We start from the raw sequence: 461373 nt of genomic DNA, 5'->3' as shown, positions 1-461373 counted from the left end.
ATCATTGAATTCACCCTCCAGCTCAGTGCGCATAAAAAACTGGCCAGTCGGGTTGTCTACGAACTCATTGTTATGAATGATGTTGAGTTTGTGTTGGTAACAGATGCTGGTAATTTTTGAAATCAATCCTGGGGCGTCTGTGCAATGAGTGAGTAGTGTTTTCTTTTCCATGGATACGATACTTCCGTGCGCGGTTCTTATTATAAGCTTGGGCTGTATAAGGGTTATTTAGAGTAGCCTTAACAATTAAACTAATATTGCTAAGGTTTCAACACATAATCACAGGTAATCGTTTGCCTGCTTGGTTGTGAGGCAGTCATCCATTGTTAGATGGGTATGATAGCGTATGTTATCGGGTCAAGTTATCGAGTCATGGTTGACAATTGGCATCGCGACTTGTGGCTAAACCTGACATAATTGCCGCTCTATTTTTCATGGTTTGAGTTTGATGATCGAAAAAGTATTCTCTGCGCAGGGGGCATTGGGTAACGCCATTCCGGGCTTTCAGCCTCGCCAAGCGCAAGTTGATATGGCAACCGCCGTCGCTGACGCTATTAAAAACCAAGGCCAAGTTGTGGTAGAAGCTGGGACGGGTACAGGCAAAACGTTTGCGTATCTGGTGCCGGCTTTACTCAGTGGAAAAAAAGTCATCATCAGTACAGGCTCGAAAAACCTTCAAGAGCAGCTTTATCATCGTGATCTTCCTCTGATGACTGACGCTTTAGGTTTTCATGGAAAAGTCTCGCTATTAAAGGGACGGTCCAATTATCTGTGTCTGGACCGTCTCAGTCGTCAGATGGTTGAGAGTCATAATAACAGTGCAGACCCTACGTTACTCAGCCAGTTAGTCAAAGTTCGCGCTTGGACTTCCGAAACCAAAACTGGCGATTTGGGTGAATGTGATGCGATAGCCGAAGACAGCCCGATCATCCCAACCATAACCTCAACCAATGATAATTGCTTAGGAAAAGAGTGTCCGAGTTACACCGATTGCTATGTACTCAAAGCTCGTAAAAAGGCGATGGACGCGGAAGTGGTGGTGGTCAACCACCATCTGTTTTTAGCAGATTTGGCGATCAAGGAAACCGGGTTTGGTGAGCTAATTCCCGAAGCAGATGTGTTCATTTTTGATGAAGCTCATCAGTTACCTGATATTGCGAGTCAATACTTCGGACAATCGGTTTCAAGTCGGCAAATTCAAGAATTGGCCAAAGACATCGAGATCAGCTACCGCACCGAAGCCAAGGACATGCGTCAGCTGCAAAAGATTGCTGAGAAGTTGGTACAGTCGGCCATGGATTTACGCATTATTCTTGGTGATACCGGTTTTCGAGGCAATTGGCGTGATGCGATAGCTTCCCCAACGATTGCTCGGGAGATGGAGCGGCTAACTGAAGCCTTGGATTTTGCCATTGATGTGCTCAAATTAGCGCTAGGTCGTAGCCAACTACTTGATGCGGCTTTTGAACGGGCCAATTTGATTAAGTCGCGGATTGATAGAGTTTGCGATGTCTCCATCACTGGGTATTCGTATTGGTTTGATACGACACCGCGTCACTTTAGCTTACACATTACGCCGCTATCGGTATCGGATAAATTCCACGAGCAAATGGAGATCAAGCAAGGCGCTTGGATATTTACCTCAGCAACCTTAGCGGTCAATGATGACTTTGGGCATTTCACTTCGCGTTTGGGCATTAAACCTGCGAGTCAAATGTCTCTGCCAAGCCCATTTGATTATCAAAACCAAGCTCGGTTGTGTGTCCCACGTTACCTACCTGAACCGAATAGTCAGGGGCTTGCAGACAAATTAGTGCGTATGTTGGCGCCAATTATTGAGCAAAACCAAGGGCGCTGCTTCTTTTTGTGTACGTCACACAGTATGATGCGCGACCTTGGGGAGCGTTTTCGAGAGCAGCTAACTATTCCAGTGTTAATGCAAGGTGAAACCAGCAAACAAAAGACCTTGTCTGAATTTATGGAATTGGGTAATGCGCTGCTGGTGGCAACGGGGGCATTTTGGGAAGGCATCGATGTTAGAGGTGACGCGCTGAGCTGTGTTATTATCGATAAACTGCCCTTTACCGCACCGGATGACCCGCTGCTTAAAGCTCGTATTGAAGATTGTCGTCTGCGTGGCGGTGATCCGTTTGCCCAAGTACAGCTTCCGGATGCAGTCATCACATTAAAGCAAGGCGTAGGACGCCTAATTCGAGACAAAAAGGATTCTGGCGCATTGATTATTTGCGATAACCGATTGGTCACTCGTGAATATGGAGGCATTTTTCTCGCGAGTTTGCCGCCGATTCCGCGTACTCGAGACTTAGAGAATATTAAACAGTTCTTACATACAATTTCACAACCATCAACACAAGAATATTGAGAGTGGCATGAGCGTAAAAATCCTAGCCTTAGATACATCAACAGAGAACTGTTCAGTTGCGCTGTTGATTGATGATCGTATTTATAGTCGTAGTGAGGTTGCTCCTCGAGATCATACAAAAAAAGTATTACCTATGGTCGATGAAGTGCTTAAAGAAGCCGATATCCAACTTAATGATCTTGACGCTTTGGCTTTTGGTCGCGGTCCTGGCAGTTTTACCGGTGTCCGCATTGGTATCGGTATTGCACAAGGTTTAGCGTTTGGTGCCGACTTACCCATGATTGGCGTTTCAACGCTTAAAGCGATGGCGCAAGCCTGCTACCGCGTTTCTGGAGCGACGGATGTCGTGAGCGCGATTGATGCGCGAATGGGTGAGGTATATTGGGGCCGATTTGCTCGTCAAGCGGATGGTCATTGGCAAGAGGTTGACAGCGAAGCCGTGGTTGCCCCGCAAACATTAGTTGACGCAAGCAGTAGTGATGACAAAAACTGGGTCAGCGCGGGTACAGGTTGGCAGACCTACGCCAACGAATTGGCTGCACTCCCGTATACTGTTACCGCAGGTGAGATTGAGTTTCCCGATGCGCAAGATATTGTGCAATTGGCTAAACTTGAATGGGAACAAGGTCATACTGTTTCTGTCGAAGAGTCCAGCCCGGTTTATCTTCGTGATAATGTGACATGGAAAAAATTGCCTGGCCGTGAGTAATTTCCAGCTGAGGTGAGCAATGGGCGTTAATGCGATACTTGGAGTGATATGGTTTCTTTAAATGGATTACCACCGGCGGCGATACCGGGTTCAAATAAAGCCCAGAAATCCACGAATAAGCGTAAATCGCCTGCAAAGACGCCTATTGGTGAGCCGAGTAAAGTTGCGAACGCCGTTGCGAACACGATTCGTCATGTGCAAGAGAGCGACATCCACCGAGCTCAAGTCGAATATGATCTGCCAGAAGGCAGTGGTCGCAGAGCGATGGAAAAGTACATGGATGTGATGAATCAAGCACGCCGGGAGGAACTTACTCAACTTCTCGGCGTCGATATCTATATCTAGATAAAATTTCGAGAGGCGATATGTCGATTCGTGGTATTAGTCGTTATCTGTTGATGATGAGCTCTCTGTTGATGATTTCAGCTTGCGCATCGTTACCCCAAGAGCTTGAAACTCAAAACCCTGCGGTTGTCACTGATTTCCAAACCTGGCAAGCCAACCCGAATGATCAACAAGAAGTTCGTCTTGGTGGCGTCATTGCAAACATTTCTAACCTTAGTGATAAGACACGCCTTGAAATCGTCAATATGCCAATAGGAAACGCGGGTAAGCCTATGCTCAGCCATGAACCCAAAGGGCGTTTTGTGGCTTACGTTCAAGGGTTTCTCGATCCGGTTACCTACAGCGAAGGGCGTTTAATTACGGTACTGGGTGATTCTGCGGGAACCGAGAAGGGGAGTGTCGATAAATACCAGCATCAGTTTCCTGTCGTGAATGCGCGCGCTTATCATTTATGGCGGGTTGAGGAACGCGTCATTATTAATGACATCGACCCTTTCTATCCCTGCTATGGCTTTAATTGCCGTGTTTGGCGTCATCCCATTTCCGGGAACAGTGGTCGAGTGATACAAGAAGTCAAATAAATGCTCGTCGAAAAGCAATACTCTATCGCTTCTGGTCAACTGGCGACGATAGAGTTTGGTGATTGTCAGTCAGCTGAAGTCTCGGTGGTTTTTTTGCACGGCTGGTTGGACAACGCGGCAAGCTTTTTCTCTGTAATGGAGGCGTTGTCAGCGCAGAGTGCCTCAATTTATGGGTGTGCCGTGGATTTTCCCGGGCATGGTCTATCTAGCCCCAAAACACCCCATTCCTATTACCCTTTTCACGATTATATCGACGATATTTTCCAACTTCTGTCCAAAATATCGCCAAATAAGCTGATTTTAGTCGGTCATTCTCTTGGTGCTTTAGTAGCAAGTTGCTATAGTGCCGCCTTTCCTGACCAAGTTGCGGGTTTGGTGCAAATTGAAGGCGCAGGACCACTGTCTGAATCTGCGGAGCATGGTGTGACGCGATTACGGCAAGGTGTGATGAGTCGTCAACGGCTACGACGGAAACCAGTACGCTATTTTTCATCGTTAGAGCACATGATTGAACGTCGTGCGCAAATTAATGATCTGCCCAAGCCGCTTATTGAACCGATTGTCGCTCGAGGCGCTTTGCAGGAAGAATCAGGTTGGCGTTGGCGCCACGATATTGCATTGCAAGCGGACTCTTTGTATCGCATGTCCGATGCGCAGGCGGCCGAAATTAATTCGGCCATCTCCTGCCCAAATTTAATTATTCTCGGCGATCAAGGCTATCCGCATCTGAGAAAAAAAGCTCAGGCGAAGGAATGTTTTGGTGAAGTGATGACGGTCAAAGGTGGTCATCATTGCCATTTACAGCAGCCATTTAGAGTTTCTAGTCTAATCTTTGGCTTGGTTAACAAAATTTAAACAAGTGTTTGAGTGTTTCGTGCTCATGCACTCGGGCTATGGTGTAATTAGCCTGTTAATAATAAGCGCGCAAAGCGCAATATGGCGAACCCTTTGCCTATGACGAGGAGTATTACTGTGGAGAAACCTTGGTTATCACGTTATCCAAGTGACGTACCTGAAATGATCGATCCCGATCAGTACCCATCTTTAGTCGAGATGTTTGAACAGTCGGTACATAAGTTTGCTGACCAGCCGGCGTTCATCAATATGGGCACGGTAATGACTTATCGTAAGCTAGAAGAGCGCAGCCGCGCTTTTGCCGCCTATCTGCAGAATGAACTTAAACTTAAAAAGGGTGATCGTGTTGCCCTGATGATGCCGAATTTACTTCAATACCCTGTGGCGCTATTTGGGGTATTGCGTGCAGGCTTGATTGCCGTCAATGTTAACCCGCTTTACACACCGCGTGAGCTCGAGCACCAACTTAATGACGCCAGTGCAACCGCGATCGTCATTGTTTCAAATTTTGCCAATACACTTGAGCAAATTGTCGAAAATACGCAAGTTAAACATGTTGTATTAACGAGTCTTGGGCAAATGCTGCCGCGGGCGAAAGGCACGGTGATCGACTTTGTCGTCAAATATATTAAAGGCATGGTTCCTAAATATGATTTGCCTGGGGCTATTTCAATGCGAAAAGCGATTCGCAAAGGGCGTAGGCTACAATATGTGAAGCCCTTTATGTCGGGTGAAGACATTGCCTTTTTGCAATACACCGGGGGCACGACTGGCGTAGCGAAAGGCGCTATTCTCACTCACCGCAATATGATTGCTAACGTGCTTCAAGCGAAAGGTGCGTACGGACCAGTGCTCTCTGAGGGGCGTGAAATGGTGGTTACTGCACTGCCGCTGTATCATGTGTTTGCATTGACCGTAAACTGCTTGCTGTTTATTGAAATGGGCGCTCGCAACTTATTGATTACCAACCCTCGTGATATTCCTGGGTTTGTCAAAGAGCTACAAAATAACGACTTCACCGCAATCACTGGGGTGAACACATTGTTCAATGCTCTCGTCCATAATGAAGATTTCCATGAGTTAGATTTCAGTAATCTCAAACTGTCAGTCGGTGGGGGGATGGCTGTGCAACGTGGTGTCGCTGAACAATGGAAAAAGGTGACGGGCATTCATCTATTGGAAGGCTATGGTCTAACCGAGTGTGCGCCTTTAGTGACTGGCAACCCGTATGATTTAACCGATTATACTGGAGCGATTGGCTTGCCTGTGCCTTCTACCGAGGTTCGTATTGTCGATGACGAAGGTAAAGTGTTAGCGAATAGCGAAATCGGGGAGCTTCAAGTTCGAGGGCCACAAGTGATGCAGGGGTATTGGCAGCGTCCCGAAGCGACGCGTGAAGTTATCGATCATGATGGCTGGCTGTCAACCGGCGACATCGTTAAGTTTGATGATCAAGGTCTATTGCATATCGTTGACCGCAAGAAAGACATGATTTTAGTCTCAGGGTTTAATGTTTATCCTAATGAAATCGAAGACGTTGTAGCGCTACATGGTAAAGTTCTGGAAGTGGCTGCCATTGGCCAGCCGCACGATGTTTCAGGTGAAGTGGTCAAAATTTACGTGGTGAAACGCGACCCAAGTTTGACGAAAGATGAGATCATTACTCACTGTCGTCAACACTTAACGGGTTACAAAGTACCTAAACTTATCGAATTTAAAGAAGAACTGCCCAAAACTAACGTGGGTAAAATCTTGCGCCGTGTGTTGCGTGAAGAAAACGATGAGAAACTTAAACAGGCAAGTTGAAGCACGAGAAAGCCTGATTGAATAGTGTTAAGATGCCGACATAACTCGTCGGCATCTTTGTTTTTGCTGACTCAGAAACAGAGAGAGATAAGTGAACTATCAAATTATTACTCAAGAGTCCGACCTGCAACGCGTATGCCACGCGGCGCGTGGTAAAAATGCCATCGCTCTGGATACCGAGTTTGTACGCACACGTACTTTTTATCCGCAACTCGGCCTGATTCAGCTCTATGATGGCGAAAATGTGTCGTTGATCGATCCTTTAGAGATTGCCGACATGTCACCCTTTGTTGAACTACTTGAAGACACGAATGTGATCAAAGTACTGCATGCATGCGGTGAAGATTTGGAAGTGTTTAAACACAGTTTCAGCGCAGTTCCTAAGCCCATGCTCGACACGCAAATTATGGCGGCATTTCTTGGTCAAGGGTTATCAACGGGGTTTGCCAGTTTAGTGAACAGTTATCTTGATATTGAATTAGATAAAAGTGAGTCACGAACGGATTGGCTTGCTCGTCCACTGAGTGTAAAACAGCTTGAGTACGCAGCAGCGGATGTTTATTACTTGCTACCCATCTTTGGGTTTTTGTTCAAACAGGTGAGTGAGGCGGGTTGGTTAGAGGCGTCAATGCAAGAAAGCCAGCGCATGATTGATAAACGCGATGTTCAGCCTGAGCCAGAAAAAGCGTATCTTGATATTAAAGGAGCATGGCAGTTAAAACCGAAACAACTTGCTGTGCTTAAGCCATTAGCGGAATGGCGTTATCGAGAAGCGGTGCGTCGTGATTTGGCGTTGAACTTTGTATTTCGTGAGAATGAGCTACTGACCATTGCTCGCCATGGATTACAAACAAAGCAGGCCATGGAGCAAGAGGGGTTAGATGGACGAGCCATTAACCGCCATAGCGCGAAACTCATCAGTCTGGTTAAGCAGGCGAAACAAACACCTGAATCAGACTACCCAGAGAAGATAGAGCGTTTAATGGACCTGCCAGGCTATAAGCAGATGATGGCTAAGCTCAAAGAGCAAGTGGTTGCAGTTTCGAAAGAGACAGGATTAGCCACAGAGTTTTTGGCGTCGAAAAAGCAATTGAATCAATTTATTCAGTGGAGCTGGAAGCTTGACCAAAACACTCAACAGATGCCGGACGTGATGCAAGGCTGGCGGGCATCATTGCTTGGCCCTAAACTGATGAGTTGCATTGCTTAGTTATTGAAACCAATAAAAAAGGCTTCCCAGTGGAAGCCTTTTTTTTGCACTAAACGTTATTTAGCCAGCAAGAATATCGGTTGCCACTTTGTAGCTTGGATCTTCTTTTACGTTAATTTCAACTAAGCTACCTGCTTTATCGAGTAACGCACGGCAATCTTGGCTTAGGTGACGAAGATGAAGTGTTTTACCCAGTGCGGTATAACGCTCAGCCAAGGTTTCAATCGCTTCGATGGCCGAGTGATCAGCAACACGTGAGTTTGCGAAATCCACGATCACATCTTGTGGATCGTTTTGAGCATCAAACAGCTCCAAGAAGTTAGCGGCAGAGCCAAAGAAAATTGGGCCGTTAATCTTGTAGACCTTGCTACCTTCTTCATCCAAATTGCTGCTCGCATAAATATGTTTTGCATGTTCCCAAGCAAACATCAGGGCGGAGACAATCACGCCGACGGCGACCGCAATCGCGAGATCCGTCATGACGGTAACTACGGTTACTAACACAATGACGAAAAAGTCTTGCTTTGGTACGCGGCGTGCCAGTTTAAATGTGGCCCATTCAAAGGTACCAATAACCACCATGAACATTACGCCAACGAGTGCCGCGAGTGGAATCATTTCAATCAGCGCTGAAGCAAATAAGATGAATACCAGCAGCATCACGGCTGCCACAACACCTGATAAGCGTCCACGACCACCAGAGTTCACGTTGATCATAGACTGGCCAATCATCGCACAGCCACCCATGGCACCAAACATTGAACAGGTGACGTTTGCTAAACCTTGGCCAACACATTCACGGTTCGATTGACCACGAGTGTTCGTCATTTCATCCAACACCGTCAACGTTAACAGAGACTCAATCAAACCGATCGCAGCGAGAATCACAGCATAAGGCAGCACGATTTGTAGTGTTTCCCAGCTAAAAGGAACGTCAGGCATAGCAAATGTCGGCAAGGTACCCGCAAGGGTTGCGTTCATATCACCCGACATTGTACGCAGGAAATCGACCACCGTACGCGTTTCCAGATTAAGACCTTGAACTAATAGGGTGACGAAGACAATAGCAACCAAGGAGGATGGCACCGCAGTGGTTAGCTTGGGTAAAAAGTGAATAATCGCCATGGTCAGCGCAACTAAGCCAAGCATTAGCATCATTTGATCTTGTGGTAGCCATGCCAATGTGCCATCTAAAGTTGGAACTTTAAACTGACCGAGTTGGGCTAGGAAAATCACAATGGCTAAGCCATTTACAAAGCCTATCATCACAGGGTGTGGCACCATGCGAATAAATTTACCGAGCTTGAATAGACCGGCGGTGATTTGCAGTAAACCGGCGAGCAAAATCGTTGCAAACAGGTATTGGATCCCATGTTCTGCGACCAAGCTAACCATCACAACGGCCATTGCGCCAGTTGCACCAGAAATCATGCCTGGGCGTCCACCAAAAATAGCGGTCACCAAACCAACGATAAATGCTGCGTAAAGCCCCACCATAGGGTCGACGCCAGCAACAAAAGCAAAAGCAACGGCCTCAGGAACCAGCGCAAGCGCGACAGTCAGACCTGAAAGCACGTCGTTTTTGACTGAATGTTTAGAAAATTGAGGGAATTCAAACATAGGTGTTTAGTATCAGCCTTATAAGTAAAAAGGGTCTGAATAGGAGTTTGGACCATTACCGAAAAATGTTGTACCCACTTGTGCTATTTAGTGCAAAAACGCGATAACAACAAAAGGATAAAAGGGGACGGTAATTTAAAAACTCACTCTCAGAGCGAGAGGCGGATGCTACAGAAAAGTGTGATTTAGTTCAATATTGAACTAAATTTCATCAGCTTTTTGTGAGCAAAGTGTTACTAGAGAATAAAAAAACAGCCCCGAAGGAGCTGCTTTTAATCCGAGACTGTTTAGTCACTGGTTTTGGCCATCACCGCGCCAGCCTGGCTAGTTGCGAACTGACTGCCTGCGCCACGAGAGGCATAGCGCTGTGAACGGAACTCGGCGGCAACAATTGTAATCTCTTTGAGTTCATTGTTGCCTGGTGCTTTGGCCATTGGTGCAGCAGCGTGCCCCTTGAAGGCTGGTTTGCTTACTACCGCAGGCTCTGGCTGATTGCTCGCGACCACGTCCTCTTGCTTCGATTCTGTTGTCTCGACCACGTCCGCTTGAGTTTCAATCGCTTGTACGATTGGCGCTGGTTCACCATCTGCTAATAAAGCAGGCTCAGCTTCCTGACCTTGAGGTTCTGCCTGTTCAGCAACACTCACTTCAGCTGGAATCGGAGTATCGTTAACCTGAACTTCTGTCGTTACCGGCGCTTCAGACACCGCTTGTTGTTGAGCCGTGTCCAATGTTTGTGGCTCAGTCACCGGTGCTTCAATCACTTTTTGGCTTGGGATAATCACTTTACCCATCGCCATTTCTGGACAAGCAACACCACCAACCATGGCTACGGGTGTTTCGTTTTGCGACGCTTTCTTCTCAGGCTTTTTCGCTAGGTCGTAACGCGGCATCACTTTACCCATTGCCATTTCTGGAGAGGCAACACCGCCTTTACGCAGACGGAAAGGATTTGGACGGCGGTCGCGGCCACGACGACGACGTTGACCACTTGCTCGTAAATGGCGAGGGGAGCGGCGGTTACGACGTTGTTTGCTTGTTTCTTGGCTAGCCTCTTCTGTCGCTTGCTCAGTCGTTTGAGCTTGTTCAACAACGGCTTCAGCTTGAACTTCCTGTTGAGCTGCTTGCTCTTGGCTCTGTATACGCACTTGTTTGGTCAATTTACGCTGTTGACGGCGTTCTTTGACTTTTACGGTTTTCTCTTCCGCTTTTGCCGGCTTATCTGCAGCTTTCGGTTTGTCTTTAACCTGAGCTTCAGCCGCAAGTTTTAGACCTTCCTCAGCTACTTTGCTCGCTTTTGCATCATCATTGCGCTTGTTGCGACGATCTTGCTGTTTCTTGCGATTTTGCTGTTTATTGCTGTTGGCTTTCTCCGCAACATTTTTCTCATCTTGAGCGTTTTCATTACGTGCTTTTTGCGGCTTGTCACGATTGTTATCGCGCTTGCTGTTGTCACGGTTATTACGACGCTGTTGATTATTGTTGCGACGATTGCGGTTGTTGTTGCGATTTTGACTGTCTGTTGATTTCTCTTCAGTTGTCGTTTCTTTGCTGACTTCCGCTTTCTCTGCTTCAGCAGGATCCGCAAACATTTTTCCAAGTGCTTTAAATAAGCGGCCAAACAATCCTGTCTTGCTCTCGGTTGTTTGTGTTTGTTCTGCTGCAGGCGTGCTTGCTTCTGCTTTGACTGGTGCAGACGGCGCTGGTGCCGACTGTGCTGGCGCAGCAAAGCCTTTTAAAACGGGCTCTTCAAGACGCTTTGGACGACCTTCGTTGTCTGAGCTGTCTTTACCTTCGACCTCTTTCATTTCCTCAATACGTTGTGGTAGGAGGTAAGAAAGGAGATCAAACTCTTCGCCCTCACGAATACGGATCACATCGAAATGTGGTGTTTCCATATCGGAATTTGGAACGACTGTAATCTTCACATCTTGAATACGTTCGATGTGATTAACCGAGCGGCGTTTCTCATTGAGCAGGTATGAGGCAATTGGCACCGGCACAACCGCTAAAACTTGAGCTGTGTTGTCTTTCAGCGCTTCTTCTTCGATGAGACGTAAAACTGACAGCGCAAGTGATTCGTTGTCACGAACAACCCCAGTACCTGTACAACGAGGACAAATATGATGGCTTGCTTCTGCCAATGATGGGCTTAAGCGTTGGCGAGACATTTCGAGCAGGCCAAAGCGAGAAATTCGCCCAATCTGCACGCGAGCACGGTCTAAACGAACGGCTTCACGTAAGCGGTTTTCGACTTCACGTTGATGGCGTACTGGTGTCATATCGATAAAGTCGATCACAACCAAGCCACCTAGGTCACGTAGACGTAATTGGCGTGCAATTTCATCTGCTGCTTCAAGGTTGGTATTAAGGGCTGTTTCCTCGATGTCCCCGCCTTTTGTTGCACGTGCCGAGTTGATATCGATTGATGTCAATGCTTCAGTTGGGTCGATAACAATCGAACCACCAGAAGGCAGACGCACTTCGCGTTGGAAGGCGGATTCAATTTGACTTTCAATTTGATAATGACTGAACAGCGGGACTTCACCATCGTACTTTTTGACTCGATTAACAAAGTCAGGGCGAACTAAGCTGATGTGCTCAAGTGCGCGCTCATAGATGGTATTACTGTCGATAAGAATCTCACCGATATCGCGACGCAAGTAGTCACGAATAGCTCGCACGATGACATTGCTTTCTTGGTGAATCAGGAATGGCGCCGGATTTGAGTCGGCAGCTTCTTTGATCGCACCCCAGTGGTTAAGCAGGACGTTTAAATCCCACTCAAGCTCTTCAGCACTCTTACCCACGCCCGCAGTACGAACGATTAAGCCCATACCTTGTGGCAATTCTAGTGTGCTTAGTGCTGCTTTAAGTTGAGTGCGTTCATCACCTTCGATACGGCGTGAAATGCCGCCCGCACGAGGATTGTTTGGCATAAGGACTAAGTAACTGCCCGCTAAAGAGATGAACGTCGTTAGTGCAGCGCCTTTGCTGCCACGTTCTTCTTTTTCAACTTGAACAATGACTTCTTGACCTTCGCTCAACACCTCTTTGATGCTAGGACGACCTTGATATGTATAACCTTGAGGGAAGTATTCACGGGCAATTTCTTTAAGAGGAAGGAAACCGTGTCTTTCTGCGCCGTAATCGACAAATGCCGCTTCTAGACTTGGTTCAATGCGAGTGATACGTCCTTTGTAAATATTCGCTTTCTTTGATTCGTGACCAGGGCTTTCGATATCTAGATCGAAAAGCTTTTGGCCGTCGACCAAAGCAACACGCAACTCTTCTTTTTGAGTTGCGTTTATCAACATTCTTTTCATTTAAAATCTCGTTATATTTCTTCGTTTTATGTTTTTGCTGCTTGTGTCGCGTTCACGGTGCCAGATCCCATGGCTTTATCGGTACAGCCTCCCGGCTGGAGGGATGCTCTTGGGGCACTTCAGTCTTCACAAGCGTAACGTTTGCTTGTGAACCGCAATCGGCGGAAAATACTCTTAATCATGAATACGCGATGAGTAGGGCAACAAACAACCAACAACTGAAATGTCTTACGCCATATGCGGCATTCAAAGTTATCAGTAAAAATACTCATTATTTTGCTCAAAAACGCTTCACTTTTTATTAAATGCAAGTAAAGCATCCATTGCAGGTGTGAACTATAGCAGTACCCGTTACAGTCAGCAATCTGCATTGTTCTCTATCTTAAAAAAAAGTCAATTTCATGTTTTTTAAGTTTCTGTTTTAAAATTATTTTTAGTGGAAAATTCGAGTTTTAAATCTAAGTTGGTGAAAATGTGTTCGTATTAATTGTCAGTTCACATCAAACTGAGAAAACAACAGCCCTTAAAACGATAAAATGTGAAATCACGCAGCGGTGGATGGTAGAATAGCGTCATGAGTGAAATTAGAACCCAAGTCCAGTTCGTCGATATTGACGCTGATATGGCTGGCCAGCGAGTTGACAACTTTTTGCGCAACCAGTTGAAAAGTATACCCAAGAGCATGATTTATCGAATCTTGCGCAAGGGGGAAGTGCGGGTGAATAAAAAGCGCGTCAAGGCAGAATATAAGCTTCAGTCTGGTGACGTGGTAAGAATTCCCCCGGTAACCGTAACCGAAAAATCCCAAGAGGACGTCGCGCCGAGTACAAAGCTGAACAAGGTGGCGGAACTTGAGAGTAAAATCATTTATGAAGATGAGCATTTATTGGTTTTAAATAAACCGTCGGGCACTGCGGTGCATGGCGGAAGTGGTTTAAAATTTGGCGCTATTGAAGCCCTAAGAGCTCTAAGGCCTGACGCTCGTTTCTTGGAACTGGTACATCGTATTGACCGGGATACTTCAGGTATTTTGTTGGTCGCTAAAAAACGCTCCGCGCTGCGTCACTTACAAGCACAATTTCGTGATAAGACGGTCAATAAATACTACTTCGCTTTGGTGATGGGGAAGTGGAAGCCGAGTTGCAAAGTGATTAATGCACCGCTGCTGAAAAATGAAGTGAACAGTATTGTTCGAGTGAACCCCAAAGGTAAGCCTTCTGAAACTCGGTTTAAGATTCTTGAGTCATTTGAGCAAGCGACATTTATTCAAGCAAGCCCTATTACTGGTCGGACACACCAAATTCGTGTACACACTCAGTTTGCCGGGCATCCGATTGCTTGGGATGATCGTTATGGTGATCGACGCTTTGATGCTTACACCGGAAAAGTAGGACTTGATCGGCTATTTCTTCACGCGGCGAATATTCGATTTGTTCACCCTAAGAGTGAACAACCGATGGAAATTAATGCGCCTATGGAGCTGAAACTTGAGCAAGTGCTCGCTGGTTTGAGAGATGCTTAAACTAGGTTGTCGGTGGTGAGTACCTCGACGCCTTGCTTTTCCAAGAGATGGATTAAATCGATCAAAGGTAAGCCAATCAAGGTGTTGGGGTCTTTACCCTCTAAGCGTTCAAATAAGGCAATGCCGAGTCCTTCACTTTTAAAGCTGCCTGCACAATAAAATGGCTGTTCTTTGTCAACATAATGTTCAATAGCTTGCTGACTGAGGGTTTTGAAGTGTACAACAAACGTGTCTAGACAAACGTCGGTTTCACCTGTTGTGGTGTTGTGCAGCGCGAGGCCAGTGTAGAAAGTGATGGATTGACCACTTTGCTCTGAGAGCTGTTTTATTGCGTTCTCGCGCGTTAACGGTTTACCGATGATTTGACCATTAATGACACACACTTGATCACTGCCAATGACTAAGCAGCCTGTTGGTTGCTGACAAGACTGGGCTTTGGTTTGTGCCAAACGCATCACCAGTTGTTGTGGTGTTTCATTCATCAATGGCGTTTCATCGCAATCGGGCTTAGCGCAACTAAAAGGCAGCGTTAATTTCTCTAGTAAGCTTTTACGAAATGGCGATGTTGAGGCTAAAACAAGTTGGTATTGAGGCATTTTTAGTTACAATCGTCTTAAATTTGGCTAAGCATAAACGATCACTTTTTGATTACGCCAGACATGGTTGGCAAAAGGAAAAAAACTCTAAGTTTTTCACCTTTTTCTTTGACTCAAATAGAATTGGAAGATAGAATTCGCGCCCTATGCAAAAGGTAAAAATACCGCGAACGGTTGATCCCGGCCGCGCTGCGCAAAAGCGACTTGATTATGATGGTATCATTCAAGCTAGCTTGCTGAAGCGCTTACAGGACTCGGTCGAAGGCGTTAAACGCGACGCTCAAGTGCAATTGTCATTTGGGTTAGATGAACAGCAGCTCGTTGTTATCTCTGGTAAAGCTAACATCGAAGTTGATTTAGAGTGTCAACGCTGTAATGAAACTTTCGCACATGAGTGCGACGTCCAATTTACTTACACGCCAAATAAAGGTGCAAAGAGTGAAGAGGAAGCCCCGGAAGAGTACGATTTGGTAGATCTGAACGAGTACGGTGAAGTGGATTTAATACAGTTGATTGAAGACGAGTTCATTCTAAACTTACCCCAAATCCCAATGCATGATGAAGCGGATTGTAGCGTTGATTCAGATAACATGGTGTTTGGCGAACTTCCTGAAGAAGTTGTAGAAGAGAAGCCAAATCCATTTGATGTTTTAAAAAGCTTGAAGAAGTAATTTTTTAAGTTCTTACATAGGAGTAGGGTCCATGGCCGTACAAAAAAACCGTAAAACCCGTTCTAAGCGTGGTATGCGTCGTTCACACGATGCGTTAACTACAGCAGCTCTATCTGTTGATGCAACGTCAGGTGAAACTCACCTACGTCACAACGTGACTGCTGAAGGTTACTACCGCGGCAAGAAGGTTATCAACAAGTAAGGTTGACCTTTGCAAAATATAACCGTTGCACTTGATGCAATGGGCGGGGATTTCGGTCCTCGCGTTACAGTGCCTGCCGCCGTGCAGGCACTGTCGCATTTCCCAGAGCTCAAAGTGAACCTCATAGGTGATCGGAACTCGATCACATCTCAATTGTCCTACCTTGGTCATCAGCCGAATGCTCGTTTGAGTATTACCCACACTGACCGAGTGATTTCAAATACAGAAAAACCTTCCCTCGCGTTAAGAAATAGTGCTGGTAGTTCAATGGGTACCGCCATTGAATTGGTCGCCGATGGCAAAGCGGATGCTTGTGTCAGTGGTGGAAATACGGGCGCTTTAATGGCACTGTCACGTTTCCGACTAAAATTACTTCCAGGTATTGAACGTCCTGCTTTGGTTTCGGCATTGCCGACCGCCAGTGGCAAAAAAACATGGATGCTAGATCTTGGGGCCAATGTCTCAAGTGATTCAGATTCTTTGTTTCAATTTGCTGTGATGGGTAGTGCTTTAGTGGAAGAATTGATTGGCAGGGCACCGCGAGTCGCCATTTTAAATATTGGCGCAGAAGAGATAAAAGGTAACGATCTTGTGAAGCGCTGTGCAGAGATGCTAAGCCAAACACACGAAGTGAACTTTATCGGGTATATAGAGGGGAATCAGTTACTTCACGATGCTGCTGACGTTGTCGTGTGCGACGGTTTTGTTGGTAATGTCTGCTTAAAGACCTGTGAAGGGACTGCCCAACTATTTATCGAAAAGTTGAAAGAGAGGATGATGGCCTCGTCGATAAAGGGCTGGATTGCAAGAAAATTGTTTTCTGGGTTATTTAATGAACTAAAAACACTGAACCCCGACCAGTATAACGGCGCAAGTTTGCTAGGATTGCGCGGCATCGTCATAAAAAGCCACGGAAGTGCTGATGTAGAGGCTATCGTCAATGCTATTGGCGAAGCCATACACGAGGTCAAACGACAAGTACCCAGCCGTATAAGCGATCGTTTGGAAGCGGTTTTACTCGAGAGGCATTATTAGTCTTCATGTATAGCAAAATTTTAGGTACTGGCAGCTACCTGCCATCTCAAGTGCGTACGAATGCAGACTTAGAGAAAATGGTAGATACGAGCGATGAGTGGATCGTAACCCGCACTGGTATCAAAGAGCGCCGTATTGCTGCTGAAAACGAAACAGTGGCAGATATGGGGGCTTTAGCGGCTGAAAATGCGATTGAAATGGCCGGTATCAATAAAGAAGACATCGACCTCATCATTGTTGCTACGACCAGTAGCAGCCACTCATTTCCTTCTTCCGCATGTCAAGTTCAAGCCAAACTTGACATCAAAGGCTGTCCCGCATTCGATTTAGCAGCAGCGTGCTCTGGTTTCATTTACGGTTTATCCGTCGCTGACCAACACATAAAATCGGGGATGTGCAAACACGTACTTGTCATTGGTTCAGATTCTTTATCAAAAACTTGTGACCCGACAGATCGCTCTACTATCATCTTGTTCGGTGATGGCGCAGGTGCGGTTGTCTTAGGCCCAAGTGAGGAACCCGGCATTTTGTCGACCCACGTGTATGCAGATGGTCGATTTGGCGAACTTTTAAGTCTGGAGCAACCAGCACGCGGCGAACACGCGGATCAATGGCTGCACATGGCCGGTAATGAAGTGTTTAAAGTCGCGGTGACACAATTGTCTAAGCTGGTGAAAGACACGTTAGATGCCAACGGTATGCATAAGTCTGAACTGGATTGGCTGGTACCCCACCAAGCTAATTATCGTATTATTTCCGCGACAGCGAAGAAATTGTCGATGTCTCTAGACCAAGTTGTTATTACGCTTGATAAGCATGGTAATACGTCTGCAGCCACCGTTCCAACGGCGTTGGATGAAGCGGTTCGCGATGGTCGAATTAAGCGCGGACAGACACTATTGCTTGAAGCATTTGGTGGCGGCTTCACTTGGGGCTCGGCACTGGTTAAGTTCTAAGCTGTCTAAAGAATTCATAACTTAAGATGCACAACGAGGTGCATCTTATTCTTTCTGACTTTGTCTAAAGGAACAACACATGAGCAAGTTTGCTATCGTATTTCCCGGTCAAGGTTCTCAAGCAGTAGGTATGCTTGCTGAACTTGGCGAACAGTATGATGTAGTGAAACAAACCTTCGCAGAAGCGTCTGATGCATTAGGTTATGATCTATGGGCTTTGGTTCAAAATGGCCCAGCAGAAGATCTTAATCAGACATTCCGCACTCAGCCAGCATTGCTCGCATCTTCGGTGGCGATCTGGCGCGTATGGCAATCATTAGGGCTAGCACAACCCGAGAACCTAGCAGGTCATAGCCTAGGTGAGTATTCAGCTCTGGTATGTGCGGGTGTGATTGACTTTAAACAAGCGATTAAACTGGTTGAACTTCGTGGTCAACTGATGCAAGAAGCCGTACCTGCGGGGACGGGCGCTATGTACGCAATTATTGGTCTTGCTGATGATGCGATCGCCAAAGCATGTGAAGAAGCTGCGCAAGGCGATGTTGTGTCTCCGGTTAACTTTAACTCTCCGGGTCAAGTTGTGATTGCCGGCAGCAAAGATGCGGTTGAACGCGCGGGTGCGTTATGTAAAGAAGCGGGTGCAAAACGAGCACTTCCGCTACCTGTTTCTGTGCCTTCGCATTGTGCCTTGATGAAACCTGCTGCGGATAAACTTGCTGTTGCGCTAGATGATATTGAATTCAATACGCCTGCGCTTCCTGTGATCAACAACGTCGATGTGGCGGCAGAAACGGATCCTGCAAAAATTAAAGATGCGCTTGTTCGTCAACTTTACAATCCAGTACGCTGGACAGAAAGCGTTGAGAAAATGAGCGAGCAAGGTGTCGAGTCGTTGCTTGAATTTGGCCCAGGTAAAGTACTGACCGGTTTAACCAAGCGTATCGTGAAAACATTAAGCGGTGCAGCTGTAAACGACGTGGCTTCTTTAGAAGCGGCGAAGTAAAGAAAGGAAAACAAGATAATGATGAACCTAGAAGGCAAAGTTGCTTTAGTCACTGGTGCTAGTCGTGGTATCGGTCGTTCGATCGCTGAGTTGCTGGTTGAACGTGGTGCAACGGTTATTGGTACAGCAACCTCTGAAAACGGTGCCAATGCAATCAGTGAATATCTTGGTAGCAACGGTAAAGGCCTTGCCTTAAACGTGACTGAGATCGATTCTGTGGAATCAGTGTTGAAAACTATCAACGATGAGTTTGGTTCAATCGACATTCTCGTGAATAATGCAGGTATCACTCGCGATAACCTATTGATGCGAATGAAAGACGATGAATGGACAGACATCATAGACACGAATTTGACGTCTATCTTCCGTTTATCAAAAGCCGTATTACGCGGCATGATGAAAAAACGTAGCGGTCGCATTATCAATGTTGGTTCTGTGGTCGGTACTATGGGGAACGCGGGTCAAACTAACTACGCTGCGGCGAAAGCGGGTGTAATTGGTTTTACTAAGTCAATGGCACGAGAAGTTGCTTCTCGTGGAGTAACTGTCAACACTGTTGCTCCTGGCTTTATCGAGACAGACATGACGAAAGCGTTGAACGACGAGCAGCGTGCTGCTACGTTGTCTCAAGTCCCTGCGGGTCGTTTAGGCGATCCTCGCGAAATCGCATCAGCTGTTGCGTTTTTAGCATCACCAGAGGCGGCATACATCACTGGTGAAACTCTGCATGTCAATGGCGGCATGTACATGGTTTAGTGCTCAACGTTACCGCAGAGGGCTTAGTTTTTTCACATTGGCAAAATATCGCCTATAGTGTGAGAGTAAAAAACAACTTCTGCGCAACATTTGTGCATGATTTAAGTCAAAAATGTATTGAATTTCGGTAAAAATCGCGAAATTGTGGTTTGACCAGCAAGGACCCCCTTGCAACTTTCAATAGTTCGAATAAACTACGGAAACATCGCATTGAGCGAAATCTGTAAAGGAAAAGAAAATGAGCAACATCGAAGAACGCGTAAAGAAAATCATTGTTGAACAGCTAGGTGTAGACGAAGCAGAAGTTAAAAACGAAGCTTCATTTGTTGATGATCTAGGTGCTGATTCTCTAGACACTGTTGAACTAGTAATGGCTCTAGAAGAAGAATTCGACACTGAGATTCCAGACGAAGAAGCTGAGAAAATCACTACTGTTCAAGCTGCAATTGATTACGTAAACAGCGCTCAGTAATCTCTCTCCCAGGCGGCCTTCTGGCCGCCTGTGTTTTATCTTCTCTACCTCTCATAAAACAACTTCAATTCCGGAGAATAGAATCGTGTCCAAGCGTCGTGTTGTTGTCACTGGCATGGGTATGTTGTCACCGGTAGGCAACACTGTAGAATCATCTTGGAAAGCCCTGCTAGCTGGTCAAAGTGGTATCGTGAATATCGATCATTTTGACACTACTAATTTTTCAACTCGCTTTGCAGGTTTAGTCAAAGACTTTAACTGCGAAGAGTACATGTCTAAAAAAGACGCCCGCAAGATGGATTTGTTTATCCAATACGGTATTGCGGCGGGTCTTCAAGCTCTTGATGACTCTGGCTTAGAAGTGACTGAAGAAAATGCAGCCCGCATTGGTGTTGCAATTGGTTCAGGCATTGGTGGCTTAGATCTTATCGAAAACGGTCACAAGGCATTAGTCGAGAAGGGTCCACGTAAAGTCAGCCCATTTTTCGTACCTTCAACCATCGTAAACATGGTTGCTGGTAATCTCTCTATTATGCGTGGACTTCGCGGTCCAAACATTGCTATCTCTACTGCGTGTACCACGGGTCTTCATAACATTGGTCATGCAGCGCGAATGATCGCTTACGGCGATTGTGAAGCGATGGTCGCTGGCGGTGCTGAAAAAGCATCAACGCCTCTTGGTATGGCAGGATTTGGCGCAGCGAAAGCACTATCGACTCGTAACGATGATCCAACCAAAGCTTCTCGCCCTTGGGATAAAGACCGTGATGGTTTTGTGCTTGGTGATGGCGCTGGCGTTATCGTATTAGAAGAATACGAACATGCGAAAGCGCGTGGTGCGAAAATTTACGCTGAATTGGTTGGTTTTGGTATGTCAGGTGATGCTTATCATATGACGTCTCCAAGTGAAGACGGTTCAGGTGGAGCACTAGCGATGGAAGCGGCGATGCGTGATGCGGGCCTTTCTGGCGAACAGATCGGTTATGTCAATGCGCATGGTACATCAACGCCAGCAGGAGATGTGGCGGAAATCAAAGGCATCAAACGTGCTCTTGGTGAAGCTGGTTCGAAGCAGGTATTGGTGTCTTCAACAAAATCAATGACGGGCCACCTATTGGGTGCGGCAGGTTCTGTTGAATCGATCATCACGATTATGTCTCTGGTTGATCAAGTGGTTCCACCAACCATCAACTTAGATAACCCAGAAGAAGGGTTAGAGATTGACTTAGTGCCAAATCAAGCACGTAAGGTAGAAGGCATGGAGTACGCTCTATGTAACTCTTTCGGCTTTGGTGGTACCAACGGTTCATTGATCTTTAAAAAGATTTAACCGGGTCATCGAGTTTGTATGTTAAAAACGGCTTAGTGCTTCACTGCATTGAGCCGTTTTTTTATCGAAAGGAGTCAGTAGTGTTTTGGGTTAATGGTGTTGAAAGCGATTTAGTGGCGAGAACTGACCGTTCATTTCAATACGGTGATGGGTGCTTTACCACAATTCTGATGCGTGATGGCAAGCCTGAGTTTTGGCAGCATCATGTGGAACGCATGGATCTCAGCCTCAATCAATTATCGATTCCCTCACCAAACTGGACTCAAGTGGCCGATTGGGTTCGTATGGCAGCAATGCCTGAATCTGTCGCAGGGATCAAAATTCATATTAGTCGAGGTGAGGGTGGAAGAGGCTATAGCCCTACTCAAGTTCACTCTCCTAGTGTTACAATCAGCGCTTTTGCATTTCCGGATCATTATAAAGTATTACGTCAGCAGGGTATGCATCTTGGCGTTTGTCGCCAGCGACTTGGGCTCAACCCAATGCTTGCCGGGCTAAAACACAATAATCGCTTGGAACAGGTTCTTCTCAAGGGAGAAATTGACCAGCAAGGGCTTGTGGACGGCGTTGCTCTCGATATAGAAGGGTATGTGGTTGAAACCACGATGGCCAACTTGTTTTGGCGCTACGCGGATAAATGGTTCACCCCAGCTTTGGATTTTGCTGGGGTTGCTGGTGTGATGAGGCGTAATGTTCTCGATCAGTTGAGAGCAGAACAACAATGCGTGGAACAGGGCCGATACCCACTCTCTCACCTTGAGCAAAGTGATGAGATCTTTATGACGAATGCGATATTAGGTATTGCCCCCGTGGTTTCTTTGGGAGAGATACACTATACCGCCGGAAATCAAACTAGACGTCTTCAGGAGCATTTTAAGTCGTGCTAAAAAAGCTATTTATAATTGGGTTGGCTACTCTCATTCTAGTCATTGGCGCTTATGTTTACGTTACCCAAAAAGTAACGCAATACGTTTCACAGCCTGTTCAAGTTCAACAGCCACAACTGTTTACTGTAAAGCAAGGAACGAGCTTAAATTTGGTGCTCAATCAACTTGAAAATAGTCAACTTATTGAGCATCAGTTTTACGCCAAGTTGTTACGCTTTCAATATCCGCAGCTAACCGCAATTAAAGCGGGTACTTATCAGTTAAAGCCTAGTATGGATCTTCAGCAGGCACTTGAACTGTTTATTTCAGGAAAAGAGCATCAGTTCGCGATTACCTTTGTTGAAGGTAGCCAGTTTAAAGAATGGCAACAGGGGCTAAAGTCTGCGGAGCATCTAAAACACGTAACGGATGGCATGTCTCAGCAAGAGATAGCCAAGGCGCTCGGCATCGAGCACGAGAACCTTGAAGGGTTATTTTTGGCCGAAACGTATCACTACACCGTTGGAACATCGGATCTGGAAATTCTTAAACGTGCGCACCAAAAATTGCAAACTATCTTAGATAGTTCTTGGCAGAGCAAGCAGCAGGATTTACCGTTAGAATCGCCATACGAGGCATTGATTCTCGCATCAATCATTGAAAAAGAAACGGCGATTGAATCTGAGCGCCACCGTGTTGCCTCCGTGTTTATTAATCGCTTGAAACGTAGAATGCGCTTGCAAACAGACCCAACGGTGATTTACGGGATGGGCGATAAATACACAGGCAATATTCGAAAAAAAGATTTACGGACACCGACGCCATATAACACCTATGTGATTTCTGGTTTACCGCCGACGCCAATAGCGATGCCAGGAAAAGCATCAATAGAAGCTGCGTTGAACCCAGAACAGAGCGACTATCTGTATTTTGTTGCTAGCGGTAATGGAGGGCATGTTTTTTCCAAAACACTGACCCAGCACAACCGAGCGGTTCGTGCTTATCTGAAAGTATTAAGAAGTCAAAAATGAAATCAGCAAAGTTTATCGTTGTAGAAGGCTTAGAAGGCGCAGGCAAAAGCACTGCGATTGAAGCCATCGTAGCAACCCTAAAACAACACAAGATTGAAAATATCACTAATACCCGTGAACCTGGTGGCACTGTGCTGGCTGAAAAGATGCGCGCATTGGTGAAAGAAGAGCACGCTGGAGAAGCATTGCAGGATATGAGCGAGTTGCTACTGATGTATGCAGCGCGCGTGCAATTGGTCGAAACAGTGATTAAGCCAGCGCTGGCAAGTGGAACTTGGGTAGTGGGAGATCGCCACGATATGTCATCTCAAGCCTATCAGGGGGGCGGTCGGCAGATTTCACCACAAACCATGCAAGCACTTAAAAACACCATTCTCGGTGAGTTTAAGCCTGACTTTACATTGTATCTCGATATTGACCCTCGTATTGGGCTTGAGCGAGCGCGTGGACGCGGAGAACTCGATCGTATCGAGAAAATGGATATCAGCTTTTTTGAACGTACTCGAACACGTTATTTGGAGCTTGCAGAGCAGGATAGCAGTGTTGTCGTAGTGAATGCTGGGTTGTCGATTGGCGAAGTGACAGAGCAGATTCACAACGCGTTGAACAATTGGTTGGAGCAACTCTAACATGGAGATGTGGTACCCTTGGCTCGATCCTGTTTGGCATCAGTGGCAAAAAAACTTGGAGTCTGGACGTTTTTCCAATGCCAGTTTATTGATCGCAGAATCCGGTATGGGCGCAGAGTGGGTCATCGAGCGCGTCAGCCAAGCGTTGATGTGCAGCAACTATAATTCGGAGCCATGCGGGTTTTGCCACAGTTGCCAATTGATGAAGTCCAATACTCATCCAGATTTTCATCGTATCGAGCCAGAAAAAGAAGGGAAATCAATTTCTGTCGACCAAATTCGCCAATGTAACCGCTTTGCTCAAGAGTCATCGCAACTTTCCGGGACTCGGGTGATCGTCATTTCTCCCGCCGACGCGATGAATGAATCGGCGGCCAACGCATTGCTAAAAACCTTAGAAACGCCCAGCGAGCATTGTGTGTTCTTACTGTTGGCACATCAGTCACAGCGTTTATTGCCAACAATCATCAGCCGATGTCAACAATGGCATATTGCGCCTCCTTCTGCCAATGAGCTCGGAGGATGGTTATCAGCAACATTAGGGCATACGGTTGGCGAACATGTGCCGCATATTAATGGCTTATCCCCGTTAAAAACTCGGCAATTTATCGAGCAAAAACGCGAGAGTGAGTATCAGGCAATCTGCGCAATGCTGATAAATCTAGTGGCAGGGGATTCTTCACAACTCATTGAATTGGCGAAAAAACTTTCCTCTGAGGGGACAGAAAGCTTAGCGTGGCTTTGGTACTTATTAGTCGACGCGCAAAAAGTCCTGTTTTCTATTCATGAAGCGCATTGTTCTCCGCAAGCTTCTGAATTGGCAAATCAAGCTTCTTATGATCTGCTCTATACTCAAAGCAAAGCACTAGAAGCGTTGATAAAACAACTCAATATACATACAGGGCTGAATAAGGAGCTGATGATTATCAATTGGTTAACAAAATTTGAAGGGGAAGCATGTTTGTAGATTCACACTGCCATCTTGATAAGCTCGACTATCAAGATATCCATAATGATATAGCCGATGTCGTGGCGAAAGCGAAAGCGGCGAATGTCACGGAACTTTTATCTGTGGGCGTGACGTTAGATAGTTTTCCCAGCATGTTGGCGATGATCGAGCCATTTGATAACATTTATGCCTCGTGTGGCGTGCATCCTCTTGATGTTAAAAGTGATTTTGCGCTTGATACACTGCATCAGTATGCCAAACATCCACGCGTGGTGGCGATTGGTGAGACGGGATTAGATTATCATTACGAACCAGAAACGGCTGATTTACAGAAGTTACGTTTTCAGCAACAAGTGGAACTCGCCGTCGAGCTTAATAAGCCATTGATCATTCACACACGAAATGCGCGTCAGGATACGTTGGATATCCTCAAGCAAGGTGGCGCAGAAAAGTGTGGCGGGGTTATTCACTGTTTTACCGAGGATCTTGCCTTTGCTAAAGCTGCGATGGAGCTTGGTTTTTATATTTCTATATCTGGCATCGTCACGTTTAAGCAGGCGACGGAGCTAAAAGATGTGGTGAAATCTCTGCCGTTAGATCGCTTACTCATTGAAACGGATTCACCCTATTTGGCACCGGTGCCTCATCGTGGAAAACAGAATCAACCGGCCTATGTTGTCGAGGTTGCTGCTTATATTGCTCAGTTGAAATCGGTTTCTATGAATGAAGTTGCTGAAAAGACGACACAAAACTTCAGAAATCTTTTTTTACGGTAAAAAATAAATTAAGCACAAAAAGGAGACAATTCGTCTCCTTTTTTTAATTTCCATGAACTTAAGCACATTGTTTGTTCAAGTGGTAGGGCGGTTTTGGTATCAGTGGCTAAAATTAGCACAAATGATAATTTTGTTAAAAAAATAACAAAGTCGTCTATTTTGTTTACCCATCGAAATTAATCGATGAAGATAAAAAATCTTTTAAAAACAATAGACTGTATTGTTGAAATCCATTTCACAATCGCTGAGGGACTGTGATCTGTCACTTAGTTTGAAACTTATTTTTCTAAGTCGCTAGAAAGTTTGTCGAGCATCAAGATATATTTAGAGCCGGAAAATATACTCTTACAAGTAGTTACATTTTCTGTGGGTGCTAACCTAAAGGCCATGGGGGTGTGCCGTTAGTTACCCATACAATTCTAATAACTTTATCAGGAGCATAAATCTATGAAAGGTTTCTTTAGTAAACTTTCACAATCTATCATGCTACCGATAGCTCTGTTGCCAGCTGCCGGTATTATGCTAGGTATCGGGGGTAGTTTTACTAACCCCGCAATGATCGAAGCGTACAATGTTGGTGTGCTACAAGATGGTACAGCGCTAAATAGCTTCCTACAAATTATGACTGCCGCTGGTGGTATCGTATTCGCTAACCTTCCTGTTATGTTCGCATTGGCGATTGCAGTCGGTTTTGCTCGTGCGGAAAAAGGTGCTGCTGCTCTGGCTGCACTAATTTCTTACCTAGTAATGAACGTTGCGATTGCTAAGACACTGGTTGTTGGTGGCATGATTGATGCCGATACAAACACTGTTGTGCTCATGGGCAGCCACTACTCAGGTATCCTGTCTTCTGCTCTAGGTATCGATAACACACTAAGTATGGGTGTATTTGGTGGCCTAATTGCTGGTGCAATCACTGTTATCCTTCACAACAAATACCATGATGCAAAACTACCTGACTACCTAGGTTTCTTTGGTGGTTCTCGTTTCGTTCCAATCATCAGCGCATTTGCAGCATTGTTCTACGGCATCGTTCTAACCTTTATCTGGCCTTTCTTTGGTGCTGCATTTGGCGCAATCGGTATGGCTCTAGGTGAACTACGTGCTTCTGGCCTAGGCTACATTGCTTCATTTATTTTTGGTATTATTGAACGTTCATTGATTCCTGTAGGTCTTCACCACGTGTTCTACTTGCCACTATGGCAAACAGAGATCGGTGGTACTGCTGAGATCGCAGGTGAAGTTGTGAAAGGGACTCAAAACATCTTCTTCGCTTCTCTAGCGACAGGTGATTTCTCACAATTTACTGCAACTAACTTCATGACTGGTAAGTTCCCATTCATGATGTTCGGTCTACCAGCTGCTGCTTACGCAATGTACTCTCTAGCTGACACTGAAAACAAAAAAGCCGCTGGTGGTCTATTGTTCTCAGTTGCGCTAACTGCGTTCCTAACCGGTATCACTGAACCAATTGAGTTCACCTTCCTATTCTTGTCTCCAGCGCTTTACTACGCACTACACGTGCCTCTAGCAGGTCTATCATTCTTGCTGATGGACGTACTGGGTGTAAAAGTGGGTATGACATTCAGTGGCGGCTTCATCGACTTTAGCTTGTTTGGTGTGCTACCAGGCGTGACCGGTGCAAATAACCACTGGTACTTTATCCCACTTGTTGGTATCGCATACGCATTTATTTACTTCTTCCTATTCCGTTGGTACATCCTGAAATTTGATGTTAAGACTCCAGGTCGTAAAGGCAGCGCTGTAGCGGTTGTATCTAAACAAGATTACCGTAATGCTAAATCTGGTTCAGCGGGTGGTGATGACTCTAAAGCCGTTGCTATGATCGAAGCACTCGGTGGCGAAGAGAACATCGTTGACGTTGACGCATGTATTACACGTCTACGTATCACTGTAAAAGACGGTAACCTAGTTAAAGACAACGATTACTGGACTCAAGAGCTAGGTGCTCGTGGTCTTGTGAAAGTGGGTGACACTGGTATCCAAGCTATCTACGGTGCTGAAGCTGCAGGCTACAAAGCTCAGATTAACTCTAAACTTGGTAAGTAATGAGTATCGGAGAGAAATTTAAACGTACAGGGGCATTTGTTATCGACTTATCGATAGCCAAAATGTTTACCCAAGTGCTGGTCGGCGCCGTGATGGCTATCATGAGCGTCGGCGTTAAAAGTGGGGGCTTAGTTGAGTCCCTCAATTTAAACGACCCAGCGGCGCTGCCATTACTTTTAGCGTTATACGTTTTTATTTTGATGCTCTTTATTGGCATTTATGTTGGTTATCATTGGGTGTGTTATCGATTCCTTAGCAACTCTTTAGCGCGTTACTTCTTACGTTTAAAAGTCGTGGCTTTAGAAGACGAAACTCAACCCGTAACGATGAATACCTATTTAACACGAGAGTTCTACAAAATTTGTTTGAGCATTTGTACTTTAGGTGTTTATCCCGCGTACAGCGCAGCGCAGTACTACACATTTTCTCGTTTGCCATACCATGACAAGAAAATGCAAGCGACAGTAACGCTAAACTAAACGCTCGAAAAACCAGCACTAAATGAATAAAAGCCGACGTAATGATACGTCGGCTTTTTTATGTCTGGTGATTTCATGATGTTTTTATCGGTTACTTACATAAGACTGACATTAATCGCGTCAATGAGTTTTAGAGTTTAGTGGTTTCGATTATTGAGTAATAAAAAAGGTAAGGAGCAAAATGAGAAGTTTAAAAAGTGCAGGGATTTTATTCGCATGCTTTAGTTCATTCTCTGTGGCGACCCAAGCGCAGACTCAAGATTCATCACTTGCTGTGGGCCTCGCTGTAGATCAGCAGCTAAGCGCGGTTGTAGAGCTCAATAGAACCATGCGGTTCATTGTGGGTAATGACGGTGTCGCTTTTGACTATCTCTTCGCTCAAGGCGATTTAGACACTCAATATCCACTGACCTGGTATGTGGGTGGTGGTGCTTGGGCTGAATGGGATGATGACTTCGGTGCTCGTCTTCCTATCGGCATTAACTGGAGCTTACCGCATAATTGGGAAGTGTACGGTCAAGTGCAGCCTGAGTTGGACCTACATAGTGATGTCGAACTGCAAATTGGTGCTGCTGCGGGTATCAAATATCGCTTCTAATTTTCTTTTCATTATGTTTATTCAAATAAAAAGCCGACCTTTAAGGTCGGCTTTTTGCTAGGTAATGATAAGCCTTGTATTACTTTTTCATTGCACGGCGAATACAAACTGCAGCGCCGCCCCAAGTAATACCAAGTCCGATAATCATCATAATGATTGCGCTTGTTGTCATCGTTAGTACTCCTTACGACTCGTTACATTGACTAGAACACTACCGACGAACAAGATAGCGATGATGGCCCAACCGAGGGTAAGGTCATAGCCACCGTAGCCTTCAGTAAGCAGAGTATGGACTTTAGTCGATAGAATCACAGCAAGAATGATTGGTGTTACCACAAGAAGGCATACATCAAACCAGTAGCTCACACGAAAGTCTGAAATCGCGTTTACGTATTCACGGACTTCAGGGATTTTACGCAGTAGCCATGCCATAAGTAGAATTTCAATCAATCCGCCAGCCACGATGCCAATGTTATTTGCAAAGTGGTCAACAAGGTCGAGCAGCAATAAACCGCCGTTAGTGGCAAACGCCATGGAAATAACAAAGCCAACACCAATCACGATATTCGCGGCTTTCTTACGGCTCCACTTGGTCTTATCGATGACTGCCGATGTGACCGCTTCCATAATAGAAATATGGGAGCTCAAACCCGCAACGACAAGTGCAAAGAAGAACAGTGGACCAAGGATATACGGCGCTGGCAGCAAGTTGATTGCTGCAGGTAGCGTAACGAAGGCTAAGCCAACACCAGCAGAAACGACGTCTGTCAGTTCTTTACCTTGTTCTTGAGCCATATAACCCAAGACAGAGAAGATCATAATGCCTGAAAGGATAGAGAAACCACAGTTTAGCAACACGGTCATAAATGCGTTGTTGGTGATGTCTGATTTCTCTGGCAAGTAGCTTGAGTATGCGAGCATGATGGCAAAGCCAATACTTAGGGTGAAGAAAATTTGCCCATAAGCTGCAGCCCACACTTTAACGTCCCAGATTTTGCTGAAATCAGGTTCGAACATGTAGTTGACGCCATCCAATGCTCCTGGCAAAAAGGCCATGCGTGCAATCAGCAGGATTACCATAACAAATAGCACAGGCATCATGACTTTTGAGGCACGCTCAATGCCTGCTTTTACACCGCCAACGATCGCAAGATAGGTGATCGCCCAAGCAATCAACATGGTGCCGGCAATTTTCCATTGAATGTCACCAAGGTTGGTTGGTGAGTTATCACCGAGTTTTAAATACTCGCTAAAGAAGAATCCGTTAGTATCGGTTCCCCAATCTTGAGTAAATGACATCGAAAAATACGAAATTGCCCAGCCGATAACAGCAACATAGTAGACGGCAATAATCGCAGCAATGCCAACCTGGAACCAGCCAAGCCATTCAAATTTTTGGTGGATTCGACTAAGAGTTTTTGGTGCTGAGCCACGGTACTTTTGGCCCATGCTAAACTCAAGAATCATAAAAGGTATGCCGGCTGTGATCATGGCAAATAGATAAGGGATGAAGAACGCTCCGCCCCCATTTTCATAGGCCATATATGGGAAACGCCAAATGTTCCCTAAACCAATTGCAGATCCTACGGCAGCTAGGATAAATCCAGCACGGGATCCCCATTGTTCTCGCTTCATTGTTAACTCCTTACAACTCCCTGAGGTATGAAGCTTCTTTAATCATCGTGACCTTTAATGCTCGCTAAGATCCATCAATTTCTTAGCTTAGCTAGATAGCACCCAAGTGCTATATCTTCTAATTAATGAGCAGTATGTGGTTTATTATTTTGATTGATTAATGAAAACTCAGAATTTTATTCTTAATTGTGCAATGTGTGTCTGCGAATACTGAAATATTCAGCTACGCATAAGCGGGAAGACTACCGATTAATCACTTTGAAAGCAATAGAATCTAAAATAGATAACATCATGATTTTGAAGGCTAGTGTGTTGATTTTTAGTCTTCATATGGATAATTGAACTGATATTTTTGATGTTTGTAGTTTAAGGTTTTATCTATTCTTTTATTACTAGAGATATATTTATTAGATAAAAGTAAGAGACAAACACTGATTAATCTCTGCATACTAGTATATTGAAATGTAAAGTTGTTTGTTTTTTAAACATTACATTCTGTAAAATGACAGGCGGATTATTAGTTCTTTCGTTTCATACTAGGTGCTTGAAGTTCATTATTTATCCTCATAATCTGTGATGATTACTCCAGACTTATACGGGTAATCAAAGTATAAATTGAACAATGTTTTCGAGTCTGTTATTACTTTGTTACATCTGATTGGAGGTATTTATGCAAAATAATCTAAAGTTTGCTTTAGCAATCGTCGCCGTTGCCTATCTGGTTATTTTTGGTTTTGGTTTAACTGCCATCGGCTCCTAAGCATGGTGGTAGCAAAATGAACAATAGTGGTGTTATTACTCACACTGCTACCACGTTAGATATCGACAAATTTCAAAAATACACTGGTGGAAAAAATGCTTTAGTCGCTCAAGGTGGCGGCCAGCGTGGTATTTTTACTGCCGGTGTGCTGGATGCTTTTCTTCTTTCTAACTTTGACCCCTTCGACGACTTTTATGGTACTTCCGCTGGTGCTCTTAACCTCTGTGCATTTCTTTGTCGTCAAAGTGGGTTAGCTCGCTCTTTTATCACTGAATTGACCACTGACCCTCAGTTTTTTCATCTGTTCAGTTATATCCGTCGAAAGCAGTACCTCGATTTAGATTGGGCCTTGAATAAGATTTGTGAGTATCCCTATAAACTCGATATTGATATGGGACGCCGTGTACTTGGAAAGCGTCGTGCAATGGCGGCTGTGACGGACAGTGCGACAATGCTTGATGCGTATTTGCCGATGCTCGGTGACAATTGGTTTAAAGCATTAATTGCATCTTGTGCTATTCCTCGCTTGTATCATCAACCGGTGGAGGTTGACGGTAAGCTGTATGTGGATGGCGGCGTTTCAGCGTCGATTCCCGTTCAAGAGGCTTGGCGACAAAACGCCCGTTTAATCGTTGCGATACGTACTGAAAGTGAAACGCTGGGGCAAGAGAAGCAACTTGCTTCATTAGAAACGACCGAAGTCGAGCGTTTTCGAGAACTTGAATGGTTTAGAGAATCCTTTTCTTCTATTCAAGGGCATTGGCAGCAGCGCTTTAGTAAGTGGAAATCAGATTGGAATAACTTTTTCTTTCAGCAAATTGAGCGTTCAAAAGAGCAGAAGAAGAGCCAAGGTTTGATTGAACCTATGAATGGTGGCCGATGGCTATTTGGCGCTGATGATATCTATCGAATGAGCCATCTACTTGGCGATAAGTTTGATGCCGGGCTCGCAGATATGTTGATGGTTCATTATCAAACCTATTCGCTTACTGAAGAATTTTTACGTGAGCCACCAGACGATTGTTTTATCGTGCAAATTCGCCCAGCAGAGCCACTAAAATCAACGTCACTGTTGAGTAAGCCTGATGATTTAATCCATGATTATGAATTAGGCTTAAAAGCGGGATACCAATTTGTGGATACGTATTTAAGTGTGAAATCATAATCTCAGTCCATGTCAAAAAAGGCCACTTATGTGGCCTTTTTATCGTCAGAGCTAAATGTCACTGCCGCCTCCAACCGGTAAAATACGCATGCAGTTGGTACTACCTTCGACATCCATGATATCGCCTTGGGTGATGATCACCATATCGCCATATTGCAGCAGCTTCAGCTTCTCTAAGGTATTTATCGCCGCATTAGCGACTTCAATACCATTTTCGTTTTTACTATCGAAGAAGATAGGCGTCACGCCACGATATAGAGCGCAACGATTGAGCGCCGTGTCATTCTTGGATAGTGCGAAAATCGGTAAAAATGAATTCAAGCGCGAGGTCATGACTGCTGTGCGTCCTGATTCGGTGAGGTTGATGATCGCCTTTATGCCTTCCATGTGGTTTGCGGCATAAATGGTGGCCATTGAGGTTGTCTCTTCTGCGGTCGCAAATATGGTATTAATACGATAGGTCTGTTGATCATACTCCATGGTTTTTTCTGCGCCGACACATACGTCGGCCATGTAACGCACGGTCTCAACGGGGTATTTACCCGCGGCAGTTTCTCCAGAGAGCATAACGGCGTCTGTGCCATCGAGTACGGCGTTTGCTACGTCCATCACTTCAGCGCGAGTAGGCATCGGATTTTCCATCATGGATTCCATCATTTGCGTCGCTGTGATAACGATGCGGTTGAGCTCTTTTGAACGACGGATAAGCTTTTTCTGGACACCAATTAATTCTGGGTCGCCAATTTCAACCCCTAAGTCACCACGTGCCACCATGATCGCATCAGAAGCGCGAATGATATCGTCGATATTTTCTTGATTGGCAACGGTTTCGGCTCGTTCTACTTTAGCGACCAATTTGGTGTCGAGTCCGGCGTCTCGTGCTAATCGACGAGCATAGAGCATGTCGGCGCCATTACGAGGAAATGAGACGGCAAGATATTCGACTTTGAGCTCGGCAGCGAGCAGAATATCGCTTTTGTCTTTTTCTGTTAACGCATCCGCTGAAAGGCCGCCGCCTTTCTTGTTGATGCCTTTGTTGTTTGACAGATACCCGCCAACCATCACATGGGTATGAACTTTACATCCGTCGACTTGAGTGACTTTAAGCTGCACTCGTCCATCATCAAGCAGTAAGATGTCGCCTGCACTCACGTCATTGGGCAAGTTTTTATAATCAAGGCCAACCGCTTCTTGGTGTCCATCCCCGGGAGGTAATTCGCTATCTAGCGTAAATTTGTCGCCAACGCCCAGAAGGATTTTGCCATCGCGAAAGGTTGAGATGCGAATTTTCGGGCCTTGAAGATCGCCAAGAATAGCGACATGAGTGCCAAGGCGCGCTGCGATGTTTCTGACTTGAATAACGCGCTGTCGGTGGTCATCGGCGCTGCCGTGAGAGAAGTTCATTCTCACTACATTGGCGCCGGCGACAATCATCGACTCCAATATCCCTTCGCCGTCTGTTGAGGGGCCAAGGGTTGTGACTATCTTGGTTTTTCTTAAAGCAGAAATCATAGCAAGATCCTTGTTAGAAATGTTTAGTAAGTATATGCACTCAGGATGAAATTGCTGCAGCCTAACGTATAAACTTCAGAGCCGTATCAAGAAAAATGGAATTCTATTTCAATATTACTATCTTGTTGTTTTTTGCCGAGATTTGACGTAACGCTCAATACTGAATATTTATGCGTGATGCTTGTCACGGCAATTTATCAAATCGCTTCACAATTAGTTCGCAAAGTAAAAAAATTGCTGAGTGTCGTTTTTTGGAGTGTAGTATGTACATGGCTCAACCTGGTCATATTGACCATATAAAGCAGGTCAACGCTGGCCGTGTATATAAATTGATCGATCAAAAAGGACCGATATCTCGCATTGACCTGTCAAAGCTGAGTGAACTTGCGCCAGCCAGTATTACCAAAATCACTCGCGAACTCATCGACGCTCACCTCATCCATGAAACCAGTGTTCAAGAAGCGTTAACTCGTGGTCGTCCGGCCGTTGGTCTAAAGGTGAATAACGAGGGCTGGCAGTTTCTTTCCATGCGTCTTGGTCGTGGTTACCTGACTCTTGCTTTGCATGAGCTGGGGGGCGATGTGCTGATCGACACCAAAATCGATATTCACGAAATTGATCAAGAAGATGTGCTTGCTCGATTACTGCATGAGATTGACGAGTTTTTCCAAACTTACGCCGATCAGCTTGATCGCGTTACCAGTATTGCTATCACGTTGCCGGGGTTGGTTAACTCAGAGCAGGGCGTTGTGCTGCAGATGCCACACTACAATGTGCATAATCTCGCACTCGGGGCCGAAATTTTTCAAGCAACAGGCTTGCCTGTCTTTATCGCCAACGACACTCGAGCGTGGGCGTTAGCGGAAAAATTATTTGGTCACTCACAAGACAACGATAATTCGATCCTGATTTCGATTCACCATGGTTTGGGCGCGGGAATTGTGCTTGATGGTCGCGTGTTGCAAGGTCGGCACGGAAATATTGGTGAGCTTGGTCATATCCAAATCGATCCTAACGGAAAGCCCTGCCATTGCGGCAACCGTGGCTGTTTAGAAACCGTGGCCAGTTCTCAGGCGATTCGCGATGAAGTGAGCGAACGGATTGCAAATGGTGAAAGTTCGATTTTGGCCGAGGTTGAAGAGATTTCGGTCGAAGATATTTGTGACGCGGCGATCAATGGCGATCCGCTTGCCATTGATGTGATAGAGAAACTTGGTCACTATTTAGGTTCGGCAATCGCCATTGTGATCAACCTATTTAATCCTGAAAAAATTCTGATTGGCGGTGTGATTAACCAAGCAAAAAATATTCTCTATCCGGCAATTCAGCGCTGTATTGAGACGCAGAGTCTCCCGGTTTACCACCAAGATCTTGAGCTGGTAGAATCGCGATTTTATAAGCAGGCAACCATGACGGGGGCGGCGTTAATTAAACAGGCGCTCTATGATGGTCAACTGTTGATGAAAGTCATTGAAGGCTAGTAAAGCGCTTCATCTCTTGTGTTTTCTCTCCTTATTTATCTTTTTCAAGTTATAATCATAAAACTAAACCAATTGTGTAATACTGTGCCTAAAAGTTAATCCTTTTGGTTGTCTGCCGATAAAGAGGCGGGCAGAGTAGATAGCCTAGCGTTTGTCTCGCGATAATAAGGTGCACGCACTTGATTATCGGTTTTAGTTCCACCATGAAGAGTTGAGAAGTTTATGTCCGGAGTCTTAAATACGGTTGACCAAAGAACCAACCTAGTGGGTGAGAACCGACTGGAGCTGTTGTTATTTGGTTTGAACAGTCGGCAATTATTTGCGATTAACGTGTTTAAGGTCAGAGAGGTGATTAAAGTTCCTCCAATGACCAAATTGCCAGGCTCACATCATCACATATGTGGTGTGGCTTCTTTGCGTGGTCAATCTGTGCCTGTCATTGATTTGCGTGGCGCGATTGGTTTTCCGCCTTCACGTCTAGAAAATCAGGAACACAATCTGATTATCACCGAGTATAACCGCACTGTGCAGGGCTTTTTGGTTGGACAGGTACGCAATATCGTCAATACCGCGTGGACAGAAATTCAGCCGCCGCCGAAAACCGCTGGTCGTGCAAACTATCTCACGGCGATCACTCAGGTCAAAGAGGGTGATAAGAAAGAGATTGTTGAGATTATTGATGTCGAAAAAGTGCTGGCTGAAATCGTTCATTACGATGTGTCGATTTCAAAAGAAGTGCTGGATGAACAGTTACTTGATGAAATGCACGGGCGAAAAGTCTTAATTGTGGATGACTCTTCAACAGCACGTGGTCAAGTTCGAGGTACTCTCTCTCAGCTTGGTTTAGAGATTATTGAATGTCGTGATGGGTTAGAAGCACTGACACTGTTAAAAACTTGGTGTGACCAAGGAAAAGATGTCAACAAAGAGCTACTGCAAGTGATCACCGATGCGGAAATGCCAGAAATGGACGGCTACAAATTGACGCACGAAATTCGCAATGATGCTCGGATGAAGGATCTGCATATTACTCTTAATACATCCCTTAGCGGCAGCTTCAACGAAGCCATGGTGAAAAAAGTGGGTTGTGACCGGTTTATTTCCAAATTCCAGCCAGATTTGCTGGTGGAGGTCGCTCAAGAGCGTTTACGTCAGGTGTTAGGTAAAGCGTAATCGTTGAGGTTATGATCGTTAAAAGCCAGCATATTGCTGGCTTTTTTGGTTTCTGGACGGGTTAATGAAAGTCTCGAGAGCGGGCTTGTAATCCCTGCAGTTTATCCGTTAAATCGATAAGTCGCCCAGCGATAATATGAATCACATCCCCTTCTTTTTCTAGAATGCCTTTGACCATTAACACTTTTGCGGTCAGAAAGGCGTGCTTTTGCGCTCTGGCCGTCGCACTCCATACCACCACATTGATGTTGCCTGTATCATCTTCTAAGGTCAGAAATGTCACACCTGCTGCGCTGCCTGGTGATTGGCGCCCTGTTACAACGCCAACAATGGTCACTAAGCTGCGGTGGGGCTTCTCGCCCAATGCTTGCTGACGAGTAAAAGGGCTGAGCATGCCAGCTTGGTCAAGCAGCGTAATCGGATGAAACTCCAGAGAGAGGCCTGTCGCTGCGTAATCCTCAATTAAATTATGCATGGCTGAAGGTTGATGAGCTAAAACAGGGATTTCTTCATGTTGCTTTTGAAAAAGAGGCAGCTCATTGAGCGAGTCCATCATCGCCCAACGAGTTTGAAATCGGTTGTGAGTTAGAGCACGCATGGCGTTGGCTGAAGCCAATTTCTCTAACTCCTGACGACTGAGGCCTATGTTTTTTAACTGATTAATCGACTGAAAGCCCGGCTGAGGTCTCGCCTTTAATAGCCGGTTGGCGGCATCAAACGAGAATCCTTTGACAAGCCGTAGTCCAAGACGGATTGCCCAGAGGTTGTGATGCTGTACGACCTGATGATCATAACCGGAATGATTAACACAGACGTCAAGAACCGTCAGTCCGTGGCGTTTTGCGTCTTGGAGAAGCTGTGAGGCACTGTAGAATCCCATGGGCAAGCTGTTGAGCAGCGACGTATAAAAAGCATGAGGATAGTGGTATTTCAGCCATGCTGAACAATAAGCGAGTACGGCAAAAGACGCCGAGTGACTTTCAGGGAAACCATACTCACCAAATCCACAAATTTGATCATACAAGCGTTCAGCAAAGGCTTGTTCGTAGCCGCGTGCTTTCATGCCATCAATCAGTTTGTGTTTGAATTTTCCTAATTGCCCGGTTTTTTTCCATGACGCCATTGCGCGGCGTAGTTGATCAGCCTCGCCGCCGCTAAACCCGGCGGCAACCATGGCAAGCTTGATCACTTGCTCCTGAAAAATCGGGACCCCCATTGTACGGCCTAACACCGCTTCGACTTCTGGAGATGGATAGGTTTCTTGTTCTTCACCACTACGCCGTTTTAAGAATGGATGCACCATATCCCCTTGAATTGGACCTGGGCGGACAATGGCTATTTGAATCACCAAATCATAATATTTGGCAGGTCTCAACCTTGGCAGCATGCTCATTTGTGCCCGTGACTCAATCTGAAAAACGCCAACCGTATCGGCGTTTTGAATCATTTGATAGACCTCTTGATCGTCTTGTAGGCGTGTAATATCTGCAATCGACAAACGGCGTTGGTGATGATGTTCAATGATCTCAAAGCATTTACGTATCGCCGTCAGCATGCCGAGCGCTAAGACATCGACTTTTAATAGTCCTAGGCTTTCAAGATCGTCTTTATCCCATTGAATCACAGTGCGATCGACCATGGCAGCGTTCTCTACCGGAACCAGTTCATACAGCGGGCCAGAAGAGATGACAAAACCTCCAACATGTTGAGAAAGATGGCGAGGAAAGCCCAATATTTCATTAACCAAAGTGATAAATTGTTGGCCTTTGAGTGAGTCAGGCTGTAGACCGAGTTCAACAATTTGTCCTTGCCAGCCGGAGCCTTTATCGCGGCGATTGACGTTTTTAATAAAGTAATCGAGCTGTGTTTCTTCAATGCCTAACGCTTTGCCCACATCACGAACTGCGCTTTTAAATCGATAAGAAATCACGGTAGCAGCGAGGGCTGCTCGTTCACGACCATATTTTTGATAAATATACTGAATGACTTCTTCGCGACGTTCATGCTCAAAGTCGACGTCAATATCTGGTGGTTCCGCTCGTTCGCGGCTAATAAACCGCTCAAACAAAACGGTAATTTGTCTGGGATCAACGGAGGTGATTTCTAGGCAGTAGCAAACAATTGAGTTCGCTGCAGAGCCTCGGCCCTGATAAAGGATTCCCTGCTGTTTCGCAAACATAACGATGTCGTGAATCGTGAGAAAATAAAATGCGTAATCGAGATCTTCAATCAGAGCCAGCTCGGCATGGATAGTTTCGTCGATATGAGCTGGTATCCCTTCGGGAAAGCGTAATTGCTTGCCTTGCTCGACGAGTGTGCGCAGATAACTCATCGGTGTTTCCCCTTTAGGTAATAGCTCACTTGGGTATTCATAGTGCAACTCTTTAAGGGAGAACTGGCAACGTTCGGCTATGCGCACACTTTCTGCTAACCATTGCCTTTCAAAAAGCGTTTTTAACTTCTTTTGACTACGCAGTGAGCGCTCAGTGTTGGAGAGAAGTTTAGAGCCTAACTGTTCGATGGCCTGCCCATGTTTAATGGCGGTTAAGGTATGCTGTAAAGGTAAACGAGTTGCGGTATGCATTAAGACACCGCCGCATGCGGTGATCGGTATACTCAGCTGTGTAGATAGAATCTTACAATGCTCGATATAGCGATGCTCGCCAGCGGTGAGGTGACGTTGAAGCCCTAGCCACAAGCGCTGTTTGTGGTGTTTTAGCAGCCATTCTCCCCAATAGTGATCTTGAGAATTGCCACATGGCAACCATAGGATCAGACTTTGTTTGAGGGACATAATATCCCATTCAGAAAGTTGGTAATGGCCTTTTTCTGAGCGGCGCCGAGCGTTGGTGATCATACGGCACAATTCGGCATAAGCGGCTTGGTTAGGGCATAGCACGATTAATTGACACTCTGGGTTGAGTTTAAAGTAGCTACCAATAATCAGTTGCGTGCTGAGATTGTGATCCTTGATGGCGCTATAAGCTCTAACCACTCCGGCGACCGAACATTCATCTGTAATTGCGAGAGAGTGATAACGTAAAAAGTCAGCTTGAAGAATCAGTTCTTCAGCGTGAGAGGCCCCGGTGAGAAACGAAAAGTTACTTTGACAAAACAGTTCAGCGTATTTCATACCGCACTCTTAACTAAATTGGCCATGAACAAACCACTGCTGTTGTGGTGTTCTAAATACCCATAGCCACTGACCTTGATCACTACGAGCAATAAAATAGTCTCGAGTGATTTCATCATTATCCCACCAACCTGTGAGCAGTCGCTCTGGGCCATGTATTAAGCGAACTTTGTTGTGTAATGGGCGTGGGGTGTCGTAGATAAAACAAGGACGCAAAGCGGTGTGTTTCTCTATCGCTGGCATTTCTTGCGTCGGTTCACACAGCCGATGGGTATGCTCAGGGCGAGGATCATCGGTGTAGAGAACCTTTTGCACGCGTTGGCGTCCGAGTTTGGCTTGCAGAGCACTAATTAGCTCTAGGGATGTTTGCCGCCCTTGCTGACCTGCAAAAAGGTCGGTATCTAGGCTATCTCGCTCTGCTGCTCTCAGTACGCTAAGCGTAAGCTCTTGAACGGGGGCATCCAGTATGAGTGATTCCATCGTGAGTTGACACAGACGTAGCCAAGCACTGGCTAAGTAATCTCCGCTTGCAGACGTAAAGTAAACCTGGCTGGTAATATTATCTCGTTGGTGTAGCGTAAGTTGTAGCTCATAAGCGACTTGATCACGCAGTTTTAAAAAGGCTTCAAGTTGATGAAGTAGGCGCGATAAGGGCTTTTCTAACCATTGAATGTTTTCGATATCAAACAGTAAAATCAAATGGCGGCTAAAGGATTGTGGTGGGTGATAATACTCCACCGGGTGTTTAAATTGACCCAGAAGTCGACCGACATAATTAACTAAATCAATATCAAAACGTCTTGCCAGTTCGGGCATCGGTAGGGCAAGCAACTGTTGAATGGTTTCAATACCGATGCGTTGTAACGATTCTATGTGTTTCTCTGCCAGCTCTGATGCGGTGAGTGGGTGCTGTTGAACCCAATGCAATAGCTGGCTTTTGTCATCCGTTATGTGGTTTTTATTCGATTTAGCCAGCATGATCGCCGCTAAAGGTGAAAATCCAGTCGAATATTGATAGCCAAGCTGTAAGTGCTGAAGGTGACGTTCAATGGTTTGCCAATAAGAGGTGAGCCCACCATAAAGAGATAACATATTGGTGACGTTCAGCAGCAGGCCTTGCGGCGGAAATAAACTGATATCGGATGTGACGTTATATAGCCACTGTGCGATTTCAAGCAATGCGTGTTCTTCGATCTCGGGGTCATAAGGGTGAACTTGCAACTCATGACAGATCGCGGCTGCGCTACCAAGGCCTGCGCCAGGTGTTAGCCCTTGTTGCTTCGCCGCTTGATTGATTTGCACTAAGCGATGGGTCTGTGGGTCAACAACGGCTAAAGGCGTTTGCTGGTGGTCGCAAAACAGTTTGTCTAACTGTAAGTTGGGAAAATGCAAATAGAGCCACAATGCCATAATTATCCCTGACGTTGAAAAGGAAAGGGGACAACAACAGATTGGCGCTCTTTTACCGCAAGATCAGGCCAATAACTTCGCATATCGATATCAAATTGACCATGTTGCCAGCCCCCTTTACGTTTGTTGATACGAACGCTGATCCCATACTCTGTCGGCGAGAGAGCCAAACTCAAATTAACCGGTAGTGAGAGTGAATGCGCTTGCTGATTGCGAAAAACAAATTGCAAACACTGCCCGGTTTCACTAGCAACTTGTAAGCGCCGGGCTTGGTGTATTTCTAACTGTTGAGGCCACAAGAAGAGGTGGCTGCACGCGCCACTTTTTGCACATTGCTCGGCGGCCCATAATGCATGTTGTTCAGTCTGTGGTTGTATGATCAGCAGTCGATCGGCATCGATGCCTTCTGCCGCGAGCTGTTGGGAGGACAACATACCCGGCGGTTGAATAAATACAATTAACCGTGATTGTTCGCATAATTGTGAGCGAATCTGTGGCAATAGTAGCCTCAGCTCGCCAATTCCGGAGATGGATTGAATCTCGACCACACCACAGGTAGGAAAGCCGCCGCTTAATTGGCTATCGAGAATGTCAAACCCCGTTGAGACAAATTGGTGTTCAACTGGCGTGTTTGAGCCCTGCCATAACCATTGTTTATGCTTTAAGTGTTCAACGAGTTCGTGCATAGTCAATACTCAAAAATACTGTATTTATATACAGTATAATCAATCGTAACCTCGTCGCAAGTGCTATCATCAGCGCTGAAATGAAAAACGCCTTACTCATTGAGCAAGGCGTTGATTTTTAAAATAATTGGTTAGGGTTATTTTTTCGGCTGCGCATCAATGCACTGGCCATGCACGTTTTGACTCTCTGGTGCCATTAAATAGGTGTAAAGCGGAATGATATCTTCTGGTGTTTTCAAGCTGTTAGGGTCTTCGGCGGGAAAGGCTGAAGCACGCATACTGGTTCGTGTTCCACCTGGGTTGATGGCATTGACGCGAATCTCTGTGTCGCTTAGCTCATCTGCAAGCACCTGCATCATTCCTTCAGTGGCAAACTTAGAAATGGCATACGTTCCCCAAAAGGCACGGCCAACATGGCCCACGGTTGAAGAGGTGAAAACTAAACGACCTTGAGGGGACTGCTTAAGAAGCGGTAGGAGTGCTTGTGTCATGAGAAATTGTGCTTTGACGTTAATTTGCATTACGTCGTCATACACCTCTTCCTCAATCTGATCGAGAGGGCTTAATACCCCAAGAATGCTGGCGTTATGCAATACGCCATCTAAACGACCAAATTGACCTTCAATGGTATCGACCATATCAAGGTAATGTTGCTTGGTTGCCCCTTGCATATCGAGTGGAATAATGGCGGGTTGTGGATAGCCTGCGGCGATAATCTCGTCGTAGGTTTGTTCCAGCTTTTTGACGGTGCGGCCAAGCAAAATCACCGTTGCTCCATGTTTGGCATAATCTATCGCCGCTTGTTTTCCGATGCCCGCGCCTGCGCCGGTCACCAGAATAACTTTCTCTTTGAGGGCATCTGCAGAAACTGAATAATCCACGGTTTTCGTCCTTAATGTTATGTTCTACTTTAAGTCATCGTCACAAGATGGTTACAATACAGCAAATCGCATATGAGGGGATAACACATTGGAATTTTTGTTAGATTATGGCTTGTTTCTAGCCAAGATTGTGACTGTCGTAGTGGCACTGCTTGCGATTTTAGTTATCGTGAAAGCAGTCGGTGGGCGTCACAGCGCAGCCAGAGGCGAACTAGAAGTCACCAATTTGACAGAGCAACATAAACACACTGTTGAGCATATGGAGCATCATTTGCACGACGATGCGTTTATTAAAGCGCGCCATAAGGCGGAGAAGAAAGACGAGAAGAATAAAAATAAACAGCGTGGTAAGCAGATTAAAAAAGCCGCCAAAGAAGGGGAGCTTGATACCGGGCGTGACCCACATCTGTTTGTCTTAGATTTTAAAGGCAGTATTGACGCTAAAGAAGTCGCGTCATTGCGTGAAGAGGTCACGGCGATTTTGGCGGTAGCTCGTGATGGTGATGAAGTTTTACTGCGTTTAGAGTCCGGCGGCGGTATGGTTCATGGCTATGGTTTAGCGTCTTCACAGCTTGATCGCTTAAAAAATGCAGGCTTACCATTGACGATTTCTGTGGATAAAGTCGCAGCAAGCGGTGGTTACATGATGGCGTGTATTGCCGATAAAATTGTCTCTGCACCGTTTGCGATTGTAGGATCAATTGGCGTGATTGCTCAGTTGCCAAACTTCCACAAGCTTTTGAAAAAGCATGATATTGAATTTGAGCAACTGACTGCGGGTGAGTTCAAACGCACTTTAACCATGTTTGGTGAAAATACCGACAAAGCGCGTGATAAGTTCAAACAAGAGCTGGAAGAAACACACGGCCTGTTCAAAGACTTTATTCGGGAGCACCGTCCTCAACTTGAGCTTGATAACGTGGCTACGGGTGAACACTGGTTTGGTACGCAAGCGAAAGCGCTCGGTTTGGTCGACGAAATTAAAACCTCTGATGATTTGGTGGTTGAAGCGTGTAAAGAGAAAACCGTATTAGCGATTCATTACGCTGAGAAGAAAACGCTGAAAAATAAGCTTGCTGGTGTTGCGGGTGAAGCAGCAGATAGCGTGCTATTGAAGCTAATTAGCCGTGGTCAGCGCCCCATCGTGTAAGTTTGGATGAGCAAAAATGCCTGAGTGTACTCAGGCATTTTTTTTATCTGCAGATTGTCGACGGACAATGGACTCGCCATAACCGAGTAATAAACCAGAAATCGCGCCTGCAAGGTGTGATTCGATCGCTACCCGCGCGCCAATCATTGCACTCGTGGTTTCAGAAGCGCCGACAAATTGCTCCCATAAAATTTTTCCCACTAGGCCCGCGACCAATAACCAACTGCTTTGACGACCATGAAGGGCTTCCTTGAGCGCGCCATAAGCAAACAAGCCATGTAACGCCCCTGATAAGCCCACATACAAGGTCATATCGCTGGCAAAGTTACCGATACCAACGGCAATCGAGCAGACTACGAGTGTCAACAAAAGCGATTTGCTCGACGGAGAGAAAATCGAACTGATGATCCATAAACCGGCGAGATTCATCCCTAGATGGGTATAATTGGTGTGGGTGAAGTTTCCTGTTAGTATCCGCCACCATTGGCCATCGATAATGGCGCTTCTATCCCATACACTTAAACTGTGCATAGGCTCGAATTGCAGGCCTAAGCACAGTAAACTGATGACGAATAACAGCAGGTAAAGATTCACAGTATGTCTCGATATTGTTCTGAATGTGGTAAATCACGCAAAGCGTGTATTTGTCCGTGGATAGAAAGCCTATCATCGAATGTGGAATTGGTCATCCTTCAACATACCAGTGAACAGCACCGGCCAATGGGTACAGCGCGAATTTTGTCGCTGTCTTTATCATCATGTCGTTGCTGGGTGGGCGAGGATTTCTCTCAACATACGGCGTTAAACGCTTTACTTCGAGAGCCGGATGTTGACCACTACCTGCTCTATCCGGCGCCCAATTCTGTCAGTATTGAAACGCTGTCTTCAACGCAATTTACTGGGCGTCGCCAACGAGTGATTCTCCTTGATGGTACTTGGAAAAAAGCCTACAAAATGTGGCAATTAGCGACCAATTTGCATTCGATCCCAAGCATACATTTACCTGAGCATTTACAAGGTGAGTATCGTATTCGTAAAGCGCCGAACGAGAATAGCCTCTCCACTGTTGAGGCGGGATATCACCTGCTCTCGCTGCTCGAGCCTCAGCGAAACTTTTCGCCGTTATTAACCCCTTTCCGCAAGATGATAGATTTTCAAATTGCTCACATGCCCGATGGGGTATATCAAAACAACTACCTAAAGCAATAGAGTTGTGAGCCTGTGCCACGTTATTCTCTCGTTATCCGCGTTTTGTCTTCGAGCAGACTATAATCAAATCAAACACATGGCTTGCGATTTTTAATACTAGATGGCTATAATGTGCACTGTCGGTTTCGCCGACGCTTCGTATAACCCCATTAATATGGTTTGGGGGTCTCTACCTGGAGCCGTAAATTCCAGATTACGAAGAGTTAAGTGCACAGCGCTTTTCTCTTTGTATGTTTGTTACTTTTTGCGGTAGAGAAAAGCGCTTGTCCAATATCATTCATGGAGAGGAGACAAGCGTGAATCACACTTCTTTTATTCAGCAACTTCCGAAAGTTGAACTTCACCTTCATATTGAAGGCTCTCTAGAGCCAGAAATGATGTTTGAACTGGCTCAACGTAATCACATCGCGTTACCTTATGATTCACCACAAGCGGTGAAAGAGGCGTATCAATTCCATAATCTACAATCGTTTTTGGATATCTATTATCAAGGCGCCAATGTATTAATTCATGAGCAAGATTTTTATGATCTAACGTGGGCGTATTTACTGCGTTGCCAGCAAGATAATGTCATTCATACCGAAATCTTTTTTGACCCGCAAACCCACACCGAACGGGGTATCGCTTTTGACACGGTTGTGAATGGTATCTACAGAGCACTGCAAGACGGTGAGAAGCAACTGGGGATCAGTAGTCAACTTATTATGTGTTTCTTACGCCATTTGGATGAAGACAGTGCGTTTGCAACACTTGAATTAGCGTTGCCACATAAAGATAAAATTGTTGGTGTCGGTTTGGACTCCTCTGAGCTAGGTCACCCGCCAGAGAAGTTTCAGCGCGTATTTGAAAAAGCATTAGCGGAAGGTTTCTTAACTGTGGCTCATGCTGGTGAAGAAGGCCCCGTGTCGAATATTTATAACAGCTTATCTTTGTTGAAAACCACACGTATTGACCATGGCGTACGTTGCGTTGATGATCCACAACTGGTGCAGCAGTTAGCCGAGCAACGCATTCCACTGACGGTTTGTCCATTGTCTAATCTTAAGCTTAAGGTGTTTGAAACCATGGATGAGCACAATATTGTTGAGCTCTTGCGCCAAGGTTTATGTGTCACCATCAATTCAGACGACCCATCGTATTTCGGCGGCTATATGACGGATAACTTTCTTGCCGTCGCCAATGCTCATAGCATGACGAAACAAGAGTTAGCGCAGTTTACCCTCAATGCGATTGAAGCCAGTTTTGTGGATGAAGCGCATAAGCAGCGTATGGTTGATAAAGTGGTGGCGGCGCTAAGCAGTGCAGAATAACCGCGCAGAATCACAGAGCGATAAATCAAAAAAGCGCAGCTTGGGCTGCGCTTTTTCTATTGGACTGGCGTTAAATACCGGAATTCAATGCTAATCGATTACAGATTCCACTCTTGGCCAGTATCTTGAACAACTAGGTTATAATCAGCATCATCATAGCTGACGGTCACATCTAAATAGCCAGTTTCATCACCGTTTTCATCGTATTGCTGCTTGGCAGTAATACTGTCGTAGTCATCAGAAAATGAGATATCCATACTATCTTGATAGGTACTAATCTTTAAACCATCGGCATTATTTTGCAAAACTTCTTCATTTAACGTAAAACTCGAGCCTGAAGCAAGTGAAACATTTTCGAAGTTAACGAATTCAATATCGGAGGAATTACCATATATAGTTATCTCATCATTGCCTTCGCCGCCATCGACAAAGCGGATTTGATCGGCTGATTCTTTCGGTGCTAGCATTGAAGTAAATCGGTCACTGCCGCCGTTTAGTGAGACATTAAACTCGGTATAACTTGAACCTTCAAACTGAACCTCATCACGGTGAATATCGCTACCTTGAATATTAAACATATTGCTCCACTCGCCATGCTCACCATTACTTTTAGTGGCAATTCTAATCACAGTTTGAGCATCGAAGTCAGTAGCATCGATATCTGCGCGTTTAGCATCAATGATTTCCAACCATAGTTCTTCGGATGCGCCATAAGTCTCTTCATAAGGCATACTGCCTTCAAGATGAATATTAACATCAACAAAATTGTCAATTCTAATGGTATCGCGGCTCTCCATAATGAGGGCCGTATCAGAATCCGGGCCAGTATATTCAATCAAAAGTTCTTTTGCACCATCGGCGTTCCACTCACCATTATTGGTTATATAGGTTGTCGCATAACCATAGTGATCATTGGTATATTTGAGTATCACATCGTCAATTTCCAGAGAACCAACCTGTTCATACGGACTAGAATGATCTATTTCCAGATTATCAAGATCAAATGCATTACCGTTTTCAGCAGTTAGGTTGCTGGCGCTGCCTGTGCCATCGGTATTGGTGGTGCCAAAAATTACGCTCATGGTATTTCCTGTATTAGTTTAATGATTTTCAGATGATTATAGAGAGTTATTTACCAAGGATAGGATGAAATATAAGAGGCTTTTTTTAATGAAATATAACTAGAAATAACGCTGAAGATTAAATGCGATAGTGCCGATGATAGAAGGGGAATTACTAAGGTTTGTTATTAATTAACTTATTGTATGAATGTGTAATTGTGTGGTGAATGTTTCCGTTTTAATAATTAATAATCTGAATTAAATTGTTTTTCATATTTTTATTATTACTAAACCTGTGGGTTAGGCTTTATTCTACTATGGTTGAGATAATTGCAAACAAAAATCCACCCTACTATATTTTTAGCGCAGTTACTGTACTCGGACCAATTTCAAAAAACGTTTTGGATAGCCGCTTTGATAATAATTGGTTTCGGTTACGCCAAAATGCTTTTTCGATGACGAGCTATGAATAAAGTGCAGTTTGCCTTTGCCTACTTGGGTAATAATGCCCGCGTGACCAGGACGGCGAGTACTAGGGTCAGTACCTGTAAAAACGATTAAATCGCCGACTTTCGCTTGAGTAATCGGCACCGCTTGATCGAACATGGTTGGGTAGGAGGCTGTGGTTCGTGGCACATCAATATCAAAATGACGATAGACATATTGAATATAACCAGAGCAATCAAAGCCTTTGGGAGAGGTACCTCCCCACACATAACGGGTGCCTAAATATTGACGAGCATACGACACTAACGCGCGTTGCTGCTGTGATTGAGGCGATGCGTATAAAGATAACGTTTGAGGCGGTTGCGCAGTGGTGTTACTGGCAGAGCTACAGGCTGACAGTAAGCATAGCGATGAAAGCAGCAGTGTTGAGTGTTTCATAGTTGTCTGGTGTGTTTTATAAAATCGAACCCAATGTAACATGGTGTTCTGTAACTAACTAACCTGAGTGTTAAATTTGACACAGCCTTTACTCAGTAAGGCCTAATGTGTGACTGGTCACTCACTACAATGTGAATCGCTCCCTAGCTACTGACAAAAAAGAGGGAAGCGCATGCTTCCCTCTTGAATCGGTTAGGTGGACTTAATTATTTAATGAATGACGTTTTTCAAACACGGCCACAGACCACGCGGGAACATTGACGAAACCAGATGCCGACACACTGGCTTGAGCGCCGTTATAGGCAATGGAATCATTGCTGGCTGAAGTTTGTAAGCTATGCAGGGTGTAATCACTGGCATCAAAGCCTGAAAATTCTTCCACTGCTTGCGGTGATGCGTTTATGACGACCAATACACCATCGCGCTCCGCATCAATGTTTGCGTCGTACAAAGCCGCACTATTATCAATACTCATCACGATAAGTCCGGGTGTTTGCTCACTGCCGGTATTGTGAAATTGAACCCGCTCAATGATGTCACTCCCATAACCGAGCGTGAACAAACCTGAGCTACTGCGTAGCGCGACGAGCTCTTGGAAATAGTGATCCATTGCATCAATGTCGGCAGCTTGCGGTGTGGCGTTTTCACCCGCTTGCGTCAGAATATTTTCAATCAGTGCCCAGTTCGCACTGTCCTTATCTTCTCGAGGTAGGCCGACATTCCAGTTATTGGTCTGCTTGGTGAAGTCGACATAGTTATACCAATCACCGGAATCGTAAGAGTCACGCTGCATGGATTTAGAACGAAGTAATTCACTCCCCATGTGGATAAAAGGTACGCCTTGACCCAGTAATGAGGTGGCTAAAGAGACCGCTTGCATACGAACACGAGTTTCTATCGATTGCTCGTAACCAATCTTATATTGGTTATTATCCCAAAGGGTTTGATTATCGTGCTTTGACACGTAGTTTTGAATTTCCCAAGCATCCTCAGCATAGCCTGCGGGTTGCCCGTTATAGTCGAGCTCTTGGCCCGTAATATGGGTATCAGTGCTATCTATCATTGGGAAGGCTTTGAGGTTACCAGCCATACCAAGACGTACGAGATCGGCGGAATGAAGCGCACTTGCTTTAACACTATCACTTTGCGTATTGAGATCATTGACGGCCACATACGCACCGTTACCAAAGCCCTGGTTTTGACGGATGGAGTCACCTTCATCAAATGGGCCGCCGCCACGTACGGCATCGCGTAAACGGTCAGAGAAGGAACCAATGCCTGTACCGCCAAGGTTCGCTTGAGTGGCTTGTACGAACATACGGTCGTTTTCTACCTCACCAAAGTTCCAGCCTTCACCGTAGAAATACACGCTTGGGTTTTCGGCTTGAGCTGCCGCGAGAGTATGTTGAATTTGCGTCAGTGGATGGTGGCCCATTAAGTCCCAGCGAAACGCATCAATTTTGTAATCACGCGTCCAGGTAGCAATAGAGTCATCAATCAACTTGGCAAACATTTTATGCTCAGGGGCGGTGTTCGAACAGCAGGTCGAGTTTTCTACCACACCGGAGATTTCATTTAAGCGTTGATAGTACCAAGGCACAATGCGATCAAGTACTGATTTATCTGCCACGCCCGCTTCATTGGTGTGGTTATAAACCACATCCATAACCACATTCATGCCGATGTCCTGCTTAATGGACATCACCATCTGGCGGAACTCGCGAATTCGCGTCATGCTGTCGGCATCACTGGCATAAGAACCTTCTGGTACCGTGTAATGGTAAGGGTCGTAACCCCAGTTATAACCATCGACATCGCGAACATAGCCGTTAAGGCGTTGAATAATCGCGTTACTGGAACTGTCTTGCGTTTTGAGGCTGGCAAATACCTCTGCCAGCGTATCGGCGCTTGAGCAGTAATTGCCAAGGTCGCTGTCACTGCTGACATCGCTATTGAGTTCACACAGCTTGCTAAATGGCGCATCAATATTGGCGACTTGATCAGGATCTTCATTGATGGTGGCGATATCGAACGCTGGCAACAGATGTAAATGCGTCACACCAGCGGTGGAAAGTGCTTTGAGATGTTCTACTGGCACACTGTCAGTTTGGCTAAAGGCGGCGTATTTGCCACGAGCTGCAGGATCGGTAGATTCATCACGTGAAGAAAAATCGCGAATATGCGCTTCGTAAATCACCATTTTGGCTGGGTTATCTTGGCTGTGTGGTGCACTGACATTATCCCAGTTCGCGGGTTTAAGTTCTGCGCGAGACAGATCCACCACTTGGCTCAATTCCGAGTTCATTGACAGACTCAGAGAGTAAGGGTCGGTGACTTGATAGGTTTCTAGTTTATCAGTGGCTGGGTGATATACCGTGACTTGGTAACGGTAGTAATCTCCATGTGCCAAGGCGGTATTCTCGACCACCCAGCTACCAGATGCGCTATCAAAGTTCATGGCAATCGGGGTCATGGCATTTTTGTCGCTATCAAATGGGATTAAATTTACCGATTGCGCAGTGGGTGCCCATAAACGAAAGCTCGTGGTGTCATCACCATTGATGATTGCGCCGTAGCTGAGCGTGGTCGCGACGTCTGCATATAACGCGTCGAGTGCACTGGCCGTTTGCACTTCGGTGGCCAGTATTGTCCCCGAGGCATCACTGGCCACGGCAATCAGTTGGCCTTTCAAGAGATCATTTAAACTCATGGTTGAGTTAGCAAAGTCAAAATCAAAACCTATAAAATCACTGCTAAGCTGAGGTTTTTCTGTTTGCCAGTTGGCTGCGGTTTGCTGCGTTGAACGAATGGAAAAATCTGCGTTTTCGACTTGTTTGGTTTGTGGGTTAAACGCCAGCATCGCGTCGGGTGAATAGTATAAGGTTACCGATGTCGCGTCTTTGCTATTTATCAGCAATACGTTGTCATCGGCAAAGATGGCACTGGCGCCAGAGAGTTCCACTTGGTTACTTGGTTTATGGGCGAGGGGTTGGTAATACACTTTATCTGTGCCCTTAAAAACGAAACCGATATTGCCGATCGCGGTTGTGTTGTCGAATTCAAATTTTAGGTCAGCGGTTTGATAATCGCCATTACTGCTATTCGTGGCGATCATGTTAACGCAGTTATCGGTGCCATTGACCGGAATATCCCAGTACAGACCGTAAGTCTCGCTTTGTCCCGTTGGCGCAATGCCTGGCCATGAGGTGTCTGTGCCCGCAAAGTTATCGCAGGTCTCGTTGTTCCAAATATGCAGAGTGAAAAATGCGTCATCACCATCAGGAGTATTGAAATAGACACGCGCCGTATTGGCGGGAATGTCACTGGTGGCGATAAGTTCTGGATAGACGGCTTGTACTCCCTCTTGGGTATAGACCGAATTGTCGTCGCCTACTTGAGTTAGGTCGAGGCGCGCATCGTAGTCACCAAGTGGCTTTTCTTGATCGATTCTCGGAATGAAATTAATGCATTGTGTTGCTTCATCGGCGTACTCAAGCTCCCAATAAGCACCAAATTGACTGTCAATCCCGTCAGGCGTAAGCCCAGTCGACCAGTCTGAAGCATTAGGGTCATCACCGGCATACGCCGCGCAGTTGTCATTATTCCAGACATAAAGGGAAGCACCATCATAGGCGCCGCTGCCATTGTCACGCGCTGCAATGTCACCATTGGCTTTGTAATACACCTTTACGCTGGCAGTAGTCGTTGGTGGTTGAGGTGTTTCATTGTCATCAGTATCGGAATTACAGCCAAGCAGCAAAAGCGGCGTCATCAAAGGGATTAAGGCTTTGGCGGTGGCAGATAAATAAAATGGTCTCACGTCGATTTTCCTTATCGTGTTGTTATCAAGTTTATTGTTTTGAATGTGTTATAAACGGAAATCGTTATGTTCAAGCCTGAAGGCTTAACGCAAAAATACTAATCAGGATGGAGGCTGACAGATTGTGAGAGGTTTCATTAAAGATTTTTCACTCTGTTAAAAAACGCTTAAGAGCTAGGTGTGTCACGTTCTGTAGGGGAAGACGGAAGAGGACGCTGTTACAAAAATAATAATCACTGAAAACTTTGTTTTGAAAAGGATAATTCTAGCTGATGGTTGGGCAGAGGGACGCTGTCGTGGGGTCTACAATTAACGGGTCAGATCACAGGCTTTATTTCTATCGAAAATTAAGGTGAGTATTCAGGTCGAATCTCGGTCACAATTTGACCGAGATGTTAGATGAGATCTTATGATAAAGGCACGTTATGCGGCGCTAAACAACTGCTGGTGGAGGCGCTGTGCATGGATGTCGGTCATGGCAGCGATGTAGTCGCAGATAATTCGCATACGTTGAGATTCACTGTCGGCTGCTCGCCATTCCAGACGAGGTTGTTCTGGTAGCAAACGTTCGGCATTAGAGCTTAACGCGTCAAATAAATCCATAATGATTTGTTGTCCGCGATATTCGACAACTTGAATCTCAGGAATTTGAATCACTTTCTGACTTACAAATTGTTTGAACACTTCGAGGGCGTCAGCCATATGTGGCTCTAAATATGCGTTGAAAGCCAGTAAATCACTATCAAAAGGGGCATCGACCGGTTTTACGCTAATGCTGGTCAATAGGGCATTGACGATTCCGCCAATGGCATCCTTACGTTGGTGATGTTTACCGGAAAATAACATGTCACTGATCGAGTCGATATGCTGCTCAAACCATGGGGCACCGATATCGACTAACTTAGCCGCGCCGTGCTCTTGCCATTGCCCACGGTTAACGAGGCCCATAACTATTGCGTCTTCCAAATCATGTACGCCATAAGCAATATCATCCGCCAATTCCATGATTGAGCAGTCGAGTGATTTAAACCGAGTGTTACTATGAGCCGTTGAGGCAAGTGGGTTGGGGCGCAGCTCGCTGATGCGTTGTTTATCGCTATCAGTTAAAGGTTCGAGAACCCAGTCAAATACTTGCCTATCAATATCATACAAACCTTTCGCTGGTGCCCATTGCTGCGGGTTTAAATGGCGTTGGTGAGCGAGGGCTTGAGGTTGAATTTCAGCGCGGGTTTGACTCAGTAGCGCGGGGTATTTGATTAACCCAAGCAGTGAGCGCCGAGTTAGATTCATACCGTGATGTTCAGTATAGGGCTCAAGCAACGTGACGATGCGAAAAGTCTGCGCATTACCTTCAAAACCACCATGTTCGCGCATCATATAGTTGAGGGCGATTTCTCCCCCGTGACCATAAGGCGGATGCCCAATATCGTGGGCCAAACACAAAGAATCAATTAAGCTATCGCTTGGCAGCAACGCACGAAACTCTGGCTGCTTCTTCTTTATTTGAGCCACAATCCCGGTGCCAAGTTGTGATGCCTCGAGAGAGTGGGTTAAACGAGTTCGGTGAAAGTCGCTATCTGCAGCCCCATGGACTTGAGTTTTCGATTGCAGGCGACGAAAGGCAGCCGAGTGCAGAATACGCGCTCGGTCACGGTGATAAGGACTACGGTGATCATCGCGGCGAATTTTATGTTCATCATCGTGGCGTGATTGCCATAAAGGGTTAATCTCGAACGTCACTCAATTCTCCTTATGTGATGGGCTCAATGCTTAACTGATCTCATCAAGTGATAACTCAAAGCTTGGGGCAAAGGTATTGAGAAAGTAATCCATCTCATCACTCCAACGCTCTTTTAATGTTACATCCAAGCGCTTTTTCGCTAGAGCATATTCATGATTGCCCGCGCTCAGTTCTTCTAAACATTTCAAATACGCACATATGGTGTCGGCTTGTTTGACGATGTCTGCGTCCTGAGGGTCAGCTTGCTTCGCGATCAAAAACGGCGCAAAGTCATCTTGAAACTCTTGAGGCAACATTGAGAGCAATTTGTGCTCGGCTGCCGCTTCAATCTTTTTGTATTCTTTGGCGATGTCGGGATTATAGTATTTCACAGGCGTCGGCAGATCGCCGGTCAGTACTTCGCTGCTATCATGGTACATCGCCAAAATAGCAATGCGCTCAGGGTTGAGTTCACCGTTAAACTTTTTGTTCTTAATCAGCGCCAGCGCATGGGCAACAAAAGCGACCTGCAAACTGTGTTCTGAGACATTTTCTTTGGAAATTGAGCGCATCAAGGGCCAGCGTTGAATCAGTTTCATACGGGCAAGGTGAGCAAAAAAATGACTTTCTTTCATGATAATCGGCGTCCTTGAAATTGAATGCATCATAGTGACAACAGCCGTTTCGGCATCAATGGTCATTTTGTTCTAAAACGAAAATGGGCGCATCAGGTTATAACCAAGATGCGCCCATTTAGCCTAACACGTTAAGTTACTGACGATAAGTCGCTAAAAAGCGCTCAAAGCGGCTTATCGCGACTTCAAGATCTTCGACGTGCGGCAAGGTGACGATGCGGAAGTGATCCGGTTTGGGCCAGTTAAAGCCTGTACCTTGCACCAACAGCACTTTCTCCTGAACTAAGAAGTCGAATACCATCTTTTGGTCATCAACAATGTTGTATTTCTTGGTATCAATTTTCGGGAATAGATACATCGCCCCTTTGGGTTTAACACAGGAGACGCCCGGGATCTGATTAATCATTTCCCATGCTTTGTCACGCTGTTCTAACAGACGACCGCCCGGCAGAATTAATTCATTGATGCTTTGATACCCTCCAAGGGCGGTTTGAATCGCATGCTGCATGGGTACATTGGCACAAAGACGCATTGACGCCAAAATATCGAGCCCCGCAATGTACTTTTGTGCCAGATGTTTTGGCCCAGTTAAGAACATCCATCCGCTGCGAAAACCGCAAACGCGGTAAGCTTTTGATAGGCCGTTAAAGGTCATGACCAACACATCTTCAGTCAATGACGCAAGTGGTGTGTGGGTAGCGCCATCGTAGAGAATTTTATCGTAGATTTCGTCGGCAAAAATGATCAAGTTATGTTGACGAGCAATTTCGATGACGTCCAATAAGAAGTCTCGGCTGTATACTGCGCCTGTGGGGTTATTTGGGTTGATTAAGACAATGCCACGTGTGTTTGGAGTAATCTTCTTTTTAATATCATCAAGATCAGGGTACCAATCCGATTCTTCATCACACATGTAATGCACCGCATTGCCCCCAGATAACGCGACCGAAGCGGTCCACAGAGGGTAGTCAGGAGCAGGGACCAGCATTTCGTCGCCGTTATTGAGTAGGGCTTGCATCGCCATGACGATCAACTCAGAAACGCCATTACCGACATAAACATCTTCTACATCTAACGAACGTATCCCTTTACGCTGATAGTGTTGAACGACAGCTTTACGCGCAGAGTAAATGCCTTTTGAGTCAACATATCCTTGTGAGGTTGGAAAATTACGGATGACGTCGACCAAGATTTCGTCCGGGGCGTCAAAACCAAATGGGGCGGGATTCCCGATATTCAGTTTTAGTATTTTATGCCCTTCCTCTTCCATACGTTTAGCATGTTTGAGTACAGGCCCTCTAATGTCATAGCAGACATTATCGAGTTTTGACGACATCCCGATATTTTGCATTGCTCTACCTGTTATATTGCTGAATTTACTTTATTAAGCTACACCAAAAAGAGTATTTTTAGAATAAAAATCTGAATCAACTCATTATTTTTTAGAATATAAATGGTTTTATTATCTAGGTGGTAAATAAAACCTGCGTAATAGCCTTGATTTGCAAAGGGTCTATTAATAGAGTAATCATCTTATCTTGTTAAAGTGCAAAGCATACGAGGTTGACTTGCCTTACTTTTATCAAGCGGTCAGTGCTCTGATTAAGCGAATTGAACGAGCCAGTGTTGGCGCCAATCGCCTAATTCAAAACATTGAACAGACGCCAGATTTCTCATTTATTGATTGGCTCGATGCCCAACCCATCTTTCCTAAATTTTATTGGCAGTCGCGTGATGGTCGAGAAACTGTTGCAGCATTAGGTCAGTTACATACCTTCACCACGCCGTTACCCGCTTATGCCATTTTGGCGGAAGGGCAGCGTGTTTGGGGAGGACGCTCGTTTGATGGGCAAACCGAAAAAAACCGCCGCTGCATGGCCTCATTTTTCTTTTTACCTCAGATAGAATTAATCAGCCGTGATGGTGAATGCTTTTTGGCCGTCAACTTAACTTCGGATTTTGAACGGACACTAGATGGCCTACGCCAATTAAGGTTTGAGCTGAGTTCAGCGCCATTACAAGCTAGTGAAGTGCTCAGTGTCACTCATATTCCAAACCAACCGCAATGGCGTGAACTCGTTGGGCAAGTACTGGATGGCATAGAGCAGCAACAATTTAAAAAAGTTGTGCTAGCGAGAAAAACCAGCCTAGAACTCAAATCGCCGATTCGCGCGGCGCAGTTGCTTAAAGCGAGCATAGAAAGAAATCGTGACAGCTTTCATTTTTTAATGGCGCTGGACGATAAACTGAGCTTCCTTGGTTCTACGCCAGAGCGTTTATACCAGCGGCAAGGAACAGAGCTCTATACCGAAGCGTTAGCGGGAACCATTGGTCGCGATGCCGATCTGGAGCGCGATACACAACTGGCGAATTGGCTCACTCAAGACAGTAAAAATGTCAATGAAAACCAGTACGTGGTGGATGACATTATTGAACGCTTAACCCCTCATGCCATTGATATCGATGTTGAGTCGCAACTGCAGTTGGTTAAACTGCGTCAAGTTCAACATCTTAAACGTAATATTCATGCGACGTTAAAGCATGGCGTAAACGGCGTACAACTGCTTAGTGCATTGCAGCCTACCGCTGCTGTGGCGGGTTTGCCGCGTGACGCTTCTATGGCGTTTATTCACCAGCATGAGCCTTTTGCTCGTGACTGGTACGCAGGTTCCATGGGCTACATTAGTCACACTGAAGCGCAGCTTTGTGTGGCGATTCGCAGCGCATTAGTGGTGGATAACCAAGTGCAGTTATTTGCTGGCGCAGGCATTGTTCCCGGCTCGGTAGCCGAACATGAATGGCAGGAGCTCGATAATAAAACATCAACGTTGCTGTCATTGATTACAGAGCCTGACTATGTTGGAGAGCCTTCATGAGTGGAGAGCAAGCGACTTTAAATCGAATTTGGGCCAAGACGTTACTGGAAGAGTTGGCACGTTCGGGCGTTCGTGATGTCTGCTTGGCGCCAGGATCACGTTCAACCCCCCTAGCACTGGAAGCCAATGCCAACCCTAAGCTGACGTTGCATACGCATTTTGATGAGCGCGGTCTGGGCTTTTTAGCTCTGGGTTTGGCGAAGAGTGCGCAGCAAGCTGTGGCGGTGATTGTCACATCCGGAACCGCAGTAGCCAACTTATTGCCAGCGGTCGCCGAATCCGGATTAACGCGCGAAAAGCTCGTACTATTGACTTCAGACAGACCCGTTGAGTTAGTTGGCTGCGGCGCCAACCAAGCCATTAATCAGACCGATATATTTTCGTCACATGTGACCGGCGCTTTATTTCTTCCAAGCCCGACCACACAAGTCAGCCTCAATTGGTTACTGACGTCGGTTGATGACCTGATGCATCGTCAGTCTCGAGAAGGCGGTGCTATCCATATTAATTGCCCTTATCCCGAGCCATTATATTCTCGCCATGAGCAGGAATACTTTAGTGATTATGTAAAGGCGGTCGAGCGTTGGCAGCAAAGCGGAGCTGCTTATAGTTGCCAACAGATCGCCGCAGCAAAGGCGCCGCAATGGTCGAGTGATTACGTCCACCGCCGCGGCGTGATAGTTGTCGGCAGTGTGACGTTGACGCAAGGCATACAGGCGTGCGAACTGGCGAAAAAACTCGGTTGGCCAATACTTTGTGACCCGCAAAGTGGCGTTGGTAGTGAGTGGGGGCATTTTGATTTGTGGCTACAACACGCTCACGCTCGCCAGCAATTGAGTGAGGCGGAAGTGGTGTTACAACTGGGTAGTCGCATCGTCTCTAAGCGCCTAACGCATTGGCTCGCCGAGCAAATGACGCAGCGTCACTGTGAGTACATATATGTCGCGCCAGAACTAGAACGCAATAACCCCTCTCACTTAGCGCAAGCGCATATCGTTGCTAACATTGAACCGTGGATTAAACAGGCCATTTTGGCACTTTCACGTTATGAAAAACCGGCTCAGCAAGGGTGGGCCGATGAGCTGAAATCCTTTTCCCATGATATTGGACATATGGCGCGTTTGTCGCTGTGTACTGAGCGTGAACTCAGTGAAATTGCGGTGGCTTTAAAAGCCACAGAGCTTGAAAAAGACACCTTAGTGTTTGTCGGTAACAGCCTCTTTGTCCGTTTACTTGATATGTTTACGGTTTGGCCTGGCATGTCGGTATACAGCAATCGCGGCGCATCGGGGATTGATGGTTTGATTGCTACAGCCGCGGGTGTTCAGCGTCACCAAAAACAGCCTATGGTGATGTTTGTGGGTGATACGTCGCTGCTTTACGATCTGAATTCATTGGCACTAATGCGCCACCCTCCACAACCCGTCGTCGTGGTGGTGCTTAACAATGATGGCGGCGCGATATTTGATTTGTTGCCAGTACCTGATGAGCAGCGCCAAGCGCTATATCAAATGCCGCATGGGATGACATTTGAGCATGCCGCTCAGCAATTTGGTTTAGCTTATTGTCGCCCTGAAACGGTCTCTCATTATCAAAGTGCTGTGGATAGGCATCTTTACCACGGAGAGGGCACGTTATTGCTTGAGGTGGTGACTCCGCCTCAACAAGCTGCACAGCAGATACACCAACTGATGAGCCAGATTGATGCTTTATAGTCATTTTCAATGCGCTCAACCCGGGCAGCCTGTTGCCGTATTTCTACATGGCCTATTGGGAAGTAGTGACGATTGGCAAACGAGCCTTAACCAGTTGGCAACGACCAATACATTAACGATTGATCTTCCCGGTCATGGACAGAGCCAAGCGGTTGCGTGCGAGGGTTTTGACCACTGTTGTCAATTGATACAACAAGCGGTTTTGCAACATGTTTCGCCGCAAACGCCCGTTGCGCTCGTTGGGTATTCTTTGGGCGCTCGTCTTGTGATGTATGGCGTGGCATTTGAGCGATTTTCGCGCTTAAACCTTCAGCTTTTACTTTTAGAAGGGGGCAATTTCGGGCTCAAAACTGATCAGCAGCGAGAGGAACGCTGGCGTAATGACAAAGCGTGGGCCGAGCGTTTTGAAGGCGAACCCATTGAACAGGTTTTAAACGACTGGTACCAGCAACCGGTATTTAGTTCATTAAACCATGAGCAAAGACAAATCTTGGTTGCGAAACGGAGTGCTAACCTAGGCGTCTGTATTGCAAACATGCTTTGTTGTACCTCATTAGCGAAACAACCGAATTTATTGACACAACTGCAAAGCATTTCTATTGCAGCACATTATATTTGTGGCATAAAAGACAAGAAATTCTCTGCAATGGCAGAGCAAAGTGGTCTGTCTTATAGCCAAGTGGCGAACGCCGGCCATAATGTTCATCAAGAACAACCTCGTGCGTTTGCCCATCTGATTTTTCAACATCTTCAAGCTATTTCTTCATCGAGCTTGAACCAGACAAGAGAATAACCATGGCACAAACAGTCGGTATCACAGAAGAAGAACTTTACGCGCCCGTTGAATGGGTCGATCATAGCTCAGATTATCAAGATATTTATTTTCACAAGTCGCCTGACGGTATTGCCAAAATCACCATCGCTCGTCCTCAAGTCCGTAACGCTTTCCGTCCTCAAACGGTGAAAGAGATGATTCAAGCTTTGGCGGATGCGCGCTATGATGAACAAGTCGGTGCGATTATTTTAACCGGATTGGGTGAAGATGCGTTTTGTTCTGGTGGTGATCAGAAAATTCGCGGTGACTACGGCGGTTACCAAGATGATTCGGGCACCCATCATCTAAATGTCCTCGATTTTCAGCGTCAGATTCGTACGTGCCCTAAACCTGTGATTGCTTCCGTAGCTGGTTGGGCGGTTGGTGGCGGGCATGTATTACACATGATGTGTGATTTGACCATCGCAGCAGAGAACGCAAAATTTGGTCAAACAGGGCCAAAGGTCGGGTCGTTTGATGGCGGCTGGGGCGCGTCTTATATGGCGCGCATTGTTGGTCAAAAGAAAGCGCGTGAGATTTGGTTCCTATGCCGCTTTTATGACGCCAAAGAAGCTCTTGAAATGGGCTTGGTCAACACGGTTGTCGCACTGGAAGATTTAGAGAAAGAAACGGTACGTTGGTGCCGTGAAACATTGCAACATAGCCCAATGGCGATTCGCTGTTTGAAAGCGGCATTGAACGCAGATTGTGATGGACAGGCAGGGTTACAAGAACTCGCAGGGAATGCGACGATGATGTTCTATATGACCGATGAAGGCCAAGAAGGGCGCAATGCCTTTAATGAGAAACGTCGTCCAGATTTCAATAAGTTCCCTCGTAACCCTTAAGCTAGGTAGACACAAACCTTTACAACCATAAATTGAACCGTGACCGCTTTGTTGCTCTAATCAACTTACAAGGGAAACGGTTCGTTTAACGGGTAGGAACAGAGATGAAATCAGCCAAACTCTACCGTTATCGATTACCGATGGATAGCGGAGTGATTCTTCGAGACACACGGCTCGAGGAACGTGTCGGTTACGTTGTTGAATTGACACAAGATGGCGATGTCGGCCGAGGTGAAATAGCGCCTTTACCGGGGTTTAGCCAAGAAAGCTTAGAGCAAGCGGGTATTCAGGCCCAAGAGATGGCAGAGCTTTGGGTACGAGGTGATGACTTAGATTTAGAGTCAATGCACCCTAGTGTGGCGTTTGGGTTGTCGATGGCGATGCTTGAGTTAGAACAAGGGCTGCCGCTTGATGGCAGCTATCGCAGTGCGCCATTGTGTTATGGTGATGCCGATGACTTAATACCGGTACTGAGTACGCTGTCAGGGGAGTGCGTCGCTAAGATTAAAGTGGGGCTTTACGAACCTATTCGTGACGGTATGTTAGTCAATGTGCTGCTTGAGGCGGTGCCTAAGTTGATGCTGCGCCTTGATGCGAATCGAGCATGGACGCTAGAAAAAGCGCAAAAATTTGCCAGTTACATCACGCCTTCACGTCGTCAACGTATTGCGTTTATCGAAGAACCGTGTAAAAGCCCAGGAGATAGCTTAAGTTTCGCTATTAATACCGGCATTGCGATCGCTTGGGATGAAACCCTGCAGGAAGCAGTACGTGATGAAGAGTTTAGCTTAGAAGATCTCACCGGCGTAAAAACGATTGTTATCAAACCGACGCTGATTGGTTCGGTACTGCGTTGTATCACTTTAATAAAACGTTCGCGTGATTTAGGCATTCAGCCCATCATTAGCTCTAGCCTTGAATCCAGCTTGGGCTTGAACCAACTCGCTCGCTTGTCGAAATGGTTATTGCCTAATGTCACTCCGGGGCTGGATACCGCGCAGCTGTTTCAGGCTCAGCTTGAGGTGCCGTGGCCTAATAGTCCACTCCCAGTTTGTGCGCTCAATGAACAAGAGTTACTTTGGCAATCTTAATGCAACCTCAGCAAAATCCTTTCGAATTTTGGGCATCACAACGTGGTGATGCCTGCGCATTAGTGACGCCCAATGAGCGCATCAGTTGGCAGCAGTTAGCTGGGCATGTAAGCAGTATTGCCAGTCAACTGGCAGAGCAAGGTGTCACAGCAGGCAGTGTGGTGACCTTAGTCGGGAAAGACTCACAGCAAATGCTGTGGTATTTACTTGGCGCTATGCATCTTGGCGCGATTACGGCGCTCACCTTGCCCCAATCTAAGTCACTACTAAAGGATAAACTCGACGCTTTGTATAAGCATGACCAGGCGCAGTGGCGCTGGTTAGATGCCAACGCAGAACGTGAGGCGCAGCTGTGTTCCACATTACAGCCATTGCTATGGACGGACTCATTACCTCACGTGACGTCTAATTATTGTCTTGATGCACTCGCCACGATCGTCTTTACGTCAGGCTCTACGGGGCGTCCGAAAGCGGTGGTGCACAGTCACGCTCAGCATTTTGCGTCCGCCAATGGTCTATTGCAAAAGTTTGCTTTTACCTGCGATGATACTTGGCTACTCAGTTTACCGATTTACCACGTCTCGGGTTTGTCGATCATTTATCGTTGGCTGGCGGTAGGGGGCTGCCTGAAATTAGCTTCAGGCGACTTACATCAAGATATTCAGGATGCGACGCACGCCTCTTTGGTTCCCACCCAGCTTCAGCGCTTACTGACAAGCTCAACCCCTCTCAAGTTAACCCATGTTTTGCTTGGTGGCGGGCATATACCAACAGAGCTGGCTGAGCGGGCGAATGCATTGGGCGTTCAAACTTGGATAGGGTACGGCATGACAGAGGCGGCCTCGACCATCAGTGCAAAAGCGGTGGATGGGCAAACGGGTGTTGGTGATGTGCTGCCAAATCGCCAAGTAAAGATTGAGGGTAATCATATCTTTGTCGGCGGTGATACGTTAGCCAGCGGCTACTATTTCCAAGGCACGCTCCGCTCACTTCGTTCAGACAGCGGTTGGTTTGCCAGCGGCGACCTCGGAAGATGGCAAGCAAATCAGCTGCATATTATTGGTCGCGCCGATAATCTGTTTATCTCCGGCGGCGAGAATATACATTGTGAGGAAGTCGAAGCTGCACTGGTTGGGTTTCCCAAGGTGTTGCAAGCTTTTGTTGTTCCTATTGTAAGTGAAGAGTTTGGCGCGCGCCCGGTTGCGATTCTTGATGTGCCATCATTGCCACAGAGAGATAAACTTGAAGCGTGGTTACATCATCATTTGGTAAAATTTAAATGGCCAGACCATTACTTTTTGATGCCAGAGGCTCTGAAGCAGAGTGGCATTAAGGTTTCTCGTCAGTCGCTTAAGCAGTGGCTTAACGAAACAACCGAGTTTGAAGTTATTTCTTAGTTCAAAAATGAATTTGTACCAATATAACTTGTATTCATAATAAGTGTATATATTAGCTTATTATGGGTATAAGAAATGAAATGGGCGATAGTCACTGCGATCGTATTACAACTCGTCTTAGCCAGTTTGACGCAAGGCTTACCGCGTTCTTTGGCTGAGCTAAGTGGGTTTGTGTTACTTCTAGCCATCGTACTTGAGCGCCAGTTTTCAGGTAAAACAGCCCGTTAATTTTAACGGCTCAACTGAGCATAATCCAAGCCAGTGAACTGAGCGATACACTGACCCATAGCCCCACTCCAAGCACTAGAGGCTTAACGCCCGCGCCCCGCATCTTTTCCACCGAAATACCACAGCCAATCAAAAACAAGCAGATGATCAACGCGCGTTTTGAAACGGAAAATATACTTTGATACAACGTTGAGAATTGTGGCCATTGATCACTTACGATGATCGCCAGCGCATAAAAAGCGATAAAGTATGGGAGCACCCATTTTTTTCCATGGCTTCGAAATAACACGGCACTGATCAGAGCCACTGGGATGATCCACAGGGCGCGTGTTAGCTTTAATGTCGTCGCTGTGGTTAGGGCTTGCTCGCCATAAGCTGATGCGGCGCCAACGACGGAAGAGGTATCGTGAATGGCGACTGCAGCCCAAGTGCCAAATTCAAGTTGAGACATGCCTAAAGCATGACCGATGACCGGGAATACAAACAGCGCGACAGAATTTAGAATAAACACCGTCGCTAAGGCCAGCCCCATTTGATCGTCCTTCGCATTGATGGCAGGAGCGACGGCTGCGATAGCGCTCCCTCCACAAATCGCCGTACCCGCAGAGATAAGGTAGCCCGTCCGTGATTCTAACTTAAGCCATTGGCTCATAAAGTAACCAAGAATCAGTGTGCCTGTGATAGAGATGAGAATTAAGCCAATGCTGTCAGTGGTAACCGTTAGAGCTTGCTGCAAGGGAACGCCAAAGCCTAGCCCAATGATTGAGTAACTAAGCAGTTTTTTGGTAATGGCGGCGACAGGAATACGCGCTGGTACTTGCTGGGTTACAGAGAGTAAAAAACCGATTAATAGTGCGGATGGCGAACTGGCGTAGGGCGTGAGGCAATAGGCTAACGCTAAGAGAAAAGGAATGAATTTAATATTATTCGCCATAAGTGACACTCGCATCAAAGAGGAAGTAAGTGTAACAATGTGGCGTTAATATAAAATCTGATAATTCTGAACTAGCGTTCAGATAAACTGAACGCTAGTGTTGTTCTACAACCAGTGACTTTATCGCCATTCACCACGCAAGGCCGCAACCTTGTGCTGCATGACGCTGGTGGTCGCCTGACTAGAATCGACTGGCTGACCGGCCTCGATTTCAACTTGTGAACGGCGAAGCCTTGGACAACCGCAACAAGCGGAGCCGTTTTTACGGCTAAAGTAGCTACCCCATAACCCTTTGATGGCGATTGGAATCACTGGTACTGGGCTGCGTTTAAGAATGATATCCATGCCGCGCATAAAGGGATGAACGTCGCCATCAGGCGTCAGTCGACCCTCTGGGAAAATACACACAATATGACCTTGATGGAGTGCTTCTTCGACTTGGGAAAACGCTCGGCGAATCGAACTTTGGCGCTTGGCCGAAATTGGAATAACGCCAGCACGTTTTAAGAAACGGCGAATCGGGGGATAATTGGCGTAATCCTCTTCCATCACGAAACGAATCAGACGCGGGCAAACGGCACTCAACATCAGCGCATCCATATAACTGACATGATTACACACCAGCAGCGCACCGCCTTTTTCTGGAAGGTGATGCAGGTTTTTGTGTTTTACCCGGTAGAGGGTATGAGTTAACACCCACACCAGCAAGCGAACGACAAACATTGGGACGCTAAAAAAGAGCAGAGCGGTGACCACCAAATTCAGCCCGGCAAGTAACAAGAAGAGCTGTGGAATAGATAACCCAATGACACTCAAGCAGAGAATGCCAAGTACCGCGCTCATCACCATAAACAGCGAGTTATAAATATTTAAAGCCGCCACGACTTGCGCGCGTTCGGTTTCTTTCGAGCGATACTGCATCAGCGCGTATAAAGGAACGATGAAAACGCCCCCAGATGCTCCGAGTAGCAATAAGTAGGCAAACACAGGCCACAATGTGCTGTCACTAATAAACTGAGCAAAACTTGTGTAACTGGGTACATGTTCGGGAACGGATGCTGCCATCAACCCACCGAATAAGGTTATACCAAGGCTTCCAAGCGGCACGACGCCGATTTCAATTCGGTGATTGGAAATTTTATCACAGGCCAAAGACCCGACGGCGACGCCAACGGAGAACAGGGCAAGCAAAAACGAAACCGCGCTTTCACTGCCATGCAGATACAATTTAGTAAAGTTTGGAAATTGGGTTAAATAGGTCGCACCAAGAAACCAAAACCAACTGATTGCCATCAATGACCAAAAGACTGCTCGGTCTGATTTTGCAATGCTCAAGGTTTGACGCGTTTGCGCGATAGGACGCCACTTAAAGTCAATGTCAGGTGCACTGGCTGGCGCTTTTGGGATCTGTCGGCTGGCGATATAACCAAGCAGCGCAAACAAAACCACCGCGCCTGCGGCAATATATTGTGCATAGTGCGCCGAAGCAATAACCCCAGCCCCAAGCGTCCCTAGCAGTATCGCGAGAAATGTGCCCGTCTCGACAAGTGCATTACCGGGAACCAGTTCCTTTTCTCCTAACTGTTGAGGGAGAAGGGCATACTTAACCGGGCCAAAAAAGGCGGATTGGGTTCCCATTAAAAATAGTAAGAGAAGCAAAATGACATAGCTTTCGGTTAAAAAGCCAATGGCACCAAGCAGCATAATTCCAATCTCTGCGAGCTTAACTTTTCGAATAAATCCGGATTTTTCGTATTTGTCTGCCAGTACACCTGCAGACGCTGAAAACAAAAAGAATGGCAGGATAAATAACCCAGCTGCAAGGTTGATAAACAGGTTACTGGACATCGACAATGCCTCTGCGCTTGCAAAGGCAACGAAAAGAAGTAAAACGTTTTTAAAAATATTGTCGTTAAAGGCACCAAGAAACTGAGTAATAAAATACGGCAGAAAGCGGCGCTGGGTAAGAAGAGAGGGTTTTGATTCCGCCATAATGCGTTACCAATGTCGCAGGTAGTTAGATAGCAAATTTTCGATTAGCTCTTTGCCATTAATTGGCTCAGCCGCAAAAAATTTATCATCAACGCTGAGTAGAGTAATTCCATGAACACCAGACCATAGCACGCGACTCGCTTTGAGTACTTCTTGCTCTGAGTGCGACGGACCGAGCATACGTAACAAGCCTTCCAACATATTGGTCATATTTTCAATGCGATTTGCTTGCCACTCAGGCAATTGATCACCATTCATATTGTGTTCAAAAATCAGTTGCCAACGGTAGGGGTGGTTTTTCGCGAAATCATGGTAACAATAAGCGAGTTCATATAAAGCAACGCTTGGGTCGGTTTGCTTTGAGGTGACTTTTTGGGCTTCCTTGGCTAATTCGTCGACAGTTTGTGCAACAACATGTAACAACAACAAGTTGTAATTCCCAAATACATTAACCAAAGTACTGGGGACGTAGCCAATCATATTTGCTACTTTACGCAGACTCAGTTCGTGGTAGGAGTGAGAATTCAAAAAAGTTTTTACCGTATTAAGTGTCAGAGCGATCAACTCTTCCCTTGTGTGATCGTTTCTTCTAGCCATGATCCCAAGTCATTAATGAACAATGTTCAATATAGTAAAGAGCAGCGGATGCAAGCGTCAACCAATTCGCTTTATTATTTGCAATATTCTGATACATCTATCTAAGAATCCCCGGTTTTATTCCATCAACTAACTGGCTATGATGTCGATGAACCTGCTCTATTCTGAAGGAATTACATGAAACGTCTTTTTTCTTTTGTCGCACTGCTTATGATTGCAGTGGTATCTGTCCCACATGCTGAAGCAAGAAAACTTGGTGGTGGGAAAAGCTTTGGTAAAGCGTTTAAAACCGCGCCTGCACCTAAGCAGTCTGCGCAAAATACCAGTACTTTAGGTAACAACAAAGCGGCTACAAATTCAACATCAGGGAAGAGAGGTCTGATGGGCGGTCTGCTTGGCGGCTTATTAGCAGGTGGTTTGTTGGCTGCGTTCTTTGGTGGCGCATTTGAAGGTATTCAGTTTATGGATATCCTTATCATCGGTTTGATCGCGTTCTTCATCTTCAGAATGATGCGAGGCACATTAGCGGCGAAGCAGGGCAGTATGAATCAGCAGCAGCCTGCTTTTGGTGGTGCGCAGCGTCAATATGAGCAGACAAATGTGCACAATTTTGAGCAACCTGCAGGTTCTGCAAGCACAGGCTTTGGCGCACAAACCGATGTTCCCCACAACTACCCACCAGGGTTTGATCAAGCGGCTTTTATCAATGGGTCTCGCGAACACTACCGAATTTTGCAGGGAGCGTGGAACTACAATCAGCTTGAGACACTAGAAGAATATATGTCGCCAAGTCTGTTTGAAGAACTGAAACAAGAGCGAGCAAAATTGGATGGTGAGCAGCACACTGACGTTATGTATGTGGACGCAGAAATTGTCCGTGCAGATTATGACGCGAATAAAGCGCAGTTAAGCTTGCAATTTACCGGGCGTTACGCTGATAAAGTCGAAGGTATTGAAGAAGATATCACCGATGTGTGGCATTTAGAGCGTGATTTAACCGTGCCAAATGCGCCATGGTTGATTGTTGGCATTCAAGGCTAATCGCGCAAGCCCTAACGTTTATAAAGCCTCGCTGATGCGAGGCTTTTTTGTGTTCCAGACTACCGATGGCGGTGTTCAACCGTTATGATGGAATGATAAATACATCATCAAAAGGAAGTAACGTGCCTGACTTTAAATATCAACAACTATCTCAACAGCAGCAGGACCAACTCGACGCAGCGGTATTTCGCCGTTTACTCGCGCATCTTGATGACAATAAGGATGTACAAAACATAGACTTAATGATCTTGGCGGGTTTCTGCCGAAATTGCTTCAGTAAGTGGTATCAAGCGGAAGCGGAGAGTCAAGGTCTCGGCCTCGACCTTGATGACGCACGAGAGCGCGTGTACGGGATGACTTACGACGAGTGGAAACAAAACCATCAGCCGCCAGCAACCCCTGAGCAGTTAGCGGCCTACGAAGCAAAACAAAACCGATAGTCACTGTCGCTGGCGAAAGACATTGGCATTGATGATTTCCAATATATCATCAATGCCAAAATAAAAATCATAACGCAATTTATATTTTAGTTAGTTTTATATTATATAATGTATATAAAAGTTTAATTAATTAATATTTCTTCCTTCCTCCTTTATTATTGTTTTATATTCTTTGCGTAGTTGATGTTCCTTATATTATGAATTAGATGTAAACGAATGTTCATTTTCCATTTTCTTCACATCTGAACGATATCTTTTTGAATGTTGGGATATAGTTGGACCAATACTTATATGTGTAGGTCTCTATAAGACAAAGCGTGTTGAGGGTTGTTAGGCCCTAAGGGGTATAGCCGATAGTGGTCATACTCATAAAGTCCTGCTTGGGGTTAATAATATATAGCCAAATTAAACTAGACGCTTGGATAAGATCAGGTTAACTATTGAATTTATATTAATGTATTTTATTTTTTGTTCGTTTTGAAAATTTATTCTTAATATCTGGAATGTCGTTCTAATTGGATTTGTCGTGTTTTAAATTTAATTTATAAATGCTGTGATGGTTAATTATTGTATTTTATTGGCCAGCATGTTTATGAATAAAAGAAATATAAAAGTCGATACGCTAAGAGGTTTGGCGTGTATATTATTAGTTGCGTTTCATGTCATTGGAAGTGATGCGAGTAATGGTTTGAGGGTCGACACCGGATGGTACCGAGAAATCAACGATACCTTTGCCTATATACGTATGCCTCTTTTTACTTTCATCTCTGGGGTTGTGTATGCATATCGCCCTTTCAATGGAGACTTTGGGCGCTTCTTAAGTGGCAAGTTTAAGCGCGTATTGGTTCCGATGCTGACACTGGGGACTCTGTTTGCCATTGTCCAATCTGCAACGCCTGGCACCAATGGCGGCGACTTTAACTGGAAGCTTTTGCATATTATTCCAGTGGCACACTTTTGGTTTGTTGAAGCGATTTTCATCATTTTTGCGATTGTCTCTGTATTGGAGTATCTGCGCTTGCTCTCTAAACCAGTGACTTTTTTTCTGGTATTCCTCGCGGCGGCAGCGGTATTTTTATCTCATGTCACGATCTCATATTTCTCCTTACAAGGCGTCGCTTATCTCATGCCGTATTTTTTAACTGGCCTTGCGGTGCAGCGTTTTGGGATTCTCAGTAAAATTCCACCACTGATGGGTGGTGCAATGGCTCTGGCTGTTGTGTTGTATTTAGTCTCAATCATGCTCGGTTACTTTGAGCTTGAAGGCCGATTGTCGTTGCAGGCTCTTATCTGTGGCATGGTGTTTTGTGTGGGCGCGCTGACTTTAGGTGCTGAAAATACGGCGCTGGCGAGAATTGGTTATTTCTCCTTTACTATTTATCTACTGCACGTGTTCTTTACGTCTGCCGTTCGAATTCTGATGCATAAGTTGGGAATCTATAATCTTGATTTGGTGTTTTTGCTGGCCCTATTCGCAGGCGTGTTTGGACCAATTATTGCGGAATTAGTACTCGATGGGACGAACGTTACGCGCCAATACTTGCTCGGCAAACGTAAGGTCGAGCAACAACAGTTGTGGTTCAGTTCTCGGTTTTTGTCGAAATCCTAATTATCTACTCGATCTGAATGAGAGGCTTTAGCGGTGATAAGTCAATCAAAGGTTGGCGTATCATCGCTTTTTTATTGCCAAACAAACGTAAGTTAAATTCCGATTGAGTGATCAAGGTGTGGATATCGATTAATCGAGTGAGCGCATAAAAGCGACTAACGTATTGTTGTGACTCGAGCGGCAGAGGTAAGCGTGCAAACTGGCGAGTGTTACTTTGGCCGATGGCACGCATCACTCGACCTTCTCCCGCGTTATAAGCGGCGAGAGTCAGAGATAAATCTTGGTCGAACTTACGATACAAGAAACGTAAATAGCTTAAAGCGGCTTTTGTACTGAGTTCTGGGTCGAGACGTTGGTCGTGGGTTGGGGTCACCTTTAGACCAAAGCGTTTGGCGGTCGCTGGCATTAATTGCCATAAGCCAGCGGCTTGCGCATGAGATACTGCATTCCTATTAAGGGAGGATTCGAGCATCGGCAGCAGCAGTAACTCTTGGGGCAAAGATTGCGCTTTTAGCTGGTGTGAGACGCGGGTTAAAAAGGGCGAGTACTGGCGCAACCGCTGAGTAATTTGCGTGTGGTAAGGCAGGAATCGCTGATAGGCACGTTCTATATCTGGTGACGAAGGGAAGTTTGCCGCGTGTGCCCAAGGAGAGAGCAGAGTCATGACGACCCAAAACCATTTCACCGCGGCGTTAGGCTTAATTACCAAATATTGTGCTCTTGATAAGTATGCTGCTCGGGCTGAAAGATCGGCTTTATCAGTTCGTGAAATGACGCCGAACTTTGGCCATTTTCATAGTTAAGTTGCTGACAGCGCTTGACCAAGCTTTGTAATTTCGCCCATTGCTTGAGAATACCCGGCTTAATAGGGGCGGGCAGTGCGTGCAGCAAGCGGTTAGCACCTTGCTCGTTGGCTGGTAAATGCAGTTGCTTCATGCATTGAGTGCGAGTATTCGCCGATTGGCCTAAAGCATCAAGAATAGGGTTAACTTGGCGAAGGTTAGTATCCAACGCTTCGCCATTAAATTGCAGGTATAAAGGTTTTTGAGCTTCAAGCAATTGTGCGAGCTGCTGATAGCGCTCGATATCTGCTCTGATCGTTCCGACAAACTGCTGCGCAAGACGTGTTTTACTTGAGTTCATGGTCGTCTCCATTACCTTTGTACCAATTGGAATTATGATTCGTGACCAGTGTGAAATTGCATGATGGCGTGAGATAACGCCTTAGTGTCTAACTTGAGTTCACCTTTCACCAACGCATCTTTCACTTTTTCAACTTTCGCCATATCCACATCGGGGAGCGAGGCCATTGCGGCTTGCGCGCGATCGATCGCTGCAGTATTTACATTCATCGCCGATTGCGGAGCTGACTTCGCTTCTGGCGTACTTTGTACGTTTGATCGCGACTGGTTGAAACTGGTTTGAGGGACGTGACCGCCCGAAACTTTGTCAATTTTCATGTGTCGTCTTACTTAATTTAGCCATTGTTACCATTAATAAACGACTTAGGTATTAACAATATTAAATGGGATCGAGGATTTTGATGCGAAAGTTGTTTATTTTTATTAATACACGACTCAAGCATCGAATGACGACCCATAAAAATCAAAAATGATACCTTCAGTCAAATTTTTAATTTTGACATCAGAACTGGGTATGGACTTCATTGATACCTGTGACCACAGCACGGATGACCTTTTGTGAACGGCTATTTTGCACGTCGATTTGGTCGCCTTCTCGTCCTTCTTCCAATGCAACGCCTTTGGTACTTGCCTGAAATCCATCTTGCGCAGCAATAATCACCACTTCATTGCCTTTTTCCACCCATGCTGGGGCGACGATAAAGCGTGGGCTTAGAATTTGCCCAGTACGAACTTGGCGATGGGCTTCTTTACCTGCGGCTTGTTCAAGATGAGTAAACACCGATGTTTCTCGAGTCAAAGTCTGAGTTTTAAGCTGTAACGAATTGATATTAACCGTCTCTCCGCGGCGAATCACACTTTTGGCAACCACCACCGGCATGGTAATCGCGGCTTTGATCGTCACATTAATTTTCCACGAGGAAGGCGATTGCTCGCAACTGACTAGGCGCTTGAGGCGGCCGACCGGCATGCTCTGATTATCTCTGCCTGTCACTTGCAGTGGTACTGTGCATTTGGGGAGGTGCTTAGCGGCGCCCGGTATCCAAAAATCAAACTCAGTACGATAGCGCGGCCAGTCGCGAAACTCCGCCATTTCAGTCACTTCTTGGTTTAATGACTCACGTACAGCTTGTTCGATGGCGCTTTCTGTCATGTGAGGCTGAGCGTATACCTGCCATGTCATCAAACTCAAACCCGTGGCAAGCCCCCAGCTTAACCATGTGGAAATTGGCGCTTTCCTCTTCACATTTTTTGCTTCCGTAATGCGGAAGTTTGGTTTCCCTGTTTGTTTGTAAAACATTGAATATAAAGCCTTTTATTTATGGCATGTATCTTGTTTGTCTTGTTTAGTCTTGACGCCGAATGATAAAGGAACAACCGAATGGCGATTAATTTTGAAAATGCGTTGGGTGTCCACCCCGAAGCTCTAAACTTTCGTGTTCAGCGTACCAAAGTCTTAGCCGGTAACCTAGCGAATGTGGATACTCCGGGATACTTAGCCAAAGATTTGAGCTTTGACACTGTGATGAACCAAATGGCGACTCATGGCGTGAATCCACCGGTACCCAAGCTTGATGTGTCAGCCAAATACTCGGTTCCTTATCAAAACAGCAAGACCGGAAACACCGTGGAATTGGGCGTTGAACAAGCTAAGTTCACTCAAAACAACATGGACTTTCAAACTAGCCTGACATTTCTCAATATGAAATTCAACGGCTTATCTAAAGCGATTGAAGGACGTTAATCATGCCTTTTACTGACATATATTCGACCGCCGGATCCGCGATGACCGCGCAAACTGTCCGCTTAAATACCGTGGCCAGTAACTTGGCGAACGCCGACTCTGTTGCCGCCAATCCGGACGATGCCTATCGCGCACTCAAGCCTGTATTCGCGACGGTGTATAACAAAACCAAACTTGCCGCTGGCGACAACTTGTACCCGGGTGCGGAAGTTCGAGTGCTTGACGTGGTGCAATCTAAGGGCCCTGCGGAAAAGCGCTTTGAACCTGGAAATCCGCTAGCAGATAACGATGGCTACGTTTACTACCCAGACATTGACGTGGTGGCAGAAATGGCGGACATGATGTCTGCCACGCGCAGTTTTGAAACTAACGCAGAAGTGCTATCAAACGTGAAAAGCATGCAGCAAGGCCTGCTTCGATTAGGCCAAGGAAGTTAACCATGATTGACCAACTTAGTCCGTCAATGACGGATGCGACCGCAGCCAACACCCAAGCCGCGCAACAGCAAGTAAAAGCGAACGGTGCCGACGATAAGAACAGCAAAGAGTCGATGAAGAACGAATTCATCAGCTTGATGGTCGCTCAGATTCAAAATCAAGACCCACTGAACCCGATGGACGGTACTCAATACGTCAGCCAACTTGCTCAGTTCTCTCAAGTTGAAAGCATGGAAAACATGGCGTCGATGATGCAAAACAGCAATGTTCGCCTCGATAACATGCAAGTGCTTTCTACTGCTGGCTTGGTGGGGCAAACCGTTTATGTCAACAGTAATGAATTCGAGCTTGGCTCTGACCCTCAAAAGGGCAAAGTCGAGCTGGAACAAGATGCCAGTCAACTTAATTTGCTGGTCACGGACCAATTCGGTCAAACCAGCAAAGTCGCGCTCGGCCCAAATAAGGCCGGCGACGTCGCGTTCAGTATTGACCCTCAAAAACTGGGTCTAAGCCCAGGTCAGTATCAGGTCAGTGTTGAAGTGGCAGAAAATCAGCCACAACCGGCCATTATGCTGGCTGGCAAGGTTGATCAAGTTCAAGTGCCAAGCAGCGGCACCAACGCAGGATCAACTTTGGTCAATATTCAAGGTGTAGGAAGCGTTCCTTTCTACAACATCGCCCAATTCGGTGCTTAATCGTTAAGGAAATCAGAGGTTAATTATGAGTTTTAACATTGCTCTCAGTGGATTGGACGCAACCAACACTGAATTAAATACCATCAGTCACAACATTGCGAACTCGGCAACCACAGGTTATCGCGGTGCGCGTACCGAATTCTCCGCGGTGTATAACGGCTTTCAACCCGGTGGTGTGGAAGTGTCTGGTATTACACAAAACTTTGACAAGACAGGGTCCATTACCGGAACCGGGCGTTCGTTGGATGTTGCGATTAACGGCAAAGGCTTCTTTGTTACCAAAAGCAGCTCTGGTGAAGTGTTGTATTCACGTTCTGGCGCGCTTAACAAAGATAAAGATAATTTCATTGTTAATGATACTGGCGCGCGTATGCAAGGTTACAACGTCGATGGTGACAATACTTTGCAAACAGGGGCCGTCACTGATTTGCGTTTGAATACCGGGTCTTTGGCGGCGAGGGCGACAGACCGTATCGGTTTTGTGGCTAACTTTGATGCCAGCGCTAATGAAGTCAATCAGCTAGCAAACCCGTTTGACCCCAATGACCCAAATTCCTTTAACTCTTCTTATACCTCGCAAGTGTATGACTCGCTCGGTAATACCCACACAGTGACCCAGTATTTTACCAAGACGGCTCCCAATACGTGGGAAGTCAATGTTCAAGTGGATGGCTCGGTGGATCCAGTCGCGACTCAAGAAGTGGAATTCAATGAAGATGGTACGTTAGCCGCACCACAAGGCGCGTATGCAATCAGCTTTCCTGCTGCGGGTGCTGAAGACATGAATATTGATATCAGCATTGATGGTAGTACTCAGTTTGGCGCTGAATTTGGTGTCAGTACCAACAACCCAAATGGTTATACCGCAGGTGATTTGGCCGGTATTCGTATCGAAGGTAACGGCATGCTCTACGCCACTTACACCAATGGTGAATCCCAGCTTCAGGGTCAGGTCGTGTTAGCAAACTTTGCCAACCCTCAAGGTCTTGGCAAAGTCAGCGGCACCGCTTGGACTCAGAGCTACTCGTCGGGGGCACCGATTGTTGGCGCGCCGAGCACGGGGACATTGGGTGATTTAACTCCTGGTGCACTTGAAAGCTCAAACGTTGATTTGACCAGCGAGTTGGTCAGTCTAATGACCACGCAGCGTAACTATCAAGCCAACGCCAAGTCAATCTCGACCGAAGACAAGCTGACTCAAGCTTTGTTTAACGCGATTTAACGAGTTGAGTTATGGATAGCTTTTTATACACAGCAACCTCTGGAGCCAGTCGCGTACTTAAAGCGCAGCAAGTGCACTCAAACAACTTATCAAATGCGGATACCGCCGGTTTTCGCGCTGATATGGAAAGGCTAAACAGTGTGCCATTGCAAGGGGCTGGATTTGACGGACGCACCATGGTTGTCACCAACTCGGCAGCCACTCGCTACGATTCTGGGGACATTACGAAAACGGGGCGTCCACTGGATGTGGCGATTCTTGGCGAAGGTTTCTTCGCCGTAGAAACACCCAATGGGGAAGAGGCATATACCCGCGCAGGGAATATCGCGGTTGATGTTAACGGCGCGTTGAGCATTAACGGTTTTGCGCTGATTGGTGAAAACGGCCCTATGGTGCTTCCGGAATATCAGAAAGTGGAAGTCAGCGAGCGTGGGGTTATCTCCATCACGCCTCCGGGCGGCGGGGCCGAAGTGCAAGTTGGTGCGATGAAACTGGTTCGCCCTGAACCCAATGAGTTGCAAAAGCAGAGTGACAGTTTGTTGCACACAGTCAATGGTGGCGTGCTAGATGCTGACGAAACGGTGCAGATTGCGTCTGAACACGTTGAAGGCAGTAACGTGTCAGCCATTGATGAACTGCTCAATGTGATGTCGTTGACACGCAACTTTGAAATGCAAGTCCGGATGATGAAGGCCGCAGAAACGTTGGCGCAAGCCGGTAACAAAATGATGAGCGCGAGATAAGCGACCGCTTACTAAAGGAGTAACACATGCACTCAGCACTTTGGGTCAGTAAAACGGGGATGGCCGCTCAAGATTCAAAAATGACGGCAATCTCAAATAACTTAGCAAACGTGAATACGGTCGGCTTTAAGCGTGACCGAGTCATGTTTGAAGACTTGTTCTACAGCATTCAGCGCCAGCCAGGCGCGCAGGTCGATCAGGTCAATCAATTGCCATCCGGCGTTCAGCTGGGTAGTGGTGTGCGCGTGGTTGGCACAGAGAAAGTCTTCACGCAGGGCAACACACAAAATACCAGTCAAAATTTGGATCTCGCGGTAATGGGGCAAGGGTTTTTCCAAATCGAAAACTCCGATGGACAAATTATGTACAGCCGTAATGGCCAGTTTCAGGTCAACGCAGAAGGCTTGATGGTCAATGCGCAGGGCCTACCTTTACAACCGCAGATTCAAATCCCAGACGATGCACACTCTGTTTCCATTGGCAGCGACGGCACTGTCAGTATTACCACGGCAGACGACCCTGCGCCGCAGCAAATTGGTCAAATCACGTTGGCGCGCTTTATCAACCCAGCGGGCTTGGAAGCGCTTGGGGGTAACTTGTTCCGCGAGTCGGCGGCGAGTGGACCTGCCGACGAATTGATTGCGGGAACGGACGGCGCAGGCACCATTAAGCAAGGAACACTGGAAGGCTCCAACGTTCAAGTCGTTGAAGAGATGGTGGATATGATCACCACTCAGCGTGCTTATGAGATGAATGCGAAAGTCGTTTCAGCGGCAGATGACATGCTCAAGTTTGTCGCTCAGTCAATGTAAGGATAGTCATGTTCAAAAAGGATAGAAGTCTGCACTGGCTCACAAGAGGATGGGTTGTTGCATCATTACTCGTCACCTTAACTGGGTGTATTGGGCGTCCGCCGTTTTTTCCGCCGGAAGCCACGCACCGTACCCAGCCAAAAGCGACGCTTCTAAATGGAACCAACCCAGAGCCTAAGCTTGCGTCAACTGACGAAGAGGCTTTGCCGTATCCTGGTGACCCACGTTTTGCACCGCCAGACCTGACTTTACAAGTGCCACAGGCTAAGTCAGGTAGCCTTTATCGTCCTAAATACAACATGACTTTATTTCAAGATCGCCGCGCGTATCGCGTTGGCGATATGTTGACGGTGAAATTGGTGGAAGAGAGCCAAGCGAGCAAAAATGCCAACCGTCAACTGGATAAATCGGTCAATCTTGATATCGGTGAGCCGGATTTTATCGGCAAAACCTTAGATAAAATGGCGGCCTCAGCAGACGGTAGCGTCAGCACTGGAGGCACTGAAAGCAGTACTCAAAGTGCATCGATTGATGCGGTGATTACGGTCACCGTGCATGAGGTATTACCTAACGGACTGCTGCGCATCAATGGTGAGAAATGGATGCACCTCACGCAAGGCGATGAATACCTTCGCTTAACTGGATACGTTCGCCCCGAAGATATAGACCGCCAAAACCAAGTGCCATCACAGCGTGTTGGCGATGCTCGCATTACCTATTCAGGTCGTGGCGGCATTGCTGAACGTAACTCCAATGGATGGATGACTCAATTCTTCAAGAGCCGATGGATGCCTTTCTAATGAAACCAATACACTCTTTTTATTCAACATTGCTTTTGCTGCTCTCGGCGTGTTTTCTTCACACCGCCAAAGCGGAAGTAGAAATTCCTATTATGGACCTGGTCGATGTACAAGGTATTCGTGAAAACCAACTGGTGGGCTATGGCTTAGTCGTTGGCCTGGCCGGTAATGGTGACCGAAATCAGGTGAGCTTTACCTCGCAGTCAGTGACTAACATGTTGCGCCAGTTTGGGGTTCAGCTTGATGGTAACTCAGACCCCAAATTGCGTAACGTTGCTTCGGTCAGTGTGACGGCAACCGTCGACCCGATGGCGGGTCTTGGTCAAAAAATTGATGTGGTTGTCTCCTCCATTGGTGATGCCAAGAGCCTACGTGGTGGTACGCTGCTGTTGACTCCGCTGCGCGGGATTGATGGTGAAGTTTATGCGGTCGCACAAGGCAATGTGGTGGTTGGCGGTGTGTCGGCGCAAGGGCAAAGTGGCTCTAGCGTTTCAATTAACGTGACCACAGCAGGCCGTGTGCCTGGCGGGGCGACATTAGAAAAAGAAATTGCCTCAGATTTTAACCAACAGCCGACCATAACTTTAAATCTGCGCAAGCCAAGTTTCACTACCGCGAAGAACATTTCTCGAATAATCAACAATACGTTTGGCCCAGAAGTGGCGACCGCCATCAACCAATCTCGGGTTGAAATGCGCGCACCGGAAGACACTCAGCAGCGCGTTGTCATGATGTCGATGCTAGAAGAGATGTCAGTGGTCGAAGGACGCAAACCTGCCCGTGTGGTCTTTAACGCCCGCACTGGCACGATTGTGATAGGTAAAAATGTCAAAATTGGCGAAGCCGCTGTCAGCCACGGTAACTTAACCGTACGGATTACAGAAACGCCGCAAGTCAGCCAGCCAAACCCCATGAGCGGCGGACAAACCACGGTTGTGCCACGTACTGAAATTGGCATTGAAGAAGAACAAGCAAAAATGATGGTATGGCCGTTGGGCACTGAGCTCGACACCATCGTCAGTGCCGTGAACAGCTTAGGCGCAACGCCCACCGATTTAATGTCTATCTTGCAAGCGTTGCATCAAGCGGGCGCACTCAATGCCGAGTTGGTGGTTATTTAAGGAGACGAGGATGAATTTAGACAGCGTAAACAATCAAGCTCAATTAACCTCGATTCTCTATCAAGACAGCAAAGGGTTAGAGAACATTAAGCACGCAGCAGATCAGCGCGAAGCTTTGAAAACGGTGTCCGGCCAGTTTGAAGCCATGTTTTTACAGCTGGTATTGCGTCGTATGCGTGCGGGCAGCGATGCTATTGCCGATAAAGACAGTCCATTTTCCAGCCAGCAACAAGGCGTATTTCGCGATATGTATGATGGCCAATTGGCAATGGAAATGTCGAAAAAGCAAGGCTCTGGTATTGCTGAAATGTTAGTCAAACAACTGAGTCCAGCGGTTCAAGATCCCAACCTTGAGCAAGCGAGCAATGTGATTTCGGCACAAGATCTGTTTAATTCAACATCTGTGGAACCCGTGTCACATCCTGACGACTTGGCGGCAAACCGAGTTAACGCCAGCGGTGAAGTGGTCACCTTATCTAAAAAGGCTACCGGCGCGTTGCATAATAATGCGTTTGCTCAGCCACTGATTAGGAAAATGGAGCTGTAACTGAGATGAATTTGGTAAATATTGGACTATCTGGCCTCAATGCGAACCGCGTCGCGTTAGATGTGACCGCGCAAAACGTCTCGAACGTCAACACTCCGGGATATACGCGCCAGCAAGCAATGATGGCAACAGTCGGTGGTGTGAAAGATAATAATCTCGATCCGGGTGCGGGGGTGGAAGTGACCAACATACGCCGAGTGACAGACCAATTTCTGGTCAAACAGATGTGGTCAACCAACAGTAATGCGTCCTATGCATCGCACTACACCACCAACATGAGTCAGATGGAAAACACGCTTGGCGCGGACGGTTTTAGTATTTCTTCCGGCCTAGACTCTTTGTATGCCGCGCTGCATGACGCCACCTCCAAACCTGAGTCGATTCCACTGCGTCAACAGATTCGTAATGAAGCCGAAGCGATTTCTCGCCGCTTTAATACACTCAACCAAGCTTTGTATAGCCAGCATAAAGACATGCATGATCAGCGTAACGCGGCGGTCGCGAACGCGAATACACTGCTTGTGAATATTGCCGATATCAACAAGCAGATCGCCGAATCAAGTGGTACTGGGGGCAATCCAGCTCAACTTCTTGATAAGCGTGATGAATTGATTAACCAACTGTCAGAGTTGATTGAAATTAAAACCTCGGATCAGCATGACGGCACCACACAGGTGACTCTGGTTTCAGGCCAACCATTAGTGATTGGCGGAGAATATGGGACGATTCGCGCAGTTCCTCGTGACGATGACTCCTATCTAGCACAGATGGAAGTCGATTTTGATAAACAAACCTTTGCGGTGACCAGTGCCTTAGGCGGTTCGTTAGGCGCGATCAACGATTATCAAAATGAAGTGCTCAAACCGTATATGGTTGCGCTTGATGATATGGCGGCTGGGTTAGCGGACATGTTCAATGGCGAGCTTGCCAAAGGCATCGACTTAAATGGTCAGCCTGGGCAAGCACTGTTTCGTTATGACCCCGAACACCCGGCATCAAGCCTAGATATCACCACGATCACACCGGAGCAACTGGCGTTATCCGGTGATGGAAATCCAGGTAACAGTGATGTATTGGCGAACCTGATCCGCTTAAGTAATCGCCCGGTGAGTGTTGGGCGTTTTGGCAACGTATCAATCAATGACGCTTTTACTGCAATTGTCGGTGAAACGGCAATAAAAGGGCGTCAGGCGGAATCGGACTATCAAGCGAAAACGGCGATGAGCGAGCAAGCTGTCGCAGCGCGCGATAACATTGCGGCGGTCAATAGTGATGAAGAAGCGTCAAATTTGATGACGTTTTCTAACGCGCACAACGCCAACATGAAAGTGATCAGCACTGCCAACAATCTTTTCGACACTGTACTGCAGCTATTTTAAGGAAGATAAATGAGAATTAGCGACACTCAATTTAGTAAGACCATGCTGCAAAGCCTAGACCACAACAACGCCGGTTTAGGGAAAGTGATGCAAGAGATGGCCACTGGCGATCGTTTGACAAAATTGTCTGACGACCCGATGGCGACCATCAAACTCCTCAACCTTGATCGAGAAGGCAGCGCCATTACCCAATACAAAACCAATATAGCGAATGTGAAAACGACGCTATCGAGTCAAGAAGTGTATTTGGATTCGGTAAACGAAAGTTTAAAGCATATGCGTGAATTGGTGCTGTGGGGCTCAAACGGCACAATGAACGAAGATGATCGCCAAGGTATCGTGACTGAACTCTACAGCTTACGTGATGCGATGGCGTCGTCGTTTAATGCGCAAGATGAAGAAGGGCACTATCTGTTTTCGGGCACCAAAAGTAATGAACCGCCGTTAGTGATTCAAAATGGCAAGTATGTCGTGCAGGGGAACAATGATAAGCGCGTGGTCACGGTTGCCAAAGGTGTCACTATGGAGTCAAACATGACGGCTCAAGACGTGTTAGATCTCAATGGAACCAGCGATGTTTTCAATATGGTTGATGGACTAATTGCTGAATTTCAAAACCCGAGTCCAAATTTTAGACCCAAAGTCGAGCAAGCATTGCACAGCGTTGATGGAACAATGAATAATGTGTTGGCAGCAATAACAGAAATGGGTGGCCGCCACAACAACCTCGATTTGATGGACAGCGCCCACGCCGACAATAAATTGTTTGTCGATAAGATCACCAGCGATATCTCCGCTTTGGATTATGGTGAAGCCTCGGTGCGACTGAATAACTTCATGGCCGCGCTGCAAGCGACCCAAGCAAGCTATGTGAAAATCGACGATCTGTCTCTGTTTGACCGTCTATAACGAACGGGCTGCGCGTGACGTAGCCGTTCGTTTTTATCATTAAAGGAACTTTTCATATGGCATTGAGCACGGTTGAAGTCAGACCGCATAGTATAAAACTGACTGGCCAGGAACAGCCGGTCATCACTTCCGCTCGTTCTTCCGATTCTGCAATTCGTCCCGCACCAACTCAAGGGCAAGGTAAAGCTGCGCCGCCGTCATCTTATTCTGTGTCTAGCATCATGCTCTCTCAAGGGCAGCAAAATGCGACGGCGGTACAAATTGCCAACAAATCGCTGCAGTTTGTGGGTAAAGAGCTAGGGCATATCAAGCGCGCGCTTTCTCAAGCGTTAACCCAAGGAGACGTGCCAGTTGCAGAGCTGGGCGAGCGTTTAGAACAATCAAAGAAACGCATTATTAACGAACTTGATGGCGCTCGCTACGATGGCAAACGGGTGATCGATAATGAACTTCAAGTCAAGTTAGACAGCGCCGACATGCGTCGCTTTATTGTCCCTGGCTTAAATGTGAACCGCTTAAGTGAGCGTCCAGAAGAGATTCGGCTGGATTTTCCTCAGGGCCGTTCCGTCATGATTCAGTTTGATGGTCAATCGGATGGCCAGCGTTTGGTAAAGCAGATCGATCGCATCTTAATCCCGCTGGGCATGCGCGCTTCACTTCATGATGATGGGTCGGTCGTCTTTGAAACCGATGAGCGCACCTATAAGCAGATGCAAAATAAGGTCATGGTGACTGGAGAAGGCCATCGCTTTCCTGCGGGGCAGGCCAACCTGTTTACCGTTAAACCGCAGCCAGAAGGTATTTCAGAGCTAGGCTTTAACCTTGCCTCACGAGATGGCATTAAGCGCACCATCGCTCGGGTCAATCAGCATCTGCAGCAAGTACAAAAAAGCCTCGAACACGCACGAGAATTCAGCAGTGACTTAACGGTTAAAATGGATTCCATCCAAAACCAAGGAAAAGTGCTGTCAACGGATGAGGTTAACCAAGCGCTTGATACGTTTGTTGATTCCTCGGGTGAGTTTACTTCAACGTACAAAGCGTTGAATGCTCAGGCGAACTTACGTCGTCACTCGGTGGTGGCATTGCTGAAGTAACGTTAGTTGTTGGTGACCACCATGATCGAAACGCTCTTGACCACAAGGGCGTTTTTTTGCCTTTTGGTTGCATACTTCGCCGAGTAAGTAACTGCTCACTTTAAAGGAGGCGCGAACGGATTACGGAAGCTGCACTAAGCGGTATTTCAGTTCATCAATTTGCGGCGCGTTACCATTCGCGTCAAGCAGCGTCAGTTCATTGTTACCGACAAAGTATCGGTTCTGTTCACTCTTTTCTGCAAGCAGTTCTATCACGTTGCCATCGTTGCTCCATTCGATAGTGCCACTAGAGATAATCGGCGATTTGTCACTGCCGACATACACCTTTTGAATGACGTAGGTATCGTTTGGGTTGAAGGTTAATGTGGTTTCTACGCCATTGCAGTCTACGCACGGTAAGATGCCTTCATACACGCCATGCGTTGCAGTCGGCAGCAAAGCCGCGTGATTGGCTTTTTGTGACTCTATGGTATTGGTTGTAGGTTCAGGCGGAAGTTTATATTGATCCTCTTCGACTTGAGGCGAAGGTGGGAGTGTACGTTCATGCTCATCTTGTCCTAAGTCGCATCCAACGAGTACCAGGGCTAAGGCAGAGACAGCAAACAGTGATTGATTCATAGAGATTCCCTCTTTTGGTGATTGATTCCGATTCACTTCAAACAAAATTAGTATTAACCAAACTAATGGATGAACCGTCAGTAGTAAGTAAGGGGAATGGCTGTCGCTGTCAGAGCTTTGTTAGTTATGATTGGTTAGAGATATGGATACAAAAAACGCCAGCATTGGCTGACGTTTTTGTAGATAAGGCCGACTTTTGTGTCTTTTCGCGCCTTTTTATTGCTTTTTAAGCTGGTAGGTGCTGGCGAGAGAACCTTCGATCACTTGGCCGTTGGCATCAAGCTGTCGCACACTGGACTCGGTAATTGCAAAGCGGTTGGGCGCGTCTTCTAGATTAGTGAGGCTAATGATATTACTGTCACTTTTCCAGTTTATATCGCCTTGGGTAACGGTCGCCGCTGCGTCTTTACCTTGATATATTTGCTTCAGGGTGTACGAACTATCGGCGTGTAACGTCAATGTCGTTTCAATCCCTTGGCAGTCAGCGCAGGGCAAGACACCATGATATTGCCCTGGCCAATTTAGGCTTTCTCGAGGGGAAGTGATTACTTTCCCTCAGCCGCAGCCTTAACGTCATCGGACATTTCTGCTGCACTGTCAGAAGCGTCATCAAGCATGTCGCTGGTTGCGTTAGCGGCATCATCGGCGGTGTCATTCATCGCATCACCTGCATCTGACGCGGTATCGCTGATAGCATCGCCAGCATCCGACGCGGCATCTTTAGTGGCGTCATACGCATCAGACGCGCCGTCCGCGATAGAGTCACCAGCGTCACTGGCGGCTTGTTTGGTATCATCGTAAGCATCAGAAACAGCGTTGCTTGCATCGCTCGCCATTTGTTTGCTGTTTGCGACGGCATTATCAGTCGCATCACTGATGTCTTGACCCATCTCTTGAGCTGATTGCTTCACTGAGTCGGTTGCATCAGATGCCATGGTTGCCAAGTCTTCAGTCTCTTTCTCGACTTTCTGTGCTGCATTTTCTGCTGCCGCTTTGACATCGTTAGCTTGTTGATTGTTATCACAGCCACTTAAAACGAGCGCTGCTGCAAGGGCTGATAGCGTGAAAATGTGCTTCTTCATAAATTGTTCCTTTCAATGTGAAACGAATCACGGTGTTCTTATGGTCTTATTATCGGTGGGATTTTACGACCCATCGTCAAAAAGATGTCATTGTTCACCGTCTGGTGTCAGGTATGTGTTATTAATTGAAAGGAAAAGGCTTTATTGACTCTATACCAAAAAGAAAAAGTACAAAAAGCAGATGAACGCCAATAAAGTGGCGGAAAGTGTCGGGTAAATGATGTAGGACTCGCGGCGTGATGTACGTTGAAAGCACAGAAAGCTCAGCAGAATGTTGTAAAACAGTACAAGACCACTAACGATGGTGCCCGCATTGAGTGACAAACTGGATAGACGAAACAAAAACAGTCCAAGGATCAAGTAATCAATCACGATAAGCCATAAAAAAGCTTTCTTAAGAATGTCATCTTGGCTATTAACGGAATAAGGCTGTGAAAAAGGCATGGCAAGCTCATCACTGTCTGGACAAAGGAAATAGGCCACCCACTTTGGAGTGGCACATCATAAAATTATCGTTGTACGTCTTATAAGATAATTAATTAACAGCGGGCTCTTCAGTTAGTGACTGTCGAATCACAGGCTGATTAAACTCAGCTTGCTGTTTCGCTTTAACCAACTCACTGTCTTGCTGGTTTCCAAACAAGTTTTCGAGCATTGTGGCGGCAGGGGTAGTGAGAACGAAGAGTTCAATTCGTCGGTTTTCACTCCCATCTGGGTCATCAGGATTAAGCAACGCTTTGTCCGACATACCTGTAACTTGTAATACGCGGTCCTCAGGCATTCCCCCATCAACTAAGGTTTTCCTCGCAACGTTAGCGCGATTGGTGGAAAGGTCCCAGTTTGAACGGAGGCTACGCTCGCGATTAAACGGCGTTGAATCTGTATGGCCACTCACAATCATTGGATTGTCGATATGGCTAAAAATGGGTGCCAACGCCAGCAGTAAATCTTCAAAGAACGGCGTTAGCTCCGTACCTCCACGGCTAAACATGTGCTGCTTGTAGTCATCTTGCAGCACAATACGCAGCCCTTGTGGGGTCACCGTCACGTGGACATTATCTTGAGCGCTTATCTGTTTCATAACCTCATCAATCAACTTGGCTAGGGCGACAAGCTGTTCTTGAGTATCGAAACTGCCTGGAATCAACGAATCACTTTCAGGGCCTTCACCATTGCCGTTAAAAAATGAGGTTACAACATGAGAAGAGTCATCACGGCTCTGAACAGAAGATTGAGAGGCGAGATCAATGGGCGTAATGCTAGGCGAAGAATCAAAAGGATTGCCGTGGCTACTGTCAAACACACTGGCACTGTATAAGTTGGCCATGATTGCTTCACGCTCTTCTTTATTCACCACTTGCATAATCCACAGCACTAAGAAAAGGGCCATCAGTGCGATCATAAAATCCGCAAAGGCCACTTTCCAAGCGCCGCCGTGGTGCGACTCTTCGTGCTTTTTACTTGAGCGCTTAAAAACAACATGTTCTTGCTTTTGCATTAGGACTCCTGATCAGCTAACCATCTTTCCATTTCATCGAAGGTCGGCTTGATGTCGAGCTGGATGTGTTTACGTCCGGCATCGATAGAGAGCAGCGTTGGCTTCTTGGCAACATAGGCAACCAACGTTGCACGCACACATTCATACGCACTCATATTACGTTTCACCCGTTGAGCCATGGCATTACTTGCGGGATCTAAACAGCAGTAACAACCAAAAATACCGATAAACGTGCCGACTAATGCCGCTGCAACGTGATAACCAATCAAGGCAATCGAGCCATCAATGGCTTGCATGGTGATGATGATCCCACCTACCGCGGCCAAAATACCAAAACCAGGAAGCGCTTCTGCCGTGCGTTGCATGGATTGTGATGGCAACATCAAGTCAGATTGAATGGCTTCGATCTCTTGCTCAAGCAAACCTTCAAGTTCATGAGGCGACATCTGGCCCATTGCCATTAAACGCAAATTATCGGCCACGAATGACACTAAACGAGGGTCGTCTTTAATCAGAGGGTAGCGTGCGAACACAGGGCTTTGGTCTGGATCTTCGATATGACGGTCAAGCGACTTAAAACCACCGCTACGAACGGTTTCTAACAGCACTTGCATCAAGCCCATCAGCTCCATGTAGTACTCTTTTTCGTTTTTCGGCTGAGACATCATCGCGCGCAGTTGACCGCGCATCTCTTTTAATACTTGAGGTGGGTTACCAATGATCAGCGAACCGATGGCCGCACCACCGATGATTAAGATTTCCGCAGGTTGCCAAATGGCGGCGAGCTTACCACCTGCCCACATGTAACCACCGAATACACACATTAATACGATGATAACACCGAGAAACTTTTGCATGAAAATAGCTCCTAAGAGGATAGATATTGATTAAGTTGTTTAAGGGCTTGCTTATGCAACTGACAAATTCGCGGCGGCGTGAGATCCAGCACCATCGCGATTTCATGAAGATTCAGTTCATGCTGATAGAACAGCGTAATAAGCAGTTGATCGCGCTTTGAAAGCTTATTGAGTGCCTTTTCGAGACTGCGTCGAATCGATTCGTGATTAATGCCATCGTATTGACCATCAACATGAGTCTCAGAGCCATTTTCAATCATCTGATCAAGGCTTTGCATGTCGCCGGCTAATGACGCTTTAAGACGCGAATAATAGTCTTGCTGATCGGTCCCTAGAGCTTCGATAATCTCGCTGTCATTGGGCTGACGCCCTAGCTTTCGAGTCAGATCACGAGTGATATCGTTGAGTTCATGAGCCTGCTGACGTGTTTTACGCGAACGCCAGTCAAGGCGGCGCAGCTCATCCAAAATAGACCCACGAATACGGCACACCGCGAAGGCAGGGAAGTTAGGATCTTCCACATTGCCATAGCGACGTCCCGCTTCCAGCAAACCAATTAAGCCGATTTGTTGCATGTCCGCGACGCTGCAGTGAGTTGTGGCATGAGCTCGAAGTTGGTTGACAACCCGTTTTACTAATTTTTGGTGCTGCATGAGCAGCTTATTTTCATCGATCGGCACAGAAGGAGACTGTATTTCCGTCTCCACGTCATAGCCTTCCTGATAGTGAATATCCAACATATGAGCCATTCCTTTTGATTACTGAACCACGTATTTGGTCAGCAAAACGTCATCAATCTCTCGAACGATGTCGGTTTTTTCAAATGCGAGTAAAACGGTCTGTTTTACTTCGTTTTCCAGTTCTTTAACCGCGCCTTCACGGTTGAGTGATTCGTACGTTTTATTGTTGAATAGACGAAGTAATGCGTTACGAATCAATGGAGTGTAGTTATCCAAGTTCTCGATACGTTCTGGGTAGCGAGTTTCGATTGCCAGCTCAATCATCACAAAATGATTTTGTTTTTTGCCTTTAACACTCAGGACAACTTTGTCGAGAGGCAGGAACGCAGGGTCCTTACTTGGCTGAGAACTGCTGCTAAAGAATGAAGGCATCAACGAGCCGCCGTCGGCGCCATCCGATGATGCAGAATTCTTTAAGTACCAAGCACCGCCAAAAATGGTGCCTGCCGAGACCAGTAGGCTGGTAATGATCATCGCGGCAAACATGGCGATAAGTTGCTGTTTAGTCATGCCTTTTCCTCGTTATGCATTAAGCTTGCGTGTTGAGCCAGTGCTCAGAATAATTAGGGGAGAATGGATCGGACGCGTTGTCATTCTCACGCCGTGCGGCAAAAATGGTGGCGTCTTCTTCTTGTTGTGAAGGTTGACTGTTACCGCCCTCACCAGAGCTGACATTGACGTCGACATGCATAAAGTTTTGATCTTGCAATTCGCTTCGTAAGCGATCGGAAATTTGCATCAACGCTTCGCGTGTGACCGCCGTGTTACTGTGGATTTGCACGCTGAGTCGGTCACCTTCAACCCGCACCATCAAGTCCAATTTGCCAAGTTCTGGTGGGTCGAGACGAATCTTCGCCTCTTGCAAATTTTGTTGGGCTTGTAAGGTCACGCGGTCTTGAAGAACCTGCAGCATTTGCTCGCCCCATTTACCCGCTTGGGTATCGATGCGCATGCTGGCCCATTCGGTTCCCGTGGTCATGGCCGCTGGGTTCGCATTGCTCGCGCCATGAGACGGCGCAGCAGGCGAGCCGGTCCCAAGCGCAGCAGACAATGCTGACGCGGCGTTACTGCTTAGTGCATTGCCTTCAACACTGGCGGAGGCAAGTTTAATCAGGTTACTGTCAACCGGACTTGCATCGAGTTTGCTGTTGGCTTGAAGCTGGGCCATCAGCTGGCTATTGGCTAACGCACCCTCGTTTAACGATGAGCTTGCGGCGCCGTAGCTTGCAAGTGGGTTGGTTTGGCTCGCTTGCAATTTGGCGAGTGGGTCAAATTTCCCACCACTCAGTTCTTGCATCGCAAGGCTATTTGCGCCTGATGCTTTTAGCGGTTGCTGCGCAGCGTCATGATTGGCGGCTAATTGAGCGATGAGTGCGACCAGTTCTTCGGCGCTTTGCGACTGTTGCGGTGTGTCTGACGCGTCATTTTGCGCGTGAGTGCTGCCGTCATTAACGCTTTGCGCTGACGCGTCACCATCGGTTTTATTTTCTTTATTAAGCGCGAACTTGTCGTGTTTGTCAGACGACTTATCGACGTTGCTGCTGCGTGCGTCATGAACCTTCGCGGTCTGTTGTGAATCGGACGCCGACTTAGCAGGCGGCGTCGCGAGTGATGCGGCTTGAACCATCTTAATACCCCATGGTCGTCGCAAGTTGGTAAGCTAAAGCACGTTCTTGCTGCGCGCCGACCAACTCGAGTTCGCCCTTAAGTTCTGCGGTGGCACTGGCGAGGTAGCGGTATGCTGCTTCGTGTACGGCCTTAGTGCGAGAAATCTCAGGGGCTAACAGTGGATCATCTAGGAACATTTGGTGGCTTTCGAGTAGATCACGAAGTTCCATATCGTAGCGTTGCAATGCTTTCCAATCTTGCAATTTTGTTGCTACCTGTATCCGCCTTGAAAGGTGGCGGAATCGCTCTGGCGATACCTTGTTATGCATAGCTGCCAAAATTCATCCATCCTTCTCTTATGTTGGTCATCACACGTTCCACGTTGGTCAAACGTTCATCACTGTTCTGAACGCTCGCTTGGTACAGTTCAACCTGGCAAAACTCATAAAGCTGATGGAGACTTTCGGCAATTTCTCCGCCGTTCTCTTCATCTAGCGCGCTGTCGAGACCAATCAAAATGTTCATACATTTATTGATGGCGGCGCCTTTTTCTGCCAAACGTCCTGCACTCATGTGTCCACGAATGCGCTCAATTTCGTCGAGCAGGCCGTTGATGAGCATAACGACAAGTTGATGTGGGTTAGCTGCGGCCGCTTGGGCATCAAGATCGACTTGCTGATAAGAGTCGTAGCCTGAATCCATTAACATAATGCTTCTCCTTGGGGTCGATTAAGCGAACAGGGTCTGGGTCTTTTCCATCTGTTTGCTTAACTTGTCCATTTGGGTAAATTGTTTAAGGTAGCGATCGTAGACAAGGTCATATTTACGCTCGAGGCCGGCCTGTTTTTGATCTATGCGACTGATGTTTTGTTGCAGGGCGTCTTTACGCGACTTGAACAGACCATCAGAAAACTGCAAATAAGGTTTAACCAGTGATTCCACAGAATCGAGTAGGGCGCCGTGACCGTTAAACATCGCTTCAACTTGAGCGCTGTTATTACGTTGGGCTTCCAAGAATTTGTTGCTATCGAGCTGCATGGTGCCGCTTCGGTTGATGCTGATCCCGACTTCAGTGAGGAGTCGACCGTTGTATTGATTGCGCACCACACGGTTTAGTTGGCTTTCAAATGACTGCAGGGTTGGATCACTGGCCAGCGCCCCGCGTTTTACTTCTTCGCCATCGCCGACGGCTGTGCTTTTGTCGATGGTCGACATTAAGCTGTTGTAGGCATCCACAAACCCTTGAACTTGCTCCGTTGTTGCTTCTTCATCTGGAGAGACATTAATCATGAGTGGGCGCTCTGTAGGCTTTTGCGCCTGAGAAACGGTTAAGTCGACGCCTTGAATTGCATCAGTAAACGTGTTGGTGTCACTGGTGAGCTTGAGGCCGCTGTTTTTAGCGCCAAGCCAAATCACCGCGTCAGAGGGGGTCGACAGTTCTTGAGTTTGAGCGAACGCTTGATTAAACCAAGGCTGTTGTACACCACTGGTTGTAAGCGAAATTTTGCTGTCAGCACCCGTGTCGGTGCTGGAGAGCATAAAATGCGTTTCTCCGTTAGAGCGCAATAATGTTGCGTTGATACCCGGGTTATCGCTGCTGTTGTTGATTTTAGAAATCAGTTCAGAGAGGCTCGCTTGGCCGGTTTGATCTTTATTCAGTGACGCTAAATCCAGTGTCATGGTCTTTTCGCCAACAGTAAGGTTTAATTGACCGACAACGGGAATCTGGGTTTGCGGGTCAATATCTTTCGGCATATTGACGGCTAATTGATGTCCGGACGCGATGCTTTCGACAAACACTTGATAATTGCCCGTAGCCGCACCTGGGTTAGTGCTTGCGGAAACAAAGCCTTCTTGCGAAACCGTAGTACCATTTTTGACGATACTGTTATTCATCCCGTTCATATTGTTAACGGTCTGTCTAAATTCGCGAATTTTACCTTCCACATCCCCCAATTCATTTAATTGAGTTTTATACGAATCGGCTTGAGTTTTATAACGGTCTTGAAATGGCTTTACATCATAGGTAGCCATTTGTTGCGCCATTGAAGTTGGGTCTATTGAACTCATCCGTTCGCTCCTGTGAATAATCAGTGTTTCGCATGATTACGATTGAATATTCAAATTAGCAACTTATATGCCATTTAAATAAACATTAAAAATCATTAAGTTATGGTGTTTTTTAATGCAAGGAGGAAGTGTTGTTTCCTCTGTTTTTTATTCCGCTTTCCTCGCGAAAAATACAGACACCATCAACTAAATAAAGCGACAAATAATAGGAGTAATTAAGTGAATGAAATACGATGAAGGGACTTGTTAGAGTCAATGTGATGATGATTCAAAAAAGAACTGAGCGTGGTAGAAAAGATATTTCTTCGTTGATTTATGTTTGCTTAAAATAAAAAAACCGAGTGTCAAAGGCGAACACTCGGGCTTTAAATTGTCTCTGGTAAAAATAACAGACCATTTGAAATCAAATGATCTGTTGATTGTCAGCAGGAGACAAAAATATGCAAGATAGAGATTGTTATCTTCAATACCACTTAGCGAAGTAGAGAGATAGCCATTGATGGAATCTGGTTGGTTTGAGTTAAAACCGTAGTACCAGCTTGCATCAACATTTGGTTCTTTGTCATGTTTGAAGACTCTACTGCGAAGTCAGCATCCGTGATACGGCCTTTCGCTGCAGCAGTGTTTTCAGAGATGTTCGCCAAGTTATTGATAGTGTGTTCTAGACGGTTCATGTTTGCACCGAGTTTAGAACGTACTGTGTTCACTGTGTCGAACAGACCGTTGATAACGTCAACTTGGCCATTTGCTGCTTCGTTTGAATCCAACTCACCAACGGTAGAGAAATCAACACCACCTAGCTGGTCAGAAAGGTCGAACGTCAACGTTTCGTTTGCAGAGGTACCGATTTGGAAGTCGATAGCATCGTCAAGTTTACCGTCTTTCAACAGTTTCATGCCCGCACCGTAAGACGTTTCTTCTAGGATACGAGTCGCTTCTTTCGCTAGCTCTTGGTATTCAGAGTCTAGTGCTTTAAGTTCTGCTTCACCGTTTGTTCCGTTCGCTGCTTGCGTAGCAAGGTCTTTCATACGGTAAGAAACGTTGGTTAGCTCTTCGAGTGCACCATCGGCAGTTTGAAGCATTGAGATTGCATCTTGAGAGTTGCGCATTGCAACAGACATACTGCGGTTTTGAGCTTCAAGTTTGTTCGAGATAGTCAAGCCAGCAGCGTCATCCTTTGAAGAGTTGATGCGTAGACCGGTACTCAAACGTTCCATTGCTGTATCGAGTTTGCCGTTTGTGTTGTTCAGAGTGTTTTGAGTAACTAGCGAAGCGTAGTTAGTGTGCATTGATAAAGCCATTCAAGTCTCCTTGGTTTTCACTATACAGGCTCTGGGATAAACCCTTTGTTCACTAACTAGAGGCGGTTGAGGTTTGAAAATGATTAATAAAAATTTGAGTTTTTTTTAAAATGCCCGTTTTTTGTGGTTTAGATTCCATAAAAAGCGGGCATTTGGTCGTTTATTGGCAAAATTAACATTACCAAACTTCGTTATCTTCATCGCTGAATGCTTTAAAAGACATTGAGGTTGGAATATCACTGAAGTAGCCAAAATAGTAACTTGCGCCTAAAAGTCGATATTGGTTCAATTCGGCTTGGGTACCCACGCGGCTTGCGACCCATGGGAAGTGGTAGCGTTTAAAAAAGCGAATAAGAGGTAGGAGTGCTGCGCGGTCTTCTTTATTTTCTAAGGTGCCGGAGAGTTTTAAGGCGTGAGGTTTGTAGTAAGTGATGAGGGTGTAGTCTTTGTCTTTCGAAGAGATTTCAAACCAAACGGCGTACGCTCTTTCTTTGAAATCCTCTATGAGCTTATCAATAAAGCCCGTTCGTGCCATCGACATTGGAATTTGTAGCGATGGCACTAAATGGCTAAAGGCATGAGCGCTAAACCTCATCACATGGTCGATAAATACCTGACCATGCTCCCAGAGCAGGGCATCAAGCCGTATAGGCACCACCACGTTACTGATTAAGTCTGGATGGAACGTCTCGAGCTGGAACTGAGTTTGACGCAGTGCCAGGTATAAGCTGTAAAGATCAAGGCAGTATGACATCTCATCAGAGAGATCAAATTGATACACACTCTGTTCGTTCTGGCTACCAAAGCGTAAGGTCAGGTGTTGAAATTCCACCTCACCACTTTGTGTTGCACGGATCGCTTGGCAAGCATGACGAATATCATTTTTTTCAAAAGCATCAAACACAAGCTGATCATCATCAGTGACGATGTACTCCTCCATCAGCTTGTGAATCTTTTGATACAAAGATCGGTAATTTGATAAATTATCCAAGGTTACCCACCACGTTTATCTGTTTGTTTTCTGGTATTTCGTTATAGGACAGCACCGCCAATCCTTGGGCAAAGGTTCTTGAGTAGCGGGCCAGTAACGGTCGAAGCTGAGGCATGACCAATAAAATCGGTGCAAAACCACGCTGTTTAAGCTGCTGCTTAATCAAAGGCAGGTTTTGCTGCAATTGGCTTAATATGTTCGGCTCGATCGGGAAACTATCCAAAGACACGTTACCATTGCTTTGGGCTTGCTGCAGCGACGCCATTAACATTTGTTCTAAATCGTCTGCCAAAGCATAGACATTTAGTTCATCTCGTTGTCCTGCGATTAGGTTAACGATGGTTCTGCGAAGCGCACAGCGTACGTCTGCGGCAATCAAAATTGGGTCCTTGGAACGTTCGGTGGACTCTAGCATGGTATTGGCAATGGTGCGAATATCTTTGAGAGGAACTTGGTCAATCAAAAGTTGACGATAGACCTTGAGTTGCTGCGAAGCATTGAGTGCTGCGCCCAGCGCTTCAGAGAGTTTCGGTGCTTGCTGCGCCAAACGTTGATTCATCGCATCCACGTCATCGTGGTTAAACAGTTCCGACAGATTGGTTTTCATTACTTTGCTTATGTGAGTGCTCACTACGGTGGCATCATCGACCACTTGATAGCCCATATTCAGCGCCTTGGCTTTATCTTGGTATTGAATCCATACCGCAGGTAATTGATACGCAGGGTCACTTCCTAAAATCCCGTCAATTTCACCATAAGTTTCGCCGACGGCGATTGCCATCAAACGTTCAGGCTCGATAAACCCATGTTCGATGACTTCACCGTTGAGCGCGATGGTGTACTGATTCGGCTTGAGATTTAAGTTATCGTTAATGCGCACTTCCGGTAATAGAAAGCCAACTTGTTCAGACAAGTTTCGTCTTAAGCCGCGGATACGTTGGCTCAATGGTGCACCTTGGTCTTTGTTCACCAAGTGAACCAATCGATAACCCAGTGACAACGCAAGGCTATGGACATGAGGTAGGTCATCCCAGCTTAGCGGAGTATTGTCATCGTGTTGCATTGCATGGCTAAGCGCTTCCACTTCATCCAGCTGGGGATCTTGAGCCACCTTCTTATTTTGCCGCCAACCTGCAAACCCGAGTGCGGCTGCAAAGGCAAAAAACGCCAAATGTGGCATGCCAGGAACCAGACCAATCACCAGCATGATGACCGCAACCGTAAACAGAGTTGCCGGCGTGGCAAGTAGCTGCTTATGCATGGTTTCCGACATACCGCTATCGGTATCATTGATACGAGTCACGATGATCGCAGCGGCTGTTGCCAACAACAGTGAAGGAATCTGCGCGACTAAGCCATCACCGATGGTTAATAGAGCGTAGGTTTTAAACGCTTCTGATGCGGGTAAGCCATGGGAAAATACGCCAATGGAAATACCGCCGAGAATGTTGATGAACAGAATCATCAAACCGGCGACGGCGTCACCGCGTACAAACTTAGAAGCACCGTCCATGGAACCGTGAAAGTCTGCTTCATTGGCGACTTCTTTACGGCGCTGTCGTGCGGTTTCTTGATCAATCAGGCCCGCGTTTAAGTCCGCATCGATCGCCATCTGTTTACCGGGTAAGGCATCAAGAGTGAAACGCGCCGACACTTCCGAAATACGCTCGCCACCTTTGGTGATCACCACGAAGTTAATGATCATTAAGATGACAAACACCACCATACCGACCACATAGTTTCCGCCGATAACTACTTCACCGAAGGCTTGAATCACTTTACCTGCGGAGTCACCGCCGTTATGGCCTTCCAGCAATACAATACGTGTTGAGGCAACGTTAAGCGTTAACCGTAGTAGGGTGGCAACCAAGAGAATGGTTGGGAAAATTGAAAAATCGAGTGGGCGTTTGGCGGTGGTACTGACGAGCAGCACTAAAATCGCCAAAACAATGTTAAAGGTGAACAACGCATCCAATAACAGAGGTGGCAATGGCAAAATAACCATCGCTAATACCATCAATAGCACTAATGGTATGCCAAGATAGCCTTTACCCGATGACTGGAGTTGTTTAAACCAATTCAGCATGATGTATGTCCGTCCTTCGTGTCGTGCTGTGCAAAATTAATGTTGCAAATTTTTCGGAATCTTGAAGCTTGGCAAAGGCATTGGGCGCTTTGCTTTGCCAATACGAAAATCTTTAAGTTGGATGATGTAAGTTAGAATGTGCGCCACCGCGATATACAGCTGACTTGGAATCGCCTGTTCAATAGCGGTAGTGTGGTAAATGGCACGAGTTAGCGGTGGTGACGTGACAACTTCAACTCCACTTTGCCGTGCAATACGCTGAATGTGCATCGCGGTTTCATCCACACCTTTGGCGACCACAAACGGCGCCTCTGAGAGTTCAGGGTCATATTTAAGCGCCACTGCATAGTGGGTCGGGTTGGTGATCACCACGTCTGCTTTAGGGACCATTTTCTCTATTTTACGCCGCGCAAATTGCTGTTGAATCTGGCGTACACGCTGCTTGATTTCTGGACGACCTTCATTATTTTTGTGCTCTTCTTTGACCTCTTGTTTGGTCATTTTGAGCTCTTTAAGGTGTTCCCAACGCTGATAAGGAATATCGATAAAACCAAACAGCAGCAATGCCAATCCCATCAGCAATAACCCTTCAAATAGGATTTTCAATACCACATAAACGCCTTGGCTAAGGGGCAGGCGCTGCATGCCTAATAGCGGTTGAAGGTGGTTGTTGAGGTAGCCGTATAACACGCCACACACCACGGCAATCTTGAGCGAGGATTTGATCAGTTCAACCAGTGAACGTGTAGAGAAAATTCGCTTGATACCGCTAATGGGATTGAGCTTATTGAATTTTGGCTGAACATTCGCCGGACGAAAAATCCAACCGCCGATGACCAAGGTACTGGCGATGGTGACAATCACAATCACAATAAATAGCGGCAAGAGCGTTTCCATCATAATGCCCAAACTGTTGCCGAGGTGTTCAATCATCATGTTGGGTTGTGATAGCTCTTGCTTGGTGAGCGCCATGTTGAATTGAAATACCCCCTTAATATTGCCCCACACCAGTTGAAACTGGCTGTAGAAAAAAACCGCCACTCCGAGGAAAATCACCGCTGTCGTGAAGTCTTTGGCGCGAGGTACTTGCCCCTCTTGACGCGCTTTGCGGATTTTCTGGGGGGTGGCCTGCTCGGTTTTATCCTGAGAAGAACTCTGTTCGCTCATACGCCTCCCAATATAAAGGTGTTGAGGTAATTTAATGCGTCGTGAACCAGCATGGTGTAGCGGGCGGGCACACCAGAAATCGAAATCAGCACAGCAAATAAACCGAGCAGCATGGTCATCGGAAAACCCAGAGCGTAAACGTTCAAGCTTGGCGCGGCGCGGTTCATGATCCCGAAACTAATGTTGGTTAACAGCATGGAAACAATCGCTGGTAGAGCCAGCGCCAATGAGGAGCTAAACATCCAGCCAAAGATCGACAAGATACCCTTAAACGAGAGTTCACTAAGCCCAGACCCCACAGGCCAAGCGCGAAAGCTTTGTACGATGATGTCGATCACCAGCAGGTGACCTTCCAATGAAAGAAACAGTAAGGTGGCAAAAATCAGAAAGATACGCCCTAAAATCGCCACAGACATACCGTTCACCGGGTCATTCATCATTGCCATACCCAGGCCCATCTGCAAAGAGACAATCTGGCCGAGCATGGTGAAAATGGTAAACAACATGTGAATGATGAGGCCGAACATCAAGCCCCAAATGATTTGCTCAAACGCCAAAAACAGCGAGCTCAGAGAAAATAGGTCGACGGCTGGCATCACTGGCATCAGCGGCGCTGCAACCACGGCAAGTGAAAATGCCAGAAGGGTGCGAACCCAGAGTGGAATTAAAGAGTCACCAAAAAAAGGCATTGATAAGAATACGGCACCAATGCGAAAAAAAGGCCACCAATATTGGCCAAGCCAACTTGATAGCTGCGCAAAGGTGACATCCATCAGCCAATCATCCCGGGAATGTTGTAAAACAAGTAAGCAAAGAGATCCATGATCTTCTCAAGCATCCAGTGTCCGGCGAAAATGACCATCAACAGGGTTACAAGCAGGCGAGGGAGAAAGCTCAGTGTTTGTTCATTGATTTGAGTGGCAGCCTGGAATACTGCGATACCGAGGCCCACAATCAGGCCCGGCACCACCAATACCGCCACAATCGAAATAATCAGCCACACGGCGTTAGAAAACAGGGTGACGGTCATCTCTGGGGTCATAAAGCGCTCCTTGCTTATCCGAAACTGGCGGTTAGAGTACCGACGGTCATTGCCCAGCCATCAACTAAGACGAACACCACCAGTTTGAAAGGCAGTGATACAATCAGTGGTGAGAGCATCATCATCCCCATTGCCATGAGCACGCTGGCGACCACCAAGTCGATGATCAGAAAGGGAATAAACAACATAAATCCAATCTGAAAGGCGGTCTTGAGTTCGCTGATGACAAACGCAGGAAGAATCACCGCAAACGAAATATCGTCGACGTTTTGGTCGACCGGTTCGTTAGCGATGCGCAGCATCTGCTCAAGTGAGGTTTGGTGGGTTTGTGCCAACATAAATTCACGCGTCGGTTTTTCGGCGATGGAAAACGCGTTCATCAACGTAATCTCACCATTGTCATAAGGAACGAATGCATGTTCGTAAATATCTGACCAAACTGGTCGCATTATGAGAAGTGAGAGCGTTAAAGCGATGCCCACTAACACGCGGTTCGGTGGGCTCGATTGCAAGCCAAGTGCTTGGCGCAAAATCGCCAAAACCACAATAATGCGCGTGAAACTGGTGGCCATTAACACAAAGGCTGGAATGAAACTCAGCGCGGTCATTAACAGCAAAATTTGCAACTTCACGCTGTATTCTTGATCGGAACTTCCGTCAGAGACGGTAAACAGCGTTAAGCCTCCGTCATCAGCCCAAGAGGCGGCGGAAAACAGGACAGAAAGGAGAAGCGCTGGCAATAGCCAGCTTAACGAGCGCGCGCGTTTGGTCATAACAATACTCGCTACTCGCCCATCGACGTTAATGCAGAATCTAATACATCAATTAAACGCAGCCCGTATTTATCATTGACCACCACCACTTCCGCGTGGCCCATCAAAGAACCGTTGACTTTGACGTCCAATGGCTCGCCGTTCAGTTTATCCAATTCAATCACGCTGCCTTCGCCCGCTTTCATCAAATCGCCAAGAGGGATCTCTTTGCTGGCCACTTCGAGCGTCACCGTGACAGGAATATGTTTGAAAAAGCTGAGATCGCGCTCTGGAATTGTTGGCTCAATCTCTTTTTCTTCAATTGGCGGGGCGCTGTCTTGCTCTTCAAAATCTTCAAGATCAAAATCATCGAAATTTAAGGCATCGCTTTCAAAGGGAACATCCGATTTAAATTCCGCTGCTGATTCTGGTGTTGCTTCTGCAGCCATTTCTGGAGTCGTTTCATTTGCCATGGTGTTTTCAGCTTGCTCCGGTGTGTCACTCATCACTGAGAATCCTTATCGTCGTTGAAAATCAAAACTAATTGCCCGTCCTGATCCGCGACGCGGCCAGAGAATAGGTGTTGAGTCCCGATACTAACTGGCGCTTTGGCAAGCAGCTCGATCGGTAAAATATCGTTAGGTTGCAGCGTTAGCACATCACTTAACGCTAAGGTTTTTTTACTAAGTAGTACGTTGACTTTGACAGGGGTTGCCGTCAGAGATTTATTAAACAGTGCGCCAAGATCTTTTCTCGGTTGCAACTCCAACTCTTCGACCAAGGTATGGACGAACAGACTGTCGAGCTCGACATAAAACTCATAGTGTTTTTCATCCAGCGTCAGCGTTAAAACCGTTTTAATGCCAACGCCATGGCTTGGTTCAAAGTGGGTGGTTTTCCAAGTTTTTTCTGGTGCTACCCAGCCACTGATGTATTTGCCAAGACGTTCTTGAAATCGAAAATCACTGCTGGTGAGGGGAACGTCGGCGCGATCCACACTTGCACCATAGAAACGGTCGGACAGTTTTAGCAATAACTCAGGTGCCGTATACACATAGATGTGCCCGCCAGCGTCATGACGTAGCGTCGAGGTTTTATTTTGAGCTAACTCACTGGGTGCAAGCATGTGTAAATTCATTTGCTGCAGTGTCACGTTTACTTGGTCTGTCTTTAACCAATTCTGTAATTGGTGAGTCAGCCCATGACACATATCCATCATGATAGCTTCTAATTTTTCTCGAATTACATTAATCGGCTTACCAAGAAGCTCGACGTTTAGTGCTTGTAATTCTTGCTCTGATTGATCCGACGTTGGATGAGTTATTGGCATTTATATTTTACCGTTTCTTTGTAATACGAAACTAATTAAACAATTTGGACTCTAGTCTATACAGAGATTAATGATTGTTTTTAGCTTCTGTTTTTAAGTTTGTGAAGTTAGTTCGAATGTTGGTTTTAATATATATTGGGGGCTTCAAAAGAATTTAGAAACGGAGTAGCTTCGAGTCAGAATTATTATTAATAGAAGAGTGTTTGCTTTTCTTTTTGATATAAAAACGACCAGTTTGGAACAAAAAGTGATATTGATTCTAAAACGTATATGTTGTTTTTTATCAGGTAGTTACTTTGGATATTGTCCTTAAGTTGTCTATTTTGGTCAGTTCGCTTTGAATGAAGGTTGCAATATGATGATGTATGCCAACAAAGTTACTTTCATGGCATATTTTTATAGCTCAATAATGTCAGTGAAAAGTAAGAAAAAGAAATTTGAACCAAGGTTTAATTTTTATTTTCCTGCCATTTTTATGCTTTTGCCTATTTTTTCTTCATTGGCTCGAGCAGATAATGTGATTCAGGTTCCAATGGATTTGGCTGAATGGGATTTTAGACAAGAACATTTGGAATGCACGCTCTTTCATAAAGAAGAGTCGGTCGGAGAAATCTATTTTCATGCAATTACAAACCGTCAAGTTACTTTAGAGTTGGACGTGAATAATAAAGCCATTTTTGGAAACAACGCCCAATTATTTAAATTGGCTCCCCCTTGGATGCCAAGTAAGAAAGATTTTATTTCTGAAGGCTTTCTTGAACCAAGATCGAATAAAATTAAATTTCGACGCGGAGTAGGAGAATTAATTCATTCTGTCGAAAGGGGTAACTGGATTAATATCGAGTTGAGCAATGACCCCGCACTTCCTCTAGCTGATATTCGGCTACCTGCGATTCGCTTTAAACCAAGCTACGACCAATTCACGCGGTGTCAGTCCGCGTTGCCTGATATCTCTTATGCGCAAGCGCGAGATACACGATTGTATTTCGATATCGGTCAAGAAGATCTGACAGAGAAACAACGTCAAAACCTCAAGGCTCTCTCCAGTTTTATTCAAGCCGATGACACGGTCACCAAAGTGTTGGTGGACGGTCATACCGATAATGTCGGTGCCAGTGTGACCAATTTACAAGTGTCACGTGTTCGCGCCCAAGCTGTAGAGAAGATGCTGAATGATTACGGTGTGCCCGAACAAATGATAGAAGTTCGTGCTCACGGCTCGCGCTACCCAATAGCCAATAACAACAGTTCGATCGGCAAGGCGCAGAATCGACGAGTCAGCATTCGACTGGTAAGAAACAATGAGCCAGTGGTTTTTGAGCAATCCATCGAAGATAACACAGGGAAGGTTCAATAATGGCTAGTACAGATATCCTTTTGGTCGAACCCAATGAACATCATGCAGAGACGATCAGATCGATCTTAATCCAGGCGGGTTATCGTGTCCGTCATGCTCGTACTGGGCGCAGTGCGCTGCTTGAAGCAAAAGCGGCGATCACGCTCGTCAGTTCAACATTACCCGATATGGGAATGCGTGAGTGGGTGGCGTGTCATCATCGTCAAGGACAAAAGAGCTCAACCATTGCCATTGTTGACCAAGAAGAAGGCATTTTGGCTGCCGATACAATGAAATCGGGCGCAACAGACTACTTAGTTCGACCTTTTGAAGCTAAACAGTTACTCAATTTGATTCGCCGTGTTGAAGCGCTCGATAAGCCGATGGCGAATTTTGTTGCCGAGTCTTGGCGCAGTAAACAAGTCCTGCAGCTGGCCCACCGCGCGGCATGCACTAACGCGAGTGTACTTATCACTGGTGAGTCCGGCACTGGCAAGGAGGTACTGGCACGCTACGTTCATGAACAATCCCCTCGTCATGACGGGCCGTTTGTGGCAGTAAACTGTGCGGCGATTCCTGAAACCATGTTGGAAGCTGTGTTGTTTGGGCATGTGAAGGGGGCCTTTACTGGCGCGACGTCTTCGCAAAGCGGTAAGTTTGAAGAAGCCAATGGGGGCACGATTCTGCTTGATGAAATTGGCGAGATGTCACCGGGCGTACAAGCCAAATTACTGCGTGTCCTTCAAGAACGAGAAGTGGAGCGTGTGGGAAGCCATAAAGCGATTAAGCTCGATATTCGAGTGATTGCTGCCACCAACAAAGATCTACGAGTGGAAGTGCAAAAAGGCCAATTTCGTGAAGATCTTTACTACCGCTTGGATGTGCTGCCGCTGCATTGGCCGCCATTGCGAGAACGTAAAGAAGATATTCTTCCGATCAGTCGCTTCTTCATCGAAAAATATCAAGATAAAAGCCAGTGTCACCTGTCGCAAGATGCGCAAGTTGCGCTTAGCCAATATAACTGGCCAGGCAACATTCGTGAGTTAGAGAACGTGATTCAACGAGCGTTGGTGATGCGCCATGGCGACTACATCACCGCGCAAGATTTGATGCTACCTATTGAAATCCAAAGCCCTGCAATGGAAGTCAAAAGCCATGAAAGCTTTGGGCATGTCGAAGCCAAGAAACAAGCGGAGTTTAACTTCATTCTCGACAAGCTTCGCCAATACGGTGGTAACCGCACAAAAACGGCGAACGCGCTCGGCGTATCAACACGCGCACTGCGCTATAAGTTGGCCGCGATGCGTGAACAAGGTATCGATTTACAGTCAGTCCTAGGCTCAGCCGCCTAAAGGAGAGAAACACTATGGATAATTTTAATACAAACCCACTCTCAGCTGAGCAGCTGATGTTGGCAAAAATGGACGCGATGAGCGTACGTGCCACACCAGAATTTATGGTGAGCCAAAACCCGTTAGACGTGCAGGAAGTGAAACTGAATCAACCGATGACATTTTCAAACGCATTAACCAGCGTGCTTAACGTGGTCAATGAACACCAGTCCATCGCTAGTACGGCGATGACCGATGTTGAAACCGGTAAAAGTGACGATTTGGTCGGGGCGATGGTCGCGAGCCAAAAAGCGAGCCTGTCTTTTGATGCTTTGCTGCAAGTTCGCAACAAAGTCGTGGGCGCATTTGACGATATCATGAAGATGCCGGTGTAAAACATGTCTGACTTATCTACTCAAATTACAACCACCCCGTTACCTGCGACACCTACCCCTGTTTCACCGAATTTGGGCTCTGAGTCGATGACTCAGGTGACCAACAAAATTAAACAGTTGTGGTCGAGTAGCCAGCGTAACTTAGTGCTTTCTGCGGTGATGGCGGCGATCGTTGCCGCGATTATTGTTGTCGTGCTGTGGAGCTCTTCGCAAAGCTATCGTCCACTGTATGGTCAGCAAGAACGTTTCGATATCGGCGAAGTCGTATCGGTGTTGGAGACCGAAGGCGTTCGTTACCGTTTGCAGGAACAAAATGGCCAAGTACTGGTTCCGGAAGGTGAAGTTGCACGCATTCGTATGCTATTGGCGGCGAAAGGCGTCAAGGCTAAGCTTCCTACAGGTTTAGATTCTCTGGGCGAAGACAGCTCGCTAGGTACCAGCCAATTTATGGAGACTGCGCGCTATCGACACGGCTTAGAAGGGGAGTTAGTCCGTACTATCATTTCACTGAATGCAGTGACGAATGCTCGTGTGCATCTTGCTATTCCACGCCAGACCTTATTTGTACGTCAAAATGGCGAACGCCCATCGGCATCAGTCATGCTTGAGCTTAAGCCAGGGCAAGATCTTAAACCAGATCAAGTGGAAGCGATCATCAACTTGGTGGTCGGAAGCGTGACCGGAATGGCCGTTGAGCACGTGTCAGTGGTTGACCAATACGGGCGTTTGCTCAGTGCCGATGTTGGCTCAGAAACATCAGGTAAAGTGAATGCCAAGTTCTTGGAATACCAAAAAGATGTTGAGAAACAAATCATTCAGCGCGCTGCAGATATGCTGACGCCGATTGTCGGCCCGAGTAACTTTCGCGTTCAGGTTGCCGCAGATCTTGATTTTAGCCGCGTTGAAGAGACCCAAGAAGTGGTTGATAACAACCCAGTGGTACGCAACGAACACACAATTCAGAACAACTCTGTTGACCAAATTGCCCTTGGCGTTCCTGGTTCATTAAGTAATGAGCCGCCAGTGACGGGTGAGCGCGCAACCGATGACAGCGAAAACACCAACTCGCGTAACGAAGTAAATCGTCAATACGCAGTGGGTAGCAGTATTCGTAAAACTCAATACCAGCAAGGCCAGATCCGTAAGATCAACGTTTCTGTGTTGCTAAACCGTGAAGCGGCGCCAAACGGTGACGCGTGGACAGATGCTGAACGTACCGAGATTCAAACGATGCTCAGTGACGCGGTCGGCATTAACGCCGAGCGTGGCGATAGCATCAGCTTGATGAGCTTTAACTTCACGCCGGTAGAAATCGAAGCGCCGATGGAAATTCCATGGTGGCAAGATCCAACCGTGCAGCAGCCGTTGCGTTACGTTATTGGGGGGCTGCTTGGATTGGCGATGATCTTCTTTGTTCTGCGTCCACTGATCATGCACCTGACAGGCGCGGATCGCCGAGAGCAAGAGCTCGAAGCGCAAGAAGATATCGATCAAGAAGATTACGAATTGCAAACTCGTGAAGAGCGCGAACGTGAGGAAAACCTTAACCGCCGCTTGTCAGAGAAGGGCATTAGTTCCTCGACATCTGGATTGGATGTCAGTAATGAAATGCTGCCTGCACCAGGCTCTCCACTCGAAATTCAATTGAAACACCTCACACTCATTGCCGACGAAGAGCCAGAGCGCGTCGCCGAAGTATTGAAACAATGGGTGAATGTAAACGAGCACAGCGAAGAAGACGGACAAACAGATGCAGAATCAGACGCTTAAACCAGTAGAGCAAACCGCACTCGTCTTGCTTGGCATGGGCGAAGATGCCGCGGCGAAAGTATTACGTCACTTTAGCCGTGATGAAACCCAGCGCGTAACCAAAGCGATGGCAAAATTAAACGGCATTAAAAGTGACAATGCCAAAGTGGTGATTCAGCGCTTTTTTGAAGACTTTAGTGAGCAAAGTGGTATTCGTGGTGCATCGAAGAATTACCTGCGAAACACATTGCGTAAAGCGCTGGGCAACGATCTTGCCAAAGGGTTACTTAATGACCTTTATGGCGATGAAATTCGCAACAATATGCAGCGCCTTCAATGGGTTGATGCTGAAATGTTGGCGAAATTTATCAGTCAGGAACACCCGCAAATGCAGGCGATTTTTCTAGCTTATTTGCCGTCAGAAACCTCATCGTTGGTCCTTAAGCAATTGCCTTCTGACTATCACGATGAGTTGTTGTTCCGAATCGCGCGCTTACAGGATATTGACCACCAAGTCGCCACTGACCTCAATGATTTGATTGAGCGCTGCATTGAAAATATCTCGATTACCCAAAGCGCACCCGTTTCAGGTGTTAAACAAGTGGCTGATATTATCAACCGCTATGACGGTGACCGCGCAATGCTGATGGAAATGCTGCGTCTACAAGACGAGGAAATTGTCGGTCAAATCGAGCAGAACATGTTTGACTTTATGGTTCTCGGTCGCCAGCGCGAAGAAACGATGGACCGTTTGGTGCAGCAAGTACCGCTCGAACTGTGGGCCGTTGCGCTTAAAGGCGCAGAAATTTCTCTACAGCAAGCGATTAAACGCTCTATGCCACAACGTATGGTTAAGTCGTTGGAAGATGACATGCAGCTGCGCGGTGCGGTGGCACTTAGCCGCGTTGAGCAAGCTCGCCAAGAGATCATGCAGATTGTCCGCGAACTGTCTGATGCGGGTGAAATCGAATTGCTGCTCTATCAAGAGCCGACTGTGGAGTAATCGCCATGGGGGAGAAGAATTTGCGATTACCCAATAGTGGATATCGAATACATCGCTTTCCACCGCTAGCCCAGCCAAGTGTGGAAGAGCAAGCGGCGGAAGTGGTTAACGGAAAAGAGACTCAAGCTAATATTCAGCGTCAGCTGGAAGCGGGTTTTAAACAGGGGTTGAATCAAGGCCATGAAGAAGGTTTGCGTCAAGGTATGGCGCAAGGCATGCAACAAGGCCTAGCCGAAGGGCAAAAAGAGGGGTTCCAAAAAGGGTTTATGTCTGGCGAGCAGTCCGGTAAACAGACTTTTTTGGACGCTACGAAGCCAGTCAACGAGCTGTTTCAAACCTTATCTCGCTGGCAAAAAGAGCGTGAACAGCAGCAACGCCACATTATCTGCGAGTTGGTTCAGAAAGTGGCCCAGCAGGTTATTCGCGCCGAGTTGACCTTGATGCCCCAGCAGATCCTATCTCTGGTTGACGAAACCTTGCACGCAATGCCCGGTAAATCTGAACAAGTGACGGTGCACTTAAACCCACAAGATTTGGATCGTATTCGCCAAGTGAATGCAGAGTTGCCGAAAGAGTGGCGTTTAGTGCCGAACCCAGACTTACCCGTGGGGGGATGTCATTTGGAAACCGAACACGCCGAAGCCGATGCGAGCTGTGACTCGCGGTTAGAAGCGTGCATGGATAATGTGAAACAGCATCTACTGGATGAAACGACCGTGCCTTCTGTTACCGATCCAGAGATGACGTCACAAGTGGATATTGACGCTGAGGCGCAGCCTCAGGTGACACAGCAGGAGGTGTCTGAGTGAGCCAGGATGGCATGAATTCTCAATTAACTGATCGCTTAAACGATGCATTAGCTTCACTGGATTCTGTCCCCGTTGCGCGAGTAACGGGGCGTCTTGTTAAAGTGAACGGGTTAATGCTTCAGGCGGTCGGTTGCCGTTTTAAGCTCGAACAACGTTGCCTGGTCGAAACCGCGGAAGGCGACATGATTGAAGCGCAGGTGGTAGGTTTTGACCACACCATCGCTTATTTAATGCCGATTCGCCGTCTTGGCGGGCTGTTCGCTGGGGCCAAAGTGGTGCCACTTGATGGTGACAGCACGGTGCTTATTAGTCATCAATGGCTCGGACGCGTCGTCAATGGACTCGGTGAACCGTTTGATGATGGCCCTGCCTTTAAAGGTGGCGATCGTGTTTCGCTCGAACCTCGTGCCATCAACCCTCTAAAGCGCCGCCCGGTCGATACGCCGTTAGATGTTGGAGTGCGCGCCATTAATGGCTTGCTCACCGTCGGAAAAGGCCAACGCATTGGCCTGATGGCCGGCAGTGGAGTAGGTAAAAGTATTTTGATGGGGATGATCACGCAAAATACCGAAGCGGATGTTATTGTGGTGGGGCTAATTGGTGAACGTGGGCGAGAAGTGCGCGAATTTGTTGAGCGTAATTTATCGCCCGAGGCACGCAAAAAAGCGATTATGATCGTTGCGCCAGCCGATGAATCGCCACTGATGCGTCTGCGTGCAACGCTACTTTGTCACCGTGTGGCCGAGTATTTCCGTGATCAAGGCAAAGACGTATTGCTGCTTATGGACTCGCTGACCCGCTACGCCATGGCGCAGCGTGAAATTGCCTTGTCGTTAGGCGAGCCGCCAGCTTCTCGCGGTTACCCGCCATCCGTGTTCAGTATTTTGCCTCAGTTACTTGAACGTGCTGGAAACAGCGACAACCAACAAGGCAGCCTGACGGCGATTTATACCGTGTTAGCGGAAGGCGATGACCAACAAGATCCGGTGGTTGACTCGGCGCGCGCGATTTTAGATGGGCATGTGGTGTTGTCTCGCCAATTAGCGGAACAAGGTCATTATCCGGCGATTGACATCAATGCCTCAATAAGCCGCTGTATGTCAGCGTGTACCCAAGAGGTGCATACCACGGTGTCCAATCAGTTTCGTCAACTGTATTCGAACTACTTGCAGGTCAAGGAGCTGCTGCCATTGGGCGGGTATCAGCCAGGGCAAGATCCAGAGCTAGATCGCTCAGTACAAATGTACCCGCAGATGAAAGCTTTTCTCCAGCAGTCGGCGAATGAAGCGGTCGATTATCGAACCAGCCTGACTGAGCTCGCTCAGCTTTTTCAAACGCTTTAGGATATCAACCGAATGGACTCAAAAATTCAAGCTGTGGGTAAATTGCATCAGGTAGAAGAAAAGCGTCGTGATGATGTTGGGCTTCAGCTAGACGCGATGCGTAAGCAAAACCAACATCTTCAGCATCAAATGCAAATGCTCAATGACCTTAAACTGCATACTGGAGAATCGGCTTTTCGCACTCCAGTGTTAAACAGTGCCGCGTTGATGAACTTAAACCATGTTGACGAGATGCTGCAAAAGTTATTGGTGCATCACCGCCAGGAGCAGGCGGTGATGGAAGCCGAATGTCTCTCGGTGCAAAAACAATTAGAAGATAAGCACGCTCGCGTTAAAGGTTTAGAAAGTGTGCTTGAACGTTGGCAAAAAAAACAGAATTACGAGCGCGCCAAGCGAGAGCAGAAGCTGATTGAAGATATTATCAACTCCCGTCTTAAACAGCGCGACGTGCTGTGATGGGATGAATTACCCCAACGCATTGAGCGTCGCTGTGCGCTGAAAATCATCTAACTGCCGGCGATAAGGCTCAATATCACCAATGTGGCTCGCAACCCATTCGGGGCTAAAGTAAGTATCAAGATAACGCTCACCGCTGTCACACAGCAAGGTGACAATAGAGCCGCGCTCGCCGCGCTTCGCCATCTCGCTGGCCAGTTGTAGAGCGCCATAAACGTTGGTGCCCGTTGATGCGCCAACCTTACGCCCCAGTAATTGTTCTAACCAATAAACGGTGGCGATACTGGCTCTGTCTTCAACGGTTCGCATCTCATCAACCACACTCGCAATAAAACTAGGTTCCACACGTGGTCGACCGATTCCTTCAATTTTACTGCCGCTACTTAAGGTTAGGCGAGCATCTCCGCTACGATAAAAATCATGGAACACCGAGTTGAGAGGATCAACCACGCATAGCTTACTGGCATGTTTTTGATAACGAATAAAGCGGCCAATGGTCGCGGAGGTTCCTCCCGTACCGGCGCTCATCACAACCCAACTTGGTACAGGGAAACGCTCAAGTTGCATCTGGTCAAAAATCGCATTGGCGATGTTGTTATTGCCGCGCCAATCTGTGGCTCGTTCGGCATAAGTAAACTGGTCCATATAATGGCCACCAAGTTCGCGCGCCAAGCGATGAGACTCGGCATAAATTTGATCGCCATGGTCGACCAAGTGTGCTTTTCCGCCATAAAATTCAATTTGTTCGATTTTTTTACGTGCCGTACAGCTTGGCATTACGGCAATAAACGGTAAGCCAAGTAAGCGCGCAAAATAGGCCTCTGAAATAGCAGTGCTGCCCGAAGACGATTCGATAATGGGCGTATTCGGGCCAATCCAGCCGTTGCAGATGGCATACAAAAACAGCGAACGTGCCAGGCGATGTTTGAGTGAGCCGGTTGGGTGAGTACTCTCATCTTTTAGATAAATATCGATATCAGGCAAGCAAGGCAAATCTAGTTTTAATAAGTGAGTATCTGCTGAGCGTTGGTAATCGGCTTCAATGGTTTGAACGGCATCATTCATCCATTTATGGTCACGGCACATGATCTTTCCTCGATTCGATTTGAAACATGACGATAGAAATAATGTATCTGTGAATGAAGAGAAAAGCTTTGCAAAAATACCTATTATTACGCTTAAATGGAGAAAATTATTCTCCTAATGTTAGGTTTAGAAGAAATGGAAGTAGAGCGTTTATCATTGGATGCCACTGACCGAGCACTGCTCGCACTGCTGCAGCAAGATGGCACGTTATCACTCAGTGATTTGGCTGAGAAAGTGAATCTGACGACAACCCCATGCTGGAAGCGCTTAAAGAAGCTCGAAGAGAGCGGCGTGATAGAGAAGCGCGTTGCACTGCTGAGCCCTGAAAAAGTGGATCTTGCGTTTACCGCATTCGTCATGATTAAAACCTGTGATCATTCACATGATTGGTATCACCATTTTGTTGAGGTAGTGAGTGAGTTTCCCGAGGTGATGGAGTTCTATCGTATGGCAGGGGAGTTTGACTATATGATGAAAGTCCAAGTCAAAGATATGGCGTGTTTTGATCTGTTTTACAAAAAGTTGGTTAACTCAGTCCAAGGTTTATCTGATGTGACTTCAACTTTTGCCATGGAACCTCTCAAATACACCACAGCATTGCCATTGGTGCCTTAATCCGTGGCTCAGCACAATCGCTGAGCCAGCCTCTTGGAGTGTTATGATTTAAAGCGCATCACACCTTCTTGAACAGCGGTTGCGACTAAATCGCCCTGACGGTTGTATATTTCACCGCGTACTAAACCGCGCGTATTGCTGGCGGTCGGGCTTTCAATCACGTACAGCAGCCAGTCATCCATCTTAAATGGGCGATGGAACCAAATGGAGTGGTCAATGGTCGCAACTTGGAATTTTGGCGTCATTAAGGTCACTTGGTGTGGATGCAATGCGGTGACTAAGAAGCCCCAATCTGAGGCATAGCCCAGTAAGTATTGATGAATTAACTGGTCATCAGGCATTTCACCGTTGGCGCGAATCCACAAATATTGCTTTGGTTCTGCTTTCTCTGGCTTGAGAGGATTGACCACGGTGACAGGCCGCATTTCAATTGGCTTCTCACCACAGAATATTTTTCTTACTGCGTCGGGTAGAAGGTGAGCAATTTGCTCGGCAAGCTGAGATTCAGAAGCAAAATTTTCAGGGCCTGGAATATCTGGCATGGTGTTTTGGTGTTCAAATCCAGGGGTATCACCGTGATAGGAGGCGGTTAAGTAGAAAATCGGGCGACCGTTTTGTATCGCTTTCACGCGGCGCGTACTGAAACTTTTCCCATCACGTAAGTTTTCAACGTCATAAATAATCGGTTTTTCAGGGTCACCTGGATATAAAAAGTAACTATGGAAAGAATGCACAGTGCGGTCGTCTGCAACGGTATAACGTGCCGCAGAAAGGGCTTGACCGATAACTTGACCACCATATACCTGAGGTAAACCAAGGTTTTCACTCTGTCCACGAAACAGGCCTTTTTCCAGTCTTTCTAACTGCAACAGGTTCAATAAGTCGTCTAACGGCTTACCCATAATTGTTCCTCACTGATTTTCTGACATTTAACGTGCTGAGGTTAACATAAATCGCTGGAAACGCTATGCAAAGTCAAGATTGTGTTGGGAGGTTAAATTACTGTCAAACCCTTGCTGCGTCTCATGACAATGACTCAGGAGCTTCATATACTGCTTTTTAATGATTAAGAATTAGAGAGGCGTTATGAAAAAGACGTTCAAAGCAGTTATATCAATTGTGCTAGGCTTGACCCTGATTGGTTGTCAAACTTCCGATAGTGAAACCGCCATGAATAAAGTGGAAAGTATTAATGGTAGCTTAATGTACCGCGAGCGTTTCGCACTGCCTGATGATGCGGTCGTCACCGTAACTTTATCAGACGTCTCTTTAGCTGATGCGCCGGCCAAAATTCTCACCTCCCAACAGTTTGAAACGCGTGGTGCGCAAGTGCCTTTTAATTTTGAGCTTTTGTATGACCAAAGCCAAATTGATAGCCGCCACACGTATACCGTCAGTGCGCGGATTGAGGTGAACGGACGCTTACGCTTTATTACCGACACTCGCTACCCGGTGATTACCGATGATCGAGAAACCGAAAAAGTGAATTTGCAACTGATCGGTGTTAAAGGTTAATCGTAACGATACCGAACGGAATAATGAAACGGGGCTCATTCGTTGGTTTATCTATTCGATGTCAGGATTTTCCGAATTTTCCTGTCCTTCAATAAAGAATGAGTGACTATTTCTTTGTCATCATGATTTAAAAATGCCCTGTGCACGTAATGTGGCGCAGGGCATTTTTGTTTGTGGCTCACCGCTAGCGCTAGGCGCAGAGACAAAACCATGCGCTAAGGATGCCACTGGTAGGTGGTTAAATTCACTTTACCACTTGCGCTTACCGCAACCCCATCAGCGAGCAGTTCTCGGCGCTGGCGTATTAAATCTTCTCCCTTTAACGAAATTTTCCCTTGGCTATTGAGTACTCGAAACCAAGGTAATTTGCTGCCCTCAGGCAAGTTGCCCAGAGCCTTTCCCACCTGCCTTGCGTAGCCTGGATACCCGGCCAATTTGGCCGCTTCACCATAAGTGATGACTTTACCGGATGGGATTTGTTGAATAACAGCAAAGATTTGCGCCAAAAATTGATCCATACTTAAAACGTCCTAATTCATTTTTACCAAGGAACGGATGCTTCCATTCACTCGGTACGCTGCGCGATAGGCGGTGGAGATTCACTCTAGGTTGAATGAATCTTAACACCCTAAGTTGAGACACAGAATACCCATCGACGCAACGGATAGCGTCTGAGTGAAGTAAGAGCAAATAAAAGAGGGAAGGGCATGCTACTATCCACGTTTCAATTTATCGTCACTGCGCTATTGGCCATCGCTTGTGCGCGCTCGTTTAGTTTAAGTGAGGGAGAGGTGCCGCTGTTGGCGCTGATGATCCCGGCGCTATGGTTATTACCTAAAGCGAAAGTATCAGGGTTTGCCCTGCTTGGGGCGATGGGGGTGTTTGCGTTGACGCTGCCTGACCAGCCCGTCACCTTATCCGTGGTGGTGTGGAGTGTTTTTCCGCTACTGATGGTGATGTTTTCAGCGCGTAGTAATACGGTTGTGGTGGTGGTTTCCTCCATGGTGGTAATGACGCTTTGGATTGGCGTAATGGCGACTCAAGCAAACGGTAAGTTGGAAGGTAGCGCGTTACTTTCTCTCATTCAGCTTTTTTGTGTGGTGGTCGCTTGGTGGTCTTCTCGCCACTGGCAACCAACCCAAAACCGTCGCTGGTGGGCGCTTCTTTTACTTCTGCCTCTGTGGGTATCTCAGTGGTATTACGCGGTGATTCTGGCTTTATCGATTACTGTGATGTTTGCTGTGATGGAGCTTTTAAGCCGTGCCAAAAGTGAGCAGGTTGATTGGGGCAGTTTAATGTGTTGGACACTGCCAACGGTAGCCTTTGCATCCTTGATGGTGATTCCTGATACCGAGGTGCCTGATCCCGTGTTTGTCATTTGGCTGTGCCTGCTCGCGACGGCGTGGATGACAGACTATCTGATCTCAGAAGATGAAGAGAGTGATGAGTATTAGCTCGGTTTGTTTAAATGCTAATCAGTTGGGCAGGGTTCGAGTAATTTATTGCGCTCACCCCTTGCAATGCGAAGTGGGATAATGAATAATCCTCCCACTCTTTGGCGTTAAGCGCTTAAGGAACAGAATCTATGGAGGCCCTGGTCCTCCCGCAACAATAGCATGTGAACTCGGTCAGGTCCGGAAGGAAGCAGCCGCAGCGTGTGACTTGTGTGCCGGGATGTGGCTGGGGTCTCCACCCTTTCAAAGCCTACAATTTATTGTAGGCTTTTTTTATTCCTTTTATTTTTATATCACTCTATTCGCTAATAGCGTTGTTAGGCTAGCGATATCTTTAATTCACAAAGACATATTTAAGATTGTGTTTTTAATGTTTACTGATGGGATAACAAGCTCAACGTCTGAGTGGGGTTATCTTTAAATGTTTGTTAGTAACCCTATGATTTATAGCGCAATAAAATATAATCAAGAAATGAATATCTATTGTGGGTATATCGTGTATAGTAGCGATAGCTCAAGCAATGAGTTATTGATTAAATATTTAGTTCAAGATCTTCTCAGTTTTTCGATTTAATTCCTTCATCTTTATCCTGTGATAGCTTTTTCTTTATTCCTTATTTAGTCACATTATTTAGGCCTAATTAAGCGAATAAGATATATGTCAAATACAAAAATTGCTTTAGTAACATACATTAATAAAAAGCTTTGGACTTAAAAATCTCGGGCTGGCTACGAAGAACCGTTTGTTTTCTCGCTATCAATCGTGAAGGCTTCAAAACATCCGTGAAAGGTCAGAAATGCCCTCAGGACAAAGCTCGCTATCATGGCTCATCGTTAAATACCACCTTTATCTCCTCCAGTTCAGTTGTCACCTTTAACACATGGCGAAGGTTTCATGCGTGAAAACTATCTTTTCTCCAATGCCATCGACATGGCCTCATTTTTAGCTTTTATCAGTGCAGACTGCTTAGTGAAATGAAAAGCGATGGAGAAAGAGTTTGGAGGCGGTACATCTCTTGAGTAAGAGTGAAGGAAAGGGCGGGTATATTTTTGAGCACAAGAAAAACTGCGTATAAGGTTCAGATAGAAATGAGAAAACCAGTAAGAAAATCGAATAAAAAAATACAAAAAAATAACTTTGAAGAGCGATTTGCTCTTATGGTAGCAGAGTACCATAAAGCGAAAGAAGTTCTTGATTCAATGGAAGAAGGCTCTTCAGAGTATCTTATGCAGAAAAAAGTATGTGATAAGCTATTTGCGAATGCAGAACGGTATATTAACAAAAAGTAATATCGACACTGGTTTATGTCACTTTGATAAAAATCCCCTAGCGACATTGTGTTCTCTAGGGGATTTTTCTTGGTGCTGATTCACTCAGTTTAAAAACTGTAATTGATGGTAAGTTGGGCGCTCATTGGTTCACCGTAGCGGACGGTGTTGGCAGAGTTTAGGTAGCTGTAATATTTTTTGTCCAGCACGTTTTCAATATTTAATCTCATGGTGATATCTTTATTTAGTTGATAGCTGGCGATAAGATCAACCAGTGAGTAGGCTGGCTGACGAATATCATCAGAGGCATGAATCTCGCTTTGCCACCGCACATCTGCACCAACAGTTAACGCTGGTAGCCAATCAATCAACTGATATTGACTGGAAAACATGATTTGTTCGCGTGCAAACTCAGTGTTTACTTGGTGGCCGTCCTTATCTTCAGCGCGAAATCGTGAATAGCCTAGGTTAAAATCTAGTCCTTCGATTGGGCGGGCGAAGACCTGTAATTCTAGACCTTGACTGACAGTGCCTTGTACTGCTTTTTGCGCGGTTTCCAAGGTATTGGGAACCGTGTAGCCGACGTCGTCTTGCGCCAAATTATCTTGTTCAATCCTAAACAACCCTGCTGAAAGGCGAATGTCTTCATTGAGGTTTGATTTAAACCCGACTTCGTAGGTTTTACCTTCTATTGGATCAAGGTATTCACCATCGCGGTCTTGTGCATTTTGCGGTTCATAGATGGTTGCATAACTCGCATAAAGTCGAGTTTGATCGGTTAAATCATAAAGTAAGCCTGCGTAAGGCGTGACAATGCCGTCATCACCATAGGTAACATCACCGTAGTTCTCGCCTTTACGTTGCCAGTTGGCGATTCTAGCACCGAGTATCGCTTTAGTCTTTGGCGATAAGTGAACACGCGTTGCGGTATAGAATGCCAATTGAGTGGTCGAGAAATCGTATTCAGTGGTTGTATTCTGGGCCCAGCTAGGTTCTGTTAAGTTGCCTTTCCAAGTAAGGTAGTTATCAATCGGCGCGAACGCCGCTGGGTCCATTGCATAATACTGATTAAAATCTTCTAAATGGTTGTAGCTTAATCCCAAAATGAATTCGTGTTGCTGGCCTGCAGCGGGATATGTCCCGTTAAGCTTTAGATTAATACTATCCTGGCTGCTTTTACCTTCATTGTTATACGACCACGCGAAGAGACCTGACCCCTCCTTTTCTAATGCGCCTACGTTAATATTCGTCAGCTTGGCCCGCTGACTGTATTTCGTATGGCTATAGTTTGATTGCAGTTGCCATCCATTTGAGAATTGATGCTCATAGTTAGCATACACGCTGACATGTTCAGTATTCCAATAGTTCCAGTCGGTGGCCGCTGTCTTTGAGCGTGAAAAGTGGGTTGGCGTGTCATCCGAATAAACGCCAGGTAGGCCTCCCCATGATGCACCATCTCGATCATCGGCTTGATAGCTTGCGCCCAATCGAAGTAAGCTGGTATTGGTAAGATCTTGTTCAATGACCGCATAAAGCACTTTTCGATTACTTTCATAAAGGTCGACGAACGAATCTCCTTGCTCGTACTTTGTTACTATTCTGCCTCGCAGCGTACCTTCAGCATTTAAACCATGACTCATGTCCGCGACCACGCGTTGCTGATTCCAACTGCCGATAGAAGCGTGCACATTACCGATCAGATCGACACTATCTGCATGTTTTCGAACTAGGTTGATTGAGGCAGAAGGCTCGCCCACGCCAGTCGATAACCCCGTTGAACCGCGAACAACTTCCAAACGCTCATAAATAGACGTGTCAATTTGTGTTTGACCGCTAAAGCCGGCGGTATCGCCCCAACTATATGGCATACCATCAACTTGATAGCTGTTGATGACAAAACCTCGAGCTTGGAATTGATTACGTACATCATCGGTGTTGAGTGATGTAATACCAATAACTCGCTGTAGGACATCATCAACCGACGACAGATTACGTTGCTCGATATAGTGAGCGTCGAGCACCGTCATGGATTGAGGAGTTTCCTCTGGAGTCAAGGCTAACCCTGTGGTGTTACTTACTTCAGGGCTTGCCAACTCACTGCCTATCACGGTCACCGTCTCTTCGGCGGCCGCAAGGCACAGTTTAGGGATCAAAGCCAAACTCAAGGCAATGGGAGAGTATGTGAATCGTTTCACCGTCTAATTCCTTTTGTTTTATTCGATGGGAGAGTAAGCAGGCTTACTGATTGTCCATGGCAAGTAACGCGTTGGTAGTGACTTTGGCGATTCGCTCAATCGAACTCGCACTGCCAAAGGTCCAACAAGGTTCAATGGTCAAGAAATGCTTTTGCTTAACAAACGGCATGTGCTTCCAAAGAACGCTGGAAAACAGCTTTTGCTCTTCAACAAAAGGGCGGATATAAATCAGAACCTGACTCCCGACTGAGGAAAGTTGTTTGAGGGGGACATGAGTGACGCCATAAGCCGTATTCTGGGTTGGAATGGCGGGTGAGATACCAAGCTTTGATAGCGCGTATTCAACGGACGAGTTCTCTCCATACACGGCCGCTGTAGTGGTGTTTAAAAAATGCACCAGCGTGACTTTCGGAATACCATCAGCAAAGTGTTGTTCAAGCTTTTGTTTCCAGGTGTTTATCTGAGCATCTCTTTGTTTCAGCACGAGCTTGGCTGTTTCGGTTTTGCCGACGGCTTTCGCGATTTCAAGAAAGTGCCGGTCAATGGCTTGGCCATTGTCATGTTGTGCGTTAAAGGTATCGAGAGTAAGCACTTGAGCGTCAACTATCGATGAGAGGTCAACATTGCGTCGAGAACTGGACACAATCAAATCAGGTTGTAATGCATGTATTTTTTCTAGATTGGGTTCTGCTCTTGTGCCGACATTGACCACATTTGTGGGCAACTGGGGCTCTTTTACCCAATCGTTATACCCTTGACGGTCTGCGATACCGATGGGCGTAATACCTAATGCCAGCAGAGCTTCTGCAGACGACCAAGTAAGCGCAACCACTCGTTTTGCCGACGGTGAACTCACGGATTCTTCCGCGTAAACGGCAGAAGGTAAGGCAAGAATGCTAATGATAAAGAGTAAAAAAAACGATTTGATGCGTGCCATCACTTGAAGCCTTTCAATAAACTTGAACAGAATAAACCGACTAGAGAGAATGCTTCCCAAGGCATGTTCCAATGTGGGACAATGATTTCCTGACAGAGATGCATCTCATTCTCATTTAATTATTAATGAGATGCAATGTACATGATCAGTCAGTGATATTATTATCGTTAGATTGACAATTAATACGGATAATCAGCCATCTTTATCAATATCCAATCCCTCAACCTCACCCAAACTCAAGAAACCCCTTGGCATGAACACTCATTTGGACAGCTGTATTGGCTAAAAAATGGCATGATCAATGTCGAAACGGGTAAAGCGGAATGGGCTGTGACTCCTGGCTCCGTGGGTTGGACGCCAAAGGATTGCTCGCACAAGGTAAAAATATTCTCATCGGTACAAGTTTATGTGCTGAATTTAGACTATTCCGAAGCGGACGGATTTCCAGATGAGCCAGGTGTCTACGGGGTGAATACGTTTCTTGGCGCACTACTGCAAAAATCTAGCGAGCTCGATGATGAGAGTTATCCATCAACTTATATGTCGCATTTAGTGGCGCTGTTAGGCTATGAGATCGCGAGTTTAGAAGAACTCCCTCTAGGGTTACCGTTACCGTTAGACCGCCGGGCTCGCAATATTGCCGATCAACTAATGAAATGCCCATCAAGCGAGTTAACCCAAGAACAGTTAGCCTCTCACTGGGGAGTCAGTGTTCGAACCTTAAGTCGCATTTTCATTAAACAGACTGGGATGACATTCAGTCAATGGCGTCAGCAATCGAAAATCATTACATCGTTAAAATTGATTCAAGAAGGTTTAACGATTGCTGAAGTGGCAGAACGTAGCGGCTACAGCAATGTCAGCGCCTATATTGAAGCGTTTCGTCAGCGGTTTGGTGAAACGCCAGGCAAGTTCCAATCTAAAGCGTTGTAACATTGGTGCAAGTTTTAAGTTTGATACTGTGGGTGGTTGAATAGGGCGGTCAGCCCGTGAGCCAGAGTCACCCGCCAGCTAAAATAGTCATGTCCGCACGCCACTTCTTCAAACGTCACTCGGTAGCCGCGTGTTTTCAGCGCGCTGACCAGTTTTCGATTGGTTTCAAGAATTTCATAAGATTTTGGCTTTATTTCAAATAGACCTGCATTCATGTAGATGTCTATCGGCTGTGTCGGCTCTTGGACGATGATATCTGCAAACCAGTGCTCCGGTTTGGTGACTGCTTGAGGTGAAGTTTGTGGCGCCCACCAAAAAGATCCAGACTGGCTAAGCACTTTGCCAAACTGTTCGGGGTATTTATACGCAATGTATAACGAGGCTAAGCCGCCAAAGCTTGAGCCGGACAAAATCGTGTTTTTCGCATCCGGGCGGATATTAAGGCTTTCGCACAGCCATGGTTTAAATTCGGTGGCGAGGAAGTTAGCAAACGCGGTATTGGGCGTCAGTTCTTGAGCGCGCAATTTGGGGCTTGGCGTATCGATAAACACGGCCCGCATCGGTGGAATTCGCCCCTCTGCAATTAAGTTATCCAAAATGACAGGAGTCGGTACTTTACTGAGGTATTCACTGCCATCAAATAAAATTAGCAACGGTGAGCTTGCATCGAGGGGGTATTTAGTGTGTGGCTGATACAAATGCACAGTGCGAGTATTATTTAACTGCTGACTGTAGTATTGAAGCTCTTTGACGCTGCCTTTGGGGGAGCGATGTTCTTCAATTGTCGAATCACTGGGGGCTTGGGCTAAGGTTAATGTCGACGCAGAGCCAAACAAAGCGTCACCGTGGTTAAATTGAGGCTGGTGGTTTTTGGGGTCAACCTTAATGGTCGAAAAGGCCGCGAGATACTGTTCCGTCCAATTATTGTCGGCTAGTTGAGGAACATTCACCGCGATGCGGTATGAAAAGCGGCTGCTATTTGGTATCTCATAACTCTTAAACCAGATATTACTATTTGGAATTTGTGCCAATTGTACTTGGCCATCATATGGCGCTCCCAAAACCAGCACATTTTGCGTCGAGGTGTCACCTTGATAGAGAAACGTGACAATGGTGTTATTGCCATCGCTTTCTTCAATTAGTGGGGTGCCACGTTTATCCATGAGGGTCCAAAACGTTGTCTCGGCGATGGCATCATGTTGGGCGATCCGCTGCGCGGTACGAAACAGTAGTGGGCTAATGATCGTGTGGTTGGGAGATAGGTATTGGTCATTTTTGAGCGGTACCGCGTGCAAGGCAATGGTCACACAAGTGCGGACTTCAGGCTGCGGTACGAGATGAAAGATATAATGATCAGCATGGTCAAGATACAAAAAAACTTCAGCTTCTTGTTCACCATTTTGTATTAATTGGCGAACCGTACTGCCCGAACTATCAGTGACGTAAATCGCTTGGATAGGGTTATCACTCACAATCGACCCACGGAAATAGCTAGGAGCATCGATGTATTGTTTCCATTGAGAATGCGTTGTGATCGTGAAGTGTTGATGCATTTCTACCGCCGTTATCCAATAAGAGCTATCACAGAACAAGCCGTGAGTCAGAAAGTGGTGCGTTTATCCAAAGAGTCGCCATTATCAAGAAAATACCGATGGTTGTCATTGATAACTGCTGTTTGGAGCCTATCGACGACAAAACCTTCGGCATCGATTGCCATCGAAGACGACATGGCTCAGGCCAAGCCACACTAGGTATTGATTGTTGACTACCTAGCGGCAGTTTCTCGCGATAAGAGACCGACTCATTTAGATCTATACGACACAAATGCTCAATTCAATAAGCGTTGAGCGCGCGGTTATTGTGTTGGTCGCTCTGACATTAGTGGGCCTCACAGGTAGCAGAGGCCGAGTGTATTGCTCTGTGGCACGAAAAAAAGGCGTGTAAGTTAGCACGAGGAAAACGCCCTTGAATCTCGATGGTCCTGTTAAAAATTAACCTGTTTTTCAATTAAGAAAACTTATATTTTTCTCGAATTTATTGACTAAACTCAATGAATGCGTTTAGCTCCTTACTCCTGATAACAAAAAACAAACACAGGATCTTATTTATCGTGATATCGGTGAAGATGAAAACGTCATTCTAGCCGCTTACCCCCGCATAGGAATGACGCTTAGTTACCCCATTTTTGGTCGATATCCAATTCACTATTATTACGGAGATATTCTTCTATGGAATATACAGCATTAAGCAACAACCTTAAGATGCCTATGGCTGGCTTTGGTGTTTTTCAGGTAACCGACAAAGAAGAGTGTAAAGAATCCGTCCTTGCAGCGATTCGCACTGGTTACCGTCTAATTGATACCGCGGCAGTGTATGGCAACGAAGATGCCGTTGGTGAAGCTGTACGTGAAGCGATTGAAGAGGGGCTTTGTACTCGTGAAGAGTTGTTTATTACGTCAAAACTCTGGGTGCAAGATATGGCTAATTACGATATGGCCAAAGCGGCGATTGATGCATCTTTGAAAAAATCAGGATTAGAGTATTTTGATCTTTACCTATTGCACCAAGCGATGAAAGATTACTTCAGCGCGTGGCGTGCTCTTGAGGATGCTTATGAAGAAGGCAAACTTAAAGCGATTGGTGTCTCCAACTTCTATGCGCATGTATTGGCGAATTTCTGTGAAACCGTCAGAATTACTCCAATGGTTAACCAAGTAGAATTGCATCCTTACTTTGCTCAGCCTGCTGCGCTTGAGACCATGAAGCACTATAACGTTCAACCGGAAGCATGGGCGCCACTGGGTGGCGGTCGTTATCAACCTTTTGAAGATGAAATGCTTCAAGGCATTGCTGCAGCACATGGTAAAAGTGTGGCACAAGTGATTCTTCGTTGGAACGTACAACGCGGTGTGACTGTGATTCCTAAGTCAACCAAACAGCATCGAATTGAAGAAAACTATGCGATTTGGGACTTCTCTTTAACGGATGAAGAGATGGAACAGATCACCTCTCTAGATCTAGGCTACGTAGGCCCAGCGGTTAAGCACTTTGACCCAGAGTTTGTTCGTGGTTGCCTCAGCGTTAAAATTCACGAATAACCTTGCTGTTGATTTGATGCGTTGATCAAATCTCTTTCGCCCCTAGCTAAGTCTAGGGGCGAGCGACCTCTTCTCTATTTTCCTTTATCAGAACCACTCAACTCAGTTTTAGTTTTCCACCTTGGTAATGAAATGCTGAAATAATCATCATTTTTGTCAATTAAAACAACGATATCAGCAATGTCAGAGAGCGATGATATTCACGCTTTTCAACAAGCAATTTGTCAGTTTTAGTTAAACTGAATTTTTGCTCCCAATCATTGTTTGTTTCTCTGGGCATTTGGTTTCATTCATTCTAATTATTTGTGTCGTCAATCTTTTATAAGAAATTTATAGCATATGGTGTATCTATAAATTAATCGCAAAGAAAACACAAATAGGTAAAAGGAATGAAGACACTAAATCAACGAACTATGAAGTCATTAGCGCTTGCCGTTTCAATGATGGCTGGCAGCGCCATGGCGAGTGTTCCAGCACTCAGCGTCAGTGGGAACCAGATTCTTAGTGGTGGTGAAGTCACCAGTTTTGCTGGTAACAGCTTTTTCTGGAGTAATACAGGATGGGAACAGGAGAAAATGTACAACGCCAATGTGGTGAAGTGGCTAAAGGATGATTGGAAATCTTCCATTGTTCGAGTTGCGATTGGCGCTGATAACAACGGTTCTTACCTCGAAGATCCTAATGGTAACTTAGCGCGCGCATACACGGTGATTGATGCGGCGATTGAAAATGATATGTATGTGATTATCGATTTTCATACCCACCATGGCGAAGATAAAAAAGCCTCAGCTATCGCATTTTTTGAGCAGATGGCAACCCGCTATGGTGATAATAACAACGTTATCTATGAGATTTATAATGAACCACTGGCGGTGAGTTGGTCAAACGTCATTAAGCCGTACGCTCAAGATGTGATCTCGGCTATTCGTGCCATTGACCCTGATAACTTGATTGTTGTGGGTACGCCAAACTGGTCACAAGACGTTGATGTCGCCTCGCAAGATCCTATCAGCGGCACAAACATCGCGTATTCTCTGCATTTCTATGCGGGTACGCATGGTCAATTCTTGCGTGATAAAGCGGCAACGGCCCTTAATAATGGTATTCCGTTGATGGTGACGGAGTGGGGCGCGGTGAATGCTGACGGAAATGGCGGCGTGGCACAAAATAGCGTTGATCAGTGGGTTGAGTTCTTAAAAACCAACAACATCACCAACCTCAACTGGGCGGTGAGCGACAAAAATGAAGGCGCGTCAATCATCAAGCCCGGGGTTAATCCGCAAGGTAATTGGTCAGCCAGTGACCTCACCGCGTCAGGGAGTTACGTCAAGAACATTATTGCCAACTGGGGAACTGAAGTTGAAGCCGGCGATGATGATACTGGCACAGACACAGGGGAAGATTCATCGAATGATGGCTCTTCAGATTCCGGCTCAAATGATGACAGCGGCTCGAATACGCCAAGCTCCGTCACTTGTGAGCACGTGATTACGTCCAGTTGGCCAGGAGGTTTCCAAGGCGCCATTCGTATTACCAACCATGGAAACAACACCATCAATGGCTGGAATGTAAACTGGTCTTACGGCGACGGTACAACCATTACACAGAGTTGGGGCTCAAACTTATCTGGTTCATATCACGCGAGTAATTTGGCATGGAACGCGGCCATTGCGCCTGAGCAAAGCGTTGAAGTCGGCTTTATTGGCAACGGAAACGGTGATGCTTCCGCCGTGACTGGGGATGTGTGTCAGTAAGCTTCAATTTGACGTAATAAAGCCGCGCAAGTCGCGGCTTTTTCGTGGTTGTTGCTATATTCGCTTCGGCGCTTCTCTTGGTGGTGACTTGCGGAGTACAAGCCTTATTTGTGGCCGACATTCAACATGCTAATAAAGCGTGAACCAATCAAAGTTCGGATTGCCGACGGTGACGTCTATGCTCAAGGAGTGAAGCCCCGCCGGTAGAAAGAGGCGAGATTGGCGCTGCGTCCAGTAATATGAGCTACCCGTCGCCCATAGTGGGATCGTCATTTTTTGCTCTCCATCGACTGATACCGTGATTTCTGAATACTCTTTGCCAGAGTAACTAAAGAGTAGAGAGTAATCTTCTGAATGTTCGGTATTAATTTGGAATGTGAGCTGCTTTTTGGTCGCTTGAATATCAGAAAATAGCTGGGTTTCAACCACAGGGCCCGTTGAGCTTACACGATGCTTAAAGCCTCGTAGTGAGCGAGCATATTCAGCTTGTAATACACTGGGCAGCAGGGTGTAGTCATCGTGATGTTGAATACCTTGATATAGCTTTCCCAACGTTGACCAATAACCGGGCGCATCCAGAAGATCAACATAGGGCCAAGCCGATGAACTGTGAGTGCTACGCCCGACAAACCATGCGTATCGAAAGACTTGTTGGCTATTATCCATCCAGCGTACGATATCAGCCATGTAATCCATTTGCTGCTCTAAGGTTTCAGTTTGCCCTGGAGCATCGAAATTCCATTCTGTTATCCATATCGGTTTACCATAACGCTGATAAAAGTGATTAATATACTGTTTGAGTGCGTCAGGGTCAGCCATATAAGCATGAACGGCGATGTAATCAACTTGGCAATCTGAGCACGCTTCAAAGAAAGCATCGAGATATTCAAATGGGTTACCATCATCGTCGGTGTTGGGAATATCAACGTCACCAGGGCTGTAGTTCACGGCGGGGCTGACAAGTTGTAAGCCATAATCGCTGGCGATCGTTTCAAGTCGAGGCCATAAATCAGCGCCTTGCTGGGGCGTTAAGTTAGCTTGATCGACAAAGTTTGGCTCATTAAACCCCAGTAGATATTGCACACTTGGATGTCCATCGAGGTAGTTTCTTAACCAGGCTTCATTGAAATCGCCGTTCAGCGCCATAGGAACAAATTCAACCCCTTGGTTACTTGGCGCGCGATCTTTGATATACGTCGGTTCGCTACTCCAGTTATACCACCATGAAATTCGATGTTTCATGATGCTCAAATCTTCTTCAAATAGCTGTGTTGTGGCGATGCCGCGTTTAATTGTCTGGCTACAAGCGGGTGTGATATGGGCCAAAGCCATGCTCATCATCAGTACTAAATAAGTTAATATTTTCATTATTACCTACATTAAATGTACTGTTATAGCATGATGCTTTTTTGTTATGTGATGGTGGTGTAAGCAAACTTTATATTTGACGTTTTGTTCAGGGTAGGTGATCAATTTTTGGATCGAAATCTAAATTTGTATTGCCTATAACACGTGTGATGGACGACCACTTTTTAGTTATAAGGGGTGAGCACGCTTTTTAATTAATCTGTCAATGGGGCTTATTGCTGATAATAATCCTGATATTTTGATCTGATTTATTATTTATCAGCCTTTGTTTGTAAAATTAATGTCAATTTTTAGAAAGTTTAGTGTCGATTTGAGCCAATAAAATCCCTTTCTTATTGATTTTGTTATTAATTTTATGGGTTTTGTTTCATATTTACCCTGCGGTTGTTTAATTTTAAACTGCTGTTTTTATTGAAATTAATGATAATTGGGTGAGAGTTTGTTGTTAATTTGAACAGTTGAGTGGTTAATGTTTTACCACTGTCAATTACCTACCATCTCGATATAGCATAATAAACAGCTCATTATTTATGATGAGTTATTTTTAGATTTTATCATGTTTTAAAATGACGCAATTGAGGTAACAAAGTGACTAGGTTTTCTTTATCTTTGTCTGTATTAAGTACTGCGTTGTTGGGGATGTCGCCCTATATTTCTCAGGCTGCAACTAGCAACGAACAAAATACAATCGATGCTCGCAAGCAATATGAGCAAAACAAAGAGCAAATAACACACGCCAGTGAATATATTAATCGCAATCAGTCGCAGGGAGAGCGCCAAACTTTGCTTCAAGTAGAATCAAAGCACAGCGATGCGATAAACGTAAAAGTGGAGGGAAACAATGACAAATAAGTTGGTGTTAAGCGGTAGCGTCGTCGCTTTGAGTCTATTAACTGCTTCCGTTTCTGCAGCATCTTCCCAAGAGTCTTCCGGTTATTATCAGGGGCGCTCTTGGGCAGATGTTGAAGCGAAAGTGAGTTCGATTCTCGATAACATGTCCCAATCGGAAAAATATCAATTTATCCGCGTTGATGACGGGCACATGATTCCGACGAATCATCGCTTCGGTATTGAAGGCACGGTTGCTTATGACTCGACGATGGGCGTATATGTCAATAAGGAAATTTTTGGTGCTAGTTACCCTTCGCAAACGATGCTCGCCGCCACATGGAATATTCAGCGTGCTAAGCAGTTGGGTAAAGCGCTCGGGTATGAAACGCGGATAGCTGGTGGTGAGCAATTGCTATCACCTGTGGTGAATTTATATCGTACGCCGCTTAATGGCCGCGCGGCAGAGTCGGTGTGTGGTGAAGACCCTTATTTATGTTCGGTCATGGCGCCTGCGATCACCAACGGTATTCAAGTTCAAGGTGTTCAGGCAGGTGCGAAACACTTGGTAGCCAATGAGCAGGATGCAAACAGACAAAACCTAGATGTGCGGGTAGATGAACGCACTTTGCGTGAAATGTATCTCGTGCCTTTTGAGTCTTTGGTTAAAAACGCTGATATCGCTGCGTTGATGTGCGGGTTTAACAAAGTGAATGGTGATTACGCCTGTGAGAATCACCATGTCATTACCGATATCGTCAAAGGTGAATGGGGCTATCAGGGTTTTGTATTGTCCGACTTCAACTCAGTAAAAAATAGTTTTGAAGGTGCATGGGCGGGGACGGATCTCGATATGCCATCGGGTCTCAAATTCACCGAGAATGAACTTCAACCTTACGTTAATAGCGGTCAACTGCATCAAGATGTGATTGATGACAAAGTGAAGCGTAATTTACGCGCCTTAGTGCGTTATGGGTTTGATGAAAGAACCTTCTACGCTCAATCGCTTGATCACCCAGAATATGGGCAAGAGGCGGCGCTGCAAACCGCGCGTGAAGGTATTGTATTGTTGAAAAACCACTCTCGTTACCAAGGGCAAATTTTACCTTTGGATAAATCTGCGCGTATCGCGGTCGTTGGTAATGCGGCGCAACAAGCACCAAGTTCGCCGTTTGGTACAGCCAACTCAGATGCGAAAAATGGTTATGTTTCAGAACTGGCAGGATTAAAACAGCTCAACGTAAATCCTGACAATGTGACCTTTATTGATAGCATGTCGCTGAATCCGAGCAAAGTGCAGTTCCTGCAGCCTTCTTGTATGAGCGATGATACTGATTGTGCCCCCGGTGTGACGGTTGAATATTACAACAATCACGATTTTACTGGTACTCCAAGCCTGATCCGTCGTGAACTTGGCGTCAACTTCAATTGGGCAACGATGACCAATGACGTGACAAACCCTTGTACACAAGCGGGTTTTGAGGCAACGGGTATTGATTGTAGCGCCGTTCCTGAAGATGCCGCTGATGGCTCACGCCAGCTGACTGAGATTAACCCACAAAACGGTGCGTTTTCCGTTCGCGTTGTCGGTTCAATTCGTCCGGTTACCACGGGGCCACAAGTACTTAAAGTCCGGGCTGATGGTGCATTTAAAGTGTTCCTTGATGATCAGTTGATGATGGAAAGTGACGGCGTCCCTCGCGCTCAAGATGTACCGAATGCGGTGCCTGTGACCGTTAAAACACCGCGCCTAAAAGCCGGTAAGCTTTACAACGTTCGAGTTGAGTACCAGCGTCAGAACCGTTTCCAAGTTGACCTTGGCGGTTTGAATGGGCTTCAGTTCAGTTGGGCGGCGTTAAACCCACCTCAAGATATTGATCAATATGATGCGGTTATCGCGGTTGTCGGTCGTAACTATGAGTACGAAGGCGAAGGTATGGATCCAAACTATGACTTACCGGATCAGCAGCAAGTTATGTTGAAAAAACTGACCAAAGCCAATGCCAATACGGTGGTTGTGATGCACGGCGGCGGTGGCATGAATATGATGCCATGGAACAAGAAAGCGGCGGGTGTATTGCATGCTTTCTATAGCGGTCAATTTGGTGGTCAAGCGCTGGCTGAAATCCTGTACGGTGATGTGAATCCATCGGGTCGATTACCCATTTCGTTGGATAAAAAGTTCAAATTTAACCCAAGCTACCCGTCATATCATGATCGTGATGCGTACGTCGGTGATGATGCAAAAACCTCAATGACTTACTCAGAAGGGTTATTCTTGGGTTATCGAGGTTATCTAGAGAGTAAGCATAAACCATTGTATCCATTCGGTTTCGGCCTCTCATACACTGACTTTAACTATTCGGGTTTGACGCTTAGTGACCGTAACGTGAAAGAAGGCACCATGTATGCGACGTTTTCAGTGACCAACACCGGAGCAAGAGCTGGATACGCGGTACCTCAGTTATACATTGCCCCTAAGAACGCTCAGGTTGAACGTCCTAAGCGTGAGTTGAAAGGCTTTGATAAAGTGTATTTAGAGGCTGGCGAAACTAAGCAAGTGACGATTGCGCTCAATGCTCGCTCGTTTGCTCACTACGTGCAAAAAACCGATAGCTGGGACGTCGACAAAGGTAATTATAAGATCTTGATTGGCGATAGTGCTCAGAACATGTTGCTGCGTAAAACGATGCATGCCAAGCATGAAATTGTGATGAGAACCAGTGATTCCAACCCGCTCGCGAAACCGGTTCAAGATGCGGTTAAAGTCGCTAAATCGGAATCCTACTTCTTTTAACCTTTTGGCTCGATGCTTATTTGAGTCGAATATCTAGGAAACTAAAAAGCCTAACTCATTAAGAGTTAGGCTTTTTTATTCGCAGTGAGCTGGACTTTAGGTTTGCTGTAACTAGGTTTTCTGTAACTCAGTTTGCTGTAACACTGGGTTTGCTGTAACACTGGCGAAAGCCGCAAGTTCAGCTCCCCAAAGTGTTTCGAGGATTAATCACGGTCAATCGCAAAAGCAGACCATGCTTGACGTGTTGGCATGACTTCAACACGGTTGATGTTGATGTGATCCGGCAGCGTGGCGATATAAAACATCTGCTCAGCGATATCTTCGGCACTGAGCGGTGTGGTGCCGTTGTACAGGTTGTCTGAGGCCTGTTGGTCACCTTTGGTGCGAACCAAAGTGAACTCGGTTTCAGCAATGCCAGGGGCAAGGTCGGTGACGCGAACTCCAGTGCCTTGCAAATCACAGCGCAGGTTATAGCTGAACTGTTTGACAAAGGCCTTACTCGCACCGTAGACATGGCTGCCAGGATAGGGCCATTGACCAGCAATCGAGCCGACGTTCAGAATCGTGGCGCCAGCCCCGGTTTCAATCAAACGTGGCAACAGTGCGTGAGTAACATTCACCAAGCCTTTGATGTTGGTATCAATCATCGTGTGCCAATCTTTGAGCTCAACCTGCGGGGCACCTTGAGGCGCGAGCGCGAGGCCTGCGTTATTGAGCAGAAGTTTGACTTGGGCAAACTCAGCAGGTAACTCTGCAACCGCTTGTTGTACAGCCTCTTCATCACGTACGTCCAGCTGAATGATATGCACCGGGACATCAGTCAGCTCTTCTTTAAGTTCGATAAGACGCTCCATACGGCGCCCTGATAGAACCAATGACCAACCATCTTGAGCAAAGCGACGCGCAGCCGCTCGACCAAAGCCTGAGGTCGCACCAGTAATAAAAGCGATGTTGTTCTTCATCATAAGTTCCTTCTATCTATCAAATCTATACGCACTGATGCCGCAGCGATAAGCGTATTCATCAGTGGTGAAAGGGGAAATTCGATCACTGCCGCCGTTTCTCTAAGGTGACCAAAGTAGCAGAGAACGCAGTCAGTACATAACGCCCATATTTGCATATTAATTGCTGTTAAACAAAGTAAACCTATTAATGAAATCAATAGGCTGGCGCTAAAGCGGCCAATCAACGCAAGTGATAATTGGCGATGAGCAGGTGGAAATAGGGGTACTTTAATCGACCCGCGTTATCTCCCCATAGAGCCAGTTCCCGCTTGGTCATGAGTCAGATAAGCTGACACATCGCTTTTCTCAAACTGACTCTATCACCTTGAGGTTGTTTATCGTCAAGATGGCGCTATCAGCTTTGCACTGACGGTTTTAGAGTTATTCAAGGAGAGCAATATGGGCGAGTTATCGCAAAGTGGCATCAAACCGATTCTTAACCAAGATGTGATTGATTTGGATAAATCAGTCTTCCATTCATGGTCGATACAAGAGTCAGCACAACCGGTGGTGATTGCGGGTGGACTTGGGTCAATAATGTGGGATTTTGAAGGTAAAGAATATATCGATTTTAGTAGCCAATTAGTGAATACCAACATTGGCCATCAACATCCTAAAGTGATTGATGCATTAAAAGCGCAGGCTGAAACTTTGGTGACGGTTGCGCCAGCAACGGCGAACTATACACGAGGCCTCGCTGCGCAGCGCATTTTGTCCCATGCCCCTGATAAATTTACCAAGGTGTTCTTTACCAACGCGGGTGCGGATGCCAATGAAAATGCGATTCGAATGGCGAGACAGTTTACTGGGCGTGACAAAGTGCTTTCTGCTTACCGTTCTTATCATGGCAATACCGGTACGGCGATCGCCGCCACCGGTGACTTTCGTCGCATGCCAAATGAGTACAGTCGTGGTCATGTGCATTTCTTTAATCCTTATCTTTACCGCACTGAATTTGATGCCAACACGGAGGAGGAAGAGTGCCAGCGAGCTCTTTCGCACCTTAAACGCACTATTGAATGCGAAGGTTCTCACACGATTGCGGCCATCATCTTGGAAACCATTCCCGGAACTGCTGGGTTGTTGATCCCGCCCAAAGGCTATCTACAAGGCGTACGTGAATTGGCGACGAAGTATGGTATTCAACTGATCTTTGATGAAGTGATGATGGGCTTTGGTCGTACTGGCCGTTGGTTTGCCTTTGAGCATTTTGACGTTGTACCGGATTTAGTCACTTTTGCCAAAGGTGTGAACTCAGGTTACGTGCCAGTAGGTGGTGTGCTGGTCAACAGTGACATCGTGGAGTATTTCAAACATCATATGTTTATGGGCGGTTTGACCTATTCTGGGCACCCACTGGCCATGGCAACGATAGTTGCAGCGATTGATGCGATGGAAGAAGAAGGCATTATTGGCCATGCCGACCGAGTGGGAAATCAAGTTCTTGGCCCGATGTTATTAAAACTCAAAGAGCAGCATTCGGTGATAGGTGAGATTCGCGGCTTAGGTATGTTCTGGGCTTTGGAATTAGTTGAAGATGCTGAAAGCCGGGAGCCTCTGTGTGATAGCAAGATGGCCAAGCTTAAGACAAGTTTGATTGAGAAGGGGCTGCTGTCGTTTATTGTCAATAATCGCCTTCACGTGGTGCCCCCTTTGGTGATACGCGCTGACGAAATAGAGCGAGGTGTGGCGATCATTGAAGAGTGTTTAACCCTGATCGACTAACCGACGATGGGGGAACTCGACGCCCAAGATTCACGTTTGGATCTTGGGCGTTTTTGATCGGCAAAGGCGTTATTCCTGTGCCATGGCTTTGGCTAATTGAGCGATTCCGGGTTCAATGAGATCTTTATCAATGGCGTGAAAGCCCAAGCGAAAGTAGTGGTTAGGATGCACCGATAAGCTGTTATCTGGGTCAGGCATAAAGTGGGAGTATCCAGTTTCAATTAACACGCCAAATTGCGCAGCGCGTGAGGCCAGATGTTGGCTATTCATACCTTGTGGCGTTTGTAACCACAGCGCATTCGCAAGCTCTTTTTTGGCTAAGCGCTGGCAGTGCGGAATATAGCGCTGCGCCGCTTGGTCGATCAACTGCCAACGCTGACGAGTTTGTTCACGAAACTTACGCAGATAGCTGTCATAGTAACCTTGAGTGATAAAGTGGGTCATCTCCATTTGCACGCGGCTCGGTGGATGGCGATACATAAGACGGCGCAGAGATCGCAGTTCATAGATAAGCTCTTCTGGGGCAACGATGTACCCAAGACGAAGACCAGGTGCCAGCAGCTTAGAAAAACTGCTGACATATATCACTCGGTTGTTTTTATCCAGAGCTTTAAGCGCCGCTTTAGGATGCGGCTCAAAGTTACTCTCAGAATCGTAGTCATCTTCAATAATGATCGCGTCTTGTTGCTGTGCCTGTTGCAGTAACTGATGACGTCGTTGATCGCTCATGGTGACACCGGTAGGCGCTTGATGGCTCGGCGTAACATAAAAATAGTCACAAAGCCGAGAAAGGGGGTTAAGCATCATGCCATCGGTATCGACTTGATGCGGATGAAGTACCGCACCGGCGAGGTCAAAAATGTTATTGGCCTCTTTATACCCTGGGTTTTCAACGCCAACTCGGGATTGCTTGTCCATGAGTAGTTGCGCCAACATAAACAGCGCATTTTGTGAGCCAAGTGTAATCATAATTTCATCGCTACTGACGTGAATGCCCCGCTGGGGCAAAACGCGAGTGCGAATTTGCTCAATTAACTGCTCATCGTCTTTATCTACTTTGTCACACAACCAACGGTGATCATGGGGGTCAGCCATCACTTTACGTGAGGCTTCTCGCCACTGACTCAATGGGAAGTCGTTGATATACGGCTGACCATAAATAAATGGATATTGGTAGCCGCTCCAATGGGATGGTTTCACCACCCGCTGATATTGGCTGGTGTGTATTTTTAATTTTTTGCCCCAATTTGGTGCGCTTGATGATAGGGTGTGGGGAGTTTCTTGCTTGAAATCTTGTTGGATAACGTGTGAGTCAAATGGATGATTTGCGTCGTGATACTTTTCTGCCAAGTAGTAACCGCTGCGCGGTTTACTGATGAGATAGCCATTATCAAGCAAGCTTTCATAAACCAGTGAGACAGTATTGCGAGAAACCTTTAATTGGCTTGACAGTTTTCGGCATGAGGGAAGCGCTTGGTCTGGAGGAAAAATGCCATCAAGAATGGCTTTGACAAGGTACTCTCTTACTTGCTCTTGAAGGCTGCGTTTATCATCAAATTCAATAAAGCAGTTGTGATTGATCGTCATTTCCCTTAGTGCTCCCTTTGCGTTTATCTATCCGTGATGTGGCAAATTGCATACAAACAAATGCATAAAGCACGCCATTTCAATAGCTTCCATAAACATGAGTGGTAAAGCTGTCCCATCGAGTAATTTAAATTGGCTCTACGCAGTTTTTCGGCGGGTCTCTAAAGTAAAACCTGTTATTCATCAGTCAAAGGATAAGACTATGCAACGCAAACTTACGATCAAGAAATGGGTGATGTCATTAACTGCAACAGCAGTCGTGAGCTTGTCTGGCTTGGCTCAAGCCGAAAATTTAGCCGAGATAGAACAGAAAGGGTTTATGACCGTTGCCACCGAGGACAACTATTCCCCCTTTAACTTCATTGCAAAAGGTCAGCCTGAAGGCATCAATAAGGATTTGCTGGAAGAGCTACGCCAATACGCTGAGTTTGACGTCAAGCAGGAGATCTTGCCTTGGACTGGGCTATTAGCCGCTGTGTCTGCGGGTCAATATGATATTGCTTTGACGGGAGCCATCATCACCGATGGTCGCCTAAACAGTTTTGACTTCACGCCACCGATTGCCTCGGCGCAGCACTTTTTTGTCACCAGAGCTGGCGACGACAGCATCAAAACCATCGCTGATTTGGACGGAAAAACGGTCGGTTTGCAAGCGGGGAGTGCATTACTTGAACGTTTGCCGGAGCTGAAAACCATGCTCGAAGAGCAGGGCAAATCACTGGGGAAAGTGGTGCAATACCAATCTTACCCAGAAGCGTATGCAGATTTGGCCAATGGCCGCGTTGATTACGTGATCAATAGCGTGGTGTCCGTCAATGAGATTGTGAAATCGAAACCTAATGTGTTTAAAAAAGGATTGGCGGTTTCAGGGCCAGGGTTTGTTAGCTGGCCTGTACCGAAAGGCAACACAGAGCTGCTCGAGTTTCTGACGGGCTTCTTCCAGCACTTAAAAGACACCGGGCGTATGGCGCAGCTGCAACAGAAGTGGTTTGGTGAATCGTTTGACCAACTGCCAACAGAAGCCATCATCTCTGTGAAGCAGTACCATCAACTTACGGCGGTGAAATAACGTCAATCGCTTGATGGGTAATCGCTGTGGTTGCCCATCGAGCGGTGCTTAGGAGTGTACAGAGATAACACCTACCAAGGATGGTCAAAGAATATGGATTCTTACGCATGGATACAGTTAGCTGAAGGGGCCTGGGCAACGGCTTGGATTTCTCTGGTGTCGATAGCGCTAGGCGTTTCAATTGGGTTGGTGATTGCGATCGTACGAATGCTAAAGCTACCTGTGATTGACTCGCTATTAGGGGTTTATGTCAGTTGGGCTCGGGCGACCCCTTTGGTGACGCTCGCACTGTTTATTTTCCTGTCTTTTCCTTCATTTGGCATTCAACTGGATAAAAATCTTTCTGCGATTTTAGCGCTCACGCTTAATACTGCTGCGTTTAACGCTGAAATTTGGCGTAACGCGTTTTTAAACTTCTCACGCGGTCAACTTGAAGCTGCAGAAGCGATGGGGATGAGACGGTTTACGTATTTTCGCCGCATTATGTTTCCACAAATGGTGATGGTGAGTTTGCCTGTTCTGATTAATGAGATGTCGTTTTTGATCAAAGGCAGCCCTGCAATCGCGGTGATTGGTGTCGTCGATTTAACCCGTGTTACCAACCGTATTTCGGCGGTAACGTATGAGCCGCTCACGCCAATCTTATGCGCAGCGGTTATCTATATGTTGATCATCGGTTTGCTGGTGAAAGCACAGACTTACGCTGAACGTAAGGTCCAATACCTGAAATAACGTCGGTGAGTCTCGGCGTTCGAAAGCAGGATGAACGTGCGAACTGGCTGAAAAACAAGGATGAACTATGTCAGAGTGGGAAATAATTTGGCAGCAAAAAGAGGTCTTTCTCTCAGGGTTTGCTAGCACGGCATCGCTGTTTTTAGTGTCATCGACCATCGCGATTATCTTGGGCGTTGGTTTACTGTATCTTCTTGAAAATACGCAGCGAGGCATCAGTGCGACGTTACGTGCGGTGATTAACATGATGCGCGCGTTACCGTTTTTGATTTTGGCGTATTTACTGTATTACGGTTTACCTCAACTGGGTATCCGTATGGAAGCGATGACCGTGGGTTTTGTGTCACTCAGCCTTTATCACGGCGCGTATTTTTGTGAGATATTTCGAGGGGCGCGCAATGGGTTAGAGCATGGTTTGGTGGAAGCCGCGCAGGCATGCGGCTTTACGCGCTACAAAACGTTTACTCGCATCATCATGCCGAACGTGTTTCTAAAGTCGGTTCCTTTGATGGCCAACCAACTGATTATCTGCCTCAAAGATACCGCCTTTTTGAGCATCATTACGGTGCTTGATATTACGGCGGCGGCCAATAGTGTGCAGTCAATGTACTTCATCCCACTCAAAGCCTTTGTGATTGCGATTGGCTTATATTGGCTGATTAGTATTGCCATTGAGCGGTTATCTCATTACTTAATGATCAAAGTTGAACGAAGAGGGCTGAGTCATGCTTAATCCATCCCCCGAGCACATTATTAAAATCGATCGTTTGTCGAAGCAGTTCGACGGTATTGAAGTTCTACGCGATATTAATCTCACGATTAAAAAGGGTGAAGTCGTGAGTATTCTAGGGTCTTCTGGCTCTGGGAAGTCGACCTTATTACGCTGCATGAATTGGCTTGAGCAACCTGAGCGTGGCGTGATTTATCTAGGGGAAGACCGTATTGATAAAAACCCATTGACCAATAAACCCCTTAAACATAAAGAGCTTGCCAAGCTGCGAGAACGCATCGGTATGGTCTTTCAAAGCTTCAATTTGTGGCCACATTTAACCGTGCTACAAAATGTAATGGAATCTTTAGTCCACGTGAAGAAGATGGCAAAAGCGGAGGCAAGAACCATCGCCGAGAAGCAATTAGAGAAAGTAGGAATGTCCCACAAGCTCAATGTCTATCCCAATATGCTGTCTGGTGGTCAAAAACAGCGCGTCGCCATTGCTCGATCTTTGGCTATGGAGCCAGAAGTCATTTTATTTGATGAGCCGACCTCGGCTTTAGACCCTGAGCTGGTGGAAGAAGTGTTGACGGTGATGCAAACCTTGTCGAAAGAGGGCTATACCATGGTGGTGGTGACGCATGAGATGGAGTTTGCTCGAATGGTCTCGGATCAAGTGGTGTTTTTGGAAAAAGGCATCTTGATTGAAAAGAGTGATCCAGAGAAATTTTTCACCAACCCAGATTCGCCAAGAGTTCGTCAGTTTTTAAATATTAGTGAGTAAGCTTGAACGGATAGGCATGAACTTCGCGCTGGCGGAAACCGCAATATGTTGGTCTACCTCAAGACTTGCTGCCATAAAGTAAACGCTTCGCCTTTTTTCTATGAGTTCGCTGCGAATGGCGATGCGATCACCAACCATAATGGGCGAGTGGTAGCGCGTGCTGAGCTCTGCCGTGAAGGCGGGGAGTTGCCGACGCAGCAAGCAGTGCGTCATGGCGGCATCGAGCAATGTACTGGCTAACCCGCCATGGAGTAAGCCATTGTAACCTTGATGATGCTTTGCAACGATAAACTCGCCCGAGACAACACCGCTTTGCTCATTCAGGCTAAACTCAACGGCCAAGCCCCACGGATTGCTTAAGCTGCATGCAAAGCAATGCTCATGCAGCTTAAGCATTGTGTTATCTTGCTCTAATGATGATCGCATCCATGCTTTCCTTGGTGGTGATGGGCCTCGCATGACTGACGGTGACAGCTAGATGAAGCGGTATGACTGCAACATTCACCTTGGCTTTGCTTTGCTTGATACTGAATTGATGGTCTTCCCTGTGAGCGTTCACTGAGTACAGGGTAGTGGGCAAGCTGATTTAATAACTCTGAAATCGCCTGGTTTCGCTGGTTTACCTGTTTAATGTTGATACCATTTTCAAGCAATTTTCCAAGCATTCTCTCCCCAATATTTTTCACCAGTATCGTCGCCACCTTGTATTCGGTGAACCGTTCGACCAGTTGATGTTTGCCGCTGCAGCCAGACTCAATAGCGGGGTTGTCAAATTGAGTGATGAGGTCACCAAACTCATCGTAGATTGCAAAGTAAGACGCTTTGGTAAAGTGACTGGCTAAGTTGGAATCCTGTAGTGGTAAGGCAATGCGCATAGATATCTCCATAAACTTTATTGGCATATGCTAAATATATGCTCATTTATGGCATATGCCAATAATCGAGAGTGGCGCAAATTAGGTTAAATGCCGTACATTTGACTTGGGTCAAGCGAAACTGAATTTAATCCTGGGTATGGAGCATGAGAGCTTTGCCATGAATCAGGCAGTCACTCACTTTGTGGCGTGCGGATTTCACTAGGTTGGCTAAGGTTTGTCTTGAGATACCCATTGTCGCCGCTGCTTGCAGTTGCTGCATCCCTTGATGATCAACGAGACGTAGCGCTTCAAACTCATCAGGCTCTAAAAAAACTTGTTCAAGCTGCTGCATGGGTATGCCGTTGGGCTTAAAGCAGCTGTCTGCTGGTGTGCCACAGATAACACGTGGAATTTTTGGGCGTCCCAAAGTCACTCCTTGAGTATTTTTGGTTGAAGGTTTGCGACAAAATGACCAGCGCTGAATTTAGCACATATCCACAGAGAAATCTGTGTGGGATAGGAAGCGTAAAAAGAGCCACCGAATGGTGGCTCTTCAAGATGGGTTATTGTTACCAAGCGTAGCTGACGGAGGCGTTAAATGAGCGGCCTGGGTTGTAAAAATCAGCCGTACCTGAGCCAACAACATGTTGCTCATCGGTAAGGTTATGTACGTTAACCGATAGGCTGGCATCTTTGGTAAAGCGGTAAGCAAAGGCGGCATCTAGCAAGGTTGCGGCTTCGCTCTTTTTGGTATTTTCAGCATTAAAATAGTAGCTGCCGATATAACGCGCGCCAAGGCCGACATCCATAGTTTTATTCGGTAGTGTGTAGTAACCCCATAGTGATGCACTGTGATTTGGCGTTTCGGTAAATTCGTTGTCTTCAATTGAGACGACCGTTGCCGCTGGCGTGTATTGAGTAATACTACCACTGACCACTTCTGACTCCATGTAAGCGTAGTTACCAGTTAGGTTAAAGTCTTCAGTGAGTTCGGCTTTGAATTCTAAATCGAGACCGCGAACCCGAGTTTTACCAACGGTTTCTTGCTCAATATCGCCATTACTTTTAACCACCGCCATGGTGACATCATCTTTTTTAAGGTCGTAAACGGCAGCAGAAAACAGGCCATTGAAACTGATTGGGGCGTATTTCACGCCGAACTCTAACTGCTCACCGCGCTCAGGTGTTACACCAATTGTTGGCGGTGCAACGGATTCCACTTGGCTGATATAGGTCGACCACTCGTCGCTCACCTTGTACGTCAATGCCGCGCGAAATGAGGTTTCGGAGAAATCATCGCTGCTTGTCGCGCTGTAAAGAATGTCATGATCAGACAGATCCAGATAGTCATGACGCACGCCGAAGGTTAAAATATAACGGTCATCGAGCGAAAGGTTCTGTTGCAAAAAGATAGACGTTGTCTTGTAGTCGCGGTCATTGTTGGCATAAGCCGGTACAGAAAGACTTCCTGTGCTATTGACTGGGTTAGCAACATCAATCGGCGAGACTCCGCCACTTCCATCAGTGTATAAAGAAGACGTTTGGGTAGAGGCATCACGGTATTCCAAGCCGACTAGGGTACTGCTATCTACACGCTCAAAACTGGTGTCGTATTGCAGTACGGTATTGCCAATCAGTTCTTCTGCTGAAGTTTCACTACCAAGGTAGGCACGATCAACAACGGTACCTGTGCGACCTTCATTGTCACTAATATACAGATAGCCATAGTCATCATCTAAATCGCTGTAACGGACATTGGCGCTGAGCTTCAACCCATTTTCAAAGTAGTGGGCCAGCTGCGCGCTGATATTGGTACGTTCTACATCATGCTGGTTGTGGTTTGGATCGCCAAAGTAGTCGCTTCGGTCGTACTCTTTGTCAAACGGATAACCACCACTGTTTGCGGTGCCATCACGGTTAAGGTAATCAACAAGCAGTGTCGCTGTGGTATCTAATGACGGCTGCCAAGTCAGGCCAGCAAGAATCATATGCGCGTCATTTTTTGAATGGTCATACTCTAAATCACTGTCTTGGACTTTTGCAGTGAGGCGGTAGGCGAAAGTTTCATCTTGATTTAATGTGTCACCGAAATCGACTCCCAGCTCTTTGTGATCGAAAGAGCCGTAAGAGACATAACTGTTACCAAAACGCTCGAACTTTGGTTTCTTACTAACGAAATTCACTGAACCGCCGGGTTCTGCTGGGCCAAATAGGGTCGAGTTACCGCCGCGAATGACTTCGACACGCTCATAAGCGTATGGGTCTTCGCGCACGCTGCGCATCGAACCAAGCGTCATGCCATCACGATAGGTTGTGGCGTTGTAACCACGAATTTTAAAGTAATCATTGCGATCATCCGTGCCGTAATAATCGGTTAGGATGCCTGCAGAATACTGCAGCACTTCTTCGGTGGTGGTGGCATTACGTTGGGCGATCTCTTTCTCTGTAATCACAGAGATTAAGGCTGGCGTATCTGCAACACTGGTGGCGACTTTACCGCCGACCCAAAGCTCTTTGGCGACAGTGGTATCGGCATCGTTAGCATAATTTTGGCCGTAAACGGTGATCGCATTGACGCGATACGAATCGTTTTGGTCGCTGGTGGTTTGGTCTTGTGAATAAGCGAGCCCTGAATAGGCCAAAATGGGTAGGCACCAAAGCAACTTGTGGGCTGTACTTTCTGATGTGTTGACGCGAGACGCATCGCTGCGGAAATTATCCATGTTAATCAATCCTACACTGCAAAATTTATTGTGGTTCATATCGAACGCAAAGATTTGGTTATCTATCTGATTTTCTTATTGATATAAGTTGGTGCTGATTAGCAACCTGTTTCATTGGTTGACCATTTTGAGCATAAACGTAAGTAAGCTTTTGTGCGTGACGAACGGACATAAAGTACTAACTGCGGTATTATGATGATTGTTTGCTGCGCAGTTTGTTTAATGTGCCGCCTCTTAGAGGACGAGAAAGCGGGTTACGCTGATTTTGTCCTCCAATAAACTTTTATAAAGTCTAACCTTGAAACGAAACGATAATGCTTCGTATTTGTAGTTAATTAAATTGATATATAGTTATCAACCGATGCCTATTGAGTACTAATCCTATGGAGTTACGTCATTTAAAGTATTTTTTAGCGGTCGCTGAAACGCAAAATATTCGTTCAGCCGCGCAAAAAGTACATGTCACTCAACCAGCTATTTCACGAAAAATCAAAGAATTAGAAAGTGAGTTGGGTGTGCAGCTGTTTGATCGCTTACCCAAAGGGCTGAGTCTTAACCGCGCCGGTAAGGTTTACCAAAAACAGCTTGGTGCGATTATTCGTCAAATTGAAGATGCGAACGCAAAAGTACGCCAGTTCGCGCAAACTGAGTATGGGACGTTAGCGCTGGGCTCGCCGGATTTTGTTTTATTAGAAGGCCCCGCGGCACACGCTCTTCAGCAGTTTCGCCGCGACAACAGCGACATTGACCTTGAGGTTTTTTCCGATACGCCAATGGTGTTGCTGAAGCGATTAGAATTAGAGCAGGTTGATGGGGTATTTGGTTACTTTATGCCACCACTAGAAGACGAGTACGCTGTTGAGGCGGTGACACAAGACAAATTGGTTGTCGCGTTTCCAAAACGCTGGCGCGACAAGTTATCGAAGACGATGACCATCGACCAGCTCAATCAATTGCCTGCGGTTCGTTTAACCAAAAGTGCTGATCCCCATTATTTTGAATGGCAGGAAGCGCTATTCCACGATCTTGGTTGGGCGCCCAAACGTACCCAATGGGCTCATGGTGAGAGCACGGTGCTTGGATTAGTCGCGGCCGAAAGTGGCATTGCGATCGTCAATGAACGCCATTTTCTACGCCAATCTGACAGCATTGATTATATGGCGCTTGATATACTGCCAAACGATATCACGCTTAATTTTATCTATAAACAGCATTCAGATAACCCTGCATTAAACCTGTTTTTACAATGTCTTAGCCAGCCAGTGCCATAAGCTACGAACGGGAACTCGTGTTTACCGCTGAACGCCGCCACTTTGTTCCTTATTTCAAACACATGGCAACGTTCATCAAGGATTAATCTGAGCGAGGCAGCAAACTACGATTTTCTCCGACCACCTGCATAATCACATTGACCAGTTCTTGAGCGGCCTTCGATAGCGGCCGCTTTTGGGCGACCATCAAGCCAATATCACGAAACAGGCGCTCTTTAATCGGAATCAAACACACATCATTGCGTTCAAACATTAATTTCATGGAGGAAGGAACTACGCTGACGCCCAGATCACAAGCCACCATCCCGAGAATGGTTGATTGATAGATCGCGGTTTGAACGGGTTCCATGGGAACCGACGTCATTGAAAAACCTTGCTCCATCAAATTGCGCATACTGGTGCCGGTTTTCATGGCGATAAACGGGCTTTGTACGATTTCATGCCAACTGACCTCGCTGTATTCGGCGAGAGGGTGACGAGGCGAGCAGACAAAGTACAGGTAATCTTTGTAAATCGGCGAGAAGATAATATCCTCGACTTGGCGGGGCATTGCACCAATGCCAAAGTCAATATCACCATTGATCACTTGCTGGTAGATCGGCTCATCACTCTCTTCTAAATACTCTAATGTGACTTTAGGATGTTGGCGCTGGAACTCGGCCATCGCTGCCGGAATCAAGCTTGCTCCGACTGTCAGGAGCGCAGCAAAACTCACACGGCCGGTGTGACCATCGGCCAAATTATGCATATCACGTAGTGCACTTTCTAATCGCGTCAAAATACGTTCGGCGGCGGGCAAAAAGGTTTGACCTGCCTCGGTTAATACGACCCGTCTTGTGGTTCTTTCAAACAGCTTGATGCGCAAAGTATGTTCAAGCTGACGAATCTGATGACTCAACGAAGGTTGGGTCATATGCAACAATTCTGCGGCTTCAGTAAAGCTTCCCAGTTGAGCTACTCGTATAAACGATTGAATTTGGCGAGCATTTATATTCATAAATAATCTCTATAAATGGATAGGTTATTCAAATTTATCTTATCAATAGTGTGAGCTAGTATCATCACACTTTAGTCGTTTATTTTAGGGAATGAGAGATGTTGAAGCAGGTAATGGATTTATATGAATTGCTGGATAGCCCAAGCGCGAGTGGCGAAGTGGTTAAAAACTACTTGTGTGAGCAAGGCGCCAAGGCGGAGCAGATCGAAATCCATCGTCTAACCTCTGATAAAGGGGCGAGTGATTTTGTTAAAGTTCGTATTCCTGGTACTCAAGGAAAAACCGTGGGAGGCACAGCGCCAACACTGGGCATCATTGGTCGTTTAGGCGGGATCGGTGCGCGCCCTGAATTAACAGGCTTTGTCTCTGATGGTGATGGCGCACTCGCGGCAATGGCCGCTGCGGCAAAAATTGCACGTATGGCGAACCTGGGTGATCAATTACCTGGCGACGTGATCATTACCACGCACATCTGCCCGGATGCCCCTACGCGTGAACATCATCCAGTCCCTTTCATGGATTCGCCGATAACGATGGAAGATACATGGGAGCACGAAGTGGATGCTGACATGGATGCGATTCTTTCCATTGATACCACCAAGGGTAACCGAATTATGAATTACCGTGGTGTCGCCATCTCTCCAACTGTATGCCAAGGCTATATTCTTAAAGTGAGCGAAACCGCAGTCAATGTACTAGAGCGTGTGACTGGACAAGCAGCTCATGTATTTCCTTTAAGCCAGCAAGATATTACGCCTTATGGCAATACGCTGTATCACATTAACAGCATCTTACAGCCAAGTGTGGTGACCGATGCGCCAGTAATTGGTGTCGCGTTATCGACCGCAGTACCTGTTGCTGGCTGTGCCACGGGTGCAAGTCACGAAGTGGACATCGAACAAGCGGCACGCTTTTCAATTGAAGTGGCCAAAGACCTCGGTAATGGGTTATGCCAGTTTGTTGATGCTGAGGAGTTTGTGGAAATCAAACAGCGCTATGGCAACTTGCAACACTTCCAAACGCAAGGTCAAAACGCATGAGTATTTTAAGGCCAACCCTTGGGATTGTGACCATAGGTCAAGCACCGAGAGTGGATTTGCACGATGACTTGAGCGTGTTGCTCGGTGATGGCGTAAGGCTTTCAGAGATGGGGGCCCTTGATGGCCTCACTCTCGAGATGATTGAACAGCGCTATCCGATTATGCCTGGCGACTATGTTCTGGTGTCAAGAATGCAAGATGGTCAACAGGTGCGTATTGGTGAGTCATCGTTAACCCCTCTGCTTGTCGCGGCGGTCGAGCGCATGAAGCGCCAAAAGCCAGATCTCATCGTGGTGCTATGCACAGGCGATTTACCTGAGTTTAGTCATGATTCCTCCATTTTAGTGCTATCGCCAAAGCGGATGGTACAGCACTTCTTTTCCAGTTTAGGTGATGAACTGGATCTGACGGTTATGTCGCCCGATGAAGCGCAAGTGGAACAAACCAAAGCCCGGTGGAGAGACAACGGCTACCAGGTTAACTGCGTGGTGGGGTCTCCCTATTTAGAGGATGGCAGCCGAGCGACGGGGGCTATGCAGGCGCGTGAGCTGAAAGGTTCACTCATGTATCTCGATTGCATGGGATACAGCTTAGCGCAGTGTAAGCAAGTTTCTGAAATATCAGGCAAGAATGTCATCACGCCAAGACAAATTATTTTCAACACCGTGAAATTGCTGCTCAGCCAAAACAGCTAGTTTCACCCAAGGACAATGTCGATAAGGATTATTATGCAAAGTAATGCTAAACCTGCTCAAAATCAGGCACCGCCGAAGAGCCCACACCCGAAGTTTTTTGTACCCACTCAGTTGATTTTTAATGTTGTGATTGCTGTACTGGGTGCGATTATTGGTATGGAGTTAATTACACGTATCGGTATCACACCCAATACATCGATCATTGGTGCGCTGATTGCGATTTTGCTCTCCTACATTCCTCTTAAATTGTTTAATCGTTTTAAACGACTAGAGAGCCAAACGCTGGTTCAAACCTCGATTTCCGGTGCTACGTTCTCTGCCGCGAATGGGTTACTTCTACCCTTAGCGATTCCGTTTTTGATGGGGCAAAGTGATATGCTCACGCCGATGCTTATTGGTGCGGCGCTTGCTGTTGTCACAGACGCTTCGATTCTTTATTTCTCTTTTGACAGCAAACTGTTTAGTGCGCGTGGTGCGTGGCCTCCTGGTTTTGCGACGGCTGAGGCATTAAAGGCCGCCGCGAGCAAAGGGAAAAATACGGTCTTGCTGCTGGTTGGTATGGTGAGCGGTGCGGTTGGTAAAAGCTTCGGTATTCCGATGGACATGCTGGGCATTACCTGGATTTCAAATGCGTTTGCGTTAGCCGCCTTGGGTGTTGGACTTTTACTACGTGGTTATTCTGTGGATCTTTTTGGTATTGATATCAATGAGATGTACATTCCTCACGGTATTATGATCGGGGCCGGTATGATGGCGCTTATTCAGATCATCACCCTGATCCGCAGTGACAAGAACGCATCACCACAGGTGGATAGTGAGCAAGGTGATGACGCGTCAGAACCGTCAAAAGCTCAGCGTCCAACACGCTCAGCGTTACAAATGAAAGTGGCGATGATCAGTGGTTTCACCGTTTACCTTTCTATTAGCCTAGTGCTGGCATTGGCGACGGGAATTTATACCGACATGGGTATTGGTATGCTCATCGGCTGGTTGGTGTTTGCTGCTGTCGCCGCGATGGCATCAGAGCTCATTGTCGGCATTGCGGCCATGCACTCAGGCTGGTTCCCCTCGTTTGCCACTGGTCTTATTTTCTTAGTACTTGGCATGTTGATTGGTTTTCCAAATGAGGCGCTGGGTATCTTAGTCGCCTTTACGGTATCCACTGGGCCTGCATTTGCTGATATGGCTTATGACTTGAAATCGGGCTGGGTTATTCGTGATAACGGTCAAGATGAAGAGTATGAGCTGGAAGGTCGTCGTCAACAGTACTTCGCGGAATTGTTTAGCTTTGGTGTGGCGATTCTGGTGGTTGCGTTTGCTTACCAGTACTACTTTAACCAAGATCTCGTTCCGCCAGTTGCGCGTGTTTATGTTGCCACGATTGAAGCGGGAACAGACCATAATGTTGCCTTGTTGCTGGTGATTTGGGCATTGGTTGGCGGCGTCATTCAGTTCCTCGGTGGCATCTCACGTCAAATTGGCGTATTGCTCGCAACCGGGTTGTTGATTACATCACCAACCGCCGGAATTATGATTTTCGTCGGCCTAGGAATTCGCTATTTGGTGGTTAAACGCTATGGCCAAGAAGGGTTAAAGCCGCTGTATGTGTTAGGTGCGGGGGCGATTTCCGGTTCAGCGCTGTATAGCTTCTTCTCATCGACACTCAAGCTGGGTTCGAAAAACTAATTGGAGATAACGATGAAACTACTGTTGTGTAGCAGTTCAAGCTACAAAGACACGGGTTATCTGACGCATACCGAAGATACGATGCGCCAGTTTATAAGCCGTATAGAACCTAGCATTACCCAAGCGTTATTTATTCCTTACGCTGGAGTGACGAACAGTTACGATCAATATTTACAGCGAGTGACTCCGCATTTCGCGGGGTTAGGGATTGATCTGCTGGGTCTTCATCAGGTGGACGACCCACGTCAAGCGTTAGCCGATGCACAGCTGATCATTGTAGGCGGAGGTAATACCTTCGCTCTATTGAGCCGTCTTCAGCAGCAGGGGTTGCTTGAAGTGATTAGAGAGCAAGTGGCAGCGGGTACGCCTTATATTGGTTGGAGTGCGGGTTCAAACCTAGCAGGAATGCGCATCAGCACCACCAATGATATGCCAATTGTTGAGCCACAAGATTTCAACGCCCTTGGCTTGGTGCCGTTTTTGATCAACCCGCATTTTATTAGTGGGCAGATTGCGGGTCATAATGGCGAAAGCCGTGAGCAACGTTTGGCCGAATTTATGATCATGAACCCGACAGACTCGGTCGTTGCGATACATGAAGGAAGTGCCATTATTCGTGATGGTGACACCTTGTCTCTGGTGGGCGACGATGATGGGCATTTATTTTTGGGCGGCGAGCAATCGAGTATTGCGCGCGGGCGATGTGATGCCCTATTAGGAGCTAAATAACCATGGTTTCTAAAGTAGGGGTATTACGTGTCGTAAGCTCTGAAGACCGAGACTTTTTGGAATGTCATCAGCGGTTGATGGAACAAGTGTGCCCCGGCAAACAGTGGGAGTCTCGCTGTCTTCCTGAGCAACCCAATGGCATTCATGATCCCCAAACATTTGCTGAGGCGCTGCCGAAGATTCTATTTCTAGGGACCACTTGGCAACGTGATATTGATGTTCTAGTGGTGAGCTGTGCCGCAGACCCTGGGGTTGGAAAGTTGAGGGAACTGCTTAATATTCCGGTGATCGGCGCAGGAGAAGCTTGCTGCAAAATGGCTCGCCAATATGGCAATGTGATTGGCATATTGGGTATTGAACCCGAGCAGCCTGCAACGTTCACTCGAGCGCTTCAAGGGTGTAAAACCTTATATCTTCGTCCGGATAACGTGCATTGCACTCACGATATTCATAGTGACCAAGGGCGAGCATCAATCATTGCCGCTGCACTTGAGTTACAACGAAAAGGTGCTCAAGTGATCGCTCTGGCTTGCACTGGCATGGCGACGACAGATGTGGTTAGTTTATTAGCTCCGCATTGTGAATTGCCCGTCATTAACCCAGTAATGGCAGCGGGAGAGCTATTGGCACTGCGATACCCTAACTAAATACACAGCCATCTTGAATTGAAGCGCCCATTTGTTGGGCGTTTTTTGTCTCAAAATTGTGATTTTGGTTCAATTTAGCAATAACTCTTATGTTAAGTGATAAAACAATCAAAAGTAGTATGAATCTGTTGAATCAATTGCTATAAAAGGGCTAGGTTTGTCAAAGTGCTGAACAATTGCATTAAAAAGTTGAGTTGTCGTTAGGTTTATTGCGAGCCTAAGTTAATGCGAAAACAGTGCATAGATGTGAATCATTCTCTGTGGGTACCTCAATATGCGCTTGCGCAGTTTACTATTGCTGATCGTCGTTTTTCTCTCTCTTCCCTGGGCGGCGGTTGGGGCCACTTCTGCGGCTCAATCGATATACCTTTCCGATGTGAGCTACTTTCGAGAGCCACCTAAAACGCCTTTGTCGATGTTGCAAGCCTATGAGCGTTTTGAGCACCAGAATAACGTGAACATCACGCAGCGTCGACTGCTTACGTTTGGTATTAATGATGACGCGATTTGGGTACGGCTTAGGATTAATAATCTCAATCCACACTCTGAGATGCGGCGATTAATTGCTGCGCAAACATGGACCGACTACCTCGACGTGTATCTGATAAGCCCGCAGCAACCAATAGAGCATTGGTATGCGGGTGACCGCCAAGAGGCGGGGCCCCATTTACTGCCGGAAGTCGGCTATGTGTTTAATTTCAACGTGCCACCCGGACAAACAGAGCTGCTGATTCGCGCGCAAAGCAAGGATCCTCTGGTTCTGCCTCTTGAGCTAGAAAGCGTACAACATGCAAGGCAATCTGACGCGATTGACCATGTGATGTCAGGATTGTTGTTTGGGGTGTTGATGACCTTAGTCGGCTACAACATCATACTTTACTTGACGCTAAAGCAATTGGATTCGCTGTTTTATAGTTTGTACATCAGCTGCTTTGTGATCTTGAATTTTGCTTATAGTGGTTACGCGTTTGCTTGGGTTTATCCACATTTACCGCTAGTCCAAAATTATTCGATCCTTTTATTCATGGTTCTTCATGGTGTTTTTGGGCTTATTTTTGTCTCTCAGTTTTTACAGCTTCCTTCTCGCAGGCCACTATTAGCCAGTATTATTCGCGTTTATAACAGTGTCGGTGTGATTGCGATTGCTGGTTTCATCATGGCACGAATGCAACTTTATAGCGCACTGCTGGCTTTTTGTTTCTTATCGCTCACTTCGATATTGATGATCGTGGTGGGTATTTGGAACTTGGGTAAAGTCAGAGATTCACAATACTTTCTACTGGCGGTGCTGTGCAGCATGATTGGTGTGCTGATTACTGCGATGTCAGTGTGGGGTGTCATTCCATTTACCTATTATAGCTATCATGCGGCAACGTATGGTGTGGTGTGTGAAGCGGCGATTTTAGCCGTGGTGCTGGCCAATAGGTTAAAACGCATTGAACGCGAGCGGATCGCAACCAAGTATTTATCCTCTTATGACCCATTAACTAAGCTGCTCAATCGCCGTGGTTTTGTCGAGAAAAGCAATAAGATTCTTGAGCATAAAGTGTTTGCGACTCAGCCGTTAAGCCTTGCGATCATCGATGTCGATTATTTTAAAGTCATCAATGATACCCACGGGCATCAAATTGGAGATTTAGCCCTGTCGCATCTATCGCAGTTACTTAAACGTCACACTGAAGCGCAAGATGTGGTCGCGCGCTGGGGCGGTGAAGAGTTTGTGGTGCTATTTCCAAATACGGATTTTGCCCAGACTTATACCGACGCAGAGCATTTGCGTGCTGTGATTGAAACTTCACCGCTAATCTTAGATGACAGAAGTGTTTCAATGACGGCAAGTTTCGGCTTAGCGACTCGCGAATCGCATGAAAGCATAGAGTCTTTGTTGGCCCGTGCTGATCAGCATCTGTACGCTGCGAAAAGTCAGGGCCGCAACTGTGTGCAGCCACAGCCCAGTATGCACACAGCGCCACTTATTGATTAATGTTGGGCGAGCGCGACACCATTTCTTCCGTGGTCAATAATGGTACTCGTGTCGACAGCGCGTTCAGCGCAATGTTATGCAGAATTTCATCGACGGTGGTGCAGCACTCTTTGAGAATGGATATTTGATATTTTTCCGCTGTTTTTGAAAGCGCAGTATGGGTAATGCAATTCTGCGTCATCATCCCAGCAACAAATACGCTTTGCACTTCTAATTGAGTGAGCACCGCATCTAACTCTGTTTGCCAAAAACTGTCCGCCGAGTGTTTTGTAATAATAGCCGAGTCAGGGCTTACCGCTAATAAGCGAGAATGGAGCTTAACGCCTTCACTATTAGCCACAAAAAACGGGGCATGCTCACTTTGTGCGATATGTTGAACCACAATCACCTCCATTGCGTTGTGCTGAGCTGTTTCGATAGCCTGCAGGATATTGTTTAACGTTGCATCGCTATTCCAAAGTGGATACTTGCCGTTTGGGAAGTAGTCATTTTGAATATCAATGACGATCAGTGCCTGTTTTGTCATATTGTAATCCTCATGTTTGTTCGCTTCTTAGTATCGAGGGTTGGACGGAACTTTTTTAGAGGCTAAAATGACATAAAAGAAGCCAAAAACGACAAGGTGGTCAATTTGTCATACGTCATTAACGTCGCGATTGTCAGTTGTAGCAATGCATTAAAGTCAGCGGTTTTTGGCTTAGAAGAGATGTTTTTGTTAGCCAATCGAATGACCAACGATTTAGGCAACGACGTGGTTTTTCAGCCGAAAATTATCAGTCAAACCGAGCTGGCCTCTTCTCGGTTTCACGTGATCATATTACCGCCGAGTGTGAATGTACCAAGCGAAGAGCAACAAACGGCGATAGGTTCTTCTCTCAGGCAGCAATATCAATCCGGTGCGGTCATTACAGCGGCTTGCGCCGGGGTATTTCTGTTGGCGGCAAGTGGGTTGGCTGGGAATCGCGAAGTAACGACTCATTGGGCACTGGCGGAGATTTTCAAACGCCAATTCCCAACCACGAAACTCAATACCAACAAGATTGTGATAAACCACCAAGACGTGATGACCGCTGGCGGAATGATGTCGTGGGTGGATTTGGGGTTTGAGATCATTGCCAAATACACGTCAAGCCAGGTGGTAAGGCAACTGGGGAAGACTTTAGTGGTTGATACTGCGCCCCGCAAGCAAAGCTTTTATCAGCAATTTGTACCCGATAAATCCCATGGGGATGAAGCGATTCTGAATATTCAACAGTATATTAATCTTCGTTATCATGAGCCGCTAGAGGTTAGGGCGCTGGCTCAATACGCCAATATGACGGAACGTACTATGCAGCGCCGGTTTCTTAAAGCCACGGGGTACTCTCCCAATCAGTACCTGCAACGATTGAGAATTCAAAAAGTGTGTGAGTTGTTGGAATCCACACAAAGCGCCTTTGAGTCAATTGTGTATCAAGTGGGATATACGGATATTAGCGCTTGCCGAAAAGTGTTTATTAAAGTGATGGGATTAACGCCAAGAGAGTTTCGTCAGCGCTTTAGTAAATGACTGGCTAAAACACTAAAAAGCCACTCTGTTGAGTGGCTTTTTTTAAACTAAGCGATTTTCTGAATTTCAAATTGGTTACTTGGGGTGACAATCTCATCTTGACCAGCAATGGTCATCAGTTCCCAAGAGCCACGTTGCTGCGTGACTTTTAATACGCCATAAACGGCGTTATTGGTGTGCTGAAAGGCCTCCACGGCAGACATCCCTTTCACTAAACACGCAGTGAAGATCGCGCTGATCAAATCACCGACGCCGACAGGGGCACGCTCAAACTCGATCTCCGGTCTTTGCAGCAAGTAACAGCCATTTTCTGTGGCTAAAATCGTGGTGAATACGCCATCTGAGACTGAGTGAAGGTGTTTCACTAATACGACTTTAGGGCCGAGTGTCATGGCTTTTTGGCATGCGGTAATGGCTTGTTCCACATTGTTGATTTCTATCCCTGTGAACTGGGTCAGCTCAAATTGATTGGGTACGATGACATCGGCAACGGGCATCAGGTTCTCAATTAACTGCTCCGCGACACCATCCGAAACGATGCAGCCTTTTTTGGGATCCCCCATGACTGGGTCACAAACATACAAACAAGATGGGCTTTCTGCCTTGATTTGGTTAACCGCTTCAGCGACCGCAAGGCATTGCTCTGCACTTCCTTGGTAACCAGAAATCACCGCCTGACAGTGCGCCAATTGATCAATATTCGCTAAGCCTTTAATCAAGGTACGGATATCTTCTGAGTCAAACGCTTTGCCAGTAAAACCTTGGGTGTATTGGGTATGATTAGAAAATTGAACCGTGTGGATCGGCCAAGCTTCAATTCCCATTCTTTGAATAGGAAATACGGCGGAGCTGTTTCCAGCATGTCCGAATACAACGTGACTTTGGATAGATAGAATTCCGTTCATGACTGTCTCTATAGGTAATACGATAAACTGATGATCTAAAGGGCGTAAGGCGCGGCTTGAGGTCACTTAAAATACAGGCAAACGCTAGGGTGTCAAACACTATCTTAAAACACGCAATATGCTTAATGAACATAAGGGACATAGAAGCGGATGATTGTGGTGTTGCTATGAAAGTCGTCAGCGCGTTGCTTGTCTTATTCTAACTTTTTCCTTTGCTATCGTCATGCCACTTCCACGGATTACATTAAACAACGGCGCTTGAAATATAAATGACACGTTTACTCGATAACGTATGCGTGCGAATAGTGAGAGTCCAAGCGTTAGGGTGCAAAGCAGCGAGTATGACGAAGTATAAAAATCCGTTGGATAGCCGAATTATAAAAATGCTACAAAATCATGGTTTGATTAAAAAAGAAGCGCAGGCCTATCTAAAACAGCATATTTATAAGCTTGAGCCAAATGAGATAGCCAAAATCAAAAACTACTCGACACATTTTGGTCTAAACGCAAAGCAAAAATTGGTGGACGAAATCCTAGAACTGCGGCGAGAAGTACTGATTTCTAAACTTAATCACTGTGAAGTAAATCACTCATAATTCTGTCATTTTTATCTTGTAGCTTGGTGATGAGCAGAAAATTTGAGGCAAATTGTCGCCCCAAATTTCTACTGTCCTTGTACATGTGCATATTCGTTTGCGCCTAATTCATTAGGCGCTTTTTTTATTCAGCCATGTCGCGACATCTAATCAATTCGTTTTTGGCGCAGAGAATGGAGAGTGAGTAGTGTTGTCACTGCCATCACGGCACCTGTCGCCCACATATTTGAACGAATACCGAGGTGGTCAATGAAGGTTCCACTGAATGACGCGCCAACGATAGCTGCAATTTGCAGGGATGCGGAATACAGCCCGCCAGCACTTTCAGCAGCGTCCGGTAGGGCCCGGGTAATCCATGTTGACCATATAATTGGCAGTACCGCACCAAAAAAGCCCCAACAGGCAATCAAGAGATAAGCTAGCATCGGGTAGTGGGGGCCACCCAGTAAAGCCAGTGCGACGATAACCATGGCAACAGGCATACCAACCATAATCTGCTTGAGCGCGCGCTGCGCTAGCACACCGGCAAATGTCGCGCCCATAAAGCTAGCAATACCAAACAAAACCCAAGAGATAGAAACTTGCTCAATGTTAAAGTTCAAGTAGGTTTCCATGTATGGGCGCATGTAAATATAGAGCATTTGGTTACCAGTAAAACTGAGCAGCATGGCGATAAACGCAAGTTTAATCCCCGGACGAGCAAGAATTTTACGCATTCCGTTATTATGCGTTTGTCCTTCACTGGCCACTGAGGGCAGGGTTATCCATTGCAGTAGCAGCACTAAAATTGCCATTGCGCCTACGGCGATGAACACAATACGCCAACCAAATTTATCACCCAGAAAGCTACCAAGTGGCGCGGCGGCGACCAGTGCGAGCGAGACGCCAGAGAAGATAATCGAAAACGCTGACGCGACGCGATGAGCGGGGACGAGCTTCATGGTCACAGCGGTCAGAATGGCCCAAAAGCCACCAATCGCCACGCCGAGTAAAACTCGCGCAAGTAATAAAAACCAAAAGGACGTCGCCGAGGCGGTGACAAAACACGAGAGGATCAGAAGGCTTGAAAAGCCGAGAATCAGTGTTCGGCGATCACTGTTTTTTAATAGCGAGGGCACAACTAACCCTGAGAACATGGCTAACGCAGCGGTTGTTGAGATCATTTGTCCGGCAACGCCAGTCGATATATTTAACTCCTGAGCCATTTGGGTCAGTAAGCTGACAGGCAAAAGCTCCGCTGAAATCAGTGATGCCACTCCGAGCATCATGGCGAAAATAGCCCACCAATTGGTTTGATTTACTGACTCAGGCGTTTGTTCTATGGATTGCTCACTGGACACACTCATTGAATAAAAATCACTCCGTTGTGATAGGTTAAAAATATCGACGTAGAGCATTATTCTAATGAGATTTTTGTGATCTATGTTTGCCTAATATTGCGTGTTGTTTACCCCTTTGTGCTTTTTAAACTTGTGAAGCGTTGAGTGATTGACTGAAAAAGAGGAAGAAAGAGTTTGCGATTGTTCAGTAACACACTGCGAGCTCATGAGCGAGTAAGGCGTCGAAAATGCCTTGGGAATCCCAAAAAAGACTAACGCCAGCAATAAGCACCAATACAGAATCAATAATGAATGCCGAGAAATTACCATAATACCTCCTAGGCGTGTGTAATAGCCCCTTTGCTGTTTAATTTAGGCGTGCCTTTAGCGGATAGAGCGTGATGTAGGTAGCTTGCCGAACAATTTCATACTAACGATTAGCGTAACTAGGTAAGGGGAGGGTAACACGCCGGCTTGGCTGGGGCGGCGTGTTGCTTAACTCTTTATTTGTGCTGCCTAACTAACCATTTGTAGACATCTGAGTTGGCGTAAGCCGTTTCCCATGAGGCATCATGATCGCCGCCTTCAATTTCCGTGTAACGAAGGAGTGCTGTTGAGCCGCCTGAGCGAATAATGGCATCGACCATATCTCGGCTATATTGCACATCGGTCACTGGGTCGGAATCACCAGCAAATACCCAAGTTGGAATTTGATTGATGATTTTGGCTTGAGAGGGATCAGCGCTACCGGCAATGGGTAAGGCAGCAGCGAAAAACATCGGACGCTGCATCATTGCATTCCAAACGCCTTGCCCACCACGAGAGAGCCCAGTGATATAGATTCGTTTTGGGTCGATATGTTGGTTTTGCTCGAGCATGTGGTCGATCAAGTGGAGCAGAGCGGTCATCGAAGGTGTTGAGGGCGTGGATGGAAAGTGGTAAGGCTCAAGCGTTGTCGAAGCCCAGCGCATTGGTTTTGGCGTTTGCGGAGCAAGCACCAAAGCGGGTTGAATGGCTTGATTCTTTGAACTGGCAAAGTATTGAGGACCAAAACCAGTACCTTGATACATTTGCGCTTGATTATCGGTTCCGGCTTCACCGCTACCATGCAGGTGAATAATTAATGGGAGTGATCCTTTCGAGTCTGGGGTATACAGCTGGTAGGGTAAACTGAAATTACCGTCGTCATAGTGGCCTTGAGTCCAATTGGCGATAGCAAGGGGAGAAGCCAGAACTAGGGTGGCAGACGTGAACAGTAACGGAAAAGTTGTCATAGCTTAACTCTTTGTATTTATTATTAAATTATACGAATTGCAAACCCTAGCATAACGAGTGAAACCCAAGCGAGTTCACGCTCACAACTCACTGGTTTTTGACGGTTTATTGGCAATTAAAAAATTCTGGTGGCGCGGCGCCTAAGGATAAACGCGTTCCGTTTAGTACAATAGTTTCGAAAAAATAAGTGCTTATCCATAAAACGAACTATTTACTGCTATTCTGTTTATTAACGAGAGCTTAATACAGAAGACGAAATGCTGCTGACGCGGAATTTTCCAAAACTCATCTTAATCCTCATTTCTTTTGGCATAGTCATTCTTGTCACCGATTTCCTGACGCAAAAATATCTGTTTTCTAATCAAGTGGAAACGGTGGCGCTCAGCAATGCCGTTAAACGTAGCCAAGAGCGTGAAGGGATGCTACTCACCTTCTTTGAGCGCTCAGCCAATACGCTTAATGCGATAAGACAAAGCAATAGCTTTAAACAATTTTTTATCGGCCAGCCATCGTCTAAGCAAGCAGTCGAAGGGATGATGTTGGCCATCGCTCGCAGTCAAAATGACATTATGAAAGCGCGTTATATTGATGAAAATGGGCGTGAAGTAGTGCGTATTGAGCGTGAAAATCTGGGAAAACCAGCACAAGTGGTCAATGACGCTCAGCTGCAGGGAAAAGATCATCGTTACTTTTTTTATGAATCAATCAATCGCCCTGCAAACCAAATTTGGTTTTCAGATATTGACTTAAATATGGAACATGGCGCTATCGAGCAGCCGTACAAACCGACGTTTCGCGCTGTGCTCCCTCTGAACATTGACGGGCAATTTAAAGGCATATTGATCATCAATTATTTTATGCAGCCTTTGCTCGATACGTTTGCCAACACCTCGCTATACCATATCATTTTGGCGGATATCGCTGGTGAAACCCTCATTCATTATGATTCAGCTCGTAATTGGAGCCGTTTTTCAGGAGGGGAAAAATTGACGGCAGATTTCGCCGAGTGGGACGCGATAACACAGAAAACTGAGTACAAATCGCAACGCTTTTTTGCTCGTCACCTCGATTTGCCGATGGAACAAAAGCTGATTCTGATTATGTCACTGAACAGTGAATACTTGGCCTATCAAGAAACACTGTTCTCTAGAGGATTAGTGTACGCCACAGGCGTTACTTTATTAATCACCGCACTGTTTGGGTTGGTGTTTGCCCAGATATTGAATAAGTTTTTTGTCAATTATGAAACTCAGTCCGAGTATATCGAAGCACTTACTGGCCTGAACAATCAGATTCATTCGTTGCTTGAAAAAAACTCACTGTATATGGAAATGGCCAGTGATGGGATTCATATATTGAATCAGCAGGGGGACGTCGTGGTATGTAGCCAAGCGTTTGCCGATATGCTTGGCTATAGCCGCGAAGAGGCGCTTAACCTTAATGTTCGTGATTGGGAAGCCCAGCTTGGCCCTGAAGATATCGATATGGCGATGAAGTCATTCACAGAAGAACCGAAAAGCTTTGAAACACAGCATCGACGTAAGGATGGCAGTATCATTGATGTTGAAGTGAATGTGAAATGGTTTAAAACCGGAGATGGAGACTTATTCTATGCTTCTTCCCGAGACATTACCCAGCGTAAGGCGATGGAAATCGAGCTGCACAGATTGGCAACCACGGATTTCCTCACAGAGCTACCAACACGGCGCATTTTCTTTGAACAACTTAGCATTGAGCTTGAGCGCTATCATCGTTATCGGCACCCTGTCTCGGTGGTGATGCTCGATTTAGACCACTTTAAAACCATTAATGATAGCTACGGACACGGGGTGGGGGATGAAGTGCTGAAACAGCTTGCTCAGATTTTGTTTCAAGAAATCCGCAAAGTGGACATTGCCGCCCGTATTGGTGGCGAAGAGTTTGCACTCATACTCACTGGCGCAGATAAAGATAAAGCCATGGTTTGCCTGGAGAGAATTCAGAGCCGTATCGCGCAAAGTCATGTAGCAGTAGGCAACAAGCGTGTTACCTATACCATCAGCCTCGGAATCACTGAAGTTCATGATCAAGACAGCGATGTTGACCAAATTGTTGAGCGGGCAGATAAAGCGCTCTATCAAGCCAAACGACTGGGACGAAACCGTGTTGAAGTCGATCAATCAGAGCGGATTAGCTAAGTCATCATGTTATTACGGACAGATTAATCTTGTTGCATGTGATGCTTTTCAACTAGTGACGTAAAAATGCCGTTGTCTTTAATTATCGCAAGGCCGCGGTTGAAATCTTCGACGAGCTTTCCGTGGTTGGGGTTATGTTGGCCAAAGGCAACGTGTAATGGATAGCTTTTGTAGGCTGGTTTTAGCAGCTTAGTGGCGTGAGGCGGTAATGTTTCTTTGATGGTTTGATAATTATAATTGAACACTTCTTTTGGCGTAATGATCGCATCGAGACGTTTTGCATACAGCTTGCGAATATTTTGAGCTTCGTTGGTGACTGGCGATACCCGCACTCCATCTTGACGTAAATCTTCGGCAGACAGTGATCCACGGAGTACTCCGACCGTCAGATTGTTTAAGTGATGGATGTCCTGAGAAGATTGCATTGGATGTTCTGCTAAGGTAATCAACATTTCATTGACTTCCCATACGAGATGAGAAAACGTCAGATACTGTTCGCGTTCTGTGTTTTTATAAATCGCAATCACACCATCGACTTTCCCTTCTTTGGCTTCTTGCAAGGCACGAAGCCAAGGTCGAAACCGAATCGTCACGTCATAGCCCATATGAGAGAACGCTTGGCTTGTGACTTCAGACATAAACCCTAGCTCAGGTAAATCTCGCCCCGTATACGGCGCCCACTCCAGAGTCGAGAGTTCAATCGATGGTTGGTTCGATAGTGCGCGGCTTGGCAGCAGAAGACCTACGACCAGTAACCACAAAACACTATGCTGACGAATAGACATAACGTATTGACTCGCTTTGAATTTATTTCACGCTTTATGAGTATAGGTGCGCTTTCAATAACCAGCGAGTCAAACGAGGTGATTAGGCCAGCCGAGCGCCATTGGCTAATGGCTTGTCAACGCTGGCTAATACCACGGAGCCATCGGCTTGGTGTAACCCTGTCACTAAGCATTCCGACATAAAGGGCCCTATCTGCTTGGGTGGGAAGTTGACCACGGCCAACACTTGTTTACCGACCAACTCTTGAGGGTCATAAAGATCGGTAATTTGGGCACTGGTCTTTTTTATACCAATTTGAGGGCCAAAGTCGACGTGCAGTTTGTACGCCGGACGCCGAGCTTCGGGAAATGGCTGCGCCTGAACAATCGTTCCCGCACGAATATCGACTTTCTGAAAGTCGCTCCACTGTAATGAATTCATGTTGTGTCCTAGTAAGTTAAAGGTTGTTATTGTTGGCCGTAGAGCGGATATTGACCTCGTTCAGCCGCCTCGTTATGGTAAGTGCTTTTCGCTCTACCAAGAGGGGCTACCAAAAGGAATTCACATTGCGCCCACGTATCACCATTCGTAGCTATCAACCTGTTTCGAAAGGTCATGAACACAATCACCATCAGGTTTTAATCCCTTTGCAAGGGGAAATCGAGCTAACCGTGGCCAAGCGTTATTTTGTCGCCAAATATGGCGACTGTGTGTTGATTCCCGCAGGTTGCCATCATCAGTTTCAAGCTCGCCAAGACTTTCGGTTTTTAGTGATTGATAGCCCTGAATTACCGCGTCCGTTACTTGATCACATTGACGCTGCGATCAAACTGGATGCGCCAGCGCTTCATTACATTGCTTATATTGAAACCCAGCTTGGGACGCAAATTGCGCCAACTGTCGAGCAAAATATTGTGTCTCTTCTTTTCGCTTTGCTTGAAAACCAAAAGCCGAGTAACAAGCTCGATAATCGCATCGCGAAAGTCCTCTCTGTGCTTGAGCAAGAGATTGACCAAGCGCATTCGATAGAACATTTAGCCCGTATTGCTTGTTTAAGTAGTACCCAATTTAAATGGCTATTCAAACAGCAGTTGGCGATGACGCCGATGCAATACCTCACCAAAATTCGCATGCAGCAGGCGAAGGTATTGCTGACCAATACGGATTTGCCCATCACTCTGGTGGCTGAACGTGTCGGCTATGCAAGTTCGAGCGCATTTACAAGGCGTTTCCTGACGTATTATGGGCAAGCACCAAAACATTACCACCATCGACAAAACCAGACTATAACCTGAGCTGGACGGTAAAAGTTGACCGAAAAGGCGTACTTATTGCCTGAAAAGACGGAGACTTAGCGCTAGTTAACAATCAATTGCACTTGATAGTAATTATCATTATTATCAGCGACGTTGGTATTTAATAGATAAAAAGGTATGTCGGTGTGCGAGTCTTGAAACACAAAATGCTCCGTTGTTTGGCTGGGATTTCTCTTATGCTTATTTCGATGATGAGCCAAGCCACTTTTCTGCAGGTCTCGCATGCCATGGGGCAAACAAACCTCGATAAGCCCGCTCAGCGAGTTGTGACTCTGTTTCAAGGGGCGACCGATTCGCTGGTGGCACTGGGGATTCAACCCGTGGGAGTGGTTGATTCTTGGACCGAAAAGCCGACGTATCATTACTTGCGACCTTCACTTGAAGGTGTGACTCACCTCGGGTTAGAAACTCAGCCGAACCTTGAAGATATCGCCGCACTTAAACCTGATGTGATTATCGGCGCTCGCGCTCGACATGAAAAAATCTACGCCCAATTGAAGAAAATTGCGCCAACGGTGATGACAGACAATGTATACGATTTTGAGCAGACGCTGTCTTTAGCGGCAAAAGTGACGGCAACTGAGGCTAAAGCTCAACAGCTTTGGCAAACTTGGCAGCAGAGGGTGGCAGACTTTCGTCAACAGATTAAACACAAAAGCAACGGCTGGCCGCTGTCTGCTTCCATTCTTGATGTCCGTGCTGACCATCTTCGAATTTATTTAAACAACAGCTTTGCGGGCTCGGTATTAGGTTCGATTGGCTTCCAGTTTCCCATTCGTCATAACGACACATGGGGCATGAAAATTAAGACCAAAGAGTCGTTACCTAGCATCAATGCGGACGTCTTTTTCGTGATAAGCCACGGTAATCAGCCGGCGGTGCAACAAAATTATCGAGCTTGGCGCAGTCATCCCCTTTGGCAGGTACTTAAAGCGCCGCGAACCCAACAAGTTTATGAGGTTAACCAAGTCGCCTGGTTACTGTCTGGTGGGATTTTGGGGGCGAACTTAATGCTTGATGAACTCACCGAGATTTATCAGCTGCCAAAAGGCGAGCAATAATGCCTGCGATGCATGCCCAACTTTTTATCCGTTACGGCGTATTGGTGTTATCAGTACTGATTTGTGTTGGCGCCTTTGTTACTAGCCTCGCCTTAGGTCAGTATTCGGTATCATTGCAAGACGTGTGGCTGGCATTTTGGCACCCAGACCCAAGCGCCATAGAGCACGTGATAGTCACCACTATACGCTTATCACGCTCTGTGGTTGCCGTTTCGGTGGGCGCCGCGCTTGCCGTAGCAGGGGTGTTAATGCAAACCTTGACGCGCAATCCATTAGCATCCCCAGCGATTTTTGGTGTCAATGCCGGCGCCGTATTTTTTATCGTCCTCGCGTCGCAGTGGTTTGCGATGAGCGCCATGAGTGACTTAGTGTGGATTGCGTTTTTAGGTGCAGCAGTGGCGGGAGCCTTGGTTTATACCTTGGGTAGTATGGGGCGCGACGCTCAATCACCAGTACGAATGGTCTTGGCGGGCGCTGCTGTCACGGCGTTATTTATGGCATTTACTCAAGGAATACTGGTTGTTGGTCAAGAGGGGGTTGATAGTGTTTTATTTTGGGTTGCTGGGTCCGTCTCGGGGCGTGAATTAGACGTTATTACTCCTGTGTTGCCGTACCTTTTGGGAGTGATGCTCGCTGCGCTGTTTTTAGCCCCTCACATGAATATCTTGCTCTCGGGCGATGATGTCGCCACCGGTTTGGGAGTGAACACCACTTTGCTGAAGGCGGCACTAAGTGTGCTGGTGATCATATTGGCCGGCGCTTCCATCAGTATGGCGGGAAATATTGGGTTTATTGGTTTGGTGGTTCCGCATATGGCGCGAGCCGTTGTCGGCAATGATCACAAATGGTTGCTGCTACTTAGCGCGATATGGGGAGCGAGTTTACTCTTGATCGCGGATGTGGCTGGGCGACTGATGATTGCGCCGCAAGAAGTACCGATCGGCGTTATGACCGCGTTGATTGGCACGCCATTTTTTATCTATCTCGCCAGAAAAGGAAAGCGTGATGCCTAAACAATGGATATATCGCAGCCGTTTGGGGTCGTTTAGTCTGCCAGTGTCATCACTGCTGATGCTCATGGGATTATTAATCCTCACCGCGCTCATCAGCATGCTGTCGTTATCGGCGGGATCCACTTGGTTGCTGCCGAGTGAGGTGATCAATGCTTTGATGCATTCTTCCTCACAGGCGCAATCGCTGGTGGTGGAAACGCTGCGCTTACCTCGAGTGATTATGGGCCTGATGGTTGGAGCGGGTCTAGGTTGTTCTGGGCTTATATTGCAGTCGGTGATACGCAATCCGCTGGCTTCACCGGATGTCGTGGGAATTACCTCTGGCGCCTCCGCCGCGGCGGTGTGTTTCTTGAGCTTTTTCCAACTGAGTTTGAGTATGGCCTGGTTGCCGCTGTTTGCTATTATCGGCGCCGTCTTTGCTGCAAGCTTGGTGTATCTTTTGGCTTGGCGTGGTGGCGTGACGCCAATGCGCATGATTCTGGTCGGTATTGGTATCTCAGCAGCGATGAGTGCGGTGACCACTTTTATGTTGGCTACGGGTTCGGTGTCTGGCAGTTTGGCTGCGTACATTTGGCTCACAGGCAGTATTTATGGAGCGAATTGGCAAGATGTTCAAGCCCTGCTGCCATGGCTACTGCTTTCCTTGCCTTGCGCCTTACTGTTTACGCGCAGCATTAACGCACAGGAACTTGGCGATAACATCGCTATCGGGCTGGGTATATCAATCCAAAAGCTGCGCATGATATTGGTTGCTCTCAGTGTATTACTGGCGGCGCCCGTCGTTGCTTACGCGGGAGCGGTTGGGTTTGTTGGGCTTATTGCGCCGCATATTGCGCGGCGTTTAGTTACTCGCGGTTTTGGACTATTGATGCCAGCCAGTGCATTGGTTGGAGGAATTCTGGTTGTACTCGCTGATTTATGCGCTCGCATGTTATTTCAGCCTTTGGATATTCCTGCTGGGGTCTTTGTTTCTGCCATTGGCGCGCCATTTTTCCTTTATTTACTGTTTCGTCAACGCTTTTAAATATGGTCATCATTAAGGGATATTCATCATGACAACCAAACCTTCGAGCCCACTGGCGACCAAAGAACTGGTGCTGGGATACCAGCAAACGACCATCATTCAGTCTCTGGATTTAAATATCGAACCCAACCAAATTACGGTCTTGGTGGGCGCCAATGGGTGTGGTAAGTCGACGTTATTGAAATCGATGGCAAGGCTGCTGACGCCACTTTCTGGCGATATCTTTCTCAATCAACAGAACTTGCACCAAATCCCAGGTAAACAGGTTGCACGCCAACTGGCGATCTTGCCGCAAGGGCCGATTGCCCCCGAAGGGTTGAGCGTTGAACAGTTGGTTCGTCAAGGGCGCTACCCTCATCAAAGTTGGTTACAAAGTTGGACAGAACATGACGAGCAGTTAGTGCAGCAGGCATTAAAAGCAACCAACATGCTGGCGCTTTCTCATCGCGCTGTAGAAACGTTGTCAGGTGGTCAGCGACAACGTGCTTGGATCGCCATGGCGCTTGCTCAACAAACCGATGTTTTGCTATTGGATGAGCCTACCACTTATCTCGATCTGACCCACCAAATCGAAATTTTAGATTTGCTGTTTGAGCTCAATCGCACCCAGAAAACCACCATTATTATGGTGCTCCACGATCTTAATTTGGCGTGTCGCTATGCTCATCAAATGGTCGCGGTGAAAGACGGGGAAGTGTTTCGTCAAGGCCCGCCCGAAGAGATTTTAGATGTCGATATGGTCAAAGCAGTATTCGATATGGACTGTCATTTAACGCAAGATCCTTTGTTTGGAACGCCAATGTGCGTACCCAAAGGCAAAGGCCGCAAGCTCAGCCACGTCTAATATGATGCACCAATTCACACGAGACGAATGGCAAAAGCTTTCAACCTTTGGCCTTAAGCCATGGCATGAGCGTGATGCGCGGTGGTCGACGGATGCTTCGCACCTATTGAATTCGCAACATGCGCTGGAGATTTTAGAATCGATTTGTCCTGAATTAGGGGCGCCGACATTGGCGGTCACCGCATCGCTGGTGATTAAGCGCAGCGCGTTTTTATTGCTCGCGCCGACGCTGTATGCAATGTCGGTATTCAATAAAGGCATTAATGGTCATATTGAGAACTGCAGTTTTGAGTATCAACTGCAACATAGGCTTTGGCGCTCCGGCTTATCTATCTTGGAGACGGCGATATTCCCCTTGCAAGGATGTCGCCGCCAATGGCGCGAGGCGCTATTAAAACAAGTGTTTGCTCACCATTTGACGCCGTTAGTGACTCACTTTCATCGCTTGACGGGGATTTCCACGCGTATTTTATGGGAAAACGTCGCTGTAAGAGTCTTTAGCATCTATGAGAGGCGCATTTTGCCAGCGGTTGATGGGCATGATCGCGATCAGGCTGAAGCGGATTTCGCGTTTATTGTCGATGCGCACAATCACACTATTTTTGGGCTTGAAGAAAACCCACTGACGCGTTTTTATCGGCCAAAGCGCCAGTACATCGAGCATGCTGAGCCTGTACGCATGCGACGCACATGTTGCTACTATTACCAAGCGACGAAACCTGCCGAGTACTGTTCTACTTGTCCGCTGCTTTTGAAGAAAAAGCCGAAAGGCTGACATAAAAAACGCACGGCCATGGCCGTGCGTTTTACGCCTGGTTCCAGTCAACCGATTAGAAGTTGAGGCTATACGCCAAGCTTACCGTGCGTCCGCGACCTTTAAAGTAGAAGTCGTCGTTCTTATAGGCACTTTGCGAATAGTAAGTGAAGTAATCTTCGTTAAGCAGGTTAGCGATGGAGACGCTTAGCTTACCGACGGGTAATTGATAACCGACTGATGCATCAACTAAGGTGTAACCATCAAACTCAAGTTCTTCATCATCAAAGCTTCGATCAAAGGCATGATTGGCTTGCAACATAGAAGACAGCGTTTCGTTCCATCGCGCTGTCCACGCAACGCGTAGACGGTTTGGTGGAATGGAAGCGCCAGACAGTTTGGTATCGACAGAGCCATCACCATCAGTATCCGATTTCCCTTGAATGTATGAGTAGCCGACATCCATTGTGTGGGCAGGATTGATACGCCAAGCCAGCGATGTTTCAACACCATGAATCTCTTTCTTCTCGCGCTTAACGGTATACAGCCCATTATTTTCTTCAATGCGACTGCCTAAATCAGAATTGGATTCATAGTAACTGATTTCAAAATCAACACTTTGGTTATTAAAGCGCAAACCGCCTTCGTAGTTGTCTGTTACAATCGGTGAGAGGTCAATCAGATCATCAACATCTTCTCCTGTGGTGCTAACGCCACGAAGTACGCGACCTACGTCAGGCATGCCAAAACCTTGAGAATAGTTGGCAAACACGCTGACTTGAGGTGTTAAGTGATAAACGGCGCCGGCGTTATACACGGTTTCATCGAAATCCGGTTTTCCACCTTGTACGGTCACGCCATTACGCGCCGCGACGGTTTGGTACGTATCGATATCCAGCACTGCGTGTTCATAACGTACTCCCGCTTGAAGAGAAAGTGATTCAATGGGTGTCAACTCAAGCTGCAGAAACGGCGCGTAGTTATCGTACGTGGTTTCTGGTACATAGCTGCGATTGGTTAAAATCAATTGTTGGCTGGTGGTATCTCGCAATAAATCTAGCCCAGTTGAGACTTTGAGTTTGTCATCAAACAATCCGCTTTTCGACAGCAACAACTTCGCGCCAAACTTCTCGGACTCGTTTTGTGATTGGTCGTAGATGGTGTCCGGTGTGCTAGGGTACTGAAAGCTGGAGGACGTTGTGGCGCCATAGCGACCCGTAAAATCTTGGTAGAAGGTTTGCACGTTGAGCTTCATGCCTGCGAGATCGCGGTCGGTGTACACCAGATTGACAGTTTGAACCTTATTATAGGGGGCTTTTCCCTCAGGAGTCCCTTTGACTGAAGAGGTGGCAATGCCATTGTCTCGGTCACCGCTGACACTCACAAAGTTTTGTTGGCCTTTGAGCTGGTAACGATTGTAAGAGAATTGAAGGTCACGGTCGTCATCAAGCCAGTAACCTAACTTAACAAATGCATCGTAGCTTTTTGAGTCCATAATATCGCCGCGAACGGTCGCCGCACCGATGTAGTCGCCATCAGAGTCAAGGTATACGCCTTGTTGTTCGCCGACGAACCCCACGAGATAATCGAAATCGTCGGTTGCGCCTTGAGCTTGATAGTTGATCTTATACGACATGGTATCGCTGTCGATGTTCTCTGTCGCCGAGGTTGTCTGCAGGCTAATATGTTGCTTTAAAGGTTGGGCGCTGCTGTTGGACTTGGTAATAAAGTTGATGATGCCGCCTGTCGCCCCTAAGCCGTGAATGGCACTGGCACCGTGAATCACCTCAATACGTTCCACCATTGAGAGATCAATGGTATGTGCAGAACGACTGCCTTCACGTAACGGGTTAGATTGAGGCACGCCATCAATCATATAAAGTACCGAGCGACCACGAAATGTTTGGCTGCTGTTATTGAGTTTTTGAGTATTCGGCGAATAGCTTGGCAGCAGGTTGGATAAAACTTGTGAACTATCCGTAGTAAAGGCCAGTTGCTGCTCAATTTGTTCACGAGAAATCACGGTAACAACTTGAGGAGTGTTGGCTTTAACTGAATCGGTTCGGCTTGATGCGATCACGACGATATCGGCATCATCGTCTTCAGCGATGGCAAATGGCGACGCAACAGCACAAGCCAGTGGCGTTAAAATAAATAAACGAGCGGCAGATTTTGAAAGTGACATTAGACTCTCCTTGTAAATTTATGTAAATGATAATGTAAACGATAACTAATATCATAAACAGATTTTAACAAGACGAAACTAAACACTTATAACTAAGAACATTTATGAATACTTGAAGACGAGCGCAAAACGTATTGATACACCAAGACACCCAACTTAGGGGGGAGAGAAATACTAGGGCTTGGCAGGAGCGAGCAAAATCATCAGCTCTTCGTTGTTTTCGACAAGTGACAGAATAGAACACTCGTCTAACTCACTGAGGAACGCTACTTTCGCTTGTTCGATTTTATTTTTTAGTCGGCAGGCTGAGGTGATGCTACAAAACTCTGGAGAGCAATTAATTAAATTCAGTGGCTCAATGTCGCGCATCAGTTTACCCACATAAATCTGTTCTGCGGGCATTTTAAGTCGTATTCCACCATGACGTCCGCGAATGGTTTCTAAGTAATCAAGCTGAGCCAGTTTGTTGACGATTTTCATCATATGACTGCGTTGAACACCAAGCAACTCAGTAATTTCGCTGATATTGGTCAGCCGTTCATCATTAAGAGAAGCGACATAAATCAGCGTTCGGAGTGCGTAGTCAGTAAAACTTGTCAGTTGCATAATGAAACCTATCGCGCAAAGAACATGAGTGTAATTCATAACGCCATATTAAGGTACAATTTGCCAAATTAAGGTTGTAAAACTATGGCACAGGTTGCGCATATCGTACTGATAACACTCGGCATTTTTATGCGGTTATTGCAAGGTCAGAGACGTAGAAAGATAAAAAGAGCGCCTTGCTTAACAAGGCGCTAAAAGGCGTGGATAAATGGATTAACGGTAACTGTAAAGGTATTCAGCCATCATTTCTGCGTTGGCCGGAGTGGCGGTTTCAAAGCCGTAATAGTCGCCATAAGTTGGACGAAGCGCATCGGTTGCACGCTTGGCAATTTCATCGTACCAAGTGGGTAGCATAACGGTGTGGGCGTTGATCTTATCGGGATCCACACCGTAACCAAACGGTACTTCGCCCATTGCTTTACCAACTGCGGCTTTTAAGTCTGAGATGAATTTCAGGTGAAATGCAAAGTCGGCATGAGACCCAACGTTGCCGTGTCCCCCGTTAAAGTAATCCCAGTCGAGGGCATTGGCGGTATTCAAATTATCGACTAGAAACGTGAAACGCTCTGAGCCAGCAAAGTTCCAAAACGGGGGCTGGTCGGCATTAAGCAAATCTGGGGCGTGCAAGACCCGTTCATTCACCAACAACCAAGCAGCGTGATCGTCGGTATGAGCGGCGTGTTCAAAGCCGTGAAGCTCAACGTCTAAGTTTTCAAATTTGAACTTGCCATCAGGCCACGGAATGACTTTGGTTGGGCGCGGAAGATGGCTGTCCAGCAGCTGCATTTTTTCGGCAGTCGCTTGCGATGCGATGATTTCAGGAGCTTGGCTTTGTGTGGTTTTTAGCATCTCTAGCAGTGGGCCTGTGGCCGCTAGGTGATCCGCGTGATCGTGTGAATAGACGATGGCAGTGATCGGCTTGTCGGTAACCGAGCGAATCGATTCTAAGATCGGTTCAGCGCGTTGCTCCAGTGGATCAAACAGTAATACACCTTGGTCACCAACATAAAAAATGGTGGCGTAAAACCCTGATTCATACCAGTAAGTCCGGTCAGTCAAACGTTGCAAAACGTAAGGCGTTTTCATATTGAGTTGAAAGAGGTTGGCCACTTTTTCGCCCGGTTGTAGCGCTTTAGTACTTGAGGCTTGGACATAACTTGCGCCAACGGTTGAAGGTGCTTCAGGTATCGCACTGCTGGTGGAAGAACAGGCGGCTAATAAACCAATAGCAAGAGTCGAATAAGCCAAACGATGAAGTTTTAACATAATAATTCCCTTAAAATTTTTTACTTTTTAGTGTGGGTCACTGTATACAGCCAAGGGCGTTTGATAAATTCCACTTCAGTAAATTGATTATTGCGTGAGATGAGATAATGGACCGACTAACTGCGGCAAAAGTGTTTATAGAAATCGCTGAGCAGGGGAGTTTGACCAAAGCCGCGGAGCATTTAAATATGTCGACGGCAATGGTCAGCCGTTATCTTGCGGCGATAGAACAGTGGTTTGGTGCCCGGCTGTTGCATCGCACCACGCGTAAGGTGAGCTTGACTGATGCGGGTGTTGCAACGTTACCGGCATGTAAGAAAATGCTGTTAGCGGTAGAGGATGCCAAGAACATCGCTATGGAGCGTAGCCAAGAGCCTGTTGGCGTGCTCAGAGTCGCCTCATCAGGATCGTTTGCCGACGCACAACTCACTCAGGCCTTGGTGGAGTTTCAACACCGTTATCCGAAGATAGAGATCATTTTATCCGTAGGGCACAACCATGCTAATTTGGTAAAAGATCGGCTTGATTTAGCGATTAAAATTACCAATACGTTGGATCCAACATTAATTGCTCGGCCACTAGCGATGTGTCATTCGGTATTGTGTGCCTCGCCAGACTATGTTGCGAAGCACGGCAAACCGAGTAGCTTGGATGATCTGCAGAATCACTACTGTATTACCCATGTGGCAGGTAACCATCGGCATTATCGGTTTATTCAGAATCAGAGTTTGGTTGAGGTTCCGGTGAAGGGGTATTTTCAAAGTAATGAAACCGACGCCGTGTGCCGAGCGGTGTTGTGCGGCGCTGGGATAGGCATGCTACCGACTTTTTATATCGGAGAGCAGATTAAACAAGGTAAATTGGTTCCTTTGTTAATCCATGAGCAACCGGAGATTTTAGGTATTCACGCGGTGTATTTGTCTCGCGAACATCAGCCTCTGAATTTACGTTTGTTGGTTGATTTTTTGGTCGAGCGCTTTGGCGGTACGGTCTCGCCTTGGGATAGAAAGCTGAATGCTGACTTATGTATCGCCAGTTGAGACAAGCCATGATGCCAGCACCGTTTGCAGGGCTGGCATGCACAGTTAGCCTAAATGAGGCAGAACGTATTGCCCCATTTCTTCAATTACCTCTTGGGCCGGACGGCGAGACGGTTTTAGGTTTAATGCGATGTGGTTTACTCCGAGTTCTTGGTGCGACAGCAAGCGCTCAATAAGCGCATTACGACCAATACGAACCACGTTATAAAATCGTTGGTACGGCGCATCAGGATTCGCATCTAAATCAAAGAAGGTTGCGTAACCGTAGTGAGGAGCAGGTTTATCCTCGGCGGCGATGTTCAGGGAGGCAATGATATCGCGTATCGCACTTTCATCATCCACTGACCATATCCAAGCATCAACATTATTGGCTAACCACTCAATCGGCTGGCGAGAGCGACCTACTGCCATAATCGGCATCCGCTTATTCACCGGTTTTGGGTGCAAATCTAAACTGCCGGCAAGCTGACCATAGTGCTTAGAGTGAAAGCGTGGAAAGCTTTGTTGGTGCAGAGTATTGATCATCTCCACCGACTCTCGATACATTTCTCCGCGTTTATCAAAGTCTTTGCCAAAGGCTGGGTACTCGACCGGACGATCCCCCGTTGATACGCCAAGCACAAAACGTCCATTGGTCAGTAAATCTACTGACGCCGCTTGTTTGGCAACCGCAATTGGGTCACGCAGAGGTAAAATGGCGCCTGCTGTACCGAGGGTGATCGACCGAGTTACAGCGGAAAGATATCCAGCATAGACAAATGGGTCGATGATCTGCGCGGCGTCACCAAAGTTAGGATCATAAAATGGCACATCACGTAGCCAAATACTGGCAAACCCAGCGTCTTCCGCCAGTTTTGCGATATCTTGGTGGTGTGCCAAGTTCGGAAAGGGCGTATTTGGGTACGCTTCTAGTGGGGTCAATAGCCCGACACTCAGTTTTTTATCGGCAAAGACGCGTGAAAAGCTTGCCGACTGAGAAGAAGCATCGTTCATAACCGTGGCTCCTATATTGTAGTGTGGATAAACGTGACGCGATTAGGCTTGCTCTGGCCAAACGACATCCAATTCTGTATAGGCGATTCGCCACTCTCCGTTGACCCGAACGTACTGATCTTCGTAGCGGCCCAACAGCAAAAAGGGATGCTGGTTTGCTTCACGGTCAGTAACGAAGTCCAACAAATAGCAGCGGCCCTGCGCTTGGTTTTCTCCGGTGATGGTGATCTCATGGTTGGTCACGGCATGCACAAAAGGAAAGTGCTGACGGCCTTGGCTATCAAAGCTCTGATAAGCATCGGCAAGCCCTTGTTTGATCGCCTCAAGTCCCTTCATTGAACCTACGGTGACTTTGACTTCTGCGTCTTCCGTGAAGACTTCGCCCATACGCTGGGCTTGCCCACCATCGAGTAGTTGGCTATAGCGTAGGCGTAAAGCGCGAATCTCTTCACGGTCTAAGAGTTGATGAATACGTTGGTTGATATCAGTCATGTTGAGCCTCGTTGTTTGGCGATTTTTATTGATAGAGGCTATTGTATTGACTTGTTTAAAAATGATAATACAGTTTAAATTCCATTTATTTCATCCTTGGGTTCTATAATGAAAATAATCGAAACGCAATTTTCCGGAGTCGTTGAGTTTGTTGAAACCTTACGAACCGGTTCATTTACAGCGGCGGGGGAGCGTTTAGGGTTGACGGGCTCTGCTGTTGGTAAAAGTGTCACGCGGCTCGAAAAGAAGCTGGGTACCAAGTTATTGCACCGCACTACGCGCAGCTTAACCCCGACTCCAGAAGGTCAACATTTCTTTGATGGCTGGATTGGCATATTGGATGAGATTGAAAGCTTAGAACAAGGCGTGGTGGCCGGGAGCAGCCAGGTGTCTGGGCGAATGAATATTCACTTACCGGCTGCGTTTGGCCGTCGACATGTGATGCCGATTTTATCGCGTCTGGCCAAGCAACATCCTAATCTTGATCTCTCAGTGAGCTTTAGCGAGCGACGGGTTAATTTAATTGATGAAGGCGTTGATCTCGTGGTCCGTATTGGCACGTTAGAAGATGACGCAGATTTGGTGGCCCGCTGTCTAGGCCGCCAGCGACTTGTCGTCTGTGCCAGCCCAGATTATCTAGCCGCGAAAGGCATTCCAAAGCAGCCTGCTGAGCTTACCGAACATGATTGTATTATTGGTAGCCGCCGCAGCTCTCAACCTGCTTGGTTATTTCGCAATGCTAATGGTGATGTTTTTTCTCAAGCGATTCGAGCCCGTTATGATTACAGCGATGGTGATGCCATGGTCAACGCTGCTTTAGATGGGATTGGTATTTCTCAGTTGCCAACTTGGCTGGTGCATCAACATCTTTCAAGTGGTGCGTTAGTTGCGGTGCTCGAAGAGTACGCCGGTGCCGAAATGCCGATTCATGCTGTATGGCCGCGTTCGCGGTATTTAAAACCGCGTCAACGTTTAGTGATTGATGCACTGCTTGAGGATGCTCGCAGGCCGACGTCCGTCTACTCCATGTAGCCTCATCATCCCTCATTTTTGCATAAGCTAACGCCGTTTGGTGTTGGCTCTCTATTCATCATCAATGACTAACGATGTTTGATAAATCGTAGTCGCTGCATATCTACGTAGTAAACAATGGCTTTACCATCGTCAGTTTATTCGGTAAAAGAGTGTACTTGCTAATAAATACATTAACAGATAATTAGCTATGCTAATTAATGGAGTCACGGATGGCGAAACGAAACCTCAATGATCTGCTCTACTTTGCGCATGTTGCTCGGGCTAAAAGTTTCACTCGCGCTGCGGCTCAATTGGGTCTCACTCAGTCAGCGCTCAGCCAAGCCATGAGCAATTTGGAAGAACATCTTGGCATACGCCTGCTTACTCGAACTACGCGTAGCGTCTCTACAACACCGGCGGGTGAGCGGCTGTTAGAGTCGATTGGCACGCGCTTGGATGAAATGGAAATGGCGCTGGATGCGCTGACTGAAATGCGTGATAAACCCGCTGGTACAGTGCGTATTACCTGTGGCGGTGGCGTGGTTAATGAAATCCTGTTGCCGAAGTTGGAGAAGTTATTAAAAGAGTATCCTGATATCAAAGTTGAATTTGATATTAACTATGGCTTTCGCGACATTGTTGCTGATCGATTTGACGCGGGTATTCGGCTTGGCGACACCATAGACAAAGATATGATCGCTGTGCCGATCGGCCCGAAAATGCGCATGGCAGCGGTGGCTTCACCGGAGTACTTTGCAAAAAACGGCAAACCGCAAACATTGGAGCATCTTGCCGAGCATAACTGCATTAACATGCGATTTCCGACGCATGACAGTCTCTATGTTTGGGAGTTCGACCGCGATGGCAAAGAATACAATGTTCGTGTTGATGGGCAATTGACGTTCAATACCACCACTGCGATGATCGACGCTGCAAAACGAGGGCTGGGTATTGCGTTCGTGCCGCAAGGTGAGATTCGCGCAGAACTGGACAGTGGGGAGTTAGTGGCTGTTCTCGAAGAATGGTGTGATCCATTTGATGGCTATTACCTTTATTATCCAAGCCGGCGTCAGCCATCCCCGGCATTTTCTTTGATTCGTGACGCATTAAAGATTCACTACGAGTAGCCAGCGTCGCCGGGTGGATGAAGAGCGTAAGCCCCACGACTGAAAGTCGCGGGGCGTGAATGTTAAACCGCCATACCGGCGAGGTAGCCTTCTTCGACCGCCTCCATTGCTTTTCTGACTTGCAGCGCGTCCCCGATGGTAATGACCTCTGGCACCGACTTTTTCAGTTCGCTTTCAATCACTGAAACCGGGCGTGAGCCAATGGCCATCACAACAGAATCGACGCCCTCAAGCCGGCGCGGGTTGCCCTTGGCATCAACCACCGTTACAGAGTCTGGAGTGATTGATTGGACTTGGGTGTTAGTGTGAATCGCGACATCGTGGGCGCGTAGGTCCTTCAATAGATAGTGCTTTGTGGCGTGTGGCGTACCGACAAAAATATCGTCATTCATCTCGATAATCGAAACTCGGCGCCCATGATTTGCTAAGTGCGCTGCGGTTTCTGACCCAACCAGACCGCCGCCAATCACCACCACGTTATGGCCAGTCTCTGCGCTGCCCTGTAACACATCATTGGCATTCAATACATGTTCTAGGTCTTTCCCCTCAATATTGGGGACAAACGGCAGGGCACCAGTGGCGAGAATCACGGAGTCTGGTTGTAACGCTTCAATCAATTGTGGGGTAAGCGTGGTGTTGAGGTGAATCACCACCCCTAATGCGTTGAGTTGATGGACTTGCCATACAGTGAACGAACTGAGCTCTTCTTTCGTTGGAGGAATGGCCGCAAGCGCCCATTGCCCGCCGAGTTTGCTATGTTTTTCAAAAAGCTCAACGTGATGGCCTCGTTTGGCAGCAACGATCGCCGCTTCCATGCCGGCTATCCCACCACCGACGATAACCACTTTTTTTGATTGCTCGGCAGGTGTGAGTTGACGCTCTGACTCATGGCCCGTCATTGGGTTGACCAAACATTTTATGGGCAGTTGCTGCGCGTTGCGCTGTATACAGCCTTGCAAGCAGCCAATGCAGCGAATGATATCGTCAAATTGTCCGGCTTGTGCTTTATTGGGTAAGTGTGGGTCGGCCAGCGAACTGCGTCCCATAGACACCATATCGGCTTGTTTGGCGCGAATCACGGATTCAGCAATCAGCGGATCATTAATTCTTCCCACCGCGATGACGGGAATATCGACCACTTTTTTGAGTTCTTCACTGATGTTTGCACTCCACGCATGGCCGACTGCGGTCGGTGGAATGATTGCTTCGGTACTAGCGTAAACCCCGTTCGAGGCATGAATCAAATTGATCCCAGCGTCTTCCAAAAGCATCGCGACGACTTTGTTGTCCTCTGTGGTTAATCCGCCTTCAACGAACTCATTGACTGACATGCGGTAGATGAGAGGGTAGTCATTTCCCACTTTAGCGCGAATATTGGCAATGATTTCTAGTGCAAAGCGTGCGCGATTTAAAATTGTACCGCCATATTGGTCGGTTCGTTTGTTGGAGAACGGAGACATAAATTGGTTGACCAAGTAACCGTGTGCGCCGTGAATTTCCACCGCATCAAAGCCCGCTTTTTTGGCGCGTAATGTGGTGTCACCAAACTGCTCGACAAGTTCTTTAATCTCCTCGACGGTTAATTCGCGAGGCATCGCATTGACCACAGGATCCGGAATGGCAGACGGGGCGACCGGCTGTACACCGGTGATGTCAGCGCTGGTTTCACGTCCAGCATGGTAGATTTGCGCTGCGATTTTTGCGCCGTGAGCATGAACGCGAGCGGTTAACGCTCGGTGGCTATCAATTTGCTCATCCAACCACAAGCCAGGCAATTTGATAAAGCCACCTGCTTGTGGGTTTATTTTGTAGTCTTCGACAATAATGAGGCCCCAACCACCGCGGGCTTTTTCTTCGTGGTACGCGATAAATTGTTCGGTACAGTGACCATTTTCGGCTGCGTAGTTAGAAACCATCGGTGGGACTACAAAGCGGTTTTTTACCACCATATTGCCAATCGTAATTGGTTCAAAAACTTTTTTTAACATAGTGTGCTCACTTAGAAATTAATAGTAATAATCAAATTAGAAATGTGTTTATTAATATCAACTTAGAATATTGATTAGGGCTGAGTTTGAATGGATTTTAGGGCGTAATCTTATTCAAATCCACGTTGTGAATGTGGAAAATAATCGTGTAGTTGGTTAGGGTTGTGTAACAAGGTTGAGCAAAGAAATAACGTGAAAATATCAATTAATTCAGAAAACAATAAGTTATTGCATCGTGATTATTTTGTATTTTTAACAAATGATTTTGATTATAGAAATAAATTCTCAAGTGTTTGGATTTAACCGTTATATTTAAATTTCTTTTTCCACAAAGAGGAGCCGGTTAGAACGAAAAAAGAGCCAGTTGTCGGCTCTTTTTAGATATGTGATTGGAAAACGGGAGGCCAGATTCATTCGATGGCGACATTCAGAATGCTCAGATAGCGTTGTCGATTGTGTTGAACGCTTAGATGTGTGGTAGGCCTATCCTGGTCATTCCATTCGTCAAGAAACAAAATAGGCAGTGTGGTTAACTGATTTTCTGATAGTGCGTTGAGAGCCTGTGAAAACGGTTCTTGTGCTTTGAGGTTTACAGTGCTTTCAAGCTCCGTGGTTTGGCGCGTTTGATGATGACGATAGAGTAGATGCGCGCGCAGAGATTCGATGCGATTGAGATTAAAGGAGGGAGTAAAACGTTGGTCAGGGTTGGGATGTATCGGCGTCTTTTGGATAAAACGAAAGCGTGCGTTGTTGTATTGGTCAAATTCGACTTCGGTTTGATAATCAATCACGGCCCCGATTAAACGCTGGTTATGATCAAGGGCTTGATAGCGCACGCTCATAGTTATTTTTGCACTGTATTGGTCGAGTGATTCAAATTGGAATGTGTCGATAAAGTGTGCACTGATTTCATCGGGAACGGATTTTAGCCAAGCCTTTAAACTTGGCAAATTATTGGCCAGTACGTGCGAGCCTGCGTGGACCAGACGAATATTATCGCTAAACAGAGCTAAATGCGTATCGAGCGTTTCTGTTTCCCCTTCAAAATAAGCAAACCATCGATGGGCAATATCTTTTGCAGAATAAAATTGAGCTGAATTCATGACTTTTCCTAAATAATATATTTTTTGAATGGTTATTTTACCTTTTTGATTTAACGTGATTATGGAAATTATGGCTCAAGTGATAGGAAGTGAAGCTGGTTTATTCTCCCGAACCATTCCATCAATAATGTTGGTAAGCCGTTAGGTGAATAAAACAAACCAACTTATTGAGAAAGTCATATGCCCAACAATACAAACGTAAAATTATCTTTATTAGACTTGGTGACCATCGGTGAGGGAGCGACCGTCAGTGATGCGATTCATTCAAGTACTCAATTGGCGATAGCAGCCGAAAAAGCAGGGTTTCATCGATTCTGGGTCGCAGAACACCACAACCTACGCGATATTGGGAGTGCGGCAACGTCGGTGATTTTGAGTCATATTGGCGCAAAAACGCAGTCCATTCGTTTAGGCTCTGGTGGCGTGATGCTGCCTAACCACGCGCCGTTGTTGGTTGCAGAGCAATTTGGAACCCTTGAATCTCTTTATCCTGGGCGTATTGATTTAGGGTTGGGACGCGCGCCAGGCACGGATTCTAGTACCATGCGTGCTTTGCGCCGTGATACCACGGCAAGAGGGCTGGATTTTCCCGAAATGCTTGAAGAATTACAGTCGTATTTTCGAGTGGCAAAACCGGGTCAACATGTTAAAGCGATACCGGGCGAAGGGCTAAATGTGCCTTTGTGGCTACTTGGCTCAAGTACGTTCAGCGCCCGGTTAGCGGCGCAAAAGGGATTACCTTTTGCTTTTGCGTCTCACTTTGCGCCCGATGCCATGTTGCACGCGATTGATATTTACCGAACGCATTTTAAACCGTCACCACAGCTTGAGAAACCGTATGTGATTATTTGTGTCAATGCGGTCGCAGCGCAAAGCCAAAAACAAGCCGAGTTCTTAGCCACCACTGAACTGCAGAAGTTCCATAACCTTGGACGTGGCGTAGAAACCTTGTTGCCAAAACCGGTCGAGAATATGGATGAGGTGTGGAGCCCTGGGGCCAAGCAACAAATTCTCAGCCAGTTGAGAGAATCGTTATGGGGAACGCCAGACGCCGTTTGCCGAGGTATTGATTCTCTGGTTGAACGAACAGGCGCTGACGAGATCATGATTAACTCATGGATTCACGACCCACAGCTTCGTATTCAATCTCATGAATTGATTGCGCAAGCTTGGTTTAGTGAGGAGGCGTAAATGCAAAACTTGCTGTCTCCACTGTCACTTAAAGGGTTACCTTTGGCAAATCGCGTTGTGATGGCGCCAATGACCAGAGCGCGCTCACCGCAAGGGATACCTGATGAACTCACCACGACGTACTATCGCCAGCGAGCCAGCGCAGGGTTATTGATTACCGAAGGCGTTCCGGTTTCAGAGCAGGGGACTGGGTATTTATACACGCCGGGAATTTATCGTGGTGAACAAGTGAGTGCTTGGAAAGCCGTTACCGATAATGTCCATGCGGAGCAGGGCAAAATTGTTGCGCAGTTATGGCATGTGGGGCGTGTCTCTCATCGGAGTATTCAGCCTAATGCGCAGCCACCAGTAAGTAGTGTCGCACTGGCAGGCGGTCAGGCCTTTGCCTACGATGCGCAGGGTAATCCGGGTAATATCCCTGCCAGTGAACCGCAAGCGCTGGATGAAAGTGGAATTACGGATATTGTTGACCAGTTTCGCGTTGCGGCGCGCCATGCGATGCAAGCTGGGTTTGATGGCGTTGAAATCCACGCGGCCAATGGTTATTTGCTTGAGCAGTTTATCAACCCGAAGCTCAATAAACGTGATGATCGCTATGGAGGGCAAAGCTTGGAAAGTCGCAGCCGTTTTACGCTTGAGGTTGTCGATGCAGTTTGCGCAGAAATCGGTGCCGAAAAAGTGGGCATTCGTTTGTCTCCTTACAATCAGATAGGAGATATGCCGCTGTTTGATGATACGCCGCAAACCTATTTATACCTTGCGGAGCAGCTGAATCAGCGTGATATCGCGTATATTCATCTCGCCTTAACCGAAAAGGTCCATCAAACATCACTGTTATCAGATTTTCGTGAGCGTTGGCATGGAGTGTTGATTCTGGCTGGGGGGATATCCGCTGAATAAGCCGAAGAGATGATTAAACACAACCAAGCGGATCTTATCGCTTTTGGTAGCGCGTTTATTTCTAATCCAGACTTGGTGGAGCGTATTGCTAATGGTTGGCCGTGGGCACCAGTGAAACGCAGTTCCTTTTATGGTGGAGGCAGTGAAGGGTATGTGGATTACCCGCGATATGAGCCATAAGGGCTGAGACGGTTGCCTGACGTTCAAACGAAGAGCCACATTAAGTGGCTCTTTTTGTGGTTGACTATTTTTCTTAGCAGGTCTTTAAGCCGTTGCGCGACCAATATCAAACGCAGGAATATTTTGCTCACTAAACCAACCTGTTCGGTAGTCGGTCCAGCATACGCGCCACTGTCCATCTGCGCCTTTACGTACTCGCAACTGATAATGGGCACCGTAAATAGGATCGCCGTTTTCAGACACCGGTCTTTCTGGGATGATTCGTGCCACAATCATTTTGGCATGTTGTCCATCGCCTTCATCTTCAATACGCACGATACGAGCAAAGTGTTGCCATACCGCCGCCAAATGACGGAAATTTTTCAAAAGACTGATGACTTGATCATAGCCGCTAAAATTGCCAGCGGGCGCAAAGCCGCCTTCAATGTCTTGAGTGTACGTGGTGGCTAAAAGGCCGATGTCATTTTGATCAACCGCGAATGAATATCGCGCATAGAGTTCAGCCAGTGCTTGCGGTAAATCGTCTGCAACCGGCGCATTGGGCATTAAAGCCCAGGGAGAGTGCACTTCGCTGATCAAGACGGGTGGCTCTTTGGCTAAATCCCAGCCTTGTTCATTTGGCGTATTTTTCCAATGTGACATTAGCTCTGGTGCGCCGTGTGACCAGTTTACTTGTAAGCGAATTTTCTCAATAACCCAACCTGTTGTTTCACGGCGAAAATGCATGACTAATGCACTTCCAAATAGGAAATACTGAGGGCGGTTTTGCGCCATCGCAAATAAGTACATGCTGCAGACGGCTTGGTCTTGCTCGACAGCGATATAATGATTAGATGTTTGACCGTACAGCGTACCACTTGCTGTGTCGTGTTTAATCGCATTTAGTGCTTGTTGAGGGCCGTGCCAGCGCCCGTGTTGGTGGCTAATTAATCCAAGATCGCTGGCAAGCGCGGGTTGGATGGCTGTTGACTCACCGGTGAGCCAAAAATCGGCAAACCGATCCATGAGGTTACGAAGTGCTGAGCGGTCTGAAGTTAAACTCATGATTATTTTCTCCTAAACAGGTTTCTTTGGCGGTCTTCGTCAGGGACGTACGCCAAAGCCCATTTTATTCACTTCGTTTTGATTGATAATCGGGGTGCAGAGACGGTCATCTCAGCCTGAGGTTCCAGAATGGAACCGGGTAAGCCTAGAGAGTGAGAAAGTATTGAGCATAAAAAAGGGTGGAAACTCCACCCTTTAAGCATAGTGATAAAACGGCGTTTAGCGACGAAGGTGATCTTTAAGATATTGATTTGCTTTGGTGATGATCGCTTCGGCATCTGCGGGTTGGTCGTGCTCAACCACAAACCAACGGGCATGAGCGCGCTCAGCGGCTGGAAGGACTTCATCCCAAGCCATAATGCCGTCACCCACAACAGTAAAGTTACGCTCATCATCGTGAGTACCAATACCCGAGTTATCTTTCACGTGGATACTGAATAAACGGTGGCGCAGCTTCTTGATAAATTGCGCTGGGTCTTGCCCACCACGAGATACCCATGCGGCATCCAATTCAATTTTCAGGTTACGTGCGTGCGAGGCACTGATAATCCATTCAAGGGCTGTTTTGCCATGGAACTTCTTCATCTCAAAATCGTGGTTGTGGTACGCCAAGGTCATGCCATTGCGGCGCAGTGTTTGACCGATCTGGTCTAACTCTTGACCAAGTTCACGCCAGCCGCGAGCTGAATCTGGACGTTCTTCTGCTGGTAGCCAAGGCATAATGATGACGTCATTATCGACCGCTTTGTTGAAAGTGATCACGGTTTGGAGATCATTACGTAACGCTTCAAGTTGAACGTGTGCCGCCATCGCATCGAGGTCGTACTCGTTGAGTAGGCGGTTGAGTTCATAACTGTCAACATCGTGCGTACCGACCAATTCCACAGCATGAAAGCCTGCGCGCTGAGCCATCGCAAATTGCTCTTCTAGGCTACCTTGATCGCGCAAGGTGTACATCTAAACAGCGATGTTTTCTTGCTGGTGATGGTCGTGTTTTGGGTGAGCACTAACCACAGCCGTTGCCATAACGCCTAGAGTGAGTGCACCGGCTTTAACCCAATTTTTTAGTTTGAACATGTTTAGTCTCCGTTTACAGGCCAAGCAAGCGGCGGTTTAGGTCGCCTTGCTGAGTGCCTGAGGCAAAATCATCAAATGCTTTTTGTGTTTTATTTATGAGGTGACGCTGAATAAATTCCGCGCCTTCAGTGGCACCTTGATCGGAATCTTTCAGGCAGCATTCCCATTCGAGCACTGCCCAGCCTTGAAAGCCATACTGCGTTAATTTACTGAAAATCTGGACAAAATCAATTTGTCCATCGCCCAGAGAGCGGAATCGCCCAGCACGGTCTACCCAACTGGAATAGCCGCTGTATACGCCTTGCGACGCGCTAGGTCGAAACTCTGCATCCTTAACATGAAAGGCCTTGATTCGATGGTGGTAACGGTCAATAAACCCGAGATAATCCATGCCTTGCAATAGCATATGGCTTGGATCATAAAGAATATTGGCTCGAGGATGGTGATTGACGCTTTCTAAAAAGCGTTCAAAACTGCGCCCATCGAACAAATCTTCGCCCGGGTGGAGTTCATAACAGACATCAACGCCGCAGCGTTCAAATTCATCAAGAATCGGTTTCCAACGAGCCGCAAGCTCTGCAAAACCATCTTCAACTAAGCGGGGTGGACGCTGTGGCCATGGATAAACATAAGGCCACAACAGCGAACCAGAGAAGGTCGCATGGGCAGTGAGACCTAAGTTTGCTGACGCTTTCGCCGCGAGCTTAAGTTGCTCGGTTGCCCACACGGTACGCGCTTGAGAATCGCCTTGCACCTCAGAGGGTGCAAATTGATCCATCAACTCATCGTAAGCTGGGTGAACCGCCACCAATTGGCCTTGAATATGTGTCGACAATTCACTGAGCTCTAGGCCAAAGTTGGCAAGTGTTGCTTGAAACTGCTGACAATAATCCACGTCATTGGCGGCGCGTTCTAAGTCAAAGATTTCTGGGTTAAGAGTGGGCATTTGTACTGCTTTATAGCCCTTTTTCGACGCCCAATTAGCAAGGCCTTCCAATGTGTTAAAAGGCGCCTCGTCGGAAATAAACTGAGCGAGGAAAATAGCGGGTCCTTGAATTTGATTCATAATGACTTACCTACCGAAAATTGTGAAAAAAGTTAAGCGCTAGCTTGTTGTGTAGCTGGGCTACGTTTCTCTCTGAAAAATAGAATGAACAGCAGAGCGACTCCGCCTGCGAACATTGCGGGTAACCACCAGAAACTCGCCCAGTTCTCTGCCGTTAAATGAGTGCTGCCTTGAAGGAACTGGTTATAAACCATGCCGGCGACCTGAGCACCAACCAACATACCAATACCGTAAGTGACTAACACTAAGAGACCTTGAGCTTGACCACGGTTGCTGTCATCACACTGTTTGTCGATGTAGATTTGCCCAGTGACAAAGAAGAAGTCGTAGCAAACACCATGCAAAGCGATACCAATCATGATCATCCACATGACGGAATCGGGTGCGCTCATCGCAAATAGGGCGTAACGCAGTACCCATGCAAGCATGCCGACAACCAACATCCACTTCACACCCAAACGGCGGAAGAATAACGGCATCAATAGCATAAATAGCAGTTCAGAAAACTGACCAAGTGTTTGAATTCCAGCGATATTGTCCATTTCCATAGAACTTAGGAACAACTGAGTGAAGTTATAGTAAGCCGCTAATGGAATACAGATAAGGAATGAGGCCAAAATGAACACAAAGAACGCAGGGCTTGCTAGCTCTTTCAATACATTCAAACCGGAAATTTCACTAAAGGTGGTTTTCTTGCTCGATGAAGCGGGCTTGGTGTCCGGCAACATAAAGCTGTAGATGCCCAAAATCGCACTCGCCGTGGCGGCGGTGTAAAGTGGCATGGCGGTTTGTTCTGCCGCGACATCGAACATGCCACCTAGGCCGAAACTGATAAACAGACCTGCAACAATCCAACCGATGGTGCCAAACACACGAATGGTCGGGAATTGTTTCTCTTGGTCATCAATGTTGCGAAACGCCAGTGAGTTAGACAAGCCAAGTGTTGGCATGTAGGCCAAGTTATAGGCCAGTAGCATGACAATAAACAGCGTTGGATTTTCTATGGTGTGCGGCGCAATAAATAGGAATACAGCTCCAATCAGGTGCAGCACCCCGAGTACTTTTTGGGTTGAAAAGTACTTATCGGCAATTAAACCAATAAAGAATGGCGCAATGACTGCGGCCAGTGGGTTTACTGTGTACGGCCAGTGCGTCAAGTCACTCATACCGACTTGAGACATATAAACCGCAATAGACGTGTACCAAGCGCCCCAGATGAAGAATTGTAAAAACATCATGGCGCGAAGGCGTGGCAGAATGAATTTGTTATTGTTCATAATATTATCCATATCGTTTTTTTAATGTAGGGATGTTTCACGAAACGGTGTGTATCAGTTAATCAATCGATATCCAGCGCTTCTCCCTGGTTGAAGTCAGTGCAGCGTCGATCAATTTCGCAGCACGAGCTCCATCATCAAAGGTGGGTAATCCTTGCGGATTGCCGCCTAAAATCGTGTCGTAAAAATCGCGCATAAATGCGTCAAAACAGTGGCTGTACCCTTGGGCGTGGCCTGCAGGGGTGAGCGATAGCCGTTTTTGCTCAGCGCTACCTTGGGTCGGGTCGCGAACCAGCATAGTGCGAGCTTCTCGTGTGCTGACCCAAAGTTTCTCAGGATTTTCTTGATCAAATTCCACGCTGTTATTACTGCCATCGATTTCAAACCACAGGCGGTTTTTGCGTCCTGCCGAGACTTGGCTGACGGTCAGTGTCGCTGGTGTGTTTTTATCTGTAATCAGCAGTAAGTTGGCAATATCTTCGGTGGTGACAGCCGCGCGTTCGTTGCTTTCTTCCGTAGCGCCCGCTTTATCGCTAAAGGTTTCGGTTGCGTTAGTCGAACGCTCTTTTTGCGCTGTGTGGAAATGGCTGGTTAAGTCGGTAAAGCGCTCACCAGTCACCCACTCCATGAGATCGCACCAGTGACTACCAATGTCAGCAAAGGCACGTGAAGCGCCACCTTGTTTTGGATCGACGCGCCAGTTGTTATCACTTTGGTCCAACAGCCAATCTTGCAGGTAGCTGCCATGAATCAGATGAAGTAGGCCGATTTCGCCACTTTGAATACGAGCACGTGCTTCACGCACCATCGGGTGATAGCGGTAGACGAAAGGTACGCCCGTAACGCAGTTTTTCTCTGCGGCGAGTGCTTGCAGTTCCAACGCATCTTCGAGCTTGGTGGCCAGAGGTTTCTCACAAATCACATGTTTATTAGCGTTAAGCGCTTTTTTGGCCATTTCAAAATGAAAGATATTTGGTGTGCAGACGTGTACGACGTCCACTTGCTCACTGGCCAGTGCTTGGTCTAAGTCGTCGAAAACTTGAACGCCCCATTGCTCTGCGATCTCGGCAGCGCGAGTAGGATTGGCATCGACCAGTCCAAGTACATTGACGCCAGCCGCTTGTAGAGATCGGAAGTGCACGTTGGCAATCATGCCGGTTCCGATGATGACTGCATTAAGACTTGATCGCTTCATAGTCTGCTCCGTTTTGTATATTGATGTAACATTACATTGTGTTACATACGGTAGGGCAAAATCTGACAGGAAGGAACTATAAAACCAGATCTTTAGGTGTGTTTTATGCCCTCAATCACAATCCAAATACACAGTGAGAGTTGGATCACAGTCGATAAATCAAGGCCAAAAGTAGAGTGTCTATGAAATCCGTGTTACATTCGTTTCATTGTTAGTTGAAGAGGTGAAAGCGAATTCATGCGTCCATCTGTCGCCGATGTGGCCAAATATGCCGGTGTCTCCACGGCCACTGTGTCTCGAGTACTGAATGACAGTCAGTCGATTCGCCCCCAAACCAGAGAAAAAGTTCAAAACGCAATCAAAGCCTTGGGATATCAGTTACCAGAAAGTAATCCCGTGATGCGTCTAAATGGCACCAAGTTGATTATGGTGTTGGTGCCTAATATCGAAAACCCATTTTACAGCGGCATTGTAAATGGCATTGAAGCGGCTGCCCGTGAGTATAATTACTCGGTGATCTTGACCAATACCCAAGGAACGAGCTGGGTTGAGCTGAAGTACCTAGATATGCTGGATGAGAAGCAGGTCGCGGGCGTTATTAGCCTGGATCCTATGATGGCGCAGCTTGAATTGCCTGAGCGCATTGTCCATTTGCCTTGGGTGGCATGTTCCGAATATGTGCCTGGTTCGCAAGTCGGCTACGTCAGTATTGACCATAAACAGGCGGCGAAAGATGCGGTTTTGTATCTGGTGTCGAAAGGTCACAAGCGCATCGGGTTGGTCAATTCAGACGAGCGTTATATTTACGCTCAGCAGCGTCGAGAAGGGTATATTAGTGCCATGGAAAGCGCAGGCTTACCGATTGAAGAGGGGTATATCCAATCGATGGGGGGCATTGATTATCCGTTGGGTGAATTAGCCGCCCGCCGTTTGATGACGTTAACCTCGCCGCCAACCGCGATTTTCTCAGTATCGGATACACTGGCGATTGGTGTTATGAAAGCGGTTTTTCGTATGGGAAAAAGTGTGCCCAACGATGTCGCGGTCATTGGTTTTGATGACATTCCTCTATCGGATATGTTTGAACCGTCGTTGACCACCATCCAACAACCGACGTTTGAAATGGGCCAAGCGGCGATGAAAATGCTGGTTCAGCGCATGGACGGCAAAGCGGTGTCTTCTAAAATTATTCACCATTCACTTATTGTTCGTCACTCCGCGTAACATTAATCAATAAGCTGCGTCAATTCTCAACTTATTCACTGAACTTATCGCTATGCTATAGGGAGAGTTCGGTGAATATGATTTCTTTGTGTTTTGTGATGGCCTTAATGTAACGTTACATCATTCGTTACATTAGGTTGCCGAGCAAATTGGAATTCATTATATTTCTGTTTAATCGCTTATTTTATTTTAAGATCGACGCAGTCGAGCGCGTCTTACAGGAGGAGAAATGCCAAATCAATTTGCTTTGGTTGGGGATATCGGAGGGACGAACGCTCGTCTCGCATTGTGTGATTTACAAACCGGCGCACTGAGTGAGGCTAAGACGTACTCTGGTGCCGAGTACGATTCACTCGAAGCCGTGATTCGCGACTACTGTTCAAATAGCAGTGAGCCTATTAATACTGCGTGTATCGCGATTGCTTGCCCGGTTACCGAAGATTGGGTATCGATGACTAACCACACATGGGAATTTTCGATCAGTGAACTCAAAGCGAATCTTGGGTTTGAAGCGCTAGAGGTTATTAATGACTTCACGGCGGTCTCGCTCGCGATTCCAGTGTTGCCAATTGATGAGTGTTTACAAATTGGCGGTGGTGAACCTCAAGCCAATAAACCTGTTGCTGTGTATGGTGCCGGAACAGGGCTTGGTGTGGCACAACTGATTCATGGTGGTGGTCTATGGCATAGCATTCCCGGTGAGGGAGGGCATGTGGATTTACCGACATGCACACCTGAAGAAGACGCGCTATTGGTTCATTTACGTGAAAAATTTGGTCGTGTATCAGCAGAGCGCTGCTTGTCTGGGCAAGGGCTTGTCAATATTTATCAGTTTATTGCGACCTATGCGGGTAACCAACCGCAAGATCTCGAACCGAAACAGATTACCGAGCAGGCGTTAAATCACACATGTAAAGATTGTGAGCGTACATTGCAATTGTTTTGCGTGTTAATGGGCCGATTTGGTGGCAATTTGGCGCTGACGACAGGAGCATTTGGTGGAGTATATATCGCCGGTGGCATTGTTCCTCGCTTTAAAGAGTTTTTCCTTAAATCTGGTTTTCGCGCTGCTTTTGAAGATAAAGGTCGATTTAAAGATTACTTACAGCAGATCCCTGTGTATTTAATTTCCGGAAACGAACCGGGTTTATTGGGCGCGGGAACCTATTTACGTCAAACTTTAGGCTATACGGTTTCATAGTTTTTAGTTCATATAATTAAGTATTTGTTAAATATAATGTAAGCCGCTTTTAAAGCGGCTTAATTTTTTAAACACAAAATAAATAATAAATCTATCACTATATTATCGCGCTAAAATATGATTTTTATGTATTTAATATACATCGGAAAAATTAATTTCCATCCGATACATAACGACGTACTTTTAATTTTTAAACTCACCTTTTTTATTGATATAGAAATGACGTAATCATAACTCCATATTGTTATTGAGATTTTTGGGTTTGCCTGAGGTCAAAATTACATTCTTCCTATTTACTAGACGGTAATTGTTTCTAAGATTCATATAATTATTCAATGGCTTTACAGTCAGTAATTAACTCACAAAATGAGAGAAGAAGATGGATCAAATAATTATTGGGACTCAAGACCCTAGGGATATTCCTGTTTTTACTTCTGGCAGTGCATATTTTGACAACGGTAATCTTTATGAAATGGTCGATGATTTTAGTTTAGTCATTCGTAATGAAGGTGAATGGAATCAGTCAGGTTATAAAAATATCACAGTCAATTCTGACAGTACGTATGTTTACGTGGATAATTTTGTTGATGTTACGGTATCGGGCGACTACGACCGTTTATACCTTAATTATGCCAAACGTGGTGATATTGAAGCCCATGAGCTGACGTTTATTACGCCGTACAGCAATGGTGGTGCGTGGAGTAATATGTTCGATGTGCAAGGGGATGACTCTGCAAATGTGTTGACCTTTACACGAGGGTTTACGGGGTTGGAAGACGGTTGGCACAGTGATTACGACAGTACAACTTCACAGTGGACTGAGTTCGTGGTGGATTTGGCGGCAGGGGATGATGTGTTTGTCTATGACATTGACCCAAGTGCAAACTCGCAGCAAGTACGCTCTGTCGATGGTGGAAGTGGTTGGGATGTCCTTAAGTTGCAGGGTGACTCTGACGATCTGAGCTTTAGTAACATCGAATACGTTGAAACGTTTGACAACACATTGTTTATCGATAACAACGTGCTGGCGAATAACGTTGCGCAGAGCTGGGGTGGGTTAGTGGTTAACGGCAATGTTGCGGTGACCTCTGAGGTCGATACCATGCAAGTTAGCTCACTCAGTGATGACGCCATTGAAGCGATCGACCAATATTTCTATGCAACCGCCAATCATGAATATACGCCTAATGCCAGTACGCAGGGTGTTCATCCATCATTGGTGACCCTGACCATAGGGGAAAAGAGTTATACCCTGCTTTTGGATACAGATAAACTCGACATAGCCAGTGATAATGTGATTTACCGTGAATCTGGCACGATAGACCAAGATCGCGAGTTTAACCTTGAGCTTGGCAGTGATGACGATACCTTCGTCTATGATCTTGAAGTCAGCTGGTATGAAGATCCAAGCGATGCAGCGCAGTATGTGCACCATTACCTTGATGGTGGTGAGCAGCAAGGGGATTTTGATCAGTTGCTGATAGAACAAGATCCACAAGTCCTTGAATTTAGTAATTTTGAATACGTCGAGTACGCTGGCGAACTTGAGTTTACGACACAAACCTTAGCCAGTAACGGCTCAGAGCTTGGTTTGATCGTCAATGGGCAAGTGAACTTTAGTGATGCTATAGACGATTTACAAGTGAATGAATTGAGCAGCGCTGAGCAACAGTGGCTTGAAGACGTTGGGCATTATGATGACAACATGTCTGAATTGGTACTGACGATTGATGATTCAAGTTATACACTGCTGATGAATAATGAAGATTTCAGTTACGGCGTCACGGTTTAGTTTGGCCTGATAATCTCGACGACGGATAACAAATAATATTCTGAAAGACAGCCGTCTTCGAGGCGGCTTCATATCGATGCTCTTGATCGGCAAAGAAGCGTAGTCGTTCGCCTGCCTTTAAATGATGCCACTGCTGATCAAAGTAGAGTTTAAGTTCACCCTCTAGCACCACAATATGTTCAATCACTCCGGTGATATGGGCAGACGAGTGCTGCTGGTGGTGTTGAGTTAAGGTAATTTCAAACATTTCTATCCCGCTGTCCGCCTGATAAGGGAACAAGGTTTTCACCTGCATGTTAGGATCGTCAGGGAAGGTGGTCTCACTGGATAGCAACTCGGGCTGGGCGGCAAAAAACGCCGAGAATGAAGTGTCTAAGCCGCTGGCAATCTTCCATAAAATGGAGATAGTAGGGCTGGATTCTTGACGCTCTATTTGACCAAGCATTGCTTTGGAAACCCCGGTTAATCTCGCCGTTGCATCAAGGCTTAATCCTTTCTTCTGACGCTGCGCTTTTAAATGATTAGCGATTTGTATTTTGAATACCGACTCATCCGCCACGGAAAACTCCCGAATTTTGTTTGCTCAATAGCCTAAATGTTTCTTGTGCGTTATAACGCACAGTGCTAGTCTGCTGGTTGTGCGTTATGACGCACAAGGATGATAACACAGTTAAGGACAAACCATGCTTAAATCGCTCTTTAATCTTGGTCACATTTCGGCGGGCTTTACCGCTGTATTGGTGGGATACACCAGTTCCGTGGTGATTATTATCCAAGCGGCCAGTGCCGCAGGTGCTTCGCCAAGTCAGATTGAGGGCTGGTTACTGGCTCTGGGGCTGGCCATGGGGGTGAGCTCAATCGGCTTTTCATGGTGGTTTAAAAAGCCAGTGTTAACTGCGTGGTCGACACCTGGGGCAGCGATGCTGGTCACTGCGGTTGGTGATTACAGCTTAAATGAAGCGATAGGCGCCTTTATGGTGTGTGGGCTGATGATTGTAATTACGGGGTTAATATCACCTCTAAGCCGAGCGATAGAACGAATTCCTGCGCAGCTTGGCACCGCGATGTTAGGCGCTATTCTGCTGCCTTTTTGTCTTCGTGCTTTTGAACCCTTAGCGACGAGTCCGGTCATTTTCACAGCCATGCTGGTGAGTTATTTGATTGCTAAGCATTTGATTCCGCGCTACGCGATGTTGACCTTGCTGATTGTTGGTGTGGTGTGCGCCGCGTCAGTCGGCAGTTTTTCTCAGCCTGTGTTTTCCGTATCGATAGCAACTCCGCAATGGTTTCCTGCGCATATAGATTTATCGGCAGTGATTAACTTAGCGCTGCCTCTATATGTGATTACTATGCTATCGCAAAACTTACCTGGGGTGGCGATGATGAAGAGTTATCGTTACGATGTTGCCGTCAAGCCACTGCTGACCGGAACAGGACTGTGTAATATTTTGTTTGCTCCGTTTGGTGGCTTCAGTGTCAACCTTGCGGCGATTTCTGCAGCAATTTGTATGAATGAAGCGGTGGATAGCGATAAACAACAGCGTTATCGCGCTGCGATTTGGGCGGGTGTCTTTTACCTAATTGCGGGCGTGTTTGCATCAACGGTTGTCGCACTGTTTTTGGCTTTGCCGCAACAAGTATCTCATATTCTTGCAGGGCTGGCGCTGCTTGGTACCTTAATGATGTGTCTGCAGACGGCGTTTCATGATGTTGATTACCGAGAGCCGGCACTACTGACATTTCTCGTCACTCTTTCTGGTGTCAATTTCGCTGGCGTCAGCGCTACGTTGTGGGGGCTGCTGATTGGCCTCGTGTATTTACAAGTGACGCGCAGCCTGACACGCTCTAGGTCGACACTTTAAGAAATAGGAGCCCATCTGGGCTCCAAAGAGTGGTTAACGCTGAGGGGTGATTGTCGCAGTAACCCCGGTATCCGTATATGACACGCTCACATCATAGGAATTACCCTGTACGTCAGTGGCGCTGACCGAGGTAAACTCACCCGTTAAGAAACGCGCTGAAAGGATAGAATAGCTTGTCTGTGCACTAAGGGTTGGAACACGCAATTGCAGCGACCCTCCATTCAGATAGATACGATTTTCTGCTTGCAGTGAGGCATTATTATCTACATTCAATGCTAAGATGCCTGACTGCTGAACGTAATCAGCAACGGTGACGGCAGAACCAGACGATGTGTTATCAATGGTCAATTGTCCATCTTGCAGATAAACCGTGCCGTCTCCGAGCGCATGTGTTGATCCAGCGACCAATTCGCCACCTTCAATAATTGTCCCACCTTGGTAACTGTTGTCTCCCGATAGCGTCAACTGCCCACTGCCTCGCTTAGTCAGTAAGCCTTGACCACGAATGTCGTTACGCCACTCATCGCGGGCTGAAAATCCGCCTTGGTTTGCGTCCATATCGACAAAGACATCGCCATTAAACGCGCCATAGCCATCAGCAGCCATCACTAAGTCAAGGCGTCCCCAGCCACGAGACTGGTTAATCACCGGATAATTGGAATCAATCTCGGTCGTTGCCAAAACCGCTCGGCGCTGTGCATCATCGAGATAGGGAAAGCGTGAAGCGATTAAAATCTCTGCGCCTTTGGGCACTTGTGGCGCCACACTGGGCTCGGCTAAAGGTTTAAATCCGTAGGTTAGCGCGTTGCGATAGCGTGCTTTCATCGCATCATGGTCAACGTAGCGCTGAGCTTCGAGCTCAGAGACATCACTGTGTGCATAGCTGTTTACGTCACTAAACCCTTGCTGTTGAGCCTTGTCAAAGAAGTAATCATAAGCTTGCTCGACAGCCGAGTTCGCAACATCGGGGTTGGCATTTAGCGCAGCAGCAGTGACCGCGGTGCCCATAATGCGCCCGCCAATCACATCTAAAGGCGAGTGCATGCCTGCAACAATGCGGTTGGTGCCAAGGTCAACCGCGCGCGCCGCCATCTCTGCAAAGCGTTGTGGTATGGCATACGCCAGTCCTAAACCGCGGTCGACCGCTTCAGTGGTATGACCGCTGGGAAAACCACCATCTTTAGCACGGCCCGACACCCAGTTGTCGCCGTCGCTGGCTGAATAATTCGAGCTAAAGGAGCCATCGCCATTGTCGGTGTAGAGCGTGCGTCCTGCACAGCGTAAACCAATAATCGGCGAAACCAGAGGTTGCTGAGGAAAATCATAAAACTTCGCCGAAGACGAACCATCAAGATTGTGGCAGTCGAGTTGGGTTACGTCATTGATATCGCTAAAACTTGCTACTGAGTAGTCTTGTTCAATGCGCCATGGTCTTGGAGATTCAAAATGGTATTTCGGCGCTTCAGTTGAAGCCCCAAAGTCACGAATAATGTCCAGTAGAGCCACCACATTATCAAGCTCATAGCCATGCTGGCCATAGTTGCTGCCCCCTGAGCCTAAATCATCATTCATTAAGTGATTGGCGTCGAAGATATCAATGGGCTGACCATCGACCAAAACCTCGGTCCCATCTTGGTTGGTGGAATAGGGCGAGTGAGCATTGGCCCCAGTTCGGTAGTCATTGGCCAATGCGCCGAGCCCAGACGTGATACTAAAGCCTTTTTGGCGCTGGTCATCAAGATAGGCGAAGACTTGTTCAGTCTGACGGCTACGGTCGACATCCGGTGAAGTCTGTCCTGGGCGAGTAAGTGTATTAACGTAGTCAAAATTGTAGTGCCAAATCTCACTGTCTAAGGTGGTTTCACCACCAAAATGAAGCTGTAGTGCTAGGTTGGTACTGTTGGTCGCCCCTCCACTGATGCCAGTATAGGTTTCGTATCCGTCAGCGATCGCTGCGGTATTGGAACCTGTACTGGACCAAGTGGCATCTCCCACCGACCAAATAGCATTGAACCCACTAAGAATTTGCAAGATAGGGTTTACTTGCTCATTGTAGGCAACGATATTTCCCTTGAAGTTGGTCACCGGAATGTCGCCGTCAACCACAGTAGCTCCAGAGATTTCAGGTTTTGGTACCTGCTGCTGATAACCAAGCCCTTGGGGTAAGGTCGGCTGCTCAATGGTGTCTTCGCTATTGCAAGCGGTCAAAAGGGCGAGGGTTAACGTGGTGAGCGTAAACGTACGCAAGTGGGGTGAGTGTGTCATAACGTGTGAGTTTCCTTACCTCAGTGTTAACAATCCTGTGGCGTTGAGCACAGGTGAGTGAGGGCAGGAAATTAGCAACCGAGCGTGACGCTTACGTGACAGCTAAATGAAGCTTTTCTGATGTCACAAAAATATTACTCATTGTTTTTAAACAACTTTATGATTTAGGTTTCATACTGTTGATTGAAATTACAATGAGGCTGATTGAGCCCCTTTTTAAAGTAAGAGTGTCGAGCGCAAAAAAGCCTTTGCTCACAACGAACAAAGGCTTTTGATTTAAGGATAAGAGAGAGACTTAGGCAATATCAAAGCGATCCGCGTTCATCACTTTTGTCCAAGCAGCGACGAAATCATGTACAAATTTCTCTTGGTTGTCGTCTTGTGCATACACTTCCGCGTAAGCACGTAAAATCGAGTTCGAACCAAACACAAGGTCAACACGAGTCGCGGTCCACTTGGCTTCGCCAGTTTTGCGGTCACAGATGTCATAACTGTTGCGGCCTGTTGGCTTCCAGGTGTACATCATGTCGGTTAAATTAACGAAGAAGTCATTGCTCAAGGTCCCCACGCGGTCCGTAAATACGCCATGCGTACTGCCGCCGTGGTTGGTGCCTAGTACACGCATGCCACCAATCAGTACCGTCATTTCTGGAGCGGTTAGCCCCATTAATTGTGCGCGGTCGAGCAGCATTTCTTCTGGCTTAACGGTGTAATGCGCTTTTTGCCAGTTACGGAAGCCGTCAGCAAGAGGTTCAAGAACATCAAATGAATCAACGTCAGTTTGCTCTTGAGTTGCATCACCACGTCCAGGAGCAAAAGGCACGTCTACAGTGACACCTGCAGCTTTGGCAGCTTGCTCAACCCCAAAGTTACCAGCGAGAACAATGGTATCGGCGACACTGATATTTTCTTCTGCGGCAATCTTTTCGAGAACACTCAGAATTCGGTTTAGACGCTCAGGTTCGTTTCCTTGCCAATCCCTTTGTGGAGCTAGTCGAATGCGAGCTCCGTTGGCACCGCCGCGAGCATCGGACTGACGGAATGTACGTGCACTGTCCCAAGCCGTCGAAATCATATCGGCAGGGCTTAAGCCACTGGCAGCAATTTTGGCTTTAACCGCCGATACATCGTAGTCGCTGCGACCTGCTGGGACAGGGTCTTGCCAAATCAAATCTTCAGCTGGAACATCAGGGCCAACATAGCGAGATTTAGGGCCTAAATCGCGGTGGGTAAGTTTAAGCCAAGCGCGAGCGAACACATCTTCAAAATAGGCCTGATCTTTATAAAAACGCTCGGCAATTTTACGGTATTCAGGGTCGACTTTGAGCGCCATGTCTGCATCGGTCATCATTGGGTTATGACGAATCGAGTCATCTTCGACATCCACGGGTTTATCTTGCTCAGCAATATCGACAGGTTCCCACTGCCAAGCACCTGCTGGGCTTTTTTTCAATTCCCATTCATGTTCAAGCAGCATTTTAAAGAAACCACCATCCCATTGTGTTGGGTGGGTTGTCCACGCACCTTCTAATCCACTGGTCACAGTGTCTCGACCAATGCCTCGAGACTTATGATTATTCCAACCAAGGCCTTGTTCATCGAGATCAGCGGCTTCTGGATCAGGGCCAACTTCCGATGCGTCACCGTTACCATGAGTTTTGCCCACAGTATGGCCGCCAGCCGTTAGAGCGACGGTTTCTTCATCATTCATCGCCATACGTGCAAAGGTTTCACGCATGTCAGCCGCGGTTTTCAATGGGTCAGGATTGCCGTCAACACCTTCAGGGTTAACATAAATTAAGCCCATCATTACCGCTGCCAGAGGGTTTTCTAAATCACGCTTACCTGAATAACGCGTGCCTTCGCTGCCGCTTGGCGCCAACCACTCTTTTTCTGAGCCCCAATAGGTGTCTTTTTCTGGGTGCCAAATATCTTCACGTCCAAACGCGAATCCAAAGGTTTTCAGTCCCATCGATTCATAAGCCATGTTACCTGCTAGGATCATCAAGTCAGCCCAGCTAATTTTATTGCCATACTTACGTTTGATAGGCCAAAGCAGACGACGAGCTTTATCTAGGTTGGCGTTGTCAGGCCAAGAGTTAAGTGGAGCAAAACGTTGGTTGCCTGTTGAGCCGCCCCCGCGACCATCAGCAGTACGATAGCTGCCCGCTGAGTGCCAAGCCATGCGGATCATTAAGCCACCATAATGTCCCCAGTCCGCAGGCCACCATTCTTGGCTGTCGGTCATCAGGGCTTTTAGATCATTTTTTAGCGCTTCAACATCCAGCTTTTTTAGCTCTTGATGATAGTTGAAGTCAGCGCCAAAGGGATTCGTTTTGGAATCATGTTGGTGCAGGATGTCGAGATTCAGGGCTTTTGGCCACCAATCCATAACCGACTGATCAGACGAGGTCATACTGCCATGCATGACAGGGCATTTGCCTCCAGAGTGATTGTCTTGATTTGCCATGTTCTAACTCCTTTCCTACATTTCGAGGTATTTGTCTCATTGTTAACAACTATTTAACACGTTGTCTTTGCTATGCATTTTGACTAGAAATATAGACTAGATTACTGCCTATGATTTGAAATGAAGTTTAGGCGAGAAGTTAACTTTGCTCACACTGTTTTAAGCTATTGTATTGATTGCAGGTGCCTATCAAAAAATAATGAATATGGGCTTTCACTTATTAATTAATACTCTAATCAATTGATCGGATTTTTTAACAATTTCAGACCAGTTGATTAATATCGTGTTTAAACTGAAATTGTAAATAGAGTGTTGTGAGTGTTTTAACGGTGGATTTTTTAGGTTGATACGTATTTAAAATACAATGCTTGAGTGAATGCAGGCAAAGGCAAGAATGGCTGTAAGCAATGATTTCTTCGCAAGCCAGTTAGAAGCTCATAGAGTTTGGCAGCTTACCTAATAAGCTGCCAAGTTGAGCGATGTGATTAATGAGCAAATTGGGAAACCGCATCAGACACCGGGGTGTCACCGGAAGTCAGTTCCAAAATCAAATGATGTACTGAGGGTTTATCAATTATCTCAGCTAGGCATAACGCCACATCATCGCGGCTCACAACGCCATAAGGAATTGCCAAACCGAGATTCACTCGGCCTTTGCCGGCATCATCACTTAACGTGCCAGGTCGCAGAATAATCCAATCCAGTGACGAGTGGGCGAGGTACACGTCTGCCGCTTTTTTCACTTTCATATAGTTTTCAAAGGTTTCAGAAATTTGGCGTCCGCGTCCTGATTCGGGAAATGCTGAAACCAACATAAAGCGTTTGACTCCTGCTTTCATTGCCGCGTCAACACTAAGCTCAAGGCCTCGACCATCGATCGCATTGGTCATTTCCTCACCGCCTTTGCCCCCAGCGCCAGCACTGAAAACAACCGCATCAATCCCTGCAAATTTTTCTGCCAGTTCTGTCTCTTCAAGTTCGGTTAGGTTACCAAAAACAGGTTGCGCCCCTAGGCTCTCTAATTCTTGGGTTTGTTCAGGATTTCGATATAGCGTTTTTACTTGGTGGTTACGTTTGACCAGTTCTGCTGTTAAGCGTTTCCCCACTTTACCTGCGCCACCAACAATGAATACATTACTCATTTCAATACCTCCTGATGTGTGTTGTTACTACTAACCTTGCATCTGTGAGTTCTACAATCAAGGGCTTGACAAAATTTTGATATAAGAAAAGTACAAATGGGCAGGCGAAAGAATCTATTTTTATTTTGGCGGTTATTTTTTCATGTGAATAAATAGCGGTTGCTTGCTGACCACAAAAGCTTCAGAATAGCGGGCTTTTTCCCGCGCGGCGATCGGTGGCGTGAGGACACTTTTATTCATTTTACTGAGAATCAAATATGGGTTTTACCTCCTTAGGTCTTTCTGCTCCAATCCTTAAAGCTATTCAAGAAAAAGGGTACGACACACCGTCCCCCATTCAAGCGCAGGCCATACCTGCAGTGTTAGACGGCAAGGATGTCATGGCTGCAGCTCAGACTGGGACGGGAAAAACCGCAGGCTTTACTCTGCCAATTCTTGAGCGCCTCAGCCACGGCCCTCGCGTTCGTGGTAATCAGGTGAGGGCGTTAATTCTTACGCCGACACGTGAATTGGCGGCGCAAATTCAAGAAAACGTTGAGCTGTATAGCCGCCATCTACGTTTGTCTAACGCTGTGGTGTTCGGTGGCGTAAAAATTAATCCTCAGATGCTACGTTTACGCAAAGGCACAGATATCCTAGTGGCAACGCCAGGACGTTTGATGGATCTCTATCAGCAAAATGCGGTCAAATTTGACCAACTAGAGGTGCTGGTATTGGATGAAGCGGATCGTATGCTGGATATGGGCTTTATTCGCGATATTCGTAAAATATTACAGTTGCTACCCGCAAAGCGTCAAAACCTGTTATTTTCAGCCACGTTTTCTGATGACATTCGTGCGCTCGCAAAAGGTTTGGTTAATAACCCAGTTGAAATTTCAGTTAGCCCAGCAAACTCTACTGCGCGTACCGTCGAGCAAAGTATTTATCCAGCCGATGTAAAAAAGAAAGCGCCGATGCTGGCAAAGCTGATCAAAGACGGTGATTGGCGACAAGTTTTGGTGTTTACGCGCACTAAACATGGCGCTAACCGCCTTGCGACCTATTTAAATGACGACGGCTTAAGCGCAGCGGCGATTCATGGTAACAAAAGCCAAGGGGCGCGAACCAAAGCGCTCGCTAATTTTAAATCTGGTGAGATTCGAGTATTGGTTGCAACAGATATTGCTGCGCGTGGTATTGATATTCCACAGTTACCTCAAGTTGTTAACTATGAATTACCGAATGTAGCCGAAGATTATGTGCACCGTATTGGGCGTACTGGCCGTGCGGGAGAAGTCGGTAAAGCGATTTCGTTGGTCTGCGCGGCGGAAGCGGCAGATCTATTTGGCATTGAGCGTTTAATTCAGCAGGTGCTACCGCGAGAAGAGCTCGACGGTTACAAGCCAACGAACACGCTTCCTGAGTCAAAATTGGATACGCGGCCTATTAAGCCTAAAAAACCGAAAAAGCCGAAGAAACCAAAAGCAGATAATGCTGCGCATGAGAACTCTCAAGGGAAAGCATCGAAGTCAGGGGCGCGTAAATCTTCTGGCGCTCGTCAAGGGCGAAAGCCGCAGGGCAGTGGTAATTCGTCTCGAGCACACGCGAAAGAGGGCGGTCAAACTGGAGTGAAAAAACCAAATGGACAACGTCGTCGCCGCTCTGTACCAAAAGCTCAGTAGTCGATGTTTTAATGAAACACATAAAGCGAACGGAGTACGCTCGCTTTATGCGTTCAACAAAATAACGCTTATTTAAGCCGCTAGGTGATAGGCGAGATCGTCAACATCCATCAGTAACGTGTAGCTGTCATCGTCATAGAATACGGTCACTGCCTCGAAGTCATCGCTGTCTAAATCGGTATTGTCGAATAAAGCTTGCTGCGCATTGCTGAGTTCATCGACGAATATGCCGTGAATATCCTCTAAAAGCTCAACGCTACCGTTAACGATTAAGCCATCATCCGCTGACGCATTATTAGCGAGCAGTGTCTGGTCAAGCTTGAGGTCACCATCGAATTGCACATCAATATATTCGAAATCGCTGAAGTCTAGGTATTCGGGAGACAGTTCGAAAGCAACAGTATCAAAGCCTTCTCCGCCATCAAGAACAAAATGAAAGGAATTAAACCAGTTCATGTCATCATATACTTGAATCGATACATTATAATTTACGTAGTCATCTGCTTCAGAAAACTGATAATCGAAGGAGCGATAGTAGGAATAATCATCGTAAGATGCATCAAGACGATAGTTGATGGTGTTTGTATGAAATTCAAAATTACTCAGTTCAGTCAACACCGTATATTGAGTTCCTTGGTACGTTAGGGAAAGTTCAACTGGGTCAGTGAAAGTATCTAAGTATTCGTTGGGATCATCATAATAGTAGCCACCGACATATTCTCCATAATCGATGGCATATAGCCCCTCTAAGGGAGAGTACTGATCCAATAAATGAATAGTTGCATGATCAAATTGTGGGGTTGCTTCTGCTTTGCCAATTATACTCAACCATCCTGAAGAACTGTTATTCGCTAAGGTGTCTTCTGTTAAGATGAGTGTCTCGCTGGTCATGTTGTAAACTTTTTCAAAGTTTTGGAATTCAAGTCCATTTATGTCATCCGCCAACCTTAGCACGTCGATACCCGCTCCAGCATCGATAATACGTTCAATATCATTATTGGCTCTATGAGCTAACCCATAGTAAGCACGATCATCTGAGCTGCCCATGTCGATCGAGACCTCTAGCCATTGAGTGCTTTCAAAATAGTAAGAATCCCAAAGACCAAAGTCTTTTAGATAGAAATAATCAGCCCATATTCCACTAGCGTAATCGATGGTGTAAGGGAAATGGAAGTTTGCATAATCAATATCCGACTCTTTCATAAAAAGAGTGTATTCTCCCTCATGTTCATCGTAATAAGGAAAAGCATCATCACCAGTATAAAGGTTGACAGCCACAATTTCGCTGGAGTCATAGCCACTCTGTTCAATGTGTGCCCGTTGTACGTCGGTGAGCTCTCTAATCGACATGCTCGTTAGGTCAAAATCTTCATCTAACGCGACTTGCCCATTAACGATTAGCCCATTGTCTAAAGCGCCATTATTTTCCAAATCGGTTTGTGTTAACGTTAAGGTTTCACCTTCCTCGAGCTCAATATATTCAAAGTTAACAAAATCAATATCTGAGTTGTCACTGCTAAGGATTAAGCTATCGAATCCATCTCCACCATCGACAAACCGTTGCTGATCACTGCTGGCGGCTTCATTTAAATCGTATTCAAAGATGTCATTACCGAGCGCTAAGTCGACATTAAATTCGGTCCATTTGGAGGAGCTAGGATCGGAACTGGCAGCCATGCTAAATGCGACATGATCATCGCCAGCCCCCATCGTGACGTTATAAAGGTTACTCCAGTGATCGTTGTTTGAATATGGGGTAGCGAATAGGCTGATGCCTTCTTGGGCGTCACTAAGATCAATGGTCGCGCGTTTTGCTTGATTAAGCAGTATATAGTCGTAACTACCACCGAGAATAGCGACATCGACGAAATCCGTTACCGACAAACTGACGTAATCGCCGTCTCTAATCGCGACTTCTTTGATGTCTTCAGAGTCCCAACCCGCGAGATTATCTATTTCAAGGTTGGTGTAGTTATAAAGGTGCGTAGCGACAACGTCTTCCTCATAGTAACTGCCTTGGTCGACAGGAAGTTCGGTCCCGTTTCTGACGGTCAGCTTAGCCGCCGAACCGTATCCTTTGCTATTGCTGTTACCGACAATAATTTGTGTCATGGAAAGTTCCTCTTTCGTCCGAGTAGTGTTAGATGACTGTCAGGGTTGTGTGAGGAGTATATCCATAGAAAACCCATGCTGGCTTTACGGATAAGAGGATTTGGTACTTTTATAATACTGCGTATTTTCTCGACCAGATGATTGAAGTTGGGATCAGTAGAATGACGGTTTAACTACCTTTAAAATGCAAAAAATTGGGTAGATCTTTTGTGTTTATATAATCAAATAACTGATTTATAAGTAATAAATTGGTTATTTTACTATCAGCACCGTGATCAAAGGGCCTAGTCGTTGTTTGCCACTAAGTGATAAGAGACAACATGCTTATTGGCTGGGAAAAGCCAATTAATTTATAAAATATAAATTCTACGATTAAGGCTCGTCGGATGAAAATGTCAGCAGTAGCCCAGCGATGGGGGACATTGACATATGGTTTTTCATATATATGATTTTCCATATATGTATATTGAACTACGTTAAAACCATGAACCCATTATCCGTCTATAAGGCAATGGCTGATGAAACCCGGCTCAAATCTCTGTTGCTGATCTATCTAAAGCGAGAGCTTTGCGTGTGTGACCTCATGCATGGTTTAACGCTGAGCCAACCCAAAGTTTCCCGTCATTTAGCCGAGTTACGAAAGTCAGGCTTAGTCAGCACCGACCGACGCGGCAAATGGGTTTATTATCAGTTGAATGACGCTTTGCCTAGTTGGGTGCTCACTGTCATTGAAGCGACAGTGTCCGGTCATCCTGAACTGATAGAACAAGAACTGGTGTTGGTGGCTAATTCAAACTGCTAGCCAGTATTGGTAACACTGAATGTAATAGAGAGCGTTATGAATCCATCTCAATCCAGCGAAGTGAAAACCGCTGCCGAAAAAATGAGTTTTCTCGATCGAAATCTAACCTTGTGGATCTTTCTGGCAATGGCGCTTGGCGTCGGTATTGGGGTACTTTTTCCCCAGGTCGCGGAGTGGAATGAACAGCTTTCGGTCGGCTCGACAAATATACCTTTGGCGATTGGTCTGATTTTGATGATGTACCCACCGCTGGCGAAAGTGAATTACAGCTTGCTTGGTGAAGTGACGCGCGACAAACGGGCAATCACTTTATCATTGGTGATGAATTGGCTCGTTGGGCCGGTTTTAATGTTTGTTCTCGCGATCGTATTTTTGCGCGACCAACCAGGCTATATGGTTGGCTTGATACTGATTGGATTGGCGCGCTGTATTGCCATGGTCTTGGTATGGAATGATATTAGCGGAGGCAGTAAAGAATATGGGGCGACTTTAGTTGCGCTCAACAGTGCGTTTCAGATTATCACCTACAGCTTTATGGCATGGCTATTTATTACTGTTTTGCCGCCTTATTTTGGTCTTCAGGGGTTTGAAGTCGATATCACGATTATCGATATAGCGAAAAGTGTATTGATTTACCTAGGGATTCCATTTTTGGCGGGCTTTTTGAGCCGTAAATGGTTGGTCGCGATGAAAGGCGAGCAGTGGTACAGCAATGTGTTCATCCCTTTTATTTCTCCGATCACATTGATTGCGCTTTTAGCGACCATTGTGCTGATGTTCAGCCTGAAAGGGGAGATGATTATACAACTGCCGTTTGATGTATTGCGTATTGCTGTGCCGCTGATCATTTATTTTATGTTGATGTTCTTTGCGAGTTTCTTTATTGGTAAAAAAATGGGCCTTCCTTATGCACAAAATGCATCGATTGCCTTTACTTCTTCAGGCAATAACTTTGAATTGGCGATTGCGGTCTCGATAGCGGTGTTTGGGCTTAACTCTGATCAAGCATTTGCTGGTGTTATTGGCCCGTTAGTTGAAGTTCCGGTGTTGATTGCTCTGGTGAATGTAGCGTTAAGAATGAAGCGAAAATATTACTCATAATTAGGTTACGAGACGAGACAAAAAGCGGCGGTTGCCGCTTTTTTTATGCCCTCAGAAAACTCTGATACAGATGAAAGTTTTGTGACAATTTGAGTTTTAGGATTGACCTTATCCACGTTATTTTTAATATATACGCATATCCATATATAAGGATGATTATGTTACCTCACCAATTCTTTAAATTACTGGCTGATGAAACACGCGTGCGCTGTTTATTAGTGATCGCCCGTGAACATCAAGTGTGTGTTCGAGAGCTGACGCAAGCACTGGATACTAGCCAGCCTAAGGTTTCGCGTCATCTCGCTCAGCTTCGAGCTAGTGGGGTGGTGGTGGATGTTCGACAAGGCCAATGGGTTTTTTATCGCTTATCCGAGCACCTACCTGGTTGGATGCGTAAACAGATTCAGGGGTTGGTTGAGTCGAACTGCTTAAAACAAGAATACCAACAAGATATTCAGCGCTTGGCGGCTATGACGTCACGGCCGCAGTGTTGTGTTTAAAGGAAAAATTATGCCTATTAAAGTCGGAATAAATGGTTTTGGTCGTATTGGTCGTTTGGCGCTTCGCGCGGCATTTGATTGGCCAGAAATAGAATTTGTACAAATTAATGATGTGGCTGGTGACGCTCAGACATTAGCTCATTTGCTAGAGTTTGACTCGGTTCAGGGGCGTTGGCATCACGCGGTCAGTGCCAGTGAGAACCAAATCCTGGTTGATGGCAAATCTCTGCGTACGACCCAAGAAAAGGCGATTGCGGATGTTGATTGGTCCGGCTGTGATGTGGTGATTGAAGCCACGGGCGTTCATCGTAAGGCGGAATTTCTAAACCAATATATTGCACAGGGCGTTAAGCGAGTAGTGGTCTCAGCGCCAGTGAAAGAACCGGGCATTGCCAATATCGTCGTGGGAGTGAATGATCATATTTTTGACTCTGCAACACATAAAATTGTGACGGCAGCCTCCTGTACTACAAATTGCATTGCACCTGTGGTTAAGGTTATCCACGAAAAACTGGGTATCGAACAGTCTTCGTTTACGACTATCCATGACTTAACAAATACTCAGACAATTTTGGATGCGCCACATAAAGATCTTCGACGCGCTCGAGCTTGTGGGATGAGTTTAATTCCGACAACAACGGGGTCTGCCAAAGCGATCGTCGAAATCTTCCCAGACTTGAAAGACCGAATTAATGGACACGCCGTTCGAGTCCCTCTTGCCAATGCCTCACTCACTGACATCATTTTTGATGTCAAACGTGATACGACCGCTGAGGAAGTTAATCAGCTTTTGAAAGAAGCGTCGGAGAATGAACTCAAAGGGATTTTGGGGTTTGAAAGCCGTCCGCTTGTTTCTATCGATTATCGCGGAGACCAACGTTCGACGATTGTTGATGCGTTATCAACCATGGTGGTCGGAAAGCGTATGGTGAAAATTTATGCTTGGTATGACAATGAGATGGGGTACGCAACACGTACTGCAGAGCTGGTTCGTCAAGTCGGTTTAGCTTAGGAGAACAAGATAATGCATCCAACATGGGAGCTGCCGTTAGAGCAGGAAAGTGCCCTTATTTTAACGCCTTGCCCAGGCACCAAAGATGTCGGCCTTGCGCAGAGTATCGCTCAGCTTAAACAGCAAGGTGTTCGCGTCGTAGTGACCGCGCTTAGCCAACAAGAAATGGATGAAAAAGGTGTTTCATCCTTAGCCGATGAAGTGGAAAGCGCGGGGTTACAATGGCTTCATGCGCCGATTGAAGATGACTGCGCGCCAGATGAGGCGTTTACCAAGCGCTGGCGGCATATTGCCCCCGTGATTCACGGTGTATTGAGTCAGGGCGGAAAAGTCGCATTGCACTGTATGGGCGGCTCGGGACGAACTGGCTTATTGGCCGCGCATGTGTTGCTGGAAAAAGGTTGGGCACTTGACGAGATAATCAATCAAGTTCAAGCGCTACGTCCGGGCGCGTTCACTAAAACGATACAATTAGAGTATATTCGCCAACAGGCGAGCAAGTCGTAATGCAGTTAAAGCCGCGGATTGCGGCTTTGTTCTAGGGCGTGAATTTATGTGGTCTCAACTTGATCAAAACCTGCGCCAGTACATGCTGGTGACGTTTAATTATTGGAACTTTACCGTCACTGACGGTGCGCTAAGAATGTTGGTGGTGCTCTATTTTTATGATTTGGGCTACTCGACGTTAGCTATCGCGTCTTTATTTTTGTTCTACGAGTTCTTTGGTGTCGTGACAAATTTAATTGGCGGCTGGCTAGGTGCCAGGCTCGGCCTGAATCGTACCATGAATATTGGCCTTGGAATGCAAATCGTTGCGTTGCTGATGTTGGCGGTGCCGCCAAGCTGGTTGACAGTCGCATGGGTTATGGCCGCTCAGGCACTGTCAGGGGTCGCCAAAGATCTCAATAAAATGAGCGCCAAAAGCGCGATTAAAACCTTGGTACCAGCCAATGCTCAAGGCGCACTCTACAAGTGGATAGCCATTCTTACCGGCTCAAAAAACGCCCTAAAAGGCGCCGGGTTCTTTTTAGGCGGCGCATTACTTACATTGGTCGGCTTTCAATACGCGGTGATGTTAATGGCTGGCGTTTTGCTACTGGTGTTTATCAGCAGCGTCATGAGTTTGAAATCGGAAATGGGTAAATCAAAGACCAAGCCAAAATTTTCGGAGATTTTTTCTAAGTCGTCGAGTGTGAATATCTTGTCTGCGGCGAGAATGTTTCTTTTCGGTGCAAGAGATGTTTGGTTTGTGATTGCATTACCGATTTATCTTGGCTCTGTCTTTGGTTGGAATCACAGTGCAGTCGGCGGGTTTCTCGCGTTGTGGGTAATGGGTTATGGGGTGGTTCAAGGTCTTGCTCCGAAGATTACAAGGCGTGCGGCGGGGCAGCTTCCTGATGGTAAGCATGCGCTCGGTTGGGCTGCGTTACTGGCGGCGATAACGGCGGTGATTGCGTATAGTGTGCAAAGTGGTTGGTATCCTGAGTTGATTATCATCGCTGGGCTGCTGTTCTTTGGCGCCGTATTTGCTGTCAATTCATCTTTGCACTCTTATTTGATTGTCAGCTACGCCAAAGATGATGGAGTCTCTCTGGATGTGGGGTTTTATTACATGGCCAATGCCATGGGGCGTTTGATTGGTACAGTGCTATCGGGATGGGTTTATCAGGTCTCAGGCTTGGCGGCGTGTTTGTGGGTTTCGTTTGCTTTTTTGGTGCTGACTACGGCAATTTCACTCGGCTTACCGAGGAATCCAGGCGCTGTGGCATCGACTTAACACGGTATGTTCGAATAAAAAAGGCGCTATCAAATAGCGCCTTTTTACTGTCCTGAGCTTTTTACTATCCGAGCTTTGTGATGTCCTGACGTGTTTTTACACATGAGAACGAAACATCATCACTGCATTACAGCTGAGTCATAAAAGTACCTTGTGGCGTCACAGGTAGGTACTTTTTGTAGAAGTTTTGATAGGCCTGATTTGGATCAAGGTCTGCAAATAACTCTGGGTACATGGCTTTGGCGTAGAATTGAATCATGGCACCGTCAATAATAGTTCGACACGCGCCATGGTATGCCGCGTACATTCGATTATGTTTAACCGCTGAAATCGATGACCAACCCACACGCTGCTTAAAGCCGGCTAATCGCTGCTTGGCGGTCTTTTCTTCCACGCCTTGTCCCATTAGCATGGAATCATCAGTGCTGCCGGTTTCATACCCCGTCATCACGATGACTTGTGGATCGGCGGCGATAATCATTTCTGGGTTGAGTTTGCCCCACCATTCAACGTAGGGCGCAGAGATGTTGTCTCCCCCCGCCATTGTTGCGATAGCGCCCCACATGTTTTTGCCAAAGGTATAACCAATTTCGTTGACGCCTGCCGCACCGTATTCACTGTAGACGCGAGGTTTAGATAGGTTGGCTTTCGCCAAACGGCGACTGATCATCTCGACGTTTTGTTGGTATTCTTTGGCTATCTTTTCTGCGCGTTGTTGTTGGCCAGTAATCACGCCAATAAGCTTCGTACTTTGCACGTGGCGTTCGACTGTTTGCGCATTGTAATCAACAACCACAACAGGAATGCCAGCTTGTTCTAGGCGTTTGACATCCGTATCTAGCGCTTTGTATTGCCAGTCAGCTAACATGATCAAATCAGGGTTTAAACTAATGACTTTTTCGACCGAAAATGTATTGGTATCGACTCGGCCAATGCCTGGAATTTTATCCAAAGATGGACGGTGTTCAACGTAAAGATCCCAGTTCGCTGAGCGCGCTTGCCAGATGTATTTCGACATGCCAACCACATGGTCATACGCAGCTTCTGTTCCAATCGCCATGTAATCTTCAGGGTAAAAACCCACCACGGCGCGTTGAGCGGGGGCATCAAACGTTACTTCTCGACCGAGTACGTCCGTTACTGTCGTCATTTGCGCATAAGTTAATGAGCTAAAAGTGAGCGCAGCCACGCTCAACAGTGTTTTGTACATGTAATAAACCCTTATATGTAGTACTTAGTAAACAAAAGAGTGCTCCCACTCTGTGCGCGCTGATTATAAGTTTGTTATTAAAAATAATGCAAACAATAATCATTCTTAAGTTATAGTTTTGATAACTAATATTCATTCTCAATTGTATGTGATAGGATTTTGCGACTTGCGACGCCGAGTGGTGAAATCATGAACACTAAGTGCGTTTAAACGTAGAGTAATTGGTTAACAGTGGTTCAGGAAATGCAGTCCTCAATATTATTACAAGCAATTGAACAGCAAAGAAAAAGTGAGAAAAAACGCCTGTGGGTGATCGGTCTTTTTGGCGCGATATTATGCCTTTCATTTATTCTCGATATTATGACTGGCCCTTCCATGCTCGATGCGGCAAAAGTGCTCAATGCACTGTTTGAGTTTATTGGTTTGCCGTTTGAAGTTGACCGCTCAACCATGGTTATTGTTACCAACTTACGTTTACCTATTGCACTCATGGCCATTGTGGTTGGTGGATCGCTGGGCGTTGGCGGTGCCGAAATGCAAACGCTCCTTAATAATCCTATGGCCAGTCCTTACACATTAGGAATGGCCGCCGCCGCCGGTTTTGGTGCTGCCATTATGTTGTATATTGGTTCGCTCGGAATGAGTAGCCTGTACGCCGTTCCGATTGGTGCGTTTTTATGTTGTATGCTGTCAGCCTGCTTCCTATTTGCCCTCGCGTCGATGCGCCATATCAGCTCTGGACAATTAATTCTGGCGGGTATTGCACTGCTGTTTTTGTTTCAGTCGTTACTTTCTTTAGTCCAATTTATTTCTTCCCCTGAACTGAGTCAGCAAATTCTGTTTTGGTTGTTTGGCAGCTTGTTGAAGACAACCTGGACCAATTTGTTGATTACTGCGGTTGTCGTGATCGGTGGTTTTGTATTGTTACTGCAAGATTCGTGGAAGTTAACGGCGCTGCGTATGGGCGAAGAGCGGGCTAAAAGTGTTGGCGTCAACGTTACTCGTTTACGCTTAAAAACCTTATTCATTGTTGCGGTAATGACAGCGACGGTCACCAGTTTTGTCGGAATTATTGGTTTTATCGGCATTGTTGCGCCGAATATCGCGAAAATTTTGGTGGGTGAAGACCAGCGCTTTTTCTTGCCGTTGTCGTTTTTAATTGGCGCCTTTTTATTGTCTGCGGCGTCAGTTCTGTCGAAAACCATTGTTCCGGGCGCTTTGTTCCCGATAGGGATTGTCACTGCGATCATCGGTGTTCCATTTTTCTTTTGGCTGATCATAGCGAAGCGAGGTTAAGCATGCTTAGTGTTAACAATCTAAATGTTAGCATCGGTGAATTGACGTTAGCGCGTGATGTCAGTTTTGAACTGAAACCGGGACAAGTGACGGCAATTCTTGGTCCGAATGGCACGGGGAAAAGTACGTTACTCAAAACGCTGTTTGGAGAGATTAGCGTTGATAGTGGAACGGTTACTCATGGCGGCGACACTTTAACGGGCAAATCGCTGGCGAAATGGCGCAGTCGTTTTGGCTATATGCCTCAGGATATTCATTTTGATATCAGCCTAACCGTGATTGAAGTTGTGTTGCTCGGGCGGATCGATGCGCTGAGTTTACGTGTTGATGAAGTCATGCTTCAGCAAGCACTGGTGATTCTCGAAAGTATGGGGTTATCTGCGCTGGCAAATCGTGATATTCGTACTCTCAGTGGCGGGCAATGCCAAATGATTTTATTTGCTCAAGCGTTGATGCGACGCCCACAAATTATGATGTTGGACGAGCCGGTTAGTGCGCTCGATCTTCATCATCAACATCTGCTACTTGATCATCTACGAACTCAAACTCGCAATGAACACTACATTACCATCATGGTGTTGCATGACTTAAACCTTGCAGCGCAGTACGCTGATAACTTATTGGTGTTAAAGCAAGGCGAACTGGTGACGTCGGGCGAGCCAAAACAGATTATGACGGCAGAACTGGTACAAGAGATTTATAATGTCGATGCCAAGGTTTTTACCGATGAAAGTGGCGTGCCGTTTGTACGCACGGTTCGTTCACAGTCTGCCGCGTAGCTCACGGGGAACAAAAAAGGAAAGCCACGGCTTTCCTTTTTATTGTCATCCTTAAACCACCGCCTTGGGCGGTGGTGATTGTTTATTGAGGGCTAAATCAGCGCTTCTTCGGCTCTTAGTGTTAGCACTTCATAACCGGTTGCGGTGACTAATACCGTGTGCTCACTTTGCGCAGAAAGCTTTTTGTCACGTGTGACAACCGTCCAACCATCGCGTTTGGTTTTCGTCTTTGCTGTGCCTTGGTTGATCATTGGCTCGATGGTGAAGGTCATACCCTCGCGCAGCGTCATTCCTTGATGGGGCATTCCGTAGTGAAGCACCTGCGGCGCTTCGTGCATCTCGCGGCCGATACCGTGCCCACAATATTCGCGCACCACACTGTAGCCATGTTTTTCGGCAAAATGTTGAATGGCGTAACCAATATCGCCCAATGTGGCCCCGGGTTTAACCTGCTTGATGCCTTCCCACATCGCTTGATAGGTGGCCTCAACTAAGGCGCTGGCCAAGGGCGGCGCTTCCGGCATCACGTACATTTTACTGGAGTCAGCGATAAAGCCGTCTTTTTCAAGTGTGATATCGAGATTGATGATGTCCTTGGCTTTAATGGTCTGGGTTTCACTCGGCACACCGTGACATACCACCTCGTTGAGAGAGCTATTTAACACGTATTGATAACCATATTGTCCTTTGCTTGCAGGACGCGCTTGAAGCTCGTTGACAATGAAGTCCTCGACTCGGTTATTAATCTCCATGGTGGTTAACCCAGGTTTAACGTAGTCATCCAACATGGCAAACACTTGCGCGAGTAGCTTACCTGACTGGCGCATTAATTCGATTTCTTCTAAGGATTTAATGGTCACAGGATTAGTCATTCATCGCCTCTTGAGCGGTCATTACTTTGTCAATATTGACGTCTGCGGACTTCATTAAATCCGCCATGATTTGATTAAAGCTGAGCTCAGGGTTGAGCTCAGCCAGCATGCCCATTTTGATCCAAAATTCAGCTTGTGAATTGATAGAACGCGACATGACCGAGCTCGCTTTCCGCAGCTCTTCATGTAACTGTTCAGAGATCTTAACGATACCCATAATATATCTTTTATATACAAAACGTATACGAAGTGTATCTTTTTGCTATCCAGCGTCAAGTTAGATTATGAGACAACTAGTAAGTAAGGAAAAAGAGCGCCTAAACATCAAGGCGCAAACAGAGAAAAGTGTTTAGCTGTGGAATGATAGGCCTATTGAAACTATCAACATTTTTTACGAAGGCGGTTCTCGTCGCGATCACTGGCTGTCAAATAAAACTCTGTTTGTGCCATGTTGAAGTCTAAAAAAGCCGGGCATAGAGCCCGGCAAGGATGTCATCTTTAAGAGGAAGTGAGGAGTTACCACTTAAAGATTTCAATCGATTTATTCAGTGTTCGCGCGATGCCAGTCAGTTGCTGCGCGCTTTGATGATTGTTGTCGGTAACTTCCATGGTGGATTTGGCCAAATCATTGATTTCGACTACGTTTGAACCAATTTCCGAAGCGACATGGCTTTGTTCTTCGACGGCGGCGGCTATTTGAGTATTCATATCTTCAATCAGTGCCACCGAGGTTTGAATCTCTTGCAAAGCTTGGTTGGCAAGGTCAGATTTTTCTGAGGTTGTTTGAGCGTCTTTCATATTCACTTGCATCATCTCAACCGAACGACTGGCCTCGGCTTGCAAGCGATGAATGGTCTCTTGAATCACCGTGGTACTCTCTTTGGTTTGATTGGCCAAGCTACGAACTTCATCGGCCACCACAGCGAAGCCACGCCCGTGCTCGCCCGCCCGTGCAGCTTCAATGGCCGCATTCAAAGCGAGTAAGTTGGTTTGTTCTGAAATGCCATCAATGACCTCAAGAATTTGCCCTATGCTTTGAGTTTCCTTCTCTAGTTCAAGGTTAACATTAACCACCGCTTCAATGCCCGTTACCAGTTCTCGAATGCTTTGGTTCATGTCACTCACTAAATTCATCCCTTGTTCTGAGTAACCATTCGCGCCTTTCGCCGAGTCAGACGCTTTGAGTGCATGGCGAGCCACTTCATCCACAGACGCTGACATTTCATTCATCGCCGTCGCTGCTTGTTCAAGTTGAACCATTTGTGATTCAGAACTGGTTTTCACTTGTTCCGAGCTTTGGGACATCTGTGTCGATGAGCTATTGATATCCTCTGAGGCCGATTGGATGTGCTTAATGGTCTCTTTGAGTTGTGTGACCATGGTGAGTGTCGCGGCTAAAATGCCAGTTTCGTTGCCACGCGCGGTACCCGCAAGCGACAGATCACCGCCAGCGACTTTACGCACGATATCTTCAATTTGTGTCGGTTCACCGCCTATCGGTCGATACATTAATCGGTCAACCAGTAGGTAGGTCACAATGAGAGACACCAAAATAGCAATAACCGCCAACCATGAGCTATTTGACAGGTTATCCGCAGACGCGGCGTCAATATTATCAATGCTTTCCCAGCTCCAGATATTCCAGTCCAAGTCTTGGGAAATCGCATTGACAACAAAGTAGCTTTTGCCTTGATAAACGTACTCATGGCCTGCGCCATTCTGCTGGCGATAAGTCGCAAACGATGGGCGCAGCTCGTAAAGGTTCTGACCAATATCATCGGCATGTTTCGATGACAGAATGTAACCGTCGGCGCGGCTAACGAAAATTTGGTTTGATTCGGTTAATGACTCTAGATAAGAGGTAATACCGTCGAGCGCGATATTGGCGCCCATGATGCCGACAATCTTACCATCACGAAGCACAGGCTCGACCAACGACATGATGATTTTACCCGATGAGGCTTTGTAAGGCGTTGTAATTACGTCTGTTTCTCCTGACATAATACGTGTAAACCATTCGCGACCTGCGGCTTTGGCGTTGAAATCGGCAATTTCACCGAAGTTGCGATAGGTGGTGCCATCCGCAGTAGCAAAGAATGACGCTACGATATCGTACTCCGACTCTAAGAACGCAATTTTTTGTTTTAACTGGTCAACGTTCAAATTCCCGTTTTCGTCGATATCAACTGCGTTTGCCGCCATTTTTAACATATCAAAATTTCGCAGCATTCTTTGTTCTGCACTGGCGGCGATCAAAGAGGCTTGGAGCGATAATTTGTCGGTATAGTTGTTGGTAGAAGATGCATTGAAAGAGTTATAGCCAATAGCCACGATGATAACGATGACGAGGGAACATAGGGCTCCTATCGACAAGATGATTTTGTTCTTCGCACTCATAAATCAACCTTAGAATCTAGTGAGAGTGTTTTGTTATTTGAGAGATTAAGGGAAGGTCAACGGTGTGCTCTGTGAAAGAGAACGTGAAGGCCGCAAACAGATATTAATCCTCATCATTTATGCTGACTTGTCTGCTCACTATAAAGTATGAGATTTGGTGCTGCTTTAGGCATTTGCACAAACGAAAGGGGGGATTGGCATGAGAAATTTGGACAAATGGATAAAAATATTTTTCTATCGATATAAGTTATAGTTATATCATTACGGTTGCATATCTTATCCTTATGATTTGTAAAGGTTTTATCTCTATTTTGAGACAAGTTGACTGGGTTAAGCCTTCGCAAAGTATCAGTCGGCGAAATAGACGCTGATGCACATATGACGGTCAAAATGTGTGAGTTGTGTGATGTTGGTTCAAGGGTTTTTAGGGTGAAACCGCGCTCAATAGGGTGTTGACTCTATCTTTAGCCTACGAAGCGCGGTCAAAGTGTGTCGATCAATGATGATGTAGTGAATCGATAATGCTTAAAAATAGACGACTGGCGGTATCGATTAGCGCATCAGGGAAGTCGTAATCTGGATTATGTAACTGCGGGTGATCCTCTCCGCTACCGATACAAAATAGAGCGCCCGGCCAGCGTTTGAGAAATTCTGCAAAGTCTTCGGACCAGCGCATGGGCTCTTTGAGTTCGCTGACAGTCAGGCCCAGTTCATTCGCCTGCTGTTTCACGATGTGGTAGTGCTCAGTGTCATTGACCGCGGCGATAAAAGGCTCATGCCAATTTAATTTAACTTGCAGGTGGCTCGACCTTTGAATTTGTTCAATCTTATCTTGGATGGTCAATTTCATATTGGTAAAGGTAGGATTATGGTCACTGCGCAGGGTTGCCAGTATTTTCGCGTCACCAGGTGCGACGCCAAACACATGTTCGCCGAGTTGAACATGTGCAACGGTCACTAAGCTAAATGCATCGGGATAACGCGCTGGTAAGGTGCGAAGAAATTGCACCAATTCGATCATCACGTCTGTGGGGTTAATCCCATTCTCTGGGTTGGCGGCATGTGACGTTTTACCGACGAGTTCTATTTGTACCCCCGTCGACGCACAAGCAAAGGTCTGCGGTTTGATAATAACGTGATGAAGTGGGTAGCCGGGCAAATTGTGATAGGCAAAGGTATGATCGATGGTTAAATTTTTTAATGCGGGGTGTTCGAGCATCGCGATGGCACCGGTACCGACTTCTTCCGCTGGTTGAAACAGCAAAATGACGCGCCCATTGCGTGGCGGTGTAGTCGCCAACGCTTCTGCAACTTTGAGTAGTGAGGTGCTGTGGCCATCGTGCCCGCACGCGTGCATGACACCAGGGTGGCGAGAAATATGATGGTGTGTGGCTTTTTCTTCAATTGGCAGCGCATCGAAGTCAGCACGGAATAATGTCGTTGGCCCCGATTTTTGCCCTTCGATAATACATATTACGCCATGGCCGCCAACGCCGGTTATTGGAGATAAACCAAATGCGTTGAGCTGAGTCGCTATTAGTGTGGCAGTGTTGAATTCATTCTCGGAAAGTTCGGGATATTGGTGAAGGTGGCGTCGAAAGGCAATCGCATCAAAAGTCGTTGGTTTACTGGTCGTTGCGGTCATAAGTCATCCTTAACTTAACATCGGCACGTAGGTTATTAAGTCCAACTTACTACGTTACTTCGCATGTTGCCAAGAGGTGAACGCCATTTGAAACCGAAGAAGGCGCCACTTTGGGCGCCTTTCGATTAAGGTTTTAGTGTTATTTCGCGGTAATGACCGACATAACCAGCTTTCCACCTTCGCGAACTGGACCATCTTCTTTAGCGCCAAGCGTGTATTCAAATACGCCGGTCTTCATTCCTCCGGCTTCGCCGTGAAGCATTAACATCAACATCTCACCGGATTTAACCGGCTCGGTAAGAATGGCGGTGACATCACTGTTATTGCCTTTTTTAACAGGAGAGTAGCCAACCACAGGCCCGGGTTTCATATTGCTGTCAGTACGGTGAACTACCATCCAACCGTTGTCCGCGGCCATAATCATTTTCGCGCTTACGGTACCGCCAGAAACGTCTTGATCCGTGCCTTTAACACTGAGATGATGCCCGGCCCAAGCGAGCGATGAGGTCGCACTAAGTAGGGCGGTAAGACTCGCGATTTTGAGGGTACGTGTAAGAGTATTTTTCATAATCATTTCCTGCTGCAGAATAATCCTAATTGTTGTTTTCGTTAGCGTTACAACTGACCAACTTATTAATAATACGCAGTGTGAGAAAATTGGTTCATTCGATTTAATGAAGAAACAAGCTAAAAAAATAAACTTTTTTACCTTAGGGGGATTTTTGTTATGCAATTCATGGACTAAGAAAAATCTACTGATTATTCGCTAAATAAAAATATTTTTAATTTAATTAGAGCTTGTCAAAGCAATAAAATTCGACTACCGCACCATTAGTGTTCAATGCCAAAGAGGGTCACCTATTTCGCGTTAAGGTGGGTTATAACCGATAACAAAATTGAAGTTGCATCTATGTCAGTGACGGTTACTATGTATTTTTAGATGTCTATACGTCTAATTTTAAGTGGTTATGGAGGATGTATGAAGCAAGCAAAAGCAGCGTTAAAGGTAGTGATCGCATTGGCGGTTGCAATGGGTTTGACCGCATGTGGTGAAAAACAAGATGACGCAACGATTAAAGTTGGCGCAACGGTAGGGCCACACGCACAAGTGGTAGAAGCTGCCGCTAAAGAGGCGCAAAAACAAGGATTGAATGTTGAAGTGGTTGAGTTTTCTGATTTCATTACGCCAAATGCAGCGCTCGCTGATGGCAGTATTGATATGAACAGCTATCAACATTTGCCATTCTTGCAAAACTACAACAGCAATAACGGGTCGAACTTGGTCTCGATGGGGCAATCGATTCTGATGCGAATGGGGATTTACTCCAACAAACACCAAGCGTTAGATGCACTTCCTGACGAAGCACGTATTGCTATTCCTAATGATCCAACCAATGGTGGTCGCGGTCTATTGCTACTGCAAGAGGCAAATCTTATTAAACTGCGTGATGATGTGGGCTTTAAGGCGACACTGAATGATGTGGTGGAAAATCCTAAAAATCTAGAAATCATTGAGATCGATGCTGCGCAACTACCCCGCACACTGGATGATGTTGATGCTGCGGCAATTACGATGAACTACGTCATGTCTGCTGGGCTTGATCCGAAAAAGCAAGGCATTTACTTAGAGCCAAAAGACGCACCACTCGCGGTCATGGTGATCGCTGCTCGTGAGGAAGATAAAGACAAAGACGCCTACAAAAAGTTTGTTGAAATCTATCAATCGCAAGCGGTACGTCAATATATTGATGACACCTTTAAAGGGACGATTGAAGCGGCATTCTAAGACGAATTCGCGTACGAAAAAAGCGCTTTGGACTGTGTGCCAAGGCGCTTTTTTCGTTTATGGCAAGCTTTAGTAATCCACTTTTCCTCGCAGAGATTTGGTGGTTCCAGTACGCTTTTTACGCTCCACTCGCTTGATTTGCGAATTACGGCTTGGCTTAGTGGGCTTGCGTTTTTTAACTTCAACCATGGCACTTAAAATAAGCTCTTTAAGGCGGTTGAGGGCATCTTCTCGGTTTTGTTCTTGAGTTCGGAACGATTGCGCTTTAATCACAACCACTCCGTCTTTGGTAATACGGTTGTCTTGCAGCGCCAGTAAACGCTGTTTATAAACATCAGGCAGCGTGGAACGTCGAATGTCAAAGCGCAGGTGAATCGCCGTCGCGACCTTATTCACATTTTGCCCACCACTTCCCATCGAGCGAATGGCTGAAAGTTCGATCTCCCAGTCTGCGAGCTGAACATTATTGGATATTACTAGCATCTCTTTCTCTTCACTGCATTATTTAATGGTGGTTGGTTTTCTACTCGGTTGAAAGTCGCTATGTTTTCAGTGTGTTGGACGTTTGTCAATTTAACCCGGTTTTTAAGTGGCATGGGACGTTCAGGCGTGACTTGTTCACCATTCTGTTTTAGTCCTTTTTATCCGCTGACATATTGTTACAATAGCGCTCCTTTATCGATTGCTGGTCGCATTTTGACCTATGGAACTGTTTTGAACACAAATAACGCGGAATTTTCTTCTTTGTCGTTAAAACCTGAATTATTGACGACCTTAACGGATTTGGGGTTTACCTCTATGACGCCGATCCAAGAGGCAAGTTTACCGGCTATTTTGCAAGGTAAAGATGTTTTAGCACAGGCGAAAACCGGGTCAGGTAAAACTGCGGCGTTTGGTTTGGGATTGTTGCATCACCTCAATGTGAAACGCTTTCGTGTCCAATCGATGGTTCTGTGTCCAACACGGGAACTGGCGGATCAGGTAGCAAAAGAGCTGCGCCGATTTGCGCGTGGGATTCATAATATCAAAATTCTTACTTTGTGTGGTGGGACACCAGTTGGGCCTCAAATTGGTTCTTTGGAGCACGGCGCGCATATTATCGTTGGGACCCCGGGGCGCGTGCTCGATCACTTACAAAAAGGCCGTTTAAACCTCGATAATTTAAACCAACTTGTGCTTGATGAAGCGGATCGTATGTTGGAAATGGGCTTCAGTCGTGACCTTGAGCAAATCAGTCAATTTATGCCTACTGAGCGTCAAAGCCTACTGTTTAGCGCGACTTTCCCGGAACCCATTGCCGAGCTTGCGCGCGCAATGATGAAAGAGCCAGTTAACGTCCAGCTTAAAGATAAGCACGATAATCTCAGTATTACCCAGCGCTTCTATGCGGTTACCGACGCAGACAGTCGTCGCCAAGCAACGCGATTGCTATTGCTAAAGCATCGCCCGCAAAGTGCGGTCATCTTTTGTAACACCAAGCGTGAAGCACAAGATGTCGCTGATGAATTAGAGCAACAGGGCTTTAGCGTCAAAGCGCTGCACGGTGATTTGGACCAGCGTCAGCGTGACCAAGCCTTGGTACAGTTTGCATTAAAAAGTATTTCTATCCTAGTGGCGACGGACGTGGCTGCGCGAGGTTTGGATATTGATGCGTTGGATCTTGTGATTAACTACGATATGGCGCATGAACCTGAAGTGCATGTTCATCGCGTTGGGCGTACGGGACGCGCTGGTTCACAAGGCATTGCCGCCAGCCTGGTTGGGCACAATGATGGCATGCGTTTGGCTCTACTTGAAGATCGTTTCGGTCCACAATCAATGAGTACATTGCCGAATGAAGGCAGTGTCGATACAGCGCCGCTGGTTGCTGAGATGGCGTGTATTCGTATCGAAGGGGGTAAGAAACACAAGCTGCGTCCTGGTGACATTTTGGGAGCATTGACTGCAGGTAAAGTGATTGCAGGCAGTGACGTCGGAAAAATCCAAATTCAAGATATCTGGTCTTATGTTGCGGTGCAGCGACGCGTTGTGAAACAGGCGGCGCGTATTCTTAGCGAAGGTAAGCTTAAAGGGAAATCGTTTCGAGCATGGGCGATGAAAAACTAAGTGGTATGATGGTCATCACACTTATTGTTAAAGGGTTAGCGTAAAAGCTAACCCTTTTTTACAGTTTCAATCACAAAGCTAAGCACCAAAAAGGTTAGGCTGCACGCTTTTAGTGAAATGAAATAATGATAATTAGTATAAAGTGCGGCCTTTGTTGGATTTTTGTAGTGACTCATCTCGGTGTTTACTGATTTTGTAAAACGACATAAATAGTCGGTTTGGTTATTGCATGTCGATGTTTTTCGTACTAGTCCCCTAGGGAAGCCCCTAGGAATTAGAGGATGAACGGATAAGGAGTTACCGTTGATTATTGGCGTTCTATTTAGTCTTCTCGCCTCTGTATTATTTGCGAGCTTATGTTACTACAGTGTATTTTTGCCTCCCTTAGATGGATTCGCGGTGGCTGGATGGCGTACGCTCGGAACGCTTGTGATCTTAACCTTGTCGCTTTTGTGCTTAAAACAAGGACGAGTGTTTATTCGACAACTCAAACAGATTCTTGACCATCGCACCCAGTTAATCATCCTCGTAGCATGCAGTTTATTAATGATGGTGCAGGTTTGGTTATTTGGTTGGGCGCCAATGAATCATCAGGGCCAAGCGCTGGCGATGGGCTATTTTCTTATGCCGCTATCGATGGTCATCACGGGGCGGTTCGTCTTTGGGGAAAACTTGTCTCGTCTGCAAATTATTGCCTTGGCGTTGGCTTGTATTGGCGTAGCCGCAGAATTGACGCTAAATGGCGGATTATCTTGGGTCTCGCTGTTGGTTATGTTGGGGTATCCTCCTTATTTCGTTCTTAAACGCAAACTCGGGCTGAATGCTCTGCACGGTATGTTAGCGGAACATCTGTTTATGATGCCGATCGCGCTCGGTGTACTCAGTCAGAAAAACTGGAATTGGAGCTATTATGACACCTTGGGTTGGCATGCTTGGATCACGATTGCTGGCTTAGGACTATTAGGCAGTTTTGCATTACTGAGTTTTTTGGCCGCCAGTCACCGCTTGCCAATGTCATTATTTGGTATGCTCGGCTACGTAGAGCCTGTGTTGCTGTTTTGGGTAGCATTGATGCTGGGCGAGTCGTTTAGCGATGGGGATTGGCTAACGTTTATTCCTATTTGGTTGGCTGTACTGTGTTTGGCGCTCAACGGTTGGTTGGCGTTTCGCCAGCGGCGCTCAACGTTACCAACTCAAAAGCCTATTAGCGTTTGAATCTGGTTATGGCTTACGTCGGGTCAGCCATCGCTCATCGGTGGCAACGCGCTGTCGAAAGTTTAAGAATAGGCCTCATAAGCGACCACTTGGTTTCGGCCTGAACACTTCGCGTTGTGCATGGCTTTCTCTGCATTTGACAGTGCTGTCTCCGCACTGATGGCATTGCTCAATGTGGCACAGCCAATCGAGACAGTAACGGCGCCGTAGGTCTCGGTGACGCCTTCGATTTGAAGCGCTTCAATGGCAGCCCGAAGCTTTTCTGCTAACACTAATGCACCATTTGGTGTCTTTACTTCAATAAGTAGTGCGAATTCTTCGCTGCCGTAACGACATAAAATGTCGGTTTCTCGGCAGTTTGTCTTAAGAGTTTTCGCGATGCGTTTTAGCAGTTCATTTCCGGTTTGACGCCCCAGTTTTTGGTTAAAAATGGCGAAGTGATCTATGTCGATCACCAGAAAGCACAAAGCGTGTTGATAGCGACGCTGCCGTGTTACTGCAGTTTGTAGTTTGCGGCTAAATGCCGCCCGGCTAAGCAGTTGAGTTAACAGATCTTTGTTCTCTGATTGCCGCTGTTTACGTTCGGTAAGGCGGCGCTTACGATCGGCGCGATCTTGAATTAATACGCCAATACCGATTAAAGCGATGACAAACCAACTCACCGCAACAACAAAAGCACTGATCAAACTCTTAATAGGGGAGTGCATGAATGATTGAACAACCAGCAGACCCAATATAAACGCAAATAAGTAACTGCCCACCATTTGAGCTCGAGCAACTCGACTCGCGATATGAGAAGAGAGTAAGACACGAACGATGCCCTGATTAGCATTGGCCAAAAGCGCACTGAGTGAGAGGATAATCCCTAAGGTAGTGGTAATAAACGACATCTCTCCAAACAGGGACGGTACTCCGTAGGCATAACCGGTAATCGCTGTCATCGGTATCGACAACGCGCTAAAACTGAGTAATTGAGAGGCAATTCGAAATCGATAGAGGCGACACAAAGTGGCAATGGCAACCGCTTCAAGCATTAGGGCCGTGTTTAACCCCATAATATTGGTTTGCCCCTGTTGATCCTCGAAGGTGTAATCATGAATAAATAGAGTCAGAAGCTTCGCATTATTGGTGAAAAAGAGGACGTCAACAATGCGAATGCTCACCAATAATAAACTGATGTACGCACAAAGCATAACCAGCAGAGGCTGCTTTTTGATTGAGCTAAATAAACAGATCGCGAGTAACACGCCAACCACCGCGGTCAGGGGATTGGTTGCAGGACCATTTGCTATGGGGCGGTACAGCGCGTCTAATTCGAGTAAGTAGCCAGCAACGCTCGTCCCGGATAGCAGCAATACGACTAATGCTAGCGTTTGGCTAAGTGTGACTGACGTGCGGTTGTTTGATAGGAGGCCAAACCATTTTGTTGTTAAAGCCAAAGTTTATACCTGTTGAACGAACTGACTAGTCTATAGAGTAGTTCAACCGGTAATAGAAGGTCAATTTACATGCCACTGTTCTCTAAAACACTGATCACAAAATGGTTTCGTCATTACTCATCTCATTTTAAAATCGCACTTTCATCCTCATTGTTACGGCATGGATGGGCGATTAAGTACGCACGAAGTTGACTTAGTGCTTGGTTAAGCCGCTTGAGGTCGCAACCATAGCAGATACGAAGGTGCCCTTCGCCGCCTTGACCAAAGGCCTCGCCTGGAGCAACACCTACTTTCGCTTTTTCAATCATTTGCAAAATATAGGGCTGGCTATTATCACCCAGTCCTTCAATTTTTAGAAAGGCATAAAAGGTCGCTGGCATGTCATATAAAGTCGTACCCGGAATATCACTCAACCACTTGAGGACTAACGCCCTCGCTTGAGTGTACCGTTCACGGCTTTGTTCAATAAAGGATTCGCCTTGAGTGACGGCTGCCAGGCCGCCAGCTTGAACAAATCCAGGCGCACACGAAACATTATATTCAATCAACTTAGTGATGGTTGGTGTGATGGATTTCGGCAGTGTTAGCCAGCCAAGTCGCCAACCGGTCATACTCCACGCTTTTGAGAAACTGTTACACACAATGATGGGGTCAGACTCTTTCATAAACTGACAAAACGACGGGGCACTTTCACTTTCATAGGTGTGGCGCGCATAGACTTCATCGGCAATGACCCAAACATGATGGGTGCGAGCAAATTGGCAAATCGCCTCGACTTCCTGTTGGCTGGCACACCAACCTGTTGGATTGGCAGGGCTGTTAATGATGATTGCTTTTGCATCTTTGGCTTGGCTAAACAACGCGTCTAAGTCGAGTTCAAAGCGATTATCCACTTGAATTAGTGGATGCTGAACTACCTTAGCGCCAAGCAGTTCAGGGACGGCAAATAGCGTTGGGAAGACAGGCGTGATCACCACCACTTTGTCGCCAGCGCTAACACACGTTTGCGCGGCCAACATAATCGCATTGGTGCCTGAAACGGTGACCACAATGTTGTTTTCATCAAATGGGGTGTGATAGAGACGACGTTGATAATCGGCCAAAGCGCGGCGAAGGGCTGGTGCACCATTGTTTGGCGTATAACGAGTGTCACCTTGGCTCAGGCTGTCACTGGCGGCTTGGCGAATAAATTCAGGGGTTGGAATATCCGACTCCCCAAACCAAAGTGGCGTAACATCAGGTTGAGTCATACCAAAATTGGCGATGGTTCGAATGGAGGACTCTTTGAGCTGTGTTGCTATCGGGCTTAACTGGACGCCTGCGCCGTATTCCATGTCTTTAATCTCCCTGTCAGTCATGGTGATGCAGTCAATGCTGCCTCATCTACTATCTCACCTTTTTTTTCTGAGGTTAACCATTTACTTGGCTAGTTTTTCTGCAAGTTGAGTATGGTTATCACCGTTTTATCGGTATTTCCTGGTGGTGTTTCATGGCGAATTAGCCCTTTTTTCACTCGGTAGCTACCTGATGTATTAACAAAACTACTCTTTCGCTTGGTTGTCGCCCAGTGCTGAATGTGATGATTTAAAAGCAACAGACACGCACATAGTTCAGGGAAGAATATATGAATCAAGTCTACTACCTTTGGTTGCGCTTGAGTCGCTTGTTATTGGTATTGGTGGGATTGTCGGTGATCATCTTTGTCGTTGCCCGCCTGATTCCTGGGGATCCTGCGCGAATCGCGCTAGGACCACTTGCAACGCCGGAGCAGGTAGAAGCGTTACGACTTAAAATGGGCTTAGACCATTCACTGCTTATCCAATATTTTGATTACATGATGAATGTGTTTCGCGGTGATATGGGAGAGTCAACCATCACCAATCAACCCGTTCTTCTCGATATCACACAAGCGCTACCTGCCACCCTTGAGTTAGTGCTGGTTGCGGTGATGTTTACCGCGTTGATTGGCATGCCTTTGGGGATTCTTGCCGCGTATCGTCCAAACGGCTGGTTTGATCAACTGTCGCGTATTTTTTCTTTAGTCGGGGTGGTCACCCCGTCCTTTTTACTGGCGCTGGTTTTGCAGTTAATCGCAAGCCTCGGTTGGTTTGGCTTACCGGTCACCGAGCGTTTGTCATCCTCATTGACGTTCTCTGCGGATTTTTCCGGCTTACTGCTTATTGATAGTGTTCTGCAAGGCCGTTTTGATGTGTTTATCGATGCCTTACAACATATTTTGCTGCCTGCGATTGCGTTATCGGCTGCTGGGATTGGCCAAGTAATGCGCATTACTCGTTCCTCAATGATTGAGTTTAGTCACCGAGACCATGTTGAGACTCTGCGGGCATGTGGTGTCTCCAAGCGGGTGGTCAATTTTAAATATTTGCTCCGTCTGAGTGCCTCAGCACCACTCACTATTTTAGGCCTCGAGTTCGCTTCGCTGATTGGTAACGCCTTTGTCGTTGAGATGGTCTTTTCTTGGCCAGGCGTCGCCAGTTATGGTGTGCGGTCCATTTTGCACAAAGACTTTAATGCCGTGATTGGCGTGGTGCTGGTTTCTGGGGTGTTCTTCATTGTCGCCAACTTAATGATCGACTTTGTCATTGGTCTTGTTGACCCTCGCGTTAAGCTAAAAGGAGCGTAATATGATAACCAAACACCGTTCTTATCTACCTCACGGCGCGCAAGAATTTACGCCATCAAGTGCGAACAAACAGTACTCTAACTTCGGTAAGGCATGGTATCGATTTAGCCGAAACCCAACCGCAGTGATTGGTTTAACCATCGTCGCTAGTGTGATTTTAATGGCGATATTCGCGCCGCTGATCGCGCCATACCCTGAACATGCAGGCAGTTTTGTTAACTTTCGTGATCGTCACTCGGCCCCTGATTTTAGCTACTGGATGGGAACCGACAACATCGGACGCGACATCTTAACGCGCGTCATTTATGGTTATCGCATCTCTCTTAGTTTGGTCGTTGGGGTTCTCGCGCTTTCGGTTCCGGTTGGGGTGCTGCTAGGGATTGTCGCCGCTTATGCCGGTGGCTGGGTTGAGCAGCTGATTATGCGCTTTAACGACATGTTACTTGCGGTTCCGCCTCTGGCACTGGCACTGGCTATTACTTCTATTTTGGAACCGAATTTAACCAACGCCATGATTGCCATCGCTAGCCTATGGTGGAACTGGCACTGCCGATTAGTCTACCGCTTAGCCAAAAGTATTGTCACCGAAGATTTTATCGAAGCCGCACGTTTATCTGGTGCGAGCCACTGGCATATTGTCGTCAAAGAAATTCTGCCGAACTGCGTTGCCGCCATTAGTGTGAAAACGACGCTGGATGCCGGGTTCGTTATTCTGTTCGGCGCAACCTTGAGCTTTCTAGGGCTAGGCGTTCAACCGCCAACGCCGGATCTCGGTACCATGGTTTCGACGGGGGCGAGTTACCTTCCCGAATACTGGTGGGAAGCGATTATGCCAGGCCTTGCGATTTTATACGCCATTCTCGGGTTTAACTTATTGGGCGACGGCCTACGCGACTTTTTTGATGTAGAGGTATAAGTAGTATGCAGCCTTTAGTTGAAATTAATGATTTTAGTTTGGCGTTTCGCGTGTACGGCGGTACTCGTCAAGTATTGCATCATCTATCGATGGAGATTTATCCCGGAGAGCGGGTTGCCTTAATTGGTGAATCTGGCTCAGGGAAAAGTGTCACCAGTAAAATGTTAATGGGGACACTCAACGAGGATCAAATTCAGATCCTCGGCGGGGACATCCACGTTGAAGGGCAATCCCTGCTGAATATGGCAGTGAATCAGCGTGAAGGGCTTAAAGGCACGGTGATGTCTATGATTCAGCAAGACCCGCAAACGTCATTCAATCCGGTGTTTAAAATCAGTACCCATCTCAATGACATCATGCAGTTTGTGGAACGGACTACTGGCGTTCGCCACAGCAAAGCGCAACGTAAAGCACATATTTGTCGCGTTCTCGAAAAAGTCAAACTACCGGACGTGGAGCGCGTTTATCACGCCTATCCTTGGCAATTATCGGGTGGCATGCGCCAGCGAGTATTGATTGCAATGGCGCTGCTGCACCCAACTAAATTACTGATTGCGGATGAACCGGGCACCGCGCTGGATGTCACCACCCAAGATGAAATTATCAAATTAATCAATCAACTGGTGAAAGAGGAACAACTTGCTCTGTTGATGATTACCCATAACCTAGGTGTGGTAAGAAAAACGGCGGATCGCGTTTATGTAATGCAGCATGGACGCATCGTCGAGCACGGTTATGTTGACACGATTTTTCAATCAGCTCAGCACTCTTACACTCAAAGGTTGTTTGATTCCGTCCCACGCTTATACAGTGATGAGCAGCCATCTAAACGCGACTCTAAGCCGCAAACATTGGTGCATTTTGTTGAAACCAGTAAAACATTTCACGGCAAAAAGGATTGGCGTGGTCGAGTCACTCAGTCGGTGAATGCGGTTAAGCCGCTCAACCTGACAATCCATCACGGCGACAGTTTTGGTCTAGCGGGGGAGTCTGGCTCAGGCAAGACGACATTGGCAAGAATGTTGATGGGCATTATCGACAGCAGTGATGGCAACATCATGGTTGAGTCTAAGCCACTGGCAACTTGGCGTGCGGACAAAGCGAACCGCCACAGTATTCAAATGGTGCATCAAAACCCGGCGGCGTCATTGAATCCTAGACGTACGATCGCTCAAACGCTGGCCGTACCATTGCAGTTTATTGGCAATTCAAAACGCCGCGCGCAGGAGATAAAACGGCTGCTTGATCTGGTAGAGCTGCCTGAAGAGTACGCGCAGATGTACCCATCAAGCTTGTCTGGCGGGCAAAAGCAGCGTGTGGCTATCGCACGTGCGCTGGCGGCGAATCCGACCATCATGGTGCTGGATGAACCCACGTCTGCATTGGACGTCTCTGTGCAAAAAAGTGTTATCGAGCTTTTGAAAAAGCTTCAACGCGATCTGGGCTTAACGTATCTATTTATCTCCCACGACCTGAGCTTAATGCGCCATTTCTGTAATCGCGTTGCGGTGATGTATCGCGGCGAGCTGCTGGAAGTCGGGGAAACTCAAGCTCTGTTTGCTGAGCCGACGCACAACTACACACGAGCCTTGATTCGCGCCATTCCAGTGATCAGTGAAGATGAAGAACGTCATAAACCGTATTTAAGTGATGCTGATGCGCAAGCGGTGTTGCAATCAGCATAAGAACAAGGAGTTACGATGAAATCCAATTATCGGATAGGAATTGATGTTGGCGGCACCAATACGGATGCGGTCATCATGCAAAATGATACGGTTTTAGCGGCGACCAAACAGCCAACGACCTCGGATGTCACCTCTGGGATCGAAAACGCGCTCAACGCAGTATTGAAAGCCTCGGGTATTGATAGCCAAGCGATCAGTGCGGTCATGATTGGGACTACCCATTTTACCAATGCGGTCGTGGAACGTAAGCATCTGCAAAAAACCGCCGTGATTCGAGTGTGCTTGCCTGCCACGCTAAGTGTGCCTCCGTTTTCTGATTGGCCGCAAGATATTCAGACCATGGTTGATGGCGGTTGCTACTTAGTCAAAGGTGGCTATGAGTTTGACGGGCGATTGATTAATCCGCTCGATGAACAACACATTCGTCAAATTGCGCTGGAGTTAAAGCACAACCAAGTCAATGCAGTAGCGATTAGCTGCGTATTTAGCCCGGTTAACGATGATACGGAATATCGTGTACGCACCTTAATTAATGAGCTTCATCCTGAGTGTGATGTGGTGTTGTCGTGCGAAGTTGGACGTATTGGACTTCTGGAGCGTGAAAACGCAGCGATCTTAAATGCGAGTTTGCGTCAACTTAGCCGTAAAACAGTGACTGCCTTTGGTCAAGCTCTGTCGGTATGTGGCTTGAGTTGTCCGTTTTTCATTACCCAAAATGATGGCACCTTGATGAGCGCGGATTTCGTTGAGCGTTACCCGGTTTTGACCTTTGCCAGTGGCCCAACCAACTCGATGCGCGGCGCGGTATTCCTATCCGGAGAGCAAGACGCAATTGTGGTCGATATTGGCGGAACGACCACCGATGTGGGGCTGGTACAGCAAGGATTTCCACGCCAAGCGGCAATGTCTGTCAATGTTGGCGGCGTGCGCACCAACTTTCGCATGCCTGATATGGTCAGCGTTGGCCTGGGGGGGGGAAGTCTGGTTCGAGACAGCGCGAATGGCATCACCATCGGCCCTGATAGTGTCGGTTACCAAATCAGTGAACGGGCTTGGGTGTTTGGTGGACAAGAACTGACCGCGACGGATATTGCGGTAGCAAGCGGTCGTGCGCAAGTTGGTGAGGCAAGTCATGTCGCTGACCTAGATGCCAATAAAGTCATGGAATCTCTAGGCATCATTGATGAGATTATTGTGGATGTGGTTGAAAAGAACCGCTTATCGGCAGCCAAAATCCCGGTGATTGTTGTCGGGGGAGGTTCTGTGCTTGCCGCGGAACAAATTGGTGACCTCGACACTATTCGTCCTAATCATTTTTCTGTCGCTAACGCCGTCGGCGCTGCCATTGCTCAAGTGAGTGGTGAAGTCGACCGCATTTTTAGCCTCGCTGATATCTCTCGCGAGCAAGCGTTAGAGCAAGCCAAGCAAGCTGCAAGTGACAAAGCGATTGAAGCGGGAGCGAAAGCCGAGACGATTACCTTGGTTGATCAAGAAGATGTTCCGCTGGCTTATCTGCCGGGTAATGCAACGCGCATTCGAGTCAAAGTCGTCGGTGAATTGGAGTTTTAAGATGCAAGAATTAACAGAAAAAGATATCGAAGCGATTGAGATCGGCGCTGGGATTTTGGGCACTGGAGGCGGTGGTAACCCTTACTACGGCAAGTTACATGCTTTGGCAGAAATGCGCCAAGGTGCGAAAGTGAGACTCGTGAGTCTTGGCGAATTAGATGATGATGCCTTAGTGATTTCCGTTGGCAATATCGGTGCTCCAGCAGTGTCGATGGAAAAAATTTGTGAAGGCCGAGAGATCGTGCGAGCGATTCAAGCGCTTGAAGAAGAAGTGGGTCGTAAAGTTGATGCGATCATTGCGGTTGAAATCGGCGGAGCGAATGGAATTCGCCCGGCAGCCATCGCTGCGCATATGGATTTACCGCTGGTGGACGGTGATGGTATGGGCCGTGCTTTTCCTGAAATGCAGATGACCACCTTTAGTATTTACGGTCATTGCAGCATGCCGGCGGCCATGTCTGATGCCCATGGTAATACCGTGATCTTTAAACACTTAGTCGATGAATTTTGGCTTGAACGGTTGGCACGCAGCTGCGTGGTTCAAATGGGCGCGGGAGCCGGAATGGTTGAAGCACCGATGAGTGGTCGCTTTGTTAAGCAATATGCGGTGCCAGGTACGGTAACACAAGCCCGTAACTTGGGGCGCGCTGTTCTTGAGGCGAATAAAGCCAATGTGAATCCAATTGAACAGATTTGTCGTCAAGAAAACGGTCAAGTTCTGTTTGAAGGTAAGATCGTCGATTTAGAGCGCAAGATGGCGGCAGGTTTCACTCGCGGCAATTTATCGCTGGAGGGCATTGCGACGTTTAATGGCCAGCAAGCCAGTGTCGATATTCAAAACGAAAATTTGATTTTCCGCATTGGTGGTGAAGTCAAATGCAGCGTGCCGGATCTTATCATCATTTTAGATATTGAAACGGGACATGCGATTACCACGGAAGTTTTGCGCTACGGGCAAAAAGTGGCGGTACTGGGTATTCCTTGTCATCCGCTATTGCGCTCAAGCCGTGCGCTGGAAGTGGTTGGGCCAAAAGCATTTGGTTATTCCGATGTGATTTACCAACCATTTGAACAAGTTTAATCAAAAGGGAATTGTATTATGAACTATAAACCTCTTGTGACATTGATGTCGGGTCTGATGTTGGCACAGCCTGCACTGGCCGAAAACTACGATGATTTAACCGCAACGCTCAACGTGATTCAGATAGTCGGCACGATTGATCCCGCGAAAATCAGCGATTACACCGAATACTTGATGGCGGTGAACCTGTATGACGGTTTAACGACCGCAGATTCGACAGGGGCGATTAAACCGTTACTGGCGAAAGATTGGCAAGCCAGCGAAGATGGCAAAACCTTTACCTTTCATCTGCGCGAAGATGCCACATTCCAAAATGGCAATCCCATTGAAGCGGCCGATGTTGTGTACTCTGTTCAGCGTTTAATGACGATAAACCAGGGGCCGTCTAGCTTCTTCACTCCTTTTCTGGATGCCGATGGTGTCAGTACCATTGATAAGCATACTGTTGAATTTAAGCTCAAAACGTCTTCGTCAGCTTTTCTGGCGATGACACCGCTGCTATTTGTGATCGACAAAGACATTGCGCAGGAGCACAGTGAAGGTGGCGAGTGGTCAGAGACTTACCTTGCCAGTCATCCTCTGGGTTCAGGCCCGTATGAACTCAGCCAGTGGCAACGTGGTAGCCGAGTCATTTTACAGCGCAACCATGACTACTTTGCGGGGTTCCCTGAGAATCCGCTTGAAAAAGTACGCGTGTTGATCACCAAAGATGAATCGACGATCAAAGCCTTAGCTAACAAGGGTGAATTGGACTTCAGCAGCATTTATCAAGCCAATGAAACCCTTGCCGCCATCGACAAAATTGATGGTTACCATATTCAAAACATGGGCACGGCAACCGGCTATTACATCAAATTCAATAATCAGTTAGCGCCGACAGATGATGTGAACATTCGTAAGGCGATTGCGCTGTCTATTGATTATGACTTGGTCAACAGCGAGTTACACCCCGGTGATCCCATGTCAGGCCCATTAGCGGCGCTGTTTAAGGATGCATTTTTAGATGAGCTTGAAGCGCCACATATGGATCTTGCCAAAGCGGCTGACTACGTCAAGCAATCAAAATATGCAGGGGGACGCATTCCGCTCACTCTGGGTTATGTGGCGGGCTCTGCGTATGAAGAGGAAATCTCTTTGATGATGCAAGCTAACCTGCAAAGCATTGGTTTTGACGTCAAGCTACAAGCCGACCCTTGGAGCCGAATTACTGAGATTGCAGCCAAACCGGAGACGACACCTAACGTCAACCAAATTTTCTTTGGGCCGACCTATTCGTCACCCCTGTCGGTATTTTATAACCAATATTCGTCTCAATCGGCAGGATCATGGGCTTCTATGTCGTGGCTTAATGACCAGCAAGTCGATCAGTGGATCACTCAGGCGAGTGAAGAACTCGATAGTGACAAACGTAATGCTATCTACAAAAAGATTCAGCGTTACTTGGTGGATAACCAAGTTGATGCGTTCCTGCAAACCACACGTTACCGCATGGTCATCAATGACTGTTTGACGGACATGCAGTACGTGCCCATCCAAGGGTTTTACTATGACTTTTCTAAGTATAACTGGTTGTGTCGTCCTAACCGCAAGTAAGCGTTATGGCGAGAAGTTCGGCTCTTAATTGAGCCACGGTGAATGGTCAAGAGGCTAGTTGTGGGCTGAAACATTCACCGTTACTTCAAATTATTCCTTTCCTGTTATTTGATCCAGTTTTTGGATTTCGCCAGCGCCAATAAGGCCTGGCGGTTTTTTATTTGGTGCTGTTTAAACAAGTTTTTAAGATGGAACTTCACGGTACTCTCGCTAATACCACAATACTGTGCGATTTGTTTATTTGATAATCCTTCTGCTAACCGTTGAACAATTTGTAATTGTTTGGCGCTCAATTCTTCTATCTCGACATTACTGGTCAAGGCTTGATGACGTTGTTGCCATGCTTTGACCGCTGCTTCTAATGGGGTGTTCACATGACGGTGTTTGTCTTTTTTCCACAGCCATTGTGTCGCAGCGTGAAACCAATCACTTTCTAACAACGCTGGAAACCATAAATCGAGACGATAACAACGTACGATCAGTTCCTGAAGAGGTGCCTGTAGCTGAGCATATTCACGTTTGAACCAGCGGAGTTTTATAATCTGAAGTTGGTTGGCGACTTCAATCCAAGGATAAGAAGAGAGGGGGGTATCCGTGATTGTTGCCGCGCGTTTTTGTTGATGAATGCATAACATACCCACCTGGTTTCTCAGGGTTAACCATTGATATAGCTCTTGTAAGTTTCCCGTAATGATTTGGGGTGACGTCATTGTGTGATTGGTCAATTTATCCAAGTACTTTTGGCCATCAACCCAGCGCTGTTGCTGCTGCAAGATCAGTACTCGCAGCAAAGTAAACAGGGTGTGACCACTATCGTCGGCAAAGCAAACCAAAAACTCATAATGCAATTCATCGAGAAGCTGGTAGGCGTTGTCCATCGAGTGCTCAAATAATTGAGTAAACAGGCCAAATGAATGGAATTGAATCAGAAAGTCCGGCCAAACTTCAGAATGCTTGCGCAATGTCGCCACCTTTTCCCACTGCAATATCGCTGGCTGAATGTGGCCGCTCATGAGCAAATAGAGACCATTGGCTAAATCGATAAAGTTATGTTCGTAACTTAAGGTGCGTCGATAGCTCACGCGATTTAGCGCCCGTTCCGCTTGTGTAATGTGAGCGTGAGCTTTGGTTGGATAACCCATACGTAGGTCGAAGCGCGCTTTATTGAAGTAACAGTAAAATATCAGGTAGGGGATATCGTACTTCTTGGCCAGAGCCAGTTCTTTGTCTTGATAAACCGCGGCTTGAAACCATTCTCCTTGATTCGAGTAACTGACAGACGTCGAACTGTAATAACTCATCAGGGCGCCATGATGGTCGGCAAAGGAGCTCTCAATCGTCTGCTGGCGGTCAACTTGCAACTGCTCTGTGGTTGAAGAAAAATAGACCTTTTGCTTACTTTTTATCAGGTTAACGATGCCTCTTTGCTGAGGGGAATCGAGCCATACCGGGTTATCCAGAGGTAAGCTCTCAATGAAGTGCTGCGCCTCTATCGATTGATGGGATTTTAAAAGCGCTAACATTTTTGCCCACGCCAATTGCAACTCTTGCTTCAGCATCATTTCGGGAAAGAGGTTTAGCACCTGTTCCAGTTCTTGATACCCGTGATAATAGCCGTACATCCCGCCACCATTGTCTTTAAACCAACGCATGGCGAGGTCGAAATTGCTCGATTGAACTGCGGTTTGAATCGCTTCAATACGCTGCCCTGCAAGGTGATGATGTTTTGAAACTAAGCGCATCGCACCTTGGTAAAGCCTTAACTCATTACCAGCGATCCGCTGGAGAACAGAGCGAAGGTATGGGACGCCAAGGCGCATTTCGCCGAGGCTATTGAGCTGGATCAGCGGTGCCACGGATTCAATATTAAGTTGCTGGTGATTGATGCTGTTATGATTAAGCGTTGGACAAAATGCCAACGCGACCAGCAGTTGCTGTTGGTGAAACGGCAACTGCGGCAGAATACGAGTTTGAACGAAATCATACCATGAGTCCTGAAACCGCTCGGCTTTGATGTCATTCCAGTTCGCCACCAACACGGGCCATCCCGTTGTTTGTAGCCAGATCTCAGTGGCGTCTTGGTTTGGGTACCAAGTTTGAATTTCATATTCAGACATAAACAGTTGGTGCTGCTCAATAATGCTGACTTTTTGATAAAGCAGAGCGGATGACAGCCATTGGTTAGCACCAACCCAACTTGCTGTCATATACAGAGTTTGACCACGCGCTTCGAGTTCGGGAAGCTGGTCAATCACTTGTTGAAAGTGTTGCTGAAAACTGCCGCTCACCGGATCCCAAAACAATTCACATCCCAGAGAATGCTGCTCAGGTTGCGGTAAGCTGGTGCGCAGTTCTTGCCCAAGATAATCGGCCAGCTGTTTTAAAACGACGGATTTTCCACTCCCGGGAAGCCCGTTGAGAATCACAATGGGTGTTTTGATTGCGGCGAGTTGATGGATCAAAGAGAGCCTAGGCTGCATGGGTGTTGTGTTCCTTGTTACGAATAACCACCTTCATGCCAAGGTACCATGAAGCGCTAGTCTGAAAACAGAGTTGAGCCGATTAATTACCGGTTAATTGCTACTTTGGGGTGTGATAATGCCTGATGCTTTGGTTGTTATGATGGGGAGTAAGCGTCAAACGACGCTTACGGTATAGATTGAATCGATGGTGTTAATCAATTTGTGATAATAGCCAAGCTTTTACCTCATCGAGTAAGGTGGCGTATTGTGGGTAAGCGTTAATTACGTCATCAAAGCGATTACTGATGGCATGCTGTTGATAACTTTGCCCTTGCAGTGAGGCCGCGAGCTTTTCTATTGGGGTCGGGTCGAGCGCATCTGTAAATATCGTGGCTTGTTGAATGCTGCCTTTTTCGACATCAAGATACACATCAACGCCCCCCCAACTAAAGCGCTTATCGAGACGATGGTTAAACGGCGGTGTTTGACCAAAGTTCCAGTCCCAACTGCTTTGCAAGGCAAATTTGTCTTCAAAGCCGGGCAAGTTGGTAAAGTGCTGAGGTGAAATTACTTCTGGAATGACGTCTTGCTGGTAGTAGTCGCTGTAAGCGGCGATCATCGCTTGGCAAACGTCTTGGTGGGTGATGTCCGGTTTGATGGTATTTAGGTTAATCACTCGTGATTTAACCGACGTAATGCCTTTGGCTTGGAGCTTTTTCGGATCCGGATTTAGGTAGTCTGCTAAGCGGCTTAAGTCAGCACTAAGCAGTAGGGTGCCATGGTGAAAGCCGCGATCGATGGTCTCGCGATACGCTGAGCCAGAGAACTTCTTAATGCTGTCTTGCTCTTCCAATACTAAGTCGTTGCGACCATTTTCGACCCCGTTAATACCAATGCGTCTGAGTGCATTGAGCACGATGGAGGTTGACACACTTTTATCATATTCTGGTTTTCCCGCCATAAAAGTGAAATTAGTATTGCCAAGGTCATGAAACACCGCCCCCCCTCCGGTTTGCCTGCGTGCCAGTTTCACCTTGTCTTGAGCCATTTTATCGGTTTTACATTCGCGCCAAGGGTTCTGCGCACGTCCAATGACAACGGTATCGGCGTTGCGCCATAAAAACAGAACACGTTGATTGGCAGGCATTGAGCGAAAAATAGTGTCTTCAACGGCTAAGTTGAACCAAGGGTCCGTCGAGTCTGAGATTAAAATGCGGGTTGTCTTCATCACGATACGTTATGGCGTTTAACAATGCGCCTATCTTACTGACACTGATAAAGAAAAACGAGCCATTTGGCCCGTTTTTACCGGATATATCGCTACAGGTCTGCTTGTTTGAGCTCGGCCAGTATCTCAAGGGCATGCAGTCTATCTTGCTGATCATAAAGATCGTTAGTAAAGATAAATTCATCGACGCCGAGTTCGCGGACAAACATCTCTAAACGATGTTGGATGGTCGCAGGGCCGCCACTCACCGACAAGCTCAGGAAGTTTTGTTCGATGTACTCTTGCTCTTGTGTACTCCATAGGCCGCTCATGCTTTCAACGGGCGGTTTCATCCACAGCTCTTGCCCACGAATCAGAGCTAAAATCCGCTGTTTCGATGTTGTTCCTAGATACTCGGCTTGCTCGTCGCTGTCAGCGGCAACCAAAGGCAAGCCGACCATGACATAAGGCTTATCAAGGACGTCAGACGCTTGAAACTCTCGACGATATAACTCAATAGCATCGTAGAGGAAGCGAGGAGCAAAATGCCCCGCAAAGACATATGGCAGGCCTTTACGTGCTGCTAAGCGGGCACTGAATAGGCTTGATCCCAACAGCCAAATAGGTACGTTCGAGCCTTCTCCAGGAAATGCGCGAACGGGTTGTTTGCCTTGATAAGGGCCAAGCAAACGCTGTAGCTCGCTCACTTCTTCTGGAAATTTATCCGCTCGCCGCTCATCACGATTGAGCGCTCGGCTAGTGATTTGATCGCTGCCAGGTGCCCGCCCAAGGCCAAGATCAATACGTCCAGGGTAGAGGCTTTCAAGTGTGCCAAATTGTTCTGCAACCACTAGGGGAGGGTGGTTTGGTAGCATAATCCCCCCTGCGCCGACACGAATATTTTCTGTCGCGGCAGCAACTTGACCTATCAGTACAGACGTTGCTGCGCTGGCAATACCTGGCATGTTGTGGTGCTCTGCAAACCAGAAACGATTAAATCCTAGTTTGTCAGCATGTTGGGCATAACGCAGGCTCTGCTTTAGCGTTTCTCCAACGCTCGAACCTTCACGGATAGGTGCTAGCTCGAGAAGAGAGAAAGGAATATCGGACAGTAAAGCCATGGCGTCTCCTTGTGAACATCTTATGGGGTGAACGATCTAAATCGTATATCGCTCATTATTGAAAAGCACTCAGTAGGGGGAAGTCAAATGCGATTACGCTCGAGCATAGAGGAAAATGGTCTAAGTCGGCGGTACTGAGCGGGGAAGCCGTGATGGCGAAAATTGATTTAGATCATAAAAACCAGAAGATAAGTGGGGGAAAGCGCACCTTCATAATATTCCATTTTGTGATTCTAACTTGTAACAAATTATTCAACTCTATCGTAATTTTCTTACGTGATTATGTTGACCTGGGTCACACTTATTGCCATAATTTTGACCAAGGACACATAAATCAACATGAGGGTTAGATCATGAGTTCACAATTAGCAGCAAGTATTAGCGTTCCAGCATCACGCAACGAAGGTAAATCAAAATTCGCTACAGTAGCACGCGAGTTAGCTATGGTCGTGACATTTTGGGCTGTCGCCGCAACATTCACCGCAGTTATGGCGTTTACCTGGGTTAACTAAGTCAATCACAACCAACAACCTCAATCGTTTGATAACTAGCAGGCGTAATCGACCACAAACACGGTCATTGACGTTACGTAATGAAATTACACATTTGAACGATAATAACGATAGGTTGTGATTTTAGTCTCTCTGAGTATTCGTTCTTCGACCGACATTTATGCCACTCGGCGAAGAACCTACTCAGACCGTAATAGCTTCCTTGATTTCTATTCCTTACTCTATCCCTTTCAGACATTCCACCTCTCAGACATTATAACATTATGTTCATTGCGACTTGTCGTTGTGAGTAACTCTGCTTTCCACTGTTGGCAAATGACTTTTTCACTCAAAAGTTAAAAGTGTTGTACGCTTTGTGTAGAGCATTTAGCAACGGGCCTTTGAGTATGTGGTCATTATTCACGTCATTACGATTGTCCAATCACTGGCTTTCAAGCGCGTTAAGTTGCGTTGTTGTCTGCTTTCCTGCGGTTAGCGATAGCAAAGAACCTTTGATTGTCACTTATCGCTCGGCGGAAAGTGTTAATGACAAACGGTATGATTATGATTTGGCGGTGCTTCAGCTAGCATTAGAAAAAACCATTGATGAATATGGAGAGTTTCGCCTTGAGCCTAGTGGGCCGATGAATTATGCGCGAGCCATCCACTTGGTTGAAAAAAACCAGCGGGCTAACTTTTTTATCAAACTTAGCTATGAACAGAGTTTGCCTCAAACCATGAATTTTGTCGGCTTTCCGATTGATCTCGGTATTGTGGATTACCGAGTCTGCTTCATTTCGCCAACCGCTAAAGCGCAGCTGCCTGAAAAACTTGAACTGAGTGATATTAAAGCGCTGCGTCATGGGCAAGGTAGAGGCTGGGCTGACGTTGGCATATTGCGCGCAAATGGGTTTGAGGTATTTGAAAACAGCAGTTATGAAGGGCTGTTTTTGATGGTGGCTAACAATCGAGTTGATCTTTTTTGTCGCGGAGCCAATGAACTTTACCAAGAATATCAATCTCATGCGTCTCTTAGCGGCATAGAGATTGATCAGCAGTTTGTTCTCTATTATCCGCTGCCACGATTTTTTTATACTCACAAAGCGAATACGCTCGCTTTAGAGAGAGTAAGCAAAGGACTTAAGAAAGCTTTTGAAGATGGGTCAATTCAAACGCTTTGGCGCCAAGCTTATGGGGCTAGCCTCGATTTTGCAGCCCTTGAAGCACGACAGTTGTTTCCTCTGACCAATCCTAATCTTCAGCAGCTTGAAAGCGAATACTTGAAGTACTTTTATCAGCCAGACGCTTTTAAGCGATAGGTTCAGTGAACGCTGCAAAGCGCAATTTCATTCTATTTTCCTTGTTCCGAGGTTTTTATACTTACTCTGACAGTGAAAATGAAAAGGAATGTTATGCAGTTTGATACTAAATTTGCGATTGTTGTTGCTGATGACCTACCGACTTGGCAAAAGCTGAATGTTGTGAGCTTTTTGTCGGGAGGCGTGACTCAAACTCCGCAAGTGACAACAGGGCAAACTTATTGTGATGCGTCTGGACAGGGGTATTTACCACTTTGCGTTCAGCCGATCATCGTACTAAAAGCCAACAGAGATAAGTTATCGACTTTTGTTCAGCGAGCGAATCGCCAGCAAGTGGACACGGCGATTTTTATTGATGACATGTTCCAATCTGGAAACGATGAAGCGAACCGGAAAACGGTATATCAATATGAGACGTCGCAGCTACCGCTGGTGGGTATCGCAATGTTTGGTGACAAGACACTGGTGGATAAAGTGTTTAAAGGCGCAAAATTACACGATTAGCCCACCTTCACAACCTTTAAAACGCACGATAAGCAAAGAGAGATTAGAGCTTTGGCAATATTTCTCTTTGCTTGTTGCTGCCAGTACGCTCTACATCAGTCAACTTGGAAGACTCGAATCACCACCGCATTAGCGCCTTTTATCGGCGTAATCGTGCCGGTAAAAACCCGTTTATTTAACCAGTCGTATTGGCCGATAGGCGCCTGAAAGGTTGGTGTGGTTCTAATGTAAGGAAACTCGCCCGCCTCTGCATCTCTTGATGCAAGCCCGGTATTATGGATGATGATGTTTTGTCCGTCTTCGGTTCGAATGCTGTACAACGCATCAATTTCTAAGACGTCGTCAGGCCGCTGCAGTTGCCAATCAGCGCCGCCAGCAAGCACCGTACCTGAGATATTTTTACCTTGAAAGTATCCGCCCGTAATTGGGACATAACGCCTCACGCCACTGTCACTTTCACCAATTTCCACTGAAGCATCGAGTTTGACAACTAATGTCATCACTTCAAAGGTTTTTGGTGGCTCAACGCGTTTGGGAATTTGATGTGCGGCAATATCGACATCGATGGTTTTCATTGGGGGCGGTGATTCTGGTTGCGCCCAAAGCGGATTACTAATGATGACAAGAAAAAACAATAAATTGGCTCGAATACGTTTTAGCATAGCTACTATCGCTCCATTGACAGGGGATCTCCGCTTGAGTGCGGAGAGCGACTAAGTCGTTACTAACAACTGTAAAGGATTGGCTATTTGGTGAATATGTCGATTCTTGCGCCATACCATGACCTTTATTGCCCAAGTTAACGGTTATTACTTCTCTGAGTGGGCGTCGACAACAATCAGTTCCACGCCATGTCGTTCCATCTGCATCGCTAGGTTTTCAGGTGGTCTTTGATCGGTAACAACAAAATCGATGTCTGCCCATGAGCAAGATTGAAACATTAATTGGGTATTGAATTTACTGCTTTCGGCAATGCAGATCACTTGAGTTGACTGAGCGGCCATCGCCCGTTTCAGTTCGGCATCGGTTTCTAAATCGGTGGTGATGCCGGTTTCACTGAGCGCACTAACGCCAATAAAGGCTTTATTGGCTTGGTATTTCCCAATTTGTTGAGTGGTGATATTGCCGACAATCGCATGAGAAAAATCGTCGAACATCCCTCCGAGAATACACTTCTTAATCTGAGATTTGTCACTGAGCTCATTCAAACTCTCCAGTGAGTTAGTGATGACGCTCGAAGGCAGATCAAGATAGTGTGCAAGGGCTGCGCAGGTGGTGCCCGCATCAAGGAAGACGATGTCATGTTGTTTAATCAACGAAGCGCCATAAGCCGCCAGTGACTGTTTCACCGGATCGTTTTTTGAGCGCTGTTTGTAGGAAAGCGTGACTTTTTTATCATCAAGGATCGCTCCGCCTCGAATTCTCAATATTCCCGGATAATCCGCGAGCTTAACGAGATCACGGCGAGCGGAATCATAGGAAATGTCGTAGGCGTGACAAATCTCTTCAATGGTAATTTTTCCTTGGCTTTTTATGTGTGCTTCAATCGCAATTAAACGTTCTTCTTGGGTCATATCATCAGCGTGTTCTGCGTCTACGTTGAAAGCCAGTTTACCTCATTCTCCATTATTAAACACTTGTATTCGCGTATAATCACTTATAGTCATGACGACAATACAGCGCATTAAAGCGGCAAATATTCCTTGTTTAGCTTGAATATACGTAAGTAACAGTGCAATATTTGGTTTTTGTCACATTAAATAATGGGTAAATTTAAGTGTTATAGTCGATTGGTAAGTGGTTGTAAGTCTAATCGCTTAACTGACATCAGGTATTGCACTTAAAGTGACCAAGATGACAACTGATAGGTTGTGTTTAACGAACTGAGAATGAAGTGTTATGACGGTTGCTCCTATAAAAACGGCGGTTATTGGCTATGGCTTTTCCGCCAAAACTTTCCATATTCCTTTTGTCGATACGCTGGCTGAGTTTGAGTTGGCTGCAATCAGCACCAGTAACGGTGATGCAGTGGCTGCAGACTGGCCAAGTGCGCAGCATTACGCGACTGCGTCGGAATTACTGACGCACTCCGACGCTGAATTAGTGATTATTACCGCGCCCAATGACGTGCATTTTGAGTTAGCAAAACAAGCCATTGAAAATGGTAAACATGTGATCATTGAAAAGCCGTTTGTCACTCGAGTTGAAGACGGAGAGGCACTGATTGCCCTAGCCAAAAAACATAACCGAGTGTTGAGTGTGTATCACAACCGTCGTTGGGATGGCGACTTTTTAACCGCGAAAAAGCTGATTCAAGAGCAACAGATTGGTGAGATTCGACATTTTGAATCGCATTTTGACCGCTTTCGCCCGCAAGTACGTCAACGCTGGCGTGAACAAGCTACCGACGGCGGAGGTATTCTGTTTGATTTAGGCTCACACTTAATCGACCAAGTTCTCGAATTATTTGGCGTCCCTGAGGCGGTCACAGCGCAATGTAAGATGATGCGCGAAGGCTCAACCAATGTTGACTATTTCGATGTAACGCTGCATTACTCAAGCCATGTTGCCATTGTTCATGGTGACTTATTCAGTGCAGGACCAAACAAGCGATTTACGCTTAAAGGCACGCAAGGCAGTTTTGAAAAATATGGGCTCGATCCTCAAGAAGGTCGTTTAATTGATGGAGTAGCTCCGAGTGATTCATCATGGGCGGACGAAACGTCTGATAGCTATGGGCGTTTATACCGCGCAGAAAATAGCGAAATTGTTGCCACTGAGCGCGGCGGTTACCAGCACTACTTTCAAAAAATGGCGCAGGCCATTCGCAGCAACGGGCAGCCACCAGTCAGTGCTGAAGACGCGCTATGGAACATTAAGCTGATTGAGTTAGCGATGGAGAGTCAGCGTCTTGGCCAAACAATCGCAGTTAAACAAGTTAAGGAAGCGAATTGATGGCTAACGATATGCTCACCAAACTGCTTGCTCAAGAGGCAGAGTTGCAGCTTACGCAGTTTAATCATGATATTGCCTGGCAACTGGGCTGTGCCTTAAAACTCGCGGCAGAGGAACGTGGCGCTGCCGTGACGATAGAAATCTACGCCTTTGAGCAAGTTCTGTTTAGTTATGCGATGGCAGGGACAAGTCGAGATAATCAAGATTGGGCTCGGCGCAAGCGTCAATCCGTGCTGCGTTATGGGCATAGTTCTTACTATCTAGGGCAATACAATGCGTCAAAGCATCGAGAATTTGAATCGCAGCCTCATATTGATCCTCGTGAATATTGTGCCCATGGTGGTGCGTTTCCGATTCGGATCCAAGGTAGCGGTTTGATTGGTGTCATTACTGTATCGGGTTTACCTCAAGAAGAAGATCATAATATGGTCGTCACAGCGCTGAGTCAGCACATCAAGGCGATACCATCATCGTGATTTAAAATCAATGCAGAGAAATTAATCATCAGCATCATATTCGTGACTTTGCAAATCCAAAGGTAAGGTTCACAATCAGTGATACTCGTGTATACAAGGAGTTATATCATGACAAAAATTTCTCGCTGCATCAGTGCAGCCCTGTTTGCGGTGGCGATGGCGCAAGCGCCGCTCAGTTACGCTAAGTACGAACCGAACCTGATTACTCAACAAGCGGGTGGTTACGCGGTACAAGTCGGTGACGTTCGAGTCACGGCGTTAAACGACGGTACGGTGCCACAAGATGCGAAAAACTTGCTACGTAACGTCACGCAACAGGAAATCGATAAGCAACTGGCGTACAACTTTCAAAGTAATCCTGTTGAAGGCTCAATCAATGCCTACCTCATTCAGATGCCTGAACATACCGTTTTAGTGGATACCGGGGCAGGGCAGATGTTTGGTCCCGGTAAGGGCGGAAAGGTCATGAGCGATTTAGCTGCGTTAGGTATTAAGCCCAGTGATATCACGGATGTTTTGATTACCCACTCACATTCTGACCATACCGGTGGGTTGATTAAAGACGGTAAACCTGCGTTTAACAACGCAACGGTTTATGTGGGTAAGCCTGATATCGATTTCTTCTTTGACGATGAAAAGATGAAAAACTCGCCATACGGCCAAGGTTACTTTGACGGTGCTCGTAAGACCCTCAAGCCTTACCTTGATGCGGGAAAAGTGAAAACCTTTGAAGGCTCTCAAGAAGTCTTACCGGGGATCACTGCCACGGTCCATCCTGGCCATACTCCGGGAGCCGCGTTTTACCGTTTAGATAGCCAAGATGACAGCATCACATTTATTGGTGACATCATCCATATTGCCTCGGTGCAATTTGCCGATCCTAAGGTCACGATCATCTATGACCAAAATCAGTCTAAAGCGCAATCGGTGCGTAGCAAGGCGTTTGCTGAGTTCGCCAAACAAGGTGAACTGGTTGCCGGGCCGCATCTCGCGTTTCCGGGTATTGGGCATCTGCGCAGCGATGGGAATGGTTATGATTGGATCCCTGTTGACTATGTGAATCGCGCGGATAGCGGCCAATAAACGTTAAAAAGGGCTCTGTTGAGCCCTTTAACTTTACCATTGATGGTTGTCAGGTTTGAGGGTACTTCGCGCTTAAAACGTGTAGTTAACCGACACCCAGTAATTGCGTCCCGGATTTACGTAGCCCGATGTGGCGCGAGTTGTGCTGTAGTAATCTCCAGCGTATTCAGTGCCACGTCCGCTGCCATACACGTCCATATCGGTAAAGTCTTTGTCCAATACATTATTGACCATGCCATTGACTTTTAAGTCTTTGGTCAACTGATAGGCGGCGCCAAGGTTAACCACCGTCCACGCTTGGATATCACCTTTGTCATCCAAAATTTCTTGCTGTGTAGCAGACAGATTACTGCGCTTGCTGGTATAGCGTGGCGTTTTTCCATAGTACTCAGCGCTTAACCAAGAGCTCAGCTGTTCGCTCAGCTGCCAGCGAAGCTTCGCATTGGCCATGTGTTTTGCAGTATGACCAAACGGTGCTCCGTCATTGTCTCCACCATCTTGCTCACTATGTGTGTAGGTGTAGTTTAAGTTGACTGACACATCATCACTAAACAGTGGGAATGACGTTGCCACTTCGACACCATGAATATTGGCTTTGCCAACGTTTTCGTAAGTATTGTTTGAAGAATCAATTTGGCGCGTTGTAATCGCATTCTTATAGTGGTTAACGAACACGGTGACGTTGGCTTTAAAGTCATCAATATTCTCGTAGTAGATACCCGTTTCGTAGTTGGTGCTCTCTTCTGGATCTAAATCCGGGTTGCCGTAAACATTGGTATTGCCGCCCCCCGTGACACCACTGATTCCGTCGTGCAACTGGGCAAGGGAAGGGGTTTGATAACCCGTACTCACTCCGCCTTTCATGGTCCAATCGCTGTTGATGTTCCAGACTAAATAGGCACGTGGGCTGACGTGGCTGCCAAATTCCTCGTGATGCTCGTAACGTGCTCCAAGTGTTAGGGCCAGCGGGTCTATGATGCGCCAAGTGTCTTCAGCAAAAACAGAAACAGAATCTTCTTCAAAGCTTTCCCCTGTTTTGGCTAAAACAATGCCATCTTCCACTTTTGAGTGCCAATATTGAAGACCGAACGTTGCAGAGTTTGCGTCGCCAATCTCTGTCATCAACTTGGAGTTAAGAATGGTGTTGGCATTTTCTAACTTACGGTCTTTACCCAAGTATTCGGTGTTTTCAGTACGAAAACCATGGGACAAGACTCGACCTTTGGTTTCGGTTGCCGTGTACGATAAATCAGACTCGAGACGTCCAAAGCTTAAATCGGATTGCTGACCTAGGATAATTTGGTCTTTGTTGTATTTCATTTCATCTTTGTAACCACCGCCACCAGTGCCAACAGGACCGAGCTGACCGTTTTCATTATCAAAGGTTTGACGAGCAATACTGGCATCGATAAATACGGTGTGCTGCGGATTGATGTTGTAGCTGAGTTTTCCGCCGACATCGTAATTATCAGTTTCGGTTTGGTAAGGAACGCGAGTGCTTGCGCCTTCGCGTAAGGTGGTGACGGAAGAGCCTTGACGGTGTTTCACTTTGCCACGAAGGTTTAAGTTCAAGGTGTCCTTAATTAAAGGGCCTGAAGTATTAAAGCTGAGGGACGATGTATCGCCGAACTTGTCATCCTCTTGTAAGCCATACCCTGCTTCAACCGTACCGACCCATTTGTTTTGAGTCCTTTTGGTGATGATATTGATTACGCCGCCCATGGCGTCTGAGCCGTAAATCGTTGACATTGGGCCGCGAATAACTTCGATATGATCGATAGCTGCGAGAGGCGGAATAAAGCCACTGTTCATTGAACTAAAGCCATTAGGCGTGGTGTCACCACTGGCGCTCTGGCGAATACCATCAACCAGTACCAAGGTTTTATCACTACTCATGCCGCGAATACTGACATTAAGTCCGCCGGTTTTACCTGTGCCACTACGCACATCCACCCCTTCAATGCCGCTAAGGGCTTCACCAAGGTTTATGTAGTTTTTCTCAGTCAGGTCTTGCTGACTGATCACTGAGACAGAGGCTGGTGCATCGGTAATCTTACTTTCAAAACCAGCGTTAGCAGTAACGACAATCGTTTCGTCGGCCGTGGATTGGGCTGCGTAAGTGGAAACAGACACGAGCGCGGAGAGTACGGCAAGGGAGAGAGGAGTGTATTGGAATGTCAAGGGGGAGTGTCCTTATGAATAGCGTAACTAAGAGCGCATATTATAAGTGCTAATAAAAATCGTTATCAATATCATTTATTTTTGTGGAAAAAATAAATGCCGCAATGGTGGATAAACACGCGGCAGGCATGAGGGGGAATTCACACCGAGTAAGTGCGCTGCTTACCAAGGCGTTAAATTGAAAAGCACTGTGAATGCCGGTTAGTTAATTAAAATCCCAGGCGTCGTGCTACTGGTTTTATATGTTATAAAACAGGGTGTTACTGACTTTTCTCTGAGAATGAACCCTGGACAGCGAAAATGCCAATGAGAGTGGATGGGCTCATTCACGCTTAATGATGTTGGCGAGATGCCATTAACTTTCCCCGCGCTAAACAAGACGAGTTTGCTCGGAATTTTTGATGATCACCAACGAAAAATTGGATTGAGTTTAGGCTTCACGATGATGTGTTTTGTACGTATTACCGCCTCGAGAGTGAAGGTTCAACCACTCGTTGCCGCTATATGGTTCTTATAAAGCCCGCGAGGCGGAGTTTCACTGGGTTTCGGGCAAATCAATGCCTGTTGCTCGTTATCACTTTTGACTACTTATCTCCGCGCGTTTCCTTGGTTAATGATGGTTGACCTGAATGTTTGATCTTTAGGCCATCAATATCATCCTATGTCTTTTTCTGTTAAAGTCCGCGCTGCGCGAAGCTGTATTGGGAGAATAAATGAAATTACTGTACTGGTTGAATGAATGGCTATCTCTGTCCTGCCAGCAACAGCAATCCCAACTTCCTCACTATGGACACGCCTTACTTGATACTGTTTTTGTCAAGTATGAGCTTGTGGATATCGATAAACCGTTAGTGTTTATTTTTTCTCCTTCAGGCAGTGATGTTCAGCAACAAGACCTCCATCCGGACTTTGAGCCTTGGGGGTATCATTTCGCTCAGCAACAACAGGTCAACGTCATTGCTTTTCAGCATCTGGGTAAAAGTAATTGGTTTCGTAGCCCGAGTTTGATCGCCTTCCTCGAACAGTTGTCGCCTTTACTCACTCCTTTTAAGTGCCGTTTAGGGTATGGCTTGAGCCGAGGTGGTTTTGCGGTGGGGGCATTTAGCGATTTACTCATGCTGGACCATGTTCTGCTATTTTCTCCGGTTAGCACAAAAAATAAACATCTCGTGCCATGGGATGACAGGCCAAGCACGGAGCTAGCCCAGCAGTTTGACTGGAGTGGGGATTATCATGATCGTAACCTTGGTTCGGCTTTAGGTTATGTCATTTATGACCCGACCAATGACATCGATAGGTGGCACGCGGAGCGCTTTTCTCAACTTACACACATACAGGTTGAGGGGATGGGGCATGGCGTAGACCCCAGTAATTTAAATAAATTAGGCTTTTATAACCATTTGGCCGCGCAGTTTATTCAGCATCAAACCCTTGATGTTGACGAACTGCGTCAACAAGCCAAAGTTCGGTTTTTACAAGAGGACTGACCGTGAATCTTCATCGCCAATGAAGAGGACGACACACAACACACGACATTATTAGCACAATTGCTTTGCGGCAATTTAGATGGAGGACTCATGAAGTTACTGTATTGGCTGGACGAGTGGCTCGCGCTTGATAAAGACGCGCAGCAAAGCCAGCTACCTATGTCCGGGGAGGATTTACTTGATGATGTATTCGTTAAGTATCAGTTTGTTGATCTCAATAAACCCTTGCTGTTTACCTTTTCACCCGCCGGCACCAATATACAGAAACAGGATTTAGATTCGAATTTCTCGCCTTGGGGCTATCGATTGGCCACCAAGCAGAACGTCAACATCATCGCTTTTCAACATATGGGGAAAAGCAATTGGTTTCGTAGTCGCAATTTAATTTTCTTTTTGGAGCAGTTAGCCACCTTGCTAACCCCCTTTGAATCGCGTCTAGGCTACGGCTTAAGCCGTGGCGGTTTTGCGGTCGGCGCCTTTGCTAAATTGCTTCAGTTAGATCAAGTGCTATTGTTCCATCCAGTGAGTACCAAAAATAAAACCATCGCGCCATGGGATGATCGCCCGAGTACTGACTTAGCTCAGCAGTTTGACTGGGAAGGGGATTACCACGACTTAGATTTAGGGAATGCCAAGGGCTACATTATTTATGATCCGACCAATCATATTGACCGCTCGCATGCGAAACGCTACGCCCAACTTACGCATCTCAGAGTCTTTGGGATGGGGCATGGCACTCACGCAACCTACCTGAGCAAGTTTGGGTTTTATAAGCAGGTCGCGGTCGATTTTATTCGCGACCAGCACATCGACATTGCTCAGTTCCGCCATCAAACCAAAACCTTGCGTTTAAAAGAAGATTATTATCAACGCCTTAATCACGCCAACGCCGATTCTTCGCACCGTTTAGGGCTATTGAGTACCGCTCATAAAGTACTTAAAGAAGAGAAAAAAGCGCACGTCAAAGAGCATCAGACCAGTATCGACATTCAGCCGCTTATTGATATCGCCTCAAAGCATCAAGAGCAGAATCCGCAAGATGCAAAGCAGTTGTTGGAAGTGGCTCAGCAAATCGCGCCTGACGAACCTAGGATTGAACGTAAACTCCAACAATTAGCTTAGCCGAGGTTGGATTGCGATATTGGATAGTCAGTGAAGGGCTTGGCCCTTTTGAATCTATATGGCGAAATAATTGCTGTGTATTCAATCTGATTAGAGGTAGTAATTGTTTTACTCATGGAGTAGCATGCTCGCCCCTTTTTTTGATCGCAGGAGTCATCGATGTCTATTGGTTTTGATTTTGGAACAGCAAATTGTTCGGTGGCTCACATGGATGATCAAACGCCAGTGCTTCTGGCACTTGAAAATGACCAAGCCTATATCCCATCAACGCTCGCTGCGCCAACTCGTGACAGCGTGTCCGAGCATTTGTTTCGTCATCGACATATTGAGCCAAATGGCGAGGTCGGCGAACGTTTGCTTCGTCGCTCGATAGCATTGAATCGTGAAGAAGATATTGATCTTCAAGTTGAAGACGTGGCTTTTGGCCATGCGGCGCTGGATGTTTACTTAAGTGATCCTCAAGAAACGTACTATGTGAAGTCACCAAAATCGTTTCTTGGCGCGATGGGACTGCACGATATTCAGCTCGCATTTTTCGAGGACCTAGTCTGCGCGATGATGGCAAATATCAAATCGCAGATTGCACTAAGTGGCGTTGATAGCTCAAATGTGGTCATCGGCAGACCAATCAACTTTCAAGGGCGTGGCGGAGAGGATTCGAACCGTCAAGCTGAGGCGATTTTACGTAGCGCTGCCCGGCGCGTAGGATTTCGTCATATTGAGTTTCAATTTGAGCCCGTTGCTGCTGGCTTGGAATATGAGTCCACCTTAACTCAAGACAAAACCGTGTTGGTGGTCGATATTGGCGGTGGGACAACCGACTGTTCCTTGATTCAAATGGGGCCAACTTGGCGCCACAAAGACCAGCGCCAAGCCAGCCTTATTGCGCATAGTGGCCAACGCGTTGGCGGGAACGATTTGGATATTCACTTAGCGTTTAAACAGCTGATGTATCCGTTTGGGTACAAAAGCCAGACCCTTTCAGGGCTTGAGATGCCAATGACGCAATTTTGGAACCCGATTGCGATTAACGATGTCACGGCGCAGCAAAGCTTCTATGCACGCGAGAACTTGAAAGATCTCAAACACATGTATAAAAACGCGGCTCAACCGGAAAAGTTGGCGCGCTTACTGACGGTCTACCATGAAACGCTGGGCCATCGTGTGGTTAAAAATGCCGAAGACATCAAAATTGCGCTTTCTGAGTATCCGCAAGTGACGACGCAACTGGATATTGTGTCCGACCAAGTCTCTTTAACGGTTGAGCGTGAAGCGATGTTAGAAGCGATTGATGCACCAAAGCGAAAAATGATGAGCTTGGTGGAAGAGGCGCTTACTCAAGGCGGAGTTAAACCAGATGCCGTCTATATGACAGGCGGTTCGGCGCGCTCGCCAATTTTACGTAGCGCCGTAAAGCAACTACTTCCAGACGTGCCTGTGGTGAGCGGTAGCTACTTTGGGTCGGTGACGGCAGGGCTTGCACGCTGGTCAAAACTCTGTTTTGGCTAAGCATTTTGGGCCAGTGCTCAGAACTGCGAATCGTGTGAGAAGTTTGTTAGAGCGCGTCTCACCCAGTTGTACTACCGCGATGATTTGATAAAGTGTGATCTTATCCTCGTTTGTTTGTCTATTTGTGAGCTCAATTAATGCGCAAAGCGTTTAAGTTCTTTTTCAATTCAATGCTGATTTTGGCTGGGTTATTTTGGCTTTCATCGTGCAGTATGTTCAATGAACCGCCGTATCAGTCAGACACCATGACATCGGTTATCATCAAAGATAGTCACATTAACGAGGCCAGCGGCCTTACGCGCTCACGTCGAGATAACAATGTCTTGTGGGTGAATAACGACAGTGGTAACGCCGCAGAAATCTACGCAATTAATCCACAAGGTGAGCGTCTGGCAACGGTCACGATTCCTGATATTGATTTGGAATGGTTGGATTGGGAAGACATGGCGTCGTTTGAAATGGATGGTAAAGCTTATCTGATGATTGCGGATGTGGGTGACAATTTTGAAAGTCACTGGCAATACCATTTGTATTTTATTGAGGAGCCGGATCTTTCCCAATATCAAAAAGGTGAAAAGTTCGAACTTAAACCAGAGTGGGTCATGCGCTTTATGTATGAAGATGGCCCGCGTGATTGTGAAGCCGTCGCGGTGGACGAAAAGCATGGCAAGATTTTACTGCTCACCAAACGAAATGACCCACCTGTGCTGTACCGTTTACCGCTGAAGAAGATAAGAGCGACAAAAGCCAAACGTATGGGAGAAGTGAAACCCATGCCGATGCCAAAAGAGCGTCATTACCGCATTGTGGATTTTTTAGATTATACCAAGATGCCGACCGCGATGGATATTGCGCCAGATGGCTCGGGGATTGTGGTGCTCACTTATGGTAATGCCTTTTACTTTCCGACCAATGGCGTGGAAGACGATTGGCTAAGTGTGCTGAACTCAACGCCGAAAACCATTGAGTTACCGCCGTTAAAGCAAGCAGAGGCGATTGGTTTTGACCACAGCGGCCAACATGTGTTTGTTACTGGCGAGCGCCGGCCAACGCCGTTGCTAAATATCAATATTTCTTCGCTGATTGACACCGCGTCCGATGAATAAAAAAGAGCATCCTTGGGGATGCTCTTTTTTTGGTCACTATTTGGATTCAATGGGACGCGGCGCTGGTTTCCACCAACTGACGATCACAAAGGTAACTAAACCGGTAATCAGTGTAGGAACAATAGCGTGCACTCCGCCCATGTCAGGCTTAGTGACCATTAAAACAATGTAGCAGCCAAGCCCAATAACCATCGAGCTTAGTGCGCCTGCCGCCGAGGCTCTTTTCCAATACAAGCCAAGAACTAATGGCCATAAGAATACGGCCTGCAACCCCCCTAGCGCCATGAGATTGAGCCAAATGATCATCTCCGGCGGGTTGGTTGCTGCAAAAAATACCAGCAAGGCAAAAATCCCGGTAATCCATAATGAGAGGCGGTTGAGTTTGCTGTCGGCTTTGTGCTGCTCAGCGGCCCGTGGATTAATGTAGTTGATGTATAAGTCTTTCAGTAAGGTTGCTGAAGCTTGGATCAATAATGAGTCGATGGTTGACATGATAGCCGCCATCGGTCCCGCCAGAAAGACGCCAGCGACCACAGGCGATAACACGGTGATCATCAGCGTTGGCATAATCTGGTCTGGGCTATCGATATCGGGCACAATAGCACGCCCAAGAGCGCCCGCAGTGTGTGTGCCAAACATTAATATAGCAATCACAACCGTGCTGATGACCATACCTTTATGTAAGGAAGGGCTGTCTTTATAAGACATACAGCGCACCGCAGCATGGGGAAGTCCAATGACCCCAAAGCAGACCAAAACCCAGAAGCTGAGCATAAATGGCTGGCTCAAAAATTGATTCGGGCCGTACGGGGTCACTAGTGCGGGGTCAATGGCGTGCATTTTGGTGACCAGTTCACCGATACCGCCGCCCACATGAATAATGCCATACAGCAGGAGTAGCGTACCAATCACCATCATAATACCTTGAATGGTATCGGTGAGGACCACGGCGCGAAAGCCGCCAATGGTGGTATATAAACCTACGGTACATGCAAAAATCAATAAACTCGCCTGATACGGTAAGCCTGTGACGGTTTGCAATAGCCGTGCACCGCCAACAAATTGAACCACCATCGTGCCAAAAAACGCCAGTAGTAGGGCGAGTGAGGCAAAGATTACCACGTTACGATTCTTAAAGCGTGCATAAAGAATGTCGTTTAACGTCAGAGCGTTGTGCCGACGCGCTTCAATCGCAAATTTTTTACCCAGCACCCCAAGCGTGAGCCAAGTGGCGGGCAGTTGAATCATGGCCAATAATACCCAGCCAAGGCCCATTTTATAAGCCGCGCCAGGGCCTCCAATAAAGCTACTTGCGCTGGCGTAGGTGGCCGCGAGGGTCATTGCCAAGACAAAACCACCCATACTGCGATTGCCAACAAAGTACTCGCTTAAAAATTTTCCAGATTGCTGATGGCGACGAGTAAAAAACGCCACGGCAAAGACGCCCAGTACGTACAGTACCAGCGGTATCAGAATTTGAATGTTCATAGGCTTAGTCGTCTTGAATGTCGTCGAGAGGAAGATCACGATAGAGGTATTTGACCATCAAGCCACACAGCACAGTAAATAGCACAGGCCCAATGATACACGACAGTAAAAACCATAATGGCATCCCCCAATAGAGGGTTGGCAAACTGGTGTCCTCAACGGGCGCAGAAAATTGATAGGCGCTGAGATACCACCAAACAAAATATCCGAGTGCCAGAACGGTAGCCCAGATAGCCTCGCGATGTGCTTGGCGATAGACCTTGTCTCGCTGGTTCATGAAGTTCTCCCGACGTAAAGCTCATTGTGAAGCACAAGGAGTCCAGTGACCTGCACTTTACAATGAGTATGAAAAATTGGCGTGATGATACCAAAGATGGCACCCAGTTTTCCTGAAAATTCGCATTTAATGAATTTATTCAATAAGTTTTATGACGAACAAGGGTAAAATACCTCGAGATTTAGGTGTCTAACATCGGCTACCGGCGCGATACACGCCCAAGGTCAGCCGCGATATAAAGAGGAATCATGGAAAGGTTAGATTGCGACCGAATGTTTATCGCGGTCAAAGAGTTGGGCAGTTTTACCGCCGCAGCGAAACGCATGGGAAGCAGTAGCGGACAAGCTTCAAAGATGATTTCTCGACTAGAAAACGAACTCGGCGTGCAACTGTTTAAGCGCAGTACGCGGGCGGTGACCGTCACCGATGTTGGTGATGCGTACTATCAGCGGATTAAGCCAATTATTGAAGATCTCGATGCGCTGAATGATTCAATTCGCACTGCTTCAAAGGAGCCGTCTGGACGACTGCGCATCTCAGTGCCGTCGAGCTTTGGTCGCAATCAATTGACACCGCCGCTGCTTGCTTTTGCGCAGCAATATCCGCACATCGCTCTGGATGTCAATCTTGCTGATCGCCCTGTGAGTATTGTCGACGAAGGTTATGACTTAGCACTGCGTATTGGTATTTTACGTGATAGCAGCTTAATTGCCCGTAAGCTGTGTGATATTCGCGTGGTGACGGTGGCGGCGCCAAGTTATCTCTCTCACGCAGCGGGTATAAAACACTGGCAGGATCTGCCAAATCATCAATGCATTATTGATACTAATTTTGAAAGCCCCTATCACTGGCCCTATGCGGACTCAAATGGCGAATTGTGCGAGGTTAACGTGCATGGCAGATTGCAATTTTCCAATGCAGAGGTGTGCTTACAAGCGGCTTGTGAAGGGCTGGGCGTAGCGCGCTTACCGAGTTTTGTTGCGGGCCAAGCATTAAAGCATGGTCAGCTCGTCACCATACTTAATGATTTTGAACCTGACCCCATCGGGCTTTTTGCTCTTTACCCACCGTCAAAACATCTTGCCCAAACTTCGCGTATTTTAATCGACTATTTAGTCGCTCATTTTACTGGTCAGCCTGAGTGGGATACTGGATGGGAATTTCTTCCATAATGGAAGTAAACATCCTCAAATGCGGGGGATAATAATCATTATGGAAGTAGGCTAAAGTCTCTTTATCGCAGCCGAGTAATGGAGAGAGATTATGTTAGTCAATGGTGTTTGGACCAAAGAATGGGATCCTGTGCAAGCCACCGATAAACAAGGTGGATTTGTGCGTCAAACTTCCTCGTTTCGCAATTGGATTACGCCAGATGGTTCATCGGGCATCACCGGAGAAGGTGGCTTTAAAGCGGAAGCTGACCGCTACCATCTGTATGTTGCCTTGATCTGCCCTTGGGCTTCACGCACATTGATTGCTCGTAAACTCAAAGGCTTGGAGAACATTATCTCGGTTTCAGTGGTTGAACCTGCGTTGCTCGATGAGGGCTGGCATTTTGGTGACTACCCTGGTTCAGATCTCGACCCAATCAATCACGCAACGTGGATGCATCAAATCTACACTCAGGTAGACCCTCACTTTACTGGCCGCGCGACGGTGCCCGTTTTATGGGACAAGAAGACGCAAACCATCGTCAATAATGAATCGGCAGACATCGTTCGTATGTTTAACTTTGGTTTCGGTGAATTGGCGAATTCAGAGTACGATTTATATCCACAGCAACTGAGCGCTGAACTTGAGCCTTTAACTAAACGTATTTACGATAAGTTGAATAATGGTGTGTATCGTGCGGGCTTTGCGACCACACAAATTGCATACGAACAAGCGTATGAGGATGTGTTTGAGACACTTGATGAGCTTGAAAAACGTTTGAGTGATGAGCGCCCTTATCTGATGGGAACACAGCTCACTGAAGCGGATATTCGTTTGTTCGTCACGTTAGTGCGTTTTGATGTCGCTTATCACGGTATTTTTAAATGTAATAAACAGCGAATTGGTGATTATCATTACCTCGATCTGTTTTTAAAACGCATGTTAGACGTGCCAGGTATTCGGGAAACCGTGAATATCGACCACATTAAACGCGGTTACTATTCGATCAAAGCATTAAACCCCACTCGTATTGTGCCCGAAGGGCCAGACATGTCACGTTACGGGCTTTAGGAGAGCGCAAATTATGGCAAAGAATATCGTTATTTTTCTGCATGGAGTCGGTAGCCGAGGAAGCCATCTTGAGCCTATTCTCGATTACTGGAAGAGCAAGATGCCCGAGGTTATTTTCGCGGCGCCTAATGCGCCTTTTCCCTTTGCGGGCGGAGGTGATGGGTTTGAGTGGTTTAGCCTAAATGCGATCAGTGAGCAAAACCGACCTCAACGGGTCCTTGAAGCGCGCGAGCACTTTGACAATACACTGAACCAAGTTTTGGCTGAGCATGGCGCTTCGTTTGAGCACGACCATGTCCTTTTGGTCGGCTTTTCCCAAGGTTCCATCATGACGCTGGACGCATTGGCAAGTGGTCGTTTGAATGTGGCTGGTGCGGTGGCTTTTTCTGGGCGCTTTGCCTCTGTAGAGCCCTATACGCCACGCACAGGAACGCCACTTCTACTGGTTCATGGTAAAAGTGATGGGGTAATTTCTTGGCATGAGAGTGAAAACAGTGCCCAGGCGTTTAAGCAACTCGGGCTCAAAGTCGACACTCTCTACGAAGAAGGGCTTGAGCATACCGTGTCGCAGCAAGGCGCGGATCGCGCTGCGGCGTTTATTGCTAACGTATTTTCAAGTTAATTCGATTTTATGGTAATACGAATAAAGCAGGCAAAGTGATGCCTGCTTTTTGTTTGTCGATTAAGAGGAAGACGTTAATACGCTGTGGCGACGAGGTGCAAGGCGCAGAATCAGTGCCAGCAATCCACACCCTGCGGCAAATAATGTAACGCCACTCCAGTGTGTATCGCTATAGAGGTAACTGGCAATAAAACTTCCGAGCGACATGCCAATAAATAGCCCGACAATTAAAATCGCGTTAACCCGACTTAATGCTTCGGGGGCTGCTGCGTAAATCAGCGCTTGGTTGGAGATGAGTGACATCTGAAAACCCAAGTCAAAGACTATGGTGAATAAAACTAATAATCCTAATTCGACGCTAAAGCTTATCGGAAATTGATGAATAGCGAACATGCCGCTAAAGGCGAAAAATACCAAAATAGCGCCAATTTTCGTCAGCCTCAGAGGGCCAATACTATCCGATAGCTTGCCAAATTTAGGCGCCATTAAGACACCCATCGCACCCGCAATACCGAACAAACCGGCGATGCCCGAGCCAAGCTCAAGTGGAGAATCTTTGAGCATCAAAGAGAGCGTGGTCCAGAATGCGCTAAATCCCATTGCCAGCAACCCTTGAGTGAAGGTAGACAGCCGAACCGATGCATGTTGGACAAACAGCTTACCTAGGGAGCCCAGTAACCGAGGATAACTGATATCACTTGTGGGTTTGGTGCTTGGTAGCTGCGTAAACAGTAGGACACTGACTATCAGCATTGCACCGGCGGCACAATAAAATACCGCGCGCCATCCTGCCAATTCACTGATTGCGCCACTGAGTACGCGAGAAAGTAGAATACCACCGAGCAGGCCAGTCATGATGGTACCAACAATGTGCCCCCGTCGCTGCTCATCGCCAAGCACAGCAGCAAAAGGCACCACATCTTGCGCTAAGGTCGCGGTTAACCCCATCAAAAAGCTGGCAATAAGTAAGGCATTGAGATTACTCGCTGCCCCCGTCAGTAATAATGCTAAAAACAGGGCCAGCGCCTTAATCACAATGACTTTCTTGCGATCATATTTGTCGCCTAATGGATTAATTAGCAGCATTCCCAATGCGTATCCCATTTGTGTGAGTGTAGGGAGATTGCCAACTTGCTGCGCACTGACATTAAGATCAATCATCAATTCACTCAGAAGAGGCTGCGCGTAGTAGAGTGAAGCCACTGCCAAGCCAGAGGTAAAGGCAAGTAACCACACAATTGTCGATGACAGTGGATTTTGGTTATTTGTATGGCGTATAGCATTGTTCATAAAGGACGATTCCTAATAGTCGCTTGCTAATGAGTTTGACCGTATAACGCTTGCTCGGGAAGAGGCATAGTGAGAACATCTGTTATACGTACTGCGTATAAAGGTGAATCTGATGGCGAATGGTAATTTTGATCGTGTCGAGTTAATGCGAACCTTTGTTCGCATCGTTGAATCAGGAAGCTTATCGGCAGCGGCTACGCAGCTCATGACAACCCAGCCGACAATCAGTCGCCGTTTAAAAGCGTTAGAAGTCTCTATTGGCGGCAAGTTGATTCATCGCACAACCCATCAATTGAAACTCACCGAGCTGGGTGAGCAATATTATTCTGGTGCCCGTCAATTACTGGCCAATTGGGATGCGTTTGAATCGGATGTTACGGGCGCGGTGGTGACGCCTGAAGGACGGCTCAGAGTCATGGCACCTCATGCTTTTGGGCAAGAAGCGTTGATCAAACCACTGAGCGAATTTATGCATCAGTATCCGAAATTAAGTGTTGAGTGGCAGCTTTACGATGACCGAAGCTTAACGGACTTTATTGCCCATGACATCGACTGTGCGATCCAAGTTGGTGAGGTCAAAAATGACAATTTAGTGGCGATTCGAATTGCTGAGGTGCCAAGAATTGTGGTCGCAAAGCCTGGGTTCGTTGAGGGGGTCGATGACTTAGCGTGGAATCCTGACTATCTGCAAGCGTATCCATGGTTGGCACTGCAAACCTTTTATCGCAATCATTTACGTCTAACTCATATTCAAACCGGAGAGCAGCGAGAGCTCGAGTTTAGCCCTCGATTTCTTACTGACAGCTTGTATGCCCTGCGCAGTGCTGCGCTCCATGGCGTAGGAGTCGCGGTCGGTTCTCAATGGCTGCTGAGCAAAGATATTCGTGAAGGGCAGCTTGTCAACTTATTACCGCAATGGCGCGCCGATCCTTTACCTGTCTACGTGGTGTATCCCTATGCCAACTTTTACCCGGCGAAACTGACGGCTTTTGTGAGCTTTATTCGAGAGCATATGGCGCAAGTCATTCAGGGCTTAACTCAATCCTAGGATTGTGATTTTTGCAAATCTCGTTATGATAAACTTCACAGTTGCAAATAATTATCAATAGAATTTACAAGGATTTAAAGTGAGCACTTTTCAATCTGAAAGCGATTTAGACGAGGTTTATCCCCAACCGCACCCGCTAGCAAAAAGCAAAGCCATTAGCTTTATTGACCCTCATAGCGAAACATTCATTAACCATAGCCCTCTAGCGATGGTGTCTAGTGTCGATGAAAGTGGCTTTCCGGATGTTTCTCCTCGTGGCGGGAAACCTGGCTTTGTCAAAGTGCTTGATAAGCATACCCTCGCTTTTGCTGACAGTGCAGGCAACAATCGCTTAGATACTTATCGTAATTTAGTGAAGCAGCCGCAGGTAGGTATCCTATTCACGATTCCTGGCATAGAAGAAGTATTGCGAGTGAAAGGAAGTGTCAGTTTGTCGCGTGATCCTGAGGTGTTAGAAGCGTTTGCTGAAAAAGGGAAGCCTGCCAAGTTGGTGGTGATGATCAGCGTAAAAGAGCTGTTCTTCCATTGCGCAAAAGCCCTTATGTTGGCAAAACCTTGGGACAGCGAAACGCATGTTGACCGTGATGTACTGCCGTCTTTATTGCAAATTATCAAAGATCAGCAGGCGTTAGCCACCTCTGAGTAAATTTAACGCGGTGATAATCAAGACATAAAAAAAGACGCATTAAGCGTCTTTTTTGTTTATCAGCGACGGATTATCCGCGCTTGGACTCTAAGGCATATTTACCCGGGCCAAGAAGTAAAATAGCGATCGCTGAGAATAGGTAAACACCAATGCCTTCGGCAGCCCATGCGCCGACTTTATCCACGGCAAAGAGGTCACCGCCATGCATTAAGAAAATCACCATCACGGCTGTACCGATGATGATAATCGCACCTATGCGAGTGAATAGACCAAGAATCAGTAAAATAGGTGCAACGACTTCGCCAAGGTAAACACCATAGGCGATAAAAGCGGGCAGGCCATGTTGTTCTAACAATCCTTGAATGAAGGTCGTACCACCGTAAATTTTATGGATACCATGAAGTAAAAACATAACGCCGAAACTTACACGCAAAATCAGTTTACCTAAGTCTTCGTTGTCAAATGTTGTGTCGATAAAGTGAAGTAATGCTTTCATGCGCAGTCGCCTTATAGATTCGTTTTATGATAATGAAACGCGATGTAAATGTGATGTCTTATTAGTTTTTAATATAAAACGGTTTCAACACGTTACGGGTTGATTAGAATCAACATAACGATAATAACGTGCTTGAAATGTTAATTTGTGGAACCTTGTTATCAGATAAATAGGGACGCTTTCTGTTTTTAGTTTGCGGCCAAGTTAAGGGAGGAATTAATTGATTACACGACAAGTGGCATCGAGCAGCAATCTCTACGTACTAATCAGTGTGGCGTATGGTTTTAAGCGGCGGTCTAATGTCATGAGCGTGTATATAAAACTTTATGCTTAGGAATAAAAGCAAACTGCGTCTATCTTCTAAATAGAGGCGAATTTGGGAACCACATATGCTTGCGCAAACAGCACTCGCTTTAGCGTCAATTATTGTCTGTATTTTCGGATTGGTTGGAATTCAACTTATCCACGAGCCCAAAGGCCAACGCCGGGCAAAGCCATTTTTCAGCGGTTTTTTTCTCACTGGTATGGTCAGTGCCTACCTGTTTGGCAACCTTTCCGGTGACTCAACCACGCTTTATGAAGTGGAACTGGTCGCCGTTACCGCGATTCATCAATGGCTCTTCCTTCTTGGTTTAGCGATCCGTTTTGCTAGTCGCCACGTGGAACGTTTATGTTACGTGCTCGCTTTTGCGTTTGCGCTACTTTATGCTTTTGGTTTGCCCTCCACCATTATCACCATTTGTTTTTCTATTCTTACCTCGCTAGTGGCTATCGCGATTTTGGTGATGCGGCGCCCAGCCCCGAATTCCGCAGATATCTGTTTGGCGTTAACTGTACTGCTTTCGTTTAGCTTGTCTTTGTTTGATATTGCCAGCGGAACACAAAGGCTGTCGTTTTTGGACATGGAAATGGACGATTTCATTTTGCACTTGGTGTTTGTGCCTGCGGTCATTTGTGGTCAGAGTATTTTCTTGTTGGCGAGTTACATGATCGATAATAACCGTAACCTGATGCGTTTGGCGCAAAAAGACAGTTTAACCAATATGCTTAACCGCCGAGCCTTTTACGAACAATTGAATCAATACTATCAAGAGTTAAAGGAGTCGCATGGACAAGGTGCGATCATCATTGCTGATATTGATTTTTTCAAAAAAATCAATGATACCTATGGGCATGAAGCGGGCGACCAAGGGCTTCTGCATTTTGAAAGTATTATCAGCCAGTCGATTCGGGATAGTGACATTGCTGCGCGCTACGGTGGTGAAGAGTTTGTGATTTTTCTGCCTGGGGCTGATCTCCCCAAAGCACTTGAAGTGGCTGAACGAATGCGTTTGCGCTGTGAAACCAGCTATTTCAACTACAAAGATTACACCATTAAGTTCACATCAAGCTTTGGCGTGGCAGAGTGCTTGTTTTCCGCTCAGCCTGACGCGACCGTCGCGATGGCCGATAAAGCCTTGTATGATGCGAAAACCAGTGGCCGGAATCGCGTTTGTTATTTGCAGTTATAAAAAACGCTTCGTGTCATCACGAAGCGTTTTCTCCGCTGAAACGCGCCGTTAAGCGGATTTGAATTGAGGGATAATGTGCTCGCCGTACTTGGCGATGATATTCTCTTCGTCGCCGTTGTCTAAATAGATATTGAATTGCGTTACGCCTGACTCTTCAAGCTGTTTGATTTTCGAAATATGCTGGTCGACTTCGCCAAGAACGGAGAAACTTTCAATGATCTCATCAGTGATAAAATCGAGATATGGGTTATCGCTTTGTCCGTGTTTGGAGTAGTCGTAACCTTTACGCTGTTCAATGTAGTCTGTCAGACTTTTCGGAACTAAGCCGGAATCCGTACCATACTTCTCAACAATATCAGCGACATGGTTGCCAACCATGGCCGGGAACCAACGTGTTTTGTCTAAGCATTGCTGCTGGGTACCAAAATAGGCTGGGGCAGCGGCTTGAATTTTAAAGTTGCTCATATCGCGCCCCTGCGCTTGACCCGCCGCTATGGCTTGGTCTGCAAACCACTTGACCAATTGGGGTTCGCCAATTTGCAAAATGAGCCCATCGCCCACTTCGCCCGCGGTCGCCAATGCTTTAGGGCCATACGCGGCAATCCAAACCGGAAGATCGTAGCCATCGGCCCATGGCAGTTTTACTGGGTTTTCACACTCGCCGTAAGTGACTTCTTCACCTTTGACCATGGCTTTCACCTTACGTGTGAACTCAGCGACTCTGGCAAGTGGCGCTGGCTTTTTCCCCATAACGCGCATGGAGGAGTCTCCGCGGCCAAGGCCAATATCAATACGTCCTTCACTTTGCGCCGCCAAACTGCCGTATAGGCTTGCAGCGAGAGACCAGTCACGAATGTTTGGGTTCGTGACACATGGACCAAAGCGCATTGTTTTGGTGTGTTCCATACACATCGCCATGGCGACGAACGACTCACGCCAAAGAATGTGAGAATCATAGAACCAGCAGTAATCAAAGCCAGCTTCTTCGGCTTGACGTACTAGGTTTCTTGCTCGGTTTGGGCTAACAAAGCCTTTAAAGGTAATACCAAATTCCATTTGTGTGTTCCTTCTTAAATCTATGATTTCATTAATGAATTGGTGGAGCAATCGTGATGCCAGCGTGGCTAAATGGCACATCTTTAGAGATATTGAGGCGAATCAAAATCGAGGTCATCGCTTCGATGCAGCGCGCGCTTTCTGCTAGCCCTGCATTATAGGTTTTCACGTCAAGTTGATTGATAACGGCCATGACCTTTTTCTTGGCATCTAACTGATTGCCGCAGACTAAAATGTCGCAGTTAATCGGGCGCGATAAATCATTTAATGTTGTGGCAGAAACATTGTGCAAAGCACCGACAACCGGGATAGCATCGCCGAGTAGTGCTTGCGCCTCTTCTGTTGCTGAACCTTGTTCGGGCATCGCCATTTTTTTAGGATTACCAGGGGCGAGCGGCACGACAATATCAACCAAAATTTTGCCAGTGAGCTGTGTTTTGATGGCATCTAGGGTGGCGTTGTGCGCCGCATAAGGAACGGACAAAATGACGATGTCACCTGCGTGCTCCACGGCTGCATTATTTTCAAGGCCAATAATTTCTGCACTGCCAACAGCGAGCTGACGATTTAACTCTTGCGCGCACTGCTCGGCGCTTTCTTGGCTTCGTGAGCCAATAACCACGGGGATGCCAGCGGTAGCAAATCGCAGGGCTAATCCTTTACCTTGCGGGCCTGTTCCGCCAAGAATGGCGATAGAAGTCGAATGGGTCATCGAAAAAGATCCTCTTGTTTCGGACGAATAATTTGAGAAATATGGCTGTGTTGGCGTGTCCAGTCTAAGCCACGAAAGATCATCACTGGGCATTTGGCGTCTTTGTCCATCAAAAGCCCCGATGCCGCCGCTAATTCATCAGCGAAAGCCGGCGCCGTAACCTTGAGTGGGCGACCCCACGCATCGTTTTCACCAAACAGAGTTTTAATGGTGGGCACATTCGCCACGCCAATGGCGACATTGGTTTGCCCCATACGCCAAGGGCGCCCAAAGGTGTCGCTGATCACCAACCCCAGTTCGGTGTGATAGTAGTCTTCAAGTTCGGTGCAAAGCTGCTGTGCGCTGTTGTCTGGGTCATCGGGCAGGGTGATAAGTCTTCCAGGGCGATCCGCGTTTGATTCATCGACTGCAGCGTTGGCACAGATAAAACCAAGTTTATGCTCGGCAATGATGATGCCTTCGTCTTGATTTGGACGTTTAATATGACGCAGGATTCGTGAGGATTGTCGTAGGATCACTTCGACTTTTCGTGGGTCTTTATTGACTTCACGAGCAAGTGTCATCGCCTCGTCAGTCGGAGTAACATCGTCCAAATCATACATGGCTCCCTCGCACTTGGAGACCGCTTTATGCGCGATCACCAAGATATCCCCACGTTGTAAAGACTCACCTTGCGCCGTTAAGGCATTGATAATTTCTGCGCCGAGCGCCATACCCGGCGTAAAATCGGGGAGGTTATTGACCGCAAACATGGTCATAGAGCGCGTTTGGAAGGCGGATTCCTCAAGATAAGCCAGTTCACTCATAGCAAAACTCCTTGACTTGGGTGCGTTGATACCAATATTGCAGGTCAGCACTGACATCAATATCGAGACTCAATTTCTCAAGTGTTAGCCGTTTTACGCTCAAGCCATTTTGATGAGCCTGTGCGAGGTGGCGCATGGATGACTGAATGCCAAAGCTGGGAGAGATCGCATTGGGCGGCGTGGTCATTAACGCGTTGGTCCCGCCATCTTTTGCTGCGGCAATCACTACTTGCGCATCACTGAGTCCGAGTTCAATCAAATAACGAATCTCAAGAGGGTCAAGGTGGCCAATATCGGCAGGTAAAATCAGTTGGCTATCGAAGCCGGCGTTCAGACTCCATTGCGAGGCTTGCTCAAGTGCATGATTGAGCCCTTGATCTCCTTGTTCGATGAGTACGGTTGCGCCCATTTTCTCGGCTATTTGCGCGATATAGCGGTCTTCGGTGACGACCAAAATGGGTGTTTTAGGGTGTTGAACGGCTAAGAATTGCAGCGTATTCCGAAACAAGGTTAAGGCCAAAGCCTCGCGCTGCTCAACACTTAACTCGGGTTTAAGCCGCTGTTTGGCGCGTGATAAGCCTTTCATCGGGATGACGATATTGAGTGATTTTGTCATGCGCAGGCCCTGTTATTTTTATACGTTAACTTGAATGCATCACAGGCTCGTTCAACGATATGACTCATTACCTCGACGCGGCTTGGGCGTTCGGTCATCAGCGTGGGGGTGCAAATCACCGCTGTACCGAGCTTTTCAATGGCGGGTTTGAGATGTTGGTCTTGCTCATCAATGATCAGAAGGTCAATTAACCCCTCGTAATATTGAGCAATGCCAAGAGAATCAGCGCGCAGATCCATCTCTTGCATCATTTTAGCGGCAGGCCCTTTTACCGCTTGCCCGCCAATTAGAGGAGAGATGGCAAGCACAGGGGCAGTGCAGTTTTCCAGCGCACTACGAATACGCGGAATGGCCAGAATTGCGCCGATACTAAGCAGCGGATTGCTGGGGGCAATAACAATGATTTCCGCGTTTGCAATCGCCTCTAGCGCTTCTGGTGTTGGTTTAGCAAGGTGAGCATTGTGGTAGCACACTTGCTTGATTTTAGGTATGCAGCGCTCGGCAACAAAATAGTTTTGAAAATCCAGCCAACCGAGTTCAGTATCCAGTTGAGTGGGCACTTTATCGTCGGTTGGCAGCAAAATTGGAATATCGACACCGTAGCCTCGGGCCACGGCTCGGGCAATATCGCTGGCTCGAACGCCCGCTTGGCGCTGGACGCTGCGATAGATATGAGTGGCAAAGTCTAAATCACCCAAATGCATCCAAGTGTCACATCCTAACTGTTGCAGTTGTGACAACACGCGGTTTGAGTCTCCTTTTAATCCCCAGCCTTGTTCGCGATCAATGGCATCGGCCAAGGTATAGGTGAGGGTATCAATATCGGGTGACACCCATAGCCCGTGAAAGCGTTGGTCATCACCGATATTGCCAATAATTTTAAGTCCTTCGCGGTAATCGCTATAAGCAAGGCCTTCTGCCGCTTTTGCGCCTCCGACTCCCCCGGCGATGAGTGTAATGGCGGGGCTACTCATACTGTGGCTCCAAAATGAGCGATTTCCTGAGCGGGAAGACGAACTGAGCTTGCGTTTTCCAGCGGATAGGTTTTAAGGACCTCATAGCGAGTATTACGCTGAACTGCATTGAGGCCCGCTTGATGAATCATTTCGACCATATCTTCTGGGAAGACTTCTTGCCCATTTTCTCCGCCCGCCGAGCGCGAGATGCTTTCGTTCATCAGCGTCCCACCTAAATCATTGGCGCCGCAGCGTAGCATTTGCGAGGCGTCGGCATGGCCAAGTTTGACCCATGAAGCTTGGATATTGTTTATCTCCCCTTGGAACATGATTCGTGCAACGGCGTGCATTTTGAAGTTTTCTTCGCGGCTCGGTCCTGGGCGGCATTGCGCTGGATTCTCGTTAAACAATTTGGTTTTGTAATGAATAAAACCCAGTGGAACAAACTCCGTAAAGCCACCGGTTTGACGTTGAATATTACGCAAAATATTCATGTGCGCTGCCCATTGTTTGGGAGAGTCGATGTGCCCATACATAATGGTGGCGGTGGTTTTGATTCCGACCTGATGCGCCGTTGTGATGATCTCGACCCACTCTTCGGTACTGAGTTTGTTGTGCGTTAGTTGTAAGCGAACATCGACATCTAAAATTTCTGCTGCCGTACCAGGCATGGTATCTAAGCCACACGCTTTCAAATCGGTTAAAAACTCGTGGTACGACACATTGGCTTTACGAGCGCCATACCAAATCTCAAAGGGTGAGAAAGCATGAATATGCATTTTAGGAAGCGCTGCTTTGATGCCCAAAACGATGTCACGATAGAAATTGGCACTCATTTTGGGATGCAAACCGCCTTGAATACATACCTCGGTGGCTCCTTTGTCCCATGCTTCTTGTGCGCGTTCTACCACTTCTTGAATTGAAATAAATTCCGCTTCTGCATCTTTGATGGATTTTGAGAAGTTACAGAACTTACATGCCATGTAGCATACGTTGGTAAAGTTGATATTACGCGTAATGACAAAGCTACCTGTATCAGGGCAGTGACGTTGACGCACGATATCTGCGACAGTCAACAAGGCTTGATAGTCGTGGTTTTGTGCCGAGAACAGGGTCTCTGCTTGGTGCTCTGAAATCGCTACGCCATCCAATGCTTGTTGCAAAATAGGGGCAATGTGCGAGGAGAGGTGTTGCCACTGGATATCGTCTCGATGAGAGGCGGTTGAAATCATTCCTTGATTTGAAAACATGATGTACTCCTTAACTGAAATCACAAATGACATTGCTGCGCGGCCAGTCCGTTATGGGCCGAGAGGGCAGATAAGCGAGTGGCGATGTCCCGGTCTAGATATTGACTGGGTTGATTGAGGTAGGCGGGATATACCGTCAATCGCTCTTTTAATCCATGACCTGCTCGTGCGCAGGTTTGAGCGAGTTGCTCGATTTGCGGCCAAGCACGTTCTGGATTGATGAAATCACGCGTTAGCGGGGAAATACCGCCCCAATCATTGATGCCGGCCTCTAAATAGTCCTGATGGTCCTGCTCGAGATTGGGCGGCGCTTGTAAGCTAATGCTTGGGTCCAAAATAAGACGAGCGGCAGCCAGGGTAAGCAACATATCTTGGCGAGTCGGCTCACAAGCGTTGGCCATTCCGGTGCCGGGTTTAGCGCGAAAATTCTGAATAATAACTTCTTGAATATGCCCATACTGTTGGTGAATACGATTGATGGCATACAGGCTATCGATGCGGCTTTGCCAATCTTCCCCAATCCCAATCAACAAGCCAGTTGTAAAAGGGATATCCAGTTTGCCGGCGGCAATGAGGGTATCTAGGCGGCGCTGCGGCGTTTTATCTGGGCAGCCATGGTGGGCTTGACCACGTTGCATCAATTTATCGGTGAGACTCTCAAGCATCATACCCATTGAGCCAGCAACGGGACGCAGCATCTTAAGCTCGTCATAGTTGAGGGCTCCCGCGTTAATATGCGGTACTAAAAGGCTGCTGTCTAATACCAACTGAGCCATGTCGCGAAGGTAGTCAAGGGTAGTGCGGTAGCCTTGCTGTGACAGCTTATCGCGTGCGAGTTGATAACGTTTTTCTGGGCGCTCTCCCAAACTAAAAAGAGCCTCTTTGCATCCCATGGCTTGACCTTTTACGACGGTACTAAGGACTTCATTGGGTGTCATCAAGTGCGCCTGCCCTGAATCGGGCGTTTTCACAAAGGTACAATAGCGACATGTATCGCGGCACATGTTGGTCAGCGGGATAAACACTTTTCGTGAATAAGTCAGAGTTGTCCCCCATTGGGTATCACGAATCACACGAGCTTGTTTGAGTAACTGCTGCTGTTGCTCAGGCGAAGCAAAGGGCAGTTGGTAAGCATCATCTTGGCTTAATGTGGTCATAACTCAATCCTTTGAGAAGCAGCAAATCCGTATGCGGCAAAGTTTTACCAATTGGTATGATTTTATTGTTAGCATGATTTTTACCATTTGGTAAAGTTAAAAAATGCATGTTTATTTTGGTGCTTTTATGGATCAAATTGGTGCTAAAAGTAACGAAAATGAAGGGAAGTGAGTGGAATTTGGTTCCATGCAAAATGAAGGCAAACCCACACTGAGAGTAGGTTTGAAAGCGATGGTTGATGGTGGTTTTTTGTACTTAGTGATTTAAAAATAAACCATGACGCCGATCACACTATGCAACCGATTACTGACGTTATGAACTCAGTAAAAAAATTATTTTGCGCCATTTTGGTGAGTTTTATAAATTTTTAATTGGACTTGGGAGCCACAATGCCGCGTAGAATCATTTGAGTAAGAAATTCGGTGGCATTGGCAAAGTCGTTATCATCAAGCTGATGTTTACTCATGACCAAGTGAATTTGCGCAGAGAAGTCAGCGTAAGTCTGGGTTGCCGCCCAAATCGAGAAAAACAAATGCTCAGGCTCAAAACAGCGTAGGTAACCGTTGTCAATCCACTCGCGTACCAACTCGATATCACGTTCAAACAGAGGCTTGAGGTTTTGTTGTAGGTAAGGTTTGATCATCGGTGCGCCTGAAATAATCTCTTGGGCGAACACTTTCGATGCGTCAGGATAATCCTGAGAGAGTTTTAATTTGCCGCGAATGTAGTTGGCAATCACGGTTTCTGGTGACCGGCTTTGGTCATCACTGAACGACATGCTTTCCAGCCACAAATTGACGATGTTTTGCAGGACGGTGCGATAAAGGATTTCTTTGGACGAAAAATAATAAATGACATTCTGCTTGGAAATGCCAATTTGTTTAGCAATTCGGTCCATTGACGCTCCACGATAACCAAACTCGGCGAAGACCTGTTCAGCACCACGCAGAATTCTCTGCTCCATTGCAATACGATTGGCCGATGGGGCCCCCGATTTGGTTCGACGCGAATTTGCAGGCAGAGAGGCAGAAGAGTTATCCATAGGTACATCCAACATCTAGATAATTTTTGTTTGTTCTAAGGCGCGAAGAAACTGTTGTACTAACCGCGTCGGCTTAGGTGACTTTCGGTGAATGGCCGTGAACTCGCAGTGATATGCAAACTTAGGATTATTCACCTGACACAGCATACCACCTTGTACCAGAGATTGGGCGAAATGATCGGGCAAAAATCCGAGGTAGCGTCCAGAACCAATCAATGTCGCGATGCCTTCTTGGTCCGTAGACCCGGCGTGTTTGATTAAGCCAAGGCGTTGACCGGTTTCCATATTAGGGCTACTGAAACTCAATCCTGCGTATGGCTGAGCGAGTACCTCCTCATCACTGACTGCCGTTCGTCGTTCAAAAAAATCATGCCCCTTGCCGCAGTACAAGTGCATTTGTTCCCCAAACAGCGGCGTGTAATGCAAGCTTGCAGAGCGGCGGTGGGGCGGAATGATGCCAACGTGATATTCGCCTTCCAGTACGCCTTTTTCGATTTCATTGACTGGAACCACATGAATCTCTATCAACACGTCCGGTGCTTGCTCCACGTAACGAGCGATGGCTTCATTGACGCGGCATTCGGGATTGGTGATGGTTTTATCAAACATGGCGATCACCAACCGACCTTTTAAGGTTTGATGCAAATCGTTGACTTGATGGCGAAAATCTTCCAGAGATTTGACCAAACGTTTGGCAGCATCGTAGATGTTTTCCCCTTCACTGGTTAGAGAAAATCCGGCTCTTCCCCGATGGCAAAGCACTAAACCAAGTCGTGTTTCCAAATCTTTTAAATGACGACTGATGGTAGAGCGGCCAATATTCAGCTCCATCTCTGCGGCACTCAAACCACCGCACTCAACGACGGCCATAAAGACTCGCAGCAGGCGAATATCGGCGTCGGTTAACTGTCCTAGTAGTGCTTTCATTGTTTCATAAACATCAATCTTTGATTCGATAAAATGTAATTTATCAAACAAAAAAACTTACATAAAGTGATTTTAAGCCGAGGAAACGGCGCTAAACAGCGAAGGAGCTAGGAAGCCATGGAAACACAAGTCACGCAGAAAGGACTCGATGCGTACTGGATGCCGTATACGTCCAATCGTCAATTCAAGGCGGATCCGCGTATGATTGTCGGGGCAAAAGGTGCGTATTACATTGATGATAAAGGCCGTGAGATCTTTGATGGATTGTCCGGGTTGTGGACCTGCGGAATGGGGCACAATCATCCCGAAATTGCTCAAGCTGTGGGCAAACAACTTAGTGAATTAGATTACGCGCCTGCATTTCAATTTGGTCACCCCAAGGCCTTTGAATTGGCGGAGCGATTAACCGAATTAACACCGCAAGGTCTTAACCGTATTTTTTACGTAAATTCAGGCTCAGAGGCGACCGATACCGCAACCAAAATTGCGCGTGCCTATTGGCGTGTCAATGGTCAGCCGACCAAAACGCGCATCATTGGCCGAGCAAAGGGGTACCACGGAGCCAGTTGGGGTGGGATTAGTTATGGTGGCATTGGCGGCAATCGTAAAATTTGGGGTCAAGCTATGGAAGCGGATCACTTGCCGCACACTTGGCAACCTTCTCAAGCTTTTTCTCAAGGCATGCCCAAAACCGGCGCAGAGCTCGCTGATGAGTTACTCGAACTGATTGCGCTGCACGATGCTTCAAATATCGCGGCGGTCATTGTTGAACCGATGTCAGGGTCTGCGGGCGTTATTGTTCCTCCCGAAGGGTATCTTCAGCGCCTTCGCGAACTATGCAGCCAGCACAACATTTTACTGATTTTTGATGAAGTAATCACCGGCTTTGGTCGTACAGGTAACTATTTTGCTTCACAAACTTTTGGAGTAACACCGGACATGATTTGTTCAGCCAAACAGATCACCAACGGTACCGTGCCGATGGGGGCGGTGATGGTTCAAGACGACATCTATCAGGCGTATATGGCAGCAGCTGGCGCGGCCCACAATATTGAGCTACCTCATGGATATACCTACTCCGGCCATCCAGTGGCCTGCGCGGCAGCGTTAACAACATTAGATTTACTTGAAAAACATCAATTTATTCCTCGTGTTGCGGAATTGTCTCCACATTTCGAGCGCGCGATCCATACCTTGAAAGGTGCTCAGCACGTTGTCGACATTCGAAACTTTGGTTTTGCTGCGGGTATTTCGATTGCGCATCGTGATGGAGACCCTGCAATCCGACCATTTGAGATCGCTCAGAAGCTGTGGCAAAGCGGGTTTTATGTGCGCTACGGCGGAGACACCATTCAACTTGGCTTGCCGTTTTGTACTGAACTTAATGAGATGGATCGTTTGGTGGACGCGATGGGAGACGCTATCAACAGTGTCTCGTGACCATCAAAGATACATGGTTTGGGTGGGTAATGAGCTAACGTGTTACCCGCCACAGAGTGAGTTAATCGTTCATTGGCATTGTGCTTGATACCGACAATGCATAACAACTAGGAAGAATATTATTATGAACCAAGGAATTGGTCATCTGATCAATGGCGAACTTTTGCATGACAGTGTCACAACTCAGCCTATTTATAACCCGGCGACGGGGAAAGAGTGCGGTCAACTGCCGATGGCCAGTCGAGCAGTGGTTGAGCAAGCGTTATCTGCCGCCAAACAAGCCTATCCCAGCTGGGCAGCAACACCGCCATCAGCGCGGGCGCAAGTCATGTATCGATTTAAAGAATTACTGGTCCAGCACCAAGATAAAATTTGTCAATTGATCACGCTTGAGCATGGCAAAGTGCTCAGTGATGCTAAGGGCGAACTGGCGCGCGGGATTGAAAATGTTGAGTATGCGTGTGGCATTCCTGAATTACTCAAGGGTGAACACAGTCGTCAAGTCGGAACCAATATTGACGCTTGGAGTGAGTTTCAACCTCTTGGAGTCGTGGTCGGGATTACGCCATTTAACTTTCCGGCGATGGTGCCTTTGTGGATGTGGCCATCTGCCGTGATGTGTGGCAACAGTTTTATTTTAAAACCCTCAGAGCGTGATCCAAGTTCGGTGCTTTATATTGTCGAATTAGCCCATCAAGCCGGGCTGCCCAAAGGCGTGCTTAACGTTGTTCATGGTGGGGTGGATGTCGTCAATCAGCTCATTGACGCTGCCGAAGTGCAGGCGGTGAGTTTTGTTGGGTCAACCCCGATTGCCGAAGCCATATACCAGCGTAGCGCTCAGCAAGGAAAACGTTGTCAGGCTCTGGGCGGAGCCAAAAATCACGCTGTGGTGATGCCAGATGCGGATTTGGATATGGTAACTAACGCGTTAATGGGGGCGGCGTTTGGGTCTTGCGGTCAACGTTGTATGGCGATCTCCGTCGCCGTCACCGTTGGTGATCACGTTGCCGATGCCTTAATTCGTCAGCTGACACCAAAAATCGAAGCGTTACAAGTGGGCCCGGGTACTGATGAAAGTAATGAAATGGGGCCAATCATCACCGCTGATCAAAAGCAAAAAGTCATTGATTACATCGATGAAGCGTGTACGCAAGGCGCCTCTTTGCGGGTAGACGGTCGCACCAAAACTGTGCCCGATTATGAGTCAGGGTACTTTTTAGGCGGCACTCTATTTGACAATGTCACGCCAGAAATGACGATTTATCAACAGGAAGTTTTTGGGCCGGTGCTTGTTGTCGTCAGGGTTAACACCCTAGAGCAAGCGATAGAACTTATTAACCAGCATGAATATGGGAATGGAACCTGCATATTTACTCGTGACGGAGAAGCAGGACGCTTCTTCTCAAATCATGTGATGGTTGGCATGGTAGGGATAAATGTGCCGTTACCTGTTCCAGTTTCTTACCACAGTTTTGGTGGTTGGAAACGCTCTCTGTTTGGCGATCTTCATGCCTACGGACCGGATTCGGTACGTTTTTACACTCGGCGCAAAGCCATTACCCAACGTTGGCCATCCCGGGGAGTGAAAGACGGCACGCAATTTTCTTTCCCAAGCTATTCCGAGGAATAGCACGCAATCTGGCGAGTCCGAACAGAACTCAATCAATGAGTCGGCGGCGCAGCCAGAATTTTTTTGCTCTTGAGTTTTACCATTTGGTAAATCTAGAGCCCTTACTTCGAGAATGTGCGTATTGGTCCCGGGTGAGCTGCTGTACCCAGCTCGGGGGGGAACGAACGGAAAACTCCGATTCGAACAGAAATAAAAGGATGTTATATGCAAGATTTACGAGTTAACGGAACGCGACTTTGGGATAGCCTAATGGAGATGGCTCAATTTGGCTTAACGGAAAAGGGCGGTTGTAATCGCTTAGCGGCAACGGAGCTAGATGGTAAGGCACGTGACCTATTTGTTCAGTGGTGTGAGGCGTGCGGTTGCACGGTGAGCTATGACTGCTTTGGTAATATCTTTGCGCGCCGAGAAGGCAAAAATAACGATTTGCCAGCGGTTGCGACCGGAAGTCACCTCGATACTCAGCCGACGGGCGGTAAGTTTGATGGCGTATTTGGCGTACTGGCTGGAGTAGAAGTGCTGCGCACGCTGCATGAAAACAATGTTGAAACCGAAACGCCAATGGAATTTACCGTTTGGACCAATGAGGAAGGCTCTCGTTTCCAACCTGCGATGCAAGGTTCGGGGGTGTACGTTGGGCGTTTTGACCTTGAAACAGAGCTTAATAAAACTGATGTCAACGGTATTCGCCTGAAAGATGAACTAGAGAAAATTGGTTATCTGGGCGAAGCTCAGCCTGGCAGTCGTCACTTTGGTGCTTTTTTTGAAACGCATATCGAGCAAGGGCCAATTCTTGAAGATCAACAGAAGACCATTGGTGTTGTGCGCCTAGGGCAAGGCATTCGCTGGTACAACGTCACCATTAAAGGCCAAGAAGCCCACTCAGGAACCACGCCGATGTACCTGCGCAATGATGCTATGGTGGCCAGTGCGAAAATTATGGCAGAAGTGGAAGCCATCGCGCACCGTTATGACAACGGTCTCGGCACGGTTGGCTTCGTGCAAGTATACCCCAATTCACGCAATGTCATACCCGGCGAAGTGACGTTTAGCGTCGACTTACGTAACCCCAACCCTGATGTGCTCAAAGAGATGGATGAGGTTTTTCAATCCTACTGCCAAAGCGTCGCCGCAGAGCGCAATATCAGCGTCGATATCGATCATTTCTGGTACTTCGCGCCAGTCGAATTTAGCGCTTCAGACGATGTCAAAAAGGCGACCGATGAACTTGGCTATTCCAATATGGATATCTACGCCGGTGCAGGTCACGATGCCTGTTATATGGCAGACCTTGTGCCAACAGGCATGATTTTCACACCTTGTGAAAATGGTATCAGTCACAACGAAGTTGAAAACACCGCACCTGAGGAGTGTGAAGCGGGAGCAAATGTGTTGCTGCATACCATGTTGGCCGCCAGCAAACGGATTGCTGAGCAACAAGAAACGCTTTGCGAGTCTGCAAGCTGATCACTGATGCAAATGAAATGACTCAATTGGATGAGGAAACGATCATGGATACCAAAATACAAAAAGTGGGTGATTTTTATGAGCTCGATGTCGGGCAGGATTTAATCCAAAGTAAAAATTTCAATGATGATTTGGCTCCCACTAAAATCAAAGAACGTACATGGAGCAAATACAACGTGGCCGCGCTGTGGGTCGGCATGTCGATTTGCGTGCCCACTTACACATTGGGTGGCGTATTGACTGCCTATTTCGGATTATCAGTACTAGAAGCCTTGTTTACGATTCTTATCGCTAACCTTGTGGTACTGATTCCTTTAACCTTGAATGCCTTCGCAGGGACGAAATATGGTTTGCCTTTTCCGGTACTGCTACGCTCTTCGTTTGGCATTTTTGGCTCTAATGTACCGTGTCTGATTCGCGGTTTGGTTGCATGCGGCTGGTTTGGAATTCAAACCATGTTCGGTGGCTTAGCCATACACTTGATGTTGTCAGAAATCTCGTCAGGCTGGCAAAGCCTTGGCGGTGCGGGGGAAGTTTATGGCTTCTTTATTTTCTGGGCGCTGAACATTGGGGTGGTGCTAAAAGGGTCTGAATCCATTAAGTGGCTTGAAACACTGGCAGCGCCGTTACTGCTTGCGGTTGGGGTTGGCCTTATGATTTGGGCAAGTGGTCATGTGTCGGTGGGAGAATTGTTGGCAACGCCTGCAAGCCGTCCGGAAGATGCGGGCTTTGCCAGTTACTTCTTCGCTGGATTGACGGCTATGGTTGGGTTCTGGGCGACACTCTCTCTAAACATTCCAGACTTTAGCCGCTATGCTAAATCACAAAAAGATCAAGTGGTTGGGCAAATTTTGGGCTTACCGTTGACCATGTTCTTCTTTGCCGCGCTTGGCGTGGTGTTAACCGCAGCCTCTGAGCCGCTGTTTGGGCAAACCATCTCTGATCCCATCACCTTAATTGGCCAAATTGATAGTCCGTTTTGGGTCTTTGTGGCCATGGTCCTGATTGTGATCGCCACATTGTCTACGAATACGGCGGCCAACGTTGTCTCGCCAACCAACGACTTCCAAAACATTGCACCTAAATACATTAATCACACGCGTGGCGTTTTATTGACTGGCGTGATTGGTATTTTGCTGATGAGTTGGGAGTTGATTAAGAAAATGGGCTGGGTTGAATCGGATGTCAGTGTTGAAGCCATGTACTCCAATTGGCTTCTTGGCTATTCAAGCTTACTTGGCCCCATTGCTGGGATCATGATTGTTGACTATTTCCTAGTGAAGAAGCAGCAGTTAGATGTCATTGCACTGTACAAAGAAGACGCGTATCCGGCGATTAATGTGGCTGGCTTCGTTGCATTCTTTGTCCCTGTGCTGTTTACCATCATGGCGATCAGCTTTGATGTGATGACTTGGTTTTATAACTATGGCTGGTTTACCGGCGTCGCCTCAGGCGCGGTCATTTACTACCTTGTGTCACAAGTACAAACCCAGCCGGTGATGTCGACATCAGGCTTTAAAAAAGCATAAACATGGATGAAAAAGCGAATAGGCGCATCTCGCCTATTCGCTCAAAGAGGGAACACAATGAAACTACTCATTCAAGGCGGCACAGTCGTCACTCATGATCAAACCTATGTTGCCGATGTCTATTGCGTCGATGGCAAAATTGAACAAATTGGATTGGATCTCAACATTGGCGAAGTCGATGACGTGGTGGACGCCACCGGCAAGTTAATCATGCCAGGTGGTATTGATCCTCATACTCACATGCAACTGCCATTTATGGGAACCGTTGCTGCTGATGATTTTTCTTCAGGCACAGCCGCGGCGCTGGCTGGTGGCACCACGACGATCATCGATTTCGTGATTCCCGCGCCGCAGCAACCATTAATGGAAGCCTACCACCAGTGGCGTGACTGGGCAGAAAAAGCGCAATGTAACTACTCATTCCATGTGGCCATTACTTGGTGGGATGATTCTGTGCACGCCGATATGAAAACCCTTGTGGAAGACTATGGTGTTAACAGCTTCAAGCACTTTATGGCTTATAAAAATGCCATGATGGCCACGGATGATATCTTAGTGAATAGCTTTAGTCGTTGCTTGGAACTGGGGGCTATCCCAACGGTACATGCTGAAAATGGTGAGTTGGTTTATCACCTTCAACAGCAACTGATGGAAAAGGGGATCACAGGCCCTGAAGCGCATCCAATGTCACGACCAGCCAAAGTGGAAGGCGAAGCGGCAAGCCGCGCGATCAATATTGCGGGCACGCTGGGTGCGCCGATCTATTTGGTGCATGTGTCGGTAGAAGACTCGGTTGAAGCGATCAAGTATGCAAAAAATAATGGCCAAATAGTGTTTGGTGAATGCCTTGCGGGTCATTTAGTGGTGGATGATAGCGTGTATCAATCCAAAGATTGGGATGTGGCTGCCGCGCATGTGATGAGCCCGCCGTTTCGTCCCAAAAAGCACCAAGAGGCGCTGTGGAATGGGCTACAAAGCGGCGTTCTGCAAACCACCGCAACTGACCACTGCGCCTTTTGCGCGGAACAAAAAGCGATGGGGAAAGACGATTTTACCAAAATTCCCAATGGCACCGCAGGTGTGGAAGAGCGTTTGATGGTGTTGTGGGAAAAAGGGGTGAATCAAGGCCGTTTGACACCGAATGAGTTTGTGGCAATCACATCGGCTAACACTGCGAAAATCTTCAATCTTTTCCCAAGTAAAGGCAGCATTACGGTTGGTGCAGATGCCGATCTCGTGGTTTGGGATCCGAATGCTCAAAAAACCATTTCTAGCCAAACTCATTACTCGAAAATCGAACACTCGATCTTTGAGGGCATGACCGTCAACGGAATGCCGGATACCACGATTTGTGCAGGTAAAATTGCATGGCAACAAGGTTCACTCAAAACCGCACCGGGTGATGGTCAATATGTTAAACGCAGCCCGTATGCTGGTTATTATCAAAGTCAACTTAAGCGTAATGAGTTGGCTGAACCTCACGCGGTAGAGCGTTAATTTCCTCCCTGTGACTATGTAGAGATACGAATTATTTATCTCGCCCGATGCTTGTGATAGGCATCGGGTCTTTTTGCTGTTTGCGATTTTTATCTGCAGTTGGTTAATCTCTCGGCACTGTTTCAATTTCTTTGACCTAGAACAGGTTGGGCATGGCCTCTTCGAGCTACAAAGCTAATGAAACTTAAGTCTTTTTTCTAAACTCTGATACTCAAAAATCACGCAAGCTGACAGTGTGAGCGGCTCGTCATATTGCAACGCTAAGATTGAGTTCGCAGTGGCAAAAGCTAGTATTAGTCTGGTGGACCAGAGGGAAGGAAATTACGTGGAATTAGAGATTTATCAAGTTGATGCGTTTACTAGCCACGCATTTAAAGGAAACCCTGCAGCGGTATGCATTACGGAAAATGGGCTCGATGAGGCGCTGATGCTGAAAATTGCCAGTGAAATGGCGGTGTCAGAAACCGCGTTTTTGTCGCTCAGTGATTGGCGTTTACGATGGTTCACGCCGCAAACCGAAGTGGCGCTTTGTGGCCATGGCACTCTCGCGACTGCGCACGTTTTGCGTAAGAAGGGATTGGCGCATGAAGGCGATATTTTGGCCTTTCATACTCAATCTGGCATCCTCAACGCAACGATTTTAAGTGATGCGATTGAGCTGGATTTTCCTACTCCCCACCTTGTTCAGTGTGTTGACCCTGATCCGGCGTTGTTAGGCGCGCTGGGTTTGACACGCTCACAGGTTGTTGATAGCTATAGCTTTGAAAGTAAATTGATGCTGGTTGTTGAACGTTCGGAAACGGTACATGCCATCGCTCCTAATTATGAACAGCTAAAGCAATTAAAAGGTCGAGGCGTGGTGGTTTCGGCTCAGTCAGAGCAGCCAGAGACGGATATTGTTTCGCGCTATTTTGCGCCCTGGGTTGGCGTTAATGAAGATTACGTAACCGGTTCTGCGCATTGCGCCTTAGCCGCATATTGGTCAGAAAAGCTGAATAAAGCAGTACTTTGTGGTTATCAGGCCTCTTCTCGCGGTGGTGTTATCAATATGGAACTGCAGGGTAATCGACGCATCAAATTAAGTGGGCAAGCGGTGATTGTTGTGCATGGAAAATTGTTGATCCCACCGAGTGATCGCTAGGTACTATGCGTTTTGTGCATAGAGTAAATGTCAAAGTTTCATTTTTTTCATGTTTTAGCTATGACTACAATTGCCGTGGTTAAACTTTATCGAATTACACACGTCATCTCATGACGATATGGAGAACAGAATGTTTAATGCTCTGATTTTAAACCAAGAAGATAAACGTACCATTGCAAATGTTGAGCAGATCGAGACTGCGCAATTACCCGAAGGTGATGTGTTAGTTGAAGTTGATTACTCATCACTCAATTATAAAGATGGTTTGGCGGTTACCGGAAAAGGAAAAATCATTCGTCAATTCCCGATGGTGCCTGGCATCGACTTTACCGGGACTGTCGTCGAGTCAGCGAATGAACGTTATCAAGCCGGTGACCAAGTGGTCCTTACCGGTTGGGGCGTTGGTGAAAATCACTGGGGCGGCATGGCGCAAAAGGCACGTGTAAAATCAGAGTGGTTAGTCCCTTTAACTGAAAAACTCAATGGCAAACAAGCGATGATGGTCGGAACGGCCGGATTTACCGCCATGCTATGTGTTCAAGCCATCCTTGATGCGGGCATCACCCCCGATGCAGGTGAGATCTTAGTGACAGGCGCGAGTGGCGGTGTGGGCTCTGTCGCGGTTACCTTACTCAACGAATTGGGCTATCAAGTTGCGGCGGTAACAGGGCGCGCGGCTGAAAATGGCCCACTGCTTGAACAACTGGGCGCCAAACGCGTGATTGAGCGCAGTGAATTTGAAGAGCCTGCACGTCCGCTTGAAAAGCAAGTTTGGGCTGGTGCTATCGATACGGTGGGCAGCAAAGTCTTGGCAAAAGTTCTTGCACAGATGGATTACAACAGCACCGTCGCTGCCTGTGGTTTGGCGGGTGGCTTTGATTTACCGACAACCGTGATGCCTTTTATTTTGCGTAACGTACGTTTACAGGGCGTGGATTCCGTGAATTGTCCTTATGAGAAGCGTGTTGCGGCGTGGGATAAGCTGGCTTCGCTGTTACCGGCAAGCTATTTCCAGCAGGCTTGTTCTGAAATTACTTTAGAGCAAGTTCCTACATTCGCTGAATCGATCACTCAAGGCCAAGTGACTGGACGTGTGGTGATTAAGTTATAATCTGGCTAGATTAAACCAGTAAATAGCCATGGTATCCTAATGCCATGGCTTTGTTATCCGTCATCAAATCAGGTTTCCAGTCCCATATCTTCAATGCGCTTTGCAATCAAACGCCCACACTCCTGACTCAGGGTTTTTCGAAGCCACGCTTGGGCTGGTGAATGGTCGCAGCGTGGATGCCAAATCATCGAATAGTCAAACGCCGAGAAATCAAACGGCAGTGGTTTTACCACTAATCCGTAACGTTCGCCGACCAAGTAAGCTAAGTCGGCAGGGACAGTAATGATCAGTGGCATCGTTTCAACTATCGCCAGTGCCGTTTCCAAATGATAAGCGCGAAGTACCATGCGTCGTGAGGGCTGTGTCGCTAGGGCATTATCGATTAATGCTTTGACACCGTCACTGATGGCAATCATCGCATGCGGATACGATAAATAGTCATCAAGAGTCATGGCTTGGTTGGCGATAGGATGCTGCTTTGATACCAGACACATGACACCAACGCGGCCTAAAAACTCACTACGTAATGGCGCGAATTGTAGCGTTGGGCGACAAATCGCTAGATCAGCTCCTTCATGGCTGAGTTGTTCAGCAAGCTTGTTATGGCGAAGTGGAATCAGTTCAAGGGACAGGTGGGGAGCCTCTTGATAAATTCGAGGTAGAGCAAAAGGCAGTATAGTTTGCATCGCATAATCGGTCGTGGCGACTTTGAAGGTTTGACTGCATGTCTTGGGATCGAATTCGTTTGGTGACAGTAAACCGAGAATTGACTCCAGCGGTTGTTGCATTGCTTGATTGATCTCTAACGCTTTTTGGGTGGCAACTAGGCGCTGGCCTTGACGAGTGAATAACGGGTCATCTAACAACTCGCGTAGTCTCGCGAGTACTCGGCTCATTGCAGACTGACTTAGGTTTAAACGCTCGGCAGCTCGGCTGACACTGCATTCTTCAATCAGTACCCTTAGTGCTACAAGCAAATTTAAATCGCGGCGATAGATATCTTCAAGTTTCATGACGGCTTTACGGCTGGGATGATGTACGCAGTGTAACCAATTTCTCGACCAAGCGAGTAGTGTTTATGAATGAAGGTTATTCGTTAATTCGATATCTATTATAAATAATTGGAAGTTTTTGAATAACGCAGGCTCGCGTAGTATAGCTGTCATCATCTTAGGTGTGTAAGCACCAAACGATAAAGCGAAGAAGTGAAAAGCGGCTGACGCTTCTATCCTTGTGATTGCTCACGATGCACGTTAAGTGATTCATCGTTATGGATGGCATTTTAGTCATTAAATTTGAAGAATAAAGAGGTGTTTATGTCGGCTCTATTTGAACCGTTTACATTAAAGTCTGTCACTCTGAAGAACCGCATCGCGGTGCCGCCTATGTGCCAATATAGTGCTGAAGATGGCTTGGTCAATGACTGGCACCAAGTGCATTATGCGGGTTTAGCCCGTGGTGGAGCAGGTTTAGTGATTGTTGAAGCGACAGCCGTATCACCAGAAGGGCGCATTTCGCCTAACTGTTTAGGACTGTGGAATGAAGAACAAGCCAAAGGCTTGGCAACGATTGCTCAATCAATTAAAGATAATGGCAGCGTACCGGGTATTCAAATTGGTCATGCGGGTCGTAAAGCAAGCGCAAATGCTCCGTGGAAAGGCGATGATCATATTGACTCTGCCGATCCTCAAGGCTGGGATACTATTTCCCCATCGGCCGTTGCATTTGGTGCCAATCTACCTAAACAGCCAAAAGCGATGACCGTTGAGGATATTCAACGTGTTAAACACGATTTTGTTCAAGCGGCGATTCGTGCTCGTGACGCGGGCTTTGAGTGGTTAGAATTGCATTTCGCCCACGGCTACTTGGCGCAAAGCTTTTTCTCCGTTCATGCCAACCAGCGTGATGACCAATATGGTGGTAGCCCAGAAGGTCGTGGTCGTTTCTTACTTGAAACATTAGAAGCTGTGCGCGAGGTATGGCCTGAAGAGTTGCCATTAACTGCACGTTTTGGGGTGATTGAATTTGATGGACGTGATGAAGAAACATTGCAGGAAGCCATTGAATTAACCAAACAGATGAAGCAGCGCGGGCTCGACATGCTGAGTGTTAGCATGGGATTCTCGACTCCGGACGCACAAATTCCTTGGGGGCCAGCATTTTTAGCCCCTATCGCAGAACGTGTTCGCAAGGAAACCGGGTTACCAGTAGCCTCAGCATGGGGCATTGATAAGCCGCAAGACTCAGAACGTGTTGTGGCAGAGCAGCAACTTGATGTTGTCATGATTGGGCGTGCGTATTTGGCGGATCCTCATTGGACTTACCGTGTTGCCAAACAGTTAGGTATTGAGAAACCATCGTGGACATTACCTGCGCCATATGCACACTGGTTAGAGCGTTACGCGTTAGCCGATTAATGCGCAGCGTATGCTAGTATAAAAGCCCGGCCAACGAGCCGGGCTTTTACTTTAATGATGTTGAGTAGCCAGAACTTTATTATGAATTTACTTCATCGCGACCTGAATTTACTGTTGATTTTTCATGTGCTTTATCAGGAGCAAAATGCATCTCGAGCGGCTGAAATACTTGCTATCAGCCAACCTGCGCTGAGTCATAAACTGAATAAACTTCGCCATGAGTGGAACGACAGTTTATTTGTTAAAGCGCCTCGCGGGTTAACACCAACGCCAAAGGCTCACTCCATCGCGAAGCAGATTAATCAATTGGTGCCCAACCTTGAGCGTTTTTATTCTGCTCACATTGAGCCGCATTTTGAACAACGTGATGACCGCATCTATATCTACACGACTGATTACATCGAGCAGCTTCTCTTTCCTCCTTTGCTGTGCCGAATTCGAAAATGTGCACCCAATGTGACGGTGATTACGCGTAACACGCGAGGCGTTTTACCGAGAACCGAATTAGAAAAAGGGCAATGTGATCTCGCCATTGCGGGCTTTTTTAAGCAGCTACCCGATACTTTTCGTCAGCAATCATTAATGAATCAACCGTTTGTGGTTTTAGCCAATACCCAAAATCAACATATTCGTGACGAGCTTGATTTGGAAAGTTATTTAGCCAGTGAGCACCTAGTGACTACATTAACTGGGGATCTTAATGGTGTGATTGATCAGCTGCTCAATCAACTTGGTCGCCAGCGCCGAATTATGGCCGGATTGTCGAGCTTTCTTGTTCCCAGCCAGATTATTGCTGACGGTGAATGCCCGAATCTAGTGGTGACCTGTTTACAGAGTTTGGCAAAGCAAGCTATCGAACGAGAGCCTAAACGCTTAGTCGTACATGAGTTGCCGCTAGAAATTCCCACCGTGACCATTTCCCAAGTGTGGCACGAGCGAACGCATGCTGACCCACTGCGTAAATGGCTGCGTGAACAAATCAAAGACATTTTGAGCTGCGTGTAAAGCGCGCTTCAATTACCAACATGAGTTGATATTTCTATGTTCATCGCGATTAGTGTATTCGTTCACATATTCAGCAATTTATGAACAGGGCGAAAAAGCCGTGTCTATTATTAAACTTAAGAGTGATACCTCGAAGTTTGTAATCGACCGAATGTGCTTGGAGTCGCCATGAAAAGAGACTTTTTACATCTTGCCTCGATAGTCCGCTCAGTGCTTGTCGTACTGGGCGGGCTGTTATTTTCCCTACATGTTCACGCAAAGTTTATCGCGGTATCAGTGAGTGCCGAAGATAACTTTCGGAATTTGATCACAGCGAGTATTGAAGCCACGGTCGACCGCCGCGGTGATGAAATCTACATTGATTCCGCCTCTGGGGATTTTGATATCCAATATAAACAGGTACAGCGCTATGTCGACGTTGGGGCCGATGCGATCATTGTATTATCAGCAGGAAACCAGGAGCAAAACTTAAAGTTACTCGAGTTCGCTAAGCAAGTGCCTATGGTGTTTGTCAATGTGGAGCCACTAAAGGATTTAAACGCTTTGCCTGACAACAGCGTTTATGTCGGTTCGAATGAAGAGCAGTCAGGCACGATGGAGATGGAAGAATTAGCCCGACTAGCGGGGTATGAAGGAAATGTGGCGCTATTGATTGGTGAGCCAAACCATCCTGCGGCCAAGGTCCGAACTCAAGATGTCAAAAATGTTTTGGCCAAATACCCCAATATGAATTTGGTCAAAAGCGAAACGGCCAATTGGCAGCGCAACCAAGCGTATAAGTTAGTTACCGAGTGGGTGAAAGAAGGGGTTGATTTTAAAGTACTGGTGGCGAACAACGATGAAATGATCCTTGGTGGGATTATGGCTCTTAAAGACGCGGGTCAGAATCCTAAACCTTATTTAACCGGCGGAATTGATGCCACGGCGGACGCGTTACTGGAGATGCAAGCGGGCAACTTGGACGTCACTGTACTTCAAGACGCAGAGAGCCAAGGTGTGTCTGCTGTCGAGGCCGCTTATCGACTTATGAATGGAACGCAACGCGAGAAAACCGTATGGATTCCGTTTCGTTTAGTGACACCAGAAAACTACCAACAGTTCATGAAGTAATGGGTGGTTCATTCCCTTATCGAGTGGTCCAGTTTGATATATTGAGGATGCATTTATGTCTTTAGTTCAAAGAATTGTCGGTGGATTTTTGATCCTGCTGTTGGCGCTTCTTACCATTGTCATTGTTAGCTATGTTTCGATCTCCAAAATTCAGGAGGACTTGAATCAGGTTACCCATGAGACGCTGCCCGTTTCACAGCGAGCCAATAATATTAAAATTGATGTTTTACAGCAAAATGAACGCGTAATGTCGATTTTTAGTGTGTCGAATCCTGAGGTTGTTGATGAGTTAGAGTCAGAGTTTAAGGAATTTAATCAGCAAGTGACGCAAACTTTAGCGTCGATACCAACACATGTTATTGAATCCAATTCGGTGCTCAAAACTGAACTGGCGATGATACAAAAGGTGAGGGCGGCGTATGTCGAACAGGCGAATCAGCTGTTCAATTTGCAGCGCAGTGATCTCGAGGTGAACGCTGAAATCAATGCTCAGTTGAGGATCATGAGCAACATTGAACGCCGGCTCACTTACTATCTTAACAAATATTCGAAACGCGCTTATTTAGGGCAAGACTTTACGTTGACGATGCAAGGTCTTGACCGTGAAGTAAAACAAGTGCTCACGGCTTTCAACAGTTACTTGGTCAATGGGAATCCGCAAGCTTTGGTCAACGGTATTGAAGGGATGGATGTGGTGATTGAGAAACGCTTCCAACAGATTCAACAAATTGACGGTGATATTGGCAAGCTATTTAGTCTGATGTTAGTGCCACTGCTGAGTGAGCTACGTGATGATGATGGCTTATACAAACTTTATTTGCTTGATGATAAAAACAACAAACAGATTGCTGAGCTTTTAGTTCAGACCAAGCAAAGCATCGATTCGCTTCTCACATCGGTCAATAAGTTTGTTGATCAATCTCGCGGTATCGTTCAGCAAGCGCAGACCAATACCGATGGTAATATTGGTGTGATTAAAAAAACCACAATCACTGTTAGCGCTATCGCACTTGCGATCGCGATTATTCTGCCGCTATGGATTGCAACATGGATTCGCAAAATGCTCGGTCAGTTCCGTGAAGCATTGATGACCATGACGAAAGGGGATTTGAGTGTCGAGTTTGAGCATTCGGCGAAAAATGAGTTTGGAGAGTTGGGCGGCTATTTGAATAATCTCGCTGAAAATCTACGTAATGTATTTAGCTCACTTAATATCTCAGCAGGTGAATTGACCGATGTCGCCGATCGTAACGCCCAAATCAGTGACAGCACCACTCAAGCGGTGTCGCATCAGCGGCATTTGCTTGAAACGACAGCGTCAGCGATGACGGAAATGGAATGTTCGGTCGCCGAAGTGGCGCAGCGAGCACAAGATACAATGATGGCCGCTGAGCAGGCGAATGAGCAGGTAACCGAGGTTGGGGTCAGCATTAAACAGGCGATCAGTAATATTAAAGAACAAGCGGAGCAGATAGAAAAAACGTCGAAAACAGCAATTGAGCTGAATGAATATGGCCGCAAAATAGATAGCATTATCGAAACGATTCAAGATATCGCGGAGCAGACAAATTTACTTGCGCTTAACGCGGCGATAGAAGCAGCTAGAGCGGGTGAGCAAGGAAGAGGGTTTGCCGTGGTGGCAGATGAGGTGCGAAACTTGGCGAGTCGAACCAAAAAGTCGACCGAAGAAATCCAAAACATGATTGAGATAATGCAACGATTAATTCAAGCGGTTGTCGAGACTATTAATGTTAACGTCAGCAAGAACGAATCGAATGTGGCGGTGGCAGAGCAAGCAGGTGATGGTCTGACTCGCATGAGTAAAGTCATTGGTGAAATCGTCGAAATGAATATGCAGATTGCTACGGCTACCGATGAACAAAGCACCACAGCTAAAGAGATCAGTGCCAGTGTTGTGCATATTAGCGATTCGGCAGAGCAAACCGCTGAAGGAGCGAAAGAAAATACACAGTCGAGTCAAAGCTTGAAAGAGCAATCCATCAAACAGCGCCAGCTAATCGATCAATTTAAGGTGTAAGTTATATATACGCTTAAGCGCATCGCCTCAGGGTAATTAACTCAGAGGCGATGACGTACCCTTTGTCGATGTCTCACTTAATTCTTTAAAGAACAGGATTATATATACCGAGTGGTACTAAAGTTTAAATTCGTAAACCTTAGTACTGTTCGCTCTTCTATCCCTCAACGCGTTTTTTTACGTCATTCAGACTTTTCGTATATAGCTTAAGGTTATGTACCGACATTAAATTCTTGCTATCTGGTTATAATTAGATAATTAGATAATTAGATAATTAGGCTAGGTATATGATGGCAAAATGGTGGGAAAGCGAACGGGATTTTTTGCTCAAAATGTGCACGTTTTGGTTTTTTTATGACGACCAAAATCACATAAAAACCGCAATTATACGCAACTTGTTAGGTGATGGAATTCACGTTTTTACTGTATTTTCAACATCTATCGCGTGAAATGTTCGCTTAGTGTTAGAGGTAGTGGTAGATTTGTCGATCGTTATTTAGCACAGAATGCTACAAACTAGTCGTTCGCTAGATAATCAGGCACGTCTCTCTATCTGCAATGGATTACATATTCTGATTCACTGCAAAATATCGATATTTCGATATTAATGACTGAGTAGTTACATTGGATGAAGAATTATCCCATTTCTTGCTACATATTTATGGCAAATTGCTCCAATGATTGCTAATGTGTGCCGCAATCTTTGTAGGGTTTTAGAGTTTTCTGCTTACTTTTTGAGCTAAATAAATCTAAATCACTGACCGTTCTAGTGAACCTGCAAAGAAGTCATGGATGCAAAATTAAAACTCGGAGTTTTACGCATGTATAAAAACAAAATCACCACAGCACTTCTTCTTGGTGCTGGTCTTGCAGTGGCCTCTACGGCTTCTTACGCTGCGAATGTTCCCGCTGGTACTAAATTAGCAAAAGCGCAAGAACTTGTTCGTGGTAACGGTACTGAAGTCGCTTCTATTGATCCTCATAAAACTGAGGGTGTTCCAGAATCAAACGTTATTCGTGATCTGTTAGAAGGTCTGGTTAACCAAGATGCTAACGGTAATACCATTCCAGGTGTTGCTGAAAGCTGGGAAACTAAGGACAACAAATCTTTCATTTTCCATCTTCGTAGCGATGCGAAATGGTCAAATGGCGATCCTGTGACCGCTGAAGATTTCGTTTATAGCTTTAAGCGTGCTGTTGATCCTGCAACGGCTTCTCCATACTCGTGGTATCTTGAAATGACGACGATGGTGAACGCTGCAGATATCATTGCAGGGAAAAAAGACAAAGAGACTCTGGGTGTTAAAGCACTGGACGCTCACACGCTACAAATTGATTTAGAAACAGCCGTACCATACTTCGTTAAGATGATGGGTCACACGACTGTTAAACCTGTTCACAAAGCGACTGTTGAAAAATGGGGCGATGAGTGGACTAAACCTGAGCATTTCGTAGGCAACGGTGCGTTCGTTCTTGATAACTGGGTTGTCAACGAGCGTATGGTTCTTAAACGTAACCCTAATTACTGGGATAACGAGCACACGGTATTGGAGCAGGTGACTTACCTGCCAATCGAAAACCAAGTGTCTGAAATGAACCGTTTCCTATCAGGTGAAATTCAAATCACTAACGAATTACCGCTTGAGCACTTCAAACGTCTGAAAAAAGAGCATCCTGAATCAGTGCAAGTACAGGGTAACCTATGTACTTACTACTACGGCTTCAATAACCGTAAAGCGCCTTTTGATGATGTTCGTGTTCGTAAAGCGCTTTCTTACGCAATTGACCGTGACATCATCACTGGTGCAATTCTAGGTCAAGGTCAAAAACCAGCATACTTCCTAACTCCGGAAATCACAGCTGGATTTAACCCTGAAATGCCTGCATACGGCAAGATGACTCAAAAAGAGCGTATTGCTGAAGCGAAGAAATTGCTAGCGGAAGCAGGTTTTGATAAGTCAAACCCTCTTCACTTCACGTTGCTTTACAACACATCTGAAAACCACAAGAAAATTGCTACGGCAATCCAGTCTATGTGGAAAAAATCACTTGGTGTCGATATCTCTCTTGAAAACCAAGAGTGGAAAACATTCCTAGATACTCGCCGTGATGGTAACTACGATGTGACTCGTGCCGGTTGGTGTGGTGACTACAACGAAGCGTCCACTTTCCTATCGTTGATGCAATCGAACAATGCGTCAAACGACCAGAAGTACCATAGCGCTGAGTATGACGCAGTGATGGAAAAAGCAATGAACTCAACTTCAGATGACGAGCGTTCTGCGCTTTACACTGAAGCTGAAAAACTGCTTGCTCGCGATATGCCTATCGCGCCAGTTTATCAGTACGTTAAGTCTCGCCTAGTTTCACCAACCGTTGGTGGCTATCCTGCGAACAACGCAGAAGATAAGATCTACGCTAAAGATCTTTACATCATCGCGAAATAAGTAATAACCAGCGAAAATAAATATAATATTCAGACACTGCATGTGGCGACACATGCAGCGTCTTTCTACTTTTAAATAATAGTCACAGACTGAAAGAGTGAGTTTATGCTTAAGTTCATAGCAAAACGGATATTTGAAGCGATCCCAACCTTGTTGGTGCTGATTACCATATCCTTCTTTCTTATGCGCTTCGCGCCAGGTAACCCATTTTCAAGTGAGCGACCATTACCTCCAGAAGTAATGGCGAACATTAATGCTAAGTATGGTTTAGATAAACCTGTATCCGAGCAATACATTACGTATCTAACCAATATTTTGCATGGTGATTTTGGACCTTCCTTCAAATACAAAGATTACTCAGTGAACGAGCTCATTTCGAGTGCGCTTCCTGTGTCTGCAAAAGTGGGCTTTGCTGCCTTTATCTTTACCGTCATTATGGGGGTATCTGTGGGCACCATTGCCGCATTGCGGCAAAACACTTGGGTGGATTACACGATAATGTCAACGGCCATGCTTGGGGTGGTCATGCCTTCCTTTGTGTTAGCGCCAGTACTGATCTACATATTCTCAATTAATATGGGGTGGTTCCCAGCAGGGGGCTGGCTTGATGGTTCATTCAAGTACATGGCACTGCCTGTTGTCGCAATGTCTCTGCTTTATGTCGCGACTTTTGCCCGTATTACTCGTGGTTCGATGATTGAAACATTGAACAGTAACTTTATTCGTACGGCTCGTGCTAAAGGTCTTAGCTACCCATATATCGTGGTTAAGCATGCGCTTAAGCCGGCACTACTTCCTGTTGTTTCTTACATGGGCCCAGCGTTCGTCGGTATTATTACTGGCTCGGTTGTGGTTGAAACTATTTTTGGTCTTCCGGGTATCGGTAAGCTGTTTGTCAATGCAGCATTTAACCGTGATTACTCGCTAGTAATGGGCGTGACCATTTTAATTGGTTTCCTCTTCATTCTATTCAATGCCGTTGTCGATATTTTGCTGGCAATGATTGACCCAAAAATTCGCTACTAACAGGAAGTCGGTTATGTTGACGAAAAAAGAAAACTTGGACGCGGTTGAAAAGTTCTCAGAAAACCTTGAGATAGAAGGCCGCAGCCTATGGCAAGACGCTCGTATTCGCTTTATGCGTAACAAAGCGGCAATGGCGAGTCTCGCTATTCTATTTATTATGACAATGGCGGTCATCTTCCTGCCAATGTTATCTCAATACACTTATGACGATACTGACTGGTATGCGATGCATGTAGCGCCGTCGATGGAGCACTTGTTTGGTACTGACGCACTAGGTCGAGACCTGTTTGTTCGTACGCTGGTGGGCGGTCGTATTTCCTTGATGGTGGGTGTCATGGGCGCGCTGGTTGCGGTGCTTATTGGAACCCTTTATGGTGCGGCCTCTGGCTTTATTGGTGGTCGTACTGACCGTATCATGATGCGCATATTAGAAATTTTATATGCGGTACCATTCATGTTCCTCGTGATTGTACTGGTCACGTTTTTTGGACGTAATATCTTCCTTATTTTTGTGGCGATCGGCGCGATTGCATGGCTCGATATGGCGCGAATCGTTCGTGGTCAAACTCTAAGCTTGCGTAGCAAAGAATTTATCGAAGCCGCCCACGTTTGTGGTGTCAGCCAATGGAATATCATTACAAAACATATTGTTCCAAACGTGCTTGGTATTGTGGCAGTGTACTCTACGCTGTTGATTCCAAGCATGATTCTAACGGAATCATTCCTTTCATTCCTAGGTCTTGGTGTTCAAGAGCCGATGACAAGTTGGGGCGCACTTCTGCAAGAAGGTTCTCAAACAATGGAAGTGGCGATTTGGCAGCTAACTTTCCCTGCTGCATTTATGGTCGTGACTCTATTCTGCTTCAACTACGTTGGTGATGGTCTGCGTGACGCACTCGATCCAAAAGACCGATAAATAAAAACAGCAAGATTAAGGAAGCAATGATGAGTTTATTAGATGTCAAAGATTTGCGGGTCGAATTCACCACACAAGATGGAATTGTCACCGCAGTAAACGATTTGAACTTCTCGCTAAACCAAGGTGAAACCTTAGGTATTGTTGGTGAGTCAGGTTCAGGTAAGTCTCAAACCGTATTTGCGATTATGGGGCTATTGGCGAAAAACGGGATTATTTCTGGTAGCGCCAAATTTGAAGGCAAGGAAATTCTTAACCTGCCTGAGAAAGCATTGAATAAAGTACGTGCAGAGCAAATCGCGATGATCTTCCAAGATCCTATGACGTCACTGAATCCTTACATGAAGGTGAGTGACCAATTGATGGAAGTATTGATGCTGCATAAAGGCGTCAGCAAAGCGGAAGCGTTTGAAGAATCAGTACGCATGCTTGAAGCGGTTAAAATTCCCGAAGCTCGTAAACGTATTACGATGTACCCACATGAGTTTTCAGGCGGTATGCGCCAGCGTGTAATGATTGCGATGGCGTTATTGTGCCGTCCCAAACTGCTGATTGCTGATGAACCGACAACCGCGCTCGATGTGACGGTTCAAGCACAGATTATGGATTTGCTTAATGAACTGAAAGACGAGTTCAATACCGCTATTATCATGATCACTCACGACTTAGGTGTGGTGGCAGGCTCATGCGACAAAGTGCTGGTAATGTATGCAGGCCGTACGATGGAATACGGTACGGTTGATGATATTTTCTATAACCCAAGCCACCCTTATGCGGAAGGTCTTCTCAAGGCGATTCCTCGTCTTGATACCGAAGGGGATATCTTGCCAACCATTCCAGGTAACCCACCGAACTTATTGCGTTTACCAACAGGGTGCCCTTACCAAGAACGTTGCCATCGAGTTATGGACCGTTGTAAGCGCGAAACGCCGATTTTGACTCCATTTGAAAATGGCCGTCAACGTGCATGTTTTTCTGATTGGGAGACTTGGAACAAATGAGTACAGATAAAAAAGTCTTGCTAGACGTTAAAGATCTTAAAGTTCATTTTAGTATTGCGTCTAAGTCTGCTTGGCCTTTCTCAAAGCCGTCTAAATTGAAAGCGGTTGATGGCGTAGACATTCGCCTTTTTGAAGGTGAAACGCTCGGCGTAGTGGGTGAGTCAGGTTGTGGTAAATCGACATTCGCTCGCGCTATCATTGGCCTGGTTGAAGCGACTGATGGTGAAGTGGTTTGGCTTGGCCAAGACGTCACTAAAATGCGTGATGTTCAGCGCCGTGAAACACGTAAAGATATGCAGATGATTTTCCAAGATCCTCTCGCTTCTCTGAACCCGCGTATGACGATTGGTGATATTATCGCTGAACCGTTAAAGACTTTTTACCCAGAATTGTCGAAAACGGAAGTCAAAGACCGTGTTAAAGAGATGATGGCGAAAGTCGGCCTGTTACCTAACGTGATTAACCGCTATCCGCATGAATTCTCGGGTGGTCAATGTCAGCGTATCGGTATTGCGCGAGCATTGATTCTTAATCCAAAGATGATCATCTGTGATGAACCCGTATCGGCACTTGATGTGTCGATTCAGGCTCAGGTGGTTAACTTATTGAAAGAGATTCAACAAGAGCTTGGGTTATCTTTGGTGTTTATTGCGCATGACTTGTCGGTCGTCAAACATATCTCTGATCGTGTATTGGTGATGTATCTCGGTAATGCGGTTGAGATGGGAGAAGCAGAGGAACTGTTTGCGGATCCAAAACATCCCTATACTCGCGCTTTGATGTCAGCGGTTCCAATTCCCGATCCGAAAATTGAACGCGGTAAACAAATTGAGATGTTGGAAGGTGACTTACCATCACCAATTAATCCACCATCGGGTTGTGTATTTAGAACTCGCTGTCCGCAAGCGACAGCAGAGTGTGCGCAGCAGCGTCCAACCATTAAAGGTACTGATGTTCATTCAGTATCCTGTTTACACGTTGAAGTGTAAAACGTCATTCAGCCTGTGACGGGCTTAAGCGCGGTATCCTTTGGAACCGCGCTTTTTTTATGCTGTAAGTTCATGAAATATAAAGTAACACCTATACTTTTACCGATTGTTGTACTTTAGTTAACTGAATCACAAGATTCACGATTATTGGTACAGAAAGGAATTAGAGAAGATGGGAGTTCACTCACCGCTTAGGCAAACCTTTAACGCGTTAGCATTTTTTATGCTGATTCTTTTGTGTTTTAACGTGTGGGTTCCTCGCTCCAACCTCGTTTTACTTTATGACATTAAACGATTTTATGTTATCGGTTTGCTCGCTGTCTTAGCGTTGATTCTCATAGTCTCGTTTCGAGAAAGACATGCACTCATGACGTGTTTTTTTAGCCTTTCTAGCCCCGTAAAGCTTACTCTGATGGGGGTTTGCTTATTTTCACTGATTCCAACTTTATTGGCTCAATATCCGGTAAGCGCTTGGACGCAATGGCTTTATTTACTGGGGCTTATCGTATTAATCGGCTATTTTTCTCTTTATCTATCAACGGAACCGCCTTTTTTCTTTCGTCTGATTATTATTTTGAATGGGCTGCTTTTTTTAAGCGTTGCGGTCGGTTTTTTTTACCGTTTGTCACTTTCATTACCCGTCGATAAGAATACCTTTGTTGGTTTCTCAAACCCTAGGTTTATCAGCCAGGTGCAAGTTTGGCTATACATGCCACTTGCATACTTAATACTGACTTACTGGCCGCGCCATCGTCGTGGTGGTTACGGGTTATTTTTCGTGTTGGCCGTCAGCTTCTCTTTGTGTTTCACCTTAGATGCGAGAGGCGCATTGCTGGCTGTTAATTTTGGTTTCCTATGTATGACAATTGTTGACCGAGCACATCGTAAGCAATGGTTTAAAATGTGGTTTACTGGGTTAACTGCGGGCCTAGCGATTTCATTGGCGTTTTTTAACCCGCTACCTTCCTATATTTTGGATATTCCTTATGAGGACCTGCAGGTTAGAACGTCGAGTTCTGGACGTATTGCGTTGTGGTTAGAGTCTTTAGAGAGCTTGTCATTTTGGGGAAAAGGCGGCGGCTTTTTTGTTTGTCAGCCGTTTGATTTTGGTCGTCCCCATAATGCGGTATTAAACATATGGATCCATTGGGGGGTGTTATCGCTGCTATCATGCTTTGCGTTGGTGTGGTTGTTGATTAAAAAAATTTGGTGTTGTCGTTCAGTACGAACCAAAGCGCTAGGTGTCAATTTGCTTGTCGGGCTTTCATACAGTTTAGTGTCGGGAGTATTAGATTCTGCGTTAAGCCAGTTTACCGCTGTCCTTTCTACGGCTATGTTTTGGGCAAGCCTTTCCCGGTCAGAATATCAAAGCTCCCGGTTTCGCGCCGCGCGACATAGCGTATTAATGGTGGTTATGCTGCTCGTTTTGGTGGCGGTTAGTTACCGAGCATATTTAAGAATAGAGCAGTATCCGATTGAGGTTTCAAATGACCAGATTAAAGAGTTGCGTTTTAAAACCCAATTTTGGGGAGGGTACAATTGTATCGAGTCGCCGAATCAGCCTTAGTCGCTTCCATTTTCTTTACCTTCAAGTTTTTTGAATGACTAGACCAAATTGTTCCGGTGTTGTCATCAAAGGGGAGTTTTACAATGATTTATCAATAAATAGTAAGCAATTTACGGGTAGGTGAAGTATGGGTAAATTAGTTGAAGGAGTATGGCACGACGTTTGGTACGATACGAAGTCCAGTGGTGGTAAGTTCGTGCGTGAAGACGCCGGATTTCGTGATTGGGTAAAAAATAGCCCTGACGCAACATTTCAACCGGAGTCTGGCCGTTATCACCTTTATGTCTCCCTTGCGTGCCCTTGGGCGCATCGAACCCTGATTTTCCGCAAGCTCAAAGGCTTAGAGTCACACATTGATGTAACGGTTGTCTGCCCTGATATGTTAAGTGAAGGTTGGACGATGGGGCTACCAGAGCCTTTATTTGGCCACACGAAAATGCACCAGATTTACACGCAAGCCAAGCCTGATTACAGCGGTCGAGTGACTGTGCCAGTGCTTTGGGATAAGAAGACCAACACGATTGTGAGCAATGAGTCGTCTGAAATCATTCGCATGTTTAACTCAGAATTTAATGAGCTCACCGGTAATACGGAAGACTACTATCCAGAAGCATTGCGTCCGGTCATTGATCACTGGAATGAATACATCTACCCCAATATTAACAACGGGGTGTACCGCTGTGGATTTGCCACGACACAGGATGCCTATGAAGAAGCCTACGATAGCCTGTTTGAGGCGTTAGATAAGGTAGAGGCGCATTTGGCAACGCATCGTTATCTCGCGGGAACACAGGTCACTGAAGCCGATTGGCGTCTCTTTACAACGCTTGTTCGTTTTGACCCAGTATATGTGGGGCACTTTAAGTGCAACAAGAAGCGCATTGCTGACTACCCAAACCTCAACGGGTATCTAAAAGAGCTGTATCAGTGGCAAGGGGTTGAAGAAACCGTTGATTTTTACCACATCAAACGTCACTACTATTTCAGCCATACCGGAATTAACCCAACGCAAGTTGTGCCTAAAGGCCCTGCGTTGGATTTAATGAGCCCACATGGGCGTGATGAGATTACCGCTTAATCAAAGAGCCGCAAAAGCGGCTCTTTTTTGTTTAGTTAGCGGACCAAGAATAGGTCGTGGTAAAGAAATACAGTGCCGGATTATGGTAGTGGCCGTTTAACGATTCCGTGAGGTCACTTACTTCCGATGAGTCGATGAATACGCCAGTAAAAGCAAATCCAAGCGTGCGGCCGCCGCTCAGCGCATAGTCGATACCTGTCCCGATGCGGATAGCGCCGCCAGTTGGGATGGTGACGTCTCCGTTGTATTGATGTTTAAACATGCTGGTATCGTAGGCTACCCCTGCATTCCACTTAATGTTTGGATTGACGGTAAATTGTGTGCCAAAAGCAATTTGGTAGGTATCTTGAAATTTATCATTTGAAGAATAATCACTCCAATCCTGCCAGTTTAAGTTACCCATGATCGCCAATTGGTCGTTAATTCGGTGATAGGCACTAAAGGCAATTTGTTGTGGGCTGATTGCGCCGCTGGTGGTACTGAAATCAAGATCAAGAGGGGCAATATTGCCCGATAGCTTAAAATCAAATTCAGCTTTTGATGTATAGGCAAGGCCTAGGCGCGTATTACTGCTTGGTTCATATAATACGCCGAGTTTCGCGTTGTAGACGACGTCAGTATCATCGACATCTGAGCTCAGAATTGGGCCTTTTGCTTCAAAGGTACCGTAGTGAAGTCCCAGTCCTGCTCCTAATGACCATTGTTCATTTAGGCGATAAGAAGCCGAAGGTTGAAGCACAACACTCTGTGTTTTACCTTCTGAAATCGGGAAATTATCATATTCCAATCCCATTCCATAGTTGCCGTACAAGCCGACACCTAGAGTCAGTTGTTCATCAATCTGCTGACTATAAAACGCTGAGCCCATTGGCACAAAACCAATCACATTTCCTGCATCACGACCACTATTCATTTCATAGGTTGCATCACCATATAAACCTTGTAGTCCGCCAGTAAAGGAGCGCCCTTTAAGATGGCTCAGCCCGGCAGGGTTGGTTGCTAGTACTGAGGCATCCTGAGCTCGGGCAGCATTGCCTGCTGAGGCAAAGCCAACATCACTGTTGGCCAGTTCATAAAGATAGAGGCCTGCTGCTTGAGCTGATGAACATAAAATCACTGACGAGGATAGGGTTGCTTTGATAATTTTATTCATTGTTATGCGCTTCTGTTAGAGAAAGGACCGAATTTTAAGAAACTCCTGAGCAGAAAATTTTGACTAAGAACAGGTTGTAATCTCTTGTTATGTAGGAGAAATCTGCAAATTGTTCAGAGTTGTCATTTCTAACTCTTTGTTTCTTTAACAACTATAGAGTGGATTGTGTGAGTCACGCTGGAGATACAGGAAAAATCATTCGATCTATTGAGGATATTTTTGCGTGAGTAACCCCCTCGAAGGAGTTTTGTGTTCCGCGCTTAGAACCAATGGAAGGGGAATAAAAAAAGCCACTGTAATGACAGTGGCTTGATAATGACAACTGGCGTTGACGCTTATTTGTTTTCGGCTTGGGCCGCTTGAATCGCGGTCAATGCGATAGTGTAAACAATATCGTCAACCAATGCGCCGCGAGACAAGTCGTTGACTGGCTTACGCATACCTTGCAACATTGGACCAATTGACACAAGATCCGCACTACGTTGTACCGCTTTGTACGTTGTGTTACCTGTGTTGAGGTCAGGGAATACAAATACAGTCGCTTTACCCGCAACTGGAGAGTTTGGCGCTTTAGATTTAGCAACGTTCTCCATGATTGCCGCATCGTACTGAAGTGGGCCGTCAATGATAAGATCCGGACGTTTTTCTTGAGCGATACGTGTTGCTTCACGTACTTTATCTACGTCAGCACCTTTACCCGATTCGCCGGTTGAGTAAGAAATCATGGCAACACGTGGATCGATACCGAATGCCGCTGCAGATTCTGCAGATTGAATCGCGATTTCCGCCAATTGCTCTGCGTTTGGATCTGGGTTGATCGCACAGTCACCGTATACCAATACTTGGTCAGGGAGCAGCATGAAGAAAATCGAAGAAACGATTGACGTATTCGGAGCGGTTTTGATGATCTGGAATGGAGGTACGATAGTATTTGCCGTGGTATGAACCGCGCCAGACACCAGACCGTCAACTTCATTCGCTTCTAGCATCATTGTGCCAAGGAATACTGAATCTTCCAGTTTTTCACGAGCAACAACTTCAGTCATGCCTTTCGCACCGCGAAGTTCAACCAAGCGTGGAACGTATTGTTCACGTACAGCTGCTGAATCGATGATTTCAATGCCAGCGCCGAGGGTAACGCCTTGTTGCTCAGCAACACGCTTAATTTCGGCAGGGTTACCGAGAAGCACACAAGTCGCGATACCGCGCTCGGCACAGATAGCCGCCGCTTTCACTGTACGTGGCTCATCACCTTCAGGAAGAATGATGCGTTTGCCTGCTTTACGTGCAAATTCAGTTAATTGGTAACGGAACGCTGGTGGGCTCAGGCGACGAGATTTTTCAAAGCCTTCAGTCAGAGAGTCAATCCAGTTACCGTCAATATGACTTGCAACGTGCTCGTTAACGAATTCAATACGTTCTTTATCGTTCGCAGGAACTTCTAGGCTAAAGCTTTGCAAGTTCAAAGACGTTTGCCAAGTATTGCCTTGCGCTTTGAAAATTGGCAAGCCAGATTCAAATGCCGGTTTACAAAGATCAACGATCTCTTTTGGCATATCGTAACCACCTGTCAGAAGGATGGCACCGATTTCTACACCGTTCATTGAAGCAAGTGCTGCCGCAACAATCACGTCAGGGCGGTCAGCTGAAGTCACCAGCAGTGAACCTGGTTTGAAGTGTTCAATCATGTGCGGTAGAGAACGAGCACAGAAAGTGATGCTCTTAATACGACGCGTATTGATATCACCTTGGTTAACCACTTCAGCGTTTAAATGCTTGGCCATGTCAATAGCACGAGTCGCAATGAGGTCAATACTCCACGGCACACAACCTAGAACGCGAATTGGACTTGAATTAAAGATTTGCATCACTTCAAGCTGGTTTTGAGTTGCGCTGTCGGCATCATCAAAGATTTCAGATAAGTCAGGGCGGGTGCGTCCTGCATCATCGACTGGCGCGTTCAGTTTGTTGATGATGACACCTGAAATATTTTTATTCTTGGTGCCGCCATAGTTTGAACAAGCGACTTCAATACGCTCTTTAAGCTGTGAAGGGTTGTCAGTACCTGGGGTTGCAACCAATACAATTTCAGCGCCAAGTGTTGCGGCAATTTCTGCGTTTACACTGTTTGCGAAAGGATGTTTACGAGTAGGAACCAAACCTTCAATCAAGGTGACTTCAGATTCTTGGTTGATCTGGTTGTAACGCTCAACAACGGTTTCCAAAAGCTCGTCCATCTTGTCGCTGCTGATAAGGTTATCAACCACAGACATTGGCATTGGCTCGCCAATTTTGATGGTGCTGTTTGCTGCAACGATCGTAGATGTTAGATCGGGTTGATCACCACCGCTACGAGGTTGAGAAACAGGTTTGTAGAAAGAGACTTTAACGCCTTTGCGCTCCATCGCGCGAAGAACACCCATACTGACACTAGTAAGACCAACACCAGCGCTAGTAGGGATAAGCATAATAGTACGGGACATTAGCAGAGTACCTTTAACTATTGAATTAAAGCTCAACTTCTTATTCCTGGGCTTCAGTGGAATAGAAAATGAGCCCTGAAGTTTTTTCTAAGATTAGAAAGAAAACTGGCTAGCCGATGGCTAGCCAGTAAAGTCATTAAAGACCAGCTAGGCTTGCTGTATCTTCGGCAATGACGAGTTCTTCGTTAGTAGACACGACCATTGCAGGAATGCGGCTGTTAGCCGTAGTAATTGTACCTTCACCACCAAAGCGTGCTTTAAGGTTGGCTTCGCCATCCACTTCGATACCAAAGATACCAAGACGGTTAAGAACCATCTCACGAATTGGTGCTGAGTTTTCACCAATACCGCCAGTAAAGACGATCGCATCTAAGCGGCCTTCTAGAGACGCCGTGTAGCCAGCTACATATTTTGCTAAGCGGTGGCAGAATACGTCCATTGCACGAGTTGCTTCTTCTTTTTCGCCATAGTTGTCTTCAACAAAACGACAGTCTGAAGTCACTTCAGTTAATCCTTGCAGACCAGATTCTTTGGTCAACATGGTGTTGATTTCTGCAACCGAGTAACCTAGTGCGTCATGAAGGTGGAAAACGATAGCTGGGTCAATATCACCACAACGGGTACCCATCACCAAGCCTTCGAGCGGTGTTAGGCCCATAGAAGTATCAACCGATTGACCATTTTTCACTGCACACACTGATGCGCCGTTACCTAGGTGACAGTTGATGATGTTGACTTCTTCAACTGGCTTATCAAGCAGTTTGGCGATTTCGCGGGTGATGAATAGGTGAGAAGTACCGTGCATGCCGTAGCGACGAATACCATGCTCTTTATACAGCTTGTAAGGTAGCGCGTATAAGTATGACTCTTCAGGCATCGTTTGGTGGAAAGCCGTATCAAACACAGCAACGTTTTTCAGTGCAGGGAATGATTTTTGAGCAGCTTTGATACCGATGATGTGCGCTGGGTTATGAAGAGGCGCGAGTGTTGCACAATCTTCAATACCTTTAATAACGTCATCAGTGATCAGTGCTGATTTAGTGAATTTCTCACCACCGTGAACGACACGGTGACCGATAGCTTTTAATTGCTCTGCCAGCTCAGGCTTAGAAGCAAGAATAGTTTTAACGATGAAAGAAAGTGCTTCATCGTGTGCAGCACCATCACCAAGCTGTGCTTCGTGTTTGCCGTCCAGTTTCCACTTAATGCGTGCTTCTGGAAGGTGTAGACATTCGGCAAGTCCGGTGAGATGCTCTTCGCCGTTGTCAGCATCTACAATCGCGAACTTGAGTGATGAACTACCGCAGTTTAAAACTAAAACTAGCTTAGACATGTGTTACTACCTGTTATTCGTCTGATAAAAATCAGTAAGTATTAAAAATCTTCACAAGAATATAGCCGAACTCACTAAGAGTGCGAACTTATCTTGGTCAATAAACTTGCCATTTCCGTTTGTTGAGACGTTGCTTTACCATCAAGGCAACTTGTGCAATCCTTGCAAAATTCCTATCAAAGTTGCCTATTTTGTAAATAACGGCAACAATGGTATTGAGGGTTCGCAAAGGATAGCGATAATCAGCAAATATAACAAAAAAAATTTGAAATTATATTAACTTTTATCAAGTTTTTACGCTTTAAGTTGAAAGATTAAACTAAATTTTAGCGGTCGAGGCGTAACGCTGGAGTAAGGGGATACCATGAGTAATAAAGTTGGATTAGTGCATAATCTAAGAGATGGACAGAAGTACATGGATATCTGGCCGATGCGTAAAGAGCTCACGCCTATTTTTCCTGAGCAACGCATCATTAAAGCAACCCGTTTTGCCACTAAATCAATGCCCGCCATTGCAGCAATTAGTGTTCTGACACAGATGGTGTTCAATAACTATCAATCGATGCCGCAAACAGTGGTGATTGCGTTATTTGCTATTAGCTTACCGATTCAAGGGTTTTGGTGGCTTGGTAATCGCGCCAACACGCAGTTACCGCCGTCTCTTGCGGGATGGTATCGTGAGTTACATCAAAAGATTGTTGAAAGTGGTGGGGCTCTAGAGCCGATTAAAAGCAAGCCTCGCTACAAAGAACTGGCCAAAGTGCTCAACCGCGCGTTTCGCCAATTGGACAAGTCGGCTCTTGATCGCTGGTTTTAGAAAGTGTCTAAGTTAGATATTGAAAAAAAAAGCTCCCCTTGTCCTTGCTGGGAGCTTTTTTATTTGATCGAGTAAAGGGTTAATCAGAAACGGCCATTGCGTGTTTAGGAGCAACATATTCAAGGTCAAATGCTTGAGCGACTTCTTTACATGTGACTTTGCCATCAATGACATTCAGTCCTTTCAACAGCCCCTCATCTTGAAGTAGGGCGTTTTTATAGCCATGGTTCGCGAGCTTAACAATATAAGGTAAGGTGGCATTGTTTAATGCAAAAGTGGACGTTCGCGCTACCGCCCCTGGCATATTGGCAACACAGTAATGCACCACATCATCGACAATATAAGTTGGGTCGGCGTGAGTCGTCGCGTGAGAGGTTTCAAAACAGCCCCCTTGGTCAATGGCGACATCGACAACAGCAGAACCTGGTTTCATGTTTGCGATGTGCTGCTTAGTGACTAATTTAGGGGCGGCAGCGCCCGGAATCAGAACCGCACCAATGACTAAATCCGCTTCGGTGACATGCTTTTCAACGGCATCCTCAGTCGAATAGACAACTTTGGCACGACCTTGAAACTCTTCATCTAGTTTACGAAGTGTATCGACGTTACGATCCAAAATAGTGACATCGGCTCTTAAGCCAACCGCCATCCGCGCTGCATTGGCGCCCACAACACCGCCTCCGATAATGACAACTTTAGCAGGCTCAACCCCTGGTACACCGCCGATCAACAGCCCTTGGCCACCATGTGATTTCTCCAAAGTTTGTGCACCTGCTTGAATAGACATTCGACCCGCAACCTCAGACATTGGTGCTAATAGTGGCAAGCGACCCATATTATCTGTTACAGTCTCATAGGCGATGCAGACAGCTTTGCTCTTGATTAGCTCCTCAGTTTGTGGAAAATCTGGTGCTAAGTGCAAATACGTAAATAAAATTTGCCCTTCTTTGAGCATGGCGCGTTCAGTAGCCTGAGGTTCTTTGACCTTCACAATCATATCTGCTTTCGTAAAAACGTCAGCAGCAGTAGGAAGAATGGATGCCCCTACAGCGATGTAATCATCGTCTGAAAAACCGATGCCCACACCGGCATTAGTTTCTACAAAAATTTGGTGACCATGCGAAATAAGTTCGCGAACGCTAGCTGGGATCATTCCCACACGGTATTCGTGGTTTTTGATTTCCTTTGGAACGCCAATGATCATCCTGACTCCTTATTTTTATTTGGTTGTATTAACTATGTTTTGGGTGTTGATATCGAATTTAAATCTAGTATAGGATTAAGTTTGAGAAATTTGATGCTGAATATTGAATAGTTGTAGTATATATTTTTGCAAGGAAGTAATAAGGTGGAATAAAAAATGGCAGACAACAATAAGAAGCCGTCCAAGGATTTAGACCGTATCGATCGCAATATTCTTAACGAATTGCAAAAAGATGGTCGCATTTCAAACGTAGAACTTTCTAAGCGCGTTGGGCTATCTCCAACCCCGTGTTTAGAGCGTGTACGCCGTCTTGAGCGTCAAGGGTACATTACTGGATATACCGCTCTTCTAAACCCACAATATTTAGATGCCTCACTTTTGGTGTTTGTTGAAATTACACTTAACCGTGGTGCGCCAGATGTGTTTGAACAGTTTAATACTGCGGTTCAAAACCTAGACGACATTCAAGAATGTCATCTCGTTTCTGGTGATTTCGACTATCTATTAAAGACACGTGTATCGGATATGGGCGCCTACCGTAAACTGCTAGGCGACACATTGCTGCGCTTACCTGGTGTGAATGACACTCGAACTTACGTAGTAATGGAAGAAGTGAAGCAAACGAATCAATTGGTTATAAAAACACGATAGAAACGCTAACGCTTTGAATCCTTTTCCAGATTCTGACGTTAGTTAATTGGGTTTTTGACATCAATATGGTTAAATCGGTAGTCCGAGACGACGTTGTCGCTCGGACTATTTTTATACATTAAGCTTTTATTTTTATAGTTAAGTTGGTTATGTTCAAAGAGAACAAAAGTAAAGTAGAAACAATCATTAAAACGGGTGAAGAGTCTTCCTCTTCGCGCTTGAGCGGAACGCAGCGGTTGAGAGAGTGTGCGCTGATTGTCGCCGTGCTTTTTTCGATTCTGCTTGCTGTTTCACTCGTTACTTATAGCCCAGCAGATCCTTCTTGGTCTCAAACTGCGTGGGGTGTGGATATTGAAAATGCAGGTGGTATTGTCGGCGCTTGGATCGCGGATACTTTGTTTTTCACTTTTGGTTCTTTAGCTTACCCGATACCCGTTATTCTAACATGCGCGGCATGGGTATTGTTCCGTAAGCGTGATGAAGACGAACCGCTTAACTTAATGCTCTGGGGCACTCGGCTTTTAGGGCTGTGCGTTCTAATCTTAACCAGTTGTGGTCTTGCAGATATCAACTTCGATGATATCTGGTATTTCTCTTCAGGCGGTGTGATTGGTGATGTACTCACCAGCCTTGCGCTGCCCACACTTAATGTGTTGGGCACAACCCTAGTTCTGCTTTTCATGTGGGGGGCAGGGTTTACGCTGCTCACAGGTATTTCTTGGCTGGATATTGTTGATGGGCTTGGCAGTTTAAGTCTGCGCCTCATGACTGGCCTGTTAAACAAACTGCGTGGTCGTCAAGATGAAACTCTTGAGCCATCACTGACTTCAACTATTGCTGAGCGCAAAACACTGGCCGCGGAAGATTTTGTCGCCTCACGTGATGTCGATGCTCAAACGCATTCTGAGCCTTCGCCGCTCGCCAGTGAAACAGCGACGGATGAGCCGGTAAGCAATGAACCACCACAAGCGCGTCGTTTCAATATTCATGTCCCTGATTCACGCAGCGACGATCCGCTTATGGCACCGACTGCGTCATCAGAACCTACGCCAGAGCCGATGTACATCGCGCAAGAAGATGAAGATACATTTGATGCTGATGAGCGAGAGCGTCAGTTAGGCGCAACCATTGAACAGTTGGAAGCCGCTGCGAAAACGGGTGAGCACAATCATGAAAAGGCAACGTCGTCTGTAGCGATTGAGCAAGCGTCTTATTCAACGTCCGCAGATTATTCAAGTAATGATGAAGATGAAGATTTGCAAACGGATGAGCTGCCTTGGCAAGTGGATGTTGAAGAGCAATATACGCCAGCATTAAGTGAAGAACAGTGGTCACAGATCAGCCAAGACATTACGCCGGAGTCTGAACCTAGTTTCTCGAGTTTTGAGATTGATGAGCAAGAGAATGACGTTTCAACGGCACCTGCGATGGAGAACGACGAGAAAGATGCGGACGTTGAAGCGTTTCAAGATATTGTTAATCAGGCGCAAGCGACGCAGGCCGCTCAACAAAACCCATTCTTAGCCAAAAAAGAAGAGATTTTACCAAAACCGGCTGAGCCAATGCCGACGTTAGAGCTGCTCTATCATCCCGAGAAACGTGAAAACTTTATCGACCGCGATGCATTGGAAGATATTGCTCGTTTAGTGGAAGCTAAGCTGGCAGATTATAAGATTAAAGCGCGTGTGGTTGATATTTTCCCTGGGCCGGTCATCACCCGTTTTGAGCTCGACCTTGCTCCTGGGGTCAAAGTGAGCCGAATTTCTGGCTTATCAATGGATTTGGCTCGCTCGCTGTCAGCGATGGCGGTTCGTGTTGTCGAAGTCATACCTGGTAAGCCTTATGTGGGGCTAGAATTGCCGAACATGAGCCGTCAGACCGTGTATTTATCTGATGTTATTGCTAGCTGTCAGTTTAAGGACGCAAAATCCCCGACCACGGTTGTACTTGGACAAGATATTGCGGGTGACGCTGTTGTTGCTGACTTGGCGAAAATGCCTCATGTACTGGTGGCGGGTACCACTGGATCGGGTAAGTCGGTTGGGGTGAACGTAATGATCCTCAGCATGCTATACAAATCGACACCAGAAGATGTTCGCTTCATCATGATTGACCCGAAAATGCTTGAGCTATCGGTTTATGAAGGCATCCCTCACTTGCTGTCAGAAGTCGTCACCGATATGAAAGATGCCTCCAATGCATTACGTTGGTGTGTCGGTGAAATGGAGCGCCGTTATAAGCTAATGTCAGCGCTTGGGGTACGTAATATCAAAGGCTTTAATGACAAGCTGAAAATGGCGGCGGAAGCTGGTCATCCAATTCACGACCCATTATGGCAGCCAGGTGATAGCATGGACGAAGAGGCGCCACTGCTTGAGAAACTGCCGTATATCGTCGTGATTGTAGATGAATTTGCCGATTTGATGATGGTGGTTGGTAAGAAAGTTGAAGAGTTGATTGCTCGTCTGGCTCAAAAGGCGCGTGCGGCCGGGATTCACCTCATTCTCGCGACTCAGCGCCCATCGGTGGATGTCATCACTGGCTTAATTAAAGCCAATATTCCGACTCGAGTTGCCTTTACGGTTTCGACTAAGACTGACTCTCGAACCATTCTTGATCAAGGCGGCGCGGAGTCGCTACTTGGAATGGGGGATATGCTGTATCTACCTCCAGGCTCTAGCCATACGGTTCGAGTTCATGGTGCGTTTGCTTCGGATGATGATGTGCATGCCGTGGTTAACAACTGGAAAGCGCGTGGTAAACCGAACTATATCGACGAAATTACTAACGGTGAGCAAAGCCCAGAAACGTTACTACCTGGCGAGAAAATGGAGTCAGATGAAGACGTTGATCCGCTGTTTGATCAAGTGGTTGAGCATGTCGTCGAATCAAGACGAGGGTCAGTATCAGGCGTTCAGCGCCGCTTTAAGATCGGTTATAACCGCGCCGCGCGAATCGTGGAGCAGCTGGAAGCTCAGGGAATTGTTAGTGCCCCTGGGCATAATGGGAATCGAGAAGTCATCGCTCCGAAGCCGAATCGCGATATGAATTAACCCAATAAAAAATCCCCGCATTAAGCGGGGATTTTTTTATCGTACCGTCGTTACGATTTTGATTTGGTAAATTGCGAGATCAAAATGATAGCGAATGCGACTAAATTACCCGCAAAGATAATGACCAACCACTGTGGCATAGACAAGGTCAGAAATTGCCATACGATTTTGCTACAGTCGCCGTAGGCTTCAAACATCCATGGCATCCATTTATTCAGTGGCAGCCAGCTGGGTAAAGTCACGAATACATCGCAAGTTGCGAAAGGAGATGGGTTAAATTGGTATTCGACATGCTGCATCGCAAGAGTTAGGCCTTTATATGCACTCACTCCCCAACCCAGCAGCCCAAGCCAGCGAAAGATGGGATTGTTTGGTGCTATGAGGCCGAGAACGGCTGCGCCGCCAATACCGACCATCGCAATACGTTCATAAATACACATCACACACGGAGCGAGCATTAAAACATGCTGAAAAAACAGCGCGCAAGCTTCAAAGAAAATCATGAACAGTAGCAGTAATAGCCAAGATAGTCGCCGAGTAGAAAAGGTTTTTATTGTTGTTAAAAGATTCACTTCATTGATCCTTATAAAAAAAGCTCTGAGTTATCAGAGCTTTTTATCTAGAAATAGTTTCGGGTGCAAACGAATTTTTAGTGTCCGCTACCAGAAATTGGTGAGCTAGGTTCCATTACCACATCGCTTATCCAGCCTAAGTCATACATCGCTGCTGAAAGTGGTTCAAGAAAGAACATGATCCCTGCCAGACCCGTGAGTGTTAATACGATGGTGTAGGGCAGCGCCATCAGCACCATACGGCCGTAGGATAGGCGGATCAACGGAGCGAGCGTTGAGGTCAGTAAGAACAAGAAGGCCGCTTGGCCATTTGGTGTCGCGACTGAAGGTAGGTTCGTCCCCGTATTGATCGCAACGGCGAGCATATCGAACTGTTCGCGTGAGATGATGCCTTCATTAAGCGCGGTTTTCACCTCGTTAATGTAAACCGTACCGACGAACACATTATCCGAAACCATGGAAAGTACCCCGTTGGCTAGGTAGAACAGAGCTAACTGAGCGCCGTCGTCTTCGATGTGTAATACCGAGTCGATAACGGGTTTGAACAATCCTTGGTCGATGATAACGGCAACAATCGAGAAAAATACCGCTAGCAGTGCTGTGAAAGGCAGTGCCTCTTCGAATGCTTTACCTAATGCATGTTCTTCGGTAATACCGGTAAAGGTGGTGGCAAGAATGATGACAGACAAGCCAATCAAACCGACGGCGGCAAGGTGTAAAGCCAGTGCGACAATGAGCCAGACCGCAATGAAGCCTTGTGCCCACAACTTAGCGACATCCTGATTGGTGCGTTTTTCGGTTTGCTGATTATCAAACTCTTCCAATATCGCGCGCACATTAGCAGGTAGTTGTGCACCGTAGCCGAAGACTTTGAACTTTTCGACCAGTACGCAAGTGGCGATACCTAGGATAAACACAGGCAGTGTAATGGGGGCCATGCGCAAAATGAACTCACCAAATAGCCAATTGGCTTGATCGGCGATGATCAAGTTTTGCGGTTCGCCAACCATGGTTGTGACTCCGCCAAGCGCCGTACCAACACCAGCATGCATCAGCAAAGAGCGTAAAAACGCGCGATAGTTTTCTAAATCTTCTCGTGTTAATTCAGTGAAATGCTCATCTTGCGTATGATCATGATCGGGCGCCGTACCGCGTCCGGAAGCGACCTTATGGTAAATCGAGTAGAAGCCAACAGCGACACTAATGACCACCGCGATGACGGTCAGCGCATCTAAAAATGCGGACAAAAATGCGGCGGCAAAGCAGAAGGCGACGGACAGCAGAACTTTTGAGCGGATGCCAAGCAAAATCTTGGTAAAGATAAACAGCAGCAGCTGTTTCATGAAGTAAATACCCGCTACCATAAACACCAATAGCAGTAACACTTCTATATTGGCGACAAGCTCATGTTTCACATGTTCAGGACTCGTCATCCCAATAGCAATCGCCTCAATCGCTAACAATCCACCTGGCTGAAGTGGGTAGCATTTTAACGCCATTGCTAAGGTAAATATAAATTCTGCGACCAAAACCCATCCGGCAAGAAATGGGTCAACAAGGAAGAAAAGAATGGGGTTGAGCACCAAGAAAACAATGATGGCAACTTTATACCAGTCTGGTGCTTTGCCAAGAAAGTTTTTAACTAGGGCATTCCCGAAAGATATCGGCATTTGGACTACTCTTTATGTTGTTTTAATCTAGAGGTGAAGCGCTTGACTTATATTGATGTGGGCTATCTGACTTGCGGGAATGATTTGGTAAAACGACAAGTACGTATTCCTTGTGGTCTTGCCAAGCCATCCTTTGAGAAGACAAGCACTCATACTTAGGAGTTACTCTACTCTCCACAGCCATTTAGTCAACGATTGGTTAAATGAATCGTTGATTTATGGGATTTTTTGTTGAAAAACGCGATCAAAGTGGTATTCAGAATATCAACGCAATGTTGTTTCATTGTTTTAAGGTTGGTTGTCTTTTGTTAATGTTATGCATTTTTAGCACTAAACTCGTCTCTATATTGACACGTAATGAATATATAGATTGATTTTTGAGCGTCTGGACCCGGATCAAGCCTGAGTCTGCCATTTCATTCAACGCAGGCCAATAATTTGGGTGAATATGGGTTGGTTAGTGAAGATTTCTTCACTACGTGAGTGAGCACTGTGTGCTTGAGCCCAAGTTTCACGGGCGTTAATTTCCTGTACCCTGTAACTAGTGGTATGATGAGTCACATTAGACCCAAATAACGAATAAATTGGATTAAAAACTAAATGGTCATTAAGGCAAAAAGCCCTGCGGGATTCGCAGAGAAGTATATTATAGAAAGTATTTGGAAAGGGCGTTTTCCTCCAGGTTCCATTTTACCAGCAGAGCGTGAGCTTTCCGAGCTCATTGGTGTCACTCGTACAACCTTAAGGGAAGTGTTGCAGCGTCTTGCTCGTGATGGATGGTTGACAATTCAGCATGGTAAGCCGACGAAGGTGAACCAATTTATGGAGACCTCAGGTCTGCATATCCTAGATACATTGATGACACTCGATGCCGAAAATGCGACCTCCATTGTCGAAGATCTGTTGGCTGCTCGCACCAACATCAGTCCCATTTTCATGAGTTATGCATTCAAGCTAAACAAAGAGCATGCAGAACGCACGATTATCACCGTAATTGAGTCTTGTGAAACTCTGCTTGGCGCAGAGTCTTGGGATGCGTTTATGGCATCTTCACCTTATGCAGAGAAGATTCAACAGCATGTGAAAGATGATGGTGAGAAAGACGAATTGGTACGCGAAGCTAACTTGATCGCAAGAACCTTCAATTTCTACGATTACATGTTATTTCAAAGACTTGCATTTCATTCCGGAAACCAAATTTATGGTTTGATCTTTAACGGCATTAAAAAGCTGTATGATCGTGTCGGCAGTTATTACTTCTCTAATCCAGAGTCGCGTAAATTGGCATTGCAGTTTTATCGTGACTTATTGGATGTGTGTAAAACAGGTAACCGTGATCAAGTTGCCGTTGTGGTACGTCAATATGGCATGCACAGTGCGCAAATTTGGAATGAGATGAAAAAGAGCTTACCAACCAGTTTTACTGAAGATGATAGCTAATACGGTGTTTATCGAAGGTCACAAAAAAGCCCCTGTTTAAAGGGGCTTTTTACTTTACGCAGGATTTAGCAATCGTCTTCTGACCCGCCAGCCGCTTTGAACCAATCGCAAAGATGCTGTTTCAAGTTTTTCAATTCCTCAGGCCCAATTAATGCTAAACCCAAGTCTTCAGCGCGCGTGATATCGTTGTAGCGCAGTGGACGAAAACTGACGAGCATTGCGCGAGCTTGCAGCCCACCCAATAAGTCGCGTAGTGACTCCAACTTATACAGCGTGTCATCGCCATCATCACGCATGCCTTTGGTCTTACACTCAATAATATGCAGCTTGTTATTGACGACAGAGGCAACGTCTAATTCATTGCGGACTTCGCGATCGCCAAGCGTACGATATACCTGAACATTCAGTGAACGGTCTTGAATCGTCGGCAAGTCTTCTTGGATCTGCTTGACCGTGCTATGCACGAGCGTTTCAAGCCATTCCCCATTTGAAAAGCGACGAGCATCTTCGTTGGCAAACGTCAGTATACCATCCTGATATGTGGCTATTTTGGCTTCAACAAGGTCATCTATTAGCATCGCTAACTCGCGATAGCCTTGCTGCTTTTCAGACAGTTCTACATCTAACTTGTGTTCTTTGCGGCAGGTAGTGGCGAGGTAGTTTAGCGTTGCAAGACCAGGCCCTAATTCTAAAGCGTTACTTGCCCAGCTCTCGCCGAGCTGATAGAGCTTCTGATCAAGCTGTGGTGAGATCTCATGTTCACAGAATTCACCTCGCGCACCGAAGATCGTGAGGTAGTCGGAGATCGTGATATGGTCTTCGACTTGGACTTCTTGCTTACCGTCAGGGTAGAGCCAACATAAGCTGTCGGTGCTTGGTTCAACGACGAAAATGTCCCAGTGATAAGAACGAAATACCTCATAAATCGACAATAAACGATGTCGCAATCCACAGCTCGCATTGAGTTTAACTTCTTCCTCGCCGCGGTTTTTCAACTCTTTGGCTAAGCGATCAACGGCGGTTTTTAGTTGGGAGGTGTTGGCTCGAATCGGTATCTCAAAAAATTCGGAGGTGATGTCGCGCTGCTTTAAAACTGTATCTAAACGCTGGTACATAACGTGTTGCGTACTATCGCCGATAAAAATGATGTGACGACTCACGGTACGTTTATCAAACAGGGGAGTGATTAAACGGATAGGATCCGAGTCTATGATGCCTACATGAACTGCCATATGATTTCCTCATGTATGGCTTGCGAAAATGAAGAGTCTTGAAAAGTGGGCAAGCCTTATACATTGATATAATGACATGCATCCCAAAAAACAAGGGCGACTTTCGATGAAAGTCGCCCGAGGTCAATAATTTACAGGGATTTTACAATTTGAAACGATGGACCAATTCACCTTGTTGATTGGCCATTTCTGTGAGTTGCACATTAGTGTGTGCAATATCTGCCATGGCTTGATAGCTCGTACTGGCGATGGTGTTGATCTCCTCAATGTTTCTGGCGATGTCTGAGGTTGTTTCACTCTGCTCCGCCGCTGCTTGGGAAATATGACCACTCATTTGGCTGATTTCGATGATCAGTGCCTGTATCTCTTCCATTGCGTTATTAGCGAGCGCCGCTTGCTCGACGGATAATGTCATATCCTGCATACAGCTCTCTATCACTTGGCTTGCGGTGGTGGAACTGGTTTGGAGATTACTGATCATATCTTCGACTTCCGTTGTTGAGTCGGTAGTCCTTTTGGCAAGTACACGAACTTCATCGGCGACGACGGCGAACCCTCGTCCTTGTTCTCCGGCTCGTGCTGCCTCAATGGCCGCGTTGAGAGCTAATAAATTGGTTTGTTCAGCAATATTTCGAATCACGTCCAAAATAGTACCGATTTTACCACTCATCACTTTAAGCTCAGCAACCGCTTCAACCGAATGCGTGAGGCGGCTTTCTAATTGGTGAATGGTCGTGATGTTTTCGTTCATCACTTTACGCCCAGAGTCAGAAGCGGTTTCTACTCGTTCAACCATTTGCTGCGAGCTTTGTGCGTTGCTGGCCACTTCTTGTACCGAATGGGCCATTTCTGTCATGGCCGTCGCCACATTGGCCGTTTGTTCTCGTTGTTGGTTAAGCTGCGCTTGCGCGTTATTGGACGTCACCTGATTGTGATTGGCTGTGGACGTTAAGTCATCCGACGCGCTGTTTAATTTAACCAGTATATTGTGCAGATTATCCGCTAACGAGTTAATGTGATGACTTAAGCGGCTAAACTCATTGTTGTAACGAATTTCAATGCGCTGAGTCATATCGCCTTGCGTAAGGCTTTCGAGTGTAGCAAGAATGCGTGTTAACGGCTCTCGTACACTGTGCGCGATATGATAACCGATGCCTGCTGCAAGTAAGGCAACCACCAAACCAATGGTGACAGCCTTAATCAAACCGCTGTTGTAGACTTGCTCGGCATCTTGCAAGGCTTGATTTAAGCCGTTTTCAGCTTCGGTGCTGAAGGTTTCGAGCAACAACATGGTGTTATCTACTTCGTTCGCGAGATTAGTGATGTTGTCATACAAAGCCGATTTTGCACTGAGGTAGTCATGATGTTGATCAAGCACGCCACCTTTCTGACCGATGTCGCGAGTAAACTGTTCGACTTGGTCATCAAAGGCGTCTTTTAACTCGGGTAACTGCGCGGTCAGACCGCGATAGGCGTAATTTAAATGAGTGACGGCCTTTTTGTTTTTGGCGACGGCATTCGACACAAACTCAGTGTCACTGCTGGCGAGTGCATCAGAGGTAATACTTTCAGCTTCTTTTAGTTTAATGAAGTAGCTCTTTGCCATGATCTTTACAGAGATGCTTGATTGCCCGTCGACATATTCTTTCATTCCCACACTAAGTGATGAGGTTAAACGCTGAAAATCACGAGTTGATTGCTGAACTTGCGCTTGTGCATCAAACATGGCTTGGTAATTTGCCATTGCTTTTTCTGCTTCAGAAAAATAGCGCGCCTTGCCTTCTTCGAGTGCCGTCATTTGTTCGACCAGAGCCGGATGGCTGCTGCTGGCGTTTTTTAAATTATTGAGGGCATCACTGTAACGTTGCTCGGCCTGCGCGAACTGCTCTTGCATCTCTGCCATACGCTGTTTACTTTGCGTCGTCAGAAAATCCTTAAAATACTTGTCGGCGCTAAGGAGTTTAACGCTGGTCTCATTCGAGAGGGAAACTAAGGGCAAAGAGCTTTTTGATACCGAGGTAAAATTACTTTGAATCATCTGCATGCTGCGCATCATTAAAAATGTGGTAATGGCAAACATGACTATGATCAGTGCAAAACCGGCGTACATCCGCCGTATCACTGAACCTTGCATAAATCTCTCCCTTATTCACGTGGCAAAAATATGATCTGTTTAAAAAAAGTTAACAGAAACAGCATCATGATATTTCAGGTGAGACGCGCATTTTATGACGCACAATACAAAAATAGTTTAGTTAAGGGACTGAATTCTTAATCTGTTAACCTCACTCTGTTTTTATTGAGCTTTCTATGCCCTTGCCGCATACTCAGTGGAATTAGGTCGTTTCGCATAATCTCTATCAGTTGGAGGAACCATGACTGAAGAAACCATTTTTAGTAAAATTATTCGTAAAGAAATTCCCGCCGATATCGTCTACCAAGACGACTTAGTGACTGCATTTCGTGATATTAATCCCCGCGCTCCAAGTCATATTTTGATCATTCCCAACAAACATATTCCGACGGCCAATGACGTAACGACTGAAGATGAACTTGCTCTTGGTCGCCTATTTACTGTGGCGAAAAAATTGGCTAAAGAAGAGGGCATTGACGAAAACGGCTACCGTTTGATCGTCAACTGTAACGCTCACGGCGGTCAAGAGGTCTATCACATTCATATGCATTTGTTGGGCGGCCAACCGCTTGGGCCTATGCTATTAAGCTAAACTATTTCTTTGTGTAATGGTCTTACGCCAGTATTGGAGGCATGGGTCGCGACTTATGCCTGTTTGTCTGAACTATTTGATAGGAGAGTGAAGTGCGCTATCGCATTCAACTCGTACTGGCAATGGTTAGCACAACGTTACTGACCTCTTGTGCTAACTTCTCTGCAGGTAATCTTTTTAGTCACTACAGTGCGCAGCAGCGTGACCTCTATCAATCGGTCAAATCTGGTCAATATCAAAAAGCCAAGCAGGCGCTTGGTGATGATGTGGCCGGGGCGATTCTGGATAATTTCGAACAAGGGCGTGTTGCGATTCTTAACCAAGATTACGCGCAAGGCCGCCAATTTCTCGACCAAAGCGATCAAGCGGTTCGAGAGCAGCAAGACAAAGCAACCATATCCATTTCTGAGTCGGCGATCAGTGCCGGCTCCCTTGCAACTAATGATAACCTCAATATTTATCGCCCTGCAGATTATGAGCTTGGGTTTTTGCATCTCTATTTAGGTTTGACCTACGTCTATGACAATGATTTGCAAGGTGCGTTAGTGGAAATGCGCCGTGCGAACCAAATTCAAGAGCAAGCCCGTAAAACGCGAGAAGCAGAGTTAGAAGCGGCGCAAGATAAGATGCAATCGCAAGGCCTAAGTCCAAATATTGGGAGCATTTTGGCCAATTACCCGGATGCGGGGAAAACACTTCAAGCAGTGCAAAATGGGTACCTGCTTTATCTCTCTGCGCTCTTGTATGAAGCGTCGGGTGACTTGAATGGTGCGTACGTGGATTATCGGCGTGCATTAGCCGTTTCCGCCGATAATTCTGATGTTGCTATGGCAACCATGCGTGTTGCCAAGCGTCTTGGAATCGATCAAGACTTGCTCAAGCTCCGCCAACGCTATGGTGACGTTGAACCGCTGCGTTCGACACAAAGCCGAGTTATCATCATTGAAGAGCAGGGCGTAGTTGATGCGTTACAAGGCTGGAAACAGGCTTTACCTATCTTTGACAGCAAACGAGGAACAGCTTGGTATACTTTAGCACTTCCTTACTACCCAAAGGTAGGCGATGAAACGTTTGTGCCGATGACGTTAAATGGAGCTCAAGTGGAGAGTTCTCAGTTGGCGGATGTCGATAATATGGCCTCCCATGATTTGTCTGAGCGCATGCCAAGCATTATCTTACGTCAAGCGTTACGTGTTGTTACCAAAGAGCAATTACGCCGTCAAGCGGCGAAAGATGATGTCGGGAATTTGCTATTTAATGTGTGGAATACGCTCACCGAGCAACCGGACACACGAAGTTGGTTAACATTGCCAGCACGTGCAAATAGCGCCACCATTAATGTTGAGTCTGGTACGCAGACACTCAATATTGGTGAAAAAACATATTCGTTTGATGTAGAAGCGGGTCGAACGGTATTGGTTTGGCTCTCTCGCCAAGGTAGCAATGCGACCGTTTGGCATAAACAACTAGGAAGGCTGTAATGAAAAAATGGTTATTAGTGACATTTGCTGCGCTGACTCTCAGTGCGTGTGCCGATAATACTGCAGGGCTGAGAATTGATGGTGCCACTCAAACGGTATTATTTGGTGACAACGTGTTGGGCTCGCGTCTAAAAATTGACCACATTACCACGCAAGATGTGAATGGCAGAACTCGTGGAATCGTTCGGCTTGCAAGTCAATATAAGGGCGATCAACATATTCAATACCGTTTCTATTGGTATGATGACCAAGGCTTGGAAGTGAATTTGAAACAAGGCCCTTGGCGTCAAGCGGTAGTGCGTGGTATGGAAACTATCGCGATATCTGAAGTGTCTATCAACCCTCAAGGGACACAGTTCCGTGTACAAATCCGTGAACTGGACAACTAACTTTTGGTCTAATGTTCTTAGACCTTCATTAAAATAGTAATCGAATTGGTAAATGAGGAACCAATAATGAACAAAAGTCTTCTTGCTTTACTGGGCTTAGCAGTGGTTTTAGGTGGTTGTTCAAATACAGTCAGCTATGGTGATGCGCAAGCGGTTGAAACGACAACGATTGATTTCGGTTCAACCGATTTACAAAAAATTGCCGCCGATATGGTCGACAGCATGATGGCCTCCGGGTCGGTCGCGGCGATTACCCAAAACAACCGCCCAATCGTTTTTGTTGAGAGCATCAAAAATAAAACCAGTGAACACATTGATACGGAATCCATCACGGATAGCATCAGCACTAAGCTGTTGAACTCTGGTAAATTCCGTTTTGTCGACATGAATCGCGTTGAATCTGTTCGTGAGCAACTAAACTTTCAAAACAACGATGAGTTGGTGAATCAAAGCACGGCGATCCAATTTGGTAAAATGGTGGGAGCGCAGTACATGCTCTACGGTAATTTATCGAGCATTGCCAAAACGGCGGGCAGCGATAAAGACGTTTACTACAAAATGACCATGCGTTTAATGGATCTGCAAACCGGTCTGATTGAATGGGCGGATGAAACTGAAATTCGCAAGCAAGGCTCAAAAAGTTTTCTTGGCTTATAATCGCTGATTAACGTTAAGCGTGAAGGAGGAGTAATGGCACGCATGTCTTGGCAAGAGGCTTGTCATCTTGATGAGTCACTGGCTTCCCTTGATGCCTTCTTCACTTTGCCCCCCGCGTACGCACAGACGTTGACCGGGGGGTTGACGAATCGTTGCTGGAAAATCGTTCTCTCTGACCAACAAGCTTACGTTTGGCGGCCTAGTACGCTGATCACACAAGCATTTTCTATTTCTCGTGTCCAAGAATATCAAATCCTCAAAGCCATTGAGCAGACCCAACTTGGGCCAAAACCGATTTATTTAAACAGTGCAGGTTTGTTGGTTGAATGGATTGAAGGCAAAGCGCTCACGCATGACCTTGGGTTTGACTCATTACTTAAGAGCTTGGTCAAAGTGCATCTGTGCAGTGTCGAACGGATGCCGACCGCACCATTTAATTATACGGCTCGAGTCGATCATTACTGGATGAGCCTAGAGAGCCATTACAAAGTGGAGCCCTACCTATCTATTTATCAGCGCTGGCGATCACAGCCAAATTTGACTCATGTTGGAATCGCGTTATGCCATTTTGATTTAGCGGGTTATAACATGATTGATACCGAGTTAGGTCATCGAATTATCGATTGGGAATACGCAGGTATTGCCGATCCAAGATTGGATCTCGCATTGTGCATTGATATTTGCCAAGAAAAGCCGCTAGAAGCCGTGTTTCGCTATTGCCAACTGCGCAATATTGTCGAGGTGGATGACTGGGTTGATGGCGTTCAAGCTTGGCTACCTCGAGTGACGATGATGGCATTGCTTTGGTACTTACTGGCGCACCAATTATGGGGCGATGAACAATACCTTACCCAAGCGCAGCAACTTGTTGAAAGTTTTGATGAGTGATCATTTTTTGAGAATCGAGAGAGAGAATGCAGACTGCTCAGGTTTAAAACCTTAGCTTTCATGGTAGATTAGTAGGACATAAATCGGGGGCACCATGATTATTTACTTACACGGATTCGATAGCACCAGTCCTGGCAACCACGAAAAGGTGATGCAGTTGCAGTTCATTGATGAAGACGTCAGGTTTATTAACTACAGCACGTTGCATCCCAAGCATGATATGCAGCACTTGCTGAAAGAAGTCGACAAGGCGATAGAGTTATCGGATGACACCTCACCACTGATTTGCGGCGTCGGATTAGGCGGATATTGGTCGGAGCGCATTGGTTTTCTGTGTGGCATTAAGCAGGTCATTTTTAATCCAAACTTGCATCCACAACACAATATGGAAGGGCGAATTGATCGTCCCGAAGAATATGAAGATATCGCCACTAAATGTGTGACTAATTTTCGAGACAACAATAAAGGTCAGTGTATGGTGATTTTGTCAAAAAATGACGAAATTCGCGATAATTCTGGTGTGGCACAGGAATTGTCACCTTATTATCCGGTTGTATGGGACGAACAAGAGACACATAAGTTTAAAAAGATCTCTCATCATCTACAGGCAATAAAGGCCTTTAAACAGCAAAATTGATTATTATTGAGCTTAAAAAGCAGCATGTGAAAACACGCTGCTTTTTTTATGTTTTTGAAACGGTGTTTTTGTAATTTTAACCTGAGAAAATTTGTTTCAATATTTCATTTATCGACGTCATTCTTAGGTTGCACGGTCGGTTTTGACCTATATAATGACAATCCTAAATTTATTTGATAAATGTCAAGAAAAATTGAGAGCGAGCGAAGAACGCCGCCCCAAAAATGTCAGGTTGAGCACAGAGTTAGGCAAGCTTACGCGCGAAGAATAAACAACGAATAAACCCTCATCGCAATCTGCCTTGAACCGATGCTATGACGCAGCCTTAACGAATTTTATCGGGACGATTTATCGGCCTGAAACATGTTTATTCATTTTATGAGGATTGTTGTTTTGACAAAAATTGTAGTTGTTGGCGGTGGTGCCGGTGGTTTGGAGCTAGCGACCAAGCTAGGCCGAACCTTAGCCCGTAAGGGGAGAGCGCAAGTAACGTTAGTCGATAAAAATTCAAGCCATTTGTGGAAGCCGTTACTGCACGAAGTGGCAACTGGCTCGCTGGACGAAGGTGTTGATGCGCTCAGCTATCGTGCTCATGCGAAAAATCATCACTTCGATTTTCACCTTGGCTCGTTATGTGGCATCGACCGTGAACGTAAAGTGATTAAACTGGCAGAACTGAAGGACGATGAGGGTGAATTGCTCATGCCGGCACGTGAAGTCGACTATGACATGTTAGTGCTTTCAATTGGTTCAACATCAAATGACTTTAATACGCCAGGAGTACGAGAGAATTGTATTTTCCTCGACAGCCCGGATCAGGCGCATCGCTTCCGTAGCGAAATGAACAATGAGTTCCTCAAGTTACACGCCAAGAATGGTCATGGCACCGTCGATATTGCGATTGTGGGTGGTGGTGCGACAGGTGTGGAGGGTGTGAAAACTAGAAAAGTACACTTAAATGATCAGACCTTACTAGCAGCCTAGTACTCATTCTCTTTATATAGCAATATCTGATTTTATTGATTAAATAATGTTGAATTATTATGCATGGGTTTAATCAATACAATTAAGAAGATAAAGAATATCCCTGTATAACTAAATGGCTTTAACTAATTCTACTGACCGGATTTGAATCGGGTTGGATTAAATTTTGAGTATTTAAAGGAGAGTTTTGATGACTCGTATTATTGTTGTTGGTGGCGGCGCAGGTGGCTTAGAGCTTGCGACGAAATTGGGCCATACATTAGGGCGAAAGAATCGCGCGAGTATTACTCTAGTTGACCGTAAAGCAAGCCATCTGTGGAAGCCTTTGCTACATGAAGTCGCAACAGGTTCATTGGATGAAGGTGTTGATGCTCTTAGTTACCGTGCTCATGCCAAAAACCATAGTTTTGATTTTCAGATGGGTAGTCTATCAGCGATCGACCGCGATAAAAAAACGATTACATTATCTGAGCTTCATGATGAGCATGGTGAATTATTAATTCCTGAGCGTGAGTTGGAATATGACCTCTTGGTTATGGCCATTGGCTCAACTTCGAATGATTTCAATACTCCTGGTGTTCGTGAGAATTGTATTTTCCTAGATAGTCCAGAACAAGCTCACCGTTTTCGCACTGAGATGAACAATGAGTTCCTAAAATTGCACGCTAAAAACGGTCAAGGTACTGTTGATATCGCAATTGTTGGCGCAGGGGCTACAGGAGTCGAGCTCAGTGCCGAGCTTCATAATGCAATTAAGGAATTACGTTCATATGGGTTTGGGGATTTAGACTCAAGCAAACTGAATGTTAACTTGGTTGAAGCGGGTGAGCGTATACTTCCTGCACTACCACCTCGCATTTCTTCAGCGGCTCATAGTGAACTGACAAAACTGGGAGTGACTGTCCGTACAGCTACCATGGTCACTCAGGCAGATAGAGATGGCTTAACGACTAAAGATGGTGAGAAGATCCACGCACAAATCATGGTTTGGGCTGCGGGTATCAAAGCACCAGACTTTATTAAAGATATTGCAGGCCTAGAAACAAACCGCATCAACCAGTTGGTAGTAAAAGATACGCTGCAAACCACTCGTGACGATGATATCTTTGTGATCGGTGACTTGGCTCAGTGTACACAGCCTGATGGTAAGTTTGTTCCGCCTCGCGCTCAGGCTGCACACCAAATGGCAAGTCAGGCGTTTAAGAATATTGTCGCTAAAATTAATGGTCGTGAACTGAAACCATACATTTATAAAGACCACGGTTCATTAGTTTCGTTGAGCCGCTTTTCAACAGTGGGTAGCTTGATGGGGAATTTAACCAAAGGCTCGATGATGGTTGAGGGGCGCATCGCTCGTGTTGTGTATATTTCACTTTATCGTATGCACCAAATGGCGTTGCACGGAATGTTCAAAACGGGGTTAATGATGTTAGTTGGTAGAATCAACAGAGTGCTTAGACCAAACCTTAAGCTTCACTAATTAAAATAAAACCGGGGCAATGAGCTCCGGTTTTATTGTCATCCCTAAACCACTGCCTCTGGCGGTGGTGATTGTTTTTAACCCTTCTACTAGTCTTTTGAGCAAAGGTTGTTAACTCATGATATTAGGTTTTGCTTAAATCCGAAAGCAACTTTTTTATAAGTTTTTGTCTATCACTAATACTCATTTTGGCAATCAAACAAGCCAGTTCTGCAGACTCATCATCCTCACAAAAAAAATAATTTAAGGGCACTCCTAGCTCTTCAGCCAGCAGTTTAAGTGTACTTACATCTGGTGTATGCACCCCTCTCTCATACTGGTTCATCCGAGCACTTGCTACTCCGTCGTCAATCCCGATACGAACCCCCAATGTTTTCTGAGAGATCTTCACTTTTTTTCGGGCTTCTTTGAGGCGCTTGGGTATTGGGTTGTCAATCGACACTTATGTTTCATACTTTATTTACCTATAGATACTAAGATTTTCTTAGTTTTACTTATTTATGTATACTAAGCAATACTTAGTATTTGTGTTGTTCGAGTAGTAAATGAAACGTTCTCAAAAAATAAATGAATATATTTATAAGTTGTTGATAGAAAAAAAGATGGATGGATTTTCTGTTGTTGAGGCTAGAGATGTCGCTCACTTGTTCCCCGAAAGCCCCAAAGATATCAATGAACTCCGAAAGATTGTTTATCGACAATTATTAAAGTGCATAGAAAGCGGATGGTTGCGGTGTGAAGGTTCTGGTAGAGAAAAACGTTACTTCAAAACGGACGCGTTTAATTCGCTCTCTTTTGAGCCTCGGAAACCTAAATCACGAGTAAGAAAGAGCCGGCCAAAAGTATCAGTTACAAATCAAGATAGTAACGATTACTCTGAATTAACGGTTGAGCGCAACAGATTAAAGGGAGAACTGGAAGTTACTTTGGGTGAGATAGATAAGTACAAAGCGTTAAAAGAACAATATCCCGAGCAATTTCAGCTTCTTGAACGTCTGAACGTTGCTGCTAACGAAAAAGCAGCTTTGTTTATGGGCAATATTAATGCAATTACGAATATGTTGAATTCGTTGTCACATGAGAGAGCATAGTATGTTAAGGAAATGGCAAGCCGAATGTGTTGCTCAGGCGTTGGAAAAATACGAGTCTGGTTCTAACCATTTCTTCTGTCAAGCGACACCAGGAGCCGGTAAAAGCATCATGTCAGCTACACTGGCTAAGACATTACTCGATAAGGGGATGATTGATCTCATTCTTTGCTTTTCACCTTCTGTTGCTGTAGTTGATGGCATGAGGGCTACGTTTTCGATAATCATCAATTGTCCATTCAACGGAAGTCTAGGCTCAATAGGTCAGTCACTTACTTATCAGTCCATCCAGTATTTAGGCGATGACTTTTGGCGAACTATTGAAAAATATAGAGTTCTTGTTGTGTTTGATGAAATTCACCATTGTTCCGGCGATGAACCAGACAGAGCCAATATTTGGGGGCAACAAATATTGGCTCGTATACAAGGTGTTGCTACCTATACTTTAGCTCTGTCGGGAACTCCCTGGCGTTCAGATAAACTTCCGATTGTTTTGGCAGAATACAGTGACCCGGAAGGCAAGCTATTTTGTGATTATCAGTATGGTTTAGCTCAAGCGATATCAGATAATGTATGCCGCAAGCCAAAAATAGTGCTGGTTGATAATGAACATTTAACGATTTCAGAAGGCTCTGTGAAGAAATCGTTCGCTTCTATTCTTGAACTTCTTAAGCAATCAAAAACGTCTTATCCGGACGTGATTCATAATGCCCAAGCAATGGAGCATATCCTCGGTTTGGGATGTCAGAAACTCAGTGAAATCAGGAAAGAGTCCTCAAATGCCGGAGGCCTCGTTGTGACGTCATCGGTGAAGCATGCGAAACAAGTACAAAAAATATTAACTGAGAAATTTGGTCAGTCGACAACATTAGTGACTTATCATCATGACGATCCACAGTCTGAAATTAAAACTTATAAAAACGGAACAACTCAATGGATAGTCAGTGTCGGCATGATAAGTGAAGGTACTGATATTCCCCGTTTACAAGTGTGTTGTCATATCAGCGCTATAAAAACAGAACTTCACTTTAGACAAGTACTTGGCCGCGTATTACGAGTCAATGATAGTCCAAACCAGGAAGCCTGGCTTTATACGTTTGCTGAGCAGAACTTAATTGAATATGCGGAACGTATTGAGCATGACATTCCTGAAACATGCCTATTTGCTAAATTCGGTAAAGAAGATTATGTCACAGAGTTCCCAGAAACAAACCAATGCGGTGAAATCGAATCTGTACCGTCACAAACAATCAAGGGATACAGCCAGTTACAATGGGACGTTCAGCCTAAACATTCCACCTCGGGTAGTGGTTCGGATGACATTTTTGATGAGATTTGGTTGGGACAGTTTCGAGAACGTGTAGTTGCTGCGTTCTTATAATCAATCAGAAATTTTATTGTCAGACAATATGTTAGTTAGGAGTTGATATGTTTTATGTTGGTGTTAGTCATTATTATGCGACGGGTGAAGGCGTCACAATTTATGTCGCTAGCGGTAGCGAAGAAGGCATTCGGGAATCGATTCCTGAGTACTTTCATCAAGGACTCACTATTTTAATCCCCTCTGAGTGGATAAAAGCTGCTGCTGGGGACTGTGAGGATGAATACCACCAATCGGATGCGGACGTTCTTAAAACCTATTTACCGGTGTTATGGAAGCAAATTGAAGAAAGAGCATTGGAAAGAGGGTGTTATCTGGATTTTTTCATGAAGCACCATTTTAACTATGCCTAATGTGAATTCGAGAATTTCAATGAAGATTTTATATTTCGACCTACTTAGTTTGTTCTATTCGAATGAATATTTTTACCGTAATGCAAGTGTACACGCCAAATATAAAGAATGGTTCAATACTCGAACAAAGACTCTTTTAGAAATGGTAGAACCGGATTCTCAAGCTATCGACATGCTAAGAAGTGCAGTGTCAGAAGCGGGTCTACTACTTTACCCTTTGGGAACTTGTTATGACCGAGCATATCTTATTGAACATTGTGTATTTTCTAGCGATGAATTAGCACCGGAGACAGAGTTGCCCTTCAGGATGCAAATGGACGACAACAACCCTGTGCGTAGGATGATAGCTCACTCATATGGATTGAATGCTCAATGGTATGTCTGTGGAGAAATCGGTTCTGAGGAACTATTACAACCCTATCCAGAACGTTACTTACGTTCTGAGTTTGGAAAGGGCGTCACTTGTCAACTCATCTCTAAAATACGCGACTTAAGATCAGCGGATTATTAAATTTAACTTACGGGGTCGTGTGTCGATGTTTTTGAGAAAGAGACGAACTGTAGAGCAGATTTTAGCTTCCTTTGGAAGCGGAGATTCTGCTGATGATTTCCCTTCTCTTGAAAGACTAAGATTGTACGAACAATGGAAATCAGGAACTGCGCAAAAGATATTTGATGGGGTTTTATTGTATCAAGAACAGTGCTTGCTGGTAGAGCTACAAGAAGTTAAACAAGCGATTTATCATTCATACAAAAGACAATGGATATGGTTTTTCGTAAAAGTATCCGCCATTTTTGCAGTAAACTTTGTCGTATATGTAATTCAACTTACGTAGAAAGAGCAGAGCCTTATCTGGTTCAATCCTACGTATTTAATAATCGTTGGATATTAGCGATACCGAATTCCATTTTCTGTCTTGCCGATGAATTAGCACTATGGACGCGGATTAAAGGTGGTTGAAAGTCTTGAGTTGCAACCGCCTCTTCAATCCACAGGATAATGTCATAGCCTGTTCCATGTTCATCGTCTCCAAGATCATGATCGAGACTAATTTCAGTAACGATACCTTGCTTAAGTAAGGTAATGGCTTCCTCGGGCCAGTAAACTCTATGCCATCCTTTTGGAGTCTGCCGTTCATCATCGAGGTAGACTTTCATTTTAGCTCCTTATTCTAGAAAGCGGTACCATGGTACAACTATATCAACAAACCGTTACTCTTGCAGTGAGCGACGGCCGTACAGACATTTTACAAGCATAAAATTACACGATTTCAAAATTTACATGAATCATGTAAAAACCAAAATTGTGTAATTCAAATCGTTCATACGCTTTCGTGTTGCAGATAGTTTTCTTTGCTGTTGAGGGTTCAAAAGCGCGTACATGCGCTTTGGATCGGAATGTGATCCCTCAGTGAATTACAGACATACCAGTCTGGATGTTATTGAATTGCAATAATATCAGTAGCATACTGTATTTTTGCACATGTCGGTAATCATTGCTTCACTAACACGACGTAATTAATCCAAGGAAGGAATCTCTGTGCTTTGGCCTGATAACGAATCCAACGTAGATCTACTGAATTATCAATCAATAAGTAATGCTATCGTTAAATTACTTAGCGATCAGAATCGACTTCCGGTTTCCATCGGGATACATGGAGATTGGGGGGCTGGTAAGTCGACGGTTTTATCCATGATCGAAGACTCCTATTCTGGTGACGATAAAACAGTATGTGTAAGGTTTAATAGTTGGTTATATCAGGGGTTAGAGGATGCTCAAACCGCGCTGATGCAGAAAATTACCAATGATTTAGTAAAGAACAGATCTGCAATTGAAGGATTTAAAGAAGCGGCAGATTCCTTTTTAAAACGGGTTGATTGGCTGAAGGCTGCTAAGAAGGTCGCTAATTGGGGCGTAACGGCTGCAACCGGCATTCCAACACCAAGCTCGGTTCAAGATTTATCGAATGCCATTGATGCATTAGTAACTAAAGCCGGAAGCTTGAATCAAGATGATATCAAAAGCGGACTGGGTGAACTAAAAACTTATATTGGTAGTGCTGAAAAAAGGCGGGTTGTTACTGAGATTACAGAGTTTCGCGAAGAATATAATAAACTGCTTAAAGCCGCCAAAATTGACCGATTAGTCATACTTGTTGATGATCTTGATCGATGTCTACCTGATACTGCAATAGCGACGATGGAAGCGATGAAACTGTTTTTGTTCATGCCTAAAACTGCCTTCATTATCGCTGCAGATGAAACAATGATTGAGTATTCCGTCCGTCGACACTTTCCCAACCTGTCTGAAGAGGTCGGTGGTATTGCTTATACGCGCAATTATTTAGAAAAGCTGATTCAAATTCCTTTCAGAATCCCTGCCTTAAATGAAAATGAAACGTCGGTATATTTATCTTTATTGGCATCACAAAGTATCTGTAATGATGGGAGTGATGAATTCAAGTGTGTACTTGAGCATGCACAGACAATGCTCAAAGAGCCTTGGACAAAGGCGAGCATATCGATTGAACAGTTTGAGGAGTGGACTGGGAAAAAGCTCTCAGGAGAGGAAAAAGAACTATTTTTCATGGCATCTCAAATTGCGCCTGCCTTAAATCAAGGAACCAAAGGGAACCCTCGACAGATCAAACGTTTTCTGAATGCTTTTATGACTCGGCTTTTAGTCGCCGAAAGTGCGGGCTATAAAGACGCTATAAAGGAAAATGTTCTAATTAAGCTGATGTTATTAGAGAGGTTTAACCCAAATGCTTATGAGTTGCTTAGGCTTGACTGTCTGAGTAATCCCGAGGGGAAACCTCACTCATTGAAAGCTATGGAAGATGCAGGGGACAATGAAGCCGAACATTTGGCAGTGCCATCAAATCAAAAGCCTGTCTTTGATGTTGAAAAAGATGATTGGTTAGGTAATTGGGTAAGTATTGAGCCTCAGCTGTCCGATGTAAAATTGACACCGTATTTCTTCCTAACCAGAGAGAAGGTCAAGTTTATGGGTTTCTCCCAAGGTAATGAATTGATTGAAAGAGCCATTAAACTCCTTTCGGGAGATGCCTTAGTCGTTGCAAGCGCACAAGCTACCATCGAGCAATTGTCGCCGGATGATGCTGATAAGCTGATGGATTTTCTAGTTACGAAAATTCAAAGTTTCGCCAGTGCAACACAAACGCCGGACTTCTATCATGGGGCGCATTTATTGTCCAAGTGTTTTAAAGAGCTCCAAAGTAAGCTGCTAAAAGGATTGGTCGCCATTCCAGAGAATAGAATAGGGGCGTGGGCGGTTTCTGGCTGGGAGCGAGTCGAATTAGGGGACGATGCTAAAAAAGAACTTCATGAGTTACTTAAAGACTGGTCTGAAAGTGAAAATAAAATACTAGCGAGAACATCAAAGCAGCAGCTAAAGAGGGATAAGTGATGGGAACATCGACACCGAACAAAGGCCCAAACAGTAATAATCCTCTTGTGCCCACCTGGCTTGAAGGAGGAGGCGAAGATACACAACCACAAGGCGGTGGAGATGGCGATCCAGATATTGTTCCACAACCGCAAATCAAGCCTGAAACAGGCCAACGTTTTAGAAACCCTCGTAGTGAGATGAACCGTTATTTTCGCACAGGCGATACAGGCTCGATGAAGAGCGGTGTTAGCCGATACGTGAAGAATACCGGAGGAAAAGGTTCAGCGACCAAAAGAATGGGGAGCTCAACAAAAGCAGCCGGTAACCTACTTTCTTTCTTGACGGATGTCGCACAGCGAGGAACAGAAGCTGTCGCTAAAAGCCTTAATTTAACGTTAAGACCCGACGAGACTGTGGATGAGTTGCTTCTTCGTGTTTCCGATCAAATCTGTGATGTTTCAACGAGCAATATCCCGGATGCTGTCGCTCGTAGTGCGTATATCGAAACGATTATAGAGATGACATCAACCATCGGAATCACCGATTTAGACGCTATAACTCCAGAACAAATTGAAGCGTCGTTAAGCTGCTTTATCGGCAAAAGTGTCACTGAAAGAATTATTAATGATATTGGCAATAACATTGTTGCTGAAAAAGCAGATCCCGTGCAGCTACAGAAAACCCTACGTGAATTGAGTGGATACATCGAAGGGTGTGCAAGTGACGCTATTTCTAAGCTGACCTCGGATGGGATGGATATTATGAATACGGCACTCGCTGATAAGATAAATGAAATTTATACCAGTGTATTTGAAATCCTTGAGTCTGTAGGCGGTGAAGAATGAAGAGATGTTCTGTTATAGGTTTAATTAACTCGACTGAGCAAGTTAAAGTCCCTAAGGATGATTTGATTGTGATCGTCGAATTGCCTCAGAATCAAATCGAAACGAAATATGGCCTGGGTGCATTTGTCGGTCGAGCGAAGAAACATTTAGTGTCACCAAACGAGTCTGCTTCCGAACTGCTAAATCTTTCAGCATTGGTTTACGCTGCAGATACTCGCATTAGTAGGGAGGAGTATTCTCAGGATGGCTGGACTCGAGAGTTTGCAATCTACTTCCCTGTTAACGATTTATCTGTATGGAAACCCATTAAAGACAAACTGGAAGAACTGTTGTCATTCATCACCGGTGATTTTTGGACATTGCATTTTCGAGAGAGAGAAGCGACTGATCGCTTAAATTGCATTGAGATTGAAGAGCCTGCGGAACCTGTTGAGGCTGTTTCGCTTCTATCAGGAGGATTAGACAGTTTCATTGGCGCTATTGACCTGCTAAGTGAAAATACCAACTGTTTGTTTGTAGGCCATTACTCAAAAGATGGTACACAAAACTATCAAAACGCTGTTGAGACTACCTTGTGCAAAGAGTACCCAGATTATTTTAAAGGTTATATTAAAGGCTGTTTAATATTCGATAAGAGTGTGTTTAAAACTGGGAATCAGGACATTAGTGCAGAAAATAGTCAGAGATCTCGTTCGTTTATGTTTCTATCCATGGCGGCATATCTAGCCTCTGGCATGGGGCAACTGTGTAAGTTGATTGTACCTGAGAACGGTTTTATTGCACTTAATGTGCCGCTGGATCCTCTTCGTCTGGGCGCGAATAGTACAAAGACCGTACATCCGCATTTTATGAGCCTCATGTCTGAGGTGTTCTCCGAATTGAATTTGAACATCGCTTTAGTCAACCCTTATCGCCATATGACTAAAGGTGAGATGATGAAAAATTGCCACAACCAACAGTTATTGACAAGACATGCACATGAAACCTTGTCGTGTGCATCCCCTGGTAAAATGCGTTGGGACAAGGACAACTTTAAGGCGCATAGACTCGGAGGTGCCGGCGGTCGCGGTAACTGTGGATACTGCTACCCTTGTTTGATACGGAAAGCATCGTTTAAGAAAGCGTTGATCGATGACAATACCACTTATGTTGCCATTCCTGACTTTGACAAAGCTAAAATCAGGGTAGGGAAGAAAGGATCTGTATATGCGGAGTCCAAAGACATCTTATCTGTTCAGTATGCTGGATACCGTCTCGCAAACGGCCTAATGAAGCCGAGCATTGAGATACATAAATCAGGGACCTTGCAGCGAGTATTTGGTGAATGGACGGACATTGCAGGCATGTACGAACGTGGGCTGAAAGAAGTGTATGAGTTAGTGAGAGATGTTAAGGTAGTGAGATCGAATTAAGTAGGACTGAAGGTAATGCTAAATAGCTGTATAAACTATGTCGATTTTCACTGCCATTGTGATCTGCTTCCTGGTTTTGCTTCCGAGACGTTTCAGTTAAATGAAGACGTGGCGGCTGTAGCCGTCACCACGACTCCATTGGCTTGGAGTAAAAATGTCGAGGTATCTAAACGAACAGCCGGTATGTACCCAGCATTAGGGATGCACCCTCAATTGGTCGGCTCTCGCTATGACGACCACTTTTCTTTTAGTCAGTTCGTCAATGGTACACAAATTATTGGTGAGATAGGATTGGACGGCTCTCAAGCATATAAGCAGACTCTAGATATGCAGGAAGCCGTCTTTTCACACATACTTGAATTGTGCTCTGAAGAGAAAATTGAACGGCTAATGTCTATTCATAGCTTGAAAGCTGAAGTTAGACTGATAAAACATTTCCAAAAATACGTGAGCTCCGCTCGCTATACACCTGTATTTCACTGGTTTACTGGGTCGGTTCCCCAGGCTAGTAAATTGTTAGACATGGGGGCTAAGTTCTCTATTAACTATAAAATGGTGAAAACTAAAGGTGGACAGGATTTGTTGTCGCACGTTCCTAAAGAGTCTGTGCTTATTGAAACTGATATGCCATTTACGAGTAAGAACTTGTCTTCCGAACATCACAGATCACTTTTGATGGAGACTGTCAGCAAAATTTCAACTATATGGAGCATGGCTGAAGAAGAATGCTCTGCTCTGATTTTAAGAAACTCAAGCGAGATTTTATCAAGGGTTCAAAACCAATGATGTGCATGTTGCATCTTCAACCTTCATGGCTTTATCCAGTGATGCAATCTGGCGATTATCTTTTCACATACTAACAAACGCCCGTAGTTTAATACCGCATTCGTTCTATAAAATGGCTGCTCAGTAAAAACTGGGACAGTCTCCATCTTTATCTGCTTCACCGACACCTAAACTGGTGCGGTTAAAGCGACCAGTCTGGTCATTGAGGATATCGATGATGAGCTGCACAACACCTTCTCTTGAAACTTCTGTGCCTTTAAAGTCTTCGCCTTTATGGGTGGTATCATATTTAGTTGTTTCCACAGCGTCATATAACCAGGTCAGGCGAAGCATGGTGTAATCAAGAGAGGATTCCTCATAAACGGCGACCGAATCAGCTTGTGCCTGAATTCTGTTAACTCCAACCATACGCTTGTTCCAATCACCGAACGGACCTTTTACTTCGTTATAAATACCCAGAATGGTTGCTCCGATGATACGTTTAATATTGTTAGCCAACATAGTATCTCTAATGATCTCTGATTCTTTTGCTTTACCCATACTGTTCAGGTAAATAGCATCAACACCATTCATTGCACAGGCAAGGAGTTCACGATTTGTGAAATCACCATCAACCAGTTTCACACGATTTGAATGGAAGTGTCTGAGTCTGCTATTTGCATTTCTCGCAAGCAGTACAAGTTGATGATCGGTTTCGTTGAGTAATCTTTGTATTAGCAGGCGGCTGATTCTGCCCGCAGATCCCAAAATAAGAATTTTCATAATATTTGCTAGTCGTATCTACATAACTTAAGGATACGTATAAACATTAAGCTGTTTAATAGGCAGTTACGGCTAGACATAATGAATTTAATTCATCAATGCGAAGATGACGTTTAGATAACAAATCAACCAGTTATCAACTTCAATAATACCATATAAAGTTAATGGTTATTGTTTGCCTTTGTTGCTTCTAATATATTGAATGCAGTTTGTTCAATTGTAAGAGGCTTTGTGTATTCCGAAACAATCCAGCCGCCATCTCCGTGATTTCCCGGACACCCATTCAGTTTAATCCGGACACTGTTTCCGGTACAAACGGTCGATTTTCCCACAAACTTCGGAATCACTTTCTGGTTGAGCGGAAATCCTGTCCGGTTGCTACGCAATATTATTTTTTGTTAAATAACTCACTATTCTCGTTATGCAGCGAATATTGGTACTTAAAGATATTCGCTCTTTAGCTGCTCTCTAGAGTAGGGTAGTGGTCCATCACTACCCTTAAACCTTCTGCGATAATTGAGACTATAAATGGATAAAGCTAATGTAATCTTATTTAATTTTATATCTCTTCCTGTTGATTATTTATAAACAAGTACATCTTTCCAGAAATCACATTTGTGCATTGCAGTGAAATCGTTGTTACTGAACGTTGAAAGCTCCGGAATATCCTGTGACAAATAAGATTGAGCGTTGGGATCGCTGGAATAGTCAGGCCAAATTTTTGGACCTTTACCATTAGGGTTGCCATAGCGAGCAAAATTAGTCCATCCTGCCACAATTTGATCCGAAAGTTTTTGTTGTTGAGCATTCAGTGGATGTTGAACACCTTTGTCACCACCATGGAATCCAGGGAATTGATATTGCAGATCTGCGGTGTGGTAAGCCATAGGCCTAAAGTCTGGCAAGTCAGGGAACATTGATGGTGCCGTCTGATCACGGAACTCATAAGCATATAATGGAACCTTGCCCGCCAATAAATGTGCACCATGTTGAATTCGACAAACCATCACATCACTCTGAATTGCAATCATACGCAGTTGTTCACTTTTGTATTCAGACGAAGGATAGTGAGTTAAAACTTTCTCTGGAGTATCTTTTGGATAGGATGGTGGTGTTCCGGCGTAACCCGCGTTACCACCGAAGGCAGAGTTTACATAGTTAGTGACATCCTCCTGTGTGATAGCTTTACCAGAGTAATAGACAGGGATAGCAGCGAAGAAACTACCTTCATCCTGTGTCGAACCATACATGATTGGCATCTTGTGGAATTCCCCTGATGCAAATGCAGTAGCACCACTACTTGGTAGGATCTTGCCATCCGCAACCGGAGTGACGACATAAGGGCCAAACTTGTCGACTGGGCCAGATAATTTCATGAGTTTATCGGCTGGTAGATTTCTTAAGCAGGTTGCTGTTGCTGCATCTACTCCGCGTCCGCATCCAGCGGCTTCAGCAAAGTTAATGGCTTTCTTTTCAGCAACAGACATTGGCGTTGCTGAAAGATAAGAGGCGCTACTTTGGATGATCGCACGTTGGAACATGCCTTTAGTTAATGGTGAGATCAAGTTATAAGCGACACTGGCTCCACCGGCAGATTGACCAGCAACAGTGATGTTGTCTGGGTTACCTCCAAATTTAGAAATGTTTTCTTTTGTCCAACGCAGTGCAAATTGCTGGTCAAGCAGGCCATAGTTAGCAAAAAGATGACCTTCTTTATTGAGCGCTGGGTGAGCAAAGAAACCTAACAAACTTAAGCGATAATTGACCGAAACAACGATGATATTTCCTTGGTTTGCGAGTTTGCTTGCATCATAATCACTGCTGGCACCATCAACAAAACCACCACCATGGATCCAGAACAGAACTGGTAATTTTTCATTGCCTGCCATTTTTGGAGCCGTCACATTCAGATAGAGACAGTCTTCATTGGTATTTGCCGGTCCTGCAAATACGCCAAGCAATGTTACCTGTCCGCAAGTTTTACCAAACGATGTTGCATCACGGACGTTTTTCCATTCGGTGTGTTCTACAGGTGGTTTCCAGCGTAGATCACCGACAGGTGGTTTAGCATAAGGGATGCCTCGATACTCAACAACGTTGTCTCTCGTCATCCCTTGAACAGGTCCTTTATTGGTTTCAACAATCAGATCCGGGTTTGCAATCGCTTGTTGACTTCCGAAACCGAGTGCCGCAATTACAAGTACAGACTTCCAATTTAGCAAATTTTTAATCCTTTGCATTTTTATTCAACTCCCATAGCATCATTACTTTATTGACATTTCAGGCTTCCAATAGATATCAAAGGGACTAAAAGTGCATTACCGCAATTTGTTGCCTAACCTGAAAATACAATAGTCAAATAAAGAATATTTTAAATGACGCGATAGAAATAGCTCCCGACAGTGCAAAGGGTTATAAAGAAAACTTATTAATGTGTATGTACTTACCAGGGCCAGCAACCATCAATATACATTGGTTGTATCCCAGAAAGAACATTGGTGATCTGATATGTAACGTCCTTTTGTTAATGAATGCGATTTTGGTAGCATCAGACGATAAACGTTTTCTTTTTTGCTGTTATAAGGCTTCCAGTTTTTCCATTTATTTGACTGAGTTAAAGTAACCCAATACTGAATAATTTCGTTGGATAATACTTCTTGCAGGTAATTTAGTACTATTGGCTGCCCAACTTTCCCCCCATGAAATCCAGGGAATAAATAAGCTAATTCAGCGGTATGATAAGCTCCTTGAGGGAATGTCGTGGGCTTTAAATAGGAAGGCGCAGTTCTATCTGAAAATTCATAAGCATACACCTTTGTATGTTCAGAAAGAGAATGCATAAGTCGATTTGCTGGACAAGAAAATAAATAATCCGTCATTACGGCAGAGTAAGCTTCACTTGCAGAATTATATTCACTGATCGGGTATTGTTGTTTAATAATAGTTGCCAGTTCTATTCCAAAAAAAGCGTCTAGAGTTTCGTAGTAGCTTTTTTCTGTTAGAGGTTTTTTCGTCTCATTTTCGGTAAAACCAGCAAAGAAACGTCCTTCATCGCGATTGGTGCCAACCATTACAGTGACATCATTAATTTGACCTTCTTGAATTGCTTGTGCTGGACTGATTGGCATGAAGTCACCATCAATAATTGTTTGATTTATCATGTATGGCGTTTGTGTAGCTAGAATTTGGCCTATTGTTAAATTACGTAAACATTCTGCATTTTGTTTTTTACAACCCACTGCAGTCGCAAAATCTGTGGCGACTTTTTCTGCAACATCAAGAGGGCGTGGTGCACCAAAATTAGGATATTTTAAAACCATAGATGAGCCGCTCATTATAACTGCATTCTGGAATTTCCCTTTATTCCACGGTGAGATTACTTGGGCTAAGACACTCGTACCGCCAGAAGACTCGCCGGCAATGGTTACATTTTTGGGATCCCCACCGAATGATGAAATGTTACGTTGTACCCAGTCTAAGGCAAAGCTTTGATCCATCTGACCATAGTTTGCGTAAGGTTTGTTCTCTTTTTTAATATCAGGGTGAGCGAAGAAACCAAACATCCCTAGACGATAGTTAAAAGTCACAACAATAGCATTCTGCTGCTCAACGATTTTACTCGGATCATAATCAGCACCCTGGCCAACCCAAAGGCTACCACCATGAATCCAAACAAAAACAGGAAGATCTTGTGTCATTTTTGCCGTACGAGGAGTGTAAACATTCAGGTAAAGACAATCTTCTTGCCCGCCAGGGGTCGCAAACGCGCCTAAATCCGAGTTTTGTACACATTGATTACTGATTTTGGTTGCATTATATGTTTCAGTCCATGGCTCGGGAGCTTGTGGTGGTTGCCATCTGAACTCACCAACTGGCGGTTTCGCATAAGGGATACCTAGATAAGAGAATAGTTTTCCATTATCAATACCTCGGATTGGACCACTGTCAATCATCGATACCGAGGTGGGTTGGTCATGCTCGTAAGAAAAGGCCGGAGTACCACATATAGTGGCAATTACGATAAGGAAAGTGGACAATTTTCTTGCAATATTTTTTTTCATAAAAAACTCAAATGTAGTTAGTTTAGAAAGGTAATTGGAATATATTTATTGTTTCTAATTGAAATTTAATAAAGTGTTAGTTGATTTATAGAAACACAAGTTGGATTATATAAGTAATTATTATTTCTTAATTTTACTCGTGACGATAAGAGCTGCAGTTATTTATTAATGAGGTAACTGCTTAATGAATCAAACTTACGAATAGATTAGTCATTACACCATTACAACTCTGAAATTTTCTGAGATAATAATGCATGCCTTATTTTGGGCAATACAGCTTTAGCTGCCATATAGCCAGCGTTTATAGCTGCTTGTTTTTCCTCTTCACTATCACTTTGCAGATCAAAATTTGGTTGGATAAGGATATCTGCACTGTTTAGATCGGCTTCTGAAAGTTTACATGTCAGCATTCTGAATGAAGAAAATGTTATCTGCATACCACTTTGATCTATGGAAGGTGCTGCTTGATTTCCGCAGTAGATATCAACGCCAATTACGACATCAGCTCCCAGTTCACGAGTATAGTTGACCGGCACGACATCCAGAAGACCGCCATCAACCAACACATTTCCCTGATTTTCGACAGGGATAAAAGCTCCGGGAATGGAAGAAGATGCCTGAACGGCATGACCCGGATTGCCTTTTGTTATCAGCATAGATTTTTGCTGACTGAGGTTGGTAGCAACCAAACCAATAGGGATCGGCATTTGAGTTAAATCTGACTGTTTAACTTGAGAGTTAATCCAATCGGAAAGTCTTGCACCGTCAATAAAACCACGCGATGAGAGAGTTATATCCAGAACATCAGACATTTCAACATTATTAATTGTATTTTCCAGATGTTGGTAATCCATTCCTGAAGCATAGAAAACCGCGGCAATAGAACCAGCTGAAACACCAGTTACTACGTTTGCATGAATATTGGCTTCCTTTAACGCTTTGATTACGCCAAGATGCATAAAGCCTCGGACACCACCGCCGCCAAAGGCAATACCAAGAGTCGGCGCTGATGTTTTATATTCTGCCTGCCGTTTAGTTTTTGTGAGATCGGGTGATACCAAGTCATTGTAGGTATTATTAACCTTAGAGCTACATCCGACAATGGATGCAAACAATATTAATAATGTCATAATTTTAAACATGCATTTACCAATAGTTTAACGATAGTAAAAAGATAAATGTGCTGAAAGTATCAGCACATTTGTTGAAAAATATAACATTTGTTCAAGTTGCGTTTTATACAAGAAATGATTGATGGGCTTATGAGCAAAAGTAAATAATGCTAGTTAATTGAACGGTATAAATGCTACTTTCTTTTTTGTTGTAGTCAGACCTTCTGATTTTGCGGCGATAATTTAAAGCTTACAGAAACATAAGCGGTAGTAATGATGGCGAGTATGATCAATGTCATGCAGCCATAAAAACCGACATTAATTTGATGTGAAAGCAGGTAGACCGCATCTAGCCCTTCTTTTCCTGATGAAGCATATAGAACGGCCAATACACTTAGGCCAAAAGTCCCGCCCATCTGATGCGCTACATTAATTAAGCCGGACGCAGCTCCTGTATCTTGTGAATCGACGCCTGCTACACCAGAGACTGTGAGAGGACCAAGAACTGCACCGTTTCCACAACCGACGACAATCATTGGTAGTAGCATTTGTTGCCAATAGTTATCTCCTGGAGCCATATTCGCCAGCATAGCAAATCCTATTGCACAGAAGCTCAGAGCTAATAGAGCAACACCGTGGTTACCGAGTCGTTTAGTCAGTTTAGGAACACATAAAGATGATAAGAAGGTAAATCCAGTCATCGGAACGAATCCTAATCCTGCCTCAACAGGCGTCATTAATAAGACTCGTTGCATAAACTGTGTGGAGAAAAAGAAAAAGCTGACCACTGCTCCTACAAATAGAAAGCGCGAAATATAGGCAGCTAACCGCTCTTTGCTTTTAAACAAATGCAGTGGAAGTAATGGTTGAGTGACTTTTGTTTCAACCAGTAAGAAGATGATGATTAGTGTGAGACCTCCTAAAATCATACTGAGCGTTATGTAATCGCTCCAGCCGTTAGCTGATGAGTTGATAATTCCGTAAATAATTGCAGACATGCCTAATGTTGAAGTGACCGCACCTTGAACATCGAGTTTGCCTTGTTGCTGGTCGGTTTCGACTAGTAGCTTGTTCGTTGCAGCATAAAGAATGAGACCAACAGGGACATTAACCAAGAATCCGACTCGCCAGGAAAGTAAGCCGGCGAACAACCCGCCTAAAACTAAACCTGCCGTTGCTCCAATTCCAGCTGTTGCTGCATAAAACGAAAGCGCCTTAACTCGTTCTTGTCCTTCTTTAAAATAGGATGATAAAAGAGCTAAAGTTGTCGGGGCCAGGATTGCAGCACTGGTTCCTTGAATGATTCTCGCTGTGATCATAATCGTAGCTGATGGCGCACAGCCGATAATTAAGGATGACACTGTGAACACAAGAAGACCAAATCGGAAAATGCGTTTGCGTCCTAGAATGTCACCCGCTCTGGCTCCTAGCATTAATAAGCTACCAAAGCTTAATGTATAAGCGTTTTGCACCCACGAAAGGCCTACCTGGCTAAAGCCAAGACTTTCCTGAATTTGTGGTAGCCCGGTGATCACTACTGAAGTATCTAGCAAAATTAACAGGTAGGTCGCCAAAATGACTATCAGCGCGTTAATTTGCGATTTATTAAAACTTGCCATAACTTGTCCTCACAAAATGAGTACTCAGTTTAACGTTGGCAATTTTGTGAATTAAGCTGGCAAATTGAAATAGACTTATAAGAAAATTTGATTAATCAATGGGTGACTTATCTTATTATTACTGTGGTTTTAATGCATCGATCAACAATCTGAATAATGGAGAAGGGTTTCGAGCAGGATAGTACATATAATATCCATCGTAAGTAATCGACCATTCGTCAAGTAGTGTGACTAATTTGCCGTTTGCAATGTCATCGGTGACCATTGTTGCTGGAACCCATGCCAGTCCAAGTCCTTCTTTTGCGGCTTTGATTAATAAATTAGCATGATTAACAATCATCGCTGATTCAGGTTTGACGATGATGGTATTTTGTTGATTGGTCTCTGTGAGATCGTTGAATTCCCAATTCATTATGTTCTCATGACTGGGAAGCCGGAGGGTAAGACAGCGATAGGCATTGATCTTATTCGGATGCGTGGGGCTACCCGCTTGGACAATATAATCCGGAGAGGCAACTAAAATCATCCGCATGTCCGGAGTCACTTTTACCGCGATCATATCTTTATCAACATGCCCACCGAGTCGGATACCGACATCGTAACGTTCTTTTACGATATCCGTCATCGCATAATCACTGGCAATTTCGAGCACAATATCTGGGTATTGTTTAATAAATCCGCTTAACTTATCCCACAACAGAAAGCTAACGACATGTTCGGTGCAGTTAATACGTAATGTTCCTCTTGGCGAATCACGAAACTCGTTTAAGTGATTTAACTTTTGTGAAATCTGGTTAATTAAAGGTTCTATATCATTTAGTAACTGCTCTCCAGCCTGAGTTGGAGATACGCTGCGAGTGGTACGATTGAGCAGCTTGATCCCTACCTGATTTTCTAAGGTTCGGATTGTATAACTGAGGGCTGATTGCGAGACACCAAGATGACTGGCTGCTTTGGTAAAACTGCCCATTTTGGCTACTAGAACAAATGCCCGAAGATCATTAAGGTTTTCTGTCATATCAGCATACCACCTTGCTATATTTTGTACGGATTATGCTAACTAGTTTATTAAAAAAGTCAAAATTATTCTAATCTCTAATGATTTATAAGTGAATTAATAAAAAAAACACATAAGGCTTATAAAAAGTAACCCACTAGTTTATCGGTACACTGAACAGTAATATTTATGTGAAAATAGTTGAATTTTTGTGTTTTAAAACTTAAGTCAAATTTCCATAAAAAGGAGATAGTAAATTGGAAGTTATGCAGCAAATGATAATTTTTTCATTGCTTATTGGGGTTGGTGTTATAGCTCGTCGAGTTGGTGTGCTTACTCTTAGTAATATACCTCAGTTTACTTCACTGGTTTTTAATTTTGCTATGCCTGCAATTATTCTTGCTGGTATTACTGGTGATGAAGTTCATATTGAGGGACGTGAACTTATGATGGTTTTTTATGCCGCAATAGTGACCATCGGGCTACTGATTATTAGTAGTGCTATTCTCTCGCGAATACTTGGCTACGGTAAAGAATTTCATGGTGTGATTATTGTTATGACCACATTTACCAATATTTCCATGATGGGAATACCAATGGTTTACTCACTATTTGGTCCTTCAGCGATGATCTATATGACAGTCTTTTTATTGCCTTATAATTTGCTGTTTTTTTCTTATGGCTACTATTGTCTACGTGACAGAAGCAACCAAGAAAAAAGTTTTAACTGGAAAAATATAAGCAAAGCTCTTAATCCTGGCATTATTGCATGCGTGGTTGCGTTGTTACTTTATGTTGTCAATATTGAGATCCCTAATGTAATTGCTCAACCTATTCGTATGCTTGGAGCGGTGACAGGTCCGATATCGATGATGTTGATAGGTTCTTTTCTTGTAGATATGAATTGGAAAGAGGTGTTTAGTGACGTAAAACTCTGGTTTTATACTCTTGGTAAGATGATTGTGATCCCGGTCATAATTATGCTGATTATGAAACAATTTACCGATAATCATCTTCTTCTAGGTGTGCTTCTTGCCGCAGTCTCTACGCCAGCCGGTGCGGGGGTTCCATTACTGGCTCAGGCGCTTAATAAAAAAGTCTATCCGTTAGCTCTTAAAGGCGCAACGTTCACTACTCTTACCGCAGTATTCACTATGCCGATTGTCGCGATTATCACTGGGCTTACTTAAGTCTATATCGAATACACATTTTATTAAGTTATCAGAATGAGATACCGAATTATGGTTAATAATAAAGCGCTCAATAGTGTTGTAGCACTATGTTTGTTCGCTCTTCTCAGTGGTTGTACTACTAAGCCTTCGGAAAATAATATTGCTTTGGAAACAATCACCTTAAAGACTCAGGGAAGCTTCGCTGTCGGAGGCTCCACGGTAAAACATAGCGGGACTTTCTCAGAGGAAAACTTCCTTGCGCCAGAGGGACAGACAGCTTACGGGGATCATGCTTATACTTTTTATCAGATCCCACTTCATGCTCACAAATACCCGTTGGTATTTCAGCATGGTGGTGCGCAGACAAAACGAACCTGGGAAAGTACTCCGGATGGGCGCGATGGTTTTCAGAATATTTTTCTGAAGAAAGATTACAGTGTTTATCTGGTTGATCAACCTAGGATGGGAGAGGCTGGTTTGGCCACAAAAGCAGATGATGGTATGAACCCGTGGGCCGGAAATCCTTTGTATGCTGATAAAACCCTATTTTTGCTTTCCCGCGTTGGTGACCAAAATGGTGTATTTAAAAACTCTCAGTTTCCGGATGACCCTGCAAGTATTGATGCATTTCAACGCTCGTGGAACCCTTATTCAGGAGAACTGGATAACGATCTAAATGCGAAAACTTTGGCTCAATTGTTCACTAAAATAGGACCGGGTATTCTTATTACTCATTCAATGGGGGGAACGATTGGTTGGAGAACACCGTTCTACACCGAAAATGTCAAAGCTATAGTGGCTTATGAACCGGGTGGTACGCCATTTATCTTCCCTGAGAATGAGATGCCAACCCCTGTTTCTACGACATTTGCACCACTGGCAGCTTCTGCTTTAGGCGTTCCTATGAATGATTTCTTAAAGCTCACACAGATACCAATTATTCTCTACTACGGAGATTACATTGCGGATAAAGCGACTTCGGCAGTAGGGCCTGATAAATGGCGCAGTGAGTACGAAATGGCTAAGCAGTTTGTTGCTGCAGTGAACCGTCATGGTGGAGATGCAACGTTAGTGCATCTCCCAGATATAGGAATTAAAGGCAATTCCCATTTTCTGATGGCTGAAAAAAATAATCTTCAGTTGGCTGATTTGATGAGCCAATGGTTACATAGCAAAGGGTTAGACAAATAACTAATCATCGGAAAAGCATGTGTTTTTCTCTACAATATCTGCCATGTAGGTGGCAGATATTGCTTACTTTTATCCAGTCTGCTCTACCATCTTCTGTTAACCGATTATGCAAAATAATTAGCTTAACCAGTCAGCATCTTTGTTAATTAACTTATAATTTAACCATATTAATAAAAAATTTGTATAAGTCTATTCGAGTTTTCCCTCCTAATCATTCGGATGGAATCTAGCTATAGTAGTGCTCATCCTATTTCCATTTCCTTTCTCTCTGAAGTGGATCTTTTCGAACAAACGAAGGAATTATTATGACCAGTATCAAGTTGAATAACGGTGTCGATATGCCGATGTTGGGTTTTGGCGTATTTCAGGTAAACGACCCTGCTGAATGCGAACGAGTTGTCGCCCAAGCCATTGAAACAGGCTATCGTCATATTGACACCGCAGCGTCGTATCAAAATGAAACTCAGGTTGGTAATGCGATTAAGAATGTTGGAATTAAGCGTGAAGAGCTGTTTGTGACCACCAAATTGTGGTTACAGGATACCAACTATGAAGGTGCGAAAGCTCAATTTGAACGTTCATTGAATCGCTTACAGATGGATTATGTTGATCTGTATTTAATTCACCAACCGTATGGCGATGTTCATGGGGCCTGGCGCGCCATGGAAGAGTTATATGAAGCAGGAAAAATCCGTGCGATTGGTGTAAGTAATTTCACTCCAGACCGAGTGGCGGATTTAATGGCGTTTCACACCGTAAAACCAGCAGTCAATCAAATTGAAGTAAACCCGTTTAATCAGCAATTACATGCAGCGCCTTGGCTGCAAAGTAAGGGTATTCAGCCAGAAGCGTGGGCCCCGTTTGCGGAGGGTCGAAACAATCTCTTCCAACATCCAGTTCTTAAGGGAATCGGAGACAAATACGGTAAATCAATCGGGCAAGTAATCCTGCGTTGGTTAGTGCAAAGAAACATTATTACTTTGGCTAAAACGGTCAGTGTTGAACGTATGAAAGAGAACTTAGCAGTATTGGATTTCGAACTGACTAGTGAGGATATGTTAGCGATCACAGCACTCGATACTGCAACCAGTGCGTTTTTCTCACATCGTGATCCGGCCATGGTTGAGTGGCTAACTGCCCGTAAGCTTAACGTTTAATTCATTTTAAGGAGAGTGATTCCTATGAAGTTGATAAATAAATCCCGCTTAGCGCTTGTGTGTTTATCATTGCTACCGATTGCTGCAATTAATGCAGCAACAACCAGTAACGTTAAGCCTTTGATTATTGCCGAACAAGGTAATTTCGCATCAGGTGGTACTGTCATTGAAAGTGACGGTACTTTTGATGGTAAAGCGCTATTTAATCCACAAGGACAGACTTTACATGGGGATCATGCCTCTGTTTTTTATCAAATCCCTGAAAATGCCCGACCATATCCATTGGTGTTCTTACATGGTGCCGGTCAGTCAGCCAAAACTTGGGGGACCACACCAGACGGGCGAGAAGGTTTTCAAAATATCTTCTTGCGTAAAGGATTCGGTGTTTATCTGATAGATCAACCACGAAGAGGTCAAGCGGGTCAGTCAACGATTACGGCAGAGGTGAAAGCAACCACCTATGACCAAATGTGGTTCAATATGTTTCGTCTGGGTCAGTGGCCGGAGTTTTTTGATGGTGTTCAATTCCCACAAAATGAACAGGCTTTGAACCAATATTTTCGTCAGATGACACCAAACACCGGCCCATACGATGAGCAGGTTATTAGTGATGCTGTCAGTCAGGTATTCGACCGTTCAGGTGATGGTGTATTAGTTACTCACTCTCAAGGTGGTGGTCCAGGATGGTGGACAGCGATTAAATCCGACAGAGTAAAAGGTATTGTTGCTTATGAACCGGGTAGCGGTTTTGTTTTCCCTGAAGGTGAAGTTCCGGAATCTATGCCCAGCGGGACGGGGGATCTTACGGCAACTCCGGTGAGCAAAGAGCAGTTTAAAAAGCTGACCAAAATGCCAATTGTGATTTATTACGGTGACAACATACCAGCTGAAGTTAATGATAATCCGGGACAGGATAACTGGCGAGTCAGGGTGAAAATGGCAAAGGCATGGGCTGATACTGTCAATCAATATGGTGGTCATGCACAGGTTGTTGAACTCCCTAATCTGGGCCTGAAAGGCAATACACATTTCCCGTTTTCAGATCTGAACAATCAACAAGTTGCTGATGTATTAAGTAACTGGCTTAAAGATAACAAGCTTAATTAAATAACGAGAAGGAGAGGCGATAATGACATTGAGTACAAGTGGACAGATTTATCGCCTATTCCAAGTATTACGGTGTTGGTTATGCGGAATCTTTATTTCTTCTGGTTATTTTTATTCTGCAAACGCGTTTTGTTTAGAGGACAGAAATTCAATGCTTACTGTCAGTAGTACGGTGGGTGATTTAGTAAAACACCCGTCATTCTCTGGGTTCTCCGAGAGATTATTGCCAAAACTTACTGATGTCACGCAAAGTACTTTGAGTCTGGATCAAGTAGGGAAATTGATGCCATACCATAGTGCATTTAATCCTGAAGATATGATTGGTGCATTGAACCGCTTAATTACGCTCCGACAGCAAGGTCAGCAAGTCTTCCACGACTACTATTCTGAACCAGAATTAAATCGTTCTCCGGATAAGCGGGCGACAGGTCTGGTGTATTACAAAAGTAAGCCTAATGCACCGTTTGTTATAGTCGTTCCTGGAGGAGGATTCGAATATGTTGGTTCTTTGCACGAAGGGTTTCCAATTGCAAAAGCCATTGGAGATTCAGGCATAAATGCATTTGTTCTGGTTTATCGAACCGGGCAAGGTAACCGAGTCGGCACAGAAGATCTGGCTCATGCGGTTGACTACATTACTGAACATGCAGATGAATTTGAAGTAAACAAAGATCATTACGCAGTTTGGGGAGCTTCTGCTGGTGCAAGAATGGTAGCGAACATAGGTAGCAAATCACCTTTAGCATTTGGTGGAAGGACCAATCACCGGCCTGATTGTGTGGTCATGCTCTATACCGGTCACACGAGTTACTCCCCGAATGATCCACCGACTTATGCTGTTGTGGGTGAAAAAGACTGGATAGCATCTCCTGATGTCATGCGAACGCGGATTAATGTATTACGTGCTTTGGGAATTAGAGCCGAGTTCCACGAATATCCTAATATTGGACACGGGTTTGCGTTAGGCACAGGTACTCCTGCTCAAGGGTGGTTAAATGAAGCATTGGATTTTTGTACGAGCGAGTTTAATAGGAAGCAGCCGGTATGTCATTTGTGAATTTTGTTCAAAAGCCTTTGCGAATATTTAGATCTAATCACAAGTGACGTGAGTCGTCATACTAAGCCGCAACATTTAATTAGGGCAAGAATTAACTTGCGGAGGAACAAAATGAAAAGATTTTCATTGATCGTAGGACTGATAGCAGCCGTTGCGGTGACAGGTTGTACGACGTCATTTAGAGATAATCAGAGTGGAATTGTTAAGACTGAATCTGGTCTACTCCAAGGTAGTGTCAGAGACGGTATCTATACCTATTTGGGTGTGCCCTATGCTGAGGCGCATAAACGTTTTATGCCTGCAGAAAAAGTGAAACACTGGGAGGGCGTGCGCAATGCAACTGAATATGGCCCAGTCTCTCCACAATCACAACTGACGGGTTTTCCTGAAGCACCCGGCAGCAAGGATAATAACAGCCAAAACTTAAACATCTGGACTCCTGGTATTGATGGTGAAAAACGAGCTGTGATGGTTTGGCTACATGGCGGAGGCTTTTCATCCGGTTCCGCACAAGAAGTCCCTGCCTATAACGGAGAAAATTTAAGTCGTAAAGGTGACGTTGTGGTGGTGTCTGTAAACCATCGTCTTAATGTTGTTGGGCACTTAGATCTATCTGCCTATGGCGATGAATATAAATATTCAGCAAATATTGGTGAGCTAGATATCATCGATTCACTTAAATGGATTAAGGATAATATTGCAAGCTTTGGCGGTGATCCTGAGAACGTGACGCTGTTTGGTGAATCAGGTGGTGGAGCGAAAGTACTCACGATGATGTCATCACCGTATGCAGAAGGCCTGTTCAATAAAGGCATTGTTCAAAGTGGTGCAACAGAATCAATGGGTGTCAATTTTACTACTTTGGACGCGAGTCGTCGTGTCGGTGAGTTAACGTTAAGAAATCTTGGTATTACCAAAGAGAATATTGATGCCATTCAGACTGTTCCTTACCAAAAGTTAGTTGAAGAATCTATGAAAGCACAGGTGGAAACGGCAGGTGAATTTGGTCTTCGTGGTGCGTTAAGCGGTCAGATCGCTATGGATTGGGAGCCTGTTGTTGATGGCGATTTTCTTCCAACAAACCCGGTGACCCCAGATTCCTTTGCTTTGTCTGGTAAGGATGTTCCATTACTGATTGGTTCAAACCTCAATGAATGGGCAGGTATGAATCTTGTTATGGGATCTGACAAGGGCAAATCCTTTACTGATGCTGAAATCGAGCAACGTTTAAGCAATACCTACGGAGCGAAAAAAGAGCAAGTCGTTACTGAGTTTTTAAATGCATATCCTGAGAAAAACAAAGAAGATGCGCTGTATTTCGATGCATTCATACGCTTGCCATTGCTTAAAATTATGAGCCATAAGGCAGACCAAAATGGCGCGCCTGTTTATGCGTATGTGATGAGTTATGGTTCACCTCTTGCCTACCACACAGCGGAAATCCCATTAGTCTTCAATAGTCCTAATGCGGTACCACCAATTTCTACTGGTTCTGAAAAGTCTGAAGCAGAGAAATTAGCTGATGAGAAAATGGCCGAGACGATGAGTAGTGCGTGGATTGCTTTTGCGAAAACGGGTAAGCCTTCAGCGCCAGAACTACCTGAATGGCAAACCTACACTCGTGATAATGGTGCAACCATGATTTTTGATACGGAAAGTAGGTTGGCTCATGGACACGACCGTAATCTGATTAAGATTCTTGCTCCGGATTATCAGTGGTAATTGAACCAGAGAAACGATACTCAATCATGGGATGGCAAGAACGATGTAAATTGTCCTTGCCATTTTTTTGATAAGGAGGAACCAATGAAAATTGGCCTAAGTGAGCTAAAGGCTTTCAGAACTATTGCTGAACAAGGAAGCTTGAGTGCTGCGGCGAGAGTGCTTGGTGTGTCTCCATCGGCACTAAGTCATAATTTGAAAAATATGGAACAGACATTAAATGTCAGGTTGTTCAATCGTACTACTCGTTCTGTTTCACTGACTGAGGCTGGGGAGCAATTCTACCGTCGCATTGTACCCTCTATGGTGGATCTTCAAGAAGCGGTAAGCGAGCTTTCAGAGACGCAAAACAACCCTTCAGGCATTATTCGTATTAGTTCTGCGGATTCTGGTTCTGTGCCTCTCATTGCCCGTTTTCTTCCGCAATTTTTTGTCAGGTATCCCGATATTAAAGTGGAGATTGTCGCCGAATCCCGGTTTATAGATATTGTATCTGAACACTTTGATGCAGGAATTCGTCTAATGGAATCTGTACCGGCCGATATGATAGCGATTAAGTTGACACAGCCTATGCGAATGATTGCCGTAGCTGCACCGGCGTATTTTGAATCTCATTTAACTCCAGACATGCCAGAACAACTAAAGCAACATAATTGTATTCGCTATCGGTTTGATAGTGGTTCGCTGAACTTATGGGAGCTGACAGATGGTGAACAATCAATCACGATTGATGTTGATGGATCTCTGACCCTGGGTAATACCAATTTAATGATTGAAGCTGCATTGAACGGCATTGGTATCGCTTGGGTGCCTGAGCCTCAGGTAATACAGTATCTTGATAATGCTGAGTTGGTTAGGGTTTTGCCACAGTGGTTCACCCCGTTATCAGAACTCTGTTTGTACTATCCGGCTAATCGTTTTCCGAGGAGCGTTTTCCGTATTTTCACGCAGGCGTTACGTGAATGGGTTAAGCAATCATAAGGTTTGGTGATGCGTATAAACGCACCACCGATTTAGTTAAAGAGTATCGCTGAAGAATGTTTTCATTTTGTTCAATGCCTTACCAACATATTCCGGTTTCCAATAAGTCTGAATATGGGTTGCACCTTCAATAAGAAATAGTTCTTTACTCGCTGCATTTGTTGCTTTTTTATAAGCATCTTCTGTCATATAAAGCGTATCCGCTTTATTACCGGCCATCATTAACAATGGCTGAGTAAGCAAGTCGATATGATCTGTTGCATCAAACTGCATAAGATCGAGCAGGTTACTCATTGGATAGCGGAAAGTAGAATTAGGGTGCGCATGGGTTCTGCCGTAATAAATAAATCCTTCACGATAGAGATCGAAAGGCATTTTTTCCAATTGTTCATCAGTGATAGAAGAGAGATCTGCATCTGCTGCATAGATAGTTTCACCACCGCTAGCTTGTTGCGCGCGTGCATCAGAGGCTTGCTGTAAGCGTTGTTGGATGGTGTCGAGCTGCGACTGCATAAAACCATCACGTCTTACAATGCCAGAGTTGAACATGCTAAGGGTTGCGATGGATTTGAAGCGTTTGTCTGTTTCGGCTGCAGCAAGAGAATAACCACCGCCGCCACAAATACCTAACAGGCCAATTCGGTTAGTATCGACACCTGGGTATTGAGCGATGTAATCAGCCATACCGTGAATGTCTTCGATTCGGTTGGCAGGTCTGTCTGTATTGCGTGGTTCACCGCTGCTTGCGCCCTGATAGGCCGCATCTGCAGTGATGGTTATGTATCCCATTTCAGCTAGATGTTGAGCATAGAGACCAGCAACTTGCTCTTTCACCCCTCCATTTGGGTGGGCAACGACAATAGTAGGGTATTTTTTGCTGGAATCATAATTGGCAGGCGTATAAACGTTTGCCGATATTTTCAGACCATGAAGGTCATAATTTACAGGGTGAATATTCACTTTGCCTGCGACGTTTTGTGTGATAGCACCTTCATACGTAAGAGTGAATGGGTTTTGTTGATAATCTGCTGCGGAGACGCTTGTACTTAGGCCAATAACTGCGGCTAGCAGTGTAGTTCTTAATATTTTACGTGTCATTATGAGTTCCTTGTTACATATAAATATTGAGGAATACCACAGATGATAACGAGTGGAGGCTTACGTGTTGGTGACGCGGAACTAACAAAAATGTAAGGAAAGGAAGTCAGCTTAAAACGGCTATTAAATTTTCCATCACCATTGAATATTACAAATATGACAGGTAGTTGTCAGCTCATTGATAGGTGGCGACCTGTAGAATTAACTAGATTAACTACAGCATGAACGGTGCTGTTTGGGATAGACCATGAAACTACTTTTAATCGAAGATGAAGATAAAACCGTAAGTTATCTTAATCGGGCCCTTAAAGGGGAGGGGTTTACCATTGATATTGCGAATGATGGTATTGATGGCCTCTACCTGGCTAAGGAATTTGATTACGATGTGATTATTTTGGATGTCATGCTGCCCGGTATTGACGGTTATGAAGTCGTCACTCGATTACGTCAGATCAAACAGACGCCTGTATTGATGTTATCCGCCAGAGGTTCGGTTGAAGAGCGAGTCAAAGGGTTGCGTAGTGGCGCGGATGACTATATGCCCAAACCCTTTTCTTTGATTGAGCTTATTGCTAGGGTTCAGGCTTTATTACGTCGTCGTTCTACTGATGGTACCGATATTACTCAGTTCAAATTACATGATCTGCACTTGGACTTGATGGCCCGACGCGTCACCAGAGCCGGAGAGAGACTTGATCTAACCGCGAAAGAGTTTTCTTTGTTAAGTTTGCTAGCTCGCCACCAAGGCGAAATTCTATCGAAGATGATGATTGCGGAGCAGGTTTGGGACATGAATTTTGATAGTGATGCCAACGTTGTTGAAGTAGCGATAAAACGTTTGCGAGACAAAGTAGATAAGCCGTTTGGTACCAAGTTACTGCATACCGTTCGTGGTATGGGGTATGTTCTCGAAATACGCCCATGATGATTGGTAAGTTGAGGTAAGGATGTTGAAAAATTCGATAGCTGGTCGATTGTCACTGATGTTTGCGTTGGCCTCTTTAATTTTTGTGTCTGTCTATGGACTGGTGCTCAGGGATTCATTGCATACCTCGCTTCAAAATCAAATGCACAATGAGTTATTGTTCAGGGCCAATCTAATAGAGCCCTGGATTAAGTCTCGAACGGACGGCAATAGTTGGCAGGCACTGACTGACAAGCTGGATAATTTATCTGCAACGGAAGGCAATCGAGTCCGGTATGGCTTTCATTCAGACAATATGTCGGTAAATCAGGAATTGTATGCGTTGTCGGATCTGCAATGGCAGAATTTAAGTGATGGCTTCAGCAAAATACCATCAGTAGATGATGTAAATTGCTCGACATTTTTGTATATCGCATCGATCCCTGCGAGTGAGAATAGGGGAGCCATTCGTTATGTGATCGCCATCGATTCAACCAGCTATGTCGGAACATTAAGAGAGTTCACTCAGATTCTAATTGTTAGCACCATTTTTGGCGTAGTGATAGTTGCAGTCGTGGGCTTTTTCATTGCGAAGATAGGATTAAAGCCATTAAAGCAATTAAGTGAGCAGACTAAAACATTGGTTCCCAGTGAGAAAGGACACCGATTAGATACTTTAGCGTTAGATGTTGAGTTAAAAGATCTTGCCGCCTCTTTTAATGATGTTCTGGATAAGCAAGAGATTGCGTGGAGGCAGTTAGAAAGTTTCAATGCGGATGTCGCTCATGAATTAAGGACTCCACTGACGAACTTGATTGGCCAAACCCAATTAGGCCTGGCGCATAAGCACGATTTTAATGACTTGCAAGATTTACTCGGGTCTAACTTGGAAGAATTAGAAAGAATGACGTCCATTGTGAATGACATGCTTTTCTTGAGTCATGCACAGGCCGGTGATCATGCGACCCAGACATCCAAGGTTTCTATACGAAATGAATCACTAAAGACCATTGAATACATAGAACCATTGTTACTCGATAAGCAACTTGAAATTGTTGTTCATGGGGATGCTGAAGCTCGCATTGACCATCGATTGTATCATCGAGCGCTGGCGAATTTACTCAGTAACTCCGCTCGTTACGCTTATGATAATTCAACGGTGGTGGTCGAGATTAAACGAGATCACAAGATGGTTTCTGTCTCGGTTACAAACGAAGGTGACCCTATTGATACTGAGCATTTACATCAATTATTCGAACGTTTCTACCGTTTAGATTCCTCCCGGAGCAGTAGCCATATCCATCATGGCTTGGGGTTGTCGATTGTTAGCGCCGTCGCTTTGATGCATCAAGGCACTGTTTTTGCCACTAGTCAAAATGGGATGAATACTTTTGGCCTGACAATGTCATTAGGATCGAGGGAATGTGCGTCAGAAAATACAGAGCAGGAAAGAACCGAACATCTTAATTCGGGCAATTTTTCAATGAGTTAAAAGAAAACTTACGAACTTGTCAGGTACTCGTAAGCCTCATGAAATCAACACTTCGATAGTATTGGTTAAAGATATTGACCATCTTTAATACAAAGGAAGTTTTGATATGAAGAGATTGATTACTCGTTTGGCATTAGGTTCGCTGTGCACTGCGTCTTCAGCATTTGCTCCTGCTATTGCTTCAACAGAGGATAATACTCAAACAATCACTCGTGCGGAACAGCATCAGTACAATAATGCACCGGCGAGTAATTTTTCTGGGCAGGCGCAATTTGCCCGATTTCCCGTTCTTCCTTCATCAGGAAATGTTGCACCAGCAGTCGTTTCGTTTGAAGCCAATACAATAACCAAATGGCATATTCATCCGCACGGTCAGTATCTGATTGTCACAGAGGGCGAAGGACGTACGCAAGAATGGGGAAAGCCAATTCAGGTTATTCATAAAGGTGATATCGTCTGGTGTCCGCCGGGTGTAAAACACTGGCATGGGGCGAGTGAATCGAGTGCTATGACGCATATCGCGATCAGTCCGATTTCAAATGACGGAAAAGCGGTGACGTGGCTGGAAAAAGTAGAACTTCCAGCAGCGTCCACTTCGAAACCCAAGCCGCCAGGTAAACTGGATCCGGTTATTTTGACAGATGAACAACTGAGTTTAATTCCCATTGCAGCATTTACTGCAACCGGGCAACTGGAAAAACTCAAGCCAGCGTTAGTTAATGGGTTAGAGCAAGGACTAACCGTCAATCAGATTAAAGAAGTATTCGCTCATCAGTACGCTTATGTCGGCTTCCCCCGAGCTCTAAACGGCATGCTAACGCTGAGATCGTTACTGGAAGAGCGCACCGCGAACGGCATTCACGACAATATGGGTGTGTTACCCAACGACTTACCAAAGAGTACAGATTATTACCAACGTGGTAATCAGACGTTGGCTTACCTCAATCAGGTGCCTGTGGAACAGGTCTCTGGCCCACTGTTTAATAATTTTTCGCCTACGGTCGATCACGCATTAAAAGCGCATCTGTTTGGCTATTTGTTTAGCCGGGACAACTTACCCCATCTTTATCGTGAACTTGTGGTCGTGAGCTCGTTATCTGCCCTTGGTGATGTCAATGCACAGCTCCGTTCACATTTGAGAATTGCAACGACTTTAGGGGTTGATGCTACACAAATGGACAGAGTCTTTTCTCAATTTGAGCAGGCTATGGGCGGTGATTTAACCACTAACGCTAAAAGCGTCTTACTGCAATTACAGTGATCTGAAATGGTTGCAGATGAAGTTGAAATATCAACTTCATCTGCGACACAACTCTACATCGTTATTGAATTATTCATAAATTAGGAATCCCTATGACGAATACTATGTCAGCACTTATTCGTTTGATGCTGCTTGCCTTTGTTGCGACTTCAAGTGCTAAGGCTATTGCCGATGATGGATCCAGTAAGGCTCAGCCACATAACATATTGGTGGTTTACTTTTCCCAACCCGAGGATGTTTCTTTAGACGGCGTTGACGCGGTATCAGGCGCGAGTGTACTTCAAAAAAATCAGCAGAGGTTGGGGGCCACTCAGTATATTGCTCATCTAATAAAGGAAAAAGTTGATGCGGATCTTTATCGCATCGAACCTGAACAACCTTATCCACGTGTACATGGGCCGTTAGTTGATTTTGCTGAGCAGGAAAAGAAAAACAACGCTCGTCCCGAAATAAAAGAATCTCTGCCAAACTTGGAGCAATACGACATTGTGTTTGTCGGTTACCCAATTTGGTGGTATCGGATGCCGATGATCCTTTATACCTTTTGGGAGGAAAACGATTTTAGTGGCAAAACGATTATTCCATTTTCAACTCATGGTGGTAGCCGACTTTCAGGAAGTGTTCGTGAAATTCGAAAGCTCCAACCTAATGCACATGTGGTAACCGATGCGTTTACCATATCAAGAGATGATGTTGCTGATAGTTCGACACCAGATGAAGTGTATGAATGGCTAGAAGAAATAAAAGTGAAATAGATATTCATATGGTCATTAAACGTAAATACATCTATCAGGTCATCCAGGATGGAGTAATGATTATCTTGCTGGGAGCTCTTATGGGATTCCATTTGTGGCAAGAGAGCACACATGAATGGCTGGGCGTGGCTTTTTTGCTCATAGTGTTAAAGCATCTGTTACTCAATACTCATTGGTTTCGAAAAATACGCCAGGGAGACTATGACCTGTTCAGGTCTCTGAAGTTGATAGTTAATTTAATACTGGCAGGGTTACTTATTGCTGCAATCGTAAGTGGGTTGATGCTTTCGCAGTATCTCTTTCCAGACCTGAGCATTCACAATTCATCAGACGTCATTCGTATAACGCATATGAACAGTGTGCATTGGTTGCAAGTTGGAATCGCTATACATCTCGGTATGCATTGGAAAATGCTATCAAGGTTTTTTCTTCAGCTTTGGAGTATTGTTGAAAAATCACTCATCGTGAAAATCTGTACTTTATTATCGATACTATTTTCAATCTATGGTTCGAATGTATTTGTTGCTCGAAATATGAGCGATTATTTATTATTAAAAGTTGATTATGCCTTTTTTGATTATGATGAGTCTGTCGCTGCTTTTTACTTTGATTATATAGCTGTCACCATCTTATTTGCGTACGCAGTGAGATTTTTACTTTGGATCTTGTTATTCAAAAATGATTAATTTTTATGATTATAATTATTAAAATTTCTGAACTAGTGGATATGTGTAATTTTGGCTTAGGGATACTTTTAAAATGGTGAAAAATACAGTTGCTATCGACTCTACATTTTATTTCAATTTTTATGAACGGTCTTTAAAGTTTAGCGAAGATGAAATATACGTTTTGGGTGAGAACGAAGCTAGGATATTACACTTACTCATTGACCATCCATATAAAGAAATCACCCGGAAGGAGATATATCAAGAAGTATGGAAAAACCGTGGAATAGACGTTGACGACTCCAGTATCACTCAAGCGATATCAACGCTTAGGAAGAGTCTTGGTGATTCGGCAAAATCACCAAGATACATAATGACTGTACCTAAAACGGGCTATAAATTTATAGCAACGGTAGAATTTTTAGACAACGCAAATGATGGACGTACTGAGAATAATTCGGAGGTTTTAGAAAGTAATAATTTCGATATCATAAGGGAAGAATATATCAGGTCAGAGTCCATTGATTCAAGTTTACCAAAAGAGGATAAATATATTTCAATGGTAAGAAAGATGAAAAATAAAGTAATCATTAGTTGGTATGAACTCACTGTATTCTGTTTTCTGATTATTTTAACTGTACTTCTTATCTATGACTTTAATGACCCTCAAGGTACACTTTTTCAATTGTATAATAAGTTAGGCCTTTTGTGATTAATGACCAGGTCAAGTGTCATTCTTTACTATTAATCATTATGCATGTTTTTTGATAATGCCTATCAAATTATGGAGGCTAATAAGTTCACTAAGTTTCTTTATACTTCACTTTTTCATGGGGTGAAATTCGGATTATCTATACTTTAAATTGAAGCGCTTGATTTTGATATTTTATCTGAAAGTATCTCCAAGAATTCGAGCCGATTTAAAGTACTTTCCTTACAAAAATGTAAGGTAACGGTAAGCGTACTGTTTATTTAGACTAATATTATTGAAAGTCAAGCGTAGTGACGACAGTCTTCCCAGCAATCCAGAAAAAGTCGTTGGATAGTAGCGCAGTCGAAATATTAGTACTTGGCTGGTCTGCCTGGACTACAAGAGAACGAAAAATCGGTAAACGACTTAAGACAATTATTAAGGAAAGCTAACATGAGTATTAAAAATGGTAACGATGTTAGAGACGATCAAACTATAACAATGGATCGGCGTAAATTTATTGTCGCGGGGGCAAGTGTAGCAGCAACCTCAATGTTGTCTTTTGCTACTGCAGCACAAGCCAGTTCAGAGCAGAGCTCTTCTGGTGTTGCAGGCTCCAAAAAGTCACAGAGCACTTCGGATATAGGGAAGCGAAAATTAGGTTCCCTTGAAGTATCAAGTATTGGTATCGGTGTCCAAAATATGCACCGTAAGTTCGATACTACAGTACCGTATCGTCCACAAATGATTAAGATTCTACGTGAGGCATACGAGCGTGGTGTCACTTTCTTCGATACAGCAGAGGCGTATGGCCCTTTTGAGAACGAGCGAATTCTTGGCGAAGCCATTAGTCCATTCCGAGATAAAATTAAGATCACCTCAAAATTTGGATGGAATATAGACCCCAAGACTGGTAAGCGTGGTCCTGGGTTAAACAGTCGGCCAGAGCATATTAAGATTGCAGTAGAAGGCTCGCTTAAACGTCTGGGTACTGATCATATCGATCTTCTTTATCAACATCGTGTTGATCCTCAAGTGCCGATTGAAGATGTCGCTGGAGCCGTCAAGGATCTTATGGACCAGGGTAAAGTTTTGCATTGGGGACTTTCAGAACCCGGTATTCAGACGATTCGTCGTGCACATGCTGAATTACCGTTGACTGCTATTCAAAATGAATATTCGATGGCTACCAGAGATCAAGAAAAGGCAGTGATACCACTTTGTGAAGAACTGGGAATTGGTTTTGTGCCTTGGTGGCCTTTGAATTGTCAATTACTGACAGGATGTATTGACGCTGAAACTAATTTTGCACCTGGCGACTTTCGTTCCTCTACTCCACGCTTTTCACCAGAAAATCTTGCTCACAACATGCAGTTAATTGAGCTTATTAAGCGTTGGGCTGATCGTAAGAATGCTGTTCCTGCGCAGATCCCCCTAGCTTGGCTTATGGCGCAGAGACCATGGATAGTGCCTATTCCTGGTACAACCGTAATGGCGCATATGATCGAAAACGTCGGTGCAACTGATGTTAAATTTACACCGAATGAGCTAACAGAACTGAATGCGGAATTAAATGCTATTGAAATACGTGGACAACGTCTTCCAGACGGAGTTCTGGCTTTCTCTGGTGTAGAGGCACCTTTGAAAGGCTAGTTTTTAGATTAACTCTAATCCACTGGTATTATTTTTGTGTAGGAGGAGAGCGACAGTATCATATAAGTTAAATGACACTGTCGTTCTTTTTAAAAAAAATGTATTAAAGGAATAAAGTCGCTATCGTTAGGGCTATCCTAGTTACCCCTTTATTCCTCTTCTGCACAAAATGTGAATATGTTAAATGTTACTTGAACATTCATAGTTACTTGTTGGTTACCATTTCATCTCGCCAGTACTTACTTTCGCCCCAATGGTTAAACCTTCACTAACTGGCAATGTGGGGTATGCTATTTTCATCTTTTCAACCAATCCACCTGCATTTTCAGCTCTAGATAATTCAGTTTCAAATTTTAAGAAAAATGACGTTCAAGGTTATCAAGATTGTTTGAAAGAAAATTTGTGTTGGTTTTTGTATCACATAAGGCCACACTAGAGCAAAATGCACCTAGCGCAGCATGTGAGAATATAATTTCAATGATATAATTTATATTCGTCTTTACATATACTGCTGCCACCACAACGTAAATGTTTGGTCGTGCTGATCAACATTAATTGACTCACCAATAAGCGGGGTCATTAATCTATAACTCTGATTTTGGCTTACTTGATGAATACGTTCTAACGGCTCATACCAGGCATGATGAGAAAGCTTAAACTTACTGTTGTGTGATGGTAAAACAGCTTTGGTTCCTAAGTCTTTCGCTGCTTGAACGGTCTCTTCAGGTGTCATGTGAATATATGGCCAATCATCGTTGTACTGACCATCTTCAAGTACTGCGATGTCGAAGTTACCTAACTTCTCTGCAATTTGCTTAAAGTGCGGACCATAGCCACTGTCACCACCGAAGTAGATTTTGTGTTGACCAGTTATGATTGCAAATGAACCCCATAGTGTTTTGTTGCGTTCAAGTAAGCGGCCTGAGAAGTGTTGGGCTGGCATAATGTGAATAGTTAAATCTTTTTTCTCAAAACGACTAAACCAATCTCCCTCATGGATCATATTTGAATCAAAACCCCATTGTTCAAAGTAAGAACCGACACCCAATGGTGTGACTACCTCATGAATTTTGTCCTTAAGTGCGTCTATGGTAGGGAAATCGAGATGATCCCAGTGGTCATGAGTAATCAGAAGATAGTCGATTTCAGGTATGTCTTCCGCCGTATAAATGTTACTTCCTTCGAACGGTGTATTAGTCATAGGTACAGGTGAAGCATTGCTACTAAATACTGGGTCAATAAGGAAAGTGTTTCTCTCTAACTGCATGAAGTAGGACGAATGCCCCATCCATACAATCGTATTCTCTGAAGGATCTAGCTGCATCAAATCCGTTTTCTGAGAAGGAATAGGTTGCGCCGGAATAGAATCGGTATCTTTTCCAAATACAAACCTGTATAAACGCGAAGCACGACTCTCAGTGCTGGTGATTAGCGGTCGTTCAATTGGGTTCTTAAAAAAGCCGTTTTCGTAATGATCACTGTTAACTTGTGTAGTAACAATGGGATCAGCTAATGCTGGTCGGTTGATGTAGACGCAACCGTAAACAATAATAATGGTCAATATAACAAGTAGGATTTTCACTAATAAACCTTAGTATTTGCAATCAATGCCAGTTAAAGATGCTACGCGTTTTCTTTTGATGCCTTAAGCCAATTTTTCCATCGCATGCGATGCATCGTGTAGAAAGTAGTAAATGAGATGAATACGAAAATAGAAATATGATGAAATATAAAGCCGGGGAGGTTTGAAAAGTCCCACATAAACAGAACCGGATTCATCGTTAGTTTATCTACCATCACCATTTCCTTAAAGCTGATGATCCCCTGAATAGATACCGCTGCTAACAGCAGTTTCATTCCTATATGCACAGGTGCTTTGCGTATAAAACTATATCGGGTAAACCAGCTGGCAACCTTATTGCCGTTTAAACCTGCATGCATCGCAACTAAAGCGAATAGCCAGTAACCCGCAGCGATATGAACAGAGCGAATAAAGTAGCCCGGGTTTTCAGAGATATTGGGGAGTACTTCACGAGAAACCAACAAGCTGGTCATCAGCAGAGTAAGAGCCGTAAGGATCAAACACCCATTAAGCAAAACTATTATCAGAGGCTTCGGTTTCTTAATGTGCTTGTTTATGTGACGGTACCATAAACGGTTATAAGTATTATGCAGTGCAATAAATAAGAATAGTGCGGCACCTAGCCACTCATGAACTTTATTTCCTTGCCAATAATAAGCAAGACATAGGATGACCATCAGCAAAGAAAAGCTATCAAACACCAATCGAACAGGCATTTTCGGGGAAAATTTAAATATACTCATATCTGATTTAGTGCTCAAAACTAATGAGATCACGGTAGGTATAGGTATATTCATTTGATTCCCGTGAGCTATGGCAAGATTGGCAACGCTCGGTATTTTCATCCATATTGATGCGACCGTCTCCCCAGAACCACTGGAATTGCCAGTCACCGGTGCGTCTGTAGGCAGGGTAGTCCTCTCCCCATTTTTCACCTTTTTCCATCACAAAGTAACGATATATTTCACCGTTACGATAATCTGCGAGCACAAAATGCGTACCGTCTGGCGCAGGCATTCCATTTTGTAAGGCGTCTATAGTGGTTTGGTTCGTCAGAATGTGTTCGGTAACCTCACCTCGTGTCACCGTTGTGTAGTGAACAAGGTCATCGAGATTCGGTAGTGTGACCCGGTTTTCCTCTGCAACCGAGATCGACGTTATAAGGGATGTCGCGAAACATAATAAAATTGTTGAGATCTTAGATAATGCCATGACTTTCTCCGTAACTATTCCTAAAGGTGGAGCTGTAACTTTTAAGGTGACAGAATAATCAAAGTAAGCCGGTTATTAGTCTAACTCGTCAGTAATCGACAATAGGTAAGTGACCTGAATAAATGGCTTCGTTGAATGTAGTAATTGTTCGGCCAGTATACTGAAAGGGAATTTGATGATTATGCGTGCTTGATGATAGGGTTTATTAAATATTCTAATTAATAGATATTTTTGGTTTGGTATGACAAATCAAATTGATAGGAAATTATTTGAAGGTAAGCGCCTAACCAATTGTTAAACATAAATTAAGGGTTATTAATTAGTACAGCTCATAAGTGCTTTCATATTTAGCGGGGTTATCTGCCAGTAACAAATCGTTACTATTTGCGGCATCCATGATCCTGCTATTCGAAGGAAAGCACAATGAAACCAACTTATTCAAAAGTAGACGGTGACGTTAATAAAATGCACGTCTTGGCGATAGTACTGGCTAGTTACTTTGTTATCTTGCTCGATACTTCGATTGTCATTACCGGACTACCTGAAATTCGTCTTGCCTTCGGTTTAACAACAACAGAGTTATCCTGGGTTCAGAATGCTTACACATTAAGCTTCGGTGGCTTTATGATGCTGGGTGCGAGAGCCGGGGACTTAGTCGGTCGTAAGCGCATGTTTATGATTGGCCTGACACTCTTTACTCTTACATCATTAGTTATCGGCTTAGCCCCGAATGCCACCACTATGTTTATAGCCAGAGCAGTTCAGGGGATGGGGGCTGCCATTCTTGCACCTTCAACATTAGCTTTGCTCTCTATTTATTTTTCAGAAGGTGAAGAGCGCACTAAAGCGTTGTCATATTATGCTCCAACAGCAGGGGTAGGGGCCAGTTTAGGTTTGGTCGCCGGTGGTGTATTTGCTGGCTGGCTAACATGGCGAGTCGGGTTCTTAGTTAACGTTCCTGTTGGTGTGGTATTAATGTTTGCCGGTCAGAAAGTGCTTAAAGAGTCCGATACTCATACTGGTAGCTTTGATCTTATTGGCGCGTTAACGTCAACTGTAGGCATGACTCTGCTGGTATTTGGTATTGTTGAATCTGCTTCTTTAGGCTGGGGAAACGTCATTACTCAAGCTTCATTATTAATAGCAGTGATATTGCTGACTGTCTTTTTTGTTCATGAAGCCAAAGCGGAACAACCTATTCTGCCATTGCGTTTATTTAAAAGCCGTGAACGTGTTGGTGCTTATTTAGCTCGCATGTTGTTCCTTGGCTCGATGGTAAGTTTCTTCTTTTTCTCAACACAGTTTATGCAGGGTGTTTTAGGCTTCACTCCGGTTGAAGCGGGATTAGGTTTCTTGCCGTTTACTATTCCAACGTTTTTTGCTTCACGCATGGTACCAAGATTTACAAAGCGTATTGGTAACCAGGGCGTGATGTATATAGCATTTGTTTTTCTGTTGGTTGGTTTGATTGGTTTGAGCATGGTGACAGCGCAGAGCAGTTATCTCTACGGTTTAGCTATCCCTATGTTAATTATCGGGTTTGGTAACGGTGCTGCTTTGGGTCCTTTGACCATCGCAGGTGTGGCTGGAGTTGGGAAAGAAGATACCGGGGCTGCATCTGGTCTGGTTAACGTAGCGCACCAATTAGGTGGCAGTTTAGGATTGAGTATATTGGTGGTTGTGTTTGCATCGGCCTCAACACCAAATTTAGACGGTGAACTACTGCTAGCGCATCAGATATCAGCCGCCTATCATGGCAGCGTGTGGATGATTGTCGGAGCGATTGCCATCATGTTGCTGTTAAATTTTATTCCGTCACTGTTAGTAAAATACGGGTTGCTTATGAAATCGGTTCAACAGCCATAATTGTAGTGCTATTTAAAGTAAATCGTCATACTTAGACTTTAATTGATGAATTAATTTCATAGGGGCATTTGGTTTTCTATACTTATAGCGGATAAATGCTCCTATAGAATGCTTTTCAATGCTTAATAGTCAGGTTAGATGATTTACGAATATGAATAAAAACTACAACGATCTCTTAGCTTTTGTGACGGTTGCCCGTGAAGGTAGCTTCACAAAAGCGGCGAGTTTGCTTGGTGTATCTCAATCGGCACTCAGTCATACTGTCCGAGGGCTTGAGCAACGTTTAGATGTCAGGCTGCTTAATCGCACCACACGAAGTGTATCACCCACTGAGGCGGGTGAACGTTTGATGAGTTCTGTTGCGCCTAAACTCTTTGAAATTGACCGTGAGCTAGAACTCATCAACGAGTTCAAATTGCGTCCGGCTGGTACAATTCGAATCACTGCGGCTGAACATGCGGTCAATACCATTCTATGGCCTAAAGTCCGGTCACTGCTTTTAGAGTATCCTGATATCAATGTTGAAATCAGTGTTAATTATGGTCTGGTTGACATTGTTTCAGAGCGTTTTGACGCAGGAATTCGTCTGGGTGAAAGTCTCGATCAGGATATGATAGCGATCCCTATTTCCCCCAAAATGCGTATGGCTGTTGTTGCTACACCGGAATACTGGAACAGACACGGTAAACCTGAAACTCCACATGAATTGGTTAACCACAATTGCATTAATATTCGGCTGCCTACATTTGGCGGCATCTATGCGTGGGAATTTGAAAAAGACGCTAAAGTTCTCAACGTGAATGTTAAGGGGCAGGTGATCATGACGAGTTCTCAAGGTCGGCTGGAAACTTCTCTGTCAGGCCTTGGGATCACCTATGTACCCGAAGATTTAGCACTGCAGCATATTGAAAGTGGCGAACTCGAACGAGTTCTTGATGACTGGTGCCCCTATTTCGACGGTTATTACTTATATTACGCAAATCGTCAGCTGTCTTCTCCTGCATTTAAATTACTTGTGGATGCGCTTCGTTATCATCGTAATTAATCAAAGATTGATTCATGAGCTGAGTTTCTAAGTGCATTAAGATTTTTGCCATTATCATTGGTTATTCCCGTTTCTATAATGAAGCTTCATTAGGTTAGAAAAGGAAATTACCATGAAAACTAGAGTACTGGGTTCTAGCGGTCTTGAAGTATCTGCGTTAGGTCTTGGCTGTATGCGAATGAGTTTTGCAGACAAACCCACAGACAAAAATGAAATGATCACTTTTCTGCGTCAGTCTGTTGAGGAAGGCGTCACGTTTTTCGATACAGCGGAAGTCTATGGTCCTTTCACTAATGAAGAACTACTTGGCGAAGCACTGGCTCCGTTTGATAAAGACAAACTCGTTATTGCAACTAAATTTGGTTTTAAACACAGACCAGATGGCACAGGCCCAACACCTTCACAAGGGTTTGATAGTCGACCAGAACAAATTAAACGTGTGGCAGAAGCGTCTCTTAAACGACTAAACGTTGAGTGTTTAGATTTGTTTTACCAACATCGTGTCGATCCTAATGTACCGATTGAAGATGTTGCAGGTGCAGTAAAAGATCTGATTCAGGAAGGCAAGGTTAAACACTTTGGTCTTTCTGAAGCGAATGCTGAAATCATCCGCAAAGCCCACGCAGTACAACCAGTCACGGCACTGCAAAGCGAATATTCTATTTGGTGGCGTGACATTGAAGCCGATATTCTTCCAACTTGTGAAGAGCTTGGTATTGGTCTTGTCCCTTATAGTCCCTTGGGTCGTGGATTTCTGACTGGTGCAATTACTAAGTCAACAACCTATGACAAAAGTGATTTAAGAAGTCATAACCCTCGTTTTACTGCTGAAGCGATTGATGCCAATCAGGTGGTTGTCGATCTCCTGGTTCGAATAGGTTATAAGCATGAAGCGACACCAGCTCAGGTCGCATTAGCCTGGTTATTAGCTCAGAAACCGTGGATTGTTCCAATTCCGGGGTCACGTAATCTCTCCCGACTTCAAGAAAATATGGCTGCTGCTGACTTAGTGTTAAGTAGTGGCGACTTAGATGACATCGCAACAGCAATGGCGAACATTGATGTTGTGGGTACCCGTTACTAACGACAATCTTAATTAAGTTCATTATTTATCAATGCAATACCGATGATCTGGCCGATTGTCGGTATTGTTTTCATCATGTAGGAATACAAATATATGCAAACGGTAAAGTTAAACAATGGTATTGAAATGCCAATTGTTGGCTTTGGTGTTTATCAAATCAGCGAGCCTAAAGAATGTGAGCAAGCGGTTATCGATGCCATTGATGTAGGTTATCGCTTAATTGATACCGCTGCCGCTTATATGAACGAAACCCAGGTTGGGAATGCAATCAAAACGAGTGGTATCGCCCGTGAAGAATTGTTCATTACGACTAAGCTATGGGTTCAGGATGTGAACTATGAAGGTGCAAAAGCACAGTTTGAACGTTCTCTGAATCGCCTACAAACGGATTATGTAGATCTGTATTTGATTCACCAACCATTTGGTGATGTACACGGTGCATGGCGAGCTATAGAAGAATTGTATAAAGAAGGCAAAATCAGAGCGATTGGTGTCAGTAACTTCACCCCAGATAGGCTGGCTGATTTAGTTGCGTTTAATAATGTGGTACCTGCGGTGAATCAGGTTGAAGTCAATCCATTCCAGCAACAATTGCAGCCGGTACTTTATATGCTTGCCAATGGCATTCAACCAGAAGCTTGGGCTCCGTTTGCAGAAGGTCGCCAAAACTTATTCACACATCCTGCACTTGCTCAAATTGGTGAAAAATACGGGAAAACAGTTGGCCAGGTGGTTTTACGTTGGGTTGTACAACGTAATATTGTGGCGCTAGCGAAAACTGTCCGTAAAGAGCGAATGATCGAGAATTTAAATATCTTCGATTTCGAACTGGATGCTCAAGATATGGCATTGATTACTTCGCTAGATACCGCTACCAGCGCGTTTTTCTCTCACAGAGATCCTGCAATGGTAAGTTGGTTAGCTGACCGTCGCATGGATATCTAATTGGATTAACAAATAGCAAAGAGAGGCAGTTGTCCTCTCTTTTTGTTTATGTGAGAGGGAGTGAATATGTGGAGTCGTTTTGTTTATATTCTGTTATTAGTGACGGTTAACGCTAGAGCTGAAGGTGGTGATGCCAGTCTCGAACAGGTATTTTTCCAACATAATAAAGTGCTTATTGTTTACTTAAGCCGCACGCAGAATACTAAGACTGTTGCCGATATGATCCAAAGATATACCAGGGGTGATCTTGTCTCTATTGAACTGGTAAAACCGTATCCGAGCAATTATCGCAAGACAGTAGAACAGGTTAGTCAGGAAAATGAATCCAATTATTTGCCAGGATTGAAAACTCATATAGAAAACATTGAACAATACGATACTGTATTTATTGGTTTCCCGACCTGGGGAATGCAACTACCGCCACCGATGAAAAGTTTTTTAAGTAGCTATTCGTTATCGGACAAAACCGTTATCCCTTTTAATACTAATGCAGGGTATGGTGTTGGAAGTAGTTTCGAACAAGTGATCCAATTGTGTAAAGGATGTAATGTCAGACAAGGCATTTCATTGGTCGGTGGTGTTGAACGTGATGGCAAATTACTGGAGATAAAAAAGCAGCGGGCAAAGGATGTGGAAGCAGAAGTAGTGCAATGGCTAAGTTCGTTGTGATGAAAAGAGTGACTCAGCCACTAATTCAATAATATAGTGGCTGAGTAGGGGGTGTTCTTAAGCAGTTTTATTTGTTGGACGTTTTGTCCAGAGAATCAAAGCGCTTAATGCCGTAAACAGACCGATTATCCAGGTCATTGTCCATGGCGTACCATCTTTGAATGTTGCTAACAGAAGCGTTGAAATAATGCCGCTGCCATACTGCAGTGATCCGATAACAGCAGACGCTGACCCCGCGTTTCGTTGCACTTCATCCAGCGCCGCTGCAGTAGAAGATGCCGCGATAATCCCGTTCATAGAAAAGAAGATGAATACAGGGATGATTATCACCCAAATGCCACCAAGTTCAGCTTTGACAGATATCATCATGATGGCAATGCTCAGTGTCGCTATTAGTGTTGTTACTTTGAGTAGGGCATCAAGACGGAAGCGATGGACTAATTGGCGGTTTACAAAGCTCAAACCCATCACACCGACAATGTTTACTGCGAACAACCAACCATAATGCTGAGGGTCAACACCATAGTAATCGATATAAACAAATGGTGAGCCGGTTATGAACGCGTAAGCAGCCACGTAATAAAAGGTCAGGCTAAGCGTGTAACGAATAAACGGTAGGTTTTTAAATAACTCAAAGTAGTTTGTAAACGCTGAACCTAACGATGCTTTGGTACGATTTTCTGGACTTAATGTTTCGGGTAAATAGAAAATCGAAAAGAACATGAACGTGCCGATGGCAGCTAATAACCAAAAAATCGAATGCCACGTGCTGAGCTTAATCATTTGCCCGCCCAACAGAGGGCCAATAATTGGAGCAACTGCCATAATGATGACCAGTGTAGACAACATATGTGCTGCTCTGCTGCGCGTATACAAATCACGAATCATTGCACGGGCAAGCATAGGGCCGGTACATGCACCCAGAGCCTGAAATACGCGCCAGAAAACAATCTGTTCGATACTCTGAGACATGGCACAACCAATTGAGCCTAAAGCAAATAATACCATACCGATAAACAATGGGATTCGACGCCCAACATGGTCGCTAATAGGACCCCAAATCAATTGAGCGATGGCAAAACCAATAAGAAACCCAGTAACAGTAAGCTCGGCATCACCTTGCAATTCGGTGGCCATTGTCGGCATTGCTGGAAGGTAGATGTCTGTCGAAAGTGATGTAAATGCCATCAAAGCACCAAGTATCGACATAAATAAAATACCGGTGGTTGGCGAGGCTGCCCGTTTGGTTATTGAAGCTTCGTTATTCATAGAGTCTTAATCACTTCCTAATAAAAGATGTCGTTAATATGGCGATGAATGTTCGCCTTTTAACATTTTAACAAACTCGAATTACTTCAATAATCGACTAAAACGTAATGCTGATATGAAATTAATTCATTAATTACTGTGGTAATTTATTTTCTAATGGCAGGCGATAATTCATCCACTTTTTTGAAAGGTTAGACCATTGTTACGTTTGTCATTGGGATTAGATTTGATCGCACCAGATTGTAGGAGTGGAGTGTTCCGTCATAAGGCATAGGATTTCACGATAACGATGAAGAGAGCAAGCTCATGAAATTGAATACAAAAGAACAAGCCATTATTCCAATCGCTGCGTTTACCGCTAGTGGTGATTTGACAAAACTAAAAGCTAGCATTAATCAGGGGCTGAATCTTGGATTAAGCATTATTGAAATAAGAGAGGTACTTCAGCAGATGTACGCTTATGCAGGCTTTCCTCGCAGTTTAAACGGATTGGGTACATTGCTGGAGACAGTAACAGAACGTAAGGTTCAGGGACTAATAGATGATCTGGGTATTGAAGCAAGTCCCTTTCCAGAAGGAAGAACAAGCTTTGAACTAGGTAGCGAAAATCAAACGCAACTGGTTGGACGGCCAGTGACTGGAGATCTGTTTGAGTTTTCTCCTGAGATTGATCGTTACTTAAAAGCGCACCTTTTTGGCGATATATTTCAGCGAGATATATTGAGTTGGAAAGTGCGCGAATTAGCGACGATAGCTGCTTTGGCAAATATACATGGTGTAAATAGCCAGCTCCGTTCTCATTACCTTATCAGCATGAACAACGGCGTAACTTCAGAACAATTGAAAGAATTCATACAGATTCTGCAAAAAGAATGTGGAGAGACCATTGCCTTAAATGCTAAGCGAGTGCTGGAAGAAGCATTGGCTTAGCCATCCATAAACATTAAAAGAATTAGATTTGGAGAGAATGATGAGCATTCAAACAGATAAATTAATCCCTGAAGAATTACAAGCTGATACATTCAGCGGTAAAGGGCTCTTTTCTTTCGGTGATGAGAATAGAGCATATGCGGATTTTTTACTGGGACAAGCTACTTAGCTTAACTAAATATTCCAGGCATTATTGTAGCAAATGTTACCTTTGAGCCGGGTTGTCGCAACTTCTGGCATATTCACCATAAAGGCGGGCAAGTTCTGCTCGCTACTGGTGGTCGTGGTTGGTATCAGGAAGATGGTCAGCCTGCACGAGAACTCCATCCTGGCGATGTGGTGCATATCGCTCCAGAAACACAACACTGGCATGGCGCTGCAAAGGACAGTTGGTTTTCTCATGTTGCTATTGAAATCCCTGCTGAAGGTTCAAGCAATGAATGGATTAGAGAAGTCTCTGACGAAGAGTACAACCTTCTTAAATAAGTAAATCTGAACTGACACCAGGCTGTATTTCTCAAACTCTTAGTTTGTTGATTCGGAACTAAGGGTTATTTAACTTAGGATGAGTTTAAAGATGAAAGCAATACATTCAATTTATGTGGCACTAGCTATATGCAGTGCTTTTTTTAGTGGTTTCATAAGTGCAGAAGAAATGGAAACAACAATGTCTGATAAATCAGTTGCTATAACGCTGACGGTTGATAGCACAGTCATTACGGCGACACTAGATAATAGTCAAACAAGTAGTGAGTTTTTAGCTACGCTACCAAGAACCATGTCGATGACTCGTTACGGTGACCGTGAATACTACGGCAAGGTTGGTAAAGCAATTTCTGAAGAAGGTCAGAAAATCGATGACTTTAGTAACGGCGATGTTACTTACTACGCTGCCGGCAGATCGTTTGCCATTTTCTATGCTAAAGAAGGTGAATCTAGTCAATCTGGGTTGATTCGGATGGGAAAAATAACGTCTGACTTGCGTGATTTTGAAAAGCTTTCGGGTGCTGTTGAGATGAGAATTGAGGTGGGTGAAAGGTAGTGGTGTGTATAACAATAATAATATTTTTATTACGCGATGAGAGAGATTACTTGTACTCACACATAAAACTCACCTTGCTTTCATTTGCATGATCATCATCAGGTTACTGAGGTGAGCTTGACCATACGATTTTCTGACTATTTTTAGGTCATCATCATTCGTAGAAAATAGAGAAGTGGAGCTGTTAGACGACTCCATTACGTAGTTGTATTAGTTCCAACTATTTCCCCAAAATTGTGATTTGGTATTTACGCACTGTCCTATTTGTGGTCAACTAAAATCGAGGGTTTGAACGAATTGTGTGCGTCGAGGATTATCCTTCAGGTTGAAATCTTACTTACTTTTTGCGTGTCATCTCCTCGGTATTTTGTTCTAGTTGGGATATTCTGTTTTTTAATTGATTAATCTTTAATGCAGAACTCTCTGCGAGTTCACTTAGTTCCTGAGCTTTTTCTAGTGCTTGTTTGGTTTCAATGGCTTGGTTAGCTACAGTCGCTTCCAACTCTTTAATTTTAGTGGCTTGGCGACTGGCTGTTGTTTTTGCTCCATAACGCTGACGTGATTCGACATATTCTTGCAAAGATTTTTCACTTCTGTGAGTCATCTTCTTACTTACTTGATGTCTGATTACTGGCTCGCTGGTATCGAACCCCAGTTCATGACTAATTGCTAGTTCTCGGTCCAATTCATCATTAGCGTAACGGTGACGTAAGCTGTAGAGTGATTGTCCTTTGGGCCATCCTAACTTAGTTGTGATAGTACTGAATATTTTGGTTATATCACTGGGTTGAAGTGGGATACCACTATTGGGTTTTAAAAACAGGTGGCCATGATGTTCTTCGTATTGATTTTTTTTGATAAATGGTATGAGCGTATGTTTAATGAAAGTCCTAACAGCAAGAGCTGTTCCAATAGGAAATTCAATGGGCATTGAGTTGCCACCCTTTTGTTTTAGTGGGCGTACCTCTAATTTATTGTGTGAATTATCAAATAACTTTTTTTCAACGTCACTACCGATGAATTGTGACTGTATAAAACTTGCCATGGCCACAGGTCGAGTACCAGTGTCGCCTATTATTCGGGATATCATCAACAGACATTCAGCTTCGTAATCTTTGAAGTTTTGGATTATGTAATCTTGTAGTTCGGTAACTTGATGGTCTTCAGCGCTCTTTGAGTCCTTATTTTTTGGAACATTTCTAAATCGCTTTGGATACAAAAAAATTTTTGCGGGTTCTTTCCTACCGTTGCGCCTGGCTTCATCTCTGTTTGGTAACTCTGAGGTGATTTGAAAAGCAGGCCCTTCCATTGTGCACGGTCCCAGTAAAGTTGGTAGATAAATTTTTTGTTTTTGAGCCCAATAATAAAATGTATAAATTGGTTCAAGATAATCATGGTTTACTGTTTGTCTAGCCTTATTTATATAACCACGATGTCTGGGGTTTTCTATGGTTAGTTCTAGGCACCAATTTCTAAACTTACCTAAATAGCCATCATTCATATTCAGCCAATTGATATTATTTTCATCTAGAAAAAGGTATAGTCGTTTTAAAGCTTTCCGATAAGTATCAAGAGTACTAGGTTGATCTTCCTCATCTCTTATTCTTGATATCATGAAATCTGTTGCAGGCCAAATGACGTTTCCTTCTTTATCCTGAAAAATGTAATATTCTTTTCCTAAGTAGCTTAATTTAGTTTCAGTTATTACTTTCATAGGAAATTACCTTCAATTTGTACTGGATAGCCGATTTGGCGCTGATAAGCTTTAGGAGGCAATGAAATTGTCTTTTTGATGAAATCAAGGTTACCGATAAGTAATAGACTCTTAAGTGTCAGAGACGAAGTAGTATAAAGCCATGAGTTATCGATTAAAGATGGGTTATCAAGAACAACAATAGAATGTGTGTACCGACTTCCCTGTGCTTTATGTGCTGTAATACAATAGGCTAATTTCAACCACAGGCAGTCTTCTAATGTCAAATGTCGGTAACCCTCATCATTAAAGTTGATAGTTACAACGCATTTTCTACCGTCAATAACCGAATACTCTTCATATACTTCTTTTACAATTCCTGTTGAACCATTAGATATTTTTATGCTTGAATTGTTCTGCTCAAAGATGACCAGATCGCCTTGAACAAATATGCAGTTATGAATTATACGTTGTGAGGTGTTTTTGCTCATTTTAATTTTTTGTATAGCAGCGTTTAATTTATCACAGATATCCCTTGTTGAAGTTAGAAGTTGAATATGGGTATCTGATTTTTTATTTATTTCATACCATAGGTTGGCTGCTAAATTACATAGGTGATCATGGCTTAAATTTTTAGGTTCATAATAGCAAATCTGATACCTTGTATCTTTACTGAATGGATGAAGAACACTCATTGCTGTAGCCAATTCTTGTTGGCTAATCGCCTCACAAAAAATATGAAGATCTGATGTTTCTTTTTGCCTATAGGTTTGTGATAGTTCAGATACTAAGTTTTTGTATTTATAAAGCTGATGAAAAACCAATCCTGGTCCAAGCGGAGGTAGTTGTTTTATATCACCTACTAAGCAAAGACGACAGGTATAGGGTAGCCATTTCAGTAAGCTATAAGCGGATGGAATATCAAGCATTGATGCGTCATCAATAATTACTAGCGCATTATCTATTATGCTGTTATGTGCACGCCTATAGAGCTTTTGTACAAATGAAAATATGGTTTCTGCTTGATGACCAGTCTGCTCTGTTAATCGTTTAGCTGCTTTTCCTGTCGGAGCTAATAGCCATACATTGGTATCTTGTGATTCATGTTGAGTTACTATAGCGCTTATGGTCGTTGTTTTCCCTGTACCGCTGCCACCGGTAATTAAAGATAATCTTGATGCCATAGCTAGCCGTATTGCATTTAGTTGAGTTTTAGTTAGTCGGAAGTTTTCCAACTCATTTTTTTGTTTGAAGTAAATTTCAAATCTGATTCTCAGTGAATCATTGAATAAAAGAAGCGGGCGCTTTGAGGGATGATTATGGCAAAGTTGATTCAACTTATCCGAAACAATTTTCTCAAGAGCAAAGTGACCAATGTTTTGGACTAAATTGCGTTTCTCGTGTATCAGTAGAAGCGACTGTCCATGTTTGTTTACAACGTCATGCACATCATACTGGATGCCTTTCTGATCCAAAAAGCCTTGGACGTCGGGTATCGGAGCACACATATGGCCTCCGCTGTCGAATACCCAGTACAAATATGCTTCAATAGCAGAAATGGCTCTGCGAGGGTCTTGTTCAGATACACCAAACTGTTCTTGAGCTATTTTGTCGATTTTACGCCATGTTGTTTTTGCGGATGTTACCGGCATTAACGGTAATAACCGGTAAGGATCATGTGAAAGAGTTTTTACTGCATTGTTCCCCCAATAGAGCATGAGCTTTTGTGATAGATCTTTAGGTATCGCTTTATCATCAAGAAAAGTCATTATTTGTATTTCTGCCGAACAACGTTTCCAACCAAGAAGTAGCAGCTCGGCCATGACATGTGGCATGTGCAATTGGGGGTGATGTTCTAAGTCGCTGACATTGGCTGTTTCGAGAGATTTAACGAGGCATTCTTTGAAAGCAATATCTAATTTTTTAGCCCAGCTAGGACCAATGCCCGGGAAATTTGAATTGTATACAATAAATGCTAGAACTAACGACTGGTCGGTTTCTTCGGTTATAGCTATTCGTTTTCCTTCCGATGCTTCAAATTGCGAGCCGTATGTGAGATCAGATGTGTGTTTACCTCGTATGCTCCATAGCTCTCCTACAGCAGGGATGCCATTTATGCAGCCAAATGATGCCTTAACTTTGTATTTTGTCTTATCGACGACGATTGAAAAAATCGCAGAGTGGCGGTTTCCGTCGGTGAGTTTGTGAAGGATTGCGGTGACAACTCCCTGTAGTTCGGTTATTTCTTTAGGCGTAGTGATTATTTGATGAGGCATAATAGTTATTTTGTCCCTTCGTCTGTACTTGTGGTATCGGATTGAGGATTGAATGCAGGCGTGACATAGCGACCAGTAAGTATTAGAAGTTCTTCTGTTGCTGCTTCTTGTTGGAGCTGTTCATTAAAGGTTTGGGCTTTATCTAATTCTTTCTTCAACCACTTAATCAGATTATCTTTTTCTTTGAGACAAGTACGCATACTGTCTGAAATGCAAGGAGGGGATACTAATTGTTGGGTGCCTGGCTTTTTCTGTTGAACTTCCGCAATCTGTTCAATTTCAGTGAAAATTTTTTGTAACGAAAGGTTCGTTCCTATAGTGGATTTAGTAATACCAAGTATGCGGCAAATTTCAGTTTTGTTTACACCACCATGATAGATGGGAATGGTAGGGTGCCCTTCAAGCCAATTTCGGAGCTTTTCGACGTTATCTCTGGCAACCTCCTGGCTGGATTTTCTCTTAATCATCTTTATCTTTCTCTGGAAAGTCGATTATATTTGCGTTAGTCAACTGAGGTGTCTCACCAGTTCGTTTTGCCAACTCCAGATAGCGCTCTGCAAGTTCATTATATTGAGATTGCAATATATTTAACTGGTTTCTTAATAATTTGTTCTGGTGAATTCGCCAATCATTTTCGATTTTACTCTGAGTCCTAGTTGATTCATGTTGAGTTTTTTCTGATTTAAGATCTTCAATTAGTTCTTTGTTATCAACTCTTAGTTGAATCAATTCGTTCAATGCCCCTCTGTGGTTTAGTTTTACGGAAGCTAATTCATCCTCTAATTGTTGTAGACGACTCGTGTTGCTATTTTCCGTCTGTAGTATTGCTCTGGCTTTTAGTTGGTGCATCAGCCCATCGTTGCCCCCGGTCCCTTTCCAGCGTTCTCTGGTTGCTATAGGCGCTCGTTTCCAAGCATCGTTCGATGTGGTTTTAAGTTTGTCTAATTGATATTTCTCACGGACTTTCTCTGTACAATCTTTACCAGTCCAATATCGTAAAGCCCGGTCACTTTGAGGGAAAAATTCTAAGATTATTATTCCCTTAGAATCTAGCTGTATATGGCCATCAGGAGAGCGTTTTTCCGGAATTCCTTCTTCTGCCCATGTTTTCAATATCTCTAGTTTTTGGACTATCCGATCTTGCGCTTCAGTAATTTGTTTATCTTTTTTGGCCATATAGCCCCCACATTACCGTTTATTAAACAGTTGTTGGTTTCTACTCATGGTATTTTTGTGATGACTTATCAAGTACTCTAAGTTTTTGCTAGCTTGCTCCGCTTGGATGCGTTCAGTATATGGTTGAGTGAAATCGTCTTGGATAACTTTTAAATCGATTAAATCCTGTTCCATGATAGAGAGGTGGATATCTTTGACTTCCTGGTAAGCACAACGCTTACAACTTTCTGGTTCGCAAGGACCATCATGATTACGCTTTGTATTGGGAATACGGTGGCATGAACTGTGGGGTTTTGGTCTATTTCTGTGTCCTTTGTCAAACATTACTTGTGCCATTTTTTTGCTTTGAGTTTCAGGAGGGAGGTCTGAAAAGTTTATCTTATGGTTTTTGTCATCACTGAACGTCACACTGTTATCTAGAATACGATATATACGGCGTAGGTAATGTGTATATTTTCCTCCCATACTGGTATTTCCAAGCATTAGGCCCAAAATATCTTCAGCTGTTTTCTCAATATCCACTTCATCAATTATTTTTTGTAAAGCTCTGTTTTCTTCCTTGATTGCATATGTTTTTTCGCGCTCTTCATTCTTACTCAATTTTACTTTGTGGTGTAATTGTTCATGTAAATCACGTGAAATGGGCTCTGTGACATAAACCATGGTATCATCTGGATCGATGTGTCCGAGTTGGTGACATAGGGCGAGGAGATCGGCATTATCATATTGATAATGGTAGATTATTGCGTAAATACGGCGATAAGTATGAGATTCTCTGATGTCAGTTGGTTCTCTTCCGAGAGACAGTCTTAAAAATTTATCTCCCGTGATGCGGCAATGTCCGCCTCTATTGTAATTATAGATGAAACATTTAAAATGATGGTTATCATCTAAAGCAAACGATGGAACATTGAACAATCCGTTGTAACCATGTTCATCCCATGCATTGGATAATTTAATTAATACTTGTATAGCCTTTGTACTTCCTTTATTTAACGTATACCAAAGACGCTCATTGTGCTTCTCATTAAAGAAAAAGGCTTGATACCAAGTATGCCGTTTTGATTTACAACGAAAATACTGTCTTTTTATTCCTACAATGGGATCTTGAATTTCTGCTTGTCGCCGGGCGTTATATATTTGTAGTACCAAATAACAAGCGGTCATTAAGCCGCTGATGCAATCAACAACACTCCATACGTTTTCATCTTTGGCATTTGTAGTCTGATTCGCACTACCTTCCCGGTAAAGTTTGATCCCCGCAACGGATTCTAATTCATCAACGATTTTTGACGTTTTGAGAAATTTAGGTATCCATCGTTCTCTTATGGTTCTTTCATTGGCTTTTCCTCCTTTGTTCGGTCCCTTTGTTGGGGACTTATTTTTGAGTTTTCGTAGAGCTTTAATAAGCTTTATTAACACCGGTGCCACATTGAATAACCAGTGGTGAGCATTACCTAAAAGAGATACGACATCGTCTACATGAATATTAGCTGTACGACTTGGAGGGAGGCCTAGTTTTCCTGCTTCTGCTTTTATGTTGGGATATGGCGAAAAAGTCAAATGATCGACACCATCCATTAAAGCAAGATCATTCCAGCAAGAGAAATAGTGTGTCAGTGTTTTTGCAGCGGGCTGTTGGTATTCTATGGTGCCTCGATCTAAAAAATCATCTTCCAATCTGTAGCCTGCAGATATGATATGAGAAGCAATTTTTTGGTAAAATTCATTGGGTATCATGTTGTCAAGACTGTAGGAACCTATACACCTTGCTAATAAAGATGAACGGATACCTTGTATTTTATTTTTTTTGTCAGCAGAACCGCTAAAGGTTAAAAAAGAGCTTAATACTTCAGGTGAGCTGTCGAGATATTTAAGAAATTCATTTAATCGGTCTTTTAATTTTATGGCGTGAGTCATTCCTCCTTTTTTTAGTTGTTTTCCCAAATCTTTGATTTGTTTTTTTTGAATATGTTCAAGACGGTATCTTCCGTGCAGCAAGTTCCATTCTATTAGACGACCGATATAGGTAGCATAGGAAGGGCCAGTAGTTTTAGGGAAACGCACTGTATGCTCACATCTGCTTGCGAAGTCGTCTAATGATGTGATTAATGTCTCAGTTAGGTGTGGATAAATTAGTAGCGGAACAGGATGTTCCCATCCTGCGACACCAGGCAGCCAGATATCAACTAGATTCGTCTTTGATGTATGTTCCTCTCCTTCGACGATGCTTTTATAGCACAGAATAGTTCCATCAAGTTGTAATTTCTCATCAGTGACTACTAATTTACTGGCAGTTGCTTGTATTCGGTCTTCCATTTCATGTTTAATTTCACAGACATCTTTAGGAGTAAGAATATTCATGCTAGTAGTCATAATTTTGTTTCCTGTTCTTGGGTAAGTCGTGTCATCGCCTCACGATAAAGCGCCGGATTAACCTTTTCTACATAGCGAGTGAGTCCAAAAACAAAAATCATTTCCGGGGCTATATAAGTATCGAAGTATTCCCTGCCATATTTATTTAACAGCAGTTCACATCGAGGAATAAACCACTTACGTTTTCGAAGGGTAAAGGAAAACTCATATGGGCTGAGAATGATTTCGTTATACACACAGCCACCGTCTTTGTGGCACTTACGACCACGACATATATCTTGGTCAAGATTATGTTTATCTACGGGAGCCCATATATTTGCGCAACTTGAACCATCTCCAAGCAAAAAACGAGGTAATGATGTTGCATTTTCTTCGCCATCAGAGTCAGGGCTCGCTAGCAGTTTATGGTCAATGTCTCGAGGATCCATGTTATAGGAGATAAGGGACTTTTCACCTGCATGAAGGAACTGTACAGTTGTTTCTAATCGACGTTGAAATTCAGCGTTATTTGCTTCGTATTCAATCTTTGCAAGAGGTGTAGCCATATAGCCTGCAGTCGTTTTTACTTTTGAGTGATTTCTCTCCTGCCGACTCTTTTCTAAATTGCTATCGATTTTGTATCGTAGATTAATTTGATGTTTAGCTAGCTGCTCAATAGTAAAGTAGGGCGTTGGGTGAGAACTTCTTTCACAAAATCGCTTAATAAACCCGCTAGAGAGAAATGTTAAGTGAACAGAGTGGATTGTTTCCCATACTGTTTGAGGATTAAGACCAAGATTTCTCATATTCCTAACATGAAAAATAAGGTAATTTATTACTTCCCGTATGTCATGGTCATGAGGATGAACCGTGACTTCTGGAGTAAGTTTGTCTACTTTATTCTTGTTCCCTTGAATAATAAAAGGGCTATCGGGCAACTCGGTGGGTAAATCATCTGGTGTTAATGTTGCAACTACATCTTTATTCCAGGTAGTGAAAATCACGATCCGGATAAAGCAGACTAGAAGGATTTGCCTAGGCAGTAGTGTGCCACTCCAGATAAAGTCATTCGTCTGCCCACTCTTGGGAAACCAAGTTTTTACGTAGGGTGGTATACAAAAGCTTTGTCCAGGAAATTGAAAATGTGAAGTTAAGGAAGTCTTTAATCTCTTTTGTAATGCACTAGCTAGAATTGTACTGACACCGTATTCATCAATAAAATCTTTTGTTTTAGCAAAAGAGGCGTCTCTATTATTACTGCAGAAATAATCAGTATAGTAACTGACTTCTTCAGGTATTTCGTAAACAAATTCTGCGATGTAATCAGAGTTTAATTCTGTCTTTATGAATGGAGACACTTCGTTACAGAGTTGTTTATATCGGCCAATCTCTTCCGAGCATGCATCTAATATTTGTTGTATTGCTTCTTCATAATAGTCTGAGATTTGTTTTCTTAGTTCAACTAGAGATTGGTGTGAGGTTAAAATTGGAGACCGTTTTACATCACCATTTTCATCTAAAGGTACGATTAATTTTTTTTCAGGAACTGGCCTTTTAAATCTGCTTTTAAATTGGCATTGCCTAATTGTTAGATTGTTGGATAGCTTAGTTGTTCTTTGGGATAAAAATGAACGAATTAGGATGCTTATTTTTTCTTTGTCATTTAATTTTCTTGTTTCTATTAAGTTTTCTAAACCTTGAAAACCTTTAATTAATAGCGCTCGAGTAATTTGGTTTGGTGGTGTTATTAGTAAAGTTCTGATTGCTAAATTGCCTTTTTTTTCAATAGACCTAAGTATTTTCCAAATAGAGTTAATCATAGAAGCATATATAGGTTCTGATAATGATGATTGTGCGGCTATGTTGAGAGATTTGCCTAGCAAACCATCATGAGTGTACAGACTATTTATTTCTGTCAAATCTAATGTTTTTTCATGGTAGCTGTAAACGCCATTTTTTTTACTTTTTGTTTTAAAAACTAATGGGATGATTATTTTTTTTGTTGCTGAAAATCGAGTTTTGAATTTACATTGTCGTATGTTTATTTTATCAGGTAATACTCCTGAATAATCGTTTAAAAATTTCCGAAAATTTTTGCTATGGAAGAATTGGACATCAGGTTCAAAATTATTCTGAATTATGTTCTCTAGTGCAATAAAACCCTGGTAGATATAATCCGTGGAAATGTCACATGGTTCAGTTACTAATAGTCTTTTTATTTTCCATGTCCACTTTCTTGATAGTATTAACAGTAATTTTTCCAAGCTTTCTAAACATGTTAGTTCTATTGGATCTTTTTTAGCCCATTTTTCGGCATTTATCAGAGCTGATGCCATAAGACTTTTTGGAGGTAATAATGAAACGAAGTTGTATGTATTTATACAGTGAGTTTCTGTTGATATTATTCCTTGAACTGACTTTTTAACCGAGATGAATACGGGTTCTATACACGCTAAGGTTTTACCTTGATTGACAAAACGAGACTTGAAACCAGAATTAATGATAGTTTTACCATTTGATAGGGAGCCTCCCCATTTATTTAGAAAGGTTCTAAGTATTGAAGCTTTTTGTATCCCAGTTCCATTTTCTTGAACTAAGTCTTCTAGTTGAATTAAACCTTTTTGAGCATCAATTTCAGATATTAAATTGGGTTCCCTGGATAACAGTGAGCGAATATCATTTGCATGTTTATTATGAGAAATCAATTCCAACATAGCCCGTATTGATGAAATTTTTCCACTATTATTAGGGTTTTTAAAGCTTGCTATCTGAGCGTTTTTTAAGCTTTTTTCTAGTATGCTTCTTGATGTAACTAAGCCATCAAGCCAATCAGGGTCAATTGTTATGTAGACTATTTCTATTCCTTTTTTTGTTTTGCTCAGCGTTTTAAAAATGAAAGGTGTAGCAGATGTTATTGATTTAGGTGATATATTACCCGAAAGTCCGCCACCATTTTTGAATCTGCTTCTGAATCCGCATTGCGAAACAGTTCTTCCGTCTAAAACTTCACCTCCATATTTATTGATAAACCAACGAAAAGTACTACTAATGAAATCTATTCGTTTTATTTTTGTACGCTGGTAAATGATTTCTTCAAGCTGTTTAAACCCACACACTACATCTATAGCAGATAGCTCGGTAGGTTCTTTTATTAGCACCATTTTTATTTTGAAATTATTTTTAGCTTCAGTGATCCATCTTAATGTTTTGAGAACTGAATGGACTTGTGATTCATGCAATGGTGACAATAGGGAGGACTTTGATGCAGTATTAAAGGAATTGGTTAATAAACCGCTTGGTGAAAGCAAGTCACTTAAGGTTTCAATATCAATAAGAACACGTTTGTGACGATTGGTTCCTTTCGTATGTATTTTCATCTTTTATCCTTAATCTGCTACTATCTTTAAATCACCACATGCTGTATTTATGTTTAGTTCTAACAATTAAAATATGATCTATATTTAGATATTATCAATAATTTTATTTGGTTATTTTGCAATTTTTCAAAATTTGTGATCTAAATTTGGTTCTTTTGGTGTTTCGTAACAGGTTATTGGAGCGATGGAAAACAAAACTGAAAAATTTGATAAACATGAGATTATTCAATGTGTTAATGGCTCATTGTCGGATAGGATTGCCTATCTAATGAAGGGGAGAAGTGTCAGACAAGTTGCTGAAGATTGGAAAGTCGGAGCGTCAACTATTAATGCTTATATTAAAAATGGTTCAGTCCCTAATCTAAATATAGCACGAAACATAGCCGACAAAGAAAATGTTTCTTTAATTTGGTTAGCGACAGGCTTTTCTGAACCTAAACAATCTGATTTTAAAGAAGATTTTTCTTTGATACCAGAATATAACGCAAAAAATCCTGACAGGCGCGAATCAGTAAGACGTTTAGCTTATAGCCGAAATTGGTTGGAACATAGAGGGTTCAAAGAGAATGACCTCGTTATTGTGTGGGCTAAGGGAGATGGTATGGAGCCCACAATACATAATAACGATACTTTAGTTGTGCATAAGGGTAGAAATAAGCTTCATGATGGGAATATTTATATTTTTAGGAACAGAGACGAGTTGTTTGTTAAGCGGTATCAGAACGCATTAGGCAGTTGGAGGCTTATCAGTGATAACCCTCTTTACGATAGACTAGATGTTACTAGGGAGGAACAAGATCAGTTTGAAGTTGTGGGGCAGGTTGTGCATATTGCCAAGGATATTGCAGACTAAAACTCAACTCTTTTAACATGCGTTAAACAATGTTAGACCGCATATTTTGATTGTTGACATCATATATCTATATTTAGCTATAAATAGTCCCATCGTCAGACTTATGTTGGTATACTTATGTTGATTATTTCATTGTATTACAAAGAGTTAGGGTGGTCGGTCAGTCTGTTCATTATGTGTTTCTCATACCCCAGCGCGCTGTCCGCAGAGCTTCACAATGCTGTGCAAGCACTACAAACTTATGGGTTTGGCGACCTTGACTCCAGTAAGTTGAACGTCAATCTTGTCGAAGCTGGGGAGCGCATTCTTCCTGCGTTGCCAACTCGCATCTCTTCAGCTGCGCATCAAGAATTAGTCAAATTGGGCGTTAATGTACGTACTTCGACCATGGTGACTTGCGCAGACAGCGAAGGGTTAACCACGAAAGAGGGCGAGAAGATTCCAGCGCAGCTCATGGTTTGGGCGGCAGGGATTAAAGCGCCAGATTTTATGAAAGACTTTGGCGGTTTAGAGACTAACCGCATCAATCAATTGGTTGTGACCCCGACGCTGCAAACGACTCGTGATGAAAACATTTTTGTGATCGGCGATTTGGCACAATGTGAGCAAGCGGACGGTAAATTTGTACCACCACGCGCTCAAGCGGCTCACCAGATGGCGAGTCGAGCATTCAGTAATATTGTGGCTAAGTTGAGTGGCCGTGACATGAAGCCTTATGTGTATAAAGACCATGGTTCATTGGTTTCTCTTAGCCGCTTCTCTACCGTTGGTAGCTTAATGGGCAACCTCACTAAAGGCTCAATGATGGTTGAGGGGCGTATCGCCCGTGTGGTGTATATTTCATTATACCGAATGCACCAGATGGCGTTACATGGCATGTTTAAAACGGCGCTAATCATGTTGATGGGACGGATTAACCGAGTGCTACGACCGAACTTGAAACTGCATTAAGTTGGTCAATGTTATGACGAAAAAAAGAGCCTATTGATAGGCTCTTTTTTTATCTAAGTTAGCTTGGGATTATGGCGTAAACCATGCCATCGCGTGGCTGCTTGTTAAAGAGGTAACGATTACGTGCTAAGGCTTCAAATTCAGCGCCACAACGCTTGGCGATGATTTGACTCGGTTGATTCTCGGGATCACAGACAATTTCTAATCGACTCAGTTTTAACTGACCAAAGCAGAATTCAGTTAAGGCTTCAACGGCTTCTTTGGCATAACCCTGAAGCTGAAACTCATCGGCTATCCAATAGCCGATACTTGCCATATTAAAGGTATGATAAAACTCATTAATAGCGACCATGCCGAGCAATTGGTCATCACAACGGCGGAATACGCCGAATCCAAAAGCGCTGGATTTTACCCAGTTCAATCGCGTGGAGACAATAAAATGTTCCGCGTCGAGAGCAGTGAAGTTTGGTACACACCAATCGATCCAGCGATGTAAGCTTGGCGATAAAGCAACGCAGGCTTGGAGCTGTTCGCTGTGCGCTGAGTCGATCAATTTTAGACACAGTCTCGGCGTGACAATTTGATAATCAGGGCTCATCCGTCACCTATAGAAATGCCCTCTACATGAGGGCATTACGGGTTATTCTTGCTCGGCAACTTTACGTACTTGAATGATAACACCAAGCAGAGGATGGTCGAGGTAATGAGTCTCGCCACTTCGCATTCGGCGTTTTTGTTCCATGCGGTAAGCTTTCAAGAAGCGCTGCTCTTTGACGATAGGCGAGACATCTTCCATCAATCCGACCTGAACTGTGTCATCTTGAGCTTGGCCGGTTGATGCATCTTCAGGGGATAAATCAAGTTCCTTCTCTTCAAGCGTCACATTACGAACACTTGGCTCATTGAGATCGAGCTGGAGATCAGCATACAAATAGTGCTCAACATAGACTTGGAATTTGCCATCTAACTCATAAACAGGCCCATTGACGCTTTGCTCTGTCACACCGTCAATGACTTCATCACCTTGATTTTCACGTGGTGAGCCGTCTGCGGTAAATTGCTCGGAAAAGTCACGTCCTGCGCGGATATGGAAGATAGGCGACGCGTAACGACCGCCATCACCTTGTCGCCATGCCTTGTGAAACAAAACCTGAAAACCCGCGTGCGCGTCGAGTTGCTGCTCTTGCGGGTTGAGCTGATATTGTGAAGCGGGAAGTAACTGTGCCCCTTGGCTGCTTACATAACTTTCGTCATTGAGGCTGCCTGCCTTGCTCATATCGATCTTAGGCAATTCATTTGGCCAAGATTCTGTTGTCTGCTCGGCATCAACTGCGCGTTTAAAAATGATCACTTCTACATCGAATTGGCGCTGCGCCCAAGATGGCAAAGCGACAAAGAAAAGTAAGAGTGGTATCAGCTTTTTCATTACAACTCCGTAATTCGGTTTAAGCCTAGATTTGTTGCTTTCATAATCAGCTTGCTGGAAGTAAATTTTGTTGGAACTCATTAAGCATGTCGTTGACAAAATCAAGACGCTGACGACGGTCTACTAATGGTACCCCAAACTTAAACTTGGTTGGTCCTTCCATCGCAAATTTTTGTGGCTGAGATTGCAATAGTTTAACCAAAAACGCCGGATTAATGTCAGCGTCAGGATAGAACTCAATGTAGCCACCTTTTTCATGTGCTTCAATTTTCTTCACTTTTATCTGAGCAGCATTAATTTTTAAGCTAGCGATAGATAACAAGTTTTTGGTTGCATCAGGCAATAAACCGAAGCGGTCGATGAGTTCGACTTTGAGCTCTTCTAGCTGTTCATGGCTCGTGACACTAGCGATTTGCTTATACATCGATAATCGAGTGTTGATGTCAGGAATATAATCTTCAGGTAGCAAGGCTGGAAGCCGCAGCTCCACTTCTGTTTGCTCGCGCAGTAAATCGTCTAAAGAGGGCTCTTTACCTTCTTTCAATGCTTCTACCGCTTGTTCCAGCATTTCCATATAAAGTGTAAAACCGACCGATTGAATTTGGCCGCTTTGTTCATCGCCGAGCAGCTCACCGGCGCCTCGAATTTCTAGGTCATGCGTTGCGAGGGTAAAGCCAGCACCGAGGTCTTCGAGTGACGCAATGGCGTCAAGGCGTTTAATCGCGTCCTTAGTTAACGCTTTTGGATGCGGCGTCAACAGATAAGCATAAGCCTGATGGTGCGACCGACCGACGCGCCCCCGTAATTGGTGTAACTGAGCCAGCCCCAGTCTGTCGGCGCGATCCATGATGATGGTGTTCGCCGTTGGCACATCAATCCCGGTTTCAATAATTGTGGTACACACTAGCAAGTTGAAGCGTTGATGGTAAAAATCGTTCATGATTTTCTCAAGCTCACGTTCACGCATTTGACCATGAGCGACTGTCATCCTTGCTTCTGGGATCAGTGCGGCCAAGTCTTGAGCCACTTTATCGATAGTTTCCACTTGGTTATGAAGGAAATAAACTTGTCCACCACGCATAATTTCGCGCAATACCGCTTCACGAATAACGCTCTCTTCACGCTGACGTACAAAGGTTTTTATGGCTAAACGACGTGCTGGTGGCGTGGAAATGATCGATAAATCACGCATTCCACTCATCGCCATATTAAGCGTGCGAGGTATTGGTGTGGCGGTTAAGGTCAAAATGTCGACATCCGCGCGCATGGCTTTCATTTTTTCTTTTTGTCGAACACCAAAGCGATGCTCTTCATCGACAATCAAAAGGCCCAAATCTTTGAACTGAATATCGCTTGATAGCAGTTTATGCGTACCAACGACAAGATCGACTTTACCTTCGGCAATGTCTTCCATGATCTGCTTTTGTTCTTTGGCCGACTTGAAGCGCGACAGTACCTCCACGCGGATCGGTAAGTTAGCAAATCGGTCCCGAAAGTTTTCGAAGTGCTGCTGAGCAAGCAAGGTGGTTGGCACTAACACCGCCACTTGTTTTTCGTTGTCAGTCGCTAAAAACGCGGCGCGCATTGCCACCTCAGTTTTACCAAAGCCCACGTCGCCACATACTAATCGATCCATGGCTTTCGGCTGACACATATCCGATAGCACTGCGTTAATAGCCGTGTTTTGATCATCCGTTTCCTCAAATGGAAAACCCGATTTAAAGGTCGCGTACTGGCCGCGGTCGAGCGCAAATTGATAGCCAGGTTTCAATTCACGTTTCGCGTAGACATCCAAAAGTTCTGCCGCAACATCGCGCACTTTTTCAGCCGCGCGTCGACGAGCTTTGGTCCATGCTTCGCCACCAAGCTTATGTAACGGCGCGCCATCTTCAGCGCCGCCAGAGTAACGACTGATCAAGTTTAGCGACGCTACCGGCACATATAGCTTGGCTTCGTCTTGATATTCCAGTGTCACATACTCGGTCGTCATGCCTCCAGCTTCCAGCGTTTGAAGGCCAATATAACGTCCAATACCGTGGTCGATATGAACGACAGGTTGACCAGGCTTGAGTTCCGCAAGATTGCGTATTACCGCGTCACTGTTGGTTGCTCTACGATCTTTTTTACGACGTTGAATGACTCGGTCGCCAAGCAGATCACTTTCACAGACCAAAGCAACATTATGTTCGGTATCAATAAACCCGTGTTCACTAGAGCCAATGATCAGCGTGCGTGTCGCTTTGCTTTCTAGCGCTTCATAAAAATGCTGATGAGCGGTGGGTTTTAATTTAAGGGGCTGCAGCAATTCTAGCAGAGCTTCACGCCGACCTTCGGACTCGACGGAAAAGATGATTTTCCCTGAGAAGGTTTCAGTAAAATGCCTTAACGCCGCTAAAGGCTCTTGCTTTTGTGGCTGCGCGGCGAGTTCTGGTAGTGGGGCGATATTCGGGTTTGTGCGTCCTTGCTTTTCAGCCACTTTATCTACCGATAAAAAGCCTTGTGGAAGCTGTTTGCAGTAGGTGAACAGTTCTTCTTTACTTAGCCACAGCTCTTGAGGAGGCAATAACGGACGCAAAGGGTCGACTTTCCTTTGGTCATAACGATAGTGAACGTCATTGAGGAAAGTATCGATAGCGCTCTCGATATCGCCGACACTGAGTAACTGGCTATCATCAGCGATGTAATCAAACAGCGTTTCGGTATGTTCAAAGAACAGAGGCTGCCAATATTCGATACCAGCAGGCCAGGTCCCTTTTGATACTTGCATATAGACCGATTCTGGTTCGCGGCGCGCATCAAAGCGTTGACGCCAGCGAATTCGAAAATCTTCAATGGCCGCTTCCGTTGATGGAAACTCATGGGCAGGAAGCAGACGAATTTCAGTGATGTCTTCGATTGAGCGTTGAGTATCTGGGTCAAAGGTACGAATCGTATCGATTTCATCATCAAAGAAATCGATACGATACGGTGCCTGACTGCCCATTGGATAAAGGTCCAAAATTGAACCGCGACTGGCGTATTCTCCAGGACTGAAGACTTGGTCAACGTGGCGATAACCCGAAACTTCCAGCTGCATTCTGAGCTTTTCCAGCGAGAACAGATCCCCTGATTTGACCATCAAGGTGTGCTGGATGAGAAAATCTCTAGGAGACTGTCTTTGTAGCAACGTATTCACTGGAACAATGGTAATACCATTGGTCTGGGTTGGCAGCTGATAAAGCTTAGCAATACGCTCGGAAATAATTTCTTGATGAGGGGAGAAGTTATCATAAGGCAGCGTTTCCCAGTCCGGAAACACGCTGACCGGTTGGTGACTAAACTGTTCAATTTCTTGTTGCAGTTTAATGGCCGTTTGCGGATCTGGGACCGCTAACAATGTATGGCTACTATGCTGATTCGCAAGTTCTGCAATAGCAAGGGCAAGACTCGCCCCTTGTAGGTTTCCAACGTATTTTTTGTCACCGGGCTTTGTTGGGTTGACCAGGTGAAGAAGAGAAGCGCTTGTCATGAGTAACTATTGATTATTTTCTCGGTCAAGTGAGCGTTGACGTAATAGCTTTTGCTGCTGGTTTAACGCCGCTTTGATCAGTAAATCCTGATCGGCATCACGAAGTAGCTGATATTTTACTGTAATGTCGAAGCCTTGTTCTTGGGCTTGGCATTCTACCACGCTGGCGTAGCAATATATTGCAGCAGCCGGATGTTCTAAAAACAGTTTTATACGAACGTACTGTCCATCATTAAGTGATGTAGGGGATAGAAAAGTGCATTGGCTGGCGCCAAATGCACTGGTGATCGTACGATACGTCGGGTCATCCTGCTGTGAAAGCAAAAACGTCAGTAATAAGTTGAGTTTTGAATTTTGAGTGTCAAGCAAGTTAATTACATGCTTAAAATCAGAATTATTGAGTTCTTTACGCGCGCTGTCGTTCAGCATATCAAGGTGACTAAACTCGCTGGCAACGATAAAAGGAGCAGGAATCTCGGATTCAAATATTGGGTAAGAAGGCAGCGATGATCCTTCAGGCAGAGGTTCTGCATTGATGGTAAGTTGATGGTGAACGGTAAAATATTCTTGTTCTGTCATGGCTGAGTTCCTTCTTAATCTTGTCTGATTATCGTCATACCAGCCAACTAATCAAGGTATGTCATTGTTAAACACACATTTTAACGTCTAATTAGCAATTTAGGGCTACAACCAAAGCAGATTAATCGTTACAGTAACGCATCAGTTTTCTATGGTTGGTGTTATGTTTCATCCCATTTCTGTTTTTGTCGGCTTACGTTATTTGCGTGGACGGTCTGGGGATAGGTTTAGTCGCTTCGTCTCTTATATGTCAACCGCAGGTATTACGATCGGTGTGATGGCGTTAGTGACGGTTCTTTCGGTTATGAACGGTTTTGAATCGCAGTTAAAAGGACGAATCTTAGGCGTCCTGCCCCAAGCGGTGATTTCCCAAACGCAGGGCAAAACCGAGCGCAGCGACCAAGCCCCAGAATTTATTCAACAGCTTTCTACGGCGGCAAAGCCGCAACCCATCGTTGAGAGTGAAGCCGTGATTCAAAGCCACTCTCAGCTCAGCGCCGGGTTGTTAGTTGGGATTGATCCGAAGCCCAATGACCCGATTGCCGAGCACCTTATTGCGGGAAAGTTATCGTCGCTTGAATCGAGTGAATACAATGTGTTCATTGGCTATGCGCTCTCTCGCTCTTTAGGGGTGTCGATTGGGGATAAAGTCCGCTTAATGGTCACCAGCGCCAGCCAATTTACACCATTAGGGCGTATTCCAAGCCAGCGTATTTTTACCGTCTCTGGGATTTATAACACGGGTTCGGATATCGACAGCCAGTTGATCATCACCCACATTCAAGATGCAGGTAGGTTGCTGCGCTTCAGTCGCGATACGATGACTGGGTGGCGACTGTTTTTTGATGACCCATTCGTGGTTGGTGACATCGCCAATCGTCCTCTCCCAGATGGGTGGCAGTGGCGTGACTGGCGCGATCAACGTGGTGAATTATTCCAAGCAGTACGTATGGAAAAAAATATGATGGGTCTGATGCTGGGGCTGATAGTCGGCGTCGCAGCATTTAATATTATATCAGCGCTGATTATGGTGGTGATGGAAAAGCAATCTGAAGTGGCTATTCTCAAAACTCAAGGTATGAAAGATCGACAAGTGCTGGCGATTTTTATGGTACAAGGCGCAAGTAGCGGGGTTATTGGTGCGCTGGTTGGCGGTGCGCTAGGCGTTGCGCTTGCACTGAATTTAAACGCTATTTTATCAAGCATGGGGGTTGCACTGTTTGCGGGTGGAGGTTCTCTCCCCGTTCACGTTGAACCTATGCAGATCCTTGTGGTTGTCGTGTTGGCAATCAGCTTAAGTTTACTTGCAACACTCTTTCCATCCTATCGAGCGTCTTCTGTTCATCCTGCCGAGGCTTTACGTTATGAATAACCTTCTTCAATGCCAAAATGTTTGTAAAACTTATCGTGAAGGTGGGTTAGATACACAAGTGCTCAAAGGCGTCAGTTTCGACTTAAATGGCGGAGAGTTAGCGTCGATCATCGGCACGTCCGGCTCAGGTAAAAGCACCCTGCTGCATATTCTAGGTGCGCTTGATGAAGCTTCTGAGGGGCAAGTGCTATTTCTTGGTAACGAACTTTCAAAGTTATCTTCGAATAAGCAAGCGCAATTACGTAACCGCCATTTAGGCTTTGTGTATCAGTTCCATCATCTGCTTTCCGATTTCAGTGCGATTGAAAATGTTGCAATGCCGTTACTGATTGGTGGCGAAAAGGCGAATGTGGCCAAAGGCAAAGCCAAAGCTTTACTCGATAAAGTCGGACTAACGCACCGTATGGAGCATCGTCCAGCCGAGCTTTCGGGAGGAGAACGACAGCGTGTTGCGATCGCCAGAGCGCTAGTCAATAGCCCTGATTTGGTATTGGCTGATGAGCCAACGGGTAACTTAGATCACAAAACGGCACTGGCGATTTATGATCTGATGCGCGAGCTAAACCGAGAGTCGGGAACCGCTTTTTTGGTGGTAACCCATGATGGTGAGCTTGCAGGCAAGATGGACCGTCAACTGCACATGCAAGATGGGCTGCTGATTAACGTGGAGGCGAGTTAATTGTTTTCGTCATTATCTCTGTTTATCGGTAAACGCTTTAGCCGCGCTAAACGGCGCAATAAAATGGTGTCGTTTATCTCTTTATCTTCAACGATCGGTATTGCGGTGGGGGTTGCGGTGATCATTATTGGTCTCTCTGCAATGAATGGATTTGAGCGTGAGCTAAAAAATCGAGTGTTGTCGGTTGTGCCGCATGGAGAGTTTGAAGGGGTTCGAGCTCCGATAGAGTCTTGGCAACGTTTGGCTAAACAAGCGGAAAGTCATCCTCGCGTACTCGCGGCAGCGCCTTATGTGCGGTTTACTGCATTGGCGGAAAAGGGCAGCAATTTGAAAGCCATTGAGGTTCGTGGAATTGATAAGGAACTAGAGCCAAATGTCTCTCATTTAATTGACTTTATTGATAAAGATGCCTGGCAAGCGTTTCAGCCTGGTGAGCAACAAGTGATTTTGGGCCGCGGTGTTGCTCGGCAGTTAGCTGTGCATAAAAATGACTACATTACGCTCATGATTCCCGAAGAGGGGAGTTCCTCACGAGTTCAGGCGCCGCGCCGAGTCCGTGTTAAGGTGGCGGGTTTTTTGACGTTGAATGGTCAAATTGACCACAACCTTATTTTGTTACCGCTTGCGGATGCGCAAAGTTACAGTCGTCTTGGTGACGCTGTCACGGGTGTGTCGATTAAAGTCGACCGCGTTCTGGATGCGACTTCGATTGTACGTGAGGTCGGGAATACGCTGAATGAGTATGTCTATCTTAGGAGCTGGCAGCAGAAATTTGGTTTCCTGTATCGCGATATTCAGCTAGTTAGAACCATTATTTATTTGGTGATGGTATTGGTTATCGGTGTTGCGAGTTTTAATATTGTCTCAACATTAATGATGGCGGTGAAAGACCGCGCCTCGGAAATTGCAATTCTTCGTACGATGGGCGCTAAAGATGGACTCATTAAACGGATATTTGTCTGGCAAGGCGTGTTTTCTGGCGTACTTGGTAGCTGCTTTGGCAGCATTGCCGGGGTGCTGATTGCGCTTAATTTGACGTCACTGATTAGAGGCTTGGAAAACCTGATTGGTCATCATTTTTTATCTGGTGATATCTATTTTGTTGATTTTCTCCCCTCTCAAGTAGTGACAAGCGATGTCATTATGGTCTCGGGGACAGCGATTATCCTAAGTCTCCTAGCAACGTGGTATCCAGCCTCTAGGGCGAGTAAGCTCAATCCAGCAACGGTACTGAGTGCAAAATAAAGCTCGGTTGTTGTTTGAGCACAACGGCAATAAAAAAGCCCCACTCGGGGCTTTTTTATTGCGTGAATTTTATCAGTTACATTTCACTGTGGTTTGACTCGTAACTTAAGGTTTTATACTGGGAGGGATATTCAAACCAAGCTATTTTAATTTTCTTTGTTGCCAACTGCGAACCACGGAATAACGCCATAACCCCTTAATGCCAAAGTAACCGATCATTGCTGAGGCGATACCACAGATTAAGCACCCAAGTAAAAAAGGCGGGCCTATCGTGCTCATCTGATTACAAATGAAATCCCAAGACAGTTCAAAGTGAAAGCGTTGTGGTGGAACATGAAGGATCTTGGCGCCGACTTTGTAAGCAAAATAAAACAGGACGGGCATCGTTATTGGATTACTGACCCAAACCAACGCCACCGATAAGGGAAGGTTGACGCCACATAGAATGGCTAAGCCAGCAGATAAAATCATCTGGCTCGGAAGAGGAACAAACGCCATGAACAGCCCAACGGCAAATGCCCCAGCCGCCGAGCGACGGTTTAAGCACCATAAGTTGGGATTGTATAAAACGTTGCCAAATACTTTTAGCGCTTTTTGGCGCTTAATGGTTTCAGGATTTGGCATAAAACGTTTAATGAACTTTCTTGGCATAGCGTTCTATGACTCTCTTGTTTAATTATTGGACGCTGATATCTTGCTCAGTTGTCATCATCTCCGCTCCTTATTGGCGCTGGATGCCAAATGAAGAGTGGATTATGGTTGGCGCCGCTTGGTTTTTCGTTAGCCAAAAGGTATCTCAATTGCGATGGACACGCGGTTGTTGCATCGCGTTAGTGATTATCTTAACTCATGGCGCCATCGCAAAATTACAGATGAAATCGCTTTTTCTATCAGGCTCGAATATTACCATAACTGGTGAGGTTGACAGCCTTTTTACGCAAATAAGTCACGGCTTTGAAGGAACATTGGTGTTAAGATCAATCAATGGTCAAAATGTCACCAGGTTTTTAAGGCCCAAAATTCAGTTGATATCGCCGGTTGCGCTTTCTTATGGTGATGTCATTCATACCAAAGTTACTTTAAAGCGGATTATTGGCCGTTTAAACCAAGCTGGGTATGATAAAGAAGCGCACTTTTTTGCCGAAGGTCTCATGGCGCGAGCATCTTTGGCTAAAGACCCGCGTTTCCGCATTGAGCATTTCTCATCACTTAAACGCTATTTGATAACAACGGTCGCCGATCACACCAAATCGCTGCCCAGCCAACCCCTTATCTTAGCGCTCTCTTTTGGTCTTAAAAGCGATATTTCACACCAAACATGGCAACAACTAAAAGCGAGTGGTTTAAGTCACTTACTCGCCATTTCTGGCTTGCATATTGGGATTGCTTTTGGGGTTGGATGGGCGCTTGGTAGCCTGCTTTTACGATGTTCGCCACGTTGTCACTTCTTGCCCATACTTTTTGCTATAAGTCTAGCGTATTTCTATGCTTGGCTTGCAGGATTAACCTTGCCAACACAGCGCGCATTGATCATGTGTTTGCTGTTGAGTGTCCTGATGTTTTTTCGTTGGCGACTTGCCATTGGTTTCAAATGGTTAGTCACGCTAGTGGTTGTACTGGCGTTGAATCCGTTTTCAACGCTGAGCGCCGGTTTTTGGCTGTCTTTTTCTGCTGTTGCGGCGGTCTTTCTATTTTTGAATCAAGATAAGCGCGCCGTCACCCGCAACAGGGCCCGTCATCGATTTGGAGCTTTGGTTAAATTACAACTCTGGCTGACGCTATTTATGCTGCCGTTAAGTGTCATGTGGTTTCAGGGGATGAGCTTATTAAGCCCTGTTTATAACTTGATATTTGTTGGATTGTTTAGCCTTATCATCGTACCTGGCATTCTCCTGTCGGTGCTGCTTAGTGCGGTTACAGGAAGCAACCACATCATATGGCAAGTACTAGATGCGTTGCTCAATGTGGTTGTTACCGCGATTGGCTATGCCGATATCGGATGGGTTCGTGTTTCTCCTCATGTCTTCGGAATTGTCGCGGTGTTATTAGTCTTGGTATTGGTGTGGCGACTTTTATCGGTGAGGTTGCGTCTATGGGGCATTGCGGCTGCATTTGGCGTGAGTCTCACTCTAACAGGAGAGCGAAATCCGCCGAATTGGCGGGTTGATATCTTGGACGTTGGTCACGGGTTAGCGATTATCATTGAGCAGCAGGGCAGCGCTTATGTTTACGATACTGGCAATGCTTGGCTCACAGGCAGCTTTGCACAAGATGTGATAATGCCAATACTACGCCAAAGAGGTATCAGCCAGTTAGAGGGCTTTATTGTGAGTCATCTTGATGCTGACCACGCTGCCGGGAAATCAGACGTTGAGCGATTCTTCGCGCCTAAACTAAAACTCGCCAGTCAAAAATTGCCGGGCTATCAAGAGTGCGTGCAGGGTCGAACATGGCGATGGAAAGCGCTCACCTTCGAAATATTATGGCCTCAACGCTTGGTCGACAGGGCGTACAATGCTCACTCATGCGTCATTCGGATATCGGATGGCATGCATAGTGTATTGATCCCTGGTGACGTAAGTGCGATTGCCGAATGGCTTATCGCGCGTCAATCAAACTTAAAAAGTGATGTCGTCATTGTGCCGCATCATGGTAGTCGAACCTCTTCAACCATTGGTTTTGTTCGTGGTGTGTCCGCTGAGTTGGCTGTTGCGTCACTAGAAAAAGACGGGCGCTGGTCTTTACCTGCTCAAGAAGTCGTCAAGCGTTACCATCAACAAGGAACAAAATGGCTTGATACAGGGGAAAGCGGGCAGATAAGTTTAGATTTCTATTCAAATTATTGGAAAGCCAATCAGTTAAGAGCGATACAAGGGCAAGTGTGGTATAGGCAGATGCTGCGGAACGGAGTAGAATAGTCGCAAATTTTTAAACAATATATCTTCTATGTCATTAAACAAAGACGAAACCACAGGTAAAACTTTTGGTCGTTTATGGACGTACATTCGTTTATTTAAATCTGGTTTGATTGTTGCTGTCATCGCATTGATCATTAATGCCGCTGCCGATACCTATATGGTCTCGTTGCTAAAACCTTTGCTCGATGAAGGTTTTGGTTCTACTGAATCTGATTTTCTTAAAGTCCTCCCGATTATCATTTTTGTCATGATGCTGGTACGTGGCTTGAGCGGTTTCGTTTCTACCTATTGTTTAAGCTGGGTATCCGGTAACGTTGTGATGTTGATGCGGCGTAAGCTTTTTAACCAGTTCATGCATATGCCAGTCTCCTATTTTGATAAAGAATCGACAGGTGGGTTGCTTTCTCGTATTACGTATGATTCCGAGCAGGTGGCAGGGGCCACGAGTAAAGCGTTGGTCAGCATCGTTCGTGAGGGGGCAAGCATCATTGGCTTACTGGTATTGATGTTCTGGAACAGCTGGCAGTTATCACTGGTGCTATTTATTGTTGCGCCTATCGTCGCCGTTGCGATTCGAGTAGTGTCAAAACGTTTTCGTAAAATTTCTCGCAACATGCAACAAAGTATGGGGCACGTAACCTCTTCAGCAGAACAGATGCTCAAAGGTCACAAAGTCGTATTGAGTTATGGTGGGCATAATGTTGAACGGGAGCGTTTCGACCGTGTGAGTAACCAAATGCGTCAACACTCGATGAAGTTGGTTGCGGCTCAGGCAATTGCTAACCCGGTGATTCAAGTTATTGCGTCTCTTGCATTGGTTGCAGTTCTGTTCTTGGCTAGCTTTGATTCGATTCGTAGTGAGTTGACACCGGGAACCTTCACGGTCATTTTCTCTGCAATGTTTGGTTTGATGCGCCCATTGAAAGCGCTCACCAATGTAACGTCAGATTTTCAACGAGGTATGGCCGCAAGCCAGACATTATTTGGATTGATGGATTTAGAGGTAGAAAAAGACAGCGGCGAACGCGTGGTAGAGAAAGTCAAAGGCGATGTTGAAGTTAAAGATGTCACCTTTACCTATCAAGGAAACGAAAAGCCGGCTCTATCTCGTGTGAGTTTTAAGATCCCTGCAGGAAAAACGGTCGCGTTAGTGGGCCGTTCCGGCTCAGGTAAAAGTACCATTGCGAACTTGTTTACGCGCTTTTACGATGTCGACTCTGGGGAAATTTTGCTTGATGGCCATGATGTTCGGGAATATAAGCTCAATAACTTGCGCTCGCACTTTGCGTTGGTTTCGCAAAATGTACATTTGTTTAATGATACGATTGCCAATAACATCGCCTATGCCGCGACTGAGAAATACACGCGTGAACAGATAGAAAAAGCAGCAGAACTTGCGTACGCGATGGATTTCATCAATAAAATGGAGCAGGGTTTAGACACGGTTATCGGTGAAAACGGCGCGAGTTTATCAGGTGGTCAACGGCAACGTATCGCGATTGCTCGCGCTTTATTACGAGATGCTCCAGTTCTGATTCTTGATGAAGCAACCTCAGCACTTGATACAGAATCTGAGAAGGCGATTCAATCCGCGCTTGATGAACTGCAGAAAAATAAAACGGTGTTAGTGATTGCACACCGATTATCAACGATTGAACAAGCTGATGAAATTCTTGTTGTAGACGATGGTGAAATCGTCGAGCGCGGTAATCATCAGCAGTTACTCGCTGAAGATGGCGCTTATGCTCAGTTACATCGAATTCAGTTTGGTGGCTGATCGTGGTTGAAAAGATTTGGTTTGAAAATCATCCATTAAAATACCTTCTTTGGCCACTACTGTGGCCATTGAGCCGTTTGTTTGCCCGTATTGCACTGTCCCGCCGAAATGACTATAACAGCGGCAAAAAAGTGGCTTATAAAGCGCCTGTGCCTGTTATCATCGTCGGTAACATTACTGCTGGTGGTAACGGGAAAACCCCCGTCGTTATTTGGTTAGTGGAAAAACTTCAGGCTAAGGGGCTAAAACCAGGGGTGGTCTCAAGAGGTTATGGCGCTAAGGCTCCGGCTTACCCTTTAATGGTTGAGGCACAGACGCCGACGTCATATTGTGGTGATGAACCCAAGCTCATTTTTAAACGAACGGGAGCCCCCGTTGCTGTTGATCCTGTGCGGTCCAATGCGGTGAAATCTTTGCTTGAGCAGAAGGTCGATGTCATTATTACAGACGATGGCCTTCAGCACTACGCACTAAAGCGAGATATCGAGTTGGTGGTTGTTGATGGCAAGCGCCGGTTTGGTAATCAGCAAGCGATTCCTCTGGGTCCGCTGCGTGAGCCTTTATCGCGCCTTGAAGAAGTGGACTTTGTGATCACCAATGGTGGGATCGCAAAGGAAAATGAAGTCAGTATGTCACTGTCGCCAAGCCTGGCGGTTAACTTAAGTAATGGGCAGCGAATGCCAGTGAGTCAACTTAAAGAGTTGGTGGCGATTGCGGGTATTGGACACCCTCCGAGGTTTTTTCATACGCTAGAAAAACTTGGCTCGACGCCTGTTCTGACTAAAGGTTTTGCCGATCACCAAGCATTCGATAAGGAAGAGTTAGAACAACTAGCTCACCATGGTCAACATTTAATGATGACTGAAAAAGACGCCGTAAAATGCGCTGAATTTGCGCAAGACAATTGGTGGTATTTACCCGTTTCAGCCAATTTTAACCCAGTGGATGAATCGCGCATTATGAATAGAATTGAAGAGGTTATAGGAAGTTATGGATCACCGTCTGCTTGAGATTGTTGCTTGTCCCGTATGTAAAGGTAAACTCACTTTTGACAAAGTTAATCAGGAGCTTATTTGTAAACTTGACCGCCTTGCATATCCAATAAAAGAAGGTATCCCCGTGTTGCTTGAATTTGAAGCTCGCACTATGTCAATCGAAGAGGGGCGCTAATGTCATTCACGGTTGTGATTCCAGCACGCTATCAGTCTTCCCGTCTACCAGGTAAACCGCTCGCTGATATTTGTGGTAAGCCGATGATTCAGTGGGTGTATGAGCAGGCTATCCAAGCGGGTGCGGAAAAAGTCGTTGTCGCCACAGACGATGACCGAGTGAACGCTGCAGTGCAAGCGTTTGGCGGTGAGGTCTGTATGACATTATCTAGCCATCAATCGGGCACGGAGCGCTTGGCCGAAGTCGTAAAGAAAATGGCGATTCCTGACGATCATATTATCGTCAATGTTCAAGGTGACGAGCCGCTCATTCCTCCTTCAAATATCAAGCAAGTGGCAGATAATTTGGCTAGCAGTCAAGCGCCAATGGCGACCTTGGCCGTTGAAATTGAACATGCTGACGAAGTGTTTAATCCTAACGCGGTCAAAGTTGTCACTGACCGCGATGGTTATGCGCTGTATTTTAGTCGAGCAACGATTCCTTGGGATCGTGATGGTTTCTCATCTCAAGAGCGCGAGATAAAAACGCCATTGCTACGCCATGTGGGTATTTATGCATATCGTGCCGGGTTTATTAATCAATATGTTAACTGGCCTGCATCAACGTTGGAGATGATTGAATCTCTTGAGCAGCTGCGCGTACTTTGGTATGGAGAGCGGATTCACGTTGATGTGGCAAAAGAAGCGCCTCCTGCGGGTGTTGATACACCAGAAGATTTGGCTGCGGTCATTGAAATAGTAAAAAGCAGAGGTTAGCGGACCCTAGTCAACAAATTGATAAGAAAAGAGCGCCAGACGGCGCTCTTTTTCGTTAAGGTCTTGTCACTAAGGGGAAGTGTGATGGGGTTGCGTCTCATGTTTAGAGGGACATACACCGATCACTTCACGTCGACCCGTTTCCTTCACTTCTTCCAGTTTTACATCAAATCCCCAGAGCCTATGTAGATGCTTGAGCACCTCATGAAAGCTGTCATCAAGAGGGATTCTATCGTGAGGAACATATTGCAGTGTTAGTGAACGGTCGCCACGTACGTCCACGTTGTAGACTTGAATATTGGGTTCCAAATTACTTAAGTTATATTGGGAAGCGAGTTTCTCGCGAATAGTGCGATAGCCCATTTCGTCATGGATGGCACTGACTTCGATAAAGTTTTTATGATCATCATCGACAATAGAAAAAAGCTTAAAGTCACGCATTACCTTTGGTGATAGGTATTGGCTGATAAAACTTTCATCTTTAAAGTTATGCATCGCGAAATGCAGCGTATCGAGCCAATTGGATCCGGCTATTTCTGGAAACCACTCGCGGTCTTCATCAGTCGGCTCTTCGCACATACGGCGAATGTCTCTGAACATGGCAAACCCTAGGGCATAAGGATTGATGCCACTAAAATAGGGGCTGTTATATGGTGGTTGAGCCACGACACTGGTATGGCTGTGTAGGAACTCGAGAATAAACTTATCGGAAACGATACCTTCGTCATACAAATGGTTGAGAATTGTATAGTGCCAGAACGTCGCCCAACCCTCGTTCATTACTTGAGTTTGCTTTTGTGGATAAAAATATTGGCTGATTTTTCTGACGATTCGAACCACTTCGCGCTGCCAAGATTCGAGTAGTGGCGCGTTCTTTTCAATGAAATAGAGAATGTTCTCCTGAGGTTCTGAAGGAAAGTGAATTTGCTGCTCTTCCGCTTTAGTTTTCGATTTTGGTACCGTTCGCCAAAGTTCGTTAACTTGGGATTGAAGGTATGCTTCTCGTTGTTCTTGACGGGCTTTTTCCTCCGCGATGGAAATTTTTTCGGGACGTTTATATCGATCCACACCAAAATTCATCAGTGCGTGGCAGGAGTCAAGTAACTCTTCTACCTCATTAACACCGTATTTTTGTTCACATTCGGCTAAATAGTTTTTGGCAAACAGCAAGTAGTCGATGATCGAACCTGCGTCTGTCCAGGCTTGGAATAAGTAGTTACCTTTGAAAAATGAATTGTGCCCATAACAAGCATGAGCCATTACGAGTGCTTGCATCGTAACGGTATTTTCTTCCATAAGATAAGCAATACACGGGTCTGAGTTAATGACGATTTCATAGGCAAGCCCCATTTGCCCGTGTTTGTATCCCTGTTCGGTTTGGATAAACTTCTTACCGAATGACCAATGGTTGTAATTGATCGGCATACCGATACTTGAGTATGCATCCATCATTTGTTCAGAGGTGATGACTTCGATTTGATTTGGATAGGTATCCAGTCGATATTCGCTCGCAACCCGCTTAATTTCGGTGTGGTAGCGTTCTAAAAGATCAAATGTCCAATCCGGCCCATCAGGAAGTAACTTGCTGTTCGCCTTGGTCCGCTGGCGAGTTTTTGCTGTCATAATCCTATCTCCCTATGCGGTTTCCTTTTTAAACAACTCCCTAAAGACAGGGAAGATGTCTTCAACGGCACGAATGTTTTTCATCGCAAAGTTATCAAATGCGGGTGCCAATTTTTCATATTCGTGCCAAAGCGTTTGATGAGAACGTTTTGTTATTTCAATATATGAGTAGTATTGACAGCTCGGCAACAAATTCTCTACCAGTAGCTCGCGACAGCGGGGGGAATCATCAGCCCAGTTATCACCATCAGAGGCTTGGGCTGCGTAGATATTCCATTGATCAAGTGGATAGCGTTCACGAACGATATCATTCATTAACTTAAGTGCACTGGAAACAATGGTCCCGCCTGTTTCTTGCGAATAGAAAAACTCATGTTCGTCGACTTCTTTTGCTTGGGTGTGGTGACGAATAAAGACGACTTCGACATTTTCGTAGGTGCGTGTCAAAAACAGATACAACAAAACATAAAAACGTTTTGCGATGTCTTTGGTTGCTTGATCCATTGATCCCGAGACATCCATCAAGCAAAACATGACGGCTTGGCTTGATGGAATAGGGCGCTTCTCGTAATTTTTAAAACGCAGGTCAAAGGTATCAATAAACGGAACGCTTTTGATCTTATCTCTGAGCTCTTGAATTTCCGCTTTAAGCCGTTTTTCCTCCAGAAGTTGCGCCGGTTCACTGTTCTTGATTCGCTCCAGCTCTTCCTCAAGCTCATTCATAAGGCGCTTTTTCCCTGCCGTCATCGCTGTGCGACGAGCAAGCGATTGTTGTAATGAGCGAACAATAGCAATATTGGAGGGCACGCCAGCAGTTTGATAACCTGCACGGTGCGTTTTCCATTCGGTGATACGATTTATTTGATTTTTTTCAAGATTAGGCAGCTCTAAATCTTCGAACAGAATATCGAGATACTCATCCTTAGAAATTTGAAATACAAATTCATCTTCACCCTCTCCATCAGGGCTGGCATCGCCTTCACCTGCGCCACCACCTTGACCGCCACCTTTCGGACGTTCAATTTTGTCTCCGCGAATAAATTGGTCATTACCAGGGTGTACTCGCTCTTTTAAGCCCCCTTTGCCTTGATGGAAGACGGGCTCATTGATATCTCTTGATGGAATTGCGACATCTTCACCGGTATCGGTGTTGGTGATTGAGCGGCGATTGACCGCATCAGCCACCGACTCTTTAATCTTTTCTTTATGACGACGTAAGAAGCGCTGTCTGTTGACTGCGCTTTTATTCTTACCATTTAATCGTCGATCGATAAATTGCGCCATGAGTTACCCCTTATCAACATCAAACGTAGAGGAGGGCTCCTTTAAGAAGCCTCTCCTTGATTAGGGTCAGTCTTAAGAAGATTTACGCACGCGTAAATACCACTCAGACAACAACCTCACTTGTTTCTCTGTATAGCCTTTCTCCATCATACGAGCGACAAAATCGTCGTGTTTTCTTTGGTCTTCTGAGGAGGTTTTGGTGTTGAAGGAAATAACCGGCAACAGCTCTTCTGTGTTGGAAAACATTTTCTTCTCAATCACAGTGCGAAGTTTCTCGTAGCTGGTCCAAACTGGGTTTTTGCCGTTATTATTGGCGCGAGCACGTAATACAAAATTAACGATTTCATTACGGAAATCTTTTGGATTACTAATGCCTGCTGTTTTCTCAATTTTTTCCAATTCACTGTTGAGCGCTGAGCGGTCAAATAGCTGCCCAGTTTCAGGATCACGGTATTCTTGATCTTGAATCCAGAAATCGGCGTAGGTGACATAACGGTCAAAGATATTTTGACCGTACTCAGAATAAGATTCTAAGTACGCGGTTTGAATCTCTTTGCCAATAAATTCAACGTAACGCGGAACCAAGTAACCTTTTAAGAATTCTAGATATCGTTCAGAAGTCTCTTGTGGAAATTGTTCACGCTCAATTTGTTGTTCAATGACGTAGAACAAATGAACAGGGTTCGCAGCAACTTCGGTTTGATCAAAGTTAAATACCCGCGACAAAATTTTGAACGCGAAACGTGTTGAAAGCCCAGCCATGCCTTCATCGACACCGGCATAGTCGCGGTATTCCTGATAGCTTTTTGCTTTAGGGTCCGTATCTTTAAGTGTTTCACCATCGTATACCCGCATTTTAGAGTAAATCGATGAGTTTTCAGGATCTTTCAAGCGCGACAAAATACTGAATTGTGACAACAGTTCGAGCGTGCTTGGTGAGCAGGGCGCTTGGCTAAGCTCGGAGTGGTCGAGCAGTTTTTGGTAAATCTTAATTTCTTCTGAAACACGAAGACAATAAGGGACCTTAACGATATACACACGGTCCAAGAAGGCTTCGTTGTTTTTGTTATTTTTAAATGTTTGCCATTCTGACTCATTCGAGTGAGCCAAAATCATGCCATCAAACGGTAATGCTGATAAACCCTCAGTACCGTTGTAGTTGCCCTCTTGAGTGGCGGTAAGTAAAGGGTGAAGTACTTTGATCGGCGCTTTGAACATCTCAACGAATTCCATTAGCCCTTGGTTTGCTTTACACAAAGCACCTGAGTAACTATAGGCATCTGGATCGTCTTGAGAGTAATGTTCGAGCATACGAATATCGACTTTACCGACCAGCGATGAAATGTCTTGGTTATTTTCATCACCCGGTTCAGTTTTGGCGATGGCCACTTGGTCGAGAATGGACGGTCTTACTTTGACCACTTTGAATTTGCTAATATCACCGCCAAATTCGTGCAGTCGCTTCGCCGCCCAAGGTGACATAATTGAGCGTAAATACCGTTTATCGATGCCATATTCTTGTTTAAGGAGTTCGCCGTCTTCGCTGACGTCAAACAGACAGAATGGATGGTCATTGACAGGGCTACGTTGCCCGTTGGCTGATAACACATAAATAGGAACTTGCTGCATTAAGGCTTTTAGCTTTTCAGCTAAAGATGATTTACCGCCCCCGACAGGGCCAAGCAAGTAAAGAATTTGTTTACGTTCTTCGAGACCCTGAGCGGCATGCTTCAAGTAAGAAACAATCTGTTCGATGGCTTCTTCCATGCCGTAGAAATCTTTGAACGTATCATACCGAGAAATAACTCGGTTTGAGAATATACGGCTCAATCTAGAATCTTGAGCCGTATCAATAAGTTTTGGCTCTCCTATAGCCATTAATAGCCGTTCTGCTGCGTTGGCGTAAGCACTTTTATCGTCTTTGCAAAGCGCTAAGAACTCTTGAAGCGATAGCTCCTCGTCTTTCGCGGCTTCGTAGCGTGCTTGGAAATGGTCGAAAATACTCATAATGAATTCCCCTCTGAACTTGTCTTACGACAATCAACCCGCATTGAATTGCAAATCCTTTATATTAAAGACTAGTTGCTTTTATGAATTTTGCTTAAAAAAGATATGTTTATTTACAAAGCGTGAGGGGGCTACCGGATTCAAAAAGTCGTAAAAAATCGAATTTTTGATGGTTATATGTTGGTATTTGACGGAAATGTGTTGTGGATTTGGCCTAACTGCAAGATTATTCGTTGAAATTTAGCGTAAATAAAGAAAAACAAAGGTCGCTTGTTTTTGCGACCTTTGCGTCAGAAAAAACATGAGTTAAGCGTTGAATATTTGCTGAAATTCAGACGGTGATAAATGATACTGACGTGGGCAGTTTCTCCAACACGTTAACATACGGCTGTATTTTTCTAGCATCGGAGTTTGGCTATTAAAGTGATGGTCGCCTTTATCGAATTGAGGATATAACCCTTCTGAATCAATCAGGAAACGAACGTAATGAACAAGATGAGCTTCAGTGGCAATATCAAAGCCTAAGAAAGTCAAACGACGTTTATCAACTTCTTTTTGTGCTGTGTCTGCGAGCATGTTGTAAGACTCTTGCATCGCATGGTACATCTCCATGATATCGATCACTTTGCGGCAGTCATCCTCTTTGATACAACCGAAGTCTTTCATAATTTCGCGCATTTGAAGTTCATAACCACGTTCAACAATGTTTTGTAGACGTTGATATTTTTCTTTGCTCTCTGGATTGAGCTGAGACATCAAAAAGTATTGGTTTGAAAGAATCAAACGTTGAGCATTTGTCATTTCCATGGGGACCTCACAATCGAAAATCTAAAGAATTCGTTATGAATCTAGAGTAGCTTTTGCCGACAATAGGAAACATGATCTCAACACATGTTTTGTTGTAAAAATGCCTTGAAAGTGAAATTTTGGGTCAGTCGTTGTGATAATGATTATAAATATAATCTTTATCCGAAAAAGCACGTAACCATTGAGGCTGAAAGACCGACAACAAAGTCACCGCCATACCGTTAAGTAACGCTTCTGGAAAAGCCAATAAGGGAAGGAAAATCAGATAGTTGTTTTGTATGTCATTCCAGGTATGGTTTTGTATGCCAAGGTGGTACAAGCTGATAGCCAATAGATGCAAGCTTCCAGTTAACGCGCCATTGATAAAACCGGCGACGAAAATGAAAACAAAAATGTTCCTCGGTAGCCATCGATAACTGGCAGTGAACACTATATGGCTAATAATGATGGGAAGTAGGCATGAAAGCGCCAGATAATCGGCAAGAGCGCTCCAATTGAGGTTACCAACCAGGGCCAAAATCAAGCTGACTGGGATCGTCAATAAAAAGGCAACTTTCCAGCCATACATCAATGTGAGAGTCGTCAAAGCTAAAAAGTGAATATTTAATCCGGGCTTAATACCCGCCTGTGCCGACCAAAGCAAAAACAGACATAGCATGACAGCATACGTCAGATGTTGGAATTGACGTTCTTCAATAAATTTTGGCCAAAAAACACTCGCGACATCTCTGCGCGCAACCCATAACGCGATCACGACCAATATCACCATGATTGTTTGCAATAAGAGCATTGGTTCTTCCCATAAAAATGCCAATCCATATAAGATATAGATTGGCATGAATCGCGAGTTTAGCCGAAAAAATAATCAGTATTTCACATTAGGATGATACTGTTTTAGAACGGCAACGATCTTTTCCATCGTTGCTTTGGGCGGTGGCTCAACGCCTTCAAGCGGGTATTCAAGTCCAAGAGCCTCCCATTTGTGTGCACCCAATTTATGGTAGGGAAGCAATTCAATTTTTTCGATGTTACTCATATCCTTAATAAAATCACCAAGCAAATGGGCGGACTCTTCATCGTCGGTGTAGCCAGGTACAATGACATAACGAATCCATGTGGTTTGATTTATTTTTTGCAAATAGCGAGCAAAATCCAATGTTCTACGATTCGATACGCCCACGAGATCTTGGTGGATTTCATCTTTGAGATGCTTGAGATCTAACATCACTAAATCGGTTGCGGCTAAGACTTCATCAATCACATCGGTATGCTTGCGAATATAGCCGTTGGTATCAAGGCAAGTGTGCATTCCTTCAGCTTGCGCGGCTCGAAAGAAGTCACGAACAAATTCGGGTTGCAGCATGGCTTCGCCACCGGAGCAAGTAATTCCGCCCCCAGAGGCTTTCATAAAGTGACGATAGCTTTTCGCTTCATTAATGATCTCTTCAACCGTAATTTCTTTACCACCATGAGTGTTCCAAGTATCTCGGTTATGGCAGTACATACAGCGCATAAGGCAGCCCTGCATAAAAACAATAAAGCGAATTCCAGGTCCGTCTACTGTTCCGCATGACTCAAAAGAATGGATACGACCAGTTGTTGACATGAGCTCATCTCTTATAAGAAGTTTACGAGGTATTTTATTATAAATTGTAAGGATTAAATAGCATTTGTCGTTTCACAGCTTAGAAAAATGATTCACGAATTATCCCCTTAATCACTTTTTGTGTGGTATAAAAACCGAACAACTAATAAAAAAGCATTAAGCAAGAACGAAATGGATAGCACAGGAAGTACTAGATGTTCATCTATATGATGATTAAGGATTTTTCATGCATATGCTTGCACTCTCTCAGAAGCAAAAAACTGGGGTGTTCCTAGTTATTCTGACTTTAGGTTTTGTAATTTTAGGGGGTTTCACTGCTTCACGGTTGAATGGCTTAAGCCACCAATATGAACTCAGTGCAAATGTTTCACAAGGCACCGTTTCTTTACTGCAGTTACAAAGTGATATTCTCATTTTGGCCAGCCAACTCAAATCTGTGACGAATGAGCAACTGGATGACACCAAACAGAGTATTACGGATATCGCGAAAGCCGTTACAGTCGATGCCCAGTTTCTCCAAAGGGTTTCGTTGGCGGATTTTGCTGCACAGTTGACCAAGAGCGTTGATCAATTTGAACAGGCGGTTTCTCCTTGGTTATCACTAAAAAGTGAATTAGGTTTTTCTGTTGACTCAGGGAAGCTTGGTGAGCTTAAAAGGCTCGCCTCAGTGATTGAAAGTAAGATAGCGGAAACCGGAATGGTGACGATAAACTCTGACTTTCAAGCGATGATCAAGGCACAGCAAACTTATTTACTCCAGCCTAACGAGCAAAACTTAACATTATTTAATCGTGCATTGGCGGGGTTTGTGACGATGTCCAACACTTACGCGATGCTGGATTTATACCAACAAGAGATTGACCAATTTAAGTCTACTTTTGAACGCGTCAGTGTCCTTTCACAGCAGGTTGAAGCCTCCGAACAGCAAATGCTGTCAACTGAGTCACAAATGAAAGCGGTGGTGGCTAATGCCAGTCAAGCGCTTGAAACACTCAGTCATTCCTATACTGATGTTGCACAGCAAGACGCTCAACACACGGTATGGTCGGTGTTATTCGCATGTGCGGTGTTGGCTGTGTTTGCCGTCACTTCTTCAGCGCTGCTGGGGGCGCAGCAACGACGAGCGCTGCTGCAAACCAACCAAGTTATGCAAGCTGTGTCTGCTGGAGATTTGTCGCAGCGTATGGTCGTTGGTAGAAATTCGAAAGATGAATTTAATCAGCTTGCGCTCACCATTAACACCAGTTGTGAGAAGTTAGGTCAGTTAGTTCATCAAGTTCAAGACAGCAGTAGCGCACTTTCAGACAACGCGTCAGAACTTAATGCGGGGCTTGACCGTTTATCAAAAGGTCAATCAGAGTTGCTAGGGCAAAGCCAAATGCTGGCATCTGCCACTGAGCAGGTGAGTGTGACCACTCAAGAAGTCTCTGGCTCGCTTGAGTTTGTAGCTGAAATCAGCCGTAGCTCGACATTAGCGGCTAATGATGGCTCCCAAATTATCGCTACGGCAATTCAGTCGATTGAAGACATTGGGCAGGTTCTTGAATCCGCAGCGGCGCATATTAGCCAACTTGAAGAAGCATCAAGTAAAATTGACTCGGTGATGGACATCATTAATGGTGTGGCAGAGCAGACCAATTTGTTAGCGTTAAACGCGGCGATTGAAGCGGCAAGAGCTGGAGAACAAGGAAGAGGGTTTGCAGTGGTCGCGGATGAAGTCCGCAGCTTGGCGGTACGTACGGTTAGCGCCGTGGAAGACATATCAGGCACCGTTGACCAGATGAAAAATGAAAGCGCGGCGGTGATTGAGGCAATAAGCCAGTCCGAGCGGTCAATGATGTTGGGCCGCGAACGTGGTCAAGCGGCAATGTCGGCCATGAGTGGAATAACAGAAAAAGCCGATGAGGCTGCGCAAAAAACGCAGGATATTTTTGATGCCATTAAAGAGCTCGCATCAACGAGCCAATCAATGGCAGATAATATGACTCAAATTTCGAGCGCAATGCAAACGCTAGGCGAAAATAATAGCCAATTGAAGGCGGTGAGTGATTTGGTCAATCATCGTTCGAGTGGCTTGAGTGATGATTGCCAGAAATTTATTGTTTAACTAGAAAAATGCAAAGACAGATAAGCTACCGGTTCCGTATATATGGTCGGTAGCTTGTTGATATTCGGCTGTTTTCGCGGTGGTGGTAAAGCTCGCACCAAAGCGAGAGTTATACCATGCAATCCCTAACACCGCGGTCGCTTGCCAAGGTTCAACGGAGACATCGTAAATCGCAGGGTCACTCACATTAGGGGTGTTTTCAATCTCAGGGCGGTCACCTTCGATGGTTAAATCGTTGAATCTATAACGCGCTTCAATACCCGCAAACGCAAACCAGCCTTGGGTAGAATCACCAATCATTCCCGCCTGAAAAGGGTGTTCAGCACTAATGTTGGCAGCTCCCATGTTATGGGGTAAATCGCTTCCCCAGCGAAGCATCAATCCCGTCGCGATATCACTTCGAAAGTTGCCGAGATTGATATTCGACACATTCGATATTTCCCAATCAGAATTAAGCGTCATTGCGCCTCGCTGTATATTCAGATGATGTTGGTAACCGATGCTGCCTGCGACTTGGCTTTCTATTTGGTAATCCCAGCCATTCGGATCGTCTGATCCAGTGATGCCGTGCACGATATTTTGTGCTTTATCGGCGTAAGAGTGCTCTCCGGTGACGCCAAGCGTCAGATTTATTTTCTGTGCTCGCTCAGAACTTAAACTGATGTAATTTAATTCGGAATGAAAGAACCCTGCATAAGGGCGATCATTGGCGAGTGGTTCAGTCGCTTCTATATCGGAAGGGGTCCAGATTTTATGCGCGATCTTTACTTCCCATTTGTCGAATGACGCTTCTCCCCAATACGATAAGCTTAAAGGCTGTAACCAAGAATAGGGTTCTATCTTTGCCGACGTATAAGAAAGGAAAATACCATTGGTATAATCTTGATCAACGCCGTAGATACCATCGTTATCCAGAGAAAAGGTCAGCGTGCTAAGTGATGAAGCGAAGGTCGATGCACTCAATAAAAGCAGAGGAAAAACGGAAAGTATGCGCATAAGGGCCGTGAGGTTAAACAAAGAGGCCTTTATCTTAAAAGATATTCAATAAAATGCAGTGAAGTCAGCGTGAATTTAGGCTCAAGGTTGTACTGAATTTATCATCAGCTAACTCTGACATACTGGCAATAAAAAGCCCCACACTGGGCGGGGCTTTAAAACTTAGCAGTGAATCTTATAGAGATTCAGTGAAAGTACGTGCGATAACGTCTTGTTGCTGCTCTGTAGTCAAAGAGTTGAAGCGAACAGCGTAACCTGATACACGGATAGTCAATTGAGGGTATTTCTCTGGGTGCTCAACTGCATCAAGTAGTGTTTCACGGTTTAGTACGTTCACGTTCAAGTGTTGACCACCTTCAATACCAGACTCGTGGTGGAAGTAACCATCCATTAGGCCAGCAAGGTTTGAACGTTGGCTATCTTCTTCTTTACCTAGTGCGTTAGGTACGATAGAGAAGGTGTAAGAGATACCATCTTGAGCGTCAGCAAATGGTAGTTTACCAACTGAAGTCAATGATGCTACTGCACCTTTCTCATCGCGACCGTGCATTGGGTTTGCACCTGGTGCGAATGGTGAGCCAGCGCGGCGACCGTCAGGTGTGTTACCTGTTTTCTTACCATATACCACGTTAGAAGTGATAGTTAGGATAGATTGAGTCGGAATCGCGTTGCGGTAAGTTTTCAGCTCACGAATCTTGTTCATAAATGTAGTCACAAGTTCACATGCGATGTCATCAACGCGTGGGTCGTTGTTACCAAATTTAGGGAAATCGCCTTCGATTTCGAAGTCAATTGCTAGACCGTCTTCGTCACGAACTGGTTTCACTTTCGCGTATTTGATTGCAGATAGAGAGTCAGCTGCAACAGATAGACCAGCGATACCACAAGCCATTGTACGTTTCACGTCACGGTCGTGTAAAGCCATTAGAGACGCTTCGTAGCTGTATTTGTCATGCATAAAGTGGATAGAGTTCAACGCAGTCACGTATTGTTTTGCTAACCAATCCATGAAGTGGTCCATTTTTTCCCACAACTCGTTGTAATCTAGGTATTCACCTGAGATTTTGTCCATTTTTGGACCAACTTGGATTTTCAGTTTCTCATCCACACCACCGTTGATGGTGTAAAGCATGGTTTTCGCTAAGTTCGCACGAGCACCGAAGAACTGCATTTGTTTACCAACCACCATTGGTGATACACAACATGCGATAGCGTAGTCATCAGAGTTCATGTCTGGACGCATTAGGTCATCGTTTTCATACTGGATAGATGAAGTATCGATAGACACTTTTGCACAGAAGCGTTTGAAGCCTTCAGGAAGTTGCTCAGACCAAAGAACAGTGATGTTTGGCTCTGGAGAAGGACCCATAGTGTATAGGCTGTTTAGGAAACGGAAGTTAGTACGGCTAACTAGCGTACGTCCGTCAAGACCCATACCACCCATTGATTCTGTTGCCCAGATTGGGTCGCCAGAGAACAACTCATCGTATTCAGGAGTACGTAGGAAACGAACCATACGTAGTTTCATGACGAAGTGGTCGATCATTTCTTGTGCTTGAGCTTCAGTCAGTTTACCTGCTGCGATATCACGCTCAATGAAGATGTCTAGGAAAGTCGAAGTACGACCTAGAGACATTGCTGCGCCGTTTTGAGATTTAACTGCTGCTAGGTAGCCGAAGTAAGTCCATTGGATTGCTTCTTGCGCTGTTTCAGCAGGGCGAGAGATGTCACAACCGTATTTCGCTGCCATCTCTTTGATTTGACCTAGAGCACGGTGTTGCTCTGCAATTTCTTCACGAAGTTGCATGGTCATTTGTAGATCTTCGCCGTTTTCAAATTTCTCTTGAAGAGAAGTGAATTGAGCAAATTTGTCTTTCATCAGGAAGTCGATACCGTAAAGCGCGATACGACGGTAGTCACCGATGATACGGCCACGACCGTAAGCATCTGGAAGACCAGTTAGAACGCCTGATTTACGACATTTCATGATGTCAGGAGTGTAGATGTCGAACACGCCTTGGTTGTGTGTTTTACGGTATTCAGTGAAGATTTTTTTCACTTCTGGGTCTAGCTCGCGGTCGTACGCTTTGCAAGAACCCTCAACCATACGGATACCACCGTTAGGGATGATTGCACGTTTTAGCGGTGCTTCAGTTTGAAGACCAACAATTGTTTCAAGGTCTTTATTGATGTAACCCGCATCGTGAGCAGTGATGGTAGAAATAACAGAAGTATCGAAATCAACAGGTGCGTGAGTCGCGTTTTCCTGTTTGATGCCTTCCATTACTTTAGCCCAAAGCGTGTTAGTTGCTTCAGTACCTTCAGAAACTAGGAAAGATTCGTCACCTTCATAAGGTGTATAGTTTTTTTGAATGAAATCACGAACGTTGACTTCGTTTTGCCAGTCACCTGCTGCAAAACCTTCCCAAGCTTTAGCAAATTGCTCTGCCATGACATACCTACCTTTTTAGTAGAAAAAACCCATACTGCAATGCTGTTGAGCCAGCATCCTTAATCGAATAAGACCAGTACACTCTTAGTAAATAACAATATCTATAGATTCAACTGCGTGATTAAAGCTATACATCTTGTTACTCGGAATTCACCGTTGGTTTCGTAGGAAACCTCTTGCTTGACTCTTACGTTAGACTAAAAAAAATCTACAAACCTTAAACTAAATCAATAAAATTCGAAAAAACGCATAATCTTGAGTAAAAAATAGTCGATCAAATAAAAAAAAGGGTAGCGACATGCGCTACCCTCGATATTTCTCGTTACAGCCAAGCTTTTATACCGTATTGGGTGTCCAGCATACCTACCGCAAGCATAGCAACCAGACAGATGATCAGTACACCACCCGGGATGACGATTTTATCGACAAACGATAGTTTAGAAGCACGTTCTTTATCCCCAATTAAGCCATTGTTATCTAAGAGCATTGTTAATGCCCAAGCCAAAACAGGGTTAACAACTGCTGCGCCAAAGATACAGATACCCGCCGCTTGTGAGTCTTTGGTATCACGAACCATCTGCATACCCGCTTCAAGAAGCGGTAAGAAAACGCCAACCAGAAGAGCAACACGCATCACTGGAGGCCATACGGCAACATCCATAGGGAAGCCGAGGATCGCAATGATCATCACTAAAAGACCAAGAATGATGGCACCACCAGGGATTGGACGCTTCGCGATCGCCGCAGGGATCATGTATGTACCCCAAGAAGAGGTGATGTTACCACCACCGACAGCGGTACCGACCATTTGACGAATTGAACACATGGTCATCGTGTCATCGACATCCATCAATACCTTGTCAGTATTTTTCGGGTAGTTCATCTCTTGGAAAATACGGTGCCCAAGGAAATCAGGTGACCACATAGCCACAGCTAAAATTGCAAAGGGTAGAGAGGCAATGAAATGTTGAAGTGTTGGTAGACCTAATTGCCAGCCTTGTTCTGTGCTTCCCCACCAGTATGCGGGGTTAAGGTTTGGCAGACCCATATGGGTTTCAAATTGAAGATCAAACCCAGCGCCAGCAAGTAACGCAATGATTAACCCTACGAATGCACACACAGGAATTGCGAGCCAGCGTAACCCCAGTTTCGCCAAAATTGCGTAGACCACAATGTTGATACCCAAAACCACTAGGCCTATGTAACCTAAGCTTCCTGCGGCAACTTCTGCCGATTGTAAGCCGGTCGCCCAAGTTTGGATTGAGGTGATTTGACTCATCGTTCCGGTAAAACCGAGGAAAATCAACAAACCGCCAGCGGTACCTTGGGATGTAAGATTCACCAGCTTTGAGCCACCTTTAAAGTAGCTGAGCAATAAACCAAAAATACCGAGTAGAATCGCAAGTGCTAATGGGTGAGCGCCAGCAAGAGCGATAGAACCAATCAATGGAATCATCGGGCCGTGGTTACCCGCTAGGTTCGCTCGAGGGTTAATAAAGCCAGAGGCTAATACACAGAATAGTAGTGCAGGGATAAGCATTTCAACACGCGCGACTTCGATAGCGAAATCTTTACCAAGGTTGATATGGTCCCAAGCTTGGGTTAAGCCATCAGCCCAAGACATCATCACCGCAGAATACATTGCGATGATACCAATGGTTCCAGCGAGTGCTGGTACTAAATCTTCAAGTTCAAAACGGAAGTCACGGCCGGGTAGGTTAAGCCCAAATCGGCGTGGCTTCATTATTTGTAACTCATGGTCCAGATAGTCTGAGCGACTGGCAAATTCAGAAGCTGGGCGATGGAGTTCGCTATAGCTTTTGCTATCGATATCCGAATCAGAGTGCGGTTGTTTGACTGCGTCTGACATAGATTCCCTCTTTATTACACAAAGTGATTTATTCTTATGGGTAATGGATTGTGTTGCGCTAAACCACCGCCCAGTATTTTTTACTGCATGAAACTCAGATTAATTTTGATCTCTAGCACGATCTATACGTGGTTGCATAAATTTGTTCGAGGTCAAATAAAATCTCGTTTTGAAGACAAAGTTCTATGGTGGCGAGTTTAGCTTGGCTCCCGTAAAGGGTGATTGATTTAGATCACTTTAAGTTTGAATGTGAAATAAAACTACAAACTAAGCCACTCATAACCACTTATCTGATATTTAAGATGAAATATTTTTTCATAATGTGAGTTTTCATAGATAACGTAGGCGACCGATCTGCAACATTTATACATCACACATGCAATCATTGAACTGGATCTTGTTTTTACCATAATCTCATGGCTTAACGATGAGGCTTGAAAGTGAGCTGACTGTTAAATATGCATGAAAACTAGCATAATAAGCTGACTAGTGATTTTTTAATCGCATTATGTGACTGAATATTTTCTACTTTTAGGTTAATAATTTGTTGCATGTTGTTTTTGGTAGTGATAATTTGATTAGCAGCTTTGGAACGGAAGCCAAGCAATGAATGAAAATATAGGGAGCAATAGCGCATGAATGATGTACCCGCGCTGAACATCAAAGATCTACATAAAACCTTTGGCCAAAATGAAGTGCTGAAAGGCATCTCTTTAGAAGCCCACAAAGGCGACGTCATTTCCATTATTGGCTCTTCTGGTTCCGGTAAGAGCACTTTTCTACGTTGTATTAATCTTCTTGAAACTCCGACGGCGGGTGATATTTGGGTCAACGGCGAGTTGATTGAAATGAAAGCTAACCGTCAAGGCGATGCTATCCCTGTTAATGAAAAACAAGTGCAGCGAATCCGTTCTCGCTTAGCCATGGTGTTTCAAGGCTTTAATCTGTGGTCACACATGACCGTGCTTGAGAACGTCATTGAAGCGCCTGTTCATGTTTTGGGTGTCCCTAAAAAGCAAGCGATTGAAAAAGCAGAACAACTACTGAATAAAGTGGGTCTGTTTGAGCGTAAAGATTATTACCCAGGTCACTTATCTGGCGGGCAACAACAACGGGCTGCGATTGCTCGTGCGTTAGCGGTTGACCCAGAAGTCATGCTGTTTGATGAACCCACCTCGGCACTGGATCCAGAATTGGTCGGTGAGGTGCTTGGTGTGATGCGTGATTTGGCTGAAGAAGGGCGTACCATGCTGGTCGTGACCCATGAAATGGCGTTTGCTCGTGATGTGTCCAATCATGTGATGTTCTTACATCAGGGCAAAGTCGAAGAGCAGGGCGACCCGAAAAAGCTGTTCTCTCAACCAGAATCAAAACGCTTGAAGCAGTTTATTTCGTCTATCTATTAATCGAATCGATTTAGGCAGGTGTCATACGAATACGATACTTGCTTAAACAGATAACACTATCTGAACACAACAAAATCTAACAAAATAAAAATACAATCACAGGAGTATGGAAATGAAAAAGTGGTTAGTTGTTGCAGCTTTGGCTGCTACCGCAGCAACAGGTGTCGCTCAAGCTAAGGATTGGAAAACAGTCCGCTTTGGTATTGAAGGGGCGTATCCTCCATTCAGCTGGACAGAAGCGGATGGCTCACTGAAAGGTTTTGACGTCGACATGGCCAATGCGCTTTGTGAACAGATGGAAGTGACCTGTAAAATTGTTCCACAAGATTGGGACGGTATTATTCCTTCTCTACTTGCACGTAAATACGATGCCATCATCGCTGCGATGTCGATTACTGAAGAGCGTAAGAAAAAAGTCGACTTTACGAACAAGTATGCGCTTATTCCAAACAAGTTTATTGCCAAGAAAGGCGCTGGTCTTGATTTCAATAATCTCGACGGTGTGAAAATTGGGGTTCAACGCGCAACAACACACGATAAATACCTGACAGATAACTATGGCGACAAAGTCGACATCGTACGTTACGGCTCTTTTGATGACGCGTATCTTGACCTTGCGAATGGCCGAATTGAAGCGGTACTTGGTGATGCATCTGCTCTTGAAGAGGGTGTATTGAACAAAGATGGCGGTAAAGACTACGAGTTCGTGGGTCCATCGCTGACGGATCCAAAGTGGTTTGGTGATGGCTTTGGTATCGCGGTTCGTAAACAAGATAAAGATCTTACCGCCAAGCTGAATGATGCGATTGCTGCATTGCGTCAAAATGGCGAATACCAAAAAATTCAAGCGAAATACTTTAACTACGATGTATACGGTGACTAATTACACGTAACATCGTCATCATGGCCATTGATGGTCACACATCAATGGCCTTTCTTTTTTGAGTTGAGAAACTGGAACTCATTTATGCTGGATTTACATGGATATGAAGCCTCCATTTTAAAAGGGGCACTCCTGACGATTGAAGTAGCTGTATTATCGCTGGTTTTGGCCATGGTTTTAGGCATGTTGGGTGCATTAGCCAAGCTCTCTAACTATCGAACACTGCGCTCTGTCGCGACTATTTACACCACGATTATTCGAGGTATCCCAGATTTAGTTCTGATGATGCTGATCTTTTTTGGTGGACAAATTCTCTTAAACAACTCTCTCTATTCGATCAACGAATGGTTAAATAATTGGTTCGCTTCCAGTGACCCAAATCATGAATGGACATCCTACTTACCAGATTATATTGACGTCAGCCCGTTTTCGGCTGGGGTGTTGACCATTGGTTTTATCTTTGGCGCCTATATGGCAGAAACTTTTCGTGGCGCCATTATGGCGGTGGATAAAGGGGAACTTGAAGCTGGCAAAGCTTATGGCATGAGTGGGTTTCTGGCTTTTCGCCGTATTTTGCTGCCGCAAATGATTCGTCACGCATTGCCTGGTTTTGGTAACAATTGGCTTGTGTTGCTCAAAACGACGGCTTTGGTCTCCATTATTGGCCTTGAAGATATGGTCCGTATTAGCTCTTTGGCTGCGGGTTCAACCAAGATGCCATTTACCTTTTATATGACGGTTGCGGTGATCTTCTTATTTTTTACCAGTGTATCGACGGGGCTACTTAAGCTTGTTGAACGCAAATTTACGATTCACACGAGGTAGGAAACGATGGACTTTTCATTAATAGTTGAAAGCTTTCCTGTCTATTTAAGCGGTTTATGGACCACTGTCTGGCTGGTGGGGTTATCGTTATTGATTGGTATTTTTGTCGCCATCCCTCTTGCCTTAGTCCGTAATAGTCACCTTTTGTTATTACGCTGGCCTAGCTGGGCATTTATTTACTTTTTCCGTGGTACGCCTTTATTGGTGCAACTTTATTTAATCTATTACGGAATGGATCAGTTCTTTCCAGTCAAAGATACGCTCTGGGAAAACGCTTGGTTTTGCGCGCTGGTTTCTTTTGTATTGAATACAGCGGCTTATACTGCGGAAATTATCCGCGGGGCAATCAATGGGTTGCCGCGTGGAGAAGTCGAAGCGGCCAAAGCTTATGGCATGAGTTATTGGCAAACAATGCGTCGTATCGTTTTGCCTAGTGCACTACGCCGTGCGTTGCCTGCCTACAGTAATGAAGTGATTTTTATGCTTCACGGCAGTGCGGTTGCGGGAATCATTACCATCATGGATCTCACAGGGGCAGCGCGATTGGTGAATTCGCGCTATTACGCGCCGTTTGAATCATTTTTGACCGCGGGGCTATTTTATATGGGACTGACGTTCATTATTTTGTGGGTGTTTAAAAATGCAGAAAAACGTTTCCTCGCTTATTTAAAGCCGCACAGTTAGTCTTCGTTGCAAATTAAAAAGGGCCTTGAAGGCCCTTTTTTCATTGAAGTCATTATTTAGATTATTGAGCAAATACACTCCAAATCGGTGCGTGGTCCGAAGGTTTCTCAATGCCTCGTAACTCGTAATCAATACCCGCTTGTTGGCACTTTTTCGCAAGGGAAGGGGTCGCTAATATCACATCGATCCGTAAGCCACGGTTATCATCAAAGCCACGAGAGCGATAATCAAACCATGAGAATTGGTCATCAACGCTTGGGTGCAAATTACGAAACGTATCTTCAAGCCCCCAATCTAGTAGGTTTTTTAGCCATTCACGTTCTTCGGGCTGAAAAGAACATTTCCCAGTTTTCAGCCAGCGCTTGCGGTTGACTTCACCAATACCAATGTCTAAATCAATGGGGCTGATATTAATATCCCCCATTACGATAACTTGCTCGTCTTTGCTGTGGTATTGGTTGAGATAGCCCATAAGGTCTTTATAAAATTGGCGCTTATAAGGGAATTTGGTCTCGTGGTGGATATTATCCCCCTGCGGAAAATAGCCATTGAGCACGGTAATTTTCTCGCCATTATCATCCTCAAACGTCGCCATGATCATGCGCTTTTGGTGTTCTTCAGTGTCGGTCGGAAAGCCTTTTTGCACTGTGATGGGTGTTTTTTTACACAGCATCGCCACGCCGTAATGCGCTTTTTGACCATGAAAATACACTTCATAGCCCATCGCTTTGACATCTTCGAGAGGAAATGCGTCGTCGTGAACTTTGATCTCCTGTAGGCCAATAACATCCGGTTGATGTTTATCAATCAGTGCCTGTAATTGATGAAGGCGTGCTCGTAACCCGTTGATATTAAAACTAATGACTTTCATATTCTTTACTTTCCGTTATAAGCTTTGAGTTGTGGAGATTTAATTATCTTTCGAAACTAATAGAGACCCTAACAGTCAATACAGGACTGCTAAAATTTGTTGCCACTATATTTTGTTACCACTATATAGTGAGATGGCGATTGGGTTCAGCGCCTTAGTTTAGGCGCCCATCATCGTGTGGTATCGATAGGGCGCGACTGCTTTTCTCTTGGTGCTAGCAAACGTGACTTTTTGAACGAACACATAATTAAACCACCAGTTTATCGTTTCGCTAATCTGATCACCAGTCGATAAGTATGTCTAACTAGTGGGTGAGGGTTCATTGCTCACCCTCCAATTCACTGTTATTACCGACTCCGGTGGTAGACGCTTCCTCTTCATTCTTGTAATGATAAACGCTTATGTTAAAAATCTTAACAACCCTTTGATTTCAATGATCTACCATCAAGCTCTCAGTATTACTGAGACAGTAATTATTTGTACACCAAATAAAACAGAGGATGCTAGTTATGACAGAACATTTAGATGACATGTTGCCGCCCGTTGAATATATCAATGACGACTACAAAGGCTCAGGTAAGCTAACTGGCAAACGCGTTTTAATCACTGGTGGGGATAGCGGTATCGGACGAGCGGTGGCTTTACACATGGCGCGTGAAAGCGCCAAAGTCGCTATCGTTTATCATTCTGATGACGAGAGCGCTCTTGAGACACAAAAAGGCATTGAGGCCGAAGGTGCAGACGCTCTTATTTTGCAAGGGGACACCGCAAGTAGTGCGAGTTGCAAGCAGGCTGTGGAAGAGGTTGTTGCACAATGGGGCGGTATTGATGTATTGATCAACAATGCGGGTATGCAAAAACCGTATAACGATTTATCAGAAGTCAGTGATGAAGATTGGCAGCAGCATTTTGACATCAATATGGCAGGCATTTTTTATGTCACTCGAGCGGCGTTAGAGCATATGAAGGAAGGCGACAGTATCATTAATACAACATCGGTGAACGCGTATGTCGGAAATGATGTGTTAGTCCCTTATACGGCGACCAAAGGCGCTATCGTCAGTTATACTCGAGCGTTATCAAAGCAGCTATTGAATCGTGGTATTCGAGTCAACCAAGTGGCTCCTGGGCCAGTGGCGACAGAAATCCAAGAAGTCTTTAAAGATTTTGATAAAGACATTTTAGAATCAATGTCCTCGCCAATGGGACGTATAGGTCAGCCTCGTGAAATGGGCCCTGCGTATGTTTTTCTCGCGTGCCAAGATAGCAGTTTCATGACTGGGCAGACGTTACACCTCAATGGTGGGATGATCACTAACGGTTAAAATGTAGATGTTTGTATCTGCAGTTACTCAACTCCGAGGTCTAGCGCCACGTGAAGAGAGTGAATAAAACCAACACTGATAGTGCTGACGCTATCAGTGTTTTTCAGAAAACGGTAACCGCTGAGAGTATTTAGCACTTTTCTTGAAGTTGGTTCATGACTCTTCTAAGCGTTGGATAGTTCCCTTGTTTAACTTGACTCACCCATACTTCACACTGCCCATAATCTCCTCGATATTCCAAGTACCATCAAAACTGCGTCCCCCATCAATCATACTTTTAACCTCAGATTTGCTTTGATTGTTCAGCGATAGGCATTGTGTCGGGCCGCACCCCCAATAACGCATTTGTCCTGAAGAATTACGGAATGTTTTGATGAACATTAAACCGCCCTCTGTGTAGTAATTAAAAGAATACGCGGTGGTTGTCATCAATAGCGATGAAGCAAAGAGTAAAGCCGTTAGGTATTTGTTTGGTTTCATTGTCACTAGCCCTTTTCGTAGTTCATGAGCGTAAAGACTAGTCGATATATCAGCTTGGTATTGGCATCTAAGATGGGAGTTTTTTAGCGTGTTATAGGATTATTTCATCAGCCCTATGAGCTACGGACGGTTTTTAAACAAGAAATTGGAAACGCGTTGGTAATCTCTACGCCATCACTGAAATACTACAAAAGTTTAACTTTAGATTGATAATTAGTCGCAATATGGTGTAATAACTCTAACCAAGTTTGCAAAAAGGGATGTAGCATGCGAACCTTGTCTGTTCAATGGAAAATTATATTACTATCAGGCGCTTGCCTATTAATTACCTCTCTCTCGCTGATCCGATTTTCAGTATACAATGCGATAAGTAATCAACAAATAATCAAAACCAACAGTTCTCAGTCCGTAAAGCAAAAGTCTGAACAACTGGTGCAAACCACGGCGTTACTCAATGCCACCGAAATTTCTGAATACCTTAATGAAGCCCTATATCGCGCCGAAATGCTAGCGGATGCGGCTTTGTTTCAAAAAACGAATTCCGAAGATAACTTTGGTGACAGTGAAACTCTGCGAACTGCACTCAATGATATTGTGAAAAATGCGGTTAGAAAATTTGACACCATTCAAGGTGCTTACATGGTGTTCAGACCCGATGAGCTTGACAGTGAAGATGCAAATTATGTGAGCGCCGAGTACGTAGGGTCGAATGAGACAGGGCGATTTGCACCGTATTGGCGTCATTCACAGAACGACGAAGTTGAAGCGCATGTATTGTCTGAGAGTGAACTATCTGATGGCAGTAATAGTGAGCGTTTTTATTGCCCATTAATTCGCAATACGACGTGCGTTAGTACACCACGTATCGTCGAGCAAGGAGATAGCCGCTATCTAACAACGTCTATCTCTGTGCCCATTATGCGCGACTACCTCGCCATGGGCTATTTTGGTATTGACCTTCGACTTGATACATTAACCGAGCTTGCCCAATCTTCTGATGCCAACCTTTTTGATGGGCAAGGCAAAATGAATATTGTCAGCCTCGATGGTTCGCTGATTGCCAGTGATGATCCTAATGCGGATATAGGTCAACCGTTTTCAAGTGACAATATCACGAATGATGATTTGGTCGACCTGTTATACGGCCAAGAGGTCATCACTCAATGGAGCGAAAATAATCAATGGCTGATGGTGTTTGCACCAATTACTATCGGCAACCAAAATTGGGGGATTTTGTTTGAAATGCCACGCTCTAGCGTACTGGCAGATGCAAATTCTCTTGATGTCTTGATTGGCGAGCAAGTCTCTAAAGGTGTGACGACAGAAGTCTTCGCTGGCGGTATATTTGTTCTCATTGGCTTGGTAGTAATTGGATTTATGGCGGTTAGGCTCGTGAAACCCATTAAGCAAGTCGCGTTACGCTTGGAAGATATTGCTTCTGGAGAGGGGGATCTAACTCAGAGGCTTGATATCAAAAGCCAAGATGAAATTGGCCAGTTGGCATCAGGATTCAATGCTTTTCTGGATAAGCTTCAAGTCATCATTCGTGAAGTTGTCAACAACACTTATATGGTGGCAAGTACCACAGAGCAATCGTCGGTTGCTGCGCAACTTACGCGGCAAAGCAGTGATTCTCAGTTTAAGGAAGTTGATCTTGTCGCTACGGCGTCTGAAGAAATGACCCAAACTGCTACGTTAGTTGTTGAAAATGCAGGCAATGCTGTGAACGCCGCGCAAAAGGCCAATGAATCTGCGATGACAGGGCAAAAAGTGATTGAGCAGTCTGAGTTAGAAATGCGCCGCCTGGTTGAAACCATGGATGCCGCCATTCCGATTGTTCAAGAACTTGCCAAAAGCAACGACAATATTACTGAGATGCTGAAAATGATCGAGGAAATCTCCGAGCAAACTAACTTGCTTGCGTTGAATGCTGCCATTGAAGCCGCTCGAGCTGGTGAGCAAGGCAGAGGCTTTGCGGTGGTAGCCGATGAAGTGCGTAATCTCGCCAAGCGTACACAAGATTCAGTCGGAGATATTCGCCATGTGATTGAGCAGGTCCATACCGGCACTACCGACGTGGTCAATGTGATTCATGAAAGTAACGCGCTAGCCAATAATTCAGCAAGCCAAGTCAAAGTCGCGGTGGACGAGCTTCAACATGTATTTACGTCAATTGCTGCCATTACAGATATGAATACGCAAATATCAAAGGCAGCAGAAGAGCAGCAATCTGTGTCCACTGAAGTCAATTTGAGTGTGTCGAATATTCGCGAATTAAGTGCGCAAATTCTCTCTCAGGCGGAAGAGTCAGAAACGGTCAGTGGACAAATTAGCACCTTATCAGAGAAACAAAAGCAGTTAGTGAATCAATTTAAAGTGTGATGAGTCAATGATTTGATAAAAAAGCCGCATTATGCGGCTTTTTTACATTGCGGCTGCTACGCGGAGGACACTAAAGCTCGTCCATGTACCAATATCCTTTATTGACTAATGTAGTTAATAGTTGCCAATGTTCTGCAGTCGGAGCTTGGGGAAGGTGGTGACGATTGTAATGCTCCAAGTTACACAGTAATGATAACTGAGACTGGATCTCTTCTGAAACGTCAAAGCGTTCACCGTTAATGTAGGCAACGGTTGGATGCGTGTCGTGATACAAGGTTTTCAATCCAGCGACCTTGTGCAGCTCTGAACCCTGAAATAGATACTGCTGTATTTCTTGTTCACTCGACTCATCCTCTTCAGGAACAATATTTAACATATGACGTGATTGACTGAGCATGGAGCCCACAAATTCTCGCAGCAAGTCATCATCTTCGGTAGCCGCTTTGAGCATTGTGGTCAGCTTGGCTAAATGCTCTTGCTTGATCTCCCCAAAGCTTTGCTGTGCCTTCATGTCGGGTGCGTGTAAGTGAACATCACCAAGATCGTGCGCTAATACATAATCCGCAAAATTACTGAGTAGCTCCTGTTCTTTAGGTGAGCGGTAACCTATTGAATAGCTGAGGCTAGGAGTAAGTGTGTGACCCTCGTGGGGGAAACCGGCTGGAATGTAGAGAATGTCACCGGGCTCTAGCACATCGTCAATTTCTGCCTCAAACGATTTGATTTGTTTTAATGCATTGGCTTTAATGGTTTCTTGGTACTGACCCATGTCTTTAGGACCAACGCGCCAGCGACGCTGACCTTGTCCTTGAATAATGAATACATCATATTGATCAATGTGTGGGCCGACTCCGCCTTGTGGCGCGCTAAAACATACCATGACATCATCAAACAGCCATTGAGGAAGCCGCCTGAACGGCTCAACGAGTTGCGCCGCGCCTGGGTGCCAATGGTTTGCTGCTTGAACAACCAGTTGCCAGTGCGACTCGGCTAACTCACCAAAAAAGGACTCGTCAAAGGGGCCATGTTCGACTTTCCAGTTATGATCGTGATTAGAAATAAAGCGTGAATCAATTTCTTCTTCCAACGATAATCCGGCGAGCTCTTCCGCCGAAATCGGGTCGTCAAAGTTTGAAAAACCTTGACGAAGAATTGTTGGCTTTTTCTGCCAATAGTCGAGCATGAACTGCTCGAAGTTAAAGTTGAATTGATACATTTACTCTTGTTCCTGTATGAGTTTTTTTTCTAAGTCAGATTTTACGATATTGATTGCTGACAAAGCGGTATTGATTGGAATGTCATTGGACTCGAGTAAATAGATAAGGTCGACCGCGAGTTTGATATCGTCTGGTGCGTTATCAAGGCTATTTGACGCACCGGTATTTGAAGTGGTTTTACAAGACATAACTACTGATTTCGTTCTCGATAGGTAATTTGATTTTCTAATTTTAGCTTAGCGGCTTGGCAACGTTTTAGGCGCTGCTCTGTGGCAAGAAGCACTTGCTGGGCTTCTTGTTGCTGCCCCAACGAGCTATGGCTGAGCAAATATTCTTTTTCCATCACCATATCTTTTAAGCGTCGTTCCCATTCCTGATGCTGGGCAAGCTCTTGATATAATTTGTTGATGGGCTTTCTATAGTAGCTGCTGTGCTTAGGTTCACTCTTACGAATGGATGTTGTTGCAAGTTCTCGTTGGATCGCCCCGATTTGAGCGACCAGTCGTTCGGTAAGAAATTCAGCCCGTTCGGCAGTAAGAAGGTTGTTTTGGCTTTCACGTAGAATGGAGTCGTAGGTCGAGCGTGCTTCTTGAACACAGGGTGTTAACAGCCGAGCTTGACCACGAAAAAGCCGTTCATCAAATAGTGGTAAATGATGTTCCCCTCGTTGTCTGTCCAGGGCAGCGGCTTGAATATCAAGCTGTTCTAACGTCTTTTTGAGCTGACTAAATTGACTCATAAATTGACAATCCATGCTTCATAAGCGAGTTTTATCGCCAAAATGCTCACAACAGTAATAAATACTGGGCGAATAAATTTCGCGCCAAATCGAATGGCTGAGTGCGCGCCGACAAAAGCGCCTGCCATTAAACATACGCCCATGGTTAAGCCTAGCATCCAATTGATATGGCCAAGAAGGGCGAAAGTCACCAAGGAGGTAAAATTACTGGTGAAATTCATGGCTTTGGATAAACCAGACGCCAAAAGAATATTGAGCTTATAGAGAGCCATGGAACTCACTGTCCAAAAAGCGCCTGTACCGGGGCCGGCTAATCCATCATAAAAGCCAATACTCAAGCCTTGAGCGTATTGTTTTTTATGAAATTTCGCACATTGCGGCGGTAGCACATTCGCGGCATTATGCGGCGTTTTATGAAAAATCGTATAGATAGCCGCTGCTAAGATAATTAAAGGCAGGATCTTCTCGAGCCAATCAGTGCTGATTGCATCAACAAACAGTGTGCCGAGCGTGGCACCAATCAATGTGGATATAAAAGCACGATACCAGCAACGAGGGTCGAATAATTTTTTACGATAATAAGTAAATGCTGCCGTTGAGGATGCAAACGTTGCCGCGAGCTTATTCGTTCCCAACGCGAGGTGAGGAGGAAGTCCCATGGATAATAGGGTAGGAACTGTTAACATTCCGCCGCCACCTGCGACGGCATCAATAAATCCAGCAATAAAGGCGACCAGTGCCAGCACCAACAGCAGTGTTGGCTCAAACATCTCCATAAATGTACTTCTATCTATTCTTTTTCAGTGAGTGGCATCGTGAGATAAACGTGAAAATTTGAGTCATTACTCACACAAAGGTTCAATATAGCAGCTAGTACTCGATATTTCGCTTGAATGGCGGCAGGGAGTCTAACAGTGCTTTACCGTATCTCTTACTGATAAGACGCCTGTCGAGGATGATGACTCTACCAGAATCTCTCTCTTTTCGCAGTAACCTACCGACAGATTGGATTAATTTTTTACTGGCTTCAGGCACGGCGATTTGCATAAATGGATTTCCACCTTTGGCCTGAATATATTCTGAGTGCGCTTGTTCGACCGGTGACGTTGGTACTCCGAACGGTATTTTAGTGATAATCAGGTTTTCAAGTAGCTCTCCGGGTAAATCGAGGCCTTCAGAAAAGCTTCCTGTCCCAAATAGAATGCTGGTTTTTTGAATTTTTATAAGTTTTTTATGTTTATTGATAATTTCTTGGCGAGAAGATTCACCCTGAAGTTGTAAAGACCAGCCTTTTTTGGTGAATAGCATCGACAGTGCCTGCGCGGTTTTATTCATTTGCCAGTACGAGGCAAACAGCACCAAATTGGCTTTTCCTTCTTCTATTAGCTCAGGAAGTCGTTCAATGAGATGGTCAGTAAATTCGGGCATTTGTGGTTCGTAATGCATTTTTGGAATGTACAGCTCGGCTTGGTTTGGGTAGTCAAACGGTGAGGCTAGGGCGAGGAACTGAACCCCATCTTCCGCTTTATCACTGATGCCGGCTTGGCGACAGAAGAAGCTAAAGGAATTGAGTGCGCGAATGGTTGCGGAGGTTAATACTGCGCCAACGCAGCGACTCCAGAGTTGTTGGTCAAGTTGCCATCCAACTTCAAGTGGCGATACGTTGACAATAAAGTCACCTTCGCGTTCATCGCTCAATTCTAGCCACCTTGCAAGTGGGGCCCCCTTTTCTGGCTGTGGCTGAGCCATAAGTTGCCACACTTGTGCAAGGTTTTCCGTCCGTTGAATGTAAAATCCCAGCTCTGCTAATGCAGGTTCTGCAAGGCGATTTGCGATTTCGCCGTCCTTGACCCTCTCCGCAATAAGATCAGCGATTTTTGCCACTGATTGCGCGAGCTTATTTGACAGCTGCTTTAATTGCTTTGCTTCTTCTTCGAGCCAGGTGGGGAGTTCACCATGCTCAAAGCGATATGACTTATCGACAAATTGTGCTGGGTCAAAGCGTTTGGCGAGTTGACTCAGTGCTGGGATAAGTTCTTGCGCCGAATTTTGTAACTCATTACGAAATCGGGCGACACGTTTTTCATCAGTCAGATTAGAGAATTTAGAAACGGATTGGTTGAGCTTCTCTAGCCAACTTGCTGCGCCTTTTAGGCTCGCGGCAGCAGACGAATGGTCGCGAGCAACTTGAGGAAGATGGTGAGCTTCATCAAAGACATAAATAGTATTGTCAGGTTCGGGGAGTATCACGCCGCCACCTAAGCTTAAGTCTGACATCACGAGGCTATGATTAGCGATAATCACATCGACCTTATCCAGCTCAGAACGTGCCTTTTGAAAAGGGCATCCTCGGTGAGCTTGCATTGAGCCATTGCAGCTGTGCTTGTCACTGACCATCATTTGCCAAAGTTCATTACTGATAGGCTTTGGCCAAGAGTCTCGATCGCCGTCCCATTTACCTTCGGCAAGTTTCTCGTACATGGTTTTGAGCAAATCAATATCTTTCGCTTTCGGCTTGGTTTCAAACATCGCCATTTGACCGCCATCGACACCACTCGCCGCTGCTAATTTTTCTGCGCAGCAATAGCGTTGGCGTCCTTTAGCAAGAGTAAAGCTAAATTCAAAATCGGTGAGCCTTCTATATAGAGGCAGATCTTTATTGATGAGCTGTTCTTGTAATGCCACCGTGGCGGTAGAGATCACCACTTTGCGGTTATTGAAGCGAGCCACCGGGATGACCGACATCAAATAGGAGAGCGATTTTCCAATGCCTGTTCCCGCTTCCGCCACCATGACGCGATTTGATTTGTGGTAACTGCCACACAATGTTTTGGTTATTTCCGCAACAAGATAGTTTTGTGCTCGACGAGGAATAAAGTTATCCAATTGATGTTGAAGGTTTTGATAACTTGTACGAATCGCTTTTTGAACTTTGCTGGTGGTCATGACGGGCCCTTTGAGTGAGTCGCGCGATGTTAGCACAGTTTGCTAAAACGTACCTAGCTCACGAAATAGAATCCTTTTCTTACAAACGGAGATCAACTTCACAAAAAAAAACTGAACCTTTAACAAGAGGGATTAATTTTAGTTTGTGAAAAATATATATCTCCAAAAAGTGGATTTTTGTGTTTAAATTGTCTTTAAAATAAAATTTTATCCATTTTATCAGAATTTTGTTCTGATGTTGTTTTTTGTGGTAGTTGCTGAATAAACTTTAGGGTTGGTTAGATATTGCTCTAAAAAAACACTAATTTATATGTAAACTATTGATAATTAGATGTTTATTTATTTTTTATTATCTTTTTTTACAACATTTGACAGTTAGATGAATATTCTGCAATCTTAGCTGCAGATTTGTTGAGGCTGGTTCATAGGAGTTAACTCTCTGAGCCAACTTCAAAAAACAAAAAAGGGAACCGGATAAGGAATTCCCATATTAAGAAAAGGCAGTGGATTAAATTATGAAAAAAACACTATTAGCTATGGTTGTTGCAGCAACAGCCGCTGGTTCTGTTAATGCAGCAGAACTTCTAAAAACAGATGCAGCATCAGTAGACTTCTATGGTCAACTTCGTGAAGCTATCTATGCTTCTGACAATGATGACACAGGACCTAGTGTTGACAACGGTTCTTCACGTGCAGGTATCTCGGCTTCTTACGAAATTAGTGAAGGTCTAGACCTTGTAGGTAAAGTTGAATTTTACGTTCGTGGTGATATGTCAACTCGTAAACACTACATCGGTGTATCTTCAGATACATACGGTTCTGTAGTGTTTGGTAAAAACAGCCCTCTAGCAGATGACATCTATGGCGCAGAATACTCTTACGAGTTTGGCAGCGCAGATAAGTTCTTGTACAACACTGCTCTGAACAACGATACGTTCTGGCAGGAGAATATGATTAAGTATGAGTTGGTTAAAGATGCATACTGGGTTAAAGCTTCTTACAACCTTCCAGAAAAATCAAAAGATAAAGAAACTGGTGTAGTTTCTCAAACAGCATATGAAATGTATGAATTGTTTGCTGGTACTTCATTTGGTGACCTATCTGTTCATACTGGTGGTATCATCATGAACGATAGCACAGGTACTAGCAGCACTAAATACACTACTTACGAATTTACAGCTGAGTATGCGTTGGGTGATAGTACTCTAGGTGCTACATACGCCTACAATAAAGAAGAAGAAGGCTCTGCTGATACTGATTCTAATGCATTTAACTTAGGTGCTATGGTTCCAGTAGCAGATAAAACAACAGTTTACGGTGGTGTTCAGTTCCTTGATGAAGAGGCTGATAATTCTGACCAAACTAAAGGTTATGCTGGCGTTGAGTACAAGTTTGCTAGCTGGGGTCGTACTTACGTAGAATACGGCTACAGCAAAAAAGATGGCAGTGATGCTGAAAACAACATGGCTATCGGTGCACGTGTATACTGGTAATCAGTTGTTTAATGTATAAAATAAACCCAGCTTCGGCTGGGTTTATTTTTTTATAATGGAAATTATTATCATGTCTTTCAGAATTACAGCTTGTTGCGCTTTAGCAACGTTATTTTCACATATCTCATTTGCTGATGTTACTTTACAAGTTCCCGATAACATCAGTGTTCAAGTTGTGAATCAAGAGCGTCCGGAGCTTGAGAGTAACATACTTGGTGGTGAAAAAACTCTGATCTTACCTAATGGTACAAATCAGATTTTATTCCAATTTATCCCGATGTTTGTTGGTAGGGAAGATGTTGAAAAAGTTTACAGCAAACATATTATCGCTAAGTTTAATGCCAAAAACACCAATTTAAGTTTTGATCTGCCCTCATATAAAAATGAGCGACAAGCTAACGCTGAAATAGATAATTTAAAATGGGCATTGATCGATGAGGCAGGAAAAAAAGTGTTAATAGAGGAAGATTATATAAATCTTCGTGGAGTAACTTTAGGACGTGATTATATTCGTGACGTTGAAAAATATAACAAGACGGATGGCGTAGCCGCAGTAAAAACCACGACCAGCCATTTTGAAACGCCAGAGATTCAGCCATCAAACCTAACTCAAATGGAATTTCTGCAGCAGCAATATCTAAAAATGTCACAGCAAGATCGCAAAGCCTTCTTGCAATGGGCTGTTTCTCAGTAGTTAGCCATTAATTGTATTTTTAATGCCAGTCTTTGCGACTGGCGTTTTGCTTTTCAGCGCTCTAGCGTCTGTTGAGGTTTTTCCAATGCGGACGCTATGGCGTTGACCAGTTTGGTAATATGATGCTTTTGACTAATAAAAGGTGGCATCATATAGATGAGCTTTCCAAACGGACGTATCCAAACCCCTTGCTCGACAAAGTGTTGCTGAATGACTTGCATATTGACTTTGTGATGCAGTTCCACCACACCTATCGCACCTAACCAGCGTGTTTCTTTCACTGTTTCAAAATGCTCAAGTGACGGCAAGACTTCGCTAAACCAGGTTTCAATGTTTTTGGTTTGTAACTGCCATTGATTATTTTGCAAGATCGCCAAACTTTCCGATGCCACGGCGCAGGCTAAGGGGTTACCCATAAACGTGGGGCCATGCATAAAACATCCAGCTTCGCCTGAACAAACCGTATTGGCAACTTCTGAGGTGGTCAGTGTCGCGGCAAGTGTCATATAACCACCTGTCAGGGCTTTTCCAACACACATGATGTCGGGACTGATACCTGCATGCTCACAGGCAAACATCTTGCCAGTGCGGCCAAACCCCGTTGCAATCTCGTCAATGATAAGTAGCACCCCGTATTGATCGCAAAGCTCTCTTACTCGTTTTAAATAAGTCGGATGATAAATGCGCATCCCTCCTGCACCTTGCACTATCGGTTCTAAGATGACAGCCGCGATATGAGAATGATATTGGGCAAGTTGGTGGCGAAAGTCATCGCTGTCTTGTTCGTTCCAATCTTGGTTAAAACCAATGCTGGGTGATTTTGCAAATAGGTGCTTAGGAAGAAAACCTTTGTAGATCTTATGCATTGAATTATCAGGATCGGTCACCGACATGGCGGCAAAAGTATCGCCATGATAGCCCTGTTTTAGCGTAAGAAACTGGCTTCGGTTTTCTCCTTTTGCATGCCAATACTGCAGTGCCATTTTTAGCGCTACTTCGACCGAAACCGAGCCTGAGTCAGCCAGAAATACGTGCTTTAAGTTGCAAGGTGTGAGAGAGAGGAGAGACTCGCACAAACTAATAGCAGGCTCATGGGTGAGCCCGCCAAACATCACATGTGACATGCGCTCAATTTGCTGATGCGCAGCAGCGTTAAGACGAGGATGGTTATAGCCATGAATCGCAGACCACCAAGAAGACATGCCGTCGGTTAACTGTTCTCCACTTTCTAACTCAATTTCGACGCCTGAGGCGCCTATTACAGGATAACAGGGCAGTGGCTCAAGGGTGGAGGTGTATGGGTGCCAGATATGCTGGCGGTCAAAATCTAAATTCATGATTATTTTGTGACCTTGTGTAAACTTATTTATTTTTGCAGTGTTGACAGTTTATCGTTCGGAGATAGACTAGCCAAGAAAATTCGCAAGAAATATAAGGAATTACTGTGGAAGTACGTCACAATTGGACCTCTGAGCAAGTCAAAAAATTAATGGCAATGCCTTTTATGGATTTGTTGTTTGAAGCTCAACAAGTGCATCGCCATTTTCATCGCCACAACTACGTACAAGTCAGTACCTTACTTTCGATTAAAACCGGAGCCTGCCCGGAAGATTGTAAGTATTGTCCTCAAAGTGCGCGTTACACGACGGAGATTGAAAAAGAACGTTTAATGGATGTTGAGCGTGTACTTGACGCCGCGAAAAAGGCTAAAAGCGCCGGTTCAACGCGCTTTTGCATGGGGGCCGCTTGGAAAAATCCTAAGCCGCGAGACATGCCCTATCTCACTTCGATGATCAAAGGCGTTAAAGGGATGGGTTTGGAGACTTGCATGACCCTGGGTATGCTCTCTTCTGAGCAAGCTGCTGAGCTCGCGGATGCAGGCCTTGATTACTACAATCACAACCTTGATACTTCGCCTGAGTTCTACGGTAACATCATCACCACTCGGACATACCAAGATCGACTCGACACGTTATCTCATGTGAGAGAGGCCGGAATGAAAATTTGTTCTGGAGGCATAATTGGCATGGGAGAAAGTGACCATGACCGTGCGGGGCTGTTGATTGAGTTGGCGAATCTTCCTGTTCACCCGGAAAGTGTACCGATTAACATGTTGGTCAAAGTAAAAGGTACGCCACTGGAAAAGGTGGATGATGTCGAGCCGTTTGATTTTATTCGCTTAATTGCTATTGCGCGAATTATGATGCCCAAATCCGCAGTCAGGCTGTCAGCTGGGCGCGAAAATATGAATGAGCAAATGCAGACTTTATGCTTTATGGCAGGCGCTAACTCTATTTTCTATGGCTGTAAATTGCTAACCACCCCAAACCCTTCAGAAGATAAAGACATGCAGCTATTTAAAAAGCTGGGTGTTAACACACATCCAGTTGCGCAAAAGCCGGATGAAATTCAAGAAAGTGAACTTCTCGACCAAGTTGTGAGTCAAGTGGCAGCACGCCCTACTAAAGACGATTTGTTTTATGATGCAAGCGTTTAGAACCCGTATCCGCTCGCAGCTTGAGCAGCGGCGAGAAAATCAATTAAATCGTCAGCTCAATGTAGTGACTCGCGGAAATCAACTGATGATTGAACAACATGGTGATCTCTGGGTTAATTTTTCTAGCAACAATTATTTAGGGCTTGCCAATGACTCATCGTTAATTGAGGCGTGGCAAAATGGGCTCACTTTGTTTGGTGCGGGGAGCAGTGCTTCTTCTTTGGTCACAGGCTTTTCAACTCCGCACCTTATGTTAGAGCACCAGTTGTGTGACTGGTTAGGTTACGAACGTGCTATTTTGTTTAATTCTGGCTTCAGTGCTAATCAAGCGATGCTGTTTACTTTACTCGAGAAGGGAGACCGCTTGCTGCAAGATAAGCTCAATCATGCGTCACTGATTGAAGCCGGTATGCTTTCTTCTGCGTCCATGACGCGCTTTAAACATAATGATGTGCAGGATTTAAACCGTAAACTGCACCGAGAAAATACGCCGGCGTTTATCGTCACAGAAGGCGTGTTTAGTATGGATGGCGATTGCGCGCCGCTGTCCGACATCGCGTTGCAAATTCGTGACGGCGACTTATGGGCTGTGGATGATGCTCATGGTCTAGGCGTCATGGAAGGTGAGGGGCGTGGAAGTTGTGCAGCCGCTCAAGTGAAGCCAGATTTATTGATTGCAACGTTTGGAAAAGCGCTTGGAATGAGCGGTGCAGCCATCATGTGTAATGCTGAGTTAGGGGAGTATCTGACTCAGTGCGCGCGCCATCACGTCTATTCTACAGCGATGCCCCCAGCACAAGCTTACGCTCTATCACATGCTATTACCCTAGTTCAAACCCAGCAGTGGCGACGTGATCGTCTCGACGAACTCAGTGAGCACTTTCATCACCGATTTCGCCAGTTTTCGGGATGTGTTGAAACGACAACTCCCATAAAACCAGTCATTTTAGGTGACGCTGAGTCGGCCCTCAATTGTGCACAATTTATGCGAGAAAATGGTCAATGGGTGAGTGCTATTCGCCCTCCCACGGTTGCGAAAGGTACCGCTCGAATACGCATCACCTTAACAGCACTTCATCAACCAACACATATCGATGCTTTGGCTCAAAAGTTTGAACAATGGATGGACGTTTATCATGGGTAATCCAGCAAAAATACTGCCGGCCTCTATGGGTAACAAACAAGCGATCAGTGAAGCATTTGATAAAGCCGCGATGACGTATGATCGTCATGCTCAGTTTCAGCGCGATGTCGGTCATCGACTACTGGATTATCTGCCACAAGATTTAACGGGTAAAACGGTCCTCGATCTTGGCTGTGGCACCGGCTATTTTGCCAAGATTTTTCAGCAGTGTGGCGCCAATGTGGTGTGTGTTGACATGGCACCAAAGATGCTTGAGTTTGCTCGAGAACGCTGTGGTGACAAAGGCATGCAATATTTAGTGATGGATGCAGAACGGCTAAGTTTGAACGATGAAACGATAGATTATGTTTTCTCAAGCCTTGCATTGCAGTGGTGCTCTGATTTGTCCTATCCGTTTCAACATATTCGCCGAGTGTTGAAGCCTAATGGCAGAGCGCTGTTTTCGACTTTGCTCAAAGGGTCTTTGTTTGAGTTAAGTCGAGCTTGGTCAAAAGTTGATGAGTATCAACACGTCAACGATTTTGTGTCTAACATTCAGGTAAAAATTGCGTTAGCTCAAGCTCAGTGTGATCGCTATCACTTAGACTTTCCCATTGTGACGATTTGGTATCCATCCGCATTTTCTTTAATGCATGATTTGAAGGGAATTGGCGCCAATCATGTCGTAGGTCGCTCGCAGGGGCTCACTCGTCGAAGTGCACTGCTTGCTTTTGAAAAAGCGTATAAAGAGTTTGAATCAAGTGATGGGCGAGTGCCTGCCACTTACCACGTATGTTTAGGGGTGATACATCGATGATAGATGCATTATTTGTTGCAGGAACGGATACAGATGTAGGAAAAACCGTCGCATCAAAGGCTATCCTTCAAGCCTTGGCGGCGAAAGATCTTAAGACAATTGGTTTTAAGCCAGTTGCTGCAGGCAGTGAATTCATTGAAGGTGAGATGAAAAATTCCGATGCGTTGCACTTACAATCGGTAGCGACGGTTGCTCGTGATTATAAGCAGGTCAACCCTTACACATTGGCGCTTCCAACATCACCACATATTGCGGCGCGTTATGAACACGAGATAATCGATTTTGACGTATTGAGTACCACATTAAGTGAGCACAAAGCCGCTGCCGATGTTGTGTTGGTTGAAGGGGCGGGAGGCTGGCGAGTCCCTGTTTCTGAGGATGAATATTTATCGACTTGGGTCCAAAAAGAACAGCTTCCGGTTATTCTTGTGGTTGGAATCAAACTGGGTTGTTTGAACCATGCTCTCCTAACTGCTGAAGCGATTGAAGCCGATGGGTTGACCATTGCCGGCTGGGTCGCTAATCGAATTAACCCAGGGACAGAACATTATGCAGAGATTATCAGTATGCTAGAGAAAAAGTTGCCGGCCCCTAAAATCGGAGAAATTCCTTATGTGCCAAGCGCCAAACGTAAAGAGTTAGGGCGCTTTATTGATATTAGCAAATTGATGTAATGCAAAAAAAGAGCTGCCAAATGGCAGCTCTTTTTAACGGCTTGGATTCTGTTATTTTTCGAGGTTGAATCCTAATAAAGCATGGTGAGACTCTGTCATAGTTTGATGAGACGGTTGGTGGTCTGAGAGTCCCAGTTGCTTTTTCGCTTCTTCTTCACTTAAGCCTAGGTGGCAGCACAGTAAATCTATCGCCATCTGATAGTTGTTTTGTTCTACCATGATACATTCCTTTTATTACCTGATTCTGTCTACAAAATCGACTATACCCGTTTTCAAAGGACTCACAATAAGACCAAAGTCTAATTCAATGCAAAGCGGTCGCTTTGGCGTTAGATAACTAATTGGTGTCAGTAAATAAATGTTGCAATTTATCGCTTAACCTTGTTTTAAAAAAACTTAGACTATATCTATAGAAGAAGTCTAAATAAGGTTAACAACCCGTTAATCTGAGATGTTTTATACCTAGTTCCCTTTGGAGTGGAAGAATGAAACGAGTTTTGCTGTTTTTAGCGACGAACCTAGCCGTGGTGTTCGTGCTGAGTATTGTTTTAAATATTGTCTACGCGACAACAGGCCTTCAGCCTGGAAGTCTCTCCGGTCTATTAGTTATGGCAGCGCTCTTTGGATTTGGTGGTTCATTCATTTCATTATTGATGTCCAAGAGCATGGCTTTACGCTCTGTTGGAGGGATGGTCATTGAAAGTCCACGCAACGAAACTGAGCACTGGCTAGTGCAAACCGTGTCTCGTCAAGCTCAACAAGCGGGTATTGGTATGCCGACTGTCGCTATTTATGATTCACCAGATATCAACGCTTTTGCCACCGGCGCCAAGCGAGATGACTCGTTAGTTGCCGTCTCTAGCGGGCTGCTGCATAACATGACTCGTGATGAGGCAGAAGCGGTCCTTGCCCATGAGGTCAGTCATATTGCTAATGGTGACATGGTAACGATGACGCTGTTACAAGGTGTGGTGAATACCTTTGTTATCTTTTTATCACGTGTGGTTGCTAATTTGGTGGCATCGAACAATCGTGATGAAGAAGGGGGCGGCACGAATTGGATGGTGTATTTTGCGATTTCAACAGTGTTGGAGTTGGTGTTTGGCTTCCTAGCGAGCTTCATCACAATGTGGTATAGCCGTCATCGGGAATTCCACGCTGATGCCGGATCTGCGCAATTGGTCGGTAAGCAAAAAATGATCGCAGCGCTTGAGCGATTAAAGATGAGCCAAGAGTCTCAGCTCGAAGGATCGATGATGGCGTTCGGTATTAATGGTAAGCGCTCTCTCACTGAACTTCTTATGAGCCACCCGCCCTTAGATAAACGCATCCAAGCGTTAAGAAATCTTTAGTAACATTTAATTAACTGAAAAGGCTTGGTTTTTACCAAGCCTTTTTTGATCCAGCTACCAATAATTTACGTAACACACAAAAGTAACGAGAGTTAATTAAAGGGCGCTTGTCGTCCTTTGGTTTATCTCCTAGAGTCTTTGATAGTTGTACGTAGTTTATTTTTGTACAAGGTGGTAAGCATGGATATTAATGCCGTTGGCGACGTTTATAAACAGTTGAACAAGCATAATTTGGCTTCTCTAGAAACGGTATATCACCAGAATGTTATCTTTGAAGACGCCGCTCATCGTTTAGAAGGTTGGCAAAATCTGGTGCAGTATTTCACAACGTTGTATACAAATGTCGAGCATTGCCAATTTGATATCAAAGAACAACATCAAGTAGGTGAAGATGGCTTTCTAACGTGGACCATGGAACTTCAGCATCCTAAGTTGAAATCCGGTCAATTAATACGAGTTAAAGGCGTTAGCCATATGAAGTTCCAAGATGGCCGGGTGATTTATCATCGGGATTATTTTGACCTTGGAGAGATGTTGTACGAACACTTGCCCGTTCTGGGTAAGGTCATCAAGGTGATCAAAGCGAGGTTAGGCCAATGAATCATGTTGTGATAACCGGAGCGACGTCGGGCATCGGTTGGCAGTTAGCTCGAGACTATGCTCAGCAGGGTTGGAGGGTGACTGCCTGCGGTCGCAATCAAGAGGCGCTTCATCAACTTGAGCAGTTTTCACCTCAAATCAAGTCGTTGCAATGTGATTTAACTCAACGCCAGCAGGTGATCGATTCGTTTTCTCACATTGACCCCAAGCCAAATTTATGGATTTTTAACGCCGGTGATTGTGAATATCTCGACGAAGGGATCGTCGATAGCCCGTTAATCGAGCGCGTCTTTTCAATTAACTTTCTCGGCCTCACTTACTGCCTTGAAGCGGCTCAGCCTCATTTTTATGCTGGCGTACAAGTGGGCGTCGTCGGCTCTATTGCCAGTGAATTAGCGTTACCTCGGGCTGGCGCTTATGGCGCGTCAAAAGCCGCCGTTAGTTATCTGGTTCGCTCTTTAAAGCTTGATTGGCAACCAAAAGGCATTCGAGTGTCGCTGATTTTTCCCGGATTCGTTAAAACGCCGCTCACCGATAAAAACGACTTTGACATGCCAATGATGATATCGGTCGAACAGGCTTCTCAATCGATACGTGTTGGTTTAGCTAAGGGGAAAGAAACCATCTACTTTCCTCGTCGTTTTACCAGTTTATTGCGCGTCATTGCGCTTTTACCTTACCGCCTACAGCAGGGATTAATTAACAAACTAATGGGCTCGAATAAATAAGGATAACAAGATGAGAATTGCCATTATAGGTTCGGGAATTTCAGGTCTCACATGCGGTTACTACTTACATAAGCGGCACAAGGTCACTGTGTTCGAGGCGGGGTCTTACGTTGGAGGACATACTGCGACCATTGATGTAGAGCATAAAGGGCAGCAGTATGCGGTCGACACCGGGTTTATTGTGTACAACGATAAAACTTACCCCCATTTTATTGCTTTGATGGATGAGATTGGTGTTTCTGGAAAAGCCACAGAAATGAGTTTTAGTGTCACTAATGCCAAGTACGGGCTCGAATACAATGGCCATACCATTACGACATTATTTGCTCAAAAGCGGAATTGGCTCAACCCTAAATTCTATTCATTTATTTATGAAATTCTGCGCTTTAACAAATTGGCTAAACAAGCGACAAAAGACAATGATCACCAGACACTAGGCGCTTTTTTAGCGACGCATAAGTTCAGTGACTATTTTTGCGAAAACTACATTTTACCTATGGGGGCTGCGATTTGGTCATCCACGCTGGCTGATATGCGCGCTTTCCCATTGCACTTTTTTACTCGTTTTTTTCTCAACCATGGCTTGCTTGATATCGTCGACCGACCCCAATGGCGAGTCATTGAGGGTGGTTCACGAAACTACATTGGTCCGCTAACTCAAGGTTTTTCCGATAATATTCGATTGAATTCTCCGGTGGATCGCGTGTGGCGTGACAATGTTGGCGTGCATATTGAAAGTAAAGGAAAGATAGAACACTTCGATGACGTTATCTTTGCGTGTCATAGTGATCAAGCTTTAGGGTTATTGCAGGATGCATCGAATAACGAGAAGAACGTGCTTTCGCAGCTTAAGTATCAGAAAAATGAGGTAATTCTTCATAAAGATGAAGCGCTGTTGCCAAAACGCAAGGCCGCTTGGGCTGCATGGAATTATCGAATGTCGGGGAGCGAGGACGAATTTGATTCGAAACCAACGCTGACATACAACATGAATATATTGCAACATATTGATGCACCAGTGACCTTTTGTGTATCACTCAACAGTCGCCAGGCGATTGATGAAAGTAAGATTATTGCTGAATTTAGTTATGATCACCCCGTGTTTACGCAGCAGACGCTCGATGCCCAACAGCAACGAGATAAAATTAACGGACATCATGGGACTTGGTTCTGTGGCGCCTATTGGTATAACGGATTTCATGAAGATGGCGTTCGAAGTGCGCTAGATGTCGTACGTGAAATAGAACAAAAAGTCGTGACGCTGGATCACAAAGGAGCGGCTTGATGCAACACTCAGATGAAGCTGAAAGTTGGATAATGGATGGCAGTGTACGCCATAGAAGGTTTATCCCAGTAGAGCATCAACTCAATGTGCCGCTGTTTATGCCATGCATCGATTTAGACCAAATAGATACCTTAGAGAAGCAAGTTTGGGGGTTTGGTCGTCGATGGTGGCATTGGGCACGATTCCGGCGAGAAGATTACGTGGGAGAAGGCGGTCTTAAACAAGCGGTGCTGGACAAAGTGACCGATTTAACGGGAGAAACGATTCAAGGCCGTGTCAAAGCCGTTATACATTTACGTTACTTGGGGTTGTATTTTAGTCCCGTCAATTTTTATTATGTTTACGATCACGAAGAAAATTGGCGCTACCTACTCGCGGAAGTGAGTAATACACCTTGGAACGAGCGGCACTATTACGTGGTACCGGCAGAGAAAGCCGATAACTTTACCCATGGCAAAGCATTTCACGTGTCGCCATTTAACCCTATCGATCAGCAGTACCAATGGCGTGTAAAACCATTATCTCTCGGTGTTAAGGTTCATTTGAGCTGCCAGCGTGGAGAAAAGCAGTTTGATGCGACTTTATCGATGAAGCCACATGCTTTTACCTCCAAAAATTTAATCAAAAAGCTGGTCAGAACGCCGCTCATGGCACTAAAAGTTGTCAGTGGTATTTATTGGCATGCGTTAAAACTTTGGGTTAAAGGTGCTCCGGTGTATTCACACCCCGGTTCGAATGATGGTTCAAGCGCTGAGCAGAAAAAGAATAAGCAATAGGAGAGCTGGTATGTTGGAAACGCAAAGTGCAGCATTGGATTTTTCGCAAGCTTCAAAGGTTGAACAAACAGCCCGCAATTGGATTTTTCGCTACCTTGAGCAGATAGCAATTGGGCGGCTTACTGTTATAGAAACTTTTGGGGGTATTGATGACCGTGTACGAGTTTTTGGTCAGCAATCGTTAGAGCAGAGTCTTGATGCAAAGGTAGAGATTCACCATCCAAGCCTGTACGCCCGGTTTTTAAGAGGTGGCAGCGTCGCCGCCAGTGAAGCGTATATGGATGGGTGGTGGGACAGCCCTGATTTAACCGCTGTAATGAATCTCATGGCACAAAATCTTAATGCGCTTGATCAAATCGAGCAGCGTGCGAGCTGGTTTAGTAAGTTGGCGCTAAAATTAGGGCACTGGTTGAAACGTAATACCTTGGACAATTCCAAAAAGAATATCCATGCCCATTACGACTTAGGAAACTCGCTTTACGAAACGTTCCTCGATGAAAATATGCTTTACTCATCGGCTCTGTTTGCATCAGAGCAAGATACCCTTGAAGCGGCACAAATTCAAAAAATGGATAGGTTGTGCAAACAACTTGACCTACAACCGACTGATCATGTTATTGAAATTGGTACGGGATGGGGGGCAATGGCCATCTACATGGCGCAGCAATACGGATGTCGAGTGACAACCACGACCATTTCTGATGAACAGTTTGCTTACGCACAGAGCAAAATTAATGCACTAGGTCTGAATGAAAAGGTCACTTTATTGAAAAAAGACTATCGGCTCCTCGAAGGGCAGTTTGATAAATTGGTGTCGATCGAAATGATTGAGGCAGTCGGCAAAGCGTATTTGGACTCTTTTATTATCAAGTGTCGTCAATTGCTTAAGCCACAAGGTTTGATGGCGCTACAAGCCATCACTATTGTTGATTCCCGCTATGAAGAATACAGCCGTAATGTCGACTTTATCCAAAAATACATTTTCCCAGGTGGCTTTTTACCGTCAGTTTCTGCATTAACGTTTGCAACCGCTAAACAGACCGATTTAGTTGTGCGTAATTTGCATGATATGGGGTTGGATTACGCTAAAACCTTGCACCATTGGCATCAACGTTTTACGTTGCAGGAAAATAAAGTGCGAGAGTTAGGTTATGATGAGCGTTTTATTCGCATGTGGCGGTATTACTTTTGCTACTGTGAAGGTGGCTTTTTAGCACGTAGTATCAGTACCGTACAAATGACTTTCCAAGCTCGTTAAAGGAGTTGCTCCATGCGTTTGCTGACAATGTCAATTTGGTTTCAATTGCTTTGGCTTCTGGCGGTTATTGGCCAAGAGCAAACGCAGTGGTGGCTTATGTTATGTGTCATCGCTACCTACCTTTATGTGCTTTTAAAACAATCTATTCCATTAGAAAGGCTGTTTATACTCGGATTTCTTGGTATTGCCGTTGATTGGTTCAACATGCGTACTCATCTTCTGTCTTTTGATTCTGAATTTTTGCCCACTTGGTTAATTTCTCTTTGGTTCATTTTTGCTTGGTATGCGTATAACTTAGTGCCAGCGCTTAGACCTTTTTCTTCTTGGTTGTTGATCCCGATCGGCGGCCTGTTAGGAGCATCGAGTTATTTTGCTGGCTATAAGTTAGAGGCGGTTGCCTTACCCCATTCACTATCCGTGTCTTTGTCGGCACTGTTTATTGAATGGTCTCTTATCATGCTAGTGATTTTAAAGGTGATTTATCGTGAACAAAGGAGTATTCGCTAAGTTTGGTATCATACTTTGTGCCGTTTTCTTTATCGTACCGATAGCGCTTAGCTCGCCCCCGAGCATACAGAAAGACCGCAATAATATTGAAGGCTGGCAGGGCTGGCCCATGGTCGGTGAAGCTGAATTGTCGGTTTTTGTGTTTGATATTTATCGCTCAACGCTGTTCACTCCTTCAGGAAAATATCTACCTCAGGGCGTAAATGAACCTCTCGCTCTTTCTATTACTTATCTGCGAGACATATCCTCGACGAAGTTACTTGAGGCGACAGCAGAGCAGTGGCAAAAATTAGGTTTTAATCAACAACAAGTGTCAAGTTGGATACCCGTTCTTGAAGGCATCTTTCCAGATGTCGAGCCGGGCGACACATTGACCTATCTCTCCCAAGGCAAGTATGGGCATTTCATTTTTAAGCCCAAGAATCAAGCTCAAGAGTCCGTAGGGGACATTGATAATCAAGAGCTTAGCCAGGCCTTTCTATCGATTTGGTTATCTCCGAATACCACCTATCCCAAATTACGTAAACAGCTAATAGGAGAGCAAAAATGAGATTTTTGAAAGGCTTTTGGATTATCGTTGTCGCGACGCTTATAAGTGCATGTTCTGCAGACATCGACGAATATCAAACCCAAGCTCCGCGTTTCGATTTGTTCTCCTATTTTGATGGTGAAGTACACGCTTGGGGAATGGTTCAGGATTATCGCAACAAACAAGCGAGGCGGTTCACCGTTGTCATTGAGGGCAGCGTGAGAGGGGGCACTCTGACTTTAAACGAAGCCTTCACTTATGATGACGGTGAAACTGACAACCGGGTATGGACCATTAGCCGAGAAGGTGAAGGATATTACACTGGCTATGCGGACGATATTATTGGTGAGGCAAAAGGGCGAGAAGTCGGCAACGCGTTACAATGGAAATATGACTTTGAACTGGCGGTTGATGGCACTAACGTTGAAGTGACCTTTGATGATTGGCTCTATCGACAAGACAGTAAACGTGTTTTTAACCTAACGTCGATAACCAAATTGGGTGTTGAAGTTGGGCGAGTCACGCTGTTTTTTGAAAAGCAATAATTGACCGAAGAAAAAGGCTCTTCAGTGGAAGAGCCTTTTTAGTAGTAATAACGTGAGCGAGTAAGAAAATTACAGTTTGTCGGTTAACTCAATCGCTTGGCCAATGTAATTTGCTGGCGTCATGAGTTTTAGACGCGCTTTCTCTTCTTCAGGGAGTGCTAGCCCATCAATGAACTGGCGCATTGCTTCACCATCAACACGTTTACCACGGGTAAGCTCTTTCAATTTTTCATAAGGCTTCTCGATGCCGTAACGACGCATTACGGTTTGAACTGGCTCAGCAAGTACTTCCCAGTTTTTATCAAGTTCCGCCAAAAGCGCCTCTCGGTTAACTTCTAACTTACTGATTCCTTTAAGAGTCGAGGTGTATGCGATAACCGCATAGCCTACACCAACCCCTAGGTTTCGAAGTACAGTCGAATCGGTTAGATCGCGCTGCCAACGTGAGATAGGCAGTTTTTGCGCGAGGTGACCAAACACGGCGTTTGCAAGACCGAGGTTACCTTCTGAGTTTTCAAAGTCGATCGGATTGACTTTATGCGGCATCGTTGACGAGCCAATTTCACCGGCGATGGTTTTTTGTTTGAAGTGTCCCAGTGCGATATAGCCCCAGATATCACGGTCAAAATCAATGAGGATGGTGTTGAAGCGTGCAACGGCATCGAACAATTCAGCAATATAATCGTGCGGTTCGATTTGTGTGGTGTACGGGTTCCAAGTCACCTCAAGAGATTGGGTCACAAATTCTTCACTGAATTTGTGCCAATCAAGCTCAGGGTACGCAGAAAGATGCGCATTATAGTTACCGACCGCACCATTGATTTTCGCTAGAATCTCAATATTTTCGATCTGTTTATATTGGCGTTCCATACGGTAAGCAACGTTTGCCATCTCTTTACCCATGGTCGATGGTGAAGCTGGCTGACCGTGGGTCCGAGAAAGTAGTGGAATATCACGATATTCGACAGCCAATGCTTTGATGGCATCAATTAGTTTGCGAATCTCTGGAAGAATAACGTGTTCACGTGCTTCTTTTAACATTAAAGCGTGAGACGTGTTATTAATGTCTTCAGAAGTACATGCAAAATGGAAAAACTCATTCACTGCATGAAGCTCAGGAACGTCAGCTACTTTTTCTTTGAGAAAGTATTCAACCGCTTTGACGTCATGGTTTGTCGTACGTTCAATATCCTTGATACGCTGGGCATCTTGCTCAGAAAAATTGGCAGCCAAAGTGTCTAGAAATTGGTTTGCTTCTGCGCTGAACGCTGGCACTTCTGGAATTTCAGCAGTAGCCGCAAGCTTTTGTAACCAACGAATTTCAACGATAGTGCGGTATTTGAGCAGACCGTATTCACTGAAAATTTCGCGTAAAGCAATCGTCTTACTTCCATAACGGCCGTCTACTGGTGAAACAGCAGTCAATGCTGACAGTTCCATGATGTTCTCCTGAATTGAGTTTCTAAATTTCGTGAGCGTTATACCAATAACTTGAGTAATTGTCACGAAGATTGCGCAAACGTTTGCGTTAAATTTGTTTTCGTCAAAAAAACAAGCTCGCGATGGACGCGAGCTTGCAGTTATAGCCTAGCTAAAAGAATCTGAGCCTGTTCGACCATTTTTTTACGGCCAAAAATCAAGTGACGGCGGCGCCCTCCCACTTGACGCCAAAGGACCGCGCTACGAATTCCAGATAAAAGCAGGGCGCGAACCTTATGCTGATTCGTTGTTTGCTGTAATACTGAAGGCGTACCTGTTACCTGAATTCTAGGTCCAATCGGGCTGATCACATCAAGGTACACGCTGGCAAGGTTGCTCAGCATTTGCTCGTCCATGAGGTCAAAGTGTTCGACTTGTCGTTCAAGCATTTGCAAACGATCGCCCAACTGAGACATTGCGTCATTACGACCCGCCAGTTTTCGCTCTAGTGCCATGAGGCTAATGATGTAACGCGTAATTTCGCTGCCTGACGGCGTGCTATCAATTCCTTTCACCAAGCATTCAAGCCCAAGCTTTAAATCTGACTCACGACCGTAAACGTTGAGTGTACTGCTTGGGTTGGTGTTGAGTACCGCTTTGAGTGAAGTTTCAAACGCACTGTCATCACAATGACCGTCTTTTGCTACTTGTTGAACAAGAGCGACTGCTTGGCAAATGCCAGCAAATGCAATGGTACGGTCATACAATGTGTTGGCCACGTAATCTACTCCTTAAATTTGTCGTCAAAAAAACTTATATACGCTGCTCAATGATACCACCACCCAGGCAGACATCATCGGCGTAAAATACCGCAGATTGTCCAGGTGTTACAGCCACTTGAGGCTCATCAAAGGTGACTTTGATGTTGTCCGCGTCGATTGGCGTAATGGTACAAGGAATATCCGTTTGACGATAGCGTGTTTTTACTGTGCAACGCATCGGTTCGGTCACGCTCTGGCGAGAAACCCAGTGCAGTTGGGACGCAATCAATCCATTTGACTTTAATAAAGGATGATCGGCACCTTGCACAGCAATTAATACATTGCGCTTCAGGTCTTTATCCGCAACATACCATGGTTCTTCATGGCCGCCGCCCCCTTTTTGGCCACCGATGTGTAAGCCTTTACGCTGCCCGAGAGTATGGTACATCAAACCTTGATGCTCGCCGATAACGGTCCCTTCTGGTGTTTCAATTTTACCCGGCTGAGCGGGGAGATACCGAGATAAGAAATCGGTAAATTTGCGCTCACCAATAAAACAAATGCCCGTAGAATCTTTCTTCTTCGCTGTGACTAAGCCTTGCTCTTCAGCGATACGTCGTACTTCGGGTTTTTCCAATTCACCGACGGGAAATAAGCTTCGAGCGATTTGTTGATGGCTCAATGTATATAAGAAGTAGCTTTGGTCCTTATTGCCATCAAGGCCGCGTAACATTTGTGGCTGTTCACCATTCTCAGGAAAGGTTCGGCGAACGTAATGGCCCATGGCAATGTAATCTGCATCCAGCACTTCATCCGCGAACTCTAAGAACGCCTTAAATTTTATTTCTTTGTTACACAAGATGTCTGGGTTTGGCGTTCTTCCCGCTTTATATTCTGCCAAGAAGTATTCAAATACGTTGTCCCAGTATTCGGCGGCAAAATTAATTGTGTGCAGATGGATGCCAAGTTTATCGCACACAGCCTGAGCATCAGCGAGATCTTCCGCTGCAGTACAATACTCTTCGTTATCATCCTCTTCCCAGTTCTTCATAAACAGGCCTTCTACTTGGTAGCCTTGTTGTTGAAGAAGATAGGCAGAGACAGATGAATCAACACCGCCCGACATGCCGACGATGACTTTCTTTTGGCTGTTATCAGACATTACTTAACACCACTTGATTTAACCGGACGCAGATTTTAACAGAAACCATTTGAAGGTGACAGATCTTGGACTCTAATCACACTTTTATTTGCTGAAAAAACTCTATGCTGCCATATCACACCCAGCTTGCTTGTGATAATTTGTCCACGAAATTCACAAAGAGTGTAAATAATGCAAGAACAATCTTTTATTGAAGAAGCAGAATTAATTGAAATTGTTGAAAATCAGTTGGCTGATGGCAATCCGGTGAAGACGAAAGAAACGTTAATGCGATTGATGATGACCGGAACAAGTCGTGAAGATGCCATCGCGATGATGGCCTGTGCGGTCTCGATTGAAGTTTTTGACGTGATGAAAAATGATGGCGAGTTTAATTTAAAGCGATATGCCGAACATTTAGATGAACTTCCAGACCTTTCTTTTATGGAAGGTGAATAAATTTATTGGCAATCGTTTGCTATACTTCCTTTTTATTGCCGCGCTAAATAGTGCGCGGTAGAATTCGGCTTCCTTCATTACCACAATCGAAACTCCGTTATGAAATTTCCTGGCCAACGTAAGTCCAAACACTATTTTCCTGTCCATGCTCGTGATCCACTCATCAGTCAGGCACAAGAAAGTAAAACCATGACACGTACCCATATTATTGGTATTGACCAAACGTTGGTCGATATTGAAGCAAAAGTGTGTACGGATTTGATAGAACGTTACGGTTTAAGTAAAGGCCATTCACTTGTTATTGATGATGATAAAGCGGAGTCTCTTTATAACGAATTGAAAGATAATGGTTTAATTACTAGTGAATATGCAGGTGGAACAATAGGGAATACCTTGCATAATTACTCTGTATTAGCGGATGACCGCTCAACCTTATTAGGTGTCATGAGCCAAGATATAAAAATTGGCAGCTATGGTTATCGTTATTTATGTAATACATCAAGTCGAATGGATTTGAATTATTTACAAGGTGTTAATGGTGCTATTGGACGATGCTTTGCGTTAATTACCGAAGATGGCGAACGCACCTTTGCAATTAGTGAAGGGCAAATGAACCAATTGCATGCAGATAACATCCCGGAAAAGATTTTTGAAACGGCGTCGGCTTTGGTGTTAACCGCCTATTTGGTTCGTTGTAAAGAAGGCGATCCTATGCCTGTTGCAACGCAGCGCGCGATTGAATATGCCAAGAAATATGACGTGCCTGTGGTATTAACGTTAGGAACCAAGTTCGTTATTCAAGATGATCCTGAATTTTGGCAAAAGTTCTTAAAAGAACATATCTCCGTGGTTGCGATGAATGAAGATGAAGCGCAAGCATTAACGGGTGAGTCTGATCCACTTGCCGCTTCAGACAAAGCATTAGACTGGGTTGATCTGGTGCTCTGTACTGCTGGGCCTGTCGGTTTGTTTATGGCAGGTTATACAGAAGACACTGCTAAACGTGAAACAACACTGCCATTATTACCAGGCTGTATTGCCGAATTTAATCGTTATGAATTTAGCCGTCCGGTATTTAAAGCAGAGTGTGAAAATCCAATACGTGTCTATTCACATATTGCTCCATATATGGGTGGACCAGAAAAAATTAAAAATACGAATGGTGCAGGTGACGCAGCATTATCCGCGGTACTGCATGATATGGCTGCGAATAAATATCATAAAGAGAATGTGCCAAATTCTAGTAAGCATGCGCATACCTTTTTAACTTATTCTTCATTTTCACAAGTGTGCAAATATGCGAATAGGGCAAGTTATGAAGTTCTCGTTCAACATTCTCCTCGTTTATCTAAAGGGTTACCTGAACGTGAAGACAGCTTAGAAGAAGCATATTGGGAACGTTAATCGTTTATTGGATACAAAAAAGCCTGCAATATGCAGGCTTTTTTATAAATTAATTTTAATCACAATGGATTAATTTTTTTCGATAAGGAAATCGTCCAATGAGTTACCCGCATCTAAATGCGCTTGGATAGCTGATGGAGTACGACCTTGTCCTGTCCACGTTTTTTCTTGTCCATTTGCATCAACGTATTTGTATTTTGCTGGACGAGGAGTACGTTTAGACTTTGATTTCTTACTTTTTGTTTCACCAGATAATGCATCGATCAACGCCGTTACATCAATTCCGTCTTGAGCAATTTGCTCAGCAATAGCGGCAAGTTTTGCTTCTTGCTCTGCTTTTTCAGCAAGTTCTGCTTCTTCTTGTTCTTTACGTTCTTCAACAACAATAGTGAGTTTATCTAAAGCTTCTTCCAATTGCTCCATTGTTAAATCACGAGCAAAGGCACGAAGACTACGAATATTTAAAAGTGTTTTTGTCAGTTCCGACATTGTTCATACCTACTGAATTGAGTTTATATATAGATATTAATCTGCAAAGTTAACTAATACAATATTCTACTGTCAATAATATTTAAATTTTTTAGAGTTTGCGGATTTTGTGATCTCTATATCTGACTGCAATTGGGTTAATAAAGTTCAAAATATTGATTAGTAATTCTTCTATAATAGATATTTATCGAAAGGTATTTTACAAATATTTTGTTTAAAAATGTAATAATTAACCTTAGCGTAGATATTCAGAATTAATTCATTTGAATCTCTTGTTATGACATTTTACTCATAAACTTACGTGTTACATGCAATTTCTCTATTTAAATTGTGATTCGATACGTAAATCGGCTTTTGGGATGTTGTGTTGCAATAGCTCTCTAAATGAGTAAAATGGCGGCCACCTAATGCTGATGCAGGGTTGTATTGTGCTGTTTTTGACCAGCACTAAGGTATAATCTTTTGCATGAGCGGTAGAGGCGCGAACTGAAAGAGTCGCTGTTATTGGGGTGATGCCAATGAATAACAGTTAAAGGTCTTTTCGCCGAAGTCTATATCTTTATCAGGGATATAGGCTGGGGGTGCAGCGAATAGGTGCACCACTGCCATAGTCTATTATTTTAAAACTATGGAGCGCTACTGTAGGGTGTGGGTTCAGCATTCGCTTACCTTTCGCTTATTATCAACAATGACGTTTTGTTTTCATCTCGTATTGTCTGCAGTAGATCTCTAGCCAATCTAACTGGTTTTTGAAGATCATGAATTTAATTGATTTTGCTTCTTCGCCGATGTCCTTGTTGCCACCATTGGTTGCATTGAGCTTGGCGATTGTCACACGTCGTGTATTACTTTCTCTTGGAGTGGGGATTCTTTTAGGGGCGCTGTTGCTCACGGGATTCACACTTTCTTCTACCGCTCACTATGTCGGTACCACGGTGAAAGCCGTGTTCATCGAAGACGGTAGTATTAATAGCTGGAATATGAGTATTGTCGGTTTTCTGATTCTATTGGGAATGATGACGGCCTTGCTCGCATTGTCTGGCGGCACACGCGCTTTTGCTGCATGGGCTCAGTCACGAGTAAAAAGTAAACGCGGATCAAAGCTGCTAGCAGCTTTTCTAGGCGTGTTTATTTTTATTGACGACTACTTTAACAGCTTGGCCGTTGGTGCGATTTCACGCCCAGTGACTGACCGTTTTTATGTTTCTCGCTCTAAACTGGCTTATATTCTTGACTCCACCGCCGCGCCAATGTGCGTCATCATGCCCGCATCTAGTTGGGGCGCATACATCATGACCATCATCAGTGGCATTCTGGTTGCGCATGGCGTGACGGAATATTCAGCACTAGGTGCGTATTTACGTATTGTACCGATGAACTTCTACGCCATCTTTGCATTGCTTATGGTGTTTGCTGTCGCCTGGTTTGGTCTCGATATTGGTAAAATGCGCGAACACGAGATCTCTGCGTCTCAAGGGCGGGGGTACGATAAAGAGAATGAAGTGAGTGAGGAAGCGCGCGATCTCACTGAAGAGCTTGATATTGTTGAAAGTGAAAATGGCAAAGTGTCGGACTTGGTGTTACCGATCGTCTTCCTTATTGTCGCGACAGTCATTGCCATGATGTACACCGGAGCGCAAGCTCTTGCCTCCGATGGGCTTGGCTTTAATATTTTGGGCGCATTTGAAAATACTGATGTCGGTACGTCACTGATCTATGGTGGTGTTGTTGGTTTAGCCATCGCACTATTGACGGTGTTCAAGCAAAAAATCGCGCTAAATGCTATTTTACATACCCTCTGGGTCGGTGCGAAGTCCATGTTTGGTGCCATATTGATCTTGCTCTTTGCTTGGACGATAGGTTCAATTATTGGTGATATGAAAACCGGTAGCTACCTGTCGACACTTGCACAAGGAAATATTGGTACTCAATGGTTACCTGTGATTTTATTCCTGCTCTCTGGGTTAATGGCTTTTTCAACCGGCACCTCATGGGGAACGTTTGGCATCATGCTTCCTATCGCTGGTGATATGGCAGGTGCAACCGATGTTGCCATGATGCTACCAATGCTCAGTGCTGTATTAGCGGGATCGGTTTTTGGCGATCATTGCTCACCGATTTCAGACACGACAATTTTATCGTCAACCGGTGCACGTTGTGATCACATTGATCATGTGTCCACTCAGTTGCCTTATGCATTATCCGTTGCGCTGATTTCATGTATTGGCTTTGTAGTTTTAGGTTTCTTTGGTTCACCAATGCTTGCACTAGCAGCGACATCCGTGGCGTTTATTGTTTTGTGCTTGGTACTTTCTGCGATGTCTAAGTCCAAAATGGCGAAATTAGAAGCTTTATAACTGTCTGATTTTGAACCTATTAGTGAAAGGTGCTTCGGCACCTTTTTTATTTGTATTATACAAATTAAAAAAAACGAAAATAAAAGGTTGAAAAAAAGGCCGAGCTTCGATAGTGTTGAACACAGTTCACAAAAACTCAAAAAGCCAAAGTAATTAAGTATGCGTAATTTCGTAATGAACATTCATCATCACCATCACCCAATCTAGTCTTTCGGGCGATGTACGCGTACCCGGGAGGCAGGACTCTCCCGGTGGTTGAAATCGAAGTGATTACAGATTCAAACCCTTGGGAGACAAACTTCCAAGGGTTTTTTAGTTTTTACTGATTTAAACTTTACTAAATTCTGCAAAGGAACTAATAAATGCAAACACAACAACGACTAAGAATTGCCATCCAGAAAAAAGGCCGCCTAAGTAAAGAGAGCCAAGCGCTACTCAAGCAGTGCGGTGTGAAGTTTAACGTGATGGGTGAGCGTCTCGTCGTTCACGCTCAAAATATGCCGATTGATTTGCTATTGGTTCGTGATGACGACATTCCAGGTCTAATCATGGATGGCGTGGTTGACCTCGGCTTTATTGGTGAAAACGAGCTTGAAGAAGTTCGCCTAGAGCGTAAAGCACAAGGTGAACCTTGTGAGTTTGTTTCTCTGCGTCGTCTCGATTTTGGTGGTTGCCGTCTGTCTATCGCCATTAATAAAGACGAAGAGTACAACGGCCCTCAGGATCTCGCGGGCAAACGCATTGCGACCACTTACCCACAACTACTTAAAGCGTATATGGATAAGCAGGGCGTGCCATTTTCGACTTGTATGCTTACGGGCTCAGTGGAAGTGGCGCCTCGCGCCGGCCTTGCTGATGCCATCGCTGACCTAGTCTCAACAGGGGCGACTCTGGAAGCTAATGGTCTAAAAGAAGCGGAAGTCATTTTCAAATCTAAAGCGACGCTCATTCAACGCATGGGCGAATTTGATGCCGATAAAACCGCTCTCATCAGCAAACTGCTTGTCCGTATGCAGGGCGTACAACAAGCAAAAGAATCGAAATACATTATGCTGCATGCCCCGGTTGATAAACTGGAACAAGTGAAAGCATTGCTGCCAGGAGCTGAAGATCCAACCGTATTACCGCTCTCCGCTGAAAAACAAAAAGTTGCTGTACATTTAGTCAGCACCGAAAATCTATTTTGGGAAACCATGGAGCAACTTAAAGAGCTGGGTGCAAGCTCAATTCTAGTGTTGCCTATTGATAAGATGATGGAGTAGGGCGATGAGAACGGTAGTTTGGCAATCATTAAGCGAATCACAACAAGACTCAATCTTAGAGCGCCCGGCAATTACCGAAGGGGCGAATATAACGGCAGCGGTAGCTGACGTCATTACTCAGGTTCGCCAACACGGCGACCAAGCGCTCGCTGAGTTAACTGAGAAATTCGACAAGGTAAAACCTGCATCGCTTCGCGTATCAAGCGAGGAGATTGGGCAAGCGTCAGAGCGTTTAAGTGACTCTATGCGTCAAGCGCTCGAGCAAGCTTACGCAAATATCGCAAAATTTCACAAAGCGCAAAAACCGCAGCCGATTAAAGTCGAAACTCAGCCGGGCGTGATGTGTGAACAAACCACGCGTCCAATTCAAAAAGTGGGTTTGTATATCCCGGGAGGCAGTGCGCCACTTCCTTCCACCGTATTAATGCTGGGCGTACCAGCGAAAATCGCAGGCTGCCGTAAGGTGGTGCTGTGTTCTCCACCACCGATTGCCGATGAAATTCTCTACGTGGCGAAACTTTGCGGTATTGATGAGGTGTATAACGTGGGTGGTGGTCAAGCGATCGCAGCAATGGCTTATGGTACAGAGACCGTGAGTAAAGTCGATAAAATCTTTGGCCCAGGTAATGCGTATGTTACCGAAGCAAAGCGCCAAGTCAGTAATGATTTTCGCGGCGCAGCCATTGATATGCCCGCTGGGCCGTCAGAAGTCTTGGTTATTGCGGATGAGACAGCCACTCCCGACTTCATCGCGGCGGACTTATTAAGCCAAGCAGAACATGGGCCGGACTCACAAGTCGTGCTGGTAACGCCGTCACCGGTGATTGCTGATCAAGTGCGTGATGCTGTACAAACTCAGCTTGCGATGCTTTCTCGCGCGGACATCGCGCAAAAGGCGCTGGCATCGAGTTTGATTATTATTGCTGAATCATTACCGCAAGCTGTCTCCATCTCCAACTATTACGGCCCAGAACACTTGATTGTTCAAACCAAAAACCCTCGCGAATTGCTTCCTCTGCTGGATAATGCCGGTTCCATTTTCTTGGGGGATTGGTCTCCTGAATCGGCTGGGGATTATGCCTCTGGTACCAATCACGTATTGCCAACGTACGGCTATACACGGACCTATTCAAGCCTTGGCTTAGCTGACTTTTCCAAACGGATGACGGTTCAAGAACTTTCTGCTGATGGCTTGAAAAACTTAGCTCCAACCGTGGTGACCATGGCGGAAGCGGAAGGTTTGGATGCTCATAAACGTGCGGTAACCATTCGCGTAGAAAAACTGATGCAAGGAGAGGTGTGATGGAAAAGCTTGCTCGTAAACAAGTTCAGCAGCTGACGCCTTACTTATCAGCACGTCGCATTGGCGGCAGTGGTGATGTTTGGCTTAACGCCAATGAGTCGCCCTTTGATAATGCCTATGTCGCAGATATTTCACGGCTAAATCGCTATAGTGAGTGTCAACCAAAGCCACTGATTGATGCTTATGCTGCTTATGCTGGCGTCAAACCAGAGCAGACATTGACCTCACGTGGTGCTGACGAAGGGATTGAGCTGTTAATTCGTGCTTACTGTGAACCCGGACAAGATGCGGTACTCTATTGTCCGCCAACCTATGGTATGTACGCAATCAGCGCGGAAACTTTTGGTGTTGAGCGAAAAACAGTGCCACTGAACAGTGATTGGCAACTCGATCTCGCAGGGATTGAAGCACAGCTAGACAACGTTAAGTTAGTGTTTGTTTGTAGTCCGAATAATCCAACAGGCAATTTGGTCAAACGTGAAGACATCGTCACCTTGCTTGAAATGACTAAAGATAAAGCGATTGTGGTGATGGATGAAGCCTATATCGATTTTTGCCCTGAAGCTTCGACCGTCGATTTACTGAAAGAGTACGATAATTTAGCGATTTTACGCACCATGTCTAAAGCCTTTGCTTTAGCTGGGTTACGCTGCGGATTTACCTTAGCAAACCCTGACATTATTAATGTATTGCTAAAAGTCATTGCCCCTTATCCGGTTCCGATTCCAGTGGCTGATATTGCTCAGCAAGCGCTTTCTGCTCAAGGCTTGGAACGTGCAGCAAGCCAGGTTGCGGAATTGAACCAAAATCGTCAGTACCTTAGTCAAGCATTGTCCACAATTGAAGGGGTTACGGTGTGTGAAGGCTGGGGTAATTACCTGCTAGTGCTATTCCCAGATGGTGATGCTTTATTTAAAGCTGCGTGGGATAACGGCATGATTTTGCGCAACTCTCCGATTGAAAATGGAGTTCGCATCAGTATTGGTAATAAAACCGAGTGCGAAAAAGTCATTGGTTTTATTAAGAATTTTTATTTATAACCGACTAAACGTTATACGCTGAAGCTTCAGTGAAACTTAAAAGGATGTTCGAGTGAGCAAGCAACAAAAAATCCTATTTATCGACCGTGATGGCACCTTAATTGTCGAGCCTCCGGTGGATTTTCAAGTCGACCGTTTAGATAAGCTAAAACTAGAGCCGTATGTCATTCCGAGCCTCTTGACGCTGCAATCAGAAGGCTATCGCTTAGTGATGGTCACAAATCAAGACGGGTTAGGAACCGACAGCTACCCACAAGCCGATTTCGATGCACCACATAATATGATGATGGAGATTTTCGAATCACAAGGCGTCAAATTCGATGATGTTCTTATTTGCCCGCACTTTGAACAAGATAACTGCAGCTGTCGTAAGCCTAAGCTTGGTTTAGTGAAAGAGTATCTTCAAGGTGGCAAAGTCGATTTTCAGCAGTCTGCGGTTATCGGTGACCGTGTCACGGATTTGCAGTTGGCTGAAAACATGGCGATTGAAGGTATTCAATATAATCCTCAAATCATGGGCTGGCGTGAGATTGTTAAGGCATTGACTGTCAATGCACGTGTTGCTGAGGTGGTGCGAACCACCAAAGAAACCGATATTCGCGTAAGCGTCAATCTCGATGAGCAGGGTGGAAATCAAATTCACACCGGGCTTGGCTTTTTTGACCATATGCTTGATCAAATTGCAACGCATGGCGGTTTCCAACTGACTTGCCAAGTGGAAGGTGATTTACATATTGATGATCACCATACCGTAGAAGACACCGCGTTGGCGCTTGGTCAGGCTTTGAAAGAGGCTCTGGGTGACAAGCGCGGTATTGGCCGCTTTGGTTTCAGCCTGCCTATGGATGAATGTCTTGCCCAGTGCGCACTTGATCTTTCAGGGCGTCCTTATTTGAAATTTGACGCTCAATTTGGCCGTGAACACGTTGGTGATTTTTCTACTGAGATGGTTGTGCACTTTTTCCGTTCATTAACCGATACGTTGGCGTGCACGTTGCACCTTTCTTCGGCAGGGGACAACGATCACCACATTATTGAAAGTTTGTTTAAATCATTTGGTCGCACACTGCGTCAAGCGATCAAAGTAGAAGGTAACGAACTGCCGAGCAGTAAAGGAGTGCTGTAATGAGCGAGCAAACTCAAAAAGTCGTTATTATTGATACTGGCTGCGCGAATGTTTCCTCGGTGAAGTTTGCCATTCAGCGTTTGGGTTATGACGTGGTGGTATCGCGTGATCCTGAGTTGGTTCTTAGCGCTGATAAGCTGTTTTTACCAGGAGTAGGGACTGCCTGTGAGGCGATGCGTAACCTCGAAGAGCGCGGGTTGATTGAGCTGGTTAAGCAGATCAAAAAACCAGTGCTGGGCATCTGTTTAGGTATGCAACTTCTTGGGCGTTTGTCAGAAGAGAAAACGCAAGCAAGCACAGAAGAAGTTCCATGCCTAGGCCTGTGTGATGGTGATGTCCGCTTGATGGATACCGGCGATCTTCCATTACCGCATATGGGATGGAACACCTTAGTTGCATCGGCTGGTCACCCTTTGTTTAAAGATATTGAGCAAGGGGAATATTTCTACTTTGTTCACAGTTACGCCATGCCTGTTGGTGAGTATACGATTGCTGAATGCGATTACGGAAATGCTTTCACGGCAGCGGTACAAAGCGGTAACTTTTATGGAGTGCAATTTCACCCTGAGCGCTCTTCCAAAGCGGGTTCTAAACTCATTCAAAACTTTTTGGAATTATAAGGACATGGTTCAGTGATTATTCCAGCATTAGATTTAATCGAAGGCCAAGTCGTGCGTTTATATCAAGGCGATTATGGTCAAGTTACCGAATACAAAGTGAACCCGGCTGAGCAGTTCAATTTGTACCACCAAGCAGGAGCAAACTGGTTGCACCTAGTGGATTTGACGGGAGCTAAAGATACGACTGCACGTCAATTGGGTCTTATCGCGACGTTACTTGCTAGTACTCCAGCTAACATCCAAATTGGCGGTGGAGTACGCAGTGAGCAAGATGTCATCGATCTTCTTGACGCCGGTGCACAGCGCGTGGTTGTTGGCTCAACAGCCGTTAAGCAGCCGGAACTCGTCAAAGGTTGGATGGAAAAATACGGCGCAGAAAAAATTGTGCTCGCATTGGACATCAATATTGATGCTCAGGGCGTACGTAACGTCGCCATCTCTGGTTGGCAAGAAGATTCCGGGGTAACAATAGAGGCTTTGCTTGATGACTACCTTACCGTGGGTCTCCAGCATGTCCTATGTACCGATATTTCTCGCGATGGCACACTAAACGGCTCAAACGTCGAATTATATCGCGACTTATGCCAAGCCTACCCACAAGTGAAGTTTCAATCATCCGGTGGTATTGGCAGCTTACAAGATATCGCGGCACTTAAAGATACTGGTGTTTCTGGTGTGATTGTTGGCCGAGCTTTGCTCGATGGAAAATTTACCGCAGAGGAGGCGTTCGCATGTTGGCAAAACGCATAATTCCGTGTTTGGACGTTCGTGATGGTCAAGTGGTCAAAGGGATACAATTTCGTAATCACGAAATCATTGGTGATATCGTGCCATTGGCCAAACGCTATGCAGAAGAAGGTGCGGACGAGCTAGTCTTTTATGACATCACGGCATCGAGTGATGGACGTGTGGTCGATAAAAGCTGGGTGTCACGTGTTGCTGAGGTGATTGATATTCCTTTTTGCGTCGCGGGTGGCATTAAAACGGCAGAAGATGCATCGCGTATTTTGGAGTTTGGCGCAGATAAGGTCTCGATTAACTCACCAGCGTTAGCCAATCCAGAATTGATTACCGAGTTGGCCGATAAATTTGGTGTGCAGTGTATTGTCGTCGGTATCGACTCTTATTTTGATAAAGAAACAGGCCAATACCAAGTTTATCAATTTACAGGTGATGAAACGCGCACCAAAGCCACTCAATGGCAGACAGCAGATTGGGTAAAAGAAGTTCAAAAACGCGGCGCTGGAGAAATTGTCTTAAATATGATGAATCAGGATGGCGTGCGTAACGGTTACGATCTGAACCAATTAAATATGGTACGTGAGGTCTGTGGCGTTCCTTTGATTGCATCTGGCGGCGCTGGCGCAATGGAACACTTTACAGACGCGTTCCAACACGCCAATGTTGACGGTGCCTTAGCGGCTTCCGTCTTTCATAAACAGATCATTAATATTGGTGAATTAAAACAGTACCTAAAACAACAGGGCGTCGAGGTAAGATTATGAGTGCAGAAGCGGTTGTAGAGGCACTGGAAGAACGAATTGATTGGGAAAAAGTGGACGGCTTAGTGCCTGCTATTGTTCAAGATTATCAATCTAGCCAAGTGCTAATGATGGGCTACATGAACCCTGAAGCACTGAGTAAAACGCAGCAGACGGGCCAAGTTACTTTTTTCTCCCGTAGTAAGCAGCGTTTGTGGACTAAAGGTGAAACGTCGGGCAATGTGCTTGAACTAAAAAATATCTCCCTAGATTGTGACAACGACACGTTGCTAATTAAGGTTAATCCTGTCGGGCCGACCTGCCATACTGGGACCACAACCTGTTGGGATGCGGACAAACAGGATGAGTCACAAATGGTGTGGCTTCACCAATTGGAACAACTGCTTGGTGAGCGTAAAAATGCAGACCCTGAATCCTCTTATACTGCCAGTTTGTACGCCCGTGGCACCAAACGTATTTCGCAGAAAGTGGGCGAAGAAGGTGTTGAAGTCGCGCTTGCGGCAACGTCGGGTGACAAGGCGGAGGTCGTGAGCGAATCCGCTGATTTGATTTACCACCTGCTGGTGTTACTGCAAGATCAAGGGCTGTCAATGAATGACGTGATCAACAAGCTAAAAGAGCGTCACAAATAGAACGCTTGACACCTGTGATAAACTAACAGGCATTGTTTGAAAAGCTGTGAGAAGTGATGTTCTTACGGCTTTTTTGCTTTTTATTGTCCACCAGTATTTTATATAGAGGTTTTTATATGGCAGGTCACAGTAAATGGGCGAATATTCGCCATCGCAAAGCCGCACAAGATGCCAAGCGCGGCAAAATCTTCACCAAATTAATTCGTGAGATCGTGGTTGCGGCAAAAGAGAGTGGCGGCGATGTTGAAAATAACCCTCGGCTACGTGCCGCTATTGATAAAGCGCTTTCCAACAACATGACACGCGATACCATCAATCGCGCCGTGTCTCGTGGCGCTGGTGGCGAAGGGGATGACAATATGGAAACCGTAATCTATGAAGGTTACGGTCCCGGCGGCACCGCCGTGATGGTGGAATGCATGACGGATAACCGCAATCGCACTGTGTCTGGTGTGCGGCATGCGTTCTCTAAAGCGGGAGGCAACCTAGGGACAGACGGCAGCGTAAACTACTTATTTGATAAGAAAGGGGTGATCTCCTACGCGCCAGGCCTTAGTGAAGACGAAGTGATGGAAGTGGCGTTGGAAAGCGGCGCCGAGGATATTGAAACGGCAGAGGACGGTTCGATTGATGTTTACTCTGAGCCAGCCGAGTTTGGCATTGTTAAAGATGCGCTCGATAAGGCGGGTTTTGAGGCAGATAACGCTGAAGTGTCGTTGATTCCTTCAACTAAAGCCGAGTTGGATGCGGATACTGCACCCAAGTTACTGCGTTTGATTGATGCACTTGAAGACCTTGATGATGTTCAAGAAGTTTACCATAACGGCGATATTTCTGACGAAGTGGCAGCAACACTTGAATAATCTAAGCCATCCTCAGCGGATGAACGCTGAGGATGATTAAAACGATTAGTCGTCTAGCAAATCAAAGTTATCGGCATAGCCTTTCGGCGGGGGAGCCCAGCCGCGCTCTGTGCGAGAGTGTTGGTCGGTATGTTCAAATGACATCTCATTACGAATACGCTCTTCAAGTTGAATAAACAGCTTGGCATAATTGTTGTCAAATCGTTCCTCTGAACCCGACTCCCCAAGCCAAGCTTGATACAGCTCATCAGACGAGGCTTTCTCCACTCGCTTGTAGGCGGTTTTTTGTTTCTCGACGGTAAACGGATGTTGGCCGAGTTCCCGCAGCGCGATACCACCAATCTCTAACGCTGAATGGTAGGTTTCTAACTCAATGAAGTCTGCGCCAACTTGGCGAAGTCGATAGCTGTGTCCGCGGTCAAAGGCACGCGCTAGCACTTTAATTTGAGGGTGGGCATGCTTTAAATATTTGACGAGATTAATGCTGTTTTCTCGGCTATCGATGGCGACCACGACCATTGCCGCTTCTTCGACACCAGCTTGTAACAACAGGTCTGGCCGTGTGGAATCGCCAAAATAGGCTTTGGTATTAATACGGCGTAGGTTATCAATTTGCGAAGCTTGATGATCAAGCACGACAGTCTTAATACCGTTGGAAACCAGAATACGATTGACGATTTGCCCAAAGCGTCCGACACCAGCAATGATCACGGTGCCTTTTTCATCAATAGTGTCTGTTTCTCGGTCATTAGAAGCGGCCTGAAAACGTGGCATGATCATTTTTTCAAACACGATAAACAGTAACGGTGTGAAGAACATTGAAAGCGCGACCACCATAGATAACGTTTGGGCTAAATCATGAGGAAGGACGTGGTTTTGTTCGGAGAACGTGAGAAGAACAAAACCAAACTCACCCGCTTGCGCTAAGCTCAAGGCAAACAGCCATCGGTTACTGTGTTTGATTCTGAAAATAAAGCTTAACACCAGTAACACCAGTGCTTTGAGTAGCATCACGCCAATGGTCAGAGCCAAAATAGTAAAAAACTGGCCAAACAAAATATCAAAGTGAATGTTCGCCCCCACCGTGATAAAAAACAAGCCCAGCAATAACCCTTTAAATGGCTCAATATTGGATTCTAATTCGTGGCGAAACTCACTGTTGGCTAAAACCACACCCGCCAGAAAGGTTCCTAAAGCGGGCGAAAGGCCGACCAACCCCATCAGCGCTGCGATGCCCACAACCAGCATCAGTGCGGTGGCGGTAAAGATCTCTCTTACGCCAGAGCTGGCGACAAATTTAAGGAGTGGACGGCTTAAATAATGCCCTCCGACGACGATGGCAGCGATTGCAGCAGTCAACACTAAACCATAAGCCCAACTTGGCAAATCCGTGACTAAACTGATGTCAGAGTGATTCGCTTGCTCGCCAAGCGTGTTAGCCGATTCGACTAATTCAGGGATCGCTAACAGTGGGATAAATGCCAGCATTGGGATGACGGCAATGTCTTGAAATAGCAAAACGGAAAACGCATTTTGCCCACCGATGGTTTTGGTTAGCCGTTTTTCATTGAAGGTTTGCAAGACAATAGCGGTAGAGGAGAGTGAGAAAATAAGTCCAACTGTCAGCGCCGTACTCCAACCTAGTCCCAAGGTGGAAGCGATAGCCATCACACCCAGCGTCGATAACAAGACTTGTAAGCCGCCCAGTCCCATTAAGCGATTTCTCATGGCCCATAGGTGTTTCGGATCTAACTCAAGGCCGACTAAAAACAGCATCATTACCACGCCAAACTCGGCAAAATGTTGAATCGCTTCGGTTTCGTCACCGACAATACCAATCAATGGGCCAATCACCACGCCCGCCATTAAGTAACCAAGTACCGAACCAAGCCCAAAGCGCTTTGCAAGCGGGACTGCAATGACAGCGGCCAATAGGTAAATAAACACTTGAATGAAATAACCTGTCATAACGCCTCCGATGGCAGGATTAAGTGCTCTACGTGGTGAGTCAATTTATCCAATTGTGCCGCTTGCTCGATATCCAAGCGGTCGTCTATTAACGCTTGTAATAACTCGCGATAGGTATCGACATGCTGATGAACCGATTGATCTTGGTAGGCTTTACGAGCATCGAACAAGGCAAAGGGCGGTAAATAACGCATTTTGGTCATACACGCCATCTGTTCAATGGGATAGAGCATCTGGCGAATGGTGAAATGATTGTACCCTTTGTCACCATAGGTTTGTTCTTTTCCGCCTGCGGTTAATGCACACAGCAATAACTTCCCTTGCAAAGCACGGCCATCTTGTCCGTAAGCAAATCCATACTCTAAAACTAAGTCTTGCCACTCTTTAAGAAGTGAAGGGGTTGAATACCAGTAAAGAGGAAATTGGAACACAATGACATCGTGCTCGAGCAAACGTTGCTGTTCAAGATCGATGTCGATATCGAAGTTTGGGTATTCATAGTAAAGATCAACCACGGTCACATTAGCCATGGCTTTCACTGCGCGAATCATCGGTGTATTGACTTCACTTCGGTGCTGAGAAGGGTGGGCATATAAGACTAAGACTTTTTTGTTTTTCATATTCAAGCGTCTAGCGGACAACGGAGCATGAAATAATAGTAAGAAGTTAATCGGATGGCGTCTACAGAAACTAAGTGCGATTGCCCCATTATTCGGGAATCGCCCAATGAAAAGAGGCGTTGAATCAGCAGAATGTGCTATTCAAAAAACCAAAAGTAACTGTAGCCGACGATCAGCGCCGGAACTGAGGTGTAAACAGTGGCGACGAGTGCGGCTTTCGGTGCCATAGCAATCGCCGGGAAGAGCGCATCGCCATCGTTAGAAATTGCATTGGCGAGTTGGGTAGACATCGGCGCGGCGCCAGTGAGATAAAAGCTCGTGACTAGAATTTGTGGTCCACACCCTGGGAGCAGACCAATCAGGACACCAACCAAAGGCATCCACACTCCCCAGTCATTGAATAAAACCTGTAAGTTTAAATCCGCCAGTTGGGTTGTAAGGTCAAACACTAAAAAGGCCATCACGACCCAAGCCGTGACGAAATTGGTATCTTGCGCTGTCCGTTGCATAGGGTGTGAGATTCGAGGCTTACAGTCTTCGGATACCGTCGACTGGTAGCTCTTGATCTCCTTGGTTAAAGACCACAGCAATAAACTCACTACAAGGCAACCAGCGCCTACCCATTCAATAGATTGAGCGGGCAATGCGAGTCGCTGATTAATATCAATTTGAAATGAACCAAGAAAAGCAACGATGCTGGCCGGAACAATCAGCCACTTCCAAAATGCGCCTTGCAAATTGATGGCTCTCGCTTCGAAGGCACTGTTTGCGTCTTGGTCGATGGGGGCTGCCACGTTCGCTGTTTTTGGGCGCATAAAATCATCATGGTGAATAAGATTAACCACCCAGCCGGAGAGACAGCCCACCACAACACCGAGGGCAATCACACCAAGTCCAACCTGAGGCTTACTGGCGAGGAGTAAGAATGCGGCATCGCCCATTGTGGCCGTGAGTACGGCAATAATAGCACCAAATCCGACTCGTCCACCGACAAACTGTGTCGTGACAATAATCGCGCCGCCACATCCAGGAAGTGCCCCTAAGAGCGCTGCGAATAGCACTTGGAAGTGGCGAGAATTTAAGTAAAGGTCGACAACGGTATTGCGCTGGCTAAAAAACTGCGACAGGTAGTGATACAGCGCCAATGTAAATGCCACATAACTTGATACCGCCCAAAAAGCATCTGAGAGTGTATTGACAGCAATGGATTGAGTGGTGGGGGCAAGCAATAAAGCCATTAGCGTGCACGGCAGCAACATACGTTTGTAGCGCAACTCGAGTTGCGAAAAAAACGACCCATTCAATACCCACTGTGTCAGCTTTGCTGTCTGCATAAATAACCCGAAAGTGCCGAGACCATAGTTATAATATATGGTAATGAGAATTATTTGCAAATGAAATTGAATATTAAGTGGCTCGATATCACCAATTTCTTCGTTGTAAGCCATGACAAATTTTGCAGATAAGGTAAAGTAACGGCTTTTAAAATAGACCTATGTTTTGTAGGTGTTTGGTAAGTAATTAGGAATTATAATGATTTTAGTTGTTGGACATAAAAACCCAGACAGCGACAGTATCTGTAGTGCATTGGTTACCGAAGCACTATTAACCGCGCGTGGTTTAGAAGCCAAAGCCGTTCGCCAAGGTGAACTTAATCGTGAAACGCAACATATCTTGGAGTGCGCAGGTGTTGATCAGCCAGAGCTTTGCACTCAAGTCGCGGGTAAGAAAGTATGGTTAGTCGATTACAGTGACGTCGCCCAAGCCCCAGATGATATTCAACACGCCGAGATTTTAGGCATTATCGATCATCATCGCTTAGGCGACATCATGACCACCAACCCGCTTGAAGCATGGATTTGGCCTGTAGGATGCACTTGTACCATCCTATTTAACTTGCTTCAGTTAGAGAACGTGGCGATCACGCCATCGATGGCAACGCTAATGATGTCAGCCATTTTGTCTGATACCGTCGGTTTTGCTTCGCCAACGTGCACAGACAAAGACAAACAAGCCGTTGAGGCACTGGCCACGTTAGCCAACGTTGATGATCTTGATGCCTTTATCAAAGCACTGTTGATTGCGAAAACCGACATCGAAGGGTTAAGCGCCGCTGAGTTGGTCGAGAAAGATCTTAAAGCGTATTCATTTAATGGACGTGATGTCGTTGTCGGTCAGATTGAACTGGCGACACTTGACCAAGTTGATAGCATGATTGATGCGCTTAATCAGGATTTACAACGCCGCTGCGACGAGCAAAACCTTGCGTTTGCTGCTGTGATGCTTACCGATATTACCAGCGCGCAAACACGGTTAATTTATACTGGGGAATGGGCGAGTAAGCTTGATAAACACCAGCATGAAGGCGTATTGATGATGGCAAATACGTTAAGTCGTAAAAAACAAGGCTGGCCTTGGTTACAAGCGCAGCTGGGCGAATAATACGTCTTGAGAAACAACAAGGGGCCGCGATGGCCCCTTTCTGTTTTATCCTTCAAACTCAATTTCATTTTGCGGCGAGCCGAAAATAGGTAAACCGTCTTCAGACCAAAGCACAGGCTGAATACAAGCGTGACGGTTTGGATCCCATAGAGGGTCTCCCTCAATGCCTTTATAGTTGCGCGCATGATAAATCATATAATCACGCTGACCGTCTTTGCTGGTCGTAAAGCTATTGTGGCCAGGGCCATAGATGTGCTTCTCTTCATCGGTGACAAAAATTGGCGACAGCGCTTTGTGCCAATTGGAAGCGTCCAATAAGTCAGCATTTTCATCAATAGACAGTAACCCCATGCAATAACGTTCATCGGTTGCACTTGCTGAGTACGTTAGGTAGATGCGTCCGTGACGATGTAAGACTGCAGGGCCTTCGTTGACCAAAAAGCCTTGCACTTCCCAATCAAATTCCGGTTTGGTTAATAGCACAGGTTCACTTGACAAATGTGTTGGTGAATCCATCGTGGCGATATACAAGCAGGAGTTACCTGGAATCACCGCATCTTTCTGCGCCCAGATGTAATACCATTGACCGTTATGTTTATAACACGTGGCATCTAAACAAAAACTGGCGAGCCCGCTATCGACTTGAGTGGGTTCGCTCCATTGACCCTCTAACGGGTTATCGGCTTGAGTCGTGATGGCGTACATGCGGTGCTGAAAAGCATTATCGACAATTTCACGATTTGGCGCGGCGGCGAAATAGATAGCCCACGTGCCGTCAATATAGTGAATCTCTGGTGCCCAAATTAGGTCTGAATATGGCCCGCTACTGGGTTTGTGCCATACATCAACGATCTCATTGGTCGTGGCCAGTTCGGCCAAGTCTTGAGCGCGGCGAAGTTCAAGGCGATCATACTCAGGGACTGACGCCGTGAAATAGTAATAACCGTCGCTGTGCAAATACACAAATGGGTCTGCACGTTGTTCAATGAATGGGTTGGTTAAACTCATTGGGGCTCCTAGCCATGAAATCATGGTTTGTTTCTATAAAAGTAATTCCGACATTAAGTGGACTCTCGGCACACTAATTCACCTTCTATTTTCATCAAAAGCAGTTCAGGTGATGTCGGGGACAGCAAGGTTTCGACGGCGACACGGCCCATTTCATCGTAGGGAAGGTCGACCGACGAGAGAGAGGGCGTCAGTTGGCTGGCCAAAAGTTGGTTATCGTAGCCAATGACGGCTATATCCTCAGGAATCGTTAGGTTTGCGTGAGTAATGGCTTGGTATGCGCCTAAGGCCATTAAGTCACTAGCACAAAAAATCGCATCCGGTCGAACGCTGTCGTTGAGCAGTGCTTGGGTTTCTAGATAGCTTTGTTTTACGGACCAGTTTCCTGGTTTGATCCAAGCTTCATTGACAGGAAGATCTGCATTGGTCATCGCTTGGCGAAATCCACGAAGGCGTTGAACAGAGGAGTCTGCCCAACTTTCACCCGTTATCATCGCAATGCGTTGATAACCGCTGTCAATCAGGTGTTGGGCCGCATGGTAACCACCAAGAAAATCCGAGGTTACGACACTTGGAATGGTCGACGTTTTTGCTGTATGTGTGCAATTGAGCATTAATACGGGCAAAGAGGTGGGCAGCGCATCATCGATTTCAGTGGGTGTATTTAACGCGTAAATCAAACCATCAAAATTACCGTTTAAGATGGTCTCTAGCATGCAGGTTTTTAACTCTTCGTTATCTTCGTAGTCAAAAACTGTCAAAATAGCGTCCAGTTCCCATGCACGTACTTTCGCAGCGCTAAGCGCATTGATGAAAGGGTCATGCATGTTCATGCTATTAACCAGTAGAGCGATGCGCCGATGTGATTGAGCGTGATAAATGTGGGCGCGCATTTTGTAGCCCAACTCTTTCGCTTTATTGATCACTTTATCGCGAGTTTCTTGCGATATTTTCACGCTGTCAGAGCCGTTTAAAATAATTGATACGGTGGGTTGTGAAACGCCAACCGCAGTGGCGATATCTAACATTGTGACTTTTTTCTTACGCATAGCTCTACTTCTGTTAATCGTATTATATGAACATGGATTTAGAGGTTTGCGAGCATATCGTTGATGCGGCTTTCCGCATCCGCTAACGCTTCATCAACGGGTTTATTGCCCATGATTGCGGCAGCCAGTTCTTCGCCAATAATGTCCTGAATCGCCCATTGACGTTTAACGCCAGCAGGCAGGCCGCGACCTGTCTGGGTGATCGACAGAATCTCTTGACGATGAGGAAGTGACAAGAATTGATCATCATCCAATACACTCGCAACGCTCGGTAAATGACCGGTACGCGACCATTCTATGTCATTGTCTGCAAAGAATTTAAATAGTTTTGCAATCGCGGCATCTTTTTCATCAGAGCGGCGTTGATTCGGTACAACCCAAGAGTGACCATCCACATAATGGGCTTTTGCGCCATCAAACAGCATCGGGTAGGGGGCAACATCATAGCTGTTGTACAGTGGGCTGCTTTCTTGGTGCGATTGTTCATCATAGGTACCAAGTAGCCAGTTACCATTGAGTAAGATTCCGCCTTGACCATTACTAAACGCTGAGACCGTAGCTGGGTAGTCCATATTTTTGGTCGTCAGGTTTTGCTCATAAATGGTCTTGAACAGATTGACGATGTTCTTGGCTTCTGGGGTTTGCAAAGAGATTTTGTTCGCATCATCAAAGAAGCCGCTGTTTTGCTGGAACATGTAGGTGTAGAACATGCGTGCATAGGCCGCGGTTTCATTAGATAAGATTTGAATGAAATACGGTTTGCCTGTGGCATCTTTAAACTGCTTGGCTTGAGCCAGTAATTCTTCTGGCGAGTTGGGTAGAATAGCGTTACCTGCGTCATCAACTAATTTGGCTTGTTTCATCAAGTCCATGTTGATGTGAAACAGCATGGTCCAAGTATCAATCGGCAGGCCATAGAAATGTCCTTCACGCGTCACGCCATTCGTGGCGGTTGGCGTAAACGTCGACTTATCAATGTTGGCTGTGGTCAGAAAGTCATCAATAGGCACGATTAAGTTACGTGACTGATAATCGGAGATAACCGAGTTATGCATGGTGACCACATCTGGCGGCGTACGTGATGCCATTTGCGCGGTGAGCTGATCATATCCTGGCCATTCTACGGTAGAGACATGCACTTCAATATCTGGATTTTCTTTGTCGAATTTATTGAGTAAGGTTGTCATGATGCCGCATTCACCGCTTGATGAAGCCACATCAGTCGATTGACCATACTCTGCTTCACACGCCCCAAAAAATCGCTGAATATTGAGGTCGGTTTTGGCTTGTACGGCGCCAGCAGAGAGCAAACAGCCGACTGCGAGTGACAGAGTTGATAAGTAGGTTTTCATAGCAAAGCCTTTTGTTATCGTTAATTTTTGCCTACCAGTGATGATAGGCATTCACGTTTTGGGTGCTCAAACAGCAGAGCGTGTTAATTATTATTTGCTTGTCATCATTGTTTGACTGCGCCGCCAGCAACGGCTGTCACAATGTGTTTTTGGAAGAAGATGTAAACCAAGATAATCGGAATCGCCGAGAAGATGGCTTGTGAACTCAAAAAGCCTAAGCCTTCACTTTGTGCAAAGTTGGTCTGCGACGAAGCGATACCAATGGTGATGGTATACATTGACTTATCGGTCGCAGAAATTAGCGGCCAGAAATAGTCATTCCATGATGTTAAGAAGGTCAAAATGGCCAATGTTGCCTGAGCTGGAACGGTCAATGGCAGTAACACTTTCCAAAATATCTTAAATTTAGAGGCGTTATCCATGATCGCTGCTTCATCGATCTCTTTGGGGATTGCTTTAAAAAACTGAGTCATAAGGAACACGCCAAACGGCGCAGAAAGCCCAGGAAGAATTAAGCCTAAATAGGTGTTGTGCAGCTGAACTTCACTAAATAGCTGGTGGCGCGCAATGATTACCGCTTGTTCTGGGACAGCAAGTCCCATCAACACGATGACGAACAGGACTTTTTTGCATGGAAAGTCCAAGCGAGCAAAAGCGTATCCGGCCAATGACGATAGTACGAGTACCCCCAGTGTCATGCAGCCGGATACGACTAAACTGTTCATTAGCCATTGAAAGACCGATGAGTTGTGGAAAATATCCACGTAGTTTTGCAGCGTATACGGGAAGCGAAATACCGCATCCGTTCCAAGCATCAGTTCTTGGTTGTTTTTAAGACTTAGCCCAACCATCCATAAAAATGGCGCCAGCATAATGAAAGACATCACGATGGTGAGCCACAAAATGGCTTTGGATGTTTTATGTTTATTTGGGTTATATGTATGAGTCTGAGGCTGGTCAGACGATGGCACGCGTGGTGCAGATGAAACTCTCATTTCGCTCATAATCCTTATCCCTTCTTACGGCTCATGGCAAATTGCGCAAGGGCGGCGATTAGAATAATCACAAACAATATTTGTGATGCAGCCGCAGCCATACCGATATCCCAGCGACGGAAGCCCGCGTCATATATGAACATGACAATCGAACGCGATGAGTTGTTGGGGCCTCCATTGGTCATCAATAGTGCCTGACCAAACAGTTGAAATTGCATGACAATTTCGATGATAGTCACCAATATGATGGTGCGAGTTATCGATGGCAGTGTAATACGGTGAAACGTTGTCCATTTACTGGCATTATCGAGTTGAGCCGCTTCGTACAGCTCTTTTGGAATCTGCTGTAACGCCGCAGTGAATAAAATCATCGGCAGACCGAGACACCACCAAATGGTGGCAATACCGATCGAGTGCAATGACCAATCTGGGCTGGATAAGAACGGAATCGGTTCGAGGTTAAACCAACGGAAAACCATCGCCATAAAGCCATCATTGGGGATAAAAATAATTCGCCAAATGAGAGTGACAACGGTGACCGATAGAATCGTCGATGCAAAGAAAATCCCGCGTAGCACATTGGCAGTGCGCGTTTGTTGGTTGAGCGCCAACGCAAGTAACAGGCCGATAACCACCAAAATAGGCACAGTAAACAAGACGAAGTAACACGTATTCCAGACGGTTTGCAAAAAGATTTTATTGCTAAATAGGCGCTCGTAATTACTGAGCCCGACAAATTGCCCAGGACCAAATAAATCCACCTTTTGAAAGCTAAGATGAATACCCCAAACGAGTGGAATGGCAATCATGGTGACAAAGACAAATAAGTAAGGGGTAACAAATAAAAAGTTCCCCCAACGTTCTCGAGCAGACCTCGCTTCCTGAATCATACTCGGCCTCCGTGGTAGGCACGGCCTTGTGAGTCAAACAAATGTATAGACTCAAGGTCAATGTTCAATCCAATCGCTTGGTTAAGTTCGATAAGCTCTTTACTGCTTGCTTCGGCGATGATCATTTGCCCGGTAGAGAGTTCAACGTAGACCAAGGTTCTGTCACCGAGACGTTCAATAAAGTTGACCACACCGGTGGCGTGGCAGCGAGCATCTGCAGCCGTCACGTAAATATCTTCAGCGCGAATACCCATTTCAAACTTATCATCAAATGGCAGGGCATCTGCACTGACTGTGGTTGCTAGAGGCTCAAATGGATCCACATGGATGAGTGCTCGGTCATGTTGTGAAACAAGACGCTCGACGGGTAAGAAGTTCATCGCAGGAGAGCCAACAAAACCCGCGACAAATTTACTCGCTGGGCGCTGATAGATTTCGATTGGCGTACCAATTTGTTCTATCTTGGTTTGATTGAGTACCACAATTCGGTCGGCCAATGTCATGGCTTCGACTTGATCGTGAGTCACGTAAATCATCGTTGCGTTCACGCGTTGGTGAAGTTGAGCCAATTCGATACGAGTTCGGCTGCGAAGCGCGGCATCCAAGTTTGACAGTGGCTCGTCAAACAAAAAGGCGCTTGGCTCACGAACAATCGCTCGCCCAATCGCTACCCGTTGACGTTGCCCGCCCGACAATTCTGCCGGTTTGCGTTTCAGTAAATGTTCTATTTCTAAGATGCGCGATGCTTCGCTAACGCGCTTGTTGATCACTGCTTTTTCTGTACCTATGTTTTTTAAACCAAAGGTCATATTTTCTTCGACGGTCATGTGCGGATAAAGCGCATAACTTTGAAAAACCATAGAGATATTGCGACTACCAGGGGCTAAGGTATCGAGACGATGGCCATCCATCCAAATTTCACCGTCGCTTAAATTCTCAAGTCCGGCAATCATGCGAAGTAGCGTCGATTTTCCACAGCCAGATGGACCAAGGAAAACGATAAATTCTCGTTCGTTGATATGGAAGGTAATGTCGTCTAAAACCTTTGAGCCATCAAACGCTTTGGTTAGATTTTTGATCTCAATTGATGAAGCCATAGGTTCTTCCTTGTTCGGTTCTTTGTAGGGTTTTATGAGGTTTTATTGTTTTGAATAATACTATTACTAATAATATTAGCTGAGAATGGTTGTTATATAGAAAAGACAAATAGTTCACAAAATGAACGGCGAGGAATGGCGAATCTATCGGCTCAATCACAAATTGATGAAAGTCGACCATTGGGTTGATGGCTGAGTTTCATCAGTTCATAACTATGAGTGATAGTGCGGATGGCAAAGCGCCCAAGGACAGTGACTTGGGCGCGGTTTGATGTGGACGCTTATATGCTAAGGAGTAGGGGAAACGCTTATTTCACCATTGGTGCTTTATTGAAGTGGCTATCAATCATTCGTTGGGTAATAGGGTGCTGAGGGTTGGCTAATACTTCTGCTGTCGCACCGGCTTCCACCACTTTGCCTTCGTGCATCACCATCACTTTATCGGTGATGTGTTTAATCACTCCAATGTGCTGTGAAACATAGACAAAAGACACACCCATTTCTTCCTG

The 461373-nt window shown here is 45.4% G+C and carries 414 protein-coding genes, 1 other RNA gene, 3 pseudogenes, 2 riboswitches and 1 other annotated feature (2 of these 421 running past the window's edge); of the genes and pseudogenes, 242 read left to right on the top strand and 176 right to left on the bottom strand.

All coding sequences use genetic code 11. From position 1 onward, the window contains the following. Nucleotides 1-171, bottom strand: partial view of a formyltetrahydrofolate deformylase gene (purU, locus tag ACFFUV_RS07370; RefSeq protein WP_390190853.1) — the beginning only. The gene continues 663 nt to the left of window position 1, outside the view; 171 of the gene's 834 nt are visible here — the first part of the coding sequence; it begins with the start codon at nucleotides 169-171; the stop codon falls past the left edge of the window. A 277-nt stretch (nucleotides 172-448) separates the two neighbouring features. On the opposite strand from purU, the gene yoaA reads away from it, so the two are divergent. From yoaA to rnd, 7 genes are all read left to right on the top strand, one after another. Continuing rightward, a complete protein-coding gene (gene yoaA, locus ACFFUV_RS07365) occupies nucleotides 449-2383 on the top strand; it encodes a DNA repair helicase YoaA (RefSeq protein WP_390190852.1) in 1935 nt (644 codons plus the stop codon). A 7-nt stretch (nucleotides 2384-2390) separates the two neighbouring features. After that, nucleotides 2391-3092 (top strand): tRNA (adenosine(37)-N6)-threonylcarbamoyltransferase complex dimerization subunit type 1 TsaB, encoded by a 702-nt coding sequence (gene tsaB / locus ACFFUV_RS07360; RefSeq protein WP_390190850.1) that lies wholly within the window; start codon nucleotides 2391-2393, stop codon nucleotides 3090-3092. Between the two features lie 48 nt (nucleotides 3093-3140). After that, complete coding sequence (locus tag ACFFUV_RS07355; protein ID WP_390190847.1) at nucleotides 3141-3437, top strand: chromosome partitioning protein ParA; 297 nt, start codon at nucleotides 3141-3143, stop codon at nucleotides 3435-3437. A gap of 20 nt (nucleotides 3438-3457) precedes the next feature. Then, nucleotides 3458-4018 carry a Slp family lipoprotein gene (locus ACFFUV_RS07350; RefSeq protein ID WP_390190845.1) on the top strand — a complete coding sequence of 187 codons (561 nt, stop codon included), beginning with the start codon at nucleotides 3458-3460 and terminating at the stop codon, nucleotides 4016-4018. Further along, the gene (locus ACFFUV_RS07345) at nucleotides 4019-4873 is read left to right on the top strand and encodes an alpha/beta hydrolase (RefSeq protein ID WP_390190843.1); all 855 of its coding nucleotides are present in this window, start codon (nucleotides 4019-4021) and stop codon (nucleotides 4871-4873) included. A gap of 117 nt (nucleotides 4874-4990) precedes the next feature. Further along, nucleotides 4991-6679, top strand: coding sequence for a long-chain-fatty-acid--CoA ligase FadD (gene fadD, locus ACFFUV_RS07340; RefSeq protein WP_390190841.1), 1689 nt, complete (start codon nucleotides 4991-4993; stop codon nucleotides 6677-6679). Nucleotides 6680-6770: 91 nt separating this feature from the next. Next, nucleotides 6771-7889 (top strand): ribonuclease D, encoded by a 1119-nt coding sequence (gene rnd, locus ACFFUV_RS07335; protein WP_390190839.1) that lies wholly within the window; start codon nucleotides 6771-6773, stop codon nucleotides 7887-7889. Nucleotides 7890-7949: 60 nt separating this feature from the next. Here rnd and ACFFUV_RS07330 read toward each other — a convergent pair whose 3' ends face one another. Further along, nucleotides 7950-9509, bottom strand: a complete 1560-nt coding sequence (locus ACFFUV_RS07330; protein ID WP_390190838.1) for a SulP family inorganic anion transporter — start codon at nucleotides 9507-9509, stop codon at nucleotides 7950-7952. 287 nt (nucleotides 9510-9796) lie between these two features. After that, nucleotides 9797-12835 carry a ribonuclease E gene (gene rne, locus ACFFUV_RS07325; protein WP_390190836.1) on the bottom strand — a complete coding sequence of 1013 codons (3039 nt, stop codon included), beginning with the start codon at nucleotides 12833-12835 and terminating at the stop codon, nucleotides 9797-9799. Nucleotides 12836-13409: 574 nt separating this feature from the next. Here rne and rluC point away from each other — a divergent pair. Beyond that, nucleotides 13410-14357 carry a 23S rRNA pseudouridine(955/2504/2580) synthase RluC gene (gene rluC / locus ACFFUV_RS07320; RefSeq protein ID WP_390190835.1) on the top strand — a complete coding sequence of 316 codons (948 nt, stop codon included), beginning with the start codon at nucleotides 13410-13412 and terminating at the stop codon, nucleotides 14355-14357. Here rluC and ACFFUV_RS07315 read toward each other — a convergent pair. Next, complete coding sequence (locus ACFFUV_RS07315) at nucleotides 14354-14953, bottom strand: Maf family protein (protein ID WP_390190834.1); 600 nt, start codon at nucleotides 14951-14953, stop codon at nucleotides 14354-14356. The genes rluC and ACFFUV_RS07315 overlap by 4 nt on opposite strands. A gap of 146 nt (nucleotides 14954-15099) precedes the next feature. Here ACFFUV_RS07315 and yceD point away from each other — a divergent pair, with 146 nt between their 5' ends. From yceD to ACFFUV_RS07235, 16 genes are all read left to right on the top strand, one after another. After that, nucleotides 15100-15624, top strand: a complete 525-nt coding sequence (gene yceD, locus ACFFUV_RS07310; RefSeq protein ID WP_390190833.1) for a 23S rRNA accumulation protein YceD — start codon at nucleotides 15100-15102, stop codon at nucleotides 15622-15624. A 31-nt stretch (nucleotides 15625-15655) separates the two neighbouring features. Then, nucleotides 15656-15826, top strand: a complete 171-nt coding sequence (rpmF, locus tag ACFFUV_RS07305) for a 50S ribosomal protein L32 (RefSeq protein WP_014232495.1) — start codon at nucleotides 15656-15658, stop codon at nucleotides 15824-15826. A gap of 9 nt (nucleotides 15827-15835) precedes the next feature. Continuing rightward, the gene (plsX, locus tag ACFFUV_RS07300; RefSeq protein WP_390190830.1) at nucleotides 15836-16861 is read left to right on the top strand and encodes a phosphate acyltransferase PlsX; all 1026 of its coding nucleotides are present in this window, start codon (nucleotides 15836-15838) and stop codon (nucleotides 16859-16861) included. 5 nt (nucleotides 16862-16866) lie between these two features. Continuing rightward, nucleotides 16867-17817 carry a beta-ketoacyl-ACP synthase III gene (locus ACFFUV_RS07295; RefSeq protein ID WP_390190828.1) on the top strand — a complete coding sequence of 317 codons (951 nt, stop codon included), beginning with the start codon at nucleotides 16867-16869 and terminating at the stop codon, nucleotides 17815-17817. A 79-nt stretch (nucleotides 17818-17896) separates the two neighbouring features. Continuing rightward, entirely contained in the window at nucleotides 17897-18820 is a 924-nt protein-coding gene (fabD, locus tag ACFFUV_RS07290) for an ACP S-malonyltransferase (RefSeq protein WP_390190826.1), read from the top strand. Nucleotides 18821-18841: 21 nt separating this feature from the next. After that, a complete protein-coding gene (gene fabG, locus ACFFUV_RS07285) occupies nucleotides 18842-19576 on the top strand; it encodes a 3-oxoacyl-ACP reductase FabG (protein ID WP_390191878.1) in 735 nt (244 codons plus the stop codon). Nucleotides 19577-19814: 238 nt separating this feature from the next. Further along, complete coding sequence (gene acpP, locus ACFFUV_RS07280; protein WP_004406112.1) at nucleotides 19815-20048, top strand: acyl carrier protein; 234 nt, start codon at nucleotides 19815-19817, stop codon at nucleotides 20046-20048. Nucleotides 20049-20133: 85 nt separating this feature from the next. Then, the gene (gene fabF / locus ACFFUV_RS07275; RefSeq protein WP_390190824.1) at nucleotides 20134-21378 is read left to right on the top strand and encodes a beta-ketoacyl-ACP synthase II; all 1245 of its coding nucleotides are present in this window, start codon (nucleotides 20134-20136) and stop codon (nucleotides 21376-21378) included. A gap of 80 nt (nucleotides 21379-21458) precedes the next feature. Further along, entirely contained in the window at nucleotides 21459-22265 is an 807-nt protein-coding gene (pabC, locus tag ACFFUV_RS07270; RefSeq protein ID WP_390190823.1) for an aminodeoxychorismate lyase, read from the top strand. Next, nucleotides 22259-23275, top strand: a complete 1017-nt coding sequence (gene mltG / locus ACFFUV_RS07265; RefSeq protein ID WP_390190822.1) for an endolytic transglycosylase MltG — start codon at nucleotides 22259-22261, stop codon at nucleotides 23273-23275. Before pabC ends, mltG begins: the two co-directional genes overlap by 7 nt. Then, complete coding sequence (gene tmk, locus ACFFUV_RS07260; RefSeq protein WP_390190820.1) at nucleotides 23272-23904, top strand: dTMP kinase; 633 nt, start codon at nucleotides 23272-23274, stop codon at nucleotides 23902-23904. The genes mltG and tmk overlap by 4 nt, the downstream gene beginning before the upstream one ends. Before the next feature lies 1 nt (nucleotide 23905). Continuing rightward, the gene (holB, locus tag ACFFUV_RS07255) at nucleotides 23906-24871 is read left to right on the top strand and encodes a DNA polymerase III subunit delta' (protein WP_390190816.1); all 966 of its coding nucleotides are present in this window, start codon (nucleotides 23906-23908) and stop codon (nucleotides 24869-24871) included. After that, nucleotides 24862-25629 (top strand): TatD family hydrolase, encoded by a 768-nt coding sequence (locus tag ACFFUV_RS07250; RefSeq protein WP_390190813.1) that lies wholly within the window; start codon nucleotides 24862-24864, stop codon nucleotides 25627-25629. Before holB ends, ACFFUV_RS07250 begins: the two co-directional genes overlap by 10 nt. A gap of 447 nt (nucleotides 25630-26076) precedes the next feature. Further along, nucleotides 26077-27699, top strand: coding sequence for a PTS transporter subunit EIIC (locus ACFFUV_RS07245; RefSeq protein ID WP_390190811.1), 1623 nt, complete (start codon nucleotides 26077-26079; stop codon nucleotides 27697-27699). Continuing rightward, complete coding sequence (locus ACFFUV_RS07240) at nucleotides 27699-28178, top strand: RDD family protein (protein ID WP_390190809.1); 480 nt, start codon at nucleotides 27699-27701, stop codon at nucleotides 28176-28178. Before ACFFUV_RS07245 ends, ACFFUV_RS07240 begins: the two co-directional genes overlap by 1 nt. 181 nt (nucleotides 28179-28359) lie before the next feature. Beyond that, a complete protein-coding gene (locus ACFFUV_RS07235; RefSeq protein ID WP_390190807.1) occupies nucleotides 28360-28776 on the top strand; it encodes a hypothetical protein in 417 nt (138 codons plus the stop codon). A gap of 79 nt (nucleotides 28777-28855) precedes the next feature. Here ACFFUV_RS07235 and ACFFUV_RS07230 read toward each other — a convergent pair whose 3' ends face one another. Together ACFFUV_RS07230 and ACFFUV_RS07225 are read right to left on the bottom strand one after the other, a co-directional pair. Continuing rightward, nucleotides 28856-28948 (bottom strand): MetS family NSS transporter small subunit, encoded by a 93-nt coding sequence (locus ACFFUV_RS07230; RefSeq protein WP_390190804.1) that lies wholly within the window; start codon nucleotides 28946-28948, stop codon nucleotides 28856-28858. 2 nt (nucleotides 28949-28950) lie between these two features. Further along, complete coding sequence (locus tag ACFFUV_RS07225) at nucleotides 28951-30411, bottom strand: sodium-dependent transporter (protein WP_390190802.1); 1461 nt, start codon at nucleotides 30409-30411, stop codon at nucleotides 28951-28953. A gap of 670 nt (nucleotides 30412-31081) precedes the next feature. Here ACFFUV_RS07225 and cydH point away from each other — a divergent pair. Beyond that, the gene (gene cydH, locus ACFFUV_RS07220; RefSeq protein WP_390190800.1) at nucleotides 31082-31171 is read left to right on the top strand and encodes a cytochrome bd-I oxidase subunit CydH; all 90 of its coding nucleotides are present in this window, start codon (nucleotides 31082-31084) and stop codon (nucleotides 31169-31171) included. Between the two features lie 16 nt (nucleotides 31172-31187). Continuing rightward, nucleotides 31188-32336, top strand: coding sequence for a patatin-like phospholipase family protein (locus tag ACFFUV_RS07215; RefSeq protein ID WP_390190798.1), 1149 nt, complete (start codon nucleotides 31188-31190; stop codon nucleotides 32334-32336). A gap of 51 nt (nucleotides 32337-32387) precedes the next feature. Here ACFFUV_RS07215 and pyk read toward each other — a convergent pair whose 3' ends face one another. After that, nucleotides 32388-33848 carry a pyruvate kinase gene (gene pyk / locus ACFFUV_RS07210; RefSeq protein WP_390190796.1) on the bottom strand — a complete coding sequence of 487 codons (1461 nt, stop codon included), beginning with the start codon at nucleotides 33846-33848 and terminating at the stop codon, nucleotides 32388-32390. Between the two features lie 263 nt (nucleotides 33849-34111). On the opposite strand from pyk, the gene mlc reads away from it, so the two are divergent. Both mlc and ACFFUV_RS07200 read left to right on the top strand, forming a co-directional pair. Beyond that, nucleotides 34112-35329, top strand: coding sequence for a sugar metabolism global transcriptional regulator Mlc (gene mlc / locus ACFFUV_RS07205; RefSeq protein ID WP_390190795.1), 1218 nt, complete (start codon nucleotides 34112-34114; stop codon nucleotides 35327-35329). A gap of 222 nt (nucleotides 35330-35551) precedes the next feature. Next, nucleotides 35552-36502 (top strand): chemotaxis protein CheV, encoded by a 951-nt coding sequence (locus ACFFUV_RS07200; protein ID WP_390190794.1) that lies wholly within the window; start codon nucleotides 35552-35554, stop codon nucleotides 36500-36502. A 61-nt stretch (nucleotides 36503-36563) separates the two neighbouring features. Here ACFFUV_RS07200 and ACFFUV_RS07195 read toward each other — a convergent pair whose 3' ends face one another. The 4 genes from ACFFUV_RS07195 to ACFFUV_RS07180 form a co-directional block, all read right to left on the bottom strand. Continuing rightward, nucleotides 36564-39635, bottom strand: coding sequence for an error-prone DNA polymerase (locus ACFFUV_RS07195; protein ID WP_390190793.1), 3072 nt, complete (start codon nucleotides 39633-39635; stop codon nucleotides 36564-36566). Between the two features lie 9 nt (nucleotides 39636-39644). Further along, nucleotides 39645-41045, bottom strand: coding sequence for a Y-family DNA polymerase (locus ACFFUV_RS07190; RefSeq protein ID WP_390190791.1), 1401 nt, complete (start codon nucleotides 41043-41045; stop codon nucleotides 39645-39647). 2 nt (nucleotides 41046-41047) lie between these two features. After that, nucleotides 41048-41731 (bottom strand): translesion DNA synthesis-associated protein ImuA, encoded by a 684-nt coding sequence (gene imuA / locus ACFFUV_RS07185; RefSeq protein WP_390190789.1) that lies wholly within the window; start codon nucleotides 41729-41731, stop codon nucleotides 41048-41050. 137 nt (nucleotides 41732-41868) lie between these two features. After that, a complete protein-coding gene (locus ACFFUV_RS07180; RefSeq protein ID WP_390190787.1) occupies nucleotides 41869-42612 on the bottom strand; it encodes a YciK family oxidoreductase in 744 nt (247 codons plus the stop codon). An 88-nt stretch (nucleotides 42613-42700) separates the two neighbouring features. Between ACFFUV_RS07180 and sohB the strand changes: the two genes are divergently transcribed. Beyond that, nucleotides 42701-43762 carry a protease SohB gene (gene sohB / locus ACFFUV_RS07175; RefSeq protein ID WP_390190786.1) on the top strand — a complete coding sequence of 354 codons (1062 nt, stop codon included), beginning with the start codon at nucleotides 42701-42703 and terminating at the stop codon, nucleotides 43760-43762. A 30-nt stretch (nucleotides 43763-43792) separates the two neighbouring features. Here the strand turns inward: sohB and rrtA are convergent, their stop codons facing one another. Beyond that, the gene (gene rrtA / locus ACFFUV_RS07170) at nucleotides 43793-44356 is read right to left on the bottom strand and encodes a rhombosortase (protein WP_390190784.1); all 564 of its coding nucleotides are present in this window, start codon (nucleotides 44354-44356) and stop codon (nucleotides 43793-43795) included. 3 nt (nucleotides 44357-44359) lie between these two features. Here rrtA and ACFFUV_RS07165 point away from each other — a divergent pair, with 3 nt between their 5' ends. Next, the gene (locus ACFFUV_RS07165) at nucleotides 44360-44971 is read left to right on the top strand and encodes a tRNA-uridine aminocarboxypropyltransferase (RefSeq protein WP_390190782.1); all 612 of its coding nucleotides are present in this window, start codon (nucleotides 44360-44362) and stop codon (nucleotides 44969-44971) included. Nucleotides 44972-45087: 116 nt separating this feature from the next. Further along, nucleotides 45088-45187: riboswitch (purine riboswitch) on the top strand. Nucleotides 45188-45267: 80 nt separating this feature from the next. Continuing rightward, entirely contained in the window at nucleotides 45268-46281 is a 1014-nt protein-coding gene (locus tag ACFFUV_RS07160) for an adenosine deaminase (protein WP_390190780.1), read from the top strand. Nucleotides 46282-46379: 98 nt separating this feature from the next. Here the strand turns inward: ACFFUV_RS07160 and ACFFUV_RS07155 are convergent, their stop codons facing one another. The 6 genes from ACFFUV_RS07155 to ACFFUV_RS07130 form a co-directional block, all read right to left on the bottom strand. Beyond that, nucleotides 46380-47363, bottom strand: coding sequence for a hypothetical protein (locus tag ACFFUV_RS07155; protein WP_390190778.1), 984 nt, complete (start codon nucleotides 47361-47363; stop codon nucleotides 46380-46382). Nucleotides 47364-47711: 348 nt separating this feature from the next. Further along, a complete protein-coding gene (locus ACFFUV_RS07150; protein WP_390190776.1) occupies nucleotides 47712-48227 on the bottom strand; it encodes a C40 family peptidase in 516 nt (171 codons plus the stop codon). Nucleotides 48228-48429: 202 nt separating this feature from the next. After that, nucleotides 48430-51999 (bottom strand): pullulanase-type alpha-1,6-glucosidase, encoded by a 3570-nt coding sequence (gene pulA / locus ACFFUV_RS07145; RefSeq protein WP_390191876.1) that lies wholly within the window; start codon nucleotides 51997-51999, stop codon nucleotides 48430-48432. Nucleotides 52000-52470: 471 nt separating this feature from the next. Then, nucleotides 52471-53787 (bottom strand): anti-phage deoxyguanosine triphosphatase, encoded by a 1317-nt coding sequence (locus tag ACFFUV_RS07140; protein WP_390190775.1) that lies wholly within the window; start codon nucleotides 53785-53787, stop codon nucleotides 52471-52473. A 30-nt stretch (nucleotides 53788-53817) separates the two neighbouring features. Next, on the bottom strand, nucleotides 53818-54402 hold the full coding sequence (yfbR, locus tag ACFFUV_RS07135; RefSeq protein ID WP_390190774.1) for a 5'-deoxynucleotidase: 585 nt from the start codon (nucleotides 54400-54402) through the stop codon (nucleotides 53818-53820). A 136-nt stretch (nucleotides 54403-54538) separates the two neighbouring features. Continuing rightward, nucleotides 54539-55753 (bottom strand): pyridoxal phosphate-dependent aminotransferase, encoded by a 1215-nt coding sequence (locus tag ACFFUV_RS07130; RefSeq protein WP_390190772.1) that lies wholly within the window; start codon nucleotides 55751-55753, stop codon nucleotides 54539-54541. Nucleotides 55754-55970: 217 nt separating this feature from the next. Here ACFFUV_RS07130 and ACFFUV_RS07125 point away from each other — a divergent pair, with 217 nt between their 5' ends. The 7 genes from ACFFUV_RS07125 (at nucleotide 55971) to ACFFUV_RS07095 (ending at nucleotide 63371) form a co-directional block, all read left to right on the top strand. Beyond that, nucleotides 55971-57278 (top strand): isochorismate synthase, encoded by a 1308-nt coding sequence (locus ACFFUV_RS07125; protein WP_390190770.1) that lies wholly within the window; start codon nucleotides 55971-55973, stop codon nucleotides 57276-57278. Then, nucleotides 57275-58993 (top strand): 2-succinyl-5-enolpyruvyl-6-hydroxy-3-cyclohexene-1-carboxylic-acid synthase, encoded by a 1719-nt coding sequence (gene menD / locus ACFFUV_RS07120; RefSeq protein ID WP_390190768.1) that lies wholly within the window; start codon nucleotides 57275-57277, stop codon nucleotides 58991-58993. Before ACFFUV_RS07125 ends, menD begins: the two co-directional genes overlap by 4 nt. Continuing rightward, on the top strand, nucleotides 58983-59786 hold the full coding sequence (menH, locus tag ACFFUV_RS07115; protein WP_390190766.1) for a 2-succinyl-6-hydroxy-2,4-cyclohexadiene-1-carboxylate synthase: 804 nt from the start codon (nucleotides 58983-58985) through the stop codon (nucleotides 59784-59786). The genes menD and menH overlap by 11 nt, the downstream gene beginning before the upstream one ends. Nucleotides 59787-59788: 2 nt before the next feature. After that, nucleotides 59789-60655: a 1,4-dihydroxy-2-naphthoyl-CoA synthase gene (gene menB / locus ACFFUV_RS07110; RefSeq protein WP_390190764.1), complete on the top strand. Its 867-nt coding sequence runs from the start codon at nucleotides 59789-59791 to the stop codon at nucleotides 60653-60655. Nucleotides 60656-60759: 104 nt separating this feature from the next. Further along, a complete protein-coding gene (gene menC, locus ACFFUV_RS07105; RefSeq protein ID WP_390190763.1) occupies nucleotides 60760-61746 on the top strand; it encodes an o-succinylbenzoate synthase in 987 nt (328 codons plus the stop codon). Next, entirely contained in the window at nucleotides 61746-63143 is a 1398-nt protein-coding gene (menE, locus tag ACFFUV_RS07100; protein ID WP_390190761.1) for an o-succinylbenzoate--CoA ligase, read from the top strand. Before menC ends, menE begins: the two co-directional genes overlap by 1 nt. A 75-nt stretch (nucleotides 63144-63218) precedes the next feature. After that, entirely contained in the window at nucleotides 63219-63371 is a 153-nt protein-coding gene (locus ACFFUV_RS07095; protein ID WP_390190760.1) for a hypothetical protein, read from the top strand. A gap of 10 nt (nucleotides 63372-63381) precedes the next feature. On the opposite strand, the gene ACFFUV_RS07090 is transcribed toward ACFFUV_RS07095, so the two are convergent. The 3 genes from ACFFUV_RS07090 to ACFFUV_RS07080 all read right to left on the bottom strand — a co-directional run bounded on the left by ACFFUV_RS07090 (nucleotide 63382) and on the right by ACFFUV_RS07080 (nucleotide 66894). After that, nucleotides 63382-64305, bottom strand: coding sequence for a YeiH family protein (locus ACFFUV_RS07090; protein WP_390190759.1), 924 nt, complete (start codon nucleotides 64303-64305; stop codon nucleotides 63382-63384). Between the two features lie 120 nt (nucleotides 64306-64425). After that, on the bottom strand, nucleotides 64426-66297 hold the full coding sequence (locus ACFFUV_RS07085) for an MFS transporter (RefSeq protein ID WP_390190758.1): 1872 nt from the start codon (nucleotides 66295-66297) through the stop codon (nucleotides 64426-64428). Between the two features lie 6 nt (nucleotides 66298-66303). After that, entirely contained in the window at nucleotides 66304-66894 is a 591-nt protein-coding gene (locus ACFFUV_RS07080; RefSeq protein ID WP_390190757.1) for a TetR/AcrR family transcriptional regulator, read from the bottom strand. A gap of 177 nt (nucleotides 66895-67071) precedes the next feature. On the opposite strand from ACFFUV_RS07080, the gene ACFFUV_RS07075 reads away from it, so the two are divergent. From ACFFUV_RS07075 to ACFFUV_RS07065, 3 genes are all read left to right on the top strand, one after another. Continuing rightward, a complete protein-coding gene (locus ACFFUV_RS07075) occupies nucleotides 67072-67935 on the top strand; it encodes a Tim44 domain-containing protein (RefSeq protein ID WP_390190756.1) in 864 nt (287 codons plus the stop codon). Between the two features lie 122 nt (nucleotides 67936-68057). After that, nucleotides 68058-68375 (top strand): DUF1244 domain-containing protein, encoded by a 318-nt coding sequence (locus ACFFUV_RS07070; protein WP_390190755.1) that lies wholly within the window; start codon nucleotides 68058-68060, stop codon nucleotides 68373-68375. A 592-nt stretch (nucleotides 68376-68967) separates the two neighbouring features. Continuing rightward, entirely contained in the window at nucleotides 68968-69984 is a 1017-nt protein-coding gene (locus tag ACFFUV_RS07065; RefSeq protein ID WP_390190754.1) for an acyltransferase family protein, read from the top strand. A gap of 4 nt (nucleotides 69985-69988) precedes the next feature. Here ACFFUV_RS07065 and ACFFUV_RS07060 read toward each other — a convergent pair whose 3' ends face one another. From ACFFUV_RS07060 to flgA, 4 genes are all read right to left on the bottom strand, one after another. Further along, nucleotides 69989-70693 carry a lytic transglycosylase domain-containing protein gene (locus tag ACFFUV_RS07060; RefSeq protein WP_390190753.1) on the bottom strand — a complete coding sequence of 235 codons (705 nt, stop codon included), beginning with the start codon at nucleotides 70691-70693 and terminating at the stop codon, nucleotides 69989-69991. Further along, entirely contained in the window at nucleotides 70687-71127 is a 441-nt protein-coding gene (gene flgN / locus ACFFUV_RS07055) for a flagellar export chaperone FlgN (protein WP_390190752.1), read from the bottom strand. The genes ACFFUV_RS07060 and flgN overlap by 7 nt, the downstream gene beginning before the upstream one ends. Nucleotides 71128-71159: 32 nt before the next feature. After that, complete coding sequence (flgM, locus tag ACFFUV_RS07050; RefSeq protein ID WP_390190751.1) at nucleotides 71160-71444, bottom strand: flagellar biosynthesis anti-sigma factor FlgM; 285 nt, start codon at nucleotides 71442-71444, stop codon at nucleotides 71160-71162. A 184-nt stretch (nucleotides 71445-71628) separates the two neighbouring features. Next, the gene (gene flgA / locus ACFFUV_RS07045; protein ID WP_390190750.1) at nucleotides 71629-72426 is read right to left on the bottom strand and encodes a flagellar basal body P-ring formation chaperone FlgA; all 798 of its coding nucleotides are present in this window, start codon (nucleotides 72424-72426) and stop codon (nucleotides 71629-71631) included. A gap of 81 nt (nucleotides 72427-72507) precedes the next feature. Between flgA and flgB the strand changes: the two genes are divergently transcribed. From flgB to ACFFUV_RS06985, 12 genes are read left to right on the top strand one after another with little or no spacing between them, the layout of a single operon-like run. Then, entirely contained in the window at nucleotides 72508-72870 is a 363-nt protein-coding gene (gene flgB, locus ACFFUV_RS07040; protein WP_390190749.1) for a flagellar basal body rod protein FlgB, read from the top strand. A 2-nt stretch (nucleotides 72871-72872) separates the two neighbouring features. Further along, entirely contained in the window at nucleotides 72873-73307 is a 435-nt protein-coding gene (gene flgC, locus ACFFUV_RS07035; protein WP_390190748.1) for a flagellar basal body rod protein FlgC, read from the top strand. 2 nt (nucleotides 73308-73309) lie between these two features. After that, nucleotides 73310-74002, top strand: coding sequence for a flagellar hook assembly protein FlgD (flgD, locus tag ACFFUV_RS07030; RefSeq protein ID WP_390190747.1), 693 nt, complete (start codon nucleotides 73310-73312; stop codon nucleotides 74000-74002). Nucleotides 74003-74027: 25 nt separating this feature from the next. Further along, entirely contained in the window at nucleotides 74028-75224 is a 1197-nt protein-coding gene (gene flgE, locus ACFFUV_RS07025) for a flagellar hook protein FlgE (protein ID WP_390190746.1), read from the top strand. An 11-nt stretch (nucleotides 75225-75235) separates the two neighbouring features. Further along, the gene (gene flgF, locus ACFFUV_RS07020; protein WP_390190745.1) at nucleotides 75236-75967 is read left to right on the top strand and encodes a flagellar basal-body rod protein FlgF; all 732 of its coding nucleotides are present in this window, start codon (nucleotides 75236-75238) and stop codon (nucleotides 75965-75967) included. Between the two features lie 26 nt (nucleotides 75968-75993). Then, the gene (flgG, locus tag ACFFUV_RS07015) at nucleotides 75994-76779 is read left to right on the top strand and encodes a flagellar basal-body rod protein FlgG (protein WP_390190744.1); all 786 of its coding nucleotides are present in this window, start codon (nucleotides 75994-75996) and stop codon (nucleotides 76777-76779) included. 8 nt (nucleotides 76780-76787) lie between these two features. Continuing rightward, a complete protein-coding gene (gene flgH / locus ACFFUV_RS07010) occupies nucleotides 76788-77579 on the top strand; it encodes a flagellar basal body L-ring protein FlgH (RefSeq protein WP_390190743.1) in 792 nt (263 codons plus the stop codon). After that, nucleotides 77579-78700 carry a flagellar basal body P-ring protein FlgI gene (locus ACFFUV_RS07005; protein ID WP_390190742.1) on the top strand — a complete coding sequence of 374 codons (1122 nt, stop codon included), beginning with the start codon at nucleotides 77579-77581 and terminating at the stop codon, nucleotides 78698-78700. The genes flgH and ACFFUV_RS07005 overlap by 1 nt, the downstream gene beginning before the upstream one ends. A gap of 10 nt (nucleotides 78701-78710) precedes the next feature. Further along, complete coding sequence (locus ACFFUV_RS07000; protein WP_390190741.1) at nucleotides 78711-79247, top strand: rod-binding protein; 537 nt, start codon at nucleotides 78711-78713, stop codon at nucleotides 79245-79247. A 5-nt stretch (nucleotides 79248-79252) separates the two neighbouring features. Continuing rightward, nucleotides 79253-80626 (top strand): flagellar hook-associated protein FlgK, encoded by a 1374-nt coding sequence (gene flgK, locus ACFFUV_RS06995; protein ID WP_390190740.1) that lies wholly within the window; start codon nucleotides 79253-79255, stop codon nucleotides 80624-80626. A 9-nt stretch (nucleotides 80627-80635) separates the two neighbouring features. After that, nucleotides 80636-81535 carry a flagellar hook-associated protein FlgL gene (gene flgL, locus ACFFUV_RS06990; RefSeq protein WP_390190739.1) on the top strand — a complete coding sequence of 300 codons (900 nt, stop codon included), beginning with the start codon at nucleotides 80636-80638 and terminating at the stop codon, nucleotides 81533-81535. Nucleotides 81536-81591: 56 nt separating this feature from the next. Next, a complete protein-coding gene (locus tag ACFFUV_RS06985; RefSeq protein WP_390190738.1) occupies nucleotides 81592-82632 on the top strand; it encodes a flagellin in 1041 nt (346 codons plus the stop codon). Between the two features lie 120 nt (nucleotides 82633-82752). Here the strand turns inward: ACFFUV_RS06985 and ACFFUV_RS06980 are convergent, their stop codons facing one another. The 21 genes from ACFFUV_RS06980 to ACFFUV_RS06880 all read right to left on the bottom strand — a co-directional run bounded on the left by ACFFUV_RS06980 (nucleotide 82753) and on the right by ACFFUV_RS06880 (nucleotide 99774). After that, nucleotides 82753-83250 carry a copper resistance protein NlpE gene (locus ACFFUV_RS06980; protein WP_390190737.1) on the bottom strand — a complete coding sequence of 166 codons (498 nt, stop codon included), beginning with the start codon at nucleotides 83248-83250 and terminating at the stop codon, nucleotides 82753-82755. Between the two features lie 216 nt (nucleotides 83251-83466). After that, the gene (locus ACFFUV_RS06975; protein ID WP_390190736.1) at nucleotides 83467-83745 is read right to left on the bottom strand and encodes a copper resistance protein NlpE; all 279 of its coding nucleotides are present in this window, start codon (nucleotides 83743-83745) and stop codon (nucleotides 83467-83469) included. Nucleotides 83746-83795: 50 nt separating this feature from the next. After that, a complete protein-coding gene (locus ACFFUV_RS06970; RefSeq protein WP_390190735.1) occupies nucleotides 83796-84332 on the bottom strand; it encodes a prolipoprotein diacylglyceryl transferase in 537 nt (178 codons plus the stop codon). Nucleotides 84333-84482: 150 nt separating this feature from the next. Then, nucleotides 84483-84776: a hypothetical protein gene (locus ACFFUV_RS06965; protein ID WP_390190734.1), complete on the bottom strand. Its 294-nt coding sequence runs from the start codon at nucleotides 84774-84776 to the stop codon at nucleotides 84483-84485. A 91-nt stretch (nucleotides 84777-84867) separates the two neighbouring features. Continuing rightward, nucleotides 84868-85830: a flagellar motor protein MotB gene (locus tag ACFFUV_RS06960; RefSeq protein WP_390190733.1), complete on the bottom strand. Its 963-nt coding sequence runs from the start codon at nucleotides 85828-85830 to the stop codon at nucleotides 84868-84870. Beyond that, nucleotides 85830-86687: a flagellar motor stator protein MotA gene (motA, locus tag ACFFUV_RS06955; RefSeq protein ID WP_390190732.1), complete on the bottom strand. Its 858-nt coding sequence runs from the start codon at nucleotides 86685-86687 to the stop codon at nucleotides 85830-85832. The genes ACFFUV_RS06960 and motA overlap by 1 nt, the downstream gene beginning before the upstream one ends. Nucleotides 86688-86698: 11 nt before the next feature. Further along, on the bottom strand, nucleotides 86699-87427 hold the full coding sequence (locus ACFFUV_RS06950) for a FliA/WhiG family RNA polymerase sigma factor (RefSeq protein ID WP_390190730.1): 729 nt from the start codon (nucleotides 87425-87427) through the stop codon (nucleotides 86699-86701). A gap of 18 nt (nucleotides 87428-87445) precedes the next feature. Continuing rightward, on the bottom strand, nucleotides 87446-87937 hold the full coding sequence (locus tag ACFFUV_RS06945; RefSeq protein WP_390190728.1) for a flagellar basal body-associated FliL family protein: 492 nt from the start codon (nucleotides 87935-87937) through the stop codon (nucleotides 87446-87448). Between the two features lie 19 nt (nucleotides 87938-87956). Continuing rightward, entirely contained in the window at nucleotides 87957-89054 is a 1098-nt protein-coding gene (locus ACFFUV_RS06940) for a flagellar hook-length control protein FliK (RefSeq protein WP_390190726.1), read from the bottom strand. Nucleotide 89055: 1 nt separating this feature from the next. Beyond that, the gene (locus ACFFUV_RS06935; protein WP_390191874.1) at nucleotides 89056-89364 is read right to left on the bottom strand and encodes a LafD; all 309 of its coding nucleotides are present in this window, start codon (nucleotides 89362-89364) and stop codon (nucleotides 89056-89058) included. Then, entirely contained in the window at nucleotides 89357-89743 is a 387-nt protein-coding gene (gene fliS, locus ACFFUV_RS06930) for a flagellar export chaperone FliS (protein ID WP_390190724.1), read from the bottom strand. The genes ACFFUV_RS06935 and fliS overlap by 8 nt, the downstream gene beginning before the upstream one ends. 21 nt (nucleotides 89744-89764) lie before the next feature. Beyond that, nucleotides 89765-91105 (bottom strand): flagellar filament capping protein FliD, encoded by a 1341-nt coding sequence (fliD, locus tag ACFFUV_RS06925; RefSeq protein ID WP_390190722.1) that lies wholly within the window; start codon nucleotides 91103-91105, stop codon nucleotides 89765-89767. A gap of 473 nt (nucleotides 91106-91578) precedes the next feature. After that, on the bottom strand, nucleotides 91579-92406 hold the full coding sequence (lafA, locus tag ACFFUV_RS06920; protein ID WP_390190721.1) for a lateral flagellin LafA: 828 nt from the start codon (nucleotides 92404-92406) through the stop codon (nucleotides 91579-91581). 178 nt (nucleotides 92407-92584) lie between these two features. Next, entirely contained in the window at nucleotides 92585-93397 is an 813-nt protein-coding gene (locus tag ACFFUV_RS06915) for a diguanylate phosphodiesterase (protein WP_390190720.1), read from the bottom strand. Next, nucleotides 93390-95483, bottom strand: a complete 2094-nt coding sequence (locus tag ACFFUV_RS06910) for a flagellar biosynthesis protein FlhA (RefSeq protein ID WP_390190718.1) — start codon at nucleotides 95481-95483, stop codon at nucleotides 93390-93392. The genes ACFFUV_RS06915 and ACFFUV_RS06910 overlap by 8 nt, the downstream gene beginning before the upstream one ends. Before the next feature lie 36 nt (nucleotides 95484-95519). Next, nucleotides 95520-96650, bottom strand: a complete 1131-nt coding sequence (flhB, locus tag ACFFUV_RS06905; protein WP_390190717.1) for a flagellar biosynthesis protein FlhB — start codon at nucleotides 96648-96650, stop codon at nucleotides 95520-95522. Further along, the gene (gene fliR, locus ACFFUV_RS06900; RefSeq protein ID WP_390190715.1) at nucleotides 96647-97423 is read right to left on the bottom strand and encodes a flagellar biosynthetic protein FliR; all 777 of its coding nucleotides are present in this window, start codon (nucleotides 97421-97423) and stop codon (nucleotides 96647-96649) included. The genes flhB and fliR overlap by 4 nt, the downstream gene beginning before the upstream one ends. Continuing rightward, on the bottom strand, nucleotides 97423-97692 hold the full coding sequence (gene fliQ / locus ACFFUV_RS06895) for a flagellar biosynthesis protein FliQ (RefSeq protein ID WP_390190714.1): 270 nt from the start codon (nucleotides 97690-97692) through the stop codon (nucleotides 97423-97425). The genes fliR and fliQ overlap by 1 nt, the downstream gene beginning before the upstream one ends. Before the next feature lie 14 nt (nucleotides 97693-97706). Continuing rightward, a complete protein-coding gene (gene fliP / locus ACFFUV_RS06890) occupies nucleotides 97707-98465 on the bottom strand; it encodes a flagellar type III secretion system pore protein FliP (RefSeq protein WP_390190713.1) in 759 nt (252 codons plus the stop codon). 11 nt (nucleotides 98466-98476) lie between these two features. Beyond that, entirely contained in the window at nucleotides 98477-98893 is a 417-nt protein-coding gene (gene fliN / locus ACFFUV_RS06885) for a flagellar motor switch protein FliN (RefSeq protein WP_390191873.1), read from the bottom strand. A 56-nt stretch (nucleotides 98894-98949) separates the two neighbouring features. Next, nucleotides 98950-99774: a FliM/FliN family flagellar motor switch protein gene (locus ACFFUV_RS06880; RefSeq protein ID WP_390190712.1), complete on the bottom strand. Its 825-nt coding sequence runs from the start codon at nucleotides 99772-99774 to the stop codon at nucleotides 98950-98952. Nucleotides 99775-100159: 385 nt separating this feature from the next. Here ACFFUV_RS06880 and ACFFUV_RS06875 point away from each other — a divergent pair, with 385 nt between their 5' ends. From ACFFUV_RS06875 to fliJ, 8 genes are read left to right on the top strand one after another with little or no spacing between them, the layout of a single operon-like run. Continuing rightward, nucleotides 100160-101131 (top strand): MotY family protein, encoded by a 972-nt coding sequence (locus ACFFUV_RS06875; protein ID WP_390190710.1) that lies wholly within the window; start codon nucleotides 100160-100162, stop codon nucleotides 101129-101131. After that, on the top strand, nucleotides 101131-102462 hold the full coding sequence (locus tag ACFFUV_RS06870; protein ID WP_390190708.1) for a sigma-54-dependent transcriptional regulator: 1332 nt from the start codon (nucleotides 101131-101133) through the stop codon (nucleotides 102460-102462). Before ACFFUV_RS06875 ends, ACFFUV_RS06870 begins: the two co-directional genes overlap by 1 nt. A 14-nt stretch (nucleotides 102463-102476) precedes the next feature. Continuing rightward, nucleotides 102477-102836, top strand: a complete 360-nt coding sequence (fliE, locus tag ACFFUV_RS06865) for a flagellar hook-basal body complex protein FliE (RefSeq protein ID WP_390190707.1) — start codon at nucleotides 102477-102479, stop codon at nucleotides 102834-102836. 3 nt (nucleotides 102837-102839) lie between these two features. Further along, nucleotides 102840-104606 carry a flagellar basal-body MS-ring/collar protein FliF gene (gene fliF / locus ACFFUV_RS06860; RefSeq protein WP_390190706.1) on the top strand — a complete coding sequence of 589 codons (1767 nt, stop codon included), beginning with the start codon at nucleotides 102840-102842 and terminating at the stop codon, nucleotides 104604-104606. Further along, nucleotides 104587-105588 carry a flagellar motor switch protein FliG gene (locus ACFFUV_RS06855; protein ID WP_390190705.1) on the top strand — a complete coding sequence of 334 codons (1002 nt, stop codon included), beginning with the start codon at nucleotides 104587-104589 and terminating at the stop codon, nucleotides 105586-105588. Before fliF ends, ACFFUV_RS06855 begins: the two co-directional genes overlap by 20 nt. 5 nt (nucleotides 105589-105593) lie before the next feature. Next, the gene (fliH, locus tag ACFFUV_RS06850; protein WP_390190703.1) at nucleotides 105594-106397 is read left to right on the top strand and encodes a flagellar assembly protein FliH; all 804 of its coding nucleotides are present in this window, start codon (nucleotides 105594-105596) and stop codon (nucleotides 106395-106397) included. Nucleotides 106398-106408: 11 nt separating this feature from the next. Next, nucleotides 106409-107740, top strand: a complete 1332-nt coding sequence (gene fliI, locus ACFFUV_RS06845) for a flagellar protein export ATPase FliI (RefSeq protein WP_390190702.1) — start codon at nucleotides 106409-106411, stop codon at nucleotides 107738-107740. Nucleotides 107741-107752: 12 nt separating this feature from the next. Then, nucleotides 107753-108196: a flagellar export protein FliJ gene (gene fliJ / locus ACFFUV_RS06840; protein ID WP_390190701.1), complete on the top strand. Its 444-nt coding sequence runs from the start codon at nucleotides 107753-107755 to the stop codon at nucleotides 108194-108196. Nucleotides 108197-108205: 9 nt separating this feature from the next. Here the strand turns inward: fliJ and ACFFUV_RS06835 are convergent, their stop codons facing one another. Beyond that, nucleotides 108206-109282, bottom strand: a complete 1077-nt coding sequence (locus ACFFUV_RS06835) for a PLP-dependent cysteine synthase family protein (protein ID WP_390190700.1) — start codon at nucleotides 109280-109282, stop codon at nucleotides 108206-108208. Nucleotides 109283-109417: 135 nt separating this feature from the next. Between ACFFUV_RS06835 and ACFFUV_RS06830 the strand changes: the two genes are divergently transcribed. Next, nucleotides 109418-109897, top strand: a complete 480-nt coding sequence (locus ACFFUV_RS06830; RefSeq protein ID WP_390191872.1) for an Lrp/AsnC family transcriptional regulator — start codon at nucleotides 109418-109420, stop codon at nucleotides 109895-109897. A gap of 41 nt (nucleotides 109898-109938) precedes the next feature. Here ACFFUV_RS06830 and tesB read toward each other — a convergent pair whose 3' ends face one another. Then, on the bottom strand, nucleotides 109939-110799 hold the full coding sequence (tesB, locus tag ACFFUV_RS06825) for an acyl-CoA thioesterase II (RefSeq protein ID WP_390190699.1): 861 nt from the start codon (nucleotides 110797-110799) through the stop codon (nucleotides 109939-109941). Nucleotides 110800-110983: 184 nt separating this feature from the next. On the opposite strand from tesB, the gene ACFFUV_RS06820 reads away from it, so the two are divergent. Further along, a complete protein-coding gene (locus tag ACFFUV_RS06820; RefSeq protein ID WP_390190698.1) occupies nucleotides 110984-111412 on the top strand; it encodes a YbaY family lipoprotein in 429 nt (142 codons plus the stop codon). 215 nt (nucleotides 111413-111627) lie between these two features. Here the strand turns inward: ACFFUV_RS06820 and ACFFUV_RS06815 are convergent, their stop codons facing one another. Next, on the bottom strand, nucleotides 111628-111930 hold the full coding sequence (locus ACFFUV_RS06815; RefSeq protein WP_390190697.1) for an MGMT family protein: 303 nt from the start codon (nucleotides 111928-111930) through the stop codon (nucleotides 111628-111630). 189 nt (nucleotides 111931-112119) lie between these two features. Between ACFFUV_RS06815 and ACFFUV_RS06810 the strand changes: the two genes are divergently transcribed. From ACFFUV_RS06810 to ACFFUV_RS06800, 3 genes are all read left to right on the top strand, one after another. Further along, a complete protein-coding gene (locus ACFFUV_RS06810; protein WP_390190696.1) occupies nucleotides 112120-112866 on the top strand; it encodes a VP0952 family biofilm-associated protein in 747 nt (248 codons plus the stop codon). A 138-nt stretch (nucleotides 112867-113004) separates the two neighbouring features. Next, nucleotides 113005-113101: signal recognition particle sRNA small type (ffs, locus tag ACFFUV_RS06805), an RNA gene on the top strand. Nucleotides 113102-113955: 854 nt separating this feature from the next. Then, on the top strand, nucleotides 113956-114156 hold the full coding sequence (locus tag ACFFUV_RS06800) for a hypothetical protein (RefSeq protein ID WP_390190694.1): 201 nt from the start codon (nucleotides 113956-113958) through the stop codon (nucleotides 114154-114156). 89 nt (nucleotides 114157-114245) lie between these two features. Here ACFFUV_RS06800 and ACFFUV_RS06795 read toward each other — a convergent pair whose 3' ends face one another. Then, entirely contained in the window at nucleotides 114246-116330 is a 2085-nt protein-coding gene (locus tag ACFFUV_RS06795) for a TonB-dependent siderophore receptor (RefSeq protein WP_390190693.1), read from the bottom strand. 43 nt (nucleotides 116331-116373) lie between these two features. Beyond that, nucleotides 116374-117267 (bottom strand): ABC transporter substrate-binding protein, encoded by an 894-nt coding sequence (locus tag ACFFUV_RS06790; RefSeq protein ID WP_390190692.1) that lies wholly within the window; start codon nucleotides 117265-117267, stop codon nucleotides 116374-116376. 294 nt (nucleotides 117268-117561) lie between these two features. Here ACFFUV_RS06790 and ACFFUV_RS06785 point away from each other — a divergent pair, with 294 nt between their 5' ends. Then, on the top strand, nucleotides 117562-118200 hold the full coding sequence (locus tag ACFFUV_RS06785) for an AraC family transcriptional regulator (protein ID WP_390190690.1): 639 nt from the start codon (nucleotides 117562-117564) through the stop codon (nucleotides 118198-118200). Nucleotides 118201-118214: 14 nt separating this feature from the next. On the opposite strand, the gene ACFFUV_RS06780 is transcribed toward ACFFUV_RS06785, so the two are convergent. After that, nucleotides 118215-119753, bottom strand: coding sequence for an alpha/beta hydrolase-fold protein (locus tag ACFFUV_RS06780; protein WP_390190688.1), 1539 nt, complete (start codon nucleotides 119751-119753; stop codon nucleotides 118215-118217). 675 nt (nucleotides 119754-120428) lie between these two features. On the opposite strand from ACFFUV_RS06780, the gene ACFFUV_RS06775 reads away from it, so the two are divergent. After that, a complete protein-coding gene (locus ACFFUV_RS06775; RefSeq protein ID WP_390190687.1) occupies nucleotides 120429-121298 on the top strand; it encodes an aldo/keto reductase in 870 nt (289 codons plus the stop codon). A gap of 389 nt (nucleotides 121299-121687) precedes the next feature. After that, a complete protein-coding gene (locus ACFFUV_RS06770; protein ID WP_390190685.1) occupies nucleotides 121688-123052 on the top strand; it encodes a cellulase family glycosylhydrolase in 1365 nt (454 codons plus the stop codon). A gap of 129 nt (nucleotides 123053-123181) precedes the next feature. Here ACFFUV_RS06770 and ACFFUV_RS06765 read toward each other — a convergent pair whose 3' ends face one another. Continuing rightward, a complete protein-coding gene (locus tag ACFFUV_RS06765) occupies nucleotides 123182-124420 on the bottom strand; it encodes a glycosyl hydrolase (protein WP_390190683.1) in 1239 nt (412 codons plus the stop codon). Nucleotides 124421-125008: 588 nt separating this feature from the next. On the opposite strand from ACFFUV_RS06765, the gene ACFFUV_RS06760 reads away from it, so the two are divergent. Together ACFFUV_RS06760 and ACFFUV_RS06755 are read left to right on the top strand one after the other, a co-directional pair. Then, nucleotides 125009-125272 (top strand): hypothetical protein, encoded by a 264-nt coding sequence (locus ACFFUV_RS06760; protein WP_390190682.1) that lies wholly within the window; start codon nucleotides 125009-125011, stop codon nucleotides 125270-125272. Next, complete coding sequence (locus ACFFUV_RS06755; protein ID WP_390190681.1) at nucleotides 125262-128045, top strand: beta-glucosidase; 2784 nt, start codon at nucleotides 125262-125264, stop codon at nucleotides 128043-128045. The genes ACFFUV_RS06760 and ACFFUV_RS06755 overlap by 11 nt, the downstream gene beginning before the upstream one ends. Before the next feature lie 203 nt (nucleotides 128046-128248). On the opposite strand, the gene ACFFUV_RS06750 is transcribed toward ACFFUV_RS06755, so the two are convergent. After that, nucleotides 128249-129010, bottom strand: coding sequence for an SDR family NAD(P)-dependent oxidoreductase (locus ACFFUV_RS06750; protein WP_390190679.1), 762 nt, complete (start codon nucleotides 129008-129010; stop codon nucleotides 128249-128251). A 438-nt stretch (nucleotides 129011-129448) separates the two neighbouring features. On the opposite strand from ACFFUV_RS06750, the gene ACFFUV_RS06745 reads away from it, so the two are divergent. Then, on the top strand, nucleotides 129449-130774 hold the full coding sequence (locus ACFFUV_RS06745; protein ID WP_390190678.1) for an aspartate aminotransferase family protein: 1326 nt from the start codon (nucleotides 129449-129451) through the stop codon (nucleotides 130772-130774). 69 nt (nucleotides 130775-130843) lie between these two features. On the opposite strand, the gene pdxR is transcribed toward ACFFUV_RS06745, so the two are convergent. Continuing rightward, nucleotides 130844-132361, bottom strand: coding sequence for a MocR-like pyridoxine biosynthesis transcription factor PdxR (gene pdxR / locus ACFFUV_RS06740; protein ID WP_390190677.1), 1518 nt, complete (start codon nucleotides 132359-132361; stop codon nucleotides 130844-130846). A gap of 202 nt (nucleotides 132362-132563) precedes the next feature. Here pdxR and ACFFUV_RS06735 point away from each other — a divergent pair, with 202 nt between their 5' ends. The 4 genes from ACFFUV_RS06735 to ACFFUV_RS06720 all read left to right on the top strand — a co-directional run bounded on the left by ACFFUV_RS06735 (nucleotide 132564) and on the right by ACFFUV_RS06720 (nucleotide 135658). Further along, nucleotides 132564-133430 (top strand): transporter substrate-binding domain-containing protein, encoded by an 867-nt coding sequence (locus tag ACFFUV_RS06735; protein WP_390190675.1) that lies wholly within the window; start codon nucleotides 132564-132566, stop codon nucleotides 133428-133430. Between the two features lie 93 nt (nucleotides 133431-133523). After that, nucleotides 133524-134162, top strand: a complete 639-nt coding sequence (locus tag ACFFUV_RS06730) for an amino acid ABC transporter permease (protein ID WP_390190674.1) — start codon at nucleotides 133524-133526, stop codon at nucleotides 134160-134162. A 67-nt stretch (nucleotides 134163-134229) separates the two neighbouring features. Then, the gene (locus ACFFUV_RS06725) at nucleotides 134230-134895 is read left to right on the top strand and encodes an amino acid ABC transporter permease (protein WP_390190672.1); all 666 of its coding nucleotides are present in this window, start codon (nucleotides 134230-134232) and stop codon (nucleotides 134893-134895) included. Continuing rightward, complete coding sequence (locus ACFFUV_RS06720) at nucleotides 134888-135658, top strand: amino acid ABC transporter ATP-binding protein (RefSeq protein ID WP_390190670.1); 771 nt, start codon at nucleotides 134888-134890, stop codon at nucleotides 135656-135658. Before ACFFUV_RS06725 ends, ACFFUV_RS06720 begins: the two co-directional genes overlap by 8 nt. On the opposite strand, the gene ACFFUV_RS06715 is transcribed toward ACFFUV_RS06720, so the two are convergent. The 4 genes from ACFFUV_RS06715 to ACFFUV_RS06700 all read right to left on the bottom strand — a co-directional run bounded on the left by ACFFUV_RS06715 (nucleotide 135641) and on the right by ACFFUV_RS06700 (nucleotide 139238). After that, entirely contained in the window at nucleotides 135641-136084 is a 444-nt protein-coding gene (locus ACFFUV_RS06715; protein WP_390190669.1) for a PaaI family thioesterase, read from the bottom strand. The genes ACFFUV_RS06720 and ACFFUV_RS06715 overlap by 18 nt on opposite strands. Then, nucleotides 136069-136533: a NifB/NifX family molybdenum-iron cluster-binding protein gene (locus tag ACFFUV_RS06710; RefSeq protein WP_390190667.1), complete on the bottom strand. Its 465-nt coding sequence runs from the start codon at nucleotides 136531-136533 to the stop codon at nucleotides 136069-136071. The genes ACFFUV_RS06715 and ACFFUV_RS06710 overlap by 16 nt, the downstream gene beginning before the upstream one ends. 127 nt (nucleotides 136534-136660) lie before the next feature. Beyond that, entirely contained in the window at nucleotides 136661-136942 is a 282-nt protein-coding gene (locus ACFFUV_RS06705) for a DUF134 domain-containing protein (RefSeq protein ID WP_390190665.1), read from the bottom strand. 142 nt (nucleotides 136943-137084) lie between these two features. Further along, complete coding sequence (locus ACFFUV_RS06700) at nucleotides 137085-139238, bottom strand: TonB-dependent siderophore receptor (RefSeq protein ID WP_390190663.1); 2154 nt, start codon at nucleotides 139236-139238, stop codon at nucleotides 137085-137087. A 383-nt stretch (nucleotides 139239-139621) separates the two neighbouring features. Here ACFFUV_RS06700 and ACFFUV_RS06695 point away from each other — a divergent pair, with 383 nt between their 5' ends. Continuing rightward, nucleotides 139622-140509 (top strand): LysR family transcriptional regulator, encoded by an 888-nt coding sequence (locus tag ACFFUV_RS06695; RefSeq protein ID WP_390190662.1) that lies wholly within the window; start codon nucleotides 139622-139624, stop codon nucleotides 140507-140509. An 82-nt stretch (nucleotides 140510-140591) separates the two neighbouring features. Here ACFFUV_RS06695 and ACFFUV_RS06690 read toward each other — a convergent pair whose 3' ends face one another. After that, complete coding sequence (locus ACFFUV_RS06690) at nucleotides 140592-141506, bottom strand: LysR family transcriptional regulator (protein WP_390190660.1); 915 nt, start codon at nucleotides 141504-141506, stop codon at nucleotides 140592-140594. Between the two features lie 98 nt (nucleotides 141507-141604). On the opposite strand from ACFFUV_RS06690, the gene ACFFUV_RS06685 reads away from it, so the two are divergent. The 6 genes from ACFFUV_RS06685 (at nucleotide 141605) to ACFFUV_RS06660 (ending at nucleotide 148287) form a co-directional block, all read left to right on the top strand. Further along, nucleotides 141605-142546, top strand: coding sequence for a DUF1177 domain-containing protein (locus tag ACFFUV_RS06685; protein WP_390190658.1), 942 nt, complete (start codon nucleotides 141605-141607; stop codon nucleotides 142544-142546). After that, on the top strand, nucleotides 142543-143241 hold the full coding sequence (locus ACFFUV_RS06680; RefSeq protein WP_390190656.1) for an AroM family protein: 699 nt from the start codon (nucleotides 142543-142545) through the stop codon (nucleotides 143239-143241). The genes ACFFUV_RS06685 and ACFFUV_RS06680 overlap by 4 nt, the downstream gene beginning before the upstream one ends. A 33-nt stretch (nucleotides 143242-143274) precedes the next feature. Beyond that, on the top strand, nucleotides 143275-144927 hold the full coding sequence (locus ACFFUV_RS06675) for an OPT/YSL family transporter (RefSeq protein ID WP_390190654.1): 1653 nt from the start codon (nucleotides 143275-143277) through the stop codon (nucleotides 144925-144927). 12 nt (nucleotides 144928-144939) lie between these two features. Next, a complete protein-coding gene (gene pepE, locus ACFFUV_RS06670) occupies nucleotides 144940-145656 on the top strand; it encodes a dipeptidase PepE (protein WP_390190652.1) in 717 nt (238 codons plus the stop codon). A 2-nt stretch (nucleotides 145657-145658) separates the two neighbouring features. Next, the gene (locus ACFFUV_RS06665) at nucleotides 145659-146303 is read left to right on the top strand and encodes an aspartate/glutamate racemase family protein (protein ID WP_390190650.1); all 645 of its coding nucleotides are present in this window, start codon (nucleotides 145659-145661) and stop codon (nucleotides 146301-146303) included. A gap of 274 nt (nucleotides 146304-146577) precedes the next feature. After that, on the top strand, nucleotides 146578-148287 hold the full coding sequence (locus tag ACFFUV_RS06660; RefSeq protein ID WP_390190648.1) for a diguanylate cyclase: 1710 nt from the start codon (nucleotides 146578-146580) through the stop codon (nucleotides 148285-148287). Here ACFFUV_RS06660 and ACFFUV_RS06655 read toward each other — a convergent pair. Further along, a complete protein-coding gene (locus ACFFUV_RS06655; protein WP_390190646.1) occupies nucleotides 148277-148813 on the bottom strand; it encodes an isochorismatase family protein in 537 nt (178 codons plus the stop codon). The genes ACFFUV_RS06660 and ACFFUV_RS06655 overlap by 11 nt on opposite strands. Before the next feature lie 105 nt (nucleotides 148814-148918). Between ACFFUV_RS06655 and ACFFUV_RS06650 the strand changes: the two genes are divergently transcribed. After that, entirely contained in the window at nucleotides 148919-149836 is a 918-nt protein-coding gene (locus ACFFUV_RS06650) for a GlxA family transcriptional regulator (RefSeq protein WP_390190645.1), read from the top strand. A gap of 47 nt (nucleotides 149837-149883) precedes the next feature. Here the strand turns inward: ACFFUV_RS06650 and pdxY are convergent, their stop codons facing one another. Continuing rightward, nucleotides 149884-150741, bottom strand: coding sequence for a pyridoxal kinase PdxY (gene pdxY / locus ACFFUV_RS06645; protein ID WP_390190644.1), 858 nt, complete (start codon nucleotides 150739-150741; stop codon nucleotides 149884-149886). A gap of 341 nt (nucleotides 150742-151082) precedes the next feature. On the opposite strand from pdxY, the gene ACFFUV_RS06640 reads away from it, so the two are divergent. Further along, nucleotides 151083-151337, top strand: a complete 255-nt coding sequence (locus ACFFUV_RS06640; RefSeq protein WP_390190642.1) for a hypothetical protein — start codon at nucleotides 151083-151085, stop codon at nucleotides 151335-151337. Nucleotides 151338-151483: 146 nt separating this feature from the next. Here the strand turns inward: ACFFUV_RS06640 and ACFFUV_RS06635 are convergent, their stop codons facing one another. Together ACFFUV_RS06635 and ACFFUV_RS06630 are read right to left on the bottom strand one after the other, a co-directional pair. Further along, complete coding sequence (locus ACFFUV_RS06635; protein ID WP_390190641.1) at nucleotides 151484-152683, bottom strand: MFS transporter; 1200 nt, start codon at nucleotides 152681-152683, stop codon at nucleotides 151484-151486. A gap of 476 nt (nucleotides 152684-153159) precedes the next feature. Beyond that, nucleotides 153160-153930 (bottom strand): carboxylesterase family protein, encoded by a 771-nt coding sequence (locus ACFFUV_RS06630; RefSeq protein WP_390190639.1) that lies wholly within the window; start codon nucleotides 153928-153930, stop codon nucleotides 153160-153162. Nucleotides 153931-154188: 258 nt separating this feature from the next. On the opposite strand from ACFFUV_RS06630, the gene ACFFUV_RS06625 reads away from it, so the two are divergent. Next, a complete protein-coding gene (locus tag ACFFUV_RS06625) occupies nucleotides 154189-156108 on the top strand; it encodes a sensor domain-containing diguanylate cyclase (protein WP_390190637.1) in 1920 nt (639 codons plus the stop codon). A gap of 23 nt (nucleotides 156109-156131) precedes the next feature. Here the strand turns inward: ACFFUV_RS06625 and ACFFUV_RS06620 are convergent, their stop codons facing one another. Further along, nucleotides 156132-156893 (bottom strand): substrate-binding periplasmic protein, encoded by a 762-nt coding sequence (locus ACFFUV_RS06620; RefSeq protein WP_390190636.1) that lies wholly within the window; start codon nucleotides 156891-156893, stop codon nucleotides 156132-156134. 82 nt (nucleotides 156894-156975) lie between these two features. Further along, nucleotides 156976-157314, bottom strand: coding sequence for a tRNA-binding protein (locus ACFFUV_RS06615; protein ID WP_390190635.1), 339 nt, complete (start codon nucleotides 157312-157314; stop codon nucleotides 156976-156978). A 125-nt stretch (nucleotides 157315-157439) separates the two neighbouring features. On the opposite strand from ACFFUV_RS06615, the gene ACFFUV_RS06610 reads away from it, so the two are divergent. From ACFFUV_RS06610 to ACFFUV_RS06585, 6 genes are all read left to right on the top strand, one after another. Continuing rightward, complete coding sequence (locus ACFFUV_RS06610) at nucleotides 157440-158168, top strand: AraC family transcriptional regulator (protein WP_390190634.1); 729 nt, start codon at nucleotides 157440-157442, stop codon at nucleotides 158166-158168. Between the two features lie 197 nt (nucleotides 158169-158365). After that, a complete protein-coding gene (locus ACFFUV_RS06605) occupies nucleotides 158366-159250 on the top strand; it encodes an ABC transporter substrate-binding protein (RefSeq protein WP_390190632.1) in 885 nt (294 codons plus the stop codon). Further along, nucleotides 159250-160263, top strand: a complete 1014-nt coding sequence (locus ACFFUV_RS06600; RefSeq protein WP_390190631.1) for a FecCD family ABC transporter permease — start codon at nucleotides 159250-159252, stop codon at nucleotides 160261-160263. The genes ACFFUV_RS06605 and ACFFUV_RS06600 overlap by 1 nt, the downstream gene beginning before the upstream one ends. Further along, complete coding sequence (locus tag ACFFUV_RS06595) at nucleotides 160256-161287, top strand: FecCD family ABC transporter permease (protein ID WP_390190629.1); 1032 nt, start codon at nucleotides 160256-160258, stop codon at nucleotides 161285-161287. The genes ACFFUV_RS06600 and ACFFUV_RS06595 overlap by 8 nt, the downstream gene beginning before the upstream one ends. Nucleotides 161288-161315: 28 nt before the next feature. Continuing rightward, nucleotides 161316-162131, top strand: coding sequence for an ABC transporter ATP-binding protein (locus ACFFUV_RS06590; protein ID WP_390190628.1), 816 nt, complete (start codon nucleotides 161316-161318; stop codon nucleotides 162129-162131). 1 nt (nucleotide 162132) lies between these two features. Then, nucleotides 162133-162906, top strand: a complete 774-nt coding sequence (locus tag ACFFUV_RS06585) for an IucA/IucC family C-terminal-domain containing protein (protein ID WP_390190627.1) — start codon at nucleotides 162133-162135, stop codon at nucleotides 162904-162906. A gap of 55 nt (nucleotides 162907-162961) precedes the next feature. On the opposite strand, the gene ACFFUV_RS06580 is transcribed toward ACFFUV_RS06585, so the two are convergent. The 3 genes from ACFFUV_RS06580 to ACFFUV_RS06570 form a co-directional block, all read right to left on the bottom strand. Beyond that, on the bottom strand, nucleotides 162962-165070 hold the full coding sequence (locus ACFFUV_RS06580; protein WP_390190625.1) for a TonB-dependent receptor: 2109 nt from the start codon (nucleotides 165068-165070) through the stop codon (nucleotides 162962-162964). Between the two features lie 174 nt (nucleotides 165071-165244). Continuing rightward, nucleotides 165245-165676, bottom strand: a complete 432-nt coding sequence (gene nsrR, locus ACFFUV_RS06575; protein WP_390190624.1) for a nitric oxide-sensing transcriptional repressor NsrR — start codon at nucleotides 165674-165676, stop codon at nucleotides 165245-165247. 213 nt (nucleotides 165677-165889) lie between these two features. Then, nucleotides 165890-166942 carry an MBL fold metallo-hydrolase gene (locus ACFFUV_RS06570; RefSeq protein ID WP_390190623.1) on the bottom strand — a complete coding sequence of 351 codons (1053 nt, stop codon included), beginning with the start codon at nucleotides 166940-166942 and terminating at the stop codon, nucleotides 165890-165892. A 107-nt stretch (nucleotides 166943-167049) separates the two neighbouring features. Here ACFFUV_RS06570 and ACFFUV_RS06565 point away from each other — a divergent pair, with 107 nt between their 5' ends. After that, nucleotides 167050-167982, top strand: coding sequence for a LysR family transcriptional regulator (locus tag ACFFUV_RS06565; RefSeq protein WP_390190622.1), 933 nt, complete (start codon nucleotides 167050-167052; stop codon nucleotides 167980-167982). A 45-nt stretch (nucleotides 167983-168027) separates the two neighbouring features. Here ACFFUV_RS06565 and ACFFUV_RS06560 read toward each other — a convergent pair whose 3' ends face one another. Further along, nucleotides 168028-168975: an LLM class oxidoreductase gene (locus ACFFUV_RS06560; RefSeq protein ID WP_390190621.1), complete on the bottom strand. Its 948-nt coding sequence runs from the start codon at nucleotides 168973-168975 to the stop codon at nucleotides 168028-168030. Nucleotides 168976-169017: 42 nt separating this feature from the next. Continuing rightward, on the bottom strand, nucleotides 169018-169467 hold the full coding sequence (locus ACFFUV_RS06555; RefSeq protein ID WP_390190620.1) for a nuclear transport factor 2 family protein: 450 nt from the start codon (nucleotides 169465-169467) through the stop codon (nucleotides 169018-169020). 108 nt (nucleotides 169468-169575) lie between these two features. On the opposite strand from ACFFUV_RS06555, the gene ACFFUV_RS06550 reads away from it, so the two are divergent. Then, nucleotides 169576-170499 carry a LysR family transcriptional regulator gene (locus ACFFUV_RS06550; protein ID WP_390190619.1) on the top strand — a complete coding sequence of 308 codons (924 nt, stop codon included), beginning with the start codon at nucleotides 169576-169578 and terminating at the stop codon, nucleotides 170497-170499. Nucleotides 170500-170711: 212 nt separating this feature from the next. Beyond that, a complete protein-coding gene (locus ACFFUV_RS06545) occupies nucleotides 170712-171608 on the top strand; it encodes a LysR substrate-binding domain-containing protein (RefSeq protein ID WP_390190617.1) in 897 nt (298 codons plus the stop codon). Nucleotides 171609-171670: 62 nt separating this feature from the next. On the opposite strand, the gene ACFFUV_RS06540 is transcribed toward ACFFUV_RS06545, so the two are convergent. Continuing rightward, complete coding sequence (locus tag ACFFUV_RS06540; RefSeq protein WP_390190616.1) at nucleotides 171671-173596, bottom strand: oxidoreductase; 1926 nt, start codon at nucleotides 173594-173596, stop codon at nucleotides 171671-171673. Between the two features lie 410 nt (nucleotides 173597-174006). Further along, entirely contained in the window at nucleotides 174007-174699 is a 693-nt protein-coding gene (locus tag ACFFUV_RS06535; RefSeq protein ID WP_390190615.1) for a hypothetical protein, read from the bottom strand. Between the two features lie 180 nt (nucleotides 174700-174879). Between ACFFUV_RS06535 and ACFFUV_RS06530 the strand changes: the two genes are divergently transcribed. The 3 genes from ACFFUV_RS06530 to ACFFUV_RS06520 are packed head-to-tail and all read left to right on the top strand — an operon-like array spanning nucleotide 174880 to nucleotide 176970. After that, entirely contained in the window at nucleotides 174880-175890 is a 1011-nt protein-coding gene (locus ACFFUV_RS06530) for an LLM class flavin-dependent oxidoreductase (RefSeq protein ID WP_390190613.1), read from the top strand. Continuing rightward, nucleotides 175891-176790 carry an alkene reductase gene (locus ACFFUV_RS06525; RefSeq protein WP_390190612.1) on the top strand — a complete coding sequence of 300 codons (900 nt, stop codon included), beginning with the start codon at nucleotides 175891-175893 and terminating at the stop codon, nucleotides 176788-176790. 9 nt (nucleotides 176791-176799) lie between these two features. After that, nucleotides 176800-176970 carry a hypothetical protein gene (locus ACFFUV_RS06520; protein WP_390190610.1) on the top strand — a complete coding sequence of 57 codons (171 nt, stop codon included), beginning with the start codon at nucleotides 176800-176802 and terminating at the stop codon, nucleotides 176968-176970. A gap of 84 nt (nucleotides 176971-177054) precedes the next feature. On the opposite strand, the gene ACFFUV_RS06515 is transcribed toward ACFFUV_RS06520, so the two are convergent. From ACFFUV_RS06515 to ACFFUV_RS06495, 5 genes are all read right to left on the bottom strand, one after another. Continuing rightward, nucleotides 177055-178014, bottom strand: coding sequence for a nuclear transport factor 2 family protein (locus ACFFUV_RS06515; protein ID WP_390190609.1), 960 nt, complete (start codon nucleotides 178012-178014; stop codon nucleotides 177055-177057). A 219-nt stretch (nucleotides 178015-178233) separates the two neighbouring features. After that, on the bottom strand, nucleotides 178234-178971 hold the full coding sequence (locus ACFFUV_RS06510; protein ID WP_390190606.1) for a sugar phosphate isomerase/epimerase family protein: 738 nt from the start codon (nucleotides 178969-178971) through the stop codon (nucleotides 178234-178236). Nucleotides 178972-179104: 133 nt separating this feature from the next. Further along, the gene (locus tag ACFFUV_RS06505; protein WP_390190605.1) at nucleotides 179105-180157 is read right to left on the bottom strand and encodes a sugar phosphate isomerase/epimerase family protein; all 1053 of its coding nucleotides are present in this window, start codon (nucleotides 180155-180157) and stop codon (nucleotides 179105-179107) included. A gap of 32 nt (nucleotides 180158-180189) precedes the next feature. Beyond that, entirely contained in the window at nucleotides 180190-181434 is a 1245-nt protein-coding gene (locus ACFFUV_RS06500) for an MFS transporter (protein ID WP_390190603.1), read from the bottom strand. A 58-nt stretch (nucleotides 181435-181492) separates the two neighbouring features. After that, the gene (locus ACFFUV_RS06495) at nucleotides 181493-182629 is read right to left on the bottom strand and encodes a Gfo/Idh/MocA family protein (protein WP_390190601.1); all 1137 of its coding nucleotides are present in this window, start codon (nucleotides 182627-182629) and stop codon (nucleotides 181493-181495) included. 237 nt (nucleotides 182630-182866) lie between these two features. Between ACFFUV_RS06495 and ACFFUV_RS06490 the strand changes: the two genes are divergently transcribed. The 3 genes from ACFFUV_RS06490 to ACFFUV_RS06480 all read left to right on the top strand — a co-directional run bounded on the left by ACFFUV_RS06490 (nucleotide 182867) and on the right by ACFFUV_RS06480 (nucleotide 186846). After that, on the top strand, nucleotides 182867-183853 hold the full coding sequence (locus ACFFUV_RS06490) for a LacI family DNA-binding transcriptional regulator (RefSeq protein ID WP_390190600.1): 987 nt from the start codon (nucleotides 182867-182869) through the stop codon (nucleotides 183851-183853). Nucleotides 183854-184082: 229 nt separating this feature from the next. Beyond that, nucleotides 184083-185054 carry a glucokinase gene (gene glk, locus ACFFUV_RS06485; protein WP_390190599.1) on the top strand — a complete coding sequence of 324 codons (972 nt, stop codon included), beginning with the start codon at nucleotides 184083-184085 and terminating at the stop codon, nucleotides 185052-185054. Between the two features lie 379 nt (nucleotides 185055-185433). Beyond that, nucleotides 185434-186846, top strand: coding sequence for a hypothetical protein (locus tag ACFFUV_RS06480; RefSeq protein WP_390190597.1), 1413 nt, complete (start codon nucleotides 185434-185436; stop codon nucleotides 186844-186846). Here ACFFUV_RS06480 and ACFFUV_RS06475 read toward each other — a convergent pair. After that, complete coding sequence (locus ACFFUV_RS06475; protein WP_390190596.1) at nucleotides 186836-187405, bottom strand: helix-turn-helix domain-containing protein; 570 nt, start codon at nucleotides 187403-187405, stop codon at nucleotides 186836-186838. The genes ACFFUV_RS06480 and ACFFUV_RS06475 overlap by 11 nt on opposite strands. Before the next feature lie 124 nt (nucleotides 187406-187529). Here ACFFUV_RS06475 and ACFFUV_RS06470 point away from each other — a divergent pair, with 124 nt between their 5' ends. Further along, the gene (locus tag ACFFUV_RS06470; protein WP_390190594.1) at nucleotides 187530-188708 is read left to right on the top strand and encodes a benzoate/H(+) symporter BenE family transporter; all 1179 of its coding nucleotides are present in this window, start codon (nucleotides 187530-187532) and stop codon (nucleotides 188706-188708) included. A 33-nt stretch (nucleotides 188709-188741) separates the two neighbouring features. On the opposite strand, the gene ACFFUV_RS06465 is transcribed toward ACFFUV_RS06470, so the two are convergent. The 3 genes from ACFFUV_RS06465 to ACFFUV_RS06455 form a co-directional block, all read right to left on the bottom strand. Continuing rightward, the gene (locus ACFFUV_RS06465; RefSeq protein ID WP_390190592.1) at nucleotides 188742-190973 is read right to left on the bottom strand and encodes a phosphatase PAP2 family protein; all 2232 of its coding nucleotides are present in this window, start codon (nucleotides 190971-190973) and stop codon (nucleotides 188742-188744) included. A 295-nt stretch (nucleotides 190974-191268) separates the two neighbouring features. Further along, the gene (gene katG, locus ACFFUV_RS06460; protein WP_390190591.1) at nucleotides 191269-193443 is read right to left on the bottom strand and encodes a catalase/peroxidase HPI; all 2175 of its coding nucleotides are present in this window, start codon (nucleotides 193441-193443) and stop codon (nucleotides 191269-191271) included. A gap of 485 nt (nucleotides 193444-193928) precedes the next feature. Beyond that, nucleotides 193929-194585, bottom strand: coding sequence for an SDR family oxidoreductase (locus tag ACFFUV_RS06455; RefSeq protein WP_390190589.1), 657 nt, complete (start codon nucleotides 194583-194585; stop codon nucleotides 193929-193931). A gap of 257 nt (nucleotides 194586-194842) precedes the next feature. Between ACFFUV_RS06455 and ACFFUV_RS06450 the strand changes: the two genes are divergently transcribed. After that, nucleotides 194843-196246, top strand: coding sequence for a DEAD/DEAH box helicase (locus ACFFUV_RS06450; protein WP_390190587.1), 1404 nt, complete (start codon nucleotides 194843-194845; stop codon nucleotides 196244-196246). 72 nt (nucleotides 196247-196318) lie between these two features. Here the strand turns inward: ACFFUV_RS06450 and ACFFUV_RS06445 are convergent, their stop codons facing one another. Next, entirely contained in the window at nucleotides 196319-198358 is a 2040-nt protein-coding gene (locus ACFFUV_RS06445; protein WP_390190586.1) for a hypothetical protein, read from the bottom strand. A gap of 484 nt (nucleotides 198359-198842) precedes the next feature. Here ACFFUV_RS06445 and ACFFUV_RS06440 point away from each other — a divergent pair, with 484 nt between their 5' ends. From ACFFUV_RS06440 to arsJ, 6 genes are all read left to right on the top strand, one after another. Continuing rightward, complete coding sequence (locus tag ACFFUV_RS06440; protein ID WP_390190584.1) at nucleotides 198843-199160, top strand: metalloregulator ArsR/SmtB family transcription factor; 318 nt, start codon at nucleotides 198843-198845, stop codon at nucleotides 199158-199160. Nucleotides 199161-199196: 36 nt separating this feature from the next. Beyond that, a complete protein-coding gene (gene arsB, locus ACFFUV_RS06435) occupies nucleotides 199197-200261 on the top strand; it encodes an ACR3 family arsenite efflux transporter (RefSeq protein WP_390190583.1) in 1065 nt (354 codons plus the stop codon). Nucleotides 200262-200419: 158 nt separating this feature from the next. Then, entirely contained in the window at nucleotides 200420-200761 is a 342-nt protein-coding gene (locus tag ACFFUV_RS06430) for a metalloregulator ArsR/SmtB family transcription factor (RefSeq protein WP_390190582.1), read from the top strand. A gap of 10 nt (nucleotides 200762-200771) precedes the next feature. Further along, the gene (locus ACFFUV_RS06425; protein WP_390190581.1) at nucleotides 200772-201773 is read left to right on the top strand and encodes an ArsJ-associated glyceraldehyde-3-phosphate dehydrogenase; all 1002 of its coding nucleotides are present in this window, start codon (nucleotides 200772-200774) and stop codon (nucleotides 201771-201773) included. A 12-nt stretch (nucleotides 201774-201785) separates the two neighbouring features. Further along, nucleotides 201786-202280, top strand: coding sequence for a cyclin-dependent kinase inhibitor 3 family protein (locus tag ACFFUV_RS06420; RefSeq protein ID WP_390190579.1), 495 nt, complete (start codon nucleotides 201786-201788; stop codon nucleotides 202278-202280). 46 nt (nucleotides 202281-202326) lie between these two features. Then, nucleotides 202327-203550: an organoarsenical effux MFS transporter ArsJ gene (arsJ, locus tag ACFFUV_RS06415; protein WP_390190578.1), complete on the top strand. Its 1224-nt coding sequence runs from the start codon at nucleotides 202327-202329 to the stop codon at nucleotides 203548-203550. A gap of 127 nt (nucleotides 203551-203677) precedes the next feature. Here arsJ and ACFFUV_RS06410 read toward each other — a convergent pair whose 3' ends face one another. Continuing rightward, a complete protein-coding gene (locus ACFFUV_RS06410; RefSeq protein ID WP_390190575.1) occupies nucleotides 203678-204760 on the bottom strand; it encodes an ABC transporter substrate-binding protein in 1083 nt (360 codons plus the stop codon). Between the two features lie 243 nt (nucleotides 204761-205003). Between ACFFUV_RS06410 and ACFFUV_RS06405 the strand changes: the two genes are divergently transcribed. After that, nucleotides 205004-206056 carry a FecCD family ABC transporter permease gene (locus ACFFUV_RS06405; protein ID WP_390190574.1) on the top strand — a complete coding sequence of 351 codons (1053 nt, stop codon included), beginning with the start codon at nucleotides 205004-205006 and terminating at the stop codon, nucleotides 206054-206056. Between the two features lie 2 nt (nucleotides 206057-206058). Continuing rightward, on the top strand, nucleotides 206059-206835 hold the full coding sequence (locus ACFFUV_RS06400) for an ABC transporter ATP-binding protein (protein ID WP_390190572.1): 777 nt from the start codon (nucleotides 206059-206061) through the stop codon (nucleotides 206833-206835). Nucleotides 206836-206927: 92 nt separating this feature from the next. Here the strand turns inward: ACFFUV_RS06400 and map are convergent, their stop codons facing one another. From map to ACFFUV_RS06375, 5 genes are all read right to left on the bottom strand, one after another. Continuing rightward, nucleotides 206928-207707 carry a type I methionyl aminopeptidase gene (gene map, locus ACFFUV_RS06395; RefSeq protein ID WP_390190570.1) on the bottom strand — a complete coding sequence of 260 codons (780 nt, stop codon included), beginning with the start codon at nucleotides 207705-207707 and terminating at the stop codon, nucleotides 206928-206930. Continuing rightward, complete coding sequence (locus ACFFUV_RS06390) at nucleotides 207700-207924, bottom strand: ParD-like family protein (protein ID WP_390190569.1); 225 nt, start codon at nucleotides 207922-207924, stop codon at nucleotides 207700-207702. Before ACFFUV_RS06390 ends, map begins: the two co-directional genes overlap by 8 nt. Nucleotides 207925-208223: 299 nt before the next feature. Continuing rightward, nucleotides 208224-210104 (bottom strand): methyl-accepting chemotaxis protein, encoded by a 1881-nt coding sequence (locus ACFFUV_RS06385; RefSeq protein WP_390190567.1) that lies wholly within the window; start codon nucleotides 210102-210104, stop codon nucleotides 208224-208226. A 496-nt stretch (nucleotides 210105-210600) separates the two neighbouring features. Continuing rightward, the gene (locus ACFFUV_RS06380; RefSeq protein WP_390190566.1) at nucleotides 210601-211749 is read right to left on the bottom strand and encodes an amidohydrolase; all 1149 of its coding nucleotides are present in this window, start codon (nucleotides 211747-211749) and stop codon (nucleotides 210601-210603) included. Between the two features lie 139 nt (nucleotides 211750-211888). After that, the gene (locus ACFFUV_RS06375) at nucleotides 211889-212317 is read right to left on the bottom strand and encodes a DUF7282 domain-containing protein (RefSeq protein WP_390190565.1); all 429 of its coding nucleotides are present in this window, start codon (nucleotides 212315-212317) and stop codon (nucleotides 211889-211891) included. Nucleotides 212318-212728: 411 nt separating this feature from the next. On the opposite strand from ACFFUV_RS06375, the gene ACFFUV_RS06370 reads away from it, so the two are divergent. Next, complete coding sequence (locus tag ACFFUV_RS06370) at nucleotides 212729-213535, top strand: MetQ/NlpA family ABC transporter substrate-binding protein (RefSeq protein ID WP_390190564.1); 807 nt, start codon at nucleotides 212729-212731, stop codon at nucleotides 213533-213535. Nucleotides 213536-213604: 69 nt separating this feature from the next. On the opposite strand, the gene arfB is transcribed toward ACFFUV_RS06370, so the two are convergent. Continuing rightward, nucleotides 213605-214018: an alternative ribosome rescue aminoacyl-tRNA hydrolase ArfB gene (gene arfB, locus ACFFUV_RS06365; protein WP_390190563.1), complete on the bottom strand. Its 414-nt coding sequence runs from the start codon at nucleotides 214016-214018 to the stop codon at nucleotides 213605-213607. 231 nt (nucleotides 214019-214249) lie between these two features. Here arfB and dbpA point away from each other — a divergent pair, with 231 nt between their 5' ends. Both dbpA and rarD read left to right on the top strand, forming a co-directional pair. Continuing rightward, complete coding sequence (gene dbpA, locus ACFFUV_RS06360) at nucleotides 214250-215641, top strand: ATP-dependent RNA helicase DbpA (protein WP_390190562.1); 1392 nt, start codon at nucleotides 214250-214252, stop codon at nucleotides 215639-215641. A 303-nt stretch (nucleotides 215642-215944) separates the two neighbouring features. Further along, on the top strand, nucleotides 215945-216856 hold the full coding sequence (rarD, locus tag ACFFUV_RS06355; RefSeq protein ID WP_390190561.1) for an EamA family transporter RarD: 912 nt from the start codon (nucleotides 215945-215947) through the stop codon (nucleotides 216854-216856). 62 nt (nucleotides 216857-216918) lie between these two features. Here rarD and ACFFUV_RS06350 read toward each other — a convergent pair whose 3' ends face one another. Then, a complete protein-coding gene (locus ACFFUV_RS06350; RefSeq protein WP_390190559.1) occupies nucleotides 216919-218295 on the bottom strand; it encodes a GGDEF domain-containing protein in 1377 nt (458 codons plus the stop codon). Nucleotides 218296-218417: 122 nt separating this feature from the next. Then, the gene (locus ACFFUV_RS06345) at nucleotides 218418-219653 is read right to left on the bottom strand and encodes a pyridoxal phosphate-dependent aminotransferase (RefSeq protein WP_390190558.1); all 1236 of its coding nucleotides are present in this window, start codon (nucleotides 219651-219653) and stop codon (nucleotides 218418-218420) included. Nucleotides 219654-219919: 266 nt separating this feature from the next. Between ACFFUV_RS06345 and ACFFUV_RS06340 the strand changes: the two genes are divergently transcribed. From ACFFUV_RS06340 to ACFFUV_RS06315, 6 genes are read left to right on the top strand one after another with little or no spacing between them, the layout of a single operon-like run. Beyond that, nucleotides 219920-220939 (top strand): ABC transporter permease, encoded by a 1020-nt coding sequence (locus ACFFUV_RS06340; protein WP_390190556.1) that lies wholly within the window; start codon nucleotides 219920-219922, stop codon nucleotides 220937-220939. Between the two features lies 1 nt (nucleotide 220940). Continuing rightward, complete coding sequence (locus ACFFUV_RS06335; protein WP_390190554.1) at nucleotides 220941-221855, top strand: ABC transporter permease; 915 nt, start codon at nucleotides 220941-220943, stop codon at nucleotides 221853-221855. Nucleotides 221856-221860: 5 nt separating this feature from the next. Next, nucleotides 221861-223540, top strand: coding sequence for an ATP-binding cassette domain-containing protein (locus ACFFUV_RS06330; protein WP_390190553.1), 1680 nt, complete (start codon nucleotides 221861-221863; stop codon nucleotides 223538-223540). Nucleotides 223541-223555: 15 nt separating this feature from the next. Next, on the top strand, nucleotides 223556-225109 hold the full coding sequence (locus ACFFUV_RS06325) for a hydantoinase/oxoprolinase N-terminal domain-containing protein (protein ID WP_390190552.1): 1554 nt from the start codon (nucleotides 223556-223558) through the stop codon (nucleotides 225107-225109). A 1-nt stretch (nucleotide 225110) separates the two neighbouring features. Further along, a complete protein-coding gene (locus ACFFUV_RS06320; RefSeq protein ID WP_390190551.1) occupies nucleotides 225111-226190 on the top strand; it encodes an S-methyl thiohydantoin desulfurase family protein in 1080 nt (359 codons plus the stop codon). Between the two features lie 18 nt (nucleotides 226191-226208). Then, complete coding sequence (locus tag ACFFUV_RS06315; RefSeq protein WP_390190550.1) at nucleotides 226209-227783, top strand: ABC transporter substrate-binding protein; 1575 nt, start codon at nucleotides 226209-226211, stop codon at nucleotides 227781-227783. A gap of 104 nt (nucleotides 227784-227887) precedes the next feature. Here ACFFUV_RS06315 and ACFFUV_RS06310 read toward each other — a convergent pair whose 3' ends face one another. The 3 genes from ACFFUV_RS06310 to ACFFUV_RS06300 form a co-directional block, all read right to left on the bottom strand. Continuing rightward, nucleotides 227888-230263: a helix-turn-helix transcriptional regulator gene (locus ACFFUV_RS06310; RefSeq protein WP_390190549.1), complete on the bottom strand. Its 2376-nt coding sequence runs from the start codon at nucleotides 230261-230263 to the stop codon at nucleotides 227888-227890. A 193-nt stretch (nucleotides 230264-230456) separates the two neighbouring features. Beyond that, nucleotides 230457-231473 carry a lipoate--protein ligase gene (gene lplA, locus ACFFUV_RS06305; RefSeq protein WP_390190547.1) on the bottom strand — a complete coding sequence of 339 codons (1017 nt, stop codon included), beginning with the start codon at nucleotides 231471-231473 and terminating at the stop codon, nucleotides 230457-230459. 92 nt (nucleotides 231474-231565) lie between these two features. Next, nucleotides 231566-232573 (bottom strand): LLM class flavin-dependent oxidoreductase, encoded by a 1008-nt coding sequence (locus ACFFUV_RS06300; protein WP_390190545.1) that lies wholly within the window; start codon nucleotides 232571-232573, stop codon nucleotides 231566-231568. 353 nt (nucleotides 232574-232926) lie between these two features. On the opposite strand from ACFFUV_RS06300, the gene ACFFUV_RS06295 reads away from it, so the two are divergent. The 3 genes from ACFFUV_RS06295 (at nucleotide 232927) to ACFFUV_RS06285 (ending at nucleotide 234887) form a co-directional block, all read left to right on the top strand. Then, the gene (locus ACFFUV_RS06295; RefSeq protein ID WP_390190544.1) at nucleotides 232927-233085 is read left to right on the top strand and encodes a hypothetical protein; all 159 of its coding nucleotides are present in this window, start codon (nucleotides 232927-232929) and stop codon (nucleotides 233083-233085) included. A gap of 386 nt (nucleotides 233086-233471) precedes the next feature. After that, complete coding sequence (locus ACFFUV_RS06290; RefSeq protein ID WP_390190543.1) at nucleotides 233472-234383, top strand: transporter substrate-binding domain-containing protein; 912 nt, start codon at nucleotides 233472-233474, stop codon at nucleotides 234381-234383. Nucleotides 234384-234476: 93 nt separating this feature from the next. Further along, complete coding sequence (locus tag ACFFUV_RS06285) at nucleotides 234477-234887, top strand: DUF2000 family protein (protein ID WP_390190542.1); 411 nt, start codon at nucleotides 234477-234479, stop codon at nucleotides 234885-234887. A gap of 95 nt (nucleotides 234888-234982) precedes the next feature. Here the strand turns inward: ACFFUV_RS06285 and ACFFUV_RS06280 are convergent, their stop codons facing one another. Together ACFFUV_RS06280 and ACFFUV_RS06275 are read right to left on the bottom strand one after the other, a co-directional pair. Next, nucleotides 234983-235549, bottom strand: coding sequence for a DUF3237 domain-containing protein (locus tag ACFFUV_RS06280; protein ID WP_390190541.1), 567 nt, complete (start codon nucleotides 235547-235549; stop codon nucleotides 234983-234985). Nucleotides 235550-235696: 147 nt separating this feature from the next. Then, entirely contained in the window at nucleotides 235697-236461 is a 765-nt protein-coding gene (locus ACFFUV_RS06275; RefSeq protein ID WP_390190540.1) for a DeoR/GlpR family DNA-binding transcription regulator, read from the bottom strand. Between the two features lie 325 nt (nucleotides 236462-236786). On the opposite strand from ACFFUV_RS06275, the gene ACFFUV_RS06270 reads away from it, so the two are divergent. The 3 genes from ACFFUV_RS06270 to ACFFUV_RS06260 all read left to right on the top strand — a co-directional run bounded on the left by ACFFUV_RS06270 (nucleotide 236787) and on the right by ACFFUV_RS06260 (nucleotide 239401). Then, nucleotides 236787-237842, top strand: a complete 1056-nt coding sequence (locus ACFFUV_RS06270; RefSeq protein ID WP_390190539.1) for an oxidoreductase — start codon at nucleotides 236787-236789, stop codon at nucleotides 237840-237842. Continuing rightward, nucleotides 237842-238318 (top strand): heme-degrading domain-containing protein, encoded by a 477-nt coding sequence (locus ACFFUV_RS06265; RefSeq protein WP_390190538.1) that lies wholly within the window; start codon nucleotides 237842-237844, stop codon nucleotides 238316-238318. Before ACFFUV_RS06270 ends, ACFFUV_RS06265 begins: the two co-directional genes overlap by 1 nt. A 108-nt stretch (nucleotides 238319-238426) precedes the next feature. Continuing rightward, nucleotides 238427-239401 carry an MBL fold metallo-hydrolase gene (locus tag ACFFUV_RS06260; RefSeq protein WP_390190537.1) on the top strand — a complete coding sequence of 325 codons (975 nt, stop codon included), beginning with the start codon at nucleotides 238427-238429 and terminating at the stop codon, nucleotides 239399-239401. Nucleotides 239402-239473: 72 nt separating this feature from the next. On the opposite strand, the gene ACFFUV_RS06255 is transcribed toward ACFFUV_RS06260, so the two are convergent. Beyond that, a complete protein-coding gene (locus ACFFUV_RS06255) occupies nucleotides 239474-241582 on the bottom strand; it encodes a TonB-dependent receptor domain-containing protein (protein WP_390190536.1) in 2109 nt (702 codons plus the stop codon). 713 nt (nucleotides 241583-242295) lie between these two features. On the opposite strand from ACFFUV_RS06255, the gene ACFFUV_RS06250 reads away from it, so the two are divergent. The 4 genes from ACFFUV_RS06250 to ACFFUV_RS06235 all read left to right on the top strand — a co-directional run bounded on the left by ACFFUV_RS06250 (nucleotide 242296) and on the right by ACFFUV_RS06235 (nucleotide 246806). Further along, a complete protein-coding gene (locus tag ACFFUV_RS06250; protein ID WP_390190534.1) occupies nucleotides 242296-243069 on the top strand; it encodes a cytosolic protein in 774 nt (257 codons plus the stop codon). Between the two features lie 90 nt (nucleotides 243070-243159). After that, on the top strand, nucleotides 243160-244191 hold the full coding sequence (locus tag ACFFUV_RS06245) for a cytosolic protein (protein ID WP_390190533.1): 1032 nt from the start codon (nucleotides 243160-243162) through the stop codon (nucleotides 244189-244191). Nucleotides 244192-244350: 159 nt separating this feature from the next. Then, entirely contained in the window at nucleotides 244351-245700 is a 1350-nt protein-coding gene (yegD, locus tag ACFFUV_RS06240) for a molecular chaperone (RefSeq protein ID WP_390190531.1), read from the top strand. Nucleotides 245701-245837: 137 nt separating this feature from the next. Continuing rightward, entirely contained in the window at nucleotides 245838-246806 is a 969-nt protein-coding gene (locus tag ACFFUV_RS06235) for a YjiK family protein (RefSeq protein WP_390190530.1), read from the top strand. A 36-nt stretch (nucleotides 246807-246842) separates the two neighbouring features. On the opposite strand, the gene panF is transcribed toward ACFFUV_RS06235, so the two are convergent. Then, nucleotides 246843-248294, bottom strand: coding sequence for a sodium/pantothenate symporter (panF, locus tag ACFFUV_RS06230; protein ID WP_390190529.1), 1452 nt, complete (start codon nucleotides 248292-248294; stop codon nucleotides 246843-246845). Between the two features lie 4 nt (nucleotides 248295-248298). Next, nucleotides 248299-248571: a YhdT family protein gene (locus tag ACFFUV_RS06225; RefSeq protein WP_390190528.1), complete on the bottom strand. Its 273-nt coding sequence runs from the start codon at nucleotides 248569-248571 to the stop codon at nucleotides 248299-248301. Between the two features lie 248 nt (nucleotides 248572-248819). Between ACFFUV_RS06225 and ACFFUV_RS06220 the strand changes: the two genes are divergently transcribed. The 3 genes from ACFFUV_RS06220 (at nucleotide 248820) to ACFFUV_RS06210 (ending at nucleotide 251416) form a co-directional block, all read left to right on the top strand. Beyond that, nucleotides 248820-249743 (top strand): LysR family transcriptional regulator, encoded by a 924-nt coding sequence (locus ACFFUV_RS06220; RefSeq protein ID WP_390190527.1) that lies wholly within the window; start codon nucleotides 248820-248822, stop codon nucleotides 249741-249743. A gap of 91 nt (nucleotides 249744-249834) precedes the next feature. Beyond that, complete coding sequence (locus tag ACFFUV_RS06215) at nucleotides 249835-250794, top strand: glutathione S-transferase family protein (protein ID WP_390190526.1); 960 nt, start codon at nucleotides 249835-249837, stop codon at nucleotides 250792-250794. Between the two features lie 13 nt (nucleotides 250795-250807). After that, nucleotides 250808-251416: an alpha/beta hydrolase gene (locus tag ACFFUV_RS06210; RefSeq protein WP_390190525.1), complete on the top strand. Its 609-nt coding sequence runs from the start codon at nucleotides 250808-250810 to the stop codon at nucleotides 251414-251416. Between the two features lie 60 nt (nucleotides 251417-251476). Here ACFFUV_RS06210 and ACFFUV_RS06205 read toward each other — a convergent pair whose 3' ends face one another. Beyond that, nucleotides 251477-252706, bottom strand: a complete 1230-nt coding sequence (locus ACFFUV_RS06205; RefSeq protein WP_390190524.1) for an MFS transporter — start codon at nucleotides 252704-252706, stop codon at nucleotides 251477-251479. Between the two features lie 112 nt (nucleotides 252707-252818). Between ACFFUV_RS06205 and ACFFUV_RS06200 the strand changes: the two genes are divergently transcribed. Further along, nucleotides 252819-253754 carry a LysR family transcriptional regulator gene (locus ACFFUV_RS06200; protein WP_390190522.1) on the top strand — a complete coding sequence of 312 codons (936 nt, stop codon included), beginning with the start codon at nucleotides 252819-252821 and terminating at the stop codon, nucleotides 253752-253754. A gap of 79 nt (nucleotides 253755-253833) precedes the next feature. Continuing rightward, the gene (locus ACFFUV_RS06195) at nucleotides 253834-254400 is read left to right on the top strand and encodes an MSMEG_1061 family FMN-dependent PPOX-type flavoprotein (RefSeq protein WP_390190521.1); all 567 of its coding nucleotides are present in this window, start codon (nucleotides 253834-253836) and stop codon (nucleotides 254398-254400) included. Nucleotides 254401-254470: 70 nt separating this feature from the next. Here ACFFUV_RS06195 and ACFFUV_RS06190 read toward each other — a convergent pair whose 3' ends face one another. Next, entirely contained in the window at nucleotides 254471-254896 is a 426-nt protein-coding gene (locus ACFFUV_RS06190) for a DoxX family protein (RefSeq protein WP_390190520.1), read from the bottom strand. 389 nt (nucleotides 254897-255285) lie between these two features. Between ACFFUV_RS06190 and ACFFUV_RS06185 the strand changes: the two genes are divergently transcribed. Next, nucleotides 255286-256407, top strand: a complete 1122-nt coding sequence (locus ACFFUV_RS06185; RefSeq protein WP_390190519.1) for a GGDEF domain-containing protein — start codon at nucleotides 255286-255288, stop codon at nucleotides 256405-256407. A gap of 48 nt (nucleotides 256408-256455) precedes the next feature. Here ACFFUV_RS06185 and ACFFUV_RS06180 read toward each other — a convergent pair whose 3' ends face one another. The 9 genes from ACFFUV_RS06180 to ACFFUV_RS06140 form a co-directional block, all read right to left on the bottom strand. Then, a complete protein-coding gene (locus ACFFUV_RS06180) occupies nucleotides 256456-257463 on the bottom strand; it encodes a TIGR03842 family LLM class F420-dependent oxidoreductase (RefSeq protein WP_390190518.1) in 1008 nt (335 codons plus the stop codon). Between the two features lie 31 nt (nucleotides 257464-257494). Then, nucleotides 257495-258175: an NADPH-dependent F420 reductase gene (npdG, locus tag ACFFUV_RS06175; RefSeq protein WP_390190517.1), complete on the bottom strand. Its 681-nt coding sequence runs from the start codon at nucleotides 258173-258175 to the stop codon at nucleotides 257495-257497. After that, complete coding sequence (gene cofE / locus ACFFUV_RS06170; RefSeq protein WP_390190516.1) at nucleotides 258172-258981, bottom strand: coenzyme F420-0:L-glutamate ligase; 810 nt, start codon at nucleotides 258979-258981, stop codon at nucleotides 258172-258174. Before cofE ends, npdG begins: the two co-directional genes overlap by 4 nt. Beyond that, nucleotides 258974-259597, bottom strand: coding sequence for a 2-phospho-L-lactate guanylyltransferase (cofC, locus tag ACFFUV_RS06165; RefSeq protein ID WP_390190513.1), 624 nt, complete (start codon nucleotides 259595-259597; stop codon nucleotides 258974-258976). The genes cofE and cofC overlap by 8 nt, the downstream gene beginning before the upstream one ends. Continuing rightward, nucleotides 259594-260571: a 2-phospho-L-lactate transferase gene (locus ACFFUV_RS06160; RefSeq protein ID WP_390190511.1), complete on the bottom strand. Its 978-nt coding sequence runs from the start codon at nucleotides 260569-260571 to the stop codon at nucleotides 259594-259596. The genes cofC and ACFFUV_RS06160 overlap by 4 nt, the downstream gene beginning before the upstream one ends. Next, a complete protein-coding gene (gene cofH, locus ACFFUV_RS06155) occupies nucleotides 260568-261803 on the bottom strand; it encodes a 5-amino-6-(D-ribitylamino)uracil--L-tyrosine 4-hydroxyphenyl transferase CofH (protein ID WP_390190510.1) in 1236 nt (411 codons plus the stop codon). Before cofH ends, ACFFUV_RS06160 begins: the two co-directional genes overlap by 4 nt. A gap of 20 nt (nucleotides 261804-261823) precedes the next feature. After that, on the bottom strand, nucleotides 261824-262960 hold the full coding sequence (gene cofG, locus ACFFUV_RS06150) for a 7,8-didemethyl-8-hydroxy-5-deazariboflavin synthase CofG (RefSeq protein WP_390190509.1): 1137 nt from the start codon (nucleotides 262958-262960) through the stop codon (nucleotides 261824-261826). A 368-nt stretch (nucleotides 262961-263328) separates the two neighbouring features. Beyond that, on the bottom strand, nucleotides 263329-264003 hold the full coding sequence (locus tag ACFFUV_RS06145) for a TetR/AcrR family transcriptional regulator (protein WP_390190508.1): 675 nt from the start codon (nucleotides 264001-264003) through the stop codon (nucleotides 263329-263331). 15 nt (nucleotides 264004-264018) lie between these two features. Then, nucleotides 264019-264930 carry a LysR family transcriptional regulator gene (locus ACFFUV_RS06140; protein ID WP_390190507.1) on the bottom strand — a complete coding sequence of 304 codons (912 nt, stop codon included), beginning with the start codon at nucleotides 264928-264930 and terminating at the stop codon, nucleotides 264019-264021. 117 nt (nucleotides 264931-265047) lie between these two features. Here ACFFUV_RS06140 and aptA point away from each other — a divergent pair, with 117 nt between their 5' ends. The 7 genes from aptA to acuI all read left to right on the top strand — a co-directional run bounded on the left by aptA (nucleotide 265048) and on the right by acuI (nucleotide 274745). Beyond that, nucleotides 265048-266370: an omega-aminotransferase AptA gene (gene aptA, locus ACFFUV_RS06135; protein WP_390190506.1), complete on the top strand. Its 1323-nt coding sequence runs from the start codon at nucleotides 265048-265050 to the stop codon at nucleotides 266368-266370. A 124-nt stretch (nucleotides 266371-266494) separates the two neighbouring features. Then, on the top strand, nucleotides 266495-268000 hold the full coding sequence (locus ACFFUV_RS06130; protein ID WP_390190505.1) for a CoA-acylating methylmalonate-semialdehyde dehydrogenase: 1506 nt from the start codon (nucleotides 266495-266497) through the stop codon (nucleotides 267998-268000). 204 nt (nucleotides 268001-268204) lie between these two features. Further along, nucleotides 268205-269467, top strand: coding sequence for a Zn-dependent hydrolase (locus ACFFUV_RS06125; RefSeq protein WP_390190504.1), 1263 nt, complete (start codon nucleotides 268205-268207; stop codon nucleotides 269465-269467). Between the two features lie 44 nt (nucleotides 269468-269511). Then, a complete protein-coding gene (locus ACFFUV_RS06120) occupies nucleotides 269512-270996 on the top strand; it encodes an NCS1 family nucleobase:cation symporter-1 (RefSeq protein WP_390190502.1) in 1485 nt (494 codons plus the stop codon). A gap of 57 nt (nucleotides 270997-271053) precedes the next feature. After that, on the top strand, nucleotides 271054-272493 hold the full coding sequence (gene hydA, locus ACFFUV_RS06115; protein WP_390190501.1) for a dihydropyrimidinase: 1440 nt from the start codon (nucleotides 271054-271056) through the stop codon (nucleotides 272491-272493). Nucleotides 272494-272818: 325 nt separating this feature from the next. Further along, nucleotides 272819-273634, top strand: a complete 816-nt coding sequence (locus ACFFUV_RS06110; protein WP_390190500.1) for a PhzF family protein — start codon at nucleotides 272819-272821, stop codon at nucleotides 273632-273634. A gap of 130 nt (nucleotides 273635-273764) precedes the next feature. Next, nucleotides 273765-274745: an acrylyl-CoA reductase (NADPH) gene (gene acuI / locus ACFFUV_RS06105; RefSeq protein ID WP_390190499.1), complete on the top strand. Its 981-nt coding sequence runs from the start codon at nucleotides 273765-273767 to the stop codon at nucleotides 274743-274745. 68 nt (nucleotides 274746-274813) lie between these two features. Here acuI and ACFFUV_RS06100 read toward each other — a convergent pair whose 3' ends face one another. After that, nucleotides 274814-275758 carry a LysR family transcriptional regulator gene (locus ACFFUV_RS06100; protein WP_390190498.1) on the bottom strand — a complete coding sequence of 315 codons (945 nt, stop codon included), beginning with the start codon at nucleotides 275756-275758 and terminating at the stop codon, nucleotides 274814-274816. Between the two features lie 303 nt (nucleotides 275759-276061). Between ACFFUV_RS06100 and ACFFUV_RS06095 the strand changes: the two genes are divergently transcribed. The 11 genes from ACFFUV_RS06095 to ACFFUV_RS06045 all read left to right on the top strand — a co-directional run bounded on the left by ACFFUV_RS06095 (nucleotide 276062) and on the right by ACFFUV_RS06045 (nucleotide 290339). Further along, nucleotides 276062-277162 (top strand): NADH:flavin oxidoreductase/NADH oxidase, encoded by a 1101-nt coding sequence (locus ACFFUV_RS06095; protein ID WP_390190496.1) that lies wholly within the window; start codon nucleotides 276062-276064, stop codon nucleotides 277160-277162. An 81-nt stretch (nucleotides 277163-277243) separates the two neighbouring features. Continuing rightward, nucleotides 277244-278167 (top strand): LysR family transcriptional regulator, encoded by a 924-nt coding sequence (locus ACFFUV_RS06090; RefSeq protein ID WP_390190495.1) that lies wholly within the window; start codon nucleotides 277244-277246, stop codon nucleotides 278165-278167. Between the two features lie 168 nt (nucleotides 278168-278335). Further along, nucleotides 278336-279277: a substrate-binding domain-containing protein gene (locus tag ACFFUV_RS06085; protein WP_390190494.1), complete on the top strand. Its 942-nt coding sequence runs from the start codon at nucleotides 278336-278338 to the stop codon at nucleotides 279275-279277. Between the two features lie 55 nt (nucleotides 279278-279332). Continuing rightward, complete coding sequence (locus tag ACFFUV_RS06080; RefSeq protein WP_390190492.1) at nucleotides 279333-281315, top strand: methyl-accepting chemotaxis protein; 1983 nt, start codon at nucleotides 279333-279335, stop codon at nucleotides 281313-281315. Between the two features lie 821 nt (nucleotides 281316-282136). Continuing rightward, nucleotides 282137-283762, top strand: a complete 1626-nt coding sequence (locus ACFFUV_RS06075; protein WP_390190491.1) for an ABC transporter substrate-binding protein — start codon at nucleotides 282137-282139, stop codon at nucleotides 283760-283762. A gap of 105 nt (nucleotides 283763-283867) precedes the next feature. Continuing rightward, nucleotides 283868-284788, top strand: coding sequence for an oligopeptide ABC transporter permease OppB (gene oppB, locus ACFFUV_RS06070; RefSeq protein WP_390190490.1), 921 nt, complete (start codon nucleotides 283868-283870; stop codon nucleotides 284786-284788). A gap of 13 nt (nucleotides 284789-284801) precedes the next feature. Continuing rightward, the gene (gene oppC, locus ACFFUV_RS06065; RefSeq protein ID WP_390190488.1) at nucleotides 284802-285704 is read left to right on the top strand and encodes an oligopeptide ABC transporter permease OppC; all 903 of its coding nucleotides are present in this window, start codon (nucleotides 284802-284804) and stop codon (nucleotides 285702-285704) included. Nucleotides 285705-285733: 29 nt separating this feature from the next. Beyond that, nucleotides 285734-286705, top strand: coding sequence for an ABC transporter ATP-binding protein (locus ACFFUV_RS06060; RefSeq protein ID WP_390190486.1), 972 nt, complete (start codon nucleotides 285734-285736; stop codon nucleotides 286703-286705). Further along, complete coding sequence (gene oppF / locus ACFFUV_RS06055) at nucleotides 286702-287694, top strand: murein tripeptide/oligopeptide ABC transporter ATP binding protein OppF (protein WP_390190485.1); 993 nt, start codon at nucleotides 286702-286704, stop codon at nucleotides 287692-287694. Before ACFFUV_RS06060 ends, oppF begins: the two co-directional genes overlap by 4 nt. A 367-nt stretch (nucleotides 287695-288061) precedes the next feature. Continuing rightward, a complete protein-coding gene (locus ACFFUV_RS06050) occupies nucleotides 288062-289261 on the top strand; it encodes an O-antigen ligase family protein (RefSeq protein ID WP_390190484.1) in 1200 nt (399 codons plus the stop codon). Nucleotides 289262-289388: 127 nt separating this feature from the next. After that, the gene (locus ACFFUV_RS06045) at nucleotides 289389-290339 is read left to right on the top strand and encodes a glutathione S-transferase family protein (protein ID WP_390190482.1); all 951 of its coding nucleotides are present in this window, start codon (nucleotides 289389-289391) and stop codon (nucleotides 290337-290339) included. A gap of 31 nt (nucleotides 290340-290370) precedes the next feature. Here ACFFUV_RS06045 and ACFFUV_RS06040 read toward each other — a convergent pair whose 3' ends face one another. From ACFFUV_RS06040 to ACFFUV_RS06030, 3 genes are all read right to left on the bottom strand, one after another. Further along, nucleotides 290371-291492 carry an OmpP1/FadL family transporter gene (locus ACFFUV_RS06040; RefSeq protein WP_390190481.1) on the bottom strand — a complete coding sequence of 374 codons (1122 nt, stop codon included), beginning with the start codon at nucleotides 291490-291492 and terminating at the stop codon, nucleotides 290371-290373. A 335-nt stretch (nucleotides 291493-291827) separates the two neighbouring features. After that, nucleotides 291828-293975, bottom strand: coding sequence for a phosphate acetyltransferase (pta, locus tag ACFFUV_RS06035; protein ID WP_390190480.1), 2148 nt, complete (start codon nucleotides 293973-293975; stop codon nucleotides 291828-291830). 136 nt (nucleotides 293976-294111) lie between these two features. Beyond that, the gene (locus tag ACFFUV_RS06030) at nucleotides 294112-295308 is read right to left on the bottom strand and encodes an acetate kinase (protein WP_390190478.1); all 1197 of its coding nucleotides are present in this window, start codon (nucleotides 295306-295308) and stop codon (nucleotides 294112-294114) included. Nucleotides 295309-295672: 364 nt separating this feature from the next. On the opposite strand from ACFFUV_RS06030, the gene yfbV reads away from it, so the two are divergent. Further along, nucleotides 295673-296125: a terminus macrodomain insulation protein YfbV gene (gene yfbV, locus ACFFUV_RS06025; protein WP_390190477.1), complete on the top strand. Its 453-nt coding sequence runs from the start codon at nucleotides 295673-295675 to the stop codon at nucleotides 296123-296125. Nucleotides 296126-296204: 79 nt separating this feature from the next. On the opposite strand, the gene ald is transcribed toward yfbV, so the two are convergent. Then, the gene (gene ald, locus ACFFUV_RS06020; RefSeq protein ID WP_390190476.1) at nucleotides 296205-297329 is read right to left on the bottom strand and encodes an alanine dehydrogenase; all 1125 of its coding nucleotides are present in this window, start codon (nucleotides 297327-297329) and stop codon (nucleotides 296205-296207) included. 156 nt (nucleotides 297330-297485) lie between these two features. Here ald and lrp point away from each other — a divergent pair, with 156 nt between their 5' ends. Together lrp and ACFFUV_RS06010 are read left to right on the top strand one after the other, a co-directional pair. After that, the gene (gene lrp, locus ACFFUV_RS06015) at nucleotides 297486-297980 is read left to right on the top strand and encodes a leucine-responsive transcriptional regulator Lrp (protein WP_093269135.1); all 495 of its coding nucleotides are present in this window, start codon (nucleotides 297486-297488) and stop codon (nucleotides 297978-297980) included. A 149-nt stretch (nucleotides 297981-298129) separates the two neighbouring features. Then, the gene (locus ACFFUV_RS06010; protein ID WP_390190475.1) at nucleotides 298130-301033 is read left to right on the top strand and encodes a DNA translocase FtsK; all 2904 of its coding nucleotides are present in this window, start codon (nucleotides 298130-298132) and stop codon (nucleotides 301031-301033) included. 50 nt (nucleotides 301034-301083) lie between these two features. Here the strand turns inward: ACFFUV_RS06010 and dsbB are convergent, their stop codons facing one another. Then, nucleotides 301084-301605, bottom strand: coding sequence for a disulfide bond formation protein DsbB (gene dsbB, locus ACFFUV_RS06005; RefSeq protein ID WP_390190473.1), 522 nt, complete (start codon nucleotides 301603-301605; stop codon nucleotides 301084-301086). Between the two features lie 77 nt (nucleotides 301606-301682). Continuing rightward, the gene (gene nhaB, locus ACFFUV_RS06000; RefSeq protein ID WP_390190472.1) at nucleotides 301683-303275 is read right to left on the bottom strand and encodes a Na(+)/H(+) antiporter NhaB; all 1593 of its coding nucleotides are present in this window, start codon (nucleotides 303273-303275) and stop codon (nucleotides 301683-301685) included. A 600-nt stretch (nucleotides 303276-303875) separates the two neighbouring features. On the opposite strand from nhaB, the gene fadR reads away from it, so the two are divergent. Next, nucleotides 303876-304715 (top strand): fatty acid metabolism transcriptional regulator FadR, encoded by an 840-nt coding sequence (gene fadR, locus ACFFUV_RS05995; RefSeq protein ID WP_390190470.1) that lies wholly within the window; start codon nucleotides 303876-303878, stop codon nucleotides 304713-304715. A 65-nt stretch (nucleotides 304716-304780) separates the two neighbouring features. Here the strand turns inward: fadR and ACFFUV_RS05990 are convergent, their stop codons facing one another. Then, nucleotides 304781-305947 carry a DUF1887 family protein gene (locus ACFFUV_RS05990; protein WP_390190469.1) on the bottom strand — a complete coding sequence of 389 codons (1167 nt, stop codon included), beginning with the start codon at nucleotides 305945-305947 and terminating at the stop codon, nucleotides 304781-304783. Between the two features lie 142 nt (nucleotides 305948-306089). Further along, entirely contained in the window at nucleotides 306090-308081 is a 1992-nt protein-coding gene (locus tag ACFFUV_RS05985) for a methyl-accepting chemotaxis protein (protein WP_390190467.1), read from the bottom strand. A 241-nt stretch (nucleotides 308082-308322) separates the two neighbouring features. On the opposite strand from ACFFUV_RS05985, the gene hinT reads away from it, so the two are divergent. The 8 genes and pseudogenes from hinT (at nucleotide 308323) to ACFFUV_RS05945 (ending at nucleotide 315189) form a co-directional block, all read left to right on the top strand. Further along, nucleotides 308323-308673 (top strand): purine nucleoside phosphoramidase, encoded by a 351-nt coding sequence (hinT, locus tag ACFFUV_RS05980; RefSeq protein WP_390190465.1) that lies wholly within the window; start codon nucleotides 308323-308325, stop codon nucleotides 308671-308673. A gap of 92 nt (nucleotides 308674-308765) precedes the next feature. Beyond that, nucleotides 308766-310154 (top strand): COG3014 family protein, encoded by a 1389-nt coding sequence (locus ACFFUV_RS05975; protein WP_390190464.1) that lies wholly within the window; start codon nucleotides 308766-308768, stop codon nucleotides 310152-310154. Further along, nucleotides 310154-310543 carry a YcfL family putative periplasmic lipoprotein gene (locus ACFFUV_RS05970; protein WP_390190462.1) on the top strand — a complete coding sequence of 130 codons (390 nt, stop codon included), beginning with the start codon at nucleotides 310154-310156 and terminating at the stop codon, nucleotides 310541-310543. The genes ACFFUV_RS05975 and ACFFUV_RS05970 overlap by 1 nt, the downstream gene beginning before the upstream one ends. Before the next feature lie 66 nt (nucleotides 310544-310609). Beyond that, nucleotides 310610-311200, top strand: coding sequence for a penicillin-binding protein activator LpoB (lpoB, locus tag ACFFUV_RS05965; RefSeq protein WP_390190461.1), 591 nt, complete (start codon nucleotides 310610-310612; stop codon nucleotides 311198-311200). Between the two features lie 33 nt (nucleotides 311201-311233). Continuing rightward, a complete protein-coding gene (locus ACFFUV_RS05960) occupies nucleotides 311234-312088 on the top strand; it encodes a phosphotransferase (RefSeq protein WP_390190460.1) in 855 nt (284 codons plus the stop codon). Nucleotides 312089-312182: 94 nt separating this feature from the next. Beyond that, the gene (ycfP, locus tag ACFFUV_RS05955; RefSeq protein ID WP_390190459.1) at nucleotides 312183-312725 is read left to right on the top strand and encodes an alpha/beta hydrolase YcfP; all 543 of its coding nucleotides are present in this window, start codon (nucleotides 312183-312185) and stop codon (nucleotides 312723-312725) included. A 393-nt stretch (nucleotides 312726-313118) separates the two neighbouring features. Further along, nucleotides 313119-313655 (top strand): annotated as a pseudogene (locus ACFFUV_RS05950) (NAD(P)/FAD-dependent oxidoreductase); the annotation flags it as partial. A 244-nt stretch (nucleotides 313656-313899) separates the two neighbouring features. Continuing rightward, the gene (locus tag ACFFUV_RS05945; RefSeq protein ID WP_390190458.1) at nucleotides 313900-315189 is read left to right on the top strand and encodes an NAD(P)/FAD-dependent oxidoreductase; all 1290 of its coding nucleotides are present in this window, start codon (nucleotides 313900-313902) and stop codon (nucleotides 315187-315189) included. Nucleotides 315190-315313: 124 nt separating this feature from the next. On the opposite strand, the gene ACFFUV_RS05940 is transcribed toward ACFFUV_RS05945, so the two are convergent. Continuing rightward, complete coding sequence (locus ACFFUV_RS05940) at nucleotides 315314-315631, bottom strand: helix-turn-helix domain-containing protein (RefSeq protein ID WP_390190456.1); 318 nt, start codon at nucleotides 315629-315631, stop codon at nucleotides 315314-315316. A gap of 103 nt (nucleotides 315632-315734) precedes the next feature. Here ACFFUV_RS05940 and ACFFUV_RS05935 point away from each other — a divergent pair, with 103 nt between their 5' ends. The 5 genes from ACFFUV_RS05935 to ACFFUV_RS05915 are packed head-to-tail and all read left to right on the top strand — an operon-like array spanning nucleotide 315735 to nucleotide 318847. After that, nucleotides 315735-316280, top strand: coding sequence for a VspR family transcription factor (locus ACFFUV_RS05935; RefSeq protein ID WP_390190454.1), 546 nt, complete (start codon nucleotides 315735-315737; stop codon nucleotides 316278-316280). A 1-nt stretch (nucleotide 316281) separates the two neighbouring features. Beyond that, nucleotides 316282-317658 (top strand): DEAD/DEAH box helicase, encoded by a 1377-nt coding sequence (locus ACFFUV_RS05930; RefSeq protein WP_390190452.1) that lies wholly within the window; start codon nucleotides 316282-316284, stop codon nucleotides 317656-317658. A 47-nt stretch (nucleotides 317659-317705) separates the two neighbouring features. Beyond that, complete coding sequence (locus tag ACFFUV_RS05925; RefSeq protein WP_390190450.1) at nucleotides 317706-318011, top strand: hypothetical protein; 306 nt, start codon at nucleotides 317706-317708, stop codon at nucleotides 318009-318011. A 19-nt stretch (nucleotides 318012-318030) separates the two neighbouring features. After that, nucleotides 318031-318522, top strand: coding sequence for a hypothetical protein (locus ACFFUV_RS05920; RefSeq protein ID WP_390190448.1), 492 nt, complete (start codon nucleotides 318031-318033; stop codon nucleotides 318520-318522). Between the two features lie 25 nt (nucleotides 318523-318547). Continuing rightward, a complete protein-coding gene (locus ACFFUV_RS05915) occupies nucleotides 318548-318847 on the top strand; it encodes a hypothetical protein (protein WP_390190446.1) in 300 nt (99 codons plus the stop codon). 28 nt (nucleotides 318848-318875) lie between these two features. Here ACFFUV_RS05915 and ACFFUV_RS05910 read toward each other — a convergent pair whose 3' ends face one another. Next, complete coding sequence (locus ACFFUV_RS05910) at nucleotides 318876-319169, bottom strand: cyclic-phosphate processing receiver domain-containing protein (RefSeq protein ID WP_390190444.1); 294 nt, start codon at nucleotides 319167-319169, stop codon at nucleotides 318876-318878. 382 nt (nucleotides 319170-319551) lie between these two features. On the opposite strand from ACFFUV_RS05910, the gene qatA reads away from it, so the two are divergent. Genes qatA through ACFFUV_RS05890 form a run of 4 tightly spaced genes read left to right on the top strand, consistent with a single transcriptional unit; the run spans nucleotide 319552 to nucleotide 324466 of the window. After that, nucleotides 319552-321441, top strand: coding sequence for a Qat anti-phage system ATPase QatA (qatA, locus tag ACFFUV_RS05905; protein ID WP_390190442.1), 1890 nt, complete (start codon nucleotides 319552-319554; stop codon nucleotides 321439-321441). Next, nucleotides 321441-322268 carry a Qat anti-phage system associated protein QatB gene (qatB, locus tag ACFFUV_RS05900; RefSeq protein ID WP_390190440.1) on the top strand — a complete coding sequence of 276 codons (828 nt, stop codon included), beginning with the start codon at nucleotides 321441-321443 and terminating at the stop codon, nucleotides 322266-322268. Before qatA ends, qatB begins: the two co-directional genes overlap by 1 nt. Then, nucleotides 322265-323680 (top strand): Qat anti-phage system QueC-like protein QatC, encoded by a 1416-nt coding sequence (qatC, locus tag ACFFUV_RS05895; protein WP_390190438.1) that lies wholly within the window; start codon nucleotides 322265-322267, stop codon nucleotides 323678-323680. The genes qatB and qatC overlap by 4 nt, the downstream gene beginning before the upstream one ends. A 15-nt stretch (nucleotides 323681-323695) precedes the next feature. Beyond that, nucleotides 323696-324466, top strand: coding sequence for a TatD family hydrolase (locus tag ACFFUV_RS05890; RefSeq protein WP_390190435.1), 771 nt, complete (start codon nucleotides 323696-323698; stop codon nucleotides 324464-324466). Nucleotides 324467-324586: 120 nt separating this feature from the next. Here ACFFUV_RS05890 and ACFFUV_RS05885 read toward each other — a convergent pair whose 3' ends face one another. The 6 genes from ACFFUV_RS05885 to ACFFUV_RS05860 form a co-directional block, all read right to left on the bottom strand. Continuing rightward, nucleotides 324587-325228 carry an NAD(P)H-binding protein gene (locus ACFFUV_RS05885; RefSeq protein WP_390190434.1) on the bottom strand — a complete coding sequence of 214 codons (642 nt, stop codon included), beginning with the start codon at nucleotides 325226-325228 and terminating at the stop codon, nucleotides 324587-324589. Nucleotides 325229-325806: 578 nt separating this feature from the next. Further along, a complete protein-coding gene (locus tag ACFFUV_RS05880; protein WP_390190433.1) occupies nucleotides 325807-327450 on the bottom strand; it encodes a carboxylesterase/lipase family protein in 1644 nt (547 codons plus the stop codon). Between the two features lie 240 nt (nucleotides 327451-327690). Further along, complete coding sequence (locus tag ACFFUV_RS05875; RefSeq protein ID WP_390190431.1) at nucleotides 327691-329289, bottom strand: carboxylesterase/lipase family protein; 1599 nt, start codon at nucleotides 329287-329289, stop codon at nucleotides 327691-327693. A 221-nt stretch (nucleotides 329290-329510) separates the two neighbouring features. Beyond that, nucleotides 329511-330431 (bottom strand): patatin-like phospholipase family protein, encoded by a 921-nt coding sequence (locus tag ACFFUV_RS05870; protein ID WP_390190429.1) that lies wholly within the window; start codon nucleotides 330429-330431, stop codon nucleotides 329511-329513. Nucleotides 330432-330616: 185 nt separating this feature from the next. After that, nucleotides 330617-332020, bottom strand: a complete 1404-nt coding sequence (locus ACFFUV_RS05865) for an MFS transporter (RefSeq protein ID WP_390190428.1) — start codon at nucleotides 332018-332020, stop codon at nucleotides 330617-330619. Nucleotides 332021-332138: 118 nt separating this feature from the next. Beyond that, complete coding sequence (locus ACFFUV_RS05860) at nucleotides 332139-333038, bottom strand: LysR substrate-binding domain-containing protein (RefSeq protein WP_390190426.1); 900 nt, start codon at nucleotides 333036-333038, stop codon at nucleotides 332139-332141. Nucleotides 333039-333283: 245 nt separating this feature from the next. Here ACFFUV_RS05860 and ACFFUV_RS05855 point away from each other — a divergent pair, with 245 nt between their 5' ends. The 7 genes from ACFFUV_RS05855 to ACFFUV_RS05825 all read left to right on the top strand — a co-directional run bounded on the left by ACFFUV_RS05855 (nucleotide 333284) and on the right by ACFFUV_RS05825 (nucleotide 341404). Further along, nucleotides 333284-334207 (top strand): AEC family transporter, encoded by a 924-nt coding sequence (locus tag ACFFUV_RS05855; RefSeq protein WP_390191870.1) that lies wholly within the window; start codon nucleotides 333284-333286, stop codon nucleotides 334205-334207. Between the two features lie 51 nt (nucleotides 334208-334258). Further along, nucleotides 334259-335380 (top strand): alpha/beta hydrolase, encoded by a 1122-nt coding sequence (locus ACFFUV_RS05850; protein WP_390190424.1) that lies wholly within the window; start codon nucleotides 334259-334261, stop codon nucleotides 335378-335380. Nucleotides 335381-335685: 305 nt separating this feature from the next. Then, nucleotides 335686-336537 (top strand): aldo/keto reductase, encoded by an 852-nt coding sequence (locus tag ACFFUV_RS05845; protein WP_390190423.1) that lies wholly within the window; start codon nucleotides 335686-335688, stop codon nucleotides 336535-336537. Between the two features lie 24 nt (nucleotides 336538-336561). Further along, entirely contained in the window at nucleotides 336562-337644 is a 1083-nt protein-coding gene (locus tag ACFFUV_RS05840; RefSeq protein WP_390190421.1) for an alpha/beta hydrolase, read from the top strand. Nucleotides 337645-337666: 22 nt separating this feature from the next. Further along, nucleotides 337667-338701, top strand: a complete 1035-nt coding sequence (locus tag ACFFUV_RS05835) for an alpha/beta hydrolase (protein ID WP_390190420.1) — start codon at nucleotides 337667-337669, stop codon at nucleotides 338699-338701. A gap of 111 nt (nucleotides 338702-338812) precedes the next feature. Then, entirely contained in the window at nucleotides 338813-340423 is a 1611-nt protein-coding gene (locus ACFFUV_RS05830; protein WP_390190418.1) for a carboxylesterase/lipase family protein, read from the top strand. An 84-nt stretch (nucleotides 340424-340507) separates the two neighbouring features. Then, nucleotides 340508-341404, top strand: coding sequence for a LysR family transcriptional regulator (locus ACFFUV_RS05825; protein WP_390190416.1), 897 nt, complete (start codon nucleotides 340508-340510; stop codon nucleotides 341402-341404). 36 nt (nucleotides 341405-341440) lie between these two features. Here ACFFUV_RS05825 and ACFFUV_RS05820 read toward each other — a convergent pair whose 3' ends face one another. Continuing rightward, complete coding sequence (locus ACFFUV_RS05820) at nucleotides 341441-342502, bottom strand: alpha/beta hydrolase (RefSeq protein ID WP_390190414.1); 1062 nt, start codon at nucleotides 342500-342502, stop codon at nucleotides 341441-341443. Nucleotides 342503-342749: 247 nt separating this feature from the next. Here ACFFUV_RS05820 and ACFFUV_RS05815 point away from each other — a divergent pair, with 247 nt between their 5' ends. The 7 genes from ACFFUV_RS05815 (at nucleotide 342750) to ACFFUV_RS05785 (ending at nucleotide 349923) form a co-directional block, all read left to right on the top strand. Further along, nucleotides 342750-343427, top strand: a complete 678-nt coding sequence (locus ACFFUV_RS05815) for a heavy metal response regulator transcription factor (protein ID WP_390190413.1) — start codon at nucleotides 342750-342752, stop codon at nucleotides 343425-343427. Between the two features lie 22 nt (nucleotides 343428-343449). Beyond that, nucleotides 343450-344898, top strand: a complete 1449-nt coding sequence (locus ACFFUV_RS05810; RefSeq protein ID WP_390190410.1) for a heavy metal sensor histidine kinase — start codon at nucleotides 343450-343452, stop codon at nucleotides 344896-344898. Between the two features lie 106 nt (nucleotides 344899-345004). Beyond that, nucleotides 345005-346159 carry a cupin domain-containing carboxymuconolactone decarboxylase family protein gene (locus ACFFUV_RS05805; protein ID WP_390190408.1) on the top strand — a complete coding sequence of 385 codons (1155 nt, stop codon included), beginning with the start codon at nucleotides 345005-345007 and terminating at the stop codon, nucleotides 346157-346159. Nucleotides 346160-346251: 92 nt separating this feature from the next. Continuing rightward, nucleotides 346252-346914, top strand: coding sequence for a flavodoxin (locus ACFFUV_RS05800; protein WP_390190407.1), 663 nt, complete (start codon nucleotides 346252-346254; stop codon nucleotides 346912-346914). Next, nucleotides 346887-347600 carry a DUF4405 domain-containing protein gene (locus tag ACFFUV_RS05795; RefSeq protein WP_390190406.1) on the top strand — a complete coding sequence of 238 codons (714 nt, stop codon included), beginning with the start codon at nucleotides 346887-346889 and terminating at the stop codon, nucleotides 347598-347600. Before ACFFUV_RS05800 ends, ACFFUV_RS05795 begins: the two co-directional genes overlap by 28 nt. A 73-nt stretch (nucleotides 347601-347673) precedes the next feature. Continuing rightward, nucleotides 347674-348291, top strand: coding sequence for a winged helix-turn-helix domain-containing protein (locus ACFFUV_RS05790; protein WP_390190404.1), 618 nt, complete (start codon nucleotides 347674-347676; stop codon nucleotides 348289-348291). Between the two features lie 432 nt (nucleotides 348292-348723). Continuing rightward, nucleotides 348724-349923, top strand: a complete 1200-nt coding sequence (locus tag ACFFUV_RS05785) for an aldo/keto reductase (protein WP_390190402.1) — start codon at nucleotides 348724-348726, stop codon at nucleotides 349921-349923. 499 nt (nucleotides 349924-350422) lie between these two features. Here ACFFUV_RS05785 and ACFFUV_RS05780 read toward each other — a convergent pair whose 3' ends face one another. Genes ACFFUV_RS05780 through ACFFUV_RS05770 form a run of 3 tightly spaced genes read right to left on the bottom strand, consistent with a single transcriptional unit; the run spans nucleotide 350423 to nucleotide 352717 of the window. Then, nucleotides 350423-351505, bottom strand: coding sequence for an MBL fold metallo-hydrolase (locus tag ACFFUV_RS05780; protein WP_390190400.1), 1083 nt, complete (start codon nucleotides 351503-351505; stop codon nucleotides 350423-350425). A gap of 41 nt (nucleotides 351506-351546) precedes the next feature. Next, complete coding sequence (locus tag ACFFUV_RS05775; protein WP_390190398.1) at nucleotides 351547-352302, bottom strand: DUF4405 domain-containing protein; 756 nt, start codon at nucleotides 352300-352302, stop codon at nucleotides 351547-351549. Beyond that, nucleotides 352256-352717, bottom strand: a complete 462-nt coding sequence (locus ACFFUV_RS05770; RefSeq protein WP_390190397.1) for a cytochrome P460 family protein — start codon at nucleotides 352715-352717, stop codon at nucleotides 352256-352258. Before ACFFUV_RS05770 ends, ACFFUV_RS05775 begins: the two co-directional genes overlap by 47 nt. A gap of 423 nt (nucleotides 352718-353140) precedes the next feature. Here ACFFUV_RS05770 and ACFFUV_RS05765 point away from each other — a divergent pair, with 423 nt between their 5' ends. The 5 genes from ACFFUV_RS05765 to ACFFUV_RS05745 all read left to right on the top strand — a co-directional run bounded on the left by ACFFUV_RS05765 (nucleotide 353141) and on the right by ACFFUV_RS05745 (nucleotide 358326). Next, on the top strand, nucleotides 353141-354583 hold the full coding sequence (locus ACFFUV_RS05765; RefSeq protein WP_390190396.1) for an MFS transporter: 1443 nt from the start codon (nucleotides 353141-353143) through the stop codon (nucleotides 354581-354583). A 151-nt stretch (nucleotides 354584-354734) separates the two neighbouring features. Continuing rightward, nucleotides 354735-355628, top strand: coding sequence for a LysR family transcriptional regulator (locus ACFFUV_RS05760; protein ID WP_390190394.1), 894 nt, complete (start codon nucleotides 354735-354737; stop codon nucleotides 355626-355628). Nucleotides 355629-355740: 112 nt separating this feature from the next. Then, the gene (locus tag ACFFUV_RS05755) at nucleotides 355741-356712 is read left to right on the top strand and encodes an aldo/keto reductase (RefSeq protein WP_390190393.1); all 972 of its coding nucleotides are present in this window, start codon (nucleotides 355741-355743) and stop codon (nucleotides 356710-356712) included. A 93-nt stretch (nucleotides 356713-356805) separates the two neighbouring features. Next, a complete protein-coding gene (locus tag ACFFUV_RS05750) occupies nucleotides 356806-357657 on the top strand; it encodes an aldo/keto reductase (protein WP_390190392.1) in 852 nt (283 codons plus the stop codon). A gap of 66 nt (nucleotides 357658-357723) precedes the next feature. Then, a complete protein-coding gene (locus ACFFUV_RS05745; protein ID WP_390190391.1) occupies nucleotides 357724-358326 on the top strand; it encodes a flavodoxin family protein in 603 nt (200 codons plus the stop codon). A 57-nt stretch (nucleotides 358327-358383) separates the two neighbouring features. On the opposite strand, the gene ACFFUV_RS05740 is transcribed toward ACFFUV_RS05745, so the two are convergent. Then, nucleotides 358384-359595 carry a multidrug effflux MFS transporter gene (locus ACFFUV_RS05740; protein ID WP_390190390.1) on the bottom strand — a complete coding sequence of 404 codons (1212 nt, stop codon included), beginning with the start codon at nucleotides 359593-359595 and terminating at the stop codon, nucleotides 358384-358386. A gap of 306 nt (nucleotides 359596-359901) precedes the next feature. Here ACFFUV_RS05740 and ACFFUV_RS05735 point away from each other — a divergent pair, with 306 nt between their 5' ends. From ACFFUV_RS05735 to ACFFUV_RS05725, 3 genes and pseudogenes are all read left to right on the top strand, one after another. Further along, nucleotides 359902-360525: a carboxymuconolactone decarboxylase family protein gene (locus ACFFUV_RS05735; protein ID WP_390190388.1), complete on the top strand. Its 624-nt coding sequence runs from the start codon at nucleotides 359902-359904 to the stop codon at nucleotides 360523-360525. A 37-nt stretch (nucleotides 360526-360562) separates the two neighbouring features. Then, a pseudogene (locus ACFFUV_RS05730) lies at nucleotides 360563-361011 on the top strand (cupin domain-containing protein). Nucleotides 361012-361102: 91 nt separating this feature from the next. Further along, nucleotides 361103-361567: a cyclophilin-like fold protein gene (locus tag ACFFUV_RS05725; protein WP_390190386.1), complete on the top strand. Its 465-nt coding sequence runs from the start codon at nucleotides 361103-361105 to the stop codon at nucleotides 361565-361567. A gap of 337 nt (nucleotides 361568-361904) precedes the next feature. Here ACFFUV_RS05725 and ACFFUV_RS05720 read toward each other — a convergent pair whose 3' ends face one another. Genes ACFFUV_RS05720 through ACFFUV_RS05695 form a run of 6 tightly spaced genes read right to left on the bottom strand, consistent with a single transcriptional unit; the run spans nucleotide 361905 to nucleotide 372444 of the window. Further along, complete coding sequence (locus tag ACFFUV_RS05720; RefSeq protein ID WP_390190385.1) at nucleotides 361905-363281, bottom strand: hypothetical protein; 1377 nt, start codon at nucleotides 363279-363281, stop codon at nucleotides 361905-361907. Continuing rightward, nucleotides 363278-365536, bottom strand: coding sequence for an AAA family ATPase (locus tag ACFFUV_RS05715; RefSeq protein WP_390190383.1), 2259 nt, complete (start codon nucleotides 365534-365536; stop codon nucleotides 363278-363280). Before ACFFUV_RS05715 ends, ACFFUV_RS05720 begins: the two co-directional genes overlap by 4 nt. A 5-nt stretch (nucleotides 365537-365541) precedes the next feature. After that, entirely contained in the window at nucleotides 365542-366003 is a 462-nt protein-coding gene (locus ACFFUV_RS05710; protein ID WP_390190382.1) for a hypothetical protein, read from the bottom strand. Continuing rightward, nucleotides 365996-366712: a hypothetical protein gene (locus ACFFUV_RS05705; protein ID WP_390190380.1), complete on the bottom strand. Its 717-nt coding sequence runs from the start codon at nucleotides 366710-366712 to the stop codon at nucleotides 365996-365998. The genes ACFFUV_RS05710 and ACFFUV_RS05705 overlap by 8 nt, the downstream gene beginning before the upstream one ends. Before the next feature lie 12 nt (nucleotides 366713-366724). After that, complete coding sequence (locus tag ACFFUV_RS05700; RefSeq protein WP_390190379.1) at nucleotides 366725-369088, bottom strand: hypothetical protein; 2364 nt, start codon at nucleotides 369086-369088, stop codon at nucleotides 366725-366727. After that, complete coding sequence (locus tag ACFFUV_RS05695) at nucleotides 369085-372444, bottom strand: hypothetical protein (protein WP_390190378.1); 3360 nt, start codon at nucleotides 372442-372444, stop codon at nucleotides 369085-369087. The genes ACFFUV_RS05700 and ACFFUV_RS05695 overlap by 4 nt, the downstream gene beginning before the upstream one ends. A 184-nt stretch (nucleotides 372445-372628) precedes the next feature. Between ACFFUV_RS05695 and ACFFUV_RS05690 the strand changes: the two genes are divergently transcribed. Both ACFFUV_RS05690 and ACFFUV_RS05685 read left to right on the top strand, forming a co-directional pair. Next, the gene (locus tag ACFFUV_RS05690) at nucleotides 372629-373297 is read left to right on the top strand and encodes a LexA family transcriptional regulator (RefSeq protein ID WP_390190377.1); all 669 of its coding nucleotides are present in this window, start codon (nucleotides 372629-372631) and stop codon (nucleotides 373295-373297) included. Between the two features lie 198 nt (nucleotides 373298-373495). Next, nucleotides 373496-374248: pseudogene (locus ACFFUV_RS05685) on the top strand (NAD(P)/FAD-dependent oxidoreductase); the annotation flags it as partial. 58 nt (nucleotides 374249-374306) lie between these two features. Here ACFFUV_RS05685 and ACFFUV_RS05680 read toward each other — a convergent pair. Genes ACFFUV_RS05680 through ACFFUV_RS05665 form a run of 4 tightly spaced genes read right to left on the bottom strand, consistent with a single transcriptional unit; the run spans nucleotide 374307 to nucleotide 379761 of the window. Then, nucleotides 374307-374846 (bottom strand): GNAT family N-acetyltransferase, encoded by a 540-nt coding sequence (locus tag ACFFUV_RS05680; RefSeq protein ID WP_390190376.1) that lies wholly within the window; start codon nucleotides 374844-374846, stop codon nucleotides 374307-374309. Between the two features lie 42 nt (nucleotides 374847-374888). Further along, on the bottom strand, nucleotides 374889-375674 hold the full coding sequence (locus ACFFUV_RS05675) for a peptidoglycan binding protein CsiV (RefSeq protein WP_390190375.1): 786 nt from the start codon (nucleotides 375672-375674) through the stop codon (nucleotides 374889-374891). A 46-nt stretch (nucleotides 375675-375720) separates the two neighbouring features. Continuing rightward, nucleotides 375721-379182, bottom strand: coding sequence for a transcription-repair coupling factor (mfd, locus tag ACFFUV_RS05670; RefSeq protein WP_390190374.1), 3462 nt, complete (start codon nucleotides 379180-379182; stop codon nucleotides 375721-375723). A 6-nt stretch (nucleotides 379183-379188) separates the two neighbouring features. Next, entirely contained in the window at nucleotides 379189-379761 is a 573-nt protein-coding gene (locus ACFFUV_RS05665; protein WP_390190372.1) for a PilZ domain-containing protein, read from the bottom strand. 163 nt (nucleotides 379762-379924) lie between these two features. Here ACFFUV_RS05665 and lolC point away from each other — a divergent pair, with 163 nt between their 5' ends. Genes lolC through lolE form a run of 3 tightly spaced genes read left to right on the top strand, consistent with a single transcriptional unit; the run spans nucleotide 379925 to nucleotide 383057 of the window. After that, nucleotides 379925-381133: a lipoprotein-releasing ABC transporter permease subunit LolC gene (lolC, locus tag ACFFUV_RS05660; RefSeq protein ID WP_390190371.1), complete on the top strand. Its 1209-nt coding sequence runs from the start codon at nucleotides 379925-379927 to the stop codon at nucleotides 381131-381133. After that, nucleotides 381126-381812: a lipoprotein-releasing ABC transporter ATP-binding protein LolD gene (gene lolD / locus ACFFUV_RS05655; RefSeq protein ID WP_390190370.1), complete on the top strand. Its 687-nt coding sequence runs from the start codon at nucleotides 381126-381128 to the stop codon at nucleotides 381810-381812. The genes lolC and lolD overlap by 8 nt, the downstream gene beginning before the upstream one ends. Beyond that, nucleotides 381813-383057, top strand: a complete 1245-nt coding sequence (gene lolE / locus ACFFUV_RS05650) for a lipoprotein-releasing ABC transporter permease subunit LolE (RefSeq protein WP_390190368.1) — start codon at nucleotides 381813-381815, stop codon at nucleotides 383055-383057. It abuts the gene before it with no gap. 141 nt (nucleotides 383058-383198) lie between these two features. Here lolE and ACFFUV_RS05645 read toward each other — a convergent pair whose 3' ends face one another. Then, nucleotides 383199-383708 carry a DUF2062 domain-containing protein gene (locus tag ACFFUV_RS05645; protein ID WP_390190367.1) on the bottom strand — a complete coding sequence of 170 codons (510 nt, stop codon included), beginning with the start codon at nucleotides 383706-383708 and terminating at the stop codon, nucleotides 383199-383201. A gap of 8 nt (nucleotides 383709-383716) precedes the next feature. Between ACFFUV_RS05645 and ACFFUV_RS05640 the strand changes: the two genes are divergently transcribed. From ACFFUV_RS05640 to kdsB, 5 genes are read left to right on the top strand one after another with little or no spacing between them, the layout of a single operon-like run. Further along, entirely contained in the window at nucleotides 383717-385975 is a 2259-nt protein-coding gene (locus tag ACFFUV_RS05640) for a DNA internalization-related competence protein ComEC/Rec2 (RefSeq protein WP_390190366.1), read from the top strand. A 28-nt stretch (nucleotides 385976-386003) separates the two neighbouring features. Continuing rightward, nucleotides 386004-387752, top strand: coding sequence for a lipid A ABC transporter ATP-binding protein/permease MsbA (gene msbA, locus ACFFUV_RS05635; protein WP_390190364.1), 1749 nt, complete (start codon nucleotides 386004-386006; stop codon nucleotides 387750-387752). 2 nt (nucleotides 387753-387754) lie between these two features. After that, complete coding sequence (lpxK, locus tag ACFFUV_RS05630; RefSeq protein ID WP_390190363.1) at nucleotides 387755-388762, top strand: tetraacyldisaccharide 4'-kinase; 1008 nt, start codon at nucleotides 387755-387757, stop codon at nucleotides 388760-388762. Continuing rightward, a complete protein-coding gene (locus ACFFUV_RS05625; protein WP_390190360.1) occupies nucleotides 388743-388922 on the top strand; it encodes a Trm112 family protein in 180 nt (59 codons plus the stop codon). The genes lpxK and ACFFUV_RS05625 overlap by 20 nt, the downstream gene beginning before the upstream one ends. Beyond that, nucleotides 388922-389677 (top strand): 3-deoxy-manno-octulosonate cytidylyltransferase, encoded by a 756-nt coding sequence (gene kdsB, locus ACFFUV_RS05620; protein ID WP_390190358.1) that lies wholly within the window; start codon nucleotides 388922-388924, stop codon nucleotides 389675-389677. The genes ACFFUV_RS05625 and kdsB overlap by 1 nt, the downstream gene beginning before the upstream one ends. 69 nt (nucleotides 389678-389746) lie before the next feature. Here the strand turns inward: kdsB and ACFFUV_RS05615 are convergent, their stop codons facing one another. The 6 genes from ACFFUV_RS05615 to pflA all read right to left on the bottom strand — a co-directional run bounded on the left by ACFFUV_RS05615 (nucleotide 389747) and on the right by pflA (nucleotide 397004). Further along, nucleotides 389747-391300, bottom strand: coding sequence for a SpoVR family protein (locus ACFFUV_RS05615; protein WP_390190357.1), 1554 nt, complete (start codon nucleotides 391298-391300; stop codon nucleotides 389747-389749). A gap of 12 nt (nucleotides 391301-391312) precedes the next feature. Continuing rightward, nucleotides 391313-392584 (bottom strand): YeaH/YhbH family protein, encoded by a 1272-nt coding sequence (locus tag ACFFUV_RS05610; protein ID WP_390190356.1) that lies wholly within the window; start codon nucleotides 392582-392584, stop codon nucleotides 391313-391315. 72 nt (nucleotides 392585-392656) lie between these two features. Continuing rightward, complete coding sequence (locus tag ACFFUV_RS05605) at nucleotides 392657-394591, bottom strand: PrkA family serine protein kinase (RefSeq protein WP_390190355.1); 1935 nt, start codon at nucleotides 394589-394591, stop codon at nucleotides 392657-392659. Between the two features lie 306 nt (nucleotides 394592-394897). Beyond that, a complete protein-coding gene (locus tag ACFFUV_RS05600; RefSeq protein ID WP_390190353.1) occupies nucleotides 394898-395398 on the bottom strand; it encodes a YfbU family protein in 501 nt (166 codons plus the stop codon). Nucleotides 395399-395522: 124 nt separating this feature from the next. Continuing rightward, nucleotides 395523-396188 (bottom strand): energy-coupling factor ABC transporter permease, encoded by a 666-nt coding sequence (locus ACFFUV_RS05595; RefSeq protein ID WP_390190351.1) that lies wholly within the window; start codon nucleotides 396186-396188, stop codon nucleotides 395523-395525. 75 nt (nucleotides 396189-396263) lie between these two features. Beyond that, nucleotides 396264-397004 carry a pyruvate formate lyase 1-activating protein gene (gene pflA, locus ACFFUV_RS05590; RefSeq protein WP_390190349.1) on the bottom strand — a complete coding sequence of 247 codons (741 nt, stop codon included), beginning with the start codon at nucleotides 397002-397004 and terminating at the stop codon, nucleotides 396264-396266. A gap of 226 nt (nucleotides 397005-397230) precedes the next feature. Between pflA and ACFFUV_RS05585 the strand changes: the two genes are divergently transcribed. Further along, a complete protein-coding gene (locus ACFFUV_RS05585; protein ID WP_390190347.1) occupies nucleotides 397231-399111 on the top strand; it encodes a methyl-accepting chemotaxis protein in 1881 nt (626 codons plus the stop codon). Here ACFFUV_RS05585 and ACFFUV_RS05580 read toward each other — a convergent pair whose 3' ends face one another. The 3 genes from ACFFUV_RS05580 to ACFFUV_RS05570 all read right to left on the bottom strand — a co-directional run bounded on the left by ACFFUV_RS05580 (nucleotide 399112) and on the right by ACFFUV_RS05570 (nucleotide 404429). Continuing rightward, nucleotides 399112-400107, bottom strand: a complete 996-nt coding sequence (locus ACFFUV_RS05580; protein WP_390190346.1) for a lipid A deacylase LpxR family protein — start codon at nucleotides 400105-400107, stop codon at nucleotides 399112-399114. Between the two features lie 175 nt (nucleotides 400108-400282). Continuing rightward, nucleotides 400283-402559 (bottom strand): formate C-acetyltransferase, encoded by a 2277-nt coding sequence (gene pflB, locus ACFFUV_RS05575; protein ID WP_390190344.1) that lies wholly within the window; start codon nucleotides 402557-402559, stop codon nucleotides 400283-400285. A 322-nt stretch (nucleotides 402560-402881) separates the two neighbouring features. After that, nucleotides 402882-404429 (bottom strand): DUF3360 family protein, encoded by a 1548-nt coding sequence (locus ACFFUV_RS05570; protein WP_390190342.1) that lies wholly within the window; start codon nucleotides 404427-404429, stop codon nucleotides 402882-402884. A 635-nt stretch (nucleotides 404430-405064) separates the two neighbouring features. Between ACFFUV_RS05570 and ACFFUV_RS05565 the strand changes: the two genes are divergently transcribed. The 4 genes from ACFFUV_RS05565 to ACFFUV_RS05550 all read left to right on the top strand — a co-directional run bounded on the left by ACFFUV_RS05565 (nucleotide 405065) and on the right by ACFFUV_RS05550 (nucleotide 408227). After that, complete coding sequence (locus ACFFUV_RS05565) at nucleotides 405065-405835, top strand: ABC transporter ATP-binding protein (RefSeq protein ID WP_390190340.1); 771 nt, start codon at nucleotides 405065-405067, stop codon at nucleotides 405833-405835. A gap of 112 nt (nucleotides 405836-405947) precedes the next feature. Further along, a complete protein-coding gene (aotJ, locus tag ACFFUV_RS05560; protein ID WP_390190338.1) occupies nucleotides 405948-406718 on the top strand; it encodes an L-arginine-binding protein AotJ in 771 nt (256 codons plus the stop codon). Between the two features lie 84 nt (nucleotides 406719-406802). Next, complete coding sequence (locus ACFFUV_RS05555) at nucleotides 406803-407543, top strand: ABC transporter permease (RefSeq protein ID WP_390190336.1); 741 nt, start codon at nucleotides 406803-406805, stop codon at nucleotides 407541-407543. Nucleotides 407544-407549: 6 nt separating this feature from the next. Continuing rightward, complete coding sequence (locus ACFFUV_RS05550) at nucleotides 407550-408227, top strand: ABC transporter permease (RefSeq protein WP_390190335.1); 678 nt, start codon at nucleotides 407550-407552, stop codon at nucleotides 408225-408227. A 61-nt stretch (nucleotides 408228-408288) separates the two neighbouring features. On the opposite strand, the gene xthA is transcribed toward ACFFUV_RS05550, so the two are convergent. Further along, on the bottom strand, nucleotides 408289-409098 hold the full coding sequence (xthA, locus tag ACFFUV_RS05545) for an exodeoxyribonuclease III (protein WP_390190334.1): 810 nt from the start codon (nucleotides 409096-409098) through the stop codon (nucleotides 408289-408291). Nucleotides 409099-409607: 509 nt separating this feature from the next. Between xthA and ACFFUV_RS05540 the strand changes: the two genes are divergently transcribed. Beyond that, nucleotides 409608-410423, top strand: coding sequence for an SDR family oxidoreductase (locus ACFFUV_RS05540; protein ID WP_390190333.1), 816 nt, complete (start codon nucleotides 409608-409610; stop codon nucleotides 410421-410423). A gap of 198 nt (nucleotides 410424-410621) precedes the next feature. Here the strand turns inward: ACFFUV_RS05540 and ACFFUV_RS05535 are convergent, their stop codons facing one another. Continuing rightward, nucleotides 410622-410903: a hypothetical protein gene (locus tag ACFFUV_RS05535; RefSeq protein ID WP_390190332.1), complete on the bottom strand. Its 282-nt coding sequence runs from the start codon at nucleotides 410901-410903 to the stop codon at nucleotides 410622-410624. A gap of 267 nt (nucleotides 410904-411170) precedes the next feature. Here ACFFUV_RS05535 and ACFFUV_RS05530 point away from each other — a divergent pair, with 267 nt between their 5' ends. Further along, nucleotides 411171-413285 carry a methyl-accepting chemotaxis protein gene (locus ACFFUV_RS05530; protein WP_390190330.1) on the top strand — a complete coding sequence of 705 codons (2115 nt, stop codon included), beginning with the start codon at nucleotides 411171-411173 and terminating at the stop codon, nucleotides 413283-413285. 70 nt (nucleotides 413286-413355) lie between these two features. On the opposite strand, the gene ACFFUV_RS05525 is transcribed toward ACFFUV_RS05530, so the two are convergent. From ACFFUV_RS05525 to dinG, 5 genes are all read right to left on the bottom strand, one after another. Then, on the bottom strand, nucleotides 413356-414501 hold the full coding sequence (locus ACFFUV_RS05525; RefSeq protein WP_390190329.1) for a ribosomal protein uL16 3-hydroxylase: 1146 nt from the start codon (nucleotides 414499-414501) through the stop codon (nucleotides 413356-413358). Further along, complete coding sequence (gene rsmS, locus ACFFUV_RS05520) at nucleotides 414502-414690, bottom strand: pleiotropic regulatory protein RsmS (protein ID WP_390190327.1); 189 nt, start codon at nucleotides 414688-414690, stop codon at nucleotides 414502-414504. Nucleotides 414691-414692: 2 nt separating this feature from the next. After that, nucleotides 414693-415241 carry a primosomal replication protein gene (locus ACFFUV_RS05515; protein WP_390190326.1) on the bottom strand — a complete coding sequence of 183 codons (549 nt, stop codon included), beginning with the start codon at nucleotides 415239-415241 and terminating at the stop codon, nucleotides 414693-414695. Next, on the bottom strand, nucleotides 415238-416017 hold the full coding sequence (locus ACFFUV_RS05510; RefSeq protein ID WP_390190325.1) for a sulfite exporter TauE/SafE family protein: 780 nt from the start codon (nucleotides 416015-416017) through the stop codon (nucleotides 415238-415240). The genes ACFFUV_RS05515 and ACFFUV_RS05510 overlap by 4 nt, the downstream gene beginning before the upstream one ends. 94 nt (nucleotides 416018-416111) lie before the next feature. Next, nucleotides 416112-418187, bottom strand: coding sequence for an ATP-dependent DNA helicase DinG (gene dinG, locus ACFFUV_RS05505; RefSeq protein ID WP_390190324.1), 2076 nt, complete (start codon nucleotides 418185-418187; stop codon nucleotides 416112-416114). Nucleotides 418188-418702: 515 nt separating this feature from the next. On the opposite strand from dinG, the gene ACFFUV_RS05500 reads away from it, so the two are divergent. Next, entirely contained in the window at nucleotides 418703-419680 is a 978-nt protein-coding gene (locus tag ACFFUV_RS05500; protein WP_390190323.1) for a porin, read from the top strand. Nucleotides 419681-419750: 70 nt separating this feature from the next. Further along, nucleotides 419751-420374 (top strand): DUF2057 family protein, encoded by a 624-nt coding sequence (locus tag ACFFUV_RS05495; RefSeq protein WP_390190321.1) that lies wholly within the window; start codon nucleotides 419751-419753, stop codon nucleotides 420372-420374. 53 nt (nucleotides 420375-420427) lie between these two features. Here the strand turns inward: ACFFUV_RS05495 and bioA are convergent, their stop codons facing one another. Further along, a complete protein-coding gene (gene bioA, locus ACFFUV_RS05490) occupies nucleotides 420428-421711 on the bottom strand; it encodes an adenosylmethionine--8-amino-7-oxononanoate transaminase (protein ID WP_390190320.1) in 1284 nt (427 codons plus the stop codon). A gap of 107 nt (nucleotides 421712-421818) precedes the next feature. Here bioA and bioB point away from each other — a divergent pair, with 107 nt between their 5' ends. Genes bioB through bioD form a run of 4 tightly spaced genes read left to right on the top strand, consistent with a single transcriptional unit; the run spans nucleotide 421819 to nucleotide 425485 of the window. After that, nucleotides 421819-422871, top strand: coding sequence for a biotin synthase BioB (gene bioB / locus ACFFUV_RS05485; protein ID WP_390190318.1), 1053 nt, complete (start codon nucleotides 421819-421821; stop codon nucleotides 422869-422871). Next, complete coding sequence (locus ACFFUV_RS05480) at nucleotides 422858-424015, top strand: 8-amino-7-oxononanoate synthase (protein ID WP_390191868.1); 1158 nt, start codon at nucleotides 422858-422860, stop codon at nucleotides 424013-424015. Before bioB ends, ACFFUV_RS05480 begins: the two co-directional genes overlap by 14 nt. Then, nucleotides 424008-424811, top strand: coding sequence for a malonyl-ACP O-methyltransferase BioC (gene bioC / locus ACFFUV_RS05475; protein ID WP_390190317.1), 804 nt, complete (start codon nucleotides 424008-424010; stop codon nucleotides 424809-424811). Before ACFFUV_RS05480 ends, bioC begins: the two co-directional genes overlap by 8 nt. Further along, on the top strand, nucleotides 424787-425485 hold the full coding sequence (bioD, locus tag ACFFUV_RS05470; RefSeq protein WP_390190315.1) for a dethiobiotin synthase: 699 nt from the start codon (nucleotides 424787-424789) through the stop codon (nucleotides 425483-425485). Before bioC ends, bioD begins: the two co-directional genes overlap by 25 nt. Nucleotides 425486-425536: 51 nt before the next feature. Here the strand turns inward: bioD and ACFFUV_RS05465 are convergent, their stop codons facing one another. Further along, the gene (locus ACFFUV_RS05465) at nucleotides 425537-425704 is read right to left on the bottom strand and encodes a hypothetical protein (protein WP_390190313.1); all 168 of its coding nucleotides are present in this window, start codon (nucleotides 425702-425704) and stop codon (nucleotides 425537-425539) included. Nucleotides 425705-425970: 266 nt separating this feature from the next. Here ACFFUV_RS05465 and htpX point away from each other — a divergent pair, with 266 nt between their 5' ends. The 9 genes from htpX to ACFFUV_RS05420 all read left to right on the top strand — a co-directional run bounded on the left by htpX (nucleotide 425971) and on the right by ACFFUV_RS05420 (nucleotide 433065). Further along, nucleotides 425971-426837 carry a protease HtpX gene (gene htpX, locus ACFFUV_RS05460; protein ID WP_390190311.1) on the top strand — a complete coding sequence of 289 codons (867 nt, stop codon included), beginning with the start codon at nucleotides 425971-425973 and terminating at the stop codon, nucleotides 426835-426837. Between the two features lie 180 nt (nucleotides 426838-427017). Then, nucleotides 427018-427437, top strand: coding sequence for a nuclear transport factor 2 family protein (locus tag ACFFUV_RS05455; protein WP_390190309.1), 420 nt, complete (start codon nucleotides 427018-427020; stop codon nucleotides 427435-427437). Then, nucleotides 427434-428165: an SDR family NAD(P)-dependent oxidoreductase gene (locus tag ACFFUV_RS05450; RefSeq protein ID WP_390190308.1), complete on the top strand. Its 732-nt coding sequence runs from the start codon at nucleotides 427434-427436 to the stop codon at nucleotides 428163-428165. Before ACFFUV_RS05455 ends, ACFFUV_RS05450 begins: the two co-directional genes overlap by 4 nt. Before the next feature lie 10 nt (nucleotides 428166-428175). After that, nucleotides 428176-429450 (top strand): NAD(P)/FAD-dependent oxidoreductase, encoded by a 1275-nt coding sequence (locus ACFFUV_RS05445; protein WP_390190307.1) that lies wholly within the window; start codon nucleotides 428176-428178, stop codon nucleotides 429448-429450. Further along, nucleotides 429450-430226, top strand: coding sequence for a DUF1365 domain-containing protein (locus ACFFUV_RS05440; protein ID WP_390190305.1), 777 nt, complete (start codon nucleotides 429450-429452; stop codon nucleotides 430224-430226). The genes ACFFUV_RS05445 and ACFFUV_RS05440 overlap by 1 nt, the downstream gene beginning before the upstream one ends. A gap of 10 nt (nucleotides 430227-430236) precedes the next feature. After that, the gene (locus ACFFUV_RS05435; protein WP_390190303.1) at nucleotides 430237-431484 is read left to right on the top strand and encodes a class I SAM-dependent methyltransferase; all 1248 of its coding nucleotides are present in this window, start codon (nucleotides 430237-430239) and stop codon (nucleotides 431482-431484) included. Nucleotides 431485-431496: 12 nt separating this feature from the next. Next, entirely contained in the window at nucleotides 431497-431991 is a 495-nt protein-coding gene (locus tag ACFFUV_RS05430; protein WP_390190301.1) for a DUF2878 domain-containing protein, read from the top strand. After that, nucleotides 431969-432541, top strand: a complete 573-nt coding sequence (locus ACFFUV_RS05425; RefSeq protein WP_390190299.1) for a chalcone isomerase family protein — start codon at nucleotides 431969-431971, stop codon at nucleotides 432539-432541. The genes ACFFUV_RS05430 and ACFFUV_RS05425 overlap by 23 nt, the downstream gene beginning before the upstream one ends. Next, on the top strand, nucleotides 432538-433065 hold the full coding sequence (locus ACFFUV_RS05420; protein WP_390190297.1) for a DUF3833 domain-containing protein: 528 nt from the start codon (nucleotides 432538-432540) through the stop codon (nucleotides 433063-433065). The genes ACFFUV_RS05425 and ACFFUV_RS05420 overlap by 4 nt, the downstream gene beginning before the upstream one ends. Before the next feature lie 69 nt (nucleotides 433066-433134). On the opposite strand, the gene purB is transcribed toward ACFFUV_RS05420, so the two are convergent. The 3 genes from purB to mnmA form a co-directional block, all read right to left on the bottom strand. Continuing rightward, nucleotides 433135-434505: an adenylosuccinate lyase gene (gene purB, locus ACFFUV_RS05415; RefSeq protein ID WP_390190294.1), complete on the bottom strand. Its 1371-nt coding sequence runs from the start codon at nucleotides 434503-434505 to the stop codon at nucleotides 433135-433137. A 140-nt stretch (nucleotides 434506-434645) separates the two neighbouring features. Beyond that, complete coding sequence (gene hflD / locus ACFFUV_RS05410; RefSeq protein ID WP_390190293.1) at nucleotides 434646-435263, bottom strand: high frequency lysogenization protein HflD; 618 nt, start codon at nucleotides 435261-435263, stop codon at nucleotides 434646-434648. Nucleotides 435264-435297: 34 nt separating this feature from the next. Further along, complete coding sequence (gene mnmA, locus ACFFUV_RS05405) at nucleotides 435298-436407, bottom strand: tRNA 2-thiouridine(34) synthase MnmA (RefSeq protein WP_390190292.1); 1110 nt, start codon at nucleotides 436405-436407, stop codon at nucleotides 435298-435300. A gap of 171 nt (nucleotides 436408-436578) precedes the next feature. Between mnmA and ACFFUV_RS05400 the strand changes: the two genes are divergently transcribed. Both ACFFUV_RS05400 and ACFFUV_RS05395 read left to right on the top strand, forming a co-directional pair. Then, a complete protein-coding gene (locus ACFFUV_RS05400; RefSeq protein WP_390190290.1) occupies nucleotides 436579-436845 on the top strand; it encodes a hypothetical protein in 267 nt (88 codons plus the stop codon). A gap of 99 nt (nucleotides 436846-436944) precedes the next feature. After that, the gene (locus ACFFUV_RS05395) at nucleotides 436945-438249 is read left to right on the top strand and encodes an inosine/guanosine kinase (protein WP_390190289.1); all 1305 of its coding nucleotides are present in this window, start codon (nucleotides 436945-436947) and stop codon (nucleotides 438247-438249) included. A 69-nt stretch (nucleotides 438250-438318) separates the two neighbouring features. Here the strand turns inward: ACFFUV_RS05395 and ACFFUV_RS05390 are convergent, their stop codons facing one another. Then, nucleotides 438319-438738 (bottom strand): H-NS family histone-like protein, encoded by a 420-nt coding sequence (locus ACFFUV_RS05390; protein ID WP_390190288.1) that lies wholly within the window; start codon nucleotides 438736-438738, stop codon nucleotides 438319-438321. A gap of 466 nt (nucleotides 438739-439204) precedes the next feature. Further along, a riboswitch (Lysine riboswitch) is annotated at nucleotides 439205-439385 on the top strand. 111 nt (nucleotides 439386-439496) lie between these two features. Here ACFFUV_RS05390 and ACFFUV_RS05385 point away from each other — a divergent pair. The 10 genes from ACFFUV_RS05385 (at nucleotide 439497) to ACFFUV_RS05340 (ending at nucleotide 449443) form a co-directional block, all read left to right on the top strand. After that, nucleotides 439497-441095: a Na+/H+ antiporter NhaC family protein gene (locus tag ACFFUV_RS05385; RefSeq protein WP_390190287.1), complete on the top strand. Its 1599-nt coding sequence runs from the start codon at nucleotides 439497-439499 to the stop codon at nucleotides 441093-441095. A 182-nt stretch (nucleotides 441096-441277) separates the two neighbouring features. Continuing rightward, nucleotides 441278-441412: a sequence feature (His leader region), on the top strand. A 45-nt stretch (nucleotides 441413-441457) separates the two neighbouring features. After that, nucleotides 441458-442357, top strand: a complete 900-nt coding sequence (hisG, locus tag ACFFUV_RS05380) for an ATP phosphoribosyltransferase (RefSeq protein WP_390190285.1) — start codon at nucleotides 441458-441460, stop codon at nucleotides 442355-442357. Between the two features lie 4 nt (nucleotides 442358-442361). Next, entirely contained in the window at nucleotides 442362-443660 is a 1299-nt protein-coding gene (hisD, locus tag ACFFUV_RS05375) for a histidinol dehydrogenase (protein WP_390190284.1), read from the top strand. Further along, on the top strand, nucleotides 443660-444700 hold the full coding sequence (gene hisC / locus ACFFUV_RS05370) for a histidinol-phosphate transaminase (RefSeq protein ID WP_390190283.1): 1041 nt from the start codon (nucleotides 443660-443662) through the stop codon (nucleotides 444698-444700). The genes hisD and hisC overlap by 1 nt, the downstream gene beginning before the upstream one ends. Nucleotides 444701-444752: 52 nt before the next feature. After that, a complete protein-coding gene (gene hisB, locus ACFFUV_RS05365) occupies nucleotides 444753-445826 on the top strand; it encodes a bifunctional histidinol-phosphatase/imidazoleglycerol-phosphate dehydratase HisB (RefSeq protein WP_390190282.1) in 1074 nt (357 codons plus the stop codon). Then, nucleotides 445826-446446, top strand: a complete 621-nt coding sequence (hisH, locus tag ACFFUV_RS05360) for an imidazole glycerol phosphate synthase subunit HisH (RefSeq protein ID WP_390190281.1) — start codon at nucleotides 445826-445828, stop codon at nucleotides 446444-446446. Before hisB ends, hisH begins: the two co-directional genes overlap by 1 nt. A 12-nt stretch (nucleotides 446447-446458) precedes the next feature. Then, nucleotides 446459-447196 carry a 1-(5-phosphoribosyl)-5-[(5-phosphoribosylamino)methylideneamino]imidazole-4-carboxamide isomerase gene (hisA, locus tag ACFFUV_RS05355; RefSeq protein ID WP_390190280.1) on the top strand — a complete coding sequence of 246 codons (738 nt, stop codon included), beginning with the start codon at nucleotides 446459-446461 and terminating at the stop codon, nucleotides 447194-447196. Then, nucleotides 447178-447951, top strand: a complete 774-nt coding sequence (hisF, locus tag ACFFUV_RS05350) for an imidazole glycerol phosphate synthase subunit HisF (RefSeq protein ID WP_390190279.1) — start codon at nucleotides 447178-447180, stop codon at nucleotides 447949-447951. Before hisA ends, hisF begins: the two co-directional genes overlap by 19 nt. After that, nucleotides 447948-448580, top strand: a complete 633-nt coding sequence (gene hisIE / locus ACFFUV_RS05345) for a bifunctional phosphoribosyl-AMP cyclohydrolase/phosphoribosyl-ATP diphosphatase HisIE (protein ID WP_390190278.1) — start codon at nucleotides 447948-447950, stop codon at nucleotides 448578-448580. The genes hisF and hisIE overlap by 4 nt, the downstream gene beginning before the upstream one ends. 116 nt (nucleotides 448581-448696) lie before the next feature. Then, nucleotides 448697-449443: a YebC/PmpR family DNA-binding transcriptional regulator gene (locus ACFFUV_RS05340; RefSeq protein WP_390190277.1), complete on the top strand. Its 747-nt coding sequence runs from the start codon at nucleotides 448697-448699 to the stop codon at nucleotides 449441-449443. A gap of 45 nt (nucleotides 449444-449488) precedes the next feature. On the opposite strand, the gene ACFFUV_RS05335 is transcribed toward ACFFUV_RS05340, so the two are convergent. The 3 genes from ACFFUV_RS05335 to ACFFUV_RS05325 all read right to left on the bottom strand — a co-directional run bounded on the left by ACFFUV_RS05335 (nucleotide 449489) and on the right by ACFFUV_RS05325 (nucleotide 453365). After that, entirely contained in the window at nucleotides 449489-451411 is a 1923-nt protein-coding gene (locus ACFFUV_RS05335; RefSeq protein WP_390190276.1) for a monovalent cation:proton antiporter-2 (CPA2) family protein, read from the bottom strand. Then, the gene (locus ACFFUV_RS05330; protein ID WP_390190274.1) at nucleotides 451408-452031 is read right to left on the bottom strand and encodes an NAD(P)H-dependent oxidoreductase; all 624 of its coding nucleotides are present in this window, start codon (nucleotides 452029-452031) and stop codon (nucleotides 451408-451410) included. The genes ACFFUV_RS05335 and ACFFUV_RS05330 overlap by 4 nt, the downstream gene beginning before the upstream one ends. Before the next feature lie 137 nt (nucleotides 452032-452168). After that, nucleotides 452169-453365 carry a putative manganese transporter gene (locus ACFFUV_RS05325; RefSeq protein ID WP_390190273.1) on the bottom strand — a complete coding sequence of 399 codons (1197 nt, stop codon included), beginning with the start codon at nucleotides 453363-453365 and terminating at the stop codon, nucleotides 452169-452171. 199 nt (nucleotides 453366-453564) lie between these two features. On the opposite strand from ACFFUV_RS05325, the gene ACFFUV_RS05320 reads away from it, so the two are divergent. Then, nucleotides 453565-454473, top strand: coding sequence for a manganese-dependent inorganic pyrophosphatase (locus ACFFUV_RS05320; RefSeq protein ID WP_390190272.1), 909 nt, complete (start codon nucleotides 453565-453567; stop codon nucleotides 454471-454473). Nucleotides 454474-454518: 45 nt separating this feature from the next. On the opposite strand, the gene ACFFUV_RS05315 is transcribed toward ACFFUV_RS05320, so the two are convergent. The 7 genes from ACFFUV_RS05315 to ACFFUV_RS05285 form a co-directional block, all read right to left on the bottom strand. Then, nucleotides 454519-455481 (bottom strand): glycoside hydrolase family 43 protein, encoded by a 963-nt coding sequence (locus ACFFUV_RS05315; protein WP_390190270.1) that lies wholly within the window; start codon nucleotides 455479-455481, stop codon nucleotides 454519-454521. A 53-nt stretch (nucleotides 455482-455534) separates the two neighbouring features. Then, entirely contained in the window at nucleotides 455535-456530 is a 996-nt protein-coding gene (locus ACFFUV_RS05310) for a LacI family DNA-binding transcriptional regulator (protein WP_390190268.1), read from the bottom strand. A 38-nt stretch (nucleotides 456531-456568) separates the two neighbouring features. After that, nucleotides 456569-457882, bottom strand: coding sequence for an extracellular solute-binding protein (locus ACFFUV_RS05305; RefSeq protein WP_390190267.1), 1314 nt, complete (start codon nucleotides 457880-457882; stop codon nucleotides 456569-456571). A gap of 104 nt (nucleotides 457883-457986) precedes the next feature. After that, the gene (locus ACFFUV_RS05300; protein WP_390190265.1) at nucleotides 457987-458886 is read right to left on the bottom strand and encodes a carbohydrate ABC transporter permease; all 900 of its coding nucleotides are present in this window, start codon (nucleotides 458884-458886) and stop codon (nucleotides 457987-457989) included. A 5-nt stretch (nucleotides 458887-458891) separates the two neighbouring features. Further along, nucleotides 458892-459767 (bottom strand): carbohydrate ABC transporter permease, encoded by an 876-nt coding sequence (locus tag ACFFUV_RS05295; RefSeq protein WP_390190264.1) that lies wholly within the window; start codon nucleotides 459765-459767, stop codon nucleotides 458892-458894. Further along, entirely contained in the window at nucleotides 459764-460864 is a 1101-nt protein-coding gene (locus ACFFUV_RS05290; protein ID WP_390190262.1) for an ABC transporter ATP-binding protein, read from the bottom strand. Before ACFFUV_RS05290 ends, ACFFUV_RS05295 begins: the two co-directional genes overlap by 4 nt. A gap of 308 nt (nucleotides 460865-461172) precedes the next feature. Beyond that, on the bottom strand, nucleotides 461173-461373 hold the 3' portion of the coding sequence (locus ACFFUV_RS05285) for a peptide ABC transporter ATP-binding protein (protein WP_390190260.1). It continues 585 nt past the right edge of the window; 201 of the gene's 786 nt are visible here — the last part of the coding sequence; its start codon lies beyond the right edge, outside the window — the gene reads right to left on this strand; its stop codon occupies nucleotides 461173-461175.

It is taken from the genome of Vibrio olivae (assembly GCF_042428525.1).
Classification (GTDB): domain Bacteria; phylum Pseudomonadota; class Gammaproteobacteria; order Enterobacterales; family Vibrionaceae; genus Vibrio; species Vibrio olivae.
This window is presented reverse-complemented; position numbering and strand designations above follow the sequence as displayed.

What these genes read in the sequence shown, in the direction of transcription:
- ACFFUV_RS06500 (WP_390190603.1), bottom strand. Translation starts at nt 181,434, where the DNA reads ATGAACAATAACAAATTCATTCTGCCACGCCTTCGCGCCATGATGTTT.
- ACFFUV_RS05510 (WP_390190325.1), bottom strand. Translation starts at nt 416,017, where the DNA reads ATGGAGATGTTTGAGCCAACACTGCTGTTGGTGCTGGCACTGGTCGCC.
- fliQ (WP_390190714.1), bottom strand. Translation starts at nt 97,692, where the DNA reads ATGACCCCAGAGATGACCGTCACCCTGTTTTCTAACGCCGTGTGGCTG.
- ACFFUV_RS06125 (WP_390190504.1), top strand. Translation starts at nt 268,205, where the DNA reads ATGCAAGATTTACGAGTTAACGGAACGCGACTTTGGGATAGCCTAATG.
- rluC (WP_390190835.1), top strand. Translation starts at nt 13,410, where the DNA reads ATGAGTGAAATTAGAACCCAAGTCCAGTTCGTCGATATTGACGCTGAT.
- ACFFUV_RS05290 (WP_390190262.1), bottom strand. Translation starts at nt 460,864, where the DNA reads ATGGCTTCATCAATTGAGATCAAAAATCTAACCAAAGCGTTTGATGGC.
- ACFFUV_RS06775 (WP_390190687.1), top strand. Translation starts at nt 120,429, where the DNA reads ATGGAATATACAGCATTAAGCAACAACCTTAAGATGCCTATGGCTGGC.
- ACFFUV_RS06755 (WP_390190681.1), top strand. Translation starts at nt 125,262, where the DNA reads ATGACAAATAAGTTGGTGTTAAGCGGTAGCGTCGTCGCTTTGAGTCTA.
- ACFFUV_RS06390 (WP_390190569.1), bottom strand. Translation starts at nt 207,924, where the DNA reads ATGGGTATCGTTAAGATCTCTGAACAGTTACATGAAGAGCTGCGGAAA.
- ACFFUV_RS06430 (WP_390190582.1), top strand. Translation starts at nt 200,420, where the DNA reads ATGTTACCTCACCAATTCTTTAAATTACTGGCTGATGAAACACGCGTG.
- ACFFUV_RS05440 (WP_390190305.1), top strand. Translation starts at nt 429,450, where the DNA reads ATGCAACACTCAGATGAAGCTGAAAGTTGGATAATGGATGGCAGTGTA.
- ACFFUV_RS06570 (WP_390190623.1), bottom strand. Translation starts at nt 166,942, where the DNA reads ATGTTAAAACTTCATCGTTTGGCTTATTCGACTCTTGCTATTGGTTTA.
- hisG (WP_390190285.1), top strand. Translation starts at nt 441,458, where the DNA reads ATGCAAACACAACAACGACTAAGAATTGCCATCCAGAAAAAAGGCCGC.
- ACFFUV_RS06770 (WP_390190685.1), top strand. Translation starts at nt 121,688, where the DNA reads ATGAAGACACTAAATCAACGAACTATGAAGTCATTAGCGCTTGCCGTT.
- ACFFUV_RS05750 (WP_390190392.1), top strand. Translation starts at nt 356,806, where the DNA reads ATGCAAACGGTAAAGTTAAACAATGGTATTGAAATGCCAATTGTTGGC.
- ACFFUV_RS05855 (WP_390191870.1), top strand. Translation starts at nt 333,284, where the DNA reads ATGCAGCAAATGATAATTTTTTCATTGCTTATTGGGGTTGGTGTTATA.
- ACFFUV_RS05985 (WP_390190467.1), bottom strand. Translation starts at nt 308,081, where the DNA reads ATGCAAGGTTCAGTGATACGGCGGATGTACGCCGGTTTTGCACTGATC.
- flgM (WP_390190751.1), bottom strand. Translation starts at nt 71,444, where the DNA reads ATGAAAATTGACAAAGTTTCGGGCGGTCACGTCCCTCAAACCAGTTTC.
- ACFFUV_RS05540 (WP_390190333.1), top strand. Translation starts at nt 409,608, where the DNA reads ATGACAGAACATTTAGATGACATGTTGCCGCCCGTTGAATATATCAAT.
- ACFFUV_RS05890 (WP_390190435.1), top strand. Translation starts at nt 323,696, where the DNA reads ATGCTAAATAGCTGTATAAACTATGTCGATTTTCACTGCCATTGTGAT.
- rsmS (WP_390190327.1), bottom strand. Translation starts at nt 414,690, where the DNA reads ATGTCTTGTAAAACCACTTCAAATACCGGTGCGTCAAATAGCCTTGAT.
- ACFFUV_RS06660 (WP_390190648.1), top strand. Translation starts at nt 146,578, where the DNA reads ATGCGCTTGCGCAGTTTACTATTGCTGATCGTCGTTTTTCTCTCTCTT.
- ACFFUV_RS06040 (WP_390190481.1), bottom strand. Translation starts at nt 291,492, where the DNA reads ATGAATAAAATTATCAAAGCAACCCTATCCTCGTCAGTGATTTTATGT.
- ACFFUV_RS06635 (WP_390190641.1), bottom strand. Translation starts at nt 152,683, where the DNA reads ATGAGTGTGTCCAGTGAGCAATCCATAGAACAAACGCCTGAGTCAGTA.
- ACFFUV_RS06235 (WP_390190530.1), top strand. Translation starts at nt 245,838, where the DNA reads ATGCGCAAAGCGTTTAAGTTCTTTTTCAATTCAATGCTGATTTTGGCT.
- fliN (WP_390191873.1), bottom strand. Translation starts at nt 98,893, where the DNA reads ATGGCTGCAGAAGCAACACCAGAATCAGCAGCGGAATTTAAATCGGAT.
- lolD (WP_390190370.1), top strand. Translation starts at nt 381,126, where the DNA reads ATGAATAACCTTCTTCAATGCCAAAATGTTTGTAAAACTTATCGTGAA.
- ACFFUV_RS07240 (WP_390190809.1), top strand. Translation starts at nt 27,699, where the DNA reads ATGAGTATCGGAGAGAAATTTAAACGTACAGGGGCATTTGTTATCGAC.
- tmk (WP_390190820.1), top strand. Translation starts at nt 23,272, where the DNA reads ATGAAATCAGCAAAGTTTATCGTTGTAGAAGGCTTAGAAGGCGCAGGC.
- ACFFUV_RS05330 (WP_390190274.1), bottom strand. Translation starts at nt 452,031, where the DNA reads ATGAAAAACAAAAAAGTCTTAGTCTTATATGCCCACCCTTCTCAGCAC.
- menD (WP_390190768.1), top strand. Translation starts at nt 57,275, where the DNA reads ATGAGTGGAGAGCAAGCGACTTTAAATCGAATTTGGGCCAAGACGTTA.
- yceD (WP_390190833.1), top strand. Translation starts at nt 15,100, where the DNA reads ATGCAAAAGGTAAAAATACCGCGAACGGTTGATCCCGGCCGCGCTGCG.
- ACFFUV_RS06515 (WP_390190609.1), bottom strand. Translation starts at nt 178,014, where the DNA reads ATGAGTTTAACTTCAGACCGCTCAGCACTTCGTAACCTCATGGATCGG.
- ACFFUV_RS05875 (WP_390190431.1), bottom strand. Translation starts at nt 329,289, where the DNA reads ATGAAAAAAAATATTGCAAGAAAATTGTCCACTTTCCTTATCGTAATT.
- ACFFUV_RS06945 (WP_390190728.1), bottom strand. Translation starts at nt 87,937, where the DNA reads ATGACTAAACAGCAACTTATCGCCATGTTTGCCGCGATGATCATTACC.
- menC (WP_390190763.1), top strand. Translation starts at nt 60,760, where the DNA reads ATGAAATCAGCCAAACTCTACCGTTATCGATTACCGATGGATAGCGGA.
- lafA (WP_390190721.1), bottom strand. Translation starts at nt 92,406, where the DNA reads ATGGCTTTATCAATGCACACTAACTACGCTTCGCTAGTTACTCAAAAC.
- ACFFUV_RS05720 (WP_390190385.1), bottom strand. Translation starts at nt 363,281, where the DNA reads ATGAAAGTAATAACTGAAACTAAATTAAGCTACTTAGGAAAAGAATAT.
- ACFFUV_RS05695 (WP_390190378.1), bottom strand. Translation starts at nt 372,444, where the DNA reads ATGAAAATACATACGAAAGGAACCAATCGTCACAAACGTGTTCTTATT.
- imuA (WP_390190789.1), bottom strand. Translation starts at nt 41,731, where the DNA reads ATGCACGAACTCGTTGAACACTTAAAGCATAAACAATGGTTATGGCAG.
- ACFFUV_RS07090 (WP_390190759.1), bottom strand. Translation starts at nt 64,305, where the DNA reads ATGGCGAATAATATTAAATTCATTCCTTTTCTCTTAGCGTTAGCCTAT.
- ACFFUV_RS05970 (WP_390190462.1), top strand. Translation starts at nt 310,154, where the DNA reads ATGAAAAAATGGTTATTAGTGACATTTGCTGCGCTGACTCTCAGTGCG.
- ACFFUV_RS05450 (WP_390190308.1), top strand. Translation starts at nt 427,434, where the DNA reads ATGAATCATGTTGTGATAACCGGAGCGACGTCGGGCATCGGTTGGCAG.
- ACFFUV_RS06140 (WP_390190507.1), bottom strand. Translation starts at nt 264,930, where the DNA reads ATGAAAGCACTACTAGGACAGTTAACCGACGCCGATATTCGCCTGCTG.
- acpP (WP_004406112.1), top strand. Translation starts at nt 19,815, where the DNA reads ATGAGCAACATCGAAGAACGCGTAAAGAAAATCATTGTTGAACAGCTA.
- ACFFUV_RS07095 (WP_390190760.1), top strand. Translation starts at nt 63,219, where the DNA reads ATGAAATGGGCGATAGTCACTGCGATCGTATTACAACTCGTCTTAGCC.
- ACFFUV_RS06510 (WP_390190606.1), bottom strand. Translation starts at nt 178,971, where the DNA reads ATGTACACCTTGCGCGATCAAGGTAGCCTAGAAGAGCAATTTGCGATG.
- ACFFUV_RS06715 (WP_390190669.1), bottom strand. Translation starts at nt 136,084, where the DNA reads ATGCGATCATCATTAGAGCAAGATAACACAATGCTTAAGCTGCATGAG.
- ACFFUV_RS05295 (WP_390190264.1), bottom strand. Translation starts at nt 459,767, where the DNA reads ATGATTCAGGAAGCGAGGTCTGCTCGAGAACGTTGGGGGAACTTTTTA.
- ACFFUV_RS06690 (WP_390190660.1), bottom strand. Translation starts at nt 141,506, where the DNA reads ATGAATATAAATGCTCGCCAAATTCAATCGTTTATACGAGTAGCTCAA.
- flgG (WP_390190744.1), top strand. Translation starts at nt 75,994, where the DNA reads ATGCACTCAGCACTTTGGGTCAGTAAAACGGGGATGGCCGCTCAAGAT.
- ACFFUV_RS06680 (WP_390190656.1), top strand. Translation starts at nt 142,543, where the DNA reads ATGAGTATTTTAAGGCCAACCCTTGGGATTGTGACCATAGGTCAAGCA.
- fabD (WP_390190826.1), top strand. Translation starts at nt 17,897, where the DNA reads ATGAGCAAGTTTGCTATCGTATTTCCCGGTCAAGGTTCTCAAGCAGTA.
- katG (WP_390190591.1), bottom strand. Translation starts at nt 193,443, where the DNA reads ATGGCAAATCAAGACAATCACTCTGGAGGCAAATGCCCTGTCATGCAT.
- tesB (WP_390190699.1), bottom strand. Translation starts at nt 110,799, where the DNA reads ATGGGTAAGCCGTTAGACGACTTATTGAACCTGTTGCAGTTAGAAAGA.
- ACFFUV_RS05715 (WP_390190383.1), bottom strand. Translation starts at nt 365,536, where the DNA reads ATGCCTCATCAAATAATCACTACGCCTAAAGAAATAACCGAACTACAG.
- ACFFUV_RS05770 (WP_390190397.1), bottom strand. Translation starts at nt 352,717, where the DNA reads ATGGCATTATCTAAGATCTCAACAATTTTATTATGTTTCGCGACATCC.
- lplA (WP_390190547.1), bottom strand. Translation starts at nt 231,473, where the DNA reads ATGAAGACAACCCGCATTTTAATCTCAGACTCGACGGACCCTTGGTTC.
- purB (WP_390190294.1), bottom strand. Translation starts at nt 434,505, where the DNA reads ATGGAACTGTCAGCATTGACTGCTGTTTCACCAGTAGACGGCCGTTAT.
- ACFFUV_RS05815 (WP_390190413.1), top strand. Translation starts at nt 342,750, where the DNA reads ATGAAACTACTTTTAATCGAAGATGAAGATAAAACCGTAAGTTATCTT.
- nsrR (WP_390190624.1), bottom strand. Translation starts at nt 165,676, where the DNA reads ATGCAACTGACAAGTTTTACTGACTACGCACTCCGAACGCTGATTTAT.
- ACFFUV_RS06050 (WP_390190484.1), top strand. Translation starts at nt 288,062, where the DNA reads ATGACGTGTTTTTTTAGCCTTTCTAGCCCCGTAAAGCTTACTCTGATG.
- menH (WP_390190766.1), top strand. Translation starts at nt 58,983, where the DNA reads ATGCTTTATAGTCATTTTCAATGCGCTCAACCCGGGCAGCCTGTTGCC.
- ACFFUV_RS06260 (WP_390190537.1), top strand. Translation starts at nt 238,427, where the DNA reads ATGACAAAAATTTCTCGCTGCATCAGTGCAGCCCTGTTTGCGGTGGCG.
- ACFFUV_RS05945 (WP_390190458.1), top strand. Translation starts at nt 313,900, where the DNA reads ATGACTCGTATTATTGTTGTTGGTGGCGGCGCAGGTGGCTTAGAGCTT.
- ACFFUV_RS05390 (WP_390190288.1), bottom strand. Translation starts at nt 438,738, where the DNA reads ATGTCGGAACTGACAAAAACACTTTTAAATATTCGTAGTCTTCGTGCC.
- ACFFUV_RS06585 (WP_390190627.1), top strand. Translation starts at nt 162,133, where the DNA reads ATGATGCACCAATTCACACGAGACGAATGGCAAAAGCTTTCAACCTTT.
- ACFFUV_RS07155 (WP_390190778.1), bottom strand. Translation starts at nt 47,363, where the DNA reads ATGAGCGTAATTTTTGGCACCACCAATACCGATGGCACAGGCAGCGCC.
- ACFFUV_RS05530 (WP_390190330.1), top strand. Translation starts at nt 411,171, where the DNA reads ATGCGAACCTTGTCTGTTCAATGGAAAATTATATTACTATCAGGCGCT.
- ACFFUV_RS06950 (WP_390190730.1), bottom strand. Translation starts at nt 87,427, where the DNA reads ATGTTGGATATTCACTATCAGGAAGGCTATGACGTGGAGACGGAAATA.
- fliR (WP_390190715.1), bottom strand. Translation starts at nt 97,423, where the DNA reads ATGGATGTCACCTTTGCGCAGCTATCAAGTTGGCTTGGCCAATATTGG.
- ACFFUV_RS05910 (WP_390190444.1), bottom strand. Translation starts at nt 319,169, where the DNA reads ATGAAAGTCTACCTCGATGATGAACGGCAGACTCCAAAAGGATGGCAT.
- ACFFUV_RS06300 (WP_390190545.1), bottom strand. Translation starts at nt 232,573, where the DNA reads ATGGCTTTACTGTCCGATATTCCTTTCTCTCTTCTCGAGCTAGCACCT.
- lolC (WP_390190371.1), top strand. Translation starts at nt 379,925, where the DNA reads ATGTTTCATCCCATTTCTGTTTTTGTCGGCTTACGTTATTTGCGTGGA.
- bioA (WP_390190320.1), bottom strand. Translation starts at nt 421,711, where the DNA reads ATGAATTTAGATTTTGACCGCCAGCATATCTGGCACCCATACACCTCC.
- ACFFUV_RS06465 (WP_390190592.1), bottom strand. Translation starts at nt 190,973, where the DNA reads ATGACACACTCACCCCACTTGCGTACGTTTACGCTCACCACGTTAACC.
- ACFFUV_RS06735 (WP_390190675.1), top strand. Translation starts at nt 132,564, where the DNA reads ATGCAACGCAAACTTACGATCAAGAAATGGGTGATGTCATTAACTGCA.
- ACFFUV_RS05935 (WP_390190454.1), top strand. Translation starts at nt 315,735, where the DNA reads ATGAAACGTTCTCAAAAAATAAATGAATATATTTATAAGTTGTTGATA.
- ACFFUV_RS05790 (WP_390190404.1), top strand. Translation starts at nt 347,674, where the DNA reads ATGGTGAAAAATACAGTTGCTATCGACTCTACATTTTATTTCAATTTT.
- ACFFUV_RS05825 (WP_390190416.1), top strand. Translation starts at nt 340,508, where the DNA reads ATGAAAATTGGCCTAAGTGAGCTAAAGGCTTTCAGAACTATTGCTGAA.
- mfd (WP_390190374.1), bottom strand. Translation starts at nt 379,182, where the DNA reads ATGACAAGCGCTTCTCTTCTTCACCTGGTCAACCCAACAAAGCCCGGT.
- ACFFUV_RS06185 (WP_390190519.1), top strand. Translation starts at nt 255,286, where the DNA reads ATGCTTGCGCAAACAGCACTCGCTTTAGCGTCAATTATTGTCTGTATT.
- ACFFUV_RS06090 (WP_390190495.1), top strand. Translation starts at nt 277,244, where the DNA reads ATGAATTTACTTCATCGCGACCTGAATTTACTGTTGATTTTTCATGTG.
- aotJ (WP_390190338.1), top strand. Translation starts at nt 405,948, where the DNA reads ATGAAAAAGTGGTTAGTTGTTGCAGCTTTGGCTGCTACCGCAGCAACA.
- aptA (WP_390190506.1), top strand. Translation starts at nt 265,048, where the DNA reads ATGGAAACACAAGTCACGCAGAAAGGACTCGATGCGTACTGGATGCCG.
- ACFFUV_RS06555 (WP_390190620.1), bottom strand. Translation starts at nt 169,467, where the DNA reads ATGACTGATATCAACCAACGTATTCATCAACTCTTAGACCGTGAAGAG.
- bioD (WP_390190315.1), top strand. Translation starts at nt 424,787, where the DNA reads ATGTTTAGGGGTGATACATCGATGATAGATGCATTATTTGTTGCAGGA.
- ACFFUV_RS06565 (WP_390190622.1), top strand. Translation starts at nt 167,050, where the DNA reads ATGGACCGACTAACTGCGGCAAAAGTGTTTATAGAAATCGCTGAGCAG.
- ACFFUV_RS07005 (WP_390190742.1), top strand. Translation starts at nt 77,579, where the DNA reads ATGAAACCAATACACTCTTTTTATTCAACATTGCTTTTGCTGCTCTCG.
- ACFFUV_RS07230 (WP_390190804.1), bottom strand. Translation starts at nt 28,948, where the DNA reads ATGACAACAAGCGCAATCATTATGATGATTATCGGACTTGGTATTACT.
- ACFFUV_RS06400 (WP_390190572.1), top strand. Translation starts at nt 206,059, where the DNA reads ATGCTTAGTGTTAACAATCTAAATGTTAGCATCGGTGAATTGACGTTA.
- ACFFUV_RS06330 (WP_390190553.1), top strand. Translation starts at nt 221,861, where the DNA reads ATGCAGCCTTTAGTTGAAATTAATGATTTTAGTTTGGCGTTTCGCGTG.
- ACFFUV_RS06985 (WP_390190738.1), top strand. Translation starts at nt 81,592, where the DNA reads ATGGCATTGAGCACGGTTGAAGTCAGACCGCATAGTATAAAACTGACT.
- ACFFUV_RS06640 (WP_390190642.1), top strand. Translation starts at nt 151,083, where the DNA reads ATGACGAAGTATAAAAATCCGTTGGATAGCCGAATTATAAAAATGCTA.
- fliD (WP_390190722.1), bottom strand. Translation starts at nt 91,105, where the DNA reads ATGAGTTCAATAGACCCAACTTCAATGGCGCAACAAATGGCTACCTAT.
- ACFFUV_RS06615 (WP_390190635.1), bottom strand. Translation starts at nt 157,314, where the DNA reads ATGAATTCATTACAGTGGAGCGACTTTCAGAAAGTCGATATTCGTGCG.
- yfbR (WP_390190774.1), bottom strand. Translation starts at nt 54,402, where the DNA reads ATGAAAGAAAGTCATTTTTTTGCTCACCTTGCCCGTATGAAACTGATT.
- ACFFUV_RS06370 (WP_390190564.1), top strand. Translation starts at nt 212,729, where the DNA reads ATGAAGCAAGCAAAAGCAGCGTTAAAGGTAGTGATCGCATTGGCGGTT.
- ACFFUV_RS05830 (WP_390190418.1), top strand. Translation starts at nt 338,813, where the DNA reads ATGAAAAGATTTTCATTGATCGTAGGACTGATAGCAGCCGTTGCGGTG.
- ACFFUV_RS06095 (WP_390190496.1), top strand. Translation starts at nt 276,062, where the DNA reads ATGTCGGCTCTATTTGAACCGTTTACATTAAAGTCTGTCACTCTGAAG.
- oppC (WP_390190488.1), top strand. Translation starts at nt 284,802, where the DNA reads ATGTTGACGAAAAAAGAAAACTTGGACGCGGTTGAAAAGTTCTCAGAA.
- flgA (WP_390190750.1), bottom strand. Translation starts at nt 72,426, where the DNA reads ATGTTTTACAAACAAACAGGGAAACCAAACTTCCGCATTACGGAAGCA.
- ACFFUV_RS06380 (WP_390190566.1), bottom strand. Translation starts at nt 211,749, where the DNA reads ATGACCGCAACGACCAGTAAACCAACGACTTTTGATGCGATTGCCTTT.
- ACFFUV_RS06880 (WP_390190712.1), bottom strand. Translation starts at nt 99,774, where the DNA reads ATGCCAATAACTCATCCAACGTCGGATCAATCAGAGCAAGAATTACAA.
- ACFFUV_RS05665 (WP_390190372.1), bottom strand. Translation starts at nt 379,761, where the DNA reads ATGACAGAACAAGAATATTTTACCGTTCACCATCAACTTACCATCAAT.
- arfB (WP_390190563.1), bottom strand. Translation starts at nt 214,018, where the DNA reads ATGCTAGTAATATCCAATAATGTTCAGCTCGCAGACTGGGAGATCGAA.
- flgN (WP_390190752.1), bottom strand. Translation starts at nt 71,127, where the DNA reads ATGAACTCAAGTAAAACACGTCTTGCGCAGCAGTTTGTCGGAACGATC.
- ACFFUV_RS07165 (WP_390190782.1), top strand. Translation starts at nt 44,360, where the DNA reads ATGTCTCGATATTGTTCTGAATGTGGTAAATCACGCAAAGCGTGTATT.
- ACFFUV_RS05885 (WP_390190434.1), bottom strand. Translation starts at nt 325,228, where the DNA reads ATGAAAATTCTTATTTTGGGATCTGCGGGCAGAATCAGCCGCCTGCTA.
- ACFFUV_RS06970 (WP_390190735.1), bottom strand. Translation starts at nt 84,332, where the DNA reads ATGAAGAAGCACATTTTCACGCTATCAGCCCTTGCAGCAGCGCTCGTT.
- ACFFUV_RS06560 (WP_390190621.1), bottom strand. Translation starts at nt 168,975, where the DNA reads ATGAACGATGCTTCTTCTCAGTCGGCAAGCTTTTCACGCGTCTTTGCC.
- ACFFUV_RS05745 (WP_390190391.1), top strand. Translation starts at nt 357,724, where the DNA reads ATGTGGAGTCGTTTTGTTTATATTCTGTTATTAGTGACGGTTAACGCT.
- ACFFUV_RS05710 (WP_390190382.1), bottom strand. Translation starts at nt 366,003, where the DNA reads ATGATTAAGAGAAAATCCAGCCAGGAGGTTGCCAGAGATAACGTCGAA.
- ACFFUV_RS06765 (WP_390190683.1), bottom strand. Translation starts at nt 124,420, where the DNA reads ATGAAAATATTAACTTATTTAGTACTGATGATGAGCATGGCTTTGGCC.
- holB (WP_390190816.1), top strand. Translation starts at nt 23,906, where the DNA reads ATGGAGATGTGGTACCCTTGGCTCGATCCTGTTTGGCATCAGTGGCAA.
- ACFFUV_RS05925 (WP_390190450.1), top strand. Translation starts at nt 317,706, where the DNA reads ATGTTTTATGTTGGTGTTAGTCATTATTATGCGACGGGTGAAGGCGTC.
- panF (WP_390190529.1), bottom strand. Translation starts at nt 248,294, where the DNA reads ATGAACATTCAAATTCTGATACCGCTGGTACTGTACGTACTGGGCGTC.
- flhB (WP_390190717.1), bottom strand. Translation starts at nt 96,650, where the DNA reads ATGAGCGAACAGAGTTCTTCTCAGGATAAAACCGAGCAGGCCACCCCC.
- ACFFUV_RS05315 (WP_390190270.1), bottom strand. Translation starts at nt 455,481, where the DNA reads ATGAGTTTAACCAACCCATTCATTGAACAACGTGCAGACCCATTTGTG.
- ACFFUV_RS06710 (WP_390190667.1), bottom strand. Translation starts at nt 136,533, where the DNA reads ATGCGCATTGCCTTACCACTACAGGATTCCAACTTAGCCAGTCACTTT.
- glk (WP_390190599.1), top strand. Translation starts at nt 184,083, where the DNA reads ATGCCAAATCAATTTGCTTTGGTTGGGGATATCGGAGGGACGAACGCT.
- ACFFUV_RS05785 (WP_390190402.1), top strand. Translation starts at nt 348,724, where the DNA reads ATGAGTATTAAAAATGGTAACGATGTTAGAGACGATCAAACTATAACA.
- ACFFUV_RS07075 (WP_390190756.1), top strand. Translation starts at nt 67,072, where the DNA reads ATGAAACGTCTTTTTTCTTTTGTCGCACTGCTTATGATTGCAGTGGTA.
- acuI (WP_390190499.1), top strand. Translation starts at nt 273,765, where the DNA reads ATGTTTAATGCTCTGATTTTAAACCAAGAAGATAAACGTACCATTGCA.
- ACFFUV_RS05800 (WP_390190407.1), top strand. Translation starts at nt 346,252, where the DNA reads ATGACGAATACTATGTCAGCACTTATTCGTTTGATGCTGCTTGCCTTT.
- ACFFUV_RS05675 (WP_390190375.1), bottom strand. Translation starts at nt 375,674, where the DNA reads ATGAAAAAGCTGATACCACTCTTACTTTTCTTTGTCGCTTTGCCATCT.
- ACFFUV_RS06480 (WP_390190597.1), top strand. Translation starts at nt 185,434, where the DNA reads ATGGATCAAATAATTATTGGGACTCAAGACCCTAGGGATATTCCTGTT.
- ACFFUV_RS05615 (WP_390190357.1), bottom strand. Translation starts at nt 391,300, where the DNA reads ATGACAGCAAAAACTCGCCAGCGGACCAAGGCGAACAGCAAGTTACTT.
- ACFFUV_RS06550 (WP_390190619.1), top strand. Translation starts at nt 169,576, where the DNA reads ATGAAAATAATCGAAACGCAATTTTCCGGAGTCGTTGAGTTTGTTGAA.
- ACFFUV_RS05960 (WP_390190460.1), top strand. Translation starts at nt 311,234, where the DNA reads ATGGCACGCATGTCTTGGCAAGAGGCTTGTCATCTTGATGAGTCACTG.
- ACFFUV_RS05775 (WP_390190398.1), bottom strand. Translation starts at nt 352,302, where the DNA reads ATGAATATACCTATACCTACCGTGATCTCATTAGTTTTGAGCACTAAA.
- ACFFUV_RS07195 (WP_390190793.1), bottom strand. Translation starts at nt 39,635, where the DNA reads ATGAAATACGCTGAACTGTTTTGTCAAAGTAACTTTTCGTTTCTCACC.
- ACFFUV_RS06245 (WP_390190533.1), top strand. Translation starts at nt 243,160, where the DNA reads ATGAAGTTACTGTATTGGCTGGACGAGTGGCTCGCGCTTGATAAAGAC.
- ACFFUV_RS07200 (WP_390190794.1), top strand. Translation starts at nt 35,552, where the DNA reads ATGTCCGGAGTCTTAAATACGGTTGACCAAAGAACCAACCTAGTGGGT.
- ACFFUV_RS05555 (WP_390190336.1), top strand. Translation starts at nt 406,803, where the DNA reads ATGCTGGATTTACATGGATATGAAGCCTCCATTTTAAAAGGGGCACTC.
- ACFFUV_RS06270 (WP_390190539.1), top strand. Translation starts at nt 236,787, where the DNA reads ATGACGGTTGCTCCTATAAAAACGGCGGTTATTGGCTATGGCTTTTCC.
- ACFFUV_RS06665 (WP_390190650.1), top strand. Translation starts at nt 145,659, where the DNA reads ATGGTTTCTAAAGTAGGGGTATTACGTGTCGTAAGCTCTGAAGACCGA.
- ACFFUV_RS05385 (WP_390190287.1), top strand. Translation starts at nt 439,497, where the DNA reads ATGAATTTAATTGATTTTGCTTCTTCGCCGATGTCCTTGTTGCCACCA.
- htpX (WP_390190311.1), top strand. Translation starts at nt 425,971, where the DNA reads ATGAAACGAGTTTTGCTGTTTTTAGCGACGAACCTAGCCGTGGTGTTC.
- pepE (WP_390190652.1), top strand. Translation starts at nt 144,940, where the DNA reads ATGAAACTACTGTTGTGTAGCAGTTCAAGCTACAAAGACACGGGTTAT.
- ACFFUV_RS05865 (WP_390190428.1), bottom strand. Translation starts at nt 332,020, where the DNA reads ATGGCAAGTTTTAATAAATCGCAAATTAACGCGCTGATAGTCATTTTG.
- ACFFUV_RS06060 (WP_390190486.1), top strand. Translation starts at nt 285,734, where the DNA reads ATGAGTTTATTAGATGTCAAAGATTTGCGGGTCGAATTCACCACACAA.
- ACFFUV_RS06875 (WP_390190710.1), top strand. Translation starts at nt 100,160, where the DNA reads ATGGCATATTTTTATAGCTCAATAATGTCAGTGAAAAGTAAGAAAAAG.
- ACFFUV_RS05705 (WP_390190380.1), bottom strand. Translation starts at nt 366,712, where the DNA reads ATGGCCAAAAAAGATAAACAAATTACTGAAGCGCAAGATCGGATAGTC.
- ACFFUV_RS06535 (WP_390190615.1), bottom strand. Translation starts at nt 174,699, where the DNA reads ATGAATTCAGCTCAATTTTATTCTGCAAAAGATATTGCCCATCGATGG.
- lrp (WP_093269135.1), top strand. Translation starts at nt 297,486, where the DNA reads ATGGCAGACAACAATAAGAAGCCGTCCAAGGATTTAGACCGTATCGAT.
- ACFFUV_RS05735 (WP_390190388.1), top strand. Translation starts at nt 359,902, where the DNA reads ATGAAATTGAATACAAAAGAACAAGCCATTATTCCAATCGCTGCGTTT.
- ACFFUV_RS06790 (WP_390190692.1), bottom strand. Translation starts at nt 117,267, where the DNA reads ATGGCACGCATCAAATCGTTTTTTTTACTCTTTATCATTAGCATTCTT.
- ACFFUV_RS05580 (WP_390190346.1), bottom strand. Translation starts at nt 400,107, where the DNA reads ATGCGCATACTTTCCGTTTTTCCTCTGCTTTTATTGAGTGCATCGACC.
- ycfP (WP_390190459.1), top strand. Translation starts at nt 312,183, where the DNA reads ATGATTATTTACTTACACGGATTCGATAGCACCAGTCCTGGCAACCAC.
- ACFFUV_RS05645 (WP_390190367.1), bottom strand. Translation starts at nt 383,708, where the DNA reads ATGCCAAGAAAGTTCATTAAACGTTTTATGCCAAATCCTGAAACCATT.
- flgD (WP_390190747.1), top strand. Translation starts at nt 73,310, where the DNA reads ATGATTGACCAACTTAGTCCGTCAATGACGGATGCGACCGCAGCCAAC.
- ACFFUV_RS06445 (WP_390190586.1), bottom strand. Translation starts at nt 198,358, where the DNA reads ATGACACAAATTATTGTCGGTAACAGCAATAGCAAAGGATACGGTTCG.
- ACFFUV_RS06685 (WP_390190658.1), top strand. Translation starts at nt 141,605, where the DNA reads ATGTTGAAGCAGGTAATGGATTTATATGAATTGCTGGATAGCCCAAGC.
- ACFFUV_RS06440 (WP_390190584.1), top strand. Translation starts at nt 198,843, where the DNA reads ATGAACCCATTATCCGTCTATAAGGCAATGGCTGATGAAACCCGGCTC.
- mnmA (WP_390190292.1), bottom strand. Translation starts at nt 436,407, where the DNA reads ATGTCTGATAACAGCCAAAAGAAAGTCATCGTCGGCATGTCGGGCGGT.
- qatB (WP_390190440.1), top strand. Translation starts at nt 321,441, where the DNA reads ATGGGAACATCGACACCGAACAAAGGCCCAAACAGTAATAATCCTCTT.
- ACFFUV_RS05990 (WP_390190469.1), bottom strand. Translation starts at nt 305,947, where the DNA reads ATGGCAGTTCATGTAGGCATCATAGACTCGGATCCTATCCGTTTAATC.
- hisH (WP_390190281.1), top strand. Translation starts at nt 445,826, where the DNA reads ATGAGCGAGCAAACTCAAAAAGTCGTTATTATTGATACTGGCTGCGCG.
- ACFFUV_RS06595 (WP_390190629.1), top strand. Translation starts at nt 160,256, where the DNA reads ATGCCTAAACAATGGATATATCGCAGCCGTTTGGGGTCGTTTAGTCTG.
- ACFFUV_RS06940 (WP_390190726.1), bottom strand. Translation starts at nt 89,054, where the DNA reads ATGGTTCAAGCCGCATCACTCGCGACGCCGCCTGCTAAGTCGGCGTCC.
- ACFFUV_RS05870 (WP_390190429.1), bottom strand. Translation starts at nt 330,431, where the DNA reads ATGTTTAAAATTATGACATTATTAATATTGTTTGCATCCATTGTCGGA.
- ACFFUV_RS06675 (WP_390190654.1), top strand. Translation starts at nt 143,275, where the DNA reads ATGCAAAGTAATGCTAAACCTGCTCAAAATCAGGCACCGCCGAAGAGC.
- ACFFUV_RS06745 (WP_390190678.1), top strand. Translation starts at nt 129,449, where the DNA reads ATGGGCGAGTTATCGCAAAGTGGCATCAAACCGATTCTTAACCAAGAT.
- ACFFUV_RS05550 (WP_390190335.1), top strand. Translation starts at nt 407,550, where the DNA reads ATGGACTTTTCATTAATAGTTGAAAGCTTTCCTGTCTATTTAAGCGGT.
- ACFFUV_RS05755 (WP_390190393.1), top strand. Translation starts at nt 355,741, where the DNA reads ATGAAAACTAGAGTACTGGGTTCTAGCGGTCTTGAAGTATCTGCGTTA.
- ACFFUV_RS07150 (WP_390190776.1), bottom strand. Translation starts at nt 48,227, where the DNA reads ATGAAACACTCAACACTGCTGCTTTCATCGCTATGCTTACTGTCAGCC.
- ACFFUV_RS07315 (WP_390190834.1), bottom strand. Translation starts at nt 14,953, where the DNA reads ATGCCTCAATACCAACTTGTTTTAGCCTCAACATCGCCATTTCGTAAA.
- ald (WP_390190476.1), bottom strand. Translation starts at nt 297,329, where the DNA reads ATGATCATTGGCGTTCCAAAGGAAATCAAAAACCACGAATACCGTGTG.
- ACFFUV_RS06720 (WP_390190670.1), top strand. Translation starts at nt 134,888, where the DNA reads ATGCTTAATCCATCCCCCGAGCACATTATTAAAATCGATCGTTTGTCG.
- mlc (WP_390190795.1), top strand. Translation starts at nt 34,112, where the DNA reads ATGTACATGGCTCAACCTGGTCATATTGACCATATAAAGCAGGTCAAC.
- ACFFUV_RS06405 (WP_390190574.1), top strand. Translation starts at nt 205,004, where the DNA reads ATGCAGTCCTCAATATTATTACAAGCAATTGAACAGCAAAGAAAAAGT.
- ACFFUV_RS05765 (WP_390190396.1), top strand. Translation starts at nt 353,141, where the DNA reads ATGAAACCAACTTATTCAAAAGTAGACGGTGACGTTAATAAAATGCAC.
- fliP (WP_390190713.1), bottom strand. Translation starts at nt 98,465, where the DNA reads ATGACCAAACGCGCGCGCTCGTTAAGCTGGCTATTGCCAGCGCTTCTC.
- hisF (WP_390190279.1), top strand. Translation starts at nt 447,178, where the DNA reads ATGTTGGCAAAACGCATAATTCCGTGTTTGGACGTTCGTGATGGTCAA.
- ACFFUV_RS06600 (WP_390190631.1), top strand. Translation starts at nt 159,250, where the DNA reads ATGCCTGCGATGCATGCCCAACTTTTTATCCGTTACGGCGTATTGGTG.
- ACFFUV_RS06190 (WP_390190520.1), bottom strand. Translation starts at nt 254,896, where the DNA reads ATGAAAGCATTACTTCACTTTATCGACACAACATTTGACAACGAAGAC.
- ACFFUV_RS05795 (WP_390190406.1), top strand. Translation starts at nt 346,887, where the DNA reads ATGGCTAGAAGAAATAAAAGTGAAATAGATATTCATATGGTCATTAAA.
- flgB (WP_390190749.1), top strand. Translation starts at nt 72,508, where the DNA reads ATGGCGATTAATTTTGAAAATGCGTTGGGTGTCCACCCCGAAGCTCTA.
- ACFFUV_RS06280 (WP_390190541.1), bottom strand. Translation starts at nt 235,549, where the DNA reads ATGCTAAAACGTATTCGAGCCAATTTATTGTTTTTTCTTGTCATCATT.
- cofH (WP_390190510.1), bottom strand. Translation starts at nt 261,803, where the DNA reads ATGTTTTCAAATCAAGGAATGATTTCAACCGCCTCTCATCGAGACGAT.
- ACFFUV_RS06425 (WP_390190581.1), top strand. Translation starts at nt 200,772, where the DNA reads ATGCCTATTAAAGTCGGAATAAATGGTTTTGGTCGTATTGGTCGTTTG.
- ACFFUV_RS06870 (WP_390190708.1), top strand. Translation starts at nt 101,131, where the DNA reads ATGGCTAGTACAGATATCCTTTTGGTCGAACCCAATGAACATCATGCA.
- pdxR (WP_390190677.1), bottom strand. Translation starts at nt 132,361, where the DNA reads ATGACGATCAATCACAACTGCTTTATTGAATTTGATGATAAACGCAGC.
- ACFFUV_RS06960 (WP_390190733.1), bottom strand. Translation starts at nt 85,830, where the DNA reads ATGCAAAAGCAAGAACATGTTGTTTTTAAGCGCTCAAGTAAAAAGCAC.
- ACFFUV_RS05625 (WP_390190360.1), top strand. Translation starts at nt 388,743, where the DNA reads ATGGATCACCGTCTGCTTGAGATTGTTGCTTGTCCCGTATGTAAAGGT.
- ACFFUV_RS06630 (WP_390190639.1), bottom strand. Translation starts at nt 153,930, where the DNA reads ATGACAACTTTTCCGTTACTGTTCACGTCTGCCACCCTAGTTCTGGCT.
- fabG (WP_390191878.1), top strand. Translation starts at nt 18,842, where the DNA reads ATGAACCTAGAAGGCAAAGTTGCTTTAGTCACTGGTGCTAGTCGTGGT.
- ACFFUV_RS06855 (WP_390190705.1), top strand. Translation starts at nt 104,587, where the DNA reads ATGCAGAATCAGACGCTTAAACCAGTAGAGCAAACCGCACTCGTCTTG.
- ACFFUV_RS05515 (WP_390190326.1), bottom strand. Translation starts at nt 415,241, where the DNA reads ATGAGTCAATTTAGTCAGCTCAAAAAGACGTTAGAACAGCTTGATATT.
- arsJ (WP_390190578.1), top strand. Translation starts at nt 202,327, where the DNA reads ATGTGGTCTCAACTTGATCAAAACCTGCGCCAGTACATGCTGGTGACG.
- ACFFUV_RS05640 (WP_390190366.1), top strand. Translation starts at nt 383,717, where the DNA reads ATGACTCTCTTGTTTAATTATTGGACGCTGATATCTTGCTCAGTTGTC.
- hisIE (WP_390190278.1), top strand. Translation starts at nt 447,948, where the DNA reads ATGAGTGCAGAAGCGGTTGTAGAGGCACTGGAAGAACGAATTGATTGG.
- ACFFUV_RS06250 (WP_390190534.1), top strand. Translation starts at nt 242,296, where the DNA reads ATGAAATTACTGTACTGGTTGAATGAATGGCTATCTCTGTCCTGCCAG.
- pflA (WP_390190349.1), bottom strand. Translation starts at nt 397,004, where the DNA reads ATGTCAACAACTGGTCGTATCCATTCTTTTGAGTCATGCGGAACAGTA.
- ACFFUV_RS05335 (WP_390190276.1), bottom strand. Translation starts at nt 451,411, where the DNA reads ATGACAGGTTATTTCATTCAAGTGTTTATTTACCTATTGGCCGCTGTC.
- ACFFUV_RS06320 (WP_390190551.1), top strand. Translation starts at nt 225,111, where the DNA reads ATGCAAGAATTAACAGAAAAAGATATCGAAGCGATTGAGATCGGCGCT.
- ACFFUV_RS07330 (WP_390190838.1), bottom strand. Translation starts at nt 9,509, where the DNA reads ATGTTTGAATTCCCTCAATTTTCTAAACATTCAGTCAAAAACGACGTG.
- ACFFUV_RS06655 (WP_390190646.1), bottom strand. Translation starts at nt 148,813, where the DNA reads ATGACAAAACAGGCACTGATCGTCATTGATATTCAAAATGACTACTTC.
- hinT (WP_390190465.1), top strand. Translation starts at nt 308,323, where the DNA reads ATGACTGAAGAAACCATTTTTAGTAAAATTATTCGTAAAGAAATTCCC.
- ACFFUV_RS06045 (WP_390190482.1), top strand. Translation starts at nt 289,389, where the DNA reads ATGGGTAAATTAGTTGAAGGAGTATGGCACGACGTTTGGTACGATACG.
- flgC (WP_390190748.1), top strand. Translation starts at nt 72,873, where the DNA reads ATGCCTTTTACTGACATATATTCGACCGCCGGATCCGCGATGACCGCG.
- fliS (WP_390190724.1), bottom strand. Translation starts at nt 89,743, where the DNA reads ATGTTAATGGATTCAGGCTACGACTCTTATCAGCAAGTCGATCTTGAT.
- ACFFUV_RS06725 (WP_390190672.1), top strand. Translation starts at nt 134,230, where the DNA reads ATGTCAGAGTGGGAAATAATTTGGCAGCAAAAAGAGGTCTTTCTCTCA.
- ACFFUV_RS05820 (WP_390190414.1), bottom strand. Translation starts at nt 342,502, where the DNA reads ATGACACGTAAAATATTAAGAACTACACTGCTAGCCGCAGTTATTGGC.
- ACFFUV_RS06750 (WP_390190679.1), bottom strand. Translation starts at nt 129,010, where the DNA reads ATGATGAAGAACAACATCGCTTTTATTACTGGTGCGACCTCAGGCTTT.
- ACFFUV_RS05805 (WP_390190408.1), top strand. Translation starts at nt 345,005, where the DNA reads ATGAAGAGATTGATTACTCGTTTGGCATTAGGTTCGCTGTGCACTGCG.
- ACFFUV_RS06120 (WP_390190502.1), top strand. Translation starts at nt 269,512, where the DNA reads ATGGATACCAAAATACAAAAAGTGGGTGATTTTTATGAGCTCGATGTC.
- ACFFUV_RS06315 (WP_390190550.1), top strand. Translation starts at nt 226,209, where the DNA reads ATGAACTATAAACCTCTTGTGACATTGATGTCGGGTCTGATGTTGGCA.
- ACFFUV_RS05420 (WP_390190297.1), top strand. Translation starts at nt 432,538, where the DNA reads ATGAGATTTTTGAAAGGCTTTTGGATTATCGTTGTCGCGACGCTTATA.
- cofG (WP_390190509.1), bottom strand. Translation starts at nt 262,960, where the DNA reads ATGACCACATTAAGCCAAGATGATGCTTACCAACTGCCCTTTGCTTCG.
- ACFFUV_RS05810 (WP_390190410.1), top strand. Translation starts at nt 343,450, where the DNA reads ATGTTGAAAAATTCGATAGCTGGTCGATTGTCACTGATGTTTGCGTTG.
- ACFFUV_RS07000 (WP_390190741.1), top strand. Translation starts at nt 78,711, where the DNA reads ATGAATTTAGACAGCGTAAACAATCAAGCTCAATTAACCTCGATTCTC.
- ACFFUV_RS05840 (WP_390190421.1), top strand. Translation starts at nt 336,562, where the DNA reads ATGAAGTTGATAAATAAATCCCGCTTAGCGCTTGTGTGTTTATCATTG.
- ACFFUV_RS06830 (WP_390191872.1), top strand. Translation starts at nt 109,418, where the DNA reads ATGGAAGTAGAGCGTTTATCATTGGATGCCACTGACCGAGCACTGCTC.
- ACFFUV_RS06820 (WP_390190698.1), top strand. Translation starts at nt 110,984, where the DNA reads ATGAAAAAGACGTTCAAAGCAGTTATATCAATTGTGCTAGGCTTGACC.
- ACFFUV_RS06325 (WP_390190552.1), top strand. Translation starts at nt 223,556, where the DNA reads ATGAAATCCAATTATCGGATAGGAATTGATGTTGGCGGCACCAATACG.
- ACFFUV_RS05610 (WP_390190356.1), bottom strand. Translation starts at nt 392,584, where the DNA reads ATGGCGCAATTTATCGATCGACGATTAAATGGTAAGAATAAAAGCGCA.
- ACFFUV_RS05700 (WP_390190379.1), bottom strand. Translation starts at nt 369,088, where the DNA reads ATGACTACTAGCATGAATATTCTTACTCCTAAAGATGTCTGTGAAATT.
- flgF (WP_390190745.1), top strand. Translation starts at nt 75,236, where the DNA reads ATGGATAGCTTTTTATACACAGCAACCTCTGGAGCCAGTCGCGTACTT.
- ACFFUV_RS05605 (WP_390190355.1), bottom strand. Translation starts at nt 394,591, where the DNA reads ATGAGTATTTTCGACCATTTCCAAGCACGCTACGAAGCCGCGAAAGAC.
- map (WP_390190570.1), bottom strand. Translation starts at nt 207,707, where the DNA reads ATGACTAATCCTGTGACCATTAAATCCTTAGAAGAAATCGAATTAATG.
- ACFFUV_RS06220 (WP_390190527.1), top strand. Translation starts at nt 248,820, where the DNA reads ATGGAAAGGTTAGATTGCGACCGAATGTTTATCGCGGTCAAAGAGTTG.
- yfbV (WP_390190477.1), top strand. Translation starts at nt 295,673, where the DNA reads ATGAGTAATAAAGTTGGATTAGTGCATAATCTAAGAGATGGACAGAAG.
- cofE (WP_390190516.1), bottom strand. Translation starts at nt 258,981, where the DNA reads ATGAGTGAACTGGCTTATCTTGAGGAATCCGCCTTCCAAACGCGCTCT.
- ACFFUV_RS06340 (WP_390190556.1), top strand. Translation starts at nt 219,920, where the DNA reads ATGAATCAAGTCTACTACCTTTGGTTGCGCTTGAGTCGCTTGTTATTG.
- rpmF (WP_014232495.1), top strand. Translation starts at nt 15,656, where the DNA reads ATGGCCGTACAAAAAAACCGTAAAACCCGTTCTAAGCGTGGTATGCGT.
- ACFFUV_RS06590 (WP_390190628.1), top strand. Translation starts at nt 161,316, where the DNA reads ATGACAACCAAACCTTCGAGCCCACTGGCGACCAAAGAACTGGTGCTG.
- ACFFUV_RS05445 (WP_390190307.1), top strand. Translation starts at nt 428,176, where the DNA reads ATGAGAATTGCCATTATAGGTTCGGGAATTTCAGGTCTCACATGCGGT.
- ACFFUV_RS05395 (WP_390190289.1), top strand. Translation starts at nt 436,945, where the DNA reads ATGAAATTTCCTGGCCAACGTAAGTCCAAACACTATTTTCCTGTCCAT.
- msbA (WP_390190364.1), top strand. Translation starts at nt 386,004, where the DNA reads ATGTCATTAAACAAAGACGAAACCACAGGTAAAACTTTTGGTCGTTTA.
- ACFFUV_RS05740 (WP_390190390.1), bottom strand. Translation starts at nt 359,595, where the DNA reads ATGAATAACGAAGCTTCAATAACCAAACGGGCAGCCTCGCCAACCACC.
- motA (WP_390190732.1), bottom strand. Translation starts at nt 86,687, where the DNA reads ATGCAAAAGTTTCTCGGTGTTATCATCGTATTAATGTGTGTATTCGGT.
- yegD (WP_390190531.1), top strand. Translation starts at nt 244,351, where the DNA reads ATGTCTATTGGTTTTGATTTTGGAACAGCAAATTGTTCGGTGGCTCAC.
- ACFFUV_RS06980 (WP_390190737.1), bottom strand. Translation starts at nt 83,250, where the DNA reads ATGAATCAATCACTGTTTGCTGTCTCTGCCTTAGCCCTGGTACTCGTT.
- ACFFUV_RS06180 (WP_390190518.1), bottom strand. Translation starts at nt 257,463, where the DNA reads ATGGAATTTGGTATTACCTTTAAAGGCTTTGTTAGCCCAAACCGAGCA.
- ACFFUV_RS05585 (WP_390190347.1), top strand. Translation starts at nt 397,231, where the DNA reads ATGCATATGCTTGCACTCTCTCAGAAGCAAAAAACTGGGGTGTTCCTA.
- menB (WP_390190764.1), top strand. Translation starts at nt 59,789, where the DNA reads ATGGCACAAACAGTCGGTATCACAGAAGAAGAACTTTACGCGCCCGTT.
- ACFFUV_RS07225 (WP_390190802.1), bottom strand. Translation starts at nt 30,411, where the DNA reads ATGAAGCGAGAACAATGGGGATCCCGTGCTGGATTTATCCTAGCTGCC.
- ACFFUV_RS06730 (WP_390190674.1), top strand. Translation starts at nt 133,524, where the DNA reads ATGGATTCTTACGCATGGATACAGTTAGCTGAAGGGGCCTGGGCAACG.
- fliH (WP_390190703.1), top strand. Translation starts at nt 105,594, where the DNA reads ATGGGGGAGAAGAATTTGCGATTACCCAATAGTGGATATCGAATACAT.
- ACFFUV_RS05570 (WP_390190342.1), bottom strand. Translation starts at nt 404,429, where the DNA reads ATGTCAGACGCAGTCAAACAACCGCACTCTGATTCGGATATCGATAGC.
- ACFFUV_RS05565 (WP_390190340.1), top strand. Translation starts at nt 405,065, where the DNA reads ATGAATGATGTACCCGCGCTGAACATCAAAGATCTACATAAAACCTTT.
- ACFFUV_RS06075 (WP_390190491.1), top strand. Translation starts at nt 282,137, where the DNA reads ATGTATAAAAACAAAATCACCACAGCACTTCTTCTTGGTGCTGGTCTT.
- ACFFUV_RS06410 (WP_390190575.1), bottom strand. Translation starts at nt 204,760, where the DNA reads ATGTACAAAACACTGTTGAGCGTGGCTGCGCTCACTTTTAGCTCATTA.
- ACFFUV_RS06225 (WP_390190528.1), bottom strand. Translation starts at nt 248,571, where the DNA reads ATGAACCAGCGAGACAAGGTCTATCGCCAAGCACATCGCGAGGCTATC.
- ACFFUV_RS07245 (WP_390190811.1), top strand. Translation starts at nt 26,077, where the DNA reads ATGAAAGGTTTCTTTAGTAAACTTTCACAATCTATCATGCTACCGATA.
- ACFFUV_RS06145 (WP_390190508.1), bottom strand. Translation starts at nt 264,003, where the DNA reads ATGGATAACTCTTCTGCCTCTCTGCCTGCAAATTCGCGTCGAACCAAA.
- ACFFUV_RS05920 (WP_390190448.1), top strand. Translation starts at nt 318,031, where the DNA reads ATGAAGATTTTATATTTCGACCTACTTAGTTTGTTCTATTCGAATGAA.
- ACFFUV_RS07355 (WP_390190847.1), top strand. Translation starts at nt 3,141, where the DNA reads ATGGTTTCTTTAAATGGATTACCACCGGCGGCGATACCGGGTTCAAAT.
- npdG (WP_390190517.1), bottom strand. Translation starts at nt 258,175, where the DNA reads ATGACCCATTCGACTTCTATCGCCATTCTTGGCGGAACAGGCCCGCAA.
- hydA (WP_390190501.1), top strand. Translation starts at nt 271,054, where the DNA reads ATGAAACTACTCATTCAAGGCGGCACAGTCGTCACTCATGATCAAACC.
- ACFFUV_RS06290 (WP_390190543.1), top strand. Translation starts at nt 233,472, where the DNA reads ATGTGGTCATTATTCACGTCATTACGATTGTCCAATCACTGGCTTTCA.
- ACFFUV_RS05690 (WP_390190377.1), top strand. Translation starts at nt 372,629, where the DNA reads ATGGAAAACAAAACTGAAAAATTTGATAAACATGAGATTATTCAATGT.
- ACFFUV_RS06815 (WP_390190697.1), bottom strand. Translation starts at nt 111,930, where the DNA reads ATGGATCAATTTTTGGCGCAAATCTTTGCTGTTATTCAACAAATCCCA.
- ACFFUV_RS05680 (WP_390190376.1), bottom strand. Translation starts at nt 374,846, where the DNA reads ATGAGCCCTGATTATCAAATTGTCACGCCGAGACTGTGTCTAAAATTG.
- ACFFUV_RS06520 (WP_390190610.1), top strand. Translation starts at nt 176,800, where the DNA reads ATGATTAAACACAACCAAGCGGATCTTATCGCTTTTGGTAGCGCGTTT.
- ACFFUV_RS05725 (WP_390190386.1), top strand. Translation starts at nt 361,103, where the DNA reads ATGAAAGCAATACATTCAATTTATGTGGCACTAGCTATATGCAGTGCT.
- ACFFUV_RS05760 (WP_390190394.1), top strand. Translation starts at nt 354,735, where the DNA reads ATGAATAAAAACTACAACGATCTCTTAGCTTTTGTGACGGTTGCCCGT.
- ACFFUV_RS07235 (WP_390190807.1), top strand. Translation starts at nt 28,360, where the DNA reads ATGAGAAGTTTAAAAAGTGCAGGGATTTTATTCGCATGCTTTAGTTCA.
- cofC (WP_390190513.1), bottom strand. Translation starts at nt 259,597, where the DNA reads ATGACAAAATCACTCAATATCGTCATCCCGATGAAAGGCTTATCACGC.
- ACFFUV_RS05600 (WP_390190353.1), bottom strand. Translation starts at nt 395,398, where the DNA reads ATGGAAATGACAAATGCTCAACGTTTGATTCTTTCAAACCAATACTTT.
- ACFFUV_RS07350 (WP_390190845.1), top strand. Translation starts at nt 3,458, where the DNA reads ATGTCGATTCGTGGTATTAGTCGTTATCTGTTGATGATGAGCTCTCTG.
- flgK (WP_390190740.1), top strand. Translation starts at nt 79,253, where the DNA reads ATGAATTTGGTAAATATTGGACTATCTGGCCTCAATGCGAACCGCGTC.
- ACFFUV_RS06530 (WP_390190613.1), top strand. Translation starts at nt 174,880, where the DNA reads ATGCCCAACAATACAAACGTAAAATTATCTTTATTAGACTTGGTGACC.
- ACFFUV_RS06505 (WP_390190605.1), bottom strand. Translation starts at nt 180,157, where the DNA reads ATGAATCAAATTCAAGGACCCGCTATTTTCCTCGCTCAGTTTATTTCC.
- ACFFUV_RS05860 (WP_390190426.1), bottom strand. Translation starts at nt 333,038, where the DNA reads ATGACAGAAAACCTTAATGATCTTCGGGCATTTGTTCTAGTAGCCAAA.
- ACFFUV_RS05400 (WP_390190290.1), top strand. Translation starts at nt 436,579, where the DNA reads ATGCAAGAACAATCTTTTATTGAAGAAGCAGAATTAATTGAAATTGTT.
- flgH (WP_390190743.1), top strand. Translation starts at nt 76,788, where the DNA reads ATGTTCAAAAAGGATAGAAGTCTGCACTGGCTCACAAGAGGATGGGTT.
- ACFFUV_RS06810 (WP_390190696.1), top strand. Translation starts at nt 112,120, where the DNA reads ATGCTACTATCCACGTTTCAATTTATCGTCACTGCGCTATTGGCCATC.
- ACFFUV_RS06200 (WP_390190522.1), top strand. Translation starts at nt 252,819, where the DNA reads ATGGCGAATGGTAATTTTGATCGTGTCGAGTTAATGCGAACCTTTGTT.
- ACFFUV_RS06695 (WP_390190662.1), top strand. Translation starts at nt 139,622, where the DNA reads ATGGAGTTACGTCATTTAAAGTATTTTTTAGCGGTCGCTGAAACGCAA.
- hisC (WP_390190283.1), top strand. Translation starts at nt 443,660, where the DNA reads ATGGAAAAGCTTGCTCGTAAACAAGTTCAGCAGCTGACGCCTTACTTA.
- bioC (WP_390190317.1), top strand. Translation starts at nt 424,008, where the DNA reads ATGGGTAATCCAGCAAAAATACTGCCGGCCTCTATGGGTAACAAACAA.
- ACFFUV_RS06785 (WP_390190690.1), top strand. Translation starts at nt 117,562, where the DNA reads ATGATCAATGTCGAAACGGGTAAAGCGGAATGGGCTGTGACTCCTGGC.
- ACFFUV_RS06525 (WP_390190612.1), top strand. Translation starts at nt 175,891, where the DNA reads ATGCAAAACTTGCTGTCTCCACTGTCACTTAAAGGGTTACCTTTGGCA.
- arsB (WP_390190583.1), top strand. Translation starts at nt 199,197, where the DNA reads ATGAATCCATCTCAATCCAGCGAAGTGAAAACCGCTGCCGAAAAAATG.
- ACFFUV_RS07065 (WP_390190754.1), top strand. Translation starts at nt 68,968, where the DNA reads ATGAATAAAAGAAATATAAAAGTCGATACGCTAAGAGGTTTGGCGTGT.
- ACFFUV_RS07190 (WP_390190791.1), bottom strand. Translation starts at nt 41,045, where the DNA reads ATGGCATTGTGGCTCTATTTGCATTTTCCCAACTTACAGTTAGACAAA.
- ACFFUV_RS06910 (WP_390190718.1), bottom strand. Translation starts at nt 95,483, where the DNA reads ATGCTGAATTGGTTTAAACAACTCCAGTCATCGGGTAAAGGCTATCTT.
- ACFFUV_RS07215 (WP_390190798.1), top strand. Translation starts at nt 31,188, where the DNA reads ATGAACAATAGTGGTGTTATTACTCACACTGCTACCACGTTAGATATC.
- lpoB (WP_390190461.1), top strand. Translation starts at nt 310,610, where the DNA reads ATGAACAAAAGTCTTCTTGCTTTACTGGGCTTAGCAGTGGTTTTAGGT.
- ACFFUV_RS06215 (WP_390190526.1), top strand. Translation starts at nt 249,835, where the DNA reads ATGTTAGTCAATGGTGTTTGGACCAAAGAATGGGATCCTGTGCAAGCC.
- ACFFUV_RS06490 (WP_390190600.1), top strand. Translation starts at nt 182,867, where the DNA reads ATGCGTCCATCTGTCGCCGATGTGGCCAAATATGCCGGTGTCTCCACG.
- fliI (WP_390190702.1), top strand. Translation starts at nt 106,409, where the DNA reads ATGAATTCTCAATTAACTGATCGCTTAAACGATGCATTAGCTTCACTG.
- ACFFUV_RS07250 (WP_390190813.1), top strand. Translation starts at nt 24,862, where the DNA reads ATGTTTGTAGATTCACACTGCCATCTTGATAAGCTCGACTATCAAGAT.
- ACFFUV_RS06030 (WP_390190478.1), bottom strand. Translation starts at nt 295,308, where the DNA reads ATGTCTAAGCTAGTTTTAGTTTTAAACTGCGGTAGTTCATCACTCAAG.
- ACFFUV_RS07295 (WP_390190828.1), top strand. Translation starts at nt 16,867, where the DNA reads ATGTATAGCAAAATTTTAGGTACTGGCAGCTACCTGCCATCTCAAGTG.
- pulA (WP_390191876.1), bottom strand. Translation starts at nt 51,999, where the DNA reads ATGACGCCGCTTTTGCTGCTTGGCTGTAATTCCGATACTGATGACAAT.
- ACFFUV_RS05500 (WP_390190323.1), top strand. Translation starts at nt 418,703, where the DNA reads ATGAAAAAAACACTATTAGCTATGGTTGTTGCAGCAACAGCCGCTGGT.
- ACFFUV_RS06130 (WP_390190505.1), top strand. Translation starts at nt 266,495, where the DNA reads ATGAACCAAGGAATTGGTCATCTGATCAATGGCGAACTTTTGCATGAC.
- xthA (WP_390190334.1), bottom strand. Translation starts at nt 409,098, where the DNA reads ATGAAAGTCATTAGTTTTAATATCAACGGGTTACGAGCACGCCTTCAT.
- pta (WP_390190480.1), bottom strand. Translation starts at nt 293,975, where the DNA reads ATGTCCCGTACTATTATGCTTATCCCTACTAGCGCTGGTGTTGGTCTT.
- ACFFUV_RS06275 (WP_390190540.1), bottom strand. Translation starts at nt 236,461, where the DNA reads ATGACCCAAGAAGAACGTTTAATTGCGATTGAAGCACACATAAAAAGC.
- ACFFUV_RS07080 (WP_390190757.1), bottom strand. Translation starts at nt 66,894, where the DNA reads ATGGCTAGAAGAAACGATCACACAAGGGAAGAGTTGATCGCTCTGACA.
- ACFFUV_RS05595 (WP_390190351.1), bottom strand. Translation starts at nt 396,188, where the DNA reads ATGCTCTTATTGCAAACAATCATGGTGATATTGGTCGTGATCGCGTTA.
- yoaA (WP_390190852.1), top strand. Translation starts at nt 449, where the DNA reads ATGATCGAAAAAGTATTCTCTGCGCAGGGGGCATTGGGTAACGCCATT.
- ACFFUV_RS06540 (WP_390190616.1), bottom strand. Translation starts at nt 173,596, where the DNA reads ATGTTAAAAAAAGTTTTTGAACCAATTACGATTGGCAATATGGTGGTA.
- ACFFUV_RS06700 (WP_390190663.1), bottom strand. Translation starts at nt 139,238, where the DNA reads ATGGATAATTTCCGCAGCGATGCGTCTCGCGTCAACACATCAGAAAGT.
- rne (WP_390190836.1), bottom strand. Translation starts at nt 12,835, where the DNA reads ATGAAAAGAATGTTGATAAACGCAACTCAAAAAGAAGAGTTGCGTGTT.
- oppB (WP_390190490.1), top strand. Translation starts at nt 283,868, where the DNA reads ATGCTTAAGTTCATAGCAAAACGGATATTTGAAGCGATCCCAACCTTG.
- ACFFUV_RS06620 (WP_390190636.1), bottom strand. Translation starts at nt 156,893, where the DNA reads ATGTCTATTCGTCAGCATAGTGTTTTGTGGTTACTGGTCGTAGGTCTT.
- qatC (WP_390190438.1), top strand. Translation starts at nt 322,265, where the DNA reads ATGAAGAGATGTTCTGTTATAGGTTTAATTAACTCGACTGAGCAAGTT.
- ACFFUV_RS05850 (WP_390190424.1), top strand. Translation starts at nt 334,259, where the DNA reads ATGGTTAATAATAAAGCGCTCAATAGTGTTGTAGCACTATGTTTGTTC.
- ACFFUV_RS07085 (WP_390190758.1), bottom strand. Translation starts at nt 66,297, where the DNA reads ATGGCGGAATCAAAACCCTCTCTTCTTACCCAGCGCCGCTTTCTGCCG.
- ACFFUV_RS06935 (WP_390191874.1), bottom strand. Translation starts at nt 89,364, where the DNA reads ATGCATAACAAGGTATCGCCAGAGCGATTCCGCCACCTTTCAAGGCGG.
- ACFFUV_RS06100 (WP_390190498.1), bottom strand. Translation starts at nt 275,758, where the DNA reads ATGAAACTTGAAGATATCTATCGCCGCGATTTAAATTTGCTTGTAGCA.
- ACFFUV_RS05430 (WP_390190301.1), top strand. Translation starts at nt 431,497, where the DNA reads ATGCGTTTGCTGACAATGTCAATTTGGTTTCAATTGCTTTGGCTTCTG.
- ACFFUV_RS05480 (WP_390191868.1), top strand. Translation starts at nt 422,858, where the DNA reads ATGCAAGCGTTTAGAACCCGTATCCGCTCGCAGCTTGAGCAGCGGCGA.
- ACFFUV_RS06345 (WP_390190558.1), bottom strand. Translation starts at nt 219,653, where the DNA reads ATGACTGACAGGGAGATTAAAGACATGGAATACGGCGCAGGCGTCCAG.
- ACFFUV_RS06085 (WP_390190494.1), top strand. Translation starts at nt 278,336, where the DNA reads ATGAAAAGAGACTTTTTACATCTTGCCTCGATAGTCCGCTCAGTGCTT.
- fliE (WP_390190707.1), top strand. Translation starts at nt 102,477, where the DNA reads ATGGATAATTTTAATACAAACCCACTCTCAGCTGAGCAGCTGATGTTG.
- ACFFUV_RS05465 (WP_390190313.1), bottom strand. Translation starts at nt 425,704, where the DNA reads ATGGTAGAACAAAACAACTATCAGATGGCGATAGATTTACTGTGCTGC.
- ACFFUV_RS05535 (WP_390190332.1), bottom strand. Translation starts at nt 410,903, where the DNA reads ATGAAACCAAACAAATACCTAACGGCTTTACTCTTTGCTTCATCGCTA.
- ACFFUV_RS05455 (WP_390190309.1), top strand. Translation starts at nt 427,018, where the DNA reads ATGGATATTAATGCCGTTGGCGACGTTTATAAACAGTTGAACAAGCAT.
- ACFFUV_RS06310 (WP_390190549.1), bottom strand. Translation starts at nt 230,263, where the DNA reads ATGCAGCCTAGGCTCTCTTTGATCCATCAACTCGCCGCAATCAAAACA.
- ACFFUV_RS05525 (WP_390190329.1), bottom strand. Translation starts at nt 414,501, where the DNA reads ATGTATCAATTCAACTTTAACTTCGAGCAGTTCATGCTCGACTATTGG.
- ACFFUV_RS06080 (WP_390190492.1), top strand. Translation starts at nt 279,333, where the DNA reads ATGTCTTTAGTTCAAAGAATTGTCGGTGGATTTTTGATCCTGCTGTTG.
- ACFFUV_RS06420 (WP_390190579.1), top strand. Translation starts at nt 201,786, where the DNA reads ATGCATCCAACATGGGAGCTGCCGTTAGAGCAGGAAAGTGCCCTTATT.
- nhaB (WP_390190472.1), bottom strand. Translation starts at nt 303,275, where the DNA reads ATGCCGATATCTTTCGGGAATGCCCTAGTTAAAAACTTTCTTGGCAAA.
- ACFFUV_RS06780 (WP_390190688.1), bottom strand. Translation starts at nt 119,753, where the DNA reads ATGCATCAACACTTCACGATCACAACGCATTCTCAATGGAAACAATAC.
- ACFFUV_RS06160 (WP_390190511.1), bottom strand. Translation starts at nt 260,571, where the DNA reads ATGAGTAGCCCCGCCATTACACTCATCGCCGGGGGAGTCGGAGGCGCA.
- fadR (WP_390190470.1), top strand. Translation starts at nt 303,876, where the DNA reads ATGGTCATTAAGGCAAAAAGCCCTGCGGGATTCGCAGAGAAGTATATT.
- ACFFUV_RS06455 (WP_390190589.1), bottom strand. Translation starts at nt 194,585, where the DNA reads ATGAGTAATGTATTCATTGTTGGTGGCGCAGGTAAAGTGGGGAAACGC.
- ACFFUV_RS05435 (WP_390190303.1), top strand. Translation starts at nt 430,237, where the DNA reads ATGTTGGAAACGCAAAGTGCAGCATTGGATTTTTCGCAAGCTTCAAAG.
- ACFFUV_RS06605 (WP_390190632.1), top strand. Translation starts at nt 158,366, where the DNA reads ATGCTTATTTCGATGATGAGCCAAGCCACTTTTCTGCAGGTCTCGCAT.
- menE (WP_390190761.1), top strand. Translation starts at nt 61,746, where the DNA reads ATGCAACCTCAGCAAAATCCTTTCGAATTTTGGGCATCACAACGTGGT.
- tsaB (WP_390190850.1), top strand. Translation starts at nt 2,391, where the DNA reads ATGAGCGTAAAAATCCTAGCCTTAGATACATCAACAGAGAACTGTTCA.
- ACFFUV_RS05325 (WP_390190273.1), bottom strand. Translation starts at nt 453,365, where the DNA reads ATGCAGACAGCAAAGCTGACACAGTGGGTATTGAATGGGTCGTTTTTT.
- oppF (WP_390190485.1), top strand. Translation starts at nt 286,702, where the DNA reads ATGAGTACAGATAAAAAAGTCTTGCTAGACGTTAAAGATCTTAAAGTT.
- ACFFUV_RS05320 (WP_390190272.1), top strand. Translation starts at nt 453,565, where the DNA reads ATGATTTTAGTTGTTGGACATAAAAACCCAGACAGCGACAGTATCTGT.
- kdsB (WP_390190358.1), top strand. Translation starts at nt 388,922, where the DNA reads ATGTCATTCACGGTTGTGATTCCAGCACGCTATCAGTCTTCCCGTCTA.
- ACFFUV_RS06495 (WP_390190601.1), bottom strand. Translation starts at nt 182,629, where the DNA reads ATGAAGCGATCAAGTCTTAATGCAGTCATCATCGGAACCGGCATGATT.
- ACFFUV_RS06210 (WP_390190525.1), top strand. Translation starts at nt 250,808, where the DNA reads ATGGCAAAGAATATCGTTATTTTTCTGCATGGAGTCGGTAGCCGAGGA.
- ACFFUV_RS06450 (WP_390190587.1), top strand. Translation starts at nt 194,843, where the DNA reads ATGGGTTTTACCTCCTTAGGTCTTTCTGCTCCAATCCTTAAAGCTATT.
- flgL (WP_390190739.1), top strand. Translation starts at nt 80,636, where the DNA reads ATGAGAATTAGCGACACTCAATTTAGTAAGACCATGCTGCAAAGCCTA.
- ACFFUV_RS05915 (WP_390190446.1), top strand. Translation starts at nt 318,548, where the DNA reads ATGTTTTTGAGAAAGAGACGAACTGTAGAGCAGATTTTAGCTTCCTTT.
- cydH (WP_390190800.1), top strand. Translation starts at nt 31,082, where the DNA reads ATGCAAAATAATCTAAAGTTTGCTTTAGCAATCGTCGCCGTTGCCTAT.
- ACFFUV_RS05300 (WP_390190265.1), bottom strand. Translation starts at nt 458,886, where the DNA reads ATGAGCGAAATGAGAGTTTCATCTGCACCACGCGTGCCATCGTCTGAC.
- ACFFUV_RS05495 (WP_390190321.1), top strand. Translation starts at nt 419,751, where the DNA reads ATGTCTTTCAGAATTACAGCTTGTTGCGCTTTAGCAACGTTATTTTCA.
- ACFFUV_RS07345 (WP_390190843.1), top strand. Translation starts at nt 4,019, where the DNA reads ATGCTCGTCGAAAAGCAATACTCTATCGCTTCTGGTCAACTGGCGACG.
- ACFFUV_RS06265 (WP_390190538.1), top strand. Translation starts at nt 237,842, where the DNA reads ATGGCTAACGATATGCTCACCAAACTGCTTGCTCAAGAGGCAGAGTTG.
- ACFFUV_RS05340 (WP_390190277.1), top strand. Translation starts at nt 448,697, where the DNA reads ATGGCAGGTCACAGTAAATGGGCGAATATTCGCCATCGCAAAGCCGCA.
- fliF (WP_390190706.1), top strand. Translation starts at nt 102,840, where the DNA reads ATGTCTGACTTATCTACTCAAATTACAACCACCCCGTTACCTGCGACA.
- ACFFUV_RS06295 (WP_390190544.1), top strand. Translation starts at nt 232,927, where the DNA reads ATGAGTTCACAATTAGCAGCAAGTATTAGCGTTCCAGCATCACGCAAC.
- ACFFUV_RS05835 (WP_390190420.1), top strand. Translation starts at nt 337,667, where the DNA reads ATGACATTGAGTACAAGTGGACAGATTTATCGCCTATTCCAAGTATTA.
- ACFFUV_RS05305 (WP_390190267.1), bottom strand. Translation starts at nt 457,882, where the DNA reads ATGAAAACCTACTTATCAACTCTGTCACTCGCAGTCGGCTGTTTGCTC.
- ACFFUV_RS06965 (WP_390190734.1), bottom strand. Translation starts at nt 84,776, where the DNA reads ATGCCTTTTTCACAGCCTTATTCCGTTAATAGCCAAGATGACATTCTT.
- dinG (WP_390190324.1), bottom strand. Translation starts at nt 418,187, where the DNA reads ATGACCACCAGCAAAGTTCAAAAAGCGATTCGTACAAGTTATCAAAAC.
- pflB (WP_390190344.1), bottom strand. Translation starts at nt 402,559, where the DNA reads ATGGCAGAGCAATTTGCTAAAGCTTGGGAAGGTTTTGCAGCAGGTGAC.
- ACFFUV_RS06375 (WP_390190565.1), bottom strand. Translation starts at nt 212,317, where the DNA reads ATGAAAAATACTCTTACACGTACCCTCAAAATCGCGAGTCTTACCGCC.
- ACFFUV_RS06205 (WP_390190524.1), bottom strand. Translation starts at nt 252,706, where the DNA reads ATGAACAATGCTATACGCCATACAAATAACCAAAATCCACTGTCATCG.
- ACFFUV_RS06835 (WP_390190700.1), bottom strand. Translation starts at nt 109,282, where the DNA reads ATGTGCCGTGACCATAAATGGATGAATGATGCCGTTCAAACCATTGAA.
- hisD (WP_390190284.1), top strand. Translation starts at nt 442,362, where the DNA reads ATGAGAACGGTAGTTTGGCAATCATTAAGCGAATCACAACAAGACTCA.
- ACFFUV_RS06545 (WP_390190617.1), top strand. Translation starts at nt 170,712, where the DNA reads ATGGCGAAACGAAACCTCAATGATCTGCTCTACTTTGCGCATGTTGCT.
- pdxY (WP_390190644.1), bottom strand. Translation starts at nt 150,741, where the DNA reads ATGAACGGAATTCTATCTATCCAAAGTCACGTTGTATTCGGACATGCT.
- ACFFUV_RS07130 (WP_390190772.1), bottom strand. Translation starts at nt 55,753, where the DNA reads ATGCAAAATATCGGGATGTCGTCAAAACTCGATAATGTCTGCTATGAC.
- ACFFUV_RS06010 (WP_390190475.1), top strand. Translation starts at nt 298,130, where the DNA reads ATGTTCAAAGAGAACAAAAGTAAAGTAGAAACAATCATTAAAACGGGT.
- ACFFUV_RS06800 (WP_390190694.1), top strand. Translation starts at nt 113,956, where the DNA reads ATGAGAAAACCAGTAAGAAAATCGAATAAAAAAATACAAAAAAATAAC.
- ACFFUV_RS06580 (WP_390190625.1), bottom strand. Translation starts at nt 165,070, where the DNA reads ATGTCACTTTCAAAATCTGCCGCTCGTTTATTTATTTTAACGCCACTG.
- ACFFUV_RS06470 (WP_390190594.1), top strand. Translation starts at nt 187,530, where the DNA reads ATGCTTAAATCGCTCTTTAATCTTGGTCACATTTCGGCGGGCTTTACC.
- fliJ (WP_390190701.1), top strand. Translation starts at nt 107,753, where the DNA reads ATGGACTCAAAAATTCAAGCTGTGGGTAAATTGCATCAGGTAGAAGAA.
- ACFFUV_RS05310 (WP_390190268.1), bottom strand. Translation starts at nt 456,530, where the DNA reads ATGCGTAAGAAAAAAGTCACAATGTTAGATATCGCCACTGCGGTTGGC.
- ACFFUV_RS06625 (WP_390190637.1), top strand. Translation starts at nt 154,189, where the DNA reads ATGCTGCTGACGCGGAATTTTCCAAAACTCATCTTAATCCTCATTTCT.
- ACFFUV_RS05930 (WP_390190452.1), top strand. Translation starts at nt 316,282, where the DNA reads ATGTTAAGGAAATGGCAAGCCGAATGTGTTGCTCAGGCGTTGGAAAAA.
- flgE (WP_390190746.1), top strand. Translation starts at nt 74,028, where the DNA reads ATGAGTTTTAACATTGCTCTCAGTGGATTGGACGCAACCAACACTGAA.
- ACFFUV_RS06385 (WP_390190567.1), bottom strand. Translation starts at nt 210,104, where the DNA reads ATGAGTGCGAAGAACAAAATCATCTTGTCGATAGGAGCCCTATGTTCC.
- pyk (WP_390190796.1), bottom strand. Translation starts at nt 33,848, where the DNA reads ATGATTTCTGCTTTAAGAAAAACCAAGATAGTCACAACCCTTGGCCCC.
- ACFFUV_RS06335 (WP_390190554.1), top strand. Translation starts at nt 220,941, where the DNA reads ATGATAACCAAACACCGTTCTTATCTACCTCACGGCGCGCAAGAATTT.
- ACFFUV_RS06285 (WP_390190542.1), top strand. Translation starts at nt 234,477, where the DNA reads ATGCAGTTTGATACTAAATTTGCGATTGTTGTTGCTGATGACCTACCG.
- ACFFUV_RS05845 (WP_390190423.1), top strand. Translation starts at nt 335,686, where the DNA reads ATGACCAGTATCAAGTTGAATAACGGTGTCGATATGCCGATGTTGGGT.